General features: G+C 59.4%; 384 protein-coding genes, 1 other RNA gene and 7 pseudogenes (1 of these 392 only partly in view). 225 read left to right on the top strand and 167 right to left on the bottom strand.

Translation table 11 applies throughout. The annotated features are described in order from the left end of the window. Positions 1-568: 568 nt before the first annotated feature. The 26 genes from rpmH to LOY36_RS28835 all read left to right on the top strand — a co-directional run bounded on the left by rpmH (position 569) and on the right by LOY36_RS28835 (position 29,093). Positions 569-703 carry a 50S ribosomal protein L34 gene (gene rpmH / locus LOY36_RS28960; RefSeq protein ID WP_003213577.1) on the top strand — a complete coding sequence of 45 codons (135 nt, stop codon included), beginning with the start codon at positions 569-571 and terminating at the stop codon, positions 701-703. A gap of 16 nt (positions 704-719) precedes the next feature. Next, positions 720-1,121 carry a ribonuclease P protein component gene (rnpA, locus tag LOY36_RS28955; protein ID WP_026286513.1) on the top strand — a complete coding sequence of 134 codons (402 nt, stop codon included), beginning with the start codon at positions 720-722 and terminating at the stop codon, positions 1,119-1,121. After that, entirely contained in the window at positions 1,114-1,359 is a 246-nt protein-coding gene (gene yidD / locus LOY36_RS28950) for a membrane protein insertion efficiency factor YidD (protein ID WP_003213574.1), read from the top strand. The genes rnpA and yidD overlap by 8 nt, the downstream gene beginning before the upstream one ends. A gap of 2 nt (positions 1,360-1,361) precedes the next feature. Further along, positions 1,362-3,047: a membrane protein insertase YidC gene (gene yidC, locus LOY36_RS28945; protein ID WP_018927323.1), complete on the top strand. Its 1,686-nt coding sequence runs from the start codon at positions 1,362-1,364 to the stop codon at positions 3,045-3,047. Between the two features lie 79 nt (positions 3,048-3,126). Further along, entirely contained in the window at positions 3,127-4,497 is a 1,371-nt protein-coding gene (mnmE, locus tag LOY36_RS28940; RefSeq protein WP_258671783.1) for a tRNA uridine-5-carboxymethylaminomethyl(34) synthesis GTPase MnmE, read from the top strand. A 550-nt stretch (positions 4,498-5,047) separates the two neighbouring features. Next, positions 5,048-6,946 (top strand): tRNA uridine-5-carboxymethylaminomethyl(34) synthesis enzyme MnmG, encoded by a 1,899-nt coding sequence (gene mnmG / locus LOY36_RS28935; RefSeq protein ID WP_258671782.1) that lies wholly within the window; start codon positions 5,048-5,050, stop codon positions 6,944-6,946. After that, a complete protein-coding gene (rsmG, locus tag LOY36_RS28930; protein WP_007934329.1) occupies positions 6,943-7,587 on the top strand; it encodes a 16S rRNA (guanine(527)-N(7))-methyltransferase RsmG in 645 nt (214 codons plus the stop codon). Before mnmG ends, rsmG begins: the two co-directional genes overlap by 4 nt. An 18-nt stretch (positions 7,588-7,605) precedes the next feature. Beyond that, the gene (locus tag LOY36_RS28925; protein ID WP_007934331.1) at positions 7,606-8,403 is read left to right on the top strand and encodes a ParA family protein; all 798 of its coding nucleotides are present in this window, start codon (positions 7,606-7,608) and stop codon (positions 8,401-8,403) included. A 9-nt stretch (positions 8,404-8,412) separates the two neighbouring features. Continuing rightward, entirely contained in the window at positions 8,413-9,285 is an 873-nt protein-coding gene (locus LOY36_RS28920) for a ParB/RepB/Spo0J family partition protein (RefSeq protein ID WP_007934333.1), read from the top strand. Positions 9,286-9,433: 148 nt separating this feature from the next. Then, positions 9,434-9,841 (top strand): F0F1 ATP synthase subunit I, encoded by a 408-nt coding sequence (locus LOY36_RS28915; protein ID WP_007934335.1) that lies wholly within the window; start codon positions 9,434-9,436, stop codon positions 9,839-9,841. A gap of 16 nt (positions 9,842-9,857) precedes the next feature. Further along, positions 9,858-10,727, top strand: a complete 870-nt coding sequence (gene atpB / locus LOY36_RS28910) for a F0F1 ATP synthase subunit A (protein ID WP_007934337.1) — start codon at positions 9,858-9,860, stop codon at positions 10,725-10,727. Positions 10,728-10,860: 133 nt separating this feature from the next. After that, on the top strand, positions 10,861-11,118 hold the full coding sequence (gene atpE, locus LOY36_RS28905) for a F0F1 ATP synthase subunit C (RefSeq protein ID WP_003097235.1): 258 nt from the start codon (positions 10,861-10,863) through the stop codon (positions 11,116-11,118). A gap of 58 nt (positions 11,119-11,176) precedes the next feature. Further along, entirely contained in the window at positions 11,177-11,647 is a 471-nt protein-coding gene (locus tag LOY36_RS28900; protein ID WP_008064601.1) for a F0F1 ATP synthase subunit B, read from the top strand. Positions 11,648-11,659: 12 nt separating this feature from the next. After that, positions 11,660-12,196 (top strand): F0F1 ATP synthase subunit delta, encoded by a 537-nt coding sequence (locus tag LOY36_RS28895; RefSeq protein ID WP_019580345.1) that lies wholly within the window; start codon positions 11,660-11,662, stop codon positions 12,194-12,196. 21 nt (positions 12,197-12,217) lie between these two features. Then, the gene (gene atpA / locus LOY36_RS28890) at positions 12,218-13,762 is read left to right on the top strand and encodes a F0F1 ATP synthase subunit alpha (RefSeq protein ID WP_007934342.1); all 1,545 of its coding nucleotides are present in this window, start codon (positions 12,218-12,220) and stop codon (positions 13,760-13,762) included. 50 nt (positions 13,763-13,812) lie between these two features. After that, positions 13,813-14,673 (top strand): F0F1 ATP synthase subunit gamma, encoded by an 861-nt coding sequence (gene atpG / locus LOY36_RS28885; RefSeq protein ID WP_007934344.1) that lies wholly within the window; start codon positions 13,813-13,815, stop codon positions 14,671-14,673. Positions 14,674-14,700: 27 nt separating this feature from the next. Continuing rightward, a complete protein-coding gene (gene atpD / locus LOY36_RS28880; protein ID WP_007911961.1) occupies positions 14,701-16,080 on the top strand; it encodes a F0F1 ATP synthase subunit beta in 1,380 nt (459 codons plus the stop codon). 45 nt (positions 16,081-16,125) lie between these two features. After that, the gene (locus LOY36_RS28875) at positions 16,126-16,551 is read left to right on the top strand and encodes a F0F1 ATP synthase subunit epsilon (protein ID WP_007985046.1); all 426 of its coding nucleotides are present in this window, start codon (positions 16,126-16,128) and stop codon (positions 16,549-16,551) included. A 117-nt stretch (positions 16,552-16,668) separates the two neighbouring features. Continuing rightward, complete coding sequence (gene glmU / locus LOY36_RS28870; RefSeq protein WP_258671777.1) at positions 16,669-18,036, top strand: bifunctional UDP-N-acetylglucosamine diphosphorylase/glucosamine-1-phosphate N-acetyltransferase GlmU; 1,368 nt, start codon at positions 16,669-16,671, stop codon at positions 18,034-18,036. Between the two features lie 195 nt (positions 18,037-18,231). Then, on the top strand, positions 18,232-19,008 hold the full coding sequence (locus LOY36_RS28865; RefSeq protein WP_019651248.1) for a DeoR/GlpR family DNA-binding transcription regulator: 777 nt from the start codon (positions 18,232-18,234) through the stop codon (positions 19,006-19,008). Position 19,009: 1 nt separating this feature from the next. Beyond that, positions 19,010-20,842 carry a glutamine--fructose-6-phosphate transaminase (isomerizing) gene (gene glmS / locus LOY36_RS28860; RefSeq protein WP_019580348.1) on the top strand — a complete coding sequence of 611 codons (1,833 nt, stop codon included), beginning with the start codon at positions 19,010-19,012 and terminating at the stop codon, positions 20,840-20,842. Positions 20,843-21,122: 280 nt separating this feature from the next. Continuing rightward, positions 21,123-21,977 carry a TnsA endonuclease N-terminal domain-containing protein gene (locus tag LOY36_RS28855; protein ID WP_258671776.1) on the top strand — a complete coding sequence of 285 codons (855 nt, stop codon included), beginning with the start codon at positions 21,123-21,125 and terminating at the stop codon, positions 21,975-21,977. Then, positions 21,974-24,142 (top strand): Mu transposase C-terminal domain-containing protein, encoded by a 2,169-nt coding sequence (locus LOY36_RS28850; protein ID WP_258671775.1) that lies wholly within the window; start codon positions 21,974-21,976, stop codon positions 24,140-24,142. Before LOY36_RS28855 ends, LOY36_RS28850 begins: the two co-directional genes overlap by 4 nt. Then, a complete protein-coding gene (locus tag LOY36_RS28845) occupies positions 24,139-25,599 on the top strand; it encodes an ATP-binding protein (protein WP_008041421.1) in 1,461 nt (486 codons plus the stop codon). Before LOY36_RS28850 ends, LOY36_RS28845 begins: the two co-directional genes overlap by 4 nt. A gap of 15 nt (positions 25,600-25,614) precedes the next feature. After that, on the top strand, positions 25,615-27,282 hold the full coding sequence (locus LOY36_RS28840; RefSeq protein ID WP_258671773.1) for a TnsD family Tn7-like transposition protein: 1,668 nt from the start codon (positions 25,615-25,617) through the stop codon (positions 27,280-27,282). A gap of 125 nt (positions 27,283-27,407) precedes the next feature. After that, positions 27,408-29,093 (top strand): TniQ family protein, encoded by a 1,686-nt coding sequence (locus LOY36_RS28835; protein ID WP_258671772.1) that lies wholly within the window; start codon positions 27,408-27,410, stop codon positions 29,091-29,093. Positions 29,094-29,182: 89 nt separating this feature from the next. Here LOY36_RS28835 and LOY36_RS28830 read toward each other — a convergent pair whose 3' ends face one another. Together LOY36_RS28830 and LOY36_RS28825 are read right to left on the bottom strand one after the other, a co-directional pair. Further along, positions 29,183-29,902, bottom strand: coding sequence for a glutamine amidotransferase (locus LOY36_RS28830; protein WP_258671771.1), 720 nt, complete (start codon positions 29,900-29,902; stop codon positions 29,183-29,185). A 50-nt stretch (positions 29,903-29,952) separates the two neighbouring features. After that, positions 29,953-30,645, bottom strand: coding sequence for an aspartate/glutamate racemase family protein (locus LOY36_RS28825; RefSeq protein WP_258671770.1), 693 nt, complete (start codon positions 30,643-30,645; stop codon positions 29,953-29,955). 124 nt (positions 30,646-30,769) lie between these two features. Here LOY36_RS28825 and LOY36_RS28820 point away from each other — a divergent pair, with 124 nt between their 5' ends. After that, positions 30,770-31,648, top strand: coding sequence for a LysR family transcriptional regulator (locus tag LOY36_RS28820; protein ID WP_258671769.1), 879 nt, complete (start codon positions 30,770-30,772; stop codon positions 31,646-31,648). A gap of 262 nt (positions 31,649-31,910) precedes the next feature. On the opposite strand, the gene LOY36_RS28815 is transcribed toward LOY36_RS28820, so the two are convergent. Beyond that, a complete protein-coding gene (locus LOY36_RS28815) occupies positions 31,911-33,242 on the bottom strand; it encodes an RES family NAD+ phosphorylase (protein WP_258671768.1) in 1,332 nt (443 codons plus the stop codon). Positions 33,243-33,380: 138 nt separating this feature from the next. On the opposite strand from LOY36_RS28815, the gene LOY36_RS28810 reads away from it, so the two are divergent. Further along, on the top strand, positions 33,381-34,715 hold the full coding sequence (locus LOY36_RS28810; protein ID WP_258671766.1) for a hypothetical protein: 1,335 nt from the start codon (positions 33,381-33,383) through the stop codon (positions 34,713-34,715). 268 nt (positions 34,716-34,983) lie between these two features. Here the strand turns inward: LOY36_RS28810 and LOY36_RS28805 are convergent, their stop codons facing one another. The 7 genes from LOY36_RS28805 to LOY36_RS28775 form a co-directional block, all read right to left on the bottom strand. Further along, the gene (locus LOY36_RS28805; protein WP_258671765.1) at positions 34,984-35,199 is read right to left on the bottom strand and encodes a 4-oxalocrotonate tautomerase family protein; all 216 of its coding nucleotides are present in this window, start codon (positions 35,197-35,199) and stop codon (positions 34,984-34,986) included. 48 nt (positions 35,200-35,247) lie between these two features. Further along, the gene (locus tag LOY36_RS28800) at positions 35,248-36,345 is read right to left on the bottom strand and encodes an alkene reductase (RefSeq protein WP_258671763.1); all 1,098 of its coding nucleotides are present in this window, start codon (positions 36,343-36,345) and stop codon (positions 35,248-35,250) included. Between the two features lie 41 nt (positions 36,346-36,386). After that, positions 36,387-36,941 (bottom strand): OsmC family protein, encoded by a 555-nt coding sequence (locus LOY36_RS28795; RefSeq protein WP_258671761.1) that lies wholly within the window; start codon positions 36,939-36,941, stop codon positions 36,387-36,389. 67 nt (positions 36,942-37,008) lie between these two features. Continuing rightward, a complete protein-coding gene (locus LOY36_RS28790) occupies positions 37,009-37,674 on the bottom strand; it encodes a DsbA family oxidoreductase (RefSeq protein WP_258671759.1) in 666 nt (221 codons plus the stop codon). A gap of 47 nt (positions 37,675-37,721) precedes the next feature. Then, the gene (locus LOY36_RS28785; RefSeq protein WP_258674236.1) at positions 37,722-38,063 is read right to left on the bottom strand and encodes a carboxymuconolactone decarboxylase family protein; all 342 of its coding nucleotides are present in this window, start codon (positions 38,061-38,063) and stop codon (positions 37,722-37,724) included. A 92-nt stretch (positions 38,064-38,155) separates the two neighbouring features. Next, positions 38,156-38,716, bottom strand: coding sequence for a TetR/AcrR family transcriptional regulator (locus LOY36_RS28780; RefSeq protein WP_008041393.1), 561 nt, complete (start codon positions 38,714-38,716; stop codon positions 38,156-38,158). A 61-nt stretch (positions 38,717-38,777) separates the two neighbouring features. Beyond that, positions 38,778-39,563 (bottom strand): SDR family NAD(P)-dependent oxidoreductase, encoded by a 786-nt coding sequence (locus LOY36_RS28775; protein ID WP_258671757.1) that lies wholly within the window; start codon positions 39,561-39,563, stop codon positions 38,778-38,780. Positions 39,564-39,765: 202 nt separating this feature from the next. Here LOY36_RS28775 and LOY36_RS28770 point away from each other — a divergent pair, with 202 nt between their 5' ends. Genes LOY36_RS28770 through LOY36_RS28750 form a run of 5 tightly spaced genes read left to right on the top strand, consistent with a single transcriptional unit; the run spans position 39,766 to position 42,829 of the window. Beyond that, positions 39,766-40,041, top strand: a complete 276-nt coding sequence (locus LOY36_RS28770) for a hypothetical protein (protein WP_258671755.1) — start codon at positions 39,766-39,768, stop codon at positions 40,039-40,041. Beyond that, positions 40,034-40,381, top strand: a complete 348-nt coding sequence (locus LOY36_RS28765) for a helix-turn-helix domain-containing protein (RefSeq protein WP_258671753.1) — start codon at positions 40,034-40,036, stop codon at positions 40,379-40,381. The genes LOY36_RS28770 and LOY36_RS28765 overlap by 8 nt, the downstream gene beginning before the upstream one ends. A gap of 3 nt (positions 40,382-40,384) precedes the next feature. Continuing rightward, a complete protein-coding gene (locus LOY36_RS28760; RefSeq protein WP_258671751.1) occupies positions 40,385-41,404 on the top strand; it encodes an ImmA/IrrE family metallo-endopeptidase in 1,020 nt (339 codons plus the stop codon). Continuing rightward, the gene (locus LOY36_RS28755; RefSeq protein WP_258671750.1) at positions 41,401-42,051 is read left to right on the top strand and encodes a C1 family peptidase; all 651 of its coding nucleotides are present in this window, start codon (positions 41,401-41,403) and stop codon (positions 42,049-42,051) included. Before LOY36_RS28760 ends, LOY36_RS28755 begins: the two co-directional genes overlap by 4 nt. Beyond that, positions 42,029-42,829 carry a hypothetical protein gene (locus LOY36_RS28750; RefSeq protein WP_258671748.1) on the top strand — a complete coding sequence of 267 codons (801 nt, stop codon included), beginning with the start codon at positions 42,029-42,031 and terminating at the stop codon, positions 42,827-42,829. The genes LOY36_RS28755 and LOY36_RS28750 overlap by 23 nt, the downstream gene beginning before the upstream one ends. Positions 42,830-42,838: 9 nt before the next feature. On the opposite strand, the gene LOY36_RS28745 is transcribed toward LOY36_RS28750, so the two are convergent. The 3 genes from LOY36_RS28745 to LOY36_RS28735 form a co-directional block, all read right to left on the bottom strand. Beyond that, entirely contained in the window at positions 42,839-43,510 is a 672-nt protein-coding gene (locus LOY36_RS28745) for a uracil-DNA glycosylase (protein WP_258671746.1), read from the bottom strand. Then, complete coding sequence (locus tag LOY36_RS28740; RefSeq protein ID WP_258671744.1) at positions 43,507-44,655, bottom strand: hypothetical protein; 1,149 nt, start codon at positions 44,653-44,655, stop codon at positions 43,507-43,509. The genes LOY36_RS28745 and LOY36_RS28740 overlap by 4 nt, the downstream gene beginning before the upstream one ends. A gap of 101 nt (positions 44,656-44,756) precedes the next feature. Continuing rightward, entirely contained in the window at positions 44,757-45,035 is a 279-nt protein-coding gene (locus tag LOY36_RS28735) for a DUF4031 domain-containing protein (RefSeq protein ID WP_258671743.1), read from the bottom strand. Between the two features lie 44 nt (positions 45,036-45,079). Between LOY36_RS28735 and LOY36_RS29210 the strand changes: the two genes are divergently transcribed. Beyond that, positions 45,080-45,466: a helix-turn-helix domain-containing protein gene (locus LOY36_RS29210; RefSeq protein WP_408981131.1), complete on the top strand. Its 387-nt coding sequence runs from the start codon at positions 45,080-45,082 to the stop codon at positions 45,464-45,466. 138 nt (positions 45,467-45,604) lie between these two features. Here the strand turns inward: LOY36_RS29210 and LOY36_RS28730 are convergent, their stop codons facing one another. The 7 genes from LOY36_RS28730 to LOY36_RS28700 form a co-directional block, all read right to left on the bottom strand. Further along, positions 45,605-47,932 (bottom strand): KAP family NTPase, encoded by a 2,328-nt coding sequence (locus LOY36_RS28730; protein ID WP_258671741.1) that lies wholly within the window; start codon positions 47,930-47,932, stop codon positions 45,605-45,607. Between the two features lie 422 nt (positions 47,933-48,354). After that, positions 48,355-49,287 carry a phosphatidate cytidylyltransferase gene (locus LOY36_RS28725; protein WP_258671739.1) on the bottom strand — a complete coding sequence of 311 codons (933 nt, stop codon included), beginning with the start codon at positions 49,285-49,287 and terminating at the stop codon, positions 48,355-48,357. Between the two features lies 1 nt (position 49,288). Next, positions 49,289-49,909, bottom strand: a complete 621-nt coding sequence (locus LOY36_RS28720; protein ID WP_258671738.1) for a 1-acyl-sn-glycerol-3-phosphate acyltransferase — start codon at positions 49,907-49,909, stop codon at positions 49,289-49,291. 10 nt (positions 49,910-49,919) lie between these two features. After that, positions 49,920-50,375, bottom strand: a complete 456-nt coding sequence (locus LOY36_RS28715; protein ID WP_019651252.1) for a hypothetical protein — start codon at positions 50,373-50,375, stop codon at positions 49,920-49,922. Further along, a complete protein-coding gene (locus tag LOY36_RS28710) occupies positions 50,365-51,675 on the bottom strand; it encodes a phosphatase PAP2/dual specificity phosphatase family protein (RefSeq protein ID WP_026346038.1) in 1,311 nt (436 codons plus the stop codon). The genes LOY36_RS28715 and LOY36_RS28710 overlap by 11 nt, the downstream gene beginning before the upstream one ends. Then, positions 51,672-53,429 (bottom strand): bifunctional alpha/beta hydrolase/class I SAM-dependent methyltransferase, encoded by a 1,758-nt coding sequence (locus LOY36_RS28705; protein ID WP_258671737.1) that lies wholly within the window; start codon positions 53,427-53,429, stop codon positions 51,672-51,674. The genes LOY36_RS28710 and LOY36_RS28705 overlap by 4 nt, the downstream gene beginning before the upstream one ends. Positions 53,430-53,454: 25 nt before the next feature. After that, positions 53,455-54,078, bottom strand: coding sequence for a CDP-alcohol phosphatidyltransferase family protein (locus LOY36_RS28700; protein WP_258671735.1), 624 nt, complete (start codon positions 54,076-54,078; stop codon positions 53,455-53,457). 159 nt (positions 54,079-54,237) lie between these two features. Here LOY36_RS28700 and LOY36_RS28695 point away from each other — a divergent pair, with 159 nt between their 5' ends. From LOY36_RS28695 to LOY36_RS28670, 6 genes are all read left to right on the top strand, one after another. Continuing rightward, complete coding sequence (locus tag LOY36_RS28695) at positions 54,238-55,140, top strand: LysR family transcriptional regulator (protein WP_019651256.1); 903 nt, start codon at positions 54,238-54,240, stop codon at positions 55,138-55,140. Between the two features lie 131 nt (positions 55,141-55,271). Next, a complete protein-coding gene (locus LOY36_RS28690) occupies positions 55,272-55,898 on the top strand; it encodes a glutathione S-transferase family protein (RefSeq protein WP_018927332.1) in 627 nt (208 codons plus the stop codon). Between the two features lie 63 nt (positions 55,899-55,961). After that, a complete protein-coding gene (locus LOY36_RS28685; protein ID WP_258671732.1) occupies positions 55,962-57,977 on the top strand; it encodes a pyridoxamine 5'-phosphate oxidase family protein in 2,016 nt (671 codons plus the stop codon). Positions 57,978-58,380: 403 nt separating this feature from the next. Further along, positions 58,381-58,758 carry a DUF6124 family protein gene (locus tag LOY36_RS28680; protein WP_007934367.1) on the top strand — a complete coding sequence of 126 codons (378 nt, stop codon included), beginning with the start codon at positions 58,381-58,383 and terminating at the stop codon, positions 58,756-58,758. A 293-nt stretch (positions 58,759-59,051) separates the two neighbouring features. Beyond that, positions 59,052-60,245 carry a DUF3142 domain-containing protein gene (locus LOY36_RS28675; protein ID WP_258671730.1) on the top strand — a complete coding sequence of 398 codons (1,194 nt, stop codon included), beginning with the start codon at positions 59,052-59,054 and terminating at the stop codon, positions 60,243-60,245. Next, positions 60,232-62,364: a hypothetical protein gene (locus tag LOY36_RS28670; RefSeq protein WP_258671728.1), complete on the top strand. Its 2,133-nt coding sequence runs from the start codon at positions 60,232-60,234 to the stop codon at positions 62,362-62,364. The genes LOY36_RS28675 and LOY36_RS28670 overlap by 14 nt, the downstream gene beginning before the upstream one ends. 3 nt (positions 62,365-62,367) lie before the next feature. Here the strand turns inward: LOY36_RS28670 and LOY36_RS28665 are convergent, their stop codons facing one another. Continuing rightward, positions 62,368-62,997, bottom strand: coding sequence for a LysE family translocator (locus tag LOY36_RS28665; RefSeq protein WP_258671727.1), 630 nt, complete (start codon positions 62,995-62,997; stop codon positions 62,368-62,370). A 144-nt stretch (positions 62,998-63,141) separates the two neighbouring features. On the opposite strand from LOY36_RS28665, the gene LOY36_RS28660 reads away from it, so the two are divergent. Continuing rightward, positions 63,142-63,615 carry an Lrp/AsnC family transcriptional regulator gene (locus LOY36_RS28660; RefSeq protein ID WP_019580354.1) on the top strand — a complete coding sequence of 158 codons (474 nt, stop codon included), beginning with the start codon at positions 63,142-63,144 and terminating at the stop codon, positions 63,613-63,615. Positions 63,616-63,703: 88 nt separating this feature from the next. Here LOY36_RS28660 and lpdA read toward each other — a convergent pair whose 3' ends face one another. Next, complete coding sequence (gene lpdA / locus LOY36_RS28655; protein ID WP_258671724.1) at positions 63,704-65,104, bottom strand: dihydrolipoyl dehydrogenase; 1,401 nt, start codon at positions 65,102-65,104, stop codon at positions 63,704-63,706. 211 nt (positions 65,105-65,315) lie between these two features. On the opposite strand from lpdA, the gene hflK (LOY36_RS28650) reads away from it, so the two are divergent. The 8 genes from hflK (LOY36_RS28650) to cfaB all read left to right on the top strand — a co-directional run bounded on the left by hflK (LOY36_RS28650) (position 65,316) and on the right by cfaB (position 74,626). Beyond that, on the top strand, positions 65,316-67,280 hold the full coding sequence (gene hflK, locus LOY36_RS28650) for a protease modulator HflK (RefSeq protein WP_258674235.1): 1,965 nt from the start codon (positions 65,316-65,318) through the stop codon (positions 67,278-67,280). Then, positions 67,277-68,332, top strand: a complete 1,056-nt coding sequence (gene hflC, locus LOY36_RS28645) for a protease modulator HflC (protein ID WP_258671723.1) — start codon at positions 67,277-67,279, stop codon at positions 68,330-68,332. Before hflK (LOY36_RS28650) ends, hflC begins: the two co-directional genes overlap by 4 nt. Further along, positions 68,329-69,387, top strand: coding sequence for a protease modulator HflK (hflK, locus tag LOY36_RS28640; protein ID WP_258671722.1), 1,059 nt, complete (start codon positions 68,329-68,331; stop codon positions 69,385-69,387). Before hflC ends, hflK (LOY36_RS28640) begins: the two co-directional genes overlap by 4 nt. Next, positions 69,384-71,294 carry a cation-translocating P-type ATPase gene (locus tag LOY36_RS28635; protein ID WP_258671721.1) on the top strand — a complete coding sequence of 637 codons (1,911 nt, stop codon included), beginning with the start codon at positions 69,384-69,386 and terminating at the stop codon, positions 71,292-71,294. Before hflK (LOY36_RS28640) ends, LOY36_RS28635 begins: the two co-directional genes overlap by 4 nt. Positions 71,295-71,413: 119 nt before the next feature. Next, positions 71,414-71,668 carry a membrane protein gene (locus tag LOY36_RS28630; protein WP_019651267.1) on the top strand — a complete coding sequence of 85 codons (255 nt, stop codon included), beginning with the start codon at positions 71,414-71,416 and terminating at the stop codon, positions 71,666-71,668. Between the two features lie 65 nt (positions 71,669-71,733). Beyond that, positions 71,734-72,579 carry a DUF692 domain-containing protein gene (locus LOY36_RS28625; protein ID WP_064621173.1) on the top strand — a complete coding sequence of 282 codons (846 nt, stop codon included), beginning with the start codon at positions 71,734-71,736 and terminating at the stop codon, positions 72,577-72,579. Further along, entirely contained in the window at positions 72,570-73,370 is an 801-nt protein-coding gene (locus LOY36_RS28620) for a DNA-binding domain-containing protein (protein ID WP_064621172.1), read from the top strand. The genes LOY36_RS28625 and LOY36_RS28620 overlap by 10 nt, the downstream gene beginning before the upstream one ends. Before the next feature lie 71 nt (positions 73,371-73,441). After that, a complete protein-coding gene (cfaB, locus tag LOY36_RS28615; protein WP_258671720.1) occupies positions 73,442-74,626 on the top strand; it encodes a C17 cyclopropane fatty acid synthase CfaB in 1,185 nt (394 codons plus the stop codon). Here cfaB and cls read toward each other — a convergent pair. Further along, entirely contained in the window at positions 74,623-76,062 is a 1,440-nt protein-coding gene (gene cls, locus LOY36_RS28610) for a cardiolipin synthase (RefSeq protein WP_019651271.1), read from the bottom strand. The genes cfaB and cls overlap by 4 nt on opposite strands. A gap of 132 nt (positions 76,063-76,194) precedes the next feature. On the opposite strand from cls, the gene LOY36_RS28605 reads away from it, so the two are divergent. Further along, positions 76,195-76,716 carry a DUF3617 domain-containing protein gene (locus LOY36_RS28605; RefSeq protein ID WP_258671717.1) on the top strand — a complete coding sequence of 174 codons (522 nt, stop codon included), beginning with the start codon at positions 76,195-76,197 and terminating at the stop codon, positions 76,714-76,716. A 78-nt stretch (positions 76,717-76,794) separates the two neighbouring features. Here the strand turns inward: LOY36_RS28605 and LOY36_RS28600 are convergent, their stop codons facing one another. Genes LOY36_RS28600 through folE2 form a run of 7 tightly spaced genes read right to left on the bottom strand, consistent with a single transcriptional unit; the run spans position 76,795 to position 82,952 of the window. Further along, a complete protein-coding gene (locus tag LOY36_RS28600; RefSeq protein WP_019651272.1) occupies positions 76,795-77,700 on the bottom strand; it encodes a His/Gly/Thr/Pro-type tRNA ligase C-terminal domain-containing protein in 906 nt (301 codons plus the stop codon). Positions 77,701-77,734: 34 nt separating this feature from the next. Further along, positions 77,735-79,072 carry a dihydroorotase gene (locus LOY36_RS28595; RefSeq protein ID WP_258671714.1) on the bottom strand — a complete coding sequence of 446 codons (1,338 nt, stop codon included), beginning with the start codon at positions 79,070-79,072 and terminating at the stop codon, positions 77,735-77,737. A 2-nt stretch (positions 79,073-79,074) separates the two neighbouring features. After that, positions 79,075-79,635 carry a DapH/DapD/GlmU-related protein gene (locus tag LOY36_RS28590; protein ID WP_019651274.1) on the bottom strand — a complete coding sequence of 187 codons (561 nt, stop codon included), beginning with the start codon at positions 79,633-79,635 and terminating at the stop codon, positions 79,075-79,077. Then, entirely contained in the window at positions 79,632-80,507 is an 876-nt protein-coding gene (locus LOY36_RS28585) for a metal ABC transporter substrate-binding protein (RefSeq protein ID WP_258671712.1), read from the bottom strand. Before LOY36_RS28585 ends, LOY36_RS28590 begins: the two co-directional genes overlap by 4 nt. A gap of 11 nt (positions 80,508-80,518) precedes the next feature. After that, positions 80,519-81,385, bottom strand: coding sequence for a metal ABC transporter permease (locus tag LOY36_RS28580; protein WP_019651276.1), 867 nt, complete (start codon positions 81,383-81,385; stop codon positions 80,519-80,521). After that, positions 81,385-82,059: a metal ABC transporter ATP-binding protein gene (locus LOY36_RS28575; protein WP_258671711.1), complete on the bottom strand. Its 675-nt coding sequence runs from the start codon at positions 82,057-82,059 to the stop codon at positions 81,385-81,387. The genes LOY36_RS28580 and LOY36_RS28575 overlap by 1 nt, the downstream gene beginning before the upstream one ends. Beyond that, positions 82,056-82,952 carry a GTP cyclohydrolase FolE2 gene (gene folE2, locus LOY36_RS28570; protein ID WP_258671710.1) on the bottom strand — a complete coding sequence of 299 codons (897 nt, stop codon included), beginning with the start codon at positions 82,950-82,952 and terminating at the stop codon, positions 82,056-82,058. Before folE2 ends, LOY36_RS28575 begins: the two co-directional genes overlap by 4 nt. An 86-nt stretch (positions 82,953-83,038) precedes the next feature. Here folE2 and LOY36_RS28565 point away from each other — a divergent pair, with 86 nt between their 5' ends. After that, positions 83,039-84,247, top strand: a complete 1,209-nt coding sequence (locus tag LOY36_RS28565; protein ID WP_258671709.1) for an N-acetylmuramoyl-L-alanine amidase — start codon at positions 83,039-83,041, stop codon at positions 84,245-84,247. Here the strand turns inward: LOY36_RS28565 and LOY36_RS28560 are convergent. Next, positions 84,244-84,621: a hypothetical protein gene (locus LOY36_RS28560; protein ID WP_018927359.1), complete on the bottom strand. Its 378-nt coding sequence runs from the start codon at positions 84,619-84,621 to the stop codon at positions 84,244-84,246. The genes LOY36_RS28565 and LOY36_RS28560 overlap by 4 nt on opposite strands. 143 nt (positions 84,622-84,764) lie before the next feature. On the opposite strand from LOY36_RS28560, the gene zigA reads away from it, so the two are divergent. After that, positions 84,765-85,973 (top strand): zinc metallochaperone GTPase ZigA, encoded by a 1,209-nt coding sequence (gene zigA / locus LOY36_RS28555; protein ID WP_258671708.1) that lies wholly within the window; start codon positions 84,765-84,767, stop codon positions 85,971-85,973. Next, positions 85,973-86,623, top strand: a complete 651-nt coding sequence (locus tag LOY36_RS28550) for a DUF1826 domain-containing protein (protein WP_258671707.1) — start codon at positions 85,973-85,975, stop codon at positions 86,621-86,623. Before zigA ends, LOY36_RS28550 begins: the two co-directional genes overlap by 1 nt. Positions 86,624-86,627: 4 nt before the next feature. Here LOY36_RS28550 and LOY36_RS28545 read toward each other — a convergent pair whose 3' ends face one another. Then, positions 86,628-86,984, bottom strand: a complete 357-nt coding sequence (locus LOY36_RS28545; RefSeq protein WP_028940098.1) for a hypothetical protein — start codon at positions 86,982-86,984, stop codon at positions 86,628-86,630. Between the two features lie 27 nt (positions 86,985-87,011). Between LOY36_RS28545 and LOY36_RS28540 the strand changes: the two genes are divergently transcribed. Further along, positions 87,012-87,977, top strand: coding sequence for a GTP-binding protein (locus tag LOY36_RS28540; protein WP_258671706.1), 966 nt, complete (start codon positions 87,012-87,014; stop codon positions 87,975-87,977). A gap of 35 nt (positions 87,978-88,012) precedes the next feature. Here the strand turns inward: LOY36_RS28540 and LOY36_RS28535 are convergent, their stop codons facing one another. Then, positions 88,013-88,426, bottom strand: coding sequence for a DUF3301 domain-containing protein (locus LOY36_RS28535; RefSeq protein WP_138866545.1), 414 nt, complete (start codon positions 88,424-88,426; stop codon positions 88,013-88,015). 120 nt (positions 88,427-88,546) lie between these two features. Here LOY36_RS28535 and pdxY point away from each other — a divergent pair, with 120 nt between their 5' ends. Then, on the top strand, positions 88,547-89,419 hold the full coding sequence (gene pdxY / locus LOY36_RS28530; RefSeq protein WP_258671705.1) for a pyridoxal kinase PdxY: 873 nt from the start codon (positions 88,547-88,549) through the stop codon (positions 89,417-89,419). Positions 89,420-89,500: 81 nt separating this feature from the next. On the opposite strand, the gene LOY36_RS28525 is transcribed toward pdxY, so the two are convergent. Beyond that, positions 89,501-89,983 (bottom strand): acyl-CoA thioesterase, encoded by a 483-nt coding sequence (locus LOY36_RS28525; protein WP_007934430.1) that lies wholly within the window; start codon positions 89,981-89,983, stop codon positions 89,501-89,503. Positions 89,984-90,188: 205 nt separating this feature from the next. Here LOY36_RS28525 and LOY36_RS28520 point away from each other — a divergent pair, with 205 nt between their 5' ends. After that, a complete protein-coding gene (locus LOY36_RS28520) occupies positions 90,189-91,952 on the top strand; it encodes a cation:proton antiporter (RefSeq protein WP_019651286.1) in 1,764 nt (587 codons plus the stop codon). A gap of 165 nt (positions 91,953-92,117) precedes the next feature. Here the strand turns inward: LOY36_RS28520 and LOY36_RS28515 are convergent, their stop codons facing one another. From LOY36_RS28515 to uvrD, 4 genes are all read right to left on the bottom strand, one after another. Then, positions 92,118-92,525, bottom strand: a complete 408-nt coding sequence (locus tag LOY36_RS28515; RefSeq protein WP_007934432.1) for an SMI1/KNR4 family protein — start codon at positions 92,523-92,525, stop codon at positions 92,118-92,120. A gap of 135 nt (positions 92,526-92,660) precedes the next feature. Next, positions 92,661-93,530 (bottom strand): Tim44 domain-containing protein, encoded by an 870-nt coding sequence (locus LOY36_RS28510; protein WP_258671704.1) that lies wholly within the window; start codon positions 93,528-93,530, stop codon positions 92,661-92,663. A 179-nt stretch (positions 93,531-93,709) separates the two neighbouring features. After that, positions 93,710-94,150, bottom strand: a complete 441-nt coding sequence (locus LOY36_RS28505) for an EamA family transporter (RefSeq protein WP_007934436.1) — start codon at positions 94,148-94,150, stop codon at positions 93,710-93,712. Between the two features lie 88 nt (positions 94,151-94,238). Further along, positions 94,239-96,422, bottom strand: coding sequence for a DNA helicase II (gene uvrD / locus LOY36_RS28500; protein WP_258671702.1), 2,184 nt, complete (start codon positions 96,420-96,422; stop codon positions 94,239-94,241). A 259-nt stretch (positions 96,423-96,681) separates the two neighbouring features. On the opposite strand from uvrD, the gene LOY36_RS28495 reads away from it, so the two are divergent. The 3 genes from LOY36_RS28495 to LOY36_RS28485 all read left to right on the top strand — a co-directional run bounded on the left by LOY36_RS28495 (position 96,682) and on the right by LOY36_RS28485 (position 100,985). Next, the gene (locus LOY36_RS28495) at positions 96,682-99,555 is read left to right on the top strand and encodes an EAL domain-containing protein (protein WP_258671699.1); all 2,874 of its coding nucleotides are present in this window, start codon (positions 96,682-96,684) and stop codon (positions 99,553-99,555) included. A 135-nt stretch (positions 99,556-99,690) separates the two neighbouring features. After that, positions 99,691-100,557, top strand: a complete 867-nt coding sequence (gene hexR, locus LOY36_RS28490) for a transcriptional regulator HexR (RefSeq protein WP_003187110.1) — start codon at positions 99,691-99,693, stop codon at positions 100,555-100,557. A gap of 215 nt (positions 100,558-100,772) precedes the next feature. Further along, positions 100,773-100,985 carry a PA3496 family putative envelope integrity protein gene (locus tag LOY36_RS28485; RefSeq protein WP_026346042.1) on the top strand — a complete coding sequence of 71 codons (213 nt, stop codon included), beginning with the start codon at positions 100,773-100,775 and terminating at the stop codon, positions 100,983-100,985. Here LOY36_RS28485 and LOY36_RS28480 read toward each other — a convergent pair. Then, the gene (locus LOY36_RS28480) at positions 100,927-101,889 is read right to left on the bottom strand and encodes a LysR family transcriptional regulator (RefSeq protein ID WP_019651289.1); all 963 of its coding nucleotides are present in this window, start codon (positions 101,887-101,889) and stop codon (positions 100,927-100,929) included. The two genes, LOY36_RS28485 and LOY36_RS28480, sit on opposite strands and share 59 nt — an antisense overlap. A 190-nt stretch (positions 101,890-102,079) precedes the next feature. Here LOY36_RS28480 and LOY36_RS28475 point away from each other — a divergent pair, with 190 nt between their 5' ends. Further along, on the top strand, positions 102,080-103,495 hold the full coding sequence (locus tag LOY36_RS28475; protein ID WP_007896523.1) for an acetyl-CoA carboxylase biotin carboxylase subunit: 1,416 nt from the start codon (positions 102,080-102,082) through the stop codon (positions 103,493-103,495). 11 nt (positions 103,496-103,506) lie between these two features. Next, the gene (oadA, locus tag LOY36_RS28470; RefSeq protein ID WP_019651290.1) at positions 103,507-105,315 is read left to right on the top strand and encodes a sodium-extruding oxaloacetate decarboxylase subunit alpha; all 1,809 of its coding nucleotides are present in this window, start codon (positions 103,507-103,509) and stop codon (positions 105,313-105,315) included. Positions 105,316-105,444: 129 nt separating this feature from the next. Here oadA and LOY36_RS28465 read toward each other — a convergent pair whose 3' ends face one another. From LOY36_RS28465 to LOY36_RS28455, 3 genes are all read right to left on the bottom strand, one after another. Beyond that, on the bottom strand, positions 105,445-107,598 hold the full coding sequence (locus LOY36_RS28465; protein ID WP_258671697.1) for an autotransporter outer membrane beta-barrel domain-containing protein: 2,154 nt from the start codon (positions 107,596-107,598) through the stop codon (positions 105,445-105,447). 298 nt (positions 107,599-107,896) lie between these two features. After that, on the bottom strand, positions 107,897-108,733 hold the full coding sequence (locus tag LOY36_RS28460; protein ID WP_019651292.1) for an amino acid ABC transporter permease: 837 nt from the start codon (positions 108,731-108,733) through the stop codon (positions 107,897-107,899). Then, positions 108,730-109,551 (bottom strand): ABC transporter substrate-binding protein, encoded by an 822-nt coding sequence (locus LOY36_RS28455; protein ID WP_019651293.1) that lies wholly within the window; start codon positions 109,549-109,551, stop codon positions 108,730-108,732. Before LOY36_RS28455 ends, LOY36_RS28460 begins: the two co-directional genes overlap by 4 nt. A 111-nt stretch (positions 109,552-109,662) precedes the next feature. On the opposite strand from LOY36_RS28455, the gene LOY36_RS28450 reads away from it, so the two are divergent. Continuing rightward, the gene (locus LOY36_RS28450; protein ID WP_258671696.1) at positions 109,663-110,562 is read left to right on the top strand and encodes a homocysteine S-methyltransferase family protein; all 900 of its coding nucleotides are present in this window, start codon (positions 109,663-109,665) and stop codon (positions 110,560-110,562) included. Between the two features lie 101 nt (positions 110,563-110,663). Here LOY36_RS28450 and LOY36_RS28445 read toward each other — a convergent pair whose 3' ends face one another. Together LOY36_RS28445 and LOY36_RS28440 are read right to left on the bottom strand one after the other, a co-directional pair. Then, on the bottom strand, positions 110,664-111,335 hold the full coding sequence (locus LOY36_RS28445) for a GNAT family N-acetyltransferase (RefSeq protein WP_019651295.1): 672 nt from the start codon (positions 111,333-111,335) through the stop codon (positions 110,664-110,666). A 17-nt stretch (positions 111,336-111,352) separates the two neighbouring features. Further along, entirely contained in the window at positions 111,353-111,799 is a 447-nt protein-coding gene (locus LOY36_RS28440) for a GNAT family N-acetyltransferase (RefSeq protein WP_019651296.1), read from the bottom strand. Between the two features lie 125 nt (positions 111,800-111,924). Between LOY36_RS28440 and LOY36_RS28435 the strand changes: the two genes are divergently transcribed. Next, complete coding sequence (locus LOY36_RS28435; RefSeq protein WP_258671695.1) at positions 111,925-113,475, top strand: PLP-dependent aminotransferase family protein; 1,551 nt, start codon at positions 111,925-111,927, stop codon at positions 113,473-113,475. A gap of 180 nt (positions 113,476-113,655) precedes the next feature. Here the strand turns inward: LOY36_RS28435 and LOY36_RS28430 are convergent, their stop codons facing one another. The 5 genes from LOY36_RS28430 to LOY36_RS28410 all read right to left on the bottom strand — a co-directional run bounded on the left by LOY36_RS28430 (position 113,656) and on the right by LOY36_RS28410 (position 119,737). Further along, positions 113,656-114,756: a polyamine ABC transporter substrate-binding protein gene (locus tag LOY36_RS28430; RefSeq protein ID WP_258671694.1), complete on the bottom strand. Its 1,101-nt coding sequence runs from the start codon at positions 114,754-114,756 to the stop codon at positions 113,656-113,658. A gap of 12 nt (positions 114,757-114,768) precedes the next feature. Further along, positions 114,769-115,800, bottom strand: a complete 1,032-nt coding sequence (locus LOY36_RS28425; RefSeq protein WP_258671693.1) for a histone deacetylase family protein — start codon at positions 115,798-115,800, stop codon at positions 114,769-114,771. A 263-nt stretch (positions 115,801-116,063) separates the two neighbouring features. Further along, positions 116,064-117,056 carry an AraC family transcriptional regulator gene (locus LOY36_RS28420; protein ID WP_086945214.1) on the bottom strand — a complete coding sequence of 331 codons (993 nt, stop codon included), beginning with the start codon at positions 117,054-117,056 and terminating at the stop codon, positions 116,064-116,066. Between the two features lie 94 nt (positions 117,057-117,150). Beyond that, entirely contained in the window at positions 117,151-118,155 is a 1,005-nt protein-coding gene (locus tag LOY36_RS28415) for an asparaginase (RefSeq protein WP_258671692.1), read from the bottom strand. A gap of 133 nt (positions 118,156-118,288) precedes the next feature. Beyond that, a complete protein-coding gene (locus LOY36_RS28410) occupies positions 118,289-119,737 on the bottom strand; it encodes a sodium:alanine symporter family protein (protein WP_018927384.1) in 1,449 nt (482 codons plus the stop codon). A gap of 250 nt (positions 119,738-119,987) precedes the next feature. On the opposite strand from LOY36_RS28410, the gene LOY36_RS28405 reads away from it, so the two are divergent. After that, the gene (locus tag LOY36_RS28405; RefSeq protein ID WP_138866537.1) at positions 119,988-120,170 is read left to right on the top strand and encodes a hypothetical protein; all 183 of its coding nucleotides are present in this window, start codon (positions 119,988-119,990) and stop codon (positions 120,168-120,170) included. 56 nt (positions 120,171-120,226) lie between these two features. On the opposite strand, the gene aspA is transcribed toward LOY36_RS28405, so the two are convergent. Further along, entirely contained in the window at positions 120,227-121,651 is a 1,425-nt protein-coding gene (aspA, locus tag LOY36_RS28400) for an aspartate ammonia-lyase (RefSeq protein ID WP_007934488.1), read from the bottom strand. A gap of 180 nt (positions 121,652-121,831) precedes the next feature. On the opposite strand from aspA, the gene LOY36_RS28395 reads away from it, so the two are divergent. From LOY36_RS28395 to LOY36_RS28375, 5 genes are all read left to right on the top strand, one after another. Continuing rightward, entirely contained in the window at positions 121,832-122,746 is a 915-nt protein-coding gene (locus tag LOY36_RS28395; protein ID WP_258671691.1) for a LysR substrate-binding domain-containing protein, read from the top strand. A 224-nt stretch (positions 122,747-122,970) separates the two neighbouring features. Then, positions 122,971-123,462, top strand: a complete 492-nt coding sequence (gene purE / locus LOY36_RS28390) for a 5-(carboxyamino)imidazole ribonucleotide mutase (protein WP_003196369.1) — start codon at positions 122,971-122,973, stop codon at positions 123,460-123,462. Positions 123,463-123,473: 11 nt separating this feature from the next. Then, positions 123,474-124,556, top strand: coding sequence for a 5-(carboxyamino)imidazole ribonucleotide synthase (locus tag LOY36_RS28385; RefSeq protein ID WP_258671690.1), 1,083 nt, complete (start codon positions 123,474-123,476; stop codon positions 124,554-124,556). A gap of 106 nt (positions 124,557-124,662) precedes the next feature. Further along, positions 124,663-124,908 carry a GlsB/YeaQ/YmgE family stress response membrane protein gene (locus tag LOY36_RS28380; protein ID WP_007934492.1) on the top strand — a complete coding sequence of 82 codons (246 nt, stop codon included), beginning with the start codon at positions 124,663-124,665 and terminating at the stop codon, positions 124,906-124,908. Positions 124,909-124,996: 88 nt separating this feature from the next. Further along, positions 124,997-125,533 carry a DUF3299 domain-containing protein gene (locus tag LOY36_RS28375; protein ID WP_030132475.1) on the top strand — a complete coding sequence of 179 codons (537 nt, stop codon included), beginning with the start codon at positions 124,997-124,999 and terminating at the stop codon, positions 125,531-125,533. A gap of 87 nt (positions 125,534-125,620) precedes the next feature. Here the strand turns inward: LOY36_RS28375 and LOY36_RS28370 are convergent, their stop codons facing one another. Next, a complete protein-coding gene (locus LOY36_RS28370; RefSeq protein WP_258671689.1) occupies positions 125,621-126,520 on the bottom strand; it encodes a D-hexose-6-phosphate mutarotase in 900 nt (299 codons plus the stop codon). A 73-nt stretch (positions 126,521-126,593) separates the two neighbouring features. After that, on the bottom strand, positions 126,594-126,998 hold the full coding sequence (locus tag LOY36_RS28365; protein WP_007896491.1) for an acyl-CoA thioesterase: 405 nt from the start codon (positions 126,996-126,998) through the stop codon (positions 126,594-126,596). A gap of 365 nt (positions 126,999-127,363) precedes the next feature. Here LOY36_RS28365 and LOY36_RS28360 point away from each other — a divergent pair, with 365 nt between their 5' ends. The 8 genes from LOY36_RS28360 (at position 127,364) to LOY36_RS28325 (ending at position 138,035) form a co-directional block, all read left to right on the top strand. Then, the gene (locus tag LOY36_RS28360; protein WP_258671688.1) at positions 127,364-128,662 is read left to right on the top strand and encodes an MFS transporter; all 1,299 of its coding nucleotides are present in this window, start codon (positions 127,364-127,366) and stop codon (positions 128,660-128,662) included. Positions 128,663-128,895: 233 nt separating this feature from the next. Beyond that, complete coding sequence (locus LOY36_RS28355; protein ID WP_019580399.1) at positions 128,896-129,897, top strand: phosphate ABC transporter substrate-binding protein PstS; 1,002 nt, start codon at positions 128,896-128,898, stop codon at positions 129,895-129,897. 450 nt (positions 129,898-130,347) lie between these two features. Next, positions 130,348-132,381 (top strand): ABC transporter permease subunit, encoded by a 2,034-nt coding sequence (locus LOY36_RS28350; RefSeq protein WP_258674234.1) that lies wholly within the window; start codon positions 130,348-130,350, stop codon positions 132,379-132,381. Positions 132,382-132,396: 15 nt separating this feature from the next. Further along, complete coding sequence (gene pstA, locus LOY36_RS28345; protein ID WP_258671686.1) at positions 132,397-134,067, top strand: phosphate ABC transporter permease PstA; 1,671 nt, start codon at positions 132,397-132,399, stop codon at positions 134,065-134,067. A 93-nt stretch (positions 134,068-134,160) separates the two neighbouring features. Beyond that, complete coding sequence (pstB, locus tag LOY36_RS28340; RefSeq protein WP_007934504.1) at positions 134,161-134,994, top strand: phosphate ABC transporter ATP-binding protein PstB; 834 nt, start codon at positions 134,161-134,163, stop codon at positions 134,992-134,994. 71 nt (positions 134,995-135,065) lie between these two features. Further along, entirely contained in the window at positions 135,066-135,827 is a 762-nt protein-coding gene (gene phoU / locus LOY36_RS28335) for a phosphate signaling complex protein PhoU (RefSeq protein WP_007934507.1), read from the top strand. 181 nt (positions 135,828-136,008) lie between these two features. Beyond that, positions 136,009-136,953 carry a response regulator gene (locus tag LOY36_RS28330; protein WP_258671684.1) on the top strand — a complete coding sequence of 315 codons (945 nt, stop codon included), beginning with the start codon at positions 136,009-136,011 and terminating at the stop codon, positions 136,951-136,953. A 185-nt stretch (positions 136,954-137,138) separates the two neighbouring features. Continuing rightward, positions 137,139-138,035, top strand: coding sequence for a peptidoglycan DD-metalloendopeptidase family protein (locus LOY36_RS28325; RefSeq protein WP_019651308.1), 897 nt, complete (start codon positions 137,139-137,141; stop codon positions 138,033-138,035). A 176-nt stretch (positions 138,036-138,211) separates the two neighbouring features. On the opposite strand, the gene LOY36_RS28320 is transcribed toward LOY36_RS28325, so the two are convergent. The 3 genes from LOY36_RS28320 to phoB form a co-directional block, all read right to left on the bottom strand. Next, positions 138,212-139,552, bottom strand: a complete 1,341-nt coding sequence (locus LOY36_RS28320) for a hemolysin family protein (protein ID WP_007934513.1) — start codon at positions 139,550-139,552, stop codon at positions 138,212-138,214. 123 nt (positions 139,553-139,675) lie between these two features. After that, positions 139,676-140,998, bottom strand: a complete 1,323-nt coding sequence (gene phoR / locus LOY36_RS28315) for a phosphate regulon sensor histidine kinase PhoR (RefSeq protein ID WP_019651309.1) — start codon at positions 140,996-140,998, stop codon at positions 139,676-139,678. 39 nt (positions 140,999-141,037) lie between these two features. Then, a complete protein-coding gene (gene phoB, locus LOY36_RS28310; protein ID WP_007896474.1) occupies positions 141,038-141,727 on the bottom strand; it encodes a phosphate regulon transcriptional regulator PhoB in 690 nt (229 codons plus the stop codon). 152 nt (positions 141,728-141,879) lie between these two features. Here phoB and LOY36_RS28305 point away from each other — a divergent pair, with 152 nt between their 5' ends. Further along, positions 141,880-142,263 (top strand): hypothetical protein, encoded by a 384-nt coding sequence (locus LOY36_RS28305; RefSeq protein ID WP_019651310.1) that lies wholly within the window; start codon positions 141,880-141,882, stop codon positions 142,261-142,263. An 89-nt stretch (positions 142,264-142,352) separates the two neighbouring features. On the opposite strand, the gene ubiA is transcribed toward LOY36_RS28305, so the two are convergent. Both ubiA and LOY36_RS28295 read right to left on the bottom strand, forming a co-directional pair. Further along, positions 142,353-143,243, bottom strand: a complete 891-nt coding sequence (gene ubiA, locus LOY36_RS28300) for a 4-hydroxybenzoate octaprenyltransferase (protein WP_258671683.1) — start codon at positions 143,241-143,243, stop codon at positions 142,353-142,355. Further along, positions 143,243-143,806: a chorismate lyase gene (locus LOY36_RS28295; protein ID WP_258671682.1), complete on the bottom strand. Its 564-nt coding sequence runs from the start codon at positions 143,804-143,806 to the stop codon at positions 143,243-143,245. The genes ubiA and LOY36_RS28295 overlap by 1 nt, the downstream gene beginning before the upstream one ends. Before the next feature lie 200 nt (positions 143,807-144,006). Here LOY36_RS28295 and LOY36_RS28290 point away from each other — a divergent pair, with 200 nt between their 5' ends. The 3 genes from LOY36_RS28290 to LOY36_RS28280 all read left to right on the top strand — a co-directional run bounded on the left by LOY36_RS28290 (position 144,007) and on the right by LOY36_RS28280 (position 145,809). After that, complete coding sequence (locus LOY36_RS28290; protein ID WP_007896465.1) at positions 144,007-144,174, top strand: rubredoxin; 168 nt, start codon at positions 144,007-144,009, stop codon at positions 144,172-144,174. Positions 144,175-144,192: 18 nt separating this feature from the next. Next, positions 144,193-145,341 (top strand): NAD(P)/FAD-dependent oxidoreductase, encoded by a 1,149-nt coding sequence (locus LOY36_RS28285; RefSeq protein ID WP_258671681.1) that lies wholly within the window; start codon positions 144,193-144,195, stop codon positions 145,339-145,341. 192 nt (positions 145,342-145,533) lie between these two features. Continuing rightward, a complete protein-coding gene (locus tag LOY36_RS28280; RefSeq protein WP_003213368.1) occupies positions 145,534-145,809 on the top strand; it encodes an HU family DNA-binding protein in 276 nt (91 codons plus the stop codon). A 103-nt stretch (positions 145,810-145,912) separates the two neighbouring features. Here LOY36_RS28280 and comJ read toward each other — a convergent pair whose 3' ends face one another. From comJ to tssA (LOY36_RS28155), 26 genes and pseudogenes are all read right to left on the bottom strand, one after another. Beyond that, entirely contained in the window at positions 145,913-146,392 is a 480-nt protein-coding gene (gene comJ, locus LOY36_RS28275; protein ID WP_258671680.1) for a competence protein ComJ, read from the bottom strand. Positions 146,393-146,459: 67 nt separating this feature from the next. Then, positions 146,460-146,894, bottom strand: coding sequence for a hypothetical protein (locus tag LOY36_RS28270; RefSeq protein WP_258671679.1), 435 nt, complete (start codon positions 146,892-146,894; stop codon positions 146,460-146,462). 35 nt (positions 146,895-146,929) lie between these two features. Then, a pseudogene (locus tag LOY36_RS29205) lies at positions 146,930-147,186 on the bottom strand (hypothetical protein); the annotation flags it as partial. A 195-nt stretch (positions 147,187-147,381) separates the two neighbouring features. Next, complete coding sequence (locus tag LOY36_RS28260; protein ID WP_258671677.1) at positions 147,382-147,855, bottom strand: SMI1/KNR4 family protein; 474 nt, start codon at positions 147,853-147,855, stop codon at positions 147,382-147,384. 77 nt (positions 147,856-147,932) lie between these two features. Then, a complete protein-coding gene (locus tag LOY36_RS28255) occupies positions 147,933-149,087 on the bottom strand; it encodes an ankyrin repeat domain-containing protein (RefSeq protein WP_258671676.1) in 1,155 nt (384 codons plus the stop codon). Continuing rightward, positions 149,088-150,470: pseudogene (locus LOY36_RS28250) on the bottom strand (RHS repeat domain-containing protein); the annotation flags it as partial. A gap of 238 nt (positions 150,471-150,708) precedes the next feature. Then, positions 150,709-151,014, bottom strand: a complete 306-nt coding sequence (locus LOY36_RS28245) for a hypothetical protein (protein ID WP_019651908.1) — start codon at positions 151,012-151,014, stop codon at positions 150,709-150,711. 9 nt (positions 151,015-151,023) lie between these two features. Further along, complete coding sequence (locus tag LOY36_RS29200; protein WP_408981099.1) at positions 151,024-151,365, bottom strand: HNH endonuclease; 342 nt, start codon at positions 151,363-151,365, stop codon at positions 151,024-151,026. A gap of 129 nt (positions 151,366-151,494) precedes the next feature. Then, the gene (locus LOY36_RS28240; RefSeq protein ID WP_019651906.1) at positions 151,495-151,776 is read right to left on the bottom strand and encodes a hypothetical protein; all 282 of its coding nucleotides are present in this window, start codon (positions 151,774-151,776) and stop codon (positions 151,495-151,497) included. Between the two features lie 41 nt (positions 151,777-151,817). Next, positions 151,818-152,417: a hypothetical protein gene (locus LOY36_RS28235; protein WP_019651905.1), complete on the bottom strand. Its 600-nt coding sequence runs from the start codon at positions 152,415-152,417 to the stop codon at positions 151,818-151,820. Between the two features lie 63 nt (positions 152,418-152,480). Further along, positions 152,481-153,491, bottom strand: coding sequence for a hypothetical protein (locus LOY36_RS28230; RefSeq protein ID WP_019651904.1), 1,011 nt, complete (start codon positions 153,489-153,491; stop codon positions 152,481-152,483). A gap of 185 nt (positions 153,492-153,676) precedes the next feature. Next, on the bottom strand, positions 153,677-154,144 hold the full coding sequence (locus LOY36_RS28225) for a hypothetical protein (RefSeq protein WP_019651903.1): 468 nt from the start codon (positions 154,142-154,144) through the stop codon (positions 153,677-153,679). Positions 154,145-154,427: 283 nt separating this feature from the next. Next, positions 154,428-155,051, bottom strand: a complete 624-nt coding sequence (locus tag LOY36_RS28220; protein ID WP_258671673.1) for a hypothetical protein — start codon at positions 155,049-155,051, stop codon at positions 154,428-154,430. 10 nt (positions 155,052-155,061) lie between these two features. Then, entirely contained in the window at positions 155,062-159,444 is a 4,383-nt protein-coding gene (locus LOY36_RS28215; protein ID WP_258671672.1) for an RHS repeat-associated core domain-containing protein, read from the bottom strand. A 12-nt stretch (positions 159,445-159,456) separates the two neighbouring features. Beyond that, positions 159,457-159,891 (bottom strand): DUF1795 domain-containing protein, encoded by a 435-nt coding sequence (locus LOY36_RS28210; protein WP_258671671.1) that lies wholly within the window; start codon positions 159,889-159,891, stop codon positions 159,457-159,459. Positions 159,892-159,909: 18 nt separating this feature from the next. After that, positions 159,910-161,847, bottom strand: a complete 1,938-nt coding sequence (gene tssI / locus LOY36_RS28205; protein ID WP_258671670.1) for a type VI secretion system tip protein TssI/VgrG — start codon at positions 161,845-161,847, stop codon at positions 159,910-159,912. A gap of 144 nt (positions 161,848-161,991) precedes the next feature. Next, entirely contained in the window at positions 161,992-164,670 is a 2,679-nt protein-coding gene (tssH, locus tag LOY36_RS28200; protein ID WP_258671669.1) for a type VI secretion system ATPase TssH, read from the bottom strand. Beyond that, positions 164,663-165,715 (bottom strand): type VI secretion system baseplate subunit TssG, encoded by a 1,053-nt coding sequence (gene tssG, locus LOY36_RS28195; RefSeq protein ID WP_026331811.1) that lies wholly within the window; start codon positions 165,713-165,715, stop codon positions 164,663-164,665. Before tssG (LOY36_RS28195) ends, tssH (LOY36_RS28200) begins: the two co-directional genes overlap by 8 nt. Beyond that, a complete protein-coding gene (tssF, locus tag LOY36_RS28190) occupies positions 165,679-167,538 on the bottom strand; it encodes a type VI secretion system baseplate subunit TssF (RefSeq protein ID WP_258671668.1) in 1,860 nt (619 codons plus the stop codon). The genes tssG (LOY36_RS28195) and tssF (LOY36_RS28190) overlap by 37 nt, the downstream gene beginning before the upstream one ends. Continuing rightward, entirely contained in the window at positions 167,535-168,047 is a 513-nt protein-coding gene (gene tssE / locus LOY36_RS28185; RefSeq protein ID WP_018927413.1) for a type VI secretion system baseplate subunit TssE, read from the bottom strand. The genes tssF (LOY36_RS28190) and tssE (LOY36_RS28185) overlap by 4 nt, the downstream gene beginning before the upstream one ends. Beyond that, on the bottom strand, positions 168,041-168,466 hold the full coding sequence (locus tag LOY36_RS28180) for a hypothetical protein (protein ID WP_019650056.1): 426 nt from the start codon (positions 168,464-168,466) through the stop codon (positions 168,041-168,043). Before LOY36_RS28180 ends, tssE (LOY36_RS28185) begins: the two co-directional genes overlap by 7 nt. Further along, the gene (locus tag LOY36_RS28175) at positions 168,466-168,918 is read right to left on the bottom strand and encodes a type VI secretion system amidase effector protein Tae4 (protein WP_018927415.1); all 453 of its coding nucleotides are present in this window, start codon (positions 168,916-168,918) and stop codon (positions 168,466-168,468) included. The genes LOY36_RS28180 and LOY36_RS28175 overlap by 1 nt, the downstream gene beginning before the upstream one ends. An 82-nt stretch (positions 168,919-169,000) precedes the next feature. Continuing rightward, entirely contained in the window at positions 169,001-169,489 is a 489-nt protein-coding gene (locus LOY36_RS28170; protein ID WP_018927416.1) for a type VI secretion system tube protein Hcp, read from the bottom strand. 85 nt (positions 169,490-169,574) lie between these two features. Beyond that, positions 169,575-171,068 (bottom strand): type VI secretion system contractile sheath large subunit, encoded by a 1,494-nt coding sequence (gene tssC, locus LOY36_RS28165; RefSeq protein ID WP_018927417.1) that lies wholly within the window; start codon positions 171,066-171,068, stop codon positions 169,575-169,577. A gap of 15 nt (positions 171,069-171,083) precedes the next feature. After that, positions 171,084-171,593, bottom strand: a complete 510-nt coding sequence (gene tssB / locus LOY36_RS28160) for a type VI secretion system contractile sheath small subunit (protein ID WP_007894500.1) — start codon at positions 171,591-171,593, stop codon at positions 171,084-171,086. 80 nt (positions 171,594-171,673) lie between these two features. Next, positions 171,674-172,711, bottom strand: coding sequence for a type VI secretion system protein TssA (tssA, locus tag LOY36_RS28155; RefSeq protein WP_258671667.1), 1,038 nt, complete (start codon positions 172,709-172,711; stop codon positions 171,674-171,676). 404 nt (positions 172,712-173,115) lie between these two features. On the opposite strand from tssA (LOY36_RS28155), the gene tagH (LOY36_RS28150) reads away from it, so the two are divergent. From tagH (LOY36_RS28150) to LOY36_RS27960, 39 genes are all read left to right on the top strand, one after another. Continuing rightward, positions 173,116-174,558, top strand: a complete 1,443-nt coding sequence (gene tagH, locus LOY36_RS28150) for a type VI secretion system-associated FHA domain protein TagH (RefSeq protein WP_258671666.1) — start codon at positions 173,116-173,118, stop codon at positions 174,556-174,558. A gap of 75 nt (positions 174,559-174,633) precedes the next feature. Continuing rightward, positions 174,634-175,140: a type VI secretion system lipoprotein TssJ gene (tssJ, locus tag LOY36_RS28145; protein ID WP_018927420.1), complete on the top strand. Its 507-nt coding sequence runs from the start codon at positions 174,634-174,636 to the stop codon at positions 175,138-175,140. A gap of 16 nt (positions 175,141-175,156) precedes the next feature. Next, the gene (tssK, locus tag LOY36_RS28140) at positions 175,157-176,491 is read left to right on the top strand and encodes a type VI secretion system baseplate subunit TssK (protein WP_018927421.1); all 1,335 of its coding nucleotides are present in this window, start codon (positions 175,157-175,159) and stop codon (positions 176,489-176,491) included. A 6-nt stretch (positions 176,492-176,497) separates the two neighbouring features. Beyond that, positions 176,498-177,796 (top strand): DotU family type VI secretion system protein, encoded by a 1,299-nt coding sequence (locus tag LOY36_RS28135; protein WP_019650059.1) that lies wholly within the window; start codon positions 176,498-176,500, stop codon positions 177,794-177,796. Further along, entirely contained in the window at positions 177,793-181,293 is a 3,501-nt protein-coding gene (tssM, locus tag LOY36_RS28130) for a type VI secretion system membrane subunit TssM (RefSeq protein ID WP_258671665.1), read from the top strand. Before LOY36_RS28135 ends, tssM (LOY36_RS28130) begins: the two co-directional genes overlap by 4 nt. After that, on the top strand, positions 181,290-181,940 hold the full coding sequence (gene tagF / locus LOY36_RS28125; RefSeq protein WP_258671664.1) for a type VI secretion system-associated protein TagF: 651 nt from the start codon (positions 181,290-181,292) through the stop codon (positions 181,938-181,940). The genes tssM (LOY36_RS28130) and tagF overlap by 4 nt, the downstream gene beginning before the upstream one ends. 12 nt (positions 181,941-181,952) lie before the next feature. Further along, positions 181,953-182,672 (top strand): PP2C family serine/threonine-protein phosphatase, encoded by a 720-nt coding sequence (locus LOY36_RS28120; protein WP_026345928.1) that lies wholly within the window; start codon positions 181,953-181,955, stop codon positions 182,670-182,672. Continuing rightward, positions 182,669-185,701, top strand: coding sequence for a serine/threonine-protein kinase (locus tag LOY36_RS28115; protein ID WP_258671662.1), 3,033 nt, complete (start codon positions 182,669-182,671; stop codon positions 185,699-185,701). Before LOY36_RS28120 ends, LOY36_RS28115 begins: the two co-directional genes overlap by 4 nt. Beyond that, positions 185,701-186,417: an ABC transporter ATP-binding protein gene (locus LOY36_RS28110; protein WP_019580425.1), complete on the top strand. Its 717-nt coding sequence runs from the start codon at positions 185,701-185,703 to the stop codon at positions 186,415-186,417. Before LOY36_RS28115 ends, LOY36_RS28110 begins: the two co-directional genes overlap by 1 nt. Next, positions 186,417-187,613 carry an ABC transporter permease gene (locus LOY36_RS28105; RefSeq protein ID WP_258671660.1) on the top strand — a complete coding sequence of 399 codons (1,197 nt, stop codon included), beginning with the start codon at positions 186,417-186,419 and terminating at the stop codon, positions 187,611-187,613. The genes LOY36_RS28110 and LOY36_RS28105 overlap by 1 nt, the downstream gene beginning before the upstream one ends. Then, positions 187,606-189,333 carry an SUMF1/EgtB/PvdO family nonheme iron enzyme gene (locus tag LOY36_RS28100; RefSeq protein ID WP_019650066.1) on the top strand — a complete coding sequence of 576 codons (1,728 nt, stop codon included), beginning with the start codon at positions 187,606-187,608 and terminating at the stop codon, positions 189,331-189,333. The genes LOY36_RS28105 and LOY36_RS28100 overlap by 8 nt, the downstream gene beginning before the upstream one ends. An 84-nt stretch (positions 189,334-189,417) precedes the next feature. Next, the gene (gene tagQ / locus LOY36_RS28095; RefSeq protein WP_019650067.1) at positions 189,418-190,347 is read left to right on the top strand and encodes a type VI secretion system-associated lipoprotein TagQ; all 930 of its coding nucleotides are present in this window, start codon (positions 189,418-189,420) and stop codon (positions 190,345-190,347) included. Positions 190,348-191,193: 846 nt separating this feature from the next. Further along, positions 191,194-192,750 (top strand): type VI secretion system protein TssA, encoded by a 1,557-nt coding sequence (tssA, locus tag LOY36_RS28090; RefSeq protein ID WP_019650068.1) that lies wholly within the window; start codon positions 191,194-191,196, stop codon positions 192,748-192,750. 32 nt (positions 192,751-192,782) lie between these two features. Further along, positions 192,783-193,286: a type VI secretion system contractile sheath small subunit gene (gene tssB / locus LOY36_RS28085; protein ID WP_007934526.1), complete on the top strand. Its 504-nt coding sequence runs from the start codon at positions 192,783-192,785 to the stop codon at positions 193,284-193,286. Positions 193,287-193,314: 28 nt separating this feature from the next. Continuing rightward, complete coding sequence (tssC, locus tag LOY36_RS28080) at positions 193,315-194,790, top strand: type VI secretion system contractile sheath large subunit (RefSeq protein WP_019580436.1); 1,476 nt, start codon at positions 193,315-193,317, stop codon at positions 194,788-194,790. 12 nt (positions 194,791-194,802) lie between these two features. Then, the gene (gene tssE / locus LOY36_RS28075) at positions 194,803-195,210 is read left to right on the top strand and encodes a type VI secretion system baseplate subunit TssE (protein WP_018927433.1); all 408 of its coding nucleotides are present in this window, start codon (positions 194,803-194,805) and stop codon (positions 195,208-195,210) included. Positions 195,211-195,220: 10 nt separating this feature from the next. Then, entirely contained in the window at positions 195,221-195,733 is a 513-nt protein-coding gene (locus tag LOY36_RS28070; protein WP_064621122.1) for a PAAR domain-containing protein, read from the top strand. After that, positions 195,730-196,542 (top strand): hypothetical protein, encoded by an 813-nt coding sequence (locus tag LOY36_RS28065; RefSeq protein WP_258671659.1) that lies wholly within the window; start codon positions 195,730-195,732, stop codon positions 196,540-196,542. The genes LOY36_RS28070 and LOY36_RS28065 overlap by 4 nt, the downstream gene beginning before the upstream one ends. A gap of 2 nt (positions 196,543-196,544) precedes the next feature. Then, positions 196,545-196,745 carry a hypothetical protein gene (locus LOY36_RS28060; protein ID WP_258671657.1) on the top strand — a complete coding sequence of 67 codons (201 nt, stop codon included), beginning with the start codon at positions 196,545-196,547 and terminating at the stop codon, positions 196,743-196,745. Between the two features lie 96 nt (positions 196,746-196,841). After that, a complete protein-coding gene (locus LOY36_RS28055) occupies positions 196,842-197,054 on the top strand; it encodes a hypothetical protein (protein WP_408981098.1) in 213 nt (70 codons plus the stop codon). Next, positions 197,051-197,476 (top strand): hypothetical protein, encoded by a 426-nt coding sequence (locus LOY36_RS28050; protein WP_258671656.1) that lies wholly within the window; start codon positions 197,051-197,053, stop codon positions 197,474-197,476. Before LOY36_RS28055 ends, LOY36_RS28050 begins: the two co-directional genes overlap by 4 nt. A gap of 128 nt (positions 197,477-197,604) precedes the next feature. Continuing rightward, entirely contained in the window at positions 197,605-199,392 is a 1,788-nt protein-coding gene (tssF, locus tag LOY36_RS28045) for a type VI secretion system baseplate subunit TssF (protein ID WP_019650073.1), read from the top strand. Further along, positions 199,356-200,363 (top strand): type VI secretion system baseplate subunit TssG, encoded by a 1,008-nt coding sequence (gene tssG / locus LOY36_RS28040; RefSeq protein ID WP_018927440.1) that lies wholly within the window; start codon positions 199,356-199,358, stop codon positions 200,361-200,363. The genes tssF (LOY36_RS28045) and tssG (LOY36_RS28040) overlap by 37 nt, the downstream gene beginning before the upstream one ends. A gap of 13 nt (positions 200,364-200,376) precedes the next feature. Continuing rightward, complete coding sequence (gene tssH / locus LOY36_RS28035; protein ID WP_258671655.1) at positions 200,377-203,025, top strand: type VI secretion system ATPase TssH; 2,649 nt, start codon at positions 200,377-200,379, stop codon at positions 203,023-203,025. A 10-nt stretch (positions 203,026-203,035) separates the two neighbouring features. Further along, a complete protein-coding gene (locus LOY36_RS28030) occupies positions 203,036-204,553 on the top strand; it encodes a sigma-54-dependent Fis family transcriptional regulator (RefSeq protein ID WP_258671654.1) in 1,518 nt (505 codons plus the stop codon). A gap of 297 nt (positions 204,554-204,850) precedes the next feature. Then, positions 204,851-204,991, top strand: coding sequence for a hypothetical protein (locus tag LOY36_RS28025; protein WP_007894589.1), 141 nt, complete (start codon positions 204,851-204,853; stop codon positions 204,989-204,991). 17 nt (positions 204,992-205,008) lie between these two features. Next, positions 205,009-206,205: a type VI secretion system-associated FHA domain protein TagH gene (gene tagH / locus LOY36_RS28020; protein ID WP_258671653.1), complete on the top strand. Its 1,197-nt coding sequence runs from the start codon at positions 205,009-205,011 to the stop codon at positions 206,203-206,205. A gap of 5 nt (positions 206,206-206,210) precedes the next feature. Beyond that, positions 206,211-206,711, top strand: a complete 501-nt coding sequence (tssJ, locus tag LOY36_RS28015; protein ID WP_018927445.1) for a type VI secretion system lipoprotein TssJ — start codon at positions 206,211-206,213, stop codon at positions 206,709-206,711. Positions 206,712-206,713: 2 nt separating this feature from the next. After that, entirely contained in the window at positions 206,714-208,045 is a 1,332-nt protein-coding gene (gene tssK, locus LOY36_RS28010) for a type VI secretion system baseplate subunit TssK (protein WP_258671652.1), read from the top strand. Between the two features lie 5 nt (positions 208,046-208,050). Continuing rightward, on the top strand, positions 208,051-208,926 hold the full coding sequence (icmH, locus tag LOY36_RS28005) for a type IVB secretion system protein IcmH/DotU (protein ID WP_018927447.1): 876 nt from the start codon (positions 208,051-208,053) through the stop codon (positions 208,924-208,926). 13 nt (positions 208,927-208,939) lie between these two features. Next, positions 208,940-212,479, top strand: a complete 3,540-nt coding sequence (gene tssM / locus LOY36_RS28000) for a type VI secretion system membrane subunit TssM (protein WP_258671650.1) — start codon at positions 208,940-208,942, stop codon at positions 212,477-212,479. Then, entirely contained in the window at positions 212,479-213,207 is a 729-nt protein-coding gene (locus LOY36_RS27995) for a PP2C family serine/threonine-protein phosphatase (protein ID WP_258671649.1), read from the top strand. Before tssM (LOY36_RS28000) ends, LOY36_RS27995 begins: the two co-directional genes overlap by 1 nt. Beyond that, complete coding sequence (locus tag LOY36_RS27990; protein WP_258671648.1) at positions 213,204-214,220, top strand: serine/threonine-protein kinase; 1,017 nt, start codon at positions 213,204-213,206, stop codon at positions 214,218-214,220. Before LOY36_RS27995 ends, LOY36_RS27990 begins: the two co-directional genes overlap by 4 nt. 28 nt (positions 214,221-214,248) lie before the next feature. Continuing rightward, positions 214,249-216,285 carry a type VI secretion system tip protein VgrG gene (locus LOY36_RS27985; RefSeq protein ID WP_258671646.1) on the top strand — a complete coding sequence of 679 codons (2,037 nt, stop codon included), beginning with the start codon at positions 214,249-214,251 and terminating at the stop codon, positions 216,283-216,285. A gap of 5 nt (positions 216,286-216,290) precedes the next feature. After that, complete coding sequence (locus LOY36_RS27980; RefSeq protein WP_258671645.1) at positions 216,291-217,313, top strand: tetratricopeptide repeat protein; 1,023 nt, start codon at positions 216,291-216,293, stop codon at positions 217,311-217,313. A 16-nt stretch (positions 217,314-217,329) separates the two neighbouring features. Beyond that, positions 217,330-220,518 carry an EF-hand domain-containing protein gene (locus LOY36_RS27975; RefSeq protein ID WP_258671643.1) on the top strand — a complete coding sequence of 1,063 codons (3,189 nt, stop codon included), beginning with the start codon at positions 217,330-217,332 and terminating at the stop codon, positions 220,516-220,518. Continuing rightward, on the top strand, positions 220,508-221,419 hold the full coding sequence (locus LOY36_RS27970; RefSeq protein ID WP_258671640.1) for a tetratricopeptide repeat protein: 912 nt from the start codon (positions 220,508-220,510) through the stop codon (positions 221,417-221,419). Before LOY36_RS27975 ends, LOY36_RS27970 begins: the two co-directional genes overlap by 11 nt. Before the next feature lie 218 nt (positions 221,420-221,637). Further along, the gene (locus LOY36_RS27965) at positions 221,638-222,102 is read left to right on the top strand and encodes a hypothetical protein (protein WP_258671638.1); all 465 of its coding nucleotides are present in this window, start codon (positions 221,638-221,640) and stop codon (positions 222,100-222,102) included. A gap of 63 nt (positions 222,103-222,165) precedes the next feature. After that, positions 222,166-222,588, top strand: a complete 423-nt coding sequence (locus LOY36_RS27960) for a hypothetical protein (RefSeq protein WP_258671636.1) — start codon at positions 222,166-222,168, stop codon at positions 222,586-222,588. 55 nt (positions 222,589-222,643) lie between these two features. Here the strand turns inward: LOY36_RS27960 and LOY36_RS27955 are convergent, their stop codons facing one another. Further along, entirely contained in the window at positions 222,644-223,024 is a 381-nt protein-coding gene (locus LOY36_RS27955) for a DUF6124 family protein (RefSeq protein WP_258671634.1), read from the bottom strand. Positions 223,025-223,559: 535 nt separating this feature from the next. Between LOY36_RS27955 and LOY36_RS27950 the strand changes: the two genes are divergently transcribed. After that, the gene (locus LOY36_RS27950; RefSeq protein WP_258671632.1) at positions 223,560-223,943 is read left to right on the top strand and encodes a helicase; all 384 of its coding nucleotides are present in this window, start codon (positions 223,560-223,562) and stop codon (positions 223,941-223,943) included. 160 nt (positions 223,944-224,103) lie between these two features. On the opposite strand, the gene LOY36_RS27945 is transcribed toward LOY36_RS27950, so the two are convergent. From LOY36_RS27945 to exbB, 6 genes are all read right to left on the bottom strand, one after another. After that, on the bottom strand, positions 224,104-225,504 hold the full coding sequence (locus tag LOY36_RS27945) for an aminoacyl-tRNA deacylase and HDOD domain-containing protein (protein ID WP_018927474.1): 1,401 nt from the start codon (positions 225,502-225,504) through the stop codon (positions 224,104-224,106). Positions 225,505-225,582: 78 nt separating this feature from the next. Then, positions 225,583-227,658: an ATP-dependent DNA helicase RecG gene (recG, locus tag LOY36_RS27940; protein WP_019650087.1), complete on the bottom strand. Its 2,076-nt coding sequence runs from the start codon at positions 227,656-227,658 to the stop codon at positions 225,583-225,585. Positions 227,659-227,667: 9 nt separating this feature from the next. Next, positions 227,668-228,597, bottom strand: coding sequence for a hydrogen peroxide-inducible genes activator (locus LOY36_RS27935; RefSeq protein WP_008007618.1), 930 nt, complete (start codon positions 228,595-228,597; stop codon positions 227,668-227,670). A gap of 187 nt (positions 228,598-228,784) precedes the next feature. Continuing rightward, the gene (locus tag LOY36_RS27930) at positions 228,785-229,525 is read right to left on the bottom strand and encodes an energy transducer TonB (protein ID WP_258671630.1); all 741 of its coding nucleotides are present in this window, start codon (positions 229,523-229,525) and stop codon (positions 228,785-228,787) included. Further along, on the bottom strand, positions 229,522-229,950 hold the full coding sequence (gene exbD, locus LOY36_RS27925) for a TonB system transport protein ExbD (protein WP_007934588.1): 429 nt from the start codon (positions 229,948-229,950) through the stop codon (positions 229,522-229,524). Before exbD ends, LOY36_RS27930 begins: the two co-directional genes overlap by 4 nt. A gap of 6 nt (positions 229,951-229,956) precedes the next feature. Continuing rightward, entirely contained in the window at positions 229,957-230,907 is a 951-nt protein-coding gene (exbB, locus tag LOY36_RS27920) for a tonB-system energizer ExbB (RefSeq protein ID WP_258671628.1), read from the bottom strand. Positions 230,908-231,096: 189 nt separating this feature from the next. Between exbB and LOY36_RS27915 the strand changes: the two genes are divergently transcribed. Then, entirely contained in the window at positions 231,097-231,954 is an 858-nt protein-coding gene (locus LOY36_RS27915; protein ID WP_019650091.1) for an SDR family oxidoreductase, read from the top strand. A 50-nt stretch (positions 231,955-232,004) separates the two neighbouring features. On the opposite strand, the gene LOY36_RS27910 is transcribed toward LOY36_RS27915, so the two are convergent. The 7 genes from LOY36_RS27910 to LOY36_RS27880 form a co-directional block, all read right to left on the bottom strand. Beyond that, entirely contained in the window at positions 232,005-232,739 is a 735-nt protein-coding gene (locus tag LOY36_RS27910) for a hypothetical protein (protein WP_019650092.1), read from the bottom strand. Positions 232,740-232,923: 184 nt separating this feature from the next. Then, positions 232,924-233,664: a hypothetical protein gene (locus tag LOY36_RS27905; protein WP_258671626.1), complete on the bottom strand. Its 741-nt coding sequence runs from the start codon at positions 233,662-233,664 to the stop codon at positions 232,924-232,926. Positions 233,665-233,727: 63 nt separating this feature from the next. Then, positions 233,728-234,108 carry a RidA family protein gene (locus LOY36_RS27900; RefSeq protein ID WP_003177257.1) on the bottom strand — a complete coding sequence of 127 codons (381 nt, stop codon included), beginning with the start codon at positions 234,106-234,108 and terminating at the stop codon, positions 233,728-233,730. A 24-nt stretch (positions 234,109-234,132) separates the two neighbouring features. Next, positions 234,133-236,238: a bifunctional GTP diphosphokinase/guanosine-3',5'-bis pyrophosphate 3'-pyrophosphohydrolase gene (gene spoT, locus LOY36_RS27895; protein ID WP_007934594.1), complete on the bottom strand. Its 2,106-nt coding sequence runs from the start codon at positions 236,236-236,238 to the stop codon at positions 234,133-234,135. A gap of 56 nt (positions 236,239-236,294) precedes the next feature. Further along, positions 236,295-236,558, bottom strand: coding sequence for a DNA-directed RNA polymerase subunit omega (gene rpoZ, locus LOY36_RS27890; protein WP_003177259.1), 264 nt, complete (start codon positions 236,556-236,558; stop codon positions 236,295-236,297). A 167-nt stretch (positions 236,559-236,725) separates the two neighbouring features. Then, complete coding sequence (gene gmk, locus LOY36_RS27885; RefSeq protein WP_018927481.1) at positions 236,726-237,346, bottom strand: guanylate kinase; 621 nt, start codon at positions 237,344-237,346, stop codon at positions 236,726-236,728. A 12-nt stretch (positions 237,347-237,358) separates the two neighbouring features. After that, the gene (locus tag LOY36_RS27880; RefSeq protein ID WP_019580465.1) at positions 237,359-238,222 is read right to left on the bottom strand and encodes a YicC/YloC family endoribonuclease; all 864 of its coding nucleotides are present in this window, start codon (positions 238,220-238,222) and stop codon (positions 237,359-237,361) included. A 268-nt stretch (positions 238,223-238,490) separates the two neighbouring features. On the opposite strand from LOY36_RS27880, the gene rph reads away from it, so the two are divergent. Both rph and LOY36_RS27870 read left to right on the top strand, forming a co-directional pair. Continuing rightward, positions 238,491-239,213 (top strand): ribonuclease PH, encoded by a 723-nt coding sequence (gene rph, locus LOY36_RS27875; RefSeq protein WP_007934600.1) that lies wholly within the window; start codon positions 238,491-238,493, stop codon positions 239,211-239,213. A gap of 30 nt (positions 239,214-239,243) precedes the next feature. After that, the gene (locus LOY36_RS27870) at positions 239,244-239,612 is read left to right on the top strand and encodes a DUF4870 domain-containing protein (protein ID WP_018927483.1); all 369 of its coding nucleotides are present in this window, start codon (positions 239,244-239,246) and stop codon (positions 239,610-239,612) included. 72 nt (positions 239,613-239,684) lie between these two features. Here LOY36_RS27870 and LOY36_RS27865 read toward each other — a convergent pair whose 3' ends face one another. Next, positions 239,685-240,464, bottom strand: coding sequence for an exodeoxyribonuclease III (locus LOY36_RS27865; RefSeq protein WP_007934608.1), 780 nt, complete (start codon positions 240,462-240,464; stop codon positions 239,685-239,687). A gap of 82 nt (positions 240,465-240,546) precedes the next feature. On the opposite strand from LOY36_RS27865, the gene pyrE reads away from it, so the two are divergent. After that, the gene (pyrE, locus tag LOY36_RS27860; RefSeq protein ID WP_018927484.1) at positions 240,547-241,191 is read left to right on the top strand and encodes an orotate phosphoribosyltransferase; all 645 of its coding nucleotides are present in this window, start codon (positions 240,547-240,549) and stop codon (positions 241,189-241,191) included. A gap of 91 nt (positions 241,192-241,282) precedes the next feature. Here pyrE and LOY36_RS27855 read toward each other — a convergent pair whose 3' ends face one another. The 5 genes and pseudogenes from LOY36_RS27855 to coaBC all read right to left on the bottom strand — a co-directional run bounded on the left by LOY36_RS27855 (position 241,283) and on the right by coaBC (position 246,001). Next, entirely contained in the window at positions 241,283-241,543 is a 261-nt protein-coding gene (locus LOY36_RS27855; protein WP_019650094.1) for a hypothetical protein, read from the bottom strand. 197 nt (positions 241,544-241,740) lie between these two features. Continuing rightward, positions 241,741-242,646, bottom strand: a complete 906-nt coding sequence (gene argB / locus LOY36_RS27850; protein ID WP_018927486.1) for an acetylglutamate kinase — start codon at positions 242,644-242,646, stop codon at positions 241,741-241,743. Positions 242,647-242,671: 25 nt separating this feature from the next. After that, positions 242,672-244,048, bottom strand: a pseudogene (locus tag LOY36_RS27845) (phosphomannomutase/phosphoglucomutase); the annotation flags it as partial. A gap of 283 nt (positions 244,049-244,331) precedes the next feature. Further along, positions 244,332-244,787, bottom strand: coding sequence for a dUTP diphosphatase (dut, locus tag LOY36_RS27840; protein WP_018927488.1), 456 nt, complete (start codon positions 244,785-244,787; stop codon positions 244,332-244,334). A gap of 5 nt (positions 244,788-244,792) precedes the next feature. Further along, complete coding sequence (gene coaBC, locus LOY36_RS27835) at positions 244,793-246,001, bottom strand: bifunctional phosphopantothenoylcysteine decarboxylase/phosphopantothenate--cysteine ligase CoaBC (protein ID WP_019650096.1); 1,209 nt, start codon at positions 245,999-246,001, stop codon at positions 244,793-244,795. A gap of 135 nt (positions 246,002-246,136) precedes the next feature. Here coaBC and radC point away from each other — a divergent pair. Continuing rightward, positions 246,137-246,810, top strand: a pseudogene (gene radC, locus LOY36_RS27830) (DNA repair protein RadC). Between the two features lie 180 nt (positions 246,811-246,990). On the opposite strand, the gene LOY36_RS27825 reads toward radC, so the two are convergent. Further along, positions 246,991-248,577, bottom strand: a complete 1,587-nt coding sequence (locus LOY36_RS27825; RefSeq protein ID WP_258671624.1) for an ABC transporter substrate-binding protein — start codon at positions 248,575-248,577, stop codon at positions 246,991-246,993. A 447-nt stretch (positions 248,578-249,024) separates the two neighbouring features. Here LOY36_RS27825 and rpmB point away from each other — a divergent pair, with 447 nt between their 5' ends. Then, a complete protein-coding gene (gene rpmB, locus LOY36_RS27820) occupies positions 249,025-249,258 on the top strand; it encodes a 50S ribosomal protein L28 (RefSeq protein WP_007894701.1) in 234 nt (77 codons plus the stop codon). Between the two features lie 11 nt (positions 249,259-249,269). Beyond that, complete coding sequence (gene rpmG, locus LOY36_RS27815; protein WP_003177274.1) at positions 249,270-249,425, top strand: 50S ribosomal protein L33; 156 nt, start codon at positions 249,270-249,272, stop codon at positions 249,423-249,425. Between the two features lie 114 nt (positions 249,426-249,539). Here the strand turns inward: rpmG and LOY36_RS27810 are convergent, their stop codons facing one another. Beyond that, positions 249,540-249,902, bottom strand: coding sequence for a cupin domain-containing protein (locus LOY36_RS27810; protein ID WP_018927493.1), 363 nt, complete (start codon positions 249,900-249,902; stop codon positions 249,540-249,542). A gap of 236 nt (positions 249,903-250,138) precedes the next feature. Between LOY36_RS27810 and LOY36_RS27805 the strand changes: the two genes are divergently transcribed. Beyond that, positions 250,139-251,632, top strand: a complete 1,494-nt coding sequence (locus tag LOY36_RS27805) for an aldehyde dehydrogenase (RefSeq protein ID WP_258671621.1) — start codon at positions 250,139-250,141, stop codon at positions 251,630-251,632. A 274-nt stretch (positions 251,633-251,906) separates the two neighbouring features. Further along, the gene (locus LOY36_RS27800; RefSeq protein ID WP_019650101.1) at positions 251,907-253,052 is read left to right on the top strand and encodes an MFS transporter; all 1,146 of its coding nucleotides are present in this window, start codon (positions 251,907-251,909) and stop codon (positions 253,050-253,052) included. Positions 253,053-253,219: 167 nt separating this feature from the next. On the opposite strand, the gene LOY36_RS27795 is transcribed toward LOY36_RS27800, so the two are convergent. Together LOY36_RS27795 and LOY36_RS27790 are read right to left on the bottom strand one after the other, a co-directional pair. Next, positions 253,220-254,791 (bottom strand): phospholipase D family protein, encoded by a 1,572-nt coding sequence (locus LOY36_RS27795; RefSeq protein WP_258671619.1) that lies wholly within the window; start codon positions 254,789-254,791, stop codon positions 253,220-253,222. 58 nt (positions 254,792-254,849) lie between these two features. Beyond that, the gene (locus LOY36_RS27790) at positions 254,850-256,271 is read right to left on the bottom strand and encodes a PLP-dependent aminotransferase family protein (protein ID WP_019650103.1); all 1,422 of its coding nucleotides are present in this window, start codon (positions 256,269-256,271) and stop codon (positions 254,850-254,852) included. Between the two features lie 179 nt (positions 256,272-256,450). On the opposite strand from LOY36_RS27790, the gene LOY36_RS27785 reads away from it, so the two are divergent. Then, a complete protein-coding gene (locus LOY36_RS27785) occupies positions 256,451-256,696 on the top strand; it encodes a DUF1127 domain-containing protein (RefSeq protein WP_007934625.1) in 246 nt (81 codons plus the stop codon). Positions 256,697-256,747: 51 nt separating this feature from the next. Here LOY36_RS27785 and LOY36_RS27780 read toward each other — a convergent pair whose 3' ends face one another. Then, positions 256,748-258,061 carry an FAD-binding oxidoreductase gene (locus LOY36_RS27780; protein ID WP_258671617.1) on the bottom strand — a complete coding sequence of 438 codons (1,314 nt, stop codon included), beginning with the start codon at positions 258,059-258,061 and terminating at the stop codon, positions 256,748-256,750. 147 nt (positions 258,062-258,208) lie between these two features. On the opposite strand from LOY36_RS27780, the gene LOY36_RS27775 reads away from it, so the two are divergent. Next, positions 258,209-258,562 carry a YkgJ family cysteine cluster protein gene (locus tag LOY36_RS27775; RefSeq protein ID WP_258671614.1) on the top strand — a complete coding sequence of 118 codons (354 nt, stop codon included), beginning with the start codon at positions 258,209-258,211 and terminating at the stop codon, positions 258,560-258,562. Between the two features lie 93 nt (positions 258,563-258,655). Here LOY36_RS27775 and LOY36_RS27770 read toward each other — a convergent pair whose 3' ends face one another. After that, positions 258,656-259,144, bottom strand: coding sequence for an Lrp/AsnC ligand binding domain-containing protein (locus LOY36_RS27770; protein WP_003177284.1), 489 nt, complete (start codon positions 259,142-259,144; stop codon positions 258,656-258,658). A gap of 156 nt (positions 259,145-259,300) precedes the next feature. Between LOY36_RS27770 and dadA the strand changes: the two genes are divergently transcribed. The 6 genes and pseudogenes from dadA (at position 259,301) to LOY36_RS27740 (ending at position 265,444) form a co-directional block, all read left to right on the top strand. Beyond that, the gene (gene dadA, locus LOY36_RS27765) at positions 259,301-260,605 is read left to right on the top strand and encodes a D-amino acid dehydrogenase (protein WP_026331818.1); all 1,305 of its coding nucleotides are present in this window, start codon (positions 259,301-259,303) and stop codon (positions 260,603-260,605) included. Then, the gene (locus LOY36_RS27760) at positions 260,577-260,930 is read left to right on the top strand and encodes a RidA family protein (protein ID WP_258671613.1); all 354 of its coding nucleotides are present in this window, start codon (positions 260,577-260,579) and stop codon (positions 260,928-260,930) included. Before dadA ends, LOY36_RS27760 begins: the two co-directional genes overlap by 29 nt. A gap of 111 nt (positions 260,931-261,041) precedes the next feature. Further along, entirely contained in the window at positions 261,042-262,115 is a 1,074-nt protein-coding gene (gene alr, locus LOY36_RS27755; protein ID WP_258671612.1) for an alanine racemase, read from the top strand. Between the two features lie 128 nt (positions 262,116-262,243). Then, positions 262,244-262,792 (top strand): cupin domain-containing protein, encoded by a 549-nt coding sequence (locus tag LOY36_RS27750; protein ID WP_018927504.1) that lies wholly within the window; start codon positions 262,244-262,246, stop codon positions 262,790-262,792. 170 nt (positions 262,793-262,962) lie between these two features. Further along, complete coding sequence (locus tag LOY36_RS27745; RefSeq protein ID WP_081625748.1) at positions 262,963-263,391, top strand: cytochrome c5 family protein; 429 nt, start codon at positions 262,963-262,965, stop codon at positions 263,389-263,391. Positions 263,392-263,520: 129 nt separating this feature from the next. Further along, positions 263,521-265,444, top strand: a pseudogene (locus LOY36_RS27740) (acetyl-CoA hydrolase/transferase C-terminal domain-containing protein). Between the two features lie 140 nt (positions 265,445-265,584). On the opposite strand, the gene LOY36_RS27735 reads toward LOY36_RS27740, so the two are convergent. Beyond that, on the bottom strand, positions 265,585-266,157 hold the full coding sequence (locus LOY36_RS27735) for a xanthine phosphoribosyltransferase (RefSeq protein WP_019650108.1): 573 nt from the start codon (positions 266,155-266,157) through the stop codon (positions 265,585-265,587). A gap of 57 nt (positions 266,158-266,214) precedes the next feature. Further along, complete coding sequence (rep, locus tag LOY36_RS27730; protein WP_018927510.1) at positions 266,215-268,224, bottom strand: DNA helicase Rep; 2,010 nt, start codon at positions 268,222-268,224, stop codon at positions 266,215-266,217. 262 nt (positions 268,225-268,486) lie between these two features. Between rep and LOY36_RS27725 the strand changes: the two genes are divergently transcribed. Beyond that, positions 268,487-270,157: a bifunctional diguanylate cyclase/phosphodiesterase gene (locus tag LOY36_RS27725; protein WP_258671611.1), complete on the top strand. Its 1,671-nt coding sequence runs from the start codon at positions 268,487-268,489 to the stop codon at positions 270,155-270,157. An 83-nt stretch (positions 270,158-270,240) separates the two neighbouring features. Here the strand turns inward: LOY36_RS27725 and LOY36_RS27720 are convergent, their stop codons facing one another. Continuing rightward, positions 270,241-271,638 carry a NorM family multidrug efflux MATE transporter gene (locus LOY36_RS27720; RefSeq protein WP_258671610.1) on the bottom strand — a complete coding sequence of 466 codons (1,398 nt, stop codon included), beginning with the start codon at positions 271,636-271,638 and terminating at the stop codon, positions 270,241-270,243. Positions 271,639-271,795: 157 nt separating this feature from the next. Here LOY36_RS27720 and LOY36_RS27715 point away from each other — a divergent pair, with 157 nt between their 5' ends. From LOY36_RS27715 to LOY36_RS27705, 3 genes are all read left to right on the top strand, one after another. Continuing rightward, positions 271,796-272,716 carry a LysR substrate-binding domain-containing protein gene (locus LOY36_RS27715; RefSeq protein ID WP_019580487.1) on the top strand — a complete coding sequence of 307 codons (921 nt, stop codon included), beginning with the start codon at positions 271,796-271,798 and terminating at the stop codon, positions 272,714-272,716. Positions 272,717-272,900: 184 nt separating this feature from the next. Beyond that, the gene (locus tag LOY36_RS27710; RefSeq protein WP_258671609.1) at positions 272,901-274,877 is read left to right on the top strand and encodes a methyl-accepting chemotaxis protein; all 1,977 of its coding nucleotides are present in this window, start codon (positions 272,901-272,903) and stop codon (positions 274,875-274,877) included. Positions 274,878-275,059: 182 nt separating this feature from the next. After that, positions 275,060-276,274, top strand: coding sequence for an aldose 1-epimerase family protein (locus LOY36_RS27705; RefSeq protein ID WP_028939141.1), 1,215 nt, complete (start codon positions 275,060-275,062; stop codon positions 276,272-276,274). Between the two features lie 6 nt (positions 276,275-276,280). Here LOY36_RS27705 and LOY36_RS27700 read toward each other — a convergent pair whose 3' ends face one another. Then, the gene (locus LOY36_RS27700; protein ID WP_258671608.1) at positions 276,281-277,774 is read right to left on the bottom strand and encodes a YifB family Mg chelatase-like AAA ATPase; all 1,494 of its coding nucleotides are present in this window, start codon (positions 277,772-277,774) and stop codon (positions 276,281-276,283) included. Positions 277,775-278,115: 341 nt separating this feature from the next. Here LOY36_RS27700 and LOY36_RS27695 point away from each other — a divergent pair, with 341 nt between their 5' ends. Then, positions 278,116-278,379 (top strand): HigA family addiction module antitoxin, encoded by a 264-nt coding sequence (locus tag LOY36_RS27695; protein ID WP_018927527.1) that lies wholly within the window; start codon positions 278,116-278,118, stop codon positions 278,377-278,379. A 233-nt stretch (positions 278,380-278,612) separates the two neighbouring features. Here LOY36_RS27695 and LOY36_RS27690 read toward each other — a convergent pair whose 3' ends face one another. After that, positions 278,613-278,873, bottom strand: coding sequence for an accessory factor UbiK family protein (locus LOY36_RS27690; protein WP_258671606.1), 261 nt, complete (start codon positions 278,871-278,873; stop codon positions 278,613-278,615). Between the two features lie 416 nt (positions 278,874-279,289). Here LOY36_RS27690 and glnK point away from each other — a divergent pair, with 416 nt between their 5' ends. The 4 genes from glnK (at position 279,290) to sutA (ending at position 282,066) form a co-directional block, all read left to right on the top strand. Then, on the top strand, positions 279,290-279,628 hold the full coding sequence (glnK, locus tag LOY36_RS27685; RefSeq protein ID WP_002555808.1) for a P-II family nitrogen regulator: 339 nt from the start codon (positions 279,290-279,292) through the stop codon (positions 279,626-279,628). Between the two features lie 35 nt (positions 279,629-279,663). Then, positions 279,664-281,001 (top strand): ammonium transporter, encoded by a 1,338-nt coding sequence (locus tag LOY36_RS27680; protein ID WP_018927528.1) that lies wholly within the window; start codon positions 279,664-279,666, stop codon positions 280,999-281,001. Positions 281,002-281,214: 213 nt separating this feature from the next. Next, entirely contained in the window at positions 281,215-281,640 is a 426-nt protein-coding gene (locus LOY36_RS27675; RefSeq protein WP_007941276.1) for a secondary thiamine-phosphate synthase enzyme YjbQ, read from the top strand. Between the two features lie 102 nt (positions 281,641-281,742). Further along, a complete protein-coding gene (gene sutA / locus LOY36_RS27670; RefSeq protein WP_018927530.1) occupies positions 281,743-282,066 on the top strand; it encodes a transcriptional regulator SutA in 324 nt (107 codons plus the stop codon). 80 nt (positions 282,067-282,146) lie between these two features. Here the strand turns inward: sutA and LOY36_RS27665 are convergent, their stop codons facing one another. Genes LOY36_RS27665 through lptM form a run of 6 tightly spaced genes read right to left on the bottom strand, consistent with a single transcriptional unit; the run spans position 282,147 to position 286,757 of the window. Continuing rightward, positions 282,147-282,854, bottom strand: coding sequence for an HAD family hydrolase (locus LOY36_RS27665; protein ID WP_258671605.1), 708 nt, complete (start codon positions 282,852-282,854; stop codon positions 282,147-282,149). Further along, complete coding sequence (gene xerC, locus LOY36_RS27660) at positions 282,851-283,750, bottom strand: tyrosine recombinase XerC (protein ID WP_018927532.1); 900 nt, start codon at positions 283,748-283,750, stop codon at positions 282,851-282,853. The genes LOY36_RS27665 and xerC overlap by 4 nt, the downstream gene beginning before the upstream one ends. Positions 283,751-283,752: 2 nt before the next feature. Then, entirely contained in the window at positions 283,753-284,478 is a 726-nt protein-coding gene (locus LOY36_RS27655; RefSeq protein WP_258671603.1) for a DUF484 family protein, read from the bottom strand. A gap of 13 nt (positions 284,479-284,491) precedes the next feature. Next, entirely contained in the window at positions 284,492-285,322 is an 831-nt protein-coding gene (gene dapF / locus LOY36_RS27650) for a diaminopimelate epimerase (RefSeq protein ID WP_258671602.1), read from the bottom strand. 4 nt (positions 285,323-285,326) lie between these two features. Continuing rightward, a complete protein-coding gene (gene lysA, locus LOY36_RS27645; RefSeq protein WP_007941282.1) occupies positions 285,327-286,574 on the bottom strand; it encodes a diaminopimelate decarboxylase in 1,248 nt (415 codons plus the stop codon). 9 nt (positions 286,575-286,583) lie between these two features. Continuing rightward, positions 286,584-286,757, bottom strand: coding sequence for an LPS translocon maturation chaperone LptM (gene lptM, locus LOY36_RS27640; RefSeq protein ID WP_007941283.1), 174 nt, complete (start codon positions 286,755-286,757; stop codon positions 286,584-286,586). 238 nt (positions 286,758-286,995) lie between these two features. Between lptM and cyaY the strand changes: the two genes are divergently transcribed. From cyaY to rnk, 3 genes are all read left to right on the top strand, one after another. Continuing rightward, positions 286,996-287,328 (top strand): iron donor protein CyaY, encoded by a 333-nt coding sequence (cyaY, locus tag LOY36_RS27635; protein WP_018927535.1) that lies wholly within the window; start codon positions 286,996-286,998, stop codon positions 287,326-287,328. Between the two features lie 4 nt (positions 287,329-287,332). Beyond that, positions 287,333-287,551, top strand: a complete 219-nt coding sequence (locus LOY36_RS27630) for a DUF1289 domain-containing protein (RefSeq protein WP_258671601.1) — start codon at positions 287,333-287,335, stop codon at positions 287,549-287,551. Between the two features lie 284 nt (positions 287,552-287,835). After that, the gene (gene rnk / locus LOY36_RS27625; RefSeq protein ID WP_007941285.1) at positions 287,836-288,246 is read left to right on the top strand and encodes a nucleoside diphosphate kinase regulator; all 411 of its coding nucleotides are present in this window, start codon (positions 287,836-287,838) and stop codon (positions 288,244-288,246) included. Positions 288,247-288,252: 6 nt separating this feature from the next. Here rnk and LOY36_RS27620 read toward each other — a convergent pair whose 3' ends face one another. The 3 genes from LOY36_RS27620 to LOY36_RS27610 all read right to left on the bottom strand — a co-directional run bounded on the left by LOY36_RS27620 (position 288,253) and on the right by LOY36_RS27610 (position 292,014). Continuing rightward, positions 288,253-291,099, bottom strand: a complete 2,847-nt coding sequence (locus tag LOY36_RS27620; protein ID WP_258671600.1) for a class I adenylate cyclase — start codon at positions 291,097-291,099, stop codon at positions 288,253-288,255. Positions 291,100-291,306: 207 nt separating this feature from the next. Next, positions 291,307-291,552, bottom strand: a complete 246-nt coding sequence (locus tag LOY36_RS27615) for a TIGR02647 family protein (protein ID WP_007894898.1) — start codon at positions 291,550-291,552, stop codon at positions 291,307-291,309. 177 nt (positions 291,553-291,729) lie between these two features. Beyond that, entirely contained in the window at positions 291,730-292,014 is a 285-nt protein-coding gene (locus LOY36_RS27610; RefSeq protein WP_018927538.1) for a hypothetical protein, read from the bottom strand. A 125-nt stretch (positions 292,015-292,139) separates the two neighbouring features. On the opposite strand from LOY36_RS27610, the gene LOY36_RS27605 reads away from it, so the two are divergent. Continuing rightward, complete coding sequence (locus tag LOY36_RS27605; protein WP_019650121.1) at positions 292,140-292,799, top strand: glutathione S-transferase family protein; 660 nt, start codon at positions 292,140-292,142, stop codon at positions 292,797-292,799. Positions 292,800-292,906: 107 nt separating this feature from the next. Here LOY36_RS27605 and argH read toward each other — a convergent pair whose 3' ends face one another. Continuing rightward, positions 292,907-294,301 carry an argininosuccinate lyase gene (gene argH / locus LOY36_RS27600; RefSeq protein ID WP_019580504.1) on the bottom strand — a complete coding sequence of 465 codons (1,395 nt, stop codon included), beginning with the start codon at positions 294,299-294,301 and terminating at the stop codon, positions 292,907-292,909. A 462-nt stretch (positions 294,302-294,763) separates the two neighbouring features. Here argH and LOY36_RS27595 point away from each other — a divergent pair, with 462 nt between their 5' ends. The 7 genes from LOY36_RS27595 (at position 294,764) to rsd (ending at position 301,322) form a co-directional block, all read left to right on the top strand. Continuing rightward, entirely contained in the window at positions 294,764-295,510 is a 747-nt protein-coding gene (locus LOY36_RS27595) for a LytTR family DNA-binding domain-containing protein (protein ID WP_007899317.1), read from the top strand. A gap of 136 nt (positions 295,511-295,646) precedes the next feature. Continuing rightward, the gene (hemC, locus tag LOY36_RS27590) at positions 295,647-296,588 is read left to right on the top strand and encodes a hydroxymethylbilane synthase (protein WP_258671598.1); all 942 of its coding nucleotides are present in this window, start codon (positions 295,647-295,649) and stop codon (positions 296,586-296,588) included. Further along, positions 296,585-297,352: a uroporphyrinogen-III synthase gene (locus LOY36_RS27585; protein ID WP_258671596.1), complete on the top strand. Its 768-nt coding sequence runs from the start codon at positions 296,585-296,587 to the stop codon at positions 297,350-297,352. Before hemC ends, LOY36_RS27585 begins: the two co-directional genes overlap by 4 nt. Before the next feature lie 16 nt (positions 297,353-297,368). Beyond that, positions 297,369-298,523 carry a uroporphyrinogen-III C-methyltransferase gene (locus LOY36_RS27580; protein ID WP_064621060.1) on the top strand — a complete coding sequence of 385 codons (1,155 nt, stop codon included), beginning with the start codon at positions 297,369-297,371 and terminating at the stop codon, positions 298,521-298,523. Next, entirely contained in the window at positions 298,520-299,758 is a 1,239-nt protein-coding gene (locus LOY36_RS27575; RefSeq protein ID WP_018927545.1) for a heme biosynthesis protein HemY, read from the top strand. Before LOY36_RS27580 ends, LOY36_RS27575 begins: the two co-directional genes overlap by 4 nt. 362 nt (positions 299,759-300,120) lie before the next feature. Beyond that, positions 300,121-300,672, top strand: a complete 552-nt coding sequence (locus LOY36_RS27570; protein ID WP_258671594.1) for a disulfide bond formation protein B — start codon at positions 300,121-300,123, stop codon at positions 300,670-300,672. A gap of 179 nt (positions 300,673-300,851) precedes the next feature. Further along, positions 300,852-301,322 carry a sigma D regulator gene (rsd, locus tag LOY36_RS27565; protein ID WP_258671593.1) on the top strand — a complete coding sequence of 157 codons (471 nt, stop codon included), beginning with the start codon at positions 300,852-300,854 and terminating at the stop codon, positions 301,320-301,322. A gap of 61 nt (positions 301,323-301,383) precedes the next feature. Here rsd and LOY36_RS27560 read toward each other — a convergent pair whose 3' ends face one another. Beyond that, positions 301,384-302,049 carry an FKBP-type peptidyl-prolyl cis-trans isomerase gene (locus LOY36_RS27560; RefSeq protein WP_258671592.1) on the bottom strand — a complete coding sequence of 222 codons (666 nt, stop codon included), beginning with the start codon at positions 302,047-302,049 and terminating at the stop codon, positions 301,384-301,386. A 192-nt stretch (positions 302,050-302,241) separates the two neighbouring features. On the opposite strand from LOY36_RS27560, the gene LOY36_RS27555 reads away from it, so the two are divergent. Beyond that, a complete protein-coding gene (locus tag LOY36_RS27555; protein ID WP_258671591.1) occupies positions 302,242-303,432 on the top strand; it encodes an AlgP family protein in 1,191 nt (396 codons plus the stop codon). On the opposite strand, the gene LOY36_RS27550 is transcribed toward LOY36_RS27555, so the two are convergent. Next, entirely contained in the window at positions 303,429-303,893 is a 465-nt protein-coding gene (locus tag LOY36_RS27550) for a TIGR02444 family protein (RefSeq protein WP_258671589.1), read from the bottom strand. The genes LOY36_RS27555 and LOY36_RS27550 overlap by 4 nt on opposite strands. A 50-nt stretch (positions 303,894-303,943) precedes the next feature. Here LOY36_RS27550 and LOY36_RS27545 point away from each other — a divergent pair, with 50 nt between their 5' ends. From LOY36_RS27545 to rhtB, 3 genes are all read left to right on the top strand, one after another. Next, complete coding sequence (locus LOY36_RS27545; protein WP_258671588.1) at positions 303,944-305,854, top strand: ATP-binding cassette domain-containing protein; 1,911 nt, start codon at positions 303,944-303,946, stop codon at positions 305,852-305,854. After that, positions 305,854-306,444: a mechanosensitive ion channel family protein gene (locus LOY36_RS27540; RefSeq protein ID WP_019650132.1), complete on the top strand. Its 591-nt coding sequence runs from the start codon at positions 305,854-305,856 to the stop codon at positions 306,442-306,444. The genes LOY36_RS27545 and LOY36_RS27540 overlap by 1 nt, the downstream gene beginning before the upstream one ends. A 117-nt stretch (positions 306,445-306,561) precedes the next feature. Continuing rightward, on the top strand, positions 306,562-307,194 hold the full coding sequence (gene rhtB / locus LOY36_RS27535) for a homoserine/homoserine lactone efflux protein (protein WP_258671586.1): 633 nt from the start codon (positions 306,562-306,564) through the stop codon (positions 307,192-307,194). A gap of 233 nt (positions 307,195-307,427) precedes the next feature. On the opposite strand, the gene LOY36_RS27530 is transcribed toward rhtB, so the two are convergent. From LOY36_RS27530 to LOY36_RS27510, 5 genes are all read right to left on the bottom strand, one after another. Beyond that, entirely contained in the window at positions 307,428-308,171 is a 744-nt protein-coding gene (locus tag LOY36_RS27530; RefSeq protein ID WP_258671585.1) for a penicillin-binding protein activator LpoB, read from the bottom strand. Positions 308,172-308,174: 3 nt separating this feature from the next. After that, positions 308,175-308,762, bottom strand: a complete 588-nt coding sequence (lpoB, locus tag LOY36_RS27525; RefSeq protein WP_007941608.1) for a penicillin-binding protein activator LpoB — start codon at positions 308,760-308,762, stop codon at positions 308,175-308,177. Between the two features lie 39 nt (positions 308,763-308,801). Then, positions 308,802-309,173, bottom strand: a complete 372-nt coding sequence (locus LOY36_RS27520; RefSeq protein WP_018927555.1) for a YcfL family protein — start codon at positions 309,171-309,173, stop codon at positions 308,802-308,804. Positions 309,174-309,188: 15 nt separating this feature from the next. Further along, complete coding sequence (locus tag LOY36_RS27515; RefSeq protein WP_258671584.1) at positions 309,189-310,583, bottom strand: COG3014 family protein; 1,395 nt, start codon at positions 310,581-310,583, stop codon at positions 309,189-309,191. Positions 310,584-310,790: 207 nt separating this feature from the next. Then, entirely contained in the window at positions 310,791-312,191 is a 1,401-nt protein-coding gene (locus LOY36_RS27510) for a COG3014 family protein (protein ID WP_258671583.1), read from the bottom strand. A gap of 152 nt (positions 312,192-312,343) precedes the next feature. On the opposite strand from LOY36_RS27510, the gene LOY36_RS27505 reads away from it, so the two are divergent. Both LOY36_RS27505 and LOY36_RS27500 read left to right on the top strand, forming a co-directional pair. Further along, entirely contained in the window at positions 312,344-314,242 is a 1,899-nt protein-coding gene (locus LOY36_RS27505; RefSeq protein WP_258671582.1) for an FTR1 family protein, read from the top strand. A 106-nt stretch (positions 314,243-314,348) separates the two neighbouring features. Beyond that, positions 314,349-314,804 carry a YaiI/YqxD family protein gene (locus tag LOY36_RS27500; RefSeq protein WP_258671581.1) on the top strand — a complete coding sequence of 152 codons (456 nt, stop codon included), beginning with the start codon at positions 314,349-314,351 and terminating at the stop codon, positions 314,802-314,804. Positions 314,805-314,910: 106 nt separating this feature from the next. Here LOY36_RS27500 and elbB read toward each other — a convergent pair whose 3' ends face one another. Then, entirely contained in the window at positions 314,911-315,579 is a 669-nt protein-coding gene (gene elbB / locus LOY36_RS27495) for an isoprenoid biosynthesis glyoxalase ElbB (RefSeq protein ID WP_258671580.1), read from the bottom strand. A gap of 114 nt (positions 315,580-315,693) precedes the next feature. Between elbB and LOY36_RS27490 the strand changes: the two genes are divergently transcribed. Continuing rightward, a complete protein-coding gene (locus LOY36_RS27490; RefSeq protein WP_258671578.1) occupies positions 315,694-316,929 on the top strand; it encodes a sterol desaturase family protein in 1,236 nt (411 codons plus the stop codon). Here the strand turns inward: LOY36_RS27490 and LOY36_RS27485 are convergent. Beyond that, positions 316,910-317,542 (bottom strand): DedA family protein, encoded by a 633-nt coding sequence (locus tag LOY36_RS27485; RefSeq protein WP_018927562.1) that lies wholly within the window; start codon positions 317,540-317,542, stop codon positions 316,910-316,912. The genes LOY36_RS27490 and LOY36_RS27485 overlap by 20 nt on opposite strands. Positions 317,543-317,908: 366 nt before the next feature. Between LOY36_RS27485 and hemB the strand changes: the two genes are divergently transcribed. Then, complete coding sequence (gene hemB, locus LOY36_RS27480; RefSeq protein WP_018927563.1) at positions 317,909-318,922, top strand: porphobilinogen synthase; 1,014 nt, start codon at positions 317,909-317,911, stop codon at positions 318,920-318,922. 18 nt (positions 318,923-318,940) lie between these two features. Beyond that, positions 318,941-321,163 carry a polyphosphate kinase 1 gene (ppk1, locus tag LOY36_RS27475; protein WP_007940338.1) on the top strand — a complete coding sequence of 741 codons (2,223 nt, stop codon included), beginning with the start codon at positions 318,941-318,943 and terminating at the stop codon, positions 321,161-321,163. Between the two features lie 179 nt (positions 321,164-321,342). Here the strand turns inward: ppk1 and ppx are convergent, their stop codons facing one another. From ppx to LOY36_RS27450, 5 genes are all read right to left on the bottom strand, one after another. Further along, entirely contained in the window at positions 321,343-322,845 is a 1,503-nt protein-coding gene (gene ppx, locus LOY36_RS27470) for an exopolyphosphatase (protein WP_019650140.1), read from the bottom strand. Between the two features lie 246 nt (positions 322,846-323,091). Beyond that, a complete protein-coding gene (locus LOY36_RS27465) occupies positions 323,092-323,829 on the bottom strand; it encodes an amino acid ABC transporter ATP-binding protein (protein ID WP_258671576.1) in 738 nt (245 codons plus the stop codon). Further along, the gene (locus LOY36_RS27460) at positions 323,816-324,466 is read right to left on the bottom strand and encodes an amino acid ABC transporter permease (protein ID WP_007899375.1); all 651 of its coding nucleotides are present in this window, start codon (positions 324,464-324,466) and stop codon (positions 323,816-323,818) included. Before LOY36_RS27460 ends, LOY36_RS27465 begins: the two co-directional genes overlap by 14 nt. After that, positions 324,463-325,143, bottom strand: a complete 681-nt coding sequence (locus LOY36_RS27455; protein WP_019580523.1) for an amino acid ABC transporter permease — start codon at positions 325,141-325,143, stop codon at positions 324,463-324,465. Before LOY36_RS27455 ends, LOY36_RS27460 begins: the two co-directional genes overlap by 4 nt. 22 nt (positions 325,144-325,165) lie before the next feature. Further along, positions 325,166-325,951 carry a transporter substrate-binding domain-containing protein gene (locus tag LOY36_RS27450; protein ID WP_019650143.1) on the bottom strand — a complete coding sequence of 262 codons (786 nt, stop codon included), beginning with the start codon at positions 325,949-325,951 and terminating at the stop codon, positions 325,166-325,168. Positions 325,952-326,208: 257 nt separating this feature from the next. Here LOY36_RS27450 and LOY36_RS27445 point away from each other — a divergent pair, with 257 nt between their 5' ends. From LOY36_RS27445 to LOY36_RS27420, 6 genes are all read left to right on the top strand, one after another. Continuing rightward, positions 326,209-326,916, top strand: a complete 708-nt coding sequence (locus LOY36_RS27445; RefSeq protein WP_258671574.1) for a FadR/GntR family transcriptional regulator — start codon at positions 326,209-326,211, stop codon at positions 326,914-326,916. Between the two features lie 120 nt (positions 326,917-327,036). Then, entirely contained in the window at positions 327,037-327,366 is a 330-nt protein-coding gene (trxA, locus tag LOY36_RS27440) for a thioredoxin TrxA (protein ID WP_003206727.1), read from the top strand. A 247-nt stretch (positions 327,367-327,613) separates the two neighbouring features. Then, complete coding sequence (gene rho / locus LOY36_RS27435; protein WP_007899384.1) at positions 327,614-328,873, top strand: transcription termination factor Rho; 1,260 nt, start codon at positions 327,614-327,616, stop codon at positions 328,871-328,873. A gap of 332 nt (positions 328,874-329,205) precedes the next feature. Continuing rightward, positions 329,206-331,161 (top strand): acyltransferase family protein, encoded by a 1,956-nt coding sequence (locus tag LOY36_RS27430; protein WP_258671572.1) that lies wholly within the window; start codon positions 329,206-329,208, stop codon positions 331,159-331,161. Positions 331,162-331,242: 81 nt separating this feature from the next. Further along, a complete protein-coding gene (ubiD, locus tag LOY36_RS27425) occupies positions 331,243-332,709 on the top strand; it encodes a 4-hydroxy-3-polyprenylbenzoate decarboxylase (protein WP_018927571.1) in 1,467 nt (488 codons plus the stop codon). Beyond that, entirely contained in the window at positions 332,709-333,677 is a 969-nt protein-coding gene (locus LOY36_RS27420) for a CDP-6-deoxy-delta-3,4-glucoseen reductase (protein ID WP_258671570.1), read from the top strand. The genes ubiD and LOY36_RS27420 overlap by 1 nt, the downstream gene beginning before the upstream one ends. A 14-nt stretch (positions 333,678-333,691) precedes the next feature. Here the strand turns inward: LOY36_RS27420 and LOY36_RS27415 are convergent, their stop codons facing one another. Beyond that, a complete protein-coding gene (locus LOY36_RS27415; protein WP_258674230.1) occupies positions 333,692-334,135 on the bottom strand; it encodes a sn-glycerol-3-phosphate transporter in 444 nt (147 codons plus the stop codon). Between the two features lie 385 nt (positions 334,136-334,520). Here LOY36_RS27415 and LOY36_RS27410 point away from each other — a divergent pair, with 385 nt between their 5' ends. Then, positions 334,521-335,189, top strand: coding sequence for a gamma-glutamylcyclotransferase (locus tag LOY36_RS27410; RefSeq protein ID WP_258671567.1), 669 nt, complete (start codon positions 334,521-334,523; stop codon positions 335,187-335,189). Here the strand turns inward: LOY36_RS27410 and glpT are convergent. Together glpT and LOY36_RS27400 are read right to left on the bottom strand one after the other, a co-directional pair. Then, a complete protein-coding gene (gene glpT, locus LOY36_RS27405; protein WP_253417678.1) occupies positions 335,165-336,514 on the bottom strand; it encodes a glycerol-3-phosphate transporter in 1,350 nt (449 codons plus the stop codon). The two genes, LOY36_RS27410 and glpT, sit on opposite strands and share 25 nt — an antisense overlap. A gap of 203 nt (positions 336,515-336,717) precedes the next feature. Then, positions 336,718-337,695 (bottom strand): NADPH:quinone oxidoreductase family protein, encoded by a 978-nt coding sequence (locus tag LOY36_RS27400; protein ID WP_019580532.1) that lies wholly within the window; start codon positions 337,693-337,695, stop codon positions 336,718-336,720. Between the two features lie 150 nt (positions 337,696-337,845). On the opposite strand from LOY36_RS27400, the gene LOY36_RS27395 reads away from it, so the two are divergent. Further along, positions 337,846-338,253, top strand: a complete 408-nt coding sequence (locus LOY36_RS27395; RefSeq protein ID WP_019650151.1) for a flagellar basal body-associated protein FliL — start codon at positions 337,846-337,848, stop codon at positions 338,251-338,253. 106 nt (positions 338,254-338,359) lie between these two features. On the opposite strand, the gene LOY36_RS27390 is transcribed toward LOY36_RS27395, so the two are convergent. Beyond that, positions 338,360-338,809, bottom strand: a complete 450-nt coding sequence (locus LOY36_RS27390; protein WP_019650152.1) for an EVE domain-containing protein — start codon at positions 338,807-338,809, stop codon at positions 338,360-338,362. 199 nt (positions 338,810-339,008) lie between these two features. Between LOY36_RS27390 and LOY36_RS27385 the strand changes: the two genes are divergently transcribed. Continuing rightward, positions 339,009-339,158 (top strand): hypothetical protein, encoded by a 150-nt coding sequence (locus tag LOY36_RS27385; RefSeq protein ID WP_018927582.1) that lies wholly within the window; start codon positions 339,009-339,011, stop codon positions 339,156-339,158. 35 nt (positions 339,159-339,193) lie between these two features. On the opposite strand, the gene LOY36_RS27380 is transcribed toward LOY36_RS27385, so the two are convergent. The 4 genes and pseudogenes from LOY36_RS27380 to LOY36_RS27365 all read right to left on the bottom strand — a co-directional run bounded on the left by LOY36_RS27380 (position 339,194) and on the right by LOY36_RS27365 (position 340,618). Further along, on the bottom strand, positions 339,194-339,799 hold the full coding sequence (locus tag LOY36_RS27380; protein WP_019650153.1) for a 5-formyltetrahydrofolate cyclo-ligase: 606 nt from the start codon (positions 339,797-339,799) through the stop codon (positions 339,194-339,196). 87 nt (positions 339,800-339,886) lie between these two features. Then, positions 339,887-340,065, bottom strand: a non-coding RNA gene (gene ssrS, locus LOY36_RS27375) — 6S RNA. Between the two features lie 30 nt (positions 340,066-340,095). Next, positions 340,096-340,412: pseudogene (locus LOY36_RS27370) on the bottom strand (cell division protein ZapA). After that, positions 340,409-340,618 carry a TIGR02449 family protein gene (locus LOY36_RS27365; protein WP_007940359.1) on the bottom strand — a complete coding sequence of 70 codons (210 nt, stop codon included), beginning with the start codon at positions 340,616-340,618 and terminating at the stop codon, positions 340,409-340,411. The pseudogene LOY36_RS27370 and the gene LOY36_RS27365 overlap by 4 nt, the downstream one beginning before the upstream one ends. Positions 340,619-340,743: 125 nt before the next feature. Here LOY36_RS27365 and LOY36_RS27360 point away from each other — a divergent pair, with 125 nt between their 5' ends. From LOY36_RS27360 to gcvH, 8 genes are all read left to right on the top strand, one after another. Further along, entirely contained in the window at positions 340,744-341,298 is a 555-nt protein-coding gene (locus LOY36_RS27360) for a YecA family protein (RefSeq protein ID WP_007940361.1), read from the top strand. Between the two features lie 27 nt (positions 341,299-341,325). Beyond that, positions 341,326-342,660 (top strand): Xaa-Pro aminopeptidase, encoded by a 1,335-nt coding sequence (pepP, locus tag LOY36_RS27355; RefSeq protein ID WP_258671565.1) that lies wholly within the window; start codon positions 341,326-341,328, stop codon positions 342,658-342,660. Beyond that, positions 342,657-343,844, top strand: coding sequence for a 2-octaprenyl-6-methoxyphenyl hydroxylase (ubiH, locus tag LOY36_RS27350; RefSeq protein ID WP_019650156.1), 1,188 nt, complete (start codon positions 342,657-342,659; stop codon positions 343,842-343,844). Before pepP ends, ubiH begins: the two co-directional genes overlap by 4 nt. 115 nt (positions 343,845-343,959) lie before the next feature. Beyond that, positions 343,960-345,177 carry a 2-octaprenyl-3-methyl-6-methoxy-1,4-benzoquinol hydroxylase gene (locus tag LOY36_RS27345; protein ID WP_167331189.1) on the top strand — a complete coding sequence of 406 codons (1,218 nt, stop codon included), beginning with the start codon at positions 343,960-343,962 and terminating at the stop codon, positions 345,175-345,177. Positions 345,178-345,430: 253 nt separating this feature from the next. Further along, positions 345,431-346,435 carry an extracellular solute-binding protein gene (locus LOY36_RS27340; protein ID WP_258671564.1) on the top strand — a complete coding sequence of 335 codons (1,005 nt, stop codon included), beginning with the start codon at positions 345,431-345,433 and terminating at the stop codon, positions 346,433-346,435. Between the two features lie 140 nt (positions 346,436-346,575). Next, entirely contained in the window at positions 346,576-348,192 is a 1,617-nt protein-coding gene (locus LOY36_RS27335; protein ID WP_258671563.1) for an iron ABC transporter permease, read from the top strand. 156 nt (positions 348,193-348,348) lie between these two features. After that, on the top strand, positions 348,349-349,431 hold the full coding sequence (gene gcvT, locus LOY36_RS27330; RefSeq protein ID WP_258671562.1) for a glycine cleavage system aminomethyltransferase GcvT: 1,083 nt from the start codon (positions 348,349-348,351) through the stop codon (positions 349,429-349,431). A 50-nt stretch (positions 349,432-349,481) separates the two neighbouring features. Next, entirely contained in the window at positions 349,482-349,865 is a 384-nt protein-coding gene (gcvH, locus tag LOY36_RS27325) for a glycine cleavage system protein GcvH (protein ID WP_018927591.1), read from the top strand. A gap of 118 nt (positions 349,866-349,983) precedes the next feature. On the opposite strand, the gene LOY36_RS27320 is transcribed toward gcvH, so the two are convergent. Next, the gene (locus LOY36_RS27320) at positions 349,984-351,123 is read right to left on the bottom strand and encodes a DegT/DnrJ/EryC1/StrS aminotransferase family protein (RefSeq protein ID WP_258671561.1); all 1,140 of its coding nucleotides are present in this window, start codon (positions 351,121-351,123) and stop codon (positions 349,984-349,986) included. Between the two features lie 153 nt (positions 351,124-351,276). On the opposite strand from LOY36_RS27320, the gene gcvP reads away from it, so the two are divergent. Then, a complete protein-coding gene (gcvP, locus tag LOY36_RS27315) occupies positions 351,277-354,150 on the top strand; it encodes an aminomethyl-transferring glycine dehydrogenase (protein ID WP_258671560.1) in 2,874 nt (957 codons plus the stop codon). Positions 354,151-354,207: 57 nt separating this feature from the next. On the opposite strand, the gene LOY36_RS27310 is transcribed toward gcvP, so the two are convergent. The 6 genes from LOY36_RS27310 to LOY36_RS27285 form a co-directional block, all read right to left on the bottom strand. Then, entirely contained in the window at positions 354,208-354,876 is a 669-nt protein-coding gene (locus LOY36_RS27310; protein WP_019650163.1) for an outer membrane protein, read from the bottom strand. Positions 354,877-355,088: 212 nt separating this feature from the next. Further along, entirely contained in the window at positions 355,089-355,409 is a 321-nt protein-coding gene (locus LOY36_RS27305; protein ID WP_019580544.1) for a DUF2388 domain-containing protein, read from the bottom strand. Positions 355,410-355,477: 68 nt separating this feature from the next. Next, positions 355,478-355,915 (bottom strand): NfeD family protein, encoded by a 438-nt coding sequence (locus tag LOY36_RS27300; protein ID WP_019650164.1) that lies wholly within the window; start codon positions 355,913-355,915, stop codon positions 355,478-355,480. Positions 355,916-355,926: 11 nt separating this feature from the next. After that, the gene (locus tag LOY36_RS27295; RefSeq protein WP_007940374.1) at positions 355,927-356,841 is read right to left on the bottom strand and encodes an SPFH domain-containing protein; all 915 of its coding nucleotides are present in this window, start codon (positions 356,839-356,841) and stop codon (positions 355,927-355,929) included. Between the two features lie 129 nt (positions 356,842-356,970). Beyond that, entirely contained in the window at positions 356,971-358,755 is a 1,785-nt protein-coding gene (locus LOY36_RS27290; protein ID WP_019650165.1) for a GspE/PulE family protein, read from the bottom strand. Positions 358,756-358,858: 103 nt separating this feature from the next. Further along, positions 358,859-359,197 carry a hypothetical protein gene (locus tag LOY36_RS27285; RefSeq protein WP_019650166.1) on the bottom strand — a complete coding sequence of 113 codons (339 nt, stop codon included), beginning with the start codon at positions 359,195-359,197 and terminating at the stop codon, positions 358,859-358,861. A 126-nt stretch (positions 359,198-359,323) separates the two neighbouring features. On the opposite strand from LOY36_RS27285, the gene LOY36_RS27280 reads away from it, so the two are divergent. Continuing rightward, positions 359,324-359,794 (top strand): Lrp/AsnC family transcriptional regulator, encoded by a 471-nt coding sequence (locus tag LOY36_RS27280; protein ID WP_018927598.1) that lies wholly within the window; start codon positions 359,324-359,326, stop codon positions 359,792-359,794. A 120-nt stretch (positions 359,795-359,914) separates the two neighbouring features. Here LOY36_RS27280 and LOY36_RS27275 read toward each other — a convergent pair whose 3' ends face one another. Beyond that, on the bottom strand, positions 359,915-361,282 hold the full coding sequence (locus LOY36_RS27275; RefSeq protein WP_138866473.1) for an inorganic triphosphatase: 1,368 nt from the start codon (positions 361,280-361,282) through the stop codon (positions 359,915-359,917). Between the two features lie 157 nt (positions 361,283-361,439). Here LOY36_RS27275 and argE point away from each other — a divergent pair, with 157 nt between their 5' ends. Together argE and argA are read left to right on the top strand one after the other, a co-directional pair. Next, a complete protein-coding gene (argE, locus tag LOY36_RS27270) occupies positions 361,440-362,597 on the top strand; it encodes an acetylornithine deacetylase (RefSeq protein ID WP_258671557.1) in 1,158 nt (385 codons plus the stop codon). A gap of 135 nt (positions 362,598-362,732) precedes the next feature. Then, the gene (gene argA, locus LOY36_RS27265; protein WP_105340730.1) at positions 362,733-364,031 is read left to right on the top strand and encodes an amino-acid N-acetyltransferase; all 1,299 of its coding nucleotides are present in this window, start codon (positions 362,733-362,735) and stop codon (positions 364,029-364,031) included. Between the two features lie 65 nt (positions 364,032-364,096). On the opposite strand, the pseudogene tauA reads toward argA, so the two are convergent. Beyond that, positions 364,097-364,240 (bottom strand): annotated as a pseudogene (gene tauA / locus LOY36_RS29195) (taurine ABC transporter substrate-binding protein); the annotation flags it as partial. A gap of 499 nt (positions 364,241-364,739) precedes the next feature. Here tauA and LOY36_RS27255 point away from each other — a divergent pair. From LOY36_RS27255 to LOY36_RS27215, 9 genes are all read left to right on the top strand, one after another. Next, positions 364,740-366,080, top strand: coding sequence for an OprD family porin (locus LOY36_RS27255; RefSeq protein WP_258671552.1), 1,341 nt, complete (start codon positions 364,740-364,742; stop codon positions 366,078-366,080). Between the two features lie 397 nt (positions 366,081-366,477). Then, positions 366,478-367,839 carry an OprD family porin gene (locus LOY36_RS27250; protein ID WP_258671550.1) on the top strand — a complete coding sequence of 454 codons (1,362 nt, stop codon included), beginning with the start codon at positions 366,478-366,480 and terminating at the stop codon, positions 367,837-367,839. Positions 367,840-368,130: 291 nt separating this feature from the next. Next, complete coding sequence (locus LOY36_RS27245; RefSeq protein ID WP_018928623.1) at positions 368,131-368,769, top strand: peroxiredoxin; 639 nt, start codon at positions 368,131-368,133, stop codon at positions 368,767-368,769. Between the two features lie 239 nt (positions 368,770-369,008). After that, entirely contained in the window at positions 369,009-369,602 is a 594-nt protein-coding gene (gene ssuE / locus LOY36_RS27240) for an NADPH-dependent FMN reductase (RefSeq protein ID WP_018928624.1), read from the top strand. Between the two features lie 102 nt (positions 369,603-369,704). Continuing rightward, a complete protein-coding gene (locus tag LOY36_RS27235) occupies positions 369,705-370,670 on the top strand; it encodes a sulfonate ABC transporter substrate-binding protein (RefSeq protein WP_258671549.1) in 966 nt (321 codons plus the stop codon). Positions 370,671-370,695: 25 nt separating this feature from the next. Next, the gene (gene ssuD, locus LOY36_RS27230; RefSeq protein ID WP_018928626.1) at positions 370,696-371,844 is read left to right on the top strand and encodes an FMNH2-dependent alkanesulfonate monooxygenase; all 1,149 of its coding nucleotides are present in this window, start codon (positions 370,696-370,698) and stop codon (positions 371,842-371,844) included. 9 nt (positions 371,845-371,853) lie between these two features. After that, entirely contained in the window at positions 371,854-372,636 is a 783-nt protein-coding gene (gene ssuC / locus LOY36_RS27225) for an aliphatic sulfonate ABC transporter permease SsuC (RefSeq protein WP_018928627.1), read from the top strand. After that, positions 372,633-373,439: an aliphatic sulfonates ABC transporter ATP-binding protein gene (gene ssuB, locus LOY36_RS27220; RefSeq protein ID WP_258671546.1), complete on the top strand. Its 807-nt coding sequence runs from the start codon at positions 372,633-372,635 to the stop codon at positions 373,437-373,439. Before ssuC ends, ssuB begins: the two co-directional genes overlap by 4 nt. A gap of 33 nt (positions 373,440-373,472) precedes the next feature. Then, positions 373,473-373,688 (top strand): molybdopterin-binding protein, encoded by a 216-nt coding sequence (locus LOY36_RS27215; RefSeq protein ID WP_003229256.1) that lies wholly within the window; start codon positions 373,473-373,475, stop codon positions 373,686-373,688. Between the two features lie 95 nt (positions 373,689-373,783). On the opposite strand, the gene LOY36_RS27210 is transcribed toward LOY36_RS27215, so the two are convergent. Both LOY36_RS27210 and LOY36_RS27205 read right to left on the bottom strand, forming a co-directional pair. Next, entirely contained in the window at positions 373,784-374,419 is a 636-nt protein-coding gene (locus LOY36_RS27210) for a TetR/AcrR family transcriptional regulator (RefSeq protein ID WP_258671545.1), read from the bottom strand. Between the two features lie 263 nt (positions 374,420-374,682). Continuing rightward, positions 374,683-376,059, bottom strand: a complete 1,377-nt coding sequence (locus LOY36_RS27205) for a glutamine synthetase family protein (RefSeq protein WP_018928630.1) — start codon at positions 376,057-376,059, stop codon at positions 374,683-374,685. Between the two features lie 278 nt (positions 376,060-376,337). Between LOY36_RS27205 and LOY36_RS27200 the strand changes: the two genes are divergently transcribed. The 8 genes from LOY36_RS27200 (at position 376,338) to LOY36_RS27165 (ending at position 385,569) form a co-directional block, all read left to right on the top strand. Further along, positions 376,338-377,114 (top strand): gamma-glutamyl-gamma-aminobutyrate hydrolase family protein, encoded by a 777-nt coding sequence (locus tag LOY36_RS27200; protein ID WP_064621023.1) that lies wholly within the window; start codon positions 376,338-376,340, stop codon positions 377,112-377,114. Positions 377,115-377,152: 38 nt separating this feature from the next. After that, on the top strand, positions 377,153-378,511 hold the full coding sequence (locus LOY36_RS27195; RefSeq protein ID WP_018928632.1) for a glutamine synthetase family protein: 1,359 nt from the start codon (positions 377,153-377,155) through the stop codon (positions 378,509-378,511). Between the two features lie 72 nt (positions 378,512-378,583). Next, the gene (locus LOY36_RS27190) at positions 378,584-379,948 is read left to right on the top strand and encodes an aspartate aminotransferase family protein (RefSeq protein ID WP_019650174.1); all 1,365 of its coding nucleotides are present in this window, start codon (positions 378,584-378,586) and stop codon (positions 379,946-379,948) included. A 182-nt stretch (positions 379,949-380,130) separates the two neighbouring features. Next, entirely contained in the window at positions 380,131-381,225 is a 1,095-nt protein-coding gene (locus LOY36_RS27185) for a polyamine ABC transporter substrate-binding protein (RefSeq protein ID WP_018928634.1), read from the top strand. A gap of 238 nt (positions 381,226-381,463) precedes the next feature. Then, a complete protein-coding gene (locus LOY36_RS27180; protein ID WP_309475223.1) occupies positions 381,464-382,561 on the top strand; it encodes a polyamine ABC transporter substrate-binding protein in 1,098 nt (365 codons plus the stop codon). 61 nt (positions 382,562-382,622) lie between these two features. Next, a complete protein-coding gene (locus LOY36_RS27175; protein ID WP_105340744.1) occupies positions 382,623-383,765 on the top strand; it encodes an ABC transporter ATP-binding protein in 1,143 nt (380 codons plus the stop codon). Then, positions 383,762-384,682: an ABC transporter permease subunit gene (locus tag LOY36_RS27170; RefSeq protein WP_018928637.1), complete on the top strand. Its 921-nt coding sequence runs from the start codon at positions 383,762-383,764 to the stop codon at positions 384,680-384,682. The genes LOY36_RS27175 and LOY36_RS27170 overlap by 4 nt, the downstream gene beginning before the upstream one ends. Beyond that, positions 384,679-385,569 (top strand): ABC transporter permease subunit, encoded by an 891-nt coding sequence (locus LOY36_RS27165; protein ID WP_018928638.1) that lies wholly within the window; start codon positions 384,679-384,681, stop codon positions 385,567-385,569. The genes LOY36_RS27170 and LOY36_RS27165 overlap by 4 nt, the downstream gene beginning before the upstream one ends. Positions 385,570-385,708: 139 nt before the next feature. Here LOY36_RS27165 and LOY36_RS27160 read toward each other — a convergent pair whose 3' ends face one another. Further along, positions 385,709-386,350, bottom strand: coding sequence for an HD domain-containing protein (locus tag LOY36_RS27160; protein ID WP_258671542.1), 642 nt, complete (start codon positions 386,348-386,350; stop codon positions 385,709-385,711). A 230-nt stretch (positions 386,351-386,580) separates the two neighbouring features. Here LOY36_RS27160 and LOY36_RS27155 point away from each other — a divergent pair, with 230 nt between their 5' ends. Continuing rightward, the gene (locus LOY36_RS27155; RefSeq protein WP_258671540.1) at positions 386,581-387,546 is read left to right on the top strand and encodes a GlxA family transcriptional regulator; all 966 of its coding nucleotides are present in this window, start codon (positions 386,581-386,583) and stop codon (positions 387,544-387,546) included. A gap of 135 nt (positions 387,547-387,681) precedes the next feature. On the opposite strand, the gene LOY36_RS27150 is transcribed toward LOY36_RS27155, so the two are convergent. Together LOY36_RS27150 and LOY36_RS27145 are read right to left on the bottom strand one after the other, a co-directional pair. After that, complete coding sequence (locus tag LOY36_RS27150; RefSeq protein WP_258671538.1) at positions 387,682-390,093, bottom strand: penicillin acylase family protein; 2,412 nt, start codon at positions 390,091-390,093, stop codon at positions 387,682-387,684. A 104-nt stretch (positions 390,094-390,197) separates the two neighbouring features. Then, complete coding sequence (locus LOY36_RS27145) at positions 390,198-390,776, bottom strand: DUF6436 domain-containing protein (protein ID WP_258671536.1); 579 nt, start codon at positions 390,774-390,776, stop codon at positions 390,198-390,200. A gap of 97 nt (positions 390,777-390,873) precedes the next feature. Between LOY36_RS27145 and LOY36_RS27140 the strand changes: the two genes are divergently transcribed. Then, positions 390,874-391,821: an alpha/beta hydrolase gene (locus tag LOY36_RS27140; protein WP_258671534.1), complete on the top strand. Its 948-nt coding sequence runs from the start codon at positions 390,874-390,876 to the stop codon at positions 391,819-391,821. Positions 391,822-391,922: 101 nt separating this feature from the next. Here LOY36_RS27140 and LOY36_RS27135 read toward each other — a convergent pair whose 3' ends face one another. Next, positions 391,923-392,675 (bottom strand): DUF2059 domain-containing protein, encoded by a 753-nt coding sequence (locus tag LOY36_RS27135; RefSeq protein ID WP_258671532.1) that lies wholly within the window; start codon positions 392,673-392,675, stop codon positions 391,923-391,925. Between the two features lie 133 nt (positions 392,676-392,808). Between LOY36_RS27135 and LOY36_RS27130 the strand changes: the two genes are divergently transcribed. Then, positions 392,809-393,441: a 2OG-Fe(II) oxygenase gene (locus LOY36_RS27130; protein ID WP_018928643.1), complete on the top strand. Its 633-nt coding sequence runs from the start codon at positions 392,809-392,811 to the stop codon at positions 393,439-393,441. 2 nt (positions 393,442-393,443) lie between these two features. Beyond that, entirely contained in the window at positions 393,444-393,929 is a 486-nt protein-coding gene (locus tag LOY36_RS27125; protein ID WP_018928644.1) for a DUF523 domain-containing protein, read from the top strand. 30 nt (positions 393,930-393,959) lie between these two features. Here LOY36_RS27125 and LOY36_RS27120 read toward each other — a convergent pair whose 3' ends face one another. Then, the gene (locus LOY36_RS27120; protein ID WP_019650184.1) at positions 393,960-394,547 is read right to left on the bottom strand and encodes a transporter substrate-binding domain-containing protein; all 588 of its coding nucleotides are present in this window, start codon (positions 394,545-394,547) and stop codon (positions 393,960-393,962) included. 135 nt (positions 394,548-394,682) lie between these two features. Between LOY36_RS27120 and LOY36_RS27115 the strand changes: the two genes are divergently transcribed. After that, entirely contained in the window at positions 394,683-395,108 is a 426-nt protein-coding gene (locus LOY36_RS27115) for a DUF4399 domain-containing protein (RefSeq protein ID WP_019650185.1), read from the top strand. A 93-nt stretch (positions 395,109-395,201) separates the two neighbouring features. Here LOY36_RS27115 and serA read toward each other — a convergent pair whose 3' ends face one another. Beyond that, positions 395,202-396,431, bottom strand: coding sequence for a phosphoglycerate dehydrogenase (serA, locus tag LOY36_RS27110; protein WP_018928647.1), 1,230 nt, complete (start codon positions 396,429-396,431; stop codon positions 395,202-395,204). A 204-nt stretch (positions 396,432-396,635) separates the two neighbouring features. Here serA and LOY36_RS27105 point away from each other — a divergent pair, with 204 nt between their 5' ends. The 4 genes from LOY36_RS27105 (at position 396,636) to LOY36_RS27090 (ending at position 400,856) form a co-directional block, all read left to right on the top strand. Beyond that, on the top strand, positions 396,636-398,030 hold the full coding sequence (locus tag LOY36_RS27105) for an FAD-binding oxidoreductase (RefSeq protein WP_258674226.1): 1,395 nt from the start codon (positions 396,636-396,638) through the stop codon (positions 398,028-398,030). Between the two features lie 38 nt (positions 398,031-398,068). After that, positions 398,069-398,734 (top strand): fumarylacetoacetate hydrolase family protein, encoded by a 666-nt coding sequence (locus tag LOY36_RS27100; protein WP_019580569.1) that lies wholly within the window; start codon positions 398,069-398,071, stop codon positions 398,732-398,734. Positions 398,735-398,915: 181 nt separating this feature from the next. Next, on the top strand, positions 398,916-399,851 hold the full coding sequence (locus LOY36_RS27095; protein WP_064621008.1) for an SdiA-regulated domain-containing protein: 936 nt from the start codon (positions 398,916-398,918) through the stop codon (positions 399,849-399,851). An 87-nt stretch (positions 399,852-399,938) separates the two neighbouring features. Further along, positions 399,939-400,856, top strand: a complete 918-nt coding sequence (locus LOY36_RS27090; protein ID WP_258671528.1) for an SdiA-regulated domain-containing protein — start codon at positions 399,939-399,941, stop codon at positions 400,854-400,856. A gap of 61 nt (positions 400,857-400,917) precedes the next feature. Here the strand turns inward: LOY36_RS27090 and rpiA are convergent, their stop codons facing one another. Continuing rightward, positions 400,918-401,589, bottom strand: a complete 672-nt coding sequence (rpiA, locus tag LOY36_RS27085) for a ribose-5-phosphate isomerase RpiA (RefSeq protein WP_007939283.1) — start codon at positions 401,587-401,589, stop codon at positions 400,918-400,920. Positions 401,590-401,900: 311 nt separating this feature from the next. Here rpiA and ilvA point away from each other — a divergent pair, with 311 nt between their 5' ends. Continuing rightward, positions 401,901-403,415: a threonine ammonia-lyase, biosynthetic gene (gene ilvA, locus LOY36_RS27080; RefSeq protein WP_258671527.1), complete on the top strand. Its 1,515-nt coding sequence runs from the start codon at positions 401,901-401,903 to the stop codon at positions 403,413-403,415. A 39-nt stretch (positions 403,416-403,454) separates the two neighbouring features. Next, a complete protein-coding gene (locus tag LOY36_RS27075; protein WP_258671525.1) occupies positions 403,455-403,883 on the top strand; it encodes a DUF2269 domain-containing protein in 429 nt (142 codons plus the stop codon). A 118-nt stretch (positions 403,884-404,001) separates the two neighbouring features. On the opposite strand, the gene LOY36_RS27070 is transcribed toward LOY36_RS27075, so the two are convergent. Further along, the gene (locus LOY36_RS27070; RefSeq protein WP_018928655.1) at positions 404,002-404,658 is read right to left on the bottom strand and encodes an HAD family phosphatase; all 657 of its coding nucleotides are present in this window, start codon (positions 404,656-404,658) and stop codon (positions 404,002-404,004) included. Positions 404,659-404,801: 143 nt separating this feature from the next. On the opposite strand from LOY36_RS27070, the gene LOY36_RS27065 reads away from it, so the two are divergent. Further along, positions 404,802-405,281 carry an RNA pyrophosphohydrolase gene (locus LOY36_RS27065; RefSeq protein WP_007897732.1) on the top strand — a complete coding sequence of 160 codons (480 nt, stop codon included), beginning with the start codon at positions 404,802-404,804 and terminating at the stop codon, positions 405,279-405,281. 22 nt (positions 405,282-405,303) lie between these two features. After that, a complete protein-coding gene (gene ptsP, locus LOY36_RS27060; RefSeq protein ID WP_018928656.1) occupies positions 405,304-407,583 on the top strand; it encodes a phosphoenolpyruvate--protein phosphotransferase in 2,280 nt (759 codons plus the stop codon). Between the two features lie 101 nt (positions 407,584-407,684). On the opposite strand, the gene LOY36_RS27055 is transcribed toward ptsP, so the two are convergent. Continuing rightward, positions 407,685-408,431, bottom strand: a complete 747-nt coding sequence (locus LOY36_RS27055) for an NRDE family protein (protein ID WP_258671523.1) — start codon at positions 408,429-408,431, stop codon at positions 407,685-407,687. Positions 408,432-408,565: 134 nt separating this feature from the next. Here LOY36_RS27055 and LOY36_RS27050 point away from each other — a divergent pair, with 134 nt between their 5' ends. From LOY36_RS27050 to LOY36_RS27040, 3 genes are all read left to right on the top strand, one after another. Continuing rightward, entirely contained in the window at positions 408,566-409,348 is a 783-nt protein-coding gene (locus tag LOY36_RS27050; RefSeq protein WP_258671521.1) for a sulfite exporter TauE/SafE family protein, read from the top strand. Between the two features lie 83 nt (positions 409,349-409,431). Continuing rightward, on the top strand, positions 409,432-410,241 hold the full coding sequence (lgt, locus tag LOY36_RS27045) for a prolipoprotein diacylglyceryl transferase (protein ID WP_019580577.1): 810 nt from the start codon (positions 409,432-409,434) through the stop codon (positions 410,239-410,241). 64 nt (positions 410,242-410,305) lie between these two features. Further along, the gene (locus tag LOY36_RS27040) at positions 410,306-411,277 is read left to right on the top strand and encodes a thymidylate synthase (RefSeq protein ID WP_008007347.1); all 972 of its coding nucleotides are present in this window, start codon (positions 410,306-410,308) and stop codon (positions 411,275-411,277) included. A 114-nt stretch (positions 411,278-411,391) separates the two neighbouring features. Here the strand turns inward: LOY36_RS27040 and cadR are convergent, their stop codons facing one another. After that, positions 411,392-411,841 (bottom strand): Cd(II)/Pb(II)-responsive transcriptional regulator, encoded by a 450-nt coding sequence (gene cadR / locus LOY36_RS27035; protein WP_007897786.1) that lies wholly within the window; start codon positions 411,839-411,841, stop codon positions 411,392-411,394. An 84-nt stretch (positions 411,842-411,925) separates the two neighbouring features. Between cadR and LOY36_RS27030 the strand changes: the two genes are divergently transcribed. The 4 genes from LOY36_RS27030 to LOY36_RS27015 all read left to right on the top strand — a co-directional run. Then, complete coding sequence (locus LOY36_RS27030; RefSeq protein ID WP_258671518.1) at positions 411,926-414,217, top strand: heavy metal translocating P-type ATPase; 2,292 nt, start codon at positions 411,926-411,928, stop codon at positions 414,215-414,217. A 16-nt stretch (positions 414,218-414,233) separates the two neighbouring features. Further along, entirely contained in the window at positions 414,234-415,097 is an 864-nt protein-coding gene (locus LOY36_RS27025) for a LysR family transcriptional regulator (RefSeq protein WP_018928662.1), read from the top strand. A 227-nt stretch (positions 415,098-415,324) separates the two neighbouring features. Next, positions 415,325-416,401 carry a putative 2-aminoethylphosphonate ABC transporter ATP-binding protein gene (locus LOY36_RS27020; RefSeq protein ID WP_258671516.1) on the top strand — a complete coding sequence of 359 codons (1,077 nt, stop codon included), beginning with the start codon at positions 415,325-415,327 and terminating at the stop codon, positions 416,399-416,401. Further along, positions 416,401-416,878, top strand: partial view of a putative 2-aminoethylphosphonate ABC transporter permease subunit gene (locus LOY36_RS27015; RefSeq protein ID WP_258671515.1) — the start only. The gene runs 1,247 nt beyond the window's last position; 478 of the gene's 1,725 nt are visible here — the first part of the coding sequence; the start codon lies at positions 416,401-416,403; the stop codon falls past the right edge of the window. Before LOY36_RS27020 ends, LOY36_RS27015 begins: the two co-directional genes overlap by 1 nt.

The raw sequence follows: 416,878 nt of genomic DNA, 5'->3' as shown, positions 1-416,878 counted from the left end.
GGATATCCCCTAAGTTGAAAGCCGGTGAGGCAAAAACAAGCGGTCATTGTAGCGGCCAGACGCCCACTTATCCACATGCAGGTTGCGCACAGGGCATGAATTATCAACGCGTTAACCCTCAAAAAGAAGACCAACGGTATGTGCATAAGCTCTGTGGATAACCGCCCATGAGGGCACTGGACAAGTGGGGGCGAAACTCGGTGGATAACCTGCCTGTGGATAACTGACCTTTCCACACACAGCTTATCCGATAGCGCAGCACAGGCTGATCACCGTTTTCCACTGTAGTTGTCATTCTCTGTACATCACGGTTTTTAAGGGCTTAAGGCAGTTATCCACAGATGATCGCATGCCTAGCTTTTACAAGCTTTACAGAAAAGCTTTAAATAATTCCCTTCTTTATTTCTATATCTAGCGAACGACCTGCGGACGAGCAAATCCTCTGGAGATCTATTTATAAGGAAACGTTGGTTGGAAATTGACCTAGAGGCTTGCTTTCTCTAGAATCCCCGGTCTCTTAAAACGGGGGCCATTCCGGCCCGTTGTGGACGAACCAGGTAACACGACAATGAAACGTACTTTCCAACCAAGCACTATCAAACGCGCTCGTACCCACGGTTTCCGTGCTCGCATGGCTACCAAGAACGGTCGTGCCGTCCTGTCGCGTCGTCGCGCCAAAGGTCGTGCGCGTCTGGCAGTTTGATAATCCGGCACTGGAGGTGAGTCAGGACTTCAGTCGGGATAAGCGTCTGCTTACTCCCCGGCATTTCAAGGCAGTCTTTGACTCCCCTACCGGCAAGGTTCCGGGGAAAAATCTCCTGCTCCTTGCGCGCAATAACGATCTTGATCACCCCCGTCTCGGGCTGGTTATCGGGAAAAAGAGCGTAAAGCTCTCCGTCGAGCGCAATCGCCTCAAACGTCTGATGCGCGAATCGTTTCGCCTGAACCAGGATTCACTGGTCGGTTGGGACATTGTTATCGTCGCGCGCAAAGGTTTGGGTGACGTAGAAAACCCCGAATTGATTCAGCATTTCGGCAAACTCTGGAAACGTCTGGCACGCAGCAAGCCGGTACCAGCAGTCAAAGCCGAAACTGTAGGGGTAGACAGTCCCGATGCGTAAACTGGCACTCGTTCCGATCCAGTTTTATCGCTATGCCATTAGTCCCCTGATGGCCAATCACTGTCGTTTCTACCCCAGTTGTTCCTGCTACGCGTTAGAAGCCATAGAAAATCATGGCCTTCTGCGCGGTGGCTGGCTGACCTTTCGTCGTTTAGGTCGCTGTCATCCGTGGAATCCCGGTGGTTATGACCCGGTTCCACCTATCCCTACCTCCCGTTCTTCTTCGATGGCCGAGTAATCATGGATATCAAACGCACGATCCTGATCGTCGCCCTGGCAATCGTGTCCTACGTTATGGTTCTTAAATGGAACCAGGACTATGGCCAGGCTGCCCTGCCGACTCAGAATGTTGCTTCCAGTACTACCGCACCGGGTCTACCGGATACGGCGACTGGCAATAATGCTTCCGCCAGTGACGACATCCCGCGCGCCGCAAGCGATACCAGTGCAACTGCACCTGCTGAAACGCCAGTGGCTGCAAGCAAAGACCTCATCCAGATCAAAACGGATGTGCTCAACCTGGCTATCGATCCACAAGGTGGTGATGTTGCCCAGTTGACGCTGCCGCTGTATCCACGTCGCCAGGACCATCCGGAAATTCCATTCCAGCTGTTCGATAACGGCAACGAGCGGACTTATCTGGCTCAGAGCGGCCTGATCGGCACCAACGGTCCGGACGCAAGTCCTGCCGGTCGTCCGGTTTACTCCTCCGAGAAGAAGATTTATCAACTGGCTGACGGTCAGGACCAATTGGTCGTGGACCTGAAGTTCAGCAAGGACGGCGTCAACTACATCAAGCGTTTCACCCTGAAACGTGGCCTGTATGACGTAACCGTTTCCTACCTGATCGACAACCAGAGCGCTCAGCCCTGGTCCGGTGCAATGTTCGCGCAACTGAAGCGTGATGCCAGTTCCGATCCTTCTTCCAGCACTGCCACCGGCACCGCGACTTACCTGGGCGCCGCCCTGTGGACAAGTAACGAGCCGTACAAGAAAGTGTCGATGAAGGACATGGACAAGGCTCAGCTGAAAGAAACCGTCAGCGGTGGCTGGGTTGCCTGGTTGCAGCATTACTTCGTGACCGCGTGGATTCCGGCCAAGGGCGAAAACAACGTCGTCCAGACCCGTAAAGACAGCAAAGGCAACTACATCATTGGCTACACCGGTCCTTCTCTGACCGCTGCGCCAGGTGCCAAGGTTGAAACCAGCGCCGTTCTGTACGCAGGTCCAAAAAGCCAGGCTGTCCTGAAACAGTTGTCCCCAGGCCTGGAACTGACCGTCGACTACGGCATTTTGTGGTTCATTGCCCAGCCAATCTTCTGGTTGCTGCAACATATCCACGCACTGGTTGGTAATTGGGGCTTCTCGATCATCTTCCTGACCATGCTGATCAAGGGGATTTTCTTCCCCCTGTCGGCCGCCAGCTACAAATCCATGGCACGCATGCGTGCAGTGGCACCGAAACTGGCCGCGCTGAAAGAGCAACATGGCGAAGACCGGCAGAAAATGTCGCAAGCCATGATGGAGCTGTACAAGAAAGAGAAGATCAATCCACTGGGTGGCTGCTTGCCAATCCTGGTGCAGATGCCGGTTTTCCTTTCGCTGTACTGGGTCCTGCTGGAAAGCGTGGAAATGCGCCAGGCGCCATTCATGCTGTGGATTACTGACCTGTCGATCAAGGATCCGTTCTTCATTCTGCCGATCATCATGGGCGCAACCATGTTCATCCAGCAGCAGTTGAACCCGACACCTCCGGATCCGATGCAGGCCAAGGTGATGAAGCTGATGCCAATCATCTTCACCTTCTTCTTCCTGTGGTTCCCGGCCGGTCTGGTACTGTACTGGGTAGTGAACAACTGCCTGTCGATCGCCCAACAGTGGTACATCACTCGTAAGATCGAAGCGGCTACCAAAGCAGCTGCCTGATTTACACTGTGGATAACCACTCAAAACGCCCCCTAGTGGGGCGTTTTGCTATCTGTCACTTTTGTCTGGATACCGGTTTATGAGCGTTCCTCGTGAAACCATCGCAGCCGTCGCCACCGCTCAAGGTCGCGGCGGTGTGGGCATCGTCCGTATTTCCGGGCCGCTGGCGAGTGTGGCGGCCAAAGCCATCAGCGGCCGCGAACTGAAACCGCGGTTCGCCCATTACGGCCCGTTCCTCAGTGAAAATGAAGAGGTGCTGGACGAAGGCATCGCGCTGTATTTCCCGGGACCGAATTCGTTCACCGGCGAAGATGTGCTGGAGCTGCAGGGCCACGGCGGACCAATCGTCCTGGATATGTTGCTCAAACGCTGCCTGGAACTGGGCTGCCGTCTGGCCCGGCCGGGTGAATTCAGCGAACGCGCCTTCCTCAATGACAAGCTTGACCTGGCTCAGGCCGAAGCCATTGCCGACCTGATCGAGGCGAGTTCTGCACAGGCAGCACGAAATGCCCTGCGTTCGTTGCAAGGGGCGTTTTCCCTGCGTGTGCATAACCTTACCGAGCAACTGATAGGCCTGCGCATTTACGTCGAAGCGGCCATCGACTTCCCTGAAGAAGAAATCGACTTCCTCGCCGATGGCCATGTACTGAGTATGCTGGATAAAGTGCGCGACGAATTATCCACAGTGCTTCGGGAAGCCGGGCAGGGGGCCTTGCTGCGTGACGGCATGACGGTAGTCATTGCCGGCCGGCCGAATGCCGGCAAGTCCAGCCTTCTGAATGCCCTGGCCGGACGTGAAGCCGCGATCGTGACCGAGATTGCCGGCACGACCCGGGATATTCTTCGCGAACATATCCACATCGATGGCATGCCGTTGCATGTGGTCGACACTGCCGGGCTGCGGGATACCGACGATCAGGTCGAGAAAATCGGCGTCGAACGGGCATTGAAAGCTATCGGCGAAGCGGATCGGGTGTTGCTGGTGGTCGATGCCACGGCTCCCGAGGCCCTTGATCCATTTGCCTTGTGGCCTGAATTCCTTGAAACCCGCCCGGATCCGGCAAAAGTGACGCTGATTCGTAACAAGGCAGACCTGACGGGCGAAGCAATTGCCCTGGAAGTCAGTAACGATGGCCACGTCACGATCAGCCTCAGTGCCAGGTCCGCCGGCGAAGGCCTGGAGTTGTTGCGCGAGCATCTCAAGGCCTGCATGGGTTACGAGCAGACCTCTGAAAGCAGCTTCAGTGCTCGCAGGCGTCACCTGGAGGCACTGCGTCACGCGAGTGCGTCCCTCGAACACGGCCGCGCACAGCTGACGTTAGCGGGTGCCGGTGAACTGCTGGCCGAAGATTTGCGGCAAGCCCAGCAGTCTTTGGGCGAGATCACCGGGGCATTCAGCTCCGATGATCTGCTGGGCAGGATCTTTTCCAGCTTCTGCATCGGTAAATAGTCCTTCTGCGTTACCCACAGACAGGCCGTTCTGGCCTGTCTGCTCCCCTTCTTCTGAAATAGCCCTCCGCTCCCGAGCAGATTTTTCTGTTCGGGCAGATTTTCCGTGCCTGGGATTTGTTCGGTCAGCCCTTTTCTGTGGATTAAGCCCTGTGAATAACTGCCGCTAAGGGCAGTTGATAACAAGGCCTCAAAACTGAAGATAACCGCCTCTGTGGATAACCACCCCTTTCATCCACAGGCTTACACCGGTTATCCAAGGGCCTCCTCGGCACATGACCACAGGGTTTTGAATCTCTGTACACATTTAAAATAAAGGCCTGTATGAATCTATCCACAGAAAGGTGGGTCAGTAGAAATAAACATAAAAACAAAGATTTAATAAATTTCTCTCTTTTTAATTTCTATAACCCCGACTTCTCCACAGCTGGTTAAATTTTGTGCAAAGGGTTCTTTAGGAAGGGCGAAGTCCCTATACTTGCCGACCAGGTCCAAGAACCTGAGCTCAAACTATTCCGGATTACCTGACTAAAGCAGGCACGAGGTGCGTGGTGGATTTCCCTTCCCGTTTTGAAGTGATCGTCATCGGCGGCGGTCATGCCGGTACCGAGGCAGCACTTGCATCAGCACGTATGGGGGCAAAAACCCTGTTGCTGACGCATAACGTGGAAACCCTCGGTGCCATGAGCTGCAATCCCGCCATTGGTGGGATCGGCAAAAGCCATCTGGTCAAGGAAATCGATGCCCTGGGTGGCGCGATGGCCATGGCTACCGATAAAGGTGGTATTCAATTTCGCGTATTGAACAGCCGCAAAGGCCCGGCCGTGCGTGCAACTCGCGCCCAGGCAGATCGGGTGCTGTACAAGGCCGCTGTCCGCGAAGCTTTGGAAAACCAGCCGAACCTGTGGATATTTCAACAGGCCGCGGACGACCTGATCGTCGAACAGGAACAAGTGCGCGGCGTTGTCACGCAAATGGGCCTGCGTTTCTTCGCCGACTCCGTGGTGCTGACGACGGGCACCTTCCTCGGTGGACTTATCCACATCGGGATGCAGAATTATTCCGGCGGTCGCGCCGGTGATCCGCCTTCGATTGCCCTGGCTCATCGTCTGCGTGAACTGCCGTTGCGTGTCGGTCGCCTGAAAACCGGTACTCCGCCGCGTATCGACGGTCGGTCTGTGGATTTCTCGGTCATGACCGAGCAAGCCGGTGATACGCCGATCCCGGTAATGTCGTTCATGGGCTCCAAAGAACAGCACCCGAAACAGGTCAGCTGCTGGATCACCCACACCAACGCCCGGACCCACGAAATCATTGCCGCCAACCTCGACCGTTCGCCGATGTATTCCGATGCCGGGTTGATCGAAGGCATCGGCCCACGTTATTGCCCATCGATCGAAGACAAGATCCACCGCTTTGCCGACAAGGAAAGCCACCAGGTCTTCATCGAACCGGAAGGGTTGACCACTCACGAGCTGTACCCGAACGGGATATCCACATCCTTGCCGTTTGACGTGCAATTGCAGATCGTGCAATCGATCCGTGGCATGGAAAACGCGCACATTGTTCGCCCGGGCTATGCCATCGAGTACGACTACTTCGATCCGCGTGACCTGAAGTACAGCCTGGAAACCAAAGTCATCGCCGGTCTGTTCTTCGCCGGGCAGATCAACGGCACCACCGGTTACGAAGAAGCCGGTGCCCAGGGTTTGCTGGCCGGAGCCAACGCCGCGCTGCGAGCCCAGGGCAAAGAAGCCTGGTGCCCGCGTCGCGATGAAGCGTACATCGGCGTTTTGGTTGACGACCTGATTACCCTCGGTACCCAGGAACCGTATCGGATGTTCACATCCCGCGCCGAATACCGTTTGATTCTGCGCGAAGACAACGCCGACCTGCGCCTGACCGAAAAAGGTCGCGAACTGGGTCTGGTGGATGACGCGCGTTGGGCGGCTTTCTGCAAAAAACGCGAAAGCATCAATCTGGAAGAACAACGCCTGAAAAGTACCTGGGTTCGCCCGGGCACCGAACAGGGCGATGCGATTGCCGAGAAGTTCGGCACGCCGCTGACCCACGAATACAATTTGCTCAACCTGCTGAGCCGTCCGGAAATCGACTACGCTGGTCTGATCGCCGTGACTGGCGGGGGCGCAGAAGATCCACAGGTCGCCGAACAGGTCGAAATCAAGACCAAATACGCCGGTTACATCGACCGTCAACAGGATGAAATCGCACGCCTGCGGGCCAGCGAAGACACCAAACTGCCTGTGGATATCGATTACACGAACATCTCCGGTCTCTCCAAGGAGATCCAGAGCAAGCTCGGTGCGACCCGTCCAGAGACTTTGGGCCAGGCGTCGCGTATTCCGGGCGTAACCCCAGCGGCGATTTCGCTGTTGATGATTCATTTGAAAAAACGCGGCGCGGGCCGTCAGTTGGAGCAAAGCGCTTGAGTTCGTTGGTTACCTCGCAACATGCAGAAGAGTTATCCACAGGTGCTCGCCAGCTCGGTGTCACACTGACGGAAGCCCAGCACGCTCAGCTGCTGGGTTATCTGGCCTTGTTGATCAAATGGAACAAGGCTTACAACCTGACCGCCGTGCGCGATCCGGATGAAATGGTCTCCCGTCACCTGCTCGATAGCTTGAGCGTGATGTCGTTCGTCGAAAACGGTCGCTGGCTGGACGTTGGCAGCGGCGGCGGCATGCCGGGTATTCCGTTGGCGATCCTGTTTCCAGAGTCCCAGGTGACCTGTCTGGACAGCAACGGCAAGAAAACCCGCTTCCTGACCCAGGTCAAACTCGAACTCAAACTGGATAACCTGCAAGTTATCCACAGTCGCGTCGAAGCCTTCCAGCCTGAACTGCCATTCAACGGGATCATTTCCCGGGCGTTCAGCAGCATGGAGAACTTCAGCAACTGGACTCGCCATTTGGGCGACGCCGATACACGCTGGCTGGCAATGAAGGGCGTTCATCCCGCCGATGAGCTGGTAGCATTGCCGGCAGACTTCCACCTCGATAGCGAACACGCCCTGGCCGTACCCGGTTGCCAAGGCCAACGCCATCTGCTGATACTGCGCCGCACGGCATGATTGGGAACACAAGCAAGAATGGCTAAGGTATTCGCGATAGCGAACCAAAAGGGTGGTGTGGGCAAGACCACCACCTGCATCAACCTCGCAGCTTCCCTGGTCGCTACCAAGCGTCGGGTGCTGTTGATCGATCTTGATCCACAGGGCAACGCCACCATGGGTAGCGGTGTGGATAAACACGGCCTGGAAAACTCGGTCTACGATCTGTTGATCGGTGAATGTGATCTGGCCCAGGCCATGCACTATTCCGAACACGGTGGTTACCAGTTGTTGCCGGCCAACCGCGATCTGACCGCGGCCGAAGTCGTTCTGCTTGAAATGCAGATGAAGGAAAGCCGCCTGCGCAGCGCGTTGGCGCCGATCCGTGAAAACTACGATTACATTTTGATCGACTGCCCGCCATCGCTGTCGATGCTCACGCTCAATGCGCTGGTTGCCGCCGACGGGGTCATTATCCCCATGCAGTGTGAGTACTTCGCACTCGAAGGGTTGAGCGACCTTGTGGATAACATCAAGCGCATTGCCGAACTGCTGAACCCGAACCTGAAAGTCGAAGGCCTGTTGCGGACCATGTACGACCCGCGCCTGAGCCTGATGAACGACGTTTCGGCGCAGCTCAAGGAACACTTTGGCGATCAGCTCTACGACACCGTGATTCCGCGCAACATCCGTCTGGCCGAAGCGCCAAGCTATGGCATGCCGGCGCTGGCGTACGACAAATCATCGCGCGGCGCGATTGCCTATCTGGCATTGGCCGGCGAGATGGTTCGCCGTCAACGTAAAAATTCACGCACCGCCGCTGCCCAGGCAACTTAAGGAATCCCCATGGCCGTCAAGAAACGAGGTCTCGGACGTGGACTGGATGCACTGCTGAGTGGTCCGACTGTCAGCTCGCTGGAAGAACAAGCGGTGCAAGCCGACCAGCGTGAGCTGCAGCACCTGCCCCTGGACCTGATCCAGCGTGGCAAGTACCAGCCACGTCGGGACATGGATCCTCAGGCGCTGGAAGAGCTGGCGCAGTCGATCAAGGCCCAGGGCGTGATGCAGCCGATCGTGGTTCGCCCGATTGGCAGCGGCCGCTTCGAAATCATCGCCGGCGAACGCCGCTGGCGCGCCAGCCAGCAGGCTGGCCAGGAAACCATCCCGGCGATGGTTCGCGATGTGCCGGATGAAACCGCCATCGCCATGGCGCTGATCGAGAATATCCAGCGCGAAGACCTCAATCCAATCGAAGAAGCGGTGGCCTTGCAGCGTTTGCAGCAGGAATTCCAGCTGACTCAGCAACAAGTGGCCGAGGCTGTGGGTAAGTCCCGCGTCACCGTGGCCAACCTGTTGCGCCTGATTTCGTTGCCGGAAGTCATCAAGACCATGCTGTCTCACGGCGACCTGGAAATGGGTCATGCCCGTGCCTTGCTGGGTTTACCGGAAAACCAACAGGTTGAAGGGGCGCGACATGTTGTCGCACGGGGGCTGACTGTGCGCCAGACTGAAGCACTGGTTCGCCAGTGGTTGAGTGGCAAACCGGAGCCTGTGGAACCGGCAAAACCGGATCCGGATATCGCCCGGCTCGAGCAGCGCCTGGCCGAGCGCCTAGGCTCTGCGGTGCAGATCCGCCACGGAAAGAAGGGTAAGGGGCAGTTGGTGATCGGCTACAACTCTCTTGATGAACTTCAAGGTGTGCTCGCACACATCCGCTGAAACAATTCCTCTTGTAGCGTGAAGTCGGAAATCACTACCTGACAGTTGAATAGGGGCAGAACCGCCCCTATACTCTGCGCGCATTTTGTCGGCACAAATTATGCCAAGTTATTGAATTTCGGCAGCCGACCATTGGGGAGCAAAAGTGATGGAAAACCGCACGCCAGACCGCTTGCCTTTCCATCGATTGGCTGTTTTTCCGGTGTTAATGGCTCAACTTGTCGTTTTGCTGATTGCCGCTTTGGCGCTCTGGCGATGGTATGGAGTCGTTGCCGGGTACTCAGGACTTTGCGGAGGCCTGATAGCCTTGCTTCCCAATATTTATTTCGCTCACAGGGCATTTCGGTTTTCCGGCGCCCGAGCAGCTCAAGCCATCGTCCGGTCTTTTTATGCTGGCGAGGCGGGCAAACTGATTTTGACGGCAGTGCTGTTTGCATTGACGTTTGCAGGTGTGAAGCCATTGGCGCCGTTAGCAGTATTCGGCGTCTTCGTGCTGACCCAACTGGTCAGCTGGTTCGCTCCCCTGCTTATGAGAACAAGACTTTCGAGACCTTAGGGCGTTTGAGGCAACCATGGCAGAAACAACCGCTTCGGGCTATATCCAGCACCACTTGCAGAACCTGACCTTCGGTCAGCTACCCAACGGCGGCTGGGGCTTTGCCCACTCCGCAGCAGAAGCCAAGGAAATGGGCTTCTGGGCTTTCCACGTCGATACCCTCGGCTGGTCGGTCGCATTGGGTCTGATCTTCGTTCTTCTTTTCCGCATGGCGGCAAAGAAGGCGACTACCGGTGTACCTGGTGCTTTGCAGAACTTCGTTGAAGTATTGGTCGAATTCGTCGATGGCAGCGTGAAAGACAGCTTCCATGGCCGTAGCCCGGTGGTTGCACCACTGGCACTGACCATCTTCGTCTGGGTGTTCCTGATGAACGCCATCGACCTGGTACCGGTCGACTGGATTCCTCAGCTGGCCATCCTGATCTCCGGCGACCACCACATCCCGTTCCGCGCTGTGTCGACCACCGACCCGAACGCTACTTTGGCCATGGCCTTCACGGTGTTTGCGCTGATCATTTTCTACAGCATCAAGATCAAGGGCCTCGGCGGCTTCATTGGCGAGCTGACCCTGCACCCGTTCGGCAGCAAGAACATCTTTGTTCAGGCGCTGCTGATTCCGGTGAACTTCCTGCTGGAATTCGTGACCCTGATCGCCAAGCCGATCTCCCTGGCTCTGCGTCTGTTCGGCAACATGTATGCCGGTGAGCTGGTGTTCATTCTGATCGCTGTGATGTTCGGCAGTGGTCTGCTCTGGCTGAGCGGCCTGGGCGTAGTTCTGCAGTGGGCGTGGGCTGTGTTCCACATCCTGATCATCACCCTGCAGGCATTTATCTTCATGATGCTGACCATCGTTTACCTGTCGATGGCGCACGAAGAGAACCATTAAGACCAGTCTCGACTGGTCTGATGTCCCACCCGGTCAAACGGGTGGGTGCCCTAACAGGGCTATGAAACGATTTGTTTTACCGCTTTAAAATCTAAAAAACCTAAACCATACGACGTAAAAGTCGGGAGGAAAGATGGAAACTGTAGTTGGTCTAACCGCTATCGCTGTTGCACTGTTGATCGGCCTGGGCGCACTGGGTACCGCAATTGGTTTCGGCCTGCTGGGCGGCAAGTTCCTGGAAGGCGCAGCGCGTCAGCCAGAAATGGTTCCAATGCTGCAAGTTAAAATGTTCATCGTTGCCGGTCTGCTCGACGCCGTAACCATGATCGGTGTTGGTATCGCTCTGTTCTTCACCTTTGCGAACCCGTTCGTTGGTCAGATCGCTGGCTAATTACTCGGATCTTCCGGGTAATTTGGTGTGATGGACAACGTAACTGCGAGGTGTTGGCGTGAACATTAATGCGACCCTGATTGGCCAGTCCGTTGCGTTCCTGATTTTTGTACTGTTCTGCATGAAGTTCGTATGGCCTCCGGTCATTGCGGCTCTGCACGAACGTCAAAAGAAGATCGCTGATGGTCTGGACGCTGCCAGCCGAGCAGCTCGCGACCTGGAGTTGGCCCAAGAGAAAGCGGGTCAGCAACTGCGCGAAGCGAAAGCTCAGGCAGCTGAAATCATCGAGCAAGCCAAGAAACGCGGTAATCAGATTGTCGAAGAGGCTGTTGAAAAAGCCCGTATCGACGCTGACCGTGTGAAGGTTCAGGCTCAGGCCGAGATCGAACAGGAACTGAACAGTGTCAAAGACGCGCTGCGTGCCCAAGTGGGCTTGCTGGCAGTCGGCGGCGCCGAGAAGATCCTGGGTGCCACAATCGATCAAAACGCGCACGCAGAGCTGGTTAACCAACTGGCTGCTGAAATCTAAGCGAGGGCGATCATGGCAGAACTGACCACGTTGGCCCGACCTTACGCTAAGGCGGCCTTCGAGCACGCTCAGGCCCACCAGCAACTGGCCAATTGGTCAGCCATGCTCGGCCTGGCAGCACTGGTGTCGGAAGACGACACCATGCAGCGCGTGCTCAAGGCCCCGCGACTGACGAGCGCAGAAAAGGCCGCCACGTTTATTGACGTGTGCGGCGACAAGTTTGATGCCAAGGCACAGAACTTCATTCACGTCGTTGCCGAAAACGACCGTCTCCCGCTTCTGCCGGAGATCGCCGCTCTGTTTGACCTGTACAAGGCCGAACAAGAGAAATCGGTAGACGTGGAAGTAACCAGTGCTTTTGCATTGAACCAAGAACAGCAAGACAAACTCGCCAAGGTTCTCAGTGCACGACTCAACCGGGAAGTGCGCCTGCAAGTTGCGGAGGACGCTGCCCTTATTGGTGGTGTCGTCATCCGCGCCGGCGACCTGGTTATCGATGGCTCGATTCGCGGCAAAATCGCGAAACTTGCCGAAGCATTGAAATCTTGAGTTTGAAGGGGCAGCAGAGCAATGCAGCAACTCAATCCTTCCGAAATAAGTGAAATTATCAAGGGCCGCATCGACAAGCTCGATGTGACCTCCCAAGCCCGTAACGAAGGCACTGTCGTCAGCGTATCTGACGGTATCGTGCGGATTCACGGTCTGGCCGACGTAATGTACGGCGAGATGATCGAGTTTCCGGGCGGCGTCTTCGGTATGGCCCTCAACCTGGAGCAAGACTCCGTAGGTGCCGTTGTATTGGGCGCATACCAGTCTTTGGCTGAAGGCATGAGCGCCAAGTGCACTGGCCGCATCCTCGAAGTTCCGGTTGGTAAGGAACTGCTGGGTCGCGTAGTCGACGCACTGGGTAACCCTGTTGACGGCAAAGGTCCACTGGGCAACACCGAGACCGACGCGGTCGAGAAAGTTGCTCCAGGCGTGATCTGGCGTAAGTCGGTAGACCAGCCTGTACAGACTGGCTACAAGGCTGTCGATGCCATGATCCCTGTCGGCCGTGGCCAGCGTGAGCTGATCATCGGTGACCGTCAGATCGGTAAAACCGCTCTGGCGATCGACGCGATCATCAACCAGAAAGACAGCGGCATTTTCTGCGTCTACGTAGCCATCGGTCAGAAGCAATCGACCATCGCCAACGTGGTTCGCAAGCTGGAAGAAAACGGCGCCCTGGCCAACACGATCATCGTGGCTGCCAGTGCTTCGGAATCTCCTGCGCTGCAATTCCTGGCACCGTACTCCGGTTGCACCATGGGTGAATTCTTCCGCGACCGCGGTGAAGATGCGCTGATCGTTTATGACGATCTGTCCAAGCAAGCAGTGGCTTATCGCCAGATTTCCCTGCTGCTGCGCCGTCCACCAGGCCGTGAAGCTTACCCAGGCGACGTGTTCTATCTCCACTCCCGTCTGCTGGAGCGCGCATCCCGCGTTTCGGAAGAGTACGTAGAGAAGTTCACCAACGGCGCAGTGACCGGCAAAACCGGTTCCCTGACCGCACTGCCGATCATCGAAACCCAGGCTGGCGACGTTTCCGCGTTCGTTCCGACCAACGTGATTTCCATCACCGACGGTCAGATCTTCCTGGAATCGGCCATGTTCAACTCGGGCATCCGTCCTGCAGTGAACGCCGGTGTTTCGGTATCCCGTGTGGGTGGTGCCGCTCAGACCAAGATCATCAAGAAGCTGTCCGGTGGTATCCGTACCGCTCTGGCTCAGTACCGTGAACTGGCGGCATTCGCCCAGTTCGCTTCTGACCTGGACGAAGCGACCCGTAAGCAACTTGAGCATGGTCAGCGCGTTACCGAGCTGATGAAGCAGAAGCAATACGCACCAATGTCGATCGCTGACATGGCGCTGTCGCTGTATGCCGCTGAGCGTGGGTTCCTGACTGACGTTGAAATCGCCAAGATCGGCAGCTTCGAACAAGCGCTGATTGCTTTCTTCAACCGCGATCACGCCGACTTGATGGCGAAGATCAACGTGAAAGGTGACTTCAATGACGAAATCGACGCTGGCATGAAAGCCGGTATCGAGAAGTTCAAGGCCACCCAAACCTGGTAAGCCGCAGCGGGAGCCGCAAGGCTCCCGCTTGCTAACCTGATAGGTGTTACATGGCAGGCGCAAAAGAGATTCGCAGTAAGATTGCGAGCATCAAAAGCACGCAAAAGATTACCAGCGCCATGGAAAAAGTGGCGGTCAGCAAAATGCGCAAGGCACAAATGCGCATGGCTGCTAGCCGTCCTTATGCGGAGCGCATCCGCCAGGTTATTGGCCATCTGGCCAACGCTAACCCGGAATATCGCCACCCGTTCATGATCGACCGTGAAGTAAAGCGCGTTGGTTATGTCGTAGTGAGCAGTGACCGTGGTCTGTGTGGTGGCTTGAACACCAACCTGTTCAAGGCCCTGGTCAAGGACATGGCGGTAAACCGCGAAAACGGCGTCGAGATTGATCTGTGTGTCGTTGGTAGCAAGGGTGCGGCCTTTTTCCGCAACTTCGGCGGTAACGTCGTTGCAGCTATCAGCCACCTGGGTGAAGAGCCGTCGATCAATGATTTGATTGGCAGCGTCAAGGTGATGCTGGATGCCTATCTGGACGGCCGTATTGACCGCCTGTCCGTGGTGTCCAACAAGTTCATCAACACCATGACGCAACAGCCTACCGTGGAGCAGTTGATTCCACTGGTGGCAACCCCGGATCAAGAACTCAAGCACCACTGGGACTATCTCTACGAACCGGACGCCAAAGAGCTGCTTGACGGCTTGATGGTCCGTTACGTGGAGTCGCAGGTCTACCAGGCGGTGGTCGAGAACAACGCGGCTGAACAAGCTGCGCGGATGATCGCGATGAAGAACGCTACCGACAACGCCGGTGATTTGATCAGCGATTTGCAGCTGGTCTACAACAAGGCGCGTCAGGCTGCGATCACCCAAGAGATCTCGGAAATCGTCGGCGGCGCTGCCGCGGTTTAACGGTTCAAATATTCAGAGGATCCAGCTATGAGTAGCGGACGTATCGTTCAAATCATCGGCGCCGTTATCGACGTGGAATTTCCACGCGACAGCGTACCGAGCATCTACAACGCGCTGAAAGTAGTGAGCGCGGCTGAAACCACTCTGGAAGTTCAGCAACAGCTGGGCGACGGCGTGGTTCGCACCATTGCGATGGGTTCCACAGAGGGCCTGAAACGCGGTCTGGAAGTTACCGATTCTGGCGCAGCCATCTCCGTACCGGTCGGTAAAGCGACCCTGGGCCGGATCATGGACGTCCTCGGTAACCCGATCGACGAAGCTGGTCCGATCGACACCGAAGAGCGTTGGGGCATTCACCGCCCAGCACCTTCGTTCGCTGAACAGGCAGGCGGCAACGACCTGCTGGAAACCGGCATCAAGGTTATCGACCTGGTTTGCCCGTTTGCCAAAGGCGGTAAAGTCGGTCTGTTCGGTGGTGCCGGTGTAGGCAAGACCGTAAACATGATGGAACTGATCCGTAACATCGCCATCGAGCACAGCGGTTATTCCGTGTTCGCCGGTGTGGGTGAGCGTACTCGTGAGGGTAACGACTTCTACCACGAGATGAAGGATTCCAACGTTCTGGACAAAGTGGCACTGGTTTACGGTCAGATGAACGAGCCGCCGGGTAACCGTCTGCGCGTAGCACTGACCGGCCTGACCATGGCCGAGAAGTTCCGTGACGAAGGTAACGACGTTCTGCTGTTCGTCGACAACATCTATCGTTACACCCTGGCCGGTACTGAAGTATCCGCACTGCTGGGCCGTATGCCTTCGGCAGTAGGTTACCAGCCGACCCTGGCTGAAGAGATGGGCGTTCTGCAAGAACGTATCACTTCGACCAAGGAAGGTTCGATCACTTCGATCCAAGCGGTATACGTACCTGCGGATGACTTGACCGACCCGTCGCCAGCGACCACCTTCGCCCACTTGGACGCTACCGTCGTTCTGTCCCGTGACATCGCTTCCCTGGGTATCTACCCAGCGGTCGATCCACTCGACTCGACTTCGCGCCAGCTGGACCCGAACGTAATCGGCCAGGACCACTACGACACCGCTCGCGGCGTCCAGTACGTGCTGCAGCGTTACAAAGAACTGAAGGACATCATTGCGATCCTGGGTATGGACGAGCTGTCGGAAGCCGACAAGCAGTTGGTAAACCGTGCTCGTAAGATCCAGCGCTTCTTGTCGCAGCCGTTCTTCGTGGCTGAAGTCTTCACCGGTGCATCGGGTAAATACGTTTCCCTGAAAGACACCATTGCTGGCTTCAAAGGCATCCTCAACGGTGACTACGACCACCTGCCAGAACAAGCGTTCTACATGGTTGGCGGCATCGAAGAAGCGATCGAGAAAGCCAAGAAACTGTAATCCCGGCGCCCGGCAACGGGCGCTAATTTAGGTTGAGGCAATCAGATGGCTATGACAGTCCATTGCGATATCGTCAGCGCGGAAGGAGAAATCTTTTCCGGTCTGGTCGAGATGGTGATTGCGCACGGTGCACTGGGTGATCTTGGTATCGCCCTGGGTCACGCGCCGCTGATCACTAATCTGAAGCCAGGTCCGATCCGCCTGGTCAAGCAGGGCGGGGAAGAGGAGGTGTATTACATCTCCGGTGGTTTCCTCGAGGTTCAGCCGAACATGGTCAAGGTTCTTGCCGACACCGTGCAACGCGCTGCCGACCTGGACGAAGCCGCAGCTCTGGAAGCCGTTAAGGCTGCCGAGAAAGCCTTGCATGAGCGAGGCGCGGAATTCGATTACGGTTCTGCTGCCGCACGTCTGGCCGAGGCTGCAGCTCAGCTGCGCACCGTCCAGCAGATCCGCAAGAAGTTCGGCCACTAATCGGCCATCGACTTGTTGCGCGATTGATTAAAAAGGGTAGCCTCGGCTACCCTTTTTTCTTTTTCGATATTCATCATCTGGTCGCAGTTGCTGACCACCCAGGATTGGTAGCCAGTCATGTCCCTTGAAATCGTTATCCTCGCTGCCGGCCAAGGCACTCGCATGCGTTCGGCTTTGCCGAAAGTCCTGCATCCGATTGCCGGTAATTCAATGCTCGGCCATGTTATCCACAGCGCCCGGCAACTTGATCCACAGCGCATCCACGTGGTGATCGGCCATGGTGCCGAAGCGGTGCGCGAGCGTCTGGCCGCCGATGACCTGAATTTCGTCCTGCAGGACCAACAGCTGGGTACCGGTCATGCGGTGGCCCAGGCTGTGCCGTTCATCGAGTCCGATACCGTGCTGATTCTCTACGGTGACGTGCCGTTGATCGAAGTCGAAACCCTGCAACGTTTGCTCAAGCAGGCTGCACCGCAGCAATTGGGTCTGCTGACTGTCGAGCTGGATGACCCGACTGGCTACGGCCGCATTGTCCGTGATGCCGCCGGCAAAGTGACTGCCATCGTCGAGCAGAAAGACGCCAACGCGGCTGAGCGTGCGATCACCGAAGGCAATACCGGCATTCTGGCGGTGCCTTCCCAGCGTTTGGGCGATTGGCTGGGCCGCCTCTCCAACAACAATGCCCAGGGCGAGTACTACCTGACCGACGTGATTGCCATGGCGGTCAGTGATGGTCTGGTGGTGGCCACCGAACAACCCCATGACGCCATGGAAGTGCAGGGCGCCAACGATCGCAAACAACTGGCCGAGCTGGAGCGTCATTATCAACTGCGCGCCGCTCGTCGTTTGATGGCTCAAGGCGTGACCCTGCGAGACCCGACACGTTTCGATGTGCGCGGTGAGGTTACCGTTGGTCGCGATATCCTGATCGACATCAACGTGATTCTCGAGGGCAAAGTGATCATCGAGGACGACGTGGTGATCGGCCCGAACTGCGTGATCAAGGACAGCACCCTGCGCAAAGGCGTGGCGATCAAGGCCAACAGTCATATCGAAGGCGCGATTCTCGGCGAAGGCAGCGATGCCGGCCCGTTCGCTCGTTTGCGTCCCGGCACAGTGCTGGAAGCCCGCGCGCATGTGGGTAACTTTGTTGAACTGAAGAACGCTCACATGGGCGAAGGTGCCAAGGCCGGTCACTTGACGTATCTGGGCGATGCCGAGATCGGTGCGCGCACCAACATTGGCGCCGGCACCATCACCTGCAACTACGACGGTGCCAACAAGTGGAAAACCGTGCTGGGTGAAGATGTGTTCATCGGCTCCAACAATTCGTTGGTGGCGCCTGTGGATATCTCCTCCGGTGCGACCACGGCGGCCGGTTCGACCATTACCCAGAATGTGGATAACGCTCAGTTGGCCGTAGGCCGGGCTCGACAGAAGAACATCGACGGCTGGAAGCGGCCTGAGAAGATCAAGAAGAGTTAAGTTATCCACAGATCAAAAGATCGCAGCCTTCGGCAGCGCCTACAGGGAATTCGTGTTCACTCTGTAGGCGCTGCCGGAGGCTGCGATCTTTTTTTGAGTTATCCACACATCTTTTTTTCTGACGTTGGCTTGACGAAGTTTCGCTGATAGGTTTTGATTGCTTACGTTATCTTTCGAATCGAAACTTACCAAGCCATGTCAAAGCGCAACACGCCCCAACGCCGCCACAATATCCTCGCCTTGCTCAATGAGCAGGGTGAAGTCAGTGTGGATGAACTGGCCAAACGCTTCGAAACCTCGGAAGTTACGATTCGCAAGGATCTGGCCGCGCTTGAAAGCAACGGTCTGTTGCTGCGTCGTTATGGCGGCGCGGTCACCATGCCGCAGGAGCTGGTCGCCGACATCGGCCAACCGGTTTCGAAATACAAGCAGGCCATTGCCCGCGCCGCCGTCACGCGGATTCGCGAGCATGCGCGCATCATCATCGACAGCGGCAGCACCACCGCCGCGATGATCCCGGAACTCGGCCAGCAACCGGGCCTGGTGGTGATGACCAACTCCCTGCATGTCGCCAACGCGTTGACAGAACTCGAGCACGAACCGGTGCTGTTGATGACCGGTGGTACCTGGGATCCGCATTCCGAATCCTTCCAGGGTCAGGTGGCAGAGCAGGTACTACGCTCATATGACTTCGATCAGTTATTTATTGGCGCCGATGGCATCGATCTGGTGCGCGGGACCACCACCTTCAATGAATTGCTGGGACTGAGCCGTGTCATGGCCGAGGTCGCCCGTGAAGTGATCGTGATGGTCGAGGCCGACAAGATCGGCCGCAAGATTCCCAATCTGGAGCTGCCTTGGAGCAGCATCCATACCCTTATTACCGATGATCGCCTGCCGCTTGAGGCCCGCGATCAGATTCAGGCCCGCGGCATCAATGTGATTTGCGCCGCTGTCAGTCAGGAGAAATAGCATGTGTGGAATTGTCGGTGCAGTCGCAGAACGGAACATTACCGCCATCCTGCTCGAAGGCCTCAAGCGTCTGGAATACCGTGGTTATGACAGCGCCGGTGTGGCGGTGTACACCAACGATGAAAAACTCTTGCGCCTGCGTCGGCCGGGCAAGGTCAGCGAACTGGAACAGGCGCTGATCGAAGAGCCTCTGGTCGGTCGTCTGGGCATTGCCCACACCCGCTGGGCGACCCACGGCGCGCCATGCGAACGCAACGCTCACCCGCATTTTTCGGGCGATCTGGCGGTGGTGCACAACGGCATCATCGAGAACCACGAAGCCCTGCGCGAGCAACTCAAGGCCCTTGGCCATGTGTTCACCTCGGACACAGACACTGAAGTCATCGCCCATCTGCTCAACGAAAAGCTCAAAGAGCAGCCCGACCTGACCGCGGCCCTGAAAGCGACCGTCAAAGAACTGCACGGCGCATACGGTCTGGCAGTGATCAGTGCTCGGCAACCGGATCGCTTGGTAGCAGCCCGCAGTGGCAGCCCATTGGTGATCGGTCTGGGCCTGGGTGAAAACTTCTTGGCCTCCGACCAGTTGGCCCTGCGCCAGGTCACTGACCGCTTCATGTACCTGGAAGAAGGCGATATCGCCGAAATTCGCCGCGACAGCGTGCAGATCTGGGACATCAACGGCACGCTCGTCGAGCGTGAAAGCGTTCAGTACCGTGACGGTGCCGAAGCCGCTGACAAAGGCGAGTTCCGGCATTACATGCTCAAGGAAATTCACGAGCAACCAGCCGTGGTGCAACGCACGCTTGAAGGTCGCCTGAGTCAGAATCAGGTGCTGGTCCAGGCGTTTGGTCCACAAGCGGCCGAGCTGTTCGCCAAGGTGCGTAATGTACAGATCGTTGCCTGCGGCACCAGCTATCACGCCGGTATGGTTGCCCGTTACTGGCTCGAAGAATTGGCCGGCATCCCGTGCCAGGTCGAAGTCGCCAGCGAATTCCGTTATCGCAAGGTGGTGGTGCAGCCCGACACCCTGTTCGTGAGCATCTCCCAGTCAGGTGAAACCGCCGACACGTTGGCTGCGCTGCGCAATGCCAAGGAACTGGGCTTCCTTTCCAGCCTGGCAATCTGCAACGTCGGCATCAGCTCCCTGGTGCGTGAATCGGACCTGACGCTGCTGACCCAGGCCGGTCGCGAAATTGGCGTGGCCTCGACCAAAGCCTTCACCACTCAATTGGTGGGCCTGCTGTTGCTGACCCTGGCCCTGGGTCAGGTTCGCGGCACATTGGCCGCAGGCGTCGAAGCCACACTGGTGGAAGAACTGCGTCGCCTGCCGACCCGTCTGGGCGAAGCCCTGGCCATGGACAGCACTGTGGAAAAAATCGCCGAGCTGTTCGCCGAGAAGAACCACACCCTGTTCCTCGGTCGCGGTGCGCAATTCCCGGTGGCGATGGAAGGGGCGCTCAAGCTCAAGGAAATCTCCTACATCCACGCCGAAGCCTACCCGGCGGGCGAGCTGAAACATGGCCCGCTGGCGCTTGTGGATAACGACATGCCAGTGGTCACCGTGGCACCGAACAACGAGTTGCTGGAGAAGTTGAAGTCCAACCTCCAGGAAGTCCGCGCCCGCGGCGGTGAACTGATCGTCTTCGCCGACGAGCAGGCCGGCATGACCAACGGTGAAGGCACCCATGTTGTGCACATGCCGCATATCCACGACATCCTGTCGCCGATCCTCTACACCATTCCGTTGCAGTTGTTGTCGTACTACGTGGCGGTGTTGAAAGGTACTGACGTTGACCAGCCACGTAACTTGGCGAAGTCGGTGACTGTGGAATAAGTTCTTCACAGGCAATGAAAACGATGGTTCTTTAAAATAAAGATTGACACTAAATAATAAAGATTGACACAAGCCAACATAGATTGACACAAGGTCTAAACCCCCGTATTTACGGGGGTTTTCCTTTTCTGGATCGATCCTTCGGTCTGGATTCATCGCTTCGATTTTTAGCTGTAGTAGCCTAGGAATGCCTTCGAGATGACTGCTAGGCCGAGCATCTTTTCCTACAACTATTTCCAGCGTGAAATGAAGCGGTTCGCACGAGCTGAGGAGGCGGGGGTTGCGAGGTCGCAGGTTTGCATCACAGCAGGACATTGAACGGCACATTGCAAACGGATTTGGCGCAGGCGCCGGAGCGAGCTACGTGCCTTGGCTAAGAGTGCAGGATGTTCCGTCAAGGGGGCGTTCGCACAAGATCCCAGGAGTGAAGGTTGATCGGATACATCACCTTCTGTCAGACCTTGAGAGGTCTTATCACCTTGTTTGCGAATTTTCTGAAGACGTTGTGGATATTCGTGAGCAATACCCCTTGTTACCTCTAGAGCATGTGCAAACTATTGCCGCTTCAATAGGTGTCCGTTATCCGACGTACCCAGGCACCAAAGTGCCGTATGTAATGACAACAGATTTTCTATTAACTGTTCGAGAGCCAGGTGGGGGTTTTAAAACTGTTGCTAGAACGGTTAAGTATCAAAAGGATTTGGATGGTAAAGGGGCGAAGAGAACGCTTGAAAAGCTTGAAGTTGAAAAGCGGTTTTGGCAAAAGCAAGGAGTTGATTGGAATATCGTTACTGAAGAGTATTTCACTCGGGATTTGATAAAGAATCTTGGTATGCTCAGGAAATACTCAAAGCTGCCGAGGGACTTAATGAAGTCATCCTTGCATGCTAGATTCATCGAGCTCCTAGAGAACAGCAGACCCTATCCATGGAGTTTGGCTGAGTGTCTGCGAAAAATTGCCTCTCAGTTATCTATATCATATGCCGACGCCAGAGGAGTGTTTTTTTATTTTGTCTGGAATAAAGTCGTCAAGATTGATTTGTTGAATGCCCCTCTCTTATTGACTGATGCTTTGCCAGAGTTTGAAGTTGTTCAAGCCGCCGGTCAGATATCATTGAAGGAGAATATGTCATGAAAGTTGTCGTTAATGGCGTATTTGAACCGGTTACAGAGCTCTCCGTTATCAGCGACATGGTTAGGGCTATCCATCTCGATGAAAAACATGATGTGGTGTTTGTCATTGGGTTAACAGAACCTTTTCGGCAGCCCTATGCTGTTGGCCTAGAGGGTTTTTGCTGCTCGTTGAGTTCCGGTGATACCAAGCCAGTAACCATCACTACGCCAGAGTTCATGATGGTGCTTGAAGACGATCTGAGCGAGAAAGCGAAGCAAGCCAGAGATGATAAATGGGATGTCATAGCCCCGCTGATTGAGTCTAGTTATCCTGGACAACTATTTGTGCGTGGTGAACTAGGGAGATTGGTGTCGAACAGAGCTTCGGAGCTTGGAATTCAGCGCAAAACTATTTATCGACTGCTCTACCGGTATTGGGTTTATGGTCAGGTGAGAAACTCATTGCTGAATAATTATACGGCAGTGGGGGTTCCAGAACGAAACTATGATCCCAGTAGACCGCCGGGGAGGCGGCCAAGGTTTCAAGGAGTTCTTGTCCAACCTGCCAAAATTATTAACGCCGTTGACAAACGTTGTATCCGGTTGGGGTACTCTTTGTACGTTAATGATAAAAAACCCTCTATTGTCAGCGCTTATGACGAAATGCTGAAAAAGTTCTATTCAGTAAAGGATATGTCTAAGAAAGATGGTGAGGGGTGTCGTCTGTTACCTAGCTCAGAAATACCGAACTATCACCAGTTCTATAATTGGGGTAGGAAATTTTTTGATGAGGTCGAGACTGAGCGTGGGCGTAAAGGATTAAAAAAATGGCTTAAGGACTGTCGTCCGCTGTCTGGTACTGTCCGCGATTGGCTTCGTGGCCCCTGTCATCAGTTCGAAATCGATGCAACGATTGCCGATATTTATTTGGTAAATAGCTACTCTAGGCGAATGCTGATAGGTCGGCCGGTACTTTACATCGTAGTCGATAGTTTCTCTGGAATGATCGTTGGCCTTTATGTGGGACTGGAGGGCCCTAGCTGGAATGGCGCTAGGCAAGCGCTATTCAATGCTTTCACCTCCAAGGTCGAGTTCTGTGCTCAGAATGATGTCGAGATCGACCCAGAGGACTGGGACTGCCACCACTTGCCGTACAACATCTACTCAGACAGGGGTGAGATGCTGTCGATGGCATCAGAGGGACTTGCGACAGGTCTGGGCATCGAGATGGGGACTGCACCGCCTTTTCGACCAGATTGGAAGCCGATGGTGGAGAGCCGGTTCGGTATTTTGAATGACCTCACCGGGATCAGGTGGCTTCCCGGTGGAGTGGCTGCGCGCGAGCAAGAGAGGGGCGAACGAGATAACCGGCTCGACGCAACGCTGAACCTGAAAGAGTTCACTCAGATCATCATCAGGTGTGTCCTCCACTACAACCGGCATCATCGGCAGCCCGGTCGGCTCACCCAGGCGATGATGAATGATGGTGTTGAGCCTACTCCTATTGGGATTTGGACATGGGCTTCTGAAAACGAACTAATCGAGCCCAATAGTCGGCCAGACGAGCTGGTATATCTCCACCTGTTGCCTCGTGATCGGGCAACCGTTCAAAAAGGTGGGCTGATGTTCCGCGGAATGCACTATGTCTGTGAAATGGCTGTGGAGAAAAACTGGTTTGCCAAGGCCCGCAGTCGTGGGGTCTGGTCGGTAGAGTGTTGGTACGACCCGAATTCCTCTGCTCATATCTGGATTCACAATGATAGTAAGCAGTTCATCCGTTGTGATCTTCGCCAGTCGGATACTAAGTACGCCGGTTATCGCTCGGACGAAATCTATGATTTGATCGAAGCCTATCGACAAAAACCACCTGCACACCGGCGCGCCGAGTTGGAAAGCCGTGTGGATCTAACCGACGTGGTCAGTAAGATCATCAACAATGCGCTTGCGGAGCAGAAGCAAGAACCGGTACCCGCCACAAAAGCGGAAGCCGTAGGAAACATTCGCGAGAATCGGGCTGCGGAGCGATTTATGGAGCGCGAGAATGCTCCTGTTCCTGATGGGGTGCGGGCGCAGCCAACTGATCGGGAGACTGGATCAACTCCCAATACACATGAGTCATATGCCGGCCCACGCAGTGCAGAGATCATCGATATGCTCAAGAGAATCCGCCCAGGACACACCAAATGAAAGGCGCCCAGATTTTTGCGAGCTACACCAAACAGCCCATCCCTGAATACGCTGGCAACCCGCTGATCGAAGCATTGCCTCCGATCCTTACGGATACAGAAGCTGCGGAGTTGATCTCGAATTTTCCTCAGCCAGTGGATCCCGAAGAACTCACCCTGGATGGGGCAATCCGGATTCACTGCATAGATCGTTTGAGAACAGTGGTGCAGCCCTTTTTGCTTCACCTGGATTTAGAGTCCATGTTCTCACTGCTCATCCGCCGGGGGTACGTGGGTCGTAATCCCACGTCACCTGATACCGTTAGGCATTTGCATTCCTTGTCGGGAGCTCAGCGTTACCATGACGCTTTCAAGTCGACCGCTGAGACCTTCAGTGTGGTGGGGCTAAGCGGCATTGGTAAGTCGACAGCTCTGCACGCCATCTTGAGTCTTTATCCACAAACGATTCGTCATGAGCGTTATGAGGGTAAGCAATTCGTCCACACCCAAATCACTTGGCTTAAGCTCGACTGCCCCCGAGATGGTTCCTTGTCGGGATTTTGCCAGCAGTTCTTTTATGCCGTTGGAAATGCCCTGGGGGACAAGGACTATCACAAGCGTCACCGGCATCGGAACATCAATGATGCGCTGCAGCAGATGGAGCAGGTCGCCAGCACATTTTTCATAGGTGCGTTGCTAATCGACGAGCTTCAGAACCTCCACCTAGCTAAAACCGGTGGCAAGGAGAGCATGCTGAACTTCTTCCTCAACTTGGTTAACAACATCGGAATTCCTGTCGTTTTCATCGGTACAAACTCGATGATCAGCTTGTTTTCGGATGTCATGCGCAACGCCCGTCGTTGCTGCGGCGTGGGCATGCTGGAGTTCAAACGCTTCGAAAAAGAAGATGACGAATGGAAAATGCTGGTCGGGAACCTTTGGAGCTATCAGTGGTGCAAGCAGACGGCTGAACTGACTGGCGAGATTTTCGATGTGTTGTATGAGCACACCCAAGGCGTTACAGATTTTCTCGTCAAGCTGTTGGTGTTGAGTCAGCGTTATGCGGTTCAAAGTGGTTTGGAGTGTTTGACTGCCGAGATAATTGCAAAGGTGAGCAACTCCAAGATGCAGATCCTGAAGCCAGCACTGTCAGCCCTGCGCAGTCGAGATCCAAAGCGGATGCGGCAGTTCGACGACCTGCTGCCGATCGAAGAGCAACTGAACGACATGATGGCGTTCGATGGACTGGTTCGAGCAGACCGCCTCGCCCTGCTTCGGAGTGTCGTATCGCGTGAACATCCGACAAACCCGACTCCAGCAGTTTCCACGAATAAACCCCAGGCACCTGCTGCTGTCGCTGTAGAGTTCTCTGAGGCTAAAGCGCTGAGCGAACACGATTCTCCACTTGAAGCGTTAAGGGCCGCAGGTTGGATAAATAACGATCTGTTTGAGTTTTCACCGACGTATCGCAAAAAGTGAGTTGGAGGTGGTGAAATGGATCTCAAATTCCATTTCTTCCCCACAGCATTTCCCGACGAGACACTACACAGCGTGCTTTCTCGTTATGCACGCCTTTGCGGTGTTCGCAGCGTCAAGGTCGCTTTCGCCGGAGCGAGATTCCCAGCGGCCTTCTCGCAGAGTGTGGCGTTCCCAAGCCACTTGGACGAACTTGTCGAAGCCCTGCCTTGCGGTACGAGCTTGTCGGTGGCCGAGGTCATCAAGCGTCACACGCTGTTGCCCTACTACGCCCCCTTTGTCAGCCAGGATCAAGTGGATCAAGCCCAGGCTTTGATGGCCGGCGATGGAACAGGGCTGATGCTCAAATTGGGCGTCAATGCGAGTCGTCTCGGGTTCGCCTCCAGAATGCGTTTTTGCCCAGACTGTGTAGTCCAGGATCAGGTTCGAGTCGGAGTCGCCTATTGGCATCGGGTTCACACGCTCCCTGGTGTGTTGGTGTGTCCCTATCATTGCACCTTGCTCAACGTCGTGGATCATCGCTGGTTCAGTCGCAATTCTCGGCAACTCAACCTGCCTGGCGATGACAGTGTGCAAGCACACTCGATACCGCTTCATGTCCCATTGATCTGTCTGCCGGCGCTACACGACATAGCGCTGCGCTCACTACTGGTGCTCGAATCTGAGGTCCATGCGCTGTCGACCTCCAAAGTGCGCTCCACGCTTCTGCAAGGGGCCGTGGAACACGACCTTACTTCCAAGCCCCGTCGCTTGCATCTACGACGTCTTGCGCAGCATATGGCTGCATTTTGCCGAACACTTCCGAATACCTGGGAATATTCGGTACTCAGCGAGGCTCGAGAGGGAGTCCCCGCCACATGGGTCACTAAGCTACTGCGCAAGCCAAGAGACTCCCACCATCCTCTCAAGTACATCCTGTTGGCCAGCGCACTGAGGGTCGATATGGAGAGCGTGCTGGGTAAAGAGACATTATGCGAGCCACAGACAGCGCCCCCTATTACGGCTGTCTCTCAACTCCCAAAGTGCGCTCCACGGATGTTTGACATTGAGGGGCTGGACTGTATATCGATGGCGGTGTGGAAACATGCGCTCGCGGGAGCCGATGCGAGAAAGATCGCTTCAGTACTAGGGGTTTCGCTGGTCCACGTCTACCGGACCATCCGCGGCGTGGAAGGTGGGTCAGACGCCTGGAAAGAGGCAAGGTTTCTCAGCCAGCTCCGCGAAAGACGAATGGTCTTCGATGCTGAGTATCGCTTGCAGAAGGCACATGACTGCCGGGGGTACGCTTGGCTGTATCGTTGCGATCGGCCTTGGCTGACGGAGTGCATTGCGAAGCGAGCTGCCGATCATGCAAACAGAGCGGATAGCGCTGACATGTTCGCCGTTCTCGATGTGAGACTTGCCAAGCAAGTCGGGCAATGTGCCCGAGCTCTTCGCTCTTTGCCGGGAAAACCTGTCCGGATCTCACGCACCAGGATCGGTCGAGAGCTTCACGTGCTGTCCCGTTTCGAGAAACAACTCTCCAAGCTACCCCTCTGTGCAGCAGCACTCATCGAGTTTTGTGAGTCTCTTGAAGAGTTCCACAATCGACGATTGTGGTGGGCGAGGCAAAAGCTTCGTTCGGAGGGAAAGACCATAAGTCAGTCGTCTCTCTACAGGACTGCGAGTATCAGGCTTAGGATTTAGTCAGGTGATGATCGGGCGCCACGTGTTAAGAAAATCCTTACCCTGGTACAGGTTGACGTGTGTTACAAGGGGCCGAACCCGGGATATGTGTCCTTTGCGAGCCCTACCTTGTAAGTCGATAACTGATGTCTGATCTGCTTTTTTTCCCAATGTCGATGCCGGACGAGATGTTGCATTCTCGTATCACCCGTTATCACTACCTGTCAGGTAACAGAACCGAAGCAGAGACCTTTCATGATCTGTTCGACTCGACTCCATTTGGAGTCGGAATGCTTCCTAAACAGATCGAGGTACTCGCAGCGAAGCTGCCGGGGGATAGAGAGCGCAATCTCAACGAACTCATCAGCAACAACACCACTTTTCCAGCCTATCGGCCTTTTTTGGGTATGCGCGACGATGCGGAAAAAGGAGCTGACGGGAGCGTTGTTTCTGAAGTGGCGCGTGTACCGCGTCGAGAAGTAACTGTTCACGGAAAGGCTAGGATCTGTCTCAGCTGCGTACAGCAGGATCTCTTGGAGCTTGGCTATGCCTACTGGCATCGGTCACACCATATGCCTGGTGTCATGGCTTGCTGGCGTCATGGCGAGCGGCTTATTCATGCCTGCCCAAAGTGCTCCCACCCATTCTATCGGAGGTACAAATTACTCCCGAGCTTAACCGAACAATGTGTATGCGGTTGGAGTCCGTTAAACGCTGCAGAAGGGGCGAAGGCATCGGACGTTGAGATGAAGTTTGCAATTTTCGCGTATGAAGTTCTCCAGCGTAATCTTCCATCGGTGTGCAGTAAAGTTCTTTACTCCTGCCTTGTTCGGCAGACTAGGAAACGTGGTTTCACTCACGGCGAACTAATCAGTACTGCAAAGTTGATTGATAGTATTAGAGCTAAATTTGGGGATGAGGTTCTGTCGCAGATGGACAGGGCTTTTGACCAAGGGAAGCTTCAGACCTGGATCAGATTTCGGGTTTATAAAGGCCAGATCGATATGCCGTTAGCCCGGCATTTGATTATCGCGTTTCATCTGTTCGGTAGTGTCGAAAAGTTTGAGCTGTACTTGAGAAAAGAGTTGATTCTTTTTAGCGCTGCTAATTCTGGGATACCTTCCAAAGTTAAGCAGGGGCGGCCTAGTAAGAAGGATCAGCATCGGCAAAAAATAGAAACGCTTATGGCGCTGCGTCCGGACATTAACTTGGAACATCTCTGGGCGAATGCTTATCAAGCTACTCGATGGATCACGGAACATGACAACTCATGGCTTATGGCGAAACTCCGCGCGGTGAAACACGAGCCCCTGTCGGTAGAGGAGGCTAGCGACCCACGAGATCCATCATATGCTGACATCATTCAAGCAGGTGTCGATGGTTTGTATCGAGTTACGAAAGATCAGAAGCGTGTAAACATCGGCAATCTCCTGAAATTGCTTCCAACCCGCATGAACCCTATACCAGCAATTCGTAAACAGAAATTTCCTTTAGTCACTCAGATGGTTGAGCGTCATCTTGAGTCTGTCTGGCATTTTCGATTAAGGCGCCTGGTGTGGGCAATTGCGGAAATGCGAAGGCTAAACCTCCCATTGAACACTGGAAGTCTCAGGTTAGTCTCCACGGTACCTGCTCAAGTTTTCCCAATACTTTTCAGCTTCTTTGAGTGGAATCTTGAGCATTTCGCCAAAAACGGTATTGAGCCTGAGACCCTACTCAGGTCGACAGGCGTATCGCGGAATTGGGAAGGGCCTCCCGGTTTTGATGTCATTTTGGGTGGGCATGCATATCGTCGGAGGGGATCTGGCTTCGAGCTCTCGGAGCTGATGTGAGACCAGGTTAACTACCAACCGCAGCTGAGGGGTGATCGCGAGATCATCCTGATGCAATCTCCATTTCGGATGCCTTGGTTACCTGACGGTCATTTCGAATGGCTTTGCACGAAGCGTCGCAGTACCGCTTGAGCGTCAGGTGTTTCCTGAAGGTCATTGAGCATTTTGATCGGGTCACGATGCTCAGCAATCAGCAGGGCAGAGCGACGTCGGATCAAGGCTTCAAGGTGACCCGGACTGAACTCCGGATGGTATTGAGTGGATATTGCATGGCGCCCGTATCGAATTATCTGGTGCGGGTCATGATTCGAGCGAGCCAGTGCGATAGCGCCTTCAGGAAGAGTGATGACGGTCTGTTCATGAGTGAGGTGAGCTGGGAATCGAGCTGGCCACTGCTTCAACAGTTCATCTTCCATGGCGACGGGCAGCAGCTGGATCATTTCGCAGCCCACTTCGCGCCCATCAGGGTGATAGTCGACAACACCACCTAACGCGTGAGCCATGAGCTGATGCCCATAGCACACTCCGAACAGCGGCATCTCAATAGTCATGGCTTCGCGAATCCACTGCGCTACGTATTCGCTCCAGGGCTCTCGGTCGGTGACCATTGCCCAAGAGCCGGTGATGATAGCGACGCAATCGTCACAAGGATCAGGTAACCGTTCGCCCTCAAAAGCTCGTACTACGGTCACCTCGTCTGATGAGACACCAAGGGCTGTTCCAAACCAGGCAGGCAGGTCACCAAGTTGATCGCGGATGTCATCGGGTGGCGTGCCGACTTGAACAATGAGGACCTTAGGTAAAACCAACAGTAAATACCCTATATGGGGGGAATGGATCAGGGATGCAGTTGGACAGATCAATCTCCCAGTGCGAATTCGATCCCTGCTTCGATATGAATGGCAGTCGAGTCGAAGCCTGGTAAAGCAAGTTTATCTGTCTCCAGGATCAGGCATATTTCTGTGCACCCAAAAATGACAGAGTCAGCACCTTCGGCTTTGCCTTGCTCGATCAAAGACAAAAGCACCGCTCGCGATTCCTCACGAACAATCCCCAGGCTGAGCTCGTTGAAGATGATGTCATGGATTTGACCGCGACCCGCGCTATCGGGGACGAGCACTTCAATACCATGTTCCCGCATACGGGCTGGGTAGAAGCCGTTCTCCATTGTGTAGCGAGTCGCGATCAGGAGAGGTTTCTTATGACCTGCGATCTTGAGGTGATCCGCCACGACATCGACGATGTGGATGAAGGGTAGAGGTGTAGCCGCCATTACCGCATCTGCCACCAAGTGCATGGTCACCGCGCAAATCATCACGCAGTCAGCGCCTGCGCTTTCTAGGCTTCGAGCCACTTCAGCAAGCTGAAGCCCGGCCTTATCCCATTCGCCGGCTTTTTGCTTATCGACAATAGTCTGGAAATCCACCGAATGCAGCAGCACCTGCGCCGAATGAAGCCCGCCTAACCGCTGGTTGATTCCTCGATTTAACTCTCGGTAATACACCGCAGAGCCCTCGTAGCTCATGCCACCAATGAGACCAATCTTCCGCACTTCACACCTCCTATATCCGGATTCCCGATGATTGACGGCAGACGAGTGCCCATTCGTATCGGCTGGAGTGTATGCTGCGAAGATATTCACAAATAATGAATAATCAGCATACTGGATTCTCAAAATGAGAAACTTGGATTTAGACTCACTGCAAATATTCAAAGCAGTGGTGGACTACGGCAGCATCACGAATGCGGCAGCCCAGCTCAATCGCGTGCAATCGAATATCACCACGAGGGTGAAAAACCTGGAGGAGCGCTTGGGCGTGGCGCTTTTCCATCGCCAAGGTGGAAAGCTGATTCCGTCGGATGAGGGGCGGCTGCTGCATCAGTATGCTGAAAAATTGCTTCGCCTTTCCATCGAAGCGGAGACCGCGCTTAAACGCGGCACCCTGCAAGGTGCACTTCGAATCGGCACGCTCGAAAGTACCGCTGCCGCGAGACTTCCTCCGCTACTGTCCAGCTATCACGAACGCTTTCCAGATGTTCAGATTGAGTTGATATCCGGATCAACGGATTCGCTAATTGCTCAGGTTCATCGCGGTCAGATCGAGGCCGCATTCGTCTCAGATCCGTTCACCGCTGCTGGTCTGGAGAGCCAGGAAGTCTTCATCGAGGAGCTGGCTCTCATCGTCGCGAAGAACAGCCCGATCGTTAATGCCCGAGCACTGCAAGGATCGACGATCATCGCTTTCGCCAAGGGCTGCTCGTTCAGGCGCATTCTGGAGAGCTGGCTAGAGACCTGCGAAATCGTGCCCACCAGAGTGCTCGAGCTCGCTTCCTATCATGCGATATCAGCGTGTGTGGCAGCGGGTACGGGGGTGGCAATCATGCCGCAGTCCGTTCTCAAGGCCGTTCAGGTGGAAAGCCTGGTCAGGGCGCTCCCTCTGCCGCCCAAGGTTGCACGTGTTCGAACCCACCTGGTCTGGCGTTGTGGTCACGAATCGCGCGCGTTGCAATCTATTCGGGATGAGATAGCTAGGTATCGGGGATCTAGTGCGTAGGAACACATTTCTGCGAATGTCTGATTTTGGTTGTTTTCTGCGTAATTGCACTCCACTTGACCACCCATTTGCATTGCCACTGACCGCTCAATTGCATTCGAGCTGACCAAGCGTTTTCATCGGATTTGACAAGCACAATTCGCGACCTCGACCGGCTGGAATCGACCCCGTAGCCGCCGTTGGCGACAGCAGCTATCGGCCAAAAGGTCGCCCATAAGGCACTGGTCGCAACACCGGTGCCTCTGCAGAGAAGCCCTGCTTCCTAGTCTAAGTTCAGCCGCTTGCGTGTCTCGTCGCTCATGAAGATATCGTAGATATGGCGATACTCGCGGGCTTGGGTCTCAATCGCCGTAACCTTGTGATACCGAATTGAGCCGTGCACAACAATTACCTTGGTAGGCGGCTTAAACGGATTGTCCAATTCGACCTCGACCACAACGGGGGGTTTTTCGTCGCCAAGTCTTTCAGCGTCGGCCTCCGGCGGGGGTACATAGGCAAGGCGGCTGGCCTCGGGGAATAAGACTACGTTGGTACCCGCCTCACCCGTCTGCACGGATGGGAAGACCAGACCGTCGACCTGCTTGCCAAAGCGCAGCCGTAGGTACTCGAACACCACCTGAGTCGACAGATAGCTCAGCTCATCATTACGAGCCTTTGGCCTGGACATCTTTTTGACAAGTGAGCCCAGGAATACCTTGCGATGTAGCGCCTCACGAAACCCTACGTCCAGGAGCGACAGATCCGGAGGTTCAACCTGGTCCAGTGCCGTGAGGTCAAGGAGCTTCAGTTCGGCGACTGGAGTCAGCGCCGTGCTCACCACATGATCCCCGGTGATGGAGCGGATTTCGCTCAGACAGGTCTCTCGCTCCAGCGCGCAGTACAGAGCGGAGATACCGTTCGGCGTCATCCTTTGACTGCTTGCCAGGAATCTCGGAGTAGGGCCGAATTGGCCAGCGGGATCATTAATTATCTTCTCCGCATCGCTGAAACCTTTAGCAAGACGCGCACGGTACATCAAGTCGCCATTGGCCATGGTCCGGATAGCTTCAGACTTAAGGCTTTCGTTATCGGCGACCAGAAAGGAGAAAATCGAGTCGAGAAATTCTCCGGCATTCGCGTTGAAGAAGCGGTGCGTGTACTGCACACCCTCAACGAACTGGTCCCAAAGACCTTCGTAGAGGTTTACTTCCATCGCGTCGTCCTCGCCATAAAAGTGCGTAGTGTCGCCGGCATCATCCAGATTGAATTCATCTGGAACACCGCTACACAAATCGTCGAAATATGGTTCGTTGCCGAGATCAAACCATTCCGAGAGAACAATATCTATCTCTGCAATGGGGAAAAGCTCAATCCTGGCCCCATACAACATGCTGAGCTCGTAGTCCGAGAGACTCTCCTTACGGGCAATATTCTCGCGAACCCGGGCATAGACGTATTCAAATAGAATCTGGGACTCAATTGCCTTCCCGCGGCGCTGGCAATACTTGCAGCCAGCTTCCTGCCCGTGCGCATCGAACAGCTTCTTGAGAGGTTCCGGAGTGACGCATTCAATACAAATCATCGCTTCTTCCTGAAGGGTCTTTTTCTCATACATATGGCTGGAGCCATCTACTTAGCAAAGCTGGCAGCGCCCGTGTAGCTCCCAAAAGCGGCAGCTGATTGCACTGCACCATTAAGGTAATCTCCATCAGGGATCATTTGAACAGACATTCCAAGGAGGGCCGAGCAACTCATGTCCGCAGATAAATCTCTTGTCGCTGCCCTTCAAGCGCTGTGGGACATCCCGCCACCTGGCCCACAGAATCTCTGGAGCAGCCGCGAGTTCGTCGCACTTAAGGAGTTGCTCACCAAGCGCTACCGCAGCGGAAAATCCACCTTCGGGCTGGAGGTCTCCATCGGCAATGCGCTTAGGTCGCTGGGTCTGCCATGCAGCACCCCCCATCTGCCCAACCAGCCCAGGCCAGACATGGGTAAGGTGGCTGCCGCGTTGGCTCACGAGTTTCAACGGACCACCACTAGGCGGCGTTACCTCTGCCCGCTCGATATGGCCGATGAGCTCCCGTCCTTCCAGTTTGGCAATGCCCGGATGGGTCGATTCACCGCTGCCGAACTTGAGGTTTTGTTCAATGCGCCCCGCTTAGAGCGCTGTTATCCAGGCATACGGCTGGACGCTCAGCGTCTGTCCCAGTTTCATTGGATGGTCGTAGAGGAAGACGTGTCTGTTCGCGGCGAATCGGGCAATCGCCAGTTCTCCTGGCTGGACTTCCCCATCGGAAAGGATCTGGGCGAGATTGTTCCCCACCGCGGGCGCTTCCCCGCGGCGGTAGAGCGCGCGCTTTTCTTCCTGCTGCTGGCGCCATGGGAGGACTGGGCCGAGATGACCGAGGTGGATTGGCGGGGATTCCAGCTGCCTTGGGTCTACACCGTCGACGATGACCTGTGCGCTTTCCCGCACCCGCCGCCACCCCCTGAGCGGCTGTCGTGGGAGCCGTACTCCTACCAAGTGGACCACGACGAGTGGGAGGAATCTGAACGCCCGATGTGGCTGCGAACCTGGGCAACCGCCGAGGATGTGCGGCAGGCACTGGAAGCCAGGTGGGCGCTGCTGCAGGCAGCGAGTACCCAGGCGTCGGAACTTTTCTCAACTCCGGTGGAGCACTTCCTGGTCCGTGCGTTCCTTTCCGATAGCATCGATGAAGTGATGGCGCACCTCATCATGATTGAGGCCGCGTTTGGCGCCGAGGCAGACCACAGACGCAAGCTGCGACTGACAGGCGATAATCACGACGAATCGCCGACACGCAGGGTTGCTGCAAGACTGAGCGCCGCCATCGTCGAGCCGGGTGCAGCGAAGGAGTATCTGGACCTATACGATATGCGATGCACCTACGTTCACGGGCGCCCTGAAGGTCGCATCATCTCCACCCAACAGCGGGTCTTGGCACGTCGCCTTGCACGCGAAGCGGCAAACGCCCTGGTTGGCCTGGCGCAAGCACAACAGGTCCGTGAAATCGTCCTGCTCGACTTGCTCAATCGCGGCGTGGCGAACCTCCCACCCAAGCCGTGACCATGCGGCTAACTCAGGCGCAGTCTCATGAAGGTAGGTGGTGTGTTGCGAATGTCCGCATTGGGTTGTTGATTTCTGCCGGTCAAGGTCACTCACTGTACTGGTCAAGTCTGATGCAAACGACTGGTCAGGACCAATGCAAATGGGTGGTCAAGTCCTTACAATTACGCATTTTCTGCCAATCATGACCACGCAACGTGATGATCAAAGCTGGTGCAAGTGACTGATGAGCTCAACCTACATTACGCAGGCTGAGCTATCATCGTCTTCAGCTGTTCTGAATCGCTCTGACTTTCTCGGTAGTGATCGGCTCACCGCCGATGCCCCAGTCGCCGCTCTTCACTTCCTCAAAGATGACCCAGGTCACACCGCGCATTTTCTCGCCTTCGACCGAGACCATGGCATCGGTGATCTTGCTGATAAGCTCGGCCTTTTGTTCGGTCGAGAAAACACCTTCAATGCCTTTCACAGTTACCAGTGGCATAGCCAGACTCCTTCAATTGTTGAGTGATGCTGTGAACCAGTCGAATACTTATTCCTGGTATGCCGCATAGTCGGTGTAGCCCTTCGCTCCGATCACACCGTAGAAGGTGGAGTGATCGCTCGGTGCGAGTGGCCAACCGTTCTGCATCCGCTCGACCAAGTCCGGGTTGGCAATGTACGAGGTGCCGAAGGCGATCAGGTCATGGTTGCCGTTCTGCAGCTCGGCTTCTGCCAGCTGTGCGTTAAATCCACCGGCGCCGATGACTGTGCCTTTGTAGAGTGAGCGGAAGTGCCTGTAGAAGCCTCTCGGGAAAGGCACTGCATCCAGCGTTGGTTGGTAGTTCAAGTGGACGAAAGCCAGCTCACGCTCGTTAAGCTCCGAGGCGATACTGTTCCAGGTAGCCTCTTCCTCTGGATATGGACGCAGATCGTACAGACGTCCGAACGGTGAGATCCGTACACCTACGCGGAAACCGCCAATGGCATCAGCGATAGCATCGACAGTCTCCAGCAGGAAGCGCTGACGGTTCTCGATTGATCCACCGTATTTGTCGGTACGTGTGTTGATCTGGCTGCTCAGGAACTGGTCGAACAGGAAAGCGTTAGCGGCCATCAGCTCGACGCCATCGAAGCCGGCTTCCACCGCACGTAACGCCGCAGCAACGAAGTCTTCGGTGACACGGTGAATCTCATCGATGGTCAGTGCACGCGGGACGCTGGGGGCAACAGGACCAGCAACGTCAGGTGCGGTCCACGCGTAAACCGTAGTACCTACAGCCGGTTCGGCACTCGCCGAGACCGGTGCCACGTTGCCAGGCTGCAGCGACACGTGGGACATTCGGCCAACATGCCACAGCTGGGCAAAGATCTTGCCGCCTTTGGCGTGCACGGCATCAGTCACTTCGCGCCAGGCGCGGGTCTGCTCATCGGTGTAGATTCCAGGGGTGTACAGGTAACCACGCCCTTCGTCAGAAATCGGCAGACCTTCAGTGATGATCAGACCGGCTGAGGCCCGCTGCGCGTAGTAAAGCGCAGTCAGTTCTGTCGGGACGTTGTCTTCCGTCCGGGTACGGGTCATTGGGGCCATGACTACCCGGTTAGCCAGTTCCAGGCTGTCCAGATTGTATGGAGTAAACAGCTTTTTCATGTGCAACCTCTACGAACGAATACCTGATTCAAACGGCTTGCTTAACCGGTGACGACTTCGAGTTTCGGCACCATACGGATCGCCTTGGAGAAGTTGGCGAGGTTCACGGACGTCTTGGTGACGATGCGGTGCAGCTCTTCCACTTTCTCGGAAGGCGCATCGGTGTGGATGCGCACGACGTAGCTGATTTCGTCGAAACCGGGGTTAACGCTTTCGTCTAGGCCCAAGAATCCGCGCAGATCAAGCTCACCATGGGTCTCGATTTCAAGGTTGTGGATGGTGATGCCCATGGCCGAGGCATTAACGACATAACCCACGGAGAGACATGCGTTCAAAGCGGAAATCAGCAGTTCCTGTGGGTTCGGGGCAGAGTTGGCACCCAGCAGTTCCAGTGGCTCATCGGCCGCGATCTTGATGTCACGTGGGTAGTCGGTACCGCTCAGGTGGAAGCGGTCGACGGTGGCCACGGTGCGGGTTTGATGTTCCCACTTGGTTTTGACCTTGAAGCGTGCGTGACGCTTGGACGGATCTTCAGCGACGCCCTGTGCGAAGGCTTGCAGCGCCGCGATATCAATACCGTTGAGATGCTTGTCCATTGTCGAATCCTCTTAAAATCATGAGTAAATAATCAGAAATTCAAGACAGCCGAGGGCAATAACCCTGTCAGTACGTGCAGCCGGAAATTGAGCAGCTGGTTGCACCGATGGCTTCTTCATCACTCGAAAGTTCTTCAACTGCTGCCCGGAGCACTTCGGTAAACACTGCGGGATCCTGAGCGCCGGAGATGTGGCGGTTGCCATTGATCACGAACAGCGGTATGCCAGTTCCAAAGCGGTTGACCGCTGCTTCATCACTGCGAATTGCGGCCTCTGCCGAATCGAAGCCATGGAGATCAGATGCACCCACCTCTATCGCCAGATCTCGCAAGATCTGTTCGTTAAATATGTCCTTACCCTCGGTGGTTCCAGCCAGGTAAAGCCGCTCGATAAAGCGGGCTTGCAGTGTCGGATCAGAGATGGCCTTTACGTACCGGTGAGCTGCGGAGGTGTCCCCGAAGCGCATGAGGTCAAACCGGTAGTCCAACCCTTCAAGCGAAGCATTTACTTGTACGGACTTCATGAACACGTCCGCTTGTGCCTTGCTGCCGGTTTTCTGTACCAGTGCCTGGCTGAACGGGATCGGGTTCAAGCCATTGGCCAATCGATAAGCGTGAGGCACGATTTCAACTTCATGCCCGAGTGCATCAATGGCCTTTTCCAGGCGCTTCTTTGCTATCCAGCACCAGGGACAGACAAAGTCGGACCAGACCTCAACCGTAATTTTCTTCATGGAATCTCCTCTCATCTGCCTCTGCTGGATAAGCTGCGAAAGCTCCCTCAGCTCTGGGGGGTACTGTCCATGGCATCCAGGACGTGAGTGCTGTACACCACCGCCGCACCGGCGTTTAGATTCACTGCCACACCCAGGGCTTCACTGACTTCCTCGGTGGTGATGCCGAGTTTCTTGGCCTCAGCAGCGTGAAACGCGATGCAGCCATCGCAGCGAGTGGTGACAGCGACAGCCAGAGCGATCAGCTCGCGAGTCTTGGCATCGAGGTGATTGGTTTTGTTGCCGGCGTTACCGAGCATTGCCGCGCCCCGCAGGGTGTCAGGCGAATGAGTGCCGAACTCTTTCAGGCGAGCACTTACATCGGTGATGGTTTGTTGCCAGTTAGGCATGCTAGACATGATTACCACCCTACTAGTTGATAGGTAAGATTTGCCAAAAAATGGGCCGACGCGGGTCGCTATCAGCCCCTTGCACGCAGAGATCAGTACTCTGCGATCATCCGAATTACAGCCATATTCACAGTCTCACCGTCCTTCGTGGCCCAGTTAATGAAGCTCGATCCTTCAAGAATGCTGAGCAACAGGTAAGACTTCTCTCTGGATCCGCGCCCTTGGGCTAACTCCCCAGCAGCAATGCCTTCGTCCATCACTCTGGTCAACCAGGACAACTGCACGTCGAAGAATCGCTGTGTCAGACGTTGAAGCCCATCGGGCAATGCGGCCATTTCTGCCGCCAGCGCACCACACAATGGCAACAGACCACCTTCAGTGCTGGAATAGAAAAGCACATAGAACGCCTTGAGCCTTTCAATTGCACCTTTCTGATTGATCTCGATGCGCTCGAATTCAGCCTGCACTCGCGAGACGTACTCTTCGACGATCGCGATCCCCAGGTCTTCCTTTGTCGGGAAGTGGTAGTGAATGCTCGCCTTGCGAATACCGACAGCATCTGCAAGATCCGCGTAGCTGAACGCCGCATAGCCTCTCGTGCGCATGAGTCCTTCAGCGGCTTGAATTAACGCGTCCCGTGTTGCCAGTGTCATACATTCTCCTGCCTTCATCGCCCGACCAGAAAAGAGCGATTCCGGCCACTACGCAGCGAGTTTACTTCCCTTGCTTTCGGGCAGCCATGACTCCACCGTCCACATCCCAGACCGCACCAGTCACCCAGGACGTCTTATCGGAGAGCAGGAACACAATAGACTCAGCCACATCACGTGGAGTGCCGTTGCGACCCAGTGGGTGGAAGTTGTTGAAATCGTTCAGCGCACCCGCCAGCTGGTCACCAGGGATGAAACGCTCGAAGATTTTGGTTTCCACAATGCCCGGGCTGACCGAGTTAACTCGAATACCGTGCTGGGCCAGCTCACCCGCAGCGTGAGTCGTCAGGGCATCCAGACCCATTTTGGCCATGGAGTAGGCCGAAGCCGGAACACCTTCAACAGCCTGACGCGCTGCCACGGCGGTGACGTTTACGATCGAACCAGGTTTGCCCTGAGCGACTAGCTGTGCTGCCACCTGACGGGTCAGGAAGAAGACGGCACGGTTCAGGTTGAGGAAGTTGTCGTAATCCTCAAGCGAGTGCTCGATGAACGCCTTCGGATAGTAGATGCCCGCAGAATTGACCATCAGATCAATGTCCTTGTGGCTTGCGGCCAGCTTTTCGATTAACGCTTGGACGCTGGCAAAATTGGTCAGATCAACCGCGTAGGCCGCGACTTTGTCTTCGCCGGCAATGGCAGCCAGTTGTTGGCGTGCAGTTTCGGCTTTCTCAGGGCGGTTGCCCACGATCACCACCGAACCGCCTTGCTCGGCGACCATTTGTGCGGTTTCGAGACCGATACCACTCGTACCACCTACTACCAAAAGCTTGCGACCTTTGAACTGCATGATGATGTCCTCTGTTCGTTTGTCTACCAACTAGTAGGTAGACTATTCTTCGAACCAAAGGGTGTCAAGCTACCGCTTATCGGAGCAGAGTAAGGGGGGCGGGTAGATGGCTAGCGCGCCGTCACGCTTGGGCGATCTTGCAAAATTTCCAGTACCGAATTAAATTCGAACCATTAATGTACGATTTTATTACGGTGAATTTATGGATAGGAAAGGCGAAATCGAGAAGCACCTTGGCCAGTTCTGGGATAAGCGTGCGCTTGAAATCGTTGAAGACCCGCTGTCTGTAGACCAGTTGGGCGCGCCTATGGAATCGGTTATGGCCGTCGACGCTCTTGTCGATATCGGGAAAATACTCAAGGTAAAGATTCCGGTTGAGGTTGTGATCCGAAACGGCGGCTATGAAACCAAGGAGCAGTTCGTCAGCTTGGTGACCTCAGGTATCCTCAAGCACTTGAAGGATAAGACTCATGAGTAGTTCGTCAGTGGAAGATCCAGATCGGCTCCGCCTTGCTGAACGTCTGCGGGATGCTCGCGAATATGTCGGACTCTCCCAAGATGAGGTTGCCCATGCACTGGGACTTTCTCGCCCGGCCGTGACTAACATTGAGTCGGGCAACCGCAAGGTTGAGGCCGTGGAGTTGGGCAAGCTGGCCAAGCTGTACCGCAAGTCGATGGAGTACCTGACAACCGGTCAAGATCCATTGCCTTCTGGGCCAACCCAGCTTGCGTTTCTGGCCAGGGCCGTGCATGGACTTTCGCAGCAGGATATTGATGAGGTAGCTCGCTTCGCCGAGTTCCTCAAGCACAAGGGATAGTGAATGGGTTACCGCGATATTGTTTTGCGAGCTGTGCAGCGTGCGACCGAGGTCATCGACGAAACTGGCGCGATGGCGCGTATCGAGCAAGACGGCTATACGCGGATTGACCCTTTCCAAATTGCTGCGGATTCTGGGGTTATGGTCATGCTGCGCCCCATGCAAAAGCTGCTGGGTGCATTTCTAGGTGATGAAACACCCGGCATCTTGGTCAATGTGGACCGTTCGGCCGGCCTTGTTCACATGACTTGTGCCCACGAGCTGGGTCACTTCTTCATGGGGCATGGAAGTACTGCCGACGAGCATATCTATTACGGCTCCAAAGGCGCCCTTATCGAACAGGAAGCGGATCAGTTCGGCTACAACCTTCTCGTTCCTCGCAAGCTGATCGTCAAGATCATGCAACGCAAGCAATGGACGAAAGAGCAGCTGTTTAGTCCTGCCATTTTGTATCAGTTGGCCTTGCGCATGGGGGTCAGCTACGAGGCAGCCGCTTGGTCGCTCAGCCGCCACAACGTCATGAGCACCGATCAAGTGCAGCAGATGCTGCGGACTACGCCGGCGATGATCAAGAGATCATTGCTCGGGGATCGGCTATCTGATGCCCGAAAGGACGTTTGGCTGCTGGACAGTGATGACCGGACCTCGATCTTGGAGCCGCGACCGGATGATCAGCTCGTTGTTCGACTACCAAGCCGCGCATCGTCAGGCTATCTCTGGGAAGCTGATTCAGTGGAAGGGCTGGCCACGGAGGGCTTCCATCTTGAGCCGTTGACGGTCCCCTCGACGCCGTCCTCGAATGATTCTTTGACGTTCGGTGGGCTAGGCACGATGGACTATTTGCTCACTGAGGGGCGCGCGAGCAGCGCTGCACCAGTGAGTGTGCAGCTCTCCGAGCGAGCGCCATGGGATGCATCTACTCCCGCAACCGATTCTTTCAAATCCAGTGCCCAATTCGAGTCTTTATCTAGTGGGCTGACACCTCAATCGCGTAAGCAAGTACTTGAGGACGATCAATCGTGATTGTCCACAAGGTAATGCTTGACGGTTATGGCTCGCCGGCAAGGTCGCAGGGGCGACGTCCGACCTGTTTGGCCTTTGCATTGTCCGATCTCAATCGTCCAGGGGCTCCTGCCGATTTGAGTCCTGAATTCCTTTACCGAGCGGCCGCAATCTTGTCCCCGGCATGGGCGCCAGGGGGTGGTGTCACCTTCGATGCGATGCAAGGGGCTTCGCTCGCCGGCCAGCCCGAAGAAACCGCTTTTCCCTACTGCCCTGAGGAGCCTTCGCACCCCATTCCAGATCTGCCTGCGGACCTTCAGCATTATGGGCAGGTTCTGCAGCACGTATCAGCTGACCCTACTGATATCGCTTGTTTCATTAGCGTCGGTCAGCCGGTCGGGTTGGGGTTGCGAGTTACCCCCGAATTCTTCAAGCCCGCAGGGGATGTAGTGCTTTTCAGTGATCAAGTCATGCCGGGGCTGCTGCATGCTGTGGTCGCCATTGGTTTAGGTCATGAAGAAGGAAGCAGTGCGCCGTGGTTTTACGTGCGCAATAGCTGGGGCCCTCAATGGGGTGTAGATGGACACGCCTGGATTTCAGGCGCCTATGTAAGCGCGCATGCCGAATGTGCTTTTGGAGTTGAGAATGGCAAAACTGATCGTGAGTGAGCGTTTGGGGCAGGCCTGGCTGGCGGCGGCGCGTCATCTTGATGGATGCACGCAGCGGAAAGATCGGAACCTGGTTATTGAAATCAGCGAACCTCAGAAGCTCACCAAGGACGATTTGACGATCATTCGGGCAGTGGACGCAGTGTTGCGCAAGGGCCGGAAAGATTTGAGTGTCGAAACTGTTGCGGGCACTATTTTTCCGAACGGTTTGGCCCGCCGGTTCGCACGACCTGAGCTCTATACGACCTACCTGGCCTTGTTGGCCAAGGGGAAGAAACCCAGTTCGTGGGGAACCTATGCCCAGCGCATGATGAGCCGCCAGCGCCGTAACGGAGCAGGGACCATCAACCCACTAGACGATCTGATCGAGCGTCTGCTCAAGACGCATACCGGTACCAAGTATCAGGCAGCGTTTGAGCTGGGAGTTAGCGATGCCGAGGATGATCTGGCTCCGCCGCTAGAGGGGCATGGGTATGAGCTGCCAGTGTATGACCCGACCCGGGACGCTAAGGGCCTCAATGTGCCCTGCTTGAGTCATCTGAGTTTCAAAATTACGAACGGCAAGCTGGATTTGACTGCGGTTTACCGCTCCCAGTGGTACTGCCAGCGTGCTCTGGGCAACCTGGTCGGGTTGAGCCAGCTTCATTCGTTTGTGGGTAAAGAGTCCAAGTATGAGTGCGGGACGCTAACCTGCATTGCAACGCACGCATACTTGGACACGGAAACCTTCGGGAAGGTAGGCGTCACCAAGGACCTTTTGGCATCCTTGCCCGGTTGAGAGGGGGCGTCAGAGCAGCGAAGCTTGGCGGCTTGTCTGGGGAGTTTGGGGGCGTATGTTGTAGAGCCTGGCCATCCCGGCTCGAAAATCACGGACACCGCCGTAGCTCGGATGGCGAATGGTTTCCACTGGTAGGCCGAAGCGCGACGCATAGTGAGCGGCGTCCTGGCCGATCGCGATGATCCTTTTGATCCTAAGCCAGTTAAAGAGCTCGTTGTTCAGTTCATCGACCAACGCTAGCTCTTTGGCGGTGAACTTGCGGTTGGTGAATGGGTTGCCTGGCTCGTGCGGATGGAATGGAAAAACATTCCAAAGCAGTGGCGGAACGTCCACAGCTTTCAGTATCGCCCAGATCTCAGCAGCCGTGCGTTCAGCGATGGCGGGGCCACGGGTGGCTTGTTGCGACTCGCACCCTGGATAGACCTGGGTCATCTCAGGCAGATGGTATTCGTCGGTGAGGGCCAGCCCAGTCCGGCGCCCGCCGCGATAGCCCAGATCACGGCCCATCCAGATGGTATCTGCCCCAAGGTCGGAAACGGCTCGCAGGTAGCTTCGCAAGTTCTTGCGACGCGACGCGGCCGCTCCGGCACGATCATGCACTGAGCAGGTGTCTGCGTATGGGTTGAACACGTTATCCAGGCTGAATTCAGCCAAGGCCTTCACAAAGGAAGTGGGGGTCATTTCGTATCGGCCTCTTTAACGGGCTTGTGAAAGGTCAGCGACCCTTCAGTGATGTTCACTTCTACGGAGCCTCCTCGGTGTTCACGCAGCTCGCGGAACATCTTGAAGCCGTCGAGAATGGCAAGTTCCCACTGCCACAGCCTGCATCGCTCAACCTCGTAGCCTTTAACCATGCCTTCAATTTGCTTGAGAAGACCGTAGTCGAGGCGACCAGGCTGAGTCCCTTCGTAGTATTTGTATTTTTTCGCGTGGTCGAAGATCCAGGTCGCAATGCCTTCCTCAATGATTGCCGCGCGAGCGCCGTCATCGTTCTCATCCTTGGCGGGGTTGGATTTTCGCTTCCGCTTGAGCAGGGACCGCAGCACAGGCGACCACCCCAGATGAGCCACATAGGCCAGATGGAAGACGTCATGGAAGCGATAGTCATCAGACTCATTGCTGTTATCAGTCAGCCGATCACCGATGTAGACACCGTTCAAGCGTTGCACCACATGCTTGTTCTGCCCTTCACCGCGCTCAATGAATTCGATCGTGAATTTACGCTCGAACTGCTCGTGCTCAGGAAAGCCTTCATCGAACAGCGGAAAATCGCGTTCCTGGTTGCTTGGCCATCGACTGGCCGTCTTTTCCAGATTCCCTTGCGCGATGTCTTCCAGGCTCAGGTTGAAGCTTGCACATGTCTTGGCAAGCTCTGACAGGAGTTTCCCGAAGTAGGCTTCTCGGGAGGGCGCTGCCATGGAATTCAGACTGGCGTGGGACATTTCTGCCAGCACGCCTGCACTGAGTGCGAGCTTCCCCAGCTGCATTGGGCGGGGGATTGTATCCTCATCTCGCTGTGATTCGATAAGACCGTCTATCTGACGGAATGTGATTGGCGGCGCCGGGGCCTTCCTGCTTTCACCGAATTCTTCGCGTAGCACCAGGATGCAGTGCTCTCCCAAGGCGTCGGCGGGGATTTTCAAAAGGTGCGCGGCAATGGTCAGGTACCACAACGCGTCGCCCATCTCTTCGGCGGCCAACTGGCTATCTGCGGCCTGCAGGCGATCGCGTCCAGCCTTCTTCACCGCGGAAAGAAGCCCTCCGATTTCACCGAAGTACCCGAAGCGGATGTATTGCAGGCTATCGGGGTCATCGTTGAAGCGCATGCTCTCTCGCGCTTTGAGCATGTACTTGGCTACTGAGAGTGCCTCTGGGCGCGGTTGAGGTGCTGGTGCCATAAATCCTCCCTGATCATGGTGATAACGTCTTACGCGATGGCCAGTAACTGCTGCCGTAGCTCCATTTTCAGTTGCTTGCAGCGACTAACGATGGTCTCGCGATCAGCATCAATGGCTCCCATTTTCAGTGCGCGTTGACGCACTGAAACGGTCACATCGTAGTGCGGATACCCGTGCGATTGAAACCAGCTTCTGCGAAGGCCTAGCTTGATCGCGAACGTATGCAGCTCGTCCAGCGTATCAGCTGCCAAGTGGCACCAGAGTTTTCCGCGCCACAGGATTTCTTCCGAATCGACGTAGACCGCCATGCTGCTCGCCTTTTGTGAAAAACTGTGCAAATATTTTGCACATTATGGGAAAAAAATTCAACTCTGCATCAGGCGCCACCGCCCTCGGAAGCCAGATTCGCCAAGCACGTCTAAATAGAAATTTGTCGCTTGTAGAACTGGGCCGTGCGGTTAGCGTAGATCACTCACAGATCTCTCGTTACGAAAGGGGACAGATGAGTAGTGTCGGTAAAAATTTGCAAAAAATATGCATATTTTTGCAAGTTGATGAAGACCCTGGCCTTTACACGGTGGCGAGCACAAGCTTGGGCCGGAAGGTGGATGAGCTGTTGCGCCTTGCTCCGGGGTGCGAGCCGGCGGTGGCGAAACTTGTAGAGGCGTTGGAAGGGCTTTTGACCGCTGCGCAGGCGGCAGTTAACTCTACTGGAAGCGTAACGCCCCCGATGGAGTAGCTGACGTCTCGGCGTTATCCATTGGCGGGCGCCAGCGTGCGGGCTGCGTCATTCCGGTTGTGGATCAAGCGGCTGCTGCTTCATCGCCGACTGCGGATCCGGTCGCGTCCCGCACCTTCAAGTAGCTGTAACTAGCTGTTATAGATAGAGAAAGTCGCCCCTTCTTTCAATCCAGGCCTCAACATGTGTGTGGAGAGTGCGTAAAGGCACTTCATGCTCTGGGAAATCTGTTGGGTCGATGGCATCGCATCTGGCTTTAGCTACCTCTAGTCCGATGAACTCGGCAATAGTGTCTTTGTTGAACATGTTATGCGCCTTGGATACACGGTCACCTGCCGTATGGCTTGTACCCGTGCTCATGAAGCCGGAGGCGATTCTGGCAAAGCCTTCCTCAGTCCGGATGATATCCATCACCCAAGCACGAGGCTCTTCAATGGATCCTGTGTATTTCTTCCATCGGAAAAGCAGGTAATCAAGGTCGGGGGCGGCAAGCAGAGCTTCAACGTTCGCGGCTCGGTTTCTTATGAAATGCAACCATACAACCTTCATTGCCTCTATGGTTTCGAGATCAAGTGCGGGCTCGAAACCTGTGGCGCCCTCTTCACGATCGGCAGGGTCACTAAGATGAATGAGCAGTGAAGAAATCGAGAGAGCCTCCGTAGTACGGAGTGCTTCCAAGGCCAAGGCACCCCGTTCATTTTCCGGAATTCGATCTATGAACCAGGACGTTGCTCGCCATGCCGCGACATATGGAGAGTTGAAAAAGTCATTGCTAGAGCGTACGAGTTTTTGGGAAATCTGAAACATGCCCGGAAGCACTACTGCAGCGTTTTCGATCGGTAGACGCGAGAAGGATTCGTCCAGTCTAGCGGCGAGGGAAGGGAGCAACCCGTCATCCTCGATTTCGGCAATCGAAGCGGCAAAACTCTCCTCAGTCGAACTGGCGTCGATAAATTCCACGAAGCGGCGTTCAGACATTTCCCCGAGCGTTGTTTGAAGCTCGAAGTACTGCGGAAAATAGCGGGGTGAGCATACTTGCTTTGCTGCCAGCCACTGAGCATGGAAACCCTCTCCGTAGTTTGCGCCGCCCAGTGCCCACTCAAGAGTCGGGAAAAGTAATTTGATAGTGGCCTGTGCGAGAGCACGACGGTTCTCCGGTACCGTCTCAAGGAACCTCTGAGTTGCAGTCTGCATCGCATCTCGTCGCCCGTCGCCTTGGAAGCGGTGTTCTTGCAAAACCAACGATCTTTCACGAAACAGAGTCTCGTGCAGGTCTGGCTCGAAAACGCGCAACGCTTCCAAAACCAAAAAATCCACGATATTCACTTCAAATACGTCACCTGACGCATGTAGTGGCATGTGAACTGCAATAGAGGAAAGGAGTCGGCGGGCATCTCGCATGTTACGCAATCGCGGTAGGATGCAGCCTAACAAGGCATTTCCCCACCGAATATCCGTGAGCCCGTTTGAGTCGGTGGTGTAGGAAGACGTCAATTGGCCCAGCTGTTCACCAAAAATACGATGCACCGTGTGCACTGGGACGGCGGGGAGGTCGAAATTAGTCTGTACAATTTTTTCTAGGAAGGCACGACCGTCACCGTCCGCGACCGGATCAAGAGCTCGCTCCACTATGCTGGGTTGGAAGAGCAGCACAAAAACGATATTGGGCAAGTTGGCATTAGCCTTGACTTGTCGAAGCAATACCCGAATCTGATCGGGTTCGAGTCTATCAATATCGTCGACGAAGACGATTAGCGGTCGATCAAGTTTACGAAGACGATCTTCTAAAGCCTCGCGGATTTTATCGAGCGGCTCGCCGGTTCGGTCACGCCCAAAGTGCGTCAATAAGCGTCCGAGTAGGGATGTCAGTACGGATACACCGGCGAGAGCGGCAGCAATAGTTGCAGCTGTAGGCAGATCAAAGCCTATTGCTGACGCGACAAAGATCACCGATGCATTCGTCAAAACTGAAGAAATTTGCTGACTAGCCCCGCCGGCTTTTTTCAGTGGTGCGCTGGCTCCTGTCAGAATCGCACCGTAGCGTCGCAAATCTTCAGCTCGGGCGATTGCTTCCTTGGAATGATCGCCACCTAACCGATTAGCGATCTGGCCGAAGAGTGCGCGGGCGATTGCATTGCCATCGCCCCATTGCCAGGGATTGAAATCGAGCCAATCAGCGGCATCTCTCTTCGCTTCCAGCCGTTCGATCACCAAGTACTTCAAAGAAGACTTGCCGAAGCCCCAGCCCCCACGGATCGCAAACACGCGACCTTCGCGAAGGCTTAGTTCGGATAGCACTGCAGCTATGCGCTCCGCAAAATCTGCCCTTCTCAGACGGTCTTCTGATTTCGTGCGAATCGGGGCTTCAGATCCGATTTCCACCCGCTGATCCATCAAAGGCTCTTCACACGACCCTACTTGTCGTCTGGCGAACCATCCTTTCAGCTTGGTAAACAAACCAGTCATTGAGGGAAGCCTCCAAGTATGGTGGCTAACCAGCTATTGAGCATTGGCGTGGCGCTGCAGCTTGATGGCAGAAGTGCCGAAGTGTTCGCGCTCATCCCGCTAAGGCATCCGCCATCGCATTTCCCCACACAGTTCCGAGCCATAGCTTCCATCCATGCAACATACGAAATGATTCCGCCATCCTAGCTGATCACTTAGGGAGTGGAGGGAGCGTTGTGTCAAACTATGTTGTAAGCGGTGGGACGTCGTATTCAGTCATGAGCTGAATAGTGTCAATCTATGTTGCGGATGGGTGTAGTCGAGATGCCCGTTTGGCTCAGCGTTTCCGGGCGGCAGTGTGTCAAACTATGTTGTAAGCACCCAAACGAAAAGACCGCAGTGTTGGCTGCGGTCTTTTTTTGTCTGGAAAAAGGTCAGCTATTTCAAGTCCACCAATACCGCACAAGATGAAAGAAGATAGGCGCCGCAAAACACACTGAATCCAGTCGATCCAGCATCCCGCCGTGGCCTTCGATCATATGCCCCCAATCCTTCACGCCCCGATCACGCTTGATTGCCGACATCACGATGCCACCGGCAAACCCCAGCAGGTTGATCAGCAGTGCAATAAAGAACGACTGCCACGGGTTGAACGGCGTGGTCCACCACAAGGCTGCACCAATCAGCGAGGACAGCAGAACGCCGCCGACAAAGCCTTCGACGGTTTTCGACGGTGACAGATTGGGCGCGATTTTGTGTTTGCCGAACAACTTGCCGCATACGTACTGCAGCACGTCCGACAGCTGCACCACGATCACCAGATACGCGATCAGTAACAGGTTGCGGCCTTCATAGCCGACGATGTCCAGAGTCAGCAGGGCGGGCACGAACGATACGCAGAACACCGCGATCATCAAGCCCCATTGCACTTTCGACGCCCGCTCGAGAAAGTGCGTGCTGTCGCCGCCCAGAGACGCAAGGATCGGCAGCAGCAAAAACACGTACACCGGAATGAAGATCGAGAACAGTCCGTACCAATCGGAATAGATCAGCAGGTATTGCAGCGGCAATGCCAGGTAAAACGCTGCCACCAGCGCCGGGTAGTCGCTGCGTCGGGTGGGCGTGAGGGTGAGGAATTCGCGTAGCGCATAAAACGATACCGCGTAAAACAGCAGGATCACCGCGCCGGTGCCCAGCCAAAAAGCGACGCCGATCACCACCACCATCACCCACCAGGCGTTGATGCGGGCGTTGAGGTTTTCGACCACCGCATTGGGCGTGCCCCGGGTGCGCAGTTTGAGGATCAGGCCAATCAGTGAGGCCAGCACCAGGATCATGCCGATCCCGCCGAACAGCATCAGGGTTTGTCTATCCATGTCAGGAATGCTCCGGGGCGAGGGCCAGCAGTGCTTCGCGGCTGCGTGAAAGGAACTGCTCTTTGCTCTCGCCTTCAGTCAGTTGCAGGGGCGCACCGAAACTGGTGGTACACAGCAGCGGCAGTGGCACCACTCGGCCCTTGGGCATGACCCGGTTGAGGTTGGCGATCCACACCGGAATCACCTGGGCCTGTGGGTAACTTTTTGCCAAGTGATACAGGCCGCTTTTGAACGGCAGTAAACCATCTTCCGGATTGCGCGTGCCTTCGGGAAAGATGATCAACGAATTACCCTTCTCCAGGGCGTCGAGCATGGGCTGCAACGGGTTACCCACAGGGTCCTTGCGCTCGCGGTCGATCAGCACGCCGTTGAACACTCGGCTGATGATGTAACGGCGCAAGGCGCTCTTGTTCCAGTAGTCGCTGCCGGCCACCGGTCGCGTAAGTTTGCGCAGGGAGGAAGGAAGCGAGGCCCACAGCAGCACGAAGTCGCCGTGGCTGCTGTGGTTGGCAAAATAAATGCGTTGCACGGGTTCCGGCGCGCAACCCATCCACAGGCTGCGGGCGCCAGTAACGGTTCGGGCCATGGAGGTGATGAGGATGGCGATCACAGGTTCGAACATAACGATTTCCTTATCCAGCGAAGGGCAGCCAAGGGCTCGCCAGTATGACAGCCAAGGGTGGCAGCACTTGGGCAGCCAGCAGGACGGCCTGTTTGCGCAGCAGTTTAAGTCCCCCGCGCTGACGTTCGGCCCAGGGCCGGCCGGCACGGTTGGCCGGTTGCAGGCCGAGGTTTTGCAGGGCCTGATCGAGGGCTTGAGTGCGGTCTGACAAAGCGTCGGCGTCGCGGGCCATCAGGGTAAACAGGTCAGCGTCGAAGGCCACCCGCAGCGCCCAGTATTTTTGCCATAGCCCGAGGATGATTAGCCAGGCGCTGAGGATCAAGAACGGCGCAGTCGGGGTGATCAGCAGCAGTTGCAGCAGGCCGAACAACACACCCAGCAAGGTCAGCCCTGTGGATAACTGATCGAGGGTGCGGCCCCGGTGCAGCAGGCTGGCGACCACGTGCAGTTCCATATCAACCGGCATAGGCGTTCTCCAGGGCTTGGCGATGGGCCGGATGCAGCACCACTTGCGGGCGTGCGGCTTGGATCATCGCCACGGCGGCATCGACAGTGGCCGCTCGACTGCTGTGCAGCAACCAGGCCGCGATAGCGGTGGCGCTGCGCGAATAGCCCAAAGCGCAGCAGACCAGCAGTGGGCCTTGCTGGCGCAGGTGTTCAATGGCTTGGGCGGCGGCGAGGCATTGCTCAGCGCTGGGCGCGGTCAGGTCGAGTATCGGAATGCTTTGATAGGCGCGGCCTCTCGGGTTGAGCGGCAGCTCAGCGCATAGATCAACCACAGCTTTGAACGGCGCCAACTGATCAGCGTCGGGAAGCCTGCCGAGCCAAACGTTATCCACAACCTCATTGGGCTGCGGATGTTTGCGGGTCCAAAGCCGTGAATTGATCCACGCCGCTGCCACGTAAGGCGCGAATAACCAACGGGCGGCCGGGCTAAGGCGGCCGTCGACGCGTTTCTGAAACCCGGCGGCGTCCAGCAGCGTGTAGTTGAGCGCCACCAACAGCAACGCCACGGCAGGCCAGATCAGCCACAGCCATCCGCCGCCCAGGCCAAAGGCTGGAATGGCGAATATTGCCGCACCGATGCCATAACGCAGGGCCAGGCGCCAGCGTTTCGGGTCCTTGGCCAACCGCAGGCTAATCAAGGGGCTGGGCCGATCCAGCGGCCATAACCACACGCATAGCCAGCCGGCGAGGGCGCCTGTGGGTAAGTCAATAAAGTGATGTTGATAAGTGGTCAGCACTGAAACTCCGATCAATGCGAACCAGCCGTGCACTAGCCAGCGCCACAGGCCTTGCGTGTGCCGTTGGTACATCACCCACAAAATCACCAGCAGGGCGATGTGTAGCGATGGCGCCTGATTGAACGGTTTGTCGAACCCGGCCAGCACTGCGAACAGCCAGCCGAACACTCCGTCCAGTTCAGGCCGTTCGAACGTGAAGCGCAGTGGCCATAACAGGAAACAACTGACGGAGATCACTTGTGCACTCAGCAGGCGCAAGGCGTGGCGCTTGAGTTCATGGCGACTATCGGGCAGTAGCAGCGAAAAACCGTACAGCAGGTCAATCGTCCAGTAGGGGACAATGGTCCAGGCCCAGAAGGGCATGGCGGTTTCCCAATCGAAAACGAAGGTGTCGACATCGCTTCGCTGGGCCGTGACCCACGTGGCAAAGCCGTAGCTGGCGAAAAACAGCGGCGCCAGCACCAGCAACCAGAGCACGGCGGGTTTGAGCAAACCCGGCTCTCTCGGGACAGCCCCCATCATTGCACCCGTTGCGCGAGGGACACGGTGAAGATCCCCCATTCATCCACTCGTTGGGTGATTTTGCGAAAACCTGCTGCTTCCACCAGTTGATCCATTTCCGCCTGGCTGCGCCGACGCATCACCCAAGCCTGGCCTTGGCGATGACTGGTGAGGGCGCGGGCGATCAGTTCCAGCTGCGGGTGCCAGGGCTGACCGGTGTAGACCAGATAACCACCGGGCTCCACGGCCTCGGCCAAGCCCGCCAGAGAGCCGCCGACCAGTGCATTGTCGGCAAACAGTTCATACAACCCGGACACCACCGCCAGTGTCGGTTTTGGGTCCAGTGCCGCCAGGTCGGCGCGGTCGAACGCGTCACCTTTCACGAACTGCGCGATGTCTCCAAGGCCTTTATCGCGAATCAGCGCACCACCGTCACGCACATTGATGTCGCTGTAATCGCGCAACAGTATCGACTCCGGTAGCGGGCTGACGCCTTGCAAGGCTTCGAGAATGTAGCGGCCGTGACCGGCGGCAATGTCGACGATGCGCACCGGTCGGCCTTCTTCGCGCAGTTTGGCCATGGTCAGGCGCAGCAGTTCTTCGACGTTGAGTTTGCGTTGGCGGATGCCGCGCCAGCCGATGGAATTCAGGTAGTTCTGATCAATCATCCGCCCGAGCCCGCCCTTGCCGGTGGACTGGTTGCGGTACACATAGTCCAGGGTGCTGCCGGAATCGAACCCGGTGTCGAAGCCCAGCTTCACCCCGTCTGACAGCTGGCTGCCCAGGCGCATGCTGGCGCGGGTCATGCGCCAGTACAGGTCGCGCAACGAGTTGTGCGGCAGCGGGGCGGCGAGGGATTCGGATTCGGCGCAGGTCAGGCCGATCTTGTCGGCATCAAGCAACGAGGCCCGGTCCAGCGGGTATTCAAAGTTTTGCAGGATAAAGCGTTTGGTGCTGGCTACGGCCACGGCGCGATCACGTTCCCCAAACGTGTCGTGGAAGAAGCCCGGGAGAATGTGTTTTTCCTTTTTCAGGCTGCCCAGGCGTTCGAAAAACTGTTCCTGGGGTTTGCGGTGGACCACAAAATCCGAGCCGGAAATCAGCAGTTGGGTCGGCACTTGAATCGCCTGCGCATCGGCCACCACACGGTCGGCGGCTTCATACAAGCCGAGCAGCACATTCACCGAAATCGCCTTGGTGATCAGCGGATCGCTGTCGTAGGAGGCGACGCGTTCCGGGTCGTGGCTGAGGAACTTGGCCTTGACGTAGCTGTTGACGAAAAAGTTGCCGCGAAACTTGCGCATCAGCGCCAGGCCCGGACGGGCGAAAGGTACGTAGAGCTTGACCTTAAATGCGGGCGACGCGAGCACCAGCGAGCGGATGCGCGGTGCATAGTCGTGGACCCAGGTCGAGGCAATCACCGCGCCGACGCTTTGGGCGATCACGGCCATGTTCTCTTCGTCGATCTGGTGGGTCGCGTTCAGGTGATCGCAAAAGGTCTGCACGTCACGCACGCTGGTGGCGAAACTCGGGCTGTCGCCGCGAGCGCCTGGCGACTGACCATGGCCGCGCGCGTCCCAGGCAAAGAAGTCGAACGCTGGCAGGTCCAGTTCATCCACCAGGTGGGCGATACGCCCTGAGTGTTCATGGCCGCGATGAAACAGCAGCACAGCCTTGCGCGGCTCGCCCGGATTACCCGCCGTGGCCGGCCAATGACGGTAGAACAGCTCAACGCCATCGTGGGTAGTGAAGGTCTGATTTTGAGTTTCACGCATTGCACTTTCCTTATGCTTGGGAGCTTTATGCCGAGGGAGCGTTTTCCTGCACTTCTTTCAGGCCCAGACGGACCCGGTTGACCAAGGTGTAAGCCAGCAGGACGGCGACCACCCCAAACACAATGCTAATCCACAACGCGTTGATCCAGCCGATGGCAATGCCGGTGGCCAAGACACCCAGTACAAACGCGCGATCGCTCTTGCCCATCGGGCCGTCATAACGCCGCGACGCGCCGATCATTGGCCCAAGGACGCCACTGTACTCGCTGAACAACGCCAGCAGCGTGACCAACAGCACAATCAACGCGCTTACGTCGGGAATCAAGGCAAAAGGCAGGATCAGCGCGCTGTCGGCAACGATATCGCACAGTTCATTCAGGTAGGCGCCGAGGCGCGACTGCTGGCCGAATTCCCGGGCCAGCATGCCGTCAATGGCGTTCAGCGCCATCCGCAGGATCATCCACACGGGAATCAGCAGAAATACCCATAGGTGATTGGCGAAACAGGCAATCCCGACGCCTGTCACGACCGAAATGACGCCGGCCAGCACGGTGATTTGATTGGCGGTGGTGCCGTTATCGAACAATCGCTGAACCAACGGTCGCAGCAGATTCTGGAAGGCGGGTTTAAGTTGGTAGATGGAGGGCATCTGGATACGGTCTCAGCAATTGAAAGCGTGAACGATCAGGGTTATACGTCACAATAATCAGAATGCCAGTAAAACTGCACGGCTCATCCTCTTCCAGCGATATCCAGGTCCAATCGGGAACTGTCGGCCTCGCGTTATTCAGTGCTCAGGAGTTAACCCATGGACCGATTCCAGGAAATGCAGGTCTTCGCCGCTGTCGCCCAGGACCAGGGTTTCTCGGCGGCGGCGCGGCGTTTGGGGATGTCAGCAGCCAGCGTCACCCGGGCAGTGGCGGCGCTTGAGCAGCGCATTGGCACTCAGTTGCTGACGCGCACCACCCGTAGCGTGCATTTGAGCGAGGCGGGCCAGCGTTATCTGGAGGACTGTCGGAGAATTCTCGCCGAGGTGCAGGAAGCCGAGGATTCGGCCGCCGGGAGCCATGCCCAGCCCCGTGGGCAACTGACGATCACGGCACCGGTATTGTTCGGCGATTTGTTCGTCACGCCGCTCATGGTCGGTTACTTGACTCAATTTCCTGAAGTCAGCATCAACGCTGTGCTGGTCGACCGGGTGGTGAGCATGGTCGAGGAGGGCATCGATGTGGCCGTGCGTATCGGTGAATTGCCTGACAGCAATCAGCACGCAATTCGAGTGGGCGAAGTGCGGCGAGTGATCTGCGCTTCCCCTGGATTCCTGACTGATCATGGTCGGCCTCGGCATCCGGCAGACTTGAGCCGCGCCCCAATCATCGCCACCTCGTCCATCGGGCAGCCCAGAAGCTGGCCGTTCCTTGAAGCGGGAGAGCCGATCAGTGTTCGTCCGGAGCCACGTCTGGTGGTCTCGGCCAATCAAGCGGCGATCACTGCCGCCGCCATGGGCCTGGGACTGACCCGAGTCCTGTCGTATCAAGTGGCGAGCAAGATCGCCGGCGGTGAACTGGAAATCGTTCTGGCTGACTTCGAACTGCCGCCATTGCCCATTCATGTGGTCTACCAGGGTGGGCGCAAGGCTCCGACGCGGGTTCGCAGTTTTGTGGACTTTGCGGTGAAGGTGCTGCGCGAACATCCGGCCCTGCACGGCTGAAGGGTTATTGCGCTGGCTGAAATAATGGATTGCGTTTGCTGGTTATTCTGTTGCTTTGGTTGTGGATGGAAGATAGCGCTCCATCGGCGCTGATCCTTCCTGAGCGGCGCCACCACCCAGCGGAGTCGACCATGCAAGCCATCAAACTCTACAACTTCCCCCGTTCCGGCCATGCTCACCGTGTAGAGCTGATGCTGTCGTTGTTGCAACTGCCGACCGAGCTGATCTTCGTCGATCTGGCCAAGGGCGCACACAAACAAGCGGATTTTCTTGCGCTCAACCCGTTTGGCCAGGTCCCGGTAATTGAGGATCAAGGCATGGTGCTGGCCGACTCCAACGCGATCCTGGTCTACCTTGCGCAAAAATATGGCAACGGTCGCTGGCTGCCAACCGATCCGGTCGGTGCAGCCAAGGTTCAGCGCTGGTTGTCGGTCGCCGCCGGGCCGATTGCCTTTGGCCCCGGCAGGGCAAGGCTGATCACTGTATTCGGTGCGCCTTACAACGCTGAAGAGGTGATCGCCTATTCTCACACTTGGCTCAAAGTGATCGATCAGGAACTGGGCGCGACGGCCTATCTGGCCGGTAGCGAGCCGACCATCGCCGACATCGCCGCCTACAGCTACATCGCCCATGCTCCGGAAGGCAATGTGTCGCTGGACGACTACGCCAACATCCGGGCCTGGCTGGCGCGCGTTGAAGCCTTGCCAGGGTTTGTCGGCATGCCGCGCACCATCGCCGGTTTGCAAAAAACTGCCTGATGTTCACGGCCCTATTCAGTCGGGCCGTTCTTGTTGCGCAATGAGCGCAGGGGAGAAGCCGTTATGGAACGTTCACCTTGGCACGCCGGCGAGAAAAAATTGCAGGCCCATGTGGGTGTCGTCGAGCGAATGGACGCATTGGGTCGTAGGGTGATTCGCGGCGAGATGCCGGACCAGCACCGCACGTTCTATCAGCAACTGCCGTTCATGCTGTACGGCGCGGTGGATGCCGACGGCAACCCTTGGGCGAGTATTCTTGAAGGGGCGCCGGGCTTTGCGAAGTCCCCCGAGCCCGGGCTGTTGCAGATCGGCAGCCTGCCCGGTCGCGACGACCCTGCACAACTGCAAGACGGGGCGGCGATCGGTCTGCTCGGTATCGAGCTGCACACCCGGCGTCGCAATCGTCTCAATGGTCGAGTCGGCGCTGTAACGGCGAGCGGCTTCGAGGTGACGGTGGAGCAATCCTTCGGCAATTGCCCGCAATACATTCAATTGCGCCAGTTTCGCTCGGTGCCATTGGCGGATCCGGAGACCCGTATCGCGCAGCATCTCAATGGGCTGGATGACGCGGCCAAAGCCTTGATTACCAGCGCCGATACATTCTTTGTCGCCAGCTATGTGGACGTCGATGGCCAACGCTCGGTGGACGTTTCTCATCGGGGTGGCCAGGCCGGTTTCGTCCAGATAGAAGGCAATCGCCTGACCATCCCGGACTTCGCCGGCAACCTGTTCTTCAATACCTTGGGCAACCTGCTGATCAACCCTCGGGCCGGTTTGCTGTTCATCGATTTCGATTCGGGCGATTTGCTGCACCTCAGCGGTCGCACGCAAGTCATCCTTGAAGGCCCGCAGATCGAAGCCTTTCAAGGGGCTGAGCGGCTGTGGACATTCGAGGTGGAGCACGCGGTGCTGGCCTTGCGCTGGCGCTTTGACGGCGTGTCGCCCACCAGTCTGCTGACCGGCACCTGGGCGCAGGCGAATGCACGCCTGCAAGCCCAGGCGCTGGGGAATCGCTGGCGGCCGCTGCGAGTGACGCGCATCGAGCGGGAGAGCCACAACATCCGTTCGATCTATCTGGAGCCTGCCGATGGCGCCGGGTTGCCGGTGTTTCAAGCCGGGCAACATTTGCCCTTGCGGTTCAACATCGCAGGCGATGTGCACATCCGCACGTACAGCCTGTCGAGCGCGCCATCCGATGACTTTTTCCGCATCAGCGTGAAGCGTGAAGGCCTGGTGTCCTCGCACCTGCATGAGCAGATTCGTGTCGGCGATTTGCTTGAAGCCCGCTCGCCTCAAGGGCATTTCACCGTGGCGCCGAATGAGCGTCGGCCGCTGGTGCTATTGGCTGCCGGCGTGGGGATCACGCCGCTGCTGTCGATGCTGCGGGAGGTGGTTTATCAAGGCCTGCGCACGCGGCGCATCCGTCCTGTGTGGTTCTTCCAGAGCTCGCGGACATTGGCCGATCAACCGTTTCGCCCTGAGCTGGATCGCCTGCTCGACGGCCTCGGTGATGAGGTGCGGGTGCTGCGCTTGCTTAGTCAGCCGGAGTCCGATGCCCGTGAGGGTGAAGATTACGACCTGACAGGGCGCATCGAAGCCGACTTGCTCAGGACCACTCTTGAGGTGGAGGACTACGACCAAGTGGATTTTGTCCTGTGCGGTCCGGGAAGTTTTACCCAGGGGCTGTACGACAGCCTGCGGGATCTGGATGTCCCTGATTCAAGGATTCATGCCGAAACCTTTGGCCCGTCGACGCTGCGTCGCAAGCCGGACCCGGACGCGGTGGTCATCGAGCAATTGCCGGCCGCTACCGTTTCGGTGCCCGTCGTGTTCCAGCGCTCTGCCAAAGAAGCGCGTTGGCAGCCGGACGGCGGCAGTTTGCTGGAGTTGGCGGAGAGCCGTGGCTTGCGCCCGGAATTCAGTTGCCGCGGCGGTTCCTGCGGAACCTGCAAAACCCGGTTGATCAGCGGAGAGGTGAATTATCCACAGCCTCCGGCGGAGGTTCCCGATGCGGGTGAGGTGCTGATTTGTTGTGCGGTGCCGGCGCAGGGTTCGCAGCCGTTGGTGCTCGACCTTTAGAAAAAGATCGCTGCCTTCGGCAGTTCCTACAGGGTGCAAACGAATCCTGCGTAGGTGCTGCCGAAGGCGGCGATCTTTTGATCTTCAGGCAGTCCTACAGACGATGATTTTGGGGGGAATGTTTCCGACAAGTTTTGACGGTTGTCGGTCGGAAATGGGGTGGATAGGCTTTGGGGGTCGCTGGCAATCCAGCGATCGGGCCTGGAAAACCCGAAGTATAGGATCACAGCAGGTGACATAATGCGGCGCTTTTTCAGCTCTGCAGTTATGGCGGCTGTGCGTGGGAGACCTTCGGGTCTGCCGGGTTTGATCCTTCACCGGTTTTTCCAGTCCGCGTACAGCTGCCACCCCTTTCGTCTGGAAAACGAAAAATGGCAGCTCCATCTCTTTAAGGATCTTTGCCATGTTTAAGCCGACACCAAATCCGCCCGAAGCGGACAGCACTTCCCCTTACGAATCCCCCAATTCAAAAAAGCTCAACGAAGCCGCCGAGCGCGCGCTCGATCACTACCTCAACCCCTCGGCCCTCAAAGCACCGGTCGCCCGCAAGCCGAGCACGATGTTTATGGTTGCGCCGGATATCAAAGACGAAGACCTGTTGGCCCACACCTGTGAATCGTTGGCCCAGGCCAGTGTGATGGCGAGTGATTTTGCGGGGTATCTGCAAGGGCCGCACCGGCATACGGCGATGGCGATTCAACAGATCGTCATGCTGGCGGAACTGGCGGTGAACCGGATGCTGGATAACGTCGCCATACCAAAACCTGCGCCACACAGCTGATCCCTTGTAGGAGCGAACCGTGGCGAGGGGGCTTGCCCCCGTTGGGCTGCGAAGCAGCCCCAAAATCTCTGATGTACCAAAGATTTTGTGAGTGCTACGCACTCAAGCGGGGGCAAGCCCCCTCGCCACGGTTCGTTCCTACGGAGTTATGCGTAGGACAGAGATTCCTCTTCCAACTACTGATACCGAAAAGTCAGGTGATCATTGCCCGCAAGCCGATAGCTGAGTAGGGTAACGAGCAGAGTGACAAAGGGCCTTGGGAGGCCCTTTTTGCATTTCAGGGATTGGTGTTCATGGTCTTTTTCACACGCTTGATCGTTTTGCTGGCAGCGGTGTTGCTCAACGGTTGCAAGCAACCGGACGCGCCGCCGCTCGATCAGCAACTCTATGTCTGGCAACGGCAATGGACGCCGGCCCATGACGCCGCGCTGCGCGACAGCCGCACCGATTTCTCGACCTTGCGCGTGCTGGCCTTGCAGGCATTTCCACAGTCTGGCTGGAGCCGGGCGCGGATCGATCCGGCGCTGCTCAAGCGTGATGGCCGACCGCTGATTGCGGTGGTTCGTCTGGATGGCCAGCTCAATGGGCTGGACCGGGACGAGGTCACGGCGCAGATCCAGCAGGTGCTCAGCGATTGGCGAGGGCAGGGGCTGACCCTGTCCGGTGTGGAAATCGACCACGATGCGGGCAACGCCTGGTTACCGGCCTACCGCGAATTCCTCACCCATTTGCGTGGCGTTCTGCCGGCGTCCTTGCCACTGAGCATCACCGCGTTGCCGGCCTGGCTCGACAGTTCTGAATTGCCGGCGTTGCTGGCAACAGTCGACAGCAGCGTGTTGCAGGTGCACGCGGTGAGCGATCCGCGGCGTGGGCTGTTCGATCCGGCTCAGGCACGGCAGTGGGCCAGGGCCTGGAGTCGCAACACATCGAAACCGTTTTATCTGGCGCTGCCGGCTTATGGCGTGGCGCTGTTGCCGGGGGCCGGGGGCGCGCCGGTTGTGGAAAGCGAAGTGCCCATCGAGCGAGGCGGCGAACGTCGGGAGTTGCTGGCGGACCCGCAGCAACTGAGTAAGCTCGGCGCCGAGTTGCGCGCCGATCCACCGGCCCATCTGGCCGGGCTGATCTGGTTTCGCCTGCCCCTGGCCAATGATCGCAGGGCCTGGAGCCTGACGACGCTGGGCGCTGTGGCGCGCGGCGATACGCTCGACAGTCATGTAGGGCTGAAACTCTCGGCGCAGGACGGCCTCTACGACATCAGCCTCAGCAACCAAGGCAACCTCGACAGCGCCTGGCCCGAACGCCTGACGCTGGCGGTGCAGGGCTGCGAGGGCGCCGATGCGCTGGCCGGTTATGCGTTGCAACAGCGCCCGGATCTGCTTACCTTCACCCGCCTGCGTGACGGTCGAATCCCGGCCGGCGGGCAGCGCGCTATCGGTTGGGCTCGCTGCGCACACATTGATCAAGGAGGTTCGAATGTTTACCCGTAACTGGCCCCGCCATGTGCTTTGCCTGAGCCTCAGCCTGCCATTGGGTTCGGCGCTGGCCTGCGGGCCGGACTTCCCCATGCGCCTGCTGGACAACCGTGGCCAGTCGCTGGCGGAACTGCCGGAAGGCAACTTCAACCTTGAGATCAGCCGCCTCGGGCATGCCATCGCGGGACTGAAAAATGTCACCGCCGCCACCAACATTCCGGGGGACGGTTATGGCGATGCGCCCGATTACACTCGTCAGCGCGACACCGCCGAACAGGCCGGTCTGACGCCTGAACAGCAAGCGCTGGTGAAACAGCTGCGCAGCCTGACCGATGCCCGTCAGGTTGAAGAGCAAGGCGCGAATCTGCCGCCCGAGCACAGGCTCTATCTGGCTGGCGCCGTGGCGTTCAACGCCGGTGATCATGGCCTGGCCGCCGACTACTTCCAGAAAGTGCTGGCGCTGCCGGCGGAACAACGCCCGTTGCGTAGCACCTGGGCGGCGTACTCGTTGGGCCGGGCGCTGTTTGCCATGAGTTCAGAAGCAGGCGCGACCCCTGACCTGTTGGCTCAGTCCCGCAAGGCCTTCGAGCAGACCCGTCAACTGAGCATCGACGGCTTCAGCGACCCATTGGAACTGGGTGTCGCCAGCCTCGGCGAAGAAGCACGAGTGGCCCGCACTGCGGGTGATTGGGACAACGCCATCCAACTCTACGCCACGCAGAACCTTCACGGCTCGGCGGTGGGCTACACCTCGCTGAAGCTGTTGATGGCTGATCTGGCCGCTATGCCTGACGAGCAACTGGCCGGGTTGCTCAAGGGCAAAGCGGTGCAGCAACTGGTGACGGCGTCGTTGATCAGTCGGCTGGGCTGGTCATTCGGTGATCAACCGCTGAACGAACAGAAACTGATCAAACTGCTGCAAAGCAGCACCCGTGGCAGTCTGGATAATGCCGATCGCCTGGCGGCGATGAATTATCAACAGGGCGATTACGCCAGCGCCAAAGCCTTCCTCGAACAGGCTGGTGACGGTGGCCTTGCGTGGTGGTTGCGGGCGAAGCTGGCGGTGCGTGATGGCGACAAAAACGCCGCCGCAGCGGCCTATGCCAAAGCCGCCCAGGCCTTCCCGCAGAACGAATCCTGGGGCGAGCGGCGCACGCCCGACTGGGATTACGAAACACTCCAGCCCAAGTGCCGGGTCGAGGGTGAAAGCGCGATTCTGGCCCTGCAACGCGGGGATTACCTGCAGGCCTTCGATCAGCTCTATCGCAGCCAGGGCATCTACTGGTTCGACGCGGCCACCGTGGCCGAGCGGGTGCTGACCCTCGATGAACTCAAGCAGTACGTCGACACCCAGGTGCCGGCACCGCCGCCGCTCAGCCAGCAGGATCGCGACAATTATGTGCCGTTGTCGGTGGCCGCGAACCTGCGCAATCTGCTCGGGCGGCGTTTGTTGCGTGAAGAGCGCTACGATGAGGCTCCGGCTTACTTCGACAACGTCGATTTGCAGAACAAGGCCAAGGCGTATGGGCAATTGCGTCAGGAGGCGGATGCTGCCTGGTGGCCGACCAAGCGTGCTGCTGCTCTATTTAACGCGGGTTGGCTGACGCGCGAGTGGGGGATGGAAATTCTCGGCTACGAAATGGCGCCGGATTACGCCACGTTCGGCGGTAATTACAGCCTTGAGAGCAGCGAGCTCAAGGTGGGGCCATTAGTGGCTGAAGATGAAGTAAAACGTCAGCAGGCCAGCGCTGCACAGCCCGATCAGCGTTACCACTATCGTTATGTCGCCACGGCGTTGGCCAGCCGCGCTGCCGATAATTTGCCTCATACCAGTCAGGCTTTTGCGGCCGTTCTGTGTGCGGCGGCGGGGTGGAACACCAGCCTTGAAGAAGAAAGCGCCTTCTATCAACGCTATGTGAAGGAAGGGCCGTACGTGGATTGGGCGGTGAACTTCGGTCACCGATGTCCTTATCCGGATTTCCAGAATGCAGATAAGCGTTACGTTACTCAGGTGTTGAGCCCGGTCCGCTCGGCATTGCGACCATATAAAAAGTGGCTGCAGATGGGCAGCGTGGTGGTGTTTACCGCGATTGCGCTGGTGTTGATCAACCGACGCCGGCGCAATGCACGATAGTCATCAGGCTTGTTGAACAAAGGTCAGCCGCACTGCAAAACCAATCAACAGGCTGCCAAACAACCACTGCTGTACCCGCTGGGCCGACGGACTGCGTTGCAGCCAACGGCCCAGCGCCGCGCCGACCAGCGCGTAGGCGCTGTCGAACAGCAAGCCGACGCCGACCAGCATCATGCCCAGGGTCGCAAATTGCGCGAGCACCGGTCCGGCTTGAGGGTTGATGAACTGCGGCAGCAGCACCGAGCAAAACAGCAGCGCCTTGGGGTTGAGCAGGTTAGTCAGCAAACCGCGCTGGATCGCCTCCGGCCACCGTGGTTTAGCAGTCGTTGCGTCTGCACCGTTCAAGCTCGGCAGCATCGTGGTGCGCAGGCACTGAATGCCGATCCAGAGCAGGTACGCGGCGCCGGCCAGGCGCACCACGTCGAAGGTCCAGGGCGCAGTCCTGAACAGCGTCGCCAAACCCAATGCCGCCAATGCCACATGACAACCGCGCGCCACGCCCAGCCCCAATGCCGTGGCCAGCGCCGCGCCTTTGCCCTGACGAGCGCCGGTCTGCAACAGCAGAATCATATCCGGGCCGGGCAACAGGTAGACCACTGCCAACGCCATGAAAAACAGCCAGAGTTCTGTCATGTTGCCCCCATTCGTTGTCGATTTGGTGGGGTCAGTCTACGGCCGAGGGGCAGGGCAGGTGGTTGCGTAGTCGGCTTCTAAAGCTTCGATATTTGGCATAACCTGCCAGTTTATGATGATCGAACCATCAGGATCTGCCAAAGCATGAAACTTGACGCCTACGACCGCAAAATCCTCACGGCGCTGCAACGGGACGGACGCCTGAGCAACGTACAACTGGCCGATGAGATCGGTTTGTCGGCCTCACCCTGTTTGCGCCGGGTGCGGATGCTGGAAGAGGCGGGCGTGATTCGCGGCTATCAGGCCAACCTCGATCGAGATGAAGTGGGCCTTGGGCTGACGGTGTTTGTCGGGGTCAAGGTCGAACGGCATAACGATGAACAAGCCGAAGCATTTCGCCTGGCCGTGACGGCGTTGCCTGAGGTGATTTCTGCGTTTCTGGTGTCAGGGGAGTCGGACTTTCTACTGCAAGTGGTGGTGCCGGACTTGCGCGCCTATGACCGTTTCCTCACCGGGCGATTGCTGAAATTGCCGGGCGTGAGTGATATCCGCAGCAACTTTGCAATTCACACGGTGAAGACGCCGGGTGCGTTGCCGTTGGGGCATTTGCCTGATTGAAAAAGCGAAAAGATCGCAGCGCTCACAGGCGCGTAGGAGCTGCCGAAGGCTGCGATCTTTTGATCTTGGTCTTTGGTCTTTGGTCTTTCTAAATCTGCGTCGCCATCCCTTCCACATTCATCGCCGCCTGGCGCAAGGCCTCGGAGCGGGTCGGGTGTGGATGGCAGGTCAGGGCGATGTCTTCGGCCGAGGCGCTGAACTCCATGGCTACGCAATATTCGCCAATCATTTCGCTGACGCTCGGGCCCACAAGGTGCACGCCGAGGACTTCGTCGGTGCGCTCATCGGCCAGTACCTTGGCGAAGCCTTCGGTTTCGTGGTTGATCTTCGCCCGGCTGTTGGCGGTGAAGGGGAATTTGCCGACCTTGTAGGCGCGACCTTCGGCTTTCAGCTGTTCTTCGGTCTTGCCGACGCTGGCCAGCTCCGGTTTGGTGTAGATCACGTTGGGGATCAGCTCGTAATTGACCTCGCCAGCCTTGCCGACGATCTGCTCGATGCAGGCCATGGCTTCGTCTTCGGCCTTGTGGGCGAGCATCGGTCCTGAGGTGACGTCACCGATCACCCAGACCCCCGCGGCTTCGGTGCGGTGGCCCTTGTTGGCGAGCATGCCGCGTTTGTCGGTGGCGAGGCCGACGTTCTCCAGGCCCAGGCCTTGGGTGTAAGGACGACGACCGATAGCCACCAGCACGTAGTCGGCTTCCAGCAGCTCGGCGGTGCCACCTGCGGCCGGTTCGACACTGAGTTGAACACCGCTCGCCGAGGAGGTGGCGCTGGTGACTTTCGAGCTCAACTTGAAGCGGATGCCTTGCTTGCTCAATGAGCGCTGAAGGGTTTTACCGGCTTCAGCATCCACACCCGGGCAGATCCGGTCGAGAAATTCGACGACCGTCACCTGAGCACCCAGGCGCCGCCATACCGAACCCAGTTCCAGGCCGATCACCCCAGCGCCGATCACCACCAGGTGCTTCGGTACTTCAGCCAGCGACAGCGCGCCCGTGGAGTCGAGGATGCGTTGGTTGTCGATGTCCACGCCCGGCAGGGGAGTGGGTTCGGAACCGGTGGCGATGATGATGTCTTTGGCGCTCAGCCGGGTCTTGCCACCCTGATCGTCGGTCACCGTGACGCTGCCCGGCCCGTCGATGTGGCCCCATCCCTTGATCCAGTCGACCTTGTTTTTGCGAAACAGAAACTCGACGCCCTTGGTCAGGCCTGTGACGCTTTCATCCTTCTGTTTCATCATCTGAGCCAGGTTGAGCACAGGTTTGACCTCGATCCCGAGGTTGGCGAATTCCGCCCCCATGGCCGCGTCGTAGAGCTCGGAGGCATGCAGTAATGCCTTGGACGGCATGCAACCGACATTCAGGCAGGTCCCGCCGAGGGTGGCGCGGCCTTCCACGCATGCCGCTTTCAAGCCCAACTGCCCGGCGCGGATCGCTGCGTTATAACCGCCGGGGCCGGCGCCCAGAATCACGACGTCATAAGTGCTCATGGTGCAACTCCTGGATTGAGAGGGGCGGGATCGATAAAAAGTAGTCTTCAATAAAAAATTACGAACGTAATATGTGCGTTTCTCACCATTTCGGTCAAGGCTTCAGCTTGGCGACAGGTTCAGCGCTTTTAGATAGAACGATTCAGGACGAAAATTTCACCATTTTCGTTATATCGTAACGAATTGTGATGTGAGCAATGGCTGGGGTGGTATGCAAGTCGATCTCGATGGCGATGGAGCACAGATAGCAGGGCTGCCGCGCTTCCAGCAGGCGGTCGTTCAAGGACGTCGATTGCGCCAATGGGCAATCGGTTTGGGTGCCTTGGCGACCGCAGGGCTGGTGCTGGCGTTTTTTGTCGGGCTGTTTGCACCGCAGTCGCTCTGGCCCGCGTTGCTGGCCAATCAGAGTGCCGGTTTGCTGGTATTGGTCGCCGGTCTGCAGTCGGCCTGGTGGGTAACGCAGTGGCGTGCACGAGCGATGAATCCGGCCGAGTTGGTGCCGGTGGCTATCACCGAAGAAGTCGTTGTCGCCGAAGGCTGGTACGAGCGGTTGCTGGACGGCATCAGTCAGCGTTGGCTGCGCTTGCTGGGGCAGATCGGTGCACCGACGCTCTGGCTTGGCGGCTGGGCGTTGTTGAGTTTGTACAGCATCGAGCAGGTCTGGAACCTCGCTTTACCACCCGCTGCGTTGGGATTATCGGCCAGTGTCGGCGCGGCGTTGTCGTTGCTGCTGGCGTTCGGTTTGCTGGTGCTGGAGCGGCAACTGGCGCAGGAAAATGTCGCCCAATGGCCTGAAGCCGGGTCGTTGGCGCAGCTGACGCGGGTTGCGATTATTGGCCTGGTGCTCAGCGCCTTGTGTCTGTTGTTCGGTAGCGAAACAGCCGTCTGGCCGGTGCGTCTGGCGGTGCTGATCGGCTTGCTGCCGGGGCTGGTCGCCGTCGAGTTATTGCTGCGCGCCGTGTTGTCTCTGTTCAGTCCCCGTCGTGAACAGCTTGAACCGGCCTTGCTGGCGCGAAGCTTCGTCTCCGATATGTTGCGCTGGCCGCCACAGCCCCTGCTCGCATTGCAGCACGAGTTGCACAACCGCTTCGGTATCGACCTGCGACAAATCTGGGCCTTCACCTACATGCGCCGGGCGTTTTTGCCGGTGCTGGCGGTAGTGGCAATCGTCGGTTGGTCGCTCACTGGCATTCATGAAATACCGCTACAGGGGCGGGGCATCTACGAACGTTTCGGCAAACCGGTGGAAGTGTTCGGGCCCGGTTTGCACGCCAGTTTGCCGTGGCCGCTGGGTCGGGTGCTGAGTGTCGAGAACGGCGTGGTCCACGAGTTGGCCACCAGCGTGGGTGAAGCATCTGCTCCGGTCGCGGCCGAACCTGCCGAAGGCCCGGCACCGGCCATTGCCAATCGCTTGTGGGACGCCAGCCATGTGAATGACAAGTCCCAGGTTATTGCCAGCAGCCGTGCCGACAAGCAGAGCTTCCAGATCGTCAACATGGACGTGCGCTTCGTCTATCGCATCGGCCTGAGCGATCAAGCGGCATTGGCCGCGACGTACAACAGCGCCGACGTGCCGACGCTGATTCGCAGCACCGCCAGCCGGATTTTGGTCCACGATTTCGCCTCGCGTACCCTCGACGGTTTGCTCGGTGAAGACAGGGTAGGGCTCGCCGAAGAAATCGGCCACGCCGTGCAGGCCGATCTGCAAAAACTCGACAGCGGCGTGGAAATTCTCGCCACGGTGGTTGAGGCCATTCATCCGCCAGCAGGGGCGGCCAATGCCTATCACGGCGTGCAAGCAGCGCAGATTGGCGCCCAGGCATTGATCTCCCGTGAGCGCGGTGCAGCGGCAGAGGCGATCAACCAGGCGCAATTGCAGGCCAGCATTGCTCGCGATCAAGCCACGGCCAGTGCGCATGAAATCAACTCGAGCGCTCAGGCCGCCGACCTGAAATTTGCCGCCGAGCGAAAGGCTTATGCCAGCGCCGGCCAGGCTTTTGTACTGGAGCAATACCTCAGCCAACTGACCCAGGGTTTGGCTAATGCCAAGCTGCTGGTTCTCGATCATCGCCTGGGCGGCAGCAGCAATGCGCCGACCATCGACCTACGTACATTCACGCTGCCGGCTGACCCTGCGCCGCCGCGTAATACCGCTCAGCCAGGAGCCGCCCATTGAGCCAGTCGACGCCTACTCACGATCATCACGACCACGATGACCACGCCGGCCACGATCACGGCCATGGCGGGCATCACCACGGTCATCATCACCATCACCACCACGGTGATCCACACGAAGCTGGCCCGTTCCCGTGGCGGCGAATGGGCTGGGCGGCTCTGCTGGTGGCGTTTGCCATTGCGGCGGCAAGCCTGGTGCAAGTGCGCTCGGGGGAGGCCACGGTGATTACGCGCTTCGGTAATCCATCGCGGGTGTTGCTGGAGCCGGGGCTTGGCTGGCGTTGGCCGGCGCCGTTCGAGGCGGCGATTCCGGTTGATCTGCGGCTGCGTACCACCTCCAGCGGTTTGCAGGATGTGGGCACGCGCGACGGTCTGCGCATCATCGTGCAAGCCTACGTGGCCTGGCAGGTACAGGGCGACCCGGACAACGTGCAACGCTTTATGCGCGCTGTACAGAATCAACCCGATGAAGCCGCGCGGCAGATTCGTACCTTTGTCGGCTCGGCGCTGGAAACCACTGCCAGCAGTTTCGACCTGGCCAACCTGGTGAACACCGACGCCAATCAGGTGCACATCGCCGATTTCGAAGCGCAGCTGCGTCAGCAGATCGATCAGCAGTTGCTCACCACCTATGGCGTGCGAGTGCTGCAAGTCGGCATCGAGCGTTTGACCCTGCCGTCGGTGACTCTCACCGCGACGGTCGATCGTATGCGCGCCGAGCGTGAAACAATCGCCACTGAACGCACGGCCATCGGTAAACGCGAAGCCGCGCAAATCCGCTCCGCGGCTGAGCGTGACGCGCGAATCGTGCAAGCCGATGCGACGGTGAAAGCTGCAGACATCGAAGCCCAATCCCGCGTCGAAGCCGCGCAGATTTACGGCCGGGCTTACGCAGGCTCACCGCAGCTCTACAATTTGCTGCGTTCGCTCGACACCTTGGGCACCATCGTTGCACCGGGCACCAAACTGATTTTGCGCACAGATGCGGCGCCGTTCCGGGTGTTGGTTGATGGCCCACCGACGCTCGAAAACAAGTCCGGATCGCAGCCATGAATTTGGTTCCACGTGGAACAAATGAATTGAGCAGCCCCTGGATTCAGGCCGGGCGCTTGGCTTTTCTCGCGCTTTACGCCGTGACCGTGCTGGCTGCTTTGGCGTGGGGATTTTCCAATGTGCGGCAGATCGACCCGCAGAATCGTGCCGTGGTGCTGCACTTCGGCGCACTGGATCGCATTCAAAATGCCGGTTTGCTGTTGGCGTGGCCGCGACCGTTTGAGCAGGTGATTTTGTTGCCGGCTGCGGACCGGGTGATCGAGCGTCGGGTGGAAAATCTGCTGCGCACCGATGCCGCGTTGCAGGCCGACCGGGTGGCGAGCTTCGCCACACCTATCAGCGATGCGCTCGCCGGCTCCGGTTATCTGCTGACCGGTGACGCGGGCGTGGTGCAGCTGGATGTGCGGGTGTTCTACAAAGTCACCGAACCCTATGCCTTCGTGCTTCAGGGTGAGCATGTGCTGCCGGCGCTGGATCGACTGGTGACGCGCAGTGCCGTGGCACTCACTGCGGCGCGAGACCTGGACACCATTCTGGTGGCTCGACCGGAACTGATCGGTGCCGACAATCAGGCTGCCGAACGTCGCGAACGTCTGCGCGGCGATCTGGTGCGAGGCATCAATCAACGCTTGGCCGAACTGACGGCGACCGGGCAGGGCTTGGGTATCGAAGTGGCGCGGGTCGATGTGCAATCGAGTCTGCCCGGCCCGGCAGTGAGCGCGTTCAACGCCGTGTTAACTGCCAGCCAGCAAGCTGACAAGGCCGTGGCCAATGCGCGCACGGAAGCCGAGAAGCTGACTCAGTCCGCCAACGAACAAGCCGACCGCACGCTGCAAGTGGCTCACGCCCAGGCCAGCGAACGCCTGGCCAAAGCCTCCACCGACACCGCCACGGTGTTGAGTTTGGCCAAGGCGCAACAGCAGGGCACCGACCCGCAAATGCTGCTGCGTATTTACCGTGAGCGGATGCCGAAGATTCTCGGGCAGGCCGGCTCGGTGACAACGGTCGATCCGAAAGACGATTCCCGCCTGATCATTCAGGGAGCTGCACAATGACTGCCCAAACCGCCGCCGCGCCGAGCATGTTGTCCTCGGCTGAACAACGTAGTGCCGCGCGCCAGTTGACCCTGGCCATGCTTGCACTGGGCTTGCTTGCGCTCGGCCTGATCTGGCGCTGGTCGTTGCCGGAGCAGACCGGGGTCAGCCAATTGCTGCTGGGTTTTGCTTCGTTGCTGGTGGCCGTGCCGGTCATGCGCTCGGCGTGGTACAGCCTGCGTTATCCGAGCCTGCACGGGATCACCGATCAGTTGATCGCCCTGGCCATGCTCGGCGCTTGGGCTACTGGCGATCTGCTTACCGCGGCACTGCTGCCGATCATCATGATCTTCGGCCATGTGCTGGAAGAGCGCAGCGTGATCGGCTCCCAGGAAGCGATTCATGCCCTCGGCAAACTGACGCGCAGCCATGCGCGCAAGATTCAGGCTGACGGCGCCATCGTTGAAGTCGATAACGGCACGCTCAAGGCCGGCGACCTGGTGGAGGTGCGCGCCGGTGATCGCGTGCCGGCCGATGGCCGGGTGTTGTCCGGTCAGGCAAGCCTCGACACGGCATCGATCACCGGTGAGTCGGTGCCCATAGAGGCCGTTGTGGGCATGCCGGTGTTCGGCGGGGCGATCAACCTCGATGGCCTGTTGCGCATTGAAGTGACCCGCACCGGTCACGAGTCGACACTGGGTAAAGTCATCGCGCTGATGCAAAACGCCGAACGTTCCAAGCCACCGATCACGCGTTTGCTCGAACGCTACGCCGGTAGCTACATGGTGCTGGTGTTGCTGCTGGCGGCCGTAACCTGGTTCGTCACCAACGATGCCCAGGCGATGCTTGCGGTGTTGGTGGCGGCCTGCCCTTGCGCGCTGGTGTTGTCGGCACCGGCCACGGCGATTGCCGGGGTGGCGGTCGCTGCTCGGCACGGGATTCTGATTCGCAGCTCAGCCTTCCTCGAAGAATTGGCCGACCTGACGTCGTTGGTGGTCGACAAGACCGGGACCCTGACGTTCGGCACCTTGCGCCTGCAATCGATCGACAGTCCGCAGGAAGATCGCAGTCACGTACTGAAACTCGCCGCCAGCCTTGGCTCTGCCAGCAGCCACCCGGTCAGCCGCGCGTTGGCCGGGTTGGTCACCCAGGAACATTTCCTGCTGCTCTCTGACATTCGCGAGCGTCAGGGGCTGGGTGTTGTGGCGATGACCGAGCAGGGCGAAGCGGCCCTCGGTCGTCCGGAGCTGTTCGCGCAATTGGGCATTGTCACCTCAGCTGTTCCCGAACACGATGGCCCGATTGCTGGGCTGGCACTCAACGGTGAATTTCTCGCTTGGCTGTTGCTCGCCGACAGCGTCAAACCCGAGGCGCGGTTTGCCCTGGGCGAGTTGCGTGAACTCGGCCTGGGTCGTCAGTTGTTGTTGACCGGGGATCGACAAAGCGTGGCTCATACGCTGGCCCGGGATGTGGGCATCAGCGATGTCGAAGCCCAGGCCTTGCCCGAGGACAAACTCAATCGCGTGTTGAAAGAAATCGACAGCGGTTTCCGGCCGATGGTGGTGGGAGACGGCATCAACGATTCCCTGGCGCTGAAGGCCGGTGTGGTCGGCGTGGCCATGGGCGCGGGCGGCGCGGACATCGCGCTGGCCTCGGCCGATATCGTACTGATCGGCAGCGACCTGCGCCGGCTCGGAACCTGTGTGCGCCTGAGTCGCCAATGCCGGCAGACTTTACAGGTGAACGTAATCATCGGTCTGGGCTGGACCCTGGCGATTGTCGCCTTCGCCGCATTCGGCTGGCTTGGCGCGGCAGGGGCGATGATTGCCGCGCTGTTGCACAACTTGAGTACGTTATTGGTGCTCGGTAATGCCGGGCGTTTGCTGCGTTTTCAGGAGCCTTTGCTCAAGCTCAAAGATGAGGTTTGAGCGAGGCGAAAAGTTTTTTCATCGCCTCTGTAACGCCGTCAGGGCAGCGCTCTCTAGTGCTGTGTCGGGACTGAACAACCTTCCAGCCGACACCCCTGACGATTACTGAGGATATACAAATGAACTTCAAAAACGCCACCGCCGGTGCCGCTCTCGCCTTCGCCGCTGCAACAATGTTCGCAGGTGTTGCCACTCAGGCTCAGGCCGCCGACGCTGCACAAGTTCACTGCTACGGCGTGACATCGTGCAAAGGCATGAATGACTGCAAGACAGCCGAAAACGCCTGCAAAGGTCAGGCTGTCTGCAAAGGGCATGGCTTCAAGGCAATGACTCAGGCCGAATGCATGAAGGCAGATGGAAAAGTCGGCGAATAACTGACTGCCGAATGCCGTCGCGGTGGCTCTCTTGCCACTGCGGCACTTTGCGAGGAGTCCGCAAAATGTCTGCTTCCCTTTCTTGTCTGGGCTACGGCCTGGGTTTGCGCAGTGCCTACTACCAACAGATTCTTGAACAGTCGCCAGCCGTGGACTGGTTTGAAGTGGTCTCGGAAAATTTCATGGTCCAGGGCGGCAAGGCCCTGTACTACCTGGACGCCATTGCCGAACGGTATCCCGTGGTGATGCATGGCGTATCGCTGTCTATTGGCGGTCCTCATGCCCTCGATCCGCAGTATCTGCAACAGCTGAAACTTCTGGCGGAGCGAGTTGAACCGGCATGGATCTCCGATCACTTGTGTTGGAGCCGTGGCAACGCCCATCAACTCCATGATTTGTTGCCGCTGCCCTACACCGAAGAAAGTCTTTATTACGTGGCCGGCCGAGTGCGGCAGGTTCAGGACGTCTTGCAGCGTCCGCTGGTGCTGGAAAACGTCTCCAGTTACGTGCGCAGCGCTGGCGACGAATTCAGCGAATGGGAGTTTCTTGATGCGCTCAGCCGGTTGAGCGACTGCGAGCTGTTGCTGGACATCAACAACGTCTATGTCAGCTCCCGCAATCATGGCTTCGATCCGTGGACATTCATTCAAGGGCTGCCGGCCAAAAAGGTTCGACAGTTGCACCTGGCTGGCCACAGCGACCACGGCGATTACGTGATCGACACCCATGACCAGCCGGTGAGTGATCCGGTCTGGGCGCTCTATCAACAAACCCTGGAACACCTCGGGCCAGTCGCGACACTGCTGGAACGCGATGATCATTTCCCGCCTTTTGAAGAGCTACTTACCGAGTTGCAAAAGGCCCGGGCATTGGGTGATAGCGTGTTGACCCGGAGATTGAGATGCGCCTGAACGACTGGCAGCTGGCCTTTGAAACGTATCTGCTGGGTGAGCAGACAGCAGCCGATACCGCGCTAGGCGCGAGTCTTATGGGGGGGCCGACACTGGATGTGAGCACCGGGCTGGCGATCTATCACAACGCCTATCAGGCAAGGCTTCAGGAAGTTCTGCGCGGCGACTATCCGGTCATTTGGCATTGGCTGGGTGACGATGAATTCGAGCAGCTCGCGGCGGCTTACATTCGCCAGTGTCCGTCTGTTCATTACAGCCTGAGGTGGCTGGGTGAAGGGTTCGAGTCGTTTATTCGACAGCATTTAGTGCCAGAGCAAAGTGCAGCGCTGGGGGAGTTGGCGGCACTTGAGTGGGCATTCACGCTGGCGTTCGACGCGCCTGAAGGCGCGCCGCTGACGATACAGGACATGGCCGCCCTGAAGCCTGAAGACTGGCCGACGTTGCGGGTCAGCCCCAGCCCCTCTGTGCAATGGCTTGAGTGTGCTTTCAACAGTGTTGCGTTGTGGCGGGCAGTGAAGGATGAAACCGGGTTCCCCGGTAGTGCAGCGTTAGGGGCGCCCCAAGTATTGGTGATCTGGAGAGCGGGGCTGGTTTGTCATTACCGCAGCCTGGAACCTGCGGAGGCGGCAGCTCTAGACGGCTTGTTTCAGGGCGACTGGGATTTCGCTGAACTGTGCTCCGAATTAGCAGTCATCTATGGTGAGGATGCATCCCTTCAGGCTGTTACATGGCTGAAACAGTGGGTTCAGGACGGTTGGTTGCAGCCTCGAATCATAGAGAGCAGCTATTAAATCGATAGCCGGCTATTTTTCAAGGATGGACTACCCTCAAATCAGACGTCTGAAAATCAGGGGGATTATCCATGCTCGCGCAACTTCCACCGGCCTTACAGAATCTGCAGTTGCCGCTTCGCTTGCGACTCTGGGACGGCCATGAGTTCAACCTGGGGCCGACGCCCAGCGTCACCATTGTGGTCAAGGACCCGCACATGGTTACCCAGTTCACCCATCCGAGCCTGGACGCGCTGGGGGCGGCGTTTGTCGAAGGCAAACTGGAGCTGGAAGGCTCCATCAGCGACGTGATTCGCGTCTGCGATGAATGGAGTCAGGCGCTGCTCAACGAAGACGACGATGCGCAACCGGTGCGCCTGGTTCACGACAAGGAAACCGACGCCAAAGCCATCTCCTACCACTACGACCTTTCCAACGAGTTTTATCAGCTGTGGCTCGACAGCGACATGGCGTATTCCTGCGCCTACTTCGAGACCGGCAGTGAAACCCTTGAGCAGGCTCAACAAGCCAAGTTTCGCCACCTGTGCCGCAAGTTGCGCTTGCAGCCAGGGGAGTATCTGCTGGATGTCGGTTGCGGCTGGGGCGGGTTGGCGCGGTATGCCGCGCGGGAGTTCGGCGCGAAGGTGTTCGGGATCACGCTCAGTCAAGCGCAATTGGATTTGGCTCGTGAGCGGGTGAAAGCCGAAGGCCTGGAAGATCAGATCGAACTGCAACTGCTCGACTACCGCGATCTGCCTCAGGACGGGCGTTTCGACAAGGTGGTCAGCGTCGGCATGTTCGAACACGTCGGCCACGCCAATCTGGCCGAATACTGCCAAACCTTGTTCGGCGCAGTGAAAGAGGGCGGGCTGGTGATGAACCACGGGATTACCGCCAAACACACCGACGGTCGTCCGGTCGGGCGCGGTGCTGGTGAGTTCATCGAGAAGTATGTGTTTCCCAACGGCGAGCTGCCGCACCTGTCGATGATCTCCGCCGAGATCAGCGAAGCGGGGCTGGAGATTGTCGACGTCGAGAGCCTGCGCCTGCATTACGCGCGGACCCTGGACCACTGGAGCGAACGCCTGGAAGACAATCTGGAAGCCGCCGCCAAACTGGTGCCGGAGCAGGCGCTACGGATCTGGCGGTTGTACCTGGCGGGGTGCGCCTATGCGTTCGCCAGGGGCTGGATCAACCTGCATCAAATCCTCGCGGTGAAAGCCCATGCCGATGGCAGCCATGAACTGCCATGGACCCGCGACGACATCTACAACTAGAGAATCGGCGAAATAAGCCGGGCGATCCGCATGCCGACCTGTTGCAGGCGGTGGGTCTCCCGGCTTTCTTCTTTGGCGATTTCGTGAGCCTGGGCGAAATCGTTGTTGAGCATCTGCTCCACTTCGGCGGCAAACCCGCTGTCGACCGTCAGCAGCATCACTTCGAAGTTCAGCCGGAACGAACGGTTGTCCATGTTGGCACTGCCGATGGCGCTGATCTCGTCGTCGATCAGTACCACTTTCTGATGCAGGAAGCCGGGTTGATAACGGAACACGCGCACCCCGGCGCGTACGGCTTCGAAGGCATAAAGGCTGGACGCGGCGTAGACGATCCGATGATCCGGCCGCGACGGCAACAGGATCCGTACATCCACGCCGCGCAACACTGCCAGCCGCAATGCAGCGAATACGGCTTCATCGGGGATGAAGTAAGGGCTGGTGATCCACACCCTTTCCGTCGCCGCATGGATGGCTTCGACGAAGAATAGCGAACAGGTTTCGTAGGAATCCGCCGGGCCGCTGGCCAGTAATTGGCAGAGCACGCCGTCATCTGGATAAACGTCAGGCAGGATCAGCGGGGGCAGCGAGCGGGCTGCCCAGAACCAGTCTTCGGCGAAGGACTCCTGCATGCAGGCCACCACCGGCCCGCGAACTTGCACATGGGTATCGCGCCAGGGCGCCAGGGGTGGTTTCTCGCCCATGTACTCGTCGCCGACATTGAGCCCGCCGACAAAGCCGACAAGCCCGTCGACCACTACGATCTTGCGGTGGTTGCGGAAATTCACCTGGAAGCGGTTGAGCCAGCCGCTGCGGGTGGCGAAGGCTTTGACCTCGACGCCGGCATCACGCAACGGTTGCACATAACCGTGGGGCAGGGAGTGGCTGCCGATGCGGTCGTAGAGCAAGTAAATCGCCAAGCCCTCGGCGGCTTTCTTCAGCAGCAGGGTGTGCAGGCGTTGGCCGAGGCGGTCATCGTGGATGATGAAAAACTGGATCAGCACCGCTTTACGGGCGTTGCTGATGGCGTCGAAAATTGCATCGAACGTGGCTTGGCCGTCGATCAACAATCGTACATCGTTGTTTGCCAGGCATGGCATGCGCCCCAGCTTCGGCATGGCCCGCAAAGACGCGTAAGCGCTGGAGGCACGCGCAGCCAGTGCCTCTTCTACCCAGGGGCGCCAGTTCAGTTCGGAGATGGCCTTGCGCATTTCCTCGTTGGCTTGCCGTCGGGCCTTGATGTAACCATCGAAGGTGCTGCGGCCGAAGACCAGATAAGGGACAAGCGTGAGGTAAGGAATGAACAGCAGTGACAGGGCCCAGGCGATCGAGCCCTGAGCGGTCCGAACGGTCAACACGGCATGGATGGCGGCGATCGAGCCCAGTGTGTGTAACAGTGCGATCAGATAACCGAATACATGCGGTCCGAAATAATCCATGGGGCAGCCTTGCTCCTTGAAGATTCAATGCTTAACAGACCATGTTCCGGGCAGAATGTCGCTATTTAATTGGCCCATGAACCGAAGCCCGTGTCCGACGTCTAACGGCCACTAATGATCAGGAGTTACTCGATGAACGTTCGTCTGCTGGGTTTGGCCATGGCGTTTGGTTTGGCACTTCCTGTGGCCGCTCAGGCACAGATGCTGCAACCGGGCTTGTGGGAGTTGACCTCAAGCAACATGAAGGTCGATGACCAGAACATGCCCGATCTGCAATTGATCCTCGGCCAGCTACAAAACCAGATGACCCCCCAACAGCGGGCGATGCTGGAGAAACAAGGTATGACCATGGGCGGCAAAGGGATTCGGGCGTGCCTGACACCTGAGCAGGTGAAGAGCGACAACATTCCGCTGACGGACCCGCAATCGGGCTGCAAGCAGGAAATCACCGAGCGTACCGGTAACCAGTGGAAATTCCGTTTCAGCTGTCCGAAAGCGCAGGGCAGCGGAGTGGCCACTTTTATGAGTGACCGTGAGTTCACCACCAAGGTCAACGGCACCTTCAACGCCACCGGCATTCAGCAGAAGGGTAGCCTCGATACTCGCGCTGTGTGGTTGGGTCAGGATTGCGGCACAGTGAAGCCAAGGGCCTAAAAGCTTTGCGGGTAGGCTCGTTCCCACCAGGTCATATGTGATCCCTGTGGGAGCGGGCTCGCCCGCGAAGGTGTCCGCTCAGGCACCAGCAGTCTTGGGCGGGATCAACAAATCACACACCGCCTCAATCCCTTTCTCCCCGAAATCCTCCCCGCTGCCACTGCGCATGCTGACAAATCCACCGTCCTTTTCCTTCTCTCCGACCACCAACAGGTATGGCACTTTCTGGCTGTGCTGGCGAATCTTGCGGCTGATTTTCTCGTGACGCAGATCCGAGTTGGCGCGCAGTCCGCGCCGGCGCAGCGCTTCGGTCACCGAGTGCGCATAATCGCTCTGACGCTCATCGATATTCACAACCACGACCTGGGGTGGCGCTCGCCAGGTGTCCAGTTCCTGTTGGCTGGACCAACACGTGCCATAGATTCGTTGCTGCAACGTGCCGCTGATGTGGTCCAGTGCAAAGGCCTGCAACACCTTGGTGGTGGGAACATGCGGACCTGCCGCGAAACCCTCGAAGTCCCCCAGGCTGTACAGCGATAACCTTTTGCTACTCGTCGCCTGATAGGTCAGTTCCTGCCGGCGGATCGAATGGTTGGTCGCCGCCAGTGCACGCATACGCGCTTCGATCACTGGCAGCGCGGCCAGGGTTAGAGATCGCTGGAAAGCAAACTCATAAAAGAAACCGTCACCCAGCACCGATCCGGCCCGCAACTGCGCATTCGGATGCAGCTGTTTGACGGCCATGGCCAGCATCAGCGCACAGGAACGCCGAAGGATCTCCAGCCCGTCGGGCTCCTGGGACGTGACGATGCTGACCCGCGCATCACACTCGATCAGGAATCCACAGTCCACCAGCACGCCATCCACCCGACCCGCGAGCGCCGCATTAGCCAGGCCGAGGCTGATACTCGCGGCAACCTCAAACACGGACAGTGGTTGGTCGTACTCACGCATTGAACCATCAGGCAGGGTGATGTGGATCATGATCGGTGTTCTCGAATGTTTTCGATAACGTGCGTCAGCGCATAAACCGTAGTGGTAAGCCCTGACAGTTGTCATTAAGACGTTTGTCGTGCCAGGCAATTTGCCCCGACACGACGGTGGTGCTGACGCTGTGGCGAAAGCGATGCCGGGCGAAGGGGGTCCAGCCGCATTGCGAGAGGACCGGTTGTCGGGAGACGGCAATGCCATCGGGTTCGGATTTGATCAACACCAGGTCGGCCCAGTACCCTTCGCGCAGGTAGCCGCGGTCGGGAATGGCAAACAGATCGGCGACCCGGTGACTGGTCTTGGCCACAAGGGTGGTGATCGGCAGGATCTCATCGGCCACCAGTTCCAACAACGCGGGCAGGGCGTGTTGCACCAACGGCAAACCGGACGGCGCCTGGCTATAGGGTCGCTGTTTTTCGGCCCAGGTGTGAGGCGCGTGATCGCTGCCGATCACGTCCAGTCGATTACTCAACAGTGCTTTGCGCAAGGCATCGCGGTCGGTCTGGGTCTTGATCGCCGGGTTGCATTTGATCAGGTTGCCGAGGCTCGGGTAGTCGCGGTCGTCGAACAGCAAGTGATGCAGGCAGACCTCGGCAGTGATGCGTTTCTGTGCCAGCGGCTTGTCTTCAAACAGTGCCAGTTCCCGGGCGGTAGTCAGGTGCAAAACGTGCAGACGGGTGCCATGTCGCCTGGCCAGATCGACGGCCATTGAGGAGGATCGAAAGCACGCTTCGGCATTGCGGATCAGCGGGTGAGCAGCGGGTGGAAGGTGCTCACCGAACAGCTCTCGCAGGTTGGCCGCGTTGGCTTCAATGCTGGGCGTGTGTTCGCAGTGGGCCAGCAAAATAGTCGGCACCTCGGCGAACAGCCGTTCGAGAATTCGTGGATCGTCCACCAGCATGTTGCCCGTGGAGGCGCCCATGAACACTTTGACCCCGGCCACTTCACAAGGATTGAGCGCGGCGACGGTATCGAGATTGTCGTTGCTCACGCCGAAATGAAAACCGTAGTTGGCTACTGAATGGGTCGCCGCTCGACGCTTCTTGTCGGCCAGCGCGGCGAGGGTCAGGGTGGCCGGCGAGGTGTTGGGCATGTCCATGAAGCTGGTGATGCCGCCGGCCACCGCAGCTCGAGATTCAGTATGGAAGCTGCCCTTGTCCGGTGCTCCTGGGTCACGGAAATGCACCTGGTCATCGATCATGCCTGGCAGCAGCCATTGGCCGTTTGCGTCGATTTCCACAGCGGCTTTTTCACCTTCGATGCTGCTGGCGATCTTGACGATGCGACCGTGGCTTACCAGCAGATCACCGTCGAATTCCCGACCTTCGTTCACCAGCCGGGCGTTGCGAATCAGCACGCTGCTCATGGTCAGAACTCGTTCTGCAGGGCTTTGTAGCCGCGCACCAAATCGACGTTGGTGCGCGCTACGTCTTCGGAAAACTCCGAGGCGCTGACGCTGACGGGTGGGAACTGCGACAGGTCGGTGTTGGGGCCGATGCGTGTGGTGGAGGGCACGTAGAAGGCTTCAGGCAAGTCACGACCATCGACCACCGAGTTGTGCCGCACCACGCAACCGTCGCCCACCGCGCAGTTGAACAGCACGCTGTTGAAACCGATGAACACGCGATTGCCGACGGTGCAGGGGCCATGGACGATGGAGCGGTGGGCGATGGAGCTGAACTCGCCGATGGTCACCGCCGCGCCGGACTTGGAGTGGATCACCACGCCGTCCTGGATGTTCGAATTGGCGCCGATGGTGATCGCTTCCATCTCGCCCGAGTCGTCCACTTCATCGGCGCGAATCACTGCGTAGGGGCCGACGAAGACGTTCTCGCCGATCACCACTTTGCCGCAGATGATTGCGGTTTTATCCACGTAAGCCGACTCCGCAATCAACGGCAGATCACCTGAAGGATTCTTGCGGATCATGGCTTGCTCAACGCCTCGTACAAGGTGTTGAGGTTGTATTCGAACAGCCCGGTGAAGGTGCTGGCCGGGCCGGTTGCAGCGAGGGCATCGGAGTACAGCGTGCCGCCGATATGCGCGCCGCTTTCATCGGCGATTTGCTTGAGCAGGCGCGTGTCCTTGATGTTTTCCATGAACACCGCTTTGACCTTGGCCTGACGGATCTGTGTGATCAGCGCAGCGACTTCGGCGGCCGAAGGTTCGCGTTCGGTGGACAGACCTTGCGGCGCCATGAAGTCGATGCCGTAAGCCTGACCGAGATAGCCGAAGGCGTCATGGGAGGTCACGATTTTGCGATTACCCGGCGGCAGCGAACCGAGCTTGGCTTTAGCCTCGGCGAGCAAGGCGTAGATCTTTTTCAGATAGGCCTGGCTGTTGTGTTCGTAGTCGGTTTTGTTTGCAGGGTCGGCGGCGATCAGCGCTTTGGTGATGTTGCTGATGTACAACTCAGTGTTCGCCAGGTTGTGCCAGGCGTGCGGGTCGGGAATGGTTTCGCCGTCTTCATCCAGCGAGCGCGGAATGACACCGTGGCTGGCACTGATGACCGGGGCTTTGGTCTCGGTGCTGGTCACCAGGCGGTCCAGCCATGGCTCGAAACCCAACCCGTTCTTGATGATCAGTCTGGCGTTGAGCAGTGCCTTTGCATCGTCCGGCGTCGGCTCGTAGGTGTGGGCATCGGTGTCCGGGCCGACCATGTTGGTGATCTGAATATGGTCGCCGCCGACCTGATGGGTCATGTCGGCGAGGATGCTGAAGCTGGTGACTACCTGGAGTTTTTCCGCGGCAGACAGCGACATCGACAGCATCAGACTGAACAGCACGAGTAAAGCGCGCATCGGGTTACACCTCATTGGGATGTGAGCAAAGGCGGGCGGCGCAGCAAACCGTGTACCGGACCGAACACCACGGACAGCAGATACCAACCGCCAGCCACCAGCACGATTGCCGGGCCGCTGGGCAGCGAGTAGTAGAACGACAGCAACAATCCGAGCCAGACCGAGAGGCTGCCGAGCAACGCGGCGATGATGATCAGCACCGGCAAACGACGACTCCAGAAGCGAGAAGCCGCAGCCGGCAGCATCATCAAACCGACTACCATCAGCGCGCCGATAGCCTGGAAACCGATCACCAGGTTCAGCACCACCAACGTCAGAAATACCCCGTGAGCCAGCGGCCCGAGACGGCTGACGGTTTGCAGAAAGAGCGGGTCGAGGGTGTCCAGCAACAGTGGTTTGTAGATCAGGGCCATGGCGATCAGGCTGAAGCCCGAGACCCACAGCATGCCGGTCAAGGTCGGGCCATCGACCGCCAGCGCCGAACCGAACAACAGGTGCAACAGGTCCAGGCGCTTACCGGCGATGCCGAGGATCAGCACGCCGCTGGCCAGCGATATCGGGTAAATCGCGGCCAGGCTCGCGTCCTCCCGCAAGCCGGTGCGGCGGGTAATCCAGGCGGCCAGTCCGGCCATGCTCAGGCCGGCACCGAGGCCGCCAATGGTCAGCGCGGGCAGGCTCAACCCTGCGTACCAGAAGCCCAATGCGGCGCCGGGCAAGATGCCGTGAGCCACTGCATCGCCGATCAGACTCATTCGCCGCAGAATCAGAAACACCCCAAGCGGCGCCGTGCTGCAGGCCAGAACAAGGCCACCCAGCAGTGCCCGACGCATGAATACGAATTCGTGAAACGGTTGCCAAAGGTGAGCAGCGGCGATCATCAAGCCACCTGCGTCTGAGGTTGTTGGCGAATCAGCTCGGTACTGGGACCGAGGACGCAGCCGCGGCTTTTGATCAGTAGCGCTTGTGGAATCTGTTGGCGCACGGCGGCCAAGTCATGACACACCACGACCAGGGTTCGGCCTTCGGCATGCCAGGCGTGGAGGTGTTTCCAGAGCAGCGCCTGGCCGAGTTCGTCGAGTGCGGCGTGGGGTTCGTCGAGCAGCAGCAAGGGCGCTTCGGCGAGGCTCAATCGGGCGAGTAGGGCACGCTGTAATTCACCTCCGGAGAGGGCCATCAACGGGCGGTGCTCCAGACCGGTCAGGCACCAGTCTTCCAGTGCAGACTTGAGGCGCTGGCTGCGTATCTCTGGCGCTTGTTTGTTGCCCCAGAAACCGGCAGCCACTAACTCTTGCAGACTGATGGGGAATTGTCGGTCCAGGTGTTGTTGCTGAGGCAGGAACGAAAGGCCGCCCTTGCCCTTGCGTGGAACATCAATGACGACGTTGCCGGCCAGTGGCTTTTGCAGGCCGGCGATGACTTTCAGCAGGCTGCTTTTGCCCGATCCGTTGGCGCCGATGACGGCGGTCAGACTCCCCTTGGGCAGTTCGAAATCAACCGCTGGAGTGAGCGGCTGACCGGGTGCGCCCCAGCGCAAGGCTTGGCATCGGATCATGCGGCCTCCCAGTTCCAGCGGCTTTCGGCGACCGCATCGTGGGCGTGAAGGCTTTCGGCATGGACGACTCGCACGTGAAAGGCGTTGATGCCCGGGGAGCGTTTCAGTGCCAGGTTCAAGCGTCGCGCGGCATCTTCGCAGAACATCAGGTTCTGACCGTTGGCGAGGGCGAAAGCTTGTTCGTCGGCGCGTTTCACGGCGGTTTGCACAGCGGTGCCGAGGGCTGCTTCCGCGTCGTTGATCGCGGCGATCAACGGCAGGTCATCCAGATAGTCATCCAGACGCAGCAGCAATTGCGCATTACTGCGTTGGCTATGCGGCGTCGCGACGATGCCTTTCGTGGAACCGAGCCAAGCCAGAACGTCTTCGTGTTGCAATGGTTGATTGGCGAAGTCGTCAACGAATTGCTGCTGAATCAACTGCCTCGAAAGGGCTGCTGAGCAAGGACAGGTTGAGGAATAAGGCACATCGATTTTTAGTTCCACGTGGAACATCGCGTTTTTCAGACTCGCCTCGACGCTCACCGGATAGGTTTTCCAGCCGGCCAACGGACTGACGAGCGCGGGTCTTTTGAGCAGAAGTTCGGTGTGAATTTTTAGGTAAGCGTTGTGGGAAAGTCCTTCATGAGTCTCGAGAAAACTCAGCAAGACTCGCCGCAACAACGCGGGTGAAAGGTTTTCCTGCTCAAGCATTTCCAGCGCCAGGTACAGCCGCGACATATGGATGCCACGCGCCTCTCCATCGTCGAGGCTAACGCCAGCGTCGGCTTTTGCACTCAGTCGCTGGCCATCGAATAAAACAGGAAGAGCAATGCCGCGCATGCCCACCCAATCGAGTGGCAGGGCTTGGCGTGAGGCCTGCGCGGCGATATCCGGAAGAGTCAGCGCATTCATGAGCAGGTCCATCGTGGGAGTTGATTTGGCATGTTATATTATAACAATCAAATCGACGATGCCTTTTTCGTGAACGAGTTTTCATCATGCACAGACGCCACTTGCTCAACCTGATTCTGGCCAGCGCAGCCTTTGCGTTACCTTTTGGTGTGTCGGCCACGCAAATTCGCAATGCACGACTGTGGCGTTCGGACGACAAGCTGCGACTGGTGTTCGATCTGAGCGGGCCGGTGCAGTACAAAACTTTTTCCCTGAGTGCTCCGGAGCGGCTGATCATCGATCTGAGTGGCGCAAACTTCAGTGGCGACTTCAGTCAGCTGGCACTCGACAACTCGGTGATTCGTGCGATCCGTTCCGGGCATTTCGGTCAGGGCGATACACGGATCGTCCTCGACCTCAGCGGTCCGGTGCAGCTCAACAGCTTCCTGTTACCGCCACAGGATGGGCAGGGGCATCGATTGGTGCTCGATCTGAAGGCCATTGCTCCGCTACAGATCGCGGCGGCGCCGTCGGACAAACGTGAGCCCATCATCGACAAGGCTCATCCCAAGCGCGACATCATTGTGGTGGTCGACCCTGGTCACGGCGGCAAAGACCCGGGCGCGGTCGGCGTCAAAGGTGAGCGGGAGAAAGACGTGGTGCTATCGATCGCCCAGCTGTTGGCCAAGAGGCTGAAGCGTGAAAAGGGCTTCGACGTGAAACTGGTGCGTAACGATGACTTCTTCGTCCCGCTGCGCAAACGCGTGGAGATCGCCCGCAAGCACAAGGCCGACATGTTCATCTCGGTCCATGCGGACGCAGCGCCGCGTCTCACTGCTTCAGGTGCGTCGGTGTACTGCCTGTCCGAAGGCGGCGCGACCTCGGCCACGGCGCGCTTCATGGCGCAACGTGAGAACGGCGCGGACCTGTTGGGCGCCACCAGCCTGCTCAATCTCAAGGACAAGGATCCGATGCTCGCCGGGGTGATTCTCGACATGTCGATGAACGCCACCATCGCCGCCAGTTTGCAGTTGGGCAACACGGTGCTCGGCAGTCTGGCGGGCATTACCACCCTGCATCAGAAGCGTGTGGAACAGGCCGGTTTCGCCGTGCTGAAGTCGCCGGATGTGCCATCGATTCTGGTGGAAACCGGCTTCATCTCGAACGCCCGCGACAGCCAGCGACTGGTGACGGCGCGGCATCAGCAAGCGGTGGCGGATGGTTTGTTCGACGGTTTGCAGCGTTATTTCCAGAAGAATCCGCCGATGAACAGCTATATCGCCTGGCAGCAGGAGCAGAAGAAGGCTCAGGTCTAACAGCCAGTCAGCCGGCTACAGGTGAACTTCGCGCTGCTGCCCCCGGAGCTGGAGAACCGATTGATGGTTGTCCAGCCAACCCGGCGGTTGTAGCCGACCCAGGCTTCGCCATCGGACGCGATGCCGGTAAAGAACGTCAGTTGCCCATAACGGCTATTGGTCTGCGCCCAATAGCGTTTACCGGCCACTTCAAAGCCGCGCAAGTAGATCGTGCTACCGACGGTGTTAACGCTGTAGGCATTGCCGTCGGCATCCACGCAGGCCAGCAGATTGGCGCTGCGGGTGCATTTGGCCAGGCTGGGGATTTGTCCCCAGGCATCGACCGCGATCAGCAGCGAAAGGCTCAGCAGCGAGAATCTCAGGGCGTTTCCCATGGCATTTCTCAAGGGGCGGACGGGTTAAAGCATCGTGCCCTTTGTCGTTGTGGGCAAGAGGGGGAGTGGCTTGTTTGTATTGTTATACTATAACATAAATTAAGCCCGACATTGCGACCGGGCATCCCTGTGAGGAATACCTGATGCCCAATCGTCTCCCCGTGACCGTCCTGTCGGGCTTTCTCGGCGCCGGAAAAAGTACACTGCTTAATTACGTACTACGTAATCGCGATAATCTGCGGGTCGCGGTGATCGTCAACGACATGAGCGAGATCAATATTGATGGCATTGAAGTTCAACGCGATGTCAGCCTGAACCGTGCCGAAGAAAAACTCGTGGAAATGAGCAACGGCTGCATTTGCTGCACCTTGCGTGAAGATTTGCTCGAAGAAGTCAGCAAACTCGCCAAGGACGGTCGTTTCGATTACCTGTTGATCGAGTCCACCGGCATTTCCGAGCCACTGCCCGTGGCGGAAACCTTCACCTTTCGCGATGAAGAAGGGCAGAGCCTGGCCGACATTGCGCGGCTCGACACCATGGTCACCGTGGTCGACGGCATGAACTTCCTGCTCGACTACCAAGCTGCCGAAAGCCTCGCTTCCCGTGGTGAAACCCTGGGCGAGGAGGACGAACGCTCGATCACTGACCTGTTGATCGAGCAGATCGAATTCGCCGACGTGATCCTGATCAGCAAGATCGATTTGATCAGCAGCCGCGAACGCCAGGAGCTGATCGCGATCCTCGAACGGCTCAATGCCCAGGCCGAAATCATTCCGATGGTCATGGGCGAGGTGCCACTCAAGAAGATCCTCAACACTGGGCGTTTCGACTTCGAGAAGGCCGCTCAGGCACCAGGATGGTTACAGGAACTGCGCGGTGAACACGTACCGGAAACCGAGGAGTACGGCATTGCCTCCACAGCTTATCGGGCGCGGCGACCGTTTCATCCGCAGCGCTTTTTCAGCTTCATCGATCGCCCGTGGGTGAACGGCAAGCTGCTGCGTTCCAAGGGCTTTTTCTGGCTGGCCAGCAAACACATGGATGCCGGCAGTTGGTCCCAGGCCGGTGGCTTGATGCGCCACGGGTTTGCCGGGCGCTGGTGGCGTTTCGTGCCGAAAAACCAGTGGCCGCAGGACGAAGAAAGCACCGCCGGGATCATGGAAAACTGGACGGCCGCCACCGGCGATTGCCGGCAGGAACTGGTGTTTATCGGCCAGAACATCGACTTCGCGCAACTCACTGCCGAACTCGATAACTGCCTGCTGACAGATGAAGAAATGGCTTTGGGCGTCGAGGATTGGCGGTTGTTGCCCGACCCGTTCGGTCCTTGGCACGAAGAGGCAGCGGCCTGATGTTGGCGCCTAATCTGAAGTTGCGACCGGTCATTGCTCAGGTTCAAGGCGATACGCCAAAAGTGCTGACCGGGATTCTGGACGACGGCGTAAACCTCGCCCTTTGGCAACGCCAACTGCCGGCGCACATTGCCGATTTCGGTCGCTTGCTGTTGTCCCTGAACCAGCCGCTGGCCGAGTCGCTGTCCCTGGAAATGCCCAGTGATGACGCCGAGCCCAATCTCCACGGTCTAGCCTCAGGCTTCAGCGACCTTGAAGGTTTCGAAGGCTTTATCGCCGACGTTTCCTGGCTGGTCAGCGCGTTCGCCTGCCTATTGGGCGCCCAGCGCATCGGCCTGCGTCTGCGGGTTCTGGACAAAGCCATGTGCCCGCGTTTCCATGTCGATCATGTGCCGGTGCGGTTGATCACCACCTACGCAGGGGTCGGCAGCCAATGGTTGAAAGAAGGGGCAATGGATCGCCGGCAATTAGGCAAGCCTGAAGCCGAACCCCAGGATGATTCGCTGATCCAGCAAATCGCCAGCGGTGAAGTGGCGCTGCTCAAAGGAGAGAAGTGGCACGGCAACGAAGGTTTCGGCTTGATACACCGTTCGCCGCAGCCGGCACCGGGCGAGCGTCGTTTGATTCTGACCCTCGACTGGCTGGGCTGACAGCTCAAGGTTTGAGCCAGGTTCCCTGGCTCTGGGCTTCGCAAAACGGCTTCAGATACGCCGCATCGGTGGCCACGCCGTAATAGTGAATATCCTGCCGGTAAGGCATATTGGCGACTTGAGCGTTGCTGCATACCCCGAACGCGCCGGCGGGGCATTGGTCGACGTACTGCACCTCGACTTTCTGCCCGGCCAGATTCGGCTGGCAGAAGCCGTCGGCGAACAGTTTTTCCGGGATGTTGCGGTTCTGCTGGCAGACCTTCACGTCGAGCCGCGCAGCCGTACTATGTACCACGCAGGCCTGGGCCAGCGCTTCACCCGACGTAAGCGCCAGAAGTAACGACCATCCCATCAACCGCATCCTTTACCTCCTCAGAAAACTTCGACCATGTTGCAGAACATTCCCACCCACGTCATCGCCGGCCCGCTGGGTGCCGGCAAGACCAGCCTGATCAAGCACCTGCTGGCGCAACGGCCGGCCGGTGAGCGCTGGGCGGTGCTGATCAACGAATTCGGCCAGATCGGCCTGGATGCTGCGCTGCTGACCCAGGACGCCGATGGTATCGCACTGGGGGAAGTGGCCGGGGGGTGTTTGTGTTGCGTCAATGGTGCGCCGTTTCAGATCGGCCTCGGACGGTTGCTGCGCAAGGCACGACCGGATCGACTGTTCATCGAGCCCTCCGGGCTGGGGCATCCGGCGCAGTTGCTCAGGCAATTGAGCGAGGCGCCGTGGCAAGGCGTCCTGGCGGTGCAGCCTTGCGTGCTGGTGCTGGACGCCCAGGCGCTCGCGGCTGGAAAACCGCTGCCAGCGGCGCAACTGCAAGCGTTGGACAGTGCCGGGTTGCTGTTGCTGAACAAGGCAGAAAGCCTCGACGACAGTGATCGCCAGCGAATCGCCGCACAGTTGCCGTCGCGTCCTTTGTACTGGACGCAGCAAGCTGTCTTGCCGCTGAGCGAGTTACCGGGCCTCAAGGCTCAGGCTGTCGCGGGTGTGGATAACTTGATCGTGCCCAAGGGATTGGCGCAGATGCCGGCCATCTGGACTGACCCCGCCCAGCCGATTTGCTTGAGTCAGGCGCAAGAGGGTGGCTGGAGCGTCGGCTGGCGCTGGCATCCGAGTCAGACGTTCGATGCAGTGCTTGTCGGAAAGTGGCTTGAGAGCCTTGAATGGCTGCGGGCGAAGCTGGTTATCCACAGTGTCGAGGGCTGGGTGTCGGCCAACGCACTGGATAACTCGCTACTGGATTGGCAGCCCAGCGAATGGCAACGGGATTCGCGCATCGAGTTGATTTTCAGTGAAGTGCAGGATGTTGAGTCGCTGCAAAGAGATCTGGCCGATTGCCGGTCGGGGTGAAGATCAAAAGATCGCAGGCTGCGATCTTTTGATCTTCAAGGACGCCACTTGGTGTGTTCTTGCCGCCACTGGCTCAATTCAATCACCTCGGCACTGGGTTTTGCGACTTCGACCACCGGCGGTGTGTCGTCGAATGGCATTGGGTAGGGCGCGAGCTCGATCTGTGCGCTATGGGCGCCGAACTGAGTGATGGTGCCGTTGTGGCGGGTTTCGCCGGTCACGGTAAATTCGAAGTTATACACACGGGCCAGGCGCCGACGACCGTTGGCGTCTTTAATGAAAGCGATCTTCTTCAAGGCTACGTTGCCGTCCAGCAGCTCGATCCGCAGCTTGGCGCAATGCTGCTGAACCCGCTCCAGTGCGCGTTCGCGCAAGCCGTGGTTGTGCCACAGCCATGCGCCACCGGTGGCGAGCAGCATCAGCACGAAGATATTTCCTAGGGTCAGCATCAACAGGGTGCTCCAACAAGATAGTGTCAGCTTAACTGCGTCTCTGGTCTGTCGTACAGGCTGCGTTTAGTCGCATACTGCGCGGCTCGAATTTCAATCGGTTTATGGAAAACTCACCGCATGAAACGTACGCCCCATCTGCTCGCCATCCAGTCCCATGTGGTGTTCGGCCACGCTGGCAACAGCGCCGCGGTTTTCCCGATGCAGCGGGTCGGGGTGAACGTCTGGCCACTCAATACCGTGCAGTTCTCCAACCACACGCAATATGGCCAGTGGGCCGGGGAAGTGCTGGCCCCGCATCAGATTCCGGAATTGGTGGAAGGCATCGCGGCGATTGGCGAACTGGGCAACTGCGACGCCGTGTTGTCCGGCTACCTCGGCAGCGCGGCCCAGGGGCGGGCGATTCTGGCGGGAGTGGAGCGAATCAAATCGATCAATCCCAAAGCCTTGTACCTCTGCGATCCGGTGATGGGCCATCCGGAGAAGGGCTGCAGCGTTCCAGCCGAAGTCAGCGATTTCCTGCTGGAAGAGGCGGCGGCGATAGCCGACTTCATGTGCCCGAATCAGCTGGAGCTGAACAGCTTCTCGGGGCGCAAGGCGCAGTCACTGTTCGATTGCCTGGCCATGGCGCGGGCGCTGCTGGCGCGCGGTCCGAAGGCGGTGCTGGTCAAGCATCTCGACTATCCCGGCAAACTGGCGGATGGCTTCGAGATGTTGCTGGTGACCGCTGAAGGCAGCTGGCACTTGCGTCGGCCGTTGCTGGCGTTCCCGCGTCAGCCGGTGGGCGTTGGTGATCTGACTTCCGGGCTGTTCCTGGCGCGTGTGCTGCTGGGTGACAGTCTGCTGAGCGCCTTCGAATTCACCGCGGCGGCGGTGCATGAAGTGCTGCTGGAAACCCAGGCTTGTGCCAGCTATGAGCTGGAACTGGTGCGGGCGCAAGACCGGATCGCCCATCCACGAGTGCGGTTCGAGGCGACCGCGATCAGTTTGTAATGGTGTGGCGGTAGAAAAGATCGCAGCCTTCGGCAGCTCCCGCGCGTCTGTGGGCGCTGCCGCAGGCTGCGATCTTTTGCTTTAAGCGTCGCCCTTGATTTCCTGATAGCGCTTTTCCAGTTCCTGACGTATCTGCCGACGCTGCTGGGCCTGCATGTACCGACGCTTGTCTTCGCTGTTCTGCGGTTGCAGTGGCGGGACGGAGGCCGGTTTACGCTGGTCATCCACCGCGACCATGGTGAAGAAGCAGCTGTTGGTGTGGCGCACCGAGCGCTCGCGAATGTTCTCGGTCACGACCTTGATGCCCACTTCCATCGAGGTATTACCGGTGTAGTTGACCGAGGCCAGAAAGGTCACCAGCTCACCGACATGTATCGGCTCGCGGAAGATCACCTGATCCACCGACAAGGTCACTACGTAACGACCGGCATACCGGCTGGCGCAAGCGTAGGCCACTTCATCGAGGTATTTGAGCAGGGTGCCGCCGTGGACATTGCCAGAGAAGTTGGCCATGTCGGGGGTCATCAATACCGTCATCGACAGCTGGGCGTTTCCGGGTTCCATAACGTACTCACGGGTTCAAGGCAGGGTTTGGGGGTTGCACCTCTGTGGGTGCTTGTCGGTGTTTTTCAAACCAACAGTTATCGGGACGCCGGGCGGGGAGGCGCCGTCACGCCCGAAGCGATCTGTTTCCATATATTGCACCGTCTTTGCGCCGGAAGTCGTGGTGTTACCCTTCAAAAGCCCACCCTCGAAGGAGCCACACACCATGCATGCCATCAGTTTCATTCAGGATCTGGCAGTGATCATGTTGATCGCGGGTGTGGTGACCGTGCTCTTTCACCGTCTCAAACAGCCGGTGGTGCTCGGCTACATCGTCGCCGGTTTCATCATCGGCCCGCACACGCCGCCGTTCGGCCTGATTCACGACGAAGAAACCATCAAGACCCTTGCCGAACTCGGGGTGATTTTCCTGATGTTCTGCCTGGGGCTGGAGTTCAGCCTGCGCAAGCTGTTCAAGGTCGGCGCCACGGCGTTTATCGCGGCCTTCCTGGAAATCGTCCTGATGATCTGGATCGGCTACGAAATCGGTCGCTGGTTCGACTGGAATACCATGGACTCGCTGTTCCTCGGCGCGATCCTGGCGATTTCCTCGACCACCATCATCGTCAAGGCGCTCAACGACCTGAAGATGAAGAACGAGCGTTTTGCGCAGTTGATCTTCGGCGTACTGATCGTCGAGGACATCCTCGGTATCGGCATCATCGCCTTGCTGTCGAGCATCGCGGTTAGCGGCACGGTCAGTTCCGGCGAGGTCTTTTCCACCGTCGGCAAGCTTTCACTGTTCATGATTGTCGCACTGGTCATCGGCATTCTGCTGGTGCCGCGACTACTGGCCTATGTGGCGAAATTCGAAAGCAATGAGATGTTGCTGATTACCGTGCTGGGCCTGTGTTTCGGTTTCTGCCTGCTGGTGGTCAAGCTTGAATACAGCATGGTTCTCGGCGCGTTCCTGATCGGTGCGATCATGGCCGAATCACGCCAACTGCTGAAGATTGAGCAGTTGATCGAGCCGGTTCGCGACCTGTTCAGTGCGATCTTCTTCGTCGCCATTGGCCTGATGCTCGACCCGATGATCCTGTTGCAATACGCCTGGCCGATCGCGGTGATCACCGTCGCCGTGGTGCTGGGCAAGATGCTGTCCTGTGGCCTCGGCGCGTTTATCGCTGGCAATGACGGACGCACCTCACTGCGCGTGGGAATGGGGCTTTCACAGATTGGCGAATTCTCTTTCATCATCGCCGCGCTGGGCATGACGCTGCAGGTCACCAGCAGCTTTCTCTATCCGGTGGCTGTGGCCGTTTCGGTGATCACCACGCTGTTGACGCCCTATCTGATCCGCGCGGCCGATCCGCTGTCGATCAAGCTTGCTACCGTGATGCCGCAGCGCCTGGCTCGTGTGCTGGGGATGTATGGCGAATGGCTGCGCAGCATCCAGCCTCAGGGCGAGGGCGCGCTGTTGGCGTCGATGATTCGGCGGATTCTGTTGCAGGTGGGGGTCAATCTGGCGCTGGTGGTTGCGATCTTTTTATCGGGCGCCTTCTTCGCCGAGCGCATGTCCGTTTACCTGCAAGACTGGATCAGCGACCCGAGCTGGCAGAAAGCGTTGATCTGGGGTGGGGCGTTGCTGTTGTCGCTGCCGTTCCTGATCGCCGCCTATCGCAAGCTCAAGGCGCTGTCGATGCTACTGGCAGAAATGGGGGTGAAGCCGGAGATGGCCGGCCGCCACACGCAGCGAGTGCGGCGGGTGATCGCCGAAATGATCCCGATCCTCTCGCTGCTGGTGATTTTCCTGCTGCTGGCAGCCTTGTCGGCCAGTATTCTGCCGACCAACAAGTTGCTGGTGCTGATTGTCGTGGTCGCGGCTGCGGTAGCGGCGCTGCTCTGGCGCTGGTTCATCCGCGTGCATACGCGGATGCAGGTGGCCTTGCTGGAAACCCTGGATAACCACAAGGATTCGTCCGAGCATTGAGCGTGACGAATCCCTGTAGCAGCTGCCGAAGGCTGCGTTCGACTGCGCAGCAGTCGCCAATCAGGCTACGAGGTGATTCAGGTTAACCGAGTGTCAGGGTTTACGACTGCTTCGCAGCCGAACGCAGGCTGCGCCAGCTGCTACGAAAAGTCGTGCAGGGGTAAATCAGCTTTCCAGCCAGACGTCCCGTGCCCAATGCCAGACCGATTCCCAGGTTTCTTCGGCGAGTAACTCTTCTTCGGCCAGCCACAACACCACGGTGCCGTCTTCTTCGACGCAGTAGTAGTTGTCACCGTCCTGGCAAATCGGGATCAGGCTGCGATCAACACCAGCGTCCCAGGCGTTGGCGGCAACGTCCGGCAGGTAGGTGTGGGATTGCGGGTCGGTGACGGTCACCGGCTCCAGGCTGCCGTAGACTACATCGCTGACGGTCAGCAGGAATTCTCTGAATACGAAGGGAATGTCGATGAACAGTTGTTCTTCGATTTCTACCAGCAGATCTTCGTCGGGCAACTCCAAGGGGACCGGTACCGGTTCGTTGGCTTCACGCAGTTGTTCGATGATTTCTTCCACGTCCGGGATCCTCTTGCTTGATGGCGCGGTTTAGTTGGGGCGGTTTATACAGTAGCTCGCTATAGATGCAACCGTGAAATAGAAAACCCCGGCAGAGCCGGGGTTTTCATTACAGCATGCGAAAGCGCGAAGTTATCAGCCGTTCTGGCGGATACCCGCTACCAGCCAAGGCTGATTTTCGCCCTGTGGACGTTCCATGTTCCAGCTTTCGCTGAACACTTCGCCCTGGTCGAAACGCGAGTTTTTCGACACGCCGCTGAAGGTCAGGGTGGCGATAGTCTTGTCCGCACGGTCATCAACGCCGTCCAGTTGTACCTGGAGATTGTCGATGTAGGTCGACTGGAAGCCGTCGCCCAGGTCGGCACGTTCGCGCTTGAGGAACTCCAGCAGTTGCGGGGTCACGAACTCGGCGATCTTGTCCATTTCGTTGGCGTCCCAATGCTGTTGCAGGGACTGGAAATGGTTGCGCGCGGCTTCAACGAAGCGCTGTTCGTTGAACCAGGCCGGAGCATTGATCACCGGACGGGCAACAGGTGCAGCCGAACCGCCGAAGATCGAACCCATGGCTGGCTTCTGCTCGAACACTTCACGTTGCATCGGCGCGCCGGCCGGAGCCAGATGCTCCTGCTGCTTGCGACGACGAGCGGCGATGAAGCGGAAGATCAGGAAGGCGATGACCGCCATGATCAGGATGTCGAAGAACTGCATGCCCTGGAAGCCGCCGCCCATGAACATGGAAGCCAGCAGGCCACCGGCCGCGATACCGGCCAGTGGGCCGAGCCAGCGCGAAGCACCGCCGGCCTTGGCGGCAGCGCCAGCGGCACCGGCCGCGCCGGCAGTGGCGGCTGCACCGCCCACGCCAGGAGAAGAAGGAGCCATTTGGCTGGTCTGGTGAGTCGGCGCCGCACCGGCGCTTTTGCCGCCACCAAAGCGCTTGGCGTTGGCGTCCAGGCTCATCGTCAGGCCGATGCACAACGCCATGGCGATGCTAAGAAAACGTTTCATAAAGGGAATTCCCATTTGTGGATGGCACGCGCGCCATGTTGCACAGCTGAAGTGTCACTGGCTAGCGGCAGAGTGTTTCGGGCTTTTGCCTGACAGGTTGTGTTCAGCTTCAGTCAGCGCAATAAGGCCTGTTAGCGTTAGTCTGTAGGACGAGTGGACAGCTTCTGTAGGAAGGATGCCTAGCGCCGCAGCGCCAGCATGACCACACCGGCCGTAATCAGGCCGATTCCGCCCCATTGGCGCAGGTCGAGTTTTTCGCCCAGCAGGATTACGCCGAGCACCGCCACCAGCACCACGCTGAGTTTGTCCACCGGAGCGACCAGCGAGGCCGGCCCCAGTTTCAGCGCGCGGAAGTAGCAGATCCACGAGGCACCAGTGGCCAGTCCCGACAGCAGCAGGAACAGGTAGCTCCTGGCCGAGATCGATCCTAATGACTGATATTGGCCCGTAGCGTACAAAATCAAGGCCAGGCTGACCAAAACCACCACCGTGCGCAGCAGCGTGGCGAAGTCCGAGTTAACGTTTTCGATGCCGATTTTGGCGAAGATCGCGGTCATGGCGGCAAACGCCGCCGACATCAGGGCCCAGAATGTCCAGGAAGAAAAGAAACCCGAGCCCATGTATTCGCGCCTTTCATAAGATCAATCTGAAACACAGAACATTGCGGGAGCGAGCAGACTCGCCCCCACAGTAAATCACTGGCAGGTTTTAGATCGCTTCCAGCTTGGCGTAACCGAGCATCAGCCACTTGCTGCCTTCGCTGAAGTTCACCTGCACCCGCGCCTGAGCACCGGCGCCTTCGAAATTCAGGATCACACCGTCGCCGAACACCGAATGCCGCACAGTCTGGCCGAGGCTGAACCCGGTGTCCGGGATCTCGCTGCCGCCGAACAGGCTGGTGGAACTCTGCTGCTGGCCTCCGCCGAACGGACGGCTGACACTGTTGGACAGTCGCACTTCCTGGATCAGGCCTTTCGGCACTTCACGTACGAAACGCGACACCTTGTTGTAGGTCTCGCTGCCGTACAAACGTCGGGTTTCAGCATACGTCAGCACCAGGTTCTGCATCGCCCGGGTGATACCGACATAGGCCAGACGACGCTCTTCTTCAAGGCGCCCGGGTTCTTCCAGGCTCATTTTGTGCGGAAACAGGCCTTCTTCCATGCCCACCAGGAACACGTAAGGGAATTCCAGGCCCTTGGCGCTGTGCAGGGTCATCAACTGAATGCTGTCTTCGTGCTCGTCGGCCTGGGTGTCCCCGGCCTCCAGCGAGGCGTGGCCGAGGAACGCCGCCAGTGGTGACTGCTCTTCGTCCTCTTCCGGGTTTTCGAAGTTGCGCGCGGCGCTGACCAGTTCCTCAAGGTTTTCTACCCGGGCCTGGCCTTTCTCGCCTTTTTCCGCCTGGTGGTAGGCGATCAGCCCCGACTGCTCGATGACGGTCTGGGTCATCAGGTGCAGCGGCATTTCCATGCACTTGGCGGCGAGGTTCTCTATCAGCTCCATAAACGCCCCAAGTGCACCGGCAGCGCGCCCGGTCAGGCCCTTGTTGGCCACCAGCTGACGCATGGCTTCCCACATCGACACGTCGCTGTGGCGCGCATGATCGCGAATCGCTTCGACGGTTTTTTCGCCGATGCCACGGGCCGGAACGTTGATCACCCGCTCCAGGGCCGCATCGTTGCCACGGCCTTCCAACAAACGCAGATACGCCATGGCGTTCTTGATTTCTGCCCGTTCGAAGAAGCGCTGACCACCATAAATGCGGTACGGGATGCGCTCGCGCAGCAAGGCTTCTTCCAAAACGCGCGATTGGGCGTTAGAGCGGTACAGAATCGCGATATCACTGCGAGCCAAGCCGGTTTTCAGCGCGCTTTCAATGGTTTCAACCACGTAGCGTGCTTCGTCGTGTTCGTTGAACGCGGCATACAGATTGATCGCTTCGCCTTCGCCACCATCGGTCCACAGCTCTTTGCCCATGCGCCCGGTATTGTTGGCGATCAGGGCGTTGGCGGCCTTGAGGATCCCGGCGGTGGAGCGGTAGTTCTGCTCCAGACGAATGATTTCGGCATCCGGGAAGTCGTCGGAATACTGATAGATGTTCTCGATTTTCGCGCCGCGCCAGCCATAGATCGACTGGTCGTCGTCGCCGACCACCATCAGGCTGTCGCCACCCTTGGCCAGCAGACGCAGCCAGGCGTACTGCACGGCGTTGGTGTCCTGGAACTCGTCCACCAGAATGTGCCGGAAGCGCTTCTGGTAATGGGCGAGCAGGCCCGGGTGGTCGCGCCACAGATCGAGGGCGCGCAGCAGCAGTTCGGAGAAGTCGATGACGCCGGCGCGCAGGCACGCAGCCTCGTAGGCTTCATAAATGCTGCGCATGGTCGCCAGGAACAGATCGCCGCTGGCTTGAATATGTTGTGGACGCAGACCTTCGTCTTTCTGCCCGTTGATGAACCACTGGGCCTGCCGGGCCGGCCAGCGTTGCTCGTCCAGGCCCAACTCGCGGATCACCCGCTTGACCAGCCGTTGCTGGTCGTCGCTGTCGAGAATCTGGAAGGTCTGGCTCAGGCCTGCCTCTTGCCAGTGCGCCCGCAATAAGCGGTGCGCCAGGCCGTGGAAGGTGCCGACCCACATGCCGGCCGGGTTGATACCCATCAGCTGCTCGATGCGATGACGCATCTCGGCAGCGGCCTTGTTGGTGAAGGTCACCGACAGAATGGAGTGGGGCGAGGCGTTTTCGACCTGGATCAACCAGGCGATACGGTGCACCAGCACTCGGGTTTTGCCGGAGCCAGCACCGGCCAGGACCAACTGACGACCCACGGAGGCAGCTACGGCCTGGCGTTGGGCATCGTTGAGGGAGTTCAGCAGAAGGGAGAGATCATCGCGCATCGGGGCATTCTAGGGTGCGACGTCACACCGGGCAAACCGAGCTTTGCATTGGCCGATGAAAGAAGCACCGATGACGACCGGTCGGTCACTGGCTGCGAGCAGGGGCGGGGCTCGCCTGGCGGCTTTTACGCCGGATGCGGGCGACTAAAACTTTTGTCTATTTTATGACCTGAGGCAGTTTGGTCCGGGCATTTGCTTGTGTATGCTCCGTCCACAATTCGGGCTCGCATGCTCAACTATAAGAACAAGAACATCGCCTATGACCCTCAGCTCCGACCTGTCGGGCCCCTCCGTGGAGCCTCGGGCTATCCGCAAACAGTACGCCATGGAGATGGCGGTCGAACGCACGCGTCTGCTGTACCAGGGCTCGTTATTGCCGACGCTGTTCATGCTGATCAACGGTCTGGTGTGCGCCGGGTTGCTCTGGAGCCCGCAGCGTTACTTCGTGGTCAGCGTCTGGCTGATCTGGTTGTTGTCGCTGGTGGCGTTGCGAGTGATTCAGGTCGCGGCCTTCGATTCGGCGATTCCCAACCGTCAGGCCCATCCGATCTGGCGTCGCATGTTTCTGCTCGGTTCGGCGATGACCGGTTTGACCCTGGCCGGTGCCGGCATTGCACTGGTGCCCGCTGACAATTTCATCCAGCAAGCCTGGGTGTTCGGCCTGATCGGCGCCGCGGCCCTCTCGGCCAGCGTCGCTTATGCGGTCAGCCTGCCAGCATTTCTATCCTTTACCTTGCCCTGTCTGTTGCCGGCCATCGGCTATCTGTTCTGGGGTGGCGATGAACAGGAGCAGGGCTGGGGCTGGTTCGGGCTGATTCTGCTGGGCTCGTTGAGCGTGGTCGCTTGGCAGGTCAATCGACTGATCGATCAGGGGTTGCTACGGCGCTTTCAAAATCAGGCGCTGATCGAGCACTTGCAGCAGGCGCAAAGTCGCAGCGAGCAACTCAATCACGAACTGGCCAAGGAAATCGACCAGCGTCGTCGCGCCGAAGACGAGTTGCGCGAAACCCAGGTCGACCTTGAAAACCGGGTCGCCCAACGCAGTCTGGAGCTGGATGCGGCCAACCAGGCCTTGAGCAAGAGCGAAGCGCGGCTGGCGCTGGCGTTGAAGGCGAGCGAACTCGGTTTGTGGGACTGGAACCTGCAGACCGACGAAGTCCATCACACCCAGCTCCAGGAGTTGTTCGGGCTGGAGCCGGAATACGTGACGGCGATGCTCCGCCACCTCAAGCCGAGGCTGCACCCCGACGACTTGCCAGCGCTGAGGCGGGCGCTGGTCGAGCATTTGAAGGGCCGCACCGAGGATTATCAGATCGAGTACCGGGTGCGACATGGCGATGGCCATTGGGTCTGGATCGAGGACCGTGGTCGAGCGGTCGAGCGTAGCGAAAACGGCCGGGTGATCCGCATGGTCGGCACCCGCCGCGATATCAGCGCCAGCAAGCACCTGGAAGAACAGCGCCAACTGGCAGCGACGGTGTTCGAGGCGGCCAGCGAAGGCATTGTGATTTTCGACCCGAATTACGCGCTGATCGCCGTCAATCAAGCCTTCAGTCGGGTAACTGGCTATGAAATCGGCGACATGCTTGGGCGCAACGTGGTCGATTTACCCTGCAGCCGCGATGCCCGTCGGCATTACGCGGCGATTCGTCAGGCGCTGGAGCAGCACGGTAGTTGGCAGGGCGAATTGGTCGAGACCCGCAAGAATGGCGAGTTGTATCCGCAGTGGCTGCAACTGAATGCCGTGCGCGATATGCGGGGAAATGTCAGTCATATCGTCGGCTTCTTCGCCGATCTCTCTGCTCGGCGTGAATCCGAAGAGCGTATGCGCTACCTCGCCCATTACGACGAGCTCACGGGGCTGGCCAACCGTTCGTTGTTCCGTGAACGACTGAGCGAGGCTCATCAGCGGGTGCGCCAGGGCGGTCGGCGCAGCCTGGCGTTGCTGCACATCAATCTGGATCGCTTCAAGCTGCTCAACGACAGCCTCGGCCACGAAATCGCCGATCAGCTGTTACAGAAAATGGCCCGGCGGTTGGTCAATGCGTTGCCGGAAGCGGACACCATCGCCCGGTTGTCCGGCGATGAATTTGCGGTGCTGTTCGACGCCTACGGCAACCTGTCGAGCCTGGCGCGAGTGGCGACCCGATTGTCGACCAAGCTGCGTTTGCCGATCACCGTCGAGGGGCATGAACTGGTGATGAGCGCGTCCATGGGCATCAGCCTGTTGCCGGACACCTCGCGGGAGATTTCCGCGCTGGTCAGCCAGTCGAACATGGCCATGCAGCATGCCAAACACTTGGGCGGCAACAACTTCCAGTTCTACACCGACAGCCTGCAGGCCAGCACGCTCGAGCGTTTGCAGCTTGAGAACCAATTGCGCAAAGCCATCGAAGAAAAGCAGTTGAAGGTGTTTTATCAACCGAAACTCTGCCTCGCCACCGGCCGGTTGAATGCCGCCGAAGCGCTGGTGCGCTGGAGTCACCCGACCCTTGGCCAGGTACCGCCGGGGGATTTCATCGGTCTGGCCGAGGAAACCGGCCTGATCAACGCTATCGGCGAGTTCGTATTGCGTCAGGCCTGCTGGCAAGCCTGCGAATGGCAGCGTCAGGGGCTTGAGCCGATTCGGGTGTCGGTCAATCTGTCGGTGCATCAACTGCGTCAGGGGAAACTCGTCAGCCTGGTGCGCCAGGTGCTGGAGGAAACCGGTCTGGCGCCGCACTACCTGGAACTGGAACTTACCGAGAGCCAGTTGCTGGACAGCGTCGAGCACATCATCGCGACCTTCCAGCAATTGCGCGATCTGGGGGTGAAGCTGGCGATCGACGATTTTGGTACAGGTTATTCGTCTCTGAGTTATCTGAAACGGATTCCGGTGGACTACGTGAAGATCGATCAGGCATTTATCCGCGGGCTGGGGGAGAGCAGTGAAGATGCAGCGATCACCCGGGCGATCATTGCCATGGCCCATGGTCTGTCGTTGAAAGTGGTGGCTGAAGGGGTCGAGCGACCGGAGCAGTTGGAGTTTCTGAAGGTCGAGCGTTGCGATGAAGTGCAGGGTTATTGGATCAGCCGTCCGGTTGAGGCCGCGGACCTGGCCGAGCTTTTACGCGCAGACGAAAAAACCTCGTAGGTGCTACATGGAGCATATGTCGCGTGAAACGGGGACATTGAGTTACGCATTGAGCAGGCAAAAAGCCGATTCATGTAGTATAACTACAAGCGTGCTACATCCCCGGCAACTGCCAATAACAAAGAGTCCAGCCCCTTGAATCTGCTGCAACACATCGCCCAGTCACGCCACCTGTTACGCAAGTCGGAGCTCAAGGTCGCCGACCACGTGCTGCTTGATCCTGCGGCGGTGATGCACAGTTCCATGGCCGACCTGGCCCACAGCGTGGGCATCAGCGAGCCGACCATCGTGCGTTTTTGCCGCGCCATCGGTTGCTCCGGGTTCCAGGATCTGAAGCTGAAACTGGCGCAGAGTCTGGCGGCCGGCGCGAGCTTCGGGCAATTCGCGATCCATGAAGACGATTCGGTTGCCGACTACAGTCTGAAAATCTTCGACACTACCCTGCACACCCTGATGGAAGTTCGCGAGAAACTTGACCCGGTAGCGTTGCAGAAAGCCGTGACCGCGATGTCCCAGGCCCAGCGTGTCGAGTTCTACGGCTTCGGCGCGTCCGGTGCGGTAGCGGCGGATGCCCAGCACAAATTCTTCCGTTTGCTGCTGACCGCGGCGGCGTATTCCGACCCGCATATGCAGGCGATGTCGGCAGTGACCTTGAAGCCGACCGATGTGGCGATCTGCATTTCCCAGTCCGGTCGTTCAAAAGACCTGTTGATCACCGCCAACCTGGTGCGCGAAAGCGGCGCCTCGCTGATCACTCTGTGCCCGAGCCAGACACCGTTGGCCGAGCTGTCGACCGTCAACCTGGCGATCGATGTGCACGAAGACACTGAAATCTACACGCCACTGACGTCGCGTATTGCGCATCTGGTAGTGATCGATGTGTTGGCGATGGGCGTGGCCATGGCTCGTGGGCCGAGCCTGGTCAATCACTTGAAAAGCGTCAAGCGCAGCCTTCGCAGCTTGCGATTGTCGCCAAAGTCAGTAAAAGCGCTGGACGATTGATTCTGGCTGGAATTGTGGCGAGGGAGCTTGCTCCCGCTCGGCTGCGCAGCAGTCGCAAAATCTTAGGGCTGCTTTGCGACCCAGCGGGAGCAAGCTCCCTCGCCACAGGTTCGCGGTCAGCCAGTGAGTTTCATCGTTCTGTAACCCTCCCGCCGCCAAACCGTCATCCCTCGCGCCTATCTTGAAACTCCCGTACTCGCCTTGGGAGACTCGAAATGGCCCAGCCCTACGAAGAACGCAACAGCGCCGTCAAAACCCGTCGTCAGCAAGAAGATCAGCGCCGCATGGAATTTCGCCGCGCCATCGAAGATCGTTGCGAACGCCGCCAGCTTCTGGCCGAAATCGGCGAATTTCCCGACGACCTCGAACTCAACTACTGGCAGGCAGCGCCGGTAACTTCCCGTCGAAACGCTCAACCAGCGCGCTGATTTGTGCCCGTTCGCTGCGAATAAACGCAAGGAATGCGTGAGCCACCGGCGATAGCCGTTTGGCCTTCGCCTGCACCAGGCACCAACTACGCAGCAGCGGCAGCTCTTCGACCGGCAGCTCAATCAGGCCACCGGTCGCCAACTCAAGGTTCAGGGCATGGCGCGTCAACAGCGCCAGGCCCAGACCCGCCAGCACGCATTCACGCTGAGCTTCCGCCGAGGCGACCTCCTGGGTCTGGGTGAAGTGCACGCGCTTCTCTTTGAAATACTCCTCACAGGCCAGTCGCGTGCCGGAACCGGGTTCGCGCAACAGCAGCGTGTAGGGTTCCAGATCCTGCAGGCGCAACGGACCCATGTGGCACAGCGGATGATCCGGCGGCGCCACGGCTACAATCGGGTTATTGAGGAACGGCAGGAATTCCAGCCCCATGTCCTGTGGGACCATCGACATGATCACCAGATCGTCACGGTTATCCGACAGGCGCCGGATAACCTGGCCGCGGTTGACCACCGTCAGGTGCAGGTTCACTTCCGGGTGCTGGCGTTTGAACGCGGCAAACAGGTGCGGCACGAAGTACTTGGCGCTGGACTCCACCGCCAGTTTCAACTGACCTTGCAATGAGCCTTGCATGTCCGACAGCTGCATATCGAGGTTTTCCAGGCGGCCGAAAATGTCCCGGCTGGCGCGCTGCAGCGCTTCGGCCGCCTCGGTCATGTAGAGCTTTTTGCCGACGTAATCGAACAAGGGCTGACCGATCAGCTCTTCGAGTTGACGAATCTGTAGGCTCACGGCAGGTTGTGTGAGAGACATTTCGTCGGCAGCGCGGCTGTAGGACCTTAAATCGCACACCTCATTGAAGATCTGCAATTGACGCAATGTCATACGCATCAATGACTTACGCATTTTCTATAAATCCTGAGCGAAGGCCGATGACTCAACTATAAGTCTTTGCTTATGCCTGACCCAATTATTATTCATTTTTGTTAATCCCTTGCGAGCGCTAGTGTGGAGCTGCGACTGAATTGAAACATTTGGTCACGCGTCGACCTGTCTAATCGGGTCGTGGGTGCCACCGGCTCAAGGGAACCTCCAAGTGATAAAAAAGATCCTGATTGCCAACCGTGGTGAGATTGCCGTACGAATCGTGCGCGCCTGCGCCGAGATGGGCATTCGCTCGGTCGCGATCTATTCCGACGCCGACCGTCATGCTTTGCATGTGAAGCGTGCGGACGAGGCCCACAGCATCGGTGCCGAGCCACTGGCCGGCTACCTGAACCCGCGCAAGCTGGTGAACCTGGCGGTGGAAACCGGTTGCGATGCGTTGCACCCCGGCTACGGCTTTCTTTCGGAAAATGCCGAGCTGGCGGACATCTGCGCCGAACGCGGAATCAAATTCATCGGCCCGTCGGCGGAAGTCATTCGCCGCATGGGCGACAAGACCGAAGCGCGCCGCAGCATGATCAAGGCCGGCGTGCCGGTTACACCGGGCACCGAAGGCAACGTGTCGGGCATCGAAGAGGCCCTGACCGAAGGCGATCGCATCGGTTACCCGGTGATGCTCAAGGCTACCTCCGGTGGTGGCGGCCGCGGCATTCGTCGTTGCAACAGTCGCGAAGAACTCGAACAAGCCTTTCCGCGAGTGATTTCCGAAGCCACCAAGGCTTTCGGTTCGGCGGAAGTGTTCCTGGAAAAATGCATCGTAAACCCGAAACACATCGAAGCGCAGATCCTCGGCGACAGCTTCGGCAACGTGGTGCACCTGTTCGAGCGTGACTGCTCGATCCAGCGTCGCAACCAGAAGCTGATCGAGATCGCTCCGAGCCCGCAACTGACCCCGGAACAGCGCGCCTACATTGGCGACCTGTCGGTGCGTGCAGCCAAGGCCGTGGGTTACGAAAACGCCGGTACCGTGGAGTTCCTGCTCGCCGAGGGCGAGGTGTACTTCATGGAGATGAACACCCGGGTGCAGGTGGAACACACCATCACCGAAGAAATCACCGGCATCGACATCGTTCGCGAGCAGATTCGCATCGCCTCCGGTTTGCCGCTCTCGGTGAAACAGGAAGACATCCAGCACCGCGGTTTCGCGCTGCAGTTCCGGATCAACGCCGAAGACCCGAAAAACAACTTCCTCCCGAGCTTCGGCAAGATCACCCGTTACTACGCGCCCGGCGGTCCCGGCGTGCGCACCGACACAGCGATCTATACCGGCTACACCATTCCGCCGTTCTACGATTCGATGTGCCTGAAACTGGTGGTCTGGGCGCTGACCTGGGAAGAGGCGATGGACCGTGGCTTGCGAGCCCTCGACGACATGCGTCTGCAAGGGGTCAAGACCACCGCCGCGTACTACCAGGAAATCCTGCGTAACCCGGAATTCCGTAGCGGCCAGTTCAACACCAGCTTCGTTGAAAGCCACCCTGAACTGACCAACTACTCGATCAAGCGCAAACCCGAAGAGCTGGCCCTGGCCATCGCCGCCGCCATCGCCGCCCACGCAGGCCTGTGAGGAATATGACAATGTCCAAGAAGATCCATGTAACTGACACAATCCTGCGCGACGCCCATCAATCGCTGCTCGCCACCCGCATGCGCACCGAAGACATGCTGCCGATCTGCGACAAGCTCGACAAAGTCGGCTACTGGTCGCTGGAAGTCTGGGGCGGCGCGACCTTCGACGCCTGCGTACGCTTCCTGAAAGAAGACCCGTGGGAGCGTCTGCGCCAACTGCGCGCCGCGTTGCCTAACACGCGCCTGCAAATGCTCCTGCGTGGCCAGAACCTGCTGGGCTATCGCCATTACAGCGACGACGTGGTCAAAGCCTTCGTCGCCAAGGCCGCGGTCAACGGCATCGACGTGTTCCGCATCTTCGACGCGATGAACGATGTGCGTAACCTGCGAGTCGCCATCGAAGCGGTGAAGGCTGCTGGCAAACACGCCCAGGGCACCATCGCCTACACCACCAGCCCGGTGCACACCATCGAGGCTTTCGTGGCGCAAGCCAAGCAAATGGAAGCCATGGGCTGCGACTCGGTGGCGATCAAGGACATGGCCGGTCTGCTGACCCCGTACGCCACGGGTGAACTGGTCAAGGCTCTGAAGGCCGAGCAATCGCTGCCGGTGTTCATCCACTCCCACGACACCGCTGGCCTGGCTGCAATGTGCCAACTCAAGGCTATCGAAAACGGCGCCGACCATATCGACACCGCGATCTCCAGCTTCGCCTGGGGCACCAGCCACCCGGGCACCGAATCGATGGTCGCCGCCCTTAAAGGCAGCGAGTTCGACACCGGCCTGAACCTGGAATTGCTGCAAGAGATCGGCCTGTACTTCTACGCCGTGCGCAAGAAGTACCACCAGTTCGAAAGCGCGTTCACTGCCGTCGACACTCGCGTGCAGGTCAACCAGGTACCGGGCGGGATGATTTCCAACCTGGCCAACCAGTTGAAAGAGCAGGGCGCCCTGAACCGCATGAGCGAAGTGCTGGCGGAAATCCCGCGCGTTCGCGAAGACCTCGGCTTCCCGCCGCTGGTGACCCCGACCTCGCAAATCGTCGGCACCCAGGCGTTCTTCAACGTGCTGGCCGGCGAGCGCTACAAGACCATCACCAACGAAGTGAAGCTTTACCTGCAAGGCGGCTACGGCAAGGCGCCGGGCACTGTGAACGAGAAGCTGCGGCGTCAAGCCATCGGCAGCGAAGAGGTGATCGACGTGCGTCCGGCCGATCTGCTCAAGCCGGAGATGACCAAGCTGCGTGCCGAAATCGGCGCCGTGGCCAAGTCTGAAGAAGACGTGCTGACCTACGCCATGTTCCCGGACATCGGCCGCAAGTTCCTCGAAGAACGCGCAGCCGGCACCCTGACGCCAGAAGTGCTGCTGCCGATTCCGGAAGCGGGCGGTGTGGCTTCGGCCGGTGGTGAAGGCGTGCCGACCGAGTTCGTCATCGACGTTCACGGCGAAACCTACCGCGTCGACATCACTGGTGTGGGCGTCAAGGCTGAAGGCAAGCGCCACTTCTACCTGTCCATCGACGGCATGCCGGAAGAAGTGGTGTTCGAACCGCTCAACGAATTCGTCAGCGGCGGCAGCAGCAAGCGCAAGCAAGCCACTGCACCGGGCCACGTCAGCACCACCATGCCGGGCAACATCGTCGATGTGCTGGTCAAGGAAGGCGACACCGTGAAAGCCGGCCAGGCCGTGCTGATCACCGAGGCGATGAAGATGGAAACCGAAGTCCAGTCGGCCATCACCGGTAAAGTCACCGCCATCCACGTGGCCAAGGGCGACCGGGTGAACCCGGGCGAGATCCTGATCGAGATCGAAGGCTGAGTTAACAGCCTCGATATACCGCTTTAAACCTCGGGGGGGCATGTGCTCCCCTTTTTTTTCGTCCGGAGTTTGGGCCTTCGCTCCCACCAGGAGGAACTGTGCTGAATCAGTGAGGGCGAGGTGATTTCGTCAGAACGCCATCCGCCACTGCCCCGTCACGCCATGGTTGCGGCTATCACTGGCGATCTCGCCAGTGAGGCCAACACCCAATGTATGGTTTGCCGAAACCCCAAGATCCAGTCCCGCATCGACCAGCAGGCTGTTGCGATCCAGCGCAGCGCCTTTGACGGTGTAAGTCCTGCCGCCGGTTACCAGTCGTTGATGAGTCCTGCTGTCGACATCACCATAGGTGTGTTTCCAGCCGGCGCCGAATCGTGGCGTCAGTTGCATGCCGTTATCCAGTGTATTGAGCTGTGCGAGGCGCAGACCGAATGTGCTGCTGAAATTGCCCTGCGTTTGCCCATGGACCTGTAATGCCGCCGCTCCACCTTTCTCGGTATAGCTGTCACGCTGGTAGCGCTGATAGCCGAGATTGGCAAAGGGCTCGGCGTGGAAACTACCGCTGCCGAGGTTGTAACCCAGCTCCGCAAAGGCTTGCTGAGTGTGGGCGTCGTAGCGGCCTTTCAGGCGATCGCTGAAACTGTTGAACGCCACTCGCCGTTTGGTGCTGCCATCGTGGTTGCCGTAACTTGCGCCCAGACGTAACGCCAACGGGCCGCTTTGGCGCAGGGCATAGGCGCCCAAGTGCCAACTGTCCAGATCTCCGTCCAGATGATTTCCGTCCAGGCGTGTCTGCGATTTTGCGCCGATGATGCCCACACGCCATTGCTCATCGAGCGCCCAATCCGCACCCAGCACCAGACCTTCCGTGGAATGTTGCAGCGCGCTGCTGGCATGGCCGCGATCGAGTGTGCCGCCGTTGCCCAGTGCTTGTAGCCAGACCCTGCCAGTGGCTTCGCTGTCCGCCGCCAAACTCGGCGTTCTGTGCTGCCCGTTGAAGTCGGTATTGTCCGTCTGACGCATGGTCGAGAGTAGGCTGCTGTTCACCGAATTGGCGCTACTCAAGGTTGCATTGGCCAGGTTGGCATTACTGCCTCCGGCCAATTGTTCGATCGCCAGGATGGCGGTGGCTTTGTTGGAGCCGAGCAGGGCGGAGATGGCGGCGTTGGTTGTGGTGGATGACTTCGCAGCGACGACCGTCGGATGGGGAGTGGGCGATGACGCTACTTCGAAGGCCTCATTTTTTGTGGCAAGAGGTGGAGTCAGTGAGCTGATGGATGGTTCGGAGGTGGCGGTTGGAGTCACGGCGGCGATCGTGTTGTTCGTCGTGTCAGATGGCATCTGAGCAGAGGGGGACTCTATTGGTTCTTCGATGCTGTTAGCCAACTCGCGTCCATTGTCGCTGCTCGCGAGGCTTTCGATAGTCACCTCATTCCGCGCATAAGTCAGGCCAACAGATTTTTCGTTGTACTGAATGGCAGGGGTCATGAAAGCCAGGTTGTTGAGAACCTTGCCGAACTCACCTTCGACGTTGCTGGCGTTCATAACGGTGTACTGGTTGCTCAACGCATAGTCGCCCGGCACGGCGACAATGTTCAGCGTGGCGTTGCCAAGGTTGGCGGTGCCATCAACCTGAATGGTTTCGCTGCGGCCATCGGCATTTACCTCATAGGCCAGTTCGCCAGTGTCGTGCAGCTCAAGGTTACCGCTTACCCGCGGTGCACCGTGCATCGCATTGACCTCAAGCCGACCTGCTACCAACAAGTGGCCAACTTGCCCATTGCCGCGAAAGGTCGCTTTTTTATCAACCGAAACTTGGCCGACAATGTGCCCGCGATTAGTTAGCGCAGCTTTTTCCTTCACTATGGCGCCTTCGGAGAAGTCACCTGTCCCTGTCAGCGTCCACTCACCTCGATTGACGTGCAGGTAGTTAAAATTCCGGCTTTCCCCTAGTTCGCCACCGCTCACGATATCGAGTTGCAGAGCGTTGGTGCCGCCGCCTCCATCAACGATCCCGTCGAAACGGCCGCGTCGGCTGACGGTTATCAGATCGTTGGCATCGCTCAGTTTCAATGCGATGCCATCAGCACCTATTTCTGTTTTGGTTACCGGCGTTTTAACCGTGTCTGAACCGTTGATGAATGCCTCGAACAGTGTCATTTGATTAGCGAATGACGGCAGGATGGCGGTTGGCTGTTGAGCATGTGCGGAACCTGCATGGGCAAGAGTGAGGGAAATCGTCAGAGCCATGCATTGCGGTCGAAAAGTGTGTCTGCTGGACATCGGGTTCAGCCTCTTTTGAAGGGAGGCCAAACTCTAAAAGTCGATCCGGTTTCAGGATGCCGGGCGTTTCCCGGCGCATCGAAAGGCGTAGAGACGTCGGTTGTAGCCGAAACAATGGTGGTCTTCGACGACGTCCGTTTTCACTCGACCATCTGATGTTTTTCCTTACAGCAATCCCGGAAGCTTCTATTGGCGAAAACTTAGAAACTCATCTACCAATGCCCGATCAATCCATGATTACGGCTGTTGTTGCCGATCTCGCCGCTGGCACGCTTGAAATTGGCGAGGCTGTTCGTTGCTAACTACGACTTAAATACGCCTTCCCATAATGCCGTTCCATCCGCGCCTGAATCAGCTCCAGTCCAATCGACATCAGCCAATAAATAATCGCCGCCGTCGTCAGCATTTCGATATAGCGATAGCTCGAGCGCCCGTACGATTGCGCCAGGAACATCACTTCCCAAACCCCCATCACCGAGATCAGTGATGAGTCCTTGAGCATGGAGATGAACTGGTTGGTGGTGGGCGGGATGATGGCGCGCATGGCCTGGGGCAGGGTGACGCGCCAGAAGATCACGGTTTCGCGCATGCCCAGGGCCAGCGATGCTTCGCGTTGGCCATGGGGGACGCCAAGGATGCCGGCGCGGAAGATTTCGCTCAGGTAGGCGCCGTAGTTCAGCGACAGGGCGATGATGCCGGCGGCAATCGCGCCGGGCACGACGCCCAATTGCGGCAAGCCGAGGTAGATCAGCAATATCTGGATGAGCAGCGGCGTGCCGCGAAAGAACGAGGCATAGAAACTTGCGATGCCGAACGCCACGGCGCTTTTCGACAGTCGAGCCAGGGCCGTGATGAAGCCCAGCAGCGACGAAGCCACAATCGAGCACAGGCACAAGAACAGCGTCAGCGCCGCGCCTTGCAGAAAGCCGTTGGGCGCCAGGTGCAGGCCGATCAGGTTCGGCAGTTTGTCGAGGATGATCGAGAACTTCAGGTCGAAGCTCAGGAAGAAACTGGCGAACAAGCCGAACATCGCCGCCCAGGTCAGGTACAGCCGGGTACGGAAGCCGAAGACCCGTCGCAGTAATGACTCAACCACCGGTTGCGGTGGCTGAGGAGGTTTGGGGAAAGAAGTCATTTGCTGATGTCGGCGCCGATCCATTTTTGCGACAGCTTGCTCAAGGTGCCGTCCTGTTTCAACTGAGCGAACACTTCACGCACTTTGGCGTCCCACTGGGCGTCGCCTTTTTCGATGGCCACCGAGTTCGGCTCCGAGTACAGCGGCTGGCCAGCGAGCTTGAAGCGCTTGTCTTCGTTCAGGCGCGGTTGCGCGGTGACGAGGTTGGTGAGGATCGCGTCCAGACGCACGCCAGCGCCCAGGCCCAGATCCTGGAACGCGACGTTGTCGGTGTCATACGGGGCGATCTGCACGTTCTCGAACGGGTACTGCAATTGAGTGTCTTCGGCGCCTTCGATCACCAGGTTTTTGTTCAGGTAGCTTTCATAGCTGGAGGCGCTGGTGAGACCGACTTTCTTGCCGCTCAGGTCCTTGGCGCTGTGAATGCTATCGTCCTTGGCATTGACCACGATCACGGCGGGGGAGGCGTAGTACTCGACCGGGAAGTCGAAGACTTCGGCGCGGGCCTTGCTCGGGGTCATGGAGCAGATGCAGATGTCGTAACGCCCGCTCCAGCGGCCGGCGGCGATCACATCCCAGGACGGGGTTTCGAGGCGCAGCTTGACGCCCAGTTTGTTCGCCACGGCCTTGGCCACGTCGACGTCGAAACCGTCGAGCTGGTTTTGATCGTTGAGGAACGAGAAGGGTGGATAGCTTTCCATCAACACGCCGACCAGTTCTTTCTTTTGTTCGATGCGATCCAGAGTGGCGCCCGCAAAGGCTTGGGTGGAGGCAGCCAGAATCGTCAGGCCCAGGGCCAGCAGCGGTTGAAGTTTCACAGTTGGATCCCTGAAAAAAGAGGTTGTTATTAACCGGGTGGTGCGTATTAAATAGTTATAAGAACGACTCTGGTAGTGAGTTATTTTCATAAGCTTATGAGTGAAAAGCATATGGGTGCAGGCAGCACGGTAATTCTGGATGGTGGCATGGGTCGTGAACTGCAACGCCGAGGGGCGCCGTTCAGGCAACCCGAGTGGTCGGCGCTGGCCTTGAGCGAGGCGCCACAAGCCGTGGAGGCAGTGCACGCGGCTTATATCGAAAGCGGTGCCAACGTGATCACCAGCAACAGTTACGCGGTGGTGCCGTTCCACATTGGCGAGGAGCGCTTCGCCGCTGAAGGCCAGGCCCTTGCGGCGTTGGCCGGTGAGCTGGCTCGGCGTGCAGTCGATGCGTCGGGCCAAGCGGTGCGTGTGGCCGGCTCATTGCCGCCGTTGTTTGGCTCCTACCGCCCGGACTTGTTCGATGCTGCTCGAGTGACTGAACTGTTGAGCCCTCTGGTCAATGGCCTGGCGCCTCATGTTGATCTGTGGCTGGCCGAAACCCAGAGTTCGATCGTCGAAGCACGGGCGATCCATGCCGGGCTGCCGAAGGACGGCAAACCGTTGTGGCTGTCGTTTACCTTGAAGGATGAAGACACCGACGAAGTGCCGCGTTTGCGCTCTGGTGAACCGGTGGCTGAGGCCGCTGTGGTGGCGGCTGAGTTGGGTGTCGAGACTTTGCTGTTCAACTGCAGCCAGCCGGAAGTGATCGGGGCGGCGATTGATGCGGCGCGGGAAACCTTCGAGCGCCTGGGGGTGAAGATTCACATCGGCGCGTACGCCAACGCCTTCCCGCCACAGCCGAAAGAGGCCACGGCCAACGACGGTCTGGACCCGCTGCGCGACGATCTCGACCCGCCGGGTTACCTGGTTTGGGCGGCTGACTGGCGGAAGAGGGGGGCCAGCCATTTGGGCGGATGCTGCGGGATCGGGCCGGAGCATATTGCGGTGTTGGCGCAAAAGCTGGTGTAGACGTTGGTGTAAAAAAGAAAGATCAAAAGATCGCAGCCTTCGGCAGCTCCTACGCGCCTGTGGGCGCTGCCGAAGGCTGCGATCTTTTGTCGTTAAGGCTTTTAGCTCCGGCACTCCACCAACGTTTTCGCCTGCCCCGATTCCGTCTGGTTTTCATCGCTCAACCACCGCTCGAACCCCGCCTGAATCGTCGGCCATTCCGAGTCCAGAATCGAATACCACGCCGTGTCACGGTTCTGACCCTTGACCACCATGTGCTGGCGGAACACCCCCTCAAAACTGAACCCCAACCGTTCTGCTGCGTACTTGGAGCGAGCGTTGCCGTTGTTGCACTTCCATTCCAGACGCCGGTAACCCAGCGCAAAGGCTTCCCTGGCCAGCAGGTAAACCGCCTCGGTGCTTTTCGGTGAACGCTGCATCGGTGCGCCGAAGGTCACATGGCCGATCTCGATGCGACCCTGCGAAGGGACAATCGACATCAGGCTGAGGATGCCTTGCACATCGCCGCTAGCGCGGTCGATCACCGTGAAAAAATACGGATCGCTGTTGGCCGCGTGATTGTTCAGCCAGTCGTTGAATGCGCTGCGCTCCGGGAAAGGACCATAAGGCAAATAGTCCCAAAGTTTCGGATCCGAGCCCGGGCCTTCCAGGGCTTTCCACAAACCGTTGGCGTGACGCGCCGGATCAAGTTTTTCCAGGCGAATGAAACGCCCTTCGATCAGTTGAACCGAGGGCGGCGGAACGCCTTTCCAGTCCGCGAGTGAAGTCGACATGCTGCTCTCCTTAAACCTTAAAGGGCATTGCGAAACTGGATGAAACCGGGGCGTTCGGCGATGCGTTCATAGAGCTGGATCGCGGTGGCGTTGGTTTCGTGGGTCAGCCAATGGACTTTGCAGCACCCGTCGGCCTTTGCCGTGCTGTAGACGAATTCGATCAGTTGCCGACCAACGCCGGTGCCACGGGTTTCGGGCGTTACCAGCAAGTCTTGCAGGTAGCAGGAGTTTTCGATGCTCCAATTCGACCGGTGATAGATGAAATGCACCATGCCCACCGCTTTGCCATCGGCCCAGGCCAGCGCCCCGTGGGTCGGTTCACTCGGGTCGAGCAGGCGCTGCCAGGTGCTTTGGGTCACGACATCGGGCAGTTCGGTGTTGTAGAAGCGCAAGTAGGCTTGCCACAACGGCAGCCAGGCAGCGTGATCGTCGGCGGTGACCTGGCGGATGTCGATCTGACTCATGTTTATTCCTTAACGCGTCAAAGTGGCAGGTACAGGGAAAATTTCCTTGGCGAATGCCCTCATCCTAGGCAGGCTAATGGTCTGTTGTAAGAGCCATTAATGACCAATTTCATAGGTCCATTGTCATGTCGAATACGCCGCTTCCCTCGTCGTTCAACCCGGCGGGTATCGAACTCGACCGCCGCCAGGGCCTGAGTCGGCAGCTCTATCAAGCGCTGCGGGTACGCGTACTCGACGGACGATTGGCCAGCGGCACACGACTGCCGGCCAGTCGCGATCTGGCGGCGGCCTTATCGATTTCCCGCAACAGCGTGGTCCGTGCCTACGATCAGCTTTACGCTGAAGGCTTCATCGAGGGGCGTGTTGGCGACGGGACTTACGTTGCGCAATTGCCTCAGGCGGCGTTGTCGGTGAAAAAATTATCCACAAAAGTATCCACAGGGTTTTCAACAGGGTTACCCACAGCCTTATCCACAGACTGGCTGGATTTGCCTGTTGATTCATCCAGTAAAGTTATCCACAGCGGCGCTTTGGGGCGCGTTGAAAAGAATCATTTGGCCGTGCCGCCCAGTGGTCCGCCGCGCGCATTCAGGGTCGGCGTGCCGGCGTTCGATCTGTTCCCTTTCGAGGTTTGGGCCAAGCTGAATGCGGCTTTCTGGCGTAAGCCGGATTTACAGCAGCTGTGTTATGGCGACCCTGCGGGCGATTCGCGATTGCGTGGGCTGATTGCTGCTTACTTGCGCAGTTCGCGCGGCATGCAGTGCACCGCTGAGCAAATTGTGATCACCAGTGGTGCGCAGCAGGGGATCAGCCTTTGTGCACAGTTGCTGGTGGGGCCTGGCGATGGGGTGGGCATCGAAAACCCAGGTTATCGCGCCGCCGGTCATGCCTTTGCGGTAGCCGGTGCACGGTTGCATGGTGTGCCGGTGGATGACGAAGGGATCGACTGCAGCGCGCTGGCGGGGTTGAGCGATTGTCGGCTGGCTTACGTCACGCCTTCCCATCAATACCCGACCGGTGTGGTCATGAGCCTGGCCCGGCGCCTGGAACTGCTCGCCTGGGCCGAACGCAACCAGGGCTGGATCATCGAGGACGACTACGATGGCGAGTATCGTTACAGCGGCGCGCCGCTGGCGCCATTGGCGGCACTCGATCGCCATGGGCGGGTGCTGTATGTCGGCACCTTCGGCAAGGTCGCTTTTCCGGCGCTGCGCCTGGGTTATCTGGTGCTGCCGCCGGGCCTGGTGGACGCATTCGCGCAACGTCGGGCGGTGGATATGCGCCATTCCGAGGTGAGCACTCAGGCGGTGATGGCCGAGTTCATGGCTACCGGGCATTTTCAGCGGCACATTCGCCGGATGCGGCGTGCCGCCCTCAGCCGTCGCAATTGTTTGCTGGACGGTTGGCCGACCGGGATTGCCGGTGTGGGTAGCCTGCCCACCGTCTCCGCCGGGCTGCACCTGACGGTTTCAGTGGACAGCCTGGCCCGCGAACGGCAGCTGATCGAACAAGCAGAAAGCGTGGGTGTGGAGATCAATGGCTTGAGCAACTATTGGCTATCGGACTCCAGGACTCCAGTCGATCAGCGCGCCGGTCTGGTATTGGGTTTTGCGGCGGTGCCAGAGCCAGCGATAGAGTCGGCGCTGGCACGGTTGCGACAGGTCTGGCGGGATTGAACGATGGCCTCCCGTTTTTTCTAATGAACCGCTGACCTACGAATAAAACACTGGGACGGCGAGTGTGCGACTGATCTCGCCGCGATAAATGGCGATGAGTTCCTGATTGCTGCCACCGCGCAGATCAAAGTTGACCAAAAAAGACCCGCGATGGCGCGGGTCTTTGATTCACCGGGTGTTTCAGGTCCCGGACTTAATCTTGGTCCAGGCCCGGGTCCGCGCCCGTTCGGCATCGCGAGGCAAGGGTTGCAGGGTGTAAAGCGTGCTCATTGCCGTTTCGGTCGGGTACAGGTTCGGGTTGTTGCGAATCGCCGGGTCGACCATTTCCGTGGCGTCCTTGTTCGGGTTCGGGTAGCCGACGAAGTCGCTGACCGGTGCGATGACCTGGGGTTGCAGCAGGTAGTTGATGAAGGTGTAGGCGTCTTCCGGGTTTTTCGCGCCTTTGGGGATCGCGAGCATGTCGAACCAGATCGGCGCGCCTTCTTTGGGCAGGCGCATGTCGACGATCACACCGTTCTTGGCTTCCTTGGCACGGTTGGCGGCCTGGGAGAAGCTGCCGGAATACCCGACCGCGACGCAGATGTCACCGTTGGCGATGTCGGCCATGTACTTGGATGAATGGAAGTAGGTGACGTACGGGCGGATCTTCATCAGCAGCGCTTCAGCCTTGGCGTAGTCCGCCGGCTTCTTGCTGTTGGGGTCCAGGCCCAGGTGTTGCAGGGCCAGCGGCAGGATCTCCGACGGTGAGTCGAGCAGGGCCACGCCGCATTGCTTGAGCTTGCTGATGTTCTCTTCCTTGAAGATCAGGTCCCAGCTGTTCACCGGTGCGTTGTCGCCCAAGGCCGCCTTGACCTTGTCCGGGTTGAAGCCAATCAGGATGGTGCCGTACATGTACGGCACGGCGAATTTGTTGCCCGGGTCGTTGGCTTCGATCAGCTTCATCAGCTTGGGATCGAGGTGGTTCCAGTTCGGCAGTTTGCTGCGATCCACTGGCTGGAATACGCCGGCTTCGATCTGCTTGGCGAGGAACACGTTGGACGGCACCACCACGTCATAGCCGGAGTTGCCGGTCAGCAGCTTGGCTTCCAGCGCTTCGTTGGTGTCGAAGATGTCGTAGACCAGTTTGGTCTGGGTGTTCTGAGCCTTGAAATCTTCCAGTGCTTTGGGGGTGATGTAGTCGAACCAGTTGTACACCCGCAACGTACGTTCTTCAGCATGAACGGCGCCACTGAGCAGCGTGGCGCATAGAGCTGGAGCGATAAGACGCTTGAGTCGGTTCATTGTTCTAATTCCTCATTGGGCGCTTTCAAAACCTTCGAGAACGTTCACGGCATTGATGCCGATTTCTTCTACTGCGTAACCGCCTTCCATCACGAACAGTGTCGGCTTGCCGAGGCTGGCGATGCGCGTGCCCATCGCCAGGTAATCCGGGCTGTCGAGTTTGAACTGGGAGATGGGGTCGTCCTTGAACGTATCGACGCCCAGGGACACGACAACGATGTCGGCGCCGTAGGTTTCGATCTCTTTGCAGGCTTGTTCCAGTGCGGCGCTCCAACGGTCCCAAGCGCTGCCGGCGGGCAACGGGTAGTTGAAGTTGAACCCTTCGCCTGCGCCTTCACCGCGTTCGTCTTCGTAGCCGAGGAAGAACGGAAACTCGGCTTCTGGATGACCGTGGATCGAGGTGAACAGCACGTCGCTGCGTTCGTAGAAAATCGATTGAGTACCGTTGCCGTGGTGGTAATCGACATCGAGGATCGCAACCTTTTTGTGGCCTTGATCGAGGAACGCTTGAGCGGCGATGGCGGCGTTGTTGAGGTAGCAATAACCGCCCATCAAATCGCTGGCGGCATGGTGTCCCGGTGGACGGCACAGGGCGAAGGCACTGCGGGCGCCGCGCTGGATCGCCGCTTGGGCCGTGAGGGCAACTTGCGCTGCGCTGTACGCCGCTTGCCAGGTGCCGGCGGTGATCGGTGCGCCGCCGTCGAAGCTGTAATAGCCGAGTTGGCCGTGCAGGCTGGTGGGCATGATTCGGCGCAGGGTGCGGGCCGGCCAGGTATAGGGCAGCAAGTCGCCGTCGGTATTGAATGCGGTCCAGCGCGCCCAGGCACCTTTGAAGAAGTCGAGGTAGTCGCGGCTGTGGATGCGTTCGATCGGCCCGAGACCGAAATCCTGCGGCGCCTCCACCGGGCCGAGGTTGCGGTACTGCACGCGCTTTAGCACATGGTCAGCCCGTGAAGGCATTTCGAAGCAGGGCATCAATTGCCCGTCCATCAATTCACAACGGCCATGATGCAGGTGGTGGTCGTCCGAGTAGATCGTCAGCATTCTTGTTCTCCGCAGGCTGATTCGGTTTGAACACAGTCTTGCGGCAGGCGACGTTTGGGAGAACGGCAGGAAAGGCCAAAAGGGGATCGATATGGCCAAAACATTTGACCGAAATTCGCCCCCCTGTGGCGAGGGAGCTTGCTCCCGTTGGTCTGCGCAGCAGACCCAAACCGAACACCGTATTCCTCCCTTCAGATAGCAGTTGCCGGGTAACGACTGCTGCGCAGCCGAGCGGGAGCAAGCTCCCTCGCCACTGGGGCGGCTCAAGGCCGGAACTGGCTCGGCGCCACCCCACTCCAGCGCACAAACGCATGCCGGAAACTCGCGGTCTCGCTGAACCCCAATGCTTCGGCAATCTGGTAGATCGGTAGTTGATCCTCGCAGAGCATGCGTTTGGCCTGTTCAAATCGCAGTTCATCGAGCAGTTCCTGATAGCTGCATCCCAGGTCCTTCAGATGTCGGCGCAGGGTGCGCGACGAGCAGTTCAACTGTTCGGCCAGCCCGTCCAGGCCCGGTGCCGCGCTCAGTTGCGCGGCGAGCAATTGGCGGATGCGCCCCAGCCAGGCCTGACGCCCGGTGAACTCGGTGTTTTGCTTGCGACAGCGCTCGGCCATGGCCTGGTGGGTGATGGCGTCGGCCAGCGGCAGGGGGTGTTCGAGCCAGCGCTTGTCGAAGGCAAATCCGTTGGATGCTGCATCAAACTGCAACGGACAGTCGAAACGCTCGCTGTAGCGCGCCTGATAGTCCGGTGCCGGGTAATCGAAGCGAGCGCCGAGCAAAGGCAGAGGGTGGCCGAGCAGGTCTTCGCAGGTGACTTTCATCGAGACCAGGCAAAACTCGACATTGAACGGTGCCAGCGCGGGGTTTTCCCGATAGTCGCCAGCGGTGAGCCAGATGCGCTCGCCATCCTCCTCCAGGCTCAACTCGAACAGTGTTCCCAATAGCGCCGGGTAGTGCAGCGCCAACTGCAAGGCGTCACCTAAAGTGGCGCTGGTGAGTAAGGCGTACCCGAGCATGCCATAGGACGAAACGTGCATCCGCCGGCCCAACTCCAGACCGATATCGCGGCGCAGCGCGACGGCATTGGCGCACACCAGCATCTCTTGATTGGTGGTGATGCGCGTGTCCGCCCGGCTCAGATCCGCCACGCTGATGCCGCTGCCGGCCAATAACGCCTCGCTGGACAGGCCTTCGGCCTTGAAGGTGTTGAGCACCAGGGAGACGGCGTTGAGGGTGGTGAGGTGGGAGTGGAGCATGGAGTCTTCCAGCGTCGAGATGCTGGAACGGGAGCAAGTTATGTGCCCAATAACGATCTTGTGGGAGCGGGCTCCCACAAGGTTATGTGTTGTGTCAGCTCAGTTCGCCACACAGGTCGAGTTCGACCAGCCGCCGAACTTCAGCGGTTTCAAGCCCTGCACCGAGCAGCCCATGCAACTTGCCGAGCGCCGCCTCGCGAGTCATGCCGCCACCGGACAACAGGCCGGCATCGCGCAAGCGGCTGCCCGCCTCATACACGTCGAGCTTCACGCCACCCTCATGACATTGGGTGACCGCAACCACTACCACGCCATTGTCTCGTGCCCGTTCCAGGCTGGCGAGAAACCCGGGGTTGTCGCTGGGCCCGGTGCCGCTGCCATAACATTCCAGCACCAGACCCTGAATACCACTGTTGAGCAGGCCATCCAGTTGCTCGGCGCCGATGCCGGGGAACAGCGGCAGGACCGCGACCTTCGCCAGTTGCCTTGGCTGGTTGTAGTTCAGTTGGGCAGGTATCGAGGAAGCTTTCTCGCCGCCGCCCTGACGCTCCAGTCGCTTGAACGGATGACGACCGAAACTGCGAACCTTGGCGCAGCGGGTCGGGTCGAGCAGTTCGCCGTGGAAGTACAGATGAACACCCGGCGCCAGGCCTTGGCCAAGGGCACCCAGTGCACCACTGATGTTTTCCCAGGCATCACTGTCGGTCACGCCGGCCGGCAGCATGGAGCCGGTGAAACATACACGGGCGTTCAGGCCGAGCAACTGGAAGCTCATGGCCGCGGCACTGTAGGCCAGGGTGTCGGTGCCATGCAGGATCAGCACGCTGTCGCAGCCCTGGGCATCAACGGCGTCGACCACCGCTTCACGCAGTTGCTGCCAGTACGCAGGGGTCATGTTGGCGCTGTCGATCAGTGGCGACATCTCGCGAAAGCGCCACTGCGGCACCACCAACTCAGGCTGGCTGTGCAGGTAGTCGCGCATCCGCGCTTCGAAACCGGACGCCGGGGCCAAGCCGTGGGCACTGGCTTGCATGCCGATGGTGCCACCGGTGTAGAGCACCATGACGTGCTGCGCGGCAGGGTAAGAGGCGGAATTCATTGATGGGTCTCCTGGACGAATGCACCTTGCGCCGCAGCATGCCTGCGTGCGCAAGGTGTGTCACGTCGAGTGGCAGGACGCCACTCGTTGCGGTCTGTCGCGGCGGGTGGCGGGGAGCCACCCGCCAGGGCGATCAGCGTTGCGTGGCAGGCGTGCCCTGGGCTGCGCCTTGCTCGCGTGGAGCCGATTGGCTTGGGCTGCTCGGCCAGGCCTTCAGGTCCAGGTCCAGATCGGTGAATTTGCTGGAGTCGAACACTGGCTGCTTGACGCCGGCGCGGCGCTGCTCGTCGTAGTCGCGCATCACGCGCAGGCCGACCTTGAACAACATGGCCAGGGCCATCAAGTTGACGAAGGCCAGGCAGGTCATGGTGATGTCGGCGAAGGCGAACACGGTCGACAGGTCCTGCATCGAACCCCATACCACCAGCGCCAGAACCAGGCCGCGGAAAACCATCAGCACGGCGCGGTTGCGGCTGAGGAACTGCAGGCTGTTCTCGCCCAGGTAGTAGTTGTAGAGGATGCAGGTGAAGACGAACAGCGACAGCGCGACGCTGACGAACACGCGGCCCCAGTCACCGACCACGGCGGCCAGCGAGTTTTGGGTCAGGACGATGCCGTCACCTTCGAAGCCCGGGGTGTAGAAGCCCGACAGCAGGATCAGCAGCGCGGTGCAGGTGCAGATCACGAAGGTGTCGAGGAACACGCTGAAGGCCTGGACCACGCCCTGGGCGCCCGGGTGCTTCACGGCGGCCACGGCGGCGACGTTCGGCGCACTGCCCAGGCCTGCTTCGTTGGCGAACACGCCACGCTTCACGCCCATCACGATGGCGCTGCCGAGCAGGCCGCCGAAGGCTGGGTCGAGGCCGAAGGCGCTCTTGAAGATGGTTTCCAGCATGGCTGGCACGTGTTCGATCTGGGTGCCGATCACGTACAGGGTCACGCCGATATAGGCCAGGGTCTTGACCGGTACCAGCAGGTCGGACACCGCGGCGATGCGTTTGATGCCGCCGATGAAGGTAATGGCCAGCAGCACCGCCAGGACGATACCGGTGTGGCGTGGGTCGAAGGCAAAGGCGTTCTGCAGCGAGTGGGTCACGGTGTAGGACTGCAGGCCGATGAAGGCGAAGCCGTAGGTGACCAGCAGCAGGATGGAGAACACCACCGCCATGCCTTTCAGCTTCAGGCCGTGCTGAATGTAGTAGGCCGGGCCCCCACGATACAGGCCGTCGCCTTCGGCGCGCTTGTAGACCTGGGCCAGGGTGCATTCGAAGAAGCTGCTGGACATGCCTACCAGTGCGGTGACCCACATCCAGAACACGGCGCCCGGGCCGCCGAGGGTCACGGCGATGCCGACACCGGCGATGTTACCGGCGCCGACGCGGCCGGCGAGGCTCAGCATCAGGGCCTGGAACGAGCTCAGCTGGCCTGCCTGGCCGTGAAGGGACTCTTTGAAGACACTGAACATGTGGCCGAAATGGCGGAACTGGACGAAACGCGAGCGGATCGTGAAGTAGCTACCGAGCCCGACAATGAGCGCGATCAGTACTTTCCCTGAGAGGAAGTCGTTGATGACTTCGAGCATGGATTATTCCTCGCTATTTTTTGTGTGTGCGAATACTGGGTGGTCGACACATCGCGTTACACCAGGTTGTGCGTGGCACAACAGGTGGGTCGAAGGTTCGTCCCTGTTCCATTTCGCGGGTTGTTATTAGTTCGGCTTTCGCATGGGCTTGGGTCTCGTTATCGACGACCGCTCACGCGAAGAGGGCCGGCACTATACATAGGAGAGTGCCGTCCGTCTGCACAGTTGTGGTGCAATCGACGAAACGAAAGTGCTGCAAAATCAAAAAATCGCAGCCTTCGGCAGCCTCTACGGGTCTCTGTCAAACCCTGTAGAAGCTGTCGAAGGCTGCGATCTTGGCGGCACTGAAAACATTCAACATGTTCGTAAAATCCGCAAAGTGTTGGAAAAAAAAGGGCTTGAGGGAGTAAATCCCCAAGCCCTCAAAAGGTGAGAGGTGTCTAGTCCCTCGACCTGGTGAGCGTGCTCTTCAAAAGAGCCTGCGTTTGGTTAAGCCTTCAAAGGCACCAGACGCGGAGCAATCATGTTTTCCGGGCGCAGGATGTCGGCGAGCATTTCTTCGTCGAGCAAGCGTTCCTCGCGCACCAGTTCCAGCACGCCGCGGCCGCTTTCGAGGGCAACACGGGCAATGCGGGTGGCGTTTTCATAGCCGATGTACGGGTTCAGCGCGGTAACCAGGCCGATCGAGTGTTCGACCAGTTCACGGCAGCGTTCTTCGTTGGCGGTGATGCCGACGATGCAGTGCTCGCGCAGCATGTCCATGGCACGTTGCAGCAGGCGGATCGAGTCGAAGATCTTGAAGGCGATCAGCGGCTCCATCACGTTCAGCTGCAGCTGGCCGCCTTCGGCCGCGATGGTCAGGGCCAGGTCGTTGCCGATGATCTGGAACGCCACCTGGTTCACGGCTTCAGGGATAACCGGGTTGACCTTGCCTGGCATGATCGAGCTGCCTGGCTGGCGCGCCGGCAGGTTGATTTCGTTGATGCCGGTGCGTGGGCCGCTGGACAGCAGACGCAGGTCGTTGCAGATCTTCGACAGCTTGACCGCGGTACGCTTGAGCATGCCGGAGAACAGCACGAAGGCGCCCATGTCGGAGGTGGCTTCGATCAGGTCGGCGGCTGGCACCAGCGGTTGACCGCTGATCAGGGCCAGACGCTGAACGGCCAGGGCCTGGTAACGCGGGTCGGCGTTGATGCCGGTACCGATCGCGGTGCCGCCCAGGTTCACTTCGGTCAGCAGTTCAGGCGCCAGGGATTTGAGGCGTGCCAGGTCTTCGCTCAGGGTGGTGGCGAAGGCGCGGAATTCCTGGCCGAGGGTCATCGGCACGGCGTCTTGCAGCTGGGTACGGCCCATCTTCAGGACGTGGCTGAATTCTTCACCTTTGGCGGCGAACGACTGGATCAGGCTGTCGAGGCTGGCCAGCAGCGCGTCGTGACCCAACAGCAGACCCAGGCGGATAGCCGTCGGGTAGGCGTCGTTGGTCGACTGCGCCATGTTCACGTCGTTGTTCGGGTGCAGGTACTGGTATTCGCCCTTGCTGTGGCCCATGGCCTCCAGCGCGATGTTGGCGATGACTTCGTTGGCATTCATGTTGGTTGAAGTGCCAGCGCCGCCTTGAATCATGTCCACCACGAATTCTTCGTGGAAATCGCCGCGGATCAATCGGGCACAGGCTTCGCTGATGGCAGCGTGCTTGGCTTCGCTCAGGTGACCCAGCTCGCGGTTGGCGTCAGCGGCGGCCTGTTTGACCATCGCCAGACCAACAACCAGTTTTGGGTAATGCGAAATCGGAACGCCGGAGAGACGGAAGTTGTTCACCGCTCGCAGGGTCTGGATGCCGTAATACGCTTGAGCAGGTACTTCGAGTACGCCAAGCAGGTCTTTTTCTGTGCGGAAAGATGCAGCGGAGGACATGATAGAAATCATCTCGATATGGACCCGGTCTATGCCGGAACAGCGCAAATGCTAGGCTTGTGCAGAATTTTGAGCCAATGCTGTTAAACACTAGCCTATGCACATTCGGCATAATGCCCGTGTGACGCCGCGTGCGCGGCGAGCGTGTGACCTAAATTGGTGCATGTCCGGGAGGGCGTGATGAATCTGGAAAGCAAATGGCTTGAGGACTTTAGTGCCCTGGCTGCCACCCGCAGCTTCTCCCAGGCGGCCGAAAGACGCTTCGTGACTCAGCCTGCCTTCAGTCGGCGGATCCGCAGCCTCGAAGCCGCGCTGGGGCTGACGCTGGTCAACCGTTCCCGCACCCCGGTCGAGCTGACGGCGGCGGGGCAGCTGTTTCTTGTGACCGCGCGAACCGTGGTCGAACAGCTGGGTGAAGTGCTGCGCCACCTGCATCACCTGGAAGGCGGGCAGGGCGAGGTAATACAAGTCGCCGCCGCGCACTCCCTGGCGCTGGGTTTCTTCCCGCGCTGGATCGCACAATTGCGCAACGAAGGGTTGAACATTGCCACGCGACTGGTGGCCACAAACGTTGGCGATGCGGTGCACGCGTTGCGTGAAGGCGGTTGTGATCTGATGTTGGCGTTTTATGATCCGGACGCAGCGATGCAAATGGACTCGGAGATTTTTCCGTCATTGCATCTGGGGGACACCGAAATGCTCCCGGTGTGCGCCGCGGACGCTGACGGCAAACCGTTGTTCGACCTGGAAGGCGAGACCAGCGTGCCTTTGCTGGCCTACAGTGCCGGGGCATTTCTCGGGCGCTCAGTGAACATGCTGTTGCGCCAGCGCGCCCTGAGGTTCACCACTATTTACGAGACCGCCATGGCCGACAGCCTGAAAAGCATGGCGCTGGAAGGCCTGGGCATCGCTTGGGTGCCGCGTTTGAGCGTGCGCGCCGAACTGACTCGCGGCGAGTTGGTCATCTGCGGTGGCCCGCAATGGCATGTGCCGCTGGAGATTCGGCTGTATCGCTGCGCGCTGGTGCGCAAGGCGAATGTGCGGTTGCTCTGGCGCAAGCTGGAAGGCGGCACAGCGCAAAACCCTGCGGGTTAATGATTTTTTGTAGGCGTCGGGCTGACCCTGAAGTCAATAAAACCGGCACTTTGCGCCGTATGACAGATGGTCGTTTGGGGGGCTGTTTATCTGCTTCATTGAGGTATACTGCGCGGCCTTCGGCCGGTTTGACTGGCCATAATTCGTACAATCAAGCCACGCATTTTGCGTGGCTTGTTGTTTTTTGACGCGCCTGCGGGCGCCCAGAGAGAAGAGGCACGACGATGAGCGCACTGGTTGGCGTGATCATGGGCTCCAAGTCCGATTGGTCCACCCTTAGCCACACCGCCGATATGCTGGAAAAGCTCGGCATCCCTTACGAGGTGAAAGTGGTCTCTGCCCACCGCACCCCGGACCTGCTGTTCCAGTATGCCGAAGAGGCTGAGGCCCGTGGCATCGAGGTGATCATCGCCGGTGCCGGTGGCGCGGCCCACCTGCCAGGCATGTGTGCGGCCAAGACTCACCTGCCGGTGCTGGGCGTGCCGGTGCAGTCGTCGATGCTCTCGGGCGTCGATTCGCTGCTTTCTATCGTGCAGATGCCAGCCGGCATTCCGGTCGCCACCCTGGCCATCGGCAAGGCCGGTGCGATCAACGCAGCCCTGCTCTCGGCGAGCATCCTGGGCGCCAAGCATCCGCAGTTTCATACCGTGCTGAAAAAATTCCGCGCTGAGCAGACAGACAGCGTCCTGGACAATCCAGACCCACGCATCGCCTGAGGTTGTTGACGATGAAGATCGGTGTAATCGGTGGCGGCCAGTTGGGTCGCATGTTGGCGCTGGCGGGTACTCCGCTGGGCATGAACTTCGCTTTCCTGGACCCGGCGCCGGATGCTTGCGCAGCCGCGTTGGGCGAACACCTGCGGGCCGATTACGGCGATCAGGATCACCTGCGTCAGTTGGCCGATGAGGTCGATCTGGTGACCTTCGAGTTCGAAAGCGTCCCGGCCGAAACCGTGGCCTTCCTGTCGCAATTCGTTCCGGTGTACCCGAGCGCCGAAGCGCTGCGCATCGCCCGCGATCGCTGGTTCGAGAAGAGCATGTTCAAGGACCTGGGAATTCCGACCCCTGCGTTCGCCGACATCCAGTCCCAAGCCGATCTGGACGCCGCCGTGGCTGCCATCGGCCTGCCGGCCGTGCTGAAAACCCGCACCCTGGGTTACGACGGCAAGGGCCAGAAAGTCCTGCGCAAGCCTGAAGACGTGGTCGGCACCTTCGCCGAACTGGGCAGCGTTGCGTGCCTGCTGGAAGGCTTCGTGCCGTTCACCGGCGAAGTCTCGCTGATCGCCGTGCGTGCTCGCGATGGCGAAACGAAGTTCTATCCGCTGGTGCACAACACCCACGACAGCGGCATCCTCAAGCTGTCCGTGGCCAGCACCGATCACCCGTTGCAAGCGTTGGCTGAAGACTACTCCAGCCGGGTACTCAAGCAGCTGGACTACGTCGGCGTGATGGCGTTCGAGTTCTTCGAAGTCGACGGTGGCCTCAAGGCCAACGAGATCGCCCCGCGTGTGCACAACTCCGGGCACTGGACCACCGAAGGTGCCGAGTGCAGTCAGTTCGAAAACCACCTGCGAGCCGTTGCCGGTTTGCCGCTGGGTTCGACGGCCAAGGTCGGCGAGAGCGCGATGCTCAACTTCATCGGTAAAGTACCGGACACCGAGAAAGTCCTGGCCATTGCCGATTGCCATCTGCATCACTACGGCAAGGCCTTCAAGGTCGGCCGCAAGGTCGGTCATGCCAACCTGCGTTGTGCTGATCGGGCGACGCTCGCTGCGCAGATCCTCAAGGTCGAAGCGCTGATTGCCGAATAGTTTCATGTAGCAGCGGCGGAACCTTCCGAGGCCGCCGTTCTCTGATGGCAGGATGCCAAAGTCTGTCTAGGCTTTGACATAGCCAACCTAATCAGAGGGAAATGCCATGGGAATTATCGGAACCATCTTTATCGGCTTGATCGTCGGCCTGCTGGCTCGGTTTCTGAAACCGGGCGATGACAGCATGGGCTGGATCATGACCATCCTGCTCGGTATCGGCGGTTCACTGGCGGCCACTTACGGCGGCCAGGCCCTGGGCATTTACCATGCGGGTCAGGGCGCGGGGTTCATCGGTGCGTTGGTGGGCGCGGTGATATTGCTGGTGATCTACGGCCTGATCAAAAAGAACTGATTCAAGCGACAAAGCCCTCTCTGCGCCAACACCGGAGAGGGCTAGAATGCTTGGCGTTCCAACGTCCTTTCCTTTGCCGAGCACCTTCATGCGCCGTCTTCTGTTGACTCTTCTCTTCCTGGGCAGTGGTTTGGCCCATGCCGGCGAACTGCCGGAAACCGACTGGCTCGAACTGATGCCCAAGTCGGACCAGAAGGCCCTCGAGGCCATGCCCGAAATCGATCACAATTCACCGGAAGCCAATGGCACCTTTACCCAAAAAGGTGGCATGAAGCAGAGCAAGGGCTTGCCGGCGGTGATGTATTCGACCAAGACCGTGCCGTCGATGAACGACAAGCACATCCGCATCGGCGGTTATCCGGTACCGCTGGAATCCGATGCGAAGGGCCGCAGCACGTTGTTCTTCCTCGTGCCGTACCCAGGCGCTTGTATCCACGTGCCACCACCGCCGCCTAACCAACTGGTGCTGGTGCGTTATCCCAAAGGCCTGAAGCTGAATGACATCTACACACCGCTGTGGGTGACCGGCACGCTGAAGATCGAGACGGTTAACAACGACCTGGCGGATGCGGCGTATGCGCTGGATGCGGCCCAAGTACGGGTGGTCAAGGAATCGGATTTGTAAGCGCGGTTACCGCAAAAAAGATCGCAGCCTGCGGCAGCTCCTACATAGATCAGCGTAGGAGCTGCCGCAGGCTGCGATCTTTTGATCTTAAAGCGGTTTGCTGGCGATGCTCACGCCCAGGGTATGGCTAGCACCCGGCGCTAGCGTCACCACATCATCCATCACATTCGCCGTTTCAATGCACAACATGCGCTGCCAGCCATCGTCAGCCATGTCGCTGAACGCCGCGGCGCGGTCGATCCATGGGTTCCAGATCACCGCCGAGCGCGAACCGCTGCTGGTCAGTTCAATGCGTCGTTCCCAGTGCGGGTCAACGATGCTCAGCGTCGGCGGGGTATTCAAATAGATGCGGTCGGTCTCACCGGTAAAACGCAGATCACCGGTCTGAGTGACGGTTTTCCAGTCGTCCAGCGTCTCGATGTAACTCAAGCCATCAAGCCCTTCAACGTGCACGTTGCGCACATCGCTGACCGCGAAATAGCTGTGCAGCGCCTGGCTGATCGTGACGGGTTCAGTGCCGTTGTTTTCGCTCGTCAGGCTGATGTGCAACTGCTCATCCAGGCGAATGCTCAGCTTCAAGCCCACCTGATGCGGCCAGCCTGGCAGGCCGCCTTCGGGGTAGGGCAGGACGAACTCCACCTTCAGGCTTTCGCCCTCGGTTTCGATGCTGCCCAGTTCCCAGTCCATCGCTCGCACCAGCCCGTGAGCGGTCGGCGGCTCCTGGCTGATGCGCATGGCCTGGACACTCTGCGGGTTGCGCGACAGATTGCCGAACCACGGCCAGCACACCGGCACACCGGCACGAATAGCTTTGCCGGTCTTGAACACTGCCTCGTCGTTGAGCCAGATCAGCGGCGGTTGGCCGGCCAATTGATAACTGAGGATGTGCGCGCCTTGCTGGGCCACCAGCAATTCGGCCTGACCGTGGCGGATGCGCCAGCAGTTCAGTTCATCCAGTTTCACGGCTTCGACGGTGGGCGTGCTCATGGGGCGACTCTCAATCAGGAACAATGACTGCTATGGACCGCAAAACGGTCACCGCGTTTAACGAGCGCCTTGTTTAACGAGCTCTGGGCGGAACCGAACGAGTGCGGCCGCTGCCGTCGATGGCGACGAACACAAACACGGCTTCGGTCACTTTACGCCACTCGCTGGACAGTGGATCGTCGCTCCAGACTTCAACCATCATCTGAATCGAGCTGCGACCGATTTCCAGGGCCTGGGTATAGAAGGAGAGCTGAGCGCCCACCGCCACCGGCACCAGAAACGCCATGCGATCGATCGCAACGGTGGCCACGCGACCACCGGCAACCTTGCTGGCCATTGCGGTGCCCGCCAAATCCATCTGCGCCACCAGCCAGCCGCCGAAAATATCGCCAAAGCCGTTGGTTTCACGCGGAAGCGCGGTAATTTGCAGGGCCAGGTCGCCTTGCGGGATTGGATCTTCTTGTTCGAGCTCTATCATGCCGGGGGTGCCTCTGACCCGTGACTCTCATTGGTACTTCAGGTGAATAGCCGTCTCAAGGAAAAACGATTCAGCCCCGAACATACTACGTTCGTCACGTTTTTCGTAAGGCGCCTAAAGGGAAACTCTGCGAAATCGGCTGACGGGTGCCAACGACGGTTTCGCACAGCAACCCCTTACAAACCGTTGCAACGTTGTGAGTATATCGGTCGATAGACTCCGAGACGACCGTCCGGTTCTCATTTCGACCGTCAAATACGCACCTCTATGTGCTTTTTCGAACAATTTGCTATCGTGCCGAACCTGCCCAAGCCTCCGCCAGCGTTGTTGAGGTTGCAGATCCGACTATAAGAGAAGCCCTTGCCATGACCACAGCGCCCTCGAGCATCGCGCAACCAGCCCAACCTGCACGTCCGCTGACCCGCAACGACTACAAGACCTTGTCATTGTCTGCCTTGGGCGGCGCGCTGGAATTTTACGACTTCATCATTTTTGTGTTCTTCGCCACGGTGGTCGGCAAACTGTTCTTCCCCGCCGACATGCCCGAGTGGCTGCGCCTGATGCAGACATTCGGCATCTTCGCCGCCGGTTACCTGGCTCGGCCGTTGGGCGGCATCGTCATGGCGCACTTCGGTGACCTGCTGGGACGCAAGAAGATGTTCACCCTGAGCATTTTCATGATGGCGGTGCCGACCCTGATCATGGGCTTGCTGCCGACTTATGCGCAGATAGGCATGTGGGCGCCGATCCTGTTGCTGCTGATGCGGGTGATCCAGGGCGCAGCGATTGGCGGCGAAGTGCCGGGCGCCTGGGTATTCGTTTCCGAACACGTACCGCAGCGGCACATCGGTTATGCCTGCGGCACGCTGACCAGCGGTCTGACTGCCGGCATTCTGTTGGGCTCATTGGTCGCCACCGCGATCAACAGCATTTATACGCCGGTGGAAGTGTCGGATTACGCCTGGCGTATCCCGTTCTTGCTGGGCGGTGTGTTTGGCCTGTTCTCGGTCTACCTGCGCCGCTGGCTGCACGAAACCCCGGTGTTTGCCGAACTGCAATTGCGTAAAGCCTTGGCCGAAGAAGTGCCGCTGCGCGCGGTGCTGCGTGACCATCGCGGGGCGATTCTGATTTCCATGCTGCTGACCTGGTTGCTATCCGCGGGGATCATCGTGGTCATCCTCATGACCCCGACTGTGCTGCAGACCGTCTACCACTTCCCGCCGACTACCGCGTTGCAGGCCAACAGCCTGGCCATCGTGTTCCTGAGCCTGGGCTGTGTGGCCTCCGGCGCACTGGCTGACCGTTTTGGCGCCGGGCGGGTGTTCGTGTTCGGTAGCGCGTTGCTGCTGCTGACCTCGTGGACCTTCTATCACAGCCTGTTCAATCATCCAGACTGGCTGTTCCCGATGTACGCCCTGACCGGTTTGCTGGTCGGCACCATCGGTGCAGTGCCGTATGTGATGGTCAAAGCCTTCCCGGCGGTGGTGCGCTTCAGCGGGTTGTCGTTCTCCTACAACCTGGCCTACGCCATCTTCGGCGGCCTGACCCCGATGGTCGTCACTCTGCTGCTCAAGGAAAGCCCGATGGGGCCGGCGTATTACGTAGCGATCATTTGTGGTGTCGGGGTTCTGGTGGGCGGGTATCTCTGGAAGAAGGGGCGCTAACCTTGTAACCGAGCATTCCCACGCTCTGCGTGGGAATGCCGCCATGGACGCTCTGCGTCCGCTTTTGAATGGGGCGCAGAGCGTCCCGAGATGCATTCCCACGCAGAGCGTGGGAACGATCTATCGCTAGATGCTGGCCTTTCATCCAATTGTCATATTTCAGCCATAGAGTGTTCACACGGCCTGCTGATACTTGGCCCCGACTTAACACACCTATCTGCTAGGAGTAAGGCATGAAACTGAAGCGTTTGATGGCGGCAATGACTTTTGTCGCTGCTGGCGTTGCGACTGCCAACGCGGTTGCCGCTGTTGACCCTGCTATCCCGAGCTACACCAAGACCACTGGTGTGTCGGGCAACCTGTCCAGCGTCGGCTCCGATACCCTGGCCAACCTCATGACCCTGTGGGCTGAGAACTACAAAAAAGAATACCCGAACGTAAACATCCAGATTCAGGCCGCTGGCTCCGCCACCGCGCCACCTGCGCTGACTGAAGGCACCTCCAACCTGGGCCCGATGAGCCGCAAGATGAAGGACACCGAACTGGCGGCCTTCGAGCAGAAGTATGGCTACAAGCCAACCGCTATCCCGGTGGCCGTGGACGCCCTGGCGGTCTTCGTACACAAAGACAACCCGATCCAGCACCTGACCATGGAACAAGTCGACGCGATCTTCTCCTCGACTCGTCTGTGCGGCGCCAAAGCTGATGTGAAAACCTGGGGCGACCTGGGTGTGACCGGCGACCTGGCCAACAAGCCAGTACAACTGTTCGGTCGTAACTCGGTATCCGGCACTTATGGCTACTTCAAAGAAGAAGCCCTGTGCAAAGGCGACTACAAGCCAAACGTCAACGAACAACCAGGCTCGGCGTCGGTTGTGCAGTCGATCAGCTCCTCGCTGAACGGCATCGGTTACTCGGGCATCGGCTACAAGACCGCCAGCGTGAAGACCGTGGCCCTGTCCAAGAAAGGCAGCACTGAATTCATCGAAGACACCGAAGAAAACGCCCTGAACGGTAAGTATCCGCTGTCGCGTTTCCTCTACGTTTACGTCAACAAGGCCCCGAACAAGCCTCTGGCCCCGCTGGAAGCCGAGTTCGTGAAACTGGTTCTGTCCAAGCAGGGCCAGGAAGTTGTAGTGAAAGACGGCTACATCCCACTGCCAGCCAAGGTTGCTGCAAAAGCACTGGCTGACCTGGGTCTGGCGGAAGGCGGCGCTGAAGTCGCAAAAAAGTAAAACCCTAGGTCCGGGGTAAACCCGGACCTGTAGGAGCGAGGCTTCGCGAGCAAGCTTCGCTGCTACAAAGGCCCAGGGTTGCCATGATGGCAACCCGGCCCTCCCCAAATTTCTGATCCACTGCCAGTTTCCACCGGCGGCGGATTTGTTGCGTCACTGCATTGTCATCTTTCTGTCATACAGGATCGCTAGGGTGTGCGCATGAATGATCTGGCCAACTCCACCATGACTACAAATCCCCCCAAGCGAATTGACTTCAATACGCCTGAGCTGCACCGCAAGCGCCGCATCCGTGCGCTGAAAGATCGCCTGACCCGCTGGTACGTCCTCGTCGGCGGCCTCGCCGTCCTCGGCGCGATCACCCTGATCTTCTTCTTCCTTGGTTATGTTGTCGCGCCGCTGTTCCAGGGTGCCGACCTGACCGCCAAAGACGCCATCACGCCCGCCTGGATGCAAGACGCCGGCAAGCCGCTGATGATCTCCCTTGAAGAACAGAACCAGGTGGCCATGCGGGTTTCCGACAAGGGCCAGGCGCTATTCTTTGATATCGATAGCGGCGCCGAACTGCGTCGTGTCGACCTGCCGATCCCGGCCGGTACCAGCGTGACCTCCATCGGTGAAGATCAACCCGGCCATCCATTGGTCGCAGTGGGGTTGTCCAACGGTCAGGTGCTGGTGTTCCGTCATACCTATAAAGTCAGCTACCCGGACGGCAAGAAAACCATCTCGCCGGCCATCGAATACCCGTACGGCGAAACGCCAATCGTGCTGAACGAGGCGGGCGGCGCTCTGGAGCACGTCAGCCTCAATGCCACCGATTCGACCCTGCTGCTGGCTGGCTCCACCGGTGCGCAACTGCATGTCATGTCGCTGACCAGCGAAGAAAACATGATGACCGGCGAAGTCACCAACGAGCAGAAACGTATCGACCTGCCGCAAATGACCGAGCCGGTGAAGAACATCTTCGTCGACCCGCGTCAGCAGTGGCTGTACGTGGTCAACGGTCGCGCTCAAGCCGATGTGTTCAGCCTGCGCGACAAGAGTCTCAACGGTCGCTACAAATTGCTCGAAGACGGCGATGCCGAGATTACCGCCAGCACCCAGCTGGTGGGCGGTATCTCACTGATTCTCGGCGACTCCAAGGGCGGTCTCGCCCAGTGGTTCATGGCTCGCGATCACGATGGCGAACTGCGCCTGAAGCAAATCCGCACCTTCCAGATGGGCGCTGCGCCGATTGTTGAAATCACCGCCGAAGAACGTCGAAAAGGCTTCGTTGCCCTTGATGCGTCCGGCAAGCTCGGCGTGTTTCACAGCACCGCGCACCGCACTTTGCTGGTGGATCAGGTGGTCGACGGCCAAGGCCTGTTCGGCCTGTCGCCACGGGCCAACCGCGTGATCGTGGAGCAGGGCGGCAAGCTGCAACCGTTGCTGCTCGACAACCCGCACCCGGAAGTTTCCTGGAGCGCGTTGTGGAGCAAGGTCTGGTACGAGAACTACGACGAGCCTAAATACGTTTGGCAATCGACCGCCGCCAACACCGACTTCGAACCCAAGCTGAGCCTCTCGCCGCTGACCTTCGGTACCCTGAAAGCCGCGTTCTACGCCATGCTGCTGGCCGCGCCCCTGGCCGTCGCCGCAGCGATCTACACCGCGTACTTCATGGCACCGGGCATGCGTCGCAAGGTCAAGCCGGTGATCGAACTGATGGAAGCGATGCCGACGGTGATCCTCGGCTTCTTCGCCGGCCTGTTCCTCGCACCGTATGTAGAAGGGCATTTGCCGGGCATCTTCAGCCTGCTGATGCTCCTGCCGATCGGCATTCTGGTGGCGGGTTTCGTTTTCAGTCGCCTGCCTGAGTCGATCCGCCTGAAAGTGCCGGACGGCTGGGAAAGCGCGATCCTGATTCCAGTGATTCTGTTCGTGGGTTGGCTGTCGCTGTACATGAGCCCGTACATGGAAACCTGGTTCTTCGGCGGCGACATGCGCATGTGGATCTCCCACGACCTGGGCATCACCTACGACCAGCGCAACGCTCTGGTGGTCGGCCTGGCCATGGGTTTTGCGGTCATCCCGAACATCTACTCCATTGCCGAAGACGCCGTGTTCAGCGTGCCGCGCGGCCTGACTCTTGGTTCCCTGGCCCTCGGCGCCACGCCGTGGCAGACCATGACTCGCGTGGTGATCCTCACCGCCAGCCCGGGCATCTTCTCGGCGCTGATGATCGGCATGGGCCGCGCGGTCGGTGAAACCATGATCGTGCTGATGGCCACCGGTAACACCCCGGTCATGGAAATGAACCTGTTCGAAGGCCTGCGTACATTGGCAGCCAACGTCGCGGTGGAAATGCCCGAATCGGAAGTCGGCGGCAGCCACTACCGCGTGCTGTTCCTCTCGGCGCTGGTGCTGCTGTTGTTCACCTTCATCATGAACACCCTCGCGGAACTGATTCGTCAGCGTCTGCGCAAGAAATACTCGTCGCTTTAAGAAAGGTAGAAGTCTGTGAAACAGAACTCCCTGAATGGATGGTTCAAGAGCGGCGCCCCCGGCGTCTGGATCAGCGGTGGCGCGGTGTCCATTGCGGTCATCATGACCATTGGCCTGCTGGCGGTGATTGCCGTGCGCGGTCTGGGTCACTTCTGGCCGGCGGACCTGGTCCACGCCAGTTATGACGTGCCGGGCCAGGCCAATCACCTGGTCATCGGCGAAGTGGTGCAGAAGGAAGAAGTGCCACGCGAGCGTCTGAAAAGCGCTGGCCTGCCGGTGCCCGATCAGGGCCCGGAGTTCATGACCCGCGAGCTGATCAAGGTCGGCAACCGTGATCTGAACGGCACGGACTTCACCTGGACTGTCGGCGAGTGGCTGACCAACCAGAAGACTCCGCCAGAGCTGATGACCATCGAGCGTCGCGAGTGGGGCAACTTCTACGGCTATCTGGTCAACGTTAAAGAGGACGGCAAGGTCGTCGCTGAAGGCGAAGCCGCATGGCCTGAGTTGCAGGCCCGTGTCGATCGCGTCAACCAGTTGGCTGGGCAGCTCAAGAGCCTGGAAAAAACCGACATCGGCGCGATCAACGCCGGTCTCGAACGTGTTCGTCTGCACGGTCGCAAGCTGGAATTGGCCGGCCGTCTCGACGCTACCGCACAGGCGGACCTGGAGTCTGAGCGCGCCGAGCTGAATGCCCGTTATCAGGAAATCGAAGCGCGTCTGAACGACCTGCACAAGCAGTTCAACCGTGACAGCCTGACGGCTCGTGACGCGAACGGTAAAGAGGTCGAGATCGGCATCGGCAAAGTGGTTCACGCCTATCAGCCGAACGCCATGAGCACCTTTACCAAGGTTGGCTTCTACTTCAGCAAGGTCTGGGAATTCCTCAGTGATGACCCGCGCGAAGCCAACACCGAAGGCGGGATCTTCCCGGCGATTTTCGGCACCGTGATGATGACCTTGATCATGGCGATGATCGTCACTCCGTTCGGAGTGCTGGCGGCGGTCTACCTGCGTGAATACGCCAAGCAGAACACTCTGACCCGAGTGATCCGTATTGCGGTGAACAACCTGGCGGGCGTACCGGCGATCGTTTACGGCGTGTTCGGCCTGGGCTTCTTCGTCTATGTACTGGGCGGCTCGGTCGACCGGTTGTTCTTCCCTGAAGCGCTGCCGGCGCCGACCTTCGGTACACCAGGTTTGCTCTGGGCTTCCCTGACCCTGGCGCTACTGGCTGTGCCGGTGGTGATCGTGGCCACCGAAGAAGGCCTGGCGCGGATTCCTCGCACCGTGCGCGAAGGTTCGTTGGCCCTCGGCGCGACCAAGGCCGAGACCTTGTGGAAGATCGTGCTGCCAATGGCCAGCCCGGCCATGATGACCGGCATGATTCTCGCCGTGGCCCGCGCCGCCGGTGAAGTGGCGCCGCTGATGCTGGTGGGCGTGGTGAAACTGGCGCCGTCGCTGCCAGTGGATGGCAACTACCCGTACCTGCACCTGGACCAGAAGATCATGCACCTGGGCTTCCATATTTATGACGTCGGCTTCCAGAGCCCGAACGTCGAAGCCGCGCGACCGCTGGTGTACGCCACAGCGCTGCTGCTGGTGCTGGTGATCGCGACATTGAACCTGTCGGCCGTTTATATCCGTAACCATCTGCGCGAGAAGTACAAGGCGCTGGATAGCTAATTACCGCCGCTCCTACAGAGCGGCGACACCGCTGGCCCATCTTGTGAGGCCAGCGGCTCACTGAACCGAATTTGTTAGCACAGGGAGCCTCCCATGCAGCACGAAGCACACACTCACGGCATCAACATGTCGGCCCTGGGCCGCGACAAGCAGAGCCTGAGTCTCGAGCAGGAAACCGTGGCCATCGAAGTGCCGGGGCTGAGCCTGTTCTACGGCGAAAAACAAGCGCTGTACGACGTCAGCATGAACATCCCGAAACAGCGCGTGACCGCCTTCATCGGGCCGTCCGGCTGTGGCAAGTCCACGCTGTTGCGCACTTTCAACCGCATGAACGACCTGGTGGATGGCTGCCGCGTCGAAGGCGCGATCAACCTCTACGGCAACAACATCTACCGCAAGGGCGAGGACGTGGCCGAGCTGCGTCGTCGCGTCGGCATGGTGTTCCAGAAGCCCAACCCGTTCCCGAAAACCATCTATGAAAACGTGGTTTACGGCTTGCGCATCCAGGGCATCAACAAAAAGCGCATCCTCGACGAAGCCGTCGAGTGGGCGTTGAAAGGCGCGGCGCTGTGGGATGAAGTCAAGGATCGTCTGCACGAGTCGGCACTCGGTTTGTCCGGCGGTCAGCAGCAACGTCTGGTGATTGCCCGCACAATCGCCGTGGAGCCGGAAGTGCTGCTGCTCGACGAACCGTGCTCGGCACTCGACCCGATCTCCACGCTGAAAGTCGAAGAGCTGATCTACGAACTGAAATCCAAGTTCACCATTGTTATCGTGACCCACAACATGCAACAGGCCGCGCGGGTTTCCGACTACACGGCGTTCATGTATATGGGCAAACTGGTGGAGTTCGGCGACACCGACACCCTGTTCACCAATCCGGCGAAGAAGCAGACCGAAGACTACATCACCGGTCGTTACGGCTAGGAAGCTGTTGTTGCTCACTGAACTGACGCTGCGGCCCACCGCACCTTACCGGACGCTCCAAGGACGCCAACATGATTAGTAAAGAAGGCCTTACCCATCACATCTCCCAGCAGTTCAACGCTGAGCTCGAGGAAGTGCGCAGCCACCTCCTGGCCATGGGCGGGCTGGTCGAGAAGCAGGTCAACGACGCGGTCACTGCGCTGATCGAGGCCGACTCCGGCTTGGCCCAGCAAGTGCGCGAGGTCGACGACCAGATCAACCAGATGGAACGCAATATCGACGAAGAATGCCTGCGCATTCTGGCTCGTCGTCAGCCGGCGGCGTCGGACTTGCGTCTGATCATCAGCATCTCCAAATCGGTGATCGACCTCGAGCGTATCGGCGACGAAGCCACCAAGATCGCCCGTCGCGCCATTCAGTTGTGTGAAGAAGGCGAAGCGCCGCGCGGTTATGTCGAGGTTCGCCACATCGGCGACCAGGTGCGCAACATGGTTCGCGATGCCCTGGACGCATTTGCCCGTTTCGACGCCGACCTGGCGCTGTCGGTGGCGCAGTACGACAAGATCATCGACCGCGAATACAAGACCGCGCTGCGCGAACTCGCCACCTACATGATGGAAGATCCACGCTCTATCTCGCGTGTCTTGAGCATTATCTGGGTGCTGCGCTCCCTTGAGCGAATCGGCGACCACGCGCGCAATATCTCGGAACTGGTGATTTACCTGGTGCGCGGCACCGACGTGCGTCACCTGGGCCTCAAGCGCATGAAGGAAGAAGTGGAAGGCACAAGTGCCGAAACCGCTAATGTTCCGGACAAAGCTGACGATAAGTAAGGTTGCCCAAGAAAAAGCGCCCGGCCCCTTGGCCGGGCGTTTTTGTTTGTGTGGCTTTTGAACTGAAAAGCCGAATTGAAAAGCAGCACCCGCGAACGAAAAGTCCCGGCGTGACTGAAGAGTTTTGGCAAAGTGCCATCAGCCAGCGTTATGCTTGCCGGGATATTTAAAGGGGTGTTGGATGAGCAAGATCAGTGTGTTGGTCGTGGACGATGCGTCGTTCATTCGTGACCTGGTAAAAAAGTGCCTGCGCAACTACTTCCCGGGGATCCGGACCGAAGATGCAGTCAACGGTAAAAAGGCCCAGGCCATGCTGGCCAAGGAAGCGTTCGACCTGGTCCTGTGTGACTGGGAAATGCCGGAAATGTCCGGTCTGGAGTTGCTGACCTGGTGCCGTGAGCAGGACAACCTCAAGACCATGCCGTTCGTGATGGTGACCAGCCGTGGCGATAAAGAAAACGTGGTCCAGGCGATCCAGGCCGGGGTTTCCGGCTACGTCAGCAAGCCATTCACCAACGAGCAGCTGTTGACCAAGGTCAAGCAGGCCCTGAACAAGGTTGGCAAGCTCGATACCTTGATGAATAGCGCGCCGACCAAAATGAACTCGGCGTTCGGCAACGATTCCCTGAGCGCATTGACCGGTGGCAAAGCGGCGGTGGTCGCACCCTCGGCTGCAGCGGTCAACCCGTTTGCCAAACCTGCCGCCGCCGCGCCAGCCCCGGCTGCGGCGCCGTCTCGCGGCCTGCTCAACAATCCACCGGTCAAGGCGCCAGCCGCTGCCTCCGCTGGCGGTCGTGGCCAAGGCCAACTGCGCCTGTCGAGCGGCACACAGCAATGCGTGATCAAGGCCTTGAGCATCAAGGAAGCGCTGCTGGTGGTGAAACGCACCGACACCTTGCCGCAAGTCCTCGACAACGCCGTACTCGACCTGGAGCAGGGCGACAACGCCGAAACTGCCCGTCTTAACGGCTACTTGCACGCCATCGTCGCCCACGAGCCGAAGCCGGACAGCGAGTGGCTGCAACTGACGTTCCGCTTTGTCGACCAGGATGCACAGAAGCTCGACTACATCTCCCGCCTGATCGCCCGTGGCACCGCGCAGAAGCACTTCGTACCGGGCGCATAATCTTCGCTCCTAAAAGATCGCAGCCTTCGGCAGCTCCTACAGGTGAAACACAATGCCTGTGTAGGAGCTGCCGCAGGCTGCGATCTTTTGTTTTTGCTTTCCGCCCATTTGAAACATCTGTCGACTACGCAGGTCCATTTCTGCTGCTAGGCTCCTTCCCAGGCCTACTCAACAGAATTTTGCCCATGCTCGCGCGCCTGCTGTTTTTCTGTGGTCTTTTCATGGCCTCCACCTCGGCTGTGGCCATGACGATCTACAGGTCCACTGATGCCAGTGGCGTGGTCTCTTACAGTGACCGCCCCACCAAAGGTGCGAAGGTGTTCGTTTTTCGCGACCGAATGGTCGAACACCTTGAGCGGCAGGTGTACCTCGACATCAAGAGGATGAATGGCATCGACAGCGTGTTCGTGCGCAATGACCTGTATGCGCCGGTCGAGATCGAGCTGAGTTTCGACGGGCTGCAGAACGTAAGCGGTGCGCCGAGCCGACCGATCCGGCGGGTGATGCCGGCGCGCAGTAACCTTCGTCTGGCCCTGCTCACGCCGACGAAGGCTGGAAGGCCGATCGTGTATAACCCAAGGTTCGAATACTCCCTGGGCGACCCCTCAGGGGCTGCCATGGCCTATCGATATCCGTTGCCCTGGCGTGGCGGTCCGTTTCGGCTGAGTCAGGGCGCCAATGGCCAATACAGCCACTACGGACCGAAAAACCGTTACGCGATGGACATCGCCATGCCCGAAGGCACGCCGATCATCGCGGCGCGCGGCGGGGTGGTGGTGAAAACCGAGAATGGCCAGACTGGGCGCGGCAACGATCCGTCGGGCAATTTCGTGCGGGTGTTGCACGATGACGGGACCATGGGCGTGTACCTGCACCTCAAGAAGGGTTCAGTCTGCGTACGGGAAGGTCAGCGGGTGGTGGTGGGCAGTGCGCTGGCGCTGTCGGGCAACACCGGCAACAGCAGCGGCCCGCACCTGCACTTCGTGGTGCAGCGCAATACCGGATTGGGGCTGGTGTCGATTCCGTACCAGTTCAATCAACCGGTGGGGGCGTTGCCCAACTTTGCGTTGGGCAAGAAGTGAAGGCGATGGAGATCTACTGTGGCGAGGGAGCTTGCTCCCGCTCGGCTGCGCAGCAGTCGCCATTCAGCCAACGCGGTCTGCCTGAGTAAACGCGGCAGCCGGTTTTGGGGCCGCTCCGCAGCCCAACGGGGGCAAGCCCCCTCACCACAAAAGCCCGCTCACCACCGAAAGCACGCTTAATCGAGCATCAACACCTTGGCCAATATGATCTTCGGCCCTTTCATCTTTTTGATGATGATCCGCAAACCTTCGACTTCCAGCACTTCTTCCTCTTCCGGCACCCGTTTCAGGGTTTCGTAGACCAGCCCGGCGAGGGTTTCGGCTTCGATGTGGTCCAGGTCGATGCCCAGCAGGCGTTCCACCTTGAACAGCGGCGTATCGCCGCGCACCAGCAGCTTGCCCGGCTGATACGCGAGGATCCCGCGTTCAGCCTTGCGGTGTTCGTCCTGAATGTCGCCCACCAGCACTTCCAGCACATCTTCCATGGTCAGGTAGCCGATGATGTTGCCGTCGGCTTCCTCGACCACGGCGAAGTGCGAGCCGCCCTTGCGGAACTGTTCCAGGAGTTGCGACAGCGGCATGTGCCGCGACACGCGCTCCAGCGGCCGGGTCAGTTCGGCGAGGTTGAACGACTCGGGAATGTGATCAAGGGCGGCCAGTTCCAGCAGCAGATCCTTGATGTGCAGCAGGCCGACGAACTCCTGGCGCTCGCTGTCGTACACCGGGTAGCGGCTGAACTTGTGGCGACGGAACAACGCCAGGATTTCCTTGAGCGGAGCGTTGAACTCAAGTGTGACCAGGTCTTCCCGGGAGTTGGCCCAGTCGACCACTTCCAGCTCGCCCATTTCCACCGCCGAGGCCAGTACGCGCATGCCTTGGTCGCTCGGGTCCTGGCCACGGCTGGAGTGCAGGATCAGTTTCAGTTCTTCACGGCTGTAATGGTGCTCGTGGTGCGGGCCGGGCTCACCTTGCCCGGCAATGCGCAGGATCTGGTTGGCGCTGGCGTTGAGCAGGTAGATGGCCGGGTACATGGCCCAGTAGAACAAGTACAGCGGCACCGCCGTCCACAGCGACAGCAACTCGGGTTTGCGGATGGCCCAGGATTTCGGCGCCAGCTCACCGACCACGATGTGCAGGTACGAAATGATGAAGAACGCCGTGAAGAACGAAACCGCCTTGACCACTTCAGCGGAATCTACGCCCACGGCACTCAGCACAGGCTCCAGAAGGTGCGCGAACGCCGGTTCACCGACCCAACCCAGGCCGAGAGAAGCGAGGGTGATACCCAATTGGCACGCTGACAGGTAAGCATCGAGCTGACTGTGTACGGTGCGCAGGATATGTCCGCGCCAGCCGTGCTGTTCAGCGATGGCTTCGACCCGGGTCGAGCGCAGTTTGACCATGGCAAATTCTGCCGCAACGAAAAAGCCGTTGAGCAAAACCAGGATCAGAGCAAAAAGAATCATGCCGAAGTCGGCGAATATTGTTGCGAGGGTCAAGCCAGGGGAAGGGTCCATGATGGAGTTTTGCGGGTTCCGTGTATTCAAAAAAGGGGGAAATGCAGTGCCTGAAGGGCAGGCACAAGTCAGCCAATGTAGCGGCTGACTGATCGATTGCCTAGTGGCGAGTGCTAGTCGGTATCAGTCCGCGGCGCTGATCACGCGGGATTTGGTGACCTGGGCCGGCGCGAAATGGCAGGTAAACGTGCTGCCATGCCCCGGCACACTGCTGATTTCCATGCGTGCCCGATGGCGCAGCAGCACATGTTTGACGATGGCCAGCCCCAGCCCGGTGCCGCCGGTGTTGGAGTTGCGGCTGGAATCGACGCGATAGAAGCGTTCGGTCAGGCGCGGCAGATGCTTGCTGTCGATGCCGATTCCCGAATCCTGCACGCTCAGGTGTGCGCCTTGCTCATCACCCCACCAGCGAATGCGGATATTGCCCTCGGCCGGGGTGTATTTCACCGCGTTGAACACCAGATTGGAAAACGCACTGCGCAGTTCGGCTTCGCTGCCCTTGAGCAGAATCGTCGGATCGGCTTCGAGGGTGATGCGCTGATTTTTCTGACCCGACAGCTGCTGAGCATCGCTCTTGATCGATTGCAGCAGGCTGTCGATGGACACTGGTTGGTTGTCCGACGGGTAATCGGTGGCTTCCAGTTTGGCCAGCAGCAGCAAATCGTTAAGCAAGGTCTGCATGCGCCCGCCTTGCTGCTGCATTTGCTGCAGGGCACGGGTCCAGCGTGGATTCACGTCCTCGACGTTATCGAGCAGGGTTTCCAGGTAGCCGCAAATCACTGTCAGGGGTGTGCGCAGCTCGTGGGACACGTTGGCGATAAAGTCTTTGCGCATCTGCTCCAGCTGATGGATACGCGTCACATCGCGCACCAGCATCAAGTGTTCGTTGTTGCCGTAGCGGGTGATGTATAGCTGAATGCGCAGGCGATCGTTGATCGGCGACGGAATTTCCAACGGCTCGGCGTAGCTGTCCTGCTCGAAGTATTCCTTGAAGCGCGGATGGCGCACCAGGTTGGTCACCGGCTGGCCGCTGTCCTGAGGGGTCTTGAGACCCAGCAAGGTTTCAGCCGCGCGGTTCCACCACTCAAGGTTGCCGTCGCTGTCGAGCATGATCACCGCGTCTTTCAGCGCGGCGGTGGATTCCTGGACGCGGTCGATCACCGCTTGCAGGCGCCCGCGTACCCGTTGGTCGCGGCGTTGCAGGTGATAGATGCTGTCGAACACTTCGCCCCACAGGCCATAGCCGTCGGGCGGTGCTTCATCGGGTTGGTGCAGGCGCAGCCATTCGTGCAGGCGCAGCAGCTGTTTGAGGGTCCAGGCCAGGTAAACACCCAGGCCCACGGCGAGGCTCCAGCCGTAGTAGCCGGAGATCAGGCCGATCACCAAACAGGCGGTGACCAGCAACAGCATGTGGCGAATCAGGGTGCCATGCCAGTTTTGGTTCACGGAAAATATGCGTCCTTGTCAGCGAGTCTGGCGGTCGGCTCAGGCCTTGGTGGAAAACCGGTAGCCGGTGCCGCGCACGGTTTGTACCAGATTTTCGTAGGCATCGCCGAGGGCTTTGCGCAGGCGACGGATGTGCACGTCGACGGTGCGCTCTTCGACGTAGACATTGCCGCCCCAGACCTGATCCAGCAACTGGCCGCGGGTGTAGGCGCGTTCCTGGTGGGTCATGAAGAATTGCAGCAAACGGTATTCGGTCGGGCCCATCTCGGCAGGTTTGCCGTCGATGGTCACGCGGTGGCTGATCGGGTCCAGCAGCAGGCCGCCGACTTCGATCGGCGCTTCGCCATCGGTCGGGCCGGCGCGGCGCAGCACGGCTTTGAGGCGCGCAACCAGCTCACGGGGGGAAAACGGTTTGGTGATGTAGTCATCGGCGCCGACTTCCAGGCCCTGGATCTTGTTGTCTTCCTCGCCCTTGGCGGTGAGCATGATGATCGGGATATCCCCGGTCAGTTCATCGCGCTTGAGGCGGCGGGCCAACTCGATGCCGGAGGTGCCGGGCAGCATCCAGTCGAGCAGAATCAGGTCCGGTTTGCGGTCGACGATAATGGCATGGGCCTGCTGGGAGTTCTCCGCCTCCAGGCAGTCATAGCCGGCCATTTCCAACGCAACGGCGATCATTTCGCGAATGGGCGCTTCGTCGTCGACGATCAGAATGCTCCTGCCAACCATGCCTTAATCCTCTTGTCATTTAACTGTCTTGCGCCGCATTAGATAACGGAATTATTGCAGTCGTGTGACAGTATTTTAGCCGCCCTGCGATTGTCGCGATCCTGAACTAAGCTCTAATTCCGAATCCTGACAACCACAAGAGGAAGGTTTCCATGAATCACATTGTTCAATCCTGGAAGGTCCTGCTGGTCACTGCTGCGCTAACGCTGCCGTCCCTGGCCTTCGCGGCAGAACCGGCGATGATGAAAGACGGGATGATGGTCGATCACAAGGGCATGACGGTTTACACCTACGACAAGGACTCAGGCGGTAAGTCGATGTGCAACGGCGAGTGCGCTGAATACTGGCCGCCAATGATGGCGCCGGCGGGCGCCAAGCCCGAAGGTAAGTGGAGCACGATCAAGCGTGACGACGGTAAGATGCAGTGGGCCTATGATGGCAAGCCGCTTTACACCTTCATGAAGGACAAAAAACCCGGTGACATGGCGGGCGACAATATGAAGAACGTTTGGCACATCATGCGTGAGCATAAATAAGCGATTCGCCTGCGCCGTAAACAGTTCGCGGCCTGCAGTCGCTCCATCCCCCTGTTGGAGCTGGCACAGGCTGCGATCTTTTCCAACGGTCAACGCAACGCGTAATCCAGCACAATCCCCACGAAAATCGCCAACCCCGCCCAGTGGTTATGCAAAAAAGCCTGGAAGCAGCGCATCCGGTCCTTGCTGCGGGTGTACCAGAACTCCCACGCAAAGCAGCCTGCCGCCACCAGCAACCCAAGGTGGAACCAGCCACCGAGATGGAATTTCGAGCCAGCCAGCAACAGGCAGCCCAGCGCCAGGCCTTGCAAGGTCAGAATGATCACCCGGTCGGCATCGCCAAACAGGATCGCGGTGGATTTCACCCCGATCTTCAGGTCATCGTCGCGGTCGGTCATGGCGTAATAGGTGTCGTAGCCCACGGTCCACAGCAAATTGGCGATCCACAGCAACCAGGCTGTCGCCGGCAACTCACCGGTCTCGGCAGTGAACGCCATCGGCATGCCCCAGGAGAACGCCGCGCCCAGCACCACTTGCGGGTAATAGGTGTAACGCTTCATGAACGGATACGTGAAGGCCAGGGCCAAACCGCCCAGCGACAACCCGACAGTCGCCGCGTTGGTGCACAGCACCAGCAGGAAGCTCACGCCCATCAGCACCGCGAAGAACACCAGGGCTTCTTTTGAGCTGATCTTGCCGCTCACCAGCGGCCGTTGCTCGGTGCGTTTCACATGGCCATCGACCTTGCGGTCCGCCCAATCGTTGATCACACAACCGCCGGCACGGGTCAGCACCACGCCGAGCACGAAAATCACGATATTGGCCAGTGATGGCGAACCTTCACCGGCAATCCACAGTGCCCACAATGTCGGCCACAGCAGCAGGTAAATGCCGATCGGCTTGTCCATGCGGGTCAGCTGAATGAAATCCCAGGCCCGAGGATTCACGCGGTTCAGAGACTTGAGCAGGTTCTGGTACATCAGCAGTTCTCCGGATGCGCGCGGGCGGCGCTCCACAGGGTCGGCAGGAAAATCTCGGCCACCAGCACGCTCAGAGCGCCACGGTCGAAACGCGAGCGCCGGCCCCACAGTTCAGGCGCCTGAGCCTCCATCGGCAACCACGCTTGAGGATAGTGACAAACCTCGATGGCCCGGCGCTGAAACGCCCGATCGCAAAACAGCAATTCACCCAGAGAACGGCTACCCAGCTCATCCATGTGCAATCCGTCGCCCTGCAGCGCGCTACGCGCCGCCACGCTGCGGGCAAACACCCAAGCTTCACCGTGGCCGCGCAGATACACCTCGCGCACCCAGCCTTCGCTGCCTTCGGCCAGCTCCAGCGCGGCACATTCGTCGGCGCGCAGCGATTGCCAGCCTTCGAACAGCGGCGTGACGCTGAAACCGTCATTCGACAAACGGGTCAGGCGTCGGGTCAGTGACCCTTCATCGAACAACCAATCGAGCGTAGACGTGTCGGGGCGGGGGATCAGTTGGCTTTGAGAAAGCCAGAGCGGCGTCGGGGAGGGGGCTTTTGAGTGCGGCACAGTGAGTCATTATTGGCAGCAAATGAGGCGGCGAGCTTACCATGTCAGGCGGCGAGTTTGATTGATCCGGCCTGCCGTTGCGCCGAACAGGCTTGCATCTGCCGGGCCCGATCAGTACAAAACGCCCTGAGCCGGACGGCAACGCTTCATCTATCGACCGTTCGCGTCGGCAAAAGCCTGAATCCCGAGGAAGTACCTGAATGAAAAAGTGGCAATGTGTGGTCTGCGGCCTGATCTATAACGAAGCCGAAGGCTGGCCGGACGACGGTATTGCGGCGGGCACACCGTGGCAGGACGTGCCGGAAGACTGGCTGTGCCCGGACTGCGGCGTGGGCAAAATGGATTTTGAAATGATTGAAATCAACTAAGCATCCAAGGAGCTAGGAATGAACGCACCTGTCGTGATCGTCGGCACTGGGCTGGCTGGCTACAACCTGGCCCGGGAGTTTCGCAAACTCGATGGCGAAACCCCGCTGCTGTTGATTACCGCAGATGACGGACGCTCCTACTCCAAGCCGATGCTCTCCACCGGCTTCGGCAAGAATAAAGACGCCGATGGCCTGAGCATGGCCGAACCGGGCGCCATGGCCGAGCAATTGAAGGCCGAAGTGCGCACTCACACGCGCATCAGCGGCATCGATCCGGGCCACAAACGCCTGTGGATCGGCGAAGAATCGGTGATCTACCGTGACCTGATCCTGGCCTGGGGCGCGGAAACCGTGCGGGTGCCGATCGAAGGCGACGCGGCCGACGCGGTTTTCCCAATCAACGACCTTGAAGACTACGCACGTTTTCGCGCGGCGGCGGCCGGCAAGCGTCGGGTGCTGCTGCTGGGCGCCGGTTTGATTGGCTGCGAATTTGCCAACGACCTGATTCTCGGTGGCTACGAAGTGCAACTGGTTGCGCCCTGCGAACAAGTCATGCCGACCTTGCTCCACCCGGCGGCGGCCGCTGCGGTCCAGGCCGGCCTGGAAAGCCTGGGCGCGCGCTTCCACCTCGGGCCGGTGCTCAATCGCCTGCAGCGAGTGGCGGACGGCCTGGAAGCGCATCTGTCTGACGGCCAGGTCATCCCTTGCGACGTAGTGGTGTCAGCCATCGGTCTGCGTCCGCGCATCGACCTGGCGGCCGCTGCCGGGGTGCAGGTCAATCGTGGTGTGGTGGTTGACCGTCACCTGAAAACCTCTCACGCCAACATCTACGCCCTGGGCGATTGCGCCGAGGTCGATGGGCTGAATCTGTTGTACGTCATGCCCCTCATGAGCTGTGCGAGAGCGCTGGCCCAGACCCTCGCCGGAAACCCTACGGCGGTGAGTTACGGCCCGATGCCGATCACCGTGAAAACCCCGGTCTGCCCATTGGTGGTTTCCCCGCCACCACGGGGCGCGGAGGGCGTCTGGACGGTCGAAGGGCGGGGCGCGGAAATCAAGGTGCTGTGCCGCGACAGCGCCGGCAAATTGCTGGGCTATGCCCTGACCGGCGCGGCGGTGATGGAAAAACTCGCCCTGAACAAAGAACTTCCGGCCCTGTTGGCGTAAATGCCGGTCGTTCTGTCGGAATCACCCCGTTTTTGCCCCCACAAAGGTCGCGGGGAGACTGGCGCCGCTCTTGCGCGCATGCCATCCTCATTCCCGTCTGCCGCAGAGTAGAGCACCTGCGGCGCCTTGGGCGCTGTTCCAACGAGAACAGCACGGACATAACAACAAAAAACCGTCAAAGGGGCTTCACTCATGCGTAAACCAGAACTCGCCGCTGCCATCGCGGAAAAAGCAGATCTCACCAAAGAACAGGCCAATCGCGTTCTCAACGCCGTTCTCGAAGAAATCACCGGCGCTCTGCATCGCAAGGATAGCGTCACGCTGGTGGGCTTCGGCACCTTCCTGCAACGCCACCGCGGTGCCCGCACCGGCAAAAACCCGCAAACCGGTGAGCCGGTGAAGATCAAGGCCAGCAACACTGTTGCGTTCAAGCCAGGCAAGTCGTTGAAAGACAGCGTTAATCCGTAATTGCTGCAAGTACCTCGAACACTGAGGGAAAAACGATAATGAAAAGAATGGGCACGCCGATTGAATCGGGTGCCCATTTTTTGTTGGCCGCAGAGATGAATGTCTAACGAAGTCCCTCTACCAGTACCTTGTCTTTCTCGCCGCCCCAAGGATCGTCCAGCAGGTACTTGGCTGGAACTTTGCTGTCTGATGGGACCAGAGTGATTTTGTAAAAGATTTCTTCACCCTCGCAAACCTCGAAGTACAACGCATAGTCGCGTTTCTCTAGATCGAGCTCGACCTTGAATTTTTCAGCAGCGGATGCAATTTCCACATGACTGGGATCCGTGACACGAAACGGCACGACGATGCAGCGCTGGGCGGTGGGGTCAAGGTTGAAGCTGTCTTCCAGTTTCAGGTGCACGTTTGCCCCGAAAGCGTCTTCGGGTAGAGGGTCAAACACAACATAGTCGCTATGGAGGACCGCACCCTGTGCCAAGGTAGTCTTGCCCCATTGACTTGAGGTTTCGTCGAAGGGCCGTGAGCGGAATTGAATTTGGCTGTGGGAGATTAATAGGTCCACAGTTTGAGCTATCTTTTTCATCCGCAAACCTCGACCGGCATCCTGCTCGGTTTCTTCGACATGTCGGCCCTAGAGCCCTCGGCCATGATCAGGCTTTTTTATCTAAATAGAACTTCAGATATTTTTTTGGTCTTTCTTGAAAGGCTCGCGCCTTACCGAAGCTATAAGCATCGTCAAAGTATTTATAAGCCTGTGAATAATCTTCCAGTTCAAAGTAGACCATTCCCAAGTTGATCAACGGACCTGTATCGATATCTGACTCTCGGCCATCCAGGGTCTTTTGTGCCCAATCTTTAGCGGCCTCGAAGTCACCGTTGTCGAAGTGCAGGTTGAAAAAAGAACCTGTGACCCATGACGACAAAGGTGTCCATTCAAGTTTTGGCTCAGGAAGCAAGTCCCATGCTTTTTGGTACAAGGCCTGGGCTTCATTTTTTTTGTTTTGCTCATCGAGCTCATTGCCCGAGGCAATGATGGCCATTATCTCATCTGCCAACGTGGGGTTTTTATCTGCTAAATCTTTCATATAACAATCCTTTCCTGATATATGGGGTTTTCAACCTCGCCGAGTGAGTAGCCGTTGGTGTCGTGCTCGTTTTTTCGATGCGCCGGCCCAGCGGGTCGTAGGTCATCCTGACCACGCTGCCGTTTTTGTTGCGCACTTCAATCAATCGACTCTCGGCGTCGTAACCTAAGCGCTACAGGCCCCGTTTAGCGCTGCGTTTTTCGATCATCCGGCCAGACGCGTCATAGCGGTAATGCTTATCCCGGTAGGTCAGCAGTTTGTTGTGCACCACCAGCCCGGCGCCATGCTTCGGGCTGCCCTGCAGTTCGTGGCGAGGGAGCTTGCTCCCGCTCGGCGGCGCAGCCGTCGTAAACCGGCTGATGCGGTCTACCTGTAAGAATGTATCAACCCTTTTGGGGCGGCTGCGCCACCCAACGGGAGCAAGCTCCCTCGCCACAGGGGATCTGCGTTTCTAATCAAGTCCGCTACTTGTGCGGCATTGGCTCATTCACTCTTCGTCCAGATCTTCCTCATCGATCAGCCCTTGAACAAACCGAAGGAAATTCGAGCAGACCAGCTTTTCGGATTCAGCCTGATTTTCTTCAGGGCTTAGGTCGCTATCAAAGCTATCAGTCGTAAAATAACTAACGGCCTCCGTATCAAGATTCAAGCAAAAGAAGTTGCCACCCCAGTCGTTCGCGAAAGGCAGGAGGTGTGCAGGAAGTACCTGTTTTTTTAGCATCAACTGGTAGGTGGACAGCAGCGTGGAGTCGCCACCGGTAATCGGCTTGAATGCAGCCACTTCCAGTGGCTCGTCAAAATCTTCGCTGACCCAATAGGTCCGCTCCGGTACGCCGCCGTTGTACTTGAGGTAATGGTTTCTAAAGGGCGTCGGTAGCTTCTTACCAATTGCGGATTCCAGATGATCCAGATCCGCTGGCGTAATGGTCGCTTCGTCATTTGAGAATGTGTTTTCAAGCACTCGTTATCTCCGGTCATGAGCAGCGTCCAAGTTTGGGGCCAGCAGGTATTTGGCTGATTCTTTGCCGTTCCACTTTTCTACTGCATTATCCCTGGATCCGGAGCCGGAATGACCACGCTCGCCCAACTGGCTGTACGTTTGCGTTGTGTCAGAACACGCAATGCTGCTGCGTCGGGTTCGCCTTTTTTCGTGAATTTGACAGGCACCAAAACATAGAGCATCACCTTTTCATCGTCGGGGATGATCTCTTTTTCAGTTTTCGTATCCCAGGCTTTATCCTCGGCCACGAAAGCATCCACTTCGTCTGGCCAGGCCAGGTTGGCATACATGGCATCGGAACGACGAATCAAGAAGCCTTCCGACAAGGGGCCATTATCGAACGTGTGGCGAGCGAGCAGAGACAGCAACTCAACCGGAAAAACCCAAGGACTGTGGGGGGGAAAACCATGCTGCGTAAGAGGCCAGTCGCCAGGTAAGCATACGAATAATTCGGTATGAGGACTTTTGGCAAAAAGTCCGATGGTGAAGAGTAACTTGAACTTGCTTTTGCCATCAATACAGCTGATACGCAGCTCCAGCCCCTCTTCATTAGTGATGGGACTCAGTTGCGCGGGTAGAACCCAGCCAGCGGTGTTGTGCACGAAAGTGACTATAGAACCACCAAATTCCTCAGGCTGGCTTTCAACGTCCATGATACTGACCGCCCCGGATTTTCTTAAGGTGGACGCAATCTCTGTAAATCCCCAGGTGTTGGCGATGTCCAATGGCGCAGTATTCAGCCTGGTGTGCAGTCGATTGATGTTGGCATGGTGTTCTACAAGAAGATTGACGACGTCCTGATGCCCAAAGGTAATCGCGTCAATCAGCGGGGTGGTTATGCTGTTAGGCCACCCATCCACCAAAGCACCGGCCTCAAGAAACCATTGGCATGTTTGTAAGTGTCCATTGCCAGCGGCTGCGGCAAGTGGCGTGCTATTGCCGGAACTGGCGGCAGGCTGGTCCAGCGCAATACCTAAAGACACCAATAAGCGGCAAATTTCGGTTTGCCCCTGTTCAGCGGCCATGTGCAGCAGGGTTTCATGCCCATCAAGACCATACATGGGCAAGTGCAATAGAACGGAATTTTTCTCTAGGCACTTTTTTAGTGAGGCTGCATTTCCCGACGCGATGTCTGCGTGAATGGCTAATAAAGTTTTAATGTTCTTTTCATAAATTTCTTCTGGGTTGTTCATTTAAAAAATACCTTTTGTCATTTGAGCACCCATGTTTTTTAATGCGTTTTGGACACTGGCCAGCCCGCCGACGTCTGCTTTCTGTAGTATTTCATAGACTTTTTTGGCGCTGGCTATCGAGTGATTCCCTCCACCATTTTGGGCCCAGGTGAAGTTGCGCGGGTCGTTGTTTAGGCCAATTTTGTGTTTGGCCAGAATTTTTTGCGAGTCGGTAATGTACTTTTGATTTTGAGCTTTCCAGCTTTTCGGAGCTTTTTCGCGGACGATATGATGGTAATGCGGCTTTACCATACCCTTAGGTGCAGGCCCCATTGCTCTCTTCTGTGAGGCGCTGAGTCGACAAACTTCCCACCCCCACGGATCCACCCACCCAATCGGATTCGGTGCGTATTGATAGAGGTTGAATCCCCCCGCCAACCCAATCGGATCCGGCGTAGTAAACCGCCCCACATCCGGATCATAAAACCTGAACGTATTGAAATGCAGCCCCGTCTCCCGGTCCAGGTACTGCCCCTGAAACCGCAGGTTCTGCTCTTCGATGTAGTACGGCTCGCGTACCTCTTCTAACGTGTTGCCCCACACCCGATAAGTTGCCTGCCAGACGTTGTGGCCGTCCGCTTCGGTGAGCTGTTCCGGCAGGCCGTTGAGGTCGTTGTGGTAGTAGCGGATTTTTTGCAGTGGGCCGGTGCCGTCGACGCGGGCCAGGGGCTCGTAACCTTCGTCTTCGTAGAGGTAGAGGTAGAGGCTGGTTTGCTGATGGCGATGTTCCTGCAACAGGCGCAGGCCGTCCCAGGTGAAGCGGGTTTCGCCGAGAGGGTAGCCGTTGGTGTCGTGTACGGTTTTTTCGATGCGCCGGCCCAGTGGGTCGTAGGTCATTCTGACCACGCTGCCGTTTGCGTTGCGCACTTCAATCAACCGGCTTTCGGCGTCGTAACCGAAGCGCTGCAGACCCCGTTGAGCGCTGCGTTTTTCGATCATCCGGCCAAACGCGTCATATCGATAACGCTTGTCCTGATAGGTCAGCAGTTTGTTGTGCACCACCAGCCCGGCGCCGGGTTGTGGGCCGTCCAGCAGGTTGGCGGCGGCGTCGTAGGCGAAGGTTTCGCGCTGGCCGTGCAGGCTGTCCTGGCTGGCGATGATGCGGCCGGTGGCGTCGTAGTGCAGCAGTTGGCGGTGTTGCGTGGCGGGTTGCTGGTCGAGTTTGCCGATCAGGTTGTCGGCGGGGTCGTACTCGAAATGTTTCTGCACCGCTGCCGGCATCAGCGATGGCTGGCTGCTGTGTCGGCGTTGGCGTGAGCGTAAGCGCCCGCTGCGGTCGTATTCGCTTCGGGTGCTGATCTGGCCCTGGGTGCGCAGCACTTCGCGGTGCAGGCGGTCGCGTTCTTGTGGGCTTTGGCACCGTAACCGGCCACCTCACCTTCTTTTAGCAGCCCAAGTGGGTCAATCCACCTGGTGGAGTTGGGAGCCCCATATCCGGATCATAAAGCCGGAACGTGTTGTAGTGCAGTCAGGTCTCTCGGTAGAAAAACTTATTCCCGTTTTTTATCCAAACATGCATGTTATGGTTTTCGCTAAAAAGTAGAGCCGGAAGTTGTTTGGCTCTCCCGGCTCCTTTTCCAATCTAGTCTAGAAAGTCATCGTTTTCCAAATAATAAGTAACTGCTTTCAGTAGTTCTTCTTTGCTGGAGTTCGGATGATGTTCTGTTTTATTTTCAATGATCGCTTTGAGTATTGGAGACTCAAGGAATGTTCCGTATTTGTCATCGAACTCCATTTCTTCGTCGTCATTTTCTGCAAGGTAATATTTTTTATTTAGGATGTCGTTTTTTGACTCCAAATCAAAATCAGTATCCACATATAACCAGCCGACATTGGGTAGGTCATTACATTTTTGCAGAAGCTTGTCAAAGCCATTAATGGTTATCATAAGTACTCCTTATTTTCGACATTTCGTACCGCCGCCCCATTTATTTCGACCGCCTTTACCATCAGGGTGGTAGATTTTATGATACGTTTTATGATCATTGAAGTCGGCTAGCTGTAATGAGCCTGGTTTGTTTCCATGATGCCAAGTCAAATTGGCTGGGGATGTTCCTCTGAACGTCCCATTCGACCGTGGCTGCACATGCTCTACAGCGCCAGGGTATTTAGTCTGCATTTGACGTTTAAAGTCCGGATCTGTTTGCATTCGTTTGTAAACAGATTCATTTGCGCGGCTAAAGTGCTCTGCGTCAGTCATTTTGTATTCGGACGCGTTCAGTGAGTGCTCATGGAACACATGATATTTCCCTAGGTCGCGAGATCCTTCACCATTGTATAGCCCAAGCGGATCTATCCAGGTCAGGGGGGTTGGGGCATAACTGTAAAAGTTCAGCCCTCCCGCCAACCCAATCGGATTCCTTGTTGGTTACGGCATGCGCATTAGCGCAGTCCTCAGGCGTTTGATCAGCTTCGGATCCTTGAGGCAATCGGCCGGCCGCATGTTATCCAAGGCCGGCACCTGCTGTTCGACCCACCACAAACCTTCCTTGAGCCCTCTTTTACCGTAGAGAATGACCGCCATATCGAGGTTGCCATCCAGTTGTTTCGCTAGGGAGCGGGCGTCGTCGTCGAGATAGTCCTCTTCGTATAACCGCACAAGCATATTCCAATCGGAATCGCCGGGGTATTCGTCTTCCAGTTGTTCCATCTTCTGCACTCATTGGCCGGGTCAGATCCATGACCTGAAGATTAACCATAAAAATAATTAAAAAATAGTTCGAAATTTTCTTTCCCAAGCAGGGGGCTGACTTCCTTTGTGAGTAATTTCACGAACTTGCTGGAAAGCTCGTCATCGTCGTTATAGATCTCAAATATTTCGAATTTTCCGTGGACAACCTCAATCAATTTTGCAAGAGCGAAAAAGAAATCAGCCAATGAGTCGGCAATTTTGAAAGGCAAAGCCACGTCATAGCTGGCAAATACAGGTGTACCCTCAATGTCGGTAACAGCGATGACAGGTTTACCACCTCCGATATCATCCATGAATACTACAAAACTGGCTGGCCAGCGTGGGTTGAGCTGCGACTTGTTTGAATTGCCATCCCACTTGTAGCCCACTTGGTCATCTTCAAGGGTGTTCAGATCAAAAAAACGTATCGGAGTCAAACCTGTCTCTATCTCTACACCCACAGGCTCGTAGTTGTCATAGAAAAAGTCAGTTTCGACAGAGCGTTCAAGCGTTTGCGGCCATGTGGCGTTGACTTGGCCATTCTTTTCGAAGCAGCCCTCTAACTGAAACTTTTTGTGGATACGGCGCAGCTCTATTAGTGCCTTTTCTAACGCGCTCATGTTCGTTCTTCCCTGTGGGTTACAGCATGCGCATCAGCGCGGCTCTCTCGTTTGTGAGAGCGTCTATAGGCTGTACAAAATATTGTAGAATGAGGTTGAATTGTCTTTTATCGAGGATAGATCCTGGTCTATAGATGCTTTTTCGAATGATGATTTATTGATTGCCATTCGACGAGTGATTATTGCTTCCAGCAGGTTTCTGAACAGTGCCTCATCATTGACGTGTTTTTTAAGCTTTAGAATTTCGCGAGGTTTGTTTTTCAGGATGTAAAAGGAATAGTTCATCAAAATAATATTGGAGACAAACAGATTTTCCGTAGACTGAAGGGGGTTGATCGTGTCGATTAAAACATTAAATATCTGTCTCTTGTCTTTAACGTATGCCTGCAAAAATACATCGGGATACATGAATTCGCTATGGCGATCATTTAGCCTGAAACGGTAATTTGTGTCGCCGGGTTCGGTCAATAATGTGACGAGGCTTGTTTGATAGTTTTTCAACGTGCTTAGCAATACATGTTCTTTTCTGCTATCAAATTTTATCGCGTTGTAAACCAGGTTGATAACATCCAAAAAAGCTACAGGCCCCCGGGTGTCGGTAGCCATTACCAGCTGATTATCCTTGATGCTGAACCGACGATACGCTTCGTCGTCAATGCTCAATTCGAAAAGCAGGAATCTGAGTATATAGTTCCTGAACTGTGCATCCGAGTCGAGAGAACTGTTTTTCAAACTGATCAACTGGATCAGAAAGAAGAAAATAAAATAGTCTTTATTGGTTCGTTGACGGTTGTCGATTTCAAGTAGATAGCCAAAGCGGGACAGGATCAGGAGAAGGGCATAGCAGTCCGGTTCCGTGAAGCCGTTTTTTGACATGGATTTTTCGAAGGCGCTTATGGAGAACAAATCGTGCCAGCGGCTCACATAGAAGGTCGAACCGTTGTGTTTTCTGGCGGCGACAGAGAGCAGTGAAGGCTCGTCTTCTTGGTAAAAAACAACGCCCAGCTCTTTCGGATATGGACGGATGTTCAGGAAACTCTCAAGCTTGTATGAAAGGAGATTGAATATGTCCATTTAACGCTATCCGCATGTCTTCCACTTTCCGTTCGGGCCTTTTTTCTCGACACGAAACGAACGCCAATTGCTCAGCGCCACCGACCTGCAGGGCGGGCGCTACGAATACTACGACGACGACGCCGGGCCTAATTCAAACTTTTTCAGTTTTTCCAACCGATAATTGTTTTTTCATGCTGGTACGGTTAACTCGGACTAAGCCAAGAAGAGAAATCAGAAATATATATTTCATTTAAAATCAAATCTATAGGTATATCTTCAATGCTATCGGCTATCTCGTCATAAGGGGAGGGTAATACATAGGAAAATCCGAAATCATCATCAAGAATTATTGAGCCATTAAAGATGCGTTGACGTTTTGTAAGTTTTTTTACTTGATCAAAAGACATTCCTGTAGAAAGCACACCTCTGTAAAGTCCTTTGTAATGTACATTGCAGCCAATTGAGAATATAGCTCCGTCAGAAAGGGTTGCTATGGTGATCGTGTCGTTTACCACATAGGCCACCCTCGTTGCTCCGTCCGGTAGATTATAGTTTTTTATTTTTATATTGTGTTTTTTATATAGCTCATCGATATAGTTGGAAATGTTTTCCCCTAATAGTATGTCTGCTGCTGAGTGCTTGGAATTGATGTCTGCTGTAAAGTCAATCATGTTCAAGTTCCACCGTTCATTAAGGTGCCATTAACATAGACTGGAGAGTCTTTTATTAGATCGTAATTTTTGAACCCGCCATGTCCAATTCTACCAAATACAATATCTTCTCCAGATCTATTGGCTTTGTACACTTTCCAGTAATCGTTTCCGTGAATGTTGGGCTGGATGGAACCGCCATCTTGGATGGTAATAAATAACCCTAGAGTACGACCGCCTCTCGAATGCTCTGAGTCTTCAAGTGTGGGTAAACACTTGCTCTTCAAGAGATTGATTTTGTCAATCATTCCTCAGGATAAATTTTCAGTTTGCTATTGTCCGTAAGTATTTCAAAAATGGTTAGGGAATCATCTGCGTGATTGATCTCATAAGACCTTTTCGTGAAGGTGCTTCGCCATATTTTTTCAGTAATCGAAGTGATTTTATCGGCGTTGTATTTATAATGGGTTTCGAAGTATTCTCCCGTGTTGTTCAAGCAGTAATGCCCTGTAGCTTTGTCATTCAGAAACTTAATCAGGGAAACCGAGTCAAGGTTGGCCTCTAGGTTGCCGTTTAGCTCACTGCCGAATGTAAGCTCAAGGATTTGATCGGCCTCATGCAAAAAAAACTTTCTATAAACAATCCATTGCTTTTTAATTGTTACGTATTTTGCAAATTTTAACTCGCCTATTATTTTGTTATCTTTATTCAAGAAATAACATTGCCTGTTTTTGGCTGGCTCGGAATCTTTTTTTAAAAAACGTCCAGGCTTACATCCCTGGAGCTCCGACATATAGGGGGCCGGCGAATAGGAAGGCATGATCCCCATGCCCCAGATTGTCGTTTTGTAGTTTTTCTCCATAGACGATATAAGCTCTGAATATTTATCCTTATATTCATTGAGTCGTGCATATAAAAAGTCCTTCATGGGGTATCTCCTACTTTGCTAATGGGAAAACCTTTCCACCGTTGAGCTCCAAGTTGAGTTTATTTAAACCCGACTCGAATCCAGATTTTGTGTTCGCCCCTTTTAGGGTTTCCCATACGTGTTGTTTATACGCATTGCCATGTACTCCTTCCCCAGCATGAGCGGTTGCTGTTGTATTTGGTAAACGGGACTGTGGGTTTACAGGCAGCCATATACCATTTTCTTTCTGATTTATGTCAATGCCAAGTCTGTCCATACGTCTTCTCAACCAGCGCATACGCACATCCTTCGAATTGGACATTACTATATGGTGGGCTCGATAGTTCGAGTTTGGCGCTTTACCCAAACGGCTTCCAAGAACTTTAGCATCGCTCGAGCAACTTAGGCCCAGAGCGTCTATCCAAGTGAATGGGTTAGGTGAGTATTGATAAAGATTGATTCCCCCCGCCAACCCAATCGGATCCGGCGTCGTAAACCGCCCCACATCCGGATCATAAAACCTGAACGTATTGAAGTGCAGCCCTGTCTCCCGGTCCAGGTACTGCCCCTGAAACCGCAGGTTCTGCTCTTCAATGTAATACGGCTCGCGCACCTCTTCTAACGTGTTGCCCCACACCCGATAACTCGCCTGCCAGACGTTGTGGCCGTCCGCCTCGGTGAGCTGTTCCGGCAGGCCGTTGAGGTCGTTGTGGTAGTAGCGGATTTTTTGCAGCGGGCCGGTGCCGTCGACGCGGGCCAGGGGTTCGTAACCTTCGTCTTCGTAGAGGTAGAGGCTGGTCTGTTGATGGCGATGTTCCTGCAACAGGCGCAGGCCGTCCCAGGTGAAGCGGGTTTCGCCGAGAGGGTAGCCGTTGGTGTCGTGTACGGTTTTTTCGATGCGCCGGCCCAGTGGGTCGTAGGTCATTCTGACCACGCTGCCGTTTTCATTGCGCACTTCAATCAACCGGCTTTCGGCGTCGTAACCGAAGCGCTGCAGGCCCCGTTGAGCGCTGCGTTTTTCGATCATCCGGCCAAACGCGTCATAGCGATAACGCTTGTCCTGATAGGTCAGCAGTTTGTTGTGCACCACCAGCCCGGCGCCGGGTTGTGGGCCGTCCAGCAGGTTGGCGGCGGCGTCGTAGGCGAAGGTTTCGCGCTGGCCGTGCAGGCTGTCCTGGCTGGCGATGATGCGGCCAGTGGCGTCGTAGTGCAGCAGTTGGCGGTGTTGCGTGGTGGGTTGCTGGTCGAGTTTGCCGATCAGGTTGTCGGCGGGGTCGTACTCGAAATGTTTCTGCACCGCTGCCGGCATCAGCGATGGCTGGCTGCTGTGTCGGCGTTGGCGTGAGCGTAAGCGCCCGCTGCGGTCGTATTCGCTACGAGTGCTGATCTGGCCTTGGGTGCGCAGCACTTCGCGGTGCAGGCGGTCGCGTTCGAAGTCGCTGATGACCTGGCCGTCGAGGTTGATCTGGTGCAGGTGGCCGCTGCCGTAGTACAGGCGATTGAGCCAGCGGCCGTCGGGCAGTTGGGTCTGGATCAGGTTGCCGAGTTCGTCGTAGTGGTAGTGCAGGTTGCCGGCCGCGCTTTGTTCTTCGAGCAACTGGCCGAGGGCGTCGTAGGCGAAGCTCAGGGTTTGTGCGTTGCCCTGGTGGTCGGTGAAGGTGACGGCGGTGAGCTGGTCCAGTGGGTCGTAGGAGTAGTCGGTGCGGCCATCGTCGGTGACTTTGGCGATCAGCCGGCCGACGGCGTCGCGTTCCAGTTGGTGAACGATGGGAGCGGGGGGCGACTCGGGGACGACGGCCAGGCCGTTGCCGTAAGGCGCCGGAACAGCCGTGACCGCCGCGACGTTATCCAGCAGGTCATAGGTGTAGCGCTTGGCACTGCCATCCAGATCCTGTTGTTCTGTCAGCCGATCCCCTGCATCCCAGGCGAAGCGATAACTTTCGCCATTCTCATTGGTCAGCGCCTGCAGCCGCCCATAGCGGTCATATCCAAACTGCACCTGCCGGCCGTGGGCGTCGGTACGCTGGCGCACCTGGCCGCGGCGGTTGTGTTGATACAGCGTGGTGTGCCCAGCCGGGTCGGTGTAGCCGATCAACTGGCCGGCGACGTCGCGCTGATACTGTTCGGTGCGACCGTCCGGCAATTGGCTGCTGAGCAACCGCCCCTGGGCGTCGTAGCTGAATTGGGTGCGTTCGCCGAGGGCATCGGTGATCGTTTGCAGATAGCCCCGGTTGTCGTAGATGAACCGCGTCGGATAACCCGAGCAATCGATGTGTTCGACCAGTTGGCCGAACGGGTTCCAGCGCAGTCTTTTGCTTTTGCCGGTGGCGTCGATGATCTCGACGACCTGGCCTTGGGTGTCGTAGCGGTAGCGGGTGACATGGTCCAGCGGATCGGTTTCGGCGATGCAGTTGCCGCGCTGATCGTAGCGATATTGCCAGCTGTTGCCTGCAGCATCGGTTTCCACCAGCGGCAAGGCCCAGTGCTCGAGCCATAGGGTCGAGTCACTGCGGCCCAGCGGGTCGGTTTCGCCGATCAGGTTGCCGGCGTCGTCGTAGCTGTATTCATAGCGCCCGCCCAGCGGGTCGGTGGCACTGAGCAATTGGCGTTCGTCGTTCCACTCGAACTGCCAGGTCTGGCCGAGGTTGTCGGTGTACTCGGTGATCTGGTGCTGGGTGTTCCAGTGGCGAGTACTGATGCGCTGCAAACCATCGGTGATGCGCGTGACACCGGCCTTCAGGTCATAGTCGAACTGGTAAGTGTCGCCTTCGTCGGTCCAGTGCCCGACCACGCGCCATTCAAGGTCTTCAACCAACGCCCATTCATAGAAACAACGCAGCCCCGTGGGCAACTGATGCTCGACCATCCGCCGCCCAGCGTCGTAGCTGAAGCGCCGTTGCACCTGGCCGGTGGCATCGCGCACTTCGGCCAGATTGCCCATTGCGTCGTAACCGTAGCTGACGAGTATTTCGCGGTGTTGATCGGGGTACAGACGTTCCACCCGAGCCACACGACCGCCTTCTTGAATCAGCTCGACCTGCACCAGATTGAAAGTATCCCGCAGGCGCACCAACCGTCCGGTTTCGTCATAGTCGAGGTGGATACGGTTGTCGTTGCGGTCGCCCAATTGATCAAGGCGCAGCAGCGCTGTATTGCCCGGCGTCGGATTGAACAAACGGTACACACCGTCATCGCTTTCAATCAGCAGCTGCCCATTCACATGCCGCCGAACACTGAGCCCTTCACCGGCACTGAACACCGCGCCGCCCAGAGGAATCGAGCCCATATCGATGCGCCGGCCCTGCTCATCGGTGTAGACCAGCGTTTCTCCACCCTCCGGGTGAGGCAGGATTTCAACCCGCACCTCGTAGGACACGCTCCAACCCGCGCCGAACAAGCTGTCGCGGCGTTCGTCGCGGCTGTTGTAGAAGCGCTGCCAATCGATCGGCAAGATGCCCGGCAGCACGAAGTCCAGCTCTTCATCGCCTCCCAGCACCTTGGCCCCGGTCGCAGCATGCACCGGGTTCGACGAACCCATGGCGGCGTTGGCCATGGCGCCCATGGCGCTGCTGACAGCCATCGACGTCGCGCCGCCGATCAGCATGCACGGCAGTTTGCTGAAGAACTTGCCCTTGCCGCCCTTGAGCATCAGCAACGCGGTGACCGCCAGCCCCACGCCCGGGGTCTTGCCGCTGCGGATCTCACGCACTACCACCGAACCGCCACCAATGGTCACGTTCGATGAGATCAGCCCGGACGATACGACCTTGGCGTCGCAGGTGGTGCGGTCGCCGCTGCGCACGGCGGGCTGGCCGTTGATGGTGACTTTGTCCGAGCCCTCGGCCAGAAACTGCGGCGGCATCGGCGGATGCTTCATGCAGGTGACCAGGTCCAGTGGCTTGGGCACTGCGCCGGGCGCCGGGGTGGCGACGGTGGGGCGCCACATCTGCGAGAAGAAGCTCTCGGCCATGTCCAGATAGCTGGGCTCGGCTTCGGGCTCGGGTGCCTCCAGCTCGGTGCCGGCCGGCGCGACATGGGACGGAATCGCCCCGGCGGCCCGGGCGGCGGGAATGTTGTTGGTCAGGGTGTTGGTGGAACCGGTGAGAATCGTCGCCTGCACCGTGGGCGGGAACAGCGCATTGCTGAAGCTCTCGCACAGGTTGCTCAGGCCCTTGTCGGCCCCGGTCTTGCTCATGGCAAGGCCGACGATGGTGCCCACCACCGCGCCGAGCAGGAAGCAGCCGAGGCCGCCGGTGGCGACGGTGATGCCCGTGGCCGCCACCACGGCAGCCGTCGCCACCGCGGTGATCGCGATGTTGGCCGCCACCTCCAGCACGCCGCCAAGAATGTCGGCCATCATCGAGGTGTGGTCGAGTGCATCGCCCAGCCGGGCGGCCCAGAGTGCGTCAGACATGCAGGGTGCTCATCAGGCCGGAACGTCGAACAACAGCGAACTCTTGATGGTTGCCCAATGCGCGGCTTCGGCATCGCCGAGTTTTTCCGCCTTCACGTAGCTCAAGGCGAGCATTTTGCGGGTGCCGGGCAATACCAGCGCCAACTGATATTGGAAGACTTTGTCGTTGCCCTTGTTGAACTGGCTGCGCAACTCGATGCCTTCGACCTCCTGGCTGGCGCCCAGGCGCACGGCGACGCCCGGTTGAAAACGCAAGTCCTGCACTTGTTTTTCCAGGCGCTTGAGCTGGTCGTCGAAGTTGCTTTGCAGGGTTTCGCCCTCGGCCAGCAAGCTGCGGCTGACAATCAGCGAGGTGCCCAGTTCGGGGAACTTGAGGATGTTGATCGTCGCGTCTTGCAGCTCGCCTGCCGGCAGCTGGAACTGGAGCTCATTGATGCGGTAAGTCATGGCGCTTGAATCTCGTGGTTAGCCCTTGGGCTTGGGGAATGCGGCATTGATATTGGCGTCGATGCTGGCCTTGACGCCCTGGCCGTCAGGCGTAGCGCCAGGGCCGCCGCCGTTGTTCAGGTGCAGCACGCCGCCGGTGTTGATCTCGGCGTCACCGCTGGCATAGAAGCTGATTTGCACGCCGGTCAGGTTGATCTGGCCGCTGGCATTGAGCTCCAGGATGCTTTCGCCGCACACCAGCCGCAGGTTTTCGCCCACTTCGATGACGTAGCTCTGGCTGATGCTGTCGGTCTTGCGCTGGCCCACCGACAGAATGTCTTCCTGCTTGACGATGCGCAGCCGGTTGTTGCCGATGGTCACCGTCTCGTTATGCCCGATGCTTTTGTTGCGGTCGTGGCCCACCGAGTGGCTTTCATCCACCTCGACCACGATGTCCTGATTGCGCTCGGCATGGATATACAACTGCTCGGCGCCTTTTTTGTCTTCCATGCGGATTTCGTTGAAATTGGCCGGCGAGCCGCCCTTGCTCGAACGGCTTTTCATGCCGCTCTGGGTAGCGTTTTCCGGCAAGTCGTAGGGCACGGTCTGTTCGGCGTTGTAGACGCGGCCGGTGATGATCGGCCGATCCGGGTCGCCTTCGAGGAAGCTGACGATGACTTCCTGGCCGATTCGTGGGATCTGCATCGAGCCCCAGTTTTTTCCGGCCCAGGATTGCGACACGCGAATCCAGCATGAACTGTTTTCGTTGGATTGGTCGTGACGGTCCCAGTAGAAGTGCACCTTCACCCGGCCGAACTGGTCGGTCCAGATTTCCTCGCCCTTGGGGCCGACCACCAGTGCGGTCTGCGGGCCTTTGACGATTGGGCGGTGGGTGTTGGGCAGCGGGCGATAGCTTTGTTGTGCATCAATGCAGGTCAGGCTGCTTTCGAACTGCGCCGAGGCCGCGCCACCGCTGGTTTCCAGGCTTTCCTGGTCAATGTGGTAGCGGGCGCCGACGATCAGGTATTCGCGGTTCTGGTCCTGGCGGCTGAAGCCGGTGAGGCTGAACAAATGACCCGACCCCAGGCCTCGGGCGTTGCCGGCCAGCTCGACCTGTTCGTGCAGGGTCTGCAAGGCTTCGATGCGGGTACGTGCGTAGTGTTCGCCGTCTTCGCTTTGCACATAGGTGCCGGGGTAGTCGTACAGCGGATAATCGCCGGCGGTGTGCGGACGAGGCATGGCCGAGCGAACGTCAATCCGCGCGCCAGGGCGCTGGAAGTCATAGTCGTTGAGTTCCAGCGAGCCCGGCTGGACTTGCTGGGCCAGGTGCCAATCGTAGATGTGATCGCGTTCGCGCTGCTGCTCATTCTTGGGGTAGTAGGGCACCGAGGCATAGCCGGGCACGTTGGCATGGGCGCCGTAGGCATCGGCCAGCACCAGCACATGACGACCCTGTTCATGGCGGAAGAAGTAGTAGATTCCTTCCTGTTCCATCAGGCGGCTGACGAAGTCGAAGCTGGTTTCGCGATACTGCACGCAGTATTCCCACTCGCGATAGGGCCGGCTCAGGGTATCTTCGAAATCCGAGAAACCCAGGTCGCGAAACACCTGCTTGATGATCTGCGGGATGGTCAGGTTCTGGAAAATCCGGCAATCGGACGTGCGGGTCAACAGCCATAGCCAGGGCCGCAGCGTGGCCTGGTAACTGGCGAACTGGCCCTGGTCGACGTTCTGGCTGCAACGGGCAACGATGCCATGGAAATGACGCTCGCCACCGCCGTCCAGTTGCAGGCTCAGGCACATGGGTTTGCCGAGCAGCTGGTTGAGGTCGATGGCGTTGTCCAGCGAGTGCAACTGCAGCTCATAGCTGAACAGCCGCCCCAATTCTTCGTCTCCGCCCATGTCCTTGAGCAACAGCACATCCGGCCCCAGGGGGCTGGTGATCTTTGCCAGGCGTGAGAGTTGCTTGAATAGCATCAGTTATCCCTTGTCACTGCTGGATTCCTTCCGTAGGAGCTGCCGAAGGCTGCGATCTTTTCTCTTGATGTCGCTTGAGTTTCAAGGGAAAGATCAAGATCAAAAGATCGCAGCCTTCGGCAGCTCCTACAGAGGGGTGGCCGCTTAGGCGGCGTCGCTGAAGTCGTAGTGCAATTCGTTATCCCGGGCGCTGATCCGTACGCCTGCCAGTGCCTTGCCTTCGAGCATGCGGGTGAGGAATTCGCGGCTCATGTCCGGCAGCAGGCTGTTGGTCAGGATGGTGTCGATCATCCGCCCGCCGCTTTCGGTTTCGGTGCAACGGGAGACGATCAGGTCGATCACCGCGTCGTCGTAGTCGAAAGCCACCTTGTGGGTGTTTTCCACGCGCTTCTTGATGCGGTTGAGTTGCAGGCGGGTGATGGCCTTGAGCATCTCGTCGCTGAGCGGGTAATACGGAATGGTCACCAGCCGGCCCAGCAATGCCGGCGGGAAAATCTCCAGCAGTGGTTGGCGCAGGGCCTTGGCGATTTCTTCGGGCTCCGGCACGTTTTGCGGGTCTTTGCAGACCTGGGCAATCAGCTCGGTGCCAGCGTTGGTGGTCAGCAGAATCAAGGTGTTCTTGAAGTCGATCACCCGACCTTCGCCGTCCTCCATCACACCTTTGTCGAAGACCTGGAAGAAGATCTCGTGCACATCCGGGTGAGCCTTTTCCACTTCGTCCAGCAGTACCACGCTGTAGGGTTTGCGCCGCACGGCTTCGGTCAGCACGCCGCCTTCGCCATAGCCGATGTAGCCCGGTGGCGCGCCCTTGAGGGTGGACACCGTGTGAGCTTCCTGGAATTCACTCATGTTGATGGTGATGACGTTTTGCTCGCCGCCGTACATGGCTTCGGCCAGCGCCAGGGCGGTTTCGGTCTTGCCCACACCGGAGGTGCCGGCGAGCATGAATACCCCGATCGGCTTGCTCGGATTGTCGAGGCCGGCACGGGAGGTCTGGATGCGTTTGGCGATCATCTGCAAGGCGTGGTCCTGGCCGATGATGCGTTTTTTCAGGTGCAGGTCGAGGTTGAGCACGGTTTCCAGTTCGTTACGGGCCATGCGGCCCACCGGAATCCCGGTCCAGTCGGCGACCACCGAGGCCACGGCCTGGTAATCGACCGTCGGCAGAATCAGCGGCGTTTCCCCTTGCAGGGCGCTGAGACGCTGTTGCAGGTCCACCAGTTTTTCGCGCAAGGCGTGGCTGGTCTCGCTGCCGTCCTCGCTGTCCACCACACCGACGCGCTCGCGCAGGGTGGCGCGGGTGGCGAGCAGTTCGTCTACCAGGGTTTTCTCTTCGGCCCAGCGACTTTCCAGCTCGGCGAGGCGTTCGCGTTCGGCACTCAGCAGGTTTTCGCTTTGGGTTTGGCGGGCGCCGATGACGATGCCGATGGCGTGCTCGCGGGCGATGATCTGCAGCTCGGTTTCCAACGCCTCGATGCGCCGACGGCTGTCGTCCACTTCGGCCGGCACGGCGTGCAGGCTGATGGCGACCCGGGCGCAGGCGGTGTCCAGCAGACTCACGGATTTGTCCGGCAACTGGCGCGCGGGGATGTAGCGATGGGACAGTTTGACCGAGGCTTCCAGGGCTTCGTCGAGGATCTGCACCTGATGGTGTTTTTCCATGGTCGAGGCTACGCCGCGCATCATCAGCAGCGCCTTGTCTTCGGACGGTTCGGCGACTTGCACCACCTGGAAGCGGCGGGTCAGGGCCGGGTCTTTTTCGATATGCTTTTTGTACTCGGCCCAGGTCGTGGCGGCCACGGTGCGCAACGTGCCCCGGGCCAGGGCCGGTTTGAGCAGGTTGGCCGCGTCCCCGGTGCCGGCGGCGCCACCGGCACCTACCAGGGTGTGGGCTTCGTCGATAAACAGGATGATCGGTTTTGGTGAGGCCTGGACGTCTTCGATGACTTGGCGCAGGCGCTGTTCGAATTCACCTTTCATGCTCGCGCCGGCCTGCAACAGGCCGACGTCCAGGCTGCGCAGTTCCACATCCTTGAGCGCCGGCGGCACGTCGCCGGCGACGATGCGCAGGGCAAAACCTTCGACCACCGCGGTTTTTCCGACGCCGGCTTCACCGGTCAGAATCGGGTTGTTCTGCCGACGGCGCATGAGGATGTCCACCAGTTGGCGGATCTCTTCGTCACGGCCGACGATCGGGTCAAGCTTGCCACTGCGGGCTTGTTCGGTGAGGTCGACGGTAAAGCGCTTGAGCGCTTCCTGCTTGCCCATGGCGCTTGGGGCCATGGCGCCACTGGCTTCACCGGGCACGCTGCCGGCGTTGAAACCATCGCTGGCGCTGAGTGCATTTTCCGGCGAGTCGCCGACGTACTCGTCAAAACGCTCGCTCAGGGCCTCGACCTTGATCTTGTCGAACTCTGCCGACAGTCCCAGTAATCCATGGCGCAGGCTCGGGGTCTTGAGGATGCCCAGCACCAGATAACCGGTACGCACCTGGCTTTCGCCGAACATCAGGCTGCCGTAGACCCAGCCACGCTCCACGGCTTCTTCCACATGGGAAGACAAGTCAGTGATTGACGTCGAGCCACGTGGCAAACGATCCAGGGCTTCAGTCAGGTCCCGGGCCAGGCGCGCCGGCTCGACATTGAACTGGCGGATGAGGCGGTGCAGGTCTGAATCCTGCAATTGCAGCAACTGATGAAACCAGTGGGCCAGTTCCACATAAGGGTTACCGCGCAACTTGCAGAACACGGTGGCGGCTTCGATGGCTTTGTAGGCCACGCTATTGAGTTTGCCGAACAACGCGGCGCGACTGATTTCACCCATGCTCTTGGCTCCTTGAGATCTGTGAGGTGTTGGCTTGCTCGGCGTAATGCCGGGCCAGTATTAAGTCCTTGGCATCTTTTGCGGGCTTGCCCACCCAGGTATTGAACCCCAGGCGGAAGCGGCCATTGAGTTGCAGCGTCGGCACTTCGGGCTGTTTCAGAACCAGGTTCAGATCCCAGTCCAGTTCATGGCCCAGGTATTCGGCCACCCAGGCCACCAGCTCATTGAAGGATGGGCTGCCGGGCAACATGCTCATGTAGTCATCCAGCTTGAGCGGCCCCAGGCGAATGCGGAATTTGTGCTGGCGATCCCAGACGCAGCGGCCCAGGCAAAAATCCACGCCCAATTGATGGGCGCTGACGCCCACGCGGCTGCGCTCCGGCAGCACCAGCCATTGGCCGACGTATTCTTCGATCTCCACCGGCAGGCCGAAGTACTCGCCGATGATTGCCTTCAAACCGTCGGGATAGCGGGTTTGTGCCGACAGATGACCGCTGTAATGCAGCTTCGCCGTGTCGGGTATCAGGCCTTGTTTGAGCAGGCTCGGCATGCCTCGACCGCTTAGCGCTGCCAGACGTGCCGACCAGTAGTCATCGTCCGGGCGATCATGGCTGACTGTCGGTCGCGCTTCGGCCCAGGCCCGGTAAAACAGGCTCAGCAGGCGATGATGGAACACATCCAGAAAGCGTTTGCTGGTGCTGTCGGCGTTGTTGCGCTGGCGTTCACGCACATATTCGGTGAGGTGCAGCGGCAACGGGCCGTTGGGGCCGCCGAGGCCAAAAAAGAACTGTTCCAGACGCGCTGGCGAACCGTCGATGCCCGGCTGTACCGAGGCCAGGGTCGCCGGGGCGAAGGTGCAATCGGCCTGTTGCCCAAGGCGCAAGGGGTCATCGGCCAGGCGCAACGAATGGCCCAGGCGCGGAAGCTCAGGCGATTCGCACTCGATGCGCCGTAATGCCTGGAAGAAGTCGTATTCCCAGGGCTGCTGGTGCATCGCGTCCAGGGTATTCACAGGGTCGGACGGCGTCCGGGTTTGGCTTTCCATCGCATGATCTCGCCGCGCTCGGTGGTACGGATCACCGTCTCGGTAAAACTGTTGATCGACACGTAACGTGCCAGGAAGCGCTCGAAGACTGCACCGAGCAAAAAGACGCCCGTGCCACGAAACGCGTTCTCATCGAATTCCAGGGTGATTTCCATACCGCGGCCAAACACGATCGGGCCCGGCATTGGCAAACGTCGGGTGCAGGCTTTGCTGCTGACTTCGCGCAGGCCTTCGATCTGCAATTGCAAGGCTGCATCGTTGTCGTCGCCATACAGGCGCAGCAGCTCGCGCAGGGCGGCGGCGCCCTGGCCTTGCTCGCTGAGGGACAAGTAGTTCAGCGAAAGCTGGCTGATCAACCGCCAGGCCTTGGCGTCGTGGGCATGGCTGGCGCGTGGGCGGCTCGGGCCTGCCACGCAGCGTACCGCCGCTACCGGCGCGCTGTCGGCCAGGGTGAAGTCGGTCTTGTTGTTACCCATGCTCATGAACAGCGGCAGGTCGCGGTTGGTGCACAACGCCGTTACGCCCAATTGGCGCAGGTCGTGACGATAGGGCGCCTGCTGGCTGTCCACCAGACTGACGAAGGTTTCGCTACCGATGTAAGTCGAGCGTGGGCCGTTGCGCCGCTGGTCGCTGGAGAGCATGCGGGGTTCGCGCCGCACTGTGTAATACGCCTGATCGCGGCCGTAGCGAGACGGATCGCGGACGGCGTAGAACGGCAAAAAAGGCTGTTCCGACCCGGTGCCATGGCCGGTGAGGGCGGTCAGGGAATGAATCTCGAAATCCATCGGCCGGGTACGGTCGGCGATCACATGGTGTTCATTCACCCGTTCCGACAAGTGAATGCGATCCAGGCGCTTGGGAAACAAGTTGATTGCCGGGGTGCAGAACGGCAGGAACTGCGCGGCACCGACGCTGCCTTCCAGGCTCGGATCGTGACGGTTGAACAGCACAATCAATTCCAGCTCCTGGCCCTGGCAGCGTTTGACCGCCCGGCTCAACCCGGTGAAGTCGACAAACAGAAAGCGGCGGGGCAGGGCGAAGTATTCCTGCAACAGGCGATAGCCCTGGAAGGCTCGCGACACCACTGGCAACGCGGCGTCGGTATCGTCGAACCCCACGGAGCGCAGTGCATCCTGGGGCAGGCGTTCTACCCAATCGCCGCCGGGCTGACGGGCGAAGACGGCGCAGGCGTTACCCAGCAACTGTTCGTAGAGGCGAAAGGGCTGTTCGTCGGCGCCGTTGAGGTACAGCGGCAGGTTGTCCAGGGCCAGACTGTTGAACGGCAGTTCGGCACCGGTGCGCAGGGTCAGGCGCAGGCCAGCCTTGGCCTTGGGGGCGCTGGCGGCCAGGCGCCCGAGCACGGCGGACGGGTTGCCGAAGTACTCGGCCTGGCTGACCTGCAATGGCCACAACGTCACCGCATGGGCGGTGCGGTATTCGCAGCAGGTTTGGCTTTCGCGACCCAGGGCTGCGCGCAGAACCGTATCCCGGGGCAACGGGAAGCCGCTGCTCAGTGAGCCTTCATCGGGGTCTGCCTGCAATTGCACCACGGTCATCGAGGGTGTCGGCGCCAGGTAATGGGGGTACGCGATTTCCAGCAGGTTGTGGGTGAAGGTCGGGTATTCGGCATCGAGCTTGAGCTGTACCCGCGCCGTCAGGTAGGCGAACCCTTCCAGCAAGCGTTCGACGTACGGATCGGCGCAGTCCATGCCGGACAACGTCAACCGACTGGCGATTTTCGGGTATTCCTGGGCGAACTCCGCCGCGCTTTCGCGCACGTGGTGCAGTTCCTGGTTGTACAGTTCCAGCAGGCGCGGGTTCATGAGTGTCTCCGCTGGTCGGCGTTGACCACTCGCACATGGCCGGATTCCAGGTCCAGGTCGGTTTGCAGCATCAGGCGCAGCGGCACTGGCTGGGCCCAGAGGTCGCCTTCGATCTCGAAACTCAGGGCGTTGTGATTCATCTCGGCGGATGCCCGGGCCCGCACGCGCAGGGTATGGCGCAGAATTCGCGGCTCGAACGTGGCGATGGCCTGGTGGATCAGTGCTTCAAGCGCCGCGATATCGACGTTCGATGCACTGTTGCCGGCCAGGGCTGGCAGCCCGAAGTTGACCACCGAAGTGCCGGCCGGTGTGTGCAGGGTCGCATCGGCGCTGAGCAATGACGTGGTGTTGAGCAGCCACGCCAGGTCCCGCAGCACCGAGGCTTTGAGTTGGGTCAGGGACAGTACGCGCTTGTCGGCGCTTTCCTTGAGGTTGCCTGGGTCGTCGTCGGTCAACCGATCCAGCAGGGACGGTTGCAGGCGATCACGGGTGGCGATGTCGGTTACCACGTAAATGGCGCTACATACATTTTTTGGTCCCCTCCCGTGCCGCAGGACGCAAACGTGTTGACCGCTCCCGCCTCCAGCCCTCCCGGGATCTGGCGGATAGCCTGCATTTTGCTGAGGCAGTCGCGGCTGGGCGCAGGCATGTGCTCGCTGCGCCAGACCGAAAATATCGGGATGTTGTTGAACGTTTCTACGCGCAGTTGCTGTTGTTTATTCAGGCTGAAGCTGCAAGGCCATTCCATGTCCAGCTTCATGCGACTCTGGTCAGGTTTGACCAGCGTGCATTGACCCTGGTCGTCAATCAGGCTGAGTTGCTGCCCAACAAAGACGGCCTGGGTTGTTGGCATCTGGGCATGTTCGGCGCATGCGCTCAGGCTGGTCAGGCTTATCGCCAGGCACATGGCGAGCCGGTGATTTTTCATTATGCGAGCTCCCAGAACCAGACAGCTCTGGATCTGTAAAAGAGGTCGCCGGTTTGGGTCAGGCCCCGATTCCATAGATCAATATGATCGCCAGTACGATTGTCCGCCGACTCCCCTGACTGCTGGAAACAGTCCTTGAAGAAGATAAGCCCGGTCTTGCCCATCAACGTGCGACGCTCCTCGGCGCTGTTACCCAGAATGGTTGGTCGCCCCAGATGATGCTTCCACAACCAGTTCGCCAGCGACTCGGCACCCCGGGCGTGCTCATGTGCACACTTGGGTTCGGTATAGGTGGATTTGTTGACCTTGATGGTCAGCTCTGCATTGAGTGTCGCGCTCATGCGGATAGCACACTGGTTTTCCCAAGGGCCCTCACAGGGCTTGGCGTCAGGATACGTAACCAGAAGGTCGGAATAGGCTTTCCACAAATTGACAAACGAAGGCTTGGCCATGACTCAGACACCGGATGGGAAAGGATTGGATTCGAGCAAGCACCAAAATGCCCCCGGCGCATAACGACGGGGGCACGTTCGATTACACCTTGACGTTCTGGCGGATGTTCCAGCCGAACTTGATCGGCCCGCCTTCCTTGGTGCCGTCGGCTTTTTGTGGCTGGTAGTCCACCAGCACCTTGGCGAAGTTCAGGGTGACGTTTTCAGTCAGACGATCATCGCTGCCCGAGCCGCCGGTGCTCAGGGAACTGATCAGCACTTCTTCCAGGTTGATGATCATGTACTCGACCTGGCTTTCGCCGCCGGCCTTGCGCACGGTCAGCTTGACCTTGTCGATGTGCTTGCCGCTGGCGCAGTGCATCATCAGGTTGGGTGTAGCCTTGTCGACGTACTTGGTCAGCGACAGGTCCTGGACGTTCACCTTGCCGGCTCCGCCGCCGCCCCCCACGTGCATATTGCCGGACTGAGACATGCCCCAGCTCCAGTTCAAGACGTCGATTTCGTCCTTGTGGGCCTTGTCCATGGACTCGCCCTTGATGTCGCCGATCTTGATGAAAATATCAACAGCCATGTTCTCTCCCTGTGTGGTGTCTACCACGTTGTGTTTTCTGATCGTTCCCACGCTGAGCGTGGGAACGATCACATCAAGGGCGGTGTTACGCGCCTTTAGCCGAAGGCAGCTTGGATACCAGGCGCAGCGACACCGTCAGACCTTCGAGCTGATAGTGCGGGCGCAGGTAGAACCGAGAGTTGTAATACCCCGGGTTGCCTTCCACCTCTTCGACAATCACTTCGGCCGCCGCCAATGGGTGCTGGGCCTTGGTGGTTTCGGTGGAGTGCGCTGGGTCACCGTCGACGTAGTTGAGGATCCAGTCCTGCAACCAGCGCTGCATTTCGTCCTTCTCTTTGAAGGAGCCGATCTTGTCGCGCACGATGCACTTCAAGTAATGGGCGAAACGGCAGGTGGCGAACAGGTAGGGCAGGCGCGCGGCCAGGTTGGCGTTGGCGGTAGCATCCGGGTCGTCGTACTCGGCCGGCTTTTGCAGCGACTGGGCGCCGATGAACGCGGCGAAGTCGGTGTTTTTCTTATGCAGCAGCGGCATGAAACCGTTCTTCGCCAGTTCCGCTTCACGGCGGTCCGAAATGGCGATTTCGGTCGGGCACTTCATGTCCACGCCACCGTCGTCGGTCGGGAAGGTGTGCGCCGGCAGGTTCTCCACTTCACCACCAGACTCCACGCCACGAATGCGCGAGCACCAGCCAAAGTGTTTGAACGAGCGGTTGATGTTCACCGCCATCGCGTAAGCGGCGTTGGCCCAGGTGTACTTGGAGCTGTCGGCGCCGTCGGTGTTTTCTTCGAAGGCGAAGGCTTCCACCGGGTCGGTCTTGGCACCGTACGGCAGGCGTGCCAGGAAGCGCGGCATGGTCAGGCCGATGTAACGCGAGTCTTCCGATTCACGCAGCGAGCGCCAGCCGGCATATTCCGGGGTGGTGAAGATTTTGGTCAGATCGCGCGGGTTCGACAGTTCCTGCCACGAGCCCATGCCCATCACGGTCGGCGATGCGGCGGCAATGAATGGCGCGTGCATGGCGGCGCAGACTTTCGACAGTTCGCCCAGCAATTCGACATCCGGCGGCGACTGGTCGAAGTAGTAATCGCCCACCAGGCAGCCGTAAGGTTCGCCGCCGAACTGGCCGTATTCTTCTTCGTACATCTTTTTGAAGATCGGGCTCTGGTCCCATGCGGTGCCCTTGAATTTCTTCAGGGTCTTGTGCAGGTCGGTCTTGGAGATGTTGAGCACGCGGATCTTGAGCTGCTCGTCGCTCTCGGTGTTGTTGACCAGGTAGTGCAAGCCACGCCAGGCGCTTTCCAGTTGCTGGAACTCCGGGTGATGGATGACCTGGTTGACCTGGGCGGTGAGCTTGGCGTCGATGGCGGCGATGATCGACTCAATCGACTTGATGGCGTCGTTGGACACCAGGTCGGTCTGCGCCAGGGCCTGTTCGGCCAGGGTGCGCACGGCGGTCTCGACGGCTTCACGGGCGCGTTCGGTCTTGGGTTTGAATTCTTGCAGCAGCAGGGAGGCGAACTCGCTGGCTTCTTCGGTGGTGCCCAGTGTCTGGGCGCTTGCGCGTACTGGATCGGTCATGATCATTCGTCCTGATTAAGCCTGAGGCTCGGCGGGCTTGGGCGCACTGGCAAGTGCCTGGAGCAGCGCCGGATCCTTGATGGCCTTCATGATGATTTCTTCGGCACCGGTCTTGCCGTCCATGTAGGTCAGCAGGTTGGCCAATTGAGTGCGCGCTTCGAGCAGCTTGTTCAGCGAGTCGACCTTGCGCGCCACGGCGGCCGGGCTGAAGTCGTCCATGCTTTCAAAGGTGATGTCCAGGCTCAGGTTGCCTTCGCCGGTCAGCTCGTTGGGCACGTGGAACGCAACGCGTGGCTGCATGGCCTTGAGGCGGGAGTCGAAGTTGTCCACATCCACTTCAAGGAACTTGCGATCGGCCACAGGTGCCAGAGGCTCGGCGGGCTTGCCGGCGAGGTCAGCCATAACCCCCATCACGAAGGGCAACTGGACCTTTTTCTCGGCGCCGTAAAGCTCGACGTCGTACTCGATCTGCACTCGAGGCGCACGGTTGCGCGCGATGAATTTCTGAGAACTTTGCTTCGCCACGTTGCTGCTCCTGGTCGCTCAAGCGACGGTGTTGGCGTCATCGGCGGTGCCGGTGACGTGACTGCGTGATCCGTACGCTTTTATTCGCTGTCTGGTCCGCGCAGGTTTTCAAATTGGCTGATGCCGTCGGGAATCAGGTTGCGCACGATCGCCGCGAAGTCGGCGTGCACCAGATTCTTTGCCCGGTTCAACAGCACCGGCAGGGGGCTGGAGGGCTCGTGACGGGTGTAATAAGCAAGAATCCGGTCCAGGCTGCGCAGCACGTCGTCACGGTTGTTGATTTCGCCGGTGCTGGTGCTGGTGCTGGCGTTGCGCGGCGCGCTTGGCGCGGTGGGGTATTCAACCGGCGCGGCACTGTCGTCGCTGATGGCATCGGGCAGGGGGCTGTCGCCGCTCTGCGGGGCGAACTGACCGAGAATCTGCAAGGCCATTTTGAGCGGCTGCTTCAACGGGCCAAGGTCAACGCCCTGGGCGGAGCCGACTTGTTCGCTGACGTGTTGCTCGATGGTCTCGGCGGCGCTACGGGCCTCGTGCAAGGCTTTGCGGATGATGTCCAACTGTTCGGGATCGCTGTCGAGGAACGCTCCGGCGAGTTGTTCGGCGCCGAGGTTTTCGTCAGGGAAGCTTTGCAGGCCGCTGGCGTTGGCGGCGGCGCGCAGGCTGACAGCGCCAAAGGTTCGCGAACGGGCCAGGATACTTTCGCGCAGCAGGCGAATGGTGGCATCGGACGCCAGGCCGGCGAGGGCATTGATGCGCACGGTGGGATCGTTGTCGTCTTCGGCATCCAGGCGTGGATGCAGGTCGGCCCAGTATTGCTTGAGCAATTCACTGATCAGCGTCAGGACGCGGGCCAGGCCGGGGACACCTTCCAGGGCAAGGGAGCTTTGCAAAAGGAAATGGGTGATACGCAGGTCTTTGCTGCGTTGCAACAAGTCCAGGCTTTGCTGCTGGATGCTGCGCCATTCAGGCGGTTCGGCAGGCAATATCGAATCGCCCATGCTGCGCTCGGGCTGGCCTTGGGAGTCGCGTTCCAGGCGCAAAAAGTCCGCGTCGTATTCCAGATCTTCGCCACAAGGCGAAGTCGCGGAAACGGCGGCGAGCAGCAAAGGCACTTCCACTGAAATTGATCTCCCTATCGCCCGAGACAGAATCGGGCAGTTCACACGTTAGTTCCAAGTGGAACTTCGCATGTTTCCTTGTGTGTAATGGCCCTTTGGATCCTCTATGATCTTAAAGTGCCATCATTGTATTCAAGAAAGTTGTTCATTTTTGGTGTAGTACTTATGGCTTGTCAAGGTAAGCTATTTCTCCTGTGTGACAGATGTGAGGTGCTTAACAACCCTTGCGACCGGTAGGTCCAGGAAGGTACTGACGCAGGTTTTTTGTCACGTAAACCGGTTAAGATCAGCAAATATGCTGGTAAAAAGTTGTTTTTGAGGTTGTTTGCAAGGTTTGTCGGCGAGTTCCGCGGGGATTGATCCCCTCATTCGCCGGCGCGCAAAGTGTGCAGCAAGGAGGCAAGATGCCGCTGTGTTTGACTATCACTAGTTATCACAAGATTACCCCTGGTCAATGCTCTGAAAAATCCATGGATCAGGGAGTGATGGCAATTGGCCGTAATTCTGATAATGACTGGGTATTGCCCGATCCAGAGCGCTTGGTTTCCGGAAAGCATTGCGTTATTCAATATAAAGATGGCCGGTATTATTTAACCGATAACAGCACTAATGGTGTGGAATTGGTTAAGGCTGGCATTCGTCTGCGCAAAGGAAACAGCGAGCCGTTGCAAGATGGGGAAGTTATCCGCATAGGTGATTATGAAATCCAGGCGCGTATCGATTTCAATCTGCCGGTGACTGACAGCAACCCTTTTGCCGATTCATCCAGCAGCTTCGATGCCTTGATGGGGCGCCAGGGCGCCGTCGTGAAAACTCCGACCCCGTTGCCCGTGACCCCCCCTGCACATTTTCAGGGCGTGTCGGCCATGGACACGCTGCCGGACTTGTTCGACTTTCTGGCACCGACCACCGTCCCGCCGGCCACCCAGTCCGACCATGTCCCGGCTGAGCAGCACGACTTCCGCCCACCGACCCCGATCCCCAACCCGACGCCCATGGCCGAGCCTGTGCCGCTGGCGTCGGCCCCAGCCCCAGCGCCGGTGATTCCGGAAGATTGGGACCTGTTCAGCGACAAGCCCGCGCCGGTGGCGGTTGCACCCCTGCCTGTCGCCCCCTTGCCTGTTGCAGAGGTTGCGCCGCCAACGCCTCAAGTCAGCGTACCGGTCGAGGCACCGGTCGAGCCGCCACCACGGCACGAACCACCCGTGGCCATCGTCGAGCATCCGGTCAATCCGCCCGGCCCGGTCGACCATTCGCAACCCGACCTGTTACGAGCCTTTCTGCGCGGCGCCGGGCTGGATCAAGTGCGCCTGGAAAAGGCCCAGGCCGAAGCGCAGATGGAAAACATCGGCCGCAGTTATCGATTGATGGTCGAAGGCCTGATCGATGTCTTGCGCGCCCGCAGCAGCCTCAAGGGCGAGTTTCGCATTCAGCAGACGATGATTCAGCCGGTGGAAAACAACCCGCTGAAATTCGCTCCCAACGTCGATGAGGCCTTGCTGCTGCTGTTGCGCCACACCAATCAAGCGTTCATGGCGCCGGACCTGGCGGTGCGCGACAGCTTCGATGACTTGCGTGCCCACCAGTTGGCGGTGATGGCCGGTGTGGAAGCTGCGATCAAGCACCTGTTGGCGCGTTTCGAGCCGGCACAACTGGAAGAGCGCATGGGCAAGCCCGGTGGCCTGTCGAGCATTTTCAATGGTTCACGACAGGCCCAGTACTGGCAGCAGTTCACCGAGCTCTACAGCAATATTTCCCGTGAGGCCCAGGAGGATTTCCAGGACCTGTTCGGTCGGGAATTCAGCCGTGCCTACGAAGAACACAGTGCAAGACAACGCCGCCGCTGAGCGTGGCCGTTGCATAACGGCATTCAGAGCAAAGAACGGAACAACGGATAGCTGAAACGTCATTGAGGACGCAGGATGATTCACAGGTTTTTACTCGCAGTCGCCACCGCGCTTCTGCTGACCGCGTGTGCCAAGGAGGCCACCAAACCCCAGCCCGAAGAGGCTGAGGCCGACACGGCCGCCGTCGAGTTGCACTTTCACGCCATCGCCGGGCTCAACCCCGGAGCCACTGGCCAGCCGGCCCCGGTCCGGGTGCGCATTTTCGAATTGAAAAATGCCGCCACCTTCGGTCGTTCCGATTATTTCGCACTGGCCGAACGAGCCCAGGCGACGCTCGGTGCGGATCTGATCGACCAGGACGAAGTGCTGATCCAGCCTGGCCAGCAGTTGAGTCTGCAGCGTGACCTCGATCCGGCCACCCGCCATATCGGCGTGCTGGTGGGGTATCGCGAGCTGGATCAGTCGCTGTGGCGCACGGTGATGAACGTCCCGCCGCGCCAATACACCGAATACCAGATCAGCCTCGACGTGCGAGCCGTGCGCAGCGCCGTCGCGGTTCCCCCATCCAGCCCTGCCCAATAAACAATCGGAGCCCCCCATGTCCTGGAACAATCGCGTGGTCTGGTCGGAAGGCATGTTCATTGGAACGCAGCACTTCCAGCAGCATGACCGTTACCTGGAGAACCTCATCGACGCCCGGAGTCGCCCATTGTCGGCCGGTGCCTGGGGGTTTTCTGAGTTGCTGATCGACCAGGGCCTGCTGGCCCAGGGCAAACTGGCGATCATCTCGGCGCGGGGCCTGTTGCCAGACGGCACGCCATTCAACATTCCCCAGGATGATCTGGCGCCGAGCCCGCTGAATATCGATGACAACCTGCGCGATGGTTTGGTGTACCTGGCCTTGCCGCTCAAGCGCGCCGGTGCGCGTGACACCGTTGACGAAGGCGAGGCCCTGGGTGCTGCGCGCTATGTGAGTCAGGTGCGCGAAGTGCGGGACGACAACGCTCCGTTCGAAAACCAGGCCCCGGTGGCCGTGGGGTCGAGGGCACTGCGATTATTGGTCGCCCGGGATGGCATCAGCGACTACGCGGCCATCGGCCTGGTGCGAATCAAGGAGAAACGCGCCGACCGCGCCTTGGTGCTCGATGACACTTACATCCCGCCGCTGCTGGATGTGGTCGCCTCCACGCCCTTGGCTGCGTTTCGCAACGAGCTATTGGGCCTGCTTCATCAGCGTGGCGAAGCGCTCGCCGGGCGGGTGGTGGCGTCCGGTGCCGGCGGTGCCTCGGAGATTGCCGACTTCATGCTGCTGCAACTGGTCAACCGTGCCCAGCCGTTGATCCAGCACTTGAGCCACTTGAGCCCGTTGCATCCCGAGCGGTTCTACAGCGAGTTGGTGAGCCTGGCCGGGGAATTCTCGACTTTTACCGCTTCCGGGCGGCGACCGCAGGAATTCCCGCAGTACCAGCATGATGACCTCGCGCTGAGTTTTGCCCCGGTGATGCAAGCCCTGCGTGAGGCACTGTCGATGCTGATCGACAGCAAGGCCACGCCGATTCCGATCGTCGAAAAAGCCTATGGCATTCATGTGGCCATGCTGGCTGACAAGACCCTGCTCGACAACGCCAGTTTTATCCTGGTGGTGCGTGCCGATGTACCTGCCGAGACCCTGCGCAGCCGCTTCGGCCTGCAGAGCAAAATCGGCTCGGTGGAACACATTCGCGACATGGTCAACCTGCAATTGCCGGGCATCGGTCTGCTGCCGCTGCCGGTGGCGCCACGGCAGATTCCCTATCACGCCGGCTCCACCTATTACGAACTCGACCGGGGCAGCGAGCATTGGCAACAACTGGCCAACTCCGGCGGTTTTGCGTTCCACATCGCGGGTCAGTTCCCGGGGTTGAACCTGGCTTTCTGGGCGATCCGAGGATAAACCGCGATGAATAACGACGATCGTACCCAGTTCATGCCGACACCCGGTGGCCGTGGCGCCGAGCCGGCCCGCCCGGACCCTGGCCGCGCCCAGCCCGCGCCGCTGTCAATGCCGGCCGCGCCGGTGTTGACCGGCAAAGCCGAAGGTCTCAACCCCCTGGAGAGCGCCGCGGGCCCGCTGCTGGCTTTGCTGACCCGTTTGCGCAACACCATTGCCCACCCGGCACCAGCGAGTCTGCGGGCGCAACTACTGGCCTACCTGCGCCAGTTCGAGGAACGCGCCGAGGCCGCCGGCGTGGTGCGCAACGATGTGTTGCTGGCCCGCTACGCCTTGTGCACCGCCCTGGATGAAGCGGTGTTGAGTACGCCGTGGGGTGGCACCGGCGACTGGGGCAAGCAGAGCCTGCTGATCACCGTGCACAACGAGGCCTGGGGCGGCGAGAAGGTGTTCCAGCTATTGGAACATTGCCTGCAAAGCCCCCGCGAACGTTTGTATCTGTTGGAGCTGTTGTACCTGTGCATGTGCCTGGGTTTCGAAGGGCGTTATCGGGTCATGAATGATGGTCGCAGCCAACTGGAGGCGTTGCGTGAGCGCACCAGTGCAGTTATCCGCAGCGCCCGTGGCGAATATGAGCGTGAACTGTCGCCCCATTGGCGCGGCGTGACCGTGGCGCGCGATCGACTGGCGCAATTCATGCCGCCATGGATCGCGGTGGCCATCGGTGTGGCGTTGCTGCTGGCCCTGGTGTTCGGCCTGCGCTTGAAACTGGCCGCCGATGCCGAGCCGGTGTTTAAAAACATTCATGCGCTGGGCGAGATCCCGGTGCAGGCCATCGACCGTCCGGTGGTGCAGCCGAAACTGGTCGAGCGGCCACGCTTGGCCGGTTTTCTCGCTGATGAAATCAAGGCTGGCCGGGTGGCCGTGGAAGATGCCGTTGACCGTTCAGTGGTGACCATCCGTGGCGATGAGCTGTTCGCCTCGGGCAGCGCCAGTATCGTCGACAATTTCCAGCCGCTGATGCTGCGCATCGCCGATGCCATTCGCAAGGTCAAGGGCCAGGTCCGGGTGACCGGCCACAGTGACAATCGCCCGATTGCCACCTTGAGGTTTCCATCGAACTGGGCGTTGTCCGAGGCACGGGCCACTTCGGTGCTGCAAATCCTTTCGGCCAAGACCGGCCAGCCCGAGCGCTTCAGCGCCGAAGGCCGCAGCGACACCGAACCGTTGGCCTCGAACGCTACGACTGAGGGCCGCGCACGCAATCGTCGGGTCGAAATCACAGTGTTGGCGGAGGGGGTCGAGTGAAGGCGTTTTTCAGTTTTATGACCCGCTGGGTCATTCCGTTGCTGGGGCTGATCGCCCTGAGCCTGATCATCTGGTTTGTCGGGCCGCTGCTTGAGCTCCTGGTGCCCGAAGGCCGGCGCTGGGCGCTGATCATTCTGCTGTTCGCGGTGTGGATCGCCTATCGAGTGTTTCGCATCATCCAGGCCCGCCGTCAGGCCGCCGAAGTCATGCGCAGCCTGGCGGCGCAAACCCCGCCGGACCCGACCAGCATCGCTACGGCCGAAGAGCTCGAAACCCTGCGCCAGCGCATGGACGAAGCCCTGACGCTGTTGAAGAAAGCCAAGCTGGGCGGCGACGAACGACGCAATCTCTACGAATTGCCGTGGTACGTGATCATCGGCCCGCCGGGTTCGGGCAAGACCACGGCGCTGGTCAACTCCGGTCTGCATTTTCCGTTGGCCGCGCAGTTGGGCGCCGGTGCGGTGCGCGGCGTCGGCGGTACGCGCAATTGTGATTGGTGGTTTACCGACCAGGCTGTGCTGCTCGACACCGCAGGCCGCTACACCACTCAGGACAGCGACGCGACGGTCGACAAGGCCGCATGGCTGGGCTTTCTGGGGCTGTTGAAAAAACAGCGGGCCCGTCGCCCGATCGACGGTGCATTTATCGCCATCAGCCTCTCCGACCTGTTGCTGGGCAGCGATGCCGAACGCGCCGCCCATGCCGCTGCGATACGCCTGCGCATTCAGGAGCTGTACACCCAACTGGGTGTGCGTTTCCCGATCTACCTGATGCTGACCAAGCTCGATCTGGTGCCTGGGTTCATGGAGTATTTCGACACCCTGAGCAAGGAAGAGCGAGCCCAGGTCTGGGGCATGACCTTCGCTCTGGATGACGGCAAAAGCAATGACAGCCCGCTGGCCCATCTGCAAAGCGAATTCGCCGGTCTGGAGCAACGCCTGAACGATCGGCTGGTGGAGCGCTTGCAGCAGGAACGCGACCCGGCGCGGCGCGATCTGATCTACGGTTTTCCACAGCAGTTCGGCGCGTTGAAGGATTGCCTGCAAAGCTTCCTTGAGGGCGTGTTCAAACCCAACGCCTTTGAAGAGCGGGCGCTGTTGCGCGGGGTGTACTTCACCAGCGGCACCCAGGAAGGCAGCCCGATTGACCGGCTGATCGGCTCCATGGCCCAGAGCATGAACCTGGACCGCCAGCACCTGGTGCGCCAGAACGGCACCGGGCGCAGTTACTTCATCGAAAAACTCTTCAGCGCCGTGGCCTTTGCCGAGCGTGGACTGGTGGGGGTCAACCCGAAAGTCGAACGTCGACGCAAGTGGATCGCCCAGGGCGTGCTGGCCTCGACCGTAGCCTTGGTGCTGGTGGTCGGGACCTTGTGGTGGGTCAGCTACCGCGCCAATCAGGCGTATATCGCGCAAGTCGATCAGAAAGTCGTGCCCCTGGGCCAGGCCGTGCAGAACCTCAGCCCGGCCCAGCGGGACGTGCTCGCCGTGTTGCCCTTGCTCAACGCAGTGAAGCACTTGGCCGATGATGCGCCGAACTGGGCCGAAGGCCTGGGTCTGTATCAGGGCGACATGCTTGAAGCCGAGTCCGGCAGCGTTTATCGCAAGCTGTTGATCGCGGTCTTCGCGCCGCGCTTGCTCACGCGTATCGAGGAGCAACTGCACGGCGGCGGCAATTCGGACTTCCTTTACGAAGGCTTGAAGGCCTACCTGATGCTCGCCGACAGCGAGCATTACGATGCTGATTTCATCAAGGCGTGGATTGCCCTGGACTGGGACCGCAGCCTGCCGCGCGACTTGCCGGCCGAGCAGCGCGTAGCCCTCGGTGAGCACTTGCAGGCGCTGTTCGAACGCCATCCGCCCACTGCGCGTCTCGACCCACGCCTGATCGACGATTTGCGCCGGCAGTTGCAACAGCTGCCGGTGGCCCAGCGTGTCTACGACCGGATCAAACGGCAGAAACTGCCGGACGGCATTGCGGACTTTCGTCTTAACGAAGCGGCCGGGCGCGATGCTGCGCTGGTGTTCAGCCGCAAGAGCGGCAAGCCGCTGGGCGACCCCTTGAGTGGCTTCTTCACGGCCAAGGGTTACCGCCAAGGGTTTTTGCTCACCAGCCTGAACCAGACCGGCACCCTGGCCGAGGAGCAGTGGGTGCTCGGTCGCGATCAGGCAGAACAACAGAACGTCGCCAGCCTGGCTGCCGATGTACGCCGTTTGTATTTCCAGGATTACCAGCGCCAGTGGGACGCCTTGTTGGCTGATATCGACTTCGTGCCGATCACCAGCGTGGCCCAGGCCGCCGATGTGCTGCGGGTGATTTCCGGGCCGACCTCGCCGTTGAAAAAACTGCTGGTGGCGGTGGCGAAGGAAACCGACCTGCAACAGGAAGAACGCCTGTTGGCCGCCAAGGGCGCGCCGGTGGAGGGCGGGGTCGACAAGCTCAAAGAGCGCCTGGGCACCTTGCTCGGCCAGGAGCAGGCGACGCAAAACGCACCTGAGGCCAGTGACGATCCAGTCACCGCGCATTTTGCCGAACTCAACCGCATCGTCAGCAAGAACGAAGGCGAGCCGGCAGCCATCGACGGCCTGCTGGCCGACATGAACGCCCTGTATGTGCAGGTCAGCGCCATGGTCGGTGCCAGCGGCGACGCCTTGCTTGGCGAAGCCAAGAACCAGGCCGCAGCGGCGGCGACGCGGGTCAGCCTCAACGCCGAGCGTCAACCGGCGTTGGTGCAGGGCCTGGTCAAGTCGGTGGTCAACTCCACCACCAACAGCATGATGGGTGGAGTACGCAATCAACTGAACGCGGCCTGGACCAGCGAAGTGGTGAACATCTATCGCCAGTCCCTGGCCGGGCGTTATCCGATGTCGCCAGGCAGTGCACGGGACGCGACCCTCGACGACTTCGGTCAGTTCTTCGGTGTGGGCGGGGTGATGGACAACTACTTCCGCAAATACCTGCAGCCCTACGTGGATACCTCGACCCAGGCCTGGCGCTGGCAACCGGGCGCCGCGCAGAAGCTCGGCATCGCCCCGGGCGTGCTGCAAACCTTCCAGCGGGCAGCGACCATCCGGGATGCGTTTTTCCGTTCCGGCGGTACCCAGCCGATGGTGCGCTTCGAACTCAAGCCCGTGGCCATGGATTCCACCATCACTCAGTTTTTGCTCGACCTCGACGGCCAGCAATTGAGCTACGACCACGGACCTAGCCGTCCGACCGCGATGCAATGGCCCAACCCCGGCAGCATCGGCGTGGTGCGGATCTCGATCATGCCGCCCACGGCCAGCGGTCGGTCCGGCATCACCCTGGACGGGCCCTGGGCCTGGTTCCGCCTGCTCGAGCAATCGGACCTGACCGCCGGCAACTCGCCGGACCGCTTCAACCTGCGGTTGCGGGTCGATGGCGCCAGCGCCTCTTATGAGCTGCGGGCCAACAGCGCCTTCAACCCGTTCAAGAGCCGTGTGCTCAGCGGTTTCAGCCTGCCGGAGCGCTTATGAGCACGCCGGGCTTCTATGGAAAGTTGGCCAGTCGCGGAGACTTTGTCAGCCGTGGCTTGCCGCAGAGTTTTATCGGCCCCTGGGATTCGTGGCTGGCGGCGGGGTTGCTCGCCAGCCAGAGCCTTGGCGACCGTTGGCTGAATGCCTATCTGGTCAGTCCGCTGTGGCGCTTTATGGTCGCGCCCGGTGTGTGTGGGCCGCAGGCCGCCGTGGGGGTGGTGATGCCGAGCATTGATCGGGTTGGCCGGTATTTTCCGCTGACCGTTGCGGTGCTGCTGGATCACGACACTGATCCTGCGTCGGTGATAGGCGGTTCGGATAGCTGGTTTGAACAGGTCGAGCAATTGCTGTTGAGCACCTTGAACGTGGAGGCAAGCTTCGAGGCCTTCGGTGCAGGACTGGAGGCGCTGGGCAGTCCGGCTTATCTGCGACGCACCCCGAGCAGCCGTTTTGCCGGTCTGCACCGCTTTGATGTCACTGATCCGCAGGCGCGAATGATCGCCCTCGCCGAACAGGCCTGCGAAGGGGCCAGTATGTGGTGGGGCCAGGGTTCGGAGCGCATTGCCCCCGGTTTATTGCGGTGCCAGGGCCTGCCGGCCGCCGCTGACTTTGCGCAATTTTTGCTCGGCCAAGAAGGTGTTGTGTAGATGTGTTCAAACGTGGGAAGGACCCTCAAGTCTGCAAGCAAAAGCCATGTCGGCATGGTCCGCCAGGTTAACGAAGACGCTTGCCTGGACCTGCCGCAAAAAGGCCTGTGGGTGGTCGCCGATGGCATGGGCGGGCACGCGGCGGGAGACTACGTCAGCAGTCTGATTGTCGACAGTCTGCGTAGCATTGCTGTGGGCCGTTCGCTGGATGAATACGTCGCGGCGTTGAAAACCGACCTGCTGCGGGTCAACGCCGCCGTGCGTGAAGAAACCGCCAACCGCGGCGTGACCATGATGGGCAGTACGGTGGTGGTGATGGCGGCGCGTGACTTGCGTGGGGTGTGTTTGTGGGCGGGTGACAGCCGCTTGTATCGCCTGCGTGACGGCCGGCTCAAACGCATCTCGCGGGACCACAGTTACGTCCAGGATCTGCAGGACAGCGGCCTGCTCAGTGAAGCCGAAGCTCGGGTGCACCCGCGGTCCAATATTGTCACCCGCGCCATCGGGGTCCAGGCACAGCTGGAGCTGGCGATGGTCGAGTTGCTGTTGAAGCCCGGCGACAGTTACCTGTTGTGCAGCGACGGGCTGAACAAAACCGTTGAAGATCATGAGATCCGCGAGGTGCTGGGCCACGACGAGCCAGGGGAAATCGCCAGCAGCCTGGTGTCCCTGGGCCTGATGCGCGGCGCTCCGGACAACATCACCGTCATCGTCGTGAAGGTGCCTTCATGAACCTCACCGCGAACATTCTGATCCCCGGCTACGACATCGACGGTGAGATCGGTGAGGGTGCCATGGCCAGCGTTTACCTGGCGACCCAACGCTCGCTGGAGCGCAAGGTGGCGTTGAAGGTCATGGCCGCCGCGCTGGCAGCCGATCCGAGTTTCTGCGAGCGCTTCCTGCGCGAAGGCAAAACCCTGGCGCGCCTGTCTCACCCGCATACGGTCACTATCCATGACATCGGCAATGTCGGTGAGCTGTATTACATGGCCATGGAGTACCTGCCCAACGGTACGCTCAAGGAGCGCATTGCCGCCGGCCTGACGCCGGAGCAGGGCCTGATCTACATCCGCCAGATCGCCTCGGCGCTGGGCTATGCCCATGGTCTGGGGCTGGTTCATCGCGACGTCAAACCGGCGAACATTCTGTTCCGCGCCGATGGCACAGCGGTGCTCTCGGACTTCGGCATCGCCAAGTCGCTGGACGACCGCACCCAGTTCACCCAAGCGGGTTTCGCCGTCGGCACGCCCAGCTACATGAGCCCGGAACAGGCGCGCGGCCAGGACATTGACGGCCGGGCCGATCTTTATGCCCTGGGCGTGGTGCTCTACGAAATCCTCGTCGGCAAACTGCCGTACACCGGCAACGACGCGCTCTCTACGGCCCTGGCGCATTTGACCGAACCGCTGCCGGAGCTGCCGGTGCACCACGGTCGTTATCAAGAGGTGCTGCGCAAGCTGTTGGCCAAGGATCCGGCCGAGCGTTTCCCGGATGCAAAGGCGTTGTTGCAGGCGCTGGATAATCTGCCCGGGGAATCGGTTGAAGCGACCACGATCCGGCCGTTGCCCCTTCCGGTGGGCAATGACCTGGCGGGACTGACGCCGGTGTCTATCGACATTCCGACGAGCCCTGCACAGCCACAACCCCAAGCCAAGCCTGTTGCGCCGACGGCGAAGTCGACGCCGCAATCCCCGGCCTCGGAGCAGCGCAAGGGACCGGTGTTCGCGCTTGCCGCTGTTGCGGTAGCCGTGGTGCTGGCCTTGGGCGGCGCGGGTTATTGGTGGCTGTCCGGTGACGTCGAGGCGGACGCCAAGGTGCCAGTGGCTTCAGTGCCTCCAGTCAAAACACCACCACCAGCCGTGGCGCCACCGGTGAACCCCCCTGTGGCGACAGACGTCGATAATGGTCAGCGCCCGCTGCTGATGGCCGGCAAAAAAACCTTGTTCCAGCGGGTGCTCAGCAAGCCGGGAGCGAAACTCGCCAGTGAACCGGGGGCAGCACCTGACAAGGCCTTGCCGGCGTTTTCCGTGCTGTACGTCTATCAGCGCCAAGAGGTGGCCGGCAGCCCGTGGCTACGCGTCGGCGCCGCCACCGACGGGCGCAGTGACGGCTGGTTGCCAGCCGAACAAGTCAGCGACTGGAAGCAAAGCCTGGTGCTCAAGTTCACCGAACGCTCCGGTCGTGCGCCGGTGATGTTCCTGCGTCAGCCCGGCGAAGTGGAGCGGCTGCTGGCCGATCCGTCGGCTGCAAAAAACCTGTTGCTCAAGGCCCAGCAGAACCGTGAAGACAATCAGCAGGTACTGGCCCTGGAACCGGCCGCCAGCGCGGTGCCGCAAAACCAGTTTTATCTGTTGCCAATCTTTGATTCGCGCGAGAGCTTCGATGAAAACGGCCAGCCGGTGCAGTTGCTGAACGTGGCGTCCATCGACCCCGGCAATGCACCGAAGGCCACTGTCGGCAACACTCCGATCAGCGCCGCCAATGCCGATGCATTTCGCACCGCCGTGGTGTTGGTCGTCGACACCACGGTGTCCATGCAGCCCTACATCGATCAGGTCCGTGACGTGGTGCATCAACTGCAAACCCGCATCGCCGAGCGGGGCGAGCTGGACAGTGTCAGCTTTGGCCTGGTGGGGTTTCGAAACAGCATCCAGAAAACCCCGGGCCTGGAATACGTCGCCAAAACCTTGATCACTCTGGACCAGGGCCGCGACCCACAGCGCTTCATGGACCTGGCGCGGCAGGTCAAGGCGTCCACGGTCTCGAGCCATTCGTTCAATGAAGATGCGTTTGCCGGCGTGATGGAAGCGGTCGAGGGCATGGACTGGTCCGGTTATGGCGGACGCTTGATTCTGTTGGTCACCGATGCCGGTGCGTTGCGCAAGAACGACCCGTATGCCACCACGCAAATGAACGAGGCCGAAGTACGTCAGGCCGCGTTGGGCAAACAGATCAAAATCTACGCCTTGCACCTGCTCAGCGATGCCGGCAAGAAAACCCATGGCGGTGCGCAAAGCCAGTATCGCACCCTGACCGCCGACGCCAACCCGCAGATCGGCGATCTGTACATCCCGGTGCCGGGCGCCGATGTGCGCAAGTTCGGTGAACGGGTGGACGAGATCGGTTCGGTGTTTGCCGACCTGGTGCATCAGGTGCGCAGCAACAAGTCGCAAACCGTGCCGCTGCTGAGCGCTGCGCCGAGCCTGGCCGACAAATCGGCGGCCGTCGGCTACGCGATGCACATGGACTTCCTGGGGCTAAAAGCCGCCAGCCAGGCGCCGCAACTGGTCAGCGCCTGGACCGCCGACCGCGACCTGACCAACCCGGCACTGCCGGCGTTCCAAGTGTGCGTGATGCTGACCAAACTGCAGCTCAACGACTTGCAGCAATCGCTGAAACTGATCGTTGACGCCGCCCGCAAGACCCAGACCTCACCGAAGAATTTCTTCCAGGAAATCGCCAGTGCCAGTGCCTATATGAGCCGAGATCCCTCGGCCTTGCGCAAGGGCGGCAATCTGGCCGATGGCGGGGTTTTGGGGGAGTACCTGGAAGGACTGCCTTATCGCAGCAAGTCGCTGAACATGACCCAGGATTTGTGGCTTTCCCTGAGCGTGGCCGAGCAGGAGGACTTTATCGACGAGCTGGACTCGAAAATCCGCCTCTACGAAACCTTCCACAACGACCTGGCCAACTGGGTGCGTTTCGGCGATGCCGAACCGGGTGATGCCTTGTACCGCGTTCCATTGTCGACGCTGCCGTGATGCTGAACATGAACGCAGTGCACAAAAGCCGGGGCGCCGGCAGCCAGCGCTACAGCCTGGTGATTCCACGGCTGCAACTGCGTGCCGGTGAGCAACTGGCGGTGGTCGGTCCCAGTGGCTGCGGCAAAAGCACGTTGCTCGATTTGCTGGCGCTGGTGCTGGCGCCGGATCGGGCCGGGCAGTTTGATTTTGCGTCCGGCCAAACCACGACTGACATTGCCGGGCTGTGGCGCGCAGATGCGCAAAGTGCCTTGGCGAACCTGCGCAGCCGGCACTTGGGCTACGTGCTGCAAACCGGTGGCCTGCTGGATTTTCTGGACGTGCGCGGCAACATCGACCTGTCGCGCCAACTGCTCGGCTTGAAAGACGACGGCAGCGTCGATCGCCTGGCCGGGGCGTTGGATATCACCGATCAACTGGGCAAAAGACCGTGCGACTTGTCCGTTGGCCAACGGCAACGGGTGAGTTGTGCCCGCGCCCTGGCCCATGGGCCGCGCCTGCTGTTGGCCGATGAACCGACCGCTGCCCTCGATCCGCTGAACGCGGAACGCGTGATGCAGTTACTGGTGACCCAGGCTCGTGAACACAGGGTGTGCTGCGTCGTTGCCACCCACGACGAGTCACTGGCCCGCGCCAGCGGTTTGCAGGTGCGACGCATCAGTTGTCATCGCGACGTCGATGGCGGTGTCACCGCCACCCTTGGGGAGGCCTGCTGATGCGCGGCGCGCTGGTGGCTTCCCTGGCCTGGCAGGATTACCGCAACGATGCCTGGCTGTCGGCCTGCTCGGTATTGGCGCTGGTGGCGGTGATCGCACCGCTGCTGGTGCTGTTCGGTTTGAAATTCGGTCTGGTCAGCAGTTTGACCGAGCGCCTGGAAAACGACCCGGCCACCCGGGAGATCATCCCCCTGGGTGGCGGCCGGTTCAGTGCCGCGTTTATCGAGCAGTTGAGCCAGCGCAGCGACGTGTCGTTCGCCTTGCCGCGCACCCGGCAGATTGCCGCGACAGCGGATCTGACCGCAGGCGCTTCGACGGTGACTGTGGAAATGATCCCCACCACCGCCAACGATCCGTTGCTCGGCAGTCTGCCGGTGCCCCAAGGGCTGGATCAGGTGCTGCTCAGCCAGACCGCCGCCGAAAAGCTCGGGGCCAAGGCCGGTGATTGGTTAGAGGCCGGTTTTGGCCGGCAGGTGGCCGGTCGTGGCGAGGCGCAGCGCACTCGCGTTCAGGTGCTGCAGGTTCTGCCGCTGGAAGCCTTCGCCCGGGACGGATTGTTCGCGCCGTTGACGTTACTGGAAGCGGCTGAAGATTACCGGGACGGCCGCGCCGTGCCTGCGTTCGATTGGCCAGGTGATGCGGTGGGCGCGACGGAGCAGCGGGTATATCCGGCGTTTCGCCTGTACGCCCGCAGCCTCCAGGATGTCGAGCCGCTGCGCCAGTACTTCGCTGCGCAGAACCTGCTGGTCTCGACCCAGGCCCAGGCCATCGCCCAAGTGCAATCGCTGAGCCGCAACCTGTCGATCGTGTTCTGGATCATCGCCGGATTGGCCGTGGCGGGAGCGTTCGCGGCGATTTTTGCCGGGGCGCTTGCGGCGGTCGAGCGCAAGCGTCGAGCGTTATCGGTGCTGCGCTTGCTGGGGTTTTCCACGGCAGCGTTGCTGTTGTTTGTGGTGGTGCAGGCGCTGTACAGCGCCGGCCTTGCCGCCCTGTTGAGTGCCGGGCTGTATGGCCTGGCGCAATCGGGCTTGAACCATTTATTTGCGCAGATGCCGGGCGAGTACGCCAGCCATCTGCTGGCGCGTCACTACGCGTTGGCCCTGGCGGCAGTGCTCGGCGTCAGTGCCGTGGCGGCGCTCTGTGGTGGCTGGCGAGTGGCGCGTATCCAGGCGTGTGAAGGAATCCGAGATGTATAAGTTACTGGGCGCCGCCGTGGCGCTGAGCCTGGCCGGCATGGTCTGGGCTGATGAAGGCACCGACAAGCTGGACAACCCCAAGCCGTTGCCCGATGACGTCAGCCTGCCGCTGCCGTGCGAAGGGCAGATGGTGTTCCGTTACGTCTACATCCTGGCCCAGGGCAGTCTGGACGACCGCGAGATCAGCCTCGGTTACCCGTTCAGCGAAGGCGAGGCCGGCTATCAGCAGTCGTTCATTTCCGGTTATCGCCGGGACTTCATCAATGGCCAGTTCACCCTCAAGGATCTGCCCAAGGACTGGAGTAAAAGCATCACCCCGTTGATGCCCAAGACCGACGCCAACACCCCGCTCAAACCGATGCTCTATTTCATCGGCAAATACGAAGTCACCGCCCGCCAATACGCGCAGGTCATGGCCCAGGCGCAATCGTTGGCCAGCGGTGAACCAGCGCCAGCCTGCGAGGCGTTGCAGGCTGAAATTCCGCAAGGCATGGCCGGGCGTTTGCCCAAGGTGAAGCTGTCGCGATTCGAGGCGGAACGCTTCTCGGCGGTGTACAGCGCCTGGCTGATGAAATACCACAAGGACCTGCTGCCGGTGAGCGGTCGCGGCACCTCGGCAGAGGAGGGCGGGCTGGGTTTTGTGCGCTTGCCGACCGAAGTCGAATGGGAATTTGCTGCCCGTGGCGGGCAGGCCGTCAGCCGTCAGGACCTGGAAGGGCGCCTGTTTCCCCGGCGCCTGGACGGCAGCGAAAGCGACGGACCGCTGGCCGATTGGGCGGTCTTCAATCAGGTCGCCGGCGGCACCGGTCAGGCCGCGCGGTTGATGCCGATCGGTACCAAACTGCCAAACCCCATTGGCTTGTTCGACGTGATCGGCAACGCCGCCGAAATGGTCCAGGAGTCCTTCCAGCTGGTGCACGCCGGACGCCGCCAGGGCACCTACGGCGGCTTCGTGGTCAAGGGCGGCAATTACCTGGAAGGCGAGGGCACCTTGTTTACCGGGATGCGCCGCGAGTACCCGCTGTTCGCCGCCGACGGCACCGAGCAAAACAACGAAACCACCGGGTTCCGGGTCGCGGTTGGCGCGTTGTCGGCGCCCCGTTCGCGCTACAAGGAACTGTTTGCCCAATGGCAGAAAGAAGGTCGGCTGGCTTCGCTGACCGATGCCATCGATGACGCCCAGGACCCGACCAAACGCCTGGACAGCATCATTGCCGCCAGCGTCGATCCGCGTTTGCAAGCCGAGTTGGGGCTGGTCAACGAAGAGCTCAAGCGCAACGTCTCGCTCATCGCCCAACAGCGCGAGGAAGCGGCCGGCAACCTGATCCAGTCGGCGGCCCTGGTGGCCGAGACCGTCAACAACTACAACATTCGCCTGACCAATTTGCAGAAGAGTCGCCAGCAGGCCGTGGACGCCAAGGACGAGGCCAGCGCCAAGCTGTTCGCCATGGCCATCGACAACGGCCGCAGCGCGCTGGACGGCGCGGTGGCGATCTACATCGACAACCTGGCGACTGGCACGCGCTACACCGATGCCGTGATCCAGGCGCAGTTTCAACGCATCAAGGAAGAGTTGGAGCGCAAGCCGGTACTGGGCAAGAGCCTGGTGACGCGCGCGACGTTATTCGTTCGCCATGTCGGTGATTATCGTCAGCAACGACGAGCCGACCCGGCGGCGATATTGAAGGAATTGCTCGCATCGAACGCTCAGCGGTCTTGATCGTTCGTTGTACAGCGAGCTTGGAAGGGACTCAGGCGGCGATGGGCCGTGCTGAGCTGGTCAAACTTAAACGAGAACACAACTATGCTTTCCTCCCGTAAAGCTTTTGCTTCGGTTTCCAAGCGTCACTTGCTGCTGATCGCTGTTGGCTTCAGCACCGTACTGACCGGTTGCGCTACGTCGCCGACGTCCAAGGTCGCCTCGAGCACCAAGGTCGAGTACTACCCGAACTGCTACGAGCCGGTGCAGCACCTGCGCGCCACCGATTCGAACATGACCAAGTCGGTGGTTACCGGTGCGGCTGTCGGCGCTGTCGGCGGTGCACTGTTGGGCGCCCTGACCGATTCCGAGAACCGTGGCCGCAACGCCGCCATCGGTGCAGCAGGCGGTGCCCTGGCGGGCGGCGCGGTCGGTTACTACAACGAGCGTCAGAAGCAGATCGCCGATGACAACCAGCGCATCGCGTCCTACGCCTCCGACGTCAACAAAAGCGCCGCCGACATCGACCGCAGCACCGCGTACGCCAAGGCTTCGCAACAGTGCTACCAGAGCGCGTTCACCAAACTGGTCGCCGACCGCAAGGCCAAGACCGTCAGCGACACCGAGGGCCGCAAGCGCCTGGCAGAAATCGTCGCCGGCCTCAAAGAGTCCAACGACCTGATCGTCGCGGTGAACGGTAAAGCCAGCGAAGACCTGAACAACTACACCCAGGCCTACGAAAAAGACCTGCAGCAAGTAGGCGTGCAGCGCACTGACGTGGTCACCGTGGCGACCGCCGACACCACACCGGTCGTGACCCCGACCAAGAGCAAAAAAGCGGTGAAACCGGCGAAAAAACCGGTGCTGCCAACCGTGCCGAAAGAAGCGGTCACCACCGAGAAAACCCTGCAAACCGCACAAGCCAAACAGGCGGAAAGCAAGCAAGTCGCCAGCGCAGGCACCACTCAGGTCAACAGCATGTGCAAGAACCCGGACCTGGGCGACTGGGCACCGGTACCTTGCCCGAATGTTTGATTGAGCTTTCTGTAGGGCTTTGATCATTCCCGCGCACTGCGTGGGAATGATCTGTACTGGCTACGCCTGGGCGCCATGCGCCGCCATCTCCTGCGCTGGCAAATGATCCAGCGCTCGCTTCACCAGCAACTGCGGATTATCCGCCATTCTGCTCAACGCCAATTTACATCCCTGCCAGCTTCCATAGGGGATGCCGAGTTGGAACAGGCGCAAACTACCCGGCACGCTTACAAGCGAACAAAAGAATGATGTCGGACGCCTCCAGAAAGTACGTCAGAGTTTTCCGCGTTTCAGAATGTTGCGTCAGCAATGCGCGAAGGGCTTTCGATACTTTTGTAAGAAATTTGAGGCGAACAGAATATGTATCTGGAGAGAAACGGATCAAATACAAGGCGCCATCATTTTGACGGAGCCTTGTATTGCTTATTGTCCGTCACTTCTATGTCCATAGATGACTGTAACTTTTCGGAAACCTCCTACATTTTTCATTTTTTAATTTTGTCATGCTGGGTTCCGCTTCAGAACGTGAATGTTCAGCGATTATCACCGGGTTTGATAAACCGCTCTGGTCCAATGGTTTCGGGGGCAATGCGTCGAGATGGGAGGGTTAAAGTCAACGTCAGGGAATCCCCTGTCACATATAGGGCTTTCTCCTACATGCAATAGAGAAGCCGCCGTTTTATTGTTTATTTGGGTGCTTGCTAATGGCCATCATTGTGATTAGGATGCGCGCACTTGAAAGGGCGCGAACTCAATTGGATGAGGCTCATCGCAGCTCTTTGATACTGTCCGGCGCCATTGCAACTGCAATGGCCGCATGACCGTTATCCTAATTAAAGGCCATGGATGTCCTACTCAAGCAAACTTTCCGCTCATTACCTTGAACTCGCAAAAGCCTCTGTTTCCCAAGAGAGTTTCGCGGGCGAGGATGTTCGCTTTTCGAGCGAATACGAGGCATTGGAAAGCGAACTGGCCAAAGCCCAGTCCATGCACGAAAGTGGTCAGATCGACTGGCTGAAAATCCGTGAAAACAGCGAAAACCTGCTGCGCACTCAATCCAAGGATTTGCGTGTCGGCGCTTGGCTGACCTGGGCGCTGTACCAGCGCGAATCCTTCCAGGGGCTGCTGGCTGGCCTCGGTTTGCTGCACCATCTCTGTGAAAACCATTGGGCCGAAGTTCACCCGAACAAGGCCCGCACCCGCTCCGCCGCCATCAGCTGGTTGGTGCCGCGTCTTGAACAGGTGCTGAACGAAAACGTTGCGATCAAAGAGCAGCTGCCGCTGTTCCGCCGGCTGGTCGAGCATCTGGAAGGCCTCGATGCCGCGTGCACCGAGCACTTGGGCGATGACGCGCCGTTGCTGCTGCCGATCTCCCGCCGCTTGAAAAACATGGTTCAGCGCGCCGCCGATAACCAGCCGGAGCCCGGTGTGGTGGGCGCCGCAGTGGCCCAGGTCAAGCAGGCTGCGACCCAGCTGTTCACCCCCGGCGCGCCGATCGACAATGAGAAAGAAGCCCATAAGGCCCTGCGCGCCCAGCAGGAAAGCGCCCGTCCGTTGTGCGCCTGGTGGCTCAAGCAGAAAGCCACCGACCTGCGCGCCCTGCGCCTCAATCGTACGCTGCTGTGGCTGCCCATCGACGCGGTGCCCGAGCGCAATGCCGAGCAGATCACCGTCCTGCGTGGCGTGCCGGCAGACAAACTCAAGGCCTATCAGGACCGCTTCGACCAAGGGAAATACGCTGATCTGCTGGTAGAGCTGGAGGCGAGCCTGGCGAAGGCGCCGTTCTGGTTCGATGGCCAGCGAATGGTCTGGGAATGCCTTCAGGGGCTGAACGCCGAGATGGCCATGCGCGAAGTGGAAATCCACTTCGCGCTTTTGGTTCAGCGCCTGCCCGGCATTATCGAATTGCGTTTCCACGACGGCGCGCCGTTCGCCGACCCGGCCACCCGCGCCTGGATCAGCGCCCACGTCATGCCGCACCTGCAAAGCGCCAGTGCGCCGCGCAAGGTCGAAGTCGCCGATACCCAGCCGGCCTGGGAACTGGCCCTGGAAGAAGTCATGCCGATTCTGCGCAAGGACGGCCTCAAGGCCGCCGTGCAGATCCTCAAGCAGGGCCTGCAAAGCGCCCACGGCGGGCGGGTTCGGTTCTTCTGGCAGTTCGCCCTCGCGCGGCTGTGCTTCATGGCCAAGAAATACGAACTGGCCAAGACCCAACTCGAAACCCTCGACCAAACATTACAGGACTCAGGCCTGCACGCCTGGGAGCCCGATCTTGCGCTGGAAGTGCTGCATTTGCTGCATAGCTGCTGCGAGTTGTTACCGCAGAACCATGCAGTGCGTGAACGCAAGGAAGAGATTTATCGCAGGCTGTGCCACCTCGATCTCGAAGTGGTACTCGAATAGGCCCCAGGGCCACAACCGCAAGGAGAAAAGCCATGGCCAAAGAAGGCTCGGTAGCCCCCAAGGAACGCATCAACGTCACCTTCAAACCCGCCACCGGCGGTGCTCAGGAAGAGATTGAACTGCCGCTGAAACTACTGGCAATCGGTGACTACACCCACCGCAAGGACGAACGCAAAGTCGAAGATCGCAAGCCGATCAGCATCGACAAGATGACCTTCGACGAAGTGCTGGCCAAGCAAGAGCTGAGCCTGACGCTGAGCGTACCGAACCGTCTTCAGGAAGAAAGCGACACTGAAGAACTGGCCGTGCAACTGCGCGTCAACTCGATGAAGGACTTCAACCCGGCATCCTTGGTCGAGCAAGTGCCCGAGCTGAAAAAACTGATGGAGCTGCGCGACGCGCTGGTGGCCCTCAAAGGCCCGCTGGGTAACGCGCCTGCGTTCCGCAAAGCCATCGAAGGCGTGCTCGCCGACGACGAATCCCGCGGTCGCGTACTCGGTGAGCTGGGCCTGAACGCCGCAGCCCAGGACGCCTGAGCCCCCATCAGCCAAGGAAGCCAACACAATGAGCACTAGCGCAGCACAGCAAAAGAGCAACGAGAACGGCGAATACAGCATTCTCGACAGCATCATCGCCGAAACCCGCCTGACCCCGGATGACGAAGCCTACGACATCGCCAAGCGCGGTGTGTCGGCGTTCATCGAAGAGCTGCTCAAGCCGCAGAACAACGGTGAGCCGGTCAAGAAGGCCATGGTCGACCGCATGATCGCCGAGATCGATGCCAAGCTCAGCCGTCAGATGGACGAAATCCTGCACCACCCGGATTTCCAGTCCCTGGAATCGTCGTGGCGTGGCCTGCAGTTGCTGGTCGACCGCACCAACTTCCGCGAAAACATCAAGATCGAAATCCTCAACGTCTCCAAGGACGACCTGCTGGATGACTTCGAAGATTCGCCGGAAGTGATGCAGTCGGGCCTGTACAAGCACATCTACACCGCTGAATACGGCCAGTTCGGTGGTCAGCCGGTTGGCGCGATCATCGCCAACTACTACATGTCCCCAAGCTCGCCGGACGTGAAACTGATGCAGTACGTGTCCAGCGTAGCCTGCATGTCCCACGCGCCGTTTATTGCTGCCGCCGGCCCGAAATTCTTCGGCCTGGAAAGCTTCACCGGCCTGCCGGACCTGAAAGATCTGAAGGATCACTTCGAAGGCCCGCAGTTCGCCAAATGGCAGAGCTTCCGTCAGTCGGAAGACTCCCGTTACGTTGGCCTGACCGTGCCGCGCTTCCTGCTGCGTAACCCGTACGACCCGGAAGAAAACCCGGTCAAATCGTTCGTGTACAAAGAAACCGTCGCCAACAGCCACGAGCACTACCTGTGGGGCAACACGGCCTACGCGTTCGGCACCAAGCTGACCGACAGCTTCGCCAAATTCCGCTGGTGCCCGAACATCATCGGCCCGCAAAGCGGTGGCGCGGTTGAAGACCTGCCGTTGCACCACTTCGAAAGCATGGGCGAAATCGAAACCAAGATTCCTACTGAAGTACTGGTTAGCGACCGTCGTGAATACGAACTGGCCGAGGAAGGTTTCATCTCCCTGACCATGCGCAAAGGCTCCGACAACGCAGCGTTCTTCTCCGCAAGCTCGGTGCAGAAGCCGAAGTTCTTCGGCATCAGCGCAGAAGGCAAGGCTGCAGAGCTGAACTACAAGCTCGGCACCCAACTGCCGTACATGATGATCGTCAACCGCCTGGCTCACTACTTGAAAGTGCTGCAGCGCGAGCAACTCGGTTCGTGGAAAGAACGTACCGACCTCGAGCTGGAACTCAACAAGTGGATCCGCCAGTACGTGGCCGACCAGGAAAACCCGAGCGCCGAAGTTCGTGGCCGTCGTCCACTGCGCGCAGCCCAAATCATCGTCAGCGATGTTGAAGGCGAGCCGGGCTGGTACCGCGTCAGCCTGAACGTGCGCCCGCACTTCAAGTACATGGGTGCTGATTTCACCCTGTCGCTGGTTGGCAAGCTGGACAAAGAGTAAACGGAGCGACTCATGACTGGATACGGCAGCCTTTTCGAACGCTTGGGTGGCGACGCGGACAAACGCGTCGGCTGGAGCCGCGAGGTTTCCGCCATGGCGTCGGTGGCTGCCCATCTGGCCAAGATGCTCAGCACCCGTGCGGGCAGCGTGCAAACGCTGTCCGATTACGGGCTACCCGATCTCAATGACATGCGCCTGAGCCTGCACGACTCCCTGAGTCAGGCCCGCCGGGCCATCGAAAGCTTCATCGAAGCCTACGAACCGCGCCTGAGCAACGTGCGTGTCATCTCCCTGCCGCGTGACAACGATCAGCTTCGCCTGTCCTTCAGCATCGAAGGCCTGCTGGAAGTTGATGGTTTCAAGCGCCAGGTCAGTTTCGCCGCGCGCCTGGATGGCAGCGGTCAAGTAAAGGTCAATTAAGGAGACTCCGATGTCCGGCAAACCCGCAGCACGCGTATCCGACCCCACCGCTTGCCCGCTCCCCGGCCACGGCACCAACCCGATCGCCGCCGGTTCCGGCGACGTGTTCTTCGACGGCCTCGCGGCCGCCCGCCAAGGCGATGCCTCGGCGTGTGGTGGTGCGATGGTTGGCGATCTTGCAACGACTGTTTTGATTAACGGTAAACCGGCGGCGACCGTGGGCTCCGTTGGCGCTCATGGCAATAAAGTTACGGCCGGGTCTTCGACGGTGATTATCGGGAACTCTCACACGCCGGTTCCGTTTATTCCGCCGGTTCCATTGATGCTGTTTTCCCATTGTCAGCATGTTGTGATGGAAGATCAGGATGGAAATCCACTTCAGGATATTCCTTATCAGATTACAACCGCCAAAGGCGAAGTTATCTCCGGGCAAAGTGATGCAATGGGCAGAACCCAGTTGGTAGGGGGGGAAGAAGGTGAAACTTTTGACTTTCACGCCGCAATTGATGGAGCGTCGGTATGAGTGCCGAAATTTTGTCTACCTTGATGGCGCGGTCAATTGCGTTAACTCCAAAGTCAGATCCCGTCGGGAAAAAAGTTACCTATAAAGTATTCTGGAAAACGACTGCTTTCTGGACGGATGCAGATATTGCTGCTTATCACGACGAAGCACCATTGATTGCGGAAAGACTGATCAATGAGCAGTATTGGGATAAAAATGGCGCGGTAAGTAACTATAGATTTACCTGCGAAGATTTTGCAATCATGATCTTAGTAGAGTTTTCTAGTAAGCGCGGGCTTCCAGTTAAGCTGGTTACTGGCGTAAGGGCTTATAGAAACATGGAAAATTATAGTCCGTCCGCTCATGATCGATATGGGTCGAATAAGTACGGTTTCGCTGAAATGGTGATGCTGACTTACGGCGCCCGTGAGATGCAAAAAACGGGGGTCAATACTGTAGCAGTAGCCTCCTTGGAGGATTTGATGCCGGGCGACATCCTTGCGCAGGCACTTGATCGTCCGATAACGAATAATACTGCCCATCACATACAGATGGCTGTGGCTGTGACTGACTCACGAATTGATATACGCCAGGGAAATACAGACGCAGCAATTATCTGGCCTTTTACATGGCTTGAGAAGCTTAAGGGGAAAGATATGGCTGATCCCCAAAGTGGAGGATATGTAGGGCTTCCGGTACAAAAAGGATACTTCATTAAGTCAGGGACGGGCTGGACTTACCATAATCTGACGAAAGGCTCTGTTGGTGAGGATTTTCTTAAGTACTTTGAATTATACCGCTGGAATTTTATGGGGTTTAATAAGGAATGACTATGGAAGGTTACTTTGCCGGTATGGTAGATAATGACTATTTCGGCGTGCTGGCGTTTTTTTGTTTTTTTGTTGGTGTTGCCGGGCTTATACCAAGCGTTAGGGAAAAAAGGCTTCACAAGGTATTGAATTTTATTTGTGTTATGGCTGTTCCAGTCATGTTTGTGATAGGTGTCTATTATTTGACGCACTCCAGTGTCTGATTTTTATATGGTCATACCCTAGTGGGAATGGCACTGGCTGAATGCATTTATCATTAATACACCTTACATGCACTTGGAAAAATGACAGACATGCTAGTGAGCGGTGAAATAGAAGGCTACCTGGCCGTTGTAGCCGACAGCAATTTGTTTGGCGCTCTGGCATTGCTGAGTCTTGTGCTGATTCTGACCGGGCTTCGTCGTGGATTCCGAGAGTCGCTGCTGCATCGCGTGCTGACGTTCGTAGTGTTAATGACCGTCGTCCTGATGGAGCTCACCGGATCCTACTATGCGAATTTGAGTCCAGCATGAACATCTACGTTCGCGTTGCCATGTGCCTGGCTTTCCACGTCGCTGGATGCGTTGCGTACGCTTTCCTGAACGACGCAGTTGTCATTGCCTATAAAGCGTTCAACGGCGGATTTACCACACGTGGAGTGGGTATCGGTATCGCTCACTACACGTTCATTTACATTTTTTTCGGGGTGAATCTGGTGGTCGCGTTGATCCCGAACCTGTGGGTCAAGCTTGGCATCCTGGCGCTGATGGTCAGTTTCATTCTGTACACCATGGTGCCGGACAACCCCCTTCGCGCGCTCTTCTACACCGTGGCCCAGGGCGGAGTGACATTGCTGGCGATTCTGGTAACGCAGGTCATTGAGTTGCGTTTGGAAAGGCGCGCTCTGATGCGGCAGGCAGTACCTGTGAATCCTATTCAGGAGGTGATCGCATGATCAGTTCAGGTCGCCGCCGGTTGCTTCTCACAGCTCTGTGGCTCCTCGTGGGGTACGTGGTTTCAGGGCTGACAGTCGCGCTCTACAGGACGTTTTTTTCATGAGTTCCACTACCAGACAGGTAACCCATGTCCTTTAACCACTACTACCAAAGCGAACTCACCGCACTTCGCCAGTTAGGTCGTCGTTTCGCCGAGCGTAGCCCGGCGTTGGCGCCTTTCCTTGGTCAGGCCGGGCGGGATCCGGATGTGGAGCGGTTGCTGGAGGGCTTTGCCTTTCTGACCGGTCGTCTGCGCCAAAAGCTCGACGACGAGTTGCCGGAGCTCAGCCACTCGCTGATGCAGTTGCTGTGGCCGAACTACATGCGGCCGCTGCCGGCGTTCAGCATTTTGCAGTTCGATCCGTTGAAGCGTTCCGGGCCGGCGTTGAGGGTTGAGCGTGATACGCCGGTCGAGAGTGTGCCGGTCGATGATGTGCGCTGCCGTTTCCGTACGTGCTACCCGACCGAGGTGCTGCCGCTGGATCTGGCTGCGCTGAATTACTCGGTGAAGGGTGACGGTTCGCTGTTGAGCCTGCGCCTGGAGATGAGCGCGGATGGTCACCTCGGCGAGTTGGAGCTGAGTCGTCTGCGCCTGCACTTTGCCGGTGAGCGTTACATCAGCCAGATGCTTTACCTGAGCCTGTTGCGCAACCTCGAAGGCATCGAGCTGATCCCGCTGGACGGCGCCGGCAAGCCCATCAACGGCGTAAGCGGTCAACCGATGGCGTTCAAGATGCCCGGCGACCGTGTGCAGCCGGTGGGTTTTGCCGAAGAGGAAGCGTTGATCCCGTATCCGCTGAACACCTTCCGCGGCTATCGCTACCTGCAGGAGTATTTCGCTTTCCAGGACAAATTCCTGTTCGTTGATATCAACGGTCTGGACCTGCTCAAGGCATTGCCGGAAGACACCCTCAAGCAAATGCGCGGCCTTGAATTGCGCTTCGATATTCGCAAGAGCGGCATCATGCGGATGCGTCCGACCCTGGACAACGTGAAGCTCTATTGCACGCCGATCGTCAACCTGTTCGAGCACGATGCACTGCCGATTCGCCTCGACGGCAAACAGGACGAATACCTGCTGTTGCCGGCCGAATACGACCTGGAAAACTGCGGTGTGTTTTCGGTGGAAACCGTGACTGGCTGGAAGCCCGGCGGCCTCGGTTATCAAGAGTACGTGCCATTCGAATCCTTCGAGCACGACCCGAGTTTCGACGTGCCCAACAGCCGTCCGCATTACAGCATCCGCCAGCGTTCGTCGTTGCTGCACGACGGCCTCGACACCTACTTGAGCTTCGGCATCCGCCATACCGAAGCCCACGAAACCCTGTCGATCGAGCTGATGTGCACCAACCAGAACCTGCCGCGCAAGCTCAAGCTCGGCGACATCCGCATGGCCTGTGAAGAGACGCCGGAGTTTTTGAGCTTCCGCAACATCACCCCGGCTACCTCGAGTTTCGCGCCGCCGCTGAACCGCGACTTCCTCTGGAAGCTGATCAGCAACATGTCGCTCAACTATCTGTCGCTGGCCGACGTCAACGCGTTGAAGGTGATTCTCGAAACCTACGACCTGCCGCGCTACTACGACCAGCATGCGGAAAAAGTCAGCAAACGCCTGCTGGGCGGGCTCAAGTCGATCAAGCACCAGCATGTCGACAGATTGCACCGAGGGTTGCCGGTTCGCGGGTTGCGCACCGAGCTGACCATCGATCCGGAAGGGTATATCGGCGAGGGCGACCTGTTCGTGTTCGCTTCGGTTCTTAACGAGTTTTTCGCGCTTTACGCCAGTCTCAATTCGTACCACGAGCTGCGGGTAAAAAGCACACAGGGAGAGGTGTACCAATGGACACCACGTATGGGCCTGCAGCCCCTGCTTTAAGCGGGCTGACCCGGGTAATACGCGAGTACTCGCTGTTTCAGGCCGTGCTGCTGGTGATTGACCGGCTGCGCGATGCACACCCGCACCTGAGCGAAGACGACCTGTACGACCAGCTGGAATTCCAGGCCAACCCGAGCCTGGGTTTCCCTGGCAGCGACGTCGATCGCGTGGAGTTTTTCGAAGAACACGGGATGAGGCGCGCGCGTCTGCGTTTCAACCTGATCGGCCTGGTCGGCTCCGGTTCGCCGTTGCCTGCGTTTTACGGCGAACAGGCGCTGGGTGACAGCGAAGACGGCAACCCGACCCGTAACTTTCTCGACCTGTTTCACCATCGCCTGCAACGGCTGATGCTGCCGATCTGGCGAAAGTATCGCTACCGCGCGAGTTTCCAGAGTGGCGCGCTCGACCCGTTTTCGGCGCAGCTGTTTGCCCTGATCGGCCTCGGCGGCGAAGAGATCCGCAAGGCCCAGGAACTGAACTGGAAACGCCTGCTGCCGTACCTCGGCCTGCTCAGCTTGCGGGCGCACTCGGCGGCGTTGATCGAAGCGGTGCTGCGCTACTACTTCAAGCACGCCGAGCTGACCATCGAGCAGTGCATCGAGCGCCGCGTCGAAATCCTCGACGAGCAGCGCAATCGCCTCGGTCGCGGCAACAGCATGCTCGGCGAAGACCTGGTGCTGGGCGAACACGTGCGCGACCGCAGCGGCAAATTCCGCATTCACATCCGCGAGCTCGACTGGCAACGCTTCCACGAATTCCTGCCGATCGGTTTCGGCTACCAGCCGCTGTGCGCGCTGGTGCGGTTCACCCTGCGTGACCCGCTCGATTACGACATTCGCCTGGTGCTGCGCCAGGAAGAAATCCGCGAACTTCGCATCGGTGAGCAGAACGCCTGTCGCCTGGGATGGACCAGTTGGCTCGGCCGCGAAAAAGCGGACGGCGTGGTGACCCTGGGCAGCAAAATTCATTAAGGACAGATGACACATGATCAACGTAGACCTGCAACAACTTATCCAGGCGCTGGACGCCGAAACCCGTCGTGACCTGGAAAGTTCTGCCGAACGCTGCGTCGCCCGTGGCGGCAGCAAGATCCTCGTCGAAGACTTGCTACTGGGCCTGCTGGAGCGTCCGCAAGGCCTGCTCGCCCGGGCGTTGCAGGATGCCGAAGTGGACGCTGGCGAGCTGAGCGCCGCGCTGCAATCGCGGGTCGAGCACAGCGCCTCGCGCAACCCGGTGTTCGCCCCGGAACTGGTGCAGTGGCTGCAGGACGCCTTGCTGGTGGCCAACCTCGAACTGGGCCAGAGCCAGGTCGAGCAGGCCGCGTTGATCCTCGCATTGCTGCGCAACCCGATGCGCTATGCCGGCAGCCGTTATCAGTCGTTGCTGGCCAAGCTGAACATCGAGCGTCTGAAAGAATTCGCCCTGTCGCAGAAAGAACAACCGGCCACCGGCAAACCGGCGGTGCCCGGCGAATCACTGCTGGAGCGCTTCACCCACAACCTGACCCAGCAGGCTCGCGACGGCAAACTCGACCCGGTGCTGTGCCGCGATGGCGCGATCCGTCAGATGGTCGACATCCTCGCTCGTCGCCGCAAGAACAACCCGATTGTGGTGGGTGAAGCGGGCGTCGGTAAAACCGCCATCGTCGAAGGACTGGCCTCGCGCATCGCCGCCGGTGAAGTGCCGCAAGTCTTGAAAGGCGTTGAGCTGCTGTCGCTGGACATGGGCCTGTTGCAGGCCGGCGCCAGCGTCAAAGGCGAGTTCGAACGTCGCCTCAAAGGCGTGATCGACGAAGTCAAAGCCTCGCCGAAGCCAATCATCCTGTTCATCGACGAAGCCCATACCCTGATCGGCGCGGGTGGCAACGCCGGCGGTTCTGACGCGGCCAACCTGTTGAAACCAGCCCTGGCCCGTGGCGAGTTGCGCACCATCGCCGCCACCACCTGGGCGGAGTACAAAAAATACTTCGAGAAAGACCCGGCCCTGGCCCGTCGTTTCCAACCGGTGCAACTGCACGAACCGACCGTCAGCGAAGCGGTGACCATTCTGCGTGGCCTGGCTCAGGTCTACGAGAAGAGCCACGGCATCTACCTGCGCGATGACGCGGTGGTTGCCGCGGCTGAGTTGTCCGCCCGTTACCTGGCGGGTCGTCAGCTGCCGGACAAGGCGGTCGACGTGCTCGACACCGCCTGCGCCCGGGTGCGCATCAGCCTCGCCGCCGCCCCGGAAAGCCTGGAACGCCTGCGTGGCGAACTGGCCGAAGGTGGCCGTCAGCGTCAGGCCCTGCGTCGTGACGCCGAAGCCGGTCTGCTGATCGATCACGAAGCGTTGGACGCTCTGGAAGATCGCCTGGCCGATGCCGAAGACGAAAAGGTCGCCCTCGAAACGCTGTGGACCGAGCAGAAAGAACTGGCCGAGCGCCTGCTGGACCTGCGTCAGCAACTGGCCAAGGCCCGTGAGACCGCCGCTGTCGAACCGACCATCACGGTCGAGGAAGACGCCGAAGGCACCGTGATCGAAACGTTGCCGGTGGACGAAGGGCAAAGCGTTGAAACCCTGGAAACCGCGCTCAACGAAACTCACAAAGCGCTGACCGAGCTTCAGGTCAAAGAACGCCTGGTGAGCTTCGAAGTCTGCCCGCGTCTGGTGGCCGAAGTGATCAGCGCCTGGACCGGTGTGCCATTGGCGCAACTGGCTCGCGAACACAACGCCAAGGTCGCAAGCTTCGCCACCGACCTGCGCACGCGTATTCGTGGTCAGGAGCAAGCGGTTCATGCGCTGGACCGTTCGATGCGCGCCACTGCCGCTGGCCTGAACAAGCCTGATGCCCCGGTCGGTGTATTCCTGCTGGTCGGCCCGAGCGGCGTCGGCAAGACCGAAACCGCGCTGGCCCTCGCTGATTTGTTGTACGGCGGTGATCGTTTCATCACCACCATCAACATGTCCGAGTTCCAGGAGAAGCACACCGTGTCGCGTCTGATCGGTGCGCCGCCGGGCTACGTCGGTTACGGCGAGGGCGGCATGCTCACCGAAGCCGTGCGGCAGAAACCGTACTCGGTGGTGTTGCTTGATGAAGTCGAAAAAGCCGACCCGGACGTGCTCAACCTGTTCTACCAAATCTTCGACAAAGGCGTGGCCAACGACGGGGAAGGGCGCGAGATCGATTTCCGCAACACGCTGATCCTGATGACCTCGAACCTGGGCAGCGACCGCATCAGCGAACTCTGCGAAGACGGCGCGCGGCCGACCGCCGAAGTCCTCGAAGAAACCATACGCCCGGTGCTCAGCAAACACTTCAAACCGGCGTTGCTGGCGCGCATGCGCGTGGTGCCTTACTACCCGGTGGGCGGCCCGGTGCTGCGCGAGCTGATCGAAATCAAACTCGGTCGTCTGGGCGAGCGCCTGAACCGCCGTCAGCTGGATTTCACTTACTCCCAGGACCTCGTCGATCACCTGGCCGAACGCTGCACTCAAAGCGACAGCGGCGCACGCCTGATCGACCACTTGCTCGACCTGCATGTGCTGCCGCTGGTGGCCGACCGTTTGCTCGATGCGATGGCCACCGGTGAAAGCCTCAAGCGCGTGCATGCGACGCTCGACGGCAATGCCAGCGTGACGTGCGAGTTCGCCTGAGGTGGGTGTGATGTTCACTCAAGTGCCGCAACCGCTGGTCTATGCCGAAGCCTTGCTGGCGCAGTTCGCCAGCCTGTCGCGGGCGGCGGACAGCGCTGTGCTGCTGGGTGACTTCGTGCGCGGCCTGGCCGAGCTCAGCGGTTGCGAGCTGACGCAGTTGTACCTGCTGGATGCGACCCACACTTGCCTGGGGATGAACGCCGAGTGCCTGAACGGCGTTCTGCAACCCCGGGAAGGGGCGAGCCTGCCGGCGGATTACAACGGTGAACAACTGCTGCAATTCGCCCTGTGCCAGAACCGCGTGGTGTGCCTCAGCGAGCTGAGCGGCAGCCTGCACGAAACCAGTTTCCTGCCACCCCAGGCCACGCCCTGGCAGTCGCTGCTGTGCGTGCCGCTGGTCAATCAGCAGAAGGCTGTCGAAGGTTTGCTGCTGTGCGCCAGTCGCCGCCAGATCGACCTGCAAGGGTTTGCCGATTCCCTCGGTCAACTGGGCTCGTTCGTGCTCGGTCAGTTGCACTTGCTGCAACGTTTGCGTCAGCCGACCGGTGATACACGCCCGGCGCTACTCAACGTCCCGAGCGCCAGCGGTTATGGCCTGATCGGCAAGAGCGTGGCGATGCGCCAGACCTACTCGTTGATCAGCAAAGTCCTGCACAGCCCCTACACCGTGCTGCTGCGCGGTGAGACCGGCACCGGCAAGGAAGTGGTCGCGCGGGCGATTCACGATTGCGGCCCGCGCCGGTCCCAGGCGTTCATCGTGCAGAACTGCGCAGCGTTCCCCGAGAACCTGCTGGAAAGCGAGCTGTTCGGCTACCGCAAGGGCGCCTTCACCGGTGCCGATCGCGACCGTGCGGGACTGTTCGACGCGGCCAACGGCGGCACCTTGTTGCTCGATGAAATCGGCGACATGCCGCTGTCCCTGCAAGCCAAGTTACTGCGGGTATTGCAGGAGGGCGAGATCCGCCCGTTGGGTTCCAACGACACCCACAAGATCGACGTGCGGATCATCGCCGCAACGCACCGCGATTTGTCGGTGCTGGTCAGCGAAGGCAAGTTCCGCGAGGACTTGTACTACCGCCTCGCGCAATTCCCGATCGAACTGCCGGCCCTGCGTCAACGCGAAGGCGACATCCTCGACCTGGCGCGGCACTTCGCCGACAAGGCTTGCGCGTTTCTGCAGCGCGATGCGGTGCGTTGGTCCGACGCGGCGCTGGATCACCTGTCCGGTTATGCCTTCCCCGGCAACGTTCGCGAACTCAAGGGTTTGGTCGAGCGCGCAGTACTGCTGTGCGAGGGCGGCGAGTTGCTAGCCGAGCATTTTTCCCTGCGCATGGAAGCCATGCCGGAAGACAGCAGCCTGAACCTGCGCGAACGCCTGGAGCAGGTCGAACGCAGTCTGCTGCTCGACTGCCTGCGCAAAAACGACGGCAACCAGACCCTCGCCGCCCGCGAACTCGGGCTGCCACGGCGCACGCTGCTGTACCGCCTCGGGCGGCTGAATATCAATTTGGGTGACTTCGATGGTTAACCCAAAACAAATTTCTGTGGCGAGTGGACTTCCTGTGGTGAGCAGGCTTTCTGTGGCGAGGGGGCTTGCCCCCGTTCGGCTGCGAAGCAGTCGTAGTCCGGTAAATGTGGTTTGCCTGAATAAACAGGATGGCCGGTTTTGGGGCCGCTTTGCGACCCAACGGGGGCAAGCCCCCTCGCCACAGGGGATCTGCTCTAAGCCTTGGATTAGAGCCTCCCAATCAAACTCATTCGCTTCTGATAGCGCCACCCGAAAGGGTCGGCGCTTTGTGCTTTGTCTACCTCTGGAGACCCTCTGATGCCTGTTCGTCACTGGCAAGCCGTCCTGCTGACCCTCGTCGTTCTATGCGGCCTCGGCGGCTGTAGCGGCAATTACAAATACAACGACAACACCTATCGCCCGTTGGGTGATCCGCAGGCGGTCAATCGCGGCAAGTGACCGCAAGGAGCATCATCATGGAACTGGTTTTCGAAATGCTGAACACCAAGCAGTTCGTGCCCACGGATTTGTGCCAGAAGACCTTCAAACAGGCCGGTGGCGTGATCGGCCGGGGCGAGGACTGCGACTGGATCATCCCCGACCGCAAGCGTCACCTGTCCAACCACCACGCGGTGATCAGCTACCGCGAGGGCATGTTTTTCCTGACCGATACCAGCAGCAACGGTATCCAGGACAGCGAAAGCGGCGCACGCCTGCGCAAGGGCGAGCCGATGCGCATCGAACACGGCAGCGTGTATGTGCTGGGTGACTTCGAGATTCGCGCGCGACTGGTGCGCGACCCGGCGACGTTCGACGTCGAAGTCGGCCGTCCGCAGGCCGCGGGCAGCATCATCCCGGACGACGCATTCCTCGACCTTGACCCGCTCAATGCCCTCGACCAGCAAGAACGCGTGTACTCGGAAATCGAGGAGCTGATTTCCCCGAGCACGGTGATCGAGGACACCCGTCAGCGCGCCGACTACGCGCGCATCGACATGGAAAGCCTGATGGTGCCGGAGCTGATCGCCGCCCCGGCAGAGCCAGCGCCAGCCCCGCCGCCAAAAGCGGTTGAGCGTCAGAGCGAAGGTTTCTGGGAGCACTTCGGCGCGGCGTTGGGCGTGGACCTCAAAGGCCTCGACCACGACGCCCGCGAAGCCCTGGCCCTGAACGCCGCACGCCTGCTCAAGCAGAGCGTCGGCGGTTTGCAGCAGAGCCTGCGCACCCGCAGCGAGCTGAAAAACGAACTGCGCCTGGCCCAGACCACCGTGCAAGGCAGCCAAAAGAACCCGTTGAAATTCGCCGTCGATGCCGGTGAAGCGTTGGGCATTCTGTTGCAGGGCAACAAGCCGGGCCAATTGCCGGCCGAGCAAGCGATCTCCCGTGCGTTCCGCGATTTGCAGGCGCATCAGGTGGCCTTGCTGACCGCCAGCCGCGCCGCCGTTCGCGGCACTCTTGAGCACTTCTCGCCACAACAGCTGACCCTGCGTTTCGAGCGAGACAACAAGCCATTGCTCGCCACCTCCGGCAGTCGCTGGAGAGCTTATGGGCGTTATCACCAGGCCCTGCGTCAGGACGATGAATGGAGCGAACGTCTGTTGGCCCGCGACTTCGCCCAGGCCTACGAAGAACAGATCCGCCTGATTTCCACCCTACACACCGACCACCAAGGATGATGCGCATGTCTCGCTGTTCCACCGCTTTTTTCAAGATGCTGACTGCGTTCGCTGCTTTGGTGCTGCTGGCCGGTTGCTCGTCGCTGTCGCCGTATTCCACCGTGACCAAGCTCAACCTGAAGCTGACCGCCAGCGATCAATTGAACCCGGACCTCAACGGTCGTCCGTCGCCGATCGTCGTACGCCTGTTCGAGCTCAAGCACCCGGTGGCCTTCGAGAACGCTGATTTCTTCAGCCTCTACGAACGCGCCAAGGAATCCCTGGCCCCGGACTTGGTGGCCAGCGAAGAACTGGAACTGCGCCCAGGCGAAACCGTCGAGCTCAAGCTCAGCGTGGAAGAGGGCAGCCGTTACGTTGGCGTGCTCGCCGCCTACCGCGACCTGCCGGAAACCAAGTGGCGCTACACCGTGCAAATCACTCCGGTGCAAGTCACCGCGGCTGACCTGACCCTCGATCAGGCCGGCATCCGCAACACCCATGAAACGCTCGCCAAGGCGGATGACTGAACATGAATGCCCATAAAGTCATTTGGCAGGAAGGCATGCTGTTGCGTCCGCAGCACTTCCAGCACAACGATCGTTACTACGACCACCAGATGAAGACCCGCACCCAGTTGCTGGGCAGCTACACCTGGGGCTTCCTCAACCTGGAAATCGACTTGCAGTTCCTCAACATGGGCAAACTGGTGATCAGCCAGGCCTCGGGGATTCTGCCGGATGGCAGCCTGTTCGAACTGGGCGGCAACACCGAGCCGCTGGCCCTGGACGTGCCGCCGAACACCGGCAACACGCCGATCTATCTGGCGCTGCCGCTGGTGACCGGTAACCACATCGAAGCCCGCCGCCCGGAGCAATCCGACGTGCTGGCGCGCTACACCGCGTATGAAGCGGAAGTCGCCGACTCCAATGCCGGCGACGACTCCGCCAGCCAGGTCAGTTGCGCCCGTCCGGACTTCAAGCTATTGCTCGGCGAGCAGCAGAGCGACCAGGCCTACGTGAAACTGAAGATCTGCGAAGTGCTCGACACCACGCCTGACGGCGTGATCAGCCTCGACCCGGATTTCGTGCCGACCTACATTCAGGCGCACTCGTCCAGCTACCTGCTGTCGTGCCTCAAAGAAGTGATCAGCATGCTCGGCCACCGGGGCGACACCATCGCCGACCGGATCCGCTCCAACGGCAAGGTCGGTGGCGCGGAAGTCGGCGACTTCATGATGCTGCAACTGATCAACCGCACCGAACTGTTGCTGCGCCATTACCTCGGCCTGGAGCAGGTTCACCCGGAAGAGTTGTACCGCACGCTGCTGACCATGCTCGGCGATCTGGCGACGTTTTCCAGCGACAGCAAACGCCCGCGTCTGGACAGCCGTTACCAGCACAGCGATCAGGGCGCGAGCTTTCGCAAACTGATGGAAGCGATTCGTCAGGTGCTGTCGATGGTGCTCGAACAGCACGCCATCGAGCTGATTCTGCAAGCGCGTCAGTACGGGATCATCGTGTCGCCGTTGCACGACCACAAACTGCTGGGCTCGGCTTCGTTCGTGCTCGCAGCCAGTGCCAACTGCGACTCCGAAGAACTGCGCCATCGCCTGCCGGCGCACCTCAAGGTCGGCCCGGTGGAGCGCATCCGCCAACTGGTCAACCTGCACCTGCCGGGCATCAAGGTCAAACCGTTGCCGGTGGCCCCACGGCAGATCGCGTTCCACTCCAACAAAACCTATTTCATCCTCGAACTCAGTTCCGAAGACCTGGCGCAACTCGAACGCTCCGGCGGCTTCGCGTTCCACGTGTCCGGCGAATTCGCCGAGCTTGAACTGAAATTCTGGGCCATCAGGAACTGACCGACATGATCAAGGACATGGAACACACCCAGGACGACAAAACCGTCCTGCTCGACCGCCAGGGCCACGGCCCGGCCTCGAGTCCGCTGACTGACTTCGCGGCACCACCGCGTTTTGAACAGTTGGAAGAACGGATGATCTATGCCGCGCGCCTGCGCCCGGCCGAAGCGTTCAACATCAGCCTCAATTCGCTGGTGGCGGCGGCGTCCGAACTGCTGTCGGAAGTGGTGCGGCTCAAGCACAGCGACACCCGCGAAGACCTGTACGCGCTCAACGAGCGGCTGACTGCCGGGCTGAAACTGTTTGAAGTGCGGGCGCTGCACAACGGTGCTGAAAGCAGCCAGGTGATGGCCGCCCGTTACGTGCTCTGCACCGTGGTCGACGAAGCCGTCGTCACCACGCCGTGGGGCAACGAAAGCGAGTGGTCGCAGATGAGCCTGCTCAGCAGCTTCCACAACGAAACCTTCGGTGGCGAGAAGTTCTTCCAACTGCTGGATCGCCTGTCGAAAAACCCGGTCAAGCACCTGCCGATGCTGGAGCTGATGTACCTGTGCCTGTCCCTCGGTTTCGAAGGCAAGTACCGGGTGCAAGCGCGCGGCATGCTCGAACTCGAAGGCATCCGCGACGCCCTGTATCGGCAGATTCGCCAACTGCGCGGCGACGTGCCTCGCGAGTTGTCGCCGCACTGGGAAGGCTTGAACGATCAGCGTCGCAGCCTGGTGCGCATTGTGCCGGCGTGGATGGTGGTGCTGTTCACCGTGGTGTGCCTGGTGGTGATGTATTCGGGCTTTGCCTGGGTGCTGGGTGAACAACGCGAAACCGTTCTGCAACCTTATCAGCAGCTTGATCCGGCCACGGCTCAGCCGCAGTCGAAGCCGTAAACAGGGACGTGTGATGAAAAAGTTTTTCAAGAAAGTCGGCGCGTTCCTGCGCCAGACCTGGGTATGGACCCTGTTGCTGGTGCTGTTCGTTGCGCTGCTGGTGTGGTTCGTCGGGCCGCTGCTGGCGGTCAATGACTACAAATTCTGGGAAGGTTCGACCTCCCGTTTGCTGACCATCAGTGTGCTGTTCCTGATCTGGGGCCTGACCATGGTCTTCGTCAGCTGGCGCGCCGGTGTGCGCAAAAAGGCTGTGGAAGCCACCGAAGACGGCCAGGACCGCATTCGCCGTGAAGAGCTGATCGACGAAGAAGAGAAAGAGTTGAAGGTGCGTTTCAAGGACGCCCTGAAAACCCTGAAGACGTCGAGCCTGTATCGCGGCCGCAGTGAACGCTGGCGCAGTGATTTGCCGTGGTACTTGCTGATCGGCCCGCAGGGCAGCGGCAAGACCAGCCTGCTGGACTTCTCGGGCCTTGAGTTTCCGATCAACAAGATCGACCGCAAACTCACCCGCGACACCCTCGGCACGCGGCATTGCGACTGGTACTTCGCCGACCACGGCGTGCTGATCGACACCGCCGGGCGTTACCTGACCCAGCCGGATGCCGAAGTCGATGGCAGTGCCTGGAGCACCTTGCTCGACCTGCTGCGTAAGCGTCGCCGCAACCGCCCGTTGAACGGCGTGCTGGTGACCATTCCGGTGGAAACCCTGCTGGGCGGCAGCGAGCAGGACCTCGAAACCCTGGCCCGCCAGGTGCGTGCGCGCCTGCAAGACGTGCATCAGAAACTGCACGTCGATGTGCCGATTTATCTGGTGTTGAGCAAGGCCGATCGCCTGCTCGGTTTCGACGAGTTCTTCGATCAACTGACCCGCGAAGAAAGCGATCAGGTCCTCGGCACCAGCTTCCGCAAAGAGCAGAGCGGCACCGATGTGGCCGTGCTGCGCGCCGAGTTCGAAGAGCTGCTGCGTCGCCTCAACAGCCAGGTGATCATGCGCATGCACCAGGAGCGCGACACCCAGCGCCGTGGCCGCATCCTCGACTTCCCGCATCAACTGGGGCAGATCGGCGAGCGCCTGTGCCTGTTCGTCGACCTGGCGTTCACCGGCAACCGCTACCAGCGTGTCAGCCAGTTGCGTGGTTTCTACCTGACCAGCGCACCGCACCTGACTCAACAGATGGACCAGACCACCGCCAGTATCGGCGCCAACCTGGGCATGAGCGCCGGCATGCTGCCAACCCTGCGCAGCGGCCGTTCGCGGTTCATTCACCATTTGCTCAGCCGGGTGATTTTCCCCGAGGCCGACCTGGCCGGTCTGGACAAGCGCGAGCGCAGCCGCATCCATTGGGGTCAACGTGCTCTGTACGTGGGCGCACTGGCGGCATTGGCGCTGTTCGGCATGCTCTGGGCGGGCGGTTTCTCGGCCAACTATGAGCGTCTGGAAAACCTGCGCTCCCTGGCGCAAACCTGGAACCAGCAACGCTCGGCCCTGACTGCGCGCGATGATTCGATGGCGGTGCTCAAGACTCTCGACACCAGCTACGCGGCGACTCAGGTGTTCCCGAACAAGGGTGACGTGTCGTACCACGAACGCGGCGGCCTGTATCAGGGCGAAGATGCCAATCCGGTGGTCAAGAGCGCCTACGAGCGTGAGCTCGAAGCGCAACTGCTGCCACGGGTTGCGACGCTGCTGGAAGGGCAGATCCGCGCCAACATGAAGGACCGCGAACGCCTGCTCAACAGCCTGCGCGCGTACCTGATGCTGAACATGAAAGATCGCCGCGATGCGGCATGGCTCAAGGATTGGGTCGCCACTGACTGGTCCCTGCGCTACGCCGGCAACACTGCGGTGCAGAACGGTTTGAACGCCCACTTCGAGCGTTTGCTCAAGCAGCCGTTTATCTACCCGCTCAACGAACAACTGGTGGCGCAGGCGCGTCAGGTACTGCGCAGCGAGTCGCTGGCCAACGTGGTTTACCGGATGCTGCGCGAGCAGGCCCGCAACCTGCCGGAATACCGCCTGAGCCAACACATCGGCCCGCAGGGTTCGTTGTTTGTCGGCACCGATTACGTGATTCCGGGGTTCTACACCCAGCAAGGCTATCAGCAGTATTTCTCGGTCCAGGGCGCTGCGCTGGTCACCGATATCCTGCGTGACAACTGGGTGCTGGGCGAAGGCTCGGGCATCAGCGGCATGGACTTGCGTCGCCTGATGGTCGAACTGGAGCAACTGTACTTCCGCGACTACGCCAACTTCTGGAGCGAGGCGGTCGGCCAGGTGGCACTGCCCGCGATCAGCGATTTCAGTGAGGGTGCCGAGCAACTGGCGGGCCTGACGTCGGCCAATTCCCCGGTGCTGCAACTGCTGGTGGAAGTGCGCGAGAACACCCGCTTTCCGGCGGAAGCCGAACCGGTTGATGAGGCGGCCGATGCCGCTGCAAAACTGGGCGAGCAGAAGGGCAAGCTCGGCAAGTTGGGCAAACTGGCGTCGGCCGCAGCGGACGCGGCGTCTGACATGGCCGCGACCAAAAACCTGCCGGACACCGCGAAGAAATCCCTGCAACGTCGCTTCGAACCGCTGCACCGCTTGCTGGATGACAACAACGGCCCGGCCGCTGATTTGACTCCGGCCCTGCAAGCACTCAACGACCTGCAAATGCAAATGGCAAGCCTGGCCCGCGCCAGTTCGCCAGAGCAGGCCGCGTTCGAAATGGCCAAGACCCGCATGAGCGGCCAGCGTGATGCGCTGAGCAACCTGCGCAATGCGTCGAACCGTCTGCCGCGTCCGGTGAGTGTGTGGTTCAACGTGCTGGCCGAAGACACCTGGCGTCTGGTGCTCAACGATTCCTACCAGTACCTGAACCAGCGTTATCAGAGTGAGCTGTACAGCTTCTACGGCAAAGCGATCAACAAGCGTTACCCGTTCAGCGCCCACAGCACCAGCGACGTTGCGATCAGCGACTTCCGCGAGTTCTTCAAGGCCCAGGGCATCGCCGATCGGTTCTTTGATACCTACATGCGTCCATTCGTCAGTGGCGATCCAGGCAACTACCGCCTGCGCAGCATCGACGGTCACAGCATGCCGATCTCCAAGGTCTACCTCGACCAGATGGCCGCGGCACAAGTGATCCGCCAGAGCTTCTTCGCCATCAACCCGGCCGAGCCGCAAGTGCAGTTCAAACTGGAGCCGTACACCCTCGACCCGGCGGTCAGCCGTTCCGAGTTCAAGTTTGGCGACAAGACCATCGAATACCGCCACGGCCCGATCGTGCCGGTGTCGTTCAAATGGCCGACCGACGCTGAAGACGGTCGCACCAGCCTGGTCCTCGACAAAATGGCTGGCCGCCCGATCGGTATCGAGAAGAACACCGGCCCATGGTCGCTGTTCCGTCTGTTCGACCTGATGCAGACCGAGTACCTGACCGGTCGCGACGTGCTGGTGCTCAAGGCAGACGTGGGTGGCCTGCGCGCCAACTACTTGCTGTCGAGCCAGCGCACGCCGAACCCGTTCGACATGGGCGTGCTGCGTACCTTCCGTATGCCGGTGCAGCTCTGATGCTGGTTGCCAGCCCCTGGCGCAGCGCTGCGCGTACCGATCCGGGCAAGGTTCGGGCGCGCAACGAAGATGCCTTTCTCGACTGTCCACAGCAGGGGCTGTGGGTGGTCGCGGACGGCATGGGCGGTCATCAGGGTGGCGACATCGCCAGCCAGTTGATCGTCGCCAGCCTGGCGGAATTGCCGGTGCAGGATGACTTCGACGAACGACTCAAAGGTATTCGCCAGTGTCTGCACTGGCTCAACCGCCGCTTGGGTCAGGAGTTGACCGTCACCGCCGGGCGTCACGACAGCATCATGGGCAGCACCGTGGTGGCGCTGCTGGTGGAAGGCAATCGCGCGGCCTGCATCTGGGCCGGTGACAGCCGTTGCTACCTGTGGCGCGGCCAGCGTTTGTATCAGCTGTCCAAGGACCATTCGCTGCAACAGCAACTGATCGACGAACAGAACATGAGCGTCAAAGACGCTCGCGCACATCCTGCCGCTCATGCGCTGACCCGTGCGGTCGGCGCTGCCGAGCAACTGACGCTGGATGTGTTGGAACTCGAGGTCTATCCCGGCGATGCGTTTCTGTTGTGCAGCGACGGTTTGTATCAAGGGCTGACTAGCGATGCCCTGGGCAACGCCCTGAGCCTGACCGCACCGCACGTTGCGCTGGAGCGTCTGTTCGACGGCGCTCTGCGTGGCTCGGCCCGGGATAACCTGACTGCCGTGGTGATCCGCCAATGACTGAATTCATGCCACCGATCGACGACCTGCTGGTGACCGAGGAAGAAGCCAATAACCTGACTTACTTCGCTTTCGCCAAGTCTCTGAACGACAAGCCGCACAAGGCCGAGCCCGCGCTGGCGCCAACCAAGGCCAGCATCGGCGAAATGCCCGACGTGCTTGCGGGCCGTTACCGCATCGAGCGCCTGCTCGGTGCCGGTGGCATGGGCGCGGTTTACCGTGCACGGGATCTGCTGCGCGAACAGTTCGGCGATCCCGACCCCTACATTGCGCTGAAAATCCTCAGCGAAGAATTTGCCGAATCGCCGGACGCCAGTGCTTTGCTCTACAGCGAGTTCACCCTGACCCGACGACTGCGCCACAACAACGTGCTGCGTTTGCACACCTTCGAAGTGGACACCGACTGCCAGCGGGCCTTCATCACCATGGAACTCATGCGTGGGCTGACCCTGGACAAATTACTCTGCGAGCGGCCCCTGGGCCTGCCGTGGAAAGAACTGCGCGACATCGCGCTGCCGCTGCTTGATGCGCTGGCCTACACCCACGCTCGCGGCGTGCTGCACGGCGACCTGAAGCCGAGCAACGTGATGCTCAGCGAAGAGGGCGTGCGTCTGTTCGACTACGGCCTCGGCCAGGCCGAAGAGGGCATCTTGCCCGGCCTGCCGCACCTGAGCCGCGACCGCTTCAACGCCTGGACCCCCGGCTACGCCGCCCCCGAACTGCTTGAAGGCCAGCCACTCTCGGCCAGCGCGGACGTGTACGGCGTGGCCTGCGTGCTCTATGAATTGGCGGGCGGCAAACACCCGTTCCGCCGCTTGCCGTCGACCGAGGCCCGCGACGGCCACCTCGACCGTGAGCTGCACGCACCTCGAAATCTACCCAAACACTGCTGGCCAGCCCTGCGAACGGCGCTGGCTTTCGATGCGGCCAAGCGCACCATCACCGCCGCCCAATTGCGTGACGCCCTGGGCGCCACTTCGTCTTTGCTGCAACGCCTTCGACTGCGGGCGTAACGGATGACTACCGAACAGGGAGCAAGCAATGTTCAACTCAGCTAACGAAACGCACTTCAGCCTCACCGTCGAAGACTATGCCGGCGACCTGCAAGTGTTGTCGTTCACCGGCACCGAAGGCATCAGCCAGCCGTATCGCTTCGACCTGGAACTGGTCAGCGAAAACCCGGATCTGGACCTGGAAAAGCTCCTGCACAAGCAGGCATTCCTCGCATTCGACCCGAAGGGTTCTGGCATCCACGGCCAGATCTACCGCGTCGCCCAAGGCGATGCCGGCAAGCGCCTGACCCGCTACAAAATCTCCCTGGTGCCGCACCTGCAATACCTGCATCACCGCACCAACCAGCGCATCTACCAGCAGATGTCGGCGCCGAAAATCATCGCGCTGATCCTCGAAGAACACGGCATCAAGGGCAACGCCTACCGCTTCCAGCTGAGCACCCCGTGCCCGGACCGCGACTACTGCGTGCAATACGACGAAACCGACCTGCACTTCGTCCAGCGCCTGTGCGAAGAAGAAGGCATTCACTACCACTTCCAGCACAGCGAAAAAGCCCACCTGCTGGTGTTCGGCGACGACCAGACCGTGTTCCCCAAACTCGGCCAGCCCACCGCCTACGTGCAAGGCAGCGGCATGGTCGCCGACGAGCCAGTGATCAAAGGCTTCAAACTGCGCCTGGAAACCCGCACCGGCCGCGTCACCCGCCGCGACTACGACTTCGAAAAGCCCAACCTGCGACTCGAAGCCGCGTACAAACCCGACGCCGAAAGCACCGAACCGGACCTCGAAGACTACGACTACCCCGGCCGCTTCCTCGACCGCGCCCGCGGCAAATTCCTCAGCCAACGTGCCCTTGAACGCCACCGCGCCGACTATCAACAAGCCGAAGGCCGTGGCGACCAGACCACCCTCGTCAGCGGCCACTTCCTCGAAATCTCCGACCACCCACGCACCGAGTGGAACGACCTCTGGCTACTCACCGAAGTCGTCCACGAAGGCAAACAGCCACAAGTGCTCGAAGAGGCGGTGACCAGCGACACCACCGACAACAAAGACGACTTCCACCAGGGCTACCGCAACCGCTTCCTCGCCACCCCGTGGAACGTGTTCTACCGCCCGGCCCTGGAACACCCAAAACCCCGCGTCCTCGGCAGCCAGACTGCCATGGTCACCGGCCCCAAAGGCGAAGAAATCCACTGCGACCAGTACGGCCGCATCAAAGTGCAATTCCACTGGGACCGCGAAGGCCTGGCCGACGACAAAACCAGCTGCTGGATGCGCGTCTCTTCGAGCTGGGCCGGCGACCGCTACGGCGCCATCGCCATCCCGCGCATCGGCATGGAAGTCCTCGTCACCTTCCTCGAAGGCGACCCCGACCAACCGCTGGTAACCGGTTGCCTGTACCACAAGGAAAACCAGGTTCCCTACGACCTGCCAGCGAACAGAACCCGCACCGTCTTCAAAACCCTCAGCTCACCGGGGGGCGGCGGGTACAACGAACTGCGGATCGAAGACAAGAAAGGGGCGGAGCAGATCTTTATTCATGCCCAACGGGATTGGGATGAAAACATCGAGCACGACCAGAAGATTCGGGTGGGGAATGAACGCCACGACACCGTGGTGAAGAACACCTACACCGAGCTGAAGGCCGAAGAGCACCGCACCACGATTGCGGATCGCAAGACTGAGGCGCGGATGGATGATCACCTGACGATTGGGCAGAACCAGCACGTCAAGCTGGGGACTGCGCAGCTGACCAGTGCCGGGAAGGAGATTCACCTGAAGGCTGGGGACAAGATTGTTATCGAGGCTGGGATGGAGCTGACCGTAAAGGCGGGAGGGAGCTTCATCAAGCTCGATGCGGGTGGGGTTTCCGTGGTTGGGCCGGTGGTGAAGATTAATGCCGGTGGATCGGCGGGGAGTGGGACCGGGATTGGGATTAAGCCACCGGTGTTGCCGGGGGCTGCGGATAAGGATAAGGCGGGGAGTTTGATGGATCAGGCGTTGGGGAATGCGGTGCCTGAGAAGGTTAAGCCGAAGGCTTTTTTTGTGTTTTCTGAGTGATCGACATGAATGGTGTTTTGAAGAAGAGCAATGGCTTCGCTGTAGCGGTTTTCACCGCGTCGCTGCTGAGCCTGTTTCATGGCAGCGTTTATGCGGATGAATGTCCGTCAGAAGACTTCGCTCAATTTCTGCCAGCGTTCTCTGCGAACGCAGAAACACAGCAACGTCTGACCGCGATGACGGTGAAGTCGCTGGTATTGAAGCCAGCGGGAGAGAGCAGAAATTTTGAGCCGCAAACGACGGGAGTCAACAGCTCCACGTTGGCGTTTCCACTGATGGCACCCGTAGCCACAGACAAGACAGAAGGTGTTGAAGTCGAAGCGGTGGACGACAGGCACTTCAACGTTGTGGATAAGCGCGCGGGTAACAGCAACATCAAGATTTTTAACTTTTCCCGTCAAGCGTGCTGGGTGCTAGAGGGGGTCGAGGACTGGTCGATTAGTGAGAAAGACCTAGTTGTGGCGAGTACTCCGACCATGAGCGCTGCCGAGAATTTCTGCTTTCAGCGTGCGGAAGCTTACGGAGGACTGGGGGGAGTGGAGCAGTACCGGTTGACAGGCGAATTTTTTGAGGCTTCGCTGGAAAACTACCTGTGCGCTGCAGCTTCGGGGGATCCTCAAGCCAGCTTGAATGCTGCCAGTTTGAGTCTCTCAGGTATGGCTCCACAGCTTGAGACGGAGAAGGTTGAGGCGCTTTTCAAGGCAGCGGCGACCACTCTCGCCGATGGTGCCGCCTCTCTATCAACGTTTTATTGCTACGGAAATAACCCTGCGGCTGAAGGCCCTTGCCAGCACCCCGAACAAGCTGAAAAGGAGCTTATTCGCGCGGCATCGATGGGCTCGGCTGATGCTATGAATTATTTGGGTTACTCCTTTGAAACAGGGGAGTTGGTGACCAAGGATATGTCTAGAGCGCTGGCGTGCTATCGCTTGGCTGCCGACAAAGGTAACGGCACCGCTCTGAACAATTTAAATCGATTGAAAACGCAAGCGACTGAAGCGGCTCGAGCCGGCAGCCATTGCTACTAATTTGCAGGATGCAGAAATGACAGAGCCACTTGATTTAAAGAACAACTACACCGGCGGTGATTACGTTTATCTGATGGGCGGGGACGGTGTTAGAACAAACGCTGCGGGTAAAAAACTGATTGATTGTTCCCATATGGTGAACTTGTTACTCACCGGAGCTGGTTACCAGATTCCGTATGAAGAAACACGCACCATGGAAAATTCCACTTACTACACAACGGTCCTACCGCAAGATGTGCGACGAGGTGACATCGCGCTTTGGATCAATGCGGCCCCAAACAGACCCGGTTCGCCTTTGTTCCATACGGGCATCGTTGAAGACTTCAATCCGGCTACCAAGGTCGGACATATATTTGGGGCTCAAAACAGCACCGGCCCGGCCAAAGCGATATTTGGCCCAAAACCTCCCAGCTTTTACTGGCCAGTAGTTACTAAATTTCTGCGAGCTAAAGAAGAGTTCAGAACAGGAGCAGCACCTGCACCCGCACCCGCACCCGCACCTGCACCAGCTCCGGCGCCCGCTCCGGCACCAGCCAGCCCAGCTCCCCTGATGAACTTTCAATATCCATTCAGAAAAGCAGATGGTAAGCAGTTCACTGACGCTGAAGAAGTCTATAAGGCGATCGAAAGTGAAGCGTCGGGCCATTACCTGCTGGGCAGCAACAAATTTTGGCACGGTGGCATCCACATCTCCGACAGGAGCGCTCCACAGTGCGTGCTGAATGAGCCGGTTCGCTGTATGGCCGATGGCGAAGTCGTTGCGTATCGCCTTAACGAGGATTATCTGGAGTCGACCTTCGGCGACAACGAGAAAAAGCTGAGGTATTCCAACTCCTTCTGTCTAGTGCGTCACGAGTACAAATCAGCACCCAACCCGGAAGAAGGGCCGAACAAAGGCAAGCAAAACAAGCTGAACTTCTACAGTCTGTATATGCATTTGCTGCCTTATAAGCGCTATCCGCTATCTGAGGAAGAAACACCGAAACCCAAAGTGACCATGAAGGTAAATGACTTCAAGGCATACGACGAGTTTCCCGAAACAAGCAGCGTTCAGTCACCCGGAAAACTGGCTATGGGCACCAAGCTTGAGGTGCTGGAGCAGAGAAGCGTCGGTAACGTCACCTATGCTAAAGGAAAAATCCTTTCCGGCAGTGTAAAGAACGGGTCACACAAAGTTCGTGAAGCAGGGAGAGAGGTTTGGTTCGCCTATTTGAAGAATGGTGCACCTTACCAAAACTCCCAACCCAAACGTATTTGGCTCGCGGACGATGTACCAGAACGTGCCAGGCCAAATTATTGGCAAGGGAAAGTAAAAGCTAGGACGTGCCAACGCTTGGCGATGTATGCCGCACCAGCGAATCCTTCAAGCGGGCAACCAGCAGGTGCGCGTATAGAGGAAAATCGAGAGATCACGGTCAACAGCATCATTGCGTTCGATAGTAAGGATGTTGTGAGCTTGGTTCTCGACAACAAACTGCGGCGAATGGCCCCATGTACACCGGTGGAAGCTAGCATATGGCAAGGCGCTGGGAGCGTACCGTCAAATTTCTGGGCGATTATCGAAAGCGATCCGGAAAGTCAGTATGTGCAGTGGGAAACTGTAACTCCTACAGATTTTGATGTTGTATCAACAAGCATCGGCATCAAGGCTGGCGACCCAATTGGGTACTTGGGTAAAACTGAAAACCTTGTCAATGAGCAAGGTCAGACAGACAGTAAATTCCAGGTTCATGTGGAGATATTCACCGCCGAGGCTGACATCAAGAACTTCCTCGACAACCTCGCGGGCTTAAAGCTTGGCAAGCAGTACCTGTATTTGCCGATTGGAACCAAATTAAAGAAGAAGTTACCTGCTACTGGCACCAGCGATCCAATCAAGAATGAGCATGCGATTGACTTCAACAAGGCTCCTATCATCAAGGAGGGCAACGAAGATTGGTATGACATCAGCGTTGTTGAGGGTGATCAAACTGTTTCTGGACTGATCAAAAAGGCTGGCGCTGAAATTATCACTCAGCATGATTGGACGAAGTTGGGCTTTCAGATAGTTGAGGAGTCCAACGCCACGGCGGATGGCTTTCTCGATCCCGAAGACATGCCACAGTTCTTCAAGGATCTTTTCAAAAAAATCGATAAAAATCACGATGGTGACGTTGATCCAGAAGAGCTCGCTGACGCGTTGAAGAATGCTGACACTAGAGGTCAGTGGGCGAAACTGATTGCTCATCATCCAACCGAGTGGAAGTTCGAAGCAGATTCCGCGAAATGGAGTAAGTTGGACAAAATATTTGAAGCAGTTCCAAAAATGTTGAAGCATGAAAAAGAAAGAATAACTAATTACATTTTTTGGGAAAAACTTGCCGGCAAGGCAGTCATGAGTTCGGATGTGATTTGGCATTTTCATCCGATTAGCTTCGTAGACAATTTTTTATCATCTGTATGTATTCCTTTGGAAAAGGCGCAAGAGGTTGCCCTTCTTGTTTCTTCCGGCTATGAGGGCTCAACCTCAAACACGCTGGATTACGAGGCCGTGGCTGGTAACTTTGATGGTCAAGGCGTGTCTTTTGGCATAATTCAGTGGAATTTCGGGCAAGGTACACTTGGGCCATTGTTGCTGGCGATGAGGTCGGAGAATCAGGTCAAATTTGATAGCTGTTTTGACACCAATATGAACTTTCAGGCTTTGCTGAATGCGATAAATGCTGCGAGCATCCCTTCTCAGATGAATTGGGCTACAGGTGTAGCTGCTAGTAATCCTAACTGGAAGTCCGCCTTTAGGAAGGTTGGTGAAGTGGAAGAATTCCGAAAAATACAGTTGAAGTTTGCGGCTCATTACAATGACAATATTAAATCGTGCCTTGCATTAATGCGAGAGCTTGCCCCGCATTTAATGGTGAAAGTTCAGTTGAGGACGTATTGTGCTTTGTTTGATTTGTGTGTGCAGCAAAATAATCTAAATAGCGCTAAGGAATTAATTCAGGCGGAATTCCCAGCTGCCCAAATTACAACTCAGAAAGAGCTTCTTGTATTTGTATGTAAGAAGCGTGCAGAAAAAGCCTTAACTGCCTGGCGGTCCGACGCCTTTAGTCGCCGAATGGGAATAATTCAAGGGCAGGCATACACTGCGACGATGAATGGTATAACTAAAACTAGAAGTAATTCAAATTACGGTTTAATAGTCGAAGGAGACGTGTGTGAGATTTAATATTTCTTATTTCCTAGGGGCGCTGGTTTTTGCGGCTTCCTCTTTAGCTGGTGCCCAAGATTTGGTTTGTGATTCTGATAGTAATGTGTGCACAGTTTTGGTTGCCGAAAATTATTGTGGGGCAGGCGAGACGGCGAAAACTAAGTGGGATATGCGAACTGGGGAATATATTTTAAGTTGTGAGTGCAATTGCACTTCACAGGAGAATACGTTCTGGCTTGTTTCTGGCGCCAATAAGGAGTCTGTGAGAAAGGTTGAAACCAGTAAGATAGTGAGTACTATCGACTTAAGAAAAAATAAGAATGGTGTGCCGGATGTGTTTGGTTTGGTTCCTTATTGCACGACTCTGCATACAGATTCAGATAAGCTAGTTAGCTTGCAAAAAATTCCAAGCGAGAATGATGCCCAGCATCCTTATTGTTATGAGGTTGATGAGTCGGCTTCATCAGAGCTTTGTTCGACGTCGGAATGCAAGGACAAGGAGGAACTGGTTAAAAAAATCACCAGCTCTATAAAGGCTGAAACTCTAATTGAGTTTAAGAGCGCTACTGCGAGACTTTATAAGGACAAAGTTCGCTTCCAGGACTTCCCTAAACGAGTGTTTGTGGAGAAGTACATTGCTGCGTATGCGTACTCAGTGAATAATCAACAATCGTACAATGATATCGCATACTATTGGCAGCAAGCGGGCTTTAATGAGGATGCTATTTGGTTGCTCGAGAAGGTGATATCGAATAGTCCTGATCGTACAGTTGCCTATCTTAATATAGCCGATGCGTACTGGTCGAAAGGGGATAAGCAGAAGGCATCTGCCAACTATAAGAAGTATGTCGATCTGATGGTGTCATCAGGTAAGCAGAAAAAAATTCCTGAGCGTGTTAACGAACGAAGTAAGTTATGACCAAAAAGGGGGGCGATTTATTTGTGGGGTAGATTTAACTTTCGATAAATAAATCTGTCCCCTTTGTTGTCGGGAAGGTCTGATCAAGGCTTATGGCGTCACGAAGAGGCAGCCTCAGCAGGAGAGTCCTGCGGTTAAAAGGATCGACTATGAGCGGCCTTAAGTCGGCGGTGCAAGTCTTTGAAGAATGGTCAGCTCGTGGATCAACAGGGAAGTAAATGGAAATGGCCAGGTTTTTTAGTTGTGTATGCGTGGTTGTATCAATCATCGGTTTTTCGTCACAACCAGCGTTAGCCAAAAACCTGCAAACCATCGAGCAGATGCACCCGGCCAATGTTGCTTGTCCCTCGAACGAGTTCTCAGCGTTCCTCGCAGCCTTTTCCGAGCGAGCAGACGTGCAAAAAGCGTTCGTCCGACAGCCGCTGAAAATGGTCACGACCGTAGCGGGAGATCCCGAGCCTGAGATGGAAAAACGCAGCGTCAGTGGTGATCAGATCAAGTTTCCAATCATCCCGGATCGCGTGAAGCGAGAGGCCGACGGTCTTACGTTGACCGTCAAGGAAGAGCGGGGTAACAACGCCACGGCGATCCTGCAGAAGCCGGATACCGATTATGTCTTCGAGTATCAGTTTGTTCGTGGGCAATGTTGGCGGCTTGCAGAGGTCTCGGATTTTTCACTTTAGGCATGCGGTAAGCTCTACTGAGAGCACGTCATCGTTTTCAAAAAAATGAGATCAGAGGGATCTGTGAAGAAGTTATTTTTAATGCTGTTGTTGGTATTGCCGCTGACGGCCCGCAGTGAGATCACAACACAGGTCTCGTGTTTCCGTTCGCTGGAAGGTAAAAACATCAATTTCGAATTCAAAACCTATTACGACTCGGTCACCCAATGGAGCGGCGCGGGGGTTAGGTATAGCAAGTCGAAGAAGGCCATTCCTCTCGTCTATCGAAACACTGTGGAAGAAGTCATGACGGAGGACGGGCCTTATCAGTTCACGACGACTTGGGTGGAGGTTTCTGACGGTGTGGTGACGGGGGAGTATGAAAGGGCGACTCAGGGGGCTCGGGTAAACTCGATGTACTACACGAATTACAAATCCGGTAAGAAATATTCGTTCGATCAGGATATCAGCATGGAGGCGTCACCAGAGACAGGCTGTCAGTGGTGAGTCGAGACCATCGAGAAAGGGGACTCAATGTCCCCTTTCTCTTTCCGCGATTTCGCTACGCCTTCGCCCGATGCTCCGCCGGATTCGGCGAATCAATGTGATCCAGCGCTCGCTCCACCAACAACCGAACCCCATCTGCCAATCTGCTTAGCGCCAAGGCTAAGGAGCGCCGTTCTCCATCAACATCGTCGGCCAGGCTGGCGGCGATGGCGCTGATGGACAGCAGGTCTTCTGAGGCATTGGCCAGGAGGGCTTCGGTGTCGATGTCGGGGGAGACGGTGAAGAGTTTGCCTTTGCGCTTGGGTTTTTCTTTGGGTGGTGGGGCGAAATGGTGGTCGAGGGCGCGTTCGGCGGCTTCGTGGAGTTTTCTGGAATCTAAGGATTCGTAGGGGGATGTGGCTGGGTTTTCGGGGGGATTCGGTGTTGGCTTGATCATAGATGTTAACTTCCTGGAGTTAAGAGGCTGACACCGTTTCGCTTTGCACTTCGAAAGAGGTGGCAGCTGTGCGTTGGTGTGCAAGACCGGTCCAGGTGCCCGGCAGACCCGAAGGTCTCCGACGCACAGCCGCCATAACGATCCGCGAGCATAGGAAAACGCTCGATGAATTGCCACCAACGATTGTGCACCTGAATCGGACTTGCACGTCCGAGTCACCGATTTTGCGGTGACGAACAGAGGTTATCGGTGAAGGCCAAGGGTGCCTAGTTCATGGGCAGCCCGGCGTTTTGAAGGAAATGTCCGAGTGGTTTGAGGGCATCAAGATCAAAAGATCGCAGCCTTCGGCAGCTCCTACAGGAATGTGTTTCTTTAGGTGTAGGTCGGATCCCTCAGAATGAAGTGCAAAGCGTGACTTGGCGGTCATCATGCGGGAAAAACGGTTCATCTTCTTCTAACGAAACCCGATGGTGGAGTTCTGGCTTGGAGCGGCTACACTGCGCCGGCCGTTCATTTTTCTTTTGAGGCTGTGCGCATGAAATTTCGTTTTCTTCTGTGGATGCTGGGTTTGTTGATGGGTAAGGCCAGTCGGACTAATCCTGCGTTTCAGCAGCAGTTGGGTGACAAGGCGTTGGTGTTTCAGCTACAGACCCTGGACGGGAAGGTGGCGCGGCATTTCGTGGTGAAGGATCAGCGCATTACCAGCAAGGCTGGGGTGTATGCGGAGCCGGCGTTTGCGATTGCCTTTAAAGACGCGGCGTATGGCTTTGCCACGATGCAGGCGAAGAACAAGCAATTGGCGTTTATGCAGGGGATTCAGGACAAGTCGATTCAGATCAAGGGCAACCCGGCGCTGGTGATCTGGTTTCAGGGGTTGACCAAGTATTTGAAGCCGAAGAAGGCCAAGCCCAAGGCTTGAGTTTGGCGTGAGGCGGTGACGCGGAGCGTGGGAACGATCAATCAGGCTCACCTTGGTGGCTGGGTTTGCGACTGCTGCGCAGTCGAGCGGGAGCAAGCTCCCTCGCCACAAAAAAATGCCCCACACTCGATCAAGTGTGGGGCATTTTTTATGGCTGCATTCAGGCCTGGCTAAATTGCGAAGCCAGTTCACGCAGCAGCACTTCAGCCTCAAGCACTTTGCTGACCACGTCGTTGGCCTTGTCGCGAGTCAGCCCCACACGCTCCAGCAAGGCATCCGGAATGTCTTCATCCGGCCCCGAGCCAATCCCGCGACTACGTAGCAAACGCACGGCCAAACATACGAGGTTCGGGTACTCGGCGTAGTCGCCGTCGTAGCTTGGGTCGTGCTGGAAGCGCAGGGCGGTGGCCAGTTCTTCGGGCATGTCCCAGTAGCGCATCAGCCATGAGCCGATCTGTTCGCGGCTGATGCCCAGCAGGTGTTGCTCGACGTAGCTATGGCACAGGTGCGGGTTGACCTCCAGGTGGCGGCAGATCAGCGAGAAGTGCGGCGGGAACACGTGGGCCAGCAGCAGGTAGCCGAAGTTGTGCAGCAGGCCGGCGAGGTAGGTCAGGCCGGCTTCCGGGCGCTGGGCGCGGGGCATGGCGCGGGTCAGGCCTTCGATGACGGCGGCGGTGTAGATCGATTGCTGCCAGTACGGCGTGGTGTGTTGCGGGTGGTCTTTGGGCAGGCTCAGGGTTTTGCCCAAGGCCAGGCCCAGCGCCAGGTTGATCACCAGGTCGAAACCCAGCACGCGGACGATGGCGTCTTCCACTGAACGAATCTTGCCCGGCGAGGCGTAGTACGGCGACGCCGCCCAGCTGACGACTTGGGCGGCCAAGGCTGGGTCGGTTTCGACCACGCCGGTGATGTCGTCGATGGTGGCGTTGGGGTCGACCCGCAGTTTGATGATTTTCTGCGCGGTTTCGGCCAGTGGCGGAATTTCGATGGTCGCTTCCAGGCGTTGCTGAATGCGCCGCGCGGTGAACGCTTGCACGGCCTGGGTGATTTCCTCGCGGTCATCGTCGGGACGGTCGAGGTTCGGGCGGATGCTGTGCACGGCTTCGCCGAAGTTGCCGGCGCTGGCCTTGGTCAGCATGGTTTTGAAATCTTCGCTGGTGATTTCCAGCAGCACGCCTGGCTCGCCCGAGTTGATCAGCAACTTCGGTTCGCGCAGCAGGCTTTCTTCGTACAGGCACGGTGAGCTGGTGAGCGCCGGCAGGCCGGGCAGCAGGCTCAGGCTGTGTTTGCCGAGCATTTTTACCAGGCGTTCGGTGGATACAGCGGTCAACCGGCGGCCAGTGAGTTCGGCGAGGCGGTTGAGGTCCAGCAATTGGCTTTGCGGAAACAGCACCATGAGCGCGCCGACGGCATCGTCCAGCAAAACCGCCTGCACTTTGCGCGCGGCGTTCAGGCCGTGATGGTCGAGGACTTCCTGGTAGGCGATGCCCAGTTTGCCGAGCAGCAGCCGAATAACAGACGGAGCGTGCGGGGTTTCAGGGGCGAGGGCAGCTTCTGTCATGGTCTGTATCCGTTTTCAAACAATTGCAGGAGTATAACCAGCTTGTTTAAGGCCAGGGTCCAGAAACTGCGACAGTGCTCACACTTGGCCGTATTGCTGCCCATGGCGTAGCCAGCGGTCGAGCAGCGGGCTGACGTGATCCGGCCAGCGTTCGAGCAAGGCTTGGGCGGCGTCGCGCACGGCGGGCAGTAAATCGGCATCGCGCATCAGGTCCGCGACCTTGAATTGCAGCAGGCCGGTCTGGCGTGTGCCGAGCATTTCGCCGGGGCCGCGCAGTTCGAGGTCTTTTTCGGCGATGACAAAACCGTCGTTGGTTTCGCGCATGATGCCCAGCCGCTGACGGCCGATCTGCGACAGCGGTGGATGGTAGAGCAGCACGCAATGGCTGACGGCGCTGCCCCGGCCGACGCGGCCACGCAACTGGTGCAATTGTGCGAGGCCAAGGCGTTCGGGGTTTTCGATGATCATCAGGCTGGCGTTGGGCACGTCCACGCCAACTTCGATCACGGTGGTGGCGACCAGCAGTTGCAGGTTGCCGGCCTTGAATTCGGCCATGACGGCAGCTTTTTCGGCGGGCTTCATGCGGCCGTGGATCAGGCCGACCTTCAACTCGCCGAGGGCGGCGGTGAGGTCTTCGTGTGTGGTTTCGGCGGCCTGGCAGGTCAGCTCTTCCGACTCTTCGATCAGCGTGCACACCCAATAGGCCTGACGGCCCTCGGCACAAGCGCCGCGCACCCGTTCGATCACTTCGACGCGCCGGGTGTCGGTGACCAGCACCGTGTTCACCGGGGTGCGGCCGGGGGGCAGTTCGTCGAGGATCGAGGTGTCGAGGTCGGCGTAGGCGCTCATGGCCAGCGTCCGGGGAATCGGTGTGGCGGTCATGATCAGCTGGTGCGGACACATCCGCCCGCCGACGCCTTTCTGCCGCAATGCCAGGCGCTGCTGCACGCCGAAGCGGTGTTGTTCGTCGATGATCGCCAGCGCCAGGTTCTTGAACTGCACTTCATCCTGAAACAGCGCGTGGGTGCCGACCACCATCGGTGCGCCGCCCGCGATCTGCTCCAGCGCGGCCACGCGGTTTTTGCCCTTGAGCTTGCCCGCCAGCCACGCAACTTCGATGCCCAGCGGTTCGAGCCAGCGCTTGAAGGTGATGAAGTGCTGCTCGGCGAGGATTTCGGTGGGCGCCATCAGTGCGACCTGATAACCCGCTTCCAGCGCTTGCAGCGCAGCCAGGGCGGCGACCACGGTTTTGCCCGCACCAACGTCGCCCTGAATCAGCCGCAGCATCGGTTCGTGCTGGCTGAGGTCGTAAGCGATTTCGTTGCCGACCCGTTGTTGGGCGCCGGTCGGGGTGAAGCCGAGGTTGGCCAGATACTGTGCTGGCAGCTTGGTGGCTTTGGGCATGGCCGGCGCGCGCAAGGCACGCATGCTTTCGCGCAGGCGTTGCTGGGATAGTTGATGGGTCAGCAGCTCTTCAAAGGCCAAGCGGTGCTGGGCCCAGTGATGACCGAGGGCGAGCTCATCGACGTCGGCATCGGCGGGCGGGTGATGCAGGTAGCGGATCGCATCGGCCAGCGGCGCCAGTTGATAGTCCCGGGCCAGTTCGGTCGGCAGCCAGTCGGGCAAGCTGCTGGGGCCGAGCAGGGTCAGGGTTTGCATGCACAGCTGGCGCAAACGCTGCTGGGTCAGGCCTTCGGTGAGCGGGTAGACCGGGGTCAGGGTTTCATCCACCGGCGGCGGTTCGTCACCGGTGATGGCGCGGTATTCCGGGTGGTAGATTTCCAGCCCCGAGGCTCCGGGCCGGGCTTCGCCGTAGCAGCGAATCCGCGTGCCGCGTTTGAGGCCTTCTTTCTGGGCGTTGCTGAAATGATAGAAGCGCAGGCTGAGCCCGCCGGTGCCGTCCTGCAGACGGACAACCAGGCTACGGCGCCGGCCCATGACCACATCGGCGCCGCTGACGGTGCCTTCGATCACCGCGTCTTGCCCGGGTCGCAAATGGCCGATCGGGACCACGCGAGTGCGGTCCTGATAGCGCAACGGCAGGTGGAACAGCACGTCCTGGAGATTCTCCAGGCCGACCTTGGCCAGTTTCTCGGCCATGGCTTCGCCGACACCCTTGAGTGCCGTCACCGACACTTGCGACAACTCGGTCATGACAGCGACTTAACCGGCTACCACCGGCGCTGGCGGCTTGGCCACCGAGCACAGGCGAATGGAGTCGGCGAGAATTTCAATCGCCTTGGGCCGCGGGAAGCTCGCGCGCCAGGCGATGGCCACGGTGCGGAACGGCACCGGCGCACTCAATGGACGTACTTCGATCACGCCCGGGGCGTAGTGGTGGCTGTCCACCGCCGACAGCGGCAGGATCGAAATGCCCAGGCCAGAGGCGACCATGTGGCGGATGGTTTCCAGCGAGCTGGATTCCACCGTGGTGTGCTTGGCACCGTCGTTGCCTTTGGCCAGGGTCGGGCAGGCTTCCAGCACTTGATCGCGGAAGCAGTGGCCTTCACCGAGCAGCAGCAGGCTCTTGTCGTTGAGCAGAGCGGCGTCGATGGATTCTTTTTGTGTCCACGGATGCTGGGCCGGCATCAGGACGTAGAACGGCTCGTCGTAGAGCTGCAAGGTCAGCACGTCGGCTTCATTGAATGGCAGGGCGATGATGATCGCGTCGAGCTCGCCGTTGCGCAGTTTGTCGCGCAGCACGTGGGTGAAGTTTTCTTCGATGTACAACGGCATCTGCGGGGCGACCCGGTGCAGTTGTGGAATCAGGTGCGGGAACAGGTACGGGCCGACGGTGTAGATCGCGCCAACTTTCAGCGGTGCAGTCAGCTGGTTTTTGCCGGCCTGGGCCAGTTCGCGGATGCCTTGGGCCTGTTCCAGGACTTTTTGCGCCTGGGCGACAATGCCTTCGCCAACCGGGGTCAGGCGCACGGCGCTCTTGCTGCGCTCGAAAATCAGCACACCGAGTTCGTCTTCAAGCTTTTTCACGCCCACCGACAGGGTTGGCTGGCTGACGTGGCAACGCTCGGCCGCGTGGCCGAAGTGCTGCTCTTGGGCGAGGGTAACGATGTAGCGTAATTCTGTGAGAGTCATAGCAAGCGTCCATGAAGTTGCGGGCCAAGCATACCGGCTGCAATCGATAGACGCACGTTATCAGACTGAGTGTGCTAAGTGACACTGGGCAATGCAGGTTTGCCGTTTCCAGATATGCAAAAAGGCACCTTTCGGTGCCTTTTATAGGTTTTGTAACCGCCGAAGAGCCTGTGGGAGCGGCGGTGTTTTAACGGCGACGTTCCAGCGAGTAAACAAACGGTGCAACGATTTCGATGGAGCCGTTGTTCAGCATGTCGGCCGGTGGCTTGGGCAGCGGTTGGGCGCGGCGGATCATTTCCAGGGTAGCCCGGTCCAGATCGGCGTTGCCGGAGCGGCCCACCAGTTCGAACGACAGCACGTTACCTTCGGCATCCACCACAAAGCGCAGACGGTTCAAACCTTCCTTGCCGCGTTGCTGTGCGCTGGCCGGGTACTTTTTGTACTTGGCCAGGTGCGCGAGCAGGGTTCCTTGCCAGTTAGCTTTAGCTGCTTGCTGTGCCGGTGATGGACCGGGAGCCGGCTGAGCGGACTTCTCCGCCGGCGCCTGGGTTGGCTGCGCGTCGCTAGGCTTCTCCTCGGAAGGCTTTTCCTTCGGTGGCTCCGGTTTTTTCTCCACAGGCTTGGGCGGTTGCGGCTTCGGCTTGGGTTTGACCGGCTTGGGCACGGCAATCTCGGCCTTCGGCGCTTCAGCGAGTTTTGGAATCGGTAGTTCTTCCACCGGCGCCGGTGGCGGCGTGATCACCTTCGGCGGTGCGGGCGGTGGCGGGGCCGGCATCGGCGCCAGCTCGACCATCATCGCTTGCGGCGGCAGTTCGATTGGCGGGCGCGAGGTCCAGTTCAGTGCCAGCGCAATGGCCAGCGCATGGACGCCCAGCACCACGGCCAGGCTACCGCCGTAACGCGTCAGCTTTTGGCGCGTGTTGATCATTTTTTGGCTGCCGTCTCGAGTCCGACCAGACCGACCTTCAGGTAGCCGGCGGCGCGCAGGGCGTCCATCACGCTCATCAGGTCGCCGTAGTCCACGCCTTTGTCGGCCTGGAAGAAGATCGTCGTGTCTTTCTTGCCCTGGGTCTTGGCGTCGAGTGTGGCGCCGAGGGCTTCGGTCTTCACTTCGTCTTCGCCGAGGAACAGGCGCTGGTCAGCTTTTACGCTGAGGAACACCGGCTTCTCTGGCCGCGGCGCCGGTTTGGCGGTGGAGGCGGGCAGGTCGACCTTGATGTCCACGGTGGCCAGCGGCGCCGCCACCATGAAGATGATCAACAGCACCAGCATCACATCGATGAACGGCGTGACGTTGATTTCGTGGTTCTCGGCCAGATCGTCGTCTGCGCCTTCTTTCAAATGCAGGCCCATGGCCGATTACCCCACTTTCACCATGTGCGGATGCGAGCTGCGCTCGGGCGGCTGGTGGTCGAGGTCACGGCTGACCAGCAGCAGGACTTCTGCCGAGGCGTCGGACACTTGCGCCTTGTAACCGGCAATGGAGCGGGCGAAGACGTTGTAGATGACCACCGCAGGAATCGCTGCAACCAGACCCAGAGCGGTCGCCAGCAGGGCTTCGGCGATGCCGGGGGCCACGACGGCGAGGTTGGTGGTCTGGGTTTTGGCGATGCCGATGAAGCTGTTCATGATGCCCCATACGGTACCGAACAGGCCGACGAACGGCGCGGTGGAACCGATGGTGGCCAGCACGCCGGTGCCGCTGCTCATGTTGCGACCGCAGGCGGCAACCAGGCGCTCGAGGCGGAAGCTCACACGCTCCTTGATGCCTTCTTTCTCGCGGCTGTTGGCCGACAGGCGCATTTCTTCCAGCGCATCGTGGACCAGCAGGTTGGCGAGGGTGCCTTCCTTGGCCGCTGTCGAGCTGGCTTCTTTAAGGGTGGCGGCTTTTTTCAGATGGGCGATTTCAGCGCGCAGACGGCGCTTGGCGCCCATCAGCTCGAAGCCCTTGGCGATCCAGATGGTCCAGGTGATGATCGAGGCGATGGCCAGGCCGATCATCACGATTTTCACGATAATATCGGCGTTCTTGTACATGCCCCATGGCGACAGGTCGTGGGCCATTCCCAGGGAGTTGTCGGCTTCGAGAGCTTGCGGCATGTCCGCGGCGTTTACGGCCTGGACCGGATCGGTCGCGGCAGGTGCGGCTTGAACGGCTGGTGTTTGAGTGGCCGCAGGCAGTGTGGCCGGCGCTTGCGCATCGGCGAATGCGGCGGTCGGCGCCAGCATCAGGCTGAGCAGCAGGGCGGCTACCGCGCTCCAGGCGCGAGGTCGTTTGGTTGGCGAAGCGGAGAGTTGATTGCGTGTCATGCTGGCCGGACCTGAGAGGAAAAGACGGTAAGTGTTCTTCCAGGCCTCGTAAGGCCGAGAACAAAAGTGGCTGGCATTATTGCAATTAATTCTTGTTAACAAAAGTAATAGCGTCTCTTTTTTTCTTCCATTGCTAGCTGCTTATCCATTTCGGGCGCTAGTCTGTACCTTTCTTGAGGGAGTCTTCTGATGTCCGCGCCTTCTGTTTTGATCGCCGGCTGCGGTGATGTCGGCAGCCGTCTGGCTACGCAATTGTTGAATTCGGGGTGGGAGGTTCACGGCTTGCGGCGTGACGTCTCACGCCTACCCCAAGGGGTGATTGGCGTTGCCGGTGACTTGTTCAATAAAGACTGCCCGGCGACCTGGCCAATCGGGGCGGTGGATTACCTGGTGTATTGCGCGGCGGCTACCGATCACGATGAGGCCGGATACCGCGCCGCTTATGTTCAGGGTTTGCAGCACGTGCTGGAATGGCTGGGCGACTACGGGCAAGTGCCCGATCGGCTGCTATTCGTTTCCAGCAGCAGTGTTTACGGCCAGCAAGAGGGCGAGTGGGTCGACGAGAATTCGCCGACCGTGGCGGCTGGCTATTCAGGGCGTGTGATGCTGGAAGCCGAGCAAGTGGCGCGTGATAGTGGCATCCCGGCCAGCATCGTGCGTCTGACCGGTATTTATGGTCCAGGTCGAGAGTGGCTGCTGACTCAGGTTCGTCGCGGTTATCGCGTGGCGATCGATCCGCCGCTGTACGCCAATCGGATTCACGTCGACGACGCGGCGGGGTTGCTGGCGTTCCTGCTTGAGGCGGATCGGCGTGGAGTGGCGCTGGATGATGCCTATATAGGTGTCGATGATGCGCCTGCGCCAATGGCAGAGGTGGTGGGCTGGTTGCGTGAGTACCTGGGCGTGACCGAGTGGGCCGATGATGCCAGTGTGCGTCGTGCCGGCAGCAAGCGTTGCAGCAATGCTCGGGCGAAGGCGTTGGGCTGGACGCCGCGTTATCCTGGTTACCGAGAGGGGTATGCGGCGATTCTTGAAGGTGGTGGTTGATCTGATCTGGTGTTTAAAGAGCAGAAACCTGCGGGCTCCTTTGTTTTGGATCACTGTTTTTCCAGCAGCCACTGGCGAGTCGACGGTTTACCCGAGCCCTTCAGCTCGGGGTTGATGTCGGTTATCCCGAATATTTCGAGCCATTTGCCATTGCGAGTAAAAAAGAACCCCCGTCCGGTGTCTTGGTTACGCAGCAAGAGGTTGTCGTATCCAGTGGGCATGTCGCTGCTGCAGTCTCCGGCGAGGCAGAGTTCGTAATGGTCGGCACCAGGCAGTCCTTCAACCCGGCCGTCAGAGTAAAACCGTACGGTGTTACCCGTACCGTCGACGACTTTCCAACTGCCGCCCATATAGGCTGAATTCAAGGCTTGCCGGAAAGTGCCGGCCCAGCGCGGGTCTTTCACCGCCGACTCTTTGGGGCGAGCAAACACCTGCTCAGGTTCGTAGCTCTTCGCCAGTTGGATCAGTTGCTTGCCGTTGAATCGCAGTTCGTCGCTACCGTAGCCGTTGTAGTCAACCGTCCAAACGCCAGGTTTTCTCTTCAGTAGTCGGCCTCCGCCTACTTCAGCACCGCTGTTGGACGTCGCCTTGTCCCTGCGGCTGTCGATGTCCCATTCCAGGTTCGAATGGCCCCTGAGTGTTTCAAGCAGTGGCTGGCCTTTGGCGGCCGCATCGATGGCCCCCTGGTTGATCCAGATGCCGCTGATATCATTTTCTGTGGGGGCATTGGCACAACCACCGAGGAATATGGCGAGCAATGAAAAAGCGATCAGCGCCCTGCGCATGAATTCATCCTTGGGAGAGTCTTCGACCGGGCCCTCTATACTATGGCAGCGGTGGAGTTTGGTCGCAGAAAACAGTGTTGCCAATTTTGAGCGCCCGGACACGGCGTGAGCGTTTGGTATAGATGCTGAGGGGGTTGTCGTCAGGCAAAAGAAAAAAGGAGCCCTCGGGCTCCTTTTTGCTGGATCACTGTTTTTCCAGTAACCATTGCCGAGTGCTTGGGGTAAACGATGGCTGTTCGTCTGCCAGGGAGGTGTTGATCGCCTGGAAAATTTCCAGCTGCTTGCCTTTGCGCGCAAAGATCCACGAACTTCCTTGGCCACCTTGCTGTAGCCAGAGACTGTCATAACCGCTACTCATGTTGGCACAATCTCCCGCCAGGCAGAGTGCATAACGATCAGCACCCGGGAGGCCGTCAACCCGGCCGTCTGGTTGAAACTGCACGGTGCTACCTTCGCCTGAGCCGCTGAGGATTTTCCAGCTGCCGCCCATATATGCAGAGTACAGGGCACGCTCGAAACTGGCGCCAACCGGTGCACCCTCAGGCACTGCGTCCCGGGCGCGATCGAATACCTGCTCGGGTTCGTTGTCTGTGGCCGCCTGCAACAGTTGTTTGCCGTCACGGCTCAACTCGTTGCCGGAGCTGCCATAGAAGTCGACCTTCCAGGCGCCGGATTTTTCACCCAGCAGCTTGCCATCGACATTTTCGAAGCCGTTGGTGTATCGCGCCTGACCGGCTCTGGTATTGATATCCCATTCCAGGTTTGGACCGTAGGCCTGGAGGGCTTCACGCAAGGGGCCGCCTTTGGCAGCGGCATCGATTGCCGCCTGGTTGATCCAGGTGCCACTGATGTCGCGGTCGGTGGGGTCGCTGGCACAGCCGCCGAGAAAAATGGCAAGCAAAGAGAGAGCAAGCGCTTTGCGCATGACGGAATCCTTTCAAAAACGGAATTGGCGCAGCGCGGCGGCTGCGCCAGGACGTGTTACCCGTTACTCGATGACGAGAATGGCGTCCATCTCGACCTGCGAGCCTTTTGGCAGTGCAGCGACACCGATGGCGGCGCGGGCTGGGTAAGGCTGGTCGAAGTACTTGCCCATGATCTCATTGACCTTGGCGAAGTGGCTCAGGTCGGTGAGGAAAATGTTCAGTTTGACGATGTCCTTGAACGAACCACCGGCAGCTTCAGCCACGGCTTTGAGGTTCTCGAACACCTGGACGGTCTGGGCTTCGAAGCCTTCGACCAGTTCCATGGTTTTTGGGTCCAGAGGAATCTGACCCGACATGTACACGGTGTTGCCAGCCTTGATCGCCTGGGAGTAAGTACCGATGGCGGCCGGGGCCTTGTCGCTGTTGATAACGGTCTTGGTCATGTATGACTCCTTGTGAAGGGTGGGCTACGCGCGCATGCGGGTGATGCGGATGACCCCGGTCAGGGCGCGCAGTTTCTTGATCACGCGGGCCAGGTGCACGCGGTCGTGCACGCTGACCACCAGTTGGACCACGCTGATACGACCGTCGCGTTCGTCCATGCTGATTTTTTCGATATTGCCGTCGGCCGCGTTGACGCTGCTGGCCAGCAGGGCGATCAGGCCGCGCTGGTGTTCCAGTTCGACGCGCAGCTCGACGTTGAATTCGCCGGTGACATCCTTGGCCCATGAGAGCTGGATGCATTTTTCCGGGTTGTGGCGGATCTCGCTGATGTTGCGGCAGTTGTCCAGGTGCACGACCATGCCTTTGCCCGCCGACAGGTGGCCGACAATCGGGTCGCCCGGGATCGGCGTGCAACATTTGGCGTAGCTGAGGACCAGGCCTTCGGTGCCGCGAATCGCCAGCGGGCCTTCCGGGCTCGGCAGCTGTTCGCCTTCGCCGAGCAGGCGGCGGGCGACCACGTAAGCCATGCGATTGCCCAGGCCGATGTCTTCGAGCAGGTCTTCGATCAATTCGAGGCGGTATTCGTGGAGCATCAACTGCACGCGCTCGGCCGGGACTTTTTCCAGCGAGCTGTCGAAGCCGTTGAGCACCTTGTTTAGCAGGCGTTCGCCGAGGCTGATGGATTCGGAGCGGCGTTGCAGTTTCAGTGCATGGCGGATGTGGGTCCGCGCCTTGCCGGTGACCACGAAATTGAGCCATGCCGGGTTCGGCCGTGCGCCGGGGGCGCTGACGATCTCGACCGTGGAGCCGCTTTGCAGCGGTTCGGACAGCGGCGCGAGACGACGGTTGATCCGACAGGCAATGCAGCTGTTGCCCACGTCGGTGTGTACCGCGTAAGCGAAGTCGACCGCCGTGGAGCCTTTTGGAAGCTCCATGATCCGGCCTTTGGGCGTGAACACGTAGACCTCGTCCGGGAACAGGTCGATCTTCACGCTCTCGATGAATTCCAGCGAGTTGCCGGCCCGTTGCTGCATCTCCAGCACGCCTTTGACCCACTGGCGGGCGCGGGCATGAGTGCCTTTGGGCTGTTCGTCGCCGCTGGATTTGTACAGCCAATGGGCGGCGATGCCGTTGTTGGCCATCTCTTCCATTTCACGGGTGCGGATCTGGATCTCGATCGGTACACCGTGCATGCCAAACAGTGTGGTGTGCAGCGACTGGTAGCCGTTGGCCTTGGGGATCGCGATGTAATCCTTGAAGCGCCCCGGTAACGGTTTGTACAAATTGTGCACGGCACCCAGTACGCGGTAGCAGGTATCGACCTTGTCGACGATGATCCGGAACGCATAAACGTCCATGATCTCGTTGAAGGCCCGACGCTTGCCGCGCATTTTCTTGTAGATGCCGTAGAGGTGTTTCTGACGACCGCTGACCTCACCCTGGATGCCGTCGATGGCCAGGCAGTGGCTGAGGGACTCTTCGATCTTGTTGACGATTTCCTTGCGGTTGCCCCGGGCGCGCTTGACCGCCTGGTTGATCCGCGCGGAACGCATCGGGTGCATGGCCTTGAAGCCGAGGTCTTCGAATTCTATGCGGATGGCGTGCATACCCAGCCGGTTGGCGATGGGCGCATAGATTTCCAGGGTTTCCTTGGCGATCCGCCGGCGCTTTTCGCCGGACAGCACTTCCAGGGTGCGCATGTTGTGCAGGCGGTCGGCCAGCTTGACCAGGATCACGCGAATGTCGCGCGCCATGGCCATGGCCATTTTCTGGAAGTTTTCGGCCTGGGCTTCGGCCTTGGTCTCGAAGTTCATCTGGGTCAGTTTGCTGACCCCGTCGACCAGTTCGGCCACCGTTTCGCCGAACTGCGCTTGCAGCGCTTCCTTGGCAATACCGGTGTCTTCGATCACGTCATGCAGCATTGCAGCCATCAGGCTCTGATGGTCCATGTGCATGTCGGCAAGAATATTCGCCACCGCAAGAGGATGCGTGACGTACGCCTCACCGCTGCGGCGGCGTTGACCGTCGTGGGCTTGTTCGGCGTAGAAGTACGCTCGGCGGACCAGGTTGACCTGGTCCTTGCCGAGGTAGGTCGATAAGCGATCGGCGAGGGCGTCTATGCTCGGCATGATGACACCTGCCGTTTGCTATGACCCCGCGCCGTGCTACGTCGACCAGGCATGGCTTATACTGCCTCGTTGGACTCGTCCTCGAACGCTGCGAACAGCGGTTCGTCTTCGACGATTTCAGCGTTGGCGATGAACTCGTAGCTCATCAGGCCCTCAGCGATTTCACGCAGCGCTACAACTGTAGGCTTGTCGTTTTCCCACTGAACCAGGGGCTCTTTGCCACCGGTGGCCAGTTGACGGGCACGCTTGGTAGAGAGCATGACCAGCTCAAAGCGGTTTTCCACGTGTTCTAGGCAGTCTTCAACGGTTACGCGGGCCATGGTATTCCTCGGAGCGAATGCAATATGCGCGCTGCCCGGTTGGGCGAGCGGACTCAACAGTTTAAAAAATCACCAGCGATTAGGGAAGCGCTGATTTTTTGACCAGGCTCTTCAACGCGCTATAAGCACCAATGTAAAGCCCTTGCAGCGGTTTTGGGAAGAGCTGATTAGCCGAGCAATTCAGCCAATAATTTGCCATGACGCTGCTGCTGACGCTTCTGATGCAGCTGATTGGCGCGGAAAATCGCCTTCAGATCGTCCAGTGCGTGGGCGAAATTGTCGTTGATGATCAAGTAATCGTAGTCGACGTAATGGCTCATCTCGCTGACGGCTTCGCGCATCCGGCCTTCGATGATCTCGTCACTGTCCTGGCCGCGATTGGTCAGGCGCTGGTGCAGGGCCTCCAGGGACGGCGGCAGAATGAAGATCGAACGGGCCTGGGGCATCAACTTGCGCACTTGCTCTGCGCCCTGCCAGTCAATTTCCAGAATCAGGTCGTGACCTTCATCCAGGGTCTGCTGCAGGTGGCTTTGCGAAGTGCCATAGAGATTGCCGAACACTTCGGCGCGCTCGAGGAAATCTCCGTGCTCGATCATCTTCACGAACTCGCTACGTTCGACGAAGTGATAGTTCACGCCGTTCACTTCACCAGGGCGCATGGCGCGGGTGGTGTGGGAGACCGAGACGCGGATCTCCTGATCAGCGTCGGTCAGGGCTTTGACCAGGCTGCTCTTGCCCGCCCCCGAAGGTGCGGAAATGATGTACAGGGTGCCGGTACTGTGGGTCATGTCAGGTTTGCCTTACTCAATATTCTGTACTTGTTCGCGCATCTGCTCGATCAACACCTTTAGGTTGACCGCCGCTTGGGTGCTGCGCGGGTCGAAGGCTTTGGAGCCCAGTGTGTTGGCTTCGCGGTTGAGCTCCTGCATCAGGAAATCCAGGCGTCGACCGGCAGCGCCGCCGGATTTGAGCACCCGGCGAACTTCGATGATATGAGTGCTCAGGCGATCCAGTTCTTCGGCGACGTCGCTCTTTTGCGCGAGCATGACCATTTCCTGCTCCAGGCGCTGCGGGTCGAGGTCGGCCTTCATGTCGGTGAAGCGGTCGAGGACTTTCTGACGCTGGGTGGCGAGCATCTGCGGGACCAGCTCACGCAGGATCACCACATCTTCTTCAATGGACGTCAGGCGCTCGTTGATCAACCGCGCCAGCTCCGCGCCTTCGCGCTCGCGGCCGGCCTTGAGTTCTTTCAGTCCTTGGTTGAACAGCGTCAGGGCTTCGGCATTCAGCGCTTGCGGGTCGGCGGCGTCGGCCACCAGCACGCCGGGCCAGGCCAGGACTTCCAGCGGGTTCAGCGCGGCGGGGTTCTTGATCAGGCTGGCGACGGTCTCGGCGGCAGCGACCAGTTGCGCGGCGCGCTCGCGGTCCACTTGCAGCGGTTTGCCAGTGCTTTCTTCGGTGAAACGCAGGGTGCATTCGAGCTTGCCCCGGGAAATTCCCTGGCGCAGGGCTTCGCGGACGGCGCCCTCGAGGTCGCGGAAAGATTCCGGCAGGCGCAGATGGGGTTCCAGGTAGCGGCTGTTGACCGAGCGCAGCTCCCAGCTCAGGGTGCCCTGGACGCCGGCTTTCTCGACGCGGGCGAAGGCGGTCATGCTGTGCACCATGGAGGTACCTCGCAATGCAGGTCGGCGCGTAACCCATGGTTCGCGGACCCGCTATCTGTGAATTAAAGCCGACAGGCAGCAAAGGCGCAGGATTGTAGCGCAGTGGGGCGGATGCGCCCAATCACACGCTGTGACAATGGGCTGCAGGCCGTCGGCTACGCTCTATTCAGAGCCTTCAATCGTCGGGTGATTTTTTTAGAAGTGCCCACTCGCGGCCCACGGCTCTATAATGCTCGGCAGTTTTCCGTCCCCCGTACAGGTAATCCCTATGAAACGTCCAAGTGGTCGCGCTGCCGATCAGCTCCGCTCGATCCGCATTACCCGCAACTACACCAAACACGCCGAGGGATCTGTACTGGTCGAGTTCGGTGATACCAAGGTCATCTGCACCGTCAGCGTCGAGAACGGCGTGCCGCGTTTCCTCAAGGGTCAGGGCCAGGGCTGGTTGACCGCTGAATACGGCATGCTGCCGCGCGCCACTGGCGAGCGTAACCAGCGTGAGGCGAGCCGCGGCAAGCAAGGCGGCCGCACTCTGGAAATCCAGCGTCTGATCGGTCGTTCCCTGCGCGCTGCGCTGGACATGTCCAAGCTGGGCGACGTCACCTTGTACGTCGACTGCGATGTGATCCAGGCTGATGGCGGCACCCGCACCGCGTCCATCACCGGCGCCATGGTTGCACTGGTCGACGCCTTGAAAGTGATCAAGAAGCGCGGCGGCCTCAAAGGTGGCGACCCGCTCAAGCAAATGATCGCTGCCGTTTCGGTGGGCATGTATCAGGGCGAACCTGTGCTTGACCTCGACTACCTGGAAGACTCGGCTGCCGAGACTGACCTCAACGTGGTGATGACCAGCACTGGTGGTTTCATCGAAGTCCAGGGCACCGCCGAAGGCGCACCGTTCCAGCCGGAAGAGCTGAACGCGATGCTGGCACTGGCGAAGAAAGGCATGATCGAGATTTTCGAACTGCAGAAGGCTGCACTGGCTGACTGATTGTTTTGATGTCCGGCAAAGGAGAGCGCCATGAGTGATGAACAGCAGTTGCTACCCACACCGAGCTCCGAGGCTCGCCAGTGGGCGATGTTTTGTCACCTCTCGGCGTTTCTCGGTGTCTGGTTTCCGTTCGGTCACCTGATCGGGCCGCTGATACTCTGGCAGTGGAAGCGTGAAGCGGACCCGTTCATCGATGCCCAAGGCAAAGAAGCGCTGAACTTTCAGATCACCGTGGCCCTGGTCTCGGGCATCTGTTACGTGCTGATGCTGGTGTTGATCGGTTTTGCGCTGCTGCCGCTGGTTCTGATCGGGGCGATGGTGCTGTGCATCATTGCCGGGCTCAAGGCCAATGACGGGGTGCCTTACCGCTATCCCTTCACCTGGCGGTTGATCAAATAACAGCCAGAAAAAATCAGCGTGCACAAAAAAGCCGACAGCAATGTCGGCTTTTTTGCATCTGCGAAAAGACGCTTAGATCGTCAGCGTCCAGTCGTAGTCCACGATCAGCGGTGCGTGCTGCGAGAACCGTGGCTGACGTGGCAGGCGTGCGCTGCGTACGAAGCGGCGCAGGCCAGGGGTCAGCAACTGGTAGTCGAAACGCCAGCCCAGGTTGAGCATCTCGGCCTGTTCGTTGTCCGGCCACCAGCTGTACTGGTCGCCTTCGCGGCTGACTTCCCGCAGGGCGTCGACATAACCCATGTTGCCGACAATCTCGTCCATCCAGGCACGCTCAGGCGCCAGGAAGCCCGGGGATTGCTGGCTGTCGCGCCAGTTCTTGATATCCAGCTTCTGTTGCGCCACGTACAGCGAGCCACAATAAATGTACTCGCGACGTTTGCGTCGCTGTTTATCCAGATAACGGGCGAAGTCGTCCATTAGCTTGAACTTCTGGTTCAAGTCTTCATCGCCATTCTGCCCCGAAGGGAGCAGCAAGGTCGCGATGCTGACCTTGTCGAAATCGGCTTGCAGGTAGCGCCCGTAGCGGTCGGCCGTCTCGAAGCCGAGACCGCTGATGACAGCCTTCGGTTGCAACCGCGAATACAAAGCCACGCCACCTTGGGCGGGAACTTCGGCTTCGCAGGCATAAAGGAAGTAGCCATCCAGTTGGAAGGCTGGATCGTCCAGTTCAAAGGCGGAGGCGCGGGTGTCCTGCAGGCAGATGACGTCGGCATTCTGTGCTTGCAGCCAACTGAGCAAACCACGCTCGACTGCAGCCTGAATACCATTGACGTTCACACTGATGATCCGCATAAGTGGCCCCAAAAATCGCGTGCGGGTATGATACACGGCGTCTACCTAATTAGCTAAATCCGTGGTATTTGGGGTTTTTTTCATGCAAGCGTATCAACGCGATTTCATTCGTTTTGCCATCGATCGCGGCGTTTTGCGCTTCGGTGAGTTCACCCTGAAGTCCGGGCGCACCAGTCCATACTTCTTCAATGCCGGCCTGTTCAACTCAGGGAAGGCCCTGGCACAGCTGGGCCGTTTCTATGCGGCAGCCATCGTCGAGAGCGGTATTTCCTTCGACGTACTGTTCGGCCCGGCCTACAAAGGCATCCCGTTGGCGGCAGCCACCGCCGTGGCACTGGCCGAACATCACGACCGTGACCTGCCATGGTGCTTCAATCGCAAGGAAGCCAAGGCCCACGGCGAAGGTGGCAGCCTGGTCGGCGCGCCATTGACTGGCGACGTGCTGATCATCGACGACGTGATCACCGCGGGCACCGCCATCCGTGAAGTGATGCAGATCATCGCTTCCCAGGACGGCGCCAAAGCTGCCGGTGTGCTGATCGCCCTGAACCGTCAGGAGCGTGGCAATGGTGAGTTGTCGGCCATTCAGGAAGTGGAGCGTGACTTCGGCATTCCGGTGATCAGCATCGTTTCGCTGAACCAAGTGCTGGAGTTCCTGGCTGACGATCCGCAGCTCAAGCAACATTTGCCTGCGGTTGAAGCCTACCGCGCCCAGTTCGGCGTGTAACCACGCTCCCACAGGGATTGCAGACAGCAAAAGACCCCGCTCAGCAAGTTGAGCGGGGTCTTTTGTTTATGTATGGCCCAGTCCCCCAGCTTTATTTTTTGCTGGTGCTGCTGAATGTCTCGGCCTTTTTGATCCCGCTGGGTTTATTGGTTTTCTCCGGGTACGGATCAGCCACAGCATCGCCCTGGCCAGTCAGAATTCTCCAGCCATGACGGGTGTGCGCGGTTTTGCGGAGTTGCGGGCAGGGCGGCATCGATGTTTTGCCCTGATTCGAGTATTCGTGACCACAATCGACACAGGCATAGGTGCCAGGTGAAACATCGCTGCCGTAAGGGACGTAGTCTTTTTGCATGGGTAGACCTCCTGTGGATTCAGTGAAGATCTTATGCAGATTGCTTCCTTGGTGAAGTCGGACGTTTCGCCCAATCAGGTCAGGCATTTCCGGCGCGCATAAAAAAGATCGCAGACTTCGTCAGCTCCTACAGGTTTTTCGTACATCCGAAATCCGTAGGTGCTGCCGAAAGGCTGCGATCTTTTTAAGGTTTTGAATCAGGGACGCTTGCGATTGCTGATCAGCGTGCCCACACCGGTGTCGGTGAAGATTTCCAGCAGAATTGCATTTGGCACCCGACCATCAATGATCAGCGAGCTGCCCACGCCACCCTGTACCGCTTCCAGCGCGCAACGGATCTTCGGCAGCATGCCGCCGTAGATGGTGCCATCGGCGATCAGATCGTCGACTTGCTGGGTGCTCAGGCCGGTCAGGACCTTGCCGCTCTTGTCCATCAGGCCGGCAATGTTGGTCAGCAGCATCAGCTTCTCAGCTTTCAGGGCCTCGGCCACTTTACCGGCCACCAGGTCGGCGTTGATGTTGTACGACTCGCCATTGGCACCGACGCCGATCGGCGCGATCACCGGAATGAAATCGCCTTTGACCAGCAGGTTCAGCAGGTCGGTGTTGATCCCGACCACTTCGCCGACGTGGCCGATGTCGATGATTTCCGGCTGGGTCATCTCAGGGGTCTGGCGGGTGACGGTGAGCTTCTTCGCACGAATCAGCTCGGCGTCTTTACCAGTCAGGCCGATGGCGCTGCCGCCGTGACGGTTGATCAGGTTGACGATGTCCTTGTTGACCTGGCCGCCGAGGACCATTTCCACCACGTCCATGGTCGCGGCGTCGGTGACGCGCATGCCATCGACAAAGTGGCTCTCGATCGACAGTCGCTTGAGCAGGTCGCCGATTTGCGGGCCGCCGCCGTGAACCACCACCGGGTTGATGCCGACGGCTTTCATCAGCACGATGTCGCGGGCGAAGCCGGTTTTCAGCTCCTCGCTTTCCATCGCGTTGCCGCCGTACTTGATCACCAGTGTCTTGCCGACATAGCGGCGAATGTAAGGCAGCGCTTCGGACAGGACCTTGGCGGTGTTGGCGGCGGCTTCGCGTTCGAGGGTCATTCAGGGCTCCGGGTGCTTCAATAGATCAAAACGGTAGTTGGAGATCAGGTGCAACGCGCTTCAGCTGGACGTGGAATACATCCTTGATGCGCTGCAATTCAGCCTCGTCATCGGCCTCGAAGCGCAGCACCAGCACCGGTGTGGTGTTGGAGGCGCGAACCAGGCCCCAGCCTTTGGCATAGTCGACTCGCACGCCGTCAATGGTGGTCAGGTCGGCGCCTTCACCCCACTGTGCGTCGTGCAGTGCATCAATGATGCTGAATTTGCTCTCTTCGGTCACATGGATATTGATTTCCGGCGTAGAAATATCGTTCGGGAAGGTCGCGAACAACTCTTCCGCGGTGGATTTTTCCTTGCTGAGGATCTCCAGCAACCGCGCGGCGCTGTAGATACCGTCGTCGAAACCGAACCAGCGCTCCTTGAAGAAGATGTGCCCGCTCATTTCGCCGGCCAACAGGGCGCCGGATTGTTTCATTTTCTTTTTGATCAGCGAGTGACCTGTTTTCCACATCAGCGGACGACCGCCATATTCCTTGATCAGCGGGATCAGGCGGCGGGTGCATTTGACGTCGAAGATGATTTCCGCGTCGGGGTTGCGTGCTACCACATCTTTGGCGAACAGCATCAGCAGGCGGTCCGGGAACACGACGCTGCCGGTGTTGGTGACCACGCCCACGCGGTCGCCATCGCCGTCGAAGGCCAGGCCCAGGTCGGCGTTGGTTTCCTTGACCTTGGCGATCAGGTCTACCAGGTTTTCCAGCTTGCCCGGATCCGGGTGATGGTTCGGGAAGTTGCCATCGACTTCGCAGAACAGCGGGATGACTTCGCAGTTCAGGGCTTCGATCAGTTGCGGGGCAATCACGCCGGCCGCGCCGTTACCGCAGTCGACCACCACTTTCAGGCGGCGGGCGAGTTTGATGTCCTGGACGATTTCGGTGTTGTAGCGATCGAGTATCTCGACCTTGGTGATGCTGCCCTTGCCGCTGCTCAGGTTGTTGGTCTTGAGGCGGTCGTGCAGGGCCTGGATCTGTTCGTTGGCCAGGGTATCGCCAGCAATGACGATCTTGAAGCCGTTGTAGTTCGACGGGTTGTGGCTGCCGGTAAGCATCACCCCTGATTTGCCGGCCAGTACGTTGGCGGCGTAGTACAGCGCAGGCGTTGGCACCAGGCCGACGTCGCTGACGTGGCAACCGCTGTCGGCCAGGCCCTGAATCAGTTGTTCCACCAGTTCCGGGCCGGACAGGCGACCGTCGCGGCCGACGGACACATTGGGTTCGCCCTGGGCCAGGCTCTGGGAACCGATGGCGCGACCGAGCCAATAAGCGGTTTCAGCGTTCAAGAATTCCGGGACGGTGCCACGAATGTCGTAGGCGCGGAAGATGCTGTCGGGGAACTTGGGTGCGACTTGGGCTGGGGTGCTCATCTGTAGGAATGCTCCATCTCTAAAGTGGCTGGACCTGCCGGCGAAAAGCTCGTGGGCTGGCTCAAACTGAAGGGTATGACGGCGTTTTCCGCAGAGAGTTCGTGGTGCGAAAAGGCCATGCCACCAATGTCGACGAGTATTGGGTCAACCAATGCCTTGATTTTCAGTGGTAAACCTTCCAGATGACGTCTGTGCAATTTTCATCCTTAAAATGCAGAGGGCGGGTCAGGCCAGGCATTGTTCCCAGCCTGAATGCCGATGATCAGTGGCTGCCGGAATGTCCGAAGCCGCCGGTGCCGCGCTGGGTTTCGACGAACTCTTCGACCATTTCGAAGTGCGCTTGAACCACCGGTACCAGCACCAGTTGGGCCAGGCGTTCGCCAACGACCATGTTGAAATCGGTCTGGCCACGGTTCCAGCACGACACCATCAGTGGGCCCTGGTAATCGGAGTCGATCAGGCCGACCAGGTTGCCCAGCACGATGCCGTGCTTATGGCCCAGGCCGGAGCGCGGCAGAATCAAGGCCGCCAGGCCCGGATCGCCGATATACACCGACAGTCCGGTAGGGATCAGCAGGGTCTCGCCCGGCTTGATGACGGTGTCTTTTTCCAGCATGGCGCGCAGGTCGAGGCCGGCGGAGCCTGGTGTGGCGTACTGCGGAAGCGGAAATTCGCTGCCGATGCGTGGGTCGAGGATCTTGGCTTGCAAAGCGTGCATGTAAATTAAACCTGGTTCAGACGTTCGGCGATAAAAGTGATCAGCTGGCGGGCAATCTTGCCTTTGCTGGTCTGGGCAAAAATAGTGGCGTGCAGCTCACGGTCGATCACGCTGCAGGCGTTTTCTTCGCTGTTGAAGCCAATGCTCGGGTTGGCGACGTCGTTGGCGACGATCAGATCGAGGTTCTTGTCTTTCAACTTGCGGGCAGCGTAGTCGAGCAGGTGTTCGGTTTCGGCGGCAAAGCCGACACTGAACGGACGGTCGGGACGGGTGGCGATGGTGGCCAGGATGTCTGGGTTACGCACCATCTGTAGCAACAAGCCGTCGCCGCTTGTAGGGTCTTTCTTGAGTTTCTGTGGGGCCACGACTTCCGGACGGTAGTCCGCGACCGCTGCCGAGGCGATGAACAAGTCGCAAGGAATCGCGGCTTCACAAGCGGCGAGCATGTCGCGAGCGCTGACCACGTCGATGCGCGTGACGCGATCCGGGGTCGGCAGGTGCACGGGGCCGGTGATCAGGGTCACGCGGGCGCCGGCTTCTACCGCGGCTTCGGCCAGGGCAAAGCCCATTTTGCCGGAGCTGTGGTTGGTGATGTAGCGCACCGGGTCGATGTTTTCCTGGGTCGGACCGGCGGTGATCAGCACGTGTTTGCCGGTCAGCGCCTGGCGCTGGAAGCAGTCTGCCGCGCACTGGGCGAGGTCGGTGGCTTCGAGCATGCGACCCATGCCGACGTCGCCGCAGGCCTGGCTGCCGGAGGCCGGGCCGAAGACTTTGAAGTCGCGGCTTTCGAGGGTTTGCAGGTTGGCCTGGGTCGCCGGGTCGCGCCACATGGCCTGATTCATCGCCGGCGCCACGGCGACTACCGCGTCGGTGGCCAGCACCAGCGTGGTCAGCAGGTCGTCGGCAATGCCTTGGGCCAGGCGAGCGATCAGGTCCGCGGTGGCGGGGGCGATCAATACCAGATCGGCCCATTTGGCCAGTTCGATGTGGCCCATGGCGGCTTCGGCCGCCGGGTCCAGCAGGTCCAGGTGGACCGGGTGCCCGGACAGGGCCTGCATGGTCAGCGGGGTAATGAATTCGCTGCCGCCACGGGTCATGACCACGCGCACTTCAGCGCCCTGGTCGATCAGGCGGCGAACCAGCTCGGCGCTCTTGTAGGCAGCAATGCCGCCGCCGACGCCCAGAACGATGCGTTTCCGATACAGCCGCTGCATAGGTCTGCCTTTCATTTCGTTGATGACTGCATGGCGATACCCCCTCCCCAGGGGTGAAATCGCCCGCAAAAAAGATGGGCTACGATATCACAGCGACCGCTACGGAACAGCGGCGCCCACTTACATGGAGGTGTTATGAGCATTCGCGATTGGCCAGCGGCGGAGCGACCGCGGGAGAGGTTACTTGAGTTGGGTTCGACGAGTCTTTCGGACGCCGAGTTGCTAGCGATTTTTTACGTACAGGTGTATCGGGTAAAAGTGCAGTGGATCTGGCTCGACATCTGTTGAATCAGTTTGGCAGCCTGCGTTCACTTCTCGAAGCCGATCAAGCTGCGTTCAGCAGGCAATTGGGGCTCGGGCCGGCGAAATTCGCTCAGTTGCAAGCGGCACAGGAAATGGGCAGGCGGCATTTAGCCGAACGTGCACGGCAAAAATCGGCGCTGGAAAATCCGCAGGCGGTTCGTGACTACCTGAAGTCGATGCTGCGCCACGAGCCTCACGAGGTATTCGGGTGTCTGTTTTTGGATTCAAAACATCAAGTGCTGACCTTTGAAGTGCTGTTTCGCGGCTCCATCGACAGTACCAGTGTCTATCCAAGACAAGTGGTTAAACGCGCTTTGGCCCACAACGCCGCAGCGTTGATCCTCTGCCACAACCATCCGTCGGGTAACTCCAACCCCAGTCAAGCCGACCGAGTGCTGACCAAGCGCCTGCAAGAAGCGCTGGACCTGATCGATGTGCGGGTGCTCGACCATTTCATTGTCGGTGATGGCGATCCGTTGTCCATGGCCGAGTACGGGTGGATGTGAAGGGTGGAGTTACGCGAAAACCATGCAGGCGCGGGCCTGTGGCGAGGGAGCTTGTCGAAACGCCGCCCCGTTTGAGTGCGTAGCACTCACAAGATCTTTGGTGCATCCGAGATTTTGGGGCTGCTTCGCAGCCCGACGGGGGCAAGCCCCCTCGCCACAGGTTTCTTTTGGCGACGCTGATTACTTGAAGTTGACCTTGGAGTAATCCTGGCGACCAAACGGGCTGACCCGATAACCCTCGACGTCTTTGCGCGTCAGGGCGAAGGCCGTCGGGTGGGCCAGTGGCAGCCACAATGCCTGTTGCTGGATCTGCGCCTGGGCCTGTTCGTAGAGCTTGGTGCGTACACCTTGCTCGCCGGTGGTCTTGCCGGCGCTGATCAGCTTGTCCAGATCCTGGTTGCAGTAACGGGCGAAGTTGGTGCCGGCTTTGATCGCCGCGCAGGAAAACTGAGGCGTGAGGAAGTTGTCCGGGTCACCGTTGTCGCCGGCCCAGCCCATGAACAGCAGGTCATGCTCGCCGGCCTTGGCGCGGCGAATCAGTTCGCCCCATTCGATCACGCGGATCTCGGCCTGAATGCCGATTTCCGCCAGGTCGGATTGAAGCAATTGCGCGCCGAGGCTCGGGTTGGGGTTCAGCAGGCTGCCGGAAGGGCGAGTCCAGATAGTGGTCTGGAAACCGTTCTTGAGCCCGGCCTTGGCCATCAATGCCCGGGCTTTCTCGATATCATGCGGGTAGCCCGGCAAGTTTTTGGCATAGCTCCAGGTATTGGGCGGGTAGGGCCCGTTGGCAGGCTCGGCGGTGTCTTCGAATACGGCCTTGAGGTAGTTGGCCTTGTCGAACGCCAGGTTGATTGCCTGGCGCACTTCCGGCTTGTCCAGCGGCGGATGCTGGCTGTTGATGCCGACGAATGCGGTCATGAAGGCGTCAGTCTTTTCCACCTTCAGGGTCGGCTCCTGCTTCGCAGCCTGTACGTCCAGCGGTTTCGGCGACAGGGCGATCTGGCACTCGTTGCGGCGCAATTTCTGCAAGCGCACGTTGGCGTCCGGGGTGATCGCGAAGATCAACGGGTCCACCGATGGCTTGCCCTGGAAGTAGTCGCGGTTGGCCTTGTAGCGAATCGAGGCATCTTTCTGGAAGCGCGTGAAGATGAACGGGCCGCTGCCGATCGGCTGGCTATTGAGCTTCTCCGGAGTGCCGGCCTTCATCAGTTGGTCGGCGTACTCGGCCGAATAGATCGAGGCGAAGCCCATGGTCAGGGTCGGCAGGAATGTCGAGTCCGGGTGATCGAGGGTGAAACGAATGGTGAGTGGGTCCAGGGCGTCGATCTTCTTGATCAGTGTCGGTAACTGCATCGACTGAGCGTGCGGGAAGCCGCTCTGGGCGATTTTGTGCCACGGGTTTGCCGGATCGAGCATGCGGTCGAAACTGAATTTCACGTCTTCGGCGGTCAGGTCGCGCGTCGGGCTGAAATACTCGGTGCGGTGAAATTTCACCTGCGGATGCAATTTGAAGACGTAGGTCAGGCCGTCGGGCGTGACGTCCCAGCTGTCCGCGAGGCTGGCGACCACTTTGCCGCTGGCCGTGTCGAAGTCCACCAGGCGGTTCATCAGCACGTCGGCCGAGGCGTTGGTGGTGGTCAGCGAGTTGTATTGCACCACGTCGAACCCTTCCGGGCTGGCCTCCGTGCAGACGCTCAGGGCGGCGGCATGGGCCAGGGGGCTCAGCAGAAGCGGGGCGAGCAACAGTGGTAGGGCAGCGAGGCGCATGGTCGGATTCCTTTACAGATCGAAGGCCCATCTGCAAGTGCAGTCTGGAAAAGGCTTACCCTAGTGGGCTCTTTTGCAAATGACTATCCCCTTTTTCATTTTCAGGGGAGTATGGGCGATTGTTTTCGGTGAGTGATGGTTGAGAAAAGCCCTGAATTGTCCCGTTGGCCGATTCTCTGCGACGAGCGGTCGCTATCGGGCTCAGCCTTTGTCCAAGGCACTCGGCGCCCGAAAAACCGGGTTTTTATCAACTCAATTCACACCGGTTGTTGTTGCTCTCTGGTCTTTCTGGTATAAAGCAGCGCTCTTTTCTAGGGGCCCGGTTCCTTCACTTGTAGGTGTAGCCGGTAAGACCTCTAAAGAAACGCGGCGCCTGGCGCCAAATGACTGAGAGATTAAGCGGCCAACCCATGCCGGGTTGGGCATGTGGTTTTAGAGGGCTGAGGCATGTCGAGAGTATGTCAAGTTACCGGTAAGGGTCCGGTGACTGGGAATAACATTTCCCACGCAAACAACAAAACCCGTCGTCGTTTCCTGCCGAACCTGCAGCATCATCGCTTCTGGGTTGAAGAAGAGAAACGTTTCGTGCGTCTGCGCGTATCTGCCAAAGGCATGCGTATCATCGACAAGCGTGGCATCACTGTCGTGCTGGCCGAAATCCGCAAAGCCGGCAAGATCTAAGGGAGCTAATCATGCGTGAATTGATTCGTTTGATTTCGAGCGCCGGTACTGGTCACTTCTACACTACCGACAAGAACAAGCGCACTACTCCGGACAAAATCGAGATCAAGAAATATGATCCGGTTGTTCGCAAGCACGTGATCTACAAAGAAGGCAAAATCAAGTAATTGATTTTTCCTCCTTACGAAAAAGGCCCGTATCGCGAGATACGGGCCTTTTTTGTTGCCGTTTTGCATCGTCTGTCAGGGCTCCATCGCGGCAAGCCCAGACAGCAAAACCCCTCAGGCCTTCTGTTCAAACACCACATAAATCTTGCGGCACGGCTCCAGCACTTCCCAGGTGCCTTTGAAACCGGCCGGAATCACGAAGCGATCGCCCACGCGCAGGGTCTTGGCGCCGCCGTTGTCATCGCGCAGCACTGACACCCCCTGAACGATTTCGCAGTATTCGTGTTCGGTGTAGTTAACCCGCCACTGACCGACTTCGCCTTCCCAGACACCTGCACTCATCTGGCCGCACGGGCTGTTGTAGTGGTTGTACACGGTTTGCTCGGGGTCGCCCTTGAGGACTTTCGCCGGGTCTGGCCGATAGCGATCGGGCTGGGTGGTAGCCTGACTGAAATCGACGATATCCTGAATGCTCATGCTGGTATTCCCCCGTGATTGCGGCGCGACTGGCTGGAAAATTGAAAGTCTATGTTTATTAAAATGAACATCGCAAGGTCGTTTAACGGCCTTTTGTCAAATATATTGAAACTTCACCCGCCGCTGGTTTAGGGTAACGGTTGCCTTGAGCCGAAAAGCAGGCTGGCCGGGCAGAATTCCTGACAGCACCCGCGAAGAGCGTGGGCGCTCGTATTCAATAAGAGGAGGACACTCGTATGACCACCCTGACTCGTGCCGACTGGGAACAACGGGCTCGCGATCTGAAGATCGAAGGCCGTGCCTACATCAATGGCGAATACACCGATGCAGTCTCCGGTGAAACGTTCGAGTGCATCAGCCCTGTCGATGGCCGTCTGCTGGGCAAGATTGCCAGCTGTGATGCCGCCGACGCCCAGCGCGCCGTGGAAAACGCTCGCGCCGCGTTCAATTCCGGCGCCTGGTCGCGCCTGGCGCCGACCAAGCGCAAAGCCACCATGATTCGTTTTGCCGGCCTGCTGAAACAGCACGCCGAAGAGCTGGCCCTGCTCGAAACCCTGGACATGGGCAAGCCGATCAGCGATTCCCTGTACATCGACGTTCCTGGCGCGGCGCAAGCCCTGAGCTGGAGTGGCGAGGCCATCGACAAGCTCTACGACGAAGTCGCCGCCACCCCGCACGATCAGCTGGGGCTGGTGACTCGCGAGCCGGTCGGTGTGGTCGGTGCGATCGTGCCGTGGAACTTCCCGTTGATGATGGCCTGCTGGAAACTCGGCCCGGCGCTGTCCACCGGTAACTCAGTGATCCTCAAGCCTTCGGAAAAATCGCCGCTGACGGCTATTCGTATTGCAGCGCTGGCAGTTGAAGCCGGCATCCCGAAAGGTGTGCTGAACGTGCTGCCGGGTTACGGTCATACCGTCGGCAAGGCCCTGGCCTTGCACAATGATGTCGACACCCTGGTGTTTACCGGTTCGACCAAGATCGCCAAGCAACTGCTGATCTACTCCGGCGAATCGAACATGAAGCGTGTCTGGCTCGAAGCCGGTGGCAAGAGCCCGAACATCGTGTTCGCCGATGCGCCGGACCTGCAAGCCGCCGCCGAATCGGCTGCCAGCGCTATTGCCTTCAACCAGGGCGAAGTCTGCACCGCCGGTTCGCGCCTGCTGGTCGAGCGTTCGATCAAAGACAAATTCCTGCCACTGGTGATCGAAGCCCTCAAGGCCTGGAAGCCGGGAAATCCGCTGGACCCGGCGACCAACGTCGGTGCGCTGGTGGATACCCAGCAGATGAACACCGTGCTGTCCTACATCGAATCCGGTCACACCGATGGCGCCAAACTGGTGGCTGGCGGCAAGCGTATTCTTCAGGAAACCGGGGGCACCTACGTCGAGCCGACGATTTTCGACGGTGTCAGCAACGCGATGAAAATTGCCCAGGAAGAGATCTTTGGCCCGGTGTTGTCGGTGATCACTTTCGATACCGCCGAAGAAGCCGTTGCGATTGCCAACGACACGCCGTACGGCCTCGCGGCTGCTGTATGGACCACGGATATTTCGAAGGCTCACCTCACCGCCAAGGCTTTGCGCGCTGGCAGTGTGTGGGTCAACCAGTACGACGGCGGCGACATGACTGCGCCGTTCGGTGGCTTCAAGCAGTCCGGCAACGGTCGCGACAAGTCGCTGCATGCGTTCGACAAGTACACCGAGCTGAAGGCGACCTGGATCAAGTTGTAAGCAAGTGAGGGAGCCCGGTAGTCAATCGGGCTCCTGAACGACATAGATCCCATGTGGGGGCGGGCTTTTGTGGTGAGGGGGCTTGCCCCCGTTCGGCTGCGAAGCAGGCGCAAGACCATTGCATGCGGTGTACTTGATACACCGCAGACGCAGGTTTTGGGGCCGCTCCGCGACCCAACGGGGCGATGCGGCGTTCCGACAAGCCCCCTCGCCACCAAGCCCCGCTCCCACACTGTTTTGTGCTGTACATAAAATATCCACAGGAGCGTGGAACATGCGTTGGGCGACTTATTTCGCCGTCTTGGCGTCTGTCTTGAGTGTCGGCCTGGCCTTGGGCGTCAGCATGCCGTTAGTGTCGCTGCGCCTGGAAGGCTGGGGTTACGGCTCGTTCGCGATTGGCGTGATGGCGGCGATGCCGGCCATTGGCGTGTTGCTGGGGGCGAAGATCTCCAGCCATCTCGCGGCCCGTCTTGGCACGGCCAATCTGATGCGCCTGTGCCTGTGGGCCGGGGCGGTGTCCATCGGTTTGCTGGCGCTGTGGCCGAGCTACCCGATCTGGCTGGTGCTGCGGTTGATGATCGGGGTGATCCTGACACTCGTCTTCATCCTTGGTGAAAGCTGGATCAACCAACTGGTGGTCGAGCAATGGCGCGGCCGATTGGTAGCGCTGTATGGCAGCAGTTATGCGCTGAGTCAGCTGGCCGGGCCGCTACTGTTGGGTGCGTTGGGCACCGAGCACGATTACGGTTTCTGGGTGGGCGTCGGTTTGCTGATGACGTCACCGTTCCTGCTGCTGGGCCGTAGCGGCGCACCTACCAGCGAAGCCTGCAGCGTGACCCTCAACGACTTGCTGAACTTCTGCCGTGGCCTGCCGGCAATTGCCTGGGCGGTGTCGCTGTTTGCTGCGTTCGAAGCGATGATCCTGACCTTGTTGCCGGTCTACTGCCTGCGTCAGGGCTTCACCACGGAAATCGCCCTGGCGATGGTCAGCACGGTGGTGGTGGGGGATGCCTTGTTGCAGTTGCCGATTGGCGCGCTGGCTGATCGCTTGTCGCGGCGTACATTGTTTACCGGCTGCGCGATGCTCTTGCTGCTGTCGAGCCTGGCGATTCCATTGTTGATCGATACGTTGCTGATCTGGCCGCTGTGGGTGTTGTTCGGCGCCAGCGCCGGTGGTCTGTTCACCTTGTCGTTGATCCTGATCGGTGAGCGTTACCGCGACGATGCGCTGGTGCGAGCCAATGCCCATATCGCGCAGCTGTGGGGGATCGGTTGCCTGATCGGGCCGTTGGCGGCCGGTGCCGGGAGCCAGTGGATCAGCGGGCATGCCTTGCCGTTGCTGATGGCGGCGGGCGCGTTGGGGTTGGTGATTCTGGTATCGCGGCAAGGGGCGTTTGGAGTGGTTGCCGAGCCGGCCTGAGCGCTGCACAAAACCTGTGACGAGGGAGCTTGCTCCCGCTGGGGCGCGCAGCGGCCCTAAATCATGTGCTGTCGCTTACTCAGGTAGAGCGTGGACGTCGATTTGCGACTGCTGCGCAGCCGAGCGGGAGCAAGCTCCCTCGCCACAATTTATCACCAGACTCCTGACTACAGCATTTTCTCCAGGCCAATCGTACTGCTGAACCACGAATTGAAATGCCGCCACCAGCTCCCCGGTTCCTTGGTCAATGTGTGCTGCTTGCCGTCGTCTTCTGTGACCCAGACTATCTGACCCTTTTCCAGTCGCGCGTGATAGCTGAGGGCCGGGGCCATACCCTCCAGCGCCAGTTCGCGCACACGCCCGGCAAGTTCCGGGTTGTCCACCAGCACACCGACTTCGGTGTTCCAGAGCACCGAGCGCGGGTCGAAATTGAATGAGCCGATGAAGGCTTTTTGTCGGTCGAAGATCATGGCCTTGCTGTGCAGGCTGGAATCGGAGCTTTGGTTGGATGATCCTCTGTGAAACAGGCTCGGTCCGCTGCCGCCGTTGTCCCCGGGCTGGCGGCGTAATTCGAACAGCTGCACGCCATGCTCCAGCAAGGCTTTGCGATAAGGCGCATACCCACCATGCACGGCGGGAACATCGGTGGCTTCCAGTGAGTTGGTCAGCAAACTGACCGACACCCCGGCATCGGCGCGACCGGTCAGGTACACCAGTCCTGGTTGGCCGGGTACGACGTAGGCCGAGATCATGATCAGCTCTTTGCTGACCCCGTTGAGTTCAGGCGCCAACTGGGTGGTCAGCAGCAAGTGCGGATCAGGTTCTCCGTCGGACAACACCTTGCTCGGTGCGTCCCATAGCGCCTGGTTCCAGGCCCAGATCAGCTCCCGCCGCCAGACGTCCAGGCGCGGGTGAGTGGTGTAGGTCATCAACTGCAGATAGAGCGCGTGATTCTGTTTGCGCGTTTCTTCCAGGGATTCGTCCAGGCGGGTCCGGGTATTTCTCAGGTCCCTGGCGCTCGGCCTGCTTGAGAGAAACTGCTCGATCGGCTTGCTCAGGGCGCTGTTCCAGTATTGATCGAAGCTGTGTCCCAACTGCTCTGCAACCGGGCCGACACTGAGCATGTCGATGTCGGTGAAATTCAGTTTGGTCTCTGCATCGAAATACTCATCCCCCAGGTTGCGCCCGCCCACGATTGCCGCGCTGTTGTCCGCCACCCACAGTTTGTTGTGCATGCGCCGGTGTTGCAGTGACACGTTGAATAACCGGCCCATGGTTCGCGTGACGCCAGTGCTGCGGCCCAGGTGCAGTGGGTTGAACACGCGGATCTGAATCTGCGGATGCGCGGCAAGAGTTGCGATGATCCGGTCCAGGCCATCGCTGGTGGTGTCGTCGAGCAGAATCCGCACCCGCACGCCGCGGTCGGCGGCTTTGAGCAGCTCACTGATCAGTATCCGTGTGCTGATGCCGTCATGGACGATGTAGTACTGCAAGTCGAGGCTGCTTTGGGCATTTCGAATCAGCTCGGCGCGAGCGGTGAAGGCCTCGGTGCTATCGGACAGCAAGCGGAAGCCCGACTGACCCTGGTGGGGAGCGGCCTGGGCCTGGATCGAACGGCCGAAAGCAGAGTCGGCCGCCGGCAGGGCCTGGCTCGGTTCGCGAGGGACGTGGAGCGTCGTGCAGCCACCCAGGAACGAGGCGAGTAACAGCAGAGCAAGCAGGGGCTGTCTGATTCTCACGTGGAATGTTCCGGTGGCGGCCGTCGTTAGCATATCGACGCCGGATCCCGAAGAAAGGTCAGTCGGATTGCGCCAGCAGTTTGATCGCCGCCACGCCGACCTTGCGCACCGCTTCTTCGATCTGCGGTGTTGGCTTGGCAGCGTAGTTCATCCGCAGGCAATTACGGTATTTGCCCGAGGCGGAAAAGATACTGCCCACGGCAATCTGTACGCCTTGATCATGCAGTGCACGATTGAGTTTCAGGGTGTCGAAGCCCTCCGGCAGCTCAACCCACAGCATGAAGCTGCCTTGCGGACGGCTGGCGCGGGTGCCGGCCGGGAAATAACGGGTGACCCAATCGATCATTGCGTCGCGATTGCGCTGGTATTGCATGCGCATCCGCCGTAAATGCGGTTCGAAGTGCCCAGCCTTGAGAAATTCGGCGATCGCAATCTGTGGTTGCGTCGCGGTGGAGCCGGTGCTGATGTACTTCATGTGCAGCACCCGTTCCAGATACCGGCCCGGCGCGACCCAGCCAATGCGCAGGCCCGGTGCCAGGGTCTTGGAAAAGGAACTGCAGAGCAGGACGCGGCCGTCTTCGTCGAAGGATTTGATCGTGCGCGGGCGGGGGTAGGTGTAGGCCAGTTCGCCATACACATCGTCCTCGATAATCGCCACATCGAAACGCTGTGCGAGGTTCAACAGCGCACGTTTGCGCGACTCCGGCATGATGTAGCCCAGCGGGTTGTTGCAGTTGGGGGTTATCTGTATGGCCTTGATCGGCCATTGCTCCAAGGCCAGTTCCAAAGCATCGAGGCTGATGCCGGTGAGCGGGTCGGTGGGGATTTCCAGCGCCTTCATGCCCAGGCCCTTGAGGGTCTGCATGGCGCCGTGAAAGCTTGGCGAATCCACTGCGACGATGTCACCCGGTCCGCAGATGGCGCGGATGCTGGTCGACAGCGCTTCGTGGCAACCGGTAGTGATCACCAGATCGTTGGCGCTCAATTGGCAGCCGGAATCGAGCATCAGGCGGGCGATTTGTTCGCGCAGTTCGAGGGTGCCGCAGATGTTGTCGTAGTACAGGCCTCGCATGTCCTGCTGGCGGCTGATACGTGCCAGGTTGCGTAGCAGCGGTTTCATGGTCGGCGAGGTGATGTCTGGCATACCGCGGCCCAACTGCACGACATCCTTGCGCGGCACGGCGCGGATCAGTTCCAGCACCTGATCCCACTGTGAAATATCCACCGGTCGTTGGGCTGGGCGGCCGACCACGGGTAGCTCTGGCAGTTCGCGGCTCACCGGTACGAAATAGCCGGATTTGGGTTTGGGCATCGCCAGGCCTACGTCTTCCAGCACTCGATAGGCCTGTTGCACCGTGCTCAGGCTGACCCCGTGCTCGACACTCAGCGCCCGCACCGAGGGTAGCCGGTCACCGGGGCGATAGAAGCCCTGTTCGATACGTGTGCCGAGCAACTCGGCGAGGTTGACGTAAAGGGTCATGGTGCAGTCTCGATGTGGGTGATTCGGTTAACCAATACAGATGGGGCAAAAATAAGCGATTCAGAGGCCGAAACAGAAAAACTGTATGGAATTAATACTGCTCTGTTGAATCTGTAATGCTTTTTGCCGTCCGCGCATCATGAAAGCTCTGGCTACCCAAGTAAACAGGAGCGACGAAAATGAACGGCTTGAGCGATGTGCGGCTGACGTTACACAGTCAGGAACTGGCGGCAGGGCAACAGAACGGCGCGCGCGAGGCAATTATGCGCAACGCACCGTCCTGCCTGGGTCGCTGGGGTCTGTTCTGGCATCGTCTGCACACGCGTAAGGCGTTGTTGGAGCTGACGCCGGAGCAACTCAAGGATGTCGGGTTGAGTCGGGAGCAGGCGCGGGAGGAGGGGCTTAAACCTTTCTGGCGTCTGTGAGATGAACCGCGACCCCTTGCAGGAGCAGCCTTCGGCAGCTCCTGCAAGGGGTCAGGCCAGTTCTTTAAGGCGATGCCAAAGCATCCCCAACGCCAACAACGGCGAGCGCAAATGTTTGCCGCCTGGAAAGGTAATGTGCGGCACCTTGGCAAACAGATCGAAACCCCCACTCTGCTGGCCGCTGATGGCCTCAGCCAACAACTGGCCTGCCAGGTGCGTGGCGTTTACGCCATGACCGGAATAGGCCTGGGCGTAATACACATTCGGTTGCTCCTTGAGCCGGCCGATCTGCGGCAGGCGATTAGCCCCGATGCCGATCATCCCGCCCCACTGATAGTCGATTTTCACCCCGGCCAGTTGCGGGAACACCGCCAGCATCTTCGGACGCATGTATGCGGCGATGTCGTTCGGATCGCGTCCTGAATAATGGCAGGCGCCGCCGAACAGCAGGCGGCGGTCCGCCGAGAGTCGGTAATAATCCAGCGCTACCCGTTGATCGCAGACCGCCATGTTCTGCGGCAGCAGCGCGTGAGCCTGCTCTTCACTCAAGGGTTCGGTGGCGATGATGTAACTGCCGGCGGGCAGCACCTTGCCGCCAAGTTGCGGGTTGAGATCGTTGAGGTAGGCGTTGCAGCCCAGCACCAGGGTCTTGGCGCGGACCGAGCCCCGGGCGGTGTGGACCTTGACCTCGCGGCCATAATCGATGCGGGTTACAGCCGATTGCTCAAACAGTTTGGCGCCCAATTGCCGGGCTGCGGCCGCTTCGCCCAGTGCCAGGTTCAGTGGGTGCAGATGCCCGGAGCCCATGTCGATCAAACCACCGACATAGCGATCGGAACCCACCACGCTGTGCATTTCGTTGGCTTGCAGCAGACGGGTTTCGTAACGGTAACCGAGGCTGCGCAGCTCGCTGGCGTCTTCAGCGAAGCCTTCCAGGTCATGGACCTTGTTGGCGAGGTCGCAGTAGCCCCAGGTCAGGTCGCAAGGGATCTGGAAACGCTCGACTCGCTGGCGGACGATTTCCACCGCTTCCAGTCCCATCAGTTTCATCTGACGCACGCCGTCTGCACCGATCACGTTGGCGAACTGATCGAGGCCATGGCCGACGCCGCGAATCAATTGCCCACCATTGCGTCCGCTGGCGCCCCAACCGATCTTGTGCGCTTCCAGCAGCACCACGCGCAAGCCTCGTTCAGCCAGTTCCAGCGCGGTGTTCAGCCCCGAGAACCCGCCGCCCACCACGCACACGTCCGCGACCAGCTCACCTGTGAGTGTTGGAAGGTCGGGTTGCGGCAGGCTGCTGGCGGCGTAATAAGAGGCGACGTGCCGGTGGTTAGGGGCAGGTTGCTGAACGGGGGCGTTCATGGACGTCATCCTGATGCGTGTGTTTGAAAAAGTTGACGGAGCATAAGCCGCCCCTTCGGATACGGGCAACATTGGTCGGTTGGTGCTGTCTGGGTCGGGGCTTTTGCGTCAGAATCCCCATCTATTCCGCATTCGGTCACCGCTTCGATGAGCTGCAACAGTCAGAAAATTCGCACGCTACGCCAGCAGATTCCCACTTTCGAGTGCGTGCCCGGCTGCCATGACTGCTGCGGACCGGTGACCACCTCGCCCGAAGAAATGTCCCGCCTGCCGCGCAAGACCCGGGCCGAGCAGGACGCGGCGATGGACGAACTCAATTGCGTCCATCTGGGGCCCAACGGCTGCACGGTGTATGACGAGCGCCCATTGATCTGCCGTCTGTTCGGTACCACCAAGACATTGCCATGCCCCAACGGACGGCGGCCGGTGGAGCTGATTCACCCGCGGGTCGAGAAGCAGGTGTTCGAGTACATGTCCTCAAACCGGCAGGTCCTGGTTTAGGTGTTGCCAGATAAAAGATCGCAGCCTTCGGCAGCTCCTACAGAGGAGCGCGTACACCCGTAGGAGCTGCCGAAGGCTGCGATCTTTTGATCTTCAATCCGGAATCGGCAGACTCAAACTCTCTTTCACTTCTTCCATCACGATATAGCTCTTGGATTCGCGCACATGCGGCAACTTGAGCAGGATGTCGCCCAGCAATTTGCGGTACGAGGCCATCTCGGAAATCCGCGCTTTCACCAGGTAATCGAAGTCCCCTGACACCAAATGGCATTCAAGGACGTGGGGCAGTTTCAGCACCGCACGTCGGAACTCTTCGAAAGTATCGCCGGATTTGTAGTCGAGACTGATCTCGACGAACACCAACAGACTACCCTTCAGGTGCTGCGGATTCAGCCGGGCGTTGTAGCCCATGATGATCCCTTCGCGCTCCAGGCGCCGTACCCGTTCAGTGCAGGGGGTGGTGGAGAGGCCGACCTTTTCCCCCAGCTCGGTGAAGGAGATACGCCCGTCCGCTTGCAGAATCCGCAGGATGTTGCGGTCGATCTTGTCCAGCTCACGTTTGGTCTGAGTGTTGGTCCGCATAGGGGATGCGCCTCCGTGAAAAGGGTTTTTGCCGAGAATTGTCGCCAAATATAAGCACTTATATAGTGAAAAGCACTGGCTAATCTTTTTTAAACTGCCCACATCTTCGGTCTGCACAATAAACGTCAGCGGTAAGCCGCGATGAGGGATATGAAAATGCGCGTTCTGGTCTTGGGTAGCGGCGTCATCGGTACCGCCAGTGCCTATTATCTGGCACGAGCCGGCTTTGAAGTGACGGTTGTGGACCGTCAGCCAGCGCCGGCCATGGAAACCAGTTTCGCCAACGCCGGGCAGGTTTCGCCGGGTTATGCCTCGCCGTGGGCCGCACCGGGCGTGCCGCTCAAAGCCATCAAGTGGCTGTTGCAGCGCCATGCGCCATTGGCGATCAAGGCCACCGCCGACATCGACCAATACCTGTGGATGGCGCAGATGCTGCGCAACTGCACCGCCAGCCGTTACGCGGTGAACAAGGAGCGCATGGTGCGTCTGTCCGAGTACAGCCGCGACTGCCTCGACGAATTGCGCGCCGAAACCGGCATTGCCTACGAAGGCCGTAGCCTGGGGACTACCCAGCTGTTCCGCACCCAGGCGCAGCTCGATGGTGCCGCCAAAGACATCGCCGTGCTGAAAGAGTCGGGTGTGCCGTTCGAACTGCTCGACCGCGCCGGTATTGCCCGGGTCGAACCGGCCCTGGCCAGCGTCACCGACATCCTCGCCGGTGCCTTGCGCCTGCCGAACGACCAGACCGGCGACTGCCAGATATTCACCACCCGCCTGGCCGAAATGGCCGTGAAACTGGGTGTGGAGTTCCGTTTCGGCCAGGACATTCAGCGTCTCGACTTCGCCGGTGATCGCATCAACGGTGTGTGGATCGACGGCAAGCTGGAAACCGCCGACCGTTACGTGCTGGCCCTCGGCAGTTACTCGCCGCAGTTGCTCAAGCCGCTGGGCATCAAGGCCCCGGTGTACCCACTCAAGGGTTACTCGCTGACCGTGCCGATCACTAACCCGGCGATGGCCCCGACGTCGACCATTCTCGACGAGACCTACAAGGTCGCGATCACCCGCTTCGACAACCGCATCCGCGTCGGCGGCATGGCTGAAATCGCCGGTTTTGACCTGTCGTTGAACCCGCGCCGGCGCGAAACCCTGGAGATGATCGTCAACGACCTTTATCCTCAGGGCGGCAATCTGCCCGAAGCGAGTTTCTGGACCGGACTGCGTCCGACCACTCCGGACGGCACGCCGATTGTCGGTGCCACACCGTTCAAAAACCTGTTCTTGAATACGGGCCACGGTACGCTCGGCTGGACCATGGCTTGTGGTTCCGGTCGTTTGCTGGCTGACCTGATGGCCAAGAGAACGCCGCAGATCAGCGCCGAAGGCCTCGATATTTCTCGTTATGGCAACAAACTCAAGGAGCCTGCAAAACATGTCAATCCAGCGCCAGCTCACCAATGAGCGCATGAGCCAGATCGTTGTCCATAACGGTACTGTGTATCTGGCAGGACAGGTCGGCGACGACATGGACGCCGGGATTGAACAGCAGACCCGTGAAGCCCTCGCCAATATTGAGCGTTTGCTGGATCTGGCCGGGACGGACAAGAACCGTCTGCTGTCGGTGACCATTTACCTGAAAGACATCGACGCGCACTTCGCAGGCATGAATTCGGTGTGGGACCAGTGGCTGCCAAAAGGCGTCGCGCCGGCCCGTGCCACGGTCGAATCGAAGCTGTGCGAACCGCAAATCCTGGTCGAGCTGTCGGTCGTTGCCGCGCTGCCATAAACGCTTTGCCATAAATCAAGTCACAAAGATCCCTCTCCCGGCGCTGTTGGTGGTTAACGCTGTCAGCCAGCGCCGGTTTTTTTCCCAATGACCGCCTAGAAGTCTGCCGCCATGCGTCCTGCCCGTGCCCTGATCGACCTTCAAGCCCTGCGTCACAACTACCGGATTGCCCGTGAAGTCACGGGTGCCCGTGCCCTCGCGGTGATCAAGGCAGATGCCTATGGCCATGGCGCGGTGCGTTGCGCTCAGGCGCTGGAAGCCGAGGCGGACGGCTTTGCCGTGGCGTGTATCGAAGAGGCCCTGGAGCTGCGCGCCGCCGGTATTCGTGCGCCGGTGTTGCTGCTGGAAGGTTTTTTCGAAGCCGATGAGTTGGCGCTGATCGTCGAGCATGACTTCTGGTGTGTGGTGCATTCGTTGTGGCAACTCGAAGCCATCGAAAAAGCCACGCTGAGCAAACCGATCACGGTGTGGCTCAAGCTCGACTCCGGCATGCATCGGGTTGGCCTGCATCCAGCGGATTACCAGGCAGCCTATCAACGGCTGCTGGCCAGCGGCCAAGTGGCGAAGATCGTGTTGATGAGTCACTTCGCCCGCGCCGATGAACTGCACTGCCACGCCAGCGTCGATCAGGTCGCGGTATTCGAAGCGGCGCGTAAGGGGTTGGCGGCCGAAATCAGCCTGCGTAACTCGCCGGCGGTGCTTGGTTGGCCGCAGATTCCGAGCGATTGGGTGCGCCCGGGCATCATGCTCTACGGCGCGACGCCGTTCGAAGAGGCCAATGCCGTGGCGTCTCGCCTGCAACCGGTGATGACTCTGGAATCGAAGGTGATTTGCGTGCGTGAACTGCCGGCCGGCGAGCCGATTGGTTACGGCGCGAAATTCATCACCCCCAAACCGATGCGTGTGGGTGTGGTGGCGATGGGGTATGCCGACGGCTATCCGCGCCAGGCTCCGAGCGGCACGCCGGTGCTGGTGGCCGGGCAGCGCAGTCAATTGCTGGGGCGGGTATCGATGGACATGCTCTGCGTCGACCTGACCGACGTCCCGCAAGCCGGCCTCGGTTCGCCCGTCGAGTTGTGGGGTAAAAATATTCTCGTCAGTGACGTCGCGACGGCCGCCGACACGATTCCTTATCAGATCTTCTGCAACCTGCGTCGGGTTCCGCTGCTCTATTCCGGGGCCTGACCAACAGCGCTCCCGACCGAAAGTCGCTTCGCCAGGCTGGATTCAGGCGCAAGTGTTGTAAATACTGAACGCTGTCGCCATGATAACGCTCAATATTCTTGCAACCTGAATCCCTGGAGGCTCCAGCATTGGACGTCGGTGAACGACTGCAATCGATCCGTAAGCTCAAAGGTCTTTCCCAGCGTGAGCTCGCCAAACGCGCGGGTGTTACCAACAGCACCATATCGATGATCGAGAAGAACAGCGTCAGCCCCTCGATCAGTTCGCTGAGGAAGGTACTGGGCGGGATTCCCATGTCCATGGTCGAGTTCTTTTCCGAAGAAATCCTGCAGGAAAAGCCGACTCAGATCGTCTACAAGGCCCACGAGCTGATCGATATTTCCGATGGCGCAGTGACCATGAAGCTCGTCGGCCGGGCTCACCCGAGCCGCGCGATCGCGTTCCTCAACGAAATCTACCCGCCAGGCGCCGACACCGGTGAGGAGATGCTCACCCACGAGGGCGAGGAAACCGGGATTCTGGTGGAAGGTCGGCTGGAACTGGTGGTAGGGCTCGAAACATTTGTGCTCGAGGCCGGCGACAGCTACTACTTTGAAAGTACCAAGCCGCACCGTTTCCGGAATCCGTTCGATGCCCCGGCGCGACTAATCAGCGCAGCCACTCCAGCGAATTTCTAAGAGACACGGCGTCGTGCCCGGATTGCACAGACGCCCATGCTGTATTCCCGCCTTGTGATAAGACCCCTTCGACTTTGGGGTTGTTTCAGTGTGGCGGGCTTACCGCTATACTTGCGCCCGCCTGCGAACCGTGGCCGCAGGCGTGACTAGCCACCATTGAGGGTGTACGCGTGAACCTAATTATGAAAATGCTGGCCGCACCAGCAACCGTATTGGCCCTTTGGGCAGTCAGCGCACAAGCTGCGACCAACGACGATATCGCTAAACGTCTTGAACCAGTCGGCCAAGTCTGTGTGCAGGGTAAAGAATGCAAGGGGATGGAAGTCGCTGCTTCGGTTGGCGGCGGTGCGTCGAAAACGCCTGACGAAATTATTGCCAAACACTGCAATGCTTGCCATGGCACCGGCCTGTTGGGCGCACCCAAGATCGGTGATGCCGCAGACTGGAAAAAACGTGCCGATAAAGAAGGCGGCACCGCTGCTGGCTTGGCGAAGGTAGCGTTGAGCGGGCTCAATGCGATGCCGCCAAAAGGCACCTGCAGTGACTGCGAACTGAAAGACCTTGAAGGCGCCATCCAGAAGATGTCTGGCCTGAAATAAGCCTGTTTTCAACGAAAAGCCGCTTGCGAGCGGCTTTTTTGTGCCTGCGATTTGCCTGAGGCTATTCTTTGCAGCAAAGACCCGGCAAGCTCGGTCCAACCCAATTCATGGGGTGGGCGGGAGGATCAGATGGTGCAGTTGTGTTCTATCGAGCAGGCGGTCGATGATGTCCTGGCACGATTGCCGGCGCATATCCACATGGGCCTGCCGCTGGGGCTGGGCAAACCCAACCCCTTCGTCAACGCGCTGTATCAACGCATCGCGCAACTGCCCGAGCGGCAGCTGACGGTCTACACCGCCCTGTGCCTTGGACGCCCGCCCTTGGGCGATGGTTTGCAAAAGCGCTTCCTCGAACCCTTTATCGAGCGGGTGTTCGGCGATTACCCTGAACTGGATTTCCTCGCTGACCTGCGTCGCGACAGTCTGCCGAACAACATCCGCATTCATCAGTTCTTCATGCAGCCGGGCAGCCTGTTGAACAGCGCCCCGGCCCAGCAGGATTACGTCAGTAGCAATTACAGCCACGCCGCGCGGGACATCAACGCCGCCGGATTGAACCTGGTGGCGCAACTGGTCGCCAGCCACAGCGAACATCCCGATCGCCTGAGCCTGAGCTGCAACCCGGACATCACCCTCGACCTGTTGCCGATGATCGCCAAGCGCCGGGCGGCGGGGGAGACGATCCTGATGGTGGGCCAGGTGCACAACGACTTGCCGTACATGCCCGGTGACGCGGAAGTCGGCATCGACACCTTCGACCTGCTGATCGACGCCAAGGACAACACAACGTTGTTCTCCACACCGAACATGCCGGTGGGTTGCCAGGATCATTTCATCGGGCTGCACGCCAGCACGCTGGTGCGCGATGGCGGCACCTTGCAGATCGGCATCGGCGCCATGGGCGATGCCCTGACGGCGGCGTTACTGGCGCGGCAGGCGGACAGTGACGGTTACAAGGCGTTGCTGGCGGATCTGAATCTCAGCCAGTGGACGCAGCTGATCGAGCGCGAAGGGGGCATCGAACCGTTCGCCAAGGGCCTTTATGGTTGCAGCGAAATGTTCGTCAACGGCTTGCTGGTGTTGGCCGACGCCGGGATCGTGCGACGCAAGGTCTACCCGGATGTGTCGACCCAGCAGCAGGCCAACGCCGGCACGTTGAACGAAGCCGCGCAAACCGATGGCATCTCGGTACATGGCGGTTTTTTTCCTCGGGCCGCGCAGTTTCTACGAGCGCTTGCGCGAGTTGCCGCAGAGCAAGCGGCTCGAATTCAACATGACCCGCATCAGCTACATCAACGAGCTCTACGGCCAGGAAGAACTCAAACGCTTGCAGCGCCTTGATGCGCGCTTCATCAACACTGTGTTCACCATGACCCTGCTCGGCGCCGGCGTGGCCGATCAACTTGAAGACGGGCGGGTGCTGAGCGGCGTTGGCGGGCAATACAACTTCGTCGCTCAAGGCCATGCGCTGGAAGGCGCGCGTTCGATCCTGCTCCTGCGCAGTTGGCGTGAGTCGGGCGGTGAGGTCAGTTCGAACATCGTCTGGGAGTACGGCCATTGCACGATCCCACGGCATCTGCGGGACATTGTCATCACCGAGTACGGCATCGCCGATCTGCGGGGCAAGACCGACGCGACGGTGATCGAGGCGTTGCTGAACATCTGCGACTCACGCTTCCAGCCGGGGCTGATCGAGCAGGCGCAGAACGCTGGCAAATTGCCGAAGCATTTCCGCCTCGATCCGCGTTTCGCCGACAACAGCCCGCAGCGTTTACAGGCGATTCAGGCGCGGCATTCGAATCTGTTTCCGGAATATCCGTTGGGCTGCGATTTCACGGCGCAGGAGCGGGATTTATTGCGGGCGCTGAACTGGTTGAAGAGCAAGTTCAAGCTCACGGAGATTCTGGAATTGGGCAAGGCGGCGCTGGATGCGCCGGAGCCGGCGGAGTTTTCCGAGCATCTGGAGCGGATGCAGCTGACGAAGCCGGAGGGGTTGAAAGAGGATTTGTTTCAGCGGTTGTTGCTCACTGGCCTGAAAGCTACCGCCGGTTGATCGGGATTTCTCCGGTAATCAGAGATCGCCAAGATCGCAGCCTTCGGCAGCTCCTACAGGGGTTGTGTGCACCTGTGAAATAACGGGGTACTCGGTTCCTGTAGGAGCTGCCGCAGGCTGCGATCTTTGCGTTTGGCTAGTTAGTCAATAAAAGTCACGACACCACCAGCCAGCGACTGCACCCGAGCCAACGATTCAACCCGATAACCCTGAGCATCCAGCTCCGCCCGGCCACCCTGAAACGACTTCTCGATCACGATGCCCAGACCGGCCACGGTCGCGCCGGCCTGTTTGATGATCGAGATCAGCGCTTGCGACGCCTTACCGTTGGCCAGGAAGTCGTCGATGATCAGCACGCGGTCGCTGCTGGTCAGGTGGCGAGGGGAGATCGCCACGGTGCTTTCGGTCTGCTTGGTGAACGAGTAAACGGTCGCCGACAGCAGGTTTTCAGTCAGGGTCAGGGACTGATGCTTGCGCGCGAAAATCACCGGTACGCCGAGGTTCAGGCCGGTCATGATCGCCGGGGCGATACCCGAGGCTTCGATGGTGACGATCTTGGTGATGCCCGAATCCTTGAACAGCGAGGCGAATTCGTCGCCGATCAGCTTCATCAGGGCCGGGTCGATCTGGTGGTTCAGAAAGGCGTCGACTTTCAGGACCTGGTCGGAAAGCACGATGCCTTCTTCGCGAATTTTCTTGTGCAGTGCTTCCATGAAGCTGTCCTCTGTTGGCGTCTGTTGCGCCGAAGGTCTAAATAAATGTGGTCAATTCTAGCGCTTTAGCATTGCGCGTATATCTGCCAATGCGCTGTTGCCACGAACGGCTTTGACTTCGGTCGGGGTGTCGTCGTTACCTTCCCAGGCCAGGTCGTCCGGCGGCAGTTCATCGAGGAAGCGGCTGGGCGCGCAGTCGATGATCTCGCCATATTGCTTACGCTTGGCGGCGAAGGTGAAAGCCAGTGTCTGACGCGCTCGGGTAATCCCGACGTAGGCCAGGCGGCGTTCCTCTTCGATGGTGTCGGCTTCGATGCTGGAGCGATGCGGGAGGATTTCCTCTTCCATGCCCATGATGAACACGTAAGGGAATTCCAGGCCCTTGGAGGCGTGCAAGGTCATCATCTGCACACCTTCGGCGCCGTCTTCCTCTTCCTGCTGACGCTCCAGCATGTCGCGCAGCACGAGTTTGCCGATGGCGTCTTCGACGGTCATCTCGCCGTCTTCGTCTTTTTCCAGCGTGTTCTTCAGCGCCTCGATCAGGAACCAGACGTTACCCATGCGGTAATCGGCGGCCTTGTCACTGGAGCTGTTGGTGCGCAGCCAGTTCTCGTAGTCGATGTCCATGACCATGCTGCGCAGGGCGGAGATCGGGTCTTCGCCGGCGCACTGCTCGCGGACCTTGTCCATGAAACGCTTGAAGCGCGACAGGCGATCGGTGAAGCGGCTGTCCAGGTGTTCGCCCAGGCCGATTTCGTCGGTGGCGGCGTACATCGAGATTTTTCGCTCGGTGGCGTAGTTGCCCAGCTTCTCCAAGGTGGTCGAACCGATCTCCCGGCGTGGGACGTTGATCACCCGCAGGAAGGCGTTGTCGTCGTCCGGGTTCACGATCAGGCGGAAGTAGGCCATCAGGTCCTTCACTTCCTGACGTCCGAAAAAGCTGTTGCCGCCGGACAGTCGGTAAGGCACCTGGTGATGCTGCAGCTTCAGCTCGATCAGCTTGGCCTGGTAGTTGCCGCGATACAGAATCGCGAAATCGCTGTAGGGCCGGTCGGTGCGCAAGTGCAGGCTGAGGATTTCCACGGCCACGCGCTCGGCTTCGGCGTCTTCGTTGCGGCAGCGGATCACGCGGATCTCGTCGCCGTGACCCATTTCACTCCACAGCTGCTTTTCGAATTCGTGCGGGTTGTTCGAAATCAGCACGTTGGCGCAGCGCAGGATGCGGCTGGTGGAGCGGTAGTTCTGCTCCAGCATCACCACTTTCAGGGACGGGTAGTCGTCCTTGAGCAGCATCAGGTTTTCCGGGCGGGCGCCGCGCCAGGCGTAGATCGACTGGTCGTCGTCGCCTACCACGGTGAACTGGTTGCGTTTGCCGATCAGCAGTTTCACCAGCAAATACTGGCTGGCGTTGGTGTCCTGGTATTCGTCCACCAGCAGGTAGCGGACCTTGTTCTGCCATTTTTCCAGGATGTCGTCGTGTTCCTGGAACAGTTTTACCGGCAGCAGGATCAGGTCGTCGAAGTCCACCGCGTTGAACGCCTTGAGCGTGCGCTGGTAGTGGGTGTAGACGATGGCGGCGGTCTGTTCCTTGGGGTTGCGTGCGTTTTCCAGGGCTTCGGGCGGCAGGATCAGGTCGTTTTTCCAGGCGCCGATCATGTTCTTGATCTCGTCGACGCCGTCGTCGCCCGAGTATTCCTTCTGCATGATGTCGGTCATCAGGGCTTTGACGTCGGTCTCGTCGAAGATCGAGAAGCCCGGTTTATAGCCCAGCCGCACATGTTCCTTGCGGATGATGTTCAGGCCCAGGTTGTGAAAGGTGCACACCGTCAGGCCGCGGCCTTCACCGCCCTTGAGCAGCGTGCCGACCCGTTCCTTCATCTCCCGCGCGGCCTTGTTGGTAAAGGTCATGGCGACGATGTACTGGGCACGGATGCCGCAGCTCTGGATCAGATGCGCAATTTTGCGGGTGATCACGCTGGTCTTGCCGGAGCCTGCGCCGGCGAGCACCAAAAGAGGGCCGCCGACGTAGCTCACGGCTTCTTGCTGCCGGGGATTGAGTCGGGACATACGAAATCAGGGAGTCGTTAGCGAAATGGGCCGGCATTTTAACAGGCTCAGAGAATTGTGCTGCTCTCTCCGACTTGTGACGCAACACGCGATCTCTATTTGCCGGTTTTGATACTTTCACGCAGGATGCGCAATGAATTCGCGTCTAATGTACGTATTCAAGACTCGAAGTCGTGTTTGATAACCGATGATATTGGGTCATTGGTTACCCGAGCGGCATAATGCGCGCCGCCTACATCTTTGCAGAGTCTAGGGAGCTAGCTTGTCTACGCCTGTCGAACCCTTGCGTTTGCTGCTACTGGCCCAAGAGCCAGCGTGGGCAGCGTTGTTGCGCGAGTGTCTGGCTCCAATGGGGAGTTCGGCAGTGCTGCTCAGCGCGCCGAGCTGGGAGTCGGTCAGCAACCTGTTCGATGACAACCGCAGCGCGGTGTTGTTGACGATTCCTGCTCTGCAGCCGGCACCCGGCCGTTGCAGCCTGCCGACGGTGTTGCTGCTCGAACACGAGCCGCTGGCGCCGCCCGACGGTGTGAGCGACTGGCTGGTGCGCAATCTGCTGGATTCCGGCATGTTGCGCCGCTGTCTGCGTCATGTGCGTGAGCGCGGGGTGCTGGAAAACACCTTGCAGCGCCTGGCCGAGCAGGATCCGCTGACTGGCATCGCCAACCGTCAGGGTTTCCAGACTTTGCTGGCGGCGCGTCTGGCGGACAACGACGGCCGCGGCCTGGCCCTCGGTCACCTTGACCTCGACAACTTTCGACACGCCAACGACGCCCTCGGCCATCAGGCAGGTGATCGGTTGATCCTGCAAGTGGTCTCGCGGCTGAAAAGCCAGCTGGAGGCCGGCGATCAACTGGCGCGGCTGGGTAGCGATGAGTTCGCCCTGCTGATCGACACCCGCCGCGCGCCGCAGCGCGCTGAATGGATGGCCGAACGGATTACCGAAGCCTTGTCCGAACCCTACTGGATCGACGGCGAAAGCCTGTTGATCGGTTCCAGTCTCGGCATTGCTCACGCCCGGGCGCAGGCCGGCGCCGACCCGCTGATGTGGCATGCGCACATCGCCATGCAGCAGGCCAAGAGTACTCAAGGCTGCACCTTCCACATCTTCAACGAGCGGATCAATCGCAATGCCCGCAGCATCGCCGACCTTGAAAGCGAGCTGCGTCGGGCCTTACGTCGCGATGAGCTGGAGTTGCATTACCAGCCACGCCTGAACCTTGCGGACGGCCAGATCGTCGGCCTCGAAGCCTTGGTGCGCTGGCGTCATGGCGAACGCGGTTTGCTGCCCCCCAGCGAATTCGTGCCACTGGCCGAGCAAAGCGGCTTGATCGTGCCGCTGGGTTACTGGGTGATTTCCCGAGCCCTGCGGGACATGCAGGCGTTGCGTGAGCGGGGCCTGCCGGCGCTGCACATGGCGATCAACCTGTCGTTCCGGCAGTTTCAGGACAGCCAGTTACTGTCGACCCTGAGCCGGCTGATTGCCGAGCGTGGCGTCGAGGCGCAATGGCTGGAATTCGAACTGACCGAAACCGCGGTGATGCGTCGCAGTGACCTGGTCAAGCAGACCATGGACGCCCTCGGGCGGCTCGGTGTGCGCTTCTCGCTGGACGATTTCGGCACCGGGTTCTCATCGTTCGTGCACCTGAACAGCCTGCCGATCGCCTTGTTGAAGGTCGACAAGAGCTTTGTCGGCGGCATGGAAGAGCGGGAAGAGAATCGCAAACTGGTGCACGCCATGATCAACCTGGCGCACAACCTCAACCTCGAAGTGGTTGCCGAAGGGGTGGAAACACCGGAGCAGCTGGATTTGTTGCGCGGGTTTGGGTGCGATCAGGTGCAGGGGTATCTGATCAGCAAGCCGTTGCCGTTGGCGGAATTGGTTGAGTATTTAACCTTCGGCTCCAGCCAGCAGGTTGTGGTTGAGGCCATTTAAAAGATCGCAGCCTTCGGCAGCTCCTACACAGCGCGGTTGTGCGCGGTCCTGTAGGAGCTGCCGAAGGCTGCGATCTTTTGATCTTAATCCGGCTGAATCACCCGAAAGCTGTCTTGCGCTGAAGGCTCGCGCCGAATCATCCGCGTCATCTTCCACTCAAACGCCAGCGTCAGGCTCACCGCCGAACACGCCAGCCCCAGCGCCAACCCCCACCAGACGCCCGTCGGCCCCCAGTTCAGATGGAAGGCCATCCACCACGCGGCCGGCGCACCAATCAGCCAATAGCAGCCCAAACCCACCAGGAACGTGGTCTTGGCATCCTTGAGTCCGCGAATGCAGCCCATGGCAATGGTTTGCGTGCCGTCGAACAGCTCGAACCACGCCGCCACCGCCAACAAGCTCACGGCCAGTTCGATGACCGGGCGAAAGGCTGGGTCGTTGTGGTCAAGGAACAAGCCGATCAACTGATTCGGCAGTAGCCAGAAGACCATCGCAAACCCCAGCATCGACACCGCCCCGAAGGCGATGCCGACCCGTCCGGCTAGCCGCGCATCCAGCAATTGCCCGGCGCCGTAATGCTGGCCGATGCGCATGGTGATCGCGTAGGAAAGCCCCGCCGGCACCATGAACGCCACCGAGACGATTTGCAGGGCGATCTGGTGCGCCGCCAGTTGCGTGCTGCCCATGGTGCCCATGCACAGCGCGGCGAAGGCAAACAGGCCGACTTCCACCGCATAGGTGCCGCCAATCGGCAGGCCCAGGCGCCACAACTCCTTCAAGTACTGACGATTGGGCCGCGACAGGCCCTGGCGCAACGGATAAGCGTCATAGGCCGGGTGCCGACGAATGTGCAGCGCGAGCGCCAGCGCCATGAGGTTGGCCACGATCGCTGTGACCAGACCGATGCCCATCAGGCCCATTTTCGGCAGGCCGAACATGCCGGTGATCAACGCGTAGTTGAGCAGGAAGTTGGCCACGGTGCCGCCGAGGCTGATGACCATCACCGGCGTCGCCCGGCCGATGGCGCTGGTGAAGCCGCGCAGTGCCATGAAACTCAGGTAGCCGGGCAGGGCGAACGGCAGGATCAACAGGAACTGGCCGGCGGCCTGGACGTTGGTTGCGGTCTGGCCGAACAGCAGCAACACCGGTTTGAGGTTCCACAGCAGCAGGCCCGCCACCAGCGCCATCAACCAGGCCAGCCACAAACCGGCCTGGGTCAGCCGCGCTGCGCCGATGATGTCGCCCGCGCCCTGACGGATCGCCACCAGGGTGCCGACCGCCGCGATCACGCCGATGCAGAAGATCGACACGAACGAATACGTCGCCGCGCCCAGACCGCCGCCGGCCAGCGCCTCGGGACTAAGGCGCGCCATCATCAAGGTGTCGGTGAGGACCATCAACATGTGCGCCAACTGCGAGGCAATCAACGGCCCCGCCAGCCGTAGGATGGCCCAGAGTTCAATACGCGCTGGATGCTGCATGATCATCACGCTCGATTGTCAGAGAAAACAGGAAGCGTCGATTCTCGGCGCTCTGCGGGGTTTCCACAAAGGGATAAAAAGGATGGGTGGCATGATTAAAACTCATGCTCGGGACTTTCTGATAAGTTGAGGCAACCGCGCTATAGGAGGTTTCCCAATGTCTCGTCGTCTCCCTCCCTTGTATGCCCTTCGAGCATTCGAAGCGGCGGCGCGGCATAGTTCGTTTACCCGCGCCGCCGAAGAGTTGTCGATCACACAAAGTGCGGTCAGCCGGCACATTCGTACGCTCGAAGAGCATTTCGCCTGTCGGCTGTTTCATCGCAGCGGGCGCAACCTGCAACTGACCGAGTCGGCGCGGCTGATCCTGCCGGGCATTCGCGAAGGCTTCACCGCCCTTGAACGGGCCTGCAACACCTTGCGCGCCGAAGACGACATCCTGCGCATGAAAGCCCCGTCGACCCTGACCATGCGCTGGCTGTTGGCGCGGCTCAGCCGTTTTCGCCACCTGCGACCGGGGAACGAGGTGCAATTGACCAGTGCCTGGATGGACGTCGATACGGTGGACTTCAACCACGAACCCTTCGACTGCGCCGTCATCCTCAGCAACGGGCATTTTCCACCGGACTGGGAGACGACTTTGCTGTTCCCCGAAGAGTTGATTCCGGTGGGCGCGCCGAATCTGCTGAAGGATCAACCGTGGGACGTTGCGCGCCTGGCCAGCACCGAACTGCTGCACCCGACGCCGGACCGCCGTGACTGGCGCAACTGGCTGGAGCGCATGGGCCTGAGCGATCAGGTCTCGCTCAAGGGCGGGCAGGTGTTCGACACCCTGGAGTTGGGCATGATCGCTGCCGCCCGTGGCTACGGCGTGTCCATGGGTGATTTGCTGATGGTCGCGGAGGATGTCGCGCAGGGACGTCTGAGTTTGCCGTGGCCGACGGCCGTTGCCAGTGGTGAGAATTATTACCTGGTCTGGCCGAAAACCCGTCCCGGAGGTGAACGTTTGCGTAGGCTCAGCGATTTCCTGCAAGGCGAAGTCCGGGCCATGGAATTGCCGGATGTCGAACGACTGGGCTGAATCGATGGAGCCGCTGCAATGGCGGCCTTGAGCCATATCCCCGTTAATCACTCAAGTATTCGGCTTTGCCGCCGAAAATCTGCTGATGGAACCTTCGTACCAGGCTCCACGTTTTCCCACTATCAGAAATTTTGCCGAGTGCGACGGGATCAGGATGATCCGGCCCACTGGGTCAGGAGCTGTCATGTCTCAACCTCGTGCTCGGATTGCCTCACAGCTGGGTCTTGCGCTTGCCGTGATACTGGCGATTGTCATCAGCGGCAGCACCGTGTTTGCCCTGCGCTCGCTGGACGCTGCCAACCTCGCCACCCGCGAAGAGCACCTGGCCAGCGAGGCGCGGCTGCTGGCAGATCAGCTGAGCACGTTCCACGGCACGTTGCGTGAGAGTACCCAGCGCCTCAGCGGCCTGTTCGAGAAGCGCTTCAGCGCCGGTTTGAGCGTGCACCCGGATGAGCCGGTGGCCGTGGCGGGCGTGCAGACCCCGGGCCTGCACCTGGGCGGCGAAGTGTTGAACAACAACTTCAAGGAAGTGGACGAGTTCAAGCAAATGACCGCCGGCGTCGCGACACTGTTCGTGCGCAGTGGCGAAGATTTCATTCGGGTCAGCACGTCCCTGAGCAAACAGGACGGCACCCGGGCCATCGGCACATTGCTGGATCACGCTCACCCGGCTTATGCGCGCTTGATGGCCGGGCAGAGCTACGTCGGCCGCGCCTTGCTCTTCGAACGGTCCTACATGACTCAGTACACCCCCGTACGCGACAGCGGCGGTAAGGTGATTGCCGTGCTGTTCGTGGGATTCGATTACACCGACGCCCAGAACGCCCAGTTCGAAAACCTCAAGCGCTTCCGCATCGGCCAGACCGGCTCCCTGGCGCTGCTCGACGAGCAGAACAAATGGCTGGTGCCGATCGCCGGTGTGCAAGCATTGGACGTGGCCGTCCCGGCCATCGTCGGTCTGGCCAAGACACCGGGCAAGGGCGATTTCTGGAGCGACAAGTCGCAAGACTTCTACAGCATTGCCGTACCGTTCGAAGGCGGGCCGTGGTCGGTGGTGGCGAGCATGCCGAAAGCGGAAATCCGCGCGGTGACCTGGAGCGTCGGCATTCGTCTGGCCATCGGCAGCCTGTTGGCGATGTTGCTGGCGGTGGGTTCGGCGGTCTGGTTGTTGCGCAGTAAACTGGCGCCGCTGGGGGATCTGGTGCGTCAGGCCGAAGCCTTGGGCGCCGGTGATTTGAGCGTGCGCCTGAATGTGTCGAGCAACGACGAAATCGGTCAGTTGGCCCGCGCTTTCAACCAGATGAGCCAGGCTTTGTCGACCATGGTCGAGCACATTCGTAGAGCCTCGGAAGAGGTCAACAGCCGCGCCCAAGCGTTGTCTGGCTTGTCCGGTGGTGCCTATGAAGGGATGGAGCAGCAGTCCGGCGAAATCACCAGCATGGCCGGCGCCGTGGAAGAGTTCAGCGCCACCTCGTTGAACATTGCCGACAACATGGGCAACACCCAGCGCCTGGCGCAGGAAAATGCACAGCAAACCCAGATCGGTCGTACGTCGATGGACGAAGCGTCCTCGTCTCTGGAACAAATCGCCGGTGCGCTGAACAGCACCGCGACGGTAATCAACACCTTGGGTCAGCGCTCCCAGGAAATCGGTGGCATCGTCGGGGTGATCACCGCGATCGCCGAGCAAACCAATTTGTTGGCGCTCAACGCTGCCATCGAAGCCGCCCGTGCCGGTGAACAAGGTCGTGGGTTTGCGGTGGTGGCCGATGAGGTGCGTAACCTGGCCTCACGTACTCGCCAGGCCACTGACGAAATTTCCGGGATGATCCAGAGTATCCAGCAGGAAACCGGCAACGCGATCAGCACCATGGAGCAGGGTAACGTGCTGATGCAGGAAGGCCTGTCGCGCAACGCCAACGTCGCCTCAGCCCTGGCGCGGATCGATGAGCAAAGCCGCTCGGCCGGTCAGCAGTTCGCCGCCATCACCACCGCGACCCAGGAACAAAGCAGCACCGCGACCTTGCTCAGCAGCAACCTGCAAAGCATCGCCCTGGCGAACAGTGAGCAGCGGGAAGTGGTGTCGAACCTGGCGGTGACTGCCAAAGAGCTGGAGAAGCTCGCGGCGGACTTGCGGCATGAGGTTGATCGGTTTCGTTGAGGCGCTGCCCAAATCGCCATCGCGAGTAGGCTCGCGATGGCATCAACTCGATTCTCCGCGTTACCCACAAGCCCCTTATCGACGATCATTTGGCATTTGCCATCGTGATCTCGATTTTTATGCTTGCTGAAACGTTTCTTCAAGTTTATAAAAATGGCACAACTCCAATAAAGGCTGCTGCCATGACCCCGCTCAAACTCTTCGTTGCCCTCAGCGCACTGTCCGCTGCTTCCCACGCCATGGCCTGGGATTACGTCCTGCTCGATACCGACAAAGCCGCCCAGAACTGGCAGATCACCAGCCAGCAACTCGGCGTAAAAACCGCCAAACCCTTCTCCGTGACCCTGCGCACCTTGCACGGCGGTCGGCAGGAGGGTGTCAGCATCGTCGACATCGATAACGGCACGATGAAACTCTCGGTGGTGCCGACTCGCGGTATGAACGTGCTGCAAGCTTCGGTCGGCAATGTGCGCATGGGCTGGGATTCGCCGGTCAAGGAAGTGGTCAACCCGTCCTTCATCGAACTCAACGGTCGCGGTGGCCTGGGCTGGCTGGAAGGTTTCAATGAGCTGGTCACCCGCTGCGGCTACGAATGGGTCGGCCATCCCGGCATGGACAATGGCGAGCTGCTGACCCTGCACGGTCGCGCCGCTAACATCCCGGCCAACAAAGTCACCCTGCACATTGATGAAAAACCGCCATACGCCATCAGCCTGCGCGGTGAACTGAAAGAGCAGGCATTCAAGAAAGTCGATTTCTCCGTCGCAACCGAACTGGTTACCGAGCCCGGCAGCGTCGTGTTCGCCCTCAACGACACCCTGACCAACAACGGTGATTATCCGAAGGAATACCAGGCGCTGTATCACAGCAACTTCAGCACACCGTTCCTGGAGCAGGGCGCCCGCTTCGCCGCGCCGGTGAAGCAGGTCTCACCGTTCAACGACAAAGCCAAGGGCGATCTGCCGGATTGGCAAACCTACCGCGCACCGACCAAGGACTACGACGAGACGGTTTACAACGTGGTGCCATATGCCGATGCCAAGGGCGATACGTTGACCGTGCTGCATAACAAGGCCGGCAGCCTGGGTGTCTCGGTCGGCTTCAATACTCAAACACTGCCGGTGTTCTCCCTGTGGAAAAACACCGATACCCAGGGCCAGGGCTATGTCACGGGGCTGGAGCCGGGAACGAGCTTTTCCTATAACCGCCGGTATCAGCGGCCACTGAACCTGGTGCCGACAATTGCGCCGAAGGAACAGAAGCAGTTCCGTATCAGCTACAGCTTGTTGGCGGATAAGGCGGCTGTGGATAAGGCGTTGAAGCGGGTGAGCGAGATTCAGGGTGGTCGGGAGACTGAAGTGCGGCAGACGCCGTTGGTTGATCTGACCAAGGGGTGACACGGACTAGAGTGTTGTTGGCCGATATTGCAGCGCTTCGGCCAGGTGTTCACGGGTGATGCCATCGACTTGTTCAAGGTCTGCCAGAGTGCGAGAGACCTTGAGCAGTCGATGGGCCGCACGAAGGGACAAAGTCAGTCGCTCACACGCCGTTTCCAGCCAGGTTTCGTCAACTGTGGATAACTTGCAGTGCTTGCGCAGGCCCGGTAAATCGAGAAAAGCATTGGCGCAGCCCTGGCGTTTCTGTTGCCGCTCCCGTGCATCGGCGACCAGCGCGGCCGAGGTCGCGGTGTCGTCGCCGGGCTTCGACGCTGGGTTCAGCGCCGTAGCCTCCCGAGCAACCGTCAGGTGCAGATCGATGCGGTCCAGCAGTGGCCCCGACAGCTTGTTGCGATAGCGCTGCACCATGTCCGGCGTACAGGAGCAACGGCCACTTGGCTCGCCAAGATATCCACAGGGGCAGGGATTCATCGCGGCGACCAGTTGAAAGCGCGCCGGAAAGCGTACGCGGTCCTTGGCGCGGGAAATCACGATGTGGCCGGATTCCAATGGCTCTCTCAACACCTCCAATACCTTGCGATCAAACTCTGGAAGCTCATCGAGGAACAACACGCCATGGTGGGCGAGGGTGATTTCGCCGGGTTGCGGTTTCGAGCCGCCGCCTACCAGTGCAGGGCCTGAGGCGGAGTGGTGGGGCTGTCGGAAGGGGCGCTGTGGCCAATGACTCAACGGCACACAACTGGCGACCGATTGAATCGCCGCGACTTCCAGTGCTTCGCTCTCGACCAATGGCGGTAACAGCCCCGGCAGACGACTCGCCAACAACGTTTTTCCCGTCCCCGGCGGCCCGCTGAACAACAGGTTATGAGCCCCCGCCGCCGCAATCAGCAAGGCTCGCTTGGCCGCAAGTTGTCCCTGAACTTCATTCAAGTCGGGATAGGGTTTGCTGGCGTAGAGCAAACCGTTGGAAGCGTAGGGTTCGATGGGCGTGTGACCATTGAAATGCGCGACCGCTTGAAGCAGATGATCCACCGCAATCACCTTCAACCCCGAAGCCAGGCACGCCTCTTCGGCATTCGCTCGTGGGACTACCAGCGTGCGCCCGGCCTTGCGCGCCGCCAGCGCAGCCGGCAACACCCCGCGAACCGCACGCACTGCGCCTGACAGCGCCAGCTCTCCCAGGCACTCCACGTCATCCAGCGTCAACGTCGGCACCTGCACGCTGGCCGACAGAATCCCCAAGGCAATCGCCAGATCGAATCGCCCGCCATCCTTCGGCAAATCGGCAGGGGCGAGATTCAAGGTGATGCGCCGTGCCGGAAATTGCAGGCCGGAATTGATGATCGCGCTGCGTACCCGGTCCTTGCTTTCCTTCACCGCCGCCTCGGGCAGCCCGACCATGGTCAGCGACGGCAAGCCGTTAGCCAGATGCACTTCGACGGTGACGGCGGGCGCATCCACGCCGACTTGGGCGCGGCTGTGGACGATGGATAGGGACATGGTCGTTCCTTGAGCTGACAGGGAACCGCTTCCTGCGGGTTTTTGAAGGGTAGTCGTGGGCAGATGATTTAGCGTTGTGGCGGAGTAACCAAACTTTCGCAGGATGTTGCTGGGCGAGCTGATTCCAGTCAGTTAAGTCGTAACGCAATCTGTACCAGCCTTCGGCAGCTGCTACACAGGTTACGTCGCGGCTGGTATTTGGGCGTAATCAACTGAGGAGCTAGTTTTTTTGTAGGACCGGGCCTGGATAGATGAAGGACTTCGGTGAAAGAGCTCGGACGCTCTTGTCGGATCGGGGTGGCTGCTTATGATCACAGTTGATCAAGCCCTCAGGAGGGGAGATGAGCAATTCTGGAATGCGGCCGATTCATCCTGGCGAAATCCTTGAAAAGGAGTTTCTTGAGCCAATGGGCATTACGGCGGCTGGTTTGGCTAGCTCGTTGAATGAGGTTGGAGATGAGGTGAGTGCCCTTGTGATGCAGGAGAGCGATGTAGGCCCTGATCTTGCCGAGAGGCTTTCCATTTACCTGAACACCACGCCCGAACTCTGGCTAAACCTGCAATCGACCTACGATCAGCGCAGGGCCGAAATCGAGCGTGGTTGAGCTTCGGGTGCTTGCATCACCCGCGAAGCACGCTTCCACCAAGAGGCATTGAGCGGACGGCGGCGGAGGAAGTTGCCGGGATGTTTGCGGGGCTTAAGATCAAAAGATCGCAGCCTTCGGCAGCTCCTACGGGGCGGTTGTTCCAGCGCGGGGCGGCTGGAACACCGTGGTGACTCTAATCGCGAGCAGGCTCGCCCCCACAGTAGATCCCATTGCCAAGGGAACCGGCGGGGTTATTCGGTGGGTGGATTGAGCTTCGCTTCCAGCTCCGCCACTTTCGCTTCAAGGCTCTCCAACCGGGCGCGTGTCCGTGTGAGCACGACCATCTGGCTGTCGAATTCTTCACGGCTTACCAGATCCAGTTTGCTGAAGCCGCTTTGCAGCAGGGCCTTGAACTGGCTTTCGATTTCGCTTTTCGGCAGTGGGGTGTCGCCGCTGAAGAGGCGGGAGGCGGTGCCGCTCAGGGCGTCGAGGAAGTCTTTTGGCGCGAGCATGGGAAATGTCCTGTCAACAATGACGGGCAGTGTATCACGCAGTGTCTATAGTCAATCTCGGCGGCTGGGATGCACGCTTTTCGCGCATACGAGTGGGCGGTCGCGCACTGTTGTTGTGCGTAACCGTTGCGTCAATCGACTGGAAGGGCCTGTGGCAGCGGCCAAGGGCTTGAAATCAATGGGTTTTGGATAGATGGCAAGCTTTCTGCTTAGTCGCTGGTGACCCATGCACTGATGCAGTCGCTGTGACGAATGCAGTGCGCCAAGCGGAACGGGGGAAGTTTCGTGCGGAGTGGTTAGCTGGCGTCGGATGGGCAGGTAAGGCCGACGATGCGTTACAAAGCCAGGCACTGCGCTTAGACTTGAGTCGGGTTTGTTTTCCTGGGGCAAGTCCACCAATTCGGGAGAGAGTTTTCATGAAGCTAGTCACTGCCATCATCAAGCCGTTCAAACTGGACGACGTGCGCGAGTCGCTGTCCGAGATCGGCGTGCAGGGCATTACCGTTACTGAGGTCAAAGGCTTCGGTCGGCAGAAGGGTCACACCGAGCTGTATCGCGGCGCGGAGTACGTGGTCGATTTTCTGCCTAAGGTGAAGATCGATGTCGCCATTGACGACAAGGATCTGGACCGGGTTATCGAGGCGATAACCAAGGCCGCCAACACCGGCAAGATCGGTGACGGCAAGATCTTCGTGGTCAATCTGGAACAGGCGATTCGCATCCGTACCGGCGAAACCGATACCGACGCAATCTAAGCCGCCACAAACCCAACGCCCCAGGAGAAAACAAAATGACTCTGCGTAAATTCGCAGGGCTAGGAGCCCTGTTGTCCATCGTAATGCCTGGCCTGGCCATGGCGGCAGATCCGGTGGCGCCTCCAGTCCTCAATTCCGGCGATACCGCCTGGATGATGACCTCGACAGCCCTTGTGCTGTTCATGACCATCCCCGGCCTCGCGCTGTTCTACGGCGGCATGGTTCGTTCCAAAAACGTTCTTTCGTTGATGATGCAATGCTTCGCCATTACCGGCCTGGTCACCATCCTGTGGTTCCTTTACGGCTACAGCATGGCGTTTGACACAACGGGTATGGAAGCTAACGTCGTCAACCTCAATTCGTTTGTCGGCAGCTTCGCCAAGGCATTCCTCGCCGGCATCACGCCTGCCAGTATTACCGGCCCCGCGGCGCTGTTTCCCGAGGCGGTGTTTGTCACCTATCAGATGACCTTCGCCATCATCACCCCCGCGCTGATCGTCGGTGCTTTCGCCGAGCGGATGAAGTTCTCCGCAATGCTGGTGTTCATGGGGATCTGGTTCACCCTGGTTTACGCGCCGATTGCGCACATGGTCTGGAGCGGTCCGGGTTCGCTGTTGGGCGACTGGGGCGTGCTCGACTTCGCAGGCGGCACCGTGGTGCACATCAACGCCGGTGTGGCCGGGCTGATCGCCTGTCTGGTACTGGGCAAGCGTAAAGGCTTCCCAACCACCCCGATGGCTCCGCACAACCTCGGCTATACCCTGATGGGTGCCGCGATGCTCTGGGTTGGCTGGTTCGGTTTCAACGCCGGTTCCGCTGCCGCAGCCAACGGCACAGCCGGTATGGCCATGCTGGTGACTCAGATCGCTACCGCCGCCGCAGCCTTGGGCTGGATGTTTGCCGAGTGGCTGACCCACGGCAAACCTAGCGCACTGGGTATCGCTTCGGGCGTGGTGGCCGGTCTGGTTGCGATCACTCCTGCGGCGGGTACCGTTGGCCCGATGGGCTCGATGATCATCGGTCTGGCAGCAGGCGTGGTGTGCTTCTTCTGCGCGACTACCCTGAAACGCAAAATGGGTTACGACGACTCCCTCGACGCCTTCGGCGTGCACGGTATCGGCGGTATCCTCGGCGCGATCCTGACGGGTGTGTTCGCGGCACCGTCCCTGGGTGGCTTCGGCACCGTCACCGACATCGCGGCTCAAGTCTGGATTCAGTGCAAAGGCGTGGGCTTCACGGTGATCTACACCGCGATCGTCACCTTCATCATCCTCAAGGTGCTGGACGCTGTCATGGGTCTGCGTATCACCGAGGAAGAAGAGGCAGTCGGCATCGATCTGGCGCTGCACAACGAACGCGGCTACAACTTGTAAGCACGCCTATAAAAAAATGCCCGGCTTGCCGGGTATTTTTTTGTCTTGATTTTGTCAGTGAAGGAAAGGCTGAAAGGTTTTTTCATACACGTTCAGGGGCGTTTACAACGGGTGTTTTTCTGCGGCCAATGGCTTACACGATTGAAGGAATATTAGGGCCTTTGTTTTTTCCCAGAGCGCGCTAGAATGCGCCCCGAACGTGCGGAGAACTGTATGTGGCAACAGACTCTGATTACCCTGCGGGCACGGCCCCGGGGCTTTCATCTGGTAACGGACGAGTTACTCGCCGGCTTGCCTGAACTCAAGGCGTGTCGGGTCGGTCTGTTGCATTTGTGGCTACAGCATACCTCGGCGTCGTTGACCATCAACGAAAACGCCGATCCGGCGGTACGTCGCGACTTCGAACGATTTTTCAATCGTCTGATCCCACAAGGAACGGACGACTATGAGCATAACGACGAAGGCCAGGACGACCTCCCGGCGCACTTCAAGGCCAGCGTGCTTGGCTGTCAGCTCAGTTTGCCAATCTCGGCAGGCCGACTGGCGTTGGGAACCTGGCAAGGCGTTTATCTGGGCGAGCACCGTGATCATGGCGGTGCTCGTAAAGTCCTCGCCACCGTGCACGGTGAAGGGGCATAAACCGCTGGTCACCAGCGGTGGTTGAATTTTTTCCGGCAGCCTTCGACAGGAGGCAAAGCTGGGCTATAACTAATCTGCTTTTCGCAAGTCATGAGGTAGAACATGAGCGACGATGATCTGGAAAACGACGACCTCGAAGTAGGCGACGACGACGAAACCGAAGAAGGCTTGGAAGCGGCGGCTGAAGACGTCGCTGAAGACGACGGCGGTGATGTGCCGGTTCCGACTGCCAAAGGCAAAGCCAAGGCAGCGGTATCGGTCGACGAGCTGCCGAGCGTTGAAGCCAAGAACAAGGAACGCGATGCCCTGGCCAAGGCCATGGAAGAGTTTCTGGCACGGGGTGGCAAGGTGCAGGAAGTGGAGGCCAATGTGGTCGCCGATCCTCCCAAGAAGCCTGATAACAAGTACGGCAGCCGGCCTATCTAAGCGCCTGCTTCCTGCTTGCTGAAAAAGCCCGCCGTCGCTGCGGGCTTTTTCATGGGCGAAAATCAAAAAATCGCAGCACCTCAAATATCGGCTGAGTTCCAGCGGGCCAACAACCCCGGCAACTCGGTCAAACTGCGAATCTCGGCATCCGGCGCCTTCTCGGCTTCCCACACTTTGCCCGCCGGGTTAAACCAGATCGCTCGCAATCCAGCCTGCTGGGCACCGGCAATGTCATCGCCGGGATGATCGCCGATATGCACCGCGGTTTCAGCGGTCGCGCCGCCACGTTGCAGCGCTTCATGAAACAGTCGCGCATCCGGTTTGGCGATGCCGATGTCTTCGGCGCACAGGGCAAACTTGAAGTAATCCGCCAGGCCCAGTCGGCGCACATCGGCGTTGCCGTTGGTCACTACACCGAGGGCGTAGTGCTTGGCCAGCGTCTCCAGCGTCGGCTCGACTTCGGGGAATACTTCCAGCTGATGCCGGGCATGCAGAAACACTTCAAAACTTTGATCAGCCAGGTCTGAGGCTTGGCCATGGTCGTAACCAGCCTCTTCCAGAGCATGGAAAAGCACCCGCCGACGCAGCGCGCTGATACGGTGCTTGAGGCTCGGCTCGTTGCTCAACACCCGCTCGCGAATCGACCACAAATGCTCCACCGGCACCGCGCCCAGGTTCGGCGCATGCTCGGTCAGCCATTCACGCAATATGGCTTCGGCGCTGGCGATTACCGGTGCGGTGTTCCACAGGGTGTCGTCGAGATCGAAAGTGATCAGTTGGATGGTCATGAATCATCGCCTTTAATGCGTTTGGCCCGTGGATGGGCGCTGTCGTAGACCGTCGCCAGGTGCTGGAAGTCCAGGTGGGTGTAGATCTGGGTGGTCTTGATGTCCGAGTGGCCGAGCAGCTCCTGCACGGCGCGCAAGTCCTGAGAGGACTCCAGCAAATGGCTGGCGAAAGAGTGTCGCAACATGTGCGGGTGCAGGTTCTGCCCCAGTTCGCGCTCGCCGGCGGCCTTGACCCGCACCTGAATCGCCCGAGGGCCGAGGCGCCGACCTTGCTGGCTGACAAACACTGCGTCGTCTGCCGGGTTGGTCATGGCCCGCAACGGCAGCCATAGTTCCAATGCTTCGCGAGCCTTTTTGCCGACCGGCAACAGTCGGGTCTTGCTGCCTTTACCGAGGACCTGAACCATGCCGTCAGCCAGGTCCAGCTGATCGAGGTTGAGCCCGGTCAGTTCGGAAAGGCGCAAGCCGGAGGAATAGAACAGTTCCAGAATCGCCTGATCCCGACGCGCCAGAAAATCATCCTCTACCGCGCCTTCCAGCAGTTGCAGCGCACGGTCAGTGTCGAGGGTTTTCGGCAGGCGGCGTTCGCCCTTGGGCGGTGCCAGGCCATTGGCCGGGTCGTGGTCGCACAGGCCTTCACGGTTCAGATAGTGATAGAGCCCGCGCACCGCCGAGAGCAGTCGCGCCAGGCTGCGGGACGATTGGCCTTGTGCATGCAAGCGAGCGATCAGGCTGCGCAGCCGCTGGATGTCCAGCGCGGCCCAACTGCCGATGTTCTGTTTGACGCACCAGCCAAGTACTTTGTCGAGGTCGCGGCGGTAGGCGTACAGCGTATGCGGCGACACTTGCCGCTCACTGCGCAGGTGTTCGCAGTAAGCGTCCAGTTGCCGTTCCACGATCAGCGAACCGAGCGCAGGGAGTTGTTGACCCGTGGCAGCACGCGGCCCATGACTTCGGCGATGTAGCTGAGGAACAACGTGCCCACCGAACTCTTGTAGTGCTGTGGATCGCGGCTGGCGATGGCCAGAACACCGTGGATGCCCTGGTGGCTGATGGCGACGACGGCGGTGGAGCCGATCTGCTTGCGCTGTTCTTCGCCGAACAGGAAGTCCAGTTCATGCTCACGCAGGCTGCCGCAGACGCTTTTGTCTTCCGAGAGCAGGCCGCCGATGGCAGTTTGTGCGTCGGCATGGGTGACCCAGCGGCCTACCGGCATCGGGTTGTCGCCCAGCAGGATCAGGCTGACGAAGGGCACCTGAAAGTCCTGGCGCAGGCTGTCTTCGACGCTGATCACCACGTCTTCCAGGCTGGTTGCGTCCATCAATGTGAGAATCAGACGGCGGGTCTTGTCGAACAGGCGATCGTTGTCGCGGGCCACATCCATCAGGTGCGAGAGGCGATGACGCAACTCGATGTTGCGATCGCGCAGAATCGTCATCTGGCGTTCGACCAGCGAAATGGTGTCGCCACGCTGGTGCGGAATGCGCAGGGCCGGGAGCAGTTCTTCGTGCTCGATGAAGAAATCCGGATGAGCCTCCAGGTACGCGGCAATCGCCGCCGCCTCAAGGCTTTCGGAAGGGGATTCGTCGGGCTGTAGGGCGGGAACCTGGGGCTTGTCGGTCATGGATTTCGCTCACTCAAAGACGCACTTGTCCTTCGTATACGCGTACTGCCGGGCCGGTCATCATGACCGGTTGGCCAGGGCCTGCCCATTCAATGGACAGGCGCCCGCCGGGCAGGTCGATCAATAGCGGCGAATCCATCCACCCCTGGCTGATCGCGGCCACTGCGGCGGCACAGGCGCCGGTGCCGCAGGCCTGGGTTTCCCCGGTCCCGCGTTCCCAGACGCGCAACTGCGCGCGGTTCCGGTCGATGACCTGGAGAAAACCGACATTGACCCGCGCCGGGAAGCGCGGGTGATGTTCGATTTTCGGCCCCAGTTCATGCACCGGTGCATTGTTGATATCGCTGACCCGCAACACGGCATGGGGGTTGCCCATGGACACTGCGGCCAGTTCAACCGGGGCGCCATCGACGTCGACCTGATAGCTCACGGCCTGGCTCGGGGCTTCGAACGGAATCTCGGCCGGCACCAGGCGCGGGGCGCCCATGTTGACGCTGATCTGGCCATCGTTGCGGATGTCCAGTTCGATGATGCCGCTTTTGGTCTCGACGCGAATCTGCCGCTTGGCGGTCAGGCGCTTGTCGAGCACGAAGCGGGCGAAGCAGCGTGCACCGTTACCGCACTGTTCCACTTCGGAGCCGTCGGCGTTGAAGATCCGATAGCGGAAATCCACGTCCGGGTTGCTGGGCGCCTCGACGATCAGCAACTGGTCGAACCCGATGCCGGTGTGCCGGTCGCCCCATTGCTTGGCATGCTTGGGCAGAATGTGCGCGTGCTGGCTGACCAGGTCGAGAACCATGAAGTCATTGCCCAGGCCGTGCATCTTGGTAAAACGCAGCAGCATGGGGTTACTCCGGCAGCAGGCTTTCGCCAGCAAACAACTCGGCTACCGTCTCGCGGCGACGCACTTCGATTGCCTGATCACCGTCCACCAACACTTCAGCGGCGCGGCCGCGAGTGTTGTAGTTGGAACTCATGACAAACCCGTAGGCACCGGCCGAATGCACGGCCAGCAGGTCGCCTTCTTCCAGCGCCAGCTGACGGTCCTTGGCCAGGAAGTCGCCGGTTTCGCAGATCGGGCCGACGATGTCGTAGGCACGCGCGGCGGTATCGCGAGGGCGCACGGCGGTAACGTCCATCCAGGCCTGGTACAGCGCCGGGCGGATCAGGTCGTTCATGGCCGCATCGACGATGGCGAAGTCTTTGTGTTCGGTGTGCTTGAGGTACTCGACCTGGGTCAGCAGCACGCCGGCGTTGGCAACGATGAAGCGGCCTGGCTCGAACACCAGCGCCAGGTCACGACCGTCGAGACGTTCGCGCACGGCCTTGATGTAGTCGGCAGCCAATGGCGGCTCTTCATCGCGATAACGCACGCCCAAACCGCCACCCAGATCGATGTGGCGCAGGTAAATGCCGCAATCGCCGAGGCGGTCGACCAGGCCCAGCAGGCGGTCGAGGGCATCGATGAAGGGTGGCAGGGTGGTCAGTTGCGAACCGATGTGGCAATCGACGCCGACCACTTCCAGGTTAGGCAGTTGCGCGGCGCGGACATACACGTCTTCGGCGTCGGCGATGGCGATGCCGAACTTGTTTTCTTTGAGGCCGGTGGAAATGTACGGGTGCGTGCCGGCATCGACGTCCGGGTTGACGCGCAGCGAGATCGGCGCGCGAACGCCCAGCTCGGCGGCGACTACTTGCAGACGCTCGAGCTCGTCGGTGGATTCGACGTTGAAGCAGTGCACGCCGACTTCCAGGGCGCGACGCATGTCGTCACGGGTCTTGCCGACACCGGAGAACACGATCTTGTCGGCGCGGCCGCCAGCGGCCAGTACACGCTCCAGCTCGCCACGGGAAACGATGTCGAAACCGGCACCCAAACGGGCCAGGACATTCAGTACACCCAGGTTGGAGTTGGCCTTGACCGCAAAGCAGACCAGGTGCGACGTGCCGGCCAGCGCATCGGCGTAAGCCAGATACTGGGCTTCGATGTGGGCACGGGAGTAGACGTAGGTCGGTGTACCAAAGCGTTCGGCGATGGCGGACAGGGCAACACCTTCCGCGAACAGCTCACCGTCACGGTAGTTAAAAGCGTCCATGGCGTTCCCTTATTGGTAGACGTCGTGTTTGTGTGCTTTCGACGGAGACTGTTGCGACGACTTGGCCTGCTCTGCAGGATCCTGGCTGTCATCGGGCAGGTACAGCGGGCCTTTTTGACCACAGGCCGATACCAGGCAGGCAACCGCGACGAGCGCAGCAAGGGAAGAGATCAGGCGCTTCATGGCGAAATCCTTGAAAATGCGTTAATTGCGCCGGAGTATACCGGCCACCCGGCAGCTTGCCTATGTGACGCGGCTCCCGTCCGGCGGGCCTTTGACTGTGGCGCAGTAACTTGTCCTGCGTTGCGCAGGGATATTTCGTACCGCACCTCGTCCTTGGTGGTTATTCTTTGCAATCATCGGGGCTCGCCCGTATCTTGCGGCGCTTGAGCGTGAGTAGACACTTTTTGAGGTTCCCGTAATGAGTTTGACTGAAGCCCGTTTTCACGACCTGGTCGATGCCACCCAGCAGACGCTGGAGGATATTTTCGATGAGAGTGACCTGGATATCGATCTGGAGAGCTCGGCCGGTGTGCTCACCGTCAAGTTCGAAAACGGCAGCCAGTTGATCTTCAGTCGTCAGGAGCCGTTGCGGCAATTGTGGTTGGCGGCGGTGTCGGGTGGCTTCCACTTCGACTACGACGAAGAGAGCAAGCGCTGGATGTGCGACAAGAGCGACGAGCAACTGGGCGAGATGCTCGAGCGCATCGTCAAGCAGCAAGCCGACGTTGAACTCGATTTCGAAGGTCTGTGAGATCGTGACCCAGCCCGCGCCCGTTCGCCCGCCCAAACCGCTCTATAGCAACGTCAGCCCGGCAGTGCCTTCGCCGTGCAGCGGTGTGTGCCGGCTGGATGAGCAGAAGGTTTGCCTGGGGTGTTTTCGGCATGTCGAAGATATCCGTGAATGGCGCTCGGCCGATGATGAGCGGCGGCGGGTGATTTGCGTGCAGGCTGCACAACGCAAGTCTTCGGTCTAATCACTCTGTTGGGGCGACGGCTCTTTTTGTGGCGAGGGGGCTTGCCCCCGTTCGGCTGCGTGGCAGTCGTAAGCTTTTTGGGGCCGCTTCGCGACCCAACGGGGGCAAGCCCCCTCGCCACAGATGTCAGCGCTGGGCCGTGGTCGCCCCCCCCCCGGCTTGTTTATTTATTGAGCTGTGATAGTGTCCAGATACGCCTCAACCCATCGAGGCTCGTGAAAACCCCGCCTTTTTCTGGCGGGGTTTTGCTTTTTTCGTGCAGAAGAAAGGAGTCTGCCCTGATCATGACCGCACCTTCCATCACCCTTACCCGTCTGGACGTGCAACGTCTGGAGCGCCTGATCGACAGCCTGGATGACTCGCTGCCGGGCGTTATCGCGCTGCAAACCGAACTGGATCGCGCCGATACCCTGGTCGGTCACGAAGAGGTGCCGGCCGATGTCGTGACCATGAATTCTAAAGTGCATTGCCGCGAAGAAAGCAGTGGCAAGGACTACCACCTGACCCTGGTCTACCCCAAGGATGCCAACGCCGACGAAGGCAGGATTTCCATTCTGGCGCCGGTGGGCAGTGCGTTGCTCGGCCTGAAGGTTGGCCAGCACATCGACTGGCCGGCACCGGGTGGCAAGACCCTCAAACTGACCCTGCTGGAAGTCGAATCGCAACCTGCCAATGGCGGCGCTTTCCCGGAATAAAACCCCTCAGACCTGCTCGAGCGCCTCGTTCAATGCGCGCTCCAGGTAGGCCTTGTAGCGCAAATACAAATTGCTTGAGCTCTGACCATCACCGAGCAGGCCCGACAGGTCCAGGTCGGTGATGTAGCAGCGATAGCGTTCGGTCTCGCGGCGCTGTTCGACGATTTCCCGGGCGACCACGCTGAACAGCTGGTCGCCATGTTCCAGCTCTGAAAATTCCCGCTGATTGCAATACAACGTGACTTGCACCTGTCCCGGTGCGGCTTTGCCGACGATCGCCTGCACGTCATAGAACGGTTTGTTGACCGGAGTTTGCGGCGCTGGCCGGGTTTCGACCCGACGCGCCCGCGCGGCGCCTGAAGGCAACAACTGGTAATACAAAGTTTCCAGGCTCAGCGGCTGGGCGGCGTCCATCGGTAGCAAGGCGTCGCGCCGGTACTGGATCGACTGCAGGAAACGTTGCAGCGGCACCAGCAGGCTCTGTTCGTCGTGATAGGGCAAGCGTTGTTGCCACAAGGCATTGAACTCATCCAGTACGTACATATCGGCCTGGTGTTCGTTGATCCGGTAGAACACCTGAACGCAGTCGGGTTGCCCCATGGGCAGGATCAGCGCCAGGTCGTGGTCTTCCAGTGCCATCGGGTCCAGATGCAGCGGGCTGTAGCTCGCCAGCTCTTCGCCGAGGTAGTCGAGCAGCGCCGGCAGCGTGGCGAGGGCAACGTGATTGACCTGGCCGGGCACCAGCTCCAGCACGTGGTAATGCTGCTGGACCTGAATCAGGTAACGATGATTGAGTTTGCTCAGCAGCAGGTTTTGCGCGGTATCGAGAACTTCCTCGACCCGTCGGGCAATGAATTGCGCGCGGTTGTGGCAGAAGCAACGCACCCGCAGCTTGGGCTGCTGTGGCCCGTCCGGCAGGTTGTTGAGGTAATCGCGCAGGCAGTCGAGCAGGGCATGGGGGCCGTCAAAGCGGCTGACCAGCACTTCGTTCCAGCTGTTGAGCGTGACCTGATCCAGGGTCAGCACCAGATTTTCCCGCACGCCGGCGTAGCTCAGGGAATCGGTGCGCTCGGTGGTCATCAGGATGTTCATGTCGCGATGGTGCTTGAGCGGATCGACGCCGACGTTCACCAGAATCAGTATTTCGCTCGGCACGCTGGCGCGCAGCAAAGGCTCTTCGGCGACGGTGATCAGGGGCAGGGCGATGCTTTGCTGCAGGCTGCCGAGCAGGTTGAACAGTTCGAACTCGCTCAAGTCGCTGGTGCCGGGGTGCAGGGCCAGGCGGGTGCTGCTGTCGATCACGCCGTTACGGTGACACCAGGTGAGCAGTTCGAGTAACTGGCGGCTGCGCTTGATCGGCGCGAAATGCTCCCACTCATGAGCGGTCAGGCTGCCGTTGTACAAACCCCATTGGGTTTGCCCCGGCTCTCTCTTATTCGGGGCCTGCACCAGCGTCAGGGTGTCTTCGGCCAGATCGGGGGCGATGCCCGGGTTGATGCATTCGACCTTGTCGGCCTTGCGCTCGAAGGCCGCGTACAACCGCCGGCCCAGCACATTGAGGTCGCGCTTGTTGATCAGGCTGACGGTCTGCTCGTTACGGGCAAACTGTGTCAGGAAGCGGTAGCTGTAATTCAGTTCGCCGACCAAGGCACGGCGCTCGGCGCTGACCTGGCGGACTTTCCACTGGCTGCGGCTGTCGAGCAACGCCAACTGACGCTGATCCCAATGCCATTCGTGGGCCAGGCGTTCGAGCAGCGAACGCTGCCAGCTCTGGGTTCGACCGCTGCTGCCGGTGAGCTTGCGATTGACCTTCAGGTACAGCGCACGGCGTACCAGTTCGAGCCGCTCCGGTTCGCCCCGAGCCGTGAGGTATTCCTCGATGCGCCGGTAAACCACCATGTACGGGTCCAGTTCATCGAGGTCCAGTCGATTGGCAAACACCGCCTGTTTGAAACGCAGGCTCAGGCAGTGGACTTTCGGGTGTTCACTGGCGTAGACCTCGGTCAGCAGCAGTTTTAGCACTGATTTGTAGGGCGATTCGATGCCTTTGAACAACTGCCAGAGCCCGGCACCGATGAATTCCCCGGGCGGGATGTGCGCCAGATGCCCCAGGTCCAGTGTTTCGTCGGTACGGATGAAGCGTTTGGAAAGCAACGTGTGGGTGTAACGGTCGTACGCAGCCTCTTCGTAGACCGGCACCAGCCACCAGATGGGGGTGCGTCCGGCCAGCCAGATCGCGGTTCGATAGAACTCGTCCAGCAGCAGATAGTGCTGGGTGGTGCCACAGTCTTCCGAGCTCAACTGCGTATCGCGCTCGCCGAGCACGAAACGGGCCGGGTCGATCAGGAAAAAGTGCGCCTCGGCGCCCTGGCTGGCGGCCCAGACTTCCAGCAACTGGCATTTCTTGCGCAGTTCAGCGAGCTCGCTTTCGCTCAGGTCCGGCCCATGACAGACCCACACGTCCATGTCGCTCTGATCGGCCTGGGCCAGGGTGCCGAGACTGCCCATCAGGAACAGGCCGTGAATGGGGCGCGGCGGATTGCTGCCATGGCGCGGCTTGTAGGAAAACGAGCGGGTCAGGCGTTGGGCTTCGGCGAGGGTGTTGGTGTCGGGTTCGTAATTCGACAACCCGGCCGGGGTGCTACCCGAAACGTAACCCGGCAACAGCGGATGATTGACGTGGAAAAACAGCGGCAACAGGGTCAGCACCGTTTGCTGGCGGGTCGACAACCCTTCCATGGCGCGGGCCATGCGGCCCTCGTTGAGCTTCAGGAAACGGGCGCGCAGCTGGCTGAGAACCTTGCGGTCGATTCCCTCGTCCAGATCGGGGCGGATTTCATGGGTGCGGGTCATGTCAGCTCAATCCGGCTCGCGGGGCTCGGACGTAGGAGGGCTCAGGGTGAGGGGCAGTTTAGCGCCTCGGCCCCGGGACTTTTAAGCTGATTTTGTTTTCCTGGCGTCAGATTTCTATCGTTTGGCGACGGCAGGTAACAGGGCCAGTCATCAAGTGTGCCCGCGGAAATCCCGTGACAGAGCTTTCCGTGGGCTATGCAGTGATGCTCAGGCTGTTTCCCGCACGGACAGAATGGTGAGAACGGTCTGCACATTTTGTGCGGCGTCACGCCCCAGGCTGGTCAGGTAACCGCCATCGGGCTGGGTGATCAATTCTTTGTCGAACAGTCTTTGTGCGGCGGCAATGGCTTTCGGGGCAGCGGTCTGATGAATTTTCAAACCTTCCTGGGAACTGTCCAGGTTGAAGAGTGCGAGGATTTCCAGTTCGGCAACCAACTCAGGGGTAAGCGACATAAGGACTCCAGACTTTCTAGGAATTAGACGATAGCGCCCCTAAGGTGAACCCGTCGGTGAGGCATGTCCAGTGCTGGCAACAGGGTTTTTCTCCCCGAGAGGCATTCCCCGGAGGGTGATACGGACAGCGGGGGTGGTTTCTGTAGGAGCGAGCGCGCTCCTACAGGGGGGGCGGGGTTATTGCTTTTCCGGCGGCAACTCTGGCAGTGCGCGCAGCGCCGTTTCATACCATTCGGTGTCGAATGCACGGTCCTCATCGAGCATGGCGTCGATCTCGTAGGCCAGCACATGGGCCATCAGGTTGAGGATTTCTTCACGTTCGTAACCCACCAGGGTCAGCTTGTTGAAGGTTGCCTTGGCCGCTGGCGGGTTGTCGCTTTCGATCTGGTTTTCGATTGCTTCGATCAGCGTCGTTTCGGCGAATTCTTCTTCGTCGTTGTCGATGTCGTTTGGCTCGCTCATGGCAGGCTCCTCAAGGAAAGGCGGCCAGTTTACCTGCATTCAGCATTGTGATGCTGCTGGCAAGAAGTGCCTGGGCGTTCTATAACTGGCGCTGCCAACCCCCTGCACGGCCTGGAGGCTATGTAATGCTCAAGCTTTATGGATTTTGCGTCAGCAACTATTACAACATGGTCAAGCTGGCGTTGCTGGAGAAGGGACTGTCGTTTGAAGAAGTGCCGTTTTACCCAGGCACCAGCCCCGAGGCGCTGGCCATCAGCCCGCGCGGCAAGGTTCCGGTACTGGGCGTCGAGCAAGGTTTCGTCAACGAAACCAGCGTGATTCTCGAGTACCTCGAGCAGAGCCAGAAAGGCACACCGCTGCTGCCGAGCGAGCCCTTCGAGCGAGCGCAGGCGCTGGCTTTGGCCAAGGAAATCGAGTTGTACATCGAACTGCCGGCGCGCGCCTGCTACCCCGAAGCGTTTTTCGGCATGTCAGTGCCGGAGGCGATCAAGGACAAGACCAAGGCCGAGTTGCTGCTGGGGTTCGCCTCACTGGGCAGGCACGGCAAGTTCGCCCCTTACGTGGCGGGCGACCGTCTCAGCATTGCGGATTTGTATTTCCTGTACAGCGTGCCGATGGCTTGTGCCGTGGCGCAGAAGCTGTTCGATATCGATCCGTTGGCTGAGATGCCGGCGGCCAAGGCGCTGCTGGAGCGTCTGGGGCAGAATCCGAACGTGCAGCGAATTGCGGCAGACAAGGACGCATCAATGCCCGCGTTTCTGGAGATGATCGCGTCGAAGAAATAGATTGTGTAACGATCTTGAAAATGCCTTCGCGGGCAAGTCTCGCGCCTGAGGGGTACGGTCCCCTGTAGGCGCGAGCGGTGCGGCGATCCGACTTGCCCGCGAAGCTTTTAACGGCTGGCGAGCAATGCCTGACCGCGAGCCACGGCAGCCTTGACCTGTGCCGGCGCGGTTCCGCCGATATGGTCACGGGCATTCACCGAACCTTCCAGGGTCAGCACGGCAAACACGTCCTGCTCGATCTGGTCGCTGAACTTGCGCAGTTCTTCCAGGCTCATTTCCGCCAGGTCCTTGCCGCTGTCTACGCCGTACTTCACCGCGTGGCCAACGATCTCGTGGCAATCACGGAACGGCAAGCCGCGGCGTACCAGGTAGTCGGCCAGGTCGGTGGCGGTCGAGAAGCCGCGCAGGGCCGCTTCGCGCATCATCGCGTGCTTGGGCTTGATCGCCGGGATCATGTCGGCAAAGGCCCGCAGCGAGTCGCGCAGGGTGTCGGCGGCGTCGAACAGCGGTTCCTTGTCTTCCTGGTTGTCCTTGTTGTAGGCCAGGGGCTGGCCTTTCATCAGGGTCAGCAGGCCCATCAGCGCGCCAAATACCCGGCCAGTCTTGCCGCGAACCAGCTCCGGCACGTCCGGGTTTTTCTTTTGCGGCATGATCGAGCTACCGGTGCAGAACCGGTCCGGCAGATCGATGAACTGGAACTGCGCGCTGGTCCACAGCACGAGCTCTTCGGAGAACCGCGACAAGTGCATCATCGCGATGCTCGCGGCCGAGCAGAACTCGATGGCGAAGTCGCGATCGGACACGTTGTCCAGGGAGTTGCCGCCAACAGCGTCGAAGCCCAGCAACTGTGCGGTGTACTCGCGGTCGATCGGGTAGGTGGTGCCAGCCAGTGCAGCGCTGCCCAGCGGCATGCGGTTGGTACGCTTGCGGCAGTCCACCAGGCGCTCGTAGTCGCGGCTGAGCATTTCGAACCAGGCCAGCATGTGGTGCCCGAAAGTCACCGGCTGCGCGGTTTGCAGGTGGGTGAAGCCTGGCATGATGCTGCCGGCTTCGCGCTCGGCCTGCTCCAGCAAGCCTTTTTGCAGGCGGGTGATCTCGGCCAGGATCAGGTCGATCTCGTCACGCAGCCACAGACGAATGTCGGTGGCGACCTGGTCGTTGCGGCTACGGCCGGTGTGCAGCTTTTTACCGGTCACGCCGATGCGGTCGGTCAGGCGCGCCTCGATGTTCATATGCACGTCTTCGAGGTCGATGCGCCAGTCGAACTGGCCGGCCTCGATTTCACCCTGGATGGTCTTCAGGCCATCGATGATGCTGTCGCGCTCGGCATCGGTCAGCACGCCGACCTTGGCCAGCATCGTGGCGTGGGCGATCGAGCCCATGATGTCGTGGCGATACAGGCGCTGGTCGAAGGTGACGGAGGCGGTGAAGCGGGCAACGAAGGCGTCGACGGGTTCACTGAAGCGGCCGCCCCAGGACTGATTGGTCTTGTCAGTGCTCATGAATTCGCTCGTATCGGCTTGAAGAAAGATGGCGTGGAACGCTGACGCGGATAATAACAGGGTTGCCAATCCTGTCGCTGACACTGGTCGATACGTTTTTTTCTCATGGGGCGATCCATACTCGAAGCCAGCGATGCGCAAATTGCGCAACGATATTTCTCATTTGAGCAATATCGTCGCGGCAACCGTCTACAGTTGGACAGTAGGATCAGCGCACTTCTCGATGCTGCAGCTGACTATAGAGAGAAGAGGGGTGTTCATATTGTGTATCAGCAAACCCTATGGCGATGCCTCGCCAACGCGGGCCTGGGCCGTCAGTCACCCGGCAGATGAAAATTTAGCCGCCGGTCTTGCGGCACTTTTTGGCCCTCGCGCTAGTCTTAGCGTGGATCGCGGTGACGGACGTCACTTCACCTGTCTACGCTATCTTTGTGCGAGACTCACGCAGGAATCCAGCGCAATATGAATGTCCTGATCGTTGATGACGAACCCCTGGCCCGCGAGCGCCTGAGCCGAATGGTCGGCGAACTCGAGGGATACAACGTCCTGGAGCCCAGCGCCACGAATGGCGAAGAGGCATTGGCACTGATCGACAGCCACAAGCCGGATATCGTACTGCTCGATATTCGCATGCCGGGCCTCGATGGCCTGCAAGTGGCGGCACGATTGTGCGAACGCGAAACCCCGCCCGCCGTGGTGTTTTGCACAGGGCCCGATGAATTTGCCGTGGAAGCCCTACAGGCCAGCGCCGTGGGCTATCTGGTGAAGCCAGTGCGCACAGAACAGTTACATGAAGCATTGAAAAAAGCCGAGCGCCCCAATCGTGTCCAGCTCGCAGCCTTGACTCGTCCTGCCGCCGAAACCGGCAGCGGCCCACGCAGCCATATCAGCGCCCGCACCCGTAAAGGTATTGAACTGATCCCGTTGGGCCAGGTGGTCTACTTTATTGCCGACCACAAGTACGTGACCTTGCGCCATGAAGGTGGCGAAGTGCTGCTGGATGAGCCACTCAAGGCCCTCGAAGACGAGTTCGGCGACCGTTTCGTGCGGATCCACCGCAACGCACTGGTCGCCCGCGAACGCATTGAACGGCTGCAACGCACCCCCCTGGGGCATTTCCAGCTGTTTCTCAAAGGCCTGAACGGCGACGCCCTGATCGTCAGCCGACGCCATGTGGCCGGCGTGCGCAAAATGATGCAGCAGCTTTAATCCGCCATTCAGGGCGGATTTCTACCCTGTTTTCGGACCTTGAGGGCCAGGGAGGCCATGCAGTTTCTGATACAAGTCAAAGTGGATTTGGCTGAGCTGTTATTATCTGCCGTATCTATTCAGTACGGATTGATCCATGTCCTCTCGCGAAATCCGCATCGCCACCCGCAAAAGTGCTCTCGCCCTGTGGCAGGCCGAATACGTCAAGGCTCGTCTGGAACAGGCCCATCCGGGCCTGCTCGTGACACTGGTGCCCATGGTCAGTCGCGGCGACAAGCTGCTCGATTCGCCCCTGTCGAAAATCGGCGGCAAGGGCCTGTTCGTCAAGGAGCTGGAAACCGCGCTGCTGGAAAACGAAGCCGACATCGCCGTGCATTCGATGAAAGACGTGCCGATGGACTTCCCCGAAGGCCTCGGTCTGTTCTGCATCTGCGAGCGCGAAGACCCGCGCGATGCATTTGTCTCCAATACCTTCGCCAGCCTGGATGAGTTGCCGCCAGGCAGAATCGTCGGCACCTCCAGCCTGCGCCGCCAGGCTCAGTTGCTGACCCGTCGCCCGGACCTGGAAATCCGCTTCCTGCGCGGCAACGTCAACACGCGCCTGGCCAAGCTCGATGCCGGCGAATACGACGCCATCATCCTCGCCGCGGCGGGTTTGATTCGTTTGGGCTTCGAAGACCGCATCACCTCGGCCATCAGTGTCGATGACAGCCTGCCGGCCGGTGGCCAGGGCGCGGTCGGTATCGAGTGCCGTAGCGCCGACACTGAGATTCATGCACTGCTCGCGCCGCTGCATCACCAGGATACGGCCATCCGCGTGACCGCTGAACGTGCCCTCAACAAACATCTGAATGGCGGCTGCCAGGTGCCGATCGCCTGCTACGCCGTGCTTGAAGGCGAGCAGATCTGGTTGCGTGGTTTGGTGGGCGATCCGAACGGCGGCCTGCTGCTCTGCGCCGAGGCCCGAGCGCCACGCAGCGAGGCCGAGGCCTTGGGCGTGCAAGTGGCCGAAGACCTGCTGAGTCAGGGCGCCGACGCCATTCTCAAAGCAGTCTATGGCGAGGCTGGGCACGAGTGACTGGCTGGCGCCTGCTGCTGACGCGCCCTGCGGATGAATCGGCGGTGCTTGCCCGTGTGCTGGCTGACGCGGGGGTTTTCAGTAGCAGCTTGCCGCTTTTGGACATCGAGCCGATGCCGGCCTCTGCCACAATGCGCGCAGTGATTCAGGACCTGGATCGCTATTGCGCGGTGATCGTGGTCAGCAAGCCGGCCGCCAGAATCGCTGTAGAGCTGCTCCACCAGTATTGGCCGCAACCACCGGTTCTGACATGGTTCAGCGTCGGCGCGGCGACGGCGCAGATCCTTGAGGCCAACGGGCTGGATGTGAGTTTCCCGGCCGACGGTGATGATAGCGAAGCCTTGCTTGAACTTCCACGATTGCGCGAGGCTATCGCCCATCCCGATCCTCGGGTGTTGATCGTGCGTGGGGAGGGTGGGCGCGAGTTGCTGGCTGAGCGTTTGCGCGAGCTTGGTGCTAGTGTCGAGTATCTGGAGTTGTACCGACGCGGCTTACCGCAGTACCCACCGGCAGCGCTGCCTGAGCGGATCGAGGCGGAACGCTTGAACGGGCTGGTGGTCAGCAGTGGACAGGGTTTTGAGCACCTGCACCGATTGGCTGGCGATGCCTGGCCGATCATGGCGCGGTTGCCGTTGTTTGTTCCAAGCCCCAGGGTCGCCGAGCTGGCACGCGCCGCCGGGGCCCAAACAGTTGTGGATTGTCGTGGCGCCAGTGCCGCGGCCTTGCTGACGGCGTTACGGGAGCACCCCGTACCCGTTTTCTAATGCAAAGGATGGATACGTGAGCAAAACAGCCTTGCCTAAAGATGACGTCCAGCCGGTGCTCGATGCGCCGGTAGAAGCACCGGTTGTAACCGGGCCACCTGCTACTGAGCCGCGCCGAGGCAATGGGCTGGCAATCGTCGCGCTGCTGTTGGGCGCTGCCGGTGTTGCCGTGGGCGGTTGGGGAGTCTGGCAGGTGCGTCACCTGCAAGCCGATAACCTGCAACAGTTGAGTCAGGTACAGGCGTTGAACGATCAGGCGCAGAGCCTGAAGCTCAACGAGCAGCGTCTGACCGCTCGCCTCGAACAAATGCCTGCCGCCGAAGAGCTCGATGCGCGCAGTCGCTTGGTCACTCAACTTCAGGGCGATCAACAGCGTTTGAATCAACGCCTGGAAACCGTCCTCGGTGCCAGCCGCAAGGATTGGCGTCTGGCCGAGGCTGAGCATTTGCTGCGACTGGCCAGCCTGCGTCTGTCGGCGCTGCAGGACATCAGCAGCGCCCAGGCCCTGGTGCAGGGGGCCGATGAGATACTCCGTGAACAGAATGACCCGGGGGCTTTTGCCGCTCGCGAGCAAGTGGCCAAAACCCTGGTGGCCCTGCGCAGTACCGAACAGCCGGATCGCACCGGGTTGTTCCTGCGACTGGGTGCCTTGCGCGATCAAGTGATCAGCCTCACCGAACTGGCGCCCGAGTACAAGGACCGTGGCGAATCCCTGCTGGGCCTGACGGCCGATGGCGACGGCGCCAGTCGCTGGGCGCAATGGTGGGATCAGATCTCGCGTTACATCCGAATCGATTTCAACGCCGACAAGAATGTCCGTCCATTGCTGGCAGGGCAGAGCCTGAGCCAGGTGCGTCTGGCCTTGAGCCTGGCGCTGGAACAGGCGCAGTGGGCCGCGCTCAACGGTCAGGCTGCGGTTTACACTCAGGCGCTGACCGAGGCGCGGGACGTGCTCAAGGGTAACTTCAATCCGGACAACCCTCAGAGCAAGATCATGCTGGAGCAGGTGGCCGAGTTGAGCAAACAGCCAGTCACGGTGGTCACGCCGGATCTGACAGGCACGTTGAGCGCCGTCCAGGCTTACCTTGAGCGACGCAACGTCAACGCCGAGGACTCAGTGAAACCTCTGGCCAAACCTGCCGCGAGCACTGCGCAGGAGGCCACACCATGAAGCGTCTCTATGTGATCGTGTTCGTGGTCATCGCTGCCGCCGCCGCGTTGGGGCTGGCGATTGCCGAGCATTCCGGCTACGTGCTGATCGCCTACAAGAGCTTCCGTTACGAATCGAGCCTGTGGGCAACCCTGGCCTTGGTGGCCGTGCTGTGGCTGGTGTTCTGGGGCATCAAGGCGCTGGTCGAACTGGTGACAACTTCCGGTGGGGTGGTCAACCCATGGTCGCGGCGCAATCGCAGTCGACGGGTGCAAGTGGCGATCGAGCACGGCCAGCTGGATTTGGCCGAGGGCCGCTGGGCCAGTGCGCAGCGTCACCTGTATCGCGCGGCAGAAGCCGAACGTCAGCCGCTGCTCTACTACCTGGGTGCTGCCCGCGCCGCGAACGAACAAGGTCTCTACCAGGAAAGCGATAACTTGCTGGAGCGCGCTTTGGAGCGACAGCCCCAGGCCGAGCTGGCGATTGCCTTGAGTCATGCCCAATTGCAGACCGACCGCGGCGACACCGACGGCGCTCTGGTCACCCTGCAAGCCATGCACGAGCGTCATCCTCATAACGTCCAGACCCTGCGCCAGTTGCAACGCCTGCATCAGCAGCGGGGAGACTGGTCGGCAGTGATTCGCTTGCTGCCGGAGTTGCGCAAGGACAAGGTGCTGCCGCCAGCCGAGCTGGCTGAACTGGAGCAACGCGCCTGGGGTGAGAATCTTTCGTTGGCGGCGCACCGGGAAGAGGACGGAACGGTCGGTTTGCAATCGCTCGCTCGTGCCTGGCAGCAGCTCACCGCGGCTCAGCGGCAGGAACCGCAGCTGGTGCTGGCCTATGCCGAGCAACTGCGGCAACTGGGCGCGCAGGTCGAAGCCGAAGAGGTTCTGCGTACGGCTCTCAAGCGCAAATACGACAGTCATCTGGCACGCCTGTACGGTCTGGTTCGCGGTAGCGATCCGGCCAGACAGCTGCACACCGCTGAAGGTTGGCTCAAGGATCATCCGGCCGACCCGAGTCTGTTGCTGACGTTGGGCCGTTTGTGTCTGCAAAGCAGTCTGTGGGGCAAGGCCCGGGACTATCTGGAAAACAGTCTGCGTGTACAGCGTAATCCTGAAGCCTGCGCCGAACTGGCGCGGTTGCTGGCGCAATTGGGTGACACCGAACGCAGTAATCAGTTGTTCCAGGAGGGCTTGGGCCTGCTGGACGAGCGCTTGCTGTCGGCTCCGCTGCCGGTGCCGGCTCATGCTTGATGCCGGCCTATAGCCGCTGCCGGAGGCTGCGTTCGGCTGCGCCGCAGTCGTAAAATCAGGCGCCGCAGTCGGAACAGGTGAGTCGTGTTAAACCGATTACGACTGCTGCGCAGCCGAACGCCGGCTGCGCCAGCTGCTATAGGGGAAGTCGTTCGTCAGGGCAATCCAACCGCTCCGAGTCTGCCACTGTTTTTGCGTTGTAGTCCTTGTCTGGCAAAGTCCTACAGCGGACTACATCTTATCCTCTCGACTCTGTCGGGAATTCCCTACACTTCTGGTGAAGTGTCCGTGCTGGCCTGCCTTGAAAGGCTGTTGCGCTTTCCTCTACCGTAACCGCTTGTCTCTACAGTTACGGAAAAGCCATGTCTTTGGCCTGCTCACGCTCCTTGTTTTTCATGGTTTTCATTGCAGGTGCCCTGGCCTTGGGCGTTTCCTATTACCTGGAATATGCGGTCGGCCTCAAGCCTTGCGGGTTGTGCCTGTTGCAGCGGGTTTGCCTGGCGCTGCTCACGGGTGTCTGCCTGACGGCTTCGGTGCAGGGGCCTGGTCGCTTGGGATCATTCCTGTATTGGCTACTGGGTCTGCTATGCAGTGTGGCGGGTACCGTCACGGCGTGGCGGCAGGTTGTGTTGCAGAGCGATCCGGTGCATCAGCTTTCGGCATGCTCGCCCAGCCTGACTGATCTGTTTGCCAGTACACCCTGGTTGTGTGCCGTGCAACGGTTGTTCAAGGGAACCGCCGACTGCGCGGAAATTTCCTGGACGCTGTTCGACCTGAGTATCCCGGAATGGAGCCTGTTGTTCTTCGTTGCGATGATAATTCTGGGCGGGTATCAATTGCTGCGCCTTGTCTGGATCGCGTGTCAGCGACCGCTCAGCGACGAGTCGTCGCACCGGGTATTGGCGGGCGATTAAACACTTGTATGAACTTTATCTCCTGCGTACCTTGAAGCCATAGGCGCGCGGGCATAATCTGGCCCGCACGTATCATTGGAATTATGTTGCTCGTTGCTGTTCTGCCTGACCCAGACCGGATGTGCCGAGTCTAGCGGCAGGCATGGGACGGCATCACCCAATAGGGAAGAGAGATCGCCATGTTAGATAGTTGTCAGAATGCTCAGGAACGCTGGGGTGGGGTTCATAAGCTCATTGACCGCTGGCTACAAGAGCGTGAAGAGTTGGTAACGGCGTTCCGCGATCTACGAGATGCCAAACCGGCTTTCGCCGACAAGTCCTTGAACGGTCGGTTCTGTGAGATTCTTGTCGATTACGTTTCTGCCTGGCACTTCGAAGTAAGTGAGCATCTGGTCAATGAGGCCAAGGCCTTTGGCGACGATGGCGGCCTTGAACTGGCGGAGCAGATCAACCCGCGTATCGACGTGAGCACCGAGATGGCGCTGTCGTTCAATGATCATTGTCACAAGGGTGACTGCAATGACACCGAGCGTTTCGCCGAAGCGCTGGAAAAGCTGGGCAGCCAACTGCGTGAACGCTTCGAACTGGAAGATTGCCTGATCGAAGTGCTGCACACCGCCCACAAGGAAGAGAGTTCGGTTCAGGCCTGAACCCTTCCCGGCTGGACACTGAAAACGGTGCGCAATGCGCACCGTTTTTCGTTTCCGGCATTCAGCTTGTAGCGCCACGCAATTCGACTTCGAATACCAGCGGCGTGAACGGCGCGATCAAGTCGCCGGCACCGTCGGCGCCATAGGCTTGCGCTGATGGAATCACCAGGCGCCATTTCGCGCCGACCGGCATATTTTGCAGCGCGCTACGCCAGCCGCTGATCACACTATCAAGACTGAACCACTGCGGCTGACTGTTCTGATCGAACACGGTACCGTCAGGTAGACGACCGATATACAGCACCTGGACTTTGCCGTTCGGTCCTGCCTTCGCGCCGGTTCCGGGAGCCAGTTCGGTCAGCAATACTCCATCTGCCAATTGACGGACGCCGGGTTTGGTTTTTTCCTCATCGAGAAAACGCCGCTCTTTTTCGAGGGCAACTTCACTTTGCGCGATGGCGGGTTGCTCGGCGACCTGGGCTTCGTGCTCGGCAAGAATCTGTTCGATCTGCTCGTCTTTCAGTGCCAGCGGCTTACCTTGGTAGGCTTGCTGCAAACCTTCGAGCAGCGCCTGAAGTTGCAGGTCCGGAACCTCCTGGCGCAAGCGTTCGCCAAGGCTCGCACCCAAGCTGTAAGCGAGATCGTGAGCGTCATTTGTGGTGGTTTTTTCGGCGGCCTGGACCACGGAAAAAAACATGCACAGCAATAAAAAAAGGTAGCGCGACATAGGCACTCTCCGACCTGAGATGCGCAGGATTATGCCAGTGTGAATGCTCTCGAAGGTGAACTGGTTTTGCGTAAGCGCAGAACATTTTTACTTCGTTGCAACGTAGCGCTTTCGATACTGTCAACATGCCCTAGCGGCGGTTGCAGCAGAGGTCTAGTATGAGCCGCATTCACGTCAGCCAGGAGGTAAACCATGTCGGCCACCAAGAAGCCAGTAAATACTCCGTTGCACTTACTCCAACAACTCTCGGGCAGCCTGCTCGAGCACTTGGAAAACGCTTGTTCCCAAGCCTTGGCTGATGCTGAAAAACTGCTCGCCAAACTGGAAAAGCAGCGCGGAAAAGCGCAGGAAAAACTGCATAAATCCCGCACCAAATTGCAGGACGCTGCGGCGGCCGGCAAAGCCAAGGCACAAGCCAAGGCCAAAGATGCGGTGAAAGAACTTGAGGACCTGCTCGACGCCCTCAAGGCTCGTCAGTCCGAAACTCGCAGCTACATCCTGCAACTCAAACGCGACGCTCAAGAAAGCCTGAAACTGGCCCAGGGTGTCGGTCGTGTCCAAGAGGCTGTCGGCAAGGCGTTGTCCCTGCGTTCGGCCAAGCCAGCCGCGGCACCTGCGAAGAAAGCCGCTGCCAAACCGACTGCTGCAAAAGCACCGGCCAAGCCTGCTGCGGCTCCTGTTAAAAAAACCGCCGCCAAAGCACCGGTAAAAGCTGCAGCGAAACCAGCCGCAAAACCTGCGGCGAAAAAACCAGTCGCTGCCAGCGCTGCGAAACCAGCAGCTAAAACGACAGCTGCCAAACCTGCCACTAAGCCAGTCGCTGCCAAAACAGCTGCCGCTAAACCCGCTGCAAAAACCACGGCTGCCAAACCCGCCGTGGCGAAAACTGCAGCTGCCAAACCGGCCGCTAAACCTGCTGCAAAACCAGCAGCCAAAACTGCCGCCGCCAAACCAGCTGCCAAACCTGTCGCGGCTAAAACCGCTGCAGCCAAGCCTGCTGCAAAACCGGCGGCGAAACCTGCTGCAAAAGCTGCAGCCAAACCCGCCGCTAAGCCGGCTGCCAAAACTGCTGCCGCGAAACCTGCCGTCGCTGCCAAGCCAGCGACTGCCGCCAAACCAGCTGTAGCGAAACCAGCAGCCAAACCTGCCGCTGCCAAGCCGGCTGCAAAACCTGCCGCCAAGCCAGCAGCAAAACCGGCCGTGAAAAAGCCAGTCGTTGCTGCGAAGCCGACTGCCGCACCTGTCGCCAAGCCAGCAACCCCGGCCCCTGCCCCGGCTGCATCGGCTTCGCCGGCTCCGGTAGCCACTACCTCGACAGCTTCGCCTGCGCCAACGCCAGCCGCATCGTCGAGCACCAGCACTACCCCAACCAGCGCTTCCTAAGTGCCGGTTACCGCGACGCGCAGCTGATGCAGCGCGTCGCGGCTCAGGTTGGCGGCGCCTGCTGCCATACCTTCCAGCCAGGCCGTTAGATCGGTCGCCCCACACTGCGGCCAACTCTGCGCCAAACGCTCCAGTCGCAGCAACAAATGCCTTTCGGCTTCCAACTCCAGTGTCTTCACTTGTTCGCGTAAATCATCCAGACCGGCATCCTCGCTGGCAGCGGCTTTCCATTGCTGGCGCAAGGTGCGCAACGGTTGCACGACATCCGCGTCCCAAGGCCCGGCTACATCGCGTAGCAGCTGCAAGCGTTGTTCGTTGCAGGCGACTCCACGTTGCCCCAGCCACAATCCACAGAGCAGCAGGCACACGTTCACCCCCGTCGACTGCAATTGCAGGCAGGCGCCTTCAACGCCGGGGCGGGCGTAGGTGTCGAGGGAAAAGCTCCACAGGTCAGAGGACATAGTGCTACTCGCGCCAGTTGCGAGCGAAGCTGGTAGACTCCGCCGCCATTATGATTCGACTTCAGAACCTGACTTTACAGCGTGGCCCGCAACGTCTGCTAGAAGACGCCGAGCTGACTCTGCACGCCGGCCACAAAGCCGGCCTCATCGGTGCCAACGGCGCCGGCAAATCGAGCCTGTTCGCCTTGCTTCGGGGCGAACTGCATCCGGACTCGGGTGACTGCTTCCTGCCGGTCGACTGGCGCATCGCCCACATGCGCCAGGAGGTCGACACCCTCGAACGCCTGGCGGTCGACTACGTGCTCGATGGCGACCTGCGCCTGCGCCAGGTGCAACGCGACCTGGCGGCGGCCGAAGCGGCCCATGACGGTGCCGCTCAGGCCCGCCTGCACTCGGAACTCGACAGCGCCGATGGGTACACCGCCGATGCCCGGGCTCGCAAGCTGTTGGCGGGCCTTGGGTTCACCAACGAGCAAATGGACCGGCAAGTAGGAGATTTCTCCGGTGGCTGGCGGATGCGTCTGAATCTGGCGCAGGCTTTGATGTGCCCCTCGGACCTGTTGCTGCTCGACGAACCGACCAACCACTTGGACCTCGACGCCATCATCTGGCTTGAAGAGTGGCTTAAAAGCTATCCCGGCACCCTGTTGCTGATCTCCCACGACCGGGACTTCCTCGATGCCGTGGTCGATCACGTAGCCCACGTCGACCAACGTAAGATCACGCTCTATCGCGGTGGTTATACAGCGTTTGAACGGGCCCGCGCTGAACGTCTGGCCCAGCAACAGCAGGCCTACGAGAAGCAGCAGGCGCAACGTGCGCACATGGAAAGCTACATCGCCCGCTTCAAGGCCCAGGCCACCAAGGCCCGTCAGGCCCAGAGCCGGATCAAGGCGCTGGAGCGGATGGAAGAGCTGTCCGCCGCGCACGTCGATTCGCCGTTCGATTTCGTCTTTCGCGAATCGCAGAAAATCTCCAGCCCGCTGATCGATCTATCGGATGCTCGCCTGGGTTACGGCGAAAAAACCGTGCTGGAGAAGGTCAAGCTGCAACTGACCCCTGGCGCGCGGATCGGTTTGCTCGGCCCCAACGGCGCCGGTAAATCGACCCTGATCAAGAACCTCTCCGGTGAGCTCGAACCATTGGCGGGCCGACTGACCCGGGGCGAGAACACCGTGGTCGGTTACTTCGCCCAGCATCAACTGGATTCCCTCGATTCCAAGGCCAGCCCGTTGCTGCACTTGCAGCGCCTGGCGCCAACCGAACGTGAGCAGACCCTGCGTGACTTCCTCGGTGGTTTCGACTTCCGGGGTGCACGTATCGATGAGCCGGTGTTGAATTTCTCCGGTGGCGAAAAGGCGCGACTGGCCTTGGCGCTGATCGCCTGGGGCCGGCCGAACCTGTTGCTGCTCGACGAACCGACCAACCACCTGGACCTGGAAATGCGCCTGGCGCTGACCATGGCCTTGCAGGAATTCAGTGGCGCGGTTCTGGTTGTCTCCCACGATCGTCATTTGCTCAAAAGCACCACTGACAATTTCTATCTGGTGGCAGACGGCAAGGTCGAGGAGTTCGACGGCGACCTGGAAGACTACACCCGTTGGCTGGTGGAGTACCGTCAGCGCAACGTGCCGGTCAGCAACACCCCGGTCAACCCGGACAAGACCGACAAGAAAGCCCAGCGCCAGGCCGCCGCCGCGTTGCGTCAGCAACTGGCACCGCACAAGCGCGAGGCCGACAAGCTCGAAGCCGAGTTGGGCAAGCTGCACGAGAAACTGGCGAAGATCGACGTCAGCCTCGGCGACAGCGATATTTACGAGCCGGCACGCAAGAACGAATTGCGTGATCTGCTGGCCGAGCAGGCCCGGCTGAAGGTGCGTGAAGCCGAGCTGGAAGAAGCCTGGATGGAAGCGCTCGAATTGCTCGAAAGCATGCAGGCGGAGCTGGAGGCGCTGTCTTGATGGAGGCCTTCAAGCTGCCGTTGCCGGCGATGTGGGTCGAGCCGCTCTGGCTGGTCGTGCAAATCCTGCTGATCCTGCTGGCCGGCTATGTCGCTCAGCGCGTCGTCGCTAAAGGCCTGACTCGCCTGGGCGAGCGTTACCCGTTCCCGCCGCAGTTCTTGATGCCGCTGCGCGGTGGTTTGCGTTGGCTGATCATGGGTAGCGCGCTGATCTTCGTGCTGGAACGCCTTGGGGTGTCGGCCACGGTGCTCTGGACTGCGTTGTCCGGCTTCGTGGCGGTGGCTGCCGTGGCGTTTTTCGCCATGTGGAGCGTGCTGTCCAACCTGTTGTGCGCGATCCTGATCTTCACCGTCGGCCCATTCCGAATCGGCGATGTGGTCGAGCTGGTGGACACCACCGACAAGCCGGGCGTCAAGGGCCGGGTGGTGGCGATCAATCTGCTCTACACCACGCTGATCGAAGCCGAAGAACTCGGTACCGGCAGTGCCATGGTGCAAGTGCCCAACAGCCTGTTCTTCCAGCGCTCGGTTCGACGCTGGCGCGGCACTGATGTATTCCCTTCAAACGGGTTCGAAAAACAGGCTCGATAGGACGCTACCACCGTCAACGCTGGTCGGCAGTCACTCTGTCCTGCAAAAAATCGGTAGTCATTGGCTGTAAGGCGCATTAGCTTAGACGTTTGTCACGAGTCTGAGTCGAGGTGTGCGATGCTGCTTCAAACATGGCTGGCGTTTTTTGCCGCCTGCTGGGTGATCAGTCTTTCCCCCGGTGCCGGCGCCATTGCGTCGATGTCCAGCGGCCTGCGCTATGGTTTCTGGCGCGGTTACTGGAACGCCCTGGGTCTGCAACTGGGCCTGGCGTTGCAGATTGCGATTGTCGCTGCCGGTGTCGGTGCGATCCTCGCGGCCTCTGCCACTGCCTTTTATGTGATCAAATGGTTCGGTGTGGCCTACCTGGTCTACCTCGCGGTCAAGCAATGGCGCGCGCGGCCCAATGAGATGAACGATGACGCTGCCATTCGGCAGATCGGCAAGCCGATGGCGCTGATGTTCCGCGGTTTTCTGGTGAACGTCAGCAACCCCAAGGCCTTGGTGTTCATGCTCGCGGTGCTGCCGCAATTCATCGATCCCCACGCGCCGCTGGTGGCCCAGTACCTGATCCTCGGCGTGACCATGATCTGTGTCGACCTGATCGTCATGGCCGGCTACACCGGGCTGGCGGCCAAGGTCCTGCGTTTGTTGCGCACGCCCAAGCAGCAGAAGCGCATGAACCGCACTTTTGCCGGTCTGTTCATCGGCGCGGCGGCATTCATGGCGACTTTGCGTAAAGCAGCGACATAAAGCTTCAGGCACAAAAAAAGGCGACCTATCGAGGTCGCCTTTTTCATTTGTGGCGAGGGAGCTTTTGTGGCGAGGGAGCTTGCTCCCGCTCGGCTGCGCAGCAGTCGTAAAACCGGCTGATGCGGTTTGCCGATATGACCGGAGGAATGGTTTTGGGGCCGCTGCGCGGCCCAACGGGAGCAAGCTCCCTCGCCACAGGCAAGCCCCCTCATCACAGGGTGGCCAGCCAGATATCAGTGCAGAATCACCGGCGCCGTATCCCGCGGCAGGTTATTACGCAACGGTGCCTGACCCGGCTGCTCGTAACCGCCTCCACCGAGCTGTTGGCTCAGTTGCGATGCCACGTCTTCACCCAACGCCTTGGACACGTCACGCACCACCCGTGGGCGGTTCAGGGAAACCCGGATGTCCCGGCCATTCACCAGTTTGGTGTCCTGACCTTCGCCCATCGCCGTGAAAGCCGAGGTGATCTCGAAGGTCTTGGTGTTGATCAGGCTGAAGTCCGCCACCAGCGTCAGCCCCAGCACCGCCGAATAGCTGTCGGTATTGGCCAGCTCGTTCATGTCGCGGGTGAAGTCGATGTCTGACACGGTGCCAAACAGCACATAGTCGGCACCCTTGAAGCTACCGGCCTTGATGCGCTTGATCACGTCATACACGTCGCCTTTGGACGATGCCGTGTAAGGCGTGCCCTGCACCAGCTGGAACATGCCGGTGCGCAGGATCTCGCCCTTGATGTCTCCGGTGAATTTGCGCAACTCGCCTTGCTCGATGTAGCTGCTGGAAGCTTCGTACTCTTCGTAACTGGATGAACCACTGGCGCCGTAATAGCTCTGGCTATGGTTACTCTGTGCCGAAACAGTGTGGACGTACTGCTCCACGCGCTCCTGGTACGCCAGATCCGCTACTGCAACTTTCGGGGCCGCTTGCACGCTGAACGCGCAAGCCAGGGCCATCATGCCAATCCATGTGCGCATCGATTAACGCTCCGTGGTTTTGCGGATCTCTTTTTCGTCCATCCACTCGGCCAGACCGCTTTCAACGTCGATCAATTGCAGGCTGAATTTGTAGAAGACGTCCTTGTAGTCGCTGCTGCGCTTGACGATCGAGCTGATCGAACCTTCAAGACGGTATTGGGCGGCAATCATGTTGCCGGTCTTGGCCACGGTGCTCTTCTTGTACAGGCCGCTCTGGTTTTGCAGCTTGAGCTGGTCGACCTGGCTCTGCATTGCGGTGTTGTCGCTGGCGAAACGGGCGACGCCGGACTTCATCAGCTGGGTCTTGATGCTGGTAGTGATTTCGCGGGTATCGATGTACTCGCTGGTCTTGTTCTTCACGTCGTAGACCTGAACCACCGGACGGCCTTGCAGGATTCCGGACTGTGCCAGGGAGCGGGTCATGGATTCGGCGATCATCTGCAGGTCGGTGGAGCCGAACTCGTTGGTGACGGTTTCAACCGCTTTGGTGTCGCCGTAGCTGATGTTTTTGCTGCCCAGCGTCGGCGAAGTGTTGGCGCAACCGCTGGCCAGGAGGGCGATGACGGCGATGAACGAAAAGCGTGCAAACATGGGAGTGCTCTCTAGAACTGAACGAATAGGGTGTCGGGCTTAAGGCGTTTTGATTTCGAGACGGAAATCCACGGCTTTGGCGGTTGGCGCAATGGCCTGGATGAAACTGGTCTGCTCGCCGTACATCATCTGGCTTTTCCAGGTTTCCTCTTCGGCAACCGGGAAGCCTTCAGGGCCGAGCCAGGCAAAGCGGTAGTAGAAGGTCTTGTTGTTGTAGCTGGTGTTGCTCAGCTGTGCGTTGACCGTCATGAAGCCGTTTTCCCGCGCCACGCGCATGGCGCCGACCACGATGTTCTTGAGCTTGCCCATGGCCACGACCTTGCTGGCAGCGCTGCCTGGCTCTGGTGGTGGCGGGGTGGCGCAGCCGGCCAGCAAGGCCAGGGCGACAACAGTGATGAGTTTGAAGCGCATGCAAAGACTCCGTTCTTAAGGTTGTTTGAGGCTGGCCACGGTGGTCGGGTTGGCGCTCGGGATCACATGGGCGGCCTGGCCGCTGGCGAATACCTGATTGCCCACGGCGCGCAGGCTGATGACCTGATAGCGCTGATCGACGGTGATTTTGACCACCGAACCACCTATGGCACTCGGCAGCGAGACGTGATGCTCGCCTTTCTTCAAGCGCAGACGCACCACCTGAGTGGTGTCCGGCAGGGTGCGCCATGTACGGGTATCGGCACCTTCGAGCACGGCTGAAGAGATACCGACCGCAAGACCCGCCAGCGGGTTGGTTTCGTTGATCTTCTTCTGCGCCACGCCTTTGGTCACGGCACGGACGGTGGTGCGCAGGATGATGCCCGGCATGTCATCACGCAGCGCGCGGCGGGACATGGCGGTGGTGCTGTTGAGTTGCGTCAGGTTCACCTGCTGACCGTCCACGCCGATCTGGGCGAAGGTGGCGGTGGAGGTGTCTGGCTTGATGACCGGGAACGACAGCGGAGTGATCACCACGTTGTTGCTGATCGGCAATGGCAGCGGAATACGAATCGAGTCGCGGGACGGCGCCAGGCCACTTTGCACGACGATCAGGATGTCGCTGTCGTCGTCCTTGGCGGGTTTATCCAGGTTCACGAGTGCCTGTTCCAGCAACGGCGTGTTCGGGCGCAGCTCGGCAGCTTTGCGATAGCCCGGCGCGGCCAGGTCTTTCTCGCCCAGGGCTTCGTAGACGAAACCGGCCAGGTAATGACTGAACGCACTCTGGTAGCTGTTTTTCAGGCTGACCACTTCCGGCGCGTCGAGGCTGGCCACCGGATAACCCTGGAGATCCTTGTACTGGGTTTTGACGCCTTCCTTCTCGGCCTGCTCTTCGCTCTTGAGGTATTCCTTGTCGCGCAGGTCGGCGATCACCGCTTCACGTTCGTGAGTTTTCTTGATCGCGGTGCGCGCGCCGTCGAAGTCATTCACCGCCAGCAGGTTGAGGGCCATCTGCGTGGTCAGCATGACTTTTTCGTAGTCGTAGCCTTCGTAGCGACGGACTTTGTCATTGACCAGGAAGCTGCCGAACTGAGCCAGGTACTTTTCGGTGTCGAGCTTGACCGAGTCTTCCCACTTGCCCACCACCTGATCGGCGCTGCTCCAGGCGTTCTGGCTGCCGGACAAGTCGCCCTTGGCGCGCAGCAGTTCACCCTTCTCAAAGTAATAGAGCAGGTCTTTGTCGGCGCCGGTGTTGTTCTTTTCCAACAAGGTCAAGGCGGCGTCGACGTTGCCGGCAGCCAGTTGCTGGTTGGTTTGTGCCAGTTCGGAATCGTAGTTGCGAAAAGCCGAACAGCCGGAGAGCAAGGTGACAGCGCTGAGCGCGATCGAGGTAAGGGCGCGAGAGGCCATAGGGGGTACTTCTTCCCTGAGTATTAGCAGCCGCGCGTGCTGGTCGGGCTGTTGGGACCTATCGGCAGGGAGACTGGCGTCCTGCCAATTCCTCATAAAAAGAGGAGCTTAAATGCCGTATCGTGATAACGACGGCGCGGCATTATAAACAGGGATGCTGGCTATGTAATGGCTTTTTAATTGTATGTTTTCACAGCGTGCCATTACTTATTTCTGGCCTGATACCACACTGCTTTCAGGCGCAACGGCAGGTTCGAAAGCCACTCCGTTGCTGTAAATCCGCTCTCCCAGCGCTCGCAGGGTTATGACCTGATGGTTTTGCTCGATGCGGACTTTCAGGGGCGCGGCGCCCGGCGCGTTGGGCAGGCTGATCAGGTGCTCGCCTTTTTTCAGGCGTAGGCGCGCCACCAGGGTGATGTTGGGCAAGGTACGCCAGGTTCGGGTGTCCGCGTGCTCAAAGCCATCGTGCTGCGTCACGTACGAGGCTTTGCTCGGGTCGCGTCGGTTGTCCGTAGCCTGAACAGAAGCGGCCAGGTAGGCGCGATATGCGGTGCGCTGAATGATGCCCGGCATATCGTCGCGCAACGTGCGTAAAGACATGTCGGTGATGCTGTTTACAAGGATCAGTTGCTGTTTGCGACCGTCGATCGTCATCTGCGTGAACGCCGGGGTCGACGTGTCGGGAACCATCACCGGAAACGACACGTTGGCGACGATCACCTGATTGTCTTCCAGCCGCACCGGGTAGGGGACACGAACCGAACTGCGCGCTGGCGCCAGGCCACTTTGCACGATAATCAGCACATCACTTTCATTGGCCTTGGTGGCCGGTTTGTCGAGTTCGCGCAATGCCTGCTCGAAGAAGGGCAGGTCGGGTCGCAACTCGATGGCCTGGCGATAACCCGGGGCGGCAAGATCACGCTCACCCAGCGCTTCATACGTAAACCCGGCCAGGTAGTGACTGAAAGCACTCTGATAGCCGTTTTTCAGCGCGATCACGGCGGGCGCATCGAGGGTCATCACGGGGTAGCCCTGGAGATCCTTGTAGTGCACGCGAACGCCCTGGGCCTTGGCTTCTTCTTCAAGTCGCTCGTATTCCTTTTCCCGCTGACGGGCAATCAGAGCTTCACGTTCGTGGGTTTTCTTGATGTCGGCGCGCGCACCGTCGAAGTCATTCACGGCCAACTGGTTCAGGGCCATTTGCGTGGTCAGCATGACTTTTTCGTAGTCGTAGCCATCGTAGCGACGCAGTTTGTCGTTGATGATACTGCCCCAATGATCGCCCATCGCGGACAAGAGCTGTGTGCCGGCAGACTCGACGGTGTCCTGGCGCTGGATCACCATTTGCTCTGCACTGCGCCAGGTAACCTGGCTTTGCTGCAGCGCCCCACCGGCACTCAGGACTGCACCTTTTTCGAAGTAGTAGAGCAGGTCCCGTTCTTCTGACGGATTGTGCAGCTCCAGCAGTTGGAGAGCGCCCTGCGGATTTCCCGCTTTCAACTGGGCGGTCGTTTGCTCCAGTTCCAGGTCGTAGTTGCGGTAAGCGGCGCAACCAGTCAGTTGCAGGGCAAGGCTTAACAGCAACGAGAACAACAGGCGTGAATGCATGGACGTTGATTCTTCCCTGAACGAAACCGACGGAGGGTGGCAATTGGCCGCTGAATTTATACGCAGCTACGCAGGAAATACCAACAAAGCTTGAGCGAAACTCATTGGAAGTGAACAATGTGTTACTTCGTATTTCCATTTGAGATTTATTCATGACTGGCTCCTCTCGTTTTCTGGCGTGGCTCGTGCTGCCGATGATCGCGTTCTGCAGCTTCAATGCGCTGGCCGAAACCGCGGAGGGTGCGCCCAAGGCCTTGCATTTGCTCGATTACATTGCCGCCGATTACCCGACGGCGGTCGAGGGAGGCAAGGTTATTGATGAGGCTGAGTATCTCGAACAGCAGACGTTCCTGGGGGAGCTGCAAGGGTTGATCGCCGATTTGCCGGCCAAACCCGAACGTTCCGAACTGGAGCAGGGCGTCAACGGTCTGCGCACCGCGATCGCCGCTCGCAAGGACGGCGCGGACGTCACCCGTCAGGCGCGGCAACTGGGGGCAAAACTGGCGGTGACCTATGAAGTCAGCCAGGCTCCGGTCATTACCCCGGACCCGACCCGCGGCGCGCCGCTGTATGCCCAGCAATGCTCGGTGTGCCATGGCGATACGGGCATCGGTGACGGCCCGGCAGGTGTCGGCATGACGCCACCGCCGACCAATCTGCGCGATGCCGCGCGTCTGGACCGCCTGAGCCTCTACGCGCTTTACAACACGCTGGGTATGGGCGTCGAAGGTACTGACATGCCGGCCTTCGCCGATCAGCTGGATGATCGTCAGCGTTGGGACCTGGCGACCTACATCGCCGGCTTCAGCGCCGATCCGGCCGCGGCAAAATCCGAAAAAACCTACAACATCGCCGACTTGGCGCGTCAGACGCCAGCCGAAGTGCAGGCCGTCGAAGGTCCGCAAGCGGCCGCGACCTTCCGCGCGCAACGAGCGCAACCGCCGCAGGTCAAGCGTGGCCCGGGGCAATTGCTTGAATACACGGCGGCCACGCTGGACAAGAGTATTGCCGCCTATCGCGCCGGGCAGCACGATCAGGCCTACGACCTGTCGGTTGCGGCGTACCTGGAAGGCTTCGAACTGGTCGAAAGCTCCCTCGACAACGTCGACGCCAACGTGCGCAAAGACACTGAAAAGTCTCTGATGGCTTACCGTCAGTCGTTGCAGGACGGCTTGCCGGTGGCCCAGGTGGAGCAACGTCTGGAAGTGGCCAAGGCCAAGCTGAAAGAATCCGCTGGCCTGCTCGGTAGCGATGGCTTGAGCTGGTCGCTGAGCTACATTTCCGGTCTGTTGATTCTGTTGCGAGAAGGTCTGGAAGCCATTCTGGTGCTTGCGGCGGTCCTCGCGTTCCTGCGCAATACCGGCCAGCAATCGGCGGTGCGCAGCGTCAACATCGGTTGGGGCCTGGCGCTGTTGGCCGGGCTGGCGACCTGGGCGGTGGCGGCGTATGTGATTGACGTCAGCGGGGCCCAGCGTGAGCTGCTGGAAGGGGCCACTGCGCTGTTTGCCAGTGTCATGGTGCTCTGGCTCGGTGTGTGGATGCACGACCGTCGCCACGCAGCGGCCTGGCAGGATTACATCAAGAGCAGCCTGGTGAGCGGCGGTGGGCGTTTCGGGTTTGCGATCCTGGCGTTCTTCTCGGTGTATCGCGAACTGTTCGAAGTGATCCTGTTTTACGAAACCTTGTGGTTGCAGGCGGGGCCTGCAGGGCATAACGCCGTAATGGCTGGCGGCGCGACGGCGCTGGTTATGCTGGTCGGTCTGGCCTGGGTGATTCTGCGCGGCTCGGCAAAACTGCCGCTGGCACTGTTCTTCGGCATCAATGCCGGTTTGCTGTGCGCGTTGTCGGTGGTGTTTGCCGGCCATGGCGTGAAGGCGTTGCAGGAAGCCGGGGTCTTCGGCACGCGCCCGGTACCGTTCTTTGACTTCGACTGGTTGGGGATCCACGCTGATGCGTATTCGCTGAGTGCCCAGGCTGTGGCGATCATCGCGATCATCGTGCTGTACAGTCGCAGCCGGATGGCCGAGAAGCGGCAGTTGCCGGCTTCTTAAAAGCATTCGCTGCGCTCATATTCGCGGGCAAGCCCGCTCCCACAGGTTCAGCGCTAACCTTATGGGAGCGGGCTTGCCCGCGATGCTTTTCAATAGAGGAAATCCAATGCGCGTATGGATCGATGCCGACGCCTGCCCTCGGGCAGCCAAGGATCTGGTGGTGAAGTTCGCCCTCAAGCGCCAGTTCGAAGTGGTACTGGTGGCCGGTCAGCCGCAGATCAAGCCGGGCCTTGCGCTGGTGAAACTGATTGTGGTGCCCAGCGGCCCGGATGCCGCCGACGATTACCTGGTGGAACACGCGGTGCCGGGGGAGTTGGTGATTTGCAGCGATGTGCCGCTGGCGGATCGGCTGGTGAAAAACGGCGTTGCGGCGCTGGATCCGCGGGGCAAGGAGTTCGATGCGCAGAACATGGGCGATCGACTCGCGGTGCGTAACCTGTTCACCGACTTGCGCGAGCAGGGGCAGATGAGCGGCGGCCCGGCGCCGTTCGGCGATCGCGAGAAACAGGCGTTCGCCAATGCGCTGGATCGGATACTGACCCGGTTGTCGCGCAAAACCTGAAAAGATCGCAGCCTGCGGCAGCTCCTGCAGCGTTTTGCATTGACCCGAAAACTGCGTCGGTCCCGGTCCCTGTAGGAGCCTGCGATCTTTTGATCTTGCCTCTCTTTTACTCGTCGTTTTCGTGGGTCAGTTCCAGTATGCGGTCGACCAATTTGTTGATGCCGGAAGCGGCTTCGCTGATTGATTGCGCGAGCATGTACGCCGGCGTGCTCACCAGCTTGCGCGCCTTGTCTTCGACAATGTCGGTCACTGCGCACTCGGCGTGGGTGGCGCCCATCTTGTTCATCGCGGCGGCGGTATCGGCATCGTTGCCGATGGTGCAGGTCACGCCCGGGCCGTAGATTTTTGCCGCCAGGGCCGGCGAGATACAGATCAGCCCCACCGGTTTGCCAGCCTCGGCGAACGCTTCGGTCAACGCCAGGACGTCAGGTTGAACGCTGCAGCCGGCGCCTTCGACGGCAAAGTTCGACAGGTTCTTGGCCGCCCCGAAACCACCGGGAACGATCAGCGCATCGAAATCTTCGACGTCCGCTTCACGGATATCCTTGATGTTGCCCCGGGCGATACGCGCCGATTCCACCAGCACGTTGCGCGATTCGGGCATTTCTTCGCCAGTCAGGTGGTTGATCACATGCAACTGCGCGATGTTGGGTGCGAAGCACTGCACCTGGGCACCGCGCTGGTCCAGACGCAGCAGGGTGATCACGCTTTCGTGGATCTCGGCGCCGTCGTACACGCCACAGCCGGAAAGGATCACTGCAATTTTTTTGCTCATGGGCTTTTCTCCAGATTCATGGCGTTAAATGTCCACTAATTTGTCACTCGTTGCCATAGGGTTAATTCGCGGCTACACCTAATCTCTGCTGAACGATTCCGATCAGGTCGCGTCATGAACTTCATTCTGTATGCGGTGCCGTTTTTCTTTGTGCTGATTGCGGTCGAGTTGTTGGCCGACCGTTGGCGCGGGGTGAGCAATTACCGCGTGGCAGACGCGATCAACAGCCTCAGCACCGGCGTATTGTCGACTACCACGGGCCTGTTGACCAAAGGTGTCGGCCTGGTCACTTATGCCTTCGCCCTGGAACATCTGGCCTTGATCGAGCTGTCGGCCGACAGTGTCTGGGTCTGGGTGTTTGCATTCGTCTTCTACGACTTCTGCTACTACTGGCTGCACCGGATGGGCCATGAGCGCAACATCCTCTGGGCCGCGCATTCGGTGCATCACCAGAGCGAGGACTACAACCTCTCCACGGCCCTGCGCCAGACCAGCACCGGGTTTCTGTTGAGCTGGATTTTCTACCTGCCCCTGGCCGTGCTCGGCGTGCCGCTGCTGGTGTTCGTCAGCGTTGCGGCGTTGAACCTGCTGTACCAGTTCTGGGTGCATACCCGGCATATTCCCAAGCTTGGCTGGTTCGAGTGGTTCTTCGTCACGCCGTCCAATCATCGGGCTCACCATGCACAGAACGCTCTTTACATGGATCGCAACTACGGCGGGGTGTTCATTATTTGGGACCGTCTGTTCGGCTCGTTCCAGGAAGAGGACGACAACGAACCGGTGATCTTCGGCGTGACCACGCCGCTGGCGAGCTGGAATCCGGTGTGGGCAAACGTGCAGTTTTACACGCAGCTGTGGGATGACGCCCGGCGCGCCGAGCGCTGGTGGGACAAGCTGCGGATCTGGTTCATGCGCACCGGTTGGCGGCCGGCGGACGTGGCGGCCAAATACCCGATGAACAAGCCGGACCTGGCTCAGTTCCGCAAATTCGAGGTGCCGCTGGACGGACGTCAGCAGTGGTATGTGGCGCTGCAGTTCTGCGTCTACATCGCCTTGGGCAGTTACTTGATGAACTTGGAGCAGAGCCTGCCGACCGCAGCCCTGGTGTTGGGTTGGGGCGCCGTGGCGTTGGGGTTGTTCGTGTTGGGTGCAGCCCTGGAGAATCGCCCGCAGGCGTTGAAGCTGGAACTGTTGCGGCTGGCGTCGAACCTGCCGCTGGTGTGGCTGGCACCGATGGTCGGGCTATGGCCGGCCAGCGCGGTGGGCTGGGTGGTGCTGCTCAGTTACAGCCTGCTCAGCGGCATCGGCCTCTACTGCTGTAGAAACCGCGTCACTCGATGGGCGTCGTAGGTTCGCTGGACTTGGCCTGTTCGGCTTTCAATGCCTGCTCATCGGCGTAGATCTTTTTCGCCAAGCGGGCATTCTTGAAGCGCCGCCGCAGCCACAGGACAAAGCCCAGGACCAGCAGGGCGCCCAGCACCCACAGCTCGTATTTCTTGACGCTGCCCAGCATGCCTTCAAGCACCGCGCCGAAGTGATACGCAGCCGCTGCCAGCGCCGCAGCCCAGATGGCCGCGCCAATGCCGTTGAGCAGCAGATAGCGTCCCGGCGGATAGCCCGACAGACCGATTGCCACCGGCATCACAGTGCGCAAGCCATAGACAAAGCGGAAGCTCAGCACCCAGATGTCCGGATGCTTGCGGATATGTTCCAGCGCCCGATCGCCCATCAGTTGCCAGCGCGGTTTACGTGCCAGCAATTTGCGCCCGTGCTTGCGCCCCAGGAAGTACCACAGCTGATCGCCGGCATAACTGCCGAAGAACGCCACGACCACCACCAGGTTGATGTCCATGTATCCGCGGAACGCGAGGAAGCCTGCGAGTACCAGAATGGTTTCGCCTTCGAAAAACGTGCCGAGGAACAGGGCAAAGTAGCCGAAGTCATGTAGGAATTGTTGGAGCATTGTCTGGGTGCTGGCGAAATGAACGCGCAGCCTAACCCTTCGTGCACATTCATGAAAGTGTCCAAATGTGTCTCGACGTGAACATTTCCTACAAGGACAATGGAATGCGGCTACCTGTCACAGGGGTGCACAGGTGTCTCGTCTTGGAGTCACGTTCAAGCTGAAGCGAGTGGATTTTGTTGGCAGGCAAGGCGCCGCGCCGAGTCATAGCCCGCTATGGCGAGAAGCGGCAACGCAGCCTGCCGGCAAAAGCCGCCGCTTCGGCTGAACAGTGACTTCAAGACGAGACACTTTTGTCATGCGTTGGTCATAATGGCCGCTTATAACTGTCACGCTCGCCCGCCAGCGCGGGCTCAGGAGTCTGCCGTGAGCTTTACCCCCGCCAACCGTTTGTTTCCTGCAACCCGCCTGCGTCGCAACCGTCGTGATGATTTTTCGCGTCGTCTGGTCCGTGAAAACGTACTGACCGTCGATGACCTGATCCTGCCGGTGTTCGTTCTGGACGGTGAAAACCGTCGCGAAGCAGTGGCGTCGATGCCGGGCGTCGAACGCCTGACCATCGATCTGTTGCTGGAAGAGGCTGCCAAGTGGGTCGAGCTGGGGATTCCTGCGCTGGCACTGTTCCCGGTGACGCCACCGGAGCTCAAGTCACTGGATGCCGCCGAAGCCTGGAACCCCAACGGCATCGCCCAGCGCGCTACCCGCGCTCTGCGTGCGCAGTTCCCGGAGCTGGGTGTGATCACCGACGTCGCCCTGGACCCGTTCACCACCCACGGTCAGGACGGCATTCTCGACGAAGAAGGCTACGTAGAGAACGACATCACCGTCGACGCACTGGTTAAACAGGCTTTGTCCCACGCCGAAGCCGGCGCTCAAGTGGTGGCTCCGTCAGACATGATGGACGGCCGCATTCAGGCGATCCGCGAGGCGCTGGAGCTGGCGGGTCACGTCAATGTGCGGATCATGGCTTACTCGGCCAAGTACGCCAGTGCCTACTACGGCCCGTTCCGTGATGCGGTGGGTTCGGCGTTGAACCTGGGCAAGGCCAACAAGGCCTCCTATCAGATGGACCCGGCCAACAGCAACGAAGCCCTGCACGAAGTGGCGGCCGACTTGTCAGAAGGCGCAGACATGGTCATGGTCAAGCCAGGCATGCCGTATCTGGATATTCTTTATCGGGTCAAGGAAGCGTTCAAAGTGCCGACCTTTGTGTATCAGGTCAGCGGCGAATACGCCATGCACATGGCGGCGATCCAGAATGGCTGGTTGAGCGAAGGGGTTATCCTCGAATCCCTGACCGCTTTTAAACGTGCAGGCGCTGATGGCATCCTGACTTACTTTGCCGTCCGTGCTGCTCAATTGTTACGAGAGCAAAAATAGCCCTCCCAGGAACATTCGATGAATACCGAAGGACTCACTGAAGTTGCCGTAAAAGACGCTCAACCTGTGGTGGAGCAAATCGCTGAAACTCCGCCGGAGCTGGAGCCCGCTCCACCCGCGGTGGTGGCCGAGCCCGTTGTGGCGGCGCCAGCGATTGCCATTCCCGGTCTGGATGACAGCAGCCTGTACATCCATCGCGAGCTCTCGCAACTGCAGTTCAACATCCGCGTGCTGGAACAGGCGCTGGATGAGTCCTACCCATTGCTGGAGCGGCTGAAGTTTCTGCTGATCTTCTCCAGCAACCTGGACGAGTTCTTCGAGATTCGTGTGGCCGGCCTGAAGAAGCAGATCACCTTCGCCCGTGAACAGGCCGGCGCCGATGGCCTGCAGCCGCATCAGGCCCTGGCCCGCATCAGCGAATTGGTGCACGGTCACGTCGACCGCCAATACGCGATTCTCAACGACATTCTGTTGCCGGAACTGGAAAAACATCAGGTCCGCTTCATCCGTCGTCGTTACTGGACTACCAAGCTCAAGACTTGGGTCCGCCGTTATTTCCGCGACGAGATCGCGCCGATCATCACCCCGATCGGTCTCGACCCGACGCACCCGTTCCCGTTGCTGGTGAACAAGAGCCTGAACTTCATCGTCGAGCTCGAAGGCATCGACGCCTTCGGTCGCGATTCCGGCCTGGCGATCATCCCGGCGCCGCGTCTGCTGCCGCGGGTTATCAAGGTGCCGGAAGAAGTCGGCGGCCCTGGCGACAACTACGTGTTCTTGTCATCGATGATCCACGCGCACGCCGATGACCTGTTCCAGGGCATGAAGGTCAAGGGTTGCTACCAGTTCCGTCTGACCCGAAATGCCGACCTCGCGGTCGATACCGAAGACGTGGAAGACCTGGCCCGCGCCCTGCGCGGCGAGTTGTTCTCCCGTCGCTACGGTGATGCGGTGCGGCTGGAAGTGGCCGACACCTGCCCGAAACACCTGTCCGATTACCTGCTCAAGCAGTTCAACCTGCAGGAGACCGAGCTGTATCAGGTCAACGGTCCGGTCAACCTGACGCGGCTGTTCAGCATCACCGGCCTGGACAGTCATCCGGAGTTGCAATACACGCCGTTCACCCCGCAGATCCCGAAACTGCTGCAGAACAGCGAGAACATTTTCAGCGTGATCAGCAAGCAGGACATCCTGCTGCTGCACCCGTTCGAATCCTTCACCCCGGTGGTCGACTTGCTGCGTCAGGCGGCCAAGGATCCACACGTGTTGGCGGTTCGCCAGACGTTGTATCGCAGCGGCGCCAACTCGGAGATCGTCGATGCGCTGGTGGATGCGGCGCGGAACGGCAAGGAAGTGACGGCGGTGATCGAATTGCGCGCGCGGTTCGATGAAGAATCCAACCTGCAGCTGGCCAGCCGTCTGCAGGCGGCCGGCGCCGTGGTGATTTACGGCGTGGTCGGCTTCAAGACCCACGCCAAGATGATGCTGATTCTGCGTCGCGAAGCCGGTGAGATTGTTCGCTACGCTCACTTGGGTACCGGCAACTACCACGCGGCCAACGCTCGTCTGTACACCGACTACAGCCTGCTGACCTCCGACGATGCCTTGTGCGAAGACGTCGGCAAACTGTTCAGCCAGTTGATCGGCATGGGTAAAACCCTGCGCATGAAAAAACTGCTGCACGCGCCGTTCACGTTGAAGAAGGGCATGCTCGACATGATTGCCCGGGAGACGCAATTCGCCCTCGACGGCAAACCGGCGCACATCATTGCCAAGTTCAACTCGCTGACCGATCCAAAGGTCATCCGCGCGTTGTACAAGGCCAGCCAGTCCGGGGTACGCATCGATCTGGTGGTGCGCGGCATGTGCTGCCTGCGACCGGGCATCGCCGGGGTATCGCACAACATCCACGTACGTTCGATCATCGGTCGTTTCCTGGAGCACACCCGGGTCTTCTACTTCCTCAATGGCGGTGAAGAGCAGATGTTCCTGTCCAGTGCCGACTGGATGGAGCGCAACCTCGACAAGCGCGTCGAGACTTGCTTCCCGGTCGAGGGCAAGAAGCTGATTTTGCGGGTCAAGAAAGAGCTGGAGCTTTATCTCACCGACAACACCCACAGCTGGAGCCTGCAGTCGGACGGTCGCTACATACGCAACACCCCGACCGGCAACCAGAACCCGCGCAGCGCCCAGGCCACCTTGCTGGAGCGTTTGGGCAGCCCGATTCTGGCGGTGCGTTAACGCCAGCCTCCCGGGTAGCCATTCAAGGGCTGCCCGGGCTTTCCAATCCTGACGAATGCCCCTGTAGGAGCTGCCGCAGGCTGCGATCTTTTGATCTTGTCGCCCACGGATGGTCTGTGGGAAAGATCAAAAGATCGCAGCCTGCGGCAGCTCCTACGGGGTTTTCAGTAGCCTTTCGGTTAGCGAACGTTCAGCACGAAGCTGACGCGGGTCAGCCATTCTGCTTCCAGGGCGAAGTCGGCCTGGGTCAACTGGTTGTCATCCAGCCAATGTTCCGGGAATAACACATCCAGGCTGTCGCCGTTGGCGTGCAGCACGACTTGTGGCATTTCCTGGGTGCCACGGATGTGGTGGAACAGAATCGCAAAGCGCAGCAGCACGCACAGGCGAATCAGCTTGATGCCGTCGTCGCCAAAATCGGCAAACCTGTCCTTGGGAATATTGCGACGGTGGCCACGCACCAGTAGCGCGAGCATCAGTTGGTCTTCGCGGGAGAACCCGGCCAGGTCCGAATGCTCGATCAGGTACGAGCCGTGTTTGTGATACTGATAGTGGGCGATGTCCAGGCCCACTTCATGGACCTTGGCTGCCCAGCTCAGCAGTTCGCGCCAGACGCCGTCATCCAGCTCCCAGTCCGCGGCCACTTGATCGAAGGCATGCAGCGCCTTGCGTTCGACCCGCGCAGCTTGCTCCAGATCGACGTGGTAACGCTCCATGAGCGAGCTGAGCGTGCGCTCACGGACATCTTCGTGATGATGACGGCCCAGCAGGTCATAGAGCACGCCTTCGCGAAGGGCGCCTTCACAGTGGTCCATGCGTTGCAGTTCGAGGGCGTCGAAGATCGCTTCGAGAATCGCCAGCCCGGCGGGAAAGATCGCCCGGCGGTCGGGCTTGATGCCTTCGAAGTCGATTTTCTCGACATCACCGAGTTTGATCAGCTTGCGCTTGAGCCAGGCCAAGCCTTCGGCGTTCACCTCGCCAGTGCCATGCCCGCCGGCCTTCAGCGCCAGGCCAATGGCGCGAATGGTGCCCGAGGAGCCGATGGCTTCATCCCAGGTCAGGCGGTGCAGGGCGTGTTCGATGCTCATGATCTCCAGCCGCGCCGCGGTGTACGCCTGGGCGTAGCGGGCCGGGGTGATCTTGCCGTCCTTGAAATAGCGTTGGGTGTAGCTGACGCAACCCATTTGCAGGCTTTCGCGCAGCAATGGCTCGAATCTCTGCCCGATGATGAATTCGGTACTGCCGCCGCCGATGTCGGCCACCAGGCGTTTGCCCGGGGTATCGGCGAGGGTGTGGGAGACGCCGAGGTAAATCAGGCGCGCTTCTTCACGACCGGAGATGACTTCTACCGGATGGCCGAGGATTTCTTCGGCGCGGTGGATGAATTCAGCGCGGTTACGGGCTTCGCGCAGGGCGTTGGTGCCGACGATCCGCACGGTGCCGGGCGGCATACCGCTGATCAGTTGGGCGAAACGCTTCAGGCAATCGAGCCCGCGTTGCATGGATTCTTCGCTGAGTTGACGCTCTTCGTCGATGCCGGCGGCCAGCTGAACCTTCTCCCCGAGACGCTCGAGAATCCGGATTTCGCCGTTCTGGGCCTTGGCCACGACCATGTGAAAGCTGTTGGAGCCTAGGTCGATAGCGGCGATCAGGGACAGATTCTTGACTTGGGATAGCGGCATGGTCAGGGGGTCTCGGTCGTTAACCTCGACATCCTGCCACGATCAAAGGCTCGCGCCAACGCGTACGGTTTAATGCCTTGATCCAGCGCACGGACGACGTGGGTTCCTGTGGCGAGGGAGCTTGCTCCCGCTGGGCAGCGTAGCGGCCCCAAAACCATTCAACGCAGTGCTTCAGGAAAAGCCGGTCGGCAGGTTTTACGACTGCTGCGCAGCCCAACGGGGGCAAGCCCCCTCACCACAGGGGTGTCAGCCCGCCGCCTCCACGGTCCCAATGAAGTTCGCCAGCTCCGCCGTCTGCGGGTTGGCAAACAACACCTTCGGATCTCCCACCTCATGCACCTTGCCCTGGTGCATGAATACCAATTTGTCGCCCACCTCCCGGGCAAAGCGCATCTCATGGGTGACCATGATCAATGTCATGCCTTCCCTGGCCAGTTGCCGGACCACGCTCAACACTTCATTGACCAGTTCCGGGTCCAGGGCCGAGGTGATTTCGTCGCACAGCAAGACTTTCGGCGACATGGCCAGCGCCCGGGCGATCGCCACCCGTTGTTGCTGGCCGCCAGAGAGTCGATCCGGGAAGGCGTCGAATTTCTCGCCCAGCCCGACCCGTTCCAGCATCTGTCGCGCCCGTTCGGCGGCTTTGGCTTTCGGCACTTTCTGCACCACTTGTGGCGCAAGCATGACGTTTTCGCCGACGGTCAGGTGCGGGAACAGGTTGAACTGCTGGAACACCATCCCGACTTTCTGCCGCAGGCTGCGCAGGTCGGCGCGGGCGGCGTCGAGGTATTCGCCGTCGACTTCGATCACGCCGTCGTTGATAGATTCCAGACCATTGAGGGTGCGCAGCAAGGTGGATTTGCCCGAGCCGCTGCGACCGATGATCGCCACCACCTGGCCTTCCTCGATACTCAGATCGATGCCTTTGAGTACATGGTGGTCGCCGTAATATTTATGCAGGGCGGAAATTTTAAGCAGAGGCATGCAGTCTCCTTTCCAGGTAGCGCGCACTGAGGGACAAGGGGTAGCAGAGCAGGAAGTAACCGAGGGCGACGAGGCCGTAGACCATGAACGGTTCGAAGGTCGCGTTGGCGAGCATGCCGCCGGTCTTGGTCAGTTCGGTAAAGCCGATGATCGAGGTGACGGCGGTGCCCTTGACCACTTGCACCGAGAAGCCCACGGTCGGCGCCACGGCGATGCGCAGCGCTTGTGGCAGAATCACGTAGCGCAATTGCTCCAGCGGGTTGAGCGCCAGGCTCGACGAGGCTTCCCACTGGCCGTTGGGGATCGAGTCGACGCAACCGCGCCATATCTCCGCCAGGTAGGCGCTGGTGAACAGCGTCAAGGCAATCGCCGCCGCCATCCACGGTGAAATTTCCACACCGGCCAAGGCCACACCGAAGAACACCAGAAACAGCTGCATCAATAGCGGCGTGCCCTGGAACAATTCGATGTAGGTGCGGGCGAAGTGGCTGGGCAGGGATTTCTTTGAAATCCGCATCACCATGATCAGCAAACCGATCAGCCCACCGCCGATAAACGCCACCAGCGACAACGCCAGCGTCCATTGCAGGCCTGTGAGCAGGTTGCGCAGGATGTCCCAGAAGGTGAAATCGCTCATTGGCTGCTCCTTGCACTGCTTTTGGACAGGTAGCGGCGGCCGATCCAGTTCAGCAATTGGCGGATCAGCAGCGCCATGCACAGGTAGAGCAGCGTGGTCAGGGCATAGGTTTCAAAGGCGCGAAAGTTGCGCGACTGAATGAAGTTGGCGGCGAAACTCAGCTCTTCGGTGGCGATCTGCGAACAGACCGCCGAGCCGAGCATGACGATGATGATCTGGCTGCTCAGGGCCGGCCAGACTTTGCCCAGTGCCGGCAGCAGAACCACGTGGCGGAAGGCTTCGAAACGCGACATCGCGAGGGCGGCTGCGGCTTCCAGTTGTCCGCGGGGGATCGCTTGAATGCCGGCGCGGATGATCTCGGTCGAATAGGCGCCCAGGTTGATCACCATCGCCAGCACCGCCGCTTGCCATTCGGAAATCTGCAGGCCCAGCGACGGCAAACCGAAGAAGATGAAAAACAACTGCACCAGAAAGGGTGTGTTGCGGATCAACTCGACGTAGACCCCGAAAATGCCGGCGAACGGGCGGATGTTCCACGCCCGCACTAGTGCGCCGATGATGCCCAGAGCGACCCCGAACACTGCGCCAACGGCCGTCAGCTCAAGGGTGAACAACGCACCGCGCAGCAGCAGGTCGGTGTTTTCCACCACCGGCAAGAAATCGAACTGATAAGCCATAAGTCGTCTCCCGAGCGAACGATCAGAGATCGGCCGGCAGCGGTTCTTTCAGCCAGGTTTGCGAGTTCTTCTCCAGCGCACCGTCAGCCTTGGCGGTGGTGAGGATCTGATTGACCTTGTCCAGCAACGCCGGCTCGTTCTTGTTCACGCCGACGTACACCGGCGAGTCCTTGAGCTTCACTTTCAGGGCTGGTACGCGTTTCGGGCTTTTCTCGCTGATGGCCACCATCACCACGTTGCCGCTGGCGATCAGGTCGACTTGCCCGGCAAGGTAGGCGGCGATGGTCGAGTTGTTGTCTTCGAAGCGTTTGATAGTCACGCCTTCGGGGGCGACTTTGGTCAGCTCAATGTCTTCGATGGCGCCACGGGTGACGCTGATGGTTTTGCCCTTGAGATCGTCCAGACCCTTGATGGCGGCGTCTGGCGGACCGAATACGGCGAGGTAGAACGGCGCGTAGGCGCGGGAGAAATCGATGACTTTCTCACGTTCAGGGTTCTTGCCGAGGCTGGATATCACCAGGTCGACCTTGCCGGTGGTCAGGAACGGGATGCGGTTGGTGCTGTTGACCGGGGTCAGTTCGAGTTTGACCTTGAGTTGGTCGGCCAGCAGTTTGGCGGTATCGATGTCGAGGCCGCGAGGTTTCATGTCCGGGCCGACCGAACCGAACGGCGGGAAGTCCTGGGGCACGGCGACTTTGAGGGTGCCGCGTTTGACTACATCCTCCAGACCGTCGGCGTGGGCGGGTGCCTGGCTCAGCATCAGGCTGGCAAACAGGGCGGCGAGGAGGGCGCTGTAACGCATGGTCATGGCAAATCTCCGGATCGGCGGGAAGTGATTTCTGCGGATCGACAGAGCACGGGCCATGCCAAGATTCGGTTTCAGGGGTTGCAGGCCACGGTTTTGCTGGTGTTTCTCGGTCTTACTGGTCTGAACAGTTGGGTGGCATTTCGCACCTTGATGGCGCAATCGTGAAAACTCCCGAACCCCCATGGGGCACGACTTGCCGGACGTCGCGAATAGCTTTACAACTAGCCGCTCATTGGCCTGGTTCGTCTGAAGAAACCATGAACTCGATCTCCCGCGCAGTACCTGAAGTGGCGCTGCAAGCCATCCGCAAACTGATCACCGAGCAAGGTTTCGGGGCGGGTGATGCCTTGCCCTCGCAACGGGACCTAGCGGTGCAGTTGGGGGTCAGCCGGGCATCGTTGCGCGAGGCGTTGTCGTCCCTGAGTGCGCTGGGCGTGATCAGCATCCAGCCGGGCAAGGGCGTGTTCGTGCAGTCACCGGTCGATCTGCCCCGGGGCGATGCGGTGCCGGGCTGGCCATTCGCGGCCCAGGCATCGCCGCTGGACATCTTCCAGTTGCGCTATGCGCTGGAGGGTTTTGCCTCGGGCTTGGCGGCCGTGACCCTGAGCACCGACGATCTCGATGCCCTGGAAGACAACGTCGCCGCCATGCGCAACGAGCTGCGTGCCGCCAACTTCGATGCGGCGGCGCGACTGGACTTCGAGTTTCACCGGCGCATCCTCCTGGCCAGCGGCAATCAGGCGATGCTGAGCATCCTGACAGCTAGCGCCGACATCTTTCTGGAGAGCCAGAAGCTACCGTTCATCCGGGCCGAACGGGCCATGGAAACCTGGCAGGAACACCGTAAAATCCTCCGTGCACTGGCGCGCCGATCGTCCGGCGCCGCACAGAAGGCCATGCAGGAGCACGTGCGCAACGCCGCCCTGCGCACCGGGATTGCCTTCGTCGCTCCCGCCACCTCGTGACTTGAGCTATACCCAAATTCATGGGCCACCATAGCGAGACTCAATCATCTGCGGCTTCCTGAACGGGGGAAGGGCAGCTATGATGGGCCACGTTTTTTTGCTTACAACCTGGAGACTTCCATGAGCAGCGATCTTATCAAACACGTTAGCGACGCTAGCTTCGAGGCCGACGTACTCAAGGCCGAAGGCGCTGTACTGGTCGACTACTGGGCTGAGTGGTGCGGCCCTTGCAAAATGATCGCTCCTGTCCTGGACGAAATTGCCGAGACCTACAAAGGCAAGCTGACCGTTGCCAAACTGAACATCGACGAGAACCAGGAAACCCCGGCCAAGCATGGCGTGCGTGGTATCCCGACGCTGATGCTGTTCAAGAACGGCAACGTCGAAGCCACCAAGGTCGGCGCGCTGTCGAAGTCGCAATTGGCCGCTTTCCTCGACGCCAACATCTAAGCGTTGTTATAAAGCGTCATGAAAAGGCCCCGCATTATGCGGGGCCTTTTCGTTATTGAGGGCTAGACGCTCCGAAACTCAGGTGGTACATTCGGCCCCGCACTGGTTTCTCCACTGCCCCCTGCTAGCCGTCGCCGACGCACTCCTTTTCGAATAAGTACGCGATCCTGTCGCCTTCTCTGCGGCGCGGCCTCATTAAGCCAAAAGCTTAATTTCCCCCCTCCATAAATGATTACGTCATTCCTATATGAATCTGACTGAACTCAAGCAAAAGCCGATTACCGAACTGCTCGAATTGGCCGAACAGATGGGCATAGAAAATATGGCCCGTTCGCGCAAGCAGGACGTGATTTTCTCCCTGCTCAAAAAGCACGCTAAAAGCGGCGAGGAAATCTCCGGTGATGGCGTGCTGGAGATTCTCCAGGACGGCTTCGGCTTCCTGCGCTCCGCTGACGCTTCCTATCTCGCCGGCCCGGACGATATCTACGTCTCGCCGAGCCAGATCCGTCGCTTCAACTTGCGCACCGGTGACACCATCGTTGGCAAGATCCGTCCTCCGAAGGAAGGCGAGCGGTATTTCGCGCTGCTCAAGGTCGACACGATCAACTACGATCGTCCCGAGAACGCGAAAAACAAGATTCTCTTCGAGAACCTGACCCCGCTGTTCCCGACTGTGCGCATGAAGATGGAAGCCGGTAACGGTTCCACCGAAGACTTGACCGGTCGTGTCATCGACCTGTGCGCCCCGATCGGCAAAGGCCAGCGCGGCCTGATCGTTGCTCCGCCGAAAGCCGGTAAAACGATCATGCTGCAGAACATCGCGGCAAACATCGCGCGTAACAATCCTGAAGTTCACCTGATCGTGCTGTTGATCGACGAGCGTCCGGAAGAAGTGACCGAAATGCAGCGCACCGTGCGCGGCGAAGTGGTTGCCTCGACGTTCGACGAGCCGCCAACCCGCCACGTGCAGGTTGCCGAAATGGTGATCGAGAAGGCCAAGCGCCTGGTCGAGCACAAGAAGGACGTGGTGATTCTGCTCGACTCCATCACCCGTCTGGCGCGTGCCTACAACACCGTGATCCCGAGCTCCGGCAAGGTGCTGACCGGTGGTGTCGATGCCCACGCCCTGGAGAAACCGAAACGTTTCTTCGGTGCTGCACGGAACATCGAAGAAGGCGGCTCGCTGACCATCATCGCTACCGCGCTGGTTGAGACCGGTTCGAAGATGGACGAAGTGATCTACGAAGAATTCAAAGGCACCGGCAACATGGAACTGCCTCTGGATCGCAAGATCGCCGAAAAACGTGTGTTCCCGGCCATCAACATCAACCGCTCCGGTACTCGCCGCGAAGAGTTGCTGACAGCCGACGACGAACTGCAGCGTATGTGGATCCTGCGCAAACTGCTGCACCCGATGGATGAAGTCTCTGCCATCGAGTTCCTGGTCGACAAGCTGAAACAGACCAAGACCAACGACGAGTTCTTCCTGTCGATGAAACGCAAGTAACACGAAGTACTGTCTGGTCCTGGAGTTGGTTAAGCCTGTCCAGGACGGGACAAATGCTTCAAAGAAGGGCGCCCCCAAAAGGGCGCTCTTTTTTTTGCGCTCGGTATTTTGTATCTGGATTGATACTTGTCGTGCTGTAAACTGGAGCCCATTCAATGGGTGCCGCCGCCCGCTAACAGCAGATCAATTGCCCCTGTATTCAATCTGGCTGGCGATTGAGTCAAGTGTTTTGACAGATCTTTCCAGAAGTTGATCTCCGTCGAATCTCCGCAGTCGCGCTACCGGTGAGTCCCTTTTCAATCAGCTTTGTATCGGGAACGACAAGGAACGTTATGCACACATTTGGCAATCGCCGTGATATCGACGGATTGCGGGCTCTGGCCGTTATTCCGGTCGTGCTGTTTCATTTTGGCTTCAGCACTTTCAGCGGTGGCTTTGTCGGTGTCGATGTCTTCTTTGTCATTTCCGGATTCCTGATTACCAGCATCCTGTTCCGTGAGATCGACGCGCAGCGTTTCAGCTTCGTCGATTTCTGGGCCCGCCGTGCACGACGGATCATTCCGGCCCTGAGTGTGGTGCTGCTGGCGACGCTGGCTCTGGGCTGGTTGCTGCTGACGGCCAGGGACTTCTCCGAGTTGGGAAGAACGGTTCGTTATCAGTCGCTGTTCATTTCAAACATTCTGTTCATGCGCGAAGACGGCTACTTCCAGCCTGCGTCGGAATTGAAGCCGCTGCTGCATACCTGGTCCCTGGCCGTTGAAGAGCAGTACTACATCTTCTTTCCGCTGTTGATGGTGTTGTTGATGCGCCATGTACGCCATTGGCGCTGGATGCTGTTTGCCATGCTGCTGGTGTCTTTTGGGCTCAATATTGCCTATATCGACCGCAAGCCCGACGTCGCTTTCTTCTCGCTGCCGACACGCGCCTGGGAGCTTTTGTGCGGTGCCATGCTCGCGGTCTTGCCCGCCTCAAAACAGGCTGTGCGGCCCTGGCTCTATCAGTCTGTGGGAGTGGCCGGGTTAACGGCGGTCCTGGTGGCAGTTTTCACTTTTGACAAGGCGACGGTGTTCCCAGGCTGGGCGGCACTGCTGCCTGTGCTCGGTGCAACCGCGCTGATCTGGTCTGGCGGGCACGGTTCTACATGGAGCGGTCAGGTTTTAAGTGCTCGCGCGCTGGTATGGATCGGCTTGCTCTCCTATTCCTTGTATTTGTGGCACTGGCCGGTCTATGTCTACGCCAATGCCACTTCGATCGACGGCATTCAGCCCTTGGAGGCTACGGGCTGGATGCTATTGGCGCTCGGGCTTGCTTGGTTGAGCTGGCGTTTCGTCGAACTTCCATTCCGTGAGCGGCGCCTGCTTGCCGGACGCAAGCCTGTGTTACTGGGGGGCTTGCTGGCCATGGTCGCGCTGGCTGTCACAGGTTCGATGGTGCGATCGGCGGATGGTTTTCCTGGGCGCCTTACCGGCAAAGCGCTGGAATATGCGCAGTCTCGAGAGTGGCGGGCCGGGCAGATGAAATGCATGTTGGTGACTTCGGACAAAGAACTGGACAAGGCGTGTCTGGTGGGTGGTAACGAAGAGATTCCGGCGACACAAATGTTCTGGGGCGACAGTCACGCGGCCGCGCTGTTACCGGCGATCGAAAGTAGCGCAAAGCGCGAGGGTCGCCCGGTATGGCTTTACAGCATGAGTGCCTGTCCGCCGGTTCTGAGCAATGACCTGCGCCAGCGTTGCAAGGATTTCAACGAGCAGACAATGGAGCGGGTTCGCAGTCTGCAGATCAAGGATGTGGTGCTGGCATCCAATTGGAACCTGTACATTTACGGTCGCGAAGACGGCGATAAAAAGGTCCTGCTTAATCAGTATGACAATATGGCTCAGGCCGAGGAACGCATGGCCATGGCGCTCAAGGCACGGGTGGCGGCGATAAGAGGCGCGGGCGCGCAAGTCTGGTTGTTCAAGGAAGTACCGCTGCAACGCAAGGGCTCCATTGACCGACTGACGAGCCTGGCCCGCATCGGGCGATCGGCCGAGGGACTGGGCCGACCGCTCGAAGAGCATCTGGCGCGCCAGCGTTTTCTCAATACCTTGTTCGACTCGATGAGTGCCGCCGACCCAGGTGTGCATGTCATCGATCCCACGCCATTGATGTGTGTGGGCCAGATTTGCAGTATCGAGGTCAATGGTCATTCGCAGTACAAGGACGAGGATCATCTTTCGGACGCCGGCAGTGCCCGCTTGAGCCCGTTGTTTGCCCCGGTGCTGCTGGGTGCAAATCACAATTGATTGCTGCTGCGCACTGACAGGCTGCTGTTTGGGCGGCAGAGCAGGTAGGATGTACGCCTATTTTAGGGGTGCCATCGTCAAATGAAATTCAAGGATCTTCGGGATTTCGTGCAGCAGCTTGAGCAGCGCGGAGAGTTGAAACGCATCCAGATCCCCGTCTCTCCAGTGCTGGAGATGACCGAAGTCTGCGATCGCACGCTACGGGCCAAGGGCCCGGCGCTGCTGTTCGAAAAACCTGTCGGCTATGACATTCCGGTGCTCGGCAACCTGTTCGGCACCCCCGAGCGGGTGGCCATGGGCATGGGGGCCGAATCGGTCAGCGAGTTGCGCGAAATCGGCAAGTTACTGGCGTTCCTCAAGGAGCCCGAGCCGCCGAAAGGTTTGAAGGACGCCTGGTCCAAGCTGCCGATCTTTCGCAAGATCATCTCGATGGCGCCGAAGGTTGTCAAAGACGCAGTGTGCCAGGAAGTGGTCATCGAAGGCGACGATGTCGACCTCGCGATGCTGCCGGTGCAAACCTGCTGGCCAGGCGATGTCGGCCCGCTGATCACTTGGGGCCTGACTGTCACCAAAGGTCCGAACAAGGATCGCCAGAACCTCGGCATCTACCGTCAACAGGTGATCGGTCGCAACAAGGTGATCATGCGCTGGTTGAGCCACCGTGGCGGCGCGCTGGATTACCGCGAGTGGTGCGAAAAACACCCCGGCCAGCCGTTCCCGGTATCCGTGGCACTGGGCGCTGACCCGGCCACCATTCTTGGCGCCGTGACGCCGGTGCCGGACAGCCTCTCCGAATACGCTTTCGCCGGTCTGCTGCGGGGCAATCGCACTGAACTGGTGAAATGCCGCGGCAACGACCTGCAAGTACCGGCCACGGCCGAAATCATCCTCGAAGGCGTGATCCATCCGGGCGAAATGGCCGATGAAGGTCCGTACGGCGACCACACCGGCTACTACAACGAAGTCGACAGCTTCCCGGTGTTCACCGTCGAGCGCATCACCCATCGGATCAAGCCGATCTACCACAGCACCTACACCGGCCGTCCGCCGGATGAGCCGGCGATTCTCGGTGTGGCGCTGAACGAAGTGTTCGTGCCGATCCTGCAGAAGCAATTCCCGGAGATCACTGATTTCTACTTGCCGCCCGAAGGCTGCTCGTACCGCATGGCCATCGTGACCATGAAGAAGTCGTATCCCGGCCACGCCAAGCGGGTAATGCTCGGTGTCTGGTCGTTTTTGCGACAGTTCATGTACACCAAGTTCGTTATCGTCACCGACGACGATATCAACGCACGGGACTGGAACGACGTGATCTGGGCCATTACCACGCGCATGGACCCCAAGCGCGACACGGTGATGATCGATAACACGCCGATCGACTACCTGGACTTCGCCTCGCCGGTCTCCGGCCTGGGTTCGAAGATGGGGCTCGATGCCACGCATAAATGGCCAGGCGAAACCACCCGTGAGTGGGGCCGGGTCATCGTCAAGGATGAAGCCGTTACCCAACGGATCGATGCCATCTGGAATCAGTTAGGAATAGATTGATGCGTGTAACCTTGCAGCCCTCCGGAGCAGTGCTTGAGATTCTGCCCGGCGAGCGGATTCTCGATGGCGCGCGGCGCCTGGGCTATGAATGCCCGCAAAGCTGCCGCAACGGCAATTGCCATGTGTGCGCGGCGTTGCTGGTGGAAGGACGAGTCGAACAAGCCGGCGGTGTGCGCGATCATGGCGAGTTCTACACTTGCATAGCAGAGCCGCTGGAAGACTGCATCGTGCTGTGGGATGGCGTGCTCGCGCTGGGAGAACTGCCGGTGCGCAGCGTGTCGTGTCAGGTCATTGAATGCAGGGACGTCGGCGGCGATACCTGGCGCGTGCGTCTGCGTGCGCCAGCGGGCAAGCCACCGCGCTATCACGCCGGCCAGTACCTGATGATCGAGCGTGAGAGTGGCGAGAAATCCGCTTTTTCCCTGGCCTCTGCACCGCATTCCGGCCGCGACCTGGAAATTCATGTGCTGGCGCGCGAAAGCAGCGCGCTGAGCCTGATCGAACAGCTCCAGCGCAGCCCGATGGTGCGGATCGAGATGCCGTTCGGCGACACCCATCTGGCGGAACTGCCGAACGGTCCTCTCGTATTGATTGCTGCCGGTACCGGCATGGGCCAGATCCACAGCCTGATCGAACACTGTCGCGCCACGGGCTTCAAGCATCCGGTGCACCTGTATTGGGGCGTACGTCGTCCCGAAGACTTTTATGAGATCGAACATTGGGATGAATGGCTGAAGCTGCCCAATCTGTTCCTGCATAAAGTCGTCAGCGATCAATGCGGCTGGCAGGGGCGCTGCGGCATGTTGCATGAGGCGGTGTGTGAAGATTTCCCTGATCTGAAAGCACTGCACGTCTATGCCAGCGGCTCTCCAGCCATGGTCTATGGCACGCTCGATGCTTTGGTCGAAGCGGGGATGGATGCCCATCAAATGCGTGCCGATGTATTTGCTTACGCCCCGCGATCGTAGGTGCGTGAACCGTTCTAGAAGCGCACCCCGGTTGTCACCATGGCGGCATTGAAGCCGAGCAATACCAGCTCGGCTGCCAATGGTCCGTAGTGTGCCCCGACTGAAGGAATGATCACCGGCGCGACCCCGAAGTGATTCAGAGGGATCTTGTCCTGAGACTTGCCGCTGTAACCTTGCAACAGACCACCGGTGAGTTTTATGTACACGGGATAGTCAGCACTCTCGTAGCGTTTGCCCGCATACGCATAATATGAACGCTGGCTGAACGAGTTGCGAAAAGTTGCTCCACCAAACAACCAACCGGACGCTTGCTCGCGCTCAAGACCGATGAGGTCCTGATTGTTATTGTGGTCGGAGTCGGGGGAGAAGTGTCTGGTATAGACGCTGGCCTGAAAATACCAGGAGCCGGTGTCTTTCGCAGAGGTGTCCTCGGCCAGCGAGTGCTGCGCCGTGAGCATTAGAAGTAACCCGTAAATCCATGGTGTTTTCATTATTCAGGCCTTTGAGGCAGTTTGGTTTGCGTCTTTGGGTGGCCGTTATACGCGACGTAAAGCTGCAATGGGTAGGCGGTAAATCCGAAGGGTTTGTAGGCATTTTCTCCTAAGTGAGCTTTATCCTAGACGCGCCGAATGCTTATGTATATTTCGTTCTGGTATTTAAGAATTCTGTTAAATGATATTAGGGTATAACGCCAAGCCCTCCAGCTTCAGTATTGGATTTTTTATGGGGGGCGCAAGGTCATAGGACGCTTAGTACTTTTCGTTTTAGTATTACTGCTATATGTTCTATGAAGTGAAAGTTGTTTATATTTTGTAATAATTGCTGGACCGAAATTTTATTGCCATGAGCGCCATCGAATCTGCTTTTTTGAATCTGGCTTACCCTCCGCGGCTCGATCTGGGGCCGCAGCTTACACACGAACAATTGCTCAGCTCGATGCAGTCGACCATGGCGCGCCACAAGGGTGGGCCGGTCTGGCTATTCGCTTATGGTTCGCTGATCTGGCGGCCTGAATGTGTGGCGGTTGAGCGAGTGCGCGGCCGGGTGCATGGCTATCATCGCGGTTTGTACCTGTGGTCCCACGAGCATCGCGGCACGCCGGAAGTGCCGGGGCTGGTATTTGGCCTGGATCGCGGTGGTTCGTGCAGCGGGTTCGCCTATCGCTTGCCCGAAGAACAACTCGAAGCTTCACTTTATGCACTCTGGCAGCGCGAGATGCCATTCCCTTCCTATCGTCCACACTGGCTCAACTGCCGTCTTGAAAACGGAAACCAGGTTCAGGCATTGGGATTTGTATTGGAGCGGCACCTGCCCAGCTATGCCGGCAACTTGCCGGATCATGTGCTGAGCCAGGTGTTCGAAAGCGCTTGCGGGCGTTACGGCACCACTCGCGAGTATGTCGAGCAGACCGCCCACGCCCTGCGGAGCCACGCCATGCCAGACCGGAATCTGGAGGCGCGGCTCAAGCGCTGCAAATCAAAGGCAGATCAAGCGAGCGCTTCGCGGCTCTGACTGGCGACGTTCTTGTGGCCCAGGGTAGGGGCCAGGAACGCCATTGCCAGCAGGCAGGCAACGACCAACAGAATGAAGCCGCCATCCCAGCCGAAGTAGTCCACGGTGTAGCCCATCATGGCGCTGGCCGCGACGGAACCACCCAAGTAACCGAACAGGCCGGTAAAGCCTGCGGCCGTACCCGCGGCCTTCTTCGGCACCAGTTCCAGCGCCTGCAGGCCGACCAGCATCACCGGGCCGTAGATCAGGAAGCCGATGGCGAACAGCGAGATCATGTCGATCATCGGATTGCCCGGTGGATTCAGCCAATACACGATCGTCGCAACGGTCACCAACGCCATGAAGACCATGCCGGTCAGGCCACGGTTGCCACGGAAGATCTTGTCCGACATCCAGCCGCACAGCAAGGTGCCGGGAATGCCCGCCCACTCGTACAGGAAGTAAGCCCACGAGGTCTTGTCGAAGTCGAAGTGCTTGACCTCTTTGAGGTAGGTCGGCGCCCAGTCCAGAATGCCGTAGCGCAGCAGGTAGACGAAAACGTTAGCCAGTGCGATGAACCAGAGCATTTTGTTGCGCAGCACGTATTTGACGAAGATGTCCTTGGCGCTGAATTCCTCTTCGTGACTGGCGTCGTAGCCTTCCGGGTAATCGTTCTTGTACTTTTCGATCGGCGGCAGGCCCGTCGACTGCGGTGTATCGCGCATCACAATGAAGGCAAACACGGCGACCAACAGCGCCACGGCAGCCGGTACGTAGAACTTGCTGTGCCAGTCGTTGAACCAGCCCATGCCGAGAATCGCCAGCGGGCCGATCAAGCCACCGCCAACGTTATGCGCGGTGTTCCAGACCGAAACCACACTGCCACGCTCTTTCTGCGACCACCAATGCACCATGGTTCGCCCGCTCGGCGGCCACCCCATGCCTTGTGCCCAGCCGTTGATGAACAGCAGGATGAACATCATGGTCACGCTGGACGTGGCCCAAGGTGCGAAACCGAAAACGAACATCACCGCGGCGGACACCACCAGGCCAAAGGGCAGGAAGTAACGCGGGTTGGAGCGGTCGGACACGATGCCCATCAGAAACTTGGACAGGCCGTAGGCGATTGCAATCGCCGACATCGCCACACCCAGTTGGCCTTTTGTATAGCCTTGGGCGATCAGGTCCGGGAACGCCAGGGTGAAGTTCTTGCGCAGCAGGTAGTAACCGGCATAGCCAATGAAAATCCCGGCGAAGATCTGCCAGCGAAGGCGTCGGTAGGTGCTGTCTATTTTTTCTTCAGGCAATGGAGCCTGATGTGCGGCAGGACGAAAGAAAGCAAACATTCAAGAGCTCCAGATTTCTTGTTTTGACTGCGGATGCGAATGTTACAGTTTCGTTACCGAAAATAGCACCGGTTCGCATCGGCAAAACAGCGGAAATGTTGGAGATTGCATGTTCCTTTATGAACATGTCGCTCAGGTATAAATGAGAGTCGGTACGGGGATGACGGAGCCAGGTCGCAGGTTGCGACCTGGCTGGAAAACGATCAGCGAACCTGCACGACCACCTTCCCGACCGCCTTGCGCTGGCCAAGATCATTGATCGCCTGCGCCGCATTGCTCAGTGGATACACCTGCGACACCAGTGGCTTCAATTTGCCTTCGGCGAACCAGTGGAACAACTGTTGGAAGTTCGCCGCATTGTCCTGTGGCTGGCGCTGGGCAAACGAGCCCCAGAACACGCCGACCACTGCGGCACCTTTGAGCAGTGCCAGGTTCACTGGCAGCTCGGGGATGCGTCCACTGGCGAAACCGACCACCAGAAGACGACCGTTCCAGGCGATGGCGCGGATGGCCTGGTCGAACAGGTCGCCACCCACCGGGTCGTAGATCACGTCGGCGCCCTGGCCGTCGGTCAGGCGTTTGATTTCGTCCTTGAGGCTGGTTTCGCTGTAGTTGATCAGCTCATCGGCGCCGGCGGCTTTGGCCACCGCGAGTTTTTCCGCACTGCTGGCGGCGGCGATCACTCGGGCGCCCATGGCTTTGCCGATTTCCACGGCGGCGAGGCCGACGCCGCCGGACGCGCCGAGCACCAGCAAGGTTTCGCCGGGTTGCAGGTTGCCCCGTTGCTTGAGGGCGTGCATCGAGGTGCCGTAGGTCATGCTGAAAGCGGCGGCGGTGTTGAAGTCCATCGATGGCGGGATCGGCAGCACGTTGTAGCCCGGCACCGCGACCTGCTCGGCGAAACTGCCCCAGCCAGTCAGGGCCATGACCCGGTCACCGACCTTGAGGTGGCTGACCTTTTCCCCCACAGCGCTGACCACGCCAGCCGCTTCGCCACCCGGTGAAAACGGGAAGGGCGGCTTGAACTGGTATTTGCCCTCGATGATCAGCGTGTCCGGGAAATTCACCCCGGCCGCGTGCACGTCCAGCAGGATTTCGTTCTTCTTCGGGGCGGGGCTGGCGACGTCTTCCAGCACCAGCGATTCGGCGGGGCCGAAGGCTTTGCACAGCACGGCTTTCATCAGGGCTATTCCTTTGGGAGTGATGGCCGATAAGTGTAGGTGTGTGAGTTAACGGGTCAACGAGCATGCCCAGCCCTGATAGTCAGCCATAAGCTTGTGCTTGAGCGGCGGGTCGTTATGCTAGGCCGCAAACCGGATAAGGAGCGAATTGTGAAAGCGTGGATCATGTTGATGGTGGCCCTGTCTCTGCCTGTGGCAGCGATGGCCGAAGAAGCCAAAGAAGGTGAAGCCCCGAAGGTCAACTACATCACCCTGAGCCCGCCGTTTGTGGGCAACTATGGGCTGGACGGTACGCCGAAGCTCAAGGTCTACAAGGCCGATGTGGCGCTACGGGTGACCGGTGACGAGGCGACCAAGGCGGTGAAGGCCAATGAGCCTCTGATCCGCAATCAGCTGGTGGCGTTGTTTGCCCAGCAGACCACCGAAACCATGAATAACGTCGAGGCCAAGGAAAAGCTGCGTCAGGAAGCCTTGAAGCAGACCCAGCAAGTGATGAGCGACGAAACCGGCAAGCCGGTGGTTGAGGATCTGTTGTTCAACAACCTGATCATTCAGTGAGTTCTTGCCTTGTCTGATTGATTGCCGAGATCGCAGCCTTCGGCAGCTCCTACGCCGAGCGCGTTCCCCGTAGGAGCTGCCGCAGGCTGCGATCTTTTAGCGATCTTCAACGCAGAGCCATAACCGCCGCCCACTGCTCAGCCGTCACCGGCATCACCGACAGGCGCGAGCCTTTCTGTACCAATGGCATCTCGGCCAGTGCCGTTTGCTGTTTCAGATAATCCAGCTTCAGCACCTTGGAAAACGTCTCGACGTGAGCGACATCGATCGCGCTCCAGGCGTTTTTCTCGGCAGTGGCCTTCGGATCGAAGTAATGACTCTCGGGCTCCAGCGCTGTCGGGTCCGGATACGCTGCCTCGACGATCTTTCCGATCCCGGCAATCCCAGGCTCAGGGCAACTGGAGTGATAGAAGAAAAATTCGTCGTCCACTGCCATGGCCCGTAAAAAGTTGCGCGCCTGGTAGTTGCGAACCCCGTCCCAGCGCGCTCGGCCAAGCTTCTCCAGGTCTTTGATGGAGAGTTCGTCGGGCTCGGATTTCATCAGCCAATAAGCCATGGTTTTGCTCCTTGCGAGGTGGGTGGGCAAGTGGTCAGGCAATTTTATGACAAACCGACAGTCGGTTGACGCCAGCGTTTGCGTGTCGGTTCACGTTGTCGCAAAATGCCGGCCTTCTTAGCTTGACGCTGCTGCACGGCCTACACCTACAACGGAAACCGCTGCTGTCATCGTGTTGATGTGCCTTTGGGGGCAGTCGATGAAACGCAAACCGGATTTACTATGGATTTTGGTTATTTTATTCGGCCTTGGTGTCGTGACCACCGGCTATGCCCAAAGCCTGTGGAACAACAAACCCGATGCTCCCGTCGAGATCGCGCAGCAACAGCCGTCGGCCTTCAAGCGCTGAACCTGTCTTTTAGGCGCCGCTGATATCAGTGGCGTCTAGTCCGCGAAATACCACGCCTTGTCAGTGACCGTGCCCTGCAACGGTACATCCCAGCTCGCCTGAGCCAATCGTTGAACCTTCTGACATTCATGGGCCAAGCCCAGCAGCGTCGGCTTGCGCCAGTTCTTGCGACGCGCCAGGTACGCCAGGCTTCGGTCGTAGAAGCCGCCGCCCATACCCAGGCGTCCGCCGACATCGTCAAACCCCACCAACGGCAGCAACACCAGATCCAGCGCCCAGACCTTGCGTTGCCGGGCGATATTGGCCCGTGGTTCGGGAATTCGGAAACGGTTGGGTTTGAGTTTTTCGCCGGGACGAATCCGCTGGAACACCATTTTGGTTCGCGGCCAGGCGCTGAGTACCGGCAGGTACGTGGCCTTGCCCCGACGTTGCGCGGCACGCATCAGCAGGCGCGGGTCGATTTCACCGTCGGTGGGCAGGTACAGGGAGATGTGTTTTGCGCGGCGAAACAGTGGGTGCTGGGCCAATTGCTTATACAGCCCGCGAGCGGCTTCGCGTTGCTGACAGGGGGTCAGTGCGCGGCGGGCCTTGCGCAGCATGCGTCGAAGTTGCGGTCGGGGCAGCAGCGCAGGTTCGGTCATGGATTCAGGCTTCAGAAAGTGCGAGTACTAAAAGCGTACCCGTAAACATGCCGATGCCGGTATGAAAACCGGCATCGGATTGAAATCAGGCTCCCCGGATGAACCGCTGCTGACTTAGCCCTTGAACCCGAAAGTTCAAGGTGGAAGATGCAGTAGGCTTTAAGGCTTTCCGTCTAGCGGACATGCACACCAGCCCAACGTGCAACCTCCAGGGTAGTGCGAATCGGCTCAGGGACGTGGTCAACTGGCAAGCACCCCAGGGAGTGATGCGAGTATAACTCAAGCGGCCTGGCGAATCAGCCCTTGGTGACATCCGGATCGGTCGACAGCGCCAGGTCGACGCGGTCCAGCAGGTCGCGAACCTGTTCGCGGGTCGAACCGCTGGCCTGCACATCCGGACGTTCTTCCTTGTGCAGAAGGTCGTGCGTGATGTTCAGCGCAGCCATCACGGCAATGCGGTCGGCGCCGATGACTTTGCCGCTGCTGCGGATTTCGCGCATCTTGCCGTCCAGGTAGCGGGCGGCGCTGATCAAGTTGCTGCGCTCTTCCTGGGGCAGATGATCGAATATTCTTTGTCGAGGATCTGCACGGTAACGCTATTGCTTGAACTCATGAGTCTTGCTCCAGGGCCTTGAGGCGCGAAATCATCGATTCGACCTTACGCCGGGCGATTTCATTTTTTTCAATGAGGTGCGCGCGTTCCTCGCGCCAGGTCTTTTCTTGAGCTAGTAAGAGTGCGTTTTGACTCTTTAGTTGCTCGACTCGGGTAATCAGCAGCTCGAGTCTGGCCATCAGCGCTTGCAGGTCGGTGTCTTCCATTGTGTCCACGTGTTCGTCTGATGGGAGGTAGCTGGCGGACAGCCTTTAATAGTCTTGGCGAGTCTGTCGATGTAGGATACAAGGCCTTCATTCTAGACATAGCGCCGTCTGGCGCCTAGCTACCCATGCCCATTCAGAATTCTCCGTACCAAGCCTTCGCCACCCTGCTGAGTACCAGCGGCCATCCCGTCTCGCCTGCCGAGTTGCACGGCCTGCTGCTCGGCCGTAGCTGCGCCGGTGCCGGTTTCGATGCCGACAGCTGGCTGGCAGACGCCGCCGAGCTGCTCGAAGGCGAGCCGCAAGACAACGTTCGCAACGCCTTGATCGGCCTGCAAGAGATGGTCAAGGGCGAGCTTACCAGCGACGACATGACCGTTGTTCTGCTGCTGCCGAGCGACGACGCGCCGCTCACCGAGCGCGCAGCCGCGCTGGGCCAGTGGTGCCAGGGCTTCCTCACTGGCTTCGGCCTGACCCGTCGCGAATATGCCCTCAGCGCTGAAGCGACTGAAGTACTGCAGGATCTGGCCGCCATTTCTCAGGTGCAAGACGCCCTGGAAGAGTCCGACGACGGCGAAAGCGACTACATGGAAGTCATGGAGTACCTGCGCGTCGCACCGTTGCTGCTGTTCACTGAAACCAAGAAAACCGACGAAGCAGCCGCCAAACCGTCGTTGCATTAATCGCGAGCCAGGAAAAGCCATCTGCCCATGATTCATATCCCGAAATCGGAATACAGCCGTCGCCGCAAGGCCTTGATGGCGCAGATGGAACCCAACAGCATCGCCATTCTGCCCGCCGCCGCGGTTGCCATTCGCAACCGTGATGTCGAGCACGTTTACCGTCAGGACAGCGACTTCCAGTACCTCAGCGGCTTTCCCGAGCCTCAGGCCGTTATCGTTTTGATTCCCGGTCGCGAACATGGCGAGTACATCCTGTTCTGCCGTGAGCGCAATGCCGAGCGCGAGCTGTGGGACGGCCTGCGCGCCGGTCAGGAAGGCGCGATCCGCGACTTCGGCGCCGACGACGCTTTCCCCATCACCGACATCGACGACATCCTGCCGGGCCTGATCGAAGGCCGCGACCGGGTGTATTCGGCCATGGGCAGCAACCCGGAATTCGATCGACACCTGATGGACTGGATCAACGTGATCCGCTCCAAGGCGAATCTCGGTGCCCAGCCGCCGAACGAATTCGTTGCCCTGGATCATCTGCTGCACGACATGCGCCTGTATAAATCGGCGGCAGAAGTGAAGGTGATGCGCGAAGCCGCGCGGATTTCCGCCCAGGCGCATATTCGGGCGATGCAGGCCAGCCGTGCCGGTTTGCATGAGTTCAGCCTCGAAGCCGAGCTCGATTACGAATTCCGCAAGGGCGGGGCGAAGATGCCGGCCTACGGTTCGATCGTCGCCGCCGGGCGCAACAGCTGCATCCTGCATTACCAGCAGAATGACGCGGTGCTCAAAGACGGCGATCTGGTGCTGATCGATGCTGGTTGCGAGATCGACTGCTATGCCAGCGACATCACCCGCACCTGGCCGGTCAACGGCAAGTATTCACCGGAACAGAAGGCGATCTACGAGCTGGTGCTGGCTTCCCAGGAAGCGGCGTTTGCCGAAATCGCACCGAACAAACACTGGAATCAGGCGCACGAAGCCACGGTTCGAGTCATTACCACGGGCCTTGTGAAGTTGGGCCTGTTGCAGGGCGAGGTCGATGAACTGATCGCCAGCGAAGCCTACAAGGCGTTTTACATGCACCGCGCCGGCCACTGGCTGGGCATGGATGTGCATGATGTCGGCGAGTACAAGGTCGGCGGCGAATGGCGCGTGCTGGAAGTCGGCATGGCGCTGACGGTCGAGCCGGGCATCTACATTGCCCCGGACAACCAGAACGTGGCGAAGAAATGGCGCGGCATTGGCGTGCGCATCGAGGACGACGTGGTGGTCACCAAAACCGGTTGTGAAATCCTGACGAGTGGCGTGCCGAAAACGGTCGCCGAGATCGAGGACTTGATGGCCGCCGCACGGACACAAGCGGCATGAGTCGAGTCAATCTGGCAATCATCGGCGGCGGCCTGGTTGGCGCCAGCCTGGCGTTGGCGTTGCAGGCCGGGGCCAAGGCCCGTGGCTGGAAGATCGTGCTGATCGAACCCTTTGCCCCCGGCGATACGTACCAACCGAGCTATGACGCTCGCTCTTCGGCGTTGTCGTTCGGCGCCCGGCAGATTTATCAACGGCTGGGCGTGTGGCAGGAAATCTCCCGCCGCGCCGAGCCGATCAAGCAGATTCATGTCTCCGACCGTGGGCGTTTTTCCACGGCGCGGTTGTCGGCGATGGAAGAGGGCGTTCCAGCACTGGGTTATGTGGTGGAAAACGCCTGGCTCGGCCAATGCCTCTGGCACAGCCTGGACAAGGACGTGATCAGTTGGCGTTGCCCGGCGGAAGTCACCGCCATGGAACCGCTGACCGACGGCTATCGCCTGACGCTCAACGATGAAACCCTGGTGGAATGCGACCTCGCGGTGTTGGCCGATGGCGGCCGTTCGGGCCTGCGTGAACAGCTGGGGATCGGCGTCAAGACGCGCCCGTACAACCAGAGCGCGCTGATCGCCAACATCACTCCGAGCGAAGCGCACAACGGCATGGCCTTCGAACGCTTCACTGACGACGGCCCAATGGCTTTGTTGCCGCTGCCGGAAAACCGCTGCGCCCTGGTCTGGACCCGTCTGGGCATGGACGCGCAACGGCTGGCGGCCCTTGATGACCGCAGCTTTCTCAGCGAGTTGCAGGGCGTGTTCGGTTATCGCCTCGGCACGCTGAAACAGGTTGGCGCCCGCAATTTGTATCCGCTGTCGCTGATCGAAGCCGAGGAGCAAGTCCGCCCGCATCTGGCGATCCTCGGCAACGCCGCGCACAGCCTGCACCCGATTGCCGGACAAGGCTTCAACCTGTCCCTGCGCGATGCCCAGGCTTTGGCTGACACCTTATTGAGCAGCGAGACCGCGCTCGGCGACTTTGCGACCTTGCAGGCTTATCGCGAGCGCCAGCGTCTGGACCAGAACCTGACCGTGGGCTTCTCCGATCAGGTCACCCGGTTGTTCGGCAGCACCCAGCCGCTGGTTTCCCTGGGGCGCAACATCGGCCTGCTCGGTCTCGATCTGCTGCCGCCGGCCAAGCGCTGGTTCGCTCGGCAGGCCATGGGCCTGGGTACGCGTCCGGATGTTTAAGCGGGTGCACCTGCACATCAATATTCATGACGACGCGAGCACTTCGGTGACGCGCGTCGAGAGAACCCTTTACCTGCGGCTCAAGCCGCAAGCGAGACAGGCCTAAAGCATGGAAATGCGCGCAGATCTGCTGATTGTCGGGGCCGGAATGGTCGGCAGTGCCCTGGCGCTGGCGTTACAAAACAGCGGGCTTGAAGTCCTGCTGCTGGACGGCAGCCCTTTGAGCGTCAAACCCTTCGATGGCCAAGCGCCGTTCGAGCCGCGGGTGAGTGCCCTGTCGGCGGCCAGCCAGCGAATACTCGAACGCCTGGGCGTGTGGGACGGCATCGCCAACCGGCGCAGCAGCCCCTACACCGACATGCACGTCTGGGACGGCAGCGGCACTGGGAAAATCCATTTCTCGGCGACCAGCGTACATGCCGACGTGCTTGGGCATATCGTCGAGAACCGTGTGGTTCAGGACGCCTTGCTCGACCGGCTGCACGACTGCGACCTCGGGATGCTGGCCAATGCGCGTCTGGAGCAGATGCGCCGTTCCGGTGACGATTGGCTGCTGACCCTGGCCGATGGCCGCACCTTGCGGGCACCGTTGGTGATCGCGGCGGATGGCGCCAACTCGGCGGTGCGGCGCCTGACCGGCGTTGCGACCCGCGAATGGGATTACATGCACCACGCGATCGTCACCAGTGTGCGCTGTTCCAAACCGCATCAAATGACCGCGTGGCAGCGTTTCACCGACAACGGCCCGCTGGCGTTTCTACCGCTGGAACGTGACGGTCAGCAGGATTGGTGCTCGATTGTCTGGTCGACCACGCCGAGCGAAGCCGAACGCCTGATGGCACTGGACGACGAAAGCTTCTGCAAGGAGCTGGAGCGGGCCTTCGAAGGCTGCCTCGGCACGGTGCTCAGTGCCGACCCGCGTCTGTGCGTGCCGCTGCGTCAGCGTCATGCCAAGCGTTACGTGGCAGAAGGTCTGGCGCTGATCGGCGACGCGGCCCACACCATCCATCCGCTGGCCGGGCAGGGCGTGAACCTCGGTTTCCTCGATGCCGCAGTGCTGGCCGAAGTGCTGCTGCAAGCGGCCGCGCGCGGTGAGCGGTTGGCGGATGTGAAAGTGCTCAGTCGCTATGAGCGTCGGCGCATGCCCCATAACCTGGCGTTGATGGCGGCGATGGAAGGGTTCGAACGGCTGTTCCAGGCCGATCCGTTACCGGTGCGCTGGTTGCGCAATACCGGGTTGAAGATGGTCGACCAGATGCCCGAGGCCAAGGCGTTGTTCGTGCGCGAAGCGCTTGGGTTGATCGGGGATCTGCCGGCGTTGGCCAAGGCCTGAAGCGGGCACGGCCCTGTGGCGAGGGGGCTTGCCCCCGTTGGGCTGCGAAGCAGTCCCGGCATTTATCCCAGACAAAATCTGCAATCCGGTCTGCGACCGCTGCGCGGTCGAACGGGGGCAAGCCCCCTCGCCACATTTGTCTTTCATTCGGCTATGCAACATCTGGTAACTCCTCCACCCAGTGTTCGATTGAGAAGCGAAATGTGAGTCCTTATCATTTGGGCTCACTTCCCCATTTCGAGAGACCGCTTCCATGTTGGCACCCAAGCGTCTACTGACCGCACTGGCCCTGACCCTGATAGGCAGCACCGCCGCCCAGGCTGCCGACGCGGTGGTGGTTTACTCCTCGCGTATCGATGAGCTGATCAAACCGGTCTTCGATGCCTACACCCAGAAAACCGGCGTACAGGTGAAGTTCATCACCGACAAGGAAGCGCCGTTGATGCAGCGGATCAAGGCCGAGGGCGAAAACGCCACTGCCGACCTGCTGCTGACCGTCGATGCCGGCAACCTTTGGCAGGCCGAGCAGATGGGCATCCTCCAGCCGTTCACCTCCAAGGTGATCGACGCCAACATTCCGCTGCAATACCGCGCATCCTCCCATGCCTGGACTGGCTTGAGCCTGCGGGCGCGGACCATCGCCTACTCCACCGACCGGGTGAAACCCGGTGAGCTGACCACCTACGAGGCGCTGGCCGACAAACAGTGGGAAGGCCGCCTGTGCCTGCGCACGGCGAAGAAGGTCTACAACCAGTCCCTGACCGCCACCATGATCGAAGTCCATGGCGCCGAGAAAACCGAGAAGATCCTCAAAGGCTGGGTCAATAACCTGTCCACCGACGTGTTCTCCGACGACATCGCCGTGCTGGAAGCGATCAACGCCGGTCAGTGCGACGTCGGCATCGTCAACACGTACTACTACGGCCGTCTGCACAAGCAGAAGCCGGACTTGCCGGTAAAGCTGTTCTGGCCGAATCAGGGCGACCGTGGCGTGCACGTCAACCTGTCGGGTATCGGCCTGACCAAACACGCACCGCACCCGGAAGCCGCCAAGGCGCTGGTGGAGTGGATGACCACACCTGATGCGCAGAAGATTTTCGCTGACATAAACCAGGAGTTCCCGGCCAACCCTGCCGTTCCGCCTTCGGCTGAAGTCGCGAGTTGGGGCAAGTTTGTCGCCGATACCTTGCCAGTGGAAATCGCCGGCAAGCGTCAGGCTGAAGCGATCCGGATGATGGATCGGGTCGGCTGGAACTGAGTCTGCTGTTTTAAAGGTCAAAAGATCGCAGCCTGCGGCAGCTCCTACCGGGTGAATACCATCCTGACGTAGGAGCTGCCGCAGGCTGCGATCTTTTTGCGGTTTGCATACACTTCGTTGATTTACCCGAGAGCTTTTCCTTGGCCCACCCCGCCCAACGCCGCTGGTACCCCCTGGTCTTCGCCATTGCTGCGCTGGTCCTGCTGCCCATGAGCGTCCTGCTTCTTTCCTGGCAAACCATCGATCAGCAGATCTGGTCCCACCTGTGGGACACGCAGATGCCGCGGCTGCTGGGCAATACCCTCGCGCTGGTCGTTGGCGTTGGCATCGGCGTAACGCTGTTGGGCGTCAGCCTGGCCTGGCTCACCAGCCTCTGTGAGTTCCCGGGGCGGCGGTGGCTGGACTGGGCGTTGATGCTGCCGTTCGCGATTCCTGCCTACGTGCTGGCCTTCGTCTTCGTCGGCCTGCTGGATTTCGCCGGGCCGGTGCAAACCCTGTTGCGCGAATGGTTCGGCAGTGGTCTGAGGCTGCCGCGAGTGCGTTCCACCGGCGGCGTGATTCTGGTGCTGGTGCTGGTTTTCTATCCCTACGTTTACCTGTTGGCGCGCACTGCATTTCTGGCTCAGGGCAAAGGCCTGATGGAAGCGGCGCGAGTCCTTGGGCAATCCCCGTGGCAGGCGTTCTGGCGAGTGGCGTTGCCCATGGCACGTCCGGCGATCGGCGCGGGGGTGGCGTTGGCGCTGATGGAAACCCTGGCGGATTTCGGTGCGGTGTCGGTGTTCAACTTCGATACGTTCACCACCGCTATCTACAAGACCTGGTACGGCTTTTTCAGTCTCCCCACCGCCGCGCAACTGGCCAGCCTGCTGCTGTTAGTGGTGATGGTCGTGTTATATGGCGAGCGCCGGGCTCGGGGAGCCAACCGGGCGGGCAACGAACGGCCGCGGGTCAAGGCGCTGTATCACCTGCATGGGGTCAAGGCGCTGGCGGCGATGAGCTGGTGTGGTCTGGTGTTCGCCTGCGCCTTCGTCATTCCCGTGCTGCAACTGCTGGTGTGGTTCTGGCAACGCGGGCGCTTCGATCTGGACGAACGTTATGCCGGGTTGATCGTGCACACCCTGTACTTGGGCGGCATGGCGGCGTTGATCACCGTCAGCGTCGCGCTGCTGCTGGCGTTTGCCCGTCGATTGGCACCGACCCGGGCGATCCGTTCCGGCATCAGCCTGGCCAACCTCGGCTACGCACTGCCGGGCTCGGTATTGGCGGTGTCGATCATGCTGGCGTTCAGTTATCTGGATCGCGAACTGGTGATTCCGCTGTCGGGCTGGCTTGGCGGCGCGGGCAAACCGTTGCTGCTGGGCAGTCTGTCGGCGTTGTTGCTGGCCTATCTGGTGCGATTCATCGCCGTGGCTTATGGGCCGCTGGAAAGCAGCCTGGCGCGAATACGGCCCTCTTTGCCCGAAGCAGCACGTAGTCTTGGCGTCAGTGGGCCACGACTGTTTTTCAAAGTGTATCTGCCGCTGCTGCTTCCGGGCACGTTGAGCGCTGCGTTGCTGGTGTTCGTCGACGTGCTCAAGGAAATGCCCGCGACCCTGCTGATGCGCCCGTTCGGCTGGGACACGCTGGCGGTGCGGATCTTTGAAATGACCAGCGAAGGCGAGTGGGCCAGGGCCTCGTTGCCGGCACTGACCCTGGTTCTGGTCGGGCTGTTGCCGGTCATCGGATTAATCAGAAGGTCGGCGCATCGAAACACCTAGGTGTCAGTCCTACACCTTGCGGCTACAATGCGCGGCATTCGGTGCGGTCCGTCTTTCAGACCGGGTTGCTGAAATCGGCTGAAAGCCTTTATTCCAAGGCATTTCACCCCGTACAGCGGCTGTCCGCACCTTCGCCACGCCCGGAAGGAGAAACCCATGGGACAGCGCACGCCTCTGTATGACCTTCATCTCGCCCTCGGCGCGAAGATGGTCGATTTTGGCGGTTGGGATATGCCTCTGCATTACGGCTCGCAGGTCGAGGAACACCATCAGGTGCGCCGCGATTGCGGGGTTTTCGATGTATCCCATATGACCGTGATCGATGTCGACGGCCCCCAGGCCAAGGCCTGGCTGCAATACTTACTGGCCAACGACGTCGAGCGCCTGCACAGCCCCGGCCGTGCCTTGTACAGCGCCATGCTCAACGAGCACGGCGGTATCGTCGACGACATGATCGTCTATCGCCTCGATGACGGATATCGGCTGGTGGTCAACGCCTCCACCCGCAATCAGGACCTGGCCTGGATGCAGGCTCATCTCGGCGACTTCGATGTGCGGCTCAACGAGCGCTCCGAACTGGCGATGCTGGCCATTCAAGGGCCTCACGCCCGGCACAAGATTGCCGAACTGGTGACCCAGTCCCGCGCTACATTGATCCAGCAACTCAAACCTTTCGAAGGTCAGGCCGACGGTGACTGGTTCATCGCGCGCACCGGTTACACCGGTGAGGACGGTCTGGAAATCGTGCTGCCGGCCGATCAGGCGCCGGCCTTCTTCAACGATCTGGTGGGCGCGGGCATTTCCCCGATTGGCCTGGGGGCGCGCGATACCTTGCGGGTCGAAGCCGGCATGAACCTGTACGGTCAGGATATTCATCAAGACGTTTCGCCATTGGCCTCCAACATGGCCTGGAGCATTGCCTGGGAACCGGCCACGCGCCAGTTCATCGGCCGCACTGCACTGGAAGCCGAACAGGCCGCTGGCGTGCAGCACAAACTGGTCGGTCTGGTCCTTGAAGAGCGTGGTGTCTTGCGAGCGCATCAGGTGGTTCGCATCGCCGATGTTGGCGAAGGGGAGATCACCAGTGGTAGTTTCTCTCCTACGCTTAGCAAGTCGATTGCACTGGCGCGCGTGCCGGCGGCCACCGCCGACCGCGCTGAAGTGGAAATCCGTGGCAAGTGGTACCCGGTTCGAGTGGTCAAGCCGACCTTCGTACGCCATGGCAAAACCTTGATCTAACCTTTTTTGGCGGGCAACGACCGCCGACATTTTTCTTGAGGACACAGAACATGAGCGAAATCCCTGTCGACCTGCGTTTTGCCGAAAGTCACGAATGGGCCCGTCTAGACCATGATGGCGGCGTGAAAGTGGGTATTTCAGACCATGCTCAGGAAGCCTTGGGTGATGTGGTGTTCGTCGAGCTGCCGGAAATCGGCAAAGTGTTCGCTGCCGGCGAGGCGGCGGGTGTCGTCGAGTCGGTCAAGGCTGCGTCGGATATCTACTCGCCGGTCTCCGGTACCGTCATTGCGGTCAACGAAGAGTTGGCCAACAGCCCGGAACTGGTCAACAGCGCGCCTTATGACAGCTGGTTCTTCAAGCTGGAGCCAAGCGATACCTCCGAGCTGGACAAGCTGCTCGACCCGATGGCCTACAAGGCCGCCATCGGCGAATAATGCTCGCCCCGTAGGAGCTGCCGCAGGCTGCGATCTTTTGATCTTGTTTCTAAAATCAAAAGATCGCAGCCTGCGGCAGCTCCTACAAAGGCTGTATCAAGGTTGGGTCAAGGCCGAATCAAGGCCGCAAGACGGCTTTCACCGCGGTCACCGAACGCTCGACATCCGCTTTATCCATGGCCGTAAACATCGGCAGCGAGACGATCAGTCGTCCGACCCGCTCGGCGACCGGGAACATGCCTTCCTTGAACCCGCGTTCGCGGTAAAGACTCAGCAGGTGAATCGGCGGGTAGTGATAGCCGATACCCACTCCCAGTGCCTGCATCTGCTCCATGAAAGTAGCCCGTGCCGGTTTGCCATCCTGGCGTTCCGGGAGCACCAGTTGGAACAAATGCCAATTGCTGTTCTCGAAGTCCGCCGGGGGCAGTTGAGCACCGTACTGCGCTTCGAAGTCCTCGCCGAAGCAAGCGAAGTAATGTTTGGCCAGCTCACGACGATGAGCGGTGATCGCTTCGATGTGGGCAAATTGCCCCAGGCCAATGGCTGCCGCGACATCGGTCATGTTGAACTTGCCGCCCAGCACATCAACGTCCAGCCCGTCGAAACCGCTGCGGGTGACGCCCTGCAAGCGGTACTTTTCCGCCAGCCGCGCTTCCTCGGCATTGTTCAGTACCAGGCAACCGCCCTCTGAACAGGTGACGTTCTTGTTCGCCTGAAAACTGAAGGATACGAAATCGCCAGTCGCACCGATTCGCTGGCCGTTCCAGCTCGAACCCAATGCTTGGGCGGCATCTTCCACCACTCGCAAACCATGCTTTTTTGCAATCGCGTAAAGGCGCGTCATGTCCACGGGCAGTCCCGCGAGAAACACCGGGATGATGGCTTTGGTGCGCGGAGTAATCGCTGCTTCAAGCTGCGTCAGGTCTATATTGCGAGTGACTGGGTCGATGTCGGCAAACACCGGCGTGGCGCCAACTTCCAGAATCACGTTGGCGGTGGCCACCCAGGAAATCGGCGTGGTGATCACTTCATCACCCGGTCCGACGCCGGCAATTCGCAATGCGATCTCCATGGTGCAGGTGCCGGAATTGAACGTACGCACCGGGCGCCCGCCGAAATATTCCGAGAGTTGCGCTTCAAAAGCCTGCACCTTGGGGCCGCTGGTAATCCAGCCCGAGCGCAGCACATCGCCGACAGCGGCAATCGTGGCTTCATCGATGGTGGGTTTGGAGAAGGGCAGGAAAGACAGTTGGCTCATAAATGTGGATACCCGATCAGCGAACGTTTGTAGGCGCCGAGCATAATGATCCGGATTGACCGACAGCGCCACGCCATCCGTGCCGGTATCGACTGCTATGCTGGTTTGACCGAGTTGCATCGACGCTGAGCGCCAGTCATGAGAGAGCCCGTCATGTCCCAGTTGCCGTCCTTGAGCCAGTTACGCGACCCCAATACCTTCCTGCGCCGCCATCTCGGGCCCGATGCCGCCGAGCAGCAGGCGATGCTCGACAGCCTCGGTCTTGGCAGCCGCGTCGAGTTGATCGAGCAGACGGTGCCGCCGGGAATCCGCCTCAACCGACCGCTGGACCTGCCGCCCGCCCTCGATGAGGTAGCCGCACTGGCCAAACTGCGCGGCTACGCCGAACAGAACCAGGTCTGGACCAGCCTGATCGGCATGGGGTATCACGGCACCCTCACGCCGGCCGTCATCCTGCGCAACGTGCTGGAAAATCCCGGTTGGTACACCGCTTACACGCCTTACCAACCGGAGATTGCCCAAGGCCGGCTCGAAGCGCTGCTGAATTTCCAACAGCTGACCATCGACCTGACCGGTCTGGAACTGGCCAACGCCTCGCTGCTGGATGAAGCCACGGCGGCCGCCGAGGCCATGGCGCTGGCCAAGCGTGTCGCCAAGTCCAGAAGCAATCTGTTCTTCGTCGACGAAAACTGCCACCCGCAGACGATTTCCGTGGTGCAGACCCGGGCCGAAGGGTTCGGTTTCGACCTGGTCATCGATGCTGTGGATAACTTGAAGCAGCATCAAGTGTTCGGCGCGTTGCTGCAATATCCCGACACCCATGGCGAAATTCGCGACCTGCGTCCGCTGATCGATCATCTGCATGCCCAGCAAGCCCTGGCCTGCGTCGCCACCGACCTGCTCAGCCTGTTGCTGCTGACTCCGCCGGGAGAGTTGGGCGCCGATGTGGTGTTCGGTTCATCCCAGCGCTTCGGCGTGCCCATGGGTTACGGCGGCCCGCACGCGGCGTTTTTTGCCAGCCGCGACGAGTACAAACGCGCGATTCCCGGGCGGATCATCGGCGTATCAAAAGATGCTCGCGGCAACGTGGCCCTGCGCATGGCCCTGCAAACTCGCGAGCAACATATTCGCCGGGAGAAAGCCAACTCGAACATCTGCACCGCCCAGGTGCTGCTGGCCAATATCGCCAGTTTCTATGCGGTCTACCATGGCCCGGAAGGGCTCAAAAATATTGCCCAGCGTGTCCATCGGCTGACCTGCATTCTCGCCGCCGGTCTGGAACGCCATGGCGTTACACGTGTGAACCAACAGTTCTTCGACACGCTGACCCTGGAGGTCGGTGGCACTCAGACCGCGATCATCGAAAGTGCCCAGGCGGCGCAGATCAACTTGCGCATTCTCGGTCGCGGGCGGTTGGGCCTGAGCCTCGACGAAACCAGTGACGAAACCACCGTGGCGAAACTGTTCGATGTGTTTCTCGGTGCCGATCATGGGCTCAACGTCGACGAACTGGATGCTGAGGCCCTGGCGTCCGGCATTCCTGCAGGATTGCAGCGCAGTACGCCTTATCTGCGTCATCCGGTGTTCAATGCCCATCACAGCGAAACCGAAATGTTGCGTTACTTGAAGCAGCTGGAAAACAAAGACCTGGCGCTCAATCAATCGATGATCCCGCTGGGCTCCTGCACCATGAAGCTCAATGCCACCAGCGAAATGATCCCGATCACCTGGCCGCAGTTCGCCAACCTGCACCCGTTTGTGCCGAAAGAGCAGGTGATGGGTTATTCCCTGATGATCGAGGAACTGGAGCGCTGGCTCTGCGCGATCACCGGTTTCGATGCGATCTGCATGCAACCCAACTCGGGCGCCCAGGGCGAGTACGCCGGGCTACTGGCGATCCGCAAATATCACGAGAGCCGTCATCAGGGCGCGCGGGATATCTGCCTGATCCCGTCTTCGGCCCACGGCACCAACCCGGCCTCGGCGCAAATGGCCGGGATGCGGGTGGTGATCGTCGAGTGCGACGAGGCGGGTAATGTCGATCTGGAAGACCTGAAAGAAAAGGCCATAGAGGCGGGGGACAAACTTGCCTGCCTGATGGCGACTTATCCTTCGACCCATGGGGTCTACGAGGAAGGCGTCAGCGAGATCTGTGAAGTTATCCACCGCCATGGCGGTCAGGTGTACATGGATGGCGCCAACCTCAACGCGCAGGTCGGGTTGGCGCGGCCGGCAGACATCGGTGCCGATGTGTCGCACATGAACCTGCACAAAACGTTCTGCATTCCCCACGGCGGTGGTGGACCGGGGATGGGCCCGATTGGTGTCCGGGCGCACCTGGCGCCGTTTGTCGCCAACCACCCGGTGGTGCCGATCGATGGCCCGCTGCCGGGTAATGGCGCGGTGAGCGCAGCCCCTTGGGGCAGTGCAAGTATTCTGCCGATCAGCTGGATGTACATCGCGATGATGGGGCCGCAGTTGGCGGATGCGAGTGAGGTGGCGATCCTCGCCGCGAATTACCTGGCGCAGCATTTGTCCGGGGCGTTCCCGGTGCTCTACACCGGACGCAACGAGCGCGTGGCCCACGAATGCATCCTCGACTTGCGTCCGCTCAAGGTGCTGACCGGGATCAGCGAAGAAGACGTTGCCAAACGCCTGATGGACTACGGCTTCCATGCGCCGACCATGTCATTCCCGGTGCCGGGGACGTTGATGGTCGAACCGACCGAGAGTGAATCGAAGGCGGAACTGGACCGTTTTATCGATGCGATGCTGAGCATTCGCGCGGAAATCAACGAGGTGCAGAACGGCAACTGGCCGGCGGAGGACAACCCGCTGAAGCGTTCGCCGCATACCTTGGCCGACATCACCGGTGTCTGGGAGCGGCCGTACAGCATCGAGCAGGCGGTGACGCCGGATGCTCACACCAAGGCCCATAAGTACTGGCCGGTAGTGAACCGTGTGGACAATGTCTACGGCGATCGCAACCTGTTTTGCGCGTGTGTGCCGGTGGATGAATACCGTTGATTGGTGTCGGGCAAAAAAATGCCGCTCATGTGGAGCGGCATTGTTCTGGGCAATGAATCAGAACGACATTCGTGCCTCGACGTATAGGTTCTGCTCCCGGAGTTTGCCCTTCAGTTGTTCGTCCCTTGCATTAATGCGGTTAGCAAAGGTGTTGTAGCCGGTTTCAATATCTCCCATGTCGACGTACCGGTAACCGGTGCCGAGGGTAACTTGCTGGTTGAGCTTGAGGTCAGCCCCGACACCAAAGGCATAGGCGAAGTTGTTCTGGCTGTTGTTGGCGAACCGTCGCGAAGGGTTGGATTGATAGCCCTCGGAACTGATATGCGCGACACCGACACCGGCCATCGCGTACAGGGACAGGTATTCGTTCAGAGGAAAATCCTTGTAGCCATTGACCATCAGTCGGCTGGACGAAACTTGCATGTTGTTGACGTTGGCGTTGAACGGCGCCCAGTAACTCTTGAATTCCGAGTCTTGCTTGATCGTGTACTCGCCTTCCAGACGCCAATCACCCTTGAACCCATACCCTAGCGCAACGGAGCCGGTGATGTTCTTGTTGCTGTCGGGGCTGATGACGCGGTTATTCACTCGAGGGCTGGTGAGCAGGGCGCTGGAAAGGTCTTGTTGAGCGCTCTGGATTTTTATCGAGCCGTACAGACCATCGGCCTGCGATATCTGGCAGAAGGTGGCGGTCAGCAGCAGTAAAGATAGGGCTGTTTTTTTCATGTGAGTCGATTCGCGTGTGTGGGTAATCCGAATCGACAAAGTTTGAGTTTACATGCCACGGGTTCATACCAGACCTTTCCTCAGAAGGTCGGTGAAAACTCGCCAGCATGTCAGTGTTTTGGCGTTAGCCGTCGTAGGAAATAACTGTGAAATTTACCTGGCTCATAAAAAATGCCGCTGTTGGGAGCGGCATTTTTGACCAGCAATGAAGCTTATTTCGAGGCGATGGCATTCTTCGCCAGGATGGCGTTCGCCAGTTCCATGTCCGTGGCTTGCAGGCCAGGGTTTTCAGCGCGGACTTTCTGCATGGCAGATTCCAGATAGGGGCCGCGAATAGCGCCGTCACTGGCGACAAAGCTGCCGGCGTCGTCCTGGGCGGCGACGATCAGCTTGTGATCCCTGGAGGTCAGGTAGGACGTACCGGTGGTGGCACCGGAAGTAAGGACGTTACGCAAAAAGCTGTCATCAGCCATCGCCGAACCGACTTGAAGGGACAACACGGCGACGGTAGCGACAGCAAGTTTGAGACGCATAAAAGGTGACTCCACTGGGTTTTAACTGCGGCCTTTGATTGCCAATAACCCAATCGAGTTCCGTGACGTTAGTCGGCTAGTTCCACCAGTAAGATCGCCCCTTGCTGTCCGATCACCCGAACACGGCTGCCAGCCGTAGCGTCAGGGCCTCGGGCCATCCACACGCCGTCGGCGACCTTGATCTTGCCGCGGCCGTTGACAATCGTTTCGGTGACCACGAACACCTTGCCGATCAGCTCTTGCCCTCGCAGGTTCAGGTTCGGCTGATCGCTGGCCCGCACCACTCTGCGCTGACGTCTCCACCAGTACAGGGCGGTGAGGATCGAAAAAACGGCAAACAACAGCACCTGCCATTCCCAGGGCAAATCCGGTATCAGGAACGTCAGCACGCCGACGGCGGCGGCTGCCATGCCGATCCACAGCAGATAACCGCCAGCACCGAACACCTCGAGGATCAGCAACAGCGTGCCCAGGGCCAGCCAGCTCCAGAACGAAAACAGTTCCATGGACAGCGACCTCAGCCTTTCTTGCCGTCGAAGGTGGCCTTGACGATTTCGCCGATGCCACCGACTGCACCGATCATCGAACCGGCTTCGAGCGGCATCAGGATCACTTTGCTGTTGTTGGCCGAGGCCAGCTTGCCCAAGGCATCAATGTACTTCTGTGCGACGAAGTAGTTGACCGCCTGCACGTTACCGCCGGCGATGGCTTCGGACACCACTTTGGTGGCCTGGGCTTCGGCCTGGGCCTGACGCTCCCGGGCCTCGGCTTCGAGGAACGCTGCCTGACGACTGCCCTCGGCTTCGAGAATCTGCGCCTGCTTCTTGCCTTCGGCGGTGAGGATCGCCGAGGCGCGCAAACCTTCGGCTTCCAGAATCTGTGCGCGTTTGATCCGCTCGGCTTTCATCTGGCCGGACATGGCGGCCATCAGGTCTGCGGGAGGGCTGATGTCCTTGATCTCGATCCGGGTGATCTTGATGCCCCACGGCGCCGTGGCTTCATCGACGGTGCGCAGCAGTTTTTCGTTGATGTTGTCGCGCTGGCTGAGCATCGCGTCCAGCTCCATGGACCCGAGCACGGTGCGGATATTGGTTTGCAGCAGATTGCGCACGGCATGTTCGAGGTTGTTCACCTCGTAGGCGGCCTGGGCGGTATTGACCACCTGGAAGAAGCATACGGCGTCGATCTGCACGGTGGCGTTGTCGGCGGTGATGACTTCCTGGGGCGGAATGTCCAGTACGCTTTCCATCACATTGATCTTGCGGCCGATGCGGTCCATCACCGGGATGATGATGCTCAGTCCTGGCTTGAGGGTGTTGGTGTAACGGCCGAAGCGTTCGACCGTCCATTCAAACCCTTGGGGCACCACTTTGAAGCCCATGAAAAGAATGGCCACGACCAGCGCGACGAAGAGAATCAGTGCAATGCTCATAACGGTCCCTGTCCAGTCTGGATTGAGTTGCGATGACCAGAGTGTAGGGCAAAAGGCCCGTATGCGACTTTGGGGAAGTATCCGAGCGCAATCCTACAAAAAGAAGTGTGCGGCATTGGAGGTCATGGCCTATTTCTGCTCACTCTGCGGTGTCACCCGCAACACCTCTTCAATCGTGGTCAACCCCGCCGCCACTTTCTGCGCCCCCGACAACCGCAAACTGCGCATGCCTTCCTTGAACGCCTGACGCCGGACCGCCAGCAAGTCGGTGTCGGGGTTGATCAGCGCTTTGATGCCATCCGTCAGCTGCATGATTTCGTAAACCCCGGCGCGACCGCGATAGCCGGTTTCGCGGCATTCCAGGCAACCGATGGCGCGCTGGGCATTGGTCGGCAGTGGCGCTTGCCAAGGCCGGGTCAGGGTTTGCCAGTCGTCTTCGCCCAACGTTAAGGGGGCCTTGCAGTGAGGGCATAACGTACGCACCAGACGCTGGGCCATGACCCCGAGCACCGTGGCCTTGATCAGGTAATGCGGCACGCCGAGTTCCAGCAGGCGGCTGATGGCGCTCGGGGCATCGTTGGTGTGCAACGTCGACAGCACCAGGTGACCGGTGAGTGCCGCCTGAATTGCCATCTCGGCGGTTTCGAGGTCGCGGATCTCGCCGATCATGATGATGTCCGGGTCTTGCCGCATCAGCGCGCGTACGCCGGCGGCAAAGGTCAGGTCGATGTTGTGTTGGACCTGCATCTGATTGAACGCCGGCTCGACCATTTCGATCGGGTCTTCGATGGTGCAGAGATTGACCTCCGGCGTCGCCAGTTTCTTGAGGGTGGTGTACAGCGTGGTGGTCTTGCCCGAACCGGTTGGCCCGGTCACCAGAATGATGCCGTTGGGCTGGCGGATCATGTCTTGCCAGCGGCGCAGGTCCTCGGCGGAGAAGCCCAGTTGGTCGAAATCCTTGAGCAGCACTTCCGGGTCGAAGATCCGCATGACCATTTTCTCGCCGAACGCTGTCGGTAATGTCGACAACCGCAGTTCGACTTCGCCGCCGTCCGGGGTCTTGGTCTTGACCCGGCCGTCCTGGGGTTTGCGCTTTTCCGCGACGTTCATCCGCCCCAGGCTTTTCAGGCGGCTGACGATGGCCATGGTCACTTGCGGCGGGAATTGATAGACGTTGTGCAGCACGCCGTCGATGCGAAAGCGCACCGTGCCTTGCTCGCGCCGGGGCTCGATGTGGATATCGCTGGCCCGCTGCTGGAACGCGTACTGGAACAGCCAATCGACGATGTTGACGATGTGCGCATCGTTGGCGTCCGGCTCCTGGTCGCTGGCGCCGAGGTTGAGCAATTGTTCGAAGTTGCCCAGGTTGCTTGTCTGCTGATCGGCGTTGGTCGCGCCGGTGACCGATTTGGCCAAGCGGAAAAACTCCACGCTGAAGCGCTGGATATCCACCGGGTTGGCTACCACGCGCTTGATCGGCAGTTTCAATACGTGGGTCAGGTCAACTTCCCAGCCGCTGACGAAGGGCTGGGCGCTGGCCACGGTGACGGCATCGCGGTCGATGGCCACCGCCAGAATCTTGTGGCGTTGGGCGAAGGCATAGGACATCAGCGGCGTAATGGCGGCGACGTTGATTTTCAGTGGGTCGATGCGCAAGTAAGGCTGGCCGGCCTGCTGGGACAGCCACAGCGTCAGGCTTTCCAGATCGAGGTGTTTACCGGGACGGCTGAGGTCGTCCAGGTGTTGGCTGGCGATGAACTCCAGCGGATGTTGCTGACCATTGGTGGCATGACGGCGGCGGGCGTTGAGTGCGTGTTCGGCCGAGTCCTGGCTGACAAAGCCTTGGGCGACCAGTTCACGCAGCAAATCGTTAAGGTCCAGCCAGCGGTCCTGAGTGGCAAGTTGAACGGACATGCGGGCTCCTTATGAACAACCGTTCGCAAAGGATAGCTGCGCTCCCGCAGACCGTTGGGCCACTACCGGACCAACACGTGTCGGGTTTTTTCAGGGGAGGGGGTCAGCCCGCTGCCTGCGCCGGCTCTTGCCACGCCGAATCAGCCGCTTGCAGATTCACCGAACAGACGCTGATCAGGTTACGCAGTTTTTCCGCGATCACCTGGGCACGGTGCCAGCTCAGGCCGTCCATGACGATGTCGATCGACAGCAGATCGTCCAGGCGCTGTACGTTGACCTGCTGTGGCGTCAGAAACTGCAAGGCGAACAGGTTGAGCGCGCGGCACAGCAGATCCGGCTCGGCCTCGGCCAGCAGTTGGTATTGAACGCGGCAGTGGGCGTTGCTGACGTTCCAGACATCGGCGCGGGCGGGCGGGGTGTTCACGGCTTCGAGGGGCGGCATGGTCAGGCTCCAAAATCATTGGAGGAATTTTTACATTCTGTGTGGGGTATTTCTTATCTATGATTGGGTTTATTGACGATTTATCGAATCGATCAATTCAAGATCATATTAATTTCAGGTTTTTCTATGCATAGCGAGCTGGATGGCTACGACCGCAAGATTCTCGCGTTGCTGCAAGAGGACGCTTCGCTCTCCAGCGCGCAGATCGCCGAGCAGGTGGGCCTTTCGCAGTCGCCCTGCTGGCGGCGGATTCAGCGGATGAAGGAGGAGGGGATCATTCGCGGTCAGGTGACGTTGCTTGATCGCAAGAAAATCGGCCTCAACACGCAAATCTTCGCCGAGATCAAACTCAACGCCCACGGGCGCTCGAACTTCACTGAGTTCACCGAAGCGATTCGCGGTTTCCCCGAAGTGCTGGAATGTTATGTGCTGATGGGATCGGTGGATTTCTTGTTGCGGATCGTCACAGCAGACATCGAGGCTTATGAGCGTTTCTTCTTCGAGAAACTGTCGATGGTGCCGGGGATACAGGAGGTCAACTCGATCGTGGCTTTGTCGGAAATCAAATCCACGACGAGTTTGCCGGTGTTGCGTTGATTGTTGCGGTAGAGGTTTTTTGTGGCGAGGGGGCTTGCCCCCGTTGGGTCGCGAAGCGGCCCCAAAAGCTTTGCGACTGCTTCGCAGCCGAACGGGGGCAAGCCCCCTCGCCACAGGGTGTTACAGACGCAGCAGGGTCTTCCACGCACGATTCTGATACACCGCGATCGCCTGCTGCTTACGCGCATCCAGCGACTCATCGGTGATCGGCTCGTTAGCTAGCAGGGCAAGCTGTTTCAGCTCACCGTACAGGCGATCCATTTCCGGGATGTCCAGCACGCTACGGGCGTGGTGCAGCCAGGCCTGGATACGCTCGATGCGCGGCAGTTGCTCGGCCAGGTCTTCCGGCTGTTGCTGGTAACGCTGCAGTTGCAGCGAGTTGGCTTCTTCGCCCAGAAGGCGTGGCAGCCAGCTGCCCAGTTGCGCGGCGCCCTGGCGATTGCCACGGGTGTTGCGATCGGCAGCCCAGGTACGGGCCAGCAACCAGCGCGAAGTGTTCAGCGAGAACAGGCCCCAGCGCGGGTCTTCCAGCTCTTCGAGGAACTGCTCCGGCGCGGCTTTGCGCACGTCTTCGTCGTCCAGGCCGGCTTGTACCAGCGGGCGCCAGTCCTCCAGCAAGGCATCCAGCGCGACCCGCAGATCGTGAGTCGACTGACGCGGCGCGGCTTGACCGAGGCTACTGATCAGCGCGCGCATTTCAGCGAGGTTTTCGACCCAGTCCTGCAGCAAGCGCCAGTGGCCATTAAAGCGATATTGCTCGGCCAGGCGCTGGCTGCTGCCCAGCAAATGCCAGCACAGGGCGGCGAACGCATCGTCCAGTGGCATTTCGGCGGTGATCTGCGGCGCCGGCAAGCTCAGCGAGTAGCTGTTGGCGTCGAACAGGCGATAACCGCGTTCGGCCTTGCTGATGTCGCATGGCATCAGCGGCAGGGTCGCGGCCAGTTCGGCGGCCAGTTCCAGCAGTGCGGCCGGCTCGCCTTCGCGCAGTTCCAGTTCCAGCTCGCAGATTTCTTCTTTCTGCTTGCCGACCACCACGTGGCCCAGGTCCAGCGCGGCTTCGATGACCACTTTGGTCTTGCCACGGCCCCAGGCGATTTCCGCGCGTTCACGCACGAAATCGGTGGTGAAGATGGCTTTCAGGGTTTTCTTGTCCAGCTCCGCCAACTGCTCGGGCCAGCATTCGCCGTCGAGCTTCTTCACGTCGAGTTTGGCTTTGGGCAGGTGCCAGTCGTACTCGTGACGTTCGGACAGACCGGCGACGCTCTGGCCACGGGTCTTGAGGGTCTGAATCACTTCTTCGCCATCGCGGCGCAGGCGCAGGGCAACCTTGGCGCGGGCCAGGTCGCGCTCGGGCGTGTCGAAGTACTGGTTCATCAACTCACGGCGTTCCCAGCCACTTTTGTTGCGTTTTTTCAATAACGGGTGCTCGCGCAGGGCGGCGAGGGTTTCGCGGCTGACGCGGAGTTTGATTTCGGTTTCTTTCTGCATGGCCGGAAAATCCAGGATCGGGAGCGCAGCCGGGGGAATGTGTGGCTGCCAAGGTCGTGCAGTGTACAGGACTGATGCATCCTACGCGCCGCGGCGGTTTATTCCTGTCGCCGGATGGCTCTATGATGGACTTCAATTCGGGAGTTGGGAGTCAGCGATGCCTTTGCCGTCCATGAGAGATCAGTTCGCTGCGCTGATCGCCGCGCCGTCTGTCAGCTGTACCCAACCCAGCCTGGATCAAACCAATCGGCCGGTCATCGACTTGTTGGCGACATGGCTCGGGGAGCTGGGTTTTGCCTGCGACATCCAGCAGGTCAGCCCCGGCAAGTTCAACCTGCTGGCCAGTTTCGGTTCCGGTCCCGGCGGCCTGGTGCTGGCCGGTCACAGCGATACGGTGCCGTACGACGCGGCGCTGTGGCAGACCGATCCGCTGAAACTGACGGAAGTGGACGGCCGTTGGGTGGGCCTGGGCAGTTGCGACATGAAGGGCTTTTTTGCCCTGGCCATCGAAGCCGTCAAACCCTTGCTCGACCAGCCATTCAAGCAACCCTTGCTGATTCTTGCGACCTGCGATGAAGAAAGCTCGATGTCCGGTGCGCGTGCCTTGGCCGAAGCCGGGCGGCCACTAGGTCGCGCGGCGGTGATTGGCGAGCCGACGGGGTTGAAGCCGATCCGTCTGCACAAAGGCGTGATGATGGAGCGCATCGACATCCTCGGTCAGAGCGGTCACTCCTCGGACCCGAGCCTGGGCCATAGCGCCCTTGAAGCCATGCACGATGCCATCGGCGAACTGCGCGGCTTGCGTCTGGCGTGGCAGCGGGAGTTTCGTAATCCGCAGTTCAGTGTGCCGCAGCCGACGATGAATTTCGGCTGCATTCACGGTGGCGATAACCCCAACCGTATCTGCGGTCAGTGCTCACTGGAGTTTGACCTGCGTCCGCTGCCGGGCATGGACCCCAGTGCCCTGCGCGCGGCGATTTTGCAGAAGCTCAACCCTATTGCCGCACGGCACCAGGTGAAGATCGATTACGCGCCATTGTTCCCCGAAGTGCCGCCATTCGAGCAGGCCGAGGACTCGGAATTGGTGAGGGTCGCTGAAAAGCTCACCGGCCATCGCGCCGAAGCAGTGGCGTTCGGCACAGAAGCGCCTTATCTTCAGCGCCTTGGCTGTGAAACACTGGTCTTGGGCCCCGGCGACATCGCTTGCGCCCACCAACCGGGGGAATACCTCGAAATGTCACGTTTGCAGCCTACCGTGCATCTATTACGTCAACTGATCGAACATTACTGCCTGACGCCGGCGTCGCTCGTATAAATTGCCAGTGTCACTACCCGTACTTATGAGGAGAGCGCGCGTGTCGCCAAGCCTGTTCCGACGATAACCATCAGCCTGCTGTGCGTTTACTGCGTTACTCTTTTTTCGGCTGCTATTTATTACAGGCCCAGGTTCATGCCCGAATACGTCAATTGGCTTCGTCACGCTTCGCCTTACATCAACGCCCACCGCGATTGCACTTTCGTCGTCATGCTGCCCGGCGACGGTGTGGAGCACCCGAACTTCGGCAATATCGTCCACGACCTGGTGCTGCTGCACAGCCTGGGTGTGCGACTGGTGCTGGTTCACGGTTCGCGTCCGCAAATTGAAACCCGCCTCGCTGCTCGCGGCCTGACCCCGCACTACCACCACGGCATGCGCATCACCGATGCAGCGACGCTGGAGTGTGTGATTGATGCGGTCGGTCAACTGCGCATCGCCATCGAAGCGCGGTTGTCCATGGACATGGCCTCGTCGCCGATGCAGGGCTCGCGCCTGCGGGTGGCCAGCGGCAATCTGGTCACTGCGCGGCCGATCGGCGTGCTCGAAGGTGTCGATTATCACCACACCGGCGAAGTGCGCCGGGTCGACCGCAAGGGCATCAATCGCCTGTTGGACGAACGCTCCATCGTGCTGTTGTCGCCGTTGGGTTACTCGCCGACCGGCGAAATCTTCAACCTCGCCTGCGAAGACGTCGCGACCCGCGCGGCCATCGACCTGGGCGCAGACAAGTTGCTGCTGTTTGGCGCCGATCTCGGACTGCTGGATGAAAATGGTCGCCTGGTTCGCGAGTTGCGTCCGCAACAAGTGCCGGCGCACCTGCAACGCCTGGGCAGCAACTATCAGGCCGAACTGCTGGATGCGGCCGCTGAAGCGTGCCGGGGCGGGGTGGCGCGCAGCCATATCGTCAGCTACGCCGAAGACGGCGCGCTGCTGACCGAACTGTTCACCCGTGACGGTGGCGGTACGCTGGTGGCCCAGGAACAATTCGAAGTTGTGCGCGAGGCGGCCATCGAGGACGTCGGCGGTTTGCTGGACTTGATCAGCCCGCTGGAAGAACAGGGCATTCTGGTTCGCCGGTCCCGCGAGGTATTGGAGCGCGAAATCGAGCAGTTCAGCGTGGTCGAGCGTGAAGGCATGATCATCGCCTGCGCGGCGCTGTATCAGATTGCCGATTCGGATGCGGGGGAGCTGGCGTGTCTGGCGGTGAACCCGGAGTACCGCCATGGTGGTCGCGGTGATGAATTGCTGGAGCGCATCGAAACCCGCGCCCGGGCTCAGGGCCTGAAAACCCTGTTCGTGCTGACTACCCGGACCGCCCACTGGTTCCGCGAGCGGGGTTTCGTGCCGAGCAGCGTCGATCGCCTGCCATCGGCGCGGGCATCGCTTTACAACTATCAGCGTAATTCGAAGATCTTCGAAAAAGCCCTCTGACTGAGTGGCTGTCTATATTGGCTTTTGTGGCGAGGGAGCTTGCTCCCTTGCCACAGGTCTGCGTGCTACTCGGTGACGTATTTGGCGCTGACATACGGCGCATAGTCCGGCAGCACTGTCTCTACCTTCCCTTGTTCCAGCAAGAATTTCGTCCTCTCGCCAATCGCTGTGGCCGTGCCGTCATCGCGCCGCGCGGTGGTCTGCTGCGCGGGGCTGACCATTTCCGGATCGTTATTGAAACGACGCCAATCGACTTTATGGCCTATGGTTTCTCGAATCGCCGTCGGCTCGAAGGCCTTCGGTGGGGGGCCGGGTTGATAATCGACCGTGAGCGTCGTCGCCTGAGTGGAAAGAGAAAATATTAGCGATACACAAACTGTAACAAATTGACTAGATAGTGCGCGTTTAGCCATGATGGCGTCGCCTTTTCGATAGGGATTGACGCGTACGGGATGTGCCAAAGCCAATGGGAATAAAAAAAGGCTGGTAAATACCCTTTAGGAATTAGCTTTTGGGCCAATGCCGTTATATCCGGTTCGATGAGCCGCCGGCAGGGACTCAATATTCGACGTTAGACCTTGGTCGTAGACATACATGGTTACGATTGACTTGGTAGTCACGGTCTGGCGCTAATCGCGCATCTGTGGATCCAGGGCTTTCGACCCAAGACCAAAGAACACAAAAATTAGAAAACGAGAGGAGCGAAACATGAATAAGTCCACCTTAGCCCTGGCTGTGGCCGTGGGGGTTTTGGCGCAGCAGGCAGGCGCAGCGGGTTTCCTGGAAGACAGCAAGGCTTCCGTCAGTTCCCGGACCATGTATTACGACGCCGATGTCCGTGAAGGCGACAATAGAGCTGCAAACCGTCAGCGAGAAACCGCTGAAGGTCTCAAGTTCGATTACCTGTCCGGGTTCACCCAGGGTACCGTTGGTTTCGGTATCGACGCCCAGGCACTGGTCGGCATCCACCTGGATGGCGGCAGGGGACATCACCCGCTCGGTAACAGCAACTCCTTCTTCCCGAGCGACGGCGACAGGTCCGCCGACGAGTGGAGTCGTCTGGATGGTAACGTCAAGGCGCGCTTCTCGAAGACCGAGGCCCACTTGGGTGGCGCTCTGGCACCTAACTTGCCGATCCTGATCGCGAACGACAGCCGTGTGCTGCCGCAGACCTTTGACGGTGGCACCATCACCTCGAAGGAAATTGACAATGTGACCTTCAACTTGGGTCAACTGGAGCACGCGTCGGGTCGCGCCTCCTCCAACAGAACTGGCCTGGCAGTGGCTGGCGGTGCTCAGGACAGCAACCAGTTCCGTTACGCCGGTGCTGACTGGAAAGTCACCAAAGACCTCACGCTGCAGTACTACTACGCGAACCTGGAAGACTACTACAAGCAGCACTTCCTCGGTCTGGTGCACGTCTACCCGATCGCCCCGAACCAGTCGTTCAAGACTGATATTCGTTATTTCGACAGCAGCTCCGATGGCAAGAACGGCGACGTCGGCTACCGCTTCAACAACAACAATGGCTACGCCAAGAATATAGGCGAGGTCGATAACAAGACCTGGAGCGCGACGTTCACCTACACCCTGGGTGGCAGCGCGTTCCTGCTTGGTCATCAGCGTGTCAGCGATGACGGCGGCTTTGTCTTCTTGAACCAGGGCAGCCTGATCGATAGCAAAGGTCGTCAAGAAGGTGCCGGTGGCGCCAGCTTCTACTCGTTCACCGATGCCACCGTGGGCAGCTTCATCCGTGCCGGTGAAAACACCACGTACGGTCAGTACTCCTATGACTTCGCCTCACTGGGCGTGCCAGGTTTGAAAGCTTCGATTGCTTACCTGGATGGCCGAGACATCAAGGCAACCAACGGCGTGGGTAAAGACCTGAATGAGCACGAGACCGACGCGCGTATCGACTACGTGATTCAAACGGGTGCACTCAAAGGGTTTGGTACGACTCTGCGTCACGGTACTTACAGCGGTAATACCAGCACCGCTGACCAAGACCAGACCCGTCTGATCTTCAACTACACCTACAGCTTCCTGTAATAACCCTCAAAAAAGAGCCTCGCCTGTTGGCGAGGCTTTTTTTTTGTGTTTTTTTATATTCCAAAAAAATAGCTTCAGTTGATTATTTATTCTTTTTTGTTTTTTGCCCGAGTCTATAAAATGAATTCATCAGGTACTCATTGGCAGCAACACGAGTATCGGATTCAGCATCCCCCGATTTTGAAGATCAAGGAATTGGTTCATGAGCCGATACCTTGTGTCCCGGCATGGATATATATGCCTAGATGGCATTAAAAAATACCGCAATAAGTCTTTTGGTTTGTCATGTCGGTAAAAAACAAGGGGGGCTGACCACCCGGCGCTCATTGCGCATCTTTGGATCCGGGCACTCGACCAGGACCAGGAACCCAGAATTAGAAATGAGAGGAGCGAAACAATGAACAAGTCCACCTTGGCCCTGGCTGTGGCCGTAGGGGTTTTGGCGCAGCAGGCAGGCGCCGCCGGTTTCATCGAAGACAGCAAGGCTACATTGGGGCTGCGCAACTTCTACATCAACACTGATAACCGTGATTCGGCAGCTAGAACTGCTTCCAATGTTCAGAGCAAAAACGAAGAGTGGGGCCAAGGCTTCGATCTGCGTTTCACCTCGGGCTACACCCAAGGCACCGTTGGCTTTGGTATTGATGCCATCGGCCTGCTGGGCGTCCGTCTGGATTCGGGTGGCGGCACCAACGGCGCAACTCCTACCTCTTACGGCGGCACTGTTTTCCCAAGTGAGTCCAACGGCAAAGCGGTTGATAACTTCTCCAGCCTGGGCCTGACTGCCAAAGCCAAGATTTCCCAGACCGAATTGAAGTTGGGTACCCTGCAGCCAAAACTGCCGGTGATCGTGACCAACGACGGTCGTCTGCTGCCGCAAACCTTCCAGGGCGGTCAGATCACCTCGAACGAGATCAAAGACCTGACACTGGTTGGCGGTCAGATCGAGCACGCCAAGGGGCGTAACTCCAGCAACAACGAAGAGTTGTCGATCGCTGGTGCGAACACGCGCGGTGCTGGCTTCCGTGACAGCAACAAGTTCATCTACGGTGGCGGTGACTACAAAATCACCAAAGACCTGACTGCCCAGTACTACTACGGCAACCTGGAAGACTTCTACAAGCAACACTTCCTGGGCCTGGTTCACAACTGGTCGATCGGTCCTGGTGTGTTGAAGTCTGACTTGCGTTACTTCAACAGCTCCGATGACGGTGCCAACGGTCACGACTCGGCTTATTTCAGCACCGGTAACTACGAGGGCTTCCGTTCCGGTCGCGGTAAAGTCGACAACAACCTGTACAGCGGCCTGTTCCTGTACTCCGTTGCCGGTCACACCTTCGGCGGCGGTTATCAGGTCAGCAATGGCAGCAGCGACTTCCCTTGGCTGAACCAGGGTGACGGCTCGTCGGCTTACCTGACCACCGACAGCCAGATCGCCAAGTTCGCCCGTGCCGGCGAACGTACCTGGCAAGCTCGCTACTCGTATGACTTCGCCAAGGTTGGCCTGCCAGGTGCTACTGCCGGCATCGTTTACCTGCGTGGCGACAACATTGACACCGTGGGCACCAATGGTCGCGAGAACGGTTCTGGCCGTTCCGAGTGGGAACGCGACCTGACCCTGGCGTACGTAGTACAATCAGGTCCGCTGAAAAACCTGGGCCTCACCTGGAAAAACGCCATGTGGCGCAACGACGTTCCGGGTCAGCGCGACCAGGACGAAAACCGTCTGATCGTCAGTTACTCGATCCCGCTGTTGTAATAGCGCTCGCGTAACCGACGAAAAAAAGCCCCGCCCGGCATCACGCCGGGCGGGGCTTTTGCGTTTTCAAGGCGGGCTCACCCCCGTAAACCCTCCTTGAAGTTCCCTTTTTGCAACAACTCAAGGCCTTCTCGAACCTTGGGATCGATGTTCGTCCCGATGGCGGATCAGGTCCAGTGAACAGATCTTTAATATTTCTTTATGATCTAAATAAATTGATATTTATTCTTTTTAATTAAATAGGAACGCAGGCACAGTTGAGCTCAACAAGCACTCACCAGGAGCAGCACCATGAGTCTCAGACTTGGCGATATCGCCCCCGATTTCGAACAGGATTCCAGCGCCGGCACCCTCCGTTTCCACGAATGGCTGGGCGATAGCTGGGGCGTGCTGTTTTCCCATCCGGCGGACTTTACGCCGGTGTGCACCACCGAGCTGGGCTTCACCGCCAGGCTCAAGGATGAATTTGCCCAGCGCGGCGTCAAAGCCATTGCTCTGTCCGTGGACCCGGTGGACTCGCATCACAAGTGGATCGAGGACATCAACGAAACCCAGAACGCCATCGTCAACTTCCCGATTCTCGCCGATGCGGACCGTAAAGTGTCCGACCTTTACGACCTGATCCACCCGAATGCCAACGACACCTTGACCGTGCGCTCGTTGTTCGTGATCGATCCGAACAAGAAGATTCGGCTGACCATCACTTACCCGGCGAGTACCGGCCGTAACTTCAATGAGATTCTGCGGGTAATCGATTCGCTGCAGCTCACCGACAACTACAAGGTGGCCACCCCGGCCAATTGGCAGGACGGTGATGAGGTGGTGATCGTGCCGTCGCTCAAGGACGAAGATGAAATCCAGCGACGTTTTCCCAAGGGTTACCGCGCGGTGAAACCGTACCTGCGCCTGACGCCGCAGCCGAATCGTTAACGTCAAAAGATCGTTCCCACGCAGAGCGTGGGAGCGATCATGTCTACCAAAGCAGGGGATTTTCAGGCCGTTTCGACGGCCTGTTTTTTTGTCCGGAAAAAGACAAACAGCATATTCACTTAAGATATAACCAAATGAATAAATATGATTTATAGATATATAAATCACCTGTTAAGGTCATTCCATCGACGCGAGATCGCAAGCTGCGAATCGCCAACACCGCTCAAGGAATTGTCTGAATGCTGGTCGTCTCACTCGGTGGCAGCCCCAGCCCACGCTCCCGTTCCGGGGTGTTGCTGGAGCGCTCCAAACGCTGGTTGCAAGAGCAAGGTGTGGAAGTGGTGAGTTACCAGGTACGGGACTTCCCGGCTGAAGATTTACTGCATGCCCGCTTCGACAGCCCGAAGGTGATCGATCTGTTGCAACAGATTGATAACGCCGACGGCCTGCTCATCGCCACACCGGTTTACAAAGCGTCGTTCTCCGGCGCGTTGAAGACCGTACTTGATTTGCTGCCCGAGCGCGCCCTGGCCCACAAAGTGGTTCTGCCAATGGCGACCGGCGGCAGCATCGCCCACATGCTGGCGGTGGATTACGCGCTCAAGCCGGTGTTGTCGGCGCTGAAGGCGCAGGAAATGCTCCACGGGATTTTCGCCGTAGACAGTCAGATTGCTTACGGCGAAGGCAGTGCCCAGGCGCAGTTGGCCCCCGAGCTTGCGCAACGGTTGAACGAATCGCTGGAGCTGTTCTACAGCGCCATGGCTCGCCGGCCCAAGCCGCTCGATCCGAACCTGTTGAACGAACGTTTGTTGAGTGCTCGCTGGAGCATTTAAGCCAGCCCTCAAGCAACATCTGAATTTGAAGTACTCACCTTACTGGCCCGCCAACGGGCAAGCAGGTGCAGCCAAAACCCAACTGCAAAAAAGGAGAGCGCCATGCGCCCTGTCATTTTGCGTCGTGGTCTGGTCGCTCTGTTTGCTGCGGCTGTGTCCTTCGGCGTCATTACTCAAGCCCAAGCCGAGACTTTGCGAATCGGCTATCAGAAATACGGCACCCTGGTGCTGCTCAAAGCCAAAGGCACTCTGGAAAAACGCCTCGCCGCCCAAGGCGTGGACGTGCAATGGACGGAATTCCCAGGCGGCCCGCAACTGCTTGAAGGCCTGAACGTCGGCTCCATCGACTTCGGCGTCACCGGCGAAACGCCTCCGGTTTTCGCTCAGGCCGCGGGCGCCGATCTGCTCTACGTCGCTTATGAACCGCCAGCGCCCCACAGCGAAGCGATCCTGGTGCCGAAGGGCTCACCGATCAAATCGGTGCAGGAACTCAAGGGCAAGAAAGTCGTGCTCAACAAAGGCTCCAACGTGCACTACCTGCTGGTGCGTGCGCTGGAAGACGCCGGCCTCAAATACACCGACATCCAGACCGTGTTCCTGCCACCCGCCGATGCCCGCGCCGCATTCGAGCGCGGCAGTGTCGATGCCTGGGTGATCTGGGACCCGTACCAGGCTGCCGCCGAACAGCAACTGCAAGCGCGCACCTTGCGCGATGGCAAAGGCATCGTCGACAACCATCAGTTCTATCTGGCGACCAAGCCTTACGCGCAGAAAAATCCTCAAGTGATCAAAACCCTGGTGGAAGAAGTGCGCGCGGTCGGTGAATGGTCCCGGGCCAATCCCGAGGACGTAACCCGACAGGTTTCGCCACTGCTCGGCCTGCCGGCGGACATCACCCTGACTTCGGTGAAGCGCCAGGGTTACGGCGCGCTGTTCCTGCCCCCTGAGGTGGTCGCCGCCCAACAGAAAATCGCCGACAGCTTCTACCAGCTCAAGCTGATTCCCAAGCCCTTGAGTATCAAGGACGTGATCTGGACGCCACCGGCAGCCGTCGCCAAAGCGCCGTAATTCGATTCCCCAAGGAGACCACTCCATGAGCCTCAATATCTTCTGGTTCCTGCCTACCCACGGCGACGGCCATTACCTTGGTACCGCCGAAGGCGCTCGCGCCGTCGACCACGGTTACTTGCAACAAGTCGCGCAAGCGGCGGATCGTCTGGGTTTCGGCGGGGTGCTGATTCCCACCGGTCGCTCCTGCGAAGATTCGTGGCTGGTGGCAGCCTCCCTGATCCCGGTGACCCAGCGTTTGAAATTCCTCGTCGCCCTGCGCCCCGGGATCATTTCCCCGACGGTAGCGGCGCGTCAGGCCGCGACCCTGGATCGTCTGTCCGGCGGCCGTGCGCTGTTCAACCTGGTCACCGGTGGTGATCCGGAAGAACTGGCCGGCGACGGTCTGTTCCTCAGTCACGAAGAGCGCTATCAGGCCTCGGTGGAATTCACCCGCATCTGGCGCCGGGTACTGGAAGGCGAAACCGTTGATTACGACGGTCAGCACATCAGCGTGAAGGGCGCCAAGTTGCTCTATCCGCCGATCCAGCAACCGCGTCCGCCGCTGTATTTCGGCGGCTCGTCGGAAGCGGCGCAGGATCTGGCGGCAGAGCAGGTCGAAATGGTCCTGACTTGGGGCGAGCCGCCGGCCGCCGTTGCCGAGAAAATCGCACAGGTTCGCGCCAAAGCCGCGAAGCTCGGCCGCACCGTGCGATTCGGTATTCGCCTGCATGTGATCGTTCGCGAAACCAATGCCGAGGCGTGGCAAGCGGCGGATCGACTGATCTCTCATCTGGACGATGACACCATTGCCCGCGCCCAGGCTTCTCTGGCGCGTTTCGATTCGGTCGGCCAGCAACGGATGGCCGCTTTGCATGGCGGCAGTCGCGACAACCTGGAAGTCAGTCCCAACCTCTGGGCCGGTGTCGGTCTGGTGCGCGGCGGGGCCGGTACGGCGCTGGTCGGCGATGGTCCGACCGTGGCCGCTCGGGTGAAGGAATACGCCGATCTGGGCATCGATACGTTCATCTTCTCCGGTTATCCACACCTGGAAGAATCCTATCGGGTGGCCGAGTTGCTGTTCCCGCACCTGGACATCGAGCGCCCGGAGCTGCCGAAAAGCGCCGGTTACGTCAGCCCGTTCGGCGAGATGGTGGCCAACGACATTCTTCCCAAAGCCGCGTCCCAGAGCTGAGGCGTGGCCATGAAGAAAACTATCCACAGCCTCGCACCCTGGGTGTTGCCGATTCTGTTGCTGGCGGTATGGCAGTTGTCGGTGTCGGCGGGCTGGTTGTCGACGCGGATTCTGCCGGCGCCAATCGCGGTGATCGAAGCCGGTGTGAGCCTGTTCCGCAGCGGTGAAATCTGGACTCACCTGGCTATCAGCGGCTGGCGCGCGGCACTCGGGTTCGCCATCGGCGGCGGCATTGGCCTGGCGCTGGGCTTTATCACCGGCCTGTCGAAGTGGGGCGAGCGCCTGCTCGACAGTTCGGTGCAGATGATCCGCAACGTACCGCACCTGGCGCTGATTCCGCTGGTGATCCTGTGGTTCGGCATCGATGAGTCGGCGAAGATTTTCCTGGTGGCGTTGGGCACGTTGTTCCCGATCTACCTCAACACTTACCACGGCATCCGCAACGTCGATCCGGCGCTGGTGGAAATGTCCCGCAGTTATGGCCTGTCCGGTTTCAGCCTATTCCGTCAGGTGATCCTGCCCGGTGCGCTGCCTTCGATTCTGGTCGGTGTGCGTTTTGCCCTGGGCTTCATGTGGCTGACCCTGATCGTCGCCGAAACCATCTCCGCCAACGCCGGCATCGGCTACCTGGCGATGAATGCCCGGGAGTTCTTGCAGACCGACGTGGTGGTGCTGGCGATTCTGTTGTATGCCGTGCTCGGCAAACTCGCTGATCTCGCGGCCCGTGGGCTCGAGCGTGTGTGGCTGCGCTGGCATCCGGCCTATCAGGTTGCCAAGGGAGGTGCCGCATGACGGCTCAACAACCTCCACGCCTGCTGCGCGGAATTCCGCTGGCAGTGCGCAAGCTGCAAAAGATCTTCGGTTCGCGGCAGGTGCTGCGTGAAATCGACCTGCACATTCCGGCCGGGCAGTTTGTGGCGGTGGTCGGGCGTAGCGGTTGCGGCAAAAGCACCTTGCTGCGCTTGCTCGCTGGTCTCGACAAACCCACGGCTGGCGAATTGTTTGCTGGCTCCGCGCCGCTGAGTGACGCCCGGGAAGACACCCGGCTGATGTTCCAGGAAGCGCGGCTGCTGCCGTGGAAAAAGGTCATCGACAACGTCGGTCTCGGGCTCAAGGGCAACTGGCGGCCGCAAGCGCTGGACGCGTTGGAGTCGGTCGGCCTGGCGGACCGCGCCCACGAATGGCCGGCGGCGCTGTCCGGTGGCCAGAAGCAACGCGTGGCCTTGGCCCGCGCGCTGATCCATCAACCGCGCCTGCTGTTGCTCGACGAACCGCTGGGCGCACTGGATGCCCTGACCCGTATTGAAATGCAGCAACTGATTGAACGGCTCTGGCAGACGCACGGTTTCACCGTGTTGCTGGTGACCCACGACGTCAGTGAGGCGGTGGCGATTGCCGATCGGGTGATTCTGATTGAAGAGGGCGAAGTCGGCCTCGACCTGGCAGTGGAATTGCCGCGCCCTCGGGTTCGCGGTTCCCATCGGCTAGCGGCGCTGGAAACCGAAGTGCTTAACCGCGTGCTGTCGGTACCCGGCCAACCGCCGGAACCGGAACCTGTTTCACCCTTGCCCACGCAATTGCGCTGGGCTCAATAACTTAAAGATTCATCAACGACAGGAATCAACATCATGACTATCAAAGCCATCAACGTTCGTAACCAGTTCAAAGGCTCGATCAAGGAAATCGTGCTCGGCGACGTCCTCTCGGAAATCGATGTGCAGACTGCCTCCGGCATCGTCACTTCGGTGATTACCACTCGTTCGGTGAAAGAGCTGGAACTGGTGGTCGGCAGCGAAGTGATCGCGTTTGTGAAATCCACCGAGGTGTCGATCGCCAAGTTGTAAGTGCGTGCGCCAACAACAACCCCGGAGGGTGTGAGCCCTTCGGGGTTTTTTATGCGTGCAGTTGTAGTGATGCTGTATTCGAAGGCTGCGATCTTTTAAAGCGTTGCGCGCTTGGCCAGGTACGGCGGCAGGTACAGGCCCAGATAAGCATCAAACACCCGCATCCCTTCTTCAGCCATGCGCGGCGTGATCTGCCCATGTTGCTGCACCGAGCGTGCATACACTCGATCCCCCAGCTCCATGGCCAGGGCAAACACATCGACGTCTGTCGGCAGTTTCGGCAGTTCGAAGTGGTGGTCGAACAGTTTGTGCATCAGGTCGCCGAGTTCGATGTCGTGCTGGCGGTCAGCCTGGGTGACTTCGGTCAGGCCGTGCTGGGCGAGGATCAACTGGCGGGCGGCGGCGTCTTCGTCGTAGATGTCGAGCATGCGTTGTTCCACCAGTCGCGACAAATCGCGCCAGCCGTTGAGGGCGTGGTGGTCGATGGGCGCTTGCAGGCAAGCACGGAACGCGGCGTGGACGTCGGCGGTCAGGGCTTCGAGCAGGGCCGGGACGCTGGCGAAAAAGTGGTAGACGGAGGAGGGCGGGATCTCTGCGCGTTCGGCGACACTGTAGATCGACAGGCTGGCCACGCCCTCGGCGGCCAGCAGCGTGCGGGCGGCATCGAGTATCGAATCGATCCGGGCCTGGCTGCGTGCGCGGGGTTTGCGTGGGGTGGCGAGTCGGGTCATTGAAGTCTCCTGCAGGGCAGCGGGCATTGTACGCAGAGCGCAGAGATGATCCATACCCCGTGGTGAGGGGGCTTGCCCCCGTTGGAGTGCGCAGCAGTCCCCAATCCAGCTAACGCGGTATCCCTGATACAACGAGATTGCCTGTTCTGGGGCTGCTACGCAGCCCTACGGGGGCAAGCCCCCTCGCCACAATGTTTAGTGGTTGGCCATAAAAAAAACGCCGCAGGCTGTAAAGCCGGCGGCGTTGTTTTTACGGCAACCGTTTACACGGTATGCAGGTACCAGTTGTATTCGAGGTCGGAGATGGAGTGTTCGAACTCCTCCAGCTCGCTCTCTTTACAGGCGACGAAGATATCGATGTATTTCGGATCGATGTACTTGGCCATGACTTCGCTGTCGTCCAGCTCGCGCAGTGCATCGCGCAGGTTGTTCGGCAGGCTTTGCTCGTTCTGCTCGTAGCTGTTGCCTTCCACGGGCGCGCCCGGCTCGATCTTGTTGACCAGACCGTGGTGCACACCGGCCAGGACCGAGGCCATCAGCAGGTACGGGTTGGCATCGGCGCCCGCCACACGGTGTTCGATGCGCACGGCATCGGAGGAGCCGGTCGGTACGCGAATCGCCACGGTGCGGTTGTCCAGGCCCCAGCACGGCGAGTTCGGCACGTAGAACTGCGCGCCGAAACGACGGTAGGAGTTGACGTTCGGGCAGAGGAAAGCCATCTGCGCAGGCAGGGTCTCGAGCACACCGCCGATCGCGTGACGCAGTGCGGCGTTCTGCTCGGGATCCTCGCTGGCAAAAATGTTTTTGCCATCTTTATCAAGAATCGAGATGTGGACGTGCAGACCATTACCCGCCTGGCCTGGATAAGGCTTGGCCATGAAGGTGGTGTCCATCTCATGGTCGTAGGCGATGTTTTTGATCAGACGCTTGAGCAGGACCGCGTAGTCGCAGGCCTTGATCGGGTCGGCCACGTGGTGCAGGTTCACTTCGAACTGCGCCGGGGCACTTTCCTTGACGATTGCATCGGCAGGGATGCCTTGCTCTTTCGCACCTTCCAGAATGTCCTGGAGGCAGTCGACGTATTCGTCGAGATCGTCGATCAGGTAGACCTGGGTCGAATGCGGGCGTTTGCCGGAGATCGGCGAGCGTGGCGGTTGCGGGCGACCGTTCACGTTTTCCTGGTCGATCAGGTAGAACTCCAGTTCGAACGCGGCGCAGATGGTCAGCCCCATCTCATCGAACTTGGTCACCACTTGACGCAGGACTTCGCGCGGGTCGGCGAAGAAAGGTTCACCTTCGAGTTCGTGCATGGTCATTAACAGTTGCGCAGTCGGGCGCTTCTGCCAGGGCTCATTGCACAGGGTGTCGGGGATTGGATAGCAGATTCGGTCAGCATCGCCGATGTCCAGGCCCAGGCCGGTGCTTTCCACCGTCGAGCCATTGATATCCAGAGCAAATAGAGAGGCCGGCAGGTTGATGCCTTTCTCGTAAACCTTGTGGAGGCTGGTGCGTTCGATGCGCTTGCCGCGCACCACACCATTCATATCCGCAATCAGAAGGTCAACGTACAGAACCTCAGGATGTTCCTTAAGGAACGCGTTCGCTTCGTTAAGCTGAACGGCACGCGGGGGTACCGACATGATGCAACACCTTTGTTGTTAAAAATATCAATCATTGATCTTTTCAGATTCCAGTCAACCCGAACGGCATGCCGAAGTCAAGCGAGGCCTTTTTTGCCCTAAAAAAGCGCTCGCAAGGCTTTTTTGAGGCACTTTGGGGCGTATTTTTGTCTTCTGACGTCTTGGCGCCCGCGGGCTTGAGCGGGCCGTGTTGTATTTTTTACGGGGGTGTTGTGTAAAAAAATGAACAAGGCTAAGCTCGATTCAAACCCATAACAGCAATAATACCGGGGTGCTTCATGTCTCGCCTGCCGTTAATCGGCGTCACCGCCTGCTCAAAGCAGATCGGTCTGCATGCTTATCACATCAGTGGCGACAAATACGTACGCGCCGTGGCATCAGCTGCCAAAGGCCTGCCGTTGATTCTTCCATCCCTGGCAGATCGACTGGCGCCGTCCGATATTCTGGACGCTCTGGACGGCATTCTGTTTACAGGCTCTCCTTCTAATATAGAACCGTTTCACTACAACGGCCCGGCCAGCGCGCCAGGCACTGCTCATGATTCTGCACGCGATGCCACCACTCTCCCGCTGATCCGCGCCGCTGTCGAGGCTGGCGTTCCCGTGCTCGGTATTTGTCGCGGCTTCCAGGAAATGAATGTGGCGTTCGGTGGCAGCCTGCATCAGAAGGTCCACGAGGCCGGTCCCTTCATGGACCACCGTGAAGACGACAGCCTGCCGCTCGAAGGGCAGTACGCCCCCAGTCACCCGGTGCACGTCCAGCCGGGTGGTGTACTTGCGGGGCTGGGTCTGGCGAGCGACATTCAAGTCAACTCGATTCATGGTCAGGGCGTCGAGCGGCTGGCGCCGGGCCTTCGTGTGGAAGCTGTGGCGCCCGATGGGCTGATCGAAGCGGTCTCTGTGATCGAAGGCAAGGCTTTTGCTTTAGGCGTGCAATGGCATCCCGAATGGCAGGTAAGCTTGAATCCTGACTACCTTGCGATTTTCCAGGCATTTGGCGATGCCTGCCGCAAGCGCGCATTACAACGCGACGCCGATGCGTCAAACAACGCCTGACTTATAAAAGTCAGGAAACTCAAGCCTAAGAGGCATTTATGAGTAACAACCTCGACCAGCTCACCGATTGGTTGAAAGACCACAAGATCACAGAAGTCGAATGCATGATTGGCGACCTGACCGGCATCACCCGGGGCAAGATCTCGCCGACCAATAAGTTCATCGCCGAAAAAGGCATGCGCCTGCCCGAAAGCGTTCTGTTACAGACCGTGACCGGCGACTATGTCGAAGACGACATCTATTACGAACTGCTCGACCCGGCCGACATCGACATGGTCTGCCGCCCCGACCAGAACGCCGTGTTCCTAGTGCCCTGGGCCATCGAACCCACCGCCATCGTGATCCACGACACCTACGACAAGCAGGGCAACCCGATCGAGCTGTCGCCGCGCAACGTGCTCAAGAAGGTACTGAAGCTCTACGCCGACCACGGCTGGCAGCCGATCGTGGCGCCGGAGATGGAGTTCTACCTCACCAAGCGCAGCGATGACCCGGACTACCCGTTGCAACCGCCGATTGGCCGTTCCGGTCGTCCGGAAACCGGTCGCCAGTCGTTCTCCATTGAAGCGGCGAACGAATTCGACCCGTTGTTCGAAGACGTCTACGACTGGTGCGAATTGCAGGAGCTGGACCTCGACACGTTGATCCACGAGGACGGCACTGCGCAGATGGAAATCAACTTCCGTCACGGCGATGCCCTGTCCCTGGCCGACCAGATTCTGGTGTTCAAACGCACCATGCGAGAAGCCGCACTCAAGCACAACGTGGCGGCGACCTTCATGGCCAAGCCCATGACTGGCGAGCCGGGCAGTGCCATGCATTTGCACCAGAGCATCATCGACATCGAGACCGGCAAAAACGTCTTCTCCAATGAAGACGGGACCATGAGCCAGCTGTTCCTCCATCACATCGGCGGTTTGCAGAAATTCATCCCTGAGTTGCTGCCGCTGTTCGCGCCCAACGTCAATTCGTTCCGCCGCTTCCTGCCGGATACCTCGGCACCGGTGAACGTGGAGTGGGGCGAAGAGAACCGCACCGTGGGCCTGCGGGTGCCGGATGCCGGGCCGCAGAACCGTCGGGTGGAAAACCGTCTGCCGGGTGCCGACGCCAACCCTTACCTGGCCATCGCCGCCAGCCTGTTGTGCGGCCTGATCGGCATGCTCGAAGGGCATAACCCGAGTGCCCCGGTGGTGGGGCGTGGTTACGAGCGGCGCAATCTGCGCCTGCCGTTAACCATCGAAGATGCGCTGGATCGCATGGAAAACAGCAAGACCATCGAAAAGTATCTGGGCAAGAAATTCATCACAGGCTACGTCGCGGTCAAGCGGGCCGAGCATGAAAACTTCAAGCGCGTGATCAGTTCGTGGGAGCGGGAGTTCCTGCTCTTCGCCGTCTGATGCGCCGGGCGCGACAAGGGGCGTGATTGCCCTCTGACGTCGCGCCGTCACTGCAATCCAAGGAGAATTCGCATGACCAGCAACAACCCGCAAACCCGTGCATGGCAAACCCTGAGCAATGATCACCACCTGGCCCCGTTCAGCGACTTCAAGCAGCTGAAAGAGAAAGGCCCGCGGATCATCACCAATGCCAAGGGTGTTTACCTCTGGGACAGCGAAGGCAACAAGATCCTCGACGGCATGGCCGGTCTGTGGTGCGTCGCGATCGGCTATGGTCGCGATGAACTGGCCGATGCCGCCGCCAAGCAAATGCGTGAACTGCCTTATTACAACCTGTTCTTCCAGACCGCTCACCCGCCGGTGCTGGAACTGGCCAAGGTCATCGCCGACATCGCGCCTGAAGGCATGAATCATGTGTTCTTCACCGGTTCCGGTTCTGAAGGCAACGACACCATGCTGCGGATGGTTCGCCACTACTGGGCGATCAAGGGCCAGCCGAAGAAGAAAGTCATCATCAGCCGCAAGAACGGCTATCACGGCTCCACCGTGGCCGGCGCGAGCCTGGGTGGCATGACGTACATGCACGAACAGGGCGATTTGCCGATCCCGGGCATCGTCCACATCGCCCAACCGTACTGGTTCGGTGAAGGCGGTGACATGACGCCACAAGAGTTCGGTATCTGGGCGGCCAATCAGCTGGAAGAGAAGATTCTGGAAATCGGCGTCGACAACGTCGGTGCCTTTATTGCCGAGCCGATCCAGGGCGCCGGCGGCGTGATCATTCCGCCAGACAGCTACTGGCCGCGCATCAAGGAAATCCTCGCCAAGTACGACATCCTGTTCGTGGCCGACGAGGTGATCTGCGGTTTCGGTCGTACCGGTGAGTGGTTCGGTACCGATTTCTACGACCTCAAGCCTCACATGATGACCATCGCCAAAGGCCTGACGTCCGGCTACATCCCGATGGGTGGCCTGATCGTGCATGACGATGTGGTCGAGGTGCTCAACGAAGGTGGTGATTTCAACCACGGTTTCACCTATTCCGGGCACCCGGTGGCCGCGGCGGTGGCGCTGGAAAACATCCGCATCCTGCGCGATGAGAAAATTGTCGAGCATGTGCGGGCAGAAACGGCACCTTATTTGCAAAAGCGTCTACGGGAACTGAACGATCATCCGTTGGTGGGGGAAGTGCGTGGGGTCGGTCTGTTGGGGGCTATCGAGCTGGTTCAGGACAAGGCCACTCGCAAACGTTACGAAGGCAAGGGCGTCGGCATGATCTGCCGGCAGTTCTGCTTCGACAACGGCCTGATCATGCGTGCGGTCGGCGACACCATGATCATTGCTCCGCCACTGGTGATTACACCGGCTGAAATCGACGAGTTGGTGACCAAGGCGCGCAAGTGCCTGGACCTGACCCTGAGTGCGTTGCAGGGCTAAGTGCTAGGCTCTGAGCGAGGTGCAATGTCTGCACTTCGCTTAGTGCAAACAAAGGATGGGTCTTTCCTTGAAAGCCTGCCTTGGATCTTGCCAGACTAACGGTTGTTCGGATGCCCTGTAACAGGCTGCTGAGCACGTGGTTAAAAAGAAAAACTGGAGCATTACCCATGAAGGCATTAGGTATGAAGATAACTGGCAAGACCCTCCTCGCCATGTCCCTGATGGGCGTGATGGCGGGCGCCGTTCAGGCCGACGATAAAGTGCTGCACGTGTACAACTGGTCCGATTACATCGCACCGGACACCATCGCGAACTTCGAAAAAGAGTCCGGGATCAAGGTGGTGTACGACGTATTCGACAGCAACGAAACCCTGGAAGCCAAGTTGCTGGCAGGCAAGTCCGGTTACGACGTTGTCGTACCGTCGAACAACTTCCTCGCCAAGCAAATCAAGGCCGGTGTTTACCGGGAGCTGGACAAGTCCAAGCTGTCCAACTACGGCAACCTGAACAAATCACTGCTTAAAGCGGTTTCCGTCAGTGACCCGGACAACAAACACGCCTTCCCTTACATGTGGGGCTCGATCGGGATCGGTTACAACCCCGAGAAGGTCAAGGCAGCACTGGGCGTCGACACGATCGATTCCTGGGACACCCTGCTCAAGCCTGAAAACATTGCCAAGCTCAAAGGCTGCGGTGTGAGCTTCCTGGATTCGCCTACCGAAATGCTGCCGGTCGCCCTGCATTACCTGGGTCTGCCAACCGACAGCCAGAAGAAAGAAGACATCAAGAAAGCCGAGGAACTGTTCCTCAAGATTCGTCCTTCGATCACCTACTTCCACTCGTCCAAGTACATCTCGGACCTGGCCAACGGCAACATCTGCGTAGCCGTCGGCTATTCGGGGGACGTCCAGCAAGCCAAGTCCCGTGCTGCCGAAGCCGGTGACAAGGTGAAAGTCAGCTACGCCATTCCAAAAGAAGGCGCTGGCAGCTTCTACGACATGGTCGCAATCCCCAAGGATGCGGAAAACGTCGAGGGGGCCTACAAGTTCATGAACTACCTGCTGCAACCGAAAGTAATGGCTGACATCACTAACGCCGTGCGTTTCCCTAACGGTAATGCTGAAGCCACCCAGTATGTGAGCAAGGACATCACTTCGGATCCGGGCATCTATCCGACTCCTGAAGTGCAGGCCAAGCTGTATGCGATCGCTGATTTGCCAGCCGCAACCCAGCGTGAACTGACCCGCAGCTGGACCAAGATCAAATCCGGTAAATAAGTAATAAACCTTGTAGCAGCTGCCGAAGGCTGCGTTGAGGTCCGAAGGACCTCCGCTTTTCGACAGCACAACTGCTTCGCAGTTGAACGCAGCCTGCGGCAGCTGCTACAGGATCTTCATAAAGTTTGCTGGAACGGTTTTTCGAGGGTAAGTTGCGCGCCGGTTTTGTTGTCAGGCAGCCATGGCTGTCATGTAACGCGGGGCAACTTGGGCCCAACTAATTTTAGAGGACCTCCACTTGCCTGTTTTTTCTTTTTTGCGCAATGCCCTGCTGGTCGGCGCCGGGCTGACGCTTGCCGTCAGTGCCCAGGCCACCGGCACGGTGCATATTTATAACTGGTCGGACTACATCGGTGAGACCACCCTGGCCGACTTCCAGAAAGAAGCCGGTATCAAGCCGATTTACGACGTATTCGATTCCAACGAAACCCTGGAAGGCAAGTTGCTGGCCGGGCGTACCGGTTACGACGTGGTCGTGCCGTCCAACCACTTCCTTGGCAAGCAAATCAAGGCCGGCGCTTTCCAGAAGCTCGACAAGTCTAAGCTGACCAACTATTCCAACCTCGACCCGGTGTTGCTCAAGCGCCTGGAGCAGAACGATCCGGGTAACCAATATGCCGTGCCGTATCTGTGGGGCACCAACGGCATCGGTTACAACGTCGACAAGATCAAGGCTGTGCTGGGCCTCGACAAGATCGATTCCTGGGATGTGGTGTTCGAGCCGCAGAACCTCAAGAAGCTGCACAGCTGCGGTGTCGCGTTCCTCGACTCCGCCGATGAAATGATGCCTACGGTCCTTAACTACATGGGCCTGAACGCCAACAGCACCAACCCCGAAGACTACAAAAAGGCCGAGGCTAAATTGCTGGCGGTGCGGCCTTATGTGACGTACTTCCACTCATCCAAATACATCGCGGACCTGGCCAACGGCGATATCTGCGTTGCGATCGGTTTTTCCGGCGATATGTTCCAGGCCAAGGCCCGCGCGGCTGAAGCCGGCAAAGGCATGAACATCGCCTACTCGATTCCAAAAGAGGGCGGCGCGCTCTGGTTCGACATGCTGGCGATCCCCAAGGACGCAGCCAACGTCAAGGAAGCGCACGCCTTCATCAACTATTTGCTCAAGCCTGAGGTGATCGCCAAGGTCAGCGATGCCGTGGGCTACGCCAACCCAAACCCTGGGTCGGACAAACTGATGGAACAATCCATACGCACTGACGCGTCGGTTTATCCGCCGCAAGCGGTCCTCGACAAGATGTACGTGTCCATCGAGTTACCGCCGAACATTCAACGTTTGATGACGCGCAGCTGGACCAAGGTCAAGTCGGGCAAATAGCGTCAAACTATCCAGGTTCGCCACATTGAGCGAACTGCAAATTCTGTTGGGAGTTTCGTAAATGGCAGTTGCCTCCGGCGCCTATAAGAAAGCCCTCGAGGGCGACCAATCACCTAAACAGGTGTTGGTCAAAATCGACCGGGTCACCAAAAAGTTCGACGAGACGATTGCCGTGGACGACGTGTCCCTGGAAATCAAGAAAGGCGAAATCTTCGCCTTGCTCGGCGGCTCGGGTTCGGGCAAATCCACCTTGCTGCGGATGCTGGCAGGTTTCGAACGGCCCACGGAGGGGCGCATTTTCCTCGATGGCGTAGACATCACTGACATGCCGCCGTACGAGCGGCCGATCAACATGATGTTCCAGTCCTACGCCTTGTTCCCGCACATGACCGTGGCGCAGAACATCGCTTTCGGCCTCAAGCAGGACAAGATCCCGGCGGCCGAGGTCGATGCCCGCGTGGCCGAGATGCTCAAGCTGGTGCAGATGAGCGAGTACGCCAAGCGCAAACCGCATCAGTTGTCCGGTGGTCAGCGTCAGCGCGTGGCCCTGGCGCGTTCGTTGGCCAAGCGGCCGAAGCTGTTGTTGCTCGACGAACCGATGGGCGCGCTGGACAAGAAGCTGCGTTCGCAAATGCAGCTGGAACTGGTCGAGATCATCGAGCGCGTCGGCGTAACCTGCGTCATGGTGACCCACGACCAGGAAGAGGCCATGACCATGGCCGAGCGCATCGCGATCATGCACCTGGGCTGGATCGCCCAGATCGGCAGCCCGATCGACATCTACGAAACCCCGACCAGCCGCCTGGTCTGCGAATTCATCGGCAACGTCAACATCTTCGAAGGTGAAGTGGTGGACGACGCCGAGGGCCATGCACTGATCACCTGCAAGGATCTGGACCGCAACATTTACGTGGGTCACGGCATCAGCACCTCGGTGCAGGACAAGTCCGTTACCTATGCGATCCGTCCGGAAAAACTGCTGGTGACGGCCGAAATGCCGACCTGCGAACACAACTGGTCCAGCGGCAAGGTGCACGACATCGCCTATCTCGGCGGCCATTCGGTGTTCTATGTCGAACTGCCGAGCGGCAAGCTGGTGCAGTCCTTCGTCGCCAACGCCGAGCGCCGTGGCCAGCGCCCGACTTGGGGTGACCAGGTTTACGTGTGGTGGGAAGACGACAGCGGCGTGGTACTTCGCTCATGAACATGCGCAAACTCAAACGCCGGCTCAATCGAATACTTCCCGGTGGCCGTCAGCTGGTCATCGGGGTTCCGTTCATCTGGCTGTTCATGTTCTTCATGCTGCCGTTCTTCATCGTCCTGAAGATCAGCTTCGCTGAAGCCGACGTGGCCATTCCGCCGTACACCGAGATCTACACCTTCGTTGACCAGAAACTGCAGGTGCTGCTCAACCTGGCCAACTACGCGATGCTGGGCGATGACGAGTTGTACATCGCCGCTTACCTGGGCTCGCTGAAGATGGCGCTGTTCAGCACCATCCTCTGCCTGCTGATCGGCTACCCGATGGCCTATGGCATTGCCACCGCCCGCAAAGAGCTGCAAACGGTGCTGGTGCTGCTGATCATGATGCCGACCTGGACCGCGATCCTGATCCGCGTGTACGCGTGGATGGGCATCCTCAGCAACAACGGGCTGCTCAATGGTTTTCTGATGAGCATGGGCTGGATCGACGAACCGCTGCAGATCCTCAATACCAACCTGGCGGTTTATATCGGGGTGGTTTACTCCTATCTGCCGTTCATGATCCTGCCGCTCTACGCCAACCTGGTGAAACACGATCACAGCCTGCTGGAAGCCGCATCGGACCTGGGTTCGAGCAACTTCAACAGCTTCTGGAAGATCACCGTGCCACTGTCGAAAAACGGCATTATCGCCGGTTGCATGCTGGTGTTCATCCCGGTGGTGGGGGAGTTCGTGATCCCGGAACTGCTCGGCGGTCCGGAAACCCTGATGATCGGTAAAGTGCTCTGGCAAGAGTTCTTCAACAACCGCGACTGGCCGGTGGCGTCTGCCCTGGCGGTGGTGATGCTGGCAATCCTGATTGTGCCGATCATCCTGTTCAACCGTAGTCAGGCCAAGGAAATGGAGGGTAAAGAATGAAGCGCTTCCGTTTCTCGAACCTGATGCTGGTGCTGGGTCTGCTGTTCATCTACGCGCCGATGCTGATCCTGGTGATCTACTCGTTCAACGCCTCGAAACTGGTGACGGTGTGGGGCGGCTGGTCGGTCAAGTGGTACGTCGGCCTGCTCGACAACACGCAACTGATGGGCTCTGTGGTGCGCTCCCTGGAGATCGCCTGCTACACCGCGATTGCCGCGGTGGCGTTGGGCACGCTGGCGGCGTTCGTGCTGACCCGCATCACCCGCTTCAAGGGCCGCACACTGTTTGGTGGGCTGGTCACCGCACCGCTGGTGATGCCGGAAGTGATCACCGGTCTGTCGCTGTTGCTGCTGTTCGTGGCCATGGCGCAGATGATCGGCTGGCCGCAGGAGCGCGGCATCGTCACCATCTGGATCGCCCACACCACATTCTGTGCAGCGTATGTGGCGGTGGTGGTGTCGGCGCGCTTGCGAGAATTGGATTTGTCGATCGAAGAAGCCGCCATGGACCTCGGTGCGCGGCCATGGAAGGTGTTCTTCCTGATCACCATCCCGATGATCGCGCCGTCACTGGCGGCCGGCGGCATGATGTCGTTTGCCTTGTCGCTGGATGATTTGGTGTTGGCGAGCTTCGTGTCCGGGCCAGGGTCGACCACCCTGCCGATGGAAGTGTTCTCGGCGGTGCGCCTGGGGGTGAAGCCTGAGATCAATGCCGTGGCCAGCCTGATTCTGCTGGCGGTGTCGCTGGTGACCTTCCTGGTCTGGTTCTTCAGCCGTCGCGCCGAAGAAAGCCGCAAGCGTGCGATCCAGCAAGCCATCGAGGAAGCCGCTGCCGACTCCTGGAAACAACCGGACGTACGTCGGGCGCAGGCACCGGAAGCGGCGTAGGCTTTGCCCGGTTGGCTACGGAGTCATGGCCAACCGGGATTTAATGTGGGGGCGGGCTTGCTCGCGAAGACGGATTGACATTCAACATCCTTGTTGATTGTGATACCGCTTCGCGAGCAAGCCCGCTCCCACAGTTGTTTTAGGCAACCCAAGGTGATTGGCGGATGACCTCGACGAAATTCATTGGTTTGAACCCTGGTTGCTGATCCGCCAGGACATCGGTCTTCACGTTGCCGAACGTGGTCTGAGGGCGATGACGCAAGCCATCGGCAAAGGCGCAGATGATGCACTCCTTGAATCCTTCCCCCCGTGGATGCGCATGCACCACCGCTTCACGCTGCGCCGTCGAAAACGCCGCATAGTCGATGCCCAACACATCCATCTCAACACCAGCGGTCACCAGCGCCACGGTCGGGCGCAGGTGTTGCGGTACACCCGGTGTGGTGTGCAGGGCAATCGACAACCACACTTGTTCGACATCGTCGTCAGACAAACCATAGGGTTTGAGGAAGGCTCTGGCAGCGTTGGCACTGTCGACTTCGAAACGTTCGTCATCGCTGCGATGTCCTTCCACCAGGCCCAAATCATGAAACATCGCACCGACGTACAGCAGCTCCGGGTCGTAGGCCAACTGCTTGCGCTCACCACTCAGGGCACCGAACAGAAATACCCGGCGTGAGTGGTGATACAGCAGGTCGGACTCTGCGTCGCGAATATATTCAGTGGTGGTCTTGGCTAACGCGCTGTCGGGGATCTTGATGCCGGCGATGCTGCTGCTCATGGTGCTGTCCTCATGGCGAACGCCGTGGCGGCGCTGATGGGTTTAGTCTGTCTGCGCACCAGACACCGGACAATCGATCCATGGCCGCGATCCCGGCCAATCAGCCTACATATCGTGCCAAGCCTCGCTTGTCGGGCACGAATTGGCTAGGGTTGGCGCAGGTTCCCCGAAAGAATGCAGTCCTGTAGCAGCTGACATCCAGCCCAGTGCCATAAAAGGCGTTTCATGCCATGCACAAAACCGTCGCCATTGTCGTATTCCCAGGCGTCCAGTCGCTGGACGTCACTGGTCCCATGGATGTGTTTTCCGAGGCCAATCGTTTCCTGGCACAGGAAGATCACTATCGGCTGGAGGTGATCGGTGTCGAGCGCGGTGTGATGGCGTGCTCCAACGGGTTGTCGCTCAATGCCCATCGGCATTTCAGTGAAGCGCTGGAAGCGTATGACCTGCTATTGGTGGCGGGCGGCCCGCAGTTGCCGTTCCTGAATTTTGGCGCGGTGTTCGATGCCTGGTTGCGCGATGCGTGTGCGCGTGCGCAACGTTTCGGCTCGATTTGCAACGGTGCCTTCATGCTCGCCCGGGCCGGATTGCTCGACGGGCGAACCGTCACCACTCATTGGGGCGACGCCGCGGCGCTGGCGCAGTTGTGCCCGTCGACTCAGGTCGAGGCTGATCGCTTGTACGTGCAGGACGGCGAGCTCTACACCTCGGCCGGGGTCACGGCGGGAATCGATCTGTCGCTGTATCTGCTGGCCCGGGATCACGGGCCGGACGTGGCACTCAGCGTGGCCAAGCGGCTGGTGGTGTTCACCCAGCGCTCGGGCGGGCAATCGCAGTTCAGTCCGTTCCTCACGCCCCATGCCGAACCGACTTCGGCGGTGGCGTTGGTCCAGCTCTATGTGTTGGCCAACCTCAATGGCGACCTGACCATTGCTGATCTGGCCAACGCCGCCAATATGAGCACGCGCAACTTTTCCCGGGTGTTCGCCAAGGAGGCGAAAATCACCCCGGCGGAATTCGTCGAACGGGCGAGGGTGGATGCGGCGCGGGTGATGCTCGAAAGCACCCATGCGCCGCTGAAAACCGTGGCGTACCAGTGTGGGTTTCGCGATGCCCAGCACATGCGCAGTGTGTTCAACCGCAGGCTGGGGGTGACGCCGAAGCAGTTCAGGTTGAATTTTGCGGCGATGGTTTAGCGGCAATTGGTGTTGCTTGTCAGGGCCTCTTCGCGAGCAAGCCCGCTCCCACATTAGACCGTGCCTGTCTGAACAACTCGGTCAACTGTGGGAGCGGGCTTGCTCGCGAAGGCGTCAGTCGGGCCAACAAAAAATCTATTGCCCTGAACGCGCTGGCAACAGCTTCAACGTACTACGGGTATTGGCCGTCACTTCTTCATCATTGAAATGCGCCTGGTAATAAACCCCTTCGATGTACGACTCGGCCTGGTCGGCATAGTGGCTGTCGAACGGCACGCCGCTCTGACCCACCGGGTTGATGGTCAGGCTGTGGGCCGGGTCGGCGAAGTCGATCAGTCGCCGGGTCGACGGGCCGTAGGTCACGGGCCACGGCGCCGGGCCGATCTTGGCCGAGAGGTTGTTTGGTACTTCGTGGGTGCCGGGTGCCGCGAACGGGCCAACGTTGAAAATCTGGTCCAGGGGCTTTTGCATCCCCAGCGGATGGCCGTGGGTCAGGGTGTGCGCCTTGCCCCACTGCCATTGCGAGGAGTCGGCACCAAGGGTGGTTTTGAGATGAGCCATGCTCGCTTGCCAGGCCAACTTGACCGTATCGGCGCGGGTTTCCTTGCCGGGAGTGTTGCGGTTGTCCCACCACGGCGAATCGGCGGAGGCCGCCAGACGCGGCAGCGCGGCATCGATCACCCGGGTCGGGAGCAGCGTTTCGAAGAAGTCATTGCCCAGTTCATCGCGCAGCGCCGCGTCGGCGAGGTTGAACAGGAACTGGTTGAACAGGGTGGCGCTGATGGAGTCCAGCGGGTAATCGCCGCTCCACTGCGCCAGTTGTTCCACCAGTTTGAGTTCGGCCGGATCGCTCACCACTTCACGCAGTACCGGCAGCAAAGGTGCCAGCAAGCGCGGCCCGTAGGCGGTGGTGGTACCCAGTTGCAGCTTCTGGTTGGCGGCGTTGTCCCACTTCACGTTCTTGTCGCTGAGCTGGCGATTGAGCTGCTGCCCGCGATCGGCGAGGTTGTAGTAGCCGGGAATCTCCATGCCGATCGGCGACACCGGTTGGAAGTTGGCCGAGACGATGTAGCCCCGCGCCGGGTTTTCTTCCTGCGGGTTGGCGCTGAACGGGTAAAAACCTTCCTTGTCCGCCTGAGGGGTGCTGCCATCGAGGATGAAACCGGGCTTAACCCCGGCCGGACGCTTGGGCAGCAGCGCCGAGGCCCACCAGCCGATGTCGCCCTTGGCGTTGGCGTAGACGATGTTCAACCCTGGAGCCTGAACCTTGGCTGCTGCGGCGCGGGCCTTGGCCAGGGTGTCGGCCCGATTGAGCTGGTAGAAGCCGTCGAGGATCGGATTCGGGGTTTCGAGGAACGCCCACCACATGGCAACCGGCGTCTTGCCGGCGGCGGTGCCGAGCGCATCGTTGACGATCGGGCCATGGGGCGACTGGCGCAGCGTCAATGTGACCGGTGACTGACCTTTCACCGCGATCTGTTGTTCGGTGTTGACCATGTCCACCCACTTGCCGCGATACCAGACCTGGTTCGGGTTGTCCGGGTTGACCTTCTCGGCGATCAGGTCCAGATCGTCGTTCTGGAACATCGTCAGGCTCCAGCCGAAGTCCAGGTTGTGACCGAGAAATGCAAACGGCACCAGCGCCTGATGGTAGCCATACAGCTCGAAGCCCGGCGCCGACAGATGCGCCTCGTACCACACCGACGGCACCGAGAAGCGAATGTGCGGGTCACCGGCCAGCAGCGGCTTGCCGCTTTTGCTGCGGTTGCCGGAAATCACCCAGGCGTTGCTGCCTTCGAATTGCGGCAGGCCGTGGTCGGCCAGCGCCTGTTCACTCAGGCGGGCGAGGGCGTTCAGATCCTTCCAGTCACTGGCGGCGAGCGTTGGCGCAGGGTTGGCGTGACCTTTGACTAGCACGCCCTTGGGCTGCCAGTCGAGATCGAAGATGTTCAGGTACTCGCTGCCCAGTTGGTCGCGCACGTAAGTCAGCAAGGGTTCGGTGCGAAACGCTGCGGCAAAGCTGTAGGCCATGTAGCCTGCGATGCTGATGCTGTCTTCGGCGGTGAAAGGGCGCTTGGGGATTCCCAGTACATCGAACTCTACCGGCGCAGCGTGGCCGTCCTGATATTGATTGATACCGTCCAGATAGGCTTGCAGGGCCTTCCATGCCGGCGACTGACGATCCAGCGCGGCCACGTAGCTTTCGGCTCGTTCGCGAATGCGCAGGCCGCGAAACAGTTTGTCGGTGTCGAGCAGTTTCGGGCCGAGGACTTCGGCCAGCTCACCACGGGCCAGGCGCCGCATGGCTTCCATCTGGAACAGCCGGTCCTGGGCGTGCACGTAGCCGAGGGCGCGGTAGAGGTCGGTTTCGTTTTCAGCACGGATATGCGGCACGCCGCGCTCGTCGTAGCGCACGGTCACCGAACCTTGCAGGTGTTGCAACGCCACCTGGCCCTGGCGCGTCGGTTGTTTGCTGTACACATACCAGCCGCCCCCGGCGACGAGTACGACGATCAGCAAGGCAAGTACGGTCAGGACGCGTTTCATGGTGACTCCTTGTTCTTTCGGGGGTTGCCACCCGTGCGGGCTGCAAACGTGTAGCACAGACCTCCTGTGCCGGGCATCGCGGTCCTGGAAAAGTCAGGAATGCCTTACTTCGCCTCTGCGGGCCACGGGCAGTAGCAACCCACCGCCAGCGTGTGGGTGGCGTTCACCGCCCTGCCTGCGTTCAGTGCTTGCAGAATGGGCTCGATAAAACTGTTGCTCGAATTGCAGGTCAGGCCTTCGCTGTACGGACCGAAATACGCCAACTGGCCGTTGCGGTCCCAGATCGCTACCGCCGGGCTGGCAGGGATCTGTTCGGAGCCAGGCAGGACCGTGAGGGTTTTCAGGCGGCTCAAGGTGCCGGGCAACTGACCGTGGCTGCCGGGCTTTTGTACCGTATAGAACTCGACGCCCTGCGGTACATATTGCTCAACCAGTTCGCTCAGGTGTTGTTGGTTGCCGACATTGCACGGGCAGGCCGGGTCCCAGAAGTGCACCAGGCGAATGGCCCCGGGGCCGGCGAGTTCGTCCGGCAGGCGCAACGGGTCGCCGGAGAACACAGCGGTGTGCGAACTGAATGCCCGCAGGTAGCGTCCCTGAAACCAGTCGTAAGCGGCCCACAGCACAGCGGCGCACACAAGGGCGAGCAGACTGGCAAGCAGTGTGGTGCGATAGGCCGGGCGCATGGGTTTCAATCCTCGAAGGTCGGCTAGCTTGCCATGCTTGCCGCGACAGATGAATATCGCAGGTCCATAAAGTCTGTTTCGCGCTCTGGAATAGTTCATGCCTGCCACTTTCGACCCCGATCATCTGCGTGCCAGCCTGCGGCCATTGGCCGAGTGGCAGCCGCTGTCGACGGAGGCCATGGCCTATCAGCGTTTTTACGGGCTGGATTTTCCACAGCGGACCCTGCGCCGTGGCTTGGGGCGTTTCGAGATCGATGGCTATGAAGTGGTCAGCCAGCTCTGGTGGCCCGAGCGGGCGAAGGCGACGCTGTTTCTATTTCACGGCTTCTACGATCACACCGGGCTCTACCGGCATGTGATCGAGTGGGCGCTGGACCAAGGGTTTGCGGTAATCGCCTGTGACCTGCCGGGGCATGGCCTGTCCAGTGGCGAGCGGGCGAGTATCAAGGACTTCGCCGAGTACCAGAGCGCCCTGCAAGGCCTGCTGGCCGAGGCGCAGTCGTTGGACCTTCCGCAGCCCTGGCACTTGTGCGGGCAAAGCACCGGCGGAGCGATTGTGATCGACCATGTACTCAATCAAGGTGCGAGCAGCCCGGCCCAGGGGCAAGTGATTCTGCTGTCGCCCTTGGTGCGGCCGCGTGCCTGGGGTTGGTCGCGGCTCAGTTATTACCTGCTCAAGCCGTTTGTCAAAGGCATCGCACGGCGCTTCAGCGAGAACTCCAACGACCCTGATTTCCTCGCGTTCCTGCAGGCTGATCCGCTGCAGCCGCTACGCCTGCCGACGGCCTGGGTCGGTGCGCTGGGACGGTGGATCAAGCGTATCGAAGCGGCACCGAGCAGCCCGCGGCGGCCGCTGATCGTGCAGGGGCAGGCGGACATGACCGTGGATTGGGAGCACAACCTTGAAGTGTTACGAGGCAAGTTCGATCGGCCTCAGGTGTTGATGCTGCCTGAGGCGCGGCATCATCTGGCGAATGAGTCGCCGGGGTTGCGGCAGGAGTATTTCGGGTTTTTGACCAAGCGGATGAGTCGTCAGAATCGATAAGGCAAGATCAAAAGATCGCAGCCTTCGGCAGCTCCTTGGGTGTTCACAAATCCCTGTAGGAGCTGCCGAAGGCTGCGATCTTTTCCGGCGCGATACTTATTTCAAGGCTGCAGACTCGACGTGCTTTGCCCCACCGCCAACCCCGCCCGAATCGCCGCCAATGCCGCTTGGTAGTAAGCCTTGCCTTCAGCGGACTCGGCAAAGGTCGAAAACTCTTCCAGTTCGTCATCCGACAGGTCGCGATAGACATACAGCAGCGTGTTGTTCAGATCGGCGCCGATCTGCTCCATCAGGCGCTGGCGCTGACCGTTCAACATGCCCTGAGCCTGACCGCCGCCGAGCAGGCCGGGGATCATCGAACTCAGGCTGTCGGCCGCCACGCCTGCGATCGCCAGGCTGACTTCTGCGCCGGCCTCGCGGGCGGGCAGGGCCTGGGCCAGGTGGCCGATGATCAGTTGACGGGTATCGCTGGCCTGCATCTTCGGCAAGCCCTTGGCGTTTTTCGCCAATTGATCGCGACGGGTCGCCAGCAGTTCGGCGGCGACGATTTTCTTGCCCAGGGGCGATTGAAAGAAGGTCAGCGCAGGTTTCGGGTCGGCGAGCTTCTTGCGCAGTTGCGCTTCGGCGCGCTGGTCCATGGCCTTGGGGGCGAACCGTAGATTGCTGTTGTCGACCAGGGCCTGGAACACTGCCGGTGGCAAGCTGTTCTGATAGCGCTGCTGAGCGGCCGAGAGAGCATCGTTGAAATGCGCGCGTTGTTCTGGCCAACCGGCGACCTTGTACAACTGGTCGTGGCCGTCCGCCCAGGCGGGCAAAACGCAGAACATCAACAGTGAGAAAAGCAAGCGACGCATAGGGACTCCTGTCAGCAGGCGACTATTCTCCGTGCGGCATTCGTACTTGTCGAGAATTCGTATCAGGTTGAGTACCTTATCCGACCAATCCTCCGCTGCGTGGCTCTGTCGGATTTGCGGGCACAGGAATACTATGCGCGCCATGCACATACCCTCTGATCATCCACTGCTGTTACGAATCGTCGACGACCTGGCCGAACACGGCTGGTCGCAGCAGAATATTTTCCTGCCCCTGGACCTGACCCGGGCGCTGGCGGCCGAGTGTCGTAAACGTGCCGCTGAGGGTGAACTCGCCCCGGCCGCCGTGGGGCGCGGGGCGTTTTCGGAGATTCGCGAAGGCATTCGCGGCGACCATATCCAGTGGCTCGAACCCGGCCAGGCCGAGTCCTGCGACAGCTACCTGGGGTTGATGGACAGCCTGCGTGAGGCGATGAATCGTGGTTTGTTCCTGGGCCTGGAAGATTTCGAAAGCCATTTCGCCCTGTACCCGCCCGGTGCTTTCTACCTCAAGCATGTCGACCGTTTCCGTGACGACGACCGGCGCATGGTCTCGGCGGTGATCTACCTCAACGACGCCTGGCTGCCCGAGCATGGCGGTCAGTTGCGCATGTACCTGGACGAAGGCGTCGAACACGATGTAGTGCCCACCGGTGGATGCCTGGTGGTGTTCCTGTCGGGCGACGTCCCTCACGAAGTCCTGCCCGCGACCCGAGAACGCCTGTCGTTGACGGGCTGGTTCCGCCGTCGTGGCAACGAGCCGTTCTGATCATGCAAAAGATTCTGGTAAGCCGCTGTTTGCTCGGTCACCGCGTCCGTTATGACGGCGGGGCCAGCGGGCCGTTCGATCTGTTGGAGCAGTGGATTGCCGAAGGCCGGGTGGTGCCGTTGTGTCCGGAAGTCGCCGGCGGGTTGCCGACACCCAGGGCCGCGGCGGAAATTCCCGGCGGGCAGGGTGGTGAAGTGCTTGATGGCCTTGCGTCGGTCATCACCACTGAGGGCGAGGATGTTAGTGCCGAGTTTCTTTCAGGGGCTTCTCAGGCGCTGGAGCTAGTGCAACAGCACGGCATCCGGATTGCCGTGCTCAAGGCCAACAGCCCGTCTTGCGGGAATCTGCTGACCTATGACGGGACGTTCAGTGGCGTGAAGGTCAGCGGTGAGGGCGTGACCGCCGCGCTGCTCAAGCGCCATGGTGTGCAAGTCTTCAGCGAACTGGAGTTGCCGCAAGCGGCTCAGGCCCTGGCAACCCTGAAGTAACGGCCCACAGGGTGACTCATTCGCTCGAAATCAAGGTTTCGGCGCCACACCCGCATCCGCCCCAAACCACTTCTGCTCCAGCGCCTCCAGCCGGCCATCGGCCTTGATTCGCTGCAAGGCGTTTTCCAGGCTGGCATGGAACGCCGGGTTACCCTTCTGAAACGGAATCGCCAGGCTTACCGCCGGGGCGGCTTTCGGCTTTTCTTCCGTCAGCGACTGCACCAACAGGATTGATCGCGGTTGTTCTTCTTTCTGCGCGATCAATTGCGCGTTGGTGTGAATGTAAGGTTCGCTGAAGTCGAAACGATCCTTCAGGTCCGGGGTCAGTGCTATGTGATTGATGGCAACGTCGTATTTGCCGCTTTCGACGCCGGTCAACAGGTCGTCGGAATCGGTGACGACGAAGTCGGCCCGTACATCCAGCTCATTGGCCAGCAATTGACCCAGCTCGACCTCGAACCCGGTCAATTTGCCGTCGTCCTTGAAATTGAAGGGCGGTGTATTAGCCTCAAGGGCAATGCGCAATTCGCCGCGGTCGTTTACATCGTCAATCAGTTCGGCATGAGCCAAAGGGCTCAAAAGGGGTAGCAGGCAGATCAGGCCAGGCAAAAAGCGCATGGTCACTCCTTTGAATTCATTTATCGCGACGCGCTGTTCAGGCTCGCTTTGCTATGGTTATGAGTGCCTTCGACAACGAATGGCCGTTAAGTTGTTCACGGCTGAGCGAATTTTACGGAAAAACTGGAGAAGAGAATGAAAAGCTTTATGTCACGAGCAGCATTGGCTGGTGTGCTGATGGGTGTTTCGGTGCTGGCCAGTGCCGCCACCCCGGCTCCGAAGGGGGCAGAAGTGTTCATCGTATCTCCTGAGGACGGAGCCACGGTCGCGCAAACCTTTACCGTGAATTTCGGCGTCAAGGAAATCGCGCTGGCACCAGCAGGCGATGTCACCAAAAATACTGGCCATCACCATTTGCTGATCGATGTCGACAAACTACCAGCCGCCGGTGCTCCGATTCCAAACGATGCCAATCATATGCACTTCGGCAAAGCGCAGACTCACGCTGAAATCAAACTGGCACCGGGCAAGCACACCTTGCAGCTCGAACTGGGCGACAGCGGTCACATGCCGTTCGATCCGCCGATCGTTTCAAAGAAAATCACCATCACTGTGAAGTAACTTTTCCGCAGCCATGAAAAAGCGGCCATGAAAAAGCTGCCATGAAAAAAGGGAGACCCGAGGGTCTCCCTTTTTTTGTCGCTCAAGTCTGAATCAGAACAGCACGCGGCAACGAATGGTGCCGTTGATGTGCTGCAGCTTCTCTTGCGCCATTTCCGAGTAATCGGCATCGACGTCGATCACGACGTAGCCGACTTTCTCGTTGGTCTGCAGGAACTGACCGGAAATGTTGATGCCGTTTTCGGCGAAGACCTTGTTGATCTCGCTCATCACACCCGGAATGTTCTCGTGGATGTGCAGCAGACGGTGCTTGCCAGGGTGAGCCGGCAGGGCCACTTCCGGGAAGTTCACGGACGATACCGACGTACCGTTGTCGCTGTACTTGACCAGTTTTTCTGCTACTTCCAGACCGATGTTGGCCTGTGCTTCAGCGGTAGAACCACCGATGTGCGGGGTCAGGATCACGTTGTCCAGGCCACGCAGCGGGCTTTCGAACTCTTCTTCGTTGGAGCGTGGCTCCACCGGGAATACGTCGATGGCCGCGCCGATCAGGTGCTTGTCCTTGATCGCGTCCGCCAGGGCGTCCAATTCGACCACGGTGCCGCGCGCGGCATTGATCAGGATGCCGCCCTTCTTGATGGCGCGGATTTCCTTCTCGCCGATCATCCACTGGGTGGCAGCGGTTTCCGGAACGTGCAGGGTGACGATGTCGGACATGCCCAACAGCTCGTGCAGGTTGCCGACCTGGGTGGCGTTGCCCAGTGGCAGCTTGGTCACGGTGTCGTAGAAGTAAACCTGCATGCCCAGACCTTCAGCCAGGACCGACAGTTGAGTACCGATCGAGCCGTAACCGACGATACCCAGCTTTTTGCCGCGGATTTCGAAGGAGTTGGCTGCGCTTTTGATCCAGCCGCCACGGTGGCAGGAAGCGTTCTTCTCAGGGATGCCGCGCAGCAACAGGATCGCCTCGGCCAGCACCAGTTCCGCAACGGAGCGAGTGTTGGAGTACGGCGCGTTGAATACCGCGATACCGCGTTCGCGAGCCGCGTTGAGGTCGACCTGGTTGGTACCGATGCAGAAACAGCCGACAGCCACCAGTTTCTTCGCGTGATCGAAGATCTCTTCGGTCAATTGAGTGCGGGAGCGAATGCCGATGAAGTGAGCATCAGCGATCTTTTCCTTCAGCTGGGCGTCCGGCAGAGAACCTGTGAGGTACTCGATGCTGGTGTAGCCCGCCGCCTTGAGGACGTCGACAGCCGATTGGTGGACGCCTTCGAGAAGAAGGAACTTGATCTTGCTCTTATCGAGAGAAGTCTTGCTCATCTGCGTAAACCTGTGTCCCGGAGAAAAAATGGCAGGGAAGGGAGCAGCCAGAGCTGACCCGGACGGCAGGAAAGCCGTCGCCGCAGAACAGCCTTTGGGCACTATCCTGCGGGGTCGGTATGCTAGCATATGCGACCTGCTAACACTCATTCTGCGACGTGAAGCGTACTCAGGATGACCATGAATTGTTCGAGAGTTCTGTCGATGACCAATCCTGCGCTGATTGATGAGCTGAAGACCCTGGTTGAGCCTGGCAAGGTCCTGACCGACGCCGACTCCCTGAACGCTTACGGCAAGGATTGGACCAAACATTTCGCCCCGGCCCCGACGGCCATTGTGTTTCCCAAGAATATTGAGCAGGTCCAGGCCATTGTCCGTTGGGCCAATGAACACAGGGTTGCGCTGGTGCCGTCCGGCGGTCGTACCGGGCTTTCTGCCGCAGCAGTGGCGGCCAATGGCGAAGTGGTCGTGTCCTTCGACTACATGAACCAGATCCTCGATGTGAACCTGACCGATCGCACGGCCGTTTGTCAGCCGGGCGTGGTTACCGAACAATTACAGAACAAGGCTGAAGAGCACGGTTTGTACTATCCGGTGGACTTCGCTTCGGCAGGTTCCAGCCAGATTGGCGGCAATATCGGCACCAATGCCGGCGGGATCAAGGTGATTCGCTACGGCATGACCCGCAACTGGGTGGCCGGCATGAAAGTCGTCACCGGCAAGGGCGATCTGCTGGAGCTGAACAAAGACCTGATCAAGAACGCCACCGGCTACGACCTGCGTCAGCTGTTCATCGGCGCCGAAGGCACGCTGGGCTTTGTCGTCGAAGCCACCATGCGTCTGGACCGTGCGCCGAAAAACCTCACCGCGATGGTCCTCGGCACTGCCGATTTCGATTCGATCATGCCGGTATTGCACGCGTTCCAGGGCAAACTTGACCTGACTGCGTTCGAATTCTTCTCCGACAAAGCCCTGGCCAAGGTCATGGCGCGCGGCGATGTACCGGCGCCGTTCGAATCCGACTGCCCGTTTTATGCGCTGCTGGAATTCGAAGCGACCACCGTCGATGTGGCCAACCACGCCCTGGAAACCTTCGAGCACTGCGTCGAGCAGGGCTGGGTGCTGGACGGCGTGATGAGCCAGAGCGATACCCAGTTGCAGAACCTCTGGAAGCTGCGCGAGTACATCTCCGAAACCATTTCCCACTGGACGCCGTACAAAAACGACATTTCGGTCACTGTGTCGAAAGTCCCAGCGTTCCTGAAGGAAATCGACGCGATCGTCGGCGAACACTACCCAGACTTCGAAATTGTCTGGTTCGGCCACATCGGCGACGGCAACCTGCACTTGAACATCCTCAAGCCGGATAACCTGAGCAAGGATGAGTTCTTCGCCAAGTGCGCCACCGTCAACAAGTGGGTGTTCGAAACCGTCGAGAAGTACAACGGTTCGATTTCCGCCGAACATGGCGTGGGCATGACCAAGCGTGATTACTTGACCTATAGCCGCTCACCGGTTGAGATCGAGTACATGAAAGCCGTCAAAGCGGTGTTCGACCCGAATGGCATCATGAACCCAGGCAAGATTTTCGCTGTTTGATTCTTCGAACTTTAAGAGCACGAAGCAGGAGTCGGTCAATGAGCTATCAGCACCAGTATGTCGACGGAACGCGTATTCATTTCCCGCTGGGGAAAGTGGTGTGCATCGGCCGCAACTACGCCGAACACGCCAAGGAACTGGACAACCCGGTGCCCACCGAACCACTGCTGTTCATCAAGCCCGGCAGCTGCGTGGTGCCACTGGAAGGCAGCTTCAGCATTCCGACCGAGCGCGGTTCGGTGCATTACGAAGCAGAAATAGCGGTGCTGATCGGCAAGCCATTGTCGACCAAGCCGAGCCGCGAAGAAGTGCTGGATGCCATCTCCGGCTTCGCCCCGGCCCTGGACCTGACCCTGCGCGACAAGCAGGCCGAGCTTAAAGCCAAGGGCCTGCCGTGGGAAATCGCCAAGTGCTTCGACGGTGCGGCGGTGATTGCGCCATTCGTGGCCGGCAGCACGTTTGCTGATCTGACCGACATCGGCATCCGCCTGACCATCAATGGCGAAGTCCGTCAGGATGGCAACAGCAAGGACATGCTCAATCCGATCGTGCCGATGATCCAGTACATGGCCGGCTGCTTCTCGCTGCAGGCCGGGGACGTGATCCTCACTGGCACGCCGGTGGGCGTTGGCCCGTTGAATGTCGGTGACGAACTGGTGCTCGAATTGCCGGGTGTCAGCCGCTTTACCAGTAGCGTTCTCTAAAAGGCAAAAGATCGCAGCCTGCCGCAGGCTGCGATCTTTTGATCTTGGCTGCCCACACAGGGCAATCCGGCCATTTCCCGTTTTTTTCACATTTTGTCTGGATAATTCCGGGGCTTATGGCATCTGAGCCTGTCCCAATGTGCTATTACCCATAGCCTGAATTTCTGGAACGCATCCCTGAATGGCCATCGAATCGCTGCCCAAGCTGAAAACTGCACGCCGCTCGCGTTTTGTCATGCGTTGGTATTCCTGGCTTTTACTGGTGGCGGTCGCTGCTTATGGCCTTGCGTTTGCGATGCATTGGGATGATCGCGGTGTGCTCTGGGTGAAGGAGCGCTTCGAAAGCCCTGCCGAACGCAAAGAGAGTGTCTGGCTGCCGGACTATCGGGCGGTGATCGACGCCAAACTGCTGCCGGGCATGGAGAAGGACGAAGCGTCGGACGTGTCTTACGACCCGCAGACCAAAACCCTGTTCTCCGTGATGGGCAAGAACCCGTTCCTGGTCGAGCTGACGTTGCAGGGCGACGTGTTGCGCAAAATGCCGCTGGTGGGTTGGAGCAACCCGGAAGGGGTGACGGTAATGGGCAATGGTTTGCTGGCGATTACCGATGAGCGCGAACACCTGCTCTCGATCGTGAAGGTCGATGCCGATACGCGCGAGCTGAACATCGCCAATTTCCCGAAATACGATCTTGGTCCCTCGAAAAACCAGAATAAAGGCTTCGAAGCCGTCGTCTGGGATGCCCGCCGCCAGCAACTTCTGCTGGGTGAAGAGCGTCCACCGGCGCTGTTCAGCTGGAAAAGCGATGGCAGCCAGATCCTCAAGGGTGACAAGCAAAAACTTTCCAGCGACGCACTGGATGTCCGTAACCTGTCGGCCCTGGCCATCGATCCGCGCACCGGCCACACCCTGGTGCTGTCCGCCGACTCTCACTTGTTGCTGGAACTGGACGAGAAGGGTGAGCAGGTCAGTTTCATGACCTTGCTCGGAGGGTTCAATGGCCTGAAGAAAACCATTCCCCGTGCCGAAGGCGTCACCATGGACGAAGCAGGCACGTTGTACATGGTGAGCGAGCCGAACCTGTTCTACCGCTTCGAAAAGCAACAGGTTCGGTAGTTGCGGTAGAAGGTCGCGGGCCATTAGGGTTTTAATTCAGGCAGCCGTGGTGTTTCATCCGCCCGTCCTGTTTCCGAGTTTGCCTGAATGCGTCGACTTGTCCGCCCCAAACCCCTGATGCTGATCCTGTCGGTCATTGCCCTGATCGTGTTGGTTGCCGTCGGCCAATACCCGCGCCTGTTCGAGCGCAGTGGGTTCAATGTGCAGGCGCTATGGCAGCCGATGAATGCCCAGCCCATTGGCCTGGACCAGTATCAGGTGGCGATCGAGGCGCGAGTCATTGACGGTCTGGACGACGATGTTTCAGCGCTGACCTTCGATCCAGTGCGCAAAAGCCTGTTCACTGTCACCCACAAAAAAGCCGAGCTGATCGAGTTGTCCCTGGAAGGCAAAATCCTGCGGCGTGTGGCGCTGGTCGGGTTCGGCGACCCGGAAGCAGTCGAGTTCATTAGCGCTGACACTTACGTGATCACCGATGAGCGTGAGCAACGGCTGATCAAGATTCATCTGCGCAAGGGCACGACGTTCCTCGATGCCGCGGACGCCGAGCAGATGGCCCTCGGCGTGCACATGAGCGGCAACAAGGGATTTGAGGGGTTGGCCTATGACTCGGTGGGCAAGCGCTTGTTCGTCGCCAAGGAGCGCGACCCGATGCTGATCTACGAAGTGCAGGGCTTTCCCCATTACAACCCGGAGAAGTCCTACGCGGTGCACGTGGTGAACAATCCCAAGCGCGATGGCGGAATGTTCGTGCGGGACTTGTCGAGCCTGCAATACGACGAGCGCAGCGGGCATTTGCTGGCGCTGTCCGATGAGTCGCGGTTGATTCTCGAGCTGGATGTGGACGGGCGACCGCTGAGTACGCTGTCACTGAGCAAGGGCCGTCAGGGGTTGCTCAAGCCTGTGCCGCAAGCAGAAGGCATTGCCATGGATGACGACGGTACCCTGTACTTGGTCAGTGAGCCGAACCTGTTCTACGTGTTCAAAAAACCGGCACAGCCCTGACCAACACCCCAAAACCAAGTGTAGGAGCGAGCTAGCTTCGCTCCTACAGATGGCTAAGGCATCAGGCCTTGAGGGTTTTCACGCCTTCGCTCGTGCCCAGCAGTAGCAAGTCAGCCGGGCGGGCCGCGAACAAACCGTTGGTGACCACGCCGACGATGGCGTTGATCTGTGTTTCCAGCTCCACCGGGTTGGTGATCTGCATGTTGAACACGTCGAGGATGATGTTGCCGTTGTCGGTTAGCACGCCTTCACGGTAAACCGGGTCGCCGCCGAGCTTCACCAGTTCGCGGGCCACGTGGCTGCGGGCCATCGGGATCACTTCCACCGGCAATGGGAACGCACCGAGCACCGGCACCAGTTTGCTGGCGTCGGCGATGCAGATGAAGGTCTTGGCCACGGCCGCCACGATCTTCTCGCGGGTCAGGGCTGCGCCGCCGCCCTTGATCAGGTGCAGGTGCTCGTCGCTTTCATCGGCGCCGTCGACGTAGAACTCCAGATCGCTGACGGTATTGAGCTCATACACCGGAATACCGTGGCCCTTGAGGCGCGCGGCGGTGGCTTCGGAACTGGCCACTGCGCCGTCAAACGCGCCTTTGTGCTTGGCCAGGGCGTCGATGAAGCAATTGGCGGTAGAGCCGGTGCCGACCCCGACGATGCTCTTGTCATCGAGTTTCGGGAGGATGAAGTCGACGGCGGCCTGAGCCACTGCCTGTTTGAGTTGATCCTGGGTCATGCGGGCTCCGAGGTGCCGAAGAGGGGGACGAAAGGCCGGCATTATAGGCCTCGCGATAGTGCTGGGGGAAACACTCCTGTGGCGAGGGGGCTTGCCCCCGTTGGAGTGCGCAGCGCTCCCCTGGCATTCTTTCAGACATACCGCATAAACAGATTTTACGACTACTTCGCAGCCGAACGGGGGCAAGCCCCCTCGCCACAATGGATCCGCGATGTCTGCAAAGGCTAAAACCTCTTGATTCGTGTGGTCGCACGCCCAAAAGCCGGGTTAGACTCCTTGGCCCTGCCCAACCCGTTCAGTGATGCTTTCCGATGCTCGAACAGTACGTCAAAAAGATCCTCACCTCGCGCGTTTATGACGTTGCCGTAGAAACCCCATTGCAGACTGCTCGCCAGCTCTCCGAGCGGCTGGGCAACGAGATTTGGCTCAAGCGTGAAGACTTGCAGCCGGTGTTCTCGTTCAAGATTCGCGGCGCTTACAACAAGCTGACGCAACTGAGCGATGAAGAGCGAGCGCGTGGCGTGGTCACCGCTTCGGCGGGCAACCATGCGCAAGGCCTGGCCCTGGCAGCCAAAGTGCTGGGCGTGAAAGCGACCATCGTGATGCCCAAGACCACCCCGGAGATCAAGGTCGAAGGCGTGCGTTCGCGCGGCGGCAAAGTGGTACTGCACGGCGATTCGTTCCCGGAAGCCCTGGCCTACTCGCTGAAACTGGTCGACGAAAAAGGCTACGTCTACATTCACCCCTACGACGATCCCCACACCATTGCCGGGCAGGGCACGGTGGCCATGGAGATTCTGCGCCAGCACCCGGGGCGCCTGGATGCGATCTTCGTTCCGGTGGGCGGCGGCGGATTGATCGCCGGGATTGCGGCGTACGTGAAATACCTGCGTCCGGACATCAAGATCATCGGTGTCGAACCGGATGATTCCAACTGCCTGCAAGCCGCCATGGCGGCCGGCGAGCGCGTGGTGTTGCCGACCGTGGGCCTGTTTGCCGATGGCGTCGCGGTGGCGCAGATCGGCCAGCACACCTTCGATATCTGCAAAGACTACGTTGATGAAGTGATCACCGTCAGCACCGATGAAATCTGTGCGGCGATCAAGGATATCTACGACGATACCCGCTCGATCACTGAACCTGCCGGCGCCTTGGGTGTGGCCGGGATCAAGAAGTACGTTGAGCAACGCGGCGTCACCGGTCACACCTTCGTGGCCATTGATTCTGGCGCCAACGTCAATTTCGACCGCTTGCGACACGTCGCCGAGCGCGCCGAGCTGGGCGAGGGCCGCGAAGCCATCATCGCCGTGACCATCCCCGAGAAACCGGGCAGTTTCAAGGCGTTCTGCGAAGCCATCGGCAAGCGCCAGATCACCGAATTCAACTACCGCTACAACACCGGCAGCGAAGCGCACATTTTTGTCGGCGTGCAGACCCATCCGGAAAACGACCCGCGCAGTGCGCTGCTCGGCAGTCTGACCGAGCAGGGGTTCCCGGTACTCGACCTGACCGACAACGAACTGGCCAAGTTGCACATACGCCACATGGTTGGCGGGCGTGCCGCCCAGGTGGTCGATGAGGTGGTGCTGCGCTTCGAGTTCCCGGAGCGTCCGGGTGCGTTGTTCAACTTTCTCAACAAACTCGGTGGGCGCTGGAACATTTCGATGTTCCACTACCGCAACCACGGCGCGGCGGATGGCCGTGTGGTCGCGGGCCTGCAAGTGCCCCACGACGAACGTCATCTGGTACCGGCGGCGCTGGAAGAAATCGGCTACCCGTACTGGGACGAAAGCGACAACCCGGCCTATCAGCTGTTTCTCGGCTGAGCGGCTACGCTGATGGGCAGCCTATAAGGAAATCGAACAATGGAAACGTTAACCGCCCTCAAAGTCGCGCATGGCGTGGCGACGGTGCTGCTGTTGCTGAGCGCACTGGGGCTGGCAATCTGGGTCTGGCGCACTCGTCGTAACGGTGATGCGACGGCGCCTGCGCGTACCTTGCAGCGACCGCAGGTGTTCATCTGGCTGTTGATGGGCCTGGCGCTGTTGAGCATGCCGTTCACCGGCTGGTGGATGGTGCATCTGGTGGGCTGGCCGTTGGGGCAGACCTGGTTGCTGGCGTCCAGTGTGCTGTACACCGTGGCGGCGCTGGGCTGGTTCTGGCTGCTGGTGCGGCTCAATCGGCTGCGCAAGGCGCCTTCGGCGGGCAATGGGAAGTTTACGTTGGCGTTGGCGTTGTTCAGTTTTGTCTGCTTTATCGCCATTGCGGGGTTGATGGGCGCCAAGCCGGTATAGCGCGGAATCTGTAGCAGCTGCCGAGGTACGAGGCTGCGATGGGCTGCGAAGCGGCCCCGAAGGGCGGTCCTGCGGACCGCAACGCAGCCTCGTACCTCGGCAGCTGCTACAGGCGTAATCAATCGCGCAGACTGATCACCGGCCAGCCACGTTTCTCGGCCTCGGCCCGCAAGTTAGGGTCCGGATCGACCGCGATCGGATTCGTCACTTGCTCCAGCAACGCCAAGTCGTTCATCGAGTCGCTGTAGAAATAACTGTCTTCCAGGCTGTGGCCGGTTTCTTCCAGCCAACGATTCAACCGGGTCACCTTGCCTTCACGGAAGCACGGGATATCGGTGCTGCGCCCGCTGTAGCGGCCGTCGATCATTTCGCATTCGGTGGCGATCAGGGTTTCAACGCCTAAACGCGTGGCGATCGGCCCGGTCACAAAGCGGTTGGTGGCGGTGATGATGACCAGCTTGTCGCCGGCCTCACGGTGTTGGGCCAGCAGTTCGAGGCCTTTGGGCAGCACGAGCGGTTCGATGCAGTCGCGCATGTAATCCAGGTGCCATTGATCCAGTGTCGCCATTTCGGTGCGACCAAGGACTTCCAGGCAGAAGTTCAGGTAGGCGGCCTGATCCAGCTTGCCGGCCAGGTAGTCCTGATAGAACTCGTCGTTGCGTGCCTTGTAGGCGACGGCGTCGAGGAAACCGCGTTCGCACAGATAATCGCCCCAGGCGTGGTCACTGTCGCCGCCCAGAAGCGTGTTGTCCAAGTCGAATAAAGCCAGCCGCATTGCAGTTACTCGCTGAAAAGTCTGTAGAAAGGTCTCCAGAATACGGACTTTTCACAAGAGTGCACATAAGGTAGGTCGGCTCGTTGCTGCTTTCACAACCTTTGTGGAACAATGCGGCGACATGCGTTTGCGAGGTTGTTGCCGTGATCGACCCCGATGGTTTCCGCCCCAATGTCGGGATCATTCTGACGAATGATGCTGGCCAGGTGCTATGGGCTCGCCGAATCAATCAAGATGCCTGGCAGTTTCCACAGGGCGGGATCAACCCCCAGGAGACGCCGGAAGACGCCTTGTACCGCGAGTTGAACGAAGAAGTGGGCCTGGAGCGCGAAGATGTTGAAATTCTCGCCTGCACCCGGGGCTGGTTGCGTTATCGTTTGCCGCAACGTTTGGTCAGAACGCACAGCCAACCGCTGTGCATCGGCCAGAAGCAGAAATGGTTTCTCCTGCGCCTGATCTCCAACGAGCAGCGGGTGCGGATGGATTTGACCGGTAAACCGGAATTCGATGGCTGGCGCTGGGTCAGCTATTGGTATCCGTTGGGCCAGGTGGTGACATTCAAGCGCGAGGTGTATCGACGCGCTCTCAAAGAGCTTGCCCCGCGCCTTTTAGCGCGCGACTGACGACGGAGTTCGACCCCGAGCCATGCTCAATACGCTGCGCAAGATCGTCCAGGAAGTTAACTCCGCCAAGGATCTCAAGGCGGCGTTGGGGATTATTGTGTTGCGCGTCAAAGAGGCCATGGGCAGCCAGGTCTGCTCGGTCTACCTGCTTGATCCAGAGACCAACCGCTTCGTGCTGATGGCCACCGAGGGCTTGAACAAGCGCTCGATCGGCAAAGTCAGCATGGCACCCAACGAAGGTCTGGTCGGCCTGGTCGGCACGCGTGAAGAACCCCTGAACCTCGAAAACGCCGCGGATCACCCGCGCTACCGTTACTTCGCCGAGACCGGTGAAGAGCGCTACGCGTCGTTCCTCGGGGCGCCGATCATTCACCACCGCCGCGTCGTCGGCGTGTTGGTCATTCAACAAAAGGAACGCCGCCAGTTCGATGAGGGTGAAGAAGCCTTCCTCGTGACCATGAGCGCGCAGCTCGCCGGCGTTATCGCCCACGCCGAGGCCACCGGTTCGATCCGTGGCCTGGGCCGTCAGGGCAAAGGTATTCAGGAAGCAAAGTTCGTCGGCGTACCGGGTTCGCCGGGCGCGGCGGTCGGCACCGCGGTCGTCATGCTGCCACCGGCCGATCTGGACGTGGTGCCGGACAAGACCATCACCGACATCGATGCAGAACTTGGGTTGTTCAAGACGGCCATCGAAGGCGTGCGCGCCGACATGCGTGCCTTGTCCGCCAAGCTGGCAACCCAGCTGCGGCCTGAAGAGCGGGCGCTGTTCGACGTCTACCTGATGATGCTCGATGATGCCTCGCTCGGCAGCGAAGTCACCACCGTGATCAAGACCGGTCAGTGGGCCCAGGGCGCATTGCGTCAGGTGGTTACCGATCACGTCAACCGTTTCGAACTGATGGACGACGCCTACCTGCGTGAGCGCGCCTCGGACGTCAAAGACCTCGGTCGCCGTTTGCTCGCCTACTTGCAGGAAGAGCGGCAGCAGACGCTGGTCTACCCCGACAACACCATTCTGGTCAGCGAAGAACTGACGCCGGCGATGCTCGGCGAGGTGCCGGAAGGCAAGCTGGTGGGCCTGGTGTCGGTACTCGGTTCCGGCAACTCCCACGTGGCGATCCTGGCGCGCGCCATGGGTATTCCGACGGTGATGGGCCTGGTCGACCTGCCGTACTCCAAGGTCGACGGCATCCAGATGATCGTCGACGGCTACCACGGCGAGGTCTACACCAACCCGAGTGACGTGCTGCGCAAGCAGTTCGCCGACGTGGTCGAGGAAGAGAAACAACTGGCCCTCGGGCTGGATGCATTGCGCGACCTGCCGTGCGTAACGGTCGATGGCCACCGCATGCCGCTGTGGGTCAACACCGGCCTGCTGGCGGACGTGGCGCGGGCGCAGAAGCGCGGTGCCGAGGGCGTGGGTCTGTACCGGACCGAAGTGCCGTTCATGATCAACCAGCGTTTCCCGAGTGAAAAGGAACAACTGGCGATCTATCGCGAGCAACTCGCCGCGTTCCATCCACAACCAGTGACCATGCGCAGCCTGGACATTGGCGGTGACAAGGCGCTGTCGTACTTCCCGATCAAGGAAGACAACCCGTTCCTCGGCTGGCGCGGCATTCGCGTGACCCTCGACCACCCGGAAATCTTCCTGGTGCAGACTCGCGCCATGCTCAAGGCGAGCGAAGGCCTGAACAACCTGCGCATTCTGTTGCCGATGATTTCCGGCACCCATGAACTGGAAGAAGCCTTGCACCTGATCCACCGGGCCTGGGGCGAAGTCCGCGACGAAGGCACCGACGTGCCGATGCCGCCGGTTGGCGTGATGATCGAGATTCCGGCGGCGGTGTACCAGACCAAGGAACTGGCGCGGCAAGTGGACTTCCTGTCGGTCGGCTCCAACGACCTGACCCAGTACCTGTTGGCCGTGGACCGAAACAACCCACGGGTGGCCGACCTCTACGACTACCTGCACCCGGCGGTGCTGCAAGCCCTGCAGAGCGTGGTGCGCGATGCGCATGCCGAAGGCAAACCGGTGAGTATCTGCGGCGAAATGGCCGGTGACCCGGCGGCGGCGGTGCTGTTGATGGCAATGGGCTTCGACAGCCTGTCGATGAACGCCACCAACTTGCCGAAAGTGAAGTGGATGCTGCGTCAGATCAACCTGAGCAAGGCCAAGGAGTTGCTGGCGGAGCTGATGACCATCGACAACCCGCAAGTTATCCACAGCTCACTGCAACTGGCGCTGAAGAACCTTGGGTTGGCGCGGATGATCAATCCGGCTTCGGTCAAGACCCTCTAACCGAGTGGACGCAAAAAGATCGCAGCCTTCGGCAGCTCCTACAGGTGTACGCAAAGCCCTGTAGGAGCTGCCGAAGGTTCGGGCCGCGTTCGGACGATCTTTTAGATTTTGATCTCTATTTCCCCAAGATGCCCCCCATACGGCCCGAAGCTCCGTTCGACCATATGCCGCACCCCATCCGCCTGAACAATCAACGCCGTGCTCGCCCGTGTCCCATAAGCCTGGCTCTTGATAAACACACTCGACAACAACGTCTCGGTGGTTTGCCCCACGCCAGTGTCCGGCAGCTCGGCAAGCGGCGCCGTCTGCGGATCGCTGAGCAAGGCCAATAGCGCCTGCGGCTGCGGGTCGTCCAGTACTTCGCTCAGTGCTGCCTTGGCCTTGAGCACTTTTGGCCACGGTGTATCCAGCCCCGCGTTCGATAGCCCATAAACCCCAGGCTTGAGCCTGACCGCCTCGGTCTCCCGGGCATTGAAGTGCCACAACTCGCTGGCATTGCCGATCAGCAGATTAAACCCGGCATATTCAGGCGAACGTCGGACAACGTCGTTTAAATAGTCTTCAATCGGCATGTCGCCGATGAGAAATTGCGCCACCAGTTCGCCTCGCGACCTGGCGGCCGGCGGCTGAAGTGGATCGCGGATGTTGGTCAGCGCGGCGAAGCGCCCATGGGCGCCGACACCGAGCCACGTACCGCCGGCCTCAAGGTCACGACCGGCGTACACGTGCGCAGCTTGCGGCCATTGCGCCAAAGGCAGGCTGGGCCGGGCATAGAATTCGTCGCGGTTGGCCGCCACGATCAGCGGTTGGGCATGACCCGGCCGCCAGGCAAAGACAATCAGGCACATAAGGTGGTCCTTGTGTGTTTTTTGCTCACTCTACGCAGACATCGCTCATCGATCCATCGCCATCCGCAGTGGAGCCCGAGGCCATGCATCCGTTACCATGCCGCTCCTGTTTCGGGATGCTTGGGGATGTGGCCATGGAATTTCTGCTCTATCTGGCGCTGGGCGCCTGTGCGGGCGTGCTGGCCGGGCTGTTTGGGGTAGGCGGCGGGATCATTATCGTTCCGGTGCTGGTGTTCAGCTTCACCTTGCAGGGATTTGATGTGTCGATCCTGACGCATCTTGCAGTCGGCACTTCCCTGGCGACGATCATTTTTACGTCGGTCAATGCGGTTCGCGAGCATCATCGCCGCGGCGCCGTGCGTTGGCCGATTTTTGCCTGGATGACCCTCGGCATTCTGATCGGTGCCGGTTTCGGCGCGCTGACCGCCGAAGCGATCTCCGGGCCGAATCTGCAGAAGATCATCGGCGTATTCGCGTTGATCATCGCGGTTCAACTCGCTTTGGACTTCAAACCCAAGGCCAGCCGAACGGTGCCTGGTAAAGTCGGCCTGACCGTGGCCGGCAGTGTGATTGGCTGGGCCTCGGCGATTTTCGGGATCGGCGGCGGTTCGCTGACCGTGCCGTTCCTGACCTGGCGCAGCGTACCGATGCAACAAGCGGTGGCGACGTCGTCGGCTTGTGGCCTGCCCATCGCCTTGGCAAGTGCATTAAGTTTCATGATTCTGGGCTGGCACGATCCACTGCTGCCGGCCCATAGTCTCGGTTTTGTTTATTTGCCGGCGCTGCTGGGGATCGCCCTGACCAGCATGGTCTTCGCCCGCCTCGGTGCGCGACTGGCCCACAGGCTGTCGCCACGCTTGCTGAAAAGACTGTTTGCCGCTTTGCTGTTTTGCGTCGGCTTGAACTTCCTGCTCTGACACGTAACGCAATCCTGGCTTAATCCTGGCGTGACAGCGTCGCCCGGGAATTTTGAAGGTTTCAACTCTAACGAGGAGTCGCAATGCTGCCTTACCCGCAGATCGACCCGGTGGCCCTGGCCATCGGTCCGCTGAAAATCCACTGGTACGGCCTGATGTACCTGGTCGGCATCGGCGGCGCGTGGCTGCTGGCGTCCCGTCGGCTGAACCGCTTCGACCCGACCTGGACCAAGGAGAAACTCTCCGACATGGTGTTCTGGATGTCGATGGGCGTCATCGTCGGCGGCCGCCTGGGTTATGTGCTGTTTTATGATCTGAGCGCTTACCTGGCCAACCCGATGTTGATCTTCGAAGTGTGGAAGGGCGGCATGTCGTTCCACGGTGGCTTCATCGGTGTGATGCTCGCAGCGTTGTGGTTTGGTAAAAAGAACAACAAGTCGTTCTTCCAGCTGATGGATTTCGTCGCGCCGATGGTGCCGATCGGCCTGGGCGCCGGACGCATTGGTAATTTCATCAACGCCGAGTTGTGGGGCAAGCCGACCGACGTGCCGTGGGCGATGATCTTCCCGCCGTTCAGCGACCCGGCGCAGTTGCCGCGTCATCCGTCGCAGCTGTACCAGTTTGCGCTGGAAGGTGTGGCGCTGTTCCTGATCCTCTGGCTGTTCTCGCGCAAGCCACGGCCGACCATGGCGGTGTCCGGGATGTTCGCGCTGTTCTACGGCATCTTCCGGTTCATCGTCGAATTCGTTCGCGTACCGGATGCGCAGCTGGGCTATCTGGCCTGGAACTGGCTGACCATGGGCCAGGTGCTGTGCGTACCGATGATCGTCGGCGGTCTATTCCTGATCTGGCTGGCTTATCGACGCGCCCCGGCGGCCCCCGCAGCTGCATAAGAAGCCGGCGCAAAAAATTCGAACCCCGGGGCGACGGCTCCGGGTTCAAGGACACAGGTAATTCATGAAGCAATATCTCGAACTGGTCGCCCATGTCATCAAGAACGGCACCAAACAGGCCAACCGCACCGGCGTGAACACCATCAGCTTTCCGGGTGCGATGCTGCGCTTCGATTTGCAGGAAGGTTTCCCGGCGATCACCACCCGCAAGATGGCGTTCAAGTCGGCCATCGGCGAGATGTGCGGTTTTCTGCGCGGGGTGAACAACGCCGCTGAATTCCGTGCGTTGGGCTGCAAGGTCTGGGACCAGAATGCCAACGAAAACGCCCAGTGGCTGGCCAACCCGTTCCGTCAGGGCGAAGACGACCTCGGCGAGATCTACGGCGTGCAATGGCGCAAATGGCCGGCGTACAAGCAGATTCCGGTCAGCAACCAGGCCGCCATCGAGCAGACCCTGAGCCAGGGTTATCGGCAGATCGCCGAAGGCGAAGAAGACGGCCAGGCTTATGTGGTGCTGTACAAGGCGATCGACCAGATCCGCCAGTGCGTCGACACCATCATCAAGGACCCGGGCAGCCGTCGCATCCTGTTCCACGGCTGGAACGTTGCGCAGCTCGATGAGATGGCCCTGCCGCCGTGCCACTTGCTGTACCAGTTCCACCCGAATGTCGAGACCAGGGAAATCTCCCTGACCCTCTACATCCGCTCCAACGACCTGGGCCTGGGCACGCCGTTCAACCTCACCGAAGGCGCCGCGCTGCTGAGCCTGATCGGCCGCCTGACCGGTTACACGCCGCGCTGGTTCACCTATTTCATCGGCGATGCCCACGTCTACGAAAACCACCTGGATATGCTCAACGAACAGCTCAAGCGCGAGCCGTTCGCTATGCCGAAGCTGAAGATATCCGACCGTGTGCCGGAATTCGCCAAGACCGGCGTGTACCAGCCGGAATGGCTGGAGCTGATCGAGCCGAGTGACTTCTCGCTCGAAGGCTACGAGCACCACGCCCCAATGACCGCGCCGATGGCGGTCTAAAGCGTCACGCCGATTCCCCTGTAGGAGCTGCCGAAGGCTGCGATCTTTTGATCTTGATCTTTAAGGATCAAAAGATCGCAGCCTTCGGCAGCTCCTACGGGGGTTGTGGTGTTTTTAGTGGCCGTGACTGCGGCCAACATGGGAATGCTCCACCTCCGTCGCCACAACCCCGCCACTCACCTCCAACCGCTGCAAAATCCCGCACTGATCGATATCCGGCCCTTCGCTGCAGCGTTGGCGCAGGTCGAGCAGTTGTGTCTGCAACGCCAGCAAACCGTCGATTCGTGCCTTCACATGGTGGATATGTTCGTCGATCAACGCGTTGACGTTTTCGCATTGATCCTGCGGGCTGTCGCGCAGGGCCAGCAGGCTGCGGATTTCCTCGAGAGTCATGTCGAGGGTGCGGCAGTTGCGGATGAAGGTCAGGCGCTCGGCGTGGGCCTGGGTGTAGACGCGGTAATTACCGTCGCTGCGGGCCGGTTCCGGCAGCAGGTTTTCGCGCTCGTAGTAGCGGATGGTTTCCACGGCGCAGTCGGTGAGTTTCGCCAGTTCTCCTATTTTCATCGCGTCAATCTCCAAAAGGGTGCTTGACCCTATAGTGGCTACAGGGTCTTTACTTGGCAACAGGCACCTTCATGGACGCGACCAATGAGCGATTCTCTTCACACCCACAAACCCGAGGCTGATCACGATCACGATCACGATCACAGCCACAAGCTGCAGCCTGTGCCCCAGCATGTCCATGGTAGCCATGATCATGGCGGCCACGGCGATTCCTGCTGTTCCTCCAAAGCCGCAGCGCCATCGCTGATCAAGTTGAGCGAAACGCCGACCGCTGGCGCGCGGCTGAGCAGCTTCCGCATCGAGGCCATGGACTGCCCGACCGAGCAGACGCTGATCCAGAACAAGCTCGGCAAGCTTGCGGGTGTGCAGCAACTGGAGTTCAACCTGATCAACCGGGTGTTGGGCGTGACCCATGACCTGCCGGGCACCGCGCCGATCATCGAGGCGATCAAGTCGCTCGGCATGCACGCCGAGCCGCTGGAACAAGGCGTCGAAGCGCCAATACCTGTGCCAGAGAAAAAACCTTGGTGGCCATTGGCGCTGTCCGGCGTTGGTGCGTTGGCGGCTGAAGTGATCCACTTCACTAACGCGGCGCCCAATTGGGTGGTGGCGGTGATTGCGCTGATCTCAATCCTCAGTGGCGGCCTGGGTACCTATAAAAAGGGCTGGATCGCCCTGAAAAACCTCAACCTGAACATCAACGCGCTGATGAGCATCGCGGTGACCGGTGCGGTCCTGATCGGCCAATGGCCGGAAGCGGCGATGGTGATGTTCCTGTTCACCGTCGCCGAGTTGATCGAAGCCAGGTCCCTGGACCGGGCGCGCAACGCCATCGGCGGACTGATGCAGATGGCGCCCGAGCAAGCCACGGTGCAGCAAGCCGATGGCAGTTGGGTCGCACAACCGGTGAAAAACATCGAGCTGGGTGCGCGGGTGCGAGTGCGTCCCGGCGAGCGGATCGGTCTGGATGGCGAAGTGGTGTCCGGCAGCTCGACCATCGATCAGGCGCCGATTACCGGCGAGAGCCTGCCGGTCGAGAAAACCGTTGGCGACAAGGTGTTTGCCGGCACCATCAACCAGTCCGGTTCGCTGGAATATGTGGTGACTGCCGCAGCGAGCAATTCGACCCTGGCGCGGATCATTCATGCCGTCGAACAGGCCCAAGGGGCGCGGGCGCCGACCCAGCGTTTCGTCGACAGCTTTTCGAAAATCTACACACCGGCGGTGTTCATCCTGGCCCTCGCCGTGGCGGTGATCCCGCCGCTGTTCATGGACGCGCTGTGGTTCGACTGGATCTATCGGGCGCTGGTGTTGCTGGTGGTCGCCTGCCCATGCGCCTTGGTGATTTCCACTCCGGTGACCATCGTCAGCGGCCTCGCGGCAGCGGCGCGCAAAGGGATTCTGGTCAAGGGCGGCGTCTACCTGGAGCACGGCTACAAACTCGATTACCTGGCTCTCGACAAGACCGGCACCCTCACGCATGGCAAACCGGTGCAGACCGACTATTTGTCCCTCGACCCGACCGCCGATCAAACAGCCCCGGCCCTTGCGGCGGCGCTGGCTGGTCGCTCGGATCACCCGGTGTCGCTGGCCATCGCCAACGCGGCAGTTGTGGATAACCAGCGCGCGCCGCTGACTGTGGATAACTTCGAAGCCTTGGCGGGGCGTGGAGTACGCGGTGAGATCAATGGTGAGCTCTATCACCTGGGCAACCATCGACTGGTGGAAGATCTGGGCCTGTGTTCTCCAGCGCTGGAAGAAAAACTGTTTGCGCTGGAGAAACAGGGCAAGTCGGTGGTGCTGTTGCTCGACAAGTCAGGTCCCCTGGCGCTGTTCGCCGTGGCAGACACCGTGAAAGCGTCCAGCCGCGAAGCGATCCAGCAATTGCATGAGCTGGGCGTCAAAACCCTGATGCTGACCGGCGACAACGTTCACACCGCCCAGGTCATCGCCGCCCATGTGGGCATTGATCAGGCGCAGGGCGATCTGTTGCCGACCGAGAAGCTGCAAGCCATCGAAACGCTGTATGCCCAGGGTTATCGCGTGGGAATGGTCGGCGACGGCATCAACGACGCCCCGGCGCTGGCGCGGGCCGAGATCGGTTTCGCCATGGCAGCGGCCGGTACCGATACCGCCATCGAAACCGCCGATGTCGCCCTGATGGACGATGATCTGCGCAAGATCCCTGCCTTCATCAGCCTGTCGCGGCAGACCTCTAACATCCTCAAACAGAACATTGCCCTGGCATTGGTCATCAAAGCGATCTTTCTTGGGGTAACCTTCGCCGGGATCGCCACCATGTGGATGGCGGTGTTCGCCGACATGGGCGTGAGCCTGTTGGTGGTGTTCAACGGTTTGCGCCTGTTGCGCAAATAGACGATGAGGGACGGGTGTGCTGAGTGCCGAGCTGAAGGCGTTTTACATGGTGGCCCGGCTGGGCAGCATTACCCTGGCGGCGAAAAAGCTCGGCCTGAGCCAACCGACGGTGACGACCCAGATTCGGCATCTGGAAAGCCAGTATTCGGTTGAGCTGTTCTACCGTGGCGGCCGCCGCCTCAGCGTCAGCGACGAAGGCGCGCGGCTGTTGCCGATGGTCAAGGCACTGTTGCAGCAGGAAGCCGATATCGAGTTCTTCCTGCGTAACAGTGGTCAGGTCCAGGGCACGTTGCGCATCGCCGCCACGGCGCCGTATTACATCCTCGATCTGGTGAAGACCTTTCGCGAGCGCTTGCCGCAGGTGGAGGTGTCGGTGGAAATCGGCAACTCCCAGCAGGTGCTCGAAGCGCTGGAGGATTACCGGGTCGATGTTGCCGCGTCCTCGCAGTTGCTCGACGATGCGCGGTTGATTCGCCGGGTGCTCGGCAGCGATCCGCTGGTGTTGGCGGTGCATCGCAATCATCCGCTGGCGGTGCATGATCATGTACCGCTCAGTGCGCTGGCGGGGCATACCTTGTTGATGCGCGAGTCGGGCTCGACCACTCGGCGCTTGACCGAAGAGTTGCTGGCCAGCGCAGGAGTGAGTTTCGGGCCGTTGCTGGAGATTGGTAGTCGCGAGTCGATTCGTGAAGCGGTGCTGCGCAACATCGGCATCAGCATCATCGCCCGGCAGGAAGTGCCGCACGATCCGCAATTGCGGGTGTTGACCCTCGAAAATGCGCCGCAGATTCCCGAATACCTGTACTGCCTCAAGGAACGAAAAGGCGCCCGGCTGCCGGCGGCGTTTCTCGGGTTGGCGCAGGAAATGGCCCCGGCGTAGATCCCTGTGGCGAGGGAGCTTGCTCCCGCTGGACTGCGCAGCAGGCCCATTTTCTGGGGCCGCTTCGCAACCCAGCGGGAGCAAGCTCCCTCGCCACAGGTTATTCACTGTTCGTTCCATCCAACTAAAATCCCCGAATACCACTATCGGCCGTTTTTGCCTCGTTGCCACATGACAGACGCATTGCAAACCTAGGATGGCCCTCATCTGCTTGATGAGGCCTGTCCATGAACCACTCGATCGCAACTGCCCTGACCAACCCCGGCGCGCCGATGAAAGTGCGCGGCGTGCAGAAACGCTTCGGCGCGTTCACCGCGCTGGATAACGTTTCCCTCGACGTGGCAGCGGGTGAGCTGGTGTGCCTCTTGGGGCCGTCGGGCTGTGGCAAAACCACCTTGCTGCGCTGCATCGCCGGCCTTGAGCGCCAGGACAGCGGCGAGTTGTACCTCGGCGATCGCGACGTTTCCCACCTGGCACCTCAAGCCCGGGACTACGGCATTCTCTTCCAGTCCTACGCGTTGTTCCCCAATCTCACCGTCGAAGCGAACATCGCCTACGGCCTCGCCGGCAGCGGTCGCGAGGAAGTGCGCCAGCGAGTCGGTCAGATGCTGGAACTGGTCGGCCTGATCGGCAGTGAAAAAAAATACCCCGGCCAGTTATCTGGCGGCCAACAGCAACGGGTGGCCCTGGCTCGGGCCTTGGCTCCGGCGCCGTCATTGTTGTTGCTGGACGAACCGATGTCGGCGCTCGACGCCCGGGTCCGCGAGCATCTGTGCACCGAACTGCGCCAATTGCAGCGCAATCTCGGCATCACCACCCTGATGGTCACCCACAATCAGGACGAGGCCATGCTGATGGCCGACCGAATCGCCGTGATGAACAACGGCAAGGTCGAGCAGTACACCACGCCGCAGGATATCTACGACCGTCCGGCCACACCGTTTGTGGCGGAGTTTGTCGGTCAGGGCAACTGGCTGCCGTTCCGCCGTAGCAGCGACAGCCATGCCCAGGTCGGCGGGATGCACATGCGCCTGGCCGAAGGCAGTGCGAAAACCGCGTCGGGCCGGTTGTTCTGCCGCCCCGAAGCGATCAACGTCAATCCGCTGGTGCATGAAGAAAACCTGTTCCCGGCCAAGGTTCGCGAAATCACTTTCCTCGGCAATCGTTGCCGCATGAGCTTCGAACTCGATCAGCTGCCGGGCCATGCGCTACTGGCGGAACTGGCGCCGGAAGCCATGCCGCGACTCGGTGCGCAACAGATCATGGTCGCCTTGCCGCCGCGCAGCCTGCAGGTGTTTGCCTGATGAACGCGAACGTCGCGCTGCCGATACCGCACAAGCAGGTTCGGCAGACCTCCCGCGCCGAGATCGGCGACCGGTTGTTCGTGGTCGGCGGCAAGGTGCTGTTGCTGGTGTTGCTCGGCGTGGCGGTGTTGATGCCGTTGCTGGCGATCTTCTGGCGCGGGCTCAGTTCGCAGGCCGGGCAGGGCGGTGGTCTGGTGGCTGCCGGTGAATTGCTGACCAGTGCGAATTTCCATTGGTTGCTCGGTAACAGCCTGAAGGTTTCCCTCAGCGTGGCGGCGATTGTCGTACCGTTGGCCTACCTGTTTGCCTACGCCCTGCAACGCACGATGATTCCCGGCAAAGGTATCTGGCGCGGCATGTCGCTGCTGCCGTTGATGGCGCCGTCGATGTTGCCGGGGATTGCGCTGGTTTATCTGTTCGGTAATCAGGGCCTGTTGCGCGGTCTGCTCTCGGACAACATCTACGGTTTCTGGGGCA

This window comes from Pseudomonas sp. B21-019 (assembly GCF_024749225.1).
Classification (GTDB): domain Bacteria; phylum Pseudomonadota; class Gammaproteobacteria; order Pseudomonadales; family Pseudomonadaceae; genus Aquipseudomonas.
Note: the sequence above shows the minus strand (reverse complement) of the source record. Positions and strands in the feature narration are given on the sequence as shown.

Excerpts from the sequence above, each read along its gene's own strand:
- LOY36_RS28800 (WP_258671763.1), bottom strand. The coding sequence starts at position 36,345 with ATGAAAAAGCTGTTTACTCCATACAATCTGGACAGCCTGGAACTGGCT.
- LOY36_RS27255 (WP_258671552.1), top strand. The coding sequence starts at position 364,740 with ATGAATAAGTCCACCTTAGCCCTGGCTGTGGCCGTGGGGGTTTTGGCG.
- LOY36_RS27290 (WP_019650165.1), bottom strand. The coding sequence starts at position 358,755 with ATGTCCGTTCAACTTGCCACTCAGGACCGCTGGCTGGACCTTAACGAT.
- icmH (WP_018927447.1), top strand. The coding sequence starts at position 208,051 with ATGATCAAGGACATGGAACACACCCAGGACGACAAAACCGTCCTGCTC.
- LOY36_RS28220 (WP_258671673.1), bottom strand. The coding sequence starts at position 155,051 with ATGAAGGACTTTTTATATGCACGACTCAATGAATATAAGGATAAATAT.
- gcvH (WP_018927591.1), top strand. The coding sequence starts at position 349,482 with ATGAGCGAAATCCCTGTCGACCTGCGTTTTGCCGAAAGTCACGAATGG.
- recG (WP_019650087.1), bottom strand. The coding sequence starts at position 227,658 with ATGACCGAGTTGTCGCAAGTGTCGGTGACGGCACTCAAGGGTGTCGGC.
- LOY36_RS27185 (WP_018928634.1), top strand. The coding sequence starts at position 380,131 with ATGAAGATAACTGGCAAGACCCTCCTCGCCATGTCCCTGATGGGCGTG.
- LOY36_RS28625 (WP_064621173.1), top strand. The coding sequence starts at position 71,734 with ATGTCTGCTTCCCTTTCTTGTCTGGGCTACGGCCTGGGTTTGCGCAGT.
- LOY36_RS27030 (WP_258671518.1), top strand. The coding sequence starts at position 411,926 with ATGAGCGATTCTCTTCACACCCACAAACCCGAGGCTGATCACGATCAC.
- LOY36_RS27980 (WP_258671645.1), top strand. The coding sequence starts at position 216,291 with ATGAATGGTGTTTTGAAGAAGAGCAATGGCTTCGCTGTAGCGGTTTTC.
- LOY36_RS27050 (WP_258671521.1), top strand. The coding sequence starts at position 408,566 with ATGGAATTTCTGCTCTATCTGGCGCTGGGCGCCTGTGCGGGCGTGCTG.
- LOY36_RS28920 (WP_007934333.1), top strand. The coding sequence starts at position 8,413 with ATGGCCGTCAAGAAACGAGGTCTCGGACGTGGACTGGATGCACTGCTG.
- ubiD (WP_018927571.1), top strand. The coding sequence starts at position 331,243 with ATGAAATTCAAGGATCTTCGGGATTTCGTGCAGCAGCTTGAGCAGCGC.
- LOY36_RS27245 (WP_018928623.1), top strand. The coding sequence starts at position 368,131 with ATGAGTCTCAGACTTGGCGATATCGCCCCCGATTTCGAACAGGATTCC.
- LOY36_RS28480 (WP_019651289.1), bottom strand. The coding sequence starts at position 101,889 with ATGCGTAAGTCATTGATGCGTATGACATTGCGTCAATTGCAGATCTTC.
- LOY36_RS27040 (WP_008007347.1), top strand. The coding sequence starts at position 410,306 with ATGAAGCAATATCTCGAACTGGTCGCCCATGTCATCAAGAACGGCACC.
- LOY36_RS27510 (WP_258671583.1), bottom strand. The coding sequence starts at position 312,191 with ATGCATTCACGCCTGTTGTTCTCGTTGCTGTTAAGCCTTGCCCTGCAA.
- argE (WP_258671557.1), top strand. The coding sequence starts at position 361,440 with ATGCCTTTGCCGTCCATGAGAGATCAGTTCGCTGCGCTGATCGCCGCG.
- LOY36_RS28440 (WP_019651296.1), bottom strand. The coding sequence starts at position 111,799 with ATGAGTCAGATCGACATCCGCCAGGTCACCGCCGACGATCACGCTGCC.
- LOY36_RS27490 (WP_258671578.1), top strand. The coding sequence starts at position 315,694 with ATGAACTTCATTCTGTATGCGGTGCCGTTTTTCTTTGTGCTGATTGCG.
- LOY36_RS27505 (WP_258671582.1), top strand. The coding sequence starts at position 312,344 with ATGACTGGCTCCTCTCGTTTTCTGGCGTGGCTCGTGCTGCCGATGATC.
- uvrD (WP_258671702.1), bottom strand. The coding sequence starts at position 96,422 with ATGCGCGATGATCTCTCCCTTCTGCTGAACTCCCTCAACGATGCCCAA.
- LOY36_RS28605 (WP_258671717.1), top strand. The coding sequence starts at position 76,195 with ATGAACGTTCGTCTGCTGGGTTTGGCCATGGCGTTTGGTTTGGCACTT.
- LOY36_RS27915 (WP_019650091.1), top strand. The coding sequence starts at position 231,097 with ATGTCCGCGCCTTCTGTTTTGATCGCCGGCTGCGGTGATGTCGGCAGC.
- LOY36_RS27610 (WP_018927538.1), bottom strand. The coding sequence starts at position 292,014 with ATGAGCGAGCCAAACGACATCGACAACGACGAAGAAGAATTCGCCGAA.
- LOY36_RS27550 (WP_258671589.1), bottom strand. The coding sequence starts at position 303,893 with ATGTCCTCTGACCTGTGGAGCTTTTCCCTCGACACCTACGCCCGCCCC.
- tagH (WP_258671653.1), top strand. The coding sequence starts at position 205,009 with ATGGAACTGGTTTTCGAAATGCTGAACACCAAGCAGTTCGTGCCCACG.
- LOY36_RS28840 (WP_258671773.1), top strand. The coding sequence starts at position 25,615 with ATGGATCTCAAATTCCATTTCTTCCCCACAGCATTTCCCGACGAGACA.
- LOY36_RS28820 (WP_258671769.1), top strand. The coding sequence starts at position 30,770 with ATGAGAAACTTGGATTTAGACTCACTGCAAATATTCAAAGCAGTGGTG.
- LOY36_RS27070 (WP_018928655.1), bottom strand. The coding sequence starts at position 404,658 with ATGCGGCTGGCTTTATTCGACTTGGACAACACGCTTCTGGGCGGCGAC.
- LOY36_RS28715 (WP_019651252.1), bottom strand. The coding sequence starts at position 50,375 with ATGCCGGTTGATATGGAACTGCACGTGGTCGCCAGCCTGCTGCACCGG.
- LOY36_RS28810 (WP_258671766.1), top strand. The coding sequence starts at position 33,381 with ATGTCCGCAGATAAATCTCTTGTCGCTGCCCTTCAAGCGCTGTGGGAC.
- LOY36_RS28350 (WP_258674234.1), top strand. The coding sequence starts at position 130,348 with ATGCAAGACGCCGGCAAGCCGCTGATGATCTCCCTTGAAGAACAGAAC.
- LOY36_RS27365 (WP_007940359.1), bottom strand. The coding sequence starts at position 340,618 with ATGGAAGACACCGACCTGCAAGCGCTGATGGCCAGACTCGAGCTGCTG.
- tagH (WP_258671666.1), top strand. The coding sequence starts at position 173,116 with ATGCCGCTGTGTTTGACTATCACTAGTTATCACAAGATTACCCCTGGT.
- mnmE (WP_258671783.1), top strand. The coding sequence starts at position 3,127 with ATGAGCGTTCCTCGTGAAACCATCGCAGCCGTCGCCACCGCTCAAGGT.
- LOY36_RS28065 (WP_258671659.1), top strand. The coding sequence starts at position 195,730 with ATGAGTGCCGAAATTTTGTCTACCTTGATGGCGCGGTCAATTGCGTTA.
- LOY36_RS27985 (WP_258671646.1), top strand. The coding sequence starts at position 214,249 with ATGTTCAACTCAGCTAACGAAACGCACTTCAGCCTCACCGTCGAAGAC.
- LOY36_RS28030 (WP_258671654.1), top strand. The coding sequence starts at position 203,036 with ATGTTCACTCAAGTGCCGCAACCGCTGGTCTATGCCGAAGCCTTGCTG.
- LOY36_RS28375 (WP_030132475.1), top strand. The coding sequence starts at position 124,997 with ATGCGCCGTCTTCTGTTGACTCTTCTCTTCCTGGGCAGTGGTTTGGCC.
- ssuB (WP_258671546.1), top strand. The coding sequence starts at position 372,633 with ATGACGGCTCAACAACCTCCACGCCTGCTGCGCGGAATTCCGCTGGCA.
- dapF (WP_258671602.1), bottom strand. The coding sequence starts at position 285,322 with ATGCTGCTGCGTTTTACCAAGATGCACGGCCTGGGCAATGACTTCATG.
- rpoZ (WP_003177259.1), bottom strand. The coding sequence starts at position 236,558 with ATGGCCCGCGTAACCGTTGAAGACTGCCTAGAACACGTGGAAAACCGC.
- LOY36_RS28245 (WP_019651908.1), bottom strand. The coding sequence starts at position 151,014 with ATGATAACCATTAATGGCTTTGACAAGCTTCTGCAAAAATGTAATGAC.
- tssM (WP_258671650.1), top strand. The coding sequence starts at position 208,940 with ATGAAAAAGTTTTTCAAGAAAGTCGGCGCGTTCCTGCGCCAGACCTGG.
- LOY36_RS28620 (WP_064621172.1), top strand. The coding sequence starts at position 72,570 with ATGCGCCTGAACGACTGGCAGCTGGCCTTTGAAACGTATCTGCTGGGT.
- LOY36_RS28580 (WP_019651276.1), bottom strand. The coding sequence starts at position 81,385 with ATGATCGCCGCTGCTCACCTTTGGCAACCGTTTCACGAATTCGTATTC.
- LOY36_RS27385 (WP_018927582.1), top strand. The coding sequence starts at position 339,009 with ATGAAACGCAAACCGGATTTACTATGGATTTTGGTTATTTTATTCGGC.
- LOY36_RS28815 (WP_258671768.1), bottom strand. The coding sequence starts at position 33,242 with ATGTATGAGAAAAAGACCCTTCAGGAAGAAGCGATGATTTGTATTGAA.
- lgt (WP_019580577.1), top strand. The coding sequence starts at position 409,432 with ATGCTGCCTTACCCGCAGATCGACCCGGTGGCCCTGGCCATCGGTCCG.
- LOY36_RS27465 (WP_258671576.1), bottom strand. The coding sequence starts at position 323,829 with ATGCCTCTGCTTAAAATTTCCGCCCTGCATAAATATTACGGCGACCAC.
- LOY36_RS28760 (WP_258671751.1), top strand. The coding sequence starts at position 40,385 with ATGGGTTACCGCGATATTGTTTTGCGAGCTGTGCAGCGTGCGACCGAG.
- LOY36_RS28775 (WP_258671757.1), bottom strand. The coding sequence starts at position 39,563 with ATGCAGTTCAAAGGTCGCAAGCTTTTGGTAGTAGGTGGTACGAGTGGT.
- LOY36_RS27195 (WP_018928632.1), top strand. The coding sequence starts at position 377,153 with ATGAGTAACAACCTCGACCAGCTCACCGATTGGTTGAAAGACCACAAG.
- ssuE (WP_018928624.1), top strand. The coding sequence starts at position 369,009 with ATGCTGGTCGTCTCACTCGGTGGCAGCCCCAGCCCACGCTCCCGTTCC.
- LOY36_RS28215 (WP_258671672.1), bottom strand. The coding sequence starts at position 159,444 with ATGTCTGACGCACTCTGGGCCGCCCGGCTGGGCGATGCACTCGACCAC.
- tagQ (WP_019650067.1), top strand. The coding sequence starts at position 189,418 with ATGCTTTCCTCCCGTAAAGCTTTTGCTTCGGTTTCCAAGCGTCACTTG.
- LOY36_RS27175 (WP_105340744.1), top strand. The coding sequence starts at position 382,623 with ATGGCAGTTGCCTCCGGCGCCTATAAGAAAGCCCTCGAGGGCGACCAA.
- LOY36_RS28180 (WP_019650056.1), bottom strand. The coding sequence starts at position 168,466 with ATGAAAAATCACCGGCTCGCCATGTGCCTGGCGATAAGCCTGACCAGC.
- LOY36_RS28660 (WP_019580354.1), top strand. The coding sequence starts at position 63,142 with ATGAAACTTGACGCCTACGACCGCAAAATCCTCACGGCGCTGCAACGG.
- LOY36_RS27130 (WP_018928643.1), top strand. The coding sequence starts at position 392,809 with ATGCGCGCCATGCACATACCCTCTGATCATCCACTGCTGTTACGAATC.
- LOY36_RS27445 (WP_258671574.1), top strand. The coding sequence starts at position 326,209 with ATGAACTCGATCTCCCGCGCAGTACCTGAAGTGGCGCTGCAAGCCATC.
- LOY36_RS29210 (WP_408981131.1), top strand. The coding sequence starts at position 45,080 with ATGGGAAAAAAATTCAACTCTGCATCAGGCGCCACCGCCCTCGGAAGC.
- LOY36_RS27390 (WP_019650152.1), bottom strand. The coding sequence starts at position 338,809 with ATGGCTTATTGGCTGATGAAATCCGAGCCCGACGAACTCTCCATCAAA.
- LOY36_RS28545 (WP_028940098.1), bottom strand. The coding sequence starts at position 86,984 with ATGCGGTTGATGGGATGGTCGTTACTTCTGGCGCTTACGTCGGGTGAA.
- LOY36_RS28750 (WP_258671748.1), top strand. The coding sequence starts at position 42,029 with ATGGCAAAACTGATCGTGAGTGAGCGTTTGGGGCAGGCCTGGCTGGCG.
- LOY36_RS28895 (WP_019580345.1), top strand. The coding sequence starts at position 11,660 with ATGGCAGAACTGACCACGTTGGCCCGACCTTACGCTAAGGCGGCCTTC.
- LOY36_RS27055 (WP_258671523.1), bottom strand. The coding sequence starts at position 408,431 with ATGTGCCTGATTGTCTTTGCCTGGCGGCCGGGTCATGCCCAACCGCTG.
- dadA (WP_026331818.1), top strand. The coding sequence starts at position 259,301 with ATGCGCGTTCTGGTCTTGGGTAGCGGCGTCATCGGTACCGCCAGTGCC.
- pstB (WP_007934504.1), top strand. The coding sequence starts at position 134,161 with ATGCAGCACGAAGCACACACTCACGGCATCAACATGTCGGCCCTGGGC.
- atpE (WP_003097235.1), top strand. The coding sequence starts at position 10,861 with ATGGAAACTGTAGTTGGTCTAACCGCTATCGCTGTTGCACTGTTGATC.
- LOY36_RS27345 (WP_167331189.1), top strand. The coding sequence starts at position 343,960 with ATGCGCGCAGATCTGCTGATTGTCGGGGCCGGAATGGTCGGCAGTGCC.
- tssF (WP_019650073.1), top strand. The coding sequence starts at position 197,605 with ATGTCCTTTAACCACTACTACCAAAGCGAACTCACCGCACTTCGCCAG.
- yidC (WP_018927323.1), top strand. The coding sequence starts at position 1,362 with ATGGATATCAAACGCACGATCCTGATCGTCGCCCTGGCAATCGTGTCC.
- LOY36_RS28735 (WP_258671743.1), bottom strand. The coding sequence starts at position 45,035 with ATGGCGGTCTACGTCGATTCGGAAGAAATCCTGTGGCGCGGAAAACTC.
- LOY36_RS28850 (WP_258671775.1), top strand. The coding sequence starts at position 21,974 with ATGAAAGTTGTCGTTAATGGCGTATTTGAACCGGTTACAGAGCTCTCC.
- LOY36_RS28210 (WP_258671671.1), bottom strand. The coding sequence starts at position 159,891 with ATGACTTACCGCATCAATGAGCTCCAGTTCCAGCTGCCGGCAGGCGAG.
- LOY36_RS27190 (WP_019650174.1), top strand. The coding sequence starts at position 378,584 with ATGACCAGCAACAACCCGCAAACCCGTGCATGGCAAACCCTGAGCAAT.
- LOY36_RS27910 (WP_019650092.1), bottom strand. The coding sequence starts at position 232,739 with ATGCGCAGGGCGCTGATCGCTTTTTCATTGCTCGCCATATTCCTCGGT.
- LOY36_RS28600 (WP_019651272.1), bottom strand. The coding sequence starts at position 77,700 with ATGATCCACATCACCCTGCCTGATGGTTCAATGCGTGAGTACGACCAA.
- LOY36_RS28325 (WP_019651308.1), top strand. The coding sequence starts at position 137,139 with ATGCTCGCGCGCCTGCTGTTTTTCTGTGGTCTTTTCATGGCCTCCACC.
- LOY36_RS28370 (WP_258671689.1), bottom strand. The coding sequence starts at position 126,520 with ATGAGCACGCCCACCGTCGAAGCCGTGAAACTGGATGAACTGAACTGC.
- LOY36_RS27095 (WP_064621008.1), top strand. The coding sequence starts at position 398,916 with ATGGCCATCGAATCGCTGCCCAAGCTGAAAACTGCACGCCGCTCGCGT.
- LOY36_RS28290 (WP_007896465.1), top strand. The coding sequence starts at position 144,007 with ATGAAAAAGTGGCAATGTGTGGTCTGCGGCCTGATCTATAACGAAGCC.
- LOY36_RS27695 (WP_018927527.1), top strand. The coding sequence starts at position 278,116 with ATGAGCAATTCTGGAATGCGGCCGATTCATCCTGGCGAAATCCTTGAA.
- LOY36_RS28765 (WP_258671753.1), top strand. The coding sequence starts at position 40,034 with ATGAGTAGTTCGTCAGTGGAAGATCCAGATCGGCTCCGCCTTGCTGAA.
- LOY36_RS27575 (WP_018927545.1), top strand. The coding sequence starts at position 298,520 with ATGAAGCGTCTCTATGTGATCGTGTTCGTGGTCATCGCTGCCGCCGCC.
- LOY36_RS27945 (WP_018927474.1), bottom strand. The coding sequence starts at position 225,504 with ATGACAGAAGCTGCCCTCGCCCCTGAAACCCCGCACGCTCCGTCTGTT.
- argA (WP_105340730.1), top strand. The coding sequence starts at position 362,733 with ATGCCCGAATACGTCAATTGGCTTCGTCACGCTTCGCCTTACATCAAC.
- LOY36_RS27870 (WP_018927483.1), top strand. The coding sequence starts at position 239,244 with ATGAGTGATGAACAGCAGTTGCTACCCACACCGAGCTCCGAGGCTCGC.
- LOY36_RS27020 (WP_258671516.1), top strand. The coding sequence starts at position 415,325 with ATGAACCACTCGATCGCAACTGCCCTGACCAACCCCGGCGCGCCGATG.
- trxA (WP_003206727.1), top strand. The coding sequence starts at position 327,037 with ATGAGCAGCGATCTTATCAAACACGTTAGCGACGCTAGCTTCGAGGCC.
- tssJ (WP_018927420.1), top strand. The coding sequence starts at position 174,634 with ATGATTCACAGGTTTTTACTCGCAGTCGCCACCGCGCTTCTGCTGACC.
- LOY36_RS27140 (WP_258671534.1), top strand. The coding sequence starts at position 390,874 with ATGCCTGCCACTTTCGACCCCGATCATCTGCGTGCCAGCCTGCGGCCA.
- serA (WP_018928647.1), bottom strand. The coding sequence starts at position 396,431 with ATGAGCAAGACTTCTCTCGATAAGAGCAAGATCAAGTTCCTTCTTCTC.
- LOY36_RS28240 (WP_019651906.1), bottom strand. The coding sequence starts at position 151,776 with ATGGAACAACTGGAAGACGAATACCCCGGCGATTCCGATTGGAATATG.
- LOY36_RS28565 (WP_258671709.1), top strand. The coding sequence starts at position 83,039 with ATGCACAGACGCCACTTGCTCAACCTGATTCTGGCCAGCGCAGCCTTT.
- ssuD (WP_018928626.1), top strand. The coding sequence starts at position 370,696 with ATGAGCCTCAATATCTTCTGGTTCCTGCCTACCCACGGCGACGGCCAT.
- LOY36_RS27530 (WP_258671585.1), bottom strand. The coding sequence starts at position 308,171 with ATGCGCACATGGATTGGCATGATGGCCCTGGCTTGCGCGTTCAGCGTG.
- rpmG (WP_003177274.1), top strand. The coding sequence starts at position 249,270 with ATGCGTGAATTGATTCGTTTGATTTCGAGCGCCGGTACTGGTCACTTC.
- gmk (WP_018927481.1), bottom strand. The coding sequence starts at position 237,346 with ATGACCCACAGTACCGGCACCCTGTACATCATTTCCGCACCTTCGGGG.
- folE2 (WP_258671710.1), bottom strand. The coding sequence starts at position 82,952 with ATGAATGCGCTGACTCTTCCGGATATCGCCGCGCAGGCCTCACGCCAA.
- LOY36_RS27930 (WP_258671630.1), bottom strand. The coding sequence starts at position 229,525 with ATGATCAACACGCGCCAAAAGCTGACGCGTTACGGCGGTAGCCTGGCC.
- LOY36_RS28585 (WP_258671712.1), bottom strand. The coding sequence starts at position 80,507 with ATGCGCGCTTTACTCGTGCTGTTCAGTCTGATGCTGTCGATGTCGCTG.
- LOY36_RS28305 (WP_019651310.1), top strand. The coding sequence starts at position 141,880 with ATGAATCACATTGTTCAATCCTGGAAGGTCCTGCTGGTCACTGCTGCG.
- LOY36_RS28435 (WP_258671695.1), top strand. The coding sequence starts at position 111,925 with ATGTCGAATACGCCGCTTCCCTCGTCGTTCAACCCGGCGGGTATCGAA.
- LOY36_RS28725 (WP_258671739.1), bottom strand. The coding sequence starts at position 49,287 with ATGGATAGACAAACCCTGATGCTGTTCGGCGGGATCGGCATGATCCTG.
- LOY36_RS27710 (WP_258671609.1), top strand. The coding sequence starts at position 272,901 with ATGTCTCAACCTCGTGCTCGGATTGCCTCACAGCTGGGTCTTGCGCTT.
- LOY36_RS27935 (WP_008007618.1), bottom strand. The coding sequence starts at position 228,597 with ATGACTCTCACAGAATTACGCTACATCGTTACCCTCGCCCAAGAGCAG.
- purE (WP_003196369.1), top strand. The coding sequence starts at position 122,971 with ATGAGCGCACTGGTTGGCGTGATCATGGGCTCCAAGTCCGATTGGTCC.
- LOY36_RS27105 (WP_258674226.1), top strand. The coding sequence starts at position 396,636 with ATGACCAATCCTGCGCTGATTGATGAGCTGAAGACCCTGGTTGAGCCT.
- yidD (WP_003213574.1), top strand. The coding sequence starts at position 1,114 with ATGCGTAAACTGGCACTCGTTCCGATCCAGTTTTATCGCTATGCCATT.
- LOY36_RS27855 (WP_019650094.1), bottom strand. The coding sequence starts at position 241,543 with ATGCAAAAAGACTACGTCCCTTACGGCAGCGATGTTTCACCTGGCACC.
- LOY36_RS28845 (WP_008041421.1), top strand. The coding sequence starts at position 24,139 with ATGAAAGGCGCCCAGATTTTTGCGAGCTACACCAAACAGCCCATCCCT.
- LOY36_RS27560 (WP_258671592.1), bottom strand. The coding sequence starts at position 302,049 with ATGTCGCGCTACCTTTTTTTATTGCTGTGCATGTTTTTTTCCGTGGTC.
- LOY36_RS27655 (WP_258671603.1), bottom strand. The coding sequence starts at position 284,478 with ATGACCGACAAGCCCCAGGTTCCCGCCCTACAGCCCGACGAATCCCCT.
- LOY36_RS27665 (WP_258671605.1), bottom strand. The coding sequence starts at position 282,854 with ATGACCATCCAACTGATCACTTTCGATCTCGACGACACCCTGTGGAAC.
- LOY36_RS28285 (WP_258671681.1), top strand. The coding sequence starts at position 144,193 with ATGAACGCACCTGTCGTGATCGTCGGCACTGGGCTGGCTGGCTACAAC.
- LOY36_RS28925 (WP_007934331.1), top strand. The coding sequence starts at position 7,606 with ATGGCTAAGGTATTCGCGATAGCGAACCAAAAGGGTGGTGTGGGCAAG.
- argH (WP_019580504.1), bottom strand. The coding sequence starts at position 294,301 with ATGAGCACTGACAAGACCAATCAGTCCTGGGGCGGCCGCTTCAGTGAA.
- LOY36_RS27990 (WP_258671648.1), top strand. The coding sequence starts at position 213,204 with ATGACTGAATTCATGCCACCGATCGACGACCTGCTGGTGACCGAGGAA.
- aspA (WP_007934488.1), bottom strand. The coding sequence starts at position 121,651 with ATGTCCTCCGCTGCATCTTTCCGCACAGAAAAAGACCTGCTTGGCGTA.
- LOY36_RS27605 (WP_019650121.1), top strand. The coding sequence starts at position 292,140 with ATGCTCAAGCTTTATGGATTTTGCGTCAGCAACTATTACAACATGGTC.
- LOY36_RS27460 (WP_007899375.1), bottom strand. The coding sequence starts at position 324,466 with ATGAGCGATTTCACCTTCTGGGACATCCTGCGCAACCTGCTCACAGGC.
- LOY36_RS28730 (WP_258671741.1), bottom strand. The coding sequence starts at position 47,932 with ATGACTGGTTTGTTTACCAAGCTGAAAGGATGGTTCGCCAGACGACAA.
- lptM (WP_007941283.1), bottom strand. The coding sequence starts at position 286,757 with ATGAAGCGCCTGATCTCTTCCCTTGCTGCGCTCGTCGCGGTTGCCTGC.
- lpdA (WP_258671724.1), bottom strand. The coding sequence starts at position 65,104 with ATGAGCACTTATGACGTCGTGATTCTGGGCGCCGGCCCCGGCGGTTAT.
- LOY36_RS27720 (WP_258671610.1), bottom strand. The coding sequence starts at position 271,638 with ATGCAGCATCCAGCGCGTATTGAACTCTGGGCCATCCTACGGCTGGCG.
- ppx (WP_019650140.1), bottom strand. The coding sequence starts at position 322,845 with ATGCCGCTATCCCAAGTCAAGAATCTGTCCCTGATCGCCGCTATCGAC.
- LOY36_RS27615 (WP_007894898.1), bottom strand. The coding sequence starts at position 291,552 with ATGTCGCTTACCCCTGAGTTGGTTGCCGAACTGGAAATCCTCGCACTC.
- glnK (WP_002555808.1), top strand. The coding sequence starts at position 279,290 with ATGAAGCTAGTCACTGCCATCATCAAGCCGTTCAAACTGGACGACGTG.
- sutA (WP_018927530.1), top strand. The coding sequence starts at position 281,743 with ATGAGCGACGATGATCTGGAAAACGACGACCTCGAAGTAGGCGACGAC.
- LOY36_RS27200 (WP_064621023.1), top strand. The coding sequence starts at position 376,338 with ATGTCTCGCCTGCCGTTAATCGGCGTCACCGCCTGCTCAAAGCAGATC.
- LOY36_RS28355 (WP_019580399.1), top strand. The coding sequence starts at position 128,896 with ATGAAACTGAAGCGTTTGATGGCGGCAATGACTTTTGTCGCTGCTGGC.
- LOY36_RS27680 (WP_018927528.1), top strand. The coding sequence starts at position 279,664 with ATGACTCTGCGTAAATTCGCAGGGCTAGGAGCCCTGTTGTCCATCGTA.
- LOY36_RS27235 (WP_258671549.1), top strand. The coding sequence starts at position 369,705 with ATGCGCCCTGTCATTTTGCGTCGTGGTCTGGTCGCTCTGTTTGCTGCG.
- LOY36_RS28270 (WP_258671679.1), bottom strand. The coding sequence starts at position 146,894 with ATGAAAGATTTAGCAGATAAAAACCCCACGTTGGCAGATGAGATAATG.
- LOY36_RS28485 (WP_026346042.1), top strand. The coding sequence starts at position 100,773 with ATGGCCCAGCCCTACGAAGAACGCAACAGCGCCGTCAAAACCCGTCGT.
- LOY36_RS28070 (WP_064621122.1), top strand. The coding sequence starts at position 195,221 with ATGTCCGGCAAACCCGCAGCACGCGTATCCGACCCCACCGCTTGCCCG.
- LOY36_RS27865 (WP_007934608.1), bottom strand. The coding sequence starts at position 240,464 with ATGCGGATCATCAGTGTGAACGTCAATGGTATTCAGGCTGCAGTCGAG.
- gcvP (WP_258671560.1), top strand. The coding sequence starts at position 351,277 with ATGTCCCAGTTGCCGTCCTTGAGCCAGTTACGCGACCCCAATACCTTC.
- LOY36_RS27305 (WP_019580544.1), bottom strand. The coding sequence starts at position 355,409 with ATGCGTCTCAAACTTGCTGTCGCTACCGTCGCCGTGTTGTCCCTTCAA.
- LOY36_RS27780 (WP_258671617.1), bottom strand. The coding sequence starts at position 258,061 with ATGAACGCCCCCGTTCAGCAACCTGCCCCTAACCACCGGCACGTCGCC.
- LOY36_RS28395 (WP_258671691.1), top strand. The coding sequence starts at position 121,832 with ATGAATCTGGAAAGCAAATGGCTTGAGGACTTTAGTGCCCTGGCTGCC.
- LOY36_RS27295 (WP_007940374.1), bottom strand. The coding sequence starts at position 356,841 with ATGAGCATTGCACTGATTCTCTTCGTCGCGCTGGTCGTGGCCATTCTT.
- LOY36_RS27360 (WP_007940361.1), top strand. The coding sequence starts at position 340,744 with ATGCCCATTCAGAATTCTCCGTACCAAGCCTTCGCCACCCTGCTGAGT.
- rpmB (WP_007894701.1), top strand. The coding sequence starts at position 249,025 with ATGTCGAGAGTATGTCAAGTTACCGGTAAGGGTCCGGTGACTGGGAAT.
- LOY36_RS28560 (WP_018927359.1), bottom strand. The coding sequence starts at position 84,621 with ATGGGAAACGCCCTGAGATTCTCGCTGCTGAGCCTTTCGCTGCTGATC.
- LOY36_RS27555 (WP_258671591.1), top strand. The coding sequence starts at position 302,242 with ATGTCGGCCACCAAGAAGCCAGTAAATACTCCGTTGCACTTACTCCAA.
- tssE (WP_018927433.1), top strand. The coding sequence starts at position 194,803 with ATGACTGGATACGGCAGCCTTTTCGAACGCTTGGGTGGCGACGCGGAC.
- coaBC (WP_019650096.1), bottom strand. The coding sequence starts at position 246,001 with ATGCAGCGGCTGTATCGGAAACGCATCGTTCTGGGCGTCGGCGGCGGC.
- LOY36_RS27785 (WP_007934625.1), top strand. The coding sequence starts at position 256,451 with ATGAACGGCTTGAGCGATGTGCGGCTGACGTTACACAGTCAGGAACTG.
- lysA (WP_007941282.1), bottom strand. The coding sequence starts at position 286,574 with ATGGACGCTTTTAACTACCGTGACGGTGAGCTGTTCGCGGAAGGTGTT.
- LOY36_RS28680 (WP_007934367.1), top strand. The coding sequence starts at position 58,381 with ATGTTTAAGCCGACACCAAATCCGCCCGAAGCGGACAGCACTTCCCCT.
- dut (WP_018927488.1), bottom strand. The coding sequence starts at position 244,787 with ATGCACGCTTTGCAAGCCAAGATCCTCGACCCACGCATCGGCAGCGAA.
- LOY36_RS27135 (WP_258671532.1), bottom strand. The coding sequence starts at position 392,675 with ATGCGTCGCTTGCTTTTCTCACTGTTGATGTTCTGCGTTTTGCCCGCC.
- LOY36_RS28700 (WP_258671735.1), bottom strand. The coding sequence starts at position 54,078 with ATGCCCTCCATCTACCAACTTAAACCCGCCTTCCAGAATCTGCTGCGA.
- LOY36_RS27675 (WP_007941276.1), top strand. The coding sequence starts at position 281,215 with ATGTGGCAACAGACTCTGATTACCCTGCGGGCACGGCCCCGGGGCTTT.
- cfaB (WP_258671720.1), top strand. The coding sequence starts at position 73,442 with ATGCTCGCGCAACTTCCACCGGCCTTACAGAATCTGCAGTTGCCGCTT.
- pdxY (WP_258671705.1), top strand. The coding sequence starts at position 88,547 with ATGAAACGTACGCCCCATCTGCTCGCCATCCAGTCCCATGTGGTGTTC.
- LOY36_RS27280 (WP_018927598.1), top strand. The coding sequence starts at position 359,324 with ATGCATAGCGAGCTGGATGGCTACGACCGCAAGATTCTCGCGTTGCTG.
- LOY36_RS27430 (WP_258671572.1), top strand. The coding sequence starts at position 329,206 with ATGCACACATTTGGCAATCGCCGTGATATCGACGGATTGCGGGCTCTG.
- LOY36_RS28720 (WP_258671738.1), bottom strand. The coding sequence starts at position 49,909 with ATGTTCGAACCTGTGATCGCCATCCTCATCACCTCCATGGCCCGAACC.
- LOY36_RS28595 (WP_258671714.1), bottom strand. The coding sequence starts at position 79,072 with ATGAGCAGCGTGCTGATTCGCAACGCCCGGCTGGTGAACGAAGGTCGG.
- alr (WP_258671612.1), top strand. The coding sequence starts at position 261,042 with ATGCGTCCTGCCCGTGCCCTGATCGACCTTCAAGCCCTGCGTCACAAC.
- ubiA (WP_258671683.1), bottom strand. The coding sequence starts at position 143,243 with ATGTACCAGAACCTGCTCAAGTCTCTGAACCGCGTGAATCCTCGGGCC.
- LOY36_RS27300 (WP_019650164.1), bottom strand. The coding sequence starts at position 355,915 with ATGGAACTGTTTTCGTTCTGGAGCTGGCTGGCCCTGGGCACGCTGTTG.
- ssuC (WP_018928627.1), top strand. The coding sequence starts at position 371,854 with ATGAAGAAAACTATCCACAGCCTCGCACCCTGGGTGTTGCCGATTCTG.
- comJ (WP_258671680.1), bottom strand. The coding sequence starts at position 146,392 with ATGAAAAAGATAGCTCAAACTGTGGACCTATTAATCTCCCACAGCCAA.
- LOY36_RS28505 (WP_007934436.1), bottom strand. The coding sequence starts at position 94,150 with ATGGGCTCGGGTTTCTTTTCTTCCTGGACATTCTGGGCCCTGATGTCG.
- rph (WP_007934600.1), top strand. The coding sequence starts at position 238,491 with ATGAAACGTCCAAGTGGTCGCGCTGCCGATCAGCTCCGCTCGATCCGC.
- LOY36_RS27160 (WP_258671542.1), bottom strand. The coding sequence starts at position 386,350 with ATGAGCAGCAGCATCGCCGGCATCAAGATCCCCGACAGCGCGTTAGCC.
- LOY36_RS28875 (WP_007985046.1), top strand. The coding sequence starts at position 16,126 with ATGGCTATGACAGTCCATTGCGATATCGTCAGCGCGGAAGGAGAAATC.
- LOY36_RS27540 (WP_019650132.1), top strand. The coding sequence starts at position 305,854 with ATGGAGGCCTTCAAGCTGCCGTTGCCGGCGATGTGGGTCGAGCCGCTC.
- ilvA (WP_258671527.1), top strand. The coding sequence starts at position 401,901 with ATGCTCGAACAGTACGTCAAAAAGATCCTCACCTCGCGCGTTTATGAC.
- LOY36_RS27340 (WP_258671564.1), top strand. The coding sequence starts at position 345,431 with ATGTTGGCACCCAAGCGTCTACTGACCGCACTGGCCCTGACCCTGATA.
- LOY36_RS28540 (WP_258671706.1), top strand. The coding sequence starts at position 87,012 with ATGTTGCAGAACATTCCCACCCACGTCATCGCCGGCCCGCTGGGTGCC.
- LOY36_RS28675 (WP_258671730.1), top strand. The coding sequence starts at position 59,052 with ATGGTCTTTTTCACACGCTTGATCGTTTTGCTGGCAGCGGTGTTGCTC.
- LOY36_RS27310 (WP_019650163.1), bottom strand. The coding sequence starts at position 354,876 with ATGAAAAAAACAGCCCTATCTTTACTGCTGCTGACCGCCACCTTCTGC.
- LOY36_RS28430 (WP_258671694.1), bottom strand. The coding sequence starts at position 114,756 with ATGAACCGACTCAAGCGTCTTATCGCTCCAGCTCTATGCGCCACGCTG.
- rpiA (WP_007939283.1), bottom strand. The coding sequence starts at position 401,589 with ATGACCCAGGATCAACTCAAACAGGCAGTGGCTCAGGCCGCCGTCGAC.
- LOY36_RS28685 (WP_258671732.1), top strand. The coding sequence starts at position 55,962 with ATGGAACGTTCACCTTGGCACGCCGGCGAGAAAAAATTGCAGGCCCAT.
- hemC (WP_258671598.1), top strand. The coding sequence starts at position 295,647 with ATGTCCTCTCGCGAAATCCGCATCGCCACCCGCAAAAGTGCTCTCGCC.
- atpD (WP_007911961.1), top strand. The coding sequence starts at position 14,701 with ATGAGTAGCGGACGTATCGTTCAAATCATCGGCGCCGTTATCGACGTG.
- phoB (WP_007896474.1), bottom strand. The coding sequence starts at position 141,727 with ATGGTTGGCAGGAGCATTCTGATCGTCGACGACGAAGCGCCCATTCGC.
- LOY36_RS27285 (WP_019650166.1), bottom strand. The coding sequence starts at position 359,197 with ATGCCGCCCCTCGAAGCCGTGAACACCCCGCCCGCCCGCGCCGATGTC.
- LOY36_RS28805 (WP_258671765.1), bottom strand. The coding sequence starts at position 35,199 with ATGCCACTGGTAACTGTGAAAGGCATTGAAGGTGTTTTCTCGACCGAA.
- LOY36_RS28425 (WP_258671693.1), bottom strand. The coding sequence starts at position 115,800 with ATGCTGACGATCTACTCGGACGACCACCACCTGCATCATGGCCGTTGT.
- LOY36_RS28865 (WP_019651248.1), top strand. The coding sequence starts at position 18,232 with ATGTCAAAGCGCAACACGCCCCAACGCCGCCACAATATCCTCGCCTTG.
- tssG (WP_026331811.1), bottom strand. The coding sequence starts at position 165,715 with ATGGAAAGCCAAACCCGGACGCCGTCCGACCCTGTGAATACCCTGGAC.
- LOY36_RS28420 (WP_086945214.1), bottom strand. The coding sequence starts at position 117,056 with ATGCTCCACTCCCACCTCACCACCCTCAACGCCGTCTCCCTGGTGCTC.
- LOY36_RS27210 (WP_258671545.1), bottom strand. The coding sequence starts at position 374,419 with ATGACCCGACTCGCCACCCCACGCAAACCCCGCGCACGCAGCCAGGCC.
- LOY36_RS27400 (WP_019580532.1), bottom strand. The coding sequence starts at position 337,695 with ATGAAAGCCGTGCTGTGCAAAGCCTTCGGCCCCGCCGAATCGCTGGTG.
- rnk (WP_007941285.1), top strand. The coding sequence starts at position 287,836 with ATGACCGCACCTTCCATCACCCTTACCCGTCTGGACGTGCAACGTCTG.
- atpB (WP_007934337.1), top strand. The coding sequence starts at position 9,858 with ATGGCAGAAACAACCGCTTCGGGCTATATCCAGCACCACTTGCAGAAC.
- atpG (WP_007934344.1), top strand. The coding sequence starts at position 13,813 with ATGGCAGGCGCAAAAGAGATTCGCAGTAAGATTGCGAGCATCAAAAGC.
- LOY36_RS27500 (WP_258671581.1), top strand. The coding sequence starts at position 314,349 with ATGCGCGTATGGATCGATGCCGACGCCTGCCCTCGGGCAGCCAAGGAT.
- LOY36_RS27100 (WP_019580569.1), top strand. The coding sequence starts at position 398,069 with ATGAGCTATCAGCACCAGTATGTCGACGGAACGCGTATTCATTTCCCG.
- tssH (WP_258671669.1), bottom strand. The coding sequence starts at position 164,670 with ATGGGTGAAATCAGTCGCGCCGCGTTGTTCGGCAAACTCAATAGCGTG.
- LOY36_RS27880 (WP_019580465.1), bottom strand. The coding sequence starts at position 238,222 with ATGGTGCACAGCATGACCGCCTTCGCCCGCGTCGAGAAAGCCGGCGTC.
- LOY36_RS28525 (WP_007934430.1), bottom strand. The coding sequence starts at position 89,983 with ATGGAACCCGGAAACGCCCAGCTGTCGATGACGGTATTGATGACCCCC.
- rsd (WP_258671593.1), top strand. The coding sequence starts at position 300,852 with ATGTTAGATAGTTGTCAGAATGCTCAGGAACGCTGGGGTGGGGTTCAT.
- LOY36_RS28705 (WP_258671737.1), bottom strand. The coding sequence starts at position 53,429 with ATGCGTGAAACTCAAAATCAGACCTTCACTACCCACGATGGCGTTGAG.
- LOY36_RS27620 (WP_258671600.1), bottom strand. The coding sequence starts at position 291,099 with ATGACCCGCACCCATGAAATCCGCCCCGATCTGGACGAGGGAATCGAC.
- LOY36_RS28835 (WP_258671772.1), top strand. The coding sequence starts at position 27,408 with ATGTCTGATCTGCTTTTTTTCCCAATGTCGATGCCGGACGAGATGTTG.
- LOY36_RS27115 (WP_019650185.1), top strand. The coding sequence starts at position 394,683 with ATGAAAAGCTTTATGTCACGAGCAGCATTGGCTGGTGTGCTGATGGGT.
- tssA (WP_019650068.1), top strand. The coding sequence starts at position 191,194 with ATGTCCTACTCAAGCAAACTTTCCGCTCATTACCTTGAACTCGCAAAA.
- LOY36_RS27690 (WP_258671606.1), bottom strand. The coding sequence starts at position 278,873 with ATGCTCGCGCCAAAAGACTTCCTCGACGCCCTGAGCGGCACCGCCTCC.
- LOY36_RS28330 (WP_258671684.1), top strand. The coding sequence starts at position 136,009 with ATGAGCAAGATCAGTGTGTTGGTCGTGGACGATGCGTCGTTCATTCGT.
- LOY36_RS27170 (WP_018928637.1), top strand. The coding sequence starts at position 383,762 with ATGAACATGCGCAAACTCAAACGCCGGCTCAATCGAATACTTCCCGGT.
- LOY36_RS27155 (WP_258671540.1), top strand. The coding sequence starts at position 386,581 with ATGCACAAAACCGTCGCCATTGTCGTATTCCCAGGCGTCCAGTCGCTG.
- cls (WP_019651271.1), bottom strand. The coding sequence starts at position 76,062 with ATGGATTATTTCGGACCGCATGTATTCGGTTATCTGATCGCACTGTTA.
- rep (WP_018927510.1), bottom strand. The coding sequence starts at position 268,224 with ATGTCCCGACTCAATCCCCGGCAGCAAGAAGCCGTGAGCTACGTCGGC.
- LOY36_RS27950 (WP_258671632.1), top strand. The coding sequence starts at position 223,560 with ATGAAATTTCGTTTTCTTCTGTGGATGCTGGGTTTGTTGATGGGTAAG.
- LOY36_RS27125 (WP_018928644.1), top strand. The coding sequence starts at position 393,444 with ATGCAAAAGATTCTGGTAAGCCGCTGTTTGCTCGGTCACCGCGTCCGT.
- LOY36_RS27975 (WP_258671643.1), top strand. The coding sequence starts at position 217,330 with ATGACAGAGCCACTTGATTTAAAGAACAACTACACCGGCGGTGATTAC.
- LOY36_RS28740 (WP_258671744.1), bottom strand. The coding sequence starts at position 44,655 with ATGCGCTTCAACGATGACCCCGATAGCCTGCAATACATCCGCTTCGGG.
- phoU (WP_007934507.1), top strand. The coding sequence starts at position 135,066 with ATGATTAGTAAAGAAGGCCTTACCCATCACATCTCCCAGCAGTTCAAC.
- LOY36_RS27810 (WP_018927493.1), bottom strand. The coding sequence starts at position 249,902 with ATGAGCATTCAGGATATCGTCGATTTCAGTCAGGCTACCACCCAGCCC.
- LOY36_RS27955 (WP_258671634.1), bottom strand. The coding sequence starts at position 223,024 with ATGATCAAGCCAACACCGAATCCCCCCGAAAACCCAGCCACATCCCCC.
- LOY36_RS28445 (WP_019651295.1), bottom strand. The coding sequence starts at position 111,335 with ATGTCGACTTCACTCGCGGACTGGAAAGGCGTTCCGCCGCCCTCGGTT.
- LOY36_RS27520 (WP_018927555.1), bottom strand. The coding sequence starts at position 309,173 with ATGCGCTTCAAACTCATCACTGTTGTCGCCCTGGCCTTGCTGGCCGGC.
- LOY36_RS27250 (WP_258671550.1), top strand. The coding sequence starts at position 366,478 with ATGAACAAGTCCACCTTGGCCCTGGCTGTGGCCGTAGGGGTTTTGGCG.
- LOY36_RS27320 (WP_258671561.1), bottom strand. The coding sequence starts at position 351,123 with ATGAGCCAACTGTCTTTCCTGCCCTTCTCCAAACCCACCATCGATGAA.
- tssB (WP_007934526.1), top strand. The coding sequence starts at position 192,783 with ATGGCCAAAGAAGGCTCGGTAGCCCCCAAGGAACGCATCAACGTCACC.
- LOY36_RS28100 (WP_019650066.1), top strand. The coding sequence starts at position 187,606 with ATGTATAAGTTACTGGGCGCCGCCGTGGCGCTGAGCCTGGCCGGCATG.
- hflK (WP_258674235.1), top strand. The coding sequence starts at position 65,316 with ATGCAAGTCGATCTCGATGGCGATGGAGCACAGATAGCAGGGCTGCCG.
- LOY36_RS28915 (WP_007934335.1), top strand. The coding sequence starts at position 9,434 with ATGGAAAACCGCACGCCAGACCGCTTGCCTTTCCATCGATTGGCTGTT.
- LOY36_RS28170 (WP_018927416.1), bottom strand. The coding sequence starts at position 169,489 with ATGGCTGTTGATATTTTCATCAAGATCGGCGACATCAAGGGCGAGTCC.
- LOY36_RS28630 (WP_019651267.1), top strand. The coding sequence starts at position 71,414 with ATGAACTTCAAAAACGCCACCGCCGGTGCCGCTCTCGCCTTCGCCGCT.
- LOY36_RS28450 (WP_258671696.1), top strand. The coding sequence starts at position 109,663 with ATGGGTGCAGGCAGCACGGTAATTCTGGATGGTGGCATGGGTCGTGAA.
- LOY36_RS27700 (WP_258671608.1), bottom strand. The coding sequence starts at position 277,774 with ATGTCCCTATCCATCGTCCACAGCCGCGCCCAAGTCGGCGTGGATGCG.
- LOY36_RS28520 (WP_019651286.1), top strand. The coding sequence starts at position 90,189 with ATGCATGCCATCAGTTTCATTCAGGATCTGGCAGTGATCATGTTGATC.
- LOY36_RS27150 (WP_258671538.1), bottom strand. The coding sequence starts at position 390,093 with ATGAAACGCGTCCTGACCGTACTTGCCTTGCTGATCGTCGTACTCGTC.
- LOY36_RS28060 (WP_258671657.1), top strand. The coding sequence starts at position 196,545 with ATGGAAGGTTACTTTGCCGGTATGGTAGATAATGACTATTTCGGCGTG.
- tssH (WP_258671655.1), top strand. The coding sequence starts at position 200,377 with ATGATCAACGTAGACCTGCAACAACTTATCCAGGCGCTGGACGCCGAA.
- LOY36_RS27415 (WP_258674230.1), bottom strand. The coding sequence starts at position 334,135 with ATGCTCACGGCGCAGCACTCGCTGGCCGAGGACACCTCTGCGAAAGAC.
- lpoB (WP_007941608.1), bottom strand. The coding sequence starts at position 308,762 with ATGTTTGCACGCTTTTCGTTCATCGCCGTCATCGCCCTCCTGGCCAGC.
- LOY36_RS28550 (WP_258671707.1), top strand. The coding sequence starts at position 85,973 with ATGTTGGCGCCTAATCTGAAGTTGCGACCGGTCATTGCTCAGGTTCAA.
- ptsP (WP_018928656.1), top strand. The coding sequence starts at position 405,304 with ATGCTCAATACGCTGCGCAAGATCGTCCAGGAAGTTAACTCCGCCAAG.
- LOY36_RS27770 (WP_003177284.1), bottom strand. The coding sequence starts at position 259,144 with ATGCGGACCAACACTCAGACCAAACGTGAGCTGGACAAGATCGACCGC.
- LOY36_RS27145 (WP_258671536.1), bottom strand. The coding sequence starts at position 390,776 with ATGCGCCCGGCCTATCGCACCACACTGCTTGCCAGTCTGCTCGCCCTT.
- tssI (WP_258671670.1), bottom strand. The coding sequence starts at position 161,847 with ATGCTATTCAAGCAACTCTCACGCCTGGCAAAGATCACCAGCCCCCTG.
- ubiH (WP_019650156.1), top strand. The coding sequence starts at position 342,657 with ATGAGTCGAGTCAATCTGGCAATCATCGGCGGCGGCCTGGTTGGCGCC.
- LOY36_RS27900 (WP_003177257.1), bottom strand. The coding sequence starts at position 234,108 with ATGACCAAGACCGTTATCAACAGCGACAAGGCCCCGGCCGCCATCGGT.
- LOY36_RS27090 (WP_258671528.1), top strand. The coding sequence starts at position 399,939 with ATGCGTCGACTTGTCCGCCCCAAACCCCTGATGCTGATCCTGTCGGTC.
- zigA (WP_258671708.1), top strand. The coding sequence starts at position 84,765 with ATGCCCAATCGTCTCCCCGTGACCGTCCTGTCGGGCTTTCTCGGCGCC.
- LOY36_RS27275 (WP_138866473.1), bottom strand. The coding sequence starts at position 361,282 with ATGCAGAAAGAAACCGAAATCAAACTCCGCGTCAGCCGCGAAACCCTC.
- argB (WP_018927486.1), bottom strand. The coding sequence starts at position 242,646 with ATGACCCTCGAACGCGAAGCCGCCGCCAACACCGCCAAGGTCCTGTCC.
- LOY36_RS28795 (WP_258671761.1), bottom strand. The coding sequence starts at position 36,941 with ATGGACAAGCATCTCAACGGTATTGATATCGCGGCGCTGCAAGCCTTC.
- LOY36_RS28785 (WP_258674236.1), bottom strand. The coding sequence starts at position 38,063 with ATGCCTAACTGGCAACAAACCATCACCGATGTAAGTGCTCGCCTGAAA.
- LOY36_RS28255 (WP_258671676.1), bottom strand. The coding sequence starts at position 149,087 with ATGAACAACCCAGAAGAAATTTATGAAAAGAACATTAAAACTTTATTA.
- LOY36_RS27515 (WP_258671584.1), bottom strand. The coding sequence starts at position 310,583 with ATGGCCTCTCGCGCCCTTACCTCGATCGCGCTCAGCGCTGTCACCTTG.
- LOY36_RS28115 (WP_258671662.1), top strand. The coding sequence starts at position 182,669 with ATGAACCTCACCGCGAACATTCTGATCCCCGGCTACGACATCGACGGT.
- rhtB (WP_258671586.1), top strand. The coding sequence starts at position 306,562 with ATGCTGCTTCAAACATGGCTGGCGTTTTTTGCCGCCTGCTGGGTGATC.
- LOY36_RS28360 (WP_258671688.1), top strand. The coding sequence starts at position 127,364 with ATGACCACAGCGCCCTCGAGCATCGCGCAACCAGCCCAACCTGCACGT.
- pyrE (WP_018927484.1), top strand. The coding sequence starts at position 240,547 with ATGCAAGCGTATCAACGCGATTTCATTCGTTTTGCCATCGATCGCGGC.
- LOY36_RS27825 (WP_258671624.1), bottom strand. The coding sequence starts at position 248,577 with ATGCGCCTCGCTGCCCTACCACTGTTGCTCGCCCCGCTTCTGCTGAGC.
- LOY36_RS28635 (WP_258671721.1), top strand. The coding sequence starts at position 69,384 with ATGACTGCCCAAACCGCCGCCGCGCCGAGCATGTTGTCCTCGGCTGAA.
- LOY36_RS28465 (WP_258671697.1), bottom strand. The coding sequence starts at position 107,598 with ATGTCCAGCAGACACACTTTTCGACCGCAATGCATGGCTCTGACGATT.
- exbB (WP_258671628.1), bottom strand. The coding sequence starts at position 230,907 with ATGACACGCAATCAACTCTCCGCTTCGCCAACCAAACGACCTCGCGCC.
- LOY36_RS27715 (WP_019580487.1), top strand. The coding sequence starts at position 271,796 with ATGTCTCGTCGTCTCCCTCCCTTGTATGCCCTTCGAGCATTCGAAGCG.
- LOY36_RS27420 (WP_258671570.1), top strand. The coding sequence starts at position 332,709 with ATGCGTGTAACCTTGCAGCCCTCCGGAGCAGTGCTTGAGATTCTGCCC.
- LOY36_RS28495 (WP_258671699.1), top strand. The coding sequence starts at position 96,682 with ATGACCCTCAGCTCCGACCTGTCGGGCCCCTCCGTGGAGCCTCGGGCT.
- LOY36_RS27165 (WP_018928638.1), top strand. The coding sequence starts at position 384,679 with ATGAAGCGCTTCCGTTTCTCGAACCTGATGCTGGTGCTGGGTCTGCTG.
- LOY36_RS27735 (WP_019650108.1), bottom strand. The coding sequence starts at position 266,157 with ATGGAAGCACTGCACAAGAAAATTCGCGAAGAAGGCATCGTGCTTTCC.
- LOY36_RS28460 (WP_019651292.1), bottom strand. The coding sequence starts at position 108,733 with ATGACTTCTTTCCCCAAACCTCCTCAGCCACCGCAACCGGTGGTTGAG.
- LOY36_RS28380 (WP_007934492.1), top strand. The coding sequence starts at position 124,663 with ATGGGAATTATCGGAACCATCTTTATCGGCTTGATCGTCGGCCTGCTG.
- LOY36_RS27760 (WP_258671613.1), top strand. The coding sequence starts at position 260,577 with ATGTCAATCCAGCGCCAGCTCACCAATGAGCGCATGAGCCAGATCGTT.
- LOY36_RS28025 (WP_007894589.1), top strand. The coding sequence starts at position 204,851 with ATGCCTGTTCGTCACTGGCAAGCCGTCCTGCTGACCCTCGTCGTTCTA.
- LOY36_RS28535 (WP_138866545.1), bottom strand. The coding sequence starts at position 88,426 with ATGCTGACCCTAGGAAATATCTTCGTGCTGATGCTGCTCGCCACCGGT.
- tssK (WP_018927421.1), top strand. The coding sequence starts at position 175,157 with ATGTCCTGGAACAATCGCGTGGTCTGGTCGGAAGGCATGTTCATTGGA.
- LOY36_RS27570 (WP_258671594.1), top strand. The coding sequence starts at position 300,121 with ATGTCTTTGGCCTGCTCACGCTCCTTGTTTTTCATGGTTTTCATTGCA.
- LOY36_RS28590 (WP_019651274.1), bottom strand. The coding sequence starts at position 79,635 with ATGATCCGCAAGAATCCTTCAGGTGATCTGCCGTTGATTGCGGAGTCG.
- LOY36_RS28225 (WP_019651903.1), bottom strand. The coding sequence starts at position 154,144 with ATGATTGACTTTACAGCAGACATCAATTCCAAGCACTCAGCAGCAGAC.
- LOY36_RS28690 (WP_018927332.1), top strand. The coding sequence starts at position 55,272 with ATGCAAGCCATCAAACTCTACAACTTCCCCCGTTCCGGCCATGCTCAC.
- LOY36_RS28510 (WP_258671704.1), bottom strand. The coding sequence starts at position 93,530 with ATGAAACGTTTTCTTAGCATCGCCATGGCGTTGTGCATCGGCCTGACG.
- tssJ (WP_018927445.1), top strand. The coding sequence starts at position 206,211 with ATGTCTCGCTGTTCCACCGCTTTTTTCAAGATGCTGACTGCGTTCGCT.
- elbB (WP_258671580.1), bottom strand. The coding sequence starts at position 315,579 with ATGAGCAAAAAAATTGCAGTGATCCTTTCCGGCTGTGGCGTGTACGAC.
- LOY36_RS28280 (WP_003213368.1), top strand. The coding sequence starts at position 145,534 with ATGCGTAAACCAGAACTCGCCGCTGCCATCGCGGAAAAAGCAGATCTC.
- LOY36_RS28415 (WP_258671692.1), bottom strand. The coding sequence starts at position 118,155 with ATGAATTCCGCCTCTTACCCTGCCGCGCAGCACGTCATGGTGCTCTAC.
- LOY36_RS27790 (WP_019650103.1), bottom strand. The coding sequence starts at position 256,271 with ATGACCCTTTACGTCAACCTCGCCGAGTTGCTCGGCACACGTATCGAA.
- LOY36_RS28135 (WP_019650059.1), top strand. The coding sequence starts at position 176,498 with ATGAATAACGACGATCGTACCCAGTTCATGCCGACACCCGGTGGCCGT.
- LOY36_RS27965 (WP_258671638.1), top strand. The coding sequence starts at position 221,638 with ATGGAAATGGCCAGGTTTTTTAGTTGTGTATGCGTGGTTGTATCAATC.
- LOY36_RS27800 (WP_019650101.1), top strand. The coding sequence starts at position 251,907 with ATGCGTTGGGCGACTTATTTCGCCGTCTTGGCGTCTGTCTTGAGTGTC.
- LOY36_RS28695 (WP_019651256.1), top strand. The coding sequence starts at position 54,238 with ATGGACCGATTCCAGGAAATGCAGGTCTTCGCCGCTGTCGCCCAGGAC.
- LOY36_RS28410 (WP_018927384.1), bottom strand. The coding sequence starts at position 119,737 with ATGCTCGAAGTCATCAACGACTTCCTCTCAGGGAAAGTACTGATCGCG.
- LOY36_RS28230 (WP_019651904.1), bottom strand. The coding sequence starts at position 153,491 with ATGGACATATTCAATCTCCTTTCATACAAGCTTGAGAGTTTCCTGAAC.
- gcvT (WP_258671562.1), top strand. The coding sequence starts at position 348,349 with ATGGGACAGCGCACGCCTCTGTATGACCTTCATCTCGCCCTCGGCGCG.
- LOY36_RS27595 (WP_007899317.1), top strand. The coding sequence starts at position 294,764 with ATGAATGTCCTGATCGTTGATGACGAACCCCTGGCCCGCGAGCGCCTG.
- LOY36_RS28670 (WP_258671728.1), top strand. The coding sequence starts at position 60,232 with ATGTTTACCCGTAACTGGCCCCGCCATGTGCTTTGCCTGAGCCTCAGC.
- spoT (WP_007934594.1), bottom strand. The coding sequence starts at position 236,238 with ATGCCGAGCATAGACGCCCTCGCCGATCGCTTATCGACCTACCTCGGC.
- LOY36_RS27205 (WP_018928630.1), bottom strand. The coding sequence starts at position 376,059 with ATGTCGGTACCCCCGCGTGCCGTTCAGCTTAACGAAGCGAACGCGTTC.
- LOY36_RS27545 (WP_258671588.1), top strand. The coding sequence starts at position 303,944 with ATGATTCGACTTCAGAACCTGACTTTACAGCGTGGCCCGCAACGTCTG.
- LOY36_RS28575 (WP_258671711.1), bottom strand. The coding sequence starts at position 82,059 with ATGATCCGATGCCAAGCCTTGCGCTGGGGCGCACCCGGTCAGCCGCTC.
- LOY36_RS28365 (WP_007896491.1), bottom strand. The coding sequence starts at position 126,998 with ATGATAGAGCTCGAACAAGAAGATCCAATCCCGCAAGGCGACCTGGCC.
- glmS (WP_019580348.1), top strand. The coding sequence starts at position 19,010 with ATGTGTGGAATTGTCGGTGCAGTCGCAGAACGGAACATTACCGCCATC.
- LOY36_RS27485 (WP_018927562.1), bottom strand. The coding sequence starts at position 317,542 with ATGCTCCAACAATTCCTACATGACTTCGGCTACTTTGCCCTGTTCCTC.
- LOY36_RS28385 (WP_258671690.1), top strand. The coding sequence starts at position 123,474 with ATGAAGATCGGTGTAATCGGTGGCGGCCAGTTGGGTCGCATGTTGGCG.
- LOY36_RS27380 (WP_019650153.1), bottom strand. The coding sequence starts at position 339,799 with ATGACCGAACCTGCGCTGCTGCCCCGACCGCAACTTCGACGCATGCTG.
- LOY36_RS27805 (WP_258671621.1), top strand. The coding sequence starts at position 250,139 with ATGACCACCCTGACTCGTGCCGACTGGGAACAACGGGCTCGCGATCTG.
- LOY36_RS27215 (WP_003229256.1), top strand. The coding sequence starts at position 373,473 with ATGACTATCAAAGCCATCAACGTTCGTAACCAGTTCAAAGGCTCGATC.
- rho (WP_007899384.1), top strand. The coding sequence starts at position 327,614 with ATGAATCTGACTGAACTCAAGCAAAAGCCGATTACCGAACTGCTCGAA.
- LOY36_RS27455 (WP_019580523.1), bottom strand. The coding sequence starts at position 325,143 with ATGGCTTATCAGTTCGATTTCTTGCCGGTGGTGGAAAACACCGACCTG.
- atpA (WP_007934342.1), top strand. The coding sequence starts at position 12,218 with ATGCAGCAACTCAATCCTTCCGAAATAAGTGAAATTATCAAGGGCCGC.
- LOY36_RS27075 (WP_258671525.1), top strand. The coding sequence starts at position 403,455 with ATGGAAACGTTAACCGCCCTCAAAGTCGCGCATGGCGTGGCGACGGTG.
- LOY36_RS27120 (WP_019650184.1), bottom strand. The coding sequence starts at position 394,547 with ATGCGCTTTTTGCCTGGCCTGATCTGCCTGCTACCCCTTTTGAGCCCT.
- tssC (WP_018927417.1), bottom strand. The coding sequence starts at position 171,068 with ATGACCGATCCAGTACGCGCAAGCGCCCAGACACTGGGCACCACCGAA.
- LOY36_RS28710 (WP_026346038.1), bottom strand. The coding sequence starts at position 51,675 with ATGATGGGGGCTGTCCCGAGAGAGCCGGGTTTGCTCAAACCCGCCGTG.
- tssG (WP_018927440.1), top strand. The coding sequence starts at position 199,356 with ATGGACACCACGTATGGGCCTGCAGCCCCTGCTTTAAGCGGGCTGACC.
- glmU (WP_258671777.1), top strand. The coding sequence starts at position 16,669 with ATGTCCCTTGAAATCGTTATCCTCGCTGCCGGCCAAGGCACTCGCATG.
- LOY36_RS27905 (WP_258671626.1), bottom strand. The coding sequence starts at position 233,664 with ATGCGCAAAGCGCTTGCTCTCTCTTTGCTTGCCATTTTTCTCGGCGGC.
- tagF (WP_258671664.1), top strand. The coding sequence starts at position 181,290 with ATGAGCACGCCGGGCTTCTATGGAAAGTTGGCCAGTCGCGGAGACTTT.
- tssF (WP_258671668.1), bottom strand. The coding sequence starts at position 167,538 with ATGAACCCGCGCCTGCTGGAACTGTACAACCAGGAACTGCACCACGTG.
- tssK (WP_258671652.1), top strand. The coding sequence starts at position 206,714 with ATGAATGCCCATAAAGTCATTTGGCAGGAAGGCATGCTGTTGCGTCCG.
- cyaY (WP_018927535.1), top strand. The coding sequence starts at position 286,996 with ATGAGTTTGACTGAAGCCCGTTTTCACGACCTGGTCGATGCCACCCAG.
- LOY36_RS27995 (WP_258671649.1), top strand. The coding sequence starts at position 212,479 with ATGCTGGTTGCCAGCCCCTGGCGCAGCGCTGCGCGTACCGATCCGGGC.
- oadA (WP_019651290.1), top strand. The coding sequence starts at position 103,507 with ATGTCCAAGAAGATCCATGTAACTGACACAATCCTGCGCGACGCCCAT.
- rpmH (WP_003213577.1), top strand. The coding sequence starts at position 569 with ATGAAACGTACTTTCCAACCAAGCACTATCAAACGCGCTCGTACCCAC.
- LOY36_RS27705 (WP_028939141.1), top strand. The coding sequence starts at position 275,060 with ATGACCCCGCTCAAACTCTTCGTTGCCCTCAGCGCACTGTCCGCTGCT.
- LOY36_RS28780 (WP_008041393.1), bottom strand. The coding sequence starts at position 38,716 with ATGACACTGGCAACACGGGACGCGTTAATTCAAGCCGCTGAAGGACTC.
- LOY36_RS27410 (WP_258671567.1), top strand. The coding sequence starts at position 334,521 with ATGAGCGCCATCGAATCTGCTTTTTTGAATCTGGCTTACCCTCCGCGG.
- LOY36_RS28105 (WP_258671660.1), top strand. The coding sequence starts at position 186,417 with ATGCGCGGCGCGCTGGTGGCTTCCCTGGCCTGGCAGGATTACCGCAAC.
- LOY36_RS28235 (WP_019651905.1), bottom strand. The coding sequence starts at position 152,417 with ATGAGCGCGTTAGAAAAGGCACTAATAGAGCTGCGCCGTATCCACAAA.
- LOY36_RS28175 (WP_018927415.1), bottom strand. The coding sequence starts at position 168,918 with ATGGCCAAGCCTTCGTTTGTCAATTTGTGGAAAGCCTATTCCGACCTT.
- LOY36_RS27450 (WP_019650143.1), bottom strand. The coding sequence starts at position 325,951 with ATGACCATGCGTTACAGCGCCCTCCTCGCCGCCCTGTTTGCCAGCCTG.
- LOY36_RS28790 (WP_258671759.1), bottom strand. The coding sequence starts at position 37,674 with ATGAAGAAAATTACGGTTGAGGTCTGGTCCGACTTTGTCTGTCCCTGG.
- cadR (WP_007897786.1), bottom strand. The coding sequence starts at position 411,841 with ATGAAAATAGGAGAACTGGCGAAACTCACCGACTGCGCCGTGGAAACC.
- LOY36_RS28770 (WP_258671755.1), top strand. The coding sequence starts at position 39,766 with ATGGATAGGAAAGGCGAAATCGAGAAGCACCTTGGCCAGTTCTGGGAT.
- ppk1 (WP_007940338.1), top strand. The coding sequence starts at position 318,941 with ATGAATACCGAAGGACTCACTGAAGTTGCCGTAAAAGACGCTCAACCT.
- pepP (WP_258671565.1), top strand. The coding sequence starts at position 341,326 with ATGATTCATATCCCGAAATCGGAATACAGCCGTCGCCGCAAGGCCTTG.
- hflK (WP_258671722.1), top strand. The coding sequence starts at position 68,329 with ATGAATTTGGTTCCACGTGGAACAAATGAATTGAGCAGCCCCTGGATT.
- exbD (WP_007934588.1), bottom strand. The coding sequence starts at position 229,950 with ATGGGCCTGCATTTGAAAGAAGGCGCAGACGACGATCTGGCCGAGAAC.
- LOY36_RS28050 (WP_258671656.1), top strand. The coding sequence starts at position 197,051 with ATGAACATCTACGTTCGCGTTGCCATGTGCCTGGCTTTCCACGTCGCT.
- LOY36_RS28745 (WP_258671746.1), bottom strand. The coding sequence starts at position 43,510 with ATGACCCCCACTTCCTTTGTGAAGGCCTTGGCTGAATTCAGCCTGGAT.
- glpT (WP_253417678.1), bottom strand. The coding sequence starts at position 336,514 with ATGTTTGCTTTCTTTCGTCCTGCCGCACATCAGGCTCCATTGCCTGAA.
- tssC (WP_019580436.1), top strand. The coding sequence starts at position 193,315 with ATGAGCACTAGCGCAGCACAGCAAAAGAGCAACGAGAACGGCGAATAC.
- LOY36_RS28665 (WP_258671727.1), bottom strand. The coding sequence starts at position 62,997 with ATGACAGAACTCTGGCTGTTTTTCATGGCGTTGGCAGTGGTCTACCTG.
- LOY36_RS28320 (WP_007934513.1), bottom strand. The coding sequence starts at position 139,552 with ATGGACCCTTCCCCTGGCTTGACCCTCGCAACAATATTCGCCGACTTC.
- LOY36_RS27775 (WP_258671614.1), top strand. The coding sequence starts at position 258,209 with ATGAGCTGCAACAGTCAGAAAATTCGCACGCTACGCCAGCAGATTCCC.
- LOY36_RS28110 (WP_019580425.1), top strand. The coding sequence starts at position 185,701 with ATGCTGAACATGAACGCAGTGCACAAAAGCCGGGGCGCCGGCAGCCAG.